General features: G+C 64.9%; 443 protein-coding genes, 11 tRNA genes, 2 other RNA genes, 5 pseudogenes and 3 riboswitches (1 of these 464 running past the window's edge). Of the genes and pseudogenes, 248 read left to right on the top strand and 213 right to left on the bottom strand.

Annotation, left to right across the window (positions count from 1 at the left end; translation table 11 throughout):
• Positions 1-547 carry the 5' portion of a TPM domain-containing protein gene (locus NG696_RS20195; RefSeq protein ID WP_252567322.1) on the bottom strand. It extends 1,484 nt beyond the left edge of the window, so the window shows 547 of its 2,031 coding nt (coding positions 1-547); the start codon lies at positions 545-547; its stop codon lies off the left edge, out of view.
• A 286-nt stretch (positions 548-833) separates the two neighbouring features.
• Here NG696_RS20195 and NG696_RS20190 point away from each other — a divergent pair, with 286 nt between their 5' ends.
• The 4 genes from NG696_RS20190 (at position 834) to NG696_RS20175 (ending at position 5,276) form a co-directional block, all read left to right on the top strand.
• Positions 834-2,432, top strand: a complete 1,599-nt coding sequence (locus NG696_RS20190; RefSeq protein ID WP_252567320.1) for a trypsin-like peptidase domain-containing protein — start codon at positions 834-836, stop codon at positions 2,430-2,432.
• A 292-nt stretch (positions 2,433-2,724) separates the two neighbouring features.
• Positions 2,725-3,525, top strand: a complete 801-nt coding sequence (locus tag NG696_RS20185; RefSeq protein ID WP_252567650.1) for an electron transfer flavoprotein subunit beta/FixA family protein — start codon at positions 2,725-2,727, stop codon at positions 3,523-3,525.
• Between the two features lie 14 nt (positions 3,526-3,539).
• Positions 3,540-4,493 (top strand): electron transfer flavoprotein subunit alpha/FixB family protein, encoded by a 954-nt coding sequence (locus NG696_RS20180; RefSeq protein WP_252567318.1) that lies wholly within the window; start codon positions 3,540-3,542, stop codon positions 4,491-4,493.
• Between the two features lie 3 nt (positions 4,494-4,496).
• Positions 4,497-5,276 carry a PIG-L deacetylase family protein gene (locus tag NG696_RS20175; RefSeq protein WP_252567316.1) on the top strand — a complete coding sequence of 260 codons (780 nt, stop codon included), beginning with the start codon at positions 4,497-4,499 and terminating at the stop codon, positions 5,274-5,276.
• Between the two features lie 115 nt (positions 5,277-5,391).
• On the opposite strand, the gene NG696_RS20170 is transcribed toward NG696_RS20175, so the two are convergent.
• The 4 genes from NG696_RS20170 to NG696_RS20155 form a co-directional block, all read right to left on the bottom strand.
• A complete protein-coding gene (locus NG696_RS20170) occupies positions 5,392-6,273 on the bottom strand; it encodes an anti-sigma factor (RefSeq protein ID WP_252567314.1) in 882 nt (293 codons plus the stop codon).
• Between the two features lies 1 nt (position 6,274).
• Positions 6,275-6,883 carry a sigma-70 family RNA polymerase sigma factor gene (locus NG696_RS20165; protein ID WP_252567312.1) on the bottom strand — a complete coding sequence of 203 codons (609 nt, stop codon included), beginning with the start codon at positions 6,881-6,883 and terminating at the stop codon, positions 6,275-6,277.
• A 189-nt stretch (positions 6,884-7,072) separates the two neighbouring features.
• Positions 7,073-7,540, bottom strand: coding sequence for a tRNA (cytidine(34)-2'-O)-methyltransferase (locus NG696_RS20160; RefSeq protein WP_252567310.1), 468 nt, complete (start codon positions 7,538-7,540; stop codon positions 7,073-7,075).
• Between the two features lie 35 nt (positions 7,541-7,575).
• Positions 7,576-8,538, bottom strand: a complete 963-nt coding sequence (locus tag NG696_RS20155; RefSeq protein WP_252567308.1) for a J domain-containing protein — start codon at positions 8,536-8,538, stop codon at positions 7,576-7,578.
• Between the two features lie 168 nt (positions 8,539-8,706).
• On the opposite strand from NG696_RS20155, the gene NG696_RS20150 reads away from it, so the two are divergent.
• On the top strand, positions 8,707-9,378 hold the full coding sequence (locus NG696_RS20150) for a hypothetical protein (RefSeq protein ID WP_252576550.1): 672 nt from the start codon (positions 8,707-8,709) through the stop codon (positions 9,376-9,378).
• A 9-nt stretch (positions 9,379-9,387) separates the two neighbouring features.
• Here the strand turns inward: NG696_RS20150 and NG696_RS20145 are convergent, their stop codons facing one another.
• On the bottom strand, positions 9,388-9,627 hold the full coding sequence (locus NG696_RS20145; protein WP_252576549.1) for a hypothetical protein: 240 nt from the start codon (positions 9,625-9,627) through the stop codon (positions 9,388-9,390).
• Positions 9,628-9,901: 274 nt separating this feature from the next.
• Here NG696_RS20145 and NG696_RS20140 point away from each other — a divergent pair, with 274 nt between their 5' ends.
• Positions 9,902-10,564, top strand: coding sequence for a helix-turn-helix transcriptional regulator (locus NG696_RS20140; protein WP_252576548.1), 663 nt, complete (start codon positions 9,902-9,904; stop codon positions 10,562-10,564).
• A gap of 56 nt (positions 10,565-10,620) precedes the next feature.
• The gene (locus NG696_RS20135) at positions 10,621-11,853 is read left to right on the top strand and encodes a cysteine desulfurase family protein (RefSeq protein WP_252567301.1); all 1,233 of its coding nucleotides are present in this window, start codon (positions 10,621-10,623) and stop codon (positions 11,851-11,853) included.
• Here NG696_RS20135 and NG696_RS20130 read toward each other — a convergent pair.
• Positions 11,829-13,100, bottom strand: a complete 1,272-nt coding sequence (locus tag NG696_RS20130) for an NAD(P)/FAD-dependent oxidoreductase (protein WP_252576547.1) — start codon at positions 13,098-13,100, stop codon at positions 11,829-11,831. The genes NG696_RS20135 and NG696_RS20130 overlap by 25 nt on opposite strands.
• A gap of 207 nt (positions 13,101-13,307) precedes the next feature.
• Between NG696_RS20130 and mnmA the strand changes: the two genes are divergently transcribed.
• The 7 genes from mnmA to NG696_RS20095 all read left to right on the top strand — a co-directional run bounded on the left by mnmA (position 13,308) and on the right by NG696_RS20095 (position 21,677).
• Positions 13,308-14,432 carry a tRNA 2-thiouridine(34) synthase MnmA gene (gene mnmA, locus NG696_RS20125; protein ID WP_374208679.1) on the top strand — a complete coding sequence of 375 codons (1,125 nt, stop codon included), beginning with the start codon at positions 13,308-13,310 and terminating at the stop codon, positions 14,430-14,432.
• Between the two features lie 174 nt (positions 14,433-14,606).
• The gene (locus NG696_RS20120; RefSeq protein WP_252567298.1) at positions 14,607-16,247 is read left to right on the top strand and encodes an ABC transporter substrate-binding protein; all 1,641 of its coding nucleotides are present in this window, start codon (positions 14,607-14,609) and stop codon (positions 16,245-16,247) included.
• 113 nt (positions 16,248-16,360) lie between these two features.
• Positions 16,361-17,443 (top strand): ABC transporter permease, encoded by a 1,083-nt coding sequence (locus NG696_RS20115; protein ID WP_252567296.1) that lies wholly within the window; start codon positions 16,361-16,363, stop codon positions 17,441-17,443.
• A complete protein-coding gene (locus tag NG696_RS20110; protein WP_252576546.1) occupies positions 17,443-18,456 on the top strand; it encodes an ABC transporter permease in 1,014 nt (337 codons plus the stop codon). The genes NG696_RS20115 and NG696_RS20110 overlap by 1 nt, the downstream gene beginning before the upstream one ends.
• Entirely contained in the window at positions 18,453-20,168 is a 1,716-nt protein-coding gene (locus NG696_RS20105; RefSeq protein WP_252567292.1) for an ABC transporter ATP-binding protein, read from the top strand. The genes NG696_RS20110 and NG696_RS20105 overlap by 4 nt, the downstream gene beginning before the upstream one ends.
• 121 nt (positions 20,169-20,289) lie before the next feature.
• On the top strand, positions 20,290-20,676 hold the full coding sequence (locus tag NG696_RS20100) for a chorismate mutase (RefSeq protein WP_058931921.1): 387 nt from the start codon (positions 20,290-20,292) through the stop codon (positions 20,674-20,676).
• Complete coding sequence (locus NG696_RS20095) at positions 20,667-21,677, top strand: uroporphyrinogen decarboxylase/cobalamine-independent methonine synthase family protein (protein ID WP_252567290.1); 1,011 nt, start codon at positions 20,667-20,669, stop codon at positions 21,675-21,677. The genes NG696_RS20100 and NG696_RS20095 overlap by 10 nt, the downstream gene beginning before the upstream one ends.
• Before the next feature lie 37 nt (positions 21,678-21,714).
• Here NG696_RS20095 and NG696_RS20090 read toward each other — a convergent pair whose 3' ends face one another.
• The 6 genes from NG696_RS20090 to NG696_RS20065 are packed head-to-tail and all read right to left on the bottom strand — an operon-like array spanning position 21,715 to position 27,888.
• Complete coding sequence (locus NG696_RS20090) at positions 21,715-22,428, bottom strand: DUF4166 domain-containing protein (RefSeq protein WP_252567288.1); 714 nt, start codon at positions 22,426-22,428, stop codon at positions 21,715-21,717.
• Positions 22,429-22,469: 41 nt separating this feature from the next.
• Complete coding sequence (locus NG696_RS20085; RefSeq protein WP_252567286.1) at positions 22,470-23,762, bottom strand: DUF58 domain-containing protein; 1,293 nt, start codon at positions 23,760-23,762, stop codon at positions 22,470-22,472.
• A gap of 11 nt (positions 23,763-23,773) precedes the next feature.
• Complete coding sequence (locus tag NG696_RS20080) at positions 23,774-24,775, bottom strand: AAA family ATPase (RefSeq protein WP_252567284.1); 1,002 nt, start codon at positions 24,773-24,775, stop codon at positions 23,774-23,776.
• Positions 24,772-26,037, bottom strand: coding sequence for a DUF4350 domain-containing protein (locus NG696_RS20075; protein ID WP_252567282.1), 1,266 nt, complete (start codon positions 26,035-26,037; stop codon positions 24,772-24,774). Before NG696_RS20075 ends, NG696_RS20080 begins: the two co-directional genes overlap by 4 nt.
• Before the next feature lie 14 nt (positions 26,038-26,051).
• Positions 26,052-26,708, bottom strand: a complete 657-nt coding sequence (locus NG696_RS20070; protein ID WP_252567280.1) for a DUF4129 domain-containing protein — start codon at positions 26,706-26,708, stop codon at positions 26,052-26,054.
• Positions 26,698-27,888, bottom strand: coding sequence for a DUF7847 domain-containing protein (locus NG696_RS20065; protein ID WP_252576545.1), 1,191 nt, complete (start codon positions 27,886-27,888; stop codon positions 26,698-26,700). The genes NG696_RS20070 and NG696_RS20065 overlap by 11 nt, the downstream gene beginning before the upstream one ends.
• Positions 27,889-28,042: 154 nt before the next feature.
• On the opposite strand from NG696_RS20065, the gene mtrA reads away from it, so the two are divergent.
• The 7 genes from mtrA to secA all read left to right on the top strand — a co-directional run bounded on the left by mtrA (position 28,043) and on the right by secA (position 38,357).
• Positions 28,043-28,717 (top strand): MtrAB system response regulator MtrA, encoded by a 675-nt coding sequence (gene mtrA / locus NG696_RS20060; RefSeq protein WP_056343773.1) that lies wholly within the window; start codon positions 28,043-28,045, stop codon positions 28,715-28,717.
• On the top strand, positions 28,689-30,614 hold the full coding sequence (gene mtrB, locus NG696_RS20055) for an MtrAB system histidine kinase MtrB (protein ID WP_374208678.1): 1,926 nt from the start codon (positions 28,689-28,691) through the stop codon (positions 30,612-30,614). The genes mtrA and mtrB overlap by 29 nt, the downstream gene beginning before the upstream one ends.
• Positions 30,611-32,329: an LpqB family beta-propeller domain-containing protein gene (locus NG696_RS20050; RefSeq protein WP_252567276.1), complete on the top strand. Its 1,719-nt coding sequence runs from the start codon at positions 30,611-30,613 to the stop codon at positions 32,327-32,329. The genes mtrB and NG696_RS20050 overlap by 4 nt, the downstream gene beginning before the upstream one ends.
• 59 nt (positions 32,330-32,388) lie before the next feature.
• Positions 32,389-33,336: a ComF family protein gene (locus NG696_RS20045; protein WP_252576544.1), complete on the top strand. Its 948-nt coding sequence runs from the start codon at positions 32,389-32,391 to the stop codon at positions 33,334-33,336.
• Between the two features lie 211 nt (positions 33,337-33,547).
• A complete protein-coding gene (gene hpf, locus NG696_RS20040) occupies positions 33,548-34,273 on the top strand; it encodes a ribosome hibernation-promoting factor, HPF/YfiA family (RefSeq protein ID WP_252567272.1) in 726 nt (241 codons plus the stop codon).
• Between the two features lie 32 nt (positions 34,274-34,305).
• Positions 34,306-35,571: a winged helix-turn-helix domain-containing protein gene (locus NG696_RS20035; RefSeq protein ID WP_252567271.1), complete on the top strand. Its 1,266-nt coding sequence runs from the start codon at positions 34,306-34,308 to the stop codon at positions 35,569-35,571.
• A gap of 47 nt (positions 35,572-35,618) precedes the next feature.
• On the top strand, positions 35,619-38,357 hold the full coding sequence (gene secA / locus NG696_RS20030) for a preprotein translocase subunit SecA (protein WP_252576543.1): 2,739 nt from the start codon (positions 35,619-35,621) through the stop codon (positions 38,355-38,357).
• Positions 38,358-38,480: 123 nt separating this feature from the next.
• Here secA and NG696_RS20025 read toward each other — a convergent pair whose 3' ends face one another.
• Both NG696_RS20025 and NG696_RS20020 read right to left on the bottom strand, forming a co-directional pair.
• A complete protein-coding gene (locus NG696_RS20025; protein ID WP_252576542.1) occupies positions 38,481-38,948 on the bottom strand; it encodes an Rv3235 family protein in 468 nt (155 codons plus the stop codon).
• A gap of 43 nt (positions 38,949-38,991) precedes the next feature.
• Complete coding sequence (locus tag NG696_RS20020) at positions 38,992-39,825, bottom strand: LysM peptidoglycan-binding domain-containing protein (protein WP_252567265.1); 834 nt, start codon at positions 39,823-39,825, stop codon at positions 38,992-38,994.
• A 157-nt stretch (positions 39,826-39,982) separates the two neighbouring features.
• Between NG696_RS20020 and NG696_RS20015 the strand changes: the two genes are divergently transcribed.
• Positions 39,983-40,555, top strand: coding sequence for a hypothetical protein (locus NG696_RS20015; RefSeq protein ID WP_252567263.1), 573 nt, complete (start codon positions 39,983-39,985; stop codon positions 40,553-40,555).
• 113 nt (positions 40,556-40,668) lie between these two features.
• Here NG696_RS20015 and NG696_RS20010 read toward each other — a convergent pair whose 3' ends face one another.
• Positions 40,669-40,884, bottom strand: a complete 216-nt coding sequence (locus tag NG696_RS20010; RefSeq protein ID WP_252567261.1) for a helix-turn-helix domain-containing protein — start codon at positions 40,882-40,884, stop codon at positions 40,669-40,671.
• Positions 40,885-41,036: 152 nt separating this feature from the next.
• Here NG696_RS20010 and NG696_RS20005 point away from each other — a divergent pair, with 152 nt between their 5' ends.
• From NG696_RS20005 to NG696_RS19990, 4 genes are read left to right on the top strand one after another with little or no spacing between them, the layout of a single operon-like run.
• On the top strand, positions 41,037-41,678 hold the full coding sequence (locus NG696_RS20005) for an SAF domain-containing protein (RefSeq protein WP_252567259.1): 642 nt from the start codon (positions 41,037-41,039) through the stop codon (positions 41,676-41,678).
• Positions 41,675-42,982 (top strand): CpaE/TadZ family protein, encoded by a 1,308-nt coding sequence (locus NG696_RS20000; RefSeq protein ID WP_252576541.1) that lies wholly within the window; start codon positions 41,675-41,677, stop codon positions 42,980-42,982. Before NG696_RS20005 ends, NG696_RS20000 begins: the two co-directional genes overlap by 4 nt.
• A gap of 57 nt (positions 42,983-43,039) precedes the next feature.
• A complete protein-coding gene (locus NG696_RS19995; protein WP_252576540.1) occupies positions 43,040-47,893 on the top strand; it encodes an NAD-glutamate dehydrogenase in 4,854 nt (1,617 codons plus the stop codon).
• 28 nt (positions 47,894-47,921) lie between these two features.
• Entirely contained in the window at positions 47,922-49,391 is a 1,470-nt protein-coding gene (locus NG696_RS19990; RefSeq protein ID WP_252576539.1) for a sensor histidine kinase, read from the top strand.
• A gap of 103 nt (positions 49,392-49,494) precedes the next feature.
• Here NG696_RS19990 and NG696_RS19985 read toward each other — a convergent pair whose 3' ends face one another.
• Positions 49,495-49,743, bottom strand: a complete 249-nt coding sequence (locus tag NG696_RS19985; RefSeq protein ID WP_003804966.1) for a WhiB family transcriptional regulator — start codon at positions 49,741-49,743, stop codon at positions 49,495-49,497.
• A 231-nt stretch (positions 49,744-49,974) separates the two neighbouring features.
• Between NG696_RS19985 and NG696_RS19980 the strand changes: the two genes are divergently transcribed.
• Positions 49,975-50,412, top strand: coding sequence for a hypothetical protein (locus NG696_RS19980; protein WP_374211266.1), 438 nt, complete (start codon positions 49,975-49,977; stop codon positions 50,410-50,412).
• A gap of 16 nt (positions 50,413-50,428) precedes the next feature.
• Here the strand turns inward: NG696_RS19980 and NG696_RS19975 are convergent, their stop codons facing one another.
• Complete coding sequence (locus NG696_RS19975; protein ID WP_252576538.1) at positions 50,429-54,358, bottom strand: FtsK/SpoIIIE domain-containing protein; 3,930 nt, start codon at positions 54,356-54,358, stop codon at positions 50,429-50,431.
• Positions 54,359-54,745: 387 nt separating this feature from the next.
• Here NG696_RS19975 and glf point away from each other — a divergent pair, with 387 nt between their 5' ends.
• From glf to NG696_RS19955, 4 genes are read left to right on the top strand one after another with little or no spacing between them, the layout of a single operon-like run.
• Positions 54,746-55,933: a UDP-galactopyranose mutase gene (gene glf, locus NG696_RS19970; RefSeq protein WP_252567251.1), complete on the top strand. Its 1,188-nt coding sequence runs from the start codon at positions 54,746-54,748 to the stop codon at positions 55,931-55,933.
• The gene (locus NG696_RS19965; RefSeq protein ID WP_252576537.1) at positions 55,930-57,921 is read left to right on the top strand and encodes a glycosyltransferase; all 1,992 of its coding nucleotides are present in this window, start codon (positions 55,930-55,932) and stop codon (positions 57,919-57,921) included. Before glf ends, NG696_RS19965 begins: the two co-directional genes overlap by 4 nt.
• The gene (locus tag NG696_RS19960) at positions 57,922-58,791 is read left to right on the top strand and encodes an ABC transporter permease (RefSeq protein ID WP_252567247.1); all 870 of its coding nucleotides are present in this window, start codon (positions 57,922-57,924) and stop codon (positions 58,789-58,791) included.
• A gap of 1 nt (position 58,792) precedes the next feature.
• A complete protein-coding gene (locus NG696_RS19955) occupies positions 58,793-59,542 on the top strand; it encodes an ABC transporter ATP-binding protein (protein ID WP_252567245.1) in 750 nt (249 codons plus the stop codon).
• 18 nt (positions 59,543-59,560) lie between these two features.
• Here NG696_RS19955 and NG696_RS19950 read toward each other — a convergent pair whose 3' ends face one another.
• Both NG696_RS19950 and rfbA read right to left on the bottom strand, forming a co-directional pair.
• Entirely contained in the window at positions 59,561-61,543 is a 1,983-nt protein-coding gene (locus NG696_RS19950) for a DUF6541 family protein (RefSeq protein ID WP_308291989.1), read from the bottom strand.
• Positions 61,544-61,551: 8 nt separating this feature from the next.
• Positions 61,552-62,415, bottom strand: coding sequence for a glucose-1-phosphate thymidylyltransferase RfbA (gene rfbA / locus NG696_RS19945; RefSeq protein WP_252567241.1), 864 nt, complete (start codon positions 62,413-62,415; stop codon positions 61,552-61,554).
• 137 nt (positions 62,416-62,552) lie between these two features.
• Between rfbA and NG696_RS19940 the strand changes: the two genes are divergently transcribed.
• Positions 62,553-63,635, top strand: coding sequence for an acyltransferase family protein (locus NG696_RS19940; RefSeq protein WP_252567239.1), 1,083 nt, complete (start codon positions 62,553-62,555; stop codon positions 63,633-63,635).
• A gap of 63 nt (positions 63,636-63,698) precedes the next feature.
• Here the strand turns inward: NG696_RS19940 and NG696_RS19935 are convergent, their stop codons facing one another.
• From NG696_RS19935 to NG696_RS19900, 8 genes are all read right to left on the bottom strand, one after another.
• Positions 63,699-65,630 carry a hypothetical protein gene (locus NG696_RS19935; protein WP_252576535.1) on the bottom strand — a complete coding sequence of 644 codons (1,932 nt, stop codon included), beginning with the start codon at positions 65,628-65,630 and terminating at the stop codon, positions 63,699-63,701.
• A gap of 206 nt (positions 65,631-65,836) precedes the next feature.
• Positions 65,837-66,727, bottom strand: a complete 891-nt coding sequence (locus NG696_RS19930) for a glycosyltransferase (RefSeq protein ID WP_252567235.1) — start codon at positions 66,725-66,727, stop codon at positions 65,837-65,839.
• Between the two features lie 16 nt (positions 66,728-66,743).
• A complete protein-coding gene (locus NG696_RS19925) occupies positions 66,744-67,838 on the bottom strand; it encodes an NAD-dependent epimerase/dehydratase family protein (protein ID WP_252567233.1) in 1,095 nt (364 codons plus the stop codon).
• Between the two features lie 24 nt (positions 67,839-67,862).
• Positions 67,863-68,750 carry a glycosyltransferase family 2 protein gene (locus tag NG696_RS19920; protein ID WP_252576534.1) on the bottom strand — a complete coding sequence of 296 codons (888 nt, stop codon included), beginning with the start codon at positions 68,748-68,750 and terminating at the stop codon, positions 67,863-67,865.
• Positions 68,751-69,185 carry a DUF2304 domain-containing protein gene (locus NG696_RS19915; RefSeq protein WP_252567229.1) on the bottom strand — a complete coding sequence of 145 codons (435 nt, stop codon included), beginning with the start codon at positions 69,183-69,185 and terminating at the stop codon, positions 68,751-68,753.
• A 2-nt stretch (positions 69,186-69,187) separates the two neighbouring features.
• Entirely contained in the window at positions 69,188-69,937 is a 750-nt protein-coding gene (locus NG696_RS19910) for a glycosyltransferase family 2 protein (protein WP_252567227.1), read from the bottom strand.
• Between the two features lie 70 nt (positions 69,938-70,007).
• Entirely contained in the window at positions 70,008-70,937 is a 930-nt protein-coding gene (locus tag NG696_RS19905; protein WP_252576533.1) for a glycosyltransferase, read from the bottom strand.
• Complete coding sequence (locus tag NG696_RS19900; protein ID WP_252567223.1) at positions 70,924-72,162, bottom strand: polysaccharide biosynthesis protein; 1,239 nt, start codon at positions 72,160-72,162, stop codon at positions 70,924-70,926. Before NG696_RS19900 ends, NG696_RS19905 begins: the two co-directional genes overlap by 14 nt.
• Positions 72,163-72,362: 200 nt before the next feature.
• Here NG696_RS19900 and NG696_RS19895 point away from each other — a divergent pair, with 200 nt between their 5' ends.
• Positions 72,363-73,067 carry a glycosyltransferase gene (locus NG696_RS19895; RefSeq protein ID WP_252576532.1) on the top strand — a complete coding sequence of 235 codons (705 nt, stop codon included), beginning with the start codon at positions 72,363-72,365 and terminating at the stop codon, positions 73,065-73,067.
• Between the two features lie 33 nt (positions 73,068-73,100).
• Here the strand turns inward: NG696_RS19895 and NG696_RS19890 are convergent, their stop codons facing one another.
• Positions 73,101-74,849 carry a GH25 family lysozyme gene (locus NG696_RS19890; protein ID WP_252576531.1) on the bottom strand — a complete coding sequence of 583 codons (1,749 nt, stop codon included), beginning with the start codon at positions 74,847-74,849 and terminating at the stop codon, positions 73,101-73,103.
• Between the two features lie 154 nt (positions 74,850-75,003).
• On the opposite strand from NG696_RS19890, the gene rfbB reads away from it, so the two are divergent.
• Both rfbB and NG696_RS19880 read left to right on the top strand, forming a co-directional pair.
• A complete protein-coding gene (gene rfbB / locus NG696_RS19885; protein ID WP_252576607.1) occupies positions 75,004-76,002 on the top strand; it encodes a dTDP-glucose 4,6-dehydratase in 999 nt (332 codons plus the stop codon).
• Between the two features lie 3 nt (positions 76,003-76,005).
• Positions 76,006-77,415 carry a sugar nucleotide-binding protein gene (locus NG696_RS19880; RefSeq protein ID WP_252576530.1) on the top strand — a complete coding sequence of 470 codons (1,410 nt, stop codon included), beginning with the start codon at positions 76,006-76,008 and terminating at the stop codon, positions 77,413-77,415.
• An 87-nt stretch (positions 77,416-77,502) separates the two neighbouring features.
• Here the strand turns inward: NG696_RS19880 and NG696_RS19875 are convergent, their stop codons facing one another.
• The gene (locus tag NG696_RS19875; RefSeq protein WP_252576529.1) at positions 77,503-79,155 is read right to left on the bottom strand and encodes a DUF2142 domain-containing protein; all 1,653 of its coding nucleotides are present in this window, start codon (positions 79,153-79,155) and stop codon (positions 77,503-77,505) included.
• Positions 79,152-80,156: a substrate-binding domain-containing protein gene (locus NG696_RS19870; RefSeq protein ID WP_256472419.1), complete on the bottom strand. Its 1,005-nt coding sequence runs from the start codon at positions 80,154-80,156 to the stop codon at positions 79,152-79,154. Before NG696_RS19870 ends, NG696_RS19875 begins: the two co-directional genes overlap by 4 nt.
• A 331-nt stretch (positions 80,157-80,487) precedes the next feature.
• Between NG696_RS19870 and NG696_RS19865 the strand changes: the two genes are divergently transcribed.
• The 14 genes from NG696_RS19865 (at position 80,488) to NG696_RS19800 (ending at position 91,961) form a co-directional block, all read left to right on the top strand.
• Positions 80,488-81,711, top strand: coding sequence for a TadA family conjugal transfer-associated ATPase (locus NG696_RS19865; protein ID WP_252576528.1), 1,224 nt, complete (start codon positions 80,488-80,490; stop codon positions 81,709-81,711).
• Positions 81,711-82,565, top strand: a complete 855-nt coding sequence (locus NG696_RS19860; RefSeq protein ID WP_252576527.1) for a type II secretion system F family protein — start codon at positions 81,711-81,713, stop codon at positions 82,563-82,565. The genes NG696_RS19865 and NG696_RS19860 overlap by 1 nt, the downstream gene beginning before the upstream one ends.
• Complete coding sequence (locus NG696_RS19855; RefSeq protein ID WP_252576526.1) at positions 82,562-83,503, top strand: type II secretion system F family protein; 942 nt, start codon at positions 82,562-82,564, stop codon at positions 83,501-83,503. The genes NG696_RS19860 and NG696_RS19855 overlap by 4 nt, the downstream gene beginning before the upstream one ends.
• Positions 83,504-83,585: 82 nt before the next feature.
• A complete protein-coding gene (locus NG696_RS19850) occupies positions 83,586-83,852 on the top strand; it encodes a hypothetical protein (protein WP_252576525.1) in 267 nt (88 codons plus the stop codon).
• Positions 83,853-83,855: 3 nt separating this feature from the next.
• Positions 83,856-84,245: a TadE/TadG family type IV pilus assembly protein gene (locus NG696_RS19845; protein ID WP_252576524.1), complete on the top strand. Its 390-nt coding sequence runs from the start codon at positions 83,856-83,858 to the stop codon at positions 84,243-84,245.
• Positions 84,226-84,711 carry a hypothetical protein gene (locus tag NG696_RS19840; protein WP_252576523.1) on the top strand — a complete coding sequence of 162 codons (486 nt, stop codon included), beginning with the start codon at positions 84,226-84,228 and terminating at the stop codon, positions 84,709-84,711. Before NG696_RS19845 ends, NG696_RS19840 begins: the two co-directional genes overlap by 20 nt.
• Before the next feature lie 65 nt (positions 84,712-84,776).
• The gene (locus NG696_RS19835) at positions 84,777-85,190 is read left to right on the top strand and encodes a pilus assembly protein TadG-related protein (RefSeq protein ID WP_252576605.1); all 414 of its coding nucleotides are present in this window, start codon (positions 84,777-84,779) and stop codon (positions 85,188-85,190) included.
• A 53-nt stretch (positions 85,191-85,243) separates the two neighbouring features.
• Positions 85,244-86,359, top strand: coding sequence for a peptide chain release factor 2 (prfB, locus tag NG696_RS19830; RefSeq protein WP_252567204.1), 1,116 nt, complete (start codon positions 85,244-85,246; stop codon positions 86,357-86,359).
• Between the two features lie 179 nt (positions 86,360-86,538).
• Positions 86,539-87,333 (top strand): cell division ATP-binding protein FtsE, encoded by a 795-nt coding sequence (gene ftsE / locus NG696_RS19825; RefSeq protein ID WP_252567202.1) that lies wholly within the window; start codon positions 86,539-86,541, stop codon positions 87,331-87,333.
• A complete protein-coding gene (gene ftsX, locus NG696_RS19820) occupies positions 87,330-88,244 on the top strand; it encodes a permease-like cell division protein FtsX (RefSeq protein WP_252576522.1) in 915 nt (304 codons plus the stop codon). The genes ftsE and ftsX overlap by 4 nt, the downstream gene beginning before the upstream one ends.
• 27 nt (positions 88,245-88,271) lie before the next feature.
• Positions 88,272-89,678, top strand: coding sequence for a peptidoglycan DD-metalloendopeptidase family protein (locus NG696_RS19815; protein WP_252576521.1), 1,407 nt, complete (start codon positions 88,272-88,274; stop codon positions 89,676-89,678).
• Between the two features lie 87 nt (positions 89,679-89,765).
• Positions 89,766-90,236, top strand: a complete 471-nt coding sequence (gene smpB / locus NG696_RS19810; RefSeq protein ID WP_252576520.1) for an SsrA-binding protein SmpB — start codon at positions 89,766-89,768, stop codon at positions 90,234-90,236.
• Between the two features lie 87 nt (positions 90,237-90,323).
• Positions 90,324-90,692, top strand: a transfer-messenger RNA (tmRNA) gene (ssrA, locus tag NG696_RS19805).
• A 99-nt stretch (positions 90,693-90,791) separates the two neighbouring features.
• Positions 90,792-91,961: a tyrosine-type recombinase/integrase gene (locus tag NG696_RS19800; protein ID WP_252576519.1), complete on the top strand. Its 1,170-nt coding sequence runs from the start codon at positions 90,792-90,794 to the stop codon at positions 91,959-91,961.
• Between the two features lie 48 nt (positions 91,962-92,009).
• Here the strand turns inward: NG696_RS19800 and NG696_RS19795 are convergent, their stop codons facing one another.
• From NG696_RS19795 to NG696_RS19410, 80 genes are all read right to left on the bottom strand, one after another.
• Entirely contained in the window at positions 92,010-92,237 is a 228-nt protein-coding gene (locus tag NG696_RS19795; protein ID WP_252576518.1) for a holin, read from the bottom strand.
• On the bottom strand, positions 92,238-93,212 hold the full coding sequence (locus NG696_RS19790; protein WP_252576517.1) for a peptidoglycan recognition protein family protein: 975 nt from the start codon (positions 93,210-93,212) through the stop codon (positions 92,238-92,240).
• A gap of 8 nt (positions 93,213-93,220) precedes the next feature.
• Positions 93,221-93,574: a hypothetical protein gene (locus NG696_RS19785; RefSeq protein WP_252576516.1), complete on the bottom strand. Its 354-nt coding sequence runs from the start codon at positions 93,572-93,574 to the stop codon at positions 93,221-93,223.
• A gap of 2 nt (positions 93,575-93,576) precedes the next feature.
• Positions 93,577-94,512: a hypothetical protein gene (locus NG696_RS19780; RefSeq protein WP_252576515.1), complete on the bottom strand. Its 936-nt coding sequence runs from the start codon at positions 94,510-94,512 to the stop codon at positions 93,577-93,579.
• Positions 94,509-95,462, bottom strand: coding sequence for a tail fiber domain-containing protein (locus NG696_RS19775; protein ID WP_252576514.1), 954 nt, complete (start codon positions 95,460-95,462; stop codon positions 94,509-94,511). The genes NG696_RS19780 and NG696_RS19775 overlap by 4 nt, the downstream gene beginning before the upstream one ends.
• Before the next feature lie 9 nt (positions 95,463-95,471).
• Positions 95,472-96,584 (bottom strand): hypothetical protein, encoded by a 1,113-nt coding sequence (locus tag NG696_RS19770; RefSeq protein ID WP_252576513.1) that lies wholly within the window; start codon positions 96,582-96,584, stop codon positions 95,472-95,474.
• A 10-nt stretch (positions 96,585-96,594) separates the two neighbouring features.
• Positions 96,595-97,545, bottom strand: a complete 951-nt coding sequence (locus NG696_RS19765) for a phage distal tail protein (protein WP_252576512.1) — start codon at positions 97,543-97,545, stop codon at positions 96,595-96,597.
• Positions 97,546-97,607: 62 nt separating this feature from the next.
• Positions 97,608-98,528, bottom strand: a complete 921-nt coding sequence (locus tag NG696_RS19760) for a tyrosine-type recombinase/integrase (RefSeq protein ID WP_252576511.1) — start codon at positions 98,526-98,528, stop codon at positions 97,608-97,610.
• A 163-nt stretch (positions 98,529-98,691) separates the two neighbouring features.
• Positions 98,692-100,332 (bottom strand): polysaccharide deacetylase family protein, encoded by a 1,641-nt coding sequence (locus tag NG696_RS19755; protein ID WP_252576510.1) that lies wholly within the window; start codon positions 100,330-100,332, stop codon positions 98,692-98,694.
• Between the two features lie 16 nt (positions 100,333-100,348).
• On the bottom strand, positions 100,349-103,690 hold the full coding sequence (locus NG696_RS19750; RefSeq protein WP_252576509.1) for a phage tail tape measure protein: 3,342 nt from the start codon (positions 103,688-103,690) through the stop codon (positions 100,349-100,351).
• Between the two features lie 18 nt (positions 103,691-103,708).
• Positions 103,709-104,131 (bottom strand): hypothetical protein, encoded by a 423-nt coding sequence (locus NG696_RS19745; RefSeq protein WP_252576508.1) that lies wholly within the window; start codon positions 104,129-104,131, stop codon positions 103,709-103,711.
• Between the two features lie 177 nt (positions 104,132-104,308).
• Entirely contained in the window at positions 104,309-104,812 is a 504-nt protein-coding gene (locus NG696_RS19740; protein ID WP_252576507.1) for a hypothetical protein, read from the bottom strand.
• A gap of 66 nt (positions 104,813-104,878) precedes the next feature.
• Positions 104,879-106,180, bottom strand: a complete 1,302-nt coding sequence (locus tag NG696_RS19735; RefSeq protein WP_252576506.1) for a phage tail tube protein — start codon at positions 106,178-106,180, stop codon at positions 104,879-104,881.
• 11 nt (positions 106,181-106,191) lie between these two features.
• Positions 106,192-106,485, bottom strand: coding sequence for a hypothetical protein (locus tag NG696_RS19730; protein ID WP_252576505.1), 294 nt, complete (start codon positions 106,483-106,485; stop codon positions 106,192-106,194).
• 13 nt (positions 106,486-106,498) lie between these two features.
• Positions 106,499-106,744, bottom strand: coding sequence for a hypothetical protein (locus tag NG696_RS19725; protein WP_252576504.1), 246 nt, complete (start codon positions 106,742-106,744; stop codon positions 106,499-106,501).
• Between the two features lie 53 nt (positions 106,745-106,797).
• Positions 106,798-107,301: a hypothetical protein gene (locus tag NG696_RS19720; RefSeq protein ID WP_252576503.1), complete on the bottom strand. Its 504-nt coding sequence runs from the start codon at positions 107,299-107,301 to the stop codon at positions 106,798-106,800.
• A gap of 70 nt (positions 107,302-107,371) precedes the next feature.
• Positions 107,372-108,250, bottom strand: a complete 879-nt coding sequence (locus tag NG696_RS19715; RefSeq protein ID WP_252576502.1) for a hypothetical protein — start codon at positions 108,248-108,250, stop codon at positions 107,372-107,374.
• Positions 108,251-108,331: 81 nt separating this feature from the next.
• Positions 108,332-109,789, bottom strand: a complete 1,458-nt coding sequence (locus NG696_RS19710; protein ID WP_252576501.1) for a hypothetical protein — start codon at positions 109,787-109,789, stop codon at positions 108,332-108,334.
• Positions 109,790-109,823: 34 nt separating this feature from the next.
• The gene (locus NG696_RS19705; protein WP_252576500.1) at positions 109,824-110,945 is read right to left on the bottom strand and encodes a hypothetical protein; all 1,122 of its coding nucleotides are present in this window, start codon (positions 110,943-110,945) and stop codon (positions 109,824-109,826) included.
• A complete protein-coding gene (locus tag NG696_RS19700) occupies positions 110,942-111,337 on the bottom strand; it encodes an XkdF-like putative serine protease domain-containing protein (protein WP_252576499.1) in 396 nt (131 codons plus the stop codon). Before NG696_RS19700 ends, NG696_RS19705 begins: the two co-directional genes overlap by 4 nt.
• Positions 111,330-114,245 carry a phage portal protein gene (locus tag NG696_RS19695; RefSeq protein WP_252576604.1) on the bottom strand — a complete coding sequence of 972 codons (2,916 nt, stop codon included), beginning with the start codon at positions 114,243-114,245 and terminating at the stop codon, positions 111,330-111,332. Before NG696_RS19695 ends, NG696_RS19700 begins: the two co-directional genes overlap by 8 nt.
• A 13-nt stretch (positions 114,246-114,258) precedes the next feature.
• Positions 114,259-115,803 (bottom strand): phage terminase large subunit, encoded by a 1,545-nt coding sequence (gene terL, locus NG696_RS19690; protein WP_252576498.1) that lies wholly within the window; start codon positions 115,801-115,803, stop codon positions 114,259-114,261.
• 15 nt (positions 115,804-115,818) lie between these two features.
• Positions 115,819-116,322 (bottom strand): hypothetical protein, encoded by a 504-nt coding sequence (locus NG696_RS19685; protein WP_252576497.1) that lies wholly within the window; start codon positions 116,320-116,322, stop codon positions 115,819-115,821.
• A complete protein-coding gene (locus NG696_RS19680; protein WP_252576496.1) occupies positions 116,319-116,486 on the bottom strand; it encodes a hypothetical protein in 168 nt (55 codons plus the stop codon). Before NG696_RS19680 ends, NG696_RS19685 begins: the two co-directional genes overlap by 4 nt.
• A complete protein-coding gene (locus NG696_RS19675; RefSeq protein ID WP_252576495.1) occupies positions 116,479-116,664 on the bottom strand; it encodes a hypothetical protein in 186 nt (61 codons plus the stop codon). Before NG696_RS19675 ends, NG696_RS19680 begins: the two co-directional genes overlap by 8 nt.
• A 353-nt stretch (positions 116,665-117,017) precedes the next feature.
• A tRNA-Asn gene (locus NG696_RS19670) sits at positions 117,018-117,090 on the bottom strand.
• A 100-nt stretch (positions 117,091-117,190) separates the two neighbouring features.
• Positions 117,191-118,135, bottom strand: a complete 945-nt coding sequence (locus tag NG696_RS19665) for a dATP/dGTP diphosphohydrolase domain-containing protein (protein WP_252576494.1) — start codon at positions 118,133-118,135, stop codon at positions 117,191-117,193.
• Positions 118,132-118,314, bottom strand: coding sequence for a hypothetical protein (locus NG696_RS19660; RefSeq protein WP_252576493.1), 183 nt, complete (start codon positions 118,312-118,314; stop codon positions 118,132-118,134). The genes NG696_RS19665 and NG696_RS19660 overlap by 4 nt, the downstream gene beginning before the upstream one ends.
• Positions 118,315-118,341: 27 nt before the next feature.
• Entirely contained in the window at positions 118,342-119,658 is a 1,317-nt protein-coding gene (locus NG696_RS19655; RefSeq protein ID WP_252576492.1) for a hypothetical protein, read from the bottom strand.
• A gap of 166 nt (positions 119,659-119,824) precedes the next feature.
• A complete protein-coding gene (locus tag NG696_RS19650) occupies positions 119,825-120,418 on the bottom strand; it encodes a hypothetical protein (protein ID WP_252576491.1) in 594 nt (197 codons plus the stop codon).
• Positions 120,411-121,007 carry a hypothetical protein gene (locus NG696_RS19645; protein WP_252576490.1) on the bottom strand — a complete coding sequence of 199 codons (597 nt, stop codon included), beginning with the start codon at positions 121,005-121,007 and terminating at the stop codon, positions 120,411-120,413. The genes NG696_RS19650 and NG696_RS19645 overlap by 8 nt, the downstream gene beginning before the upstream one ends.
• Positions 121,004-121,219, bottom strand: coding sequence for a hypothetical protein (locus NG696_RS19640; RefSeq protein ID WP_252576489.1), 216 nt, complete (start codon positions 121,217-121,219; stop codon positions 121,004-121,006). The genes NG696_RS19645 and NG696_RS19640 overlap by 4 nt, the downstream gene beginning before the upstream one ends.
• Complete coding sequence (locus tag NG696_RS19635; RefSeq protein ID WP_252576488.1) at positions 121,216-121,545, bottom strand: hypothetical protein; 330 nt, start codon at positions 121,543-121,545, stop codon at positions 121,216-121,218. The genes NG696_RS19640 and NG696_RS19635 overlap by 4 nt, the downstream gene beginning before the upstream one ends.
• Complete coding sequence (locus NG696_RS19630) at positions 121,542-121,829, bottom strand: hypothetical protein (protein WP_252576487.1); 288 nt, start codon at positions 121,827-121,829, stop codon at positions 121,542-121,544. Before NG696_RS19630 ends, NG696_RS19635 begins: the two co-directional genes overlap by 4 nt.
• A complete protein-coding gene (locus NG696_RS19625; RefSeq protein WP_252576485.1) occupies positions 121,826-122,011 on the bottom strand; it encodes a hypothetical protein in 186 nt (61 codons plus the stop codon). Before NG696_RS19625 ends, NG696_RS19630 begins: the two co-directional genes overlap by 4 nt.
• Entirely contained in the window at positions 121,990-122,193 is a 204-nt protein-coding gene (locus NG696_RS19620) for a hypothetical protein (RefSeq protein ID WP_252576484.1), read from the bottom strand. Before NG696_RS19620 ends, NG696_RS19625 begins: the two co-directional genes overlap by 22 nt.
• Positions 122,190-122,579 carry a beta-sandwich lipoprotein gene (locus NG696_RS19615; RefSeq protein WP_252576483.1) on the bottom strand — a complete coding sequence of 130 codons (390 nt, stop codon included), beginning with the start codon at positions 122,577-122,579 and terminating at the stop codon, positions 122,190-122,192. The genes NG696_RS19620 and NG696_RS19615 overlap by 4 nt, the downstream gene beginning before the upstream one ends.
• Positions 122,576-123,394, bottom strand: coding sequence for a hypothetical protein (locus NG696_RS19610; protein WP_252576482.1), 819 nt, complete (start codon positions 123,392-123,394; stop codon positions 122,576-122,578). Before NG696_RS19610 ends, NG696_RS19615 begins: the two co-directional genes overlap by 4 nt.
• A gap of 8 nt (positions 123,395-123,402) precedes the next feature.
• Complete coding sequence (locus tag NG696_RS19605) at positions 123,403-123,708, bottom strand: hypothetical protein (protein WP_252576481.1); 306 nt, start codon at positions 123,706-123,708, stop codon at positions 123,403-123,405.
• A complete protein-coding gene (locus tag NG696_RS19600; RefSeq protein ID WP_252576479.1) occupies positions 123,705-123,956 on the bottom strand; it encodes a hypothetical protein in 252 nt (83 codons plus the stop codon). The genes NG696_RS19605 and NG696_RS19600 overlap by 4 nt, the downstream gene beginning before the upstream one ends.
• Positions 123,953-124,120: a hypothetical protein gene (locus NG696_RS19595; RefSeq protein ID WP_252576477.1), complete on the bottom strand. Its 168-nt coding sequence runs from the start codon at positions 124,118-124,120 to the stop codon at positions 123,953-123,955. The genes NG696_RS19600 and NG696_RS19595 overlap by 4 nt, the downstream gene beginning before the upstream one ends.
• A gap of 52 nt (positions 124,121-124,172) precedes the next feature.
• Positions 124,173-124,385 carry a hypothetical protein gene (locus NG696_RS19590; RefSeq protein WP_252576476.1) on the bottom strand — a complete coding sequence of 71 codons (213 nt, stop codon included), beginning with the start codon at positions 124,383-124,385 and terminating at the stop codon, positions 124,173-124,175.
• Positions 124,382-124,711, bottom strand: coding sequence for a hypothetical protein (locus NG696_RS19585; protein ID WP_252576475.1), 330 nt, complete (start codon positions 124,709-124,711; stop codon positions 124,382-124,384). The genes NG696_RS19590 and NG696_RS19585 overlap by 4 nt, the downstream gene beginning before the upstream one ends.
• The gene (locus NG696_RS19580; protein WP_252576474.1) at positions 124,708-124,881 is read right to left on the bottom strand and encodes a hypothetical protein; all 174 of its coding nucleotides are present in this window, start codon (positions 124,879-124,881) and stop codon (positions 124,708-124,710) included. Before NG696_RS19580 ends, NG696_RS19585 begins: the two co-directional genes overlap by 4 nt.
• Positions 124,878-125,237 (bottom strand): hypothetical protein, encoded by a 360-nt coding sequence (locus tag NG696_RS19575; RefSeq protein ID WP_252576472.1) that lies wholly within the window; start codon positions 125,235-125,237, stop codon positions 124,878-124,880. The genes NG696_RS19580 and NG696_RS19575 overlap by 4 nt, the downstream gene beginning before the upstream one ends.
• Complete coding sequence (locus NG696_RS19570) at positions 125,234-125,407, bottom strand: hypothetical protein (RefSeq protein WP_252576470.1); 174 nt, start codon at positions 125,405-125,407, stop codon at positions 125,234-125,236. Before NG696_RS19570 ends, NG696_RS19575 begins: the two co-directional genes overlap by 4 nt.
• Complete coding sequence (locus NG696_RS19565; RefSeq protein ID WP_252576468.1) at positions 125,404-126,618, bottom strand: hypothetical protein; 1,215 nt, start codon at positions 126,616-126,618, stop codon at positions 125,404-125,406. Before NG696_RS19565 ends, NG696_RS19570 begins: the two co-directional genes overlap by 4 nt.
• Positions 126,619-126,620: 2 nt before the next feature.
• Positions 126,621-126,845, bottom strand: coding sequence for a hypothetical protein (locus NG696_RS19560; RefSeq protein WP_252576467.1), 225 nt, complete (start codon positions 126,843-126,845; stop codon positions 126,621-126,623).
• Positions 126,846-126,970: 125 nt separating this feature from the next.
• Positions 126,971-127,393: a hypothetical protein gene (locus NG696_RS19555; RefSeq protein ID WP_252576465.1), complete on the bottom strand. Its 423-nt coding sequence runs from the start codon at positions 127,391-127,393 to the stop codon at positions 126,971-126,973.
• 135 nt (positions 127,394-127,528) lie between these two features.
• A complete protein-coding gene (locus NG696_RS19550; RefSeq protein WP_252576463.1) occupies positions 127,529-127,867 on the bottom strand; it encodes a hypothetical protein in 339 nt (112 codons plus the stop codon).
• 224 nt (positions 127,868-128,091) lie between these two features.
• Entirely contained in the window at positions 128,092-128,436 is a 345-nt protein-coding gene (locus NG696_RS19545) for a hypothetical protein (protein WP_252576462.1), read from the bottom strand.
• Between the two features lie 3 nt (positions 128,437-128,439).
• On the bottom strand, positions 128,440-130,953 hold the full coding sequence (locus NG696_RS19540) for a DNA methyltransferase (RefSeq protein ID WP_252576460.1): 2,514 nt from the start codon (positions 130,951-130,953) through the stop codon (positions 128,440-128,442).
• Positions 130,950-132,704: a DNA cytosine methyltransferase gene (locus NG696_RS19535; protein ID WP_252576459.1), complete on the bottom strand. Its 1,755-nt coding sequence runs from the start codon at positions 132,702-132,704 to the stop codon at positions 130,950-130,952. The genes NG696_RS19540 and NG696_RS19535 overlap by 4 nt, the downstream gene beginning before the upstream one ends.
• Positions 132,701-132,916: a hypothetical protein gene (locus tag NG696_RS19530; protein WP_252576457.1), complete on the bottom strand. Its 216-nt coding sequence runs from the start codon at positions 132,914-132,916 to the stop codon at positions 132,701-132,703. Before NG696_RS19530 ends, NG696_RS19535 begins: the two co-directional genes overlap by 4 nt.
• The gene (locus NG696_RS19525) at positions 132,913-133,152 is read right to left on the bottom strand and encodes a hypothetical protein (RefSeq protein ID WP_252576456.1); all 240 of its coding nucleotides are present in this window, start codon (positions 133,150-133,152) and stop codon (positions 132,913-132,915) included. Before NG696_RS19525 ends, NG696_RS19530 begins: the two co-directional genes overlap by 4 nt.
• Positions 133,149-133,370 (bottom strand): hypothetical protein, encoded by a 222-nt coding sequence (locus NG696_RS19520; protein ID WP_252576454.1) that lies wholly within the window; start codon positions 133,368-133,370, stop codon positions 133,149-133,151. Before NG696_RS19520 ends, NG696_RS19525 begins: the two co-directional genes overlap by 4 nt.
• Positions 133,367-133,648 carry a hypothetical protein gene (locus NG696_RS19515; RefSeq protein WP_252576452.1) on the bottom strand — a complete coding sequence of 94 codons (282 nt, stop codon included), beginning with the start codon at positions 133,646-133,648 and terminating at the stop codon, positions 133,367-133,369. Before NG696_RS19515 ends, NG696_RS19520 begins: the two co-directional genes overlap by 4 nt.
• On the bottom strand, positions 133,645-134,049 hold the full coding sequence (locus NG696_RS19510) for an ASCH domain-containing protein (RefSeq protein WP_252576451.1): 405 nt from the start codon (positions 134,047-134,049) through the stop codon (positions 133,645-133,647). Before NG696_RS19510 ends, NG696_RS19515 begins: the two co-directional genes overlap by 4 nt.
• On the bottom strand, positions 134,046-134,342 hold the full coding sequence (locus NG696_RS19505; protein ID WP_252576449.1) for a DUF4326 domain-containing protein: 297 nt from the start codon (positions 134,340-134,342) through the stop codon (positions 134,046-134,048). The genes NG696_RS19510 and NG696_RS19505 overlap by 4 nt, the downstream gene beginning before the upstream one ends.
• Positions 134,339-134,557, bottom strand: coding sequence for a hypothetical protein (locus NG696_RS19500; RefSeq protein ID WP_252576448.1), 219 nt, complete (start codon positions 134,555-134,557; stop codon positions 134,339-134,341). Before NG696_RS19500 ends, NG696_RS19505 begins: the two co-directional genes overlap by 4 nt.
• Positions 134,557-134,871 carry a hypothetical protein gene (locus NG696_RS19495; protein ID WP_252576446.1) on the bottom strand — a complete coding sequence of 105 codons (315 nt, stop codon included), beginning with the start codon at positions 134,869-134,871 and terminating at the stop codon, positions 134,557-134,559. The genes NG696_RS19500 and NG696_RS19495 overlap by 1 nt, the downstream gene beginning before the upstream one ends.
• A gap of 52 nt (positions 134,872-134,923) precedes the next feature.
• Positions 134,924-135,478, bottom strand: a complete 555-nt coding sequence (locus tag NG696_RS19490; RefSeq protein WP_252576444.1) for a single-stranded DNA-binding protein — start codon at positions 135,476-135,478, stop codon at positions 134,924-134,926.
• A 2-nt stretch (positions 135,479-135,480) separates the two neighbouring features.
• Positions 135,481-136,404: a hypothetical protein gene (locus tag NG696_RS19485; protein ID WP_252576443.1), complete on the bottom strand. Its 924-nt coding sequence runs from the start codon at positions 136,402-136,404 to the stop codon at positions 135,481-135,483.
• The gene (locus tag NG696_RS19480; RefSeq protein WP_252576441.1) at positions 136,401-137,222 is read right to left on the bottom strand and encodes a hypothetical protein; all 822 of its coding nucleotides are present in this window, start codon (positions 137,220-137,222) and stop codon (positions 136,401-136,403) included. Before NG696_RS19480 ends, NG696_RS19485 begins: the two co-directional genes overlap by 4 nt.
• Entirely contained in the window at positions 137,219-137,392 is a 174-nt protein-coding gene (locus NG696_RS19475) for a hypothetical protein (RefSeq protein ID WP_252576440.1), read from the bottom strand. Before NG696_RS19475 ends, NG696_RS19480 begins: the two co-directional genes overlap by 4 nt.
• Positions 137,389-137,574, bottom strand: coding sequence for a hypothetical protein (locus NG696_RS19470; protein WP_252576438.1), 186 nt, complete (start codon positions 137,572-137,574; stop codon positions 137,389-137,391). The genes NG696_RS19475 and NG696_RS19470 overlap by 4 nt, the downstream gene beginning before the upstream one ends.
• Positions 137,571-138,776, bottom strand: a complete 1,206-nt coding sequence (locus NG696_RS19465; protein WP_252576437.1) for a hypothetical protein — start codon at positions 138,774-138,776, stop codon at positions 137,571-137,573. The genes NG696_RS19470 and NG696_RS19465 overlap by 4 nt, the downstream gene beginning before the upstream one ends.
• Before the next feature lie 104 nt (positions 138,777-138,880).
• Positions 138,881-139,231, bottom strand: coding sequence for a hypothetical protein (locus NG696_RS19460; protein ID WP_252576436.1), 351 nt, complete (start codon positions 139,229-139,231; stop codon positions 138,881-138,883).
• Entirely contained in the window at positions 139,228-139,518 is a 291-nt protein-coding gene (locus NG696_RS19455; RefSeq protein WP_252576435.1) for a hypothetical protein, read from the bottom strand. Before NG696_RS19455 ends, NG696_RS19460 begins: the two co-directional genes overlap by 4 nt.
• Positions 139,515-139,637, bottom strand: a complete 123-nt coding sequence (locus NG696_RS20860) for a hypothetical protein (RefSeq protein ID WP_256472347.1) — start codon at positions 139,635-139,637, stop codon at positions 139,515-139,517. The genes NG696_RS19455 and NG696_RS20860 overlap by 4 nt, the downstream gene beginning before the upstream one ends.
• Entirely contained in the window at positions 139,634-139,831 is a 198-nt protein-coding gene (locus tag NG696_RS19450; RefSeq protein WP_252576434.1) for a hypothetical protein, read from the bottom strand. The genes NG696_RS20860 and NG696_RS19450 overlap by 4 nt, the downstream gene beginning before the upstream one ends.
• A complete protein-coding gene (locus NG696_RS19445; protein ID WP_252576433.1) occupies positions 139,828-140,022 on the bottom strand; it encodes a hypothetical protein in 195 nt (64 codons plus the stop codon). Before NG696_RS19445 ends, NG696_RS19450 begins: the two co-directional genes overlap by 4 nt.
• Positions 140,019-140,411 carry a hypothetical protein gene (locus NG696_RS19440; RefSeq protein WP_252576432.1) on the bottom strand — a complete coding sequence of 131 codons (393 nt, stop codon included), beginning with the start codon at positions 140,409-140,411 and terminating at the stop codon, positions 140,019-140,021. The genes NG696_RS19445 and NG696_RS19440 overlap by 4 nt, the downstream gene beginning before the upstream one ends.
• Positions 140,408-140,794, bottom strand: a complete 387-nt coding sequence (locus NG696_RS19435; protein WP_252576431.1) for a hypothetical protein — start codon at positions 140,792-140,794, stop codon at positions 140,408-140,410. Before NG696_RS19435 ends, NG696_RS19440 begins: the two co-directional genes overlap by 4 nt.
• Positions 140,794-140,973: a hypothetical protein gene (locus tag NG696_RS19430; protein WP_252576429.1), complete on the bottom strand. Its 180-nt coding sequence runs from the start codon at positions 140,971-140,973 to the stop codon at positions 140,794-140,796. The genes NG696_RS19435 and NG696_RS19430 overlap by 1 nt, the downstream gene beginning before the upstream one ends.
• A gap of 87 nt (positions 140,974-141,060) precedes the next feature.
• Positions 141,061-141,300, bottom strand: a complete 240-nt coding sequence (locus NG696_RS19425; protein WP_252576428.1) for a helix-turn-helix domain-containing protein — start codon at positions 141,298-141,300, stop codon at positions 141,061-141,063.
• Positions 141,297-141,515, bottom strand: a complete 219-nt coding sequence (locus NG696_RS19420; protein ID WP_252576426.1) for a hypothetical protein — start codon at positions 141,513-141,515, stop codon at positions 141,297-141,299. Before NG696_RS19420 ends, NG696_RS19425 begins: the two co-directional genes overlap by 4 nt.
• Positions 141,493-141,624 (bottom strand): hypothetical protein, encoded by a 132-nt coding sequence (locus NG696_RS20855; RefSeq protein ID WP_256472346.1) that lies wholly within the window; start codon positions 141,622-141,624, stop codon positions 141,493-141,495. Before NG696_RS20855 ends, NG696_RS19420 begins: the two co-directional genes overlap by 23 nt.
• Positions 141,621-141,860 (bottom strand): hypothetical protein, encoded by a 240-nt coding sequence (locus NG696_RS19415; protein ID WP_252576425.1) that lies wholly within the window; start codon positions 141,858-141,860, stop codon positions 141,621-141,623. The genes NG696_RS20855 and NG696_RS19415 overlap by 4 nt, the downstream gene beginning before the upstream one ends.
• Positions 141,857-142,168 carry a hypothetical protein gene (locus tag NG696_RS19410; RefSeq protein WP_252576424.1) on the bottom strand — a complete coding sequence of 104 codons (312 nt, stop codon included), beginning with the start codon at positions 142,166-142,168 and terminating at the stop codon, positions 141,857-141,859. Before NG696_RS19410 ends, NG696_RS19415 begins: the two co-directional genes overlap by 4 nt.
• Before the next feature lie 249 nt (positions 142,169-142,417).
• On the opposite strand from NG696_RS19410, the gene NG696_RS19405 reads away from it, so the two are divergent.
• From NG696_RS19405 to NG696_RS19390, 4 genes are all read left to right on the top strand, one after another.
• On the top strand, positions 142,418-142,912 hold the full coding sequence (locus NG696_RS19405; protein ID WP_252576422.1) for a hypothetical protein: 495 nt from the start codon (positions 142,418-142,420) through the stop codon (positions 142,910-142,912).
• 297 nt (positions 142,913-143,209) lie between these two features.
• Positions 143,210-143,461 carry a hypothetical protein gene (locus NG696_RS19400; RefSeq protein ID WP_252576421.1) on the top strand — a complete coding sequence of 84 codons (252 nt, stop codon included), beginning with the start codon at positions 143,210-143,212 and terminating at the stop codon, positions 143,459-143,461.
• 22 nt (positions 143,462-143,483) lie between these two features.
• Positions 143,484-143,876, top strand: coding sequence for a hypothetical protein (locus tag NG696_RS19395; RefSeq protein ID WP_252576419.1), 393 nt, complete (start codon positions 143,484-143,486; stop codon positions 143,874-143,876).
• Positions 143,873-144,244, top strand: a complete 372-nt coding sequence (locus NG696_RS19390; RefSeq protein WP_252576417.1) for a hypothetical protein — start codon at positions 143,873-143,875, stop codon at positions 144,242-144,244. Before NG696_RS19395 ends, NG696_RS19390 begins: the two co-directional genes overlap by 4 nt.
• Positions 144,245-144,299: 55 nt before the next feature.
• Here the strand turns inward: NG696_RS19390 and NG696_RS19385 are convergent, their stop codons facing one another.
• The 5 genes and pseudogenes from NG696_RS19385 to NG696_RS21210 all read right to left on the bottom strand — a co-directional run.
• Positions 144,300-144,662, bottom strand: coding sequence for a hypothetical protein (locus NG696_RS19385; protein WP_252576415.1), 363 nt, complete (start codon positions 144,660-144,662; stop codon positions 144,300-144,302).
• Positions 144,659-144,940: a hypothetical protein gene (locus NG696_RS19380; protein WP_252576413.1), complete on the bottom strand. Its 282-nt coding sequence runs from the start codon at positions 144,938-144,940 to the stop codon at positions 144,659-144,661. The genes NG696_RS19385 and NG696_RS19380 overlap by 4 nt, the downstream gene beginning before the upstream one ends.
• Complete coding sequence (locus NG696_RS19375; protein ID WP_252576412.1) at positions 144,937-145,086, bottom strand: hypothetical protein; 150 nt, start codon at positions 145,084-145,086, stop codon at positions 144,937-144,939. The genes NG696_RS19380 and NG696_RS19375 overlap by 4 nt, the downstream gene beginning before the upstream one ends.
• Positions 145,083-145,610: a hypothetical protein gene (locus NG696_RS19370; RefSeq protein WP_252576410.1), complete on the bottom strand. Its 528-nt coding sequence runs from the start codon at positions 145,608-145,610 to the stop codon at positions 145,083-145,085. Before NG696_RS19370 ends, NG696_RS19375 begins: the two co-directional genes overlap by 4 nt.
• Before the next feature lie 224 nt (positions 145,611-145,834).
• A pseudogene (locus NG696_RS21210) lies at positions 145,835-145,969 on the bottom strand (IS481 family transposase); the annotation flags it as partial.
• A 445-nt stretch (positions 145,970-146,414) separates the two neighbouring features.
• Here NG696_RS21210 and NG696_RS19365 point away from each other — a divergent pair.
• Both NG696_RS19365 and NG696_RS19360 read left to right on the top strand, forming a co-directional pair.
• Positions 146,415-147,671, top strand: a complete 1,257-nt coding sequence (locus tag NG696_RS19365) for an acyltransferase family protein (RefSeq protein ID WP_252576408.1) — start codon at positions 146,415-146,417, stop codon at positions 147,669-147,671.
• 382 nt (positions 147,672-148,053) lie between these two features.
• Positions 148,054-149,032: pseudogene (locus NG696_RS19360) on the top strand (S1C family serine protease).
• A gap of 5 nt (positions 149,033-149,037) precedes the next feature.
• Here the strand turns inward: NG696_RS19360 and NG696_RS19355 are convergent.
• On the bottom strand, positions 149,038-149,175 hold the full coding sequence (locus NG696_RS19355) for a hypothetical protein (protein ID WP_252576407.1): 138 nt from the start codon (positions 149,173-149,175) through the stop codon (positions 149,038-149,040).
• An 81-nt stretch (positions 149,176-149,256) separates the two neighbouring features.
• Positions 149,257-149,625, bottom strand: a complete 369-nt coding sequence (locus tag NG696_RS19350) for a hypothetical protein (RefSeq protein WP_252576405.1) — start codon at positions 149,623-149,625, stop codon at positions 149,257-149,259.
• A gap of 740 nt (positions 149,626-150,365) precedes the next feature.
• Here NG696_RS19350 and NG696_RS19345 point away from each other — a divergent pair.
• Positions 150,366-151,946: a hypothetical protein gene (locus NG696_RS19345; RefSeq protein ID WP_252576403.1), complete on the top strand. Its 1,581-nt coding sequence runs from the start codon at positions 150,366-150,368 to the stop codon at positions 151,944-151,946.
• 91 nt (positions 151,947-152,037) lie between these two features.
• On the opposite strand, the gene NG696_RS19340 is transcribed toward NG696_RS19345, so the two are convergent.
• The 9 genes from NG696_RS19340 to NG696_RS19300 all read right to left on the bottom strand — a co-directional run bounded on the left by NG696_RS19340 (position 152,038) and on the right by NG696_RS19300 (position 160,184).
• Complete coding sequence (locus NG696_RS19340; protein WP_252564983.1) at positions 152,038-152,436, bottom strand: fluoride efflux transporter FluC; 399 nt, start codon at positions 152,434-152,436, stop codon at positions 152,038-152,040.
• Positions 152,433-152,867, bottom strand: a complete 435-nt coding sequence (locus NG696_RS19335; protein WP_252564985.1) for a fluoride efflux transporter FluC — start codon at positions 152,865-152,867, stop codon at positions 152,433-152,435. The genes NG696_RS19340 and NG696_RS19335 overlap by 4 nt, the downstream gene beginning before the upstream one ends.
• Positions 152,868-153,581, bottom strand: coding sequence for a metal-dependent transcriptional regulator (locus NG696_RS19330; RefSeq protein ID WP_252564986.1), 714 nt, complete (start codon positions 153,579-153,581; stop codon positions 152,868-152,870). It lies immediately after the preceding gene.
• 31 nt (positions 153,582-153,612) lie between these two features.
• Positions 153,613-154,371 carry a class I SAM-dependent methyltransferase gene (locus NG696_RS19325; protein ID WP_252576401.1) on the bottom strand — a complete coding sequence of 253 codons (759 nt, stop codon included), beginning with the start codon at positions 154,369-154,371 and terminating at the stop codon, positions 153,613-153,615.
• Positions 154,372-154,516: 145 nt separating this feature from the next.
• Positions 154,517-155,887, bottom strand: a complete 1,371-nt coding sequence (locus tag NG696_RS19320) for an aminotransferase class V-fold PLP-dependent enzyme (RefSeq protein ID WP_252576603.1) — start codon at positions 155,885-155,887, stop codon at positions 154,517-154,519.
• Between the two features lie 119 nt (positions 155,888-156,006).
• A riboswitch (SAM riboswitch) is annotated at positions 156,007-156,120 on the bottom strand.
• A 156-nt stretch (positions 156,121-156,276) separates the two neighbouring features.
• The gene (gene hisN, locus NG696_RS19315; protein WP_104061136.1) at positions 156,277-157,089 is read right to left on the bottom strand and encodes a histidinol-phosphatase; all 813 of its coding nucleotides are present in this window, start codon (positions 157,087-157,089) and stop codon (positions 156,277-156,279) included.
• A 52-nt stretch (positions 157,090-157,141) separates the two neighbouring features.
• A complete protein-coding gene (rsgA, locus tag NG696_RS19310) occupies positions 157,142-158,257 on the bottom strand; it encodes a ribosome small subunit-dependent GTPase A (RefSeq protein WP_252576400.1) in 1,116 nt (371 codons plus the stop codon).
• The gene (aroA, locus tag NG696_RS19305; RefSeq protein WP_252564992.1) at positions 158,241-159,641 is read right to left on the bottom strand and encodes a 3-phosphoshikimate 1-carboxyvinyltransferase; all 1,401 of its coding nucleotides are present in this window, start codon (positions 159,639-159,641) and stop codon (positions 158,241-158,243) included. Before aroA ends, rsgA begins: the two co-directional genes overlap by 17 nt.
• 6 nt (positions 159,642-159,647) lie before the next feature.
• On the bottom strand, positions 159,648-160,184 hold the full coding sequence (locus tag NG696_RS19300; RefSeq protein WP_252564995.1) for a DoxX family protein: 537 nt from the start codon (positions 160,182-160,184) through the stop codon (positions 159,648-159,650).
• 316 nt (positions 160,185-160,500) lie between these two features.
• Between NG696_RS19300 and NG696_RS19295 the strand changes: the two genes are divergently transcribed.
• The gene (locus NG696_RS19295) at positions 160,501-161,313 is read left to right on the top strand and encodes a sigma-70 family RNA polymerase sigma factor (RefSeq protein WP_252576398.1); all 813 of its coding nucleotides are present in this window, start codon (positions 160,501-160,503) and stop codon (positions 161,311-161,313) included.
• Positions 161,310-161,570 carry a mycothiol system anti-sigma-R factor gene (gene rsrA / locus NG696_RS19290; protein WP_185260958.1) on the top strand — a complete coding sequence of 87 codons (261 nt, stop codon included), beginning with the start codon at positions 161,310-161,312 and terminating at the stop codon, positions 161,568-161,570. Before NG696_RS19295 ends, rsrA begins: the two co-directional genes overlap by 4 nt.
• Before the next feature lie 165 nt (positions 161,571-161,735).
• Here the strand turns inward: rsrA and NG696_RS21150 are convergent, their stop codons facing one another.
• The 5 genes from NG696_RS21150 to NG696_RS19270 all read right to left on the bottom strand — a co-directional run bounded on the left by NG696_RS21150 (position 161,736) and on the right by NG696_RS19270 (position 168,016).
• A complete protein-coding gene (locus tag NG696_RS21150; RefSeq protein WP_104061284.1) occupies positions 161,736-161,810 on the bottom strand; it encodes a 50S ribosomal protein bL37 in 75 nt (24 codons plus the stop codon).
• A gap of 130 nt (positions 161,811-161,940) precedes the next feature.
• Positions 161,941-162,552 carry a PadR family transcriptional regulator gene (locus NG696_RS19285; protein WP_252564998.1) on the bottom strand — a complete coding sequence of 204 codons (612 nt, stop codon included), beginning with the start codon at positions 162,550-162,552 and terminating at the stop codon, positions 161,941-161,943.
• Complete coding sequence (locus NG696_RS19280) at positions 162,552-163,394, bottom strand: DUF4097 family beta strand repeat-containing protein (protein WP_252565000.1); 843 nt, start codon at positions 163,392-163,394, stop codon at positions 162,552-162,554. Before NG696_RS19280 ends, NG696_RS19285 begins: the two co-directional genes overlap by 1 nt.
• 100 nt (positions 163,395-163,494) lie before the next feature.
• Complete coding sequence (locus NG696_RS19275; protein ID WP_099093407.1) at positions 163,495-164,094, bottom strand: GDSL-type esterase/lipase family protein; 600 nt, start codon at positions 164,092-164,094, stop codon at positions 163,495-163,497.
• Between the two features lie 121 nt (positions 164,095-164,215).
• Positions 164,216-168,016, bottom strand: coding sequence for a multifunctional oxoglutarate decarboxylase/oxoglutarate dehydrogenase thiamine pyrophosphate-binding subunit/dihydrolipoyllysine-residue succinyltransferase subunit (locus NG696_RS19270; protein WP_252576397.1), 3,801 nt, complete (start codon positions 168,014-168,016; stop codon positions 164,216-164,218).
• A gap of 500 nt (positions 168,017-168,516) precedes the next feature.
• On the opposite strand from NG696_RS19270, the gene NG696_RS19265 reads away from it, so the two are divergent.
• From NG696_RS19265 to NG696_RS19245, 5 genes are all read left to right on the top strand, one after another.
• A complete protein-coding gene (locus NG696_RS19265) occupies positions 168,517-169,851 on the top strand; it encodes a hemolysin family protein (RefSeq protein ID WP_252565002.1) in 1,335 nt (444 codons plus the stop codon).
• Complete coding sequence (locus tag NG696_RS19260) at positions 169,848-170,918, top strand: hemolysin family protein (protein WP_252576395.1); 1,071 nt, start codon at positions 169,848-169,850, stop codon at positions 170,916-170,918. The genes NG696_RS19265 and NG696_RS19260 overlap by 4 nt, the downstream gene beginning before the upstream one ends.
• A 115-nt stretch (positions 170,919-171,033) precedes the next feature.
• Entirely contained in the window at positions 171,034-172,032 is a 999-nt protein-coding gene (locus tag NG696_RS19255) for a metal ABC transporter solute-binding protein, Zn/Mn family (protein ID WP_252565004.1), read from the top strand.
• Positions 172,029-172,844 (top strand): metal ABC transporter ATP-binding protein, encoded by an 816-nt coding sequence (locus NG696_RS19250; RefSeq protein WP_252565005.1) that lies wholly within the window; start codon positions 172,029-172,031, stop codon positions 172,842-172,844. The genes NG696_RS19255 and NG696_RS19250 overlap by 4 nt, the downstream gene beginning before the upstream one ends.
• On the top strand, positions 172,844-173,719 hold the full coding sequence (locus NG696_RS19245; RefSeq protein ID WP_252565006.1) for a metal ABC transporter permease: 876 nt from the start codon (positions 172,844-172,846) through the stop codon (positions 173,717-173,719). The genes NG696_RS19250 and NG696_RS19245 overlap by 1 nt, the downstream gene beginning before the upstream one ends.
• Positions 173,720-173,763: 44 nt before the next feature.
• On the opposite strand, the gene NG696_RS19240 is transcribed toward NG696_RS19245, so the two are convergent.
• Positions 173,764-174,246 carry a Fur family transcriptional regulator gene (locus tag NG696_RS19240; protein WP_252565243.1) on the bottom strand — a complete coding sequence of 161 codons (483 nt, stop codon included), beginning with the start codon at positions 174,244-174,246 and terminating at the stop codon, positions 173,764-173,766.
• A 110-nt stretch (positions 174,247-174,356) separates the two neighbouring features.
• Here NG696_RS19240 and NG696_RS19235 point away from each other — a divergent pair, with 110 nt between their 5' ends.
• A complete protein-coding gene (locus tag NG696_RS19235) occupies positions 174,357-175,013 on the top strand; it encodes an MBL fold metallo-hydrolase (RefSeq protein WP_252565007.1) in 657 nt (218 codons plus the stop codon).
• A gap of 4 nt (positions 175,014-175,017) precedes the next feature.
• Here NG696_RS19235 and NG696_RS19230 read toward each other — a convergent pair whose 3' ends face one another.
• A complete protein-coding gene (locus tag NG696_RS19230; protein WP_252576393.1) occupies positions 175,018-176,097 on the bottom strand; it encodes a PLP-dependent cysteine synthase family protein in 1,080 nt (359 codons plus the stop codon).
• 99 nt (positions 176,098-176,196) lie between these two features.
• Here NG696_RS19230 and NG696_RS19225 point away from each other — a divergent pair, with 99 nt between their 5' ends.
• Genes NG696_RS19225 through NG696_RS19215 form a run of 3 tightly spaced genes read left to right on the top strand, consistent with a single transcriptional unit; the run spans position 176,197 to position 178,687 of the window.
• The gene (locus NG696_RS19225) at positions 176,197-177,084 is read left to right on the top strand and encodes a sulfurtransferase (protein WP_252565009.1); all 888 of its coding nucleotides are present in this window, start codon (positions 176,197-176,199) and stop codon (positions 177,082-177,084) included.
• Positions 177,081-178,262, top strand: a complete 1,182-nt coding sequence (locus NG696_RS19220) for an NAD(P)-dependent alcohol dehydrogenase (protein ID WP_305884624.1) — start codon at positions 177,081-177,083, stop codon at positions 178,260-178,262. The genes NG696_RS19225 and NG696_RS19220 overlap by 4 nt, the downstream gene beginning before the upstream one ends.
• A complete protein-coding gene (locus NG696_RS19215) occupies positions 178,259-178,687 on the top strand; it encodes an HIT family protein (protein WP_056343343.1) in 429 nt (142 codons plus the stop codon). Before NG696_RS19220 ends, NG696_RS19215 begins: the two co-directional genes overlap by 4 nt.
• A 49-nt stretch (positions 178,688-178,736) precedes the next feature.
• On the opposite strand, the gene hrpA is transcribed toward NG696_RS19215, so the two are convergent.
• Positions 178,737-182,678 (bottom strand): ATP-dependent RNA helicase HrpA, encoded by a 3,942-nt coding sequence (gene hrpA / locus NG696_RS19210; RefSeq protein ID WP_252565010.1) that lies wholly within the window; start codon positions 182,676-182,678, stop codon positions 178,737-178,739.
• A gap of 438 nt (positions 182,679-183,116) precedes the next feature.
• On the opposite strand from hrpA, the gene NG696_RS19205 reads away from it, so the two are divergent.
• The 6 genes from NG696_RS19205 (at position 183,117) to NG696_RS19180 (ending at position 191,898) form a co-directional block, all read left to right on the top strand.
• A complete protein-coding gene (locus tag NG696_RS19205) occupies positions 183,117-184,241 on the top strand; it encodes a mandelate racemase/muconate lactonizing enzyme family protein (protein ID WP_252565011.1) in 1,125 nt (374 codons plus the stop codon).
• A gap of 283 nt (positions 184,242-184,524) precedes the next feature.
• A complete protein-coding gene (benA, locus tag NG696_RS19200; RefSeq protein ID WP_252565012.1) occupies positions 184,525-185,907 on the top strand; it encodes a benzoate 1,2-dioxygenase large subunit in 1,383 nt (460 codons plus the stop codon).
• A 40-nt stretch (positions 185,908-185,947) separates the two neighbouring features.
• On the top strand, positions 185,948-186,484 hold the full coding sequence (gene benB / locus NG696_RS19195) for a benzoate 1,2-dioxygenase small subunit (RefSeq protein ID WP_252565013.1): 537 nt from the start codon (positions 185,948-185,950) through the stop codon (positions 186,482-186,484).
• 125 nt (positions 186,485-186,609) lie between these two features.
• Positions 186,610-188,184, top strand: coding sequence for a benzoate 1,2-dioxygenase electron transfer component BenC (gene benC, locus NG696_RS19190; protein WP_252565014.1), 1,575 nt, complete (start codon positions 186,610-186,612; stop codon positions 188,182-188,184).
• Positions 188,184-189,008: a 1,6-dihydroxycyclohexa-2,4-diene-1-carboxylate dehydrogenase gene (locus tag NG696_RS19185; RefSeq protein ID WP_252565015.1), complete on the top strand. Its 825-nt coding sequence runs from the start codon at positions 188,184-188,186 to the stop codon at positions 189,006-189,008. The genes benC and NG696_RS19185 overlap by 1 nt, the downstream gene beginning before the upstream one ends.
• A 61-nt stretch (positions 189,009-189,069) precedes the next feature.
• Positions 189,070-191,898, top strand: coding sequence for an AAA family ATPase (locus NG696_RS19180; RefSeq protein WP_252565016.1), 2,829 nt, complete (start codon positions 189,070-189,072; stop codon positions 191,896-191,898).
• A gap of 35 nt (positions 191,899-191,933) precedes the next feature.
• On the opposite strand, the gene NG696_RS19175 is transcribed toward NG696_RS19180, so the two are convergent.
• Both NG696_RS19175 and NG696_RS19170 read right to left on the bottom strand, forming a co-directional pair.
• Positions 191,934-192,824 (bottom strand): LysR family transcriptional regulator, encoded by an 891-nt coding sequence (locus NG696_RS19175; RefSeq protein WP_252565017.1) that lies wholly within the window; start codon positions 192,822-192,824, stop codon positions 191,934-191,936.
• 284 nt (positions 192,825-193,108) lie between these two features.
• On the bottom strand, positions 193,109-194,500 hold the full coding sequence (locus tag NG696_RS19170; protein WP_252565018.1) for an MFS transporter: 1,392 nt from the start codon (positions 194,498-194,500) through the stop codon (positions 193,109-193,111).
• Between the two features lie 291 nt (positions 194,501-194,791).
• Between NG696_RS19170 and NG696_RS19165 the strand changes: the two genes are divergently transcribed.
• The 4 genes from NG696_RS19165 (at position 194,792) to NG696_RS19150 (ending at position 198,376) form a co-directional block, all read left to right on the top strand.
• The gene (locus tag NG696_RS19165; RefSeq protein WP_252565019.1) at positions 194,792-195,490 is read left to right on the top strand and encodes a maleylpyruvate isomerase family mycothiol-dependent enzyme; all 699 of its coding nucleotides are present in this window, start codon (positions 194,792-194,794) and stop codon (positions 195,488-195,490) included.
• 252 nt (positions 195,491-195,742) lie between these two features.
• Positions 195,743-196,606 carry a catechol 1,2-dioxygenase gene (gene catA / locus NG696_RS19160; RefSeq protein WP_252565020.1) on the top strand — a complete coding sequence of 288 codons (864 nt, stop codon included), beginning with the start codon at positions 195,743-195,745 and terminating at the stop codon, positions 196,604-196,606.
• A 42-nt stretch (positions 196,607-196,648) separates the two neighbouring features.
• The gene (gene catC, locus NG696_RS19155) at positions 196,649-196,951 is read left to right on the top strand and encodes a muconolactone Delta-isomerase (protein WP_252565021.1); all 303 of its coding nucleotides are present in this window, start codon (positions 196,649-196,651) and stop codon (positions 196,949-196,951) included.
• A gap of 204 nt (positions 196,952-197,155) precedes the next feature.
• Complete coding sequence (locus tag NG696_RS19150; RefSeq protein WP_252565022.1) at positions 197,156-198,376, top strand: benzoate/H(+) symporter BenE family transporter; 1,221 nt, start codon at positions 197,156-197,158, stop codon at positions 198,374-198,376.
• A 50-nt stretch (positions 198,377-198,426) separates the two neighbouring features.
• Here NG696_RS19150 and NG696_RS19145 read toward each other — a convergent pair whose 3' ends face one another.
• The 6 genes from NG696_RS19145 to NG696_RS19120 form a co-directional block, all read right to left on the bottom strand.
• Positions 198,427-198,768: a protealysin inhibitor emfourin gene (locus NG696_RS19145; RefSeq protein WP_252576385.1), complete on the bottom strand. Its 342-nt coding sequence runs from the start codon at positions 198,766-198,768 to the stop codon at positions 198,427-198,429.
• 94 nt (positions 198,769-198,862) lie between these two features.
• On the bottom strand, positions 198,863-199,903 hold the full coding sequence (locus NG696_RS19140) for a M4 family metallopeptidase (RefSeq protein WP_252565024.1): 1,041 nt from the start codon (positions 199,901-199,903) through the stop codon (positions 198,863-198,865).
• A 221-nt stretch (positions 199,904-200,124) separates the two neighbouring features.
• Positions 200,125-200,197, bottom strand: a tRNA-Arg gene (locus NG696_RS19135).
• A gap of 78 nt (positions 200,198-200,275) precedes the next feature.
• Positions 200,276-201,838, bottom strand: coding sequence for a ferredoxin--NADP reductase (locus tag NG696_RS19130; RefSeq protein WP_252565112.1), 1,563 nt, complete (start codon positions 201,836-201,838; stop codon positions 200,276-200,278).
• The gene (locus NG696_RS19125; RefSeq protein ID WP_252565113.1) at positions 201,835-202,701 is read right to left on the bottom strand and encodes an FAD:protein FMN transferase; all 867 of its coding nucleotides are present in this window, start codon (positions 202,699-202,701) and stop codon (positions 201,835-201,837) included. The genes NG696_RS19130 and NG696_RS19125 overlap by 4 nt, the downstream gene beginning before the upstream one ends.
• Positions 202,702-202,704: 3 nt before the next feature.
• Positions 202,705-203,178 carry an FMN-binding protein gene (locus NG696_RS19120; protein ID WP_252565114.1) on the bottom strand — a complete coding sequence of 158 codons (474 nt, stop codon included), beginning with the start codon at positions 203,176-203,178 and terminating at the stop codon, positions 202,705-202,707.
• 170 nt (positions 203,179-203,348) lie between these two features.
• Between NG696_RS19120 and argS the strand changes: the two genes are divergently transcribed.
• The 10 genes from argS (at position 203,349) to NG696_RS19070 (ending at position 216,022) form a co-directional block, all read left to right on the top strand.
• The gene (gene argS, locus NG696_RS19115) at positions 203,349-204,998 is read left to right on the top strand and encodes an arginine--tRNA ligase (RefSeq protein WP_252565116.1); all 1,650 of its coding nucleotides are present in this window, start codon (positions 203,349-203,351) and stop codon (positions 204,996-204,998) included.
• A 5-nt stretch (positions 204,999-205,003) separates the two neighbouring features.
• Positions 205,004-206,509 carry a diaminopimelate decarboxylase gene (gene lysA, locus NG696_RS19110; protein ID WP_252565118.1) on the top strand — a complete coding sequence of 502 codons (1,506 nt, stop codon included), beginning with the start codon at positions 205,004-205,006 and terminating at the stop codon, positions 206,507-206,509.
• Positions 206,502-207,818, top strand: a complete 1,317-nt coding sequence (locus tag NG696_RS19105; protein WP_252565120.1) for a homoserine dehydrogenase — start codon at positions 206,502-206,504, stop codon at positions 207,816-207,818. The genes lysA and NG696_RS19105 overlap by 8 nt, the downstream gene beginning before the upstream one ends.
• Positions 207,819-208,925 carry a threonine synthase gene (thrC, locus tag NG696_RS19100; RefSeq protein ID WP_252565122.1) on the top strand — a complete coding sequence of 369 codons (1,107 nt, stop codon included), beginning with the start codon at positions 207,819-207,821 and terminating at the stop codon, positions 208,923-208,925.
• 2 nt (positions 208,926-208,927) lie between these two features.
• The gene (gene thrB / locus NG696_RS19095; RefSeq protein ID WP_252565124.1) at positions 208,928-209,902 is read left to right on the top strand and encodes a homoserine kinase; all 975 of its coding nucleotides are present in this window, start codon (positions 208,928-208,930) and stop codon (positions 209,900-209,902) included.
• 296 nt (positions 209,903-210,198) lie between these two features.
• Positions 210,199-212,400 carry a transcription termination factor Rho gene (gene rho, locus NG696_RS19090; protein WP_252565126.1) on the top strand — a complete coding sequence of 734 codons (2,202 nt, stop codon included), beginning with the start codon at positions 210,199-210,201 and terminating at the stop codon, positions 212,398-212,400.
• A gap of 107 nt (positions 212,401-212,507) precedes the next feature.
• Positions 212,508-213,581, top strand: a complete 1,074-nt coding sequence (prfA, locus tag NG696_RS19085) for a peptide chain release factor 1 (protein WP_252565128.1) — start codon at positions 212,508-212,510, stop codon at positions 213,579-213,581.
• A gap of 12 nt (positions 213,582-213,593) precedes the next feature.
• Entirely contained in the window at positions 213,594-214,463 is an 870-nt protein-coding gene (gene prmC / locus NG696_RS19080; RefSeq protein WP_252576384.1) for a peptide chain release factor N(5)-glutamine methyltransferase, read from the top strand.
• A gap of 15 nt (positions 214,464-214,478) precedes the next feature.
• On the top strand, positions 214,479-215,267 hold the full coding sequence (locus tag NG696_RS19075; RefSeq protein WP_252565132.1) for an L-threonylcarbamoyladenylate synthase: 789 nt from the start codon (positions 214,479-214,481) through the stop codon (positions 215,265-215,267).
• Complete coding sequence (locus NG696_RS19070) at positions 215,264-216,022, top strand: WecB/TagA/CpsF family glycosyltransferase (RefSeq protein ID WP_252576383.1); 759 nt, start codon at positions 215,264-215,266, stop codon at positions 216,020-216,022. Before NG696_RS19075 ends, NG696_RS19070 begins: the two co-directional genes overlap by 4 nt.
• Here the strand turns inward: NG696_RS19070 and NG696_RS19065 are convergent.
• Positions 216,019-216,915: a glycosyltransferase gene (locus tag NG696_RS19065; RefSeq protein ID WP_252565136.1), complete on the bottom strand. Its 897-nt coding sequence runs from the start codon at positions 216,913-216,915 to the stop codon at positions 216,019-216,021. The two genes, NG696_RS19070 and NG696_RS19065, sit on opposite strands and share 4 nt — an antisense overlap.
• Before the next feature lie 293 nt (positions 216,916-217,208).
• Between NG696_RS19065 and NG696_RS19060 the strand changes: the two genes are divergently transcribed.
• The 14 genes from NG696_RS19060 to NG696_RS18995 all read left to right on the top strand — a co-directional run bounded on the left by NG696_RS19060 (position 217,209) and on the right by NG696_RS18995 (position 230,656).
• Entirely contained in the window at positions 217,209-218,321 is a 1,113-nt protein-coding gene (locus NG696_RS19060) for an MraY family glycosyltransferase (protein ID WP_252565138.1), read from the top strand.
• A 93-nt stretch (positions 218,322-218,414) separates the two neighbouring features.
• A complete protein-coding gene (locus tag NG696_RS19055) occupies positions 218,415-218,897 on the top strand; it encodes a Cg1360 family ATP-synthase-associated protein (protein WP_252565141.1) in 483 nt (160 codons plus the stop codon).
• Positions 218,890-219,228: a hypothetical protein gene (locus NG696_RS19050; RefSeq protein WP_252565143.1), complete on the top strand. Its 339-nt coding sequence runs from the start codon at positions 218,890-218,892 to the stop codon at positions 219,226-219,228. The genes NG696_RS19055 and NG696_RS19050 overlap by 8 nt, the downstream gene beginning before the upstream one ends.
• Positions 219,229-219,309: 81 nt before the next feature.
• Positions 219,310-220,110 carry a F0F1 ATP synthase subunit A gene (atpB, locus tag NG696_RS19045; protein WP_056349417.1) on the top strand — a complete coding sequence of 267 codons (801 nt, stop codon included), beginning with the start codon at positions 219,310-219,312 and terminating at the stop codon, positions 220,108-220,110.
• Between the two features lie 79 nt (positions 220,111-220,189).
• Entirely contained in the window at positions 220,190-220,405 is a 216-nt protein-coding gene (gene atpE, locus NG696_RS19040; RefSeq protein WP_056349415.1) for an ATP synthase F0 subunit C, read from the top strand.
• A gap of 56 nt (positions 220,406-220,461) precedes the next feature.
• Complete coding sequence (locus NG696_RS19035; RefSeq protein WP_185260923.1) at positions 220,462-221,019, top strand: F0F1 ATP synthase subunit B; 558 nt, start codon at positions 220,462-220,464, stop codon at positions 221,017-221,019.
• Positions 221,019-221,846: a F0F1 ATP synthase subunit delta gene (locus NG696_RS19030; RefSeq protein WP_252565145.1), complete on the top strand. Its 828-nt coding sequence runs from the start codon at positions 221,019-221,021 to the stop codon at positions 221,844-221,846. Before NG696_RS19035 ends, NG696_RS19030 begins: the two co-directional genes overlap by 1 nt.
• Before the next feature lie 83 nt (positions 221,847-221,929).
• Entirely contained in the window at positions 221,930-223,567 is a 1,638-nt protein-coding gene (gene atpA, locus NG696_RS19025; RefSeq protein WP_252576601.1) for a F0F1 ATP synthase subunit alpha, read from the top strand.
• A 74-nt stretch (positions 223,568-223,641) separates the two neighbouring features.
• The gene (locus tag NG696_RS19020; RefSeq protein WP_248759992.1) at positions 223,642-224,535 is read left to right on the top strand and encodes a F0F1 ATP synthase subunit gamma; all 894 of its coding nucleotides are present in this window, start codon (positions 223,642-223,644) and stop codon (positions 224,533-224,535) included.
• A gap of 80 nt (positions 224,536-224,615) precedes the next feature.
• On the top strand, positions 224,616-226,070 hold the full coding sequence (gene atpD, locus NG696_RS19015; protein ID WP_252565147.1) for a F0F1 ATP synthase subunit beta: 1,455 nt from the start codon (positions 224,616-224,618) through the stop codon (positions 226,068-226,070).
• A gap of 1 nt (position 226,071) precedes the next feature.
• The gene (locus NG696_RS19010) at positions 226,072-226,356 is read left to right on the top strand and encodes a F0F1 ATP synthase subunit epsilon (RefSeq protein WP_056349400.1); all 285 of its coding nucleotides are present in this window, start codon (positions 226,072-226,074) and stop codon (positions 226,354-226,356) included.
• Between the two features lie 10 nt (positions 226,357-226,366).
• Entirely contained in the window at positions 226,367-226,798 is a 432-nt protein-coding gene (locus tag NG696_RS19005; RefSeq protein ID WP_252565149.1) for a DUF2550 domain-containing protein, read from the top strand.
• Between the two features lie 4 nt (positions 226,799-226,802).
• Positions 226,803-228,110 (top strand): alpha/beta hydrolase, encoded by a 1,308-nt coding sequence (locus NG696_RS19000; RefSeq protein ID WP_252576382.1) that lies wholly within the window; start codon positions 226,803-226,805, stop codon positions 228,108-228,110.
• Positions 228,107-230,656, top strand: coding sequence for a bifunctional lysylphosphatidylglycerol flippase/synthetase MprF (locus tag NG696_RS18995; RefSeq protein ID WP_374211258.1), 2,550 nt, complete (start codon positions 228,107-228,109; stop codon positions 230,654-230,656). Before NG696_RS19000 ends, NG696_RS18995 begins: the two co-directional genes overlap by 4 nt.
• A 142-nt stretch (positions 230,657-230,798) precedes the next feature.
• Here NG696_RS18995 and NG696_RS18990 read toward each other — a convergent pair whose 3' ends face one another.
• Together NG696_RS18990 and nucS are read right to left on the bottom strand one after the other, a co-directional pair.
• Positions 230,799-231,002, bottom strand: coding sequence for a cold-shock protein (locus tag NG696_RS18990; RefSeq protein ID WP_011692441.1), 204 nt, complete (start codon positions 231,000-231,002; stop codon positions 230,799-230,801).
• A gap of 294 nt (positions 231,003-231,296) precedes the next feature.
• The gene (gene nucS / locus NG696_RS18985; RefSeq protein WP_058933052.1) at positions 231,297-231,992 is read right to left on the bottom strand and encodes an endonuclease NucS; all 696 of its coding nucleotides are present in this window, start codon (positions 231,990-231,992) and stop codon (positions 231,297-231,299) included.
• Between the two features lie 37 nt (positions 231,993-232,029).
• Between nucS and NG696_RS18980 the strand changes: the two genes are divergently transcribed.
• Together NG696_RS18980 and NG696_RS18975 are read left to right on the top strand one after the other, a co-directional pair.
• Positions 232,030-232,386, top strand: a complete 357-nt coding sequence (locus tag NG696_RS18980; protein ID WP_058932022.1) for an Rv1322 family protein — start codon at positions 232,030-232,032, stop codon at positions 232,384-232,386.
• A 79-nt stretch (positions 232,387-232,465) separates the two neighbouring features.
• Positions 232,466-233,266, top strand: coding sequence for an alpha/beta hydrolase (locus tag NG696_RS18975; protein ID WP_252576381.1), 801 nt, complete (start codon positions 232,466-232,468; stop codon positions 233,264-233,266).
• A 26-nt stretch (positions 233,267-233,292) separates the two neighbouring features.
• Here NG696_RS18975 and NG696_RS18970 read toward each other — a convergent pair whose 3' ends face one another.
• Complete coding sequence (locus NG696_RS18970; RefSeq protein ID WP_252576599.1) at positions 233,293-234,534, bottom strand: AI-2E family transporter; 1,242 nt, start codon at positions 234,532-234,534, stop codon at positions 233,293-233,295.
• 294 nt (positions 234,535-234,828) lie between these two features.
• Here NG696_RS18970 and NG696_RS18965 point away from each other — a divergent pair, with 294 nt between their 5' ends.
• The 8 genes from NG696_RS18965 to NG696_RS18930 all read left to right on the top strand — a co-directional run bounded on the left by NG696_RS18965 (position 234,829) and on the right by NG696_RS18930 (position 244,188).
• Entirely contained in the window at positions 234,829-236,526 is a 1,698-nt protein-coding gene (locus tag NG696_RS18965; RefSeq protein ID WP_252565155.1) for a DUF8094 domain-containing protein, read from the top strand.
• A 65-nt stretch (positions 236,527-236,591) separates the two neighbouring features.
• The gene (locus NG696_RS18960; protein WP_252576379.1) at positions 236,592-237,599 is read left to right on the top strand and encodes a tetratricopeptide repeat protein; all 1,008 of its coding nucleotides are present in this window, start codon (positions 236,592-236,594) and stop codon (positions 237,597-237,599) included.
• Positions 237,599-238,696: an NADH:flavin oxidoreductase/NADH oxidase gene (locus NG696_RS18955; RefSeq protein WP_252565159.1), complete on the top strand. Its 1,098-nt coding sequence runs from the start codon at positions 237,599-237,601 to the stop codon at positions 238,694-238,696. Before NG696_RS18960 ends, NG696_RS18955 begins: the two co-directional genes overlap by 1 nt.
• Positions 238,697-238,767: 71 nt before the next feature.
• Positions 238,768-239,574 (top strand): ABC transporter ATP-binding protein, encoded by an 807-nt coding sequence (locus NG696_RS18950; RefSeq protein WP_252565161.1) that lies wholly within the window; start codon positions 238,768-238,770, stop codon positions 239,572-239,574.
• Positions 239,556-241,127: a transporter gene (locus NG696_RS18945; RefSeq protein WP_252565163.1), complete on the top strand. Its 1,572-nt coding sequence runs from the start codon at positions 239,556-239,558 to the stop codon at positions 241,125-241,127. Before NG696_RS18950 ends, NG696_RS18945 begins: the two co-directional genes overlap by 19 nt.
• Positions 241,128-241,157: 30 nt before the next feature.
• Positions 241,158-241,940 (top strand): glucosamine-6-phosphate deaminase, encoded by a 783-nt coding sequence (gene nagB / locus NG696_RS18940; protein WP_252576377.1) that lies wholly within the window; start codon positions 241,158-241,160, stop codon positions 241,938-241,940.
• 122 nt (positions 241,941-242,062) lie between these two features.
• The gene (locus NG696_RS18935; RefSeq protein WP_056349372.1) at positions 242,063-242,404 is read left to right on the top strand and encodes a DUF3039 domain-containing protein; all 342 of its coding nucleotides are present in this window, start codon (positions 242,063-242,065) and stop codon (positions 242,402-242,404) included.
• Positions 242,404-244,188: a DEAD/DEAH box helicase gene (locus NG696_RS18930; protein WP_252565167.1), complete on the top strand. Its 1,785-nt coding sequence runs from the start codon at positions 242,404-242,406 to the stop codon at positions 244,186-244,188. Before NG696_RS18935 ends, NG696_RS18930 begins: the two co-directional genes overlap by 1 nt.
• 3 nt (positions 244,189-244,191) lie before the next feature.
• On the opposite strand, the gene NG696_RS18925 is transcribed toward NG696_RS18930, so the two are convergent.
• The gene (locus tag NG696_RS18925) at positions 244,192-244,824 is read right to left on the bottom strand and encodes an isochorismatase family protein (protein WP_252576376.1); all 633 of its coding nucleotides are present in this window, start codon (positions 244,822-244,824) and stop codon (positions 244,192-244,194) included.
• Entirely contained in the window at positions 244,824-246,152 is a 1,329-nt protein-coding gene (locus NG696_RS18920) for a nicotinate phosphoribosyltransferase (protein ID WP_252576374.1), read from the bottom strand. Before NG696_RS18920 ends, NG696_RS18925 begins: the two co-directional genes overlap by 1 nt.
• A 96-nt stretch (positions 246,153-246,248) precedes the next feature.
• Here NG696_RS18920 and clpS point away from each other — a divergent pair, with 96 nt between their 5' ends.
• From clpS to NG696_RS18880, 8 genes are all read left to right on the top strand, one after another.
• A complete protein-coding gene (gene clpS / locus NG696_RS18915; RefSeq protein WP_252565173.1) occupies positions 246,249-246,641 on the top strand; it encodes an ATP-dependent Clp protease adapter ClpS in 393 nt (130 codons plus the stop codon).
• On the top strand, positions 246,634-247,200 hold the full coding sequence (locus tag NG696_RS18910; protein WP_252576373.1) for a DUF2017 domain-containing protein: 567 nt from the start codon (positions 246,634-246,636) through the stop codon (positions 247,198-247,200). Before clpS ends, NG696_RS18910 begins: the two co-directional genes overlap by 8 nt.
• A gap of 69 nt (positions 247,201-247,269) precedes the next feature.
• Complete coding sequence (gene murI, locus NG696_RS18905) at positions 247,270-248,337, top strand: glutamate racemase (protein ID WP_252565176.1); 1,068 nt, start codon at positions 247,270-247,272, stop codon at positions 248,335-248,337.
• Positions 248,334-249,131, top strand: coding sequence for an MBL fold metallo-hydrolase (locus NG696_RS18900; protein WP_252565177.1), 798 nt, complete (start codon positions 248,334-248,336; stop codon positions 249,129-249,131). The genes murI and NG696_RS18900 overlap by 4 nt, the downstream gene beginning before the upstream one ends.
• Positions 249,132-249,218: 87 nt before the next feature.
• The gene (rph, locus tag NG696_RS18895) at positions 249,219-249,977 is read left to right on the top strand and encodes a ribonuclease PH (protein WP_058932038.1); all 759 of its coding nucleotides are present in this window, start codon (positions 249,219-249,221) and stop codon (positions 249,975-249,977) included.
• Between the two features lie 26 nt (positions 249,978-250,003).
• A complete protein-coding gene (gene rdgB, locus NG696_RS18890; RefSeq protein ID WP_252576598.1) occupies positions 250,004-250,660 on the top strand; it encodes an RdgB/HAM1 family non-canonical purine NTP pyrophosphatase in 657 nt (218 codons plus the stop codon).
• 154 nt (positions 250,661-250,814) lie between these two features.
• A complete protein-coding gene (locus NG696_RS18885; protein WP_252576372.1) occupies positions 250,815-251,216 on the top strand; it encodes a VOC family protein in 402 nt (133 codons plus the stop codon).
• The gene (locus NG696_RS18880; RefSeq protein WP_252576611.1) at positions 251,132-251,500 is read left to right on the top strand and encodes a VOC family protein; all 369 of its coding nucleotides are present in this window, start codon (positions 251,132-251,134) and stop codon (positions 251,498-251,500) included. Before NG696_RS18885 ends, NG696_RS18880 begins: the two co-directional genes overlap by 85 nt.
• A 120-nt stretch (positions 251,501-251,620) precedes the next feature.
• Here NG696_RS18880 and NG696_RS18875 read toward each other — a convergent pair whose 3' ends face one another.
• Positions 251,621-252,397 carry a VTT domain-containing protein gene (locus NG696_RS18875; protein WP_252565258.1) on the bottom strand — a complete coding sequence of 259 codons (777 nt, stop codon included), beginning with the start codon at positions 252,395-252,397 and terminating at the stop codon, positions 251,621-251,623.
• A 127-nt stretch (positions 252,398-252,524) separates the two neighbouring features.
• On the opposite strand from NG696_RS18875, the gene NG696_RS18870 reads away from it, so the two are divergent.
• Both NG696_RS18870 and NG696_RS18865 read left to right on the top strand, forming a co-directional pair.
• Positions 252,525-253,517 (top strand): 3'-5' exonuclease, encoded by a 993-nt coding sequence (locus NG696_RS18870; RefSeq protein WP_252576371.1) that lies wholly within the window; start codon positions 252,525-252,527, stop codon positions 253,515-253,517.
• Between the two features lie 109 nt (positions 253,518-253,626).
• Positions 253,627-254,145 carry a DUF4395 domain-containing protein gene (locus NG696_RS18865; RefSeq protein WP_252576369.1) on the top strand — a complete coding sequence of 173 codons (519 nt, stop codon included), beginning with the start codon at positions 253,627-253,629 and terminating at the stop codon, positions 254,143-254,145.
• Here NG696_RS18865 and NG696_RS18860 read toward each other — a convergent pair.
• Positions 254,132-255,214 carry an ADP-ribosylglycohydrolase family protein gene (locus tag NG696_RS18860; protein ID WP_252576368.1) on the bottom strand — a complete coding sequence of 361 codons (1,083 nt, stop codon included), beginning with the start codon at positions 255,212-255,214 and terminating at the stop codon, positions 254,132-254,134. The two genes, NG696_RS18865 and NG696_RS18860, sit on opposite strands and share 14 nt — an antisense overlap.
• 142 nt (positions 255,215-255,356) lie before the next feature.
• On the opposite strand from NG696_RS18860, the gene NG696_RS18855 reads away from it, so the two are divergent.
• From NG696_RS18855 to NG696_RS18840, 4 genes are all read left to right on the top strand, one after another.
• Positions 255,357-256,322, top strand: coding sequence for an aquaporin (locus tag NG696_RS18855; protein WP_252565186.1), 966 nt, complete (start codon positions 255,357-255,359; stop codon positions 256,320-256,322).
• 71 nt (positions 256,323-256,393) lie between these two features.
• The gene (locus NG696_RS18850) at positions 256,394-257,575 is read left to right on the top strand and encodes an exonuclease SbcCD subunit D (RefSeq protein ID WP_252565188.1); all 1,182 of its coding nucleotides are present in this window, start codon (positions 256,394-256,396) and stop codon (positions 257,573-257,575) included.
• A complete protein-coding gene (locus NG696_RS18845; RefSeq protein ID WP_252576366.1) occupies positions 257,572-260,649 on the top strand; it encodes an AAA family ATPase in 3,078 nt (1,025 codons plus the stop codon). Before NG696_RS18850 ends, NG696_RS18845 begins: the two co-directional genes overlap by 4 nt.
• A 127-nt stretch (positions 260,650-260,776) precedes the next feature.
• Entirely contained in the window at positions 260,777-262,066 is a 1,290-nt protein-coding gene (locus NG696_RS18840; protein ID WP_252576364.1) for an MFS transporter, read from the top strand.
• Positions 262,067-262,109: 43 nt separating this feature from the next.
• Here the strand turns inward: NG696_RS18840 and NG696_RS18835 are convergent, their stop codons facing one another.
• Positions 262,110-262,835: an IclR family transcriptional regulator gene (locus tag NG696_RS18835; protein WP_252576362.1), complete on the bottom strand. Its 726-nt coding sequence runs from the start codon at positions 262,833-262,835 to the stop codon at positions 262,110-262,112.
• Between the two features lie 257 nt (positions 262,836-263,092).
• On the opposite strand from NG696_RS18835, the gene NG696_RS18830 reads away from it, so the two are divergent.
• A complete protein-coding gene (locus tag NG696_RS18830) occupies positions 263,093-264,427 on the top strand; it encodes an MFS transporter (protein WP_252576361.1) in 1,335 nt (444 codons plus the stop codon).
• 103 nt (positions 264,428-264,530) lie between these two features.
• Here the strand turns inward: NG696_RS18830 and NG696_RS18825 are convergent, their stop codons facing one another.
• From NG696_RS18825 to NG696_RS18790, 8 genes and pseudogenes are all read right to left on the bottom strand, one after another.
• Entirely contained in the window at positions 264,531-265,178 is a 648-nt protein-coding gene (locus NG696_RS18825) for a phosphoribosyltransferase (protein ID WP_252576359.1), read from the bottom strand.
• 91 nt (positions 265,179-265,269) lie between these two features.
• Positions 265,270-266,085, bottom strand: a complete 816-nt coding sequence (locus tag NG696_RS18820) for a serine hydrolase (RefSeq protein ID WP_252576358.1) — start codon at positions 266,083-266,085, stop codon at positions 265,270-265,272.
• 139 nt (positions 266,086-266,224) lie between these two features.
• Positions 266,225-267,052, bottom strand: coding sequence for an alpha/beta fold hydrolase (locus NG696_RS18815; RefSeq protein WP_252576357.1), 828 nt, complete (start codon positions 267,050-267,052; stop codon positions 266,225-266,227).
• 4 nt (positions 267,053-267,056) lie between these two features.
• Positions 267,057-267,386: a biotin/lipoyl-containing protein gene (locus NG696_RS18810; RefSeq protein WP_252576356.1), complete on the bottom strand. Its 330-nt coding sequence runs from the start codon at positions 267,384-267,386 to the stop codon at positions 267,057-267,059.
• Positions 267,379-267,726, bottom strand: coding sequence for a transketolase C-terminal domain-containing protein (locus tag NG696_RS18805; RefSeq protein ID WP_252576597.1), 348 nt, complete (start codon positions 267,724-267,726; stop codon positions 267,379-267,381). Before NG696_RS18805 ends, NG696_RS18810 begins: the two co-directional genes overlap by 8 nt.
• Entirely contained in the window at positions 267,608-268,357 is a 750-nt protein-coding gene (locus NG696_RS21030) for an alpha-ketoacid dehydrogenase subunit beta (RefSeq protein ID WP_252576596.1), read from the bottom strand. The genes NG696_RS18805 and NG696_RS21030 overlap by 119 nt, the downstream gene beginning before the upstream one ends.
• A gap of 66 nt (positions 268,358-268,423) precedes the next feature.
• Positions 268,424-269,475: pseudogene (locus tag NG696_RS18795) on the bottom strand (thiamine pyrophosphate-dependent enzyme).
• Between the two features lie 198 nt (positions 269,476-269,673).
• Positions 269,674-271,053, bottom strand: coding sequence for an amino acid permease (locus tag NG696_RS18790; protein ID WP_252576354.1), 1,380 nt, complete (start codon positions 271,051-271,053; stop codon positions 269,674-269,676).
• 175 nt (positions 271,054-271,228) lie between these two features.
• On the opposite strand from NG696_RS18790, the gene NG696_RS18785 reads away from it, so the two are divergent.
• From NG696_RS18785 to NG696_RS18760, 6 genes are all read left to right on the top strand, one after another.
• Positions 271,229-271,708 (top strand): Lrp/AsnC family transcriptional regulator, encoded by a 480-nt coding sequence (locus NG696_RS18785; RefSeq protein ID WP_252576352.1) that lies wholly within the window; start codon positions 271,229-271,231, stop codon positions 271,706-271,708.
• A gap of 155 nt (positions 271,709-271,863) precedes the next feature.
• Positions 271,864-272,574: an NUDIX hydrolase gene (locus NG696_RS18780; RefSeq protein ID WP_252565260.1), complete on the top strand. Its 711-nt coding sequence runs from the start codon at positions 271,864-271,866 to the stop codon at positions 272,572-272,574.
• Positions 272,571-273,893 carry a quinolinate synthase NadA gene (gene nadA / locus NG696_RS18775; protein ID WP_252565211.1) on the top strand — a complete coding sequence of 441 codons (1,323 nt, stop codon included), beginning with the start codon at positions 272,571-272,573 and terminating at the stop codon, positions 273,891-273,893. Before NG696_RS18780 ends, nadA begins: the two co-directional genes overlap by 4 nt.
• 69 nt (positions 273,894-273,962) lie before the next feature.
• Positions 273,963-275,771 (top strand): L-aspartate oxidase, encoded by a 1,809-nt coding sequence (locus NG696_RS18770; RefSeq protein ID WP_252576351.1) that lies wholly within the window; start codon positions 273,963-273,965, stop codon positions 275,769-275,771.
• Positions 275,764-276,636, top strand: a complete 873-nt coding sequence (gene nadC / locus NG696_RS18765) for a carboxylating nicotinate-nucleotide diphosphorylase (protein WP_252576350.1) — start codon at positions 275,764-275,766, stop codon at positions 276,634-276,636. The genes NG696_RS18770 and nadC overlap by 8 nt, the downstream gene beginning before the upstream one ends.
• A 7-nt stretch (positions 276,637-276,643) precedes the next feature.
• Positions 276,644-277,798, top strand: a complete 1,155-nt coding sequence (locus NG696_RS18760) for a cysteine desulfurase family protein (protein ID WP_252576348.1) — start codon at positions 276,644-276,646, stop codon at positions 277,796-277,798.
• Here NG696_RS18760 and NG696_RS18755 read toward each other — a convergent pair.
• From NG696_RS18755 to NG696_RS18745, 3 genes are read right to left on the bottom strand one after another with little or no spacing between them, the layout of a single operon-like run.
• Positions 277,795-278,286 carry a GtrA family protein gene (locus NG696_RS18755; RefSeq protein WP_252576347.1) on the bottom strand — a complete coding sequence of 164 codons (492 nt, stop codon included), beginning with the start codon at positions 278,284-278,286 and terminating at the stop codon, positions 277,795-277,797. The genes NG696_RS18760 and NG696_RS18755 overlap by 4 nt on opposite strands.
• A gap of 17 nt (positions 278,287-278,303) precedes the next feature.
• On the bottom strand, positions 278,304-279,152 hold the full coding sequence (locus tag NG696_RS18750; protein WP_252565221.1) for a fumarylacetoacetate hydrolase family protein: 849 nt from the start codon (positions 279,150-279,152) through the stop codon (positions 278,304-278,306).
• A 56-nt stretch (positions 279,153-279,208) separates the two neighbouring features.
• Positions 279,209-279,871: a DUF1684 domain-containing protein gene (locus tag NG696_RS18745; protein ID WP_252565223.1), complete on the bottom strand. Its 663-nt coding sequence runs from the start codon at positions 279,869-279,871 to the stop codon at positions 279,209-279,211.
• Positions 279,872-279,965: 94 nt separating this feature from the next.
• On the opposite strand from NG696_RS18745, the gene NG696_RS18740 reads away from it, so the two are divergent.
• Complete coding sequence (locus NG696_RS18740) at positions 279,966-280,781, top strand: hypothetical protein (protein WP_252576345.1); 816 nt, start codon at positions 279,966-279,968, stop codon at positions 280,779-280,781.
• A 72-nt stretch (positions 280,782-280,853) separates the two neighbouring features.
• The gene (locus NG696_RS18735; protein ID WP_252565227.1) at positions 280,854-281,660 is read left to right on the top strand and encodes a transglutaminase-like domain-containing protein; all 807 of its coding nucleotides are present in this window, start codon (positions 280,854-280,856) and stop codon (positions 281,658-281,660) included.
• Between the two features lie 76 nt (positions 281,661-281,736).
• Here NG696_RS18735 and NG696_RS18730 read toward each other — a convergent pair whose 3' ends face one another.
• The 8 genes from NG696_RS18730 to bcp all read right to left on the bottom strand — a co-directional run bounded on the left by NG696_RS18730 (position 281,737) and on the right by bcp (position 291,827).
• Entirely contained in the window at positions 281,737-282,207 is a 471-nt protein-coding gene (locus NG696_RS18730) for a MarR family winged helix-turn-helix transcriptional regulator (protein WP_160671885.1), read from the bottom strand.
• On the bottom strand, positions 282,207-283,316 hold the full coding sequence (locus tag NG696_RS18725; protein WP_193342372.1) for an LLM class flavin-dependent oxidoreductase: 1,110 nt from the start codon (positions 283,314-283,316) through the stop codon (positions 282,207-282,209). Before NG696_RS18725 ends, NG696_RS18730 begins: the two co-directional genes overlap by 1 nt.
• A gap of 112 nt (positions 283,317-283,428) precedes the next feature.
• Positions 283,429-286,680: an efflux RND transporter permease subunit gene (locus NG696_RS18720; RefSeq protein WP_252576344.1), complete on the bottom strand. Its 3,252-nt coding sequence runs from the start codon at positions 286,678-286,680 to the stop codon at positions 283,429-283,431.
• A gap of 79 nt (positions 286,681-286,759) precedes the next feature.
• Positions 286,760-288,262 (bottom strand): malate:quinone oxidoreductase, encoded by a 1,503-nt coding sequence (locus NG696_RS18715; RefSeq protein WP_252576343.1) that lies wholly within the window; start codon positions 288,260-288,262, stop codon positions 286,760-286,762.
• A gap of 79 nt (positions 288,263-288,341) precedes the next feature.
• Positions 288,342-290,015: an ABC transporter substrate-binding protein gene (locus NG696_RS18710; protein ID WP_252565233.1), complete on the bottom strand. Its 1,674-nt coding sequence runs from the start codon at positions 290,013-290,015 to the stop codon at positions 288,342-288,344.
• 144 nt (positions 290,016-290,159) lie between these two features.
• On the bottom strand, positions 290,160-290,831 hold the full coding sequence (locus NG696_RS18705) for a fasciclin domain-containing protein (protein WP_141140923.1): 672 nt from the start codon (positions 290,829-290,831) through the stop codon (positions 290,160-290,162).
• Positions 290,832-291,088: 257 nt separating this feature from the next.
• Positions 291,089-291,170, bottom strand: a tRNA-Leu gene (locus NG696_RS18700).
• Between the two features lie 183 nt (positions 291,171-291,353).
• Entirely contained in the window at positions 291,354-291,827 is a 474-nt protein-coding gene (bcp, locus tag NG696_RS18695; protein ID WP_252576340.1) for a thioredoxin-dependent thiol peroxidase, read from the bottom strand.
• 95 nt (positions 291,828-291,922) lie between these two features.
• Here bcp and NG696_RS18690 point away from each other — a divergent pair, with 95 nt between their 5' ends.
• A complete protein-coding gene (locus NG696_RS18690) occupies positions 291,923-292,378 on the top strand; it encodes a MarR family winged helix-turn-helix transcriptional regulator (RefSeq protein WP_252565262.1) in 456 nt (151 codons plus the stop codon).
• Between the two features lie 140 nt (positions 292,379-292,518).
• On the opposite strand, the gene NG696_RS18685 is transcribed toward NG696_RS18690, so the two are convergent.
• The 3 genes from NG696_RS18685 to NG696_RS18675 form a co-directional block, all read right to left on the bottom strand.
• A tRNA-Lys gene (locus NG696_RS18685) sits at positions 292,519-292,594 on the bottom strand.
• A gap of 116 nt (positions 292,595-292,710) precedes the next feature.
• Entirely contained in the window at positions 292,711-293,898 is a 1,188-nt protein-coding gene (locus NG696_RS18680; RefSeq protein WP_252576339.1) for a PQQ-dependent sugar dehydrogenase, read from the bottom strand.
• Entirely contained in the window at positions 293,852-295,105 is a 1,254-nt protein-coding gene (locus NG696_RS18675) for a sunset domain-containing protein (RefSeq protein ID WP_252576337.1), read from the bottom strand. Before NG696_RS18675 ends, NG696_RS18680 begins: the two co-directional genes overlap by 47 nt.
• Positions 295,106-295,286: 181 nt before the next feature.
• Between NG696_RS18675 and ilvD the strand changes: the two genes are divergently transcribed.
• The 12 genes from ilvD (at position 295,287) to NG696_RS18615 (ending at position 312,228) form a co-directional block, all read left to right on the top strand.
• Positions 295,287-297,008: a dihydroxy-acid dehydratase gene (ilvD, locus tag NG696_RS18670; RefSeq protein ID WP_252576336.1), complete on the top strand. Its 1,722-nt coding sequence runs from the start codon at positions 295,287-295,289 to the stop codon at positions 297,006-297,008.
• Positions 297,009-297,387: 379 nt separating this feature from the next.
• Entirely contained in the window at positions 297,388-299,295 is a 1,908-nt protein-coding gene (locus NG696_RS18665) for an acetolactate synthase large subunit (RefSeq protein ID WP_252566122.1), read from the top strand.
• Between the two features lie 2 nt (positions 299,296-299,297).
• On the top strand, positions 299,298-299,810 hold the full coding sequence (gene ilvN / locus NG696_RS18660) for an acetolactate synthase small subunit (RefSeq protein ID WP_028271611.1): 513 nt from the start codon (positions 299,298-299,300) through the stop codon (positions 299,808-299,810).
• Between the two features lie 99 nt (positions 299,811-299,909).
• Positions 299,910-300,935 (top strand): ketol-acid reductoisomerase, encoded by a 1,026-nt coding sequence (gene ilvC / locus NG696_RS18655; protein WP_252566118.1) that lies wholly within the window; start codon positions 299,910-299,912, stop codon positions 300,933-300,935.
• Positions 300,936-301,059: 124 nt separating this feature from the next.
• Positions 301,060-302,649: a phosphoglycerate dehydrogenase gene (gene serA, locus NG696_RS18650; protein ID WP_252566116.1), complete on the top strand. Its 1,590-nt coding sequence runs from the start codon at positions 301,060-301,062 to the stop codon at positions 302,647-302,649.
• A 204-nt stretch (positions 302,650-302,853) separates the two neighbouring features.
• Positions 302,854-305,649, top strand: coding sequence for an ABC transporter permease (locus NG696_RS18645; RefSeq protein WP_252576333.1), 2,796 nt, complete (start codon positions 302,854-302,856; stop codon positions 305,647-305,649).
• Entirely contained in the window at positions 305,646-306,401 is a 756-nt protein-coding gene (locus NG696_RS18640) for an ABC transporter ATP-binding protein (protein ID WP_160671852.1), read from the top strand. Before NG696_RS18645 ends, NG696_RS18640 begins: the two co-directional genes overlap by 4 nt.
• A gap of 34 nt (positions 306,402-306,435) precedes the next feature.
• Positions 306,436-307,995 (top strand): methionine--tRNA ligase, encoded by a 1,560-nt coding sequence (gene metG, locus NG696_RS18635; RefSeq protein WP_252566109.1) that lies wholly within the window; start codon positions 306,436-306,438, stop codon positions 307,993-307,995.
• A gap of 269 nt (positions 307,996-308,264) precedes the next feature.
• Positions 308,265-309,113 carry a hypothetical protein gene (locus NG696_RS18630; protein WP_252566107.1) on the top strand — a complete coding sequence of 283 codons (849 nt, stop codon included), beginning with the start codon at positions 308,265-308,267 and terminating at the stop codon, positions 309,111-309,113.
• Between the two features lie 114 nt (positions 309,114-309,227).
• Entirely contained in the window at positions 309,228-309,908 is a 681-nt protein-coding gene (locus NG696_RS18625; protein ID WP_252576332.1) for a class F sortase, read from the top strand.
• A gap of 43 nt (positions 309,909-309,951) precedes the next feature.
• Positions 309,952-311,004: a 3-isopropylmalate dehydrogenase gene (locus tag NG696_RS18620; RefSeq protein ID WP_252566101.1), complete on the top strand. Its 1,053-nt coding sequence runs from the start codon at positions 309,952-309,954 to the stop codon at positions 311,002-311,004.
• A gap of 111 nt (positions 311,005-311,115) precedes the next feature.
• Positions 311,116-312,228, top strand: coding sequence for a branched-chain amino acid aminotransferase (locus NG696_RS18615; RefSeq protein WP_252566098.1), 1,113 nt, complete (start codon positions 311,116-311,118; stop codon positions 312,226-312,228).
• 120 nt (positions 312,229-312,348) lie between these two features.
• Here NG696_RS18615 and NG696_RS18610 read toward each other — a convergent pair whose 3' ends face one another.
• Entirely contained in the window at positions 312,349-312,951 is a 603-nt protein-coding gene (locus NG696_RS18610; RefSeq protein WP_252576331.1) for a hypothetical protein, read from the bottom strand.
• 99 nt (positions 312,952-313,050) lie between these two features.
• On the opposite strand from NG696_RS18610, the gene NG696_RS18605 reads away from it, so the two are divergent.
• Genes NG696_RS18605 through NG696_RS18590 form a run of 4 tightly spaced genes read left to right on the top strand, consistent with a single transcriptional unit; the run spans position 313,051 to position 316,949 of the window.
• On the top strand, positions 313,051-313,845 hold the full coding sequence (locus NG696_RS18605; RefSeq protein ID WP_252566093.1) for an MBL fold metallo-hydrolase: 795 nt from the start codon (positions 313,051-313,053) through the stop codon (positions 313,843-313,845).
• A 55-nt stretch (positions 313,846-313,900) separates the two neighbouring features.
• On the top strand, positions 313,901-314,677 hold the full coding sequence (locus NG696_RS18600) for a fumarylacetoacetate hydrolase family protein (protein ID WP_058932084.1): 777 nt from the start codon (positions 313,901-313,903) through the stop codon (positions 314,675-314,677).
• 20 nt (positions 314,678-314,697) lie between these two features.
• Entirely contained in the window at positions 314,698-316,212 is a 1,515-nt protein-coding gene (gene gltX / locus NG696_RS18595) for a glutamate--tRNA ligase (protein ID WP_252566090.1), read from the top strand.
• A complete protein-coding gene (locus NG696_RS18590; protein WP_252566087.1) occupies positions 316,212-316,949 on the top strand; it encodes an HAD family hydrolase in 738 nt (245 codons plus the stop codon). The genes gltX and NG696_RS18590 overlap by 1 nt, the downstream gene beginning before the upstream one ends.
• An 8-nt stretch (positions 316,950-316,957) precedes the next feature.
• On the opposite strand, the gene NG696_RS18585 is transcribed toward NG696_RS18590, so the two are convergent.
• Positions 316,958-318,352 (bottom strand): hypothetical protein, encoded by a 1,395-nt coding sequence (locus NG696_RS18585; RefSeq protein WP_252576323.1) that lies wholly within the window; start codon positions 318,350-318,352, stop codon positions 316,958-316,960.
• Between the two features lie 298 nt (positions 318,353-318,650).
• Here NG696_RS18585 and NG696_RS18580 point away from each other — a divergent pair.
• The 4 genes from NG696_RS18580 to NG696_RS18565 all read left to right on the top strand — a co-directional run bounded on the left by NG696_RS18580 (position 318,651) and on the right by NG696_RS18565 (position 322,486).
• Positions 318,651-318,722, top strand: a tRNA-Gln gene (locus NG696_RS18580).
• Positions 318,723-318,865: 143 nt separating this feature from the next.
• Positions 318,866-318,941, top strand: a tRNA-Glu gene (locus tag NG696_RS18575).
• A 216-nt stretch (positions 318,942-319,157) separates the two neighbouring features.
• Positions 319,158-320,873, top strand: a complete 1,716-nt coding sequence (locus NG696_RS18570; protein WP_252576321.1) for a dynamin family protein — start codon at positions 319,158-319,160, stop codon at positions 320,871-320,873.
• The gene (locus NG696_RS18565) at positions 320,870-322,486 is read left to right on the top strand and encodes a GTPase (protein WP_252576319.1); all 1,617 of its coding nucleotides are present in this window, start codon (positions 320,870-320,872) and stop codon (positions 322,484-322,486) included. The genes NG696_RS18570 and NG696_RS18565 overlap by 4 nt, the downstream gene beginning before the upstream one ends.
• A 5-nt stretch (positions 322,487-322,491) precedes the next feature.
• On the opposite strand, the gene NG696_RS18560 is transcribed toward NG696_RS18565, so the two are convergent.
• Both NG696_RS18560 and NG696_RS18555 read right to left on the bottom strand, forming a co-directional pair.
• The gene (locus NG696_RS18560) at positions 322,492-323,031 is read right to left on the bottom strand and encodes a DUF1697 domain-containing protein (protein WP_252576315.1); all 540 of its coding nucleotides are present in this window, start codon (positions 323,029-323,031) and stop codon (positions 322,492-322,494) included.
• 48 nt (positions 323,032-323,079) lie between these two features.
• Positions 323,080-323,799 (bottom strand): IclR family transcriptional regulator, encoded by a 720-nt coding sequence (locus tag NG696_RS18555; protein ID WP_056349182.1) that lies wholly within the window; start codon positions 323,797-323,799, stop codon positions 323,080-323,082.
• Positions 323,800-323,912: 113 nt separating this feature from the next.
• On the opposite strand from NG696_RS18555, the gene leuC reads away from it, so the two are divergent.
• From leuC to NG696_RS18525, 6 genes are all read left to right on the top strand, one after another.
• Positions 323,913-325,367, top strand: a complete 1,455-nt coding sequence (leuC, locus tag NG696_RS18550) for a 3-isopropylmalate dehydratase large subunit (protein WP_252566071.1) — start codon at positions 323,913-323,915, stop codon at positions 325,365-325,367.
• Between the two features lie 9 nt (positions 325,368-325,376).
• Positions 325,377-325,979: a 3-isopropylmalate dehydratase small subunit gene (gene leuD, locus NG696_RS18545; RefSeq protein ID WP_252576314.1), complete on the top strand. Its 603-nt coding sequence runs from the start codon at positions 325,377-325,379 to the stop codon at positions 325,977-325,979.
• A 158-nt stretch (positions 325,980-326,137) separates the two neighbouring features.
• Positions 326,138-327,463 (top strand): UDP-N-acetylglucosamine 1-carboxyvinyltransferase, encoded by a 1,326-nt coding sequence (gene murA, locus NG696_RS18540; protein WP_252566067.1) that lies wholly within the window; start codon positions 326,138-326,140, stop codon positions 327,461-327,463.
• A 10-nt stretch (positions 327,464-327,473) separates the two neighbouring features.
• Positions 327,474-328,241 carry a lysophospholipid acyltransferase family protein gene (locus tag NG696_RS18535; protein ID WP_252566064.1) on the top strand — a complete coding sequence of 256 codons (768 nt, stop codon included), beginning with the start codon at positions 327,474-327,476 and terminating at the stop codon, positions 328,239-328,241.
• Positions 328,241-329,290 carry an NAD(P)H-dependent glycerol-3-phosphate dehydrogenase gene (locus tag NG696_RS18530; RefSeq protein ID WP_252566061.1) on the top strand — a complete coding sequence of 350 codons (1,050 nt, stop codon included), beginning with the start codon at positions 328,241-328,243 and terminating at the stop codon, positions 329,288-329,290. Before NG696_RS18535 ends, NG696_RS18530 begins: the two co-directional genes overlap by 1 nt.
• 2 nt (positions 329,291-329,292) lie before the next feature.
• Positions 329,293-330,441: a D-alanine--D-alanine ligase family protein gene (locus NG696_RS18525; protein ID WP_252566059.1), complete on the top strand. Its 1,149-nt coding sequence runs from the start codon at positions 329,293-329,295 to the stop codon at positions 330,439-330,441.
• A gap of 46 nt (positions 330,442-330,487) precedes the next feature.
• Here the strand turns inward: NG696_RS18525 and NG696_RS18520 are convergent, their stop codons facing one another.
• Complete coding sequence (locus NG696_RS18520; RefSeq protein WP_252576595.1) at positions 330,488-330,988, bottom strand: DUF3515 family protein; 501 nt, start codon at positions 330,986-330,988, stop codon at positions 330,488-330,490.
• A 161-nt stretch (positions 330,989-331,149) separates the two neighbouring features.
• Between NG696_RS18520 and NG696_RS18515 the strand changes: the two genes are divergently transcribed.
• The 5 genes from NG696_RS18515 (at position 331,150) to rsmD (ending at position 338,743) form a co-directional block, all read left to right on the top strand.
• Positions 331,150-333,729: a zinc metalloprotease gene (locus NG696_RS18515; RefSeq protein ID WP_252576313.1), complete on the top strand. Its 2,580-nt coding sequence runs from the start codon at positions 331,150-331,152 to the stop codon at positions 333,727-333,729.
• A 125-nt stretch (positions 333,730-333,854) separates the two neighbouring features.
• Complete coding sequence (thiL, locus tag NG696_RS18510; protein WP_252576594.1) at positions 333,855-334,805, top strand: thiamine-phosphate kinase; 951 nt, start codon at positions 333,855-333,857, stop codon at positions 334,803-334,805.
• 22 nt (positions 334,806-334,827) lie between these two features.
• A complete protein-coding gene (locus NG696_RS18505; protein WP_252576312.1) occupies positions 334,828-335,838 on the top strand; it encodes a DAK2 domain-containing protein in 1,011 nt (336 codons plus the stop codon).
• Entirely contained in the window at positions 335,828-338,110 is a 2,283-nt protein-coding gene (locus NG696_RS18500) for an ATP-dependent DNA helicase RecG (RefSeq protein WP_252576311.1), read from the top strand. Before NG696_RS18505 ends, NG696_RS18500 begins: the two co-directional genes overlap by 11 nt.
• Positions 338,111-338,119: 9 nt before the next feature.
• A complete protein-coding gene (gene rsmD / locus NG696_RS18495; RefSeq protein ID WP_252566046.1) occupies positions 338,120-338,743 on the top strand; it encodes a 16S rRNA (guanine(966)-N(2))-methyltransferase RsmD in 624 nt (207 codons plus the stop codon).
• A 45-nt stretch (positions 338,744-338,788) separates the two neighbouring features.
• Here the strand turns inward: rsmD and NG696_RS18490 are convergent, their stop codons facing one another.
• A complete protein-coding gene (locus NG696_RS18490) occupies positions 338,789-339,577 on the bottom strand; it encodes a spermidine synthase (RefSeq protein WP_252566042.1) in 789 nt (262 codons plus the stop codon).
• Positions 339,577-340,806: an aminotransferase class I/II-fold pyridoxal phosphate-dependent enzyme gene (locus tag NG696_RS18485; RefSeq protein WP_252566039.1), complete on the bottom strand. Its 1,230-nt coding sequence runs from the start codon at positions 340,804-340,806 to the stop codon at positions 339,577-339,579. The genes NG696_RS18490 and NG696_RS18485 overlap by 1 nt, the downstream gene beginning before the upstream one ends.
• A 43-nt stretch (positions 340,807-340,849) precedes the next feature.
• Between NG696_RS18485 and coaD the strand changes: the two genes are divergently transcribed.
• The 7 genes from coaD (at position 340,850) to ftsY (ending at position 348,954) form a co-directional block, all read left to right on the top strand.
• Positions 340,850-341,350, top strand: coding sequence for a pantetheine-phosphate adenylyltransferase (coaD, locus tag NG696_RS18480; RefSeq protein WP_252566035.1), 501 nt, complete (start codon positions 340,850-340,852; stop codon positions 341,348-341,350).
• Between the two features lie 124 nt (positions 341,351-341,474).
• Positions 341,475-341,999 carry a YceD family protein gene (locus NG696_RS18475; RefSeq protein WP_252566033.1) on the top strand — a complete coding sequence of 175 codons (525 nt, stop codon included), beginning with the start codon at positions 341,475-341,477 and terminating at the stop codon, positions 341,997-341,999.
• A gap of 36 nt (positions 342,000-342,035) precedes the next feature.
• Complete coding sequence (gene rpmF / locus NG696_RS18470; RefSeq protein WP_104061248.1) at positions 342,036-342,239, top strand: 50S ribosomal protein L32; 204 nt, start codon at positions 342,036-342,038, stop codon at positions 342,237-342,239.
• A gap of 21 nt (positions 342,240-342,260) precedes the next feature.
• Positions 342,261-343,001, top strand: a complete 741-nt coding sequence (gene rnc / locus NG696_RS18465) for a ribonuclease III (RefSeq protein WP_252566031.1) — start codon at positions 342,261-342,263, stop codon at positions 342,999-343,001.
• Between the two features lie 8 nt (positions 343,002-343,009).
• The gene (gene mutM, locus NG696_RS18460; protein ID WP_252566029.1) at positions 343,010-343,957 is read left to right on the top strand and encodes a bifunctional DNA-formamidopyrimidine glycosylase/DNA-(apurinic or apyrimidinic site) lyase; all 948 of its coding nucleotides are present in this window, start codon (positions 343,010-343,012) and stop codon (positions 343,955-343,957) included.
• A gap of 141 nt (positions 343,958-344,098) precedes the next feature.
• Complete coding sequence (gene smc, locus NG696_RS18455; RefSeq protein ID WP_252566027.1) at positions 344,099-347,689, top strand: chromosome segregation protein SMC; 3,591 nt, start codon at positions 344,099-344,101, stop codon at positions 347,687-347,689.
• Between the two features lie 56 nt (positions 347,690-347,745).
• Positions 347,746-348,954, top strand: coding sequence for a signal recognition particle-docking protein FtsY (ftsY, locus tag NG696_RS18450; RefSeq protein WP_252566025.1), 1,209 nt, complete (start codon positions 347,746-347,748; stop codon positions 348,952-348,954).
• Positions 348,955-349,019: 65 nt separating this feature from the next.
• On the opposite strand, the gene NG696_RS18445 is transcribed toward ftsY, so the two are convergent.
• Positions 349,020-350,261 carry an MFS transporter gene (locus NG696_RS18445; protein ID WP_252576310.1) on the bottom strand — a complete coding sequence of 414 codons (1,242 nt, stop codon included), beginning with the start codon at positions 350,259-350,261 and terminating at the stop codon, positions 349,020-349,022.
• Positions 350,262-350,488: 227 nt separating this feature from the next.
• Here NG696_RS18445 and NG696_RS18440 point away from each other — a divergent pair, with 227 nt between their 5' ends.
• Positions 350,489-351,838 (top strand): ammonium transporter, encoded by a 1,350-nt coding sequence (locus NG696_RS18440; RefSeq protein ID WP_252566019.1) that lies wholly within the window; start codon positions 350,489-350,491, stop codon positions 351,836-351,838.
• Positions 351,835-352,173 carry a P-II family nitrogen regulator gene (locus NG696_RS18435; protein ID WP_056349123.1) on the top strand — a complete coding sequence of 113 codons (339 nt, stop codon included), beginning with the start codon at positions 351,835-351,837 and terminating at the stop codon, positions 352,171-352,173. The genes NG696_RS18440 and NG696_RS18435 overlap by 4 nt, the downstream gene beginning before the upstream one ends.
• Positions 352,174-352,255: 82 nt before the next feature.
• Here NG696_RS18435 and NG696_RS18430 read toward each other — a convergent pair whose 3' ends face one another.
• The gene (locus NG696_RS18430) at positions 352,256-353,659 is read right to left on the bottom strand and encodes a glucose-6-phosphate dehydrogenase (RefSeq protein ID WP_252566016.1); all 1,404 of its coding nucleotides are present in this window, start codon (positions 353,657-353,659) and stop codon (positions 352,256-352,258) included.
• A gap of 88 nt (positions 353,660-353,747) precedes the next feature.
• On the opposite strand from NG696_RS18430, the gene ffh reads away from it, so the two are divergent.
• Together ffh and NG696_RS18420 are read left to right on the top strand one after the other, a co-directional pair.
• Positions 353,748-355,328 carry a signal recognition particle protein gene (ffh, locus tag NG696_RS18425; protein ID WP_252566013.1) on the top strand — a complete coding sequence of 527 codons (1,581 nt, stop codon included), beginning with the start codon at positions 353,748-353,750 and terminating at the stop codon, positions 355,326-355,328.
• Positions 355,329-355,431: 103 nt separating this feature from the next.
• The gene (locus NG696_RS18420) at positions 355,432-356,166 is read left to right on the top strand and encodes an alpha/beta hydrolase (RefSeq protein ID WP_252566010.1); all 735 of its coding nucleotides are present in this window, start codon (positions 355,432-355,434) and stop codon (positions 356,164-356,166) included.
• Positions 356,167-356,170: 4 nt separating this feature from the next.
• Here the strand turns inward: NG696_RS18420 and thiC are convergent, their stop codons facing one another.
• A complete protein-coding gene (gene thiC / locus NG696_RS18415; RefSeq protein ID WP_305884623.1) occupies positions 356,171-357,988 on the bottom strand; it encodes a phosphomethylpyrimidine synthase ThiC in 1,818 nt (605 codons plus the stop codon).
• Positions 357,983-358,090, bottom strand: a riboswitch (TPP riboswitch). Its footprint overlaps the gene before it by 6 nt.
• 155 nt (positions 358,091-358,245) lie before the next feature.
• Here thiC and NG696_RS18410 point away from each other — a divergent pair.
• The 16 genes from NG696_RS18410 (at position 358,246) to NG696_RS18335 (ending at position 370,461) form a co-directional block, all read left to right on the top strand.
• Positions 358,246-359,121, top strand: a complete 876-nt coding sequence (locus tag NG696_RS18410; RefSeq protein WP_252566007.1) for a VOC family protein — start codon at positions 358,246-358,248, stop codon at positions 359,119-359,121.
• A gap of 113 nt (positions 359,122-359,234) precedes the next feature.
• Positions 359,235-359,672 (top strand): hypothetical protein, encoded by a 438-nt coding sequence (locus NG696_RS18405; RefSeq protein WP_252566004.1) that lies wholly within the window; start codon positions 359,235-359,237, stop codon positions 359,670-359,672.
• 212 nt (positions 359,673-359,884) lie between these two features.
• A complete protein-coding gene (gene rpsP / locus NG696_RS18400; RefSeq protein ID WP_056349101.1) occupies positions 359,885-360,301 on the top strand; it encodes a 30S ribosomal protein S16 in 417 nt (138 codons plus the stop codon).
• 1 nt (position 360,302) lies between these two features.
• A complete protein-coding gene (locus NG696_RS18395; protein WP_160671756.1) occupies positions 360,303-360,545 on the top strand; it encodes an RNA-binding protein in 243 nt (80 codons plus the stop codon).
• 112 nt (positions 360,546-360,657) lie between these two features.
• On the top strand, positions 360,658-361,203 hold the full coding sequence (rimM, locus tag NG696_RS18390; RefSeq protein WP_252566001.1) for a ribosome maturation factor RimM: 546 nt from the start codon (positions 360,658-360,660) through the stop codon (positions 361,201-361,203).
• Positions 361,204-362,076 (top strand): tRNA (guanosine(37)-N1)-methyltransferase TrmD, encoded by an 873-nt coding sequence (gene trmD, locus NG696_RS18385; RefSeq protein ID WP_252565999.1) that lies wholly within the window; start codon positions 361,204-361,206, stop codon positions 362,074-362,076.
• A gap of 243 nt (positions 362,077-362,319) precedes the next feature.
• Positions 362,320-362,679, top strand: a complete 360-nt coding sequence (gene rplS / locus NG696_RS18380; RefSeq protein WP_056349088.1) for a 50S ribosomal protein L19 — start codon at positions 362,320-362,322, stop codon at positions 362,677-362,679.
• 84 nt (positions 362,680-362,763) lie between these two features.
• Complete coding sequence (gene lepB, locus NG696_RS18375; protein ID WP_252565997.1) at positions 362,764-363,441, top strand: signal peptidase I; 678 nt, start codon at positions 362,764-362,766, stop codon at positions 363,439-363,441.
• A complete protein-coding gene (gene lepB, locus NG696_RS18370; RefSeq protein ID WP_252565994.1) occupies positions 363,442-364,323 on the top strand; it encodes a signal peptidase I in 882 nt (293 codons plus the stop codon).
• Between the two features lie 11 nt (positions 364,324-364,334).
• A complete protein-coding gene (gene rnhB / locus NG696_RS18365; RefSeq protein WP_374208666.1) occupies positions 364,335-365,063 on the top strand; it encodes a ribonuclease HII in 729 nt (242 codons plus the stop codon).
• Between the two features lie 93 nt (positions 365,064-365,156).
• Entirely contained in the window at positions 365,157-365,483 is a 327-nt protein-coding gene (locus NG696_RS18360; protein ID WP_056349080.1) for a DUF2469 domain-containing protein, read from the top strand.
• A 123-nt stretch (positions 365,484-365,606) separates the two neighbouring features.
• Complete coding sequence (locus NG696_RS18355) at positions 365,607-365,963, top strand: YraN family protein (protein ID WP_252565991.1); 357 nt, start codon at positions 365,607-365,609, stop codon at positions 365,961-365,963.
• Positions 365,964-367,508 carry a YifB family Mg chelatase-like AAA ATPase gene (locus NG696_RS18350; protein ID WP_252576309.1) on the top strand — a complete coding sequence of 515 codons (1,545 nt, stop codon included), beginning with the start codon at positions 365,964-365,966 and terminating at the stop codon, positions 367,506-367,508. It abuts the gene before it with no gap.
• Between the two features lie 13 nt (positions 367,509-367,521).
• A complete protein-coding gene (gene dprA, locus NG696_RS18345) occupies positions 367,522-368,706 on the top strand; it encodes a DNA-processing protein DprA (protein ID WP_252576308.1) in 1,185 nt (394 codons plus the stop codon).
• A 50-nt stretch (positions 368,707-368,756) separates the two neighbouring features.
• Positions 368,757-369,683: a tyrosine recombinase XerC gene (locus tag NG696_RS18340; RefSeq protein ID WP_252565836.1), complete on the top strand. Its 927-nt coding sequence runs from the start codon at positions 368,757-368,759 to the stop codon at positions 369,681-369,683.
• A gap of 274 nt (positions 369,684-369,957) precedes the next feature.
• On the top strand, positions 369,958-370,461 hold the full coding sequence (locus tag NG696_RS18335) for a DUF3145 domain-containing protein (RefSeq protein ID WP_056349065.1): 504 nt from the start codon (positions 369,958-369,960) through the stop codon (positions 370,459-370,461).
• A 154-nt stretch (positions 370,462-370,615) separates the two neighbouring features.
• Here the strand turns inward: NG696_RS18335 and NG696_RS18330 are convergent, their stop codons facing one another.
• The 6 genes from NG696_RS18330 to aceE form a co-directional block, all read right to left on the bottom strand.
• Entirely contained in the window at positions 370,616-371,851 is a 1,236-nt protein-coding gene (locus NG696_RS18330) for a beta-ketoacyl-[acyl-carrier-protein] synthase family protein (protein WP_056349063.1), read from the bottom strand.
• Positions 371,852-372,003: 152 nt separating this feature from the next.
• Entirely contained in the window at positions 372,004-372,249 is a 246-nt protein-coding gene (locus NG696_RS18325) for an acyl carrier protein (RefSeq protein WP_009359314.1), read from the bottom strand.
• 81 nt (positions 372,250-372,330) lie between these two features.
• Positions 372,331-373,392 (bottom strand): beta-ketoacyl-ACP synthase III, encoded by a 1,062-nt coding sequence (locus NG696_RS18320; RefSeq protein ID WP_252565833.1) that lies wholly within the window; start codon positions 373,390-373,392, stop codon positions 372,331-372,333.
• Positions 373,389-374,318, bottom strand: a complete 930-nt coding sequence (locus NG696_RS18315; protein WP_252565830.1) for an ACP S-malonyltransferase — start codon at positions 374,316-374,318, stop codon at positions 373,389-373,391. Before NG696_RS18315 ends, NG696_RS18320 begins: the two co-directional genes overlap by 4 nt.
• A gap of 88 nt (positions 374,319-374,406) precedes the next feature.
• Positions 374,407-375,651 carry a PucR family transcriptional regulator gene (locus tag NG696_RS18310; RefSeq protein WP_252576307.1) on the bottom strand — a complete coding sequence of 415 codons (1,245 nt, stop codon included), beginning with the start codon at positions 375,649-375,651 and terminating at the stop codon, positions 374,407-374,409.
• 184 nt (positions 375,652-375,835) lie between these two features.
• Positions 375,836-378,604, bottom strand: coding sequence for a pyruvate dehydrogenase (acetyl-transferring), homodimeric type (gene aceE / locus NG696_RS18305; protein WP_252576306.1), 2,769 nt, complete (start codon positions 378,602-378,604; stop codon positions 375,836-375,838).
• A gap of 398 nt (positions 378,605-379,002) precedes the next feature.
• Here aceE and NG696_RS18300 point away from each other — a divergent pair, with 398 nt between their 5' ends.
• The 8 genes and pseudogenes from NG696_RS18300 to NG696_RS18265 all read left to right on the top strand — a co-directional run bounded on the left by NG696_RS18300 (position 379,003) and on the right by NG696_RS18265 (position 384,393).
• Entirely contained in the window at positions 379,003-379,422 is a 420-nt protein-coding gene (locus NG696_RS18300) for a DUF3052 domain-containing protein (protein WP_248760175.1), read from the top strand.
• Positions 379,419-379,913, top strand: a complete 495-nt coding sequence (locus NG696_RS18295; RefSeq protein WP_252565822.1) for a peroxiredoxin — start codon at positions 379,419-379,421, stop codon at positions 379,911-379,913. The genes NG696_RS18300 and NG696_RS18295 overlap by 4 nt, the downstream gene beginning before the upstream one ends.
• A 6-nt stretch (positions 379,914-379,919) precedes the next feature.
• Positions 379,920-380,843, top strand: a complete 924-nt coding sequence (locus tag NG696_RS18290) for an NAD-dependent protein deacetylase (protein ID WP_252576305.1) — start codon at positions 379,920-379,922, stop codon at positions 380,841-380,843.
• Positions 380,844-380,943: 100 nt separating this feature from the next.
• Positions 380,944-381,019 (top strand) — tRNA-Val (locus tag NG696_RS18285).
• A pseudogene (locus NG696_RS18280) lies at positions 380,983-381,468 on the top strand (GrpB family protein). Before NG696_RS18285 ends, NG696_RS18280 begins: the two are co-directional and overlap by 37 nt.
• A gap of 39 nt (positions 381,469-381,507) precedes the next feature.
• Positions 381,508-381,798 (top strand): hypothetical protein, encoded by a 291-nt coding sequence (locus tag NG696_RS18275; RefSeq protein WP_252565815.1) that lies wholly within the window; start codon positions 381,508-381,510, stop codon positions 381,796-381,798.
• A 265-nt stretch (positions 381,799-382,063) separates the two neighbouring features.
• Positions 382,064-382,861: an IclR family transcriptional regulator gene (locus NG696_RS18270; RefSeq protein ID WP_252576304.1), complete on the top strand. Its 798-nt coding sequence runs from the start codon at positions 382,064-382,066 to the stop codon at positions 382,859-382,861.
• A gap of 215 nt (positions 382,862-383,076) precedes the next feature.
• On the top strand, positions 383,077-384,393 hold the full coding sequence (locus tag NG696_RS18265) for an MFS transporter (RefSeq protein WP_252566153.1): 1,317 nt from the start codon (positions 383,077-383,079) through the stop codon (positions 384,391-384,393).
• A gap of 165 nt (positions 384,394-384,558) precedes the next feature.
• On the opposite strand, the gene NG696_RS18260 is transcribed toward NG696_RS18265, so the two are convergent.
• Together NG696_RS18260 and NG696_RS18255 are read right to left on the bottom strand one after the other, a co-directional pair.
• Entirely contained in the window at positions 384,559-385,641 is a 1,083-nt protein-coding gene (locus NG696_RS18260; protein ID WP_252576303.1) for an IS630 family transposase, read from the bottom strand.
• A 98-nt stretch (positions 385,642-385,739) separates the two neighbouring features.
• A complete protein-coding gene (locus NG696_RS18255; protein ID WP_308291988.1) occupies positions 385,740-386,804 on the bottom strand; it encodes a D-2-hydroxyacid dehydrogenase in 1,065 nt (354 codons plus the stop codon).
• A 73-nt stretch (positions 386,805-386,877) separates the two neighbouring features.
• On the opposite strand from NG696_RS18255, the gene NG696_RS18250 reads away from it, so the two are divergent.
• Genes NG696_RS18250 through NG696_RS18240 form a run of 3 tightly spaced genes read left to right on the top strand, consistent with a single transcriptional unit; the run spans position 386,878 to position 389,713 of the window.
• Entirely contained in the window at positions 386,878-387,822 is a 945-nt protein-coding gene (locus NG696_RS18250) for an NAD(P)-dependent oxidoreductase (RefSeq protein ID WP_252565805.1), read from the top strand.
• Positions 387,819-388,589 carry an SDR family oxidoreductase gene (locus NG696_RS18245; RefSeq protein WP_252565802.1) on the top strand — a complete coding sequence of 257 codons (771 nt, stop codon included), beginning with the start codon at positions 387,819-387,821 and terminating at the stop codon, positions 388,587-388,589. Before NG696_RS18250 ends, NG696_RS18245 begins: the two co-directional genes overlap by 4 nt.
• Positions 388,589-389,713 carry an L-idonate 5-dehydrogenase gene (locus NG696_RS18240; RefSeq protein ID WP_256472334.1) on the top strand — a complete coding sequence of 375 codons (1,125 nt, stop codon included), beginning with the start codon at positions 388,589-388,591 and terminating at the stop codon, positions 389,711-389,713. Before NG696_RS18245 ends, NG696_RS18240 begins: the two co-directional genes overlap by 1 nt.
• A 42-nt stretch (positions 389,714-389,755) precedes the next feature.
• Here NG696_RS18240 and NG696_RS18235 read toward each other — a convergent pair whose 3' ends face one another.
• Positions 389,756-390,484 (bottom strand): FadR/GntR family transcriptional regulator, encoded by a 729-nt coding sequence (locus NG696_RS18235; RefSeq protein ID WP_252576302.1) that lies wholly within the window; start codon positions 390,482-390,484, stop codon positions 389,756-389,758.
• Positions 390,485-390,656: 172 nt separating this feature from the next.
• Between NG696_RS18235 and gnd the strand changes: the two genes are divergently transcribed.
• Positions 390,657-392,093: an NADP-dependent phosphogluconate dehydrogenase gene (gnd, locus tag NG696_RS18230; protein WP_252565796.1), complete on the top strand. Its 1,437-nt coding sequence runs from the start codon at positions 390,657-390,659 to the stop codon at positions 392,091-392,093.
• A gap of 124 nt (positions 392,094-392,217) precedes the next feature.
• Positions 392,218-393,051 carry an oxidoreductase gene (locus NG696_RS18225; RefSeq protein ID WP_252565793.1) on the top strand — a complete coding sequence of 278 codons (834 nt, stop codon included), beginning with the start codon at positions 392,218-392,220 and terminating at the stop codon, positions 393,049-393,051.
• Positions 393,052-393,067: 16 nt separating this feature from the next.
• Here the strand turns inward: NG696_RS18225 and epsC are convergent, their stop codons facing one another.
• The 3 genes from epsC to msrA form a co-directional block, all read right to left on the bottom strand.
• Positions 393,068-393,652: a serine O-acetyltransferase EpsC gene (gene epsC / locus NG696_RS18220; protein WP_058932136.1), complete on the bottom strand. Its 585-nt coding sequence runs from the start codon at positions 393,650-393,652 to the stop codon at positions 393,068-393,070.
• A 39-nt stretch (positions 393,653-393,691) separates the two neighbouring features.
• The gene (cysK, locus tag NG696_RS18215; RefSeq protein ID WP_185263766.1) at positions 393,692-394,627 is read right to left on the bottom strand and encodes a cysteine synthase A; all 936 of its coding nucleotides are present in this window, start codon (positions 394,625-394,627) and stop codon (positions 393,692-393,694) included.
• Between the two features lie 65 nt (positions 394,628-394,692).
• Positions 394,693-395,217, bottom strand: a complete 525-nt coding sequence (gene msrA / locus NG696_RS18210; protein WP_252565790.1) for a peptide-methionine (S)-S-oxide reductase MsrA — start codon at positions 395,215-395,217, stop codon at positions 394,693-394,695.
• Between the two features lie 99 nt (positions 395,218-395,316).
• Between msrA and NG696_RS18205 the strand changes: the two genes are divergently transcribed.
• On the top strand, positions 395,317-396,240 hold the full coding sequence (locus tag NG696_RS18205; RefSeq protein WP_252565787.1) for a Nif3-like dinuclear metal center hexameric protein: 924 nt from the start codon (positions 395,317-395,319) through the stop codon (positions 396,238-396,240).
• 178 nt (positions 396,241-396,418) lie between these two features.
• On the top strand, positions 396,419-397,174 hold the full coding sequence (locus tag NG696_RS18200) for a zinc ribbon domain-containing protein (RefSeq protein ID WP_252565784.1): 756 nt from the start codon (positions 396,419-396,421) through the stop codon (positions 397,172-397,174).
• Here NG696_RS18200 and NG696_RS18195 read toward each other — a convergent pair.
• Positions 397,171-397,935, bottom strand: coding sequence for a YaaA family protein (locus NG696_RS18195; RefSeq protein ID WP_252565781.1), 765 nt, complete (start codon positions 397,933-397,935; stop codon positions 397,171-397,173). The two genes, NG696_RS18200 and NG696_RS18195, sit on opposite strands and share 4 nt — an antisense overlap.
• Positions 397,936-397,992: 57 nt before the next feature.
• Here NG696_RS18195 and rnpB point away from each other — a divergent pair.
• The 4 genes from rnpB to NG696_RS18175 all read left to right on the top strand — a co-directional run bounded on the left by rnpB (position 397,993) and on the right by NG696_RS18175 (position 401,330).
• Positions 397,993-398,378: RNase P RNA component class A (gene rnpB, locus NG696_RS18190), an RNA gene on the top strand.
• A 267-nt stretch (positions 398,379-398,645) separates the two neighbouring features.
• Entirely contained in the window at positions 398,646-400,124 is a 1,479-nt protein-coding gene (locus NG696_RS18185; RefSeq protein WP_308291987.1) for a glyceraldehyde-3-phosphate dehydrogenase, read from the top strand.
• 79 nt (positions 400,125-400,203) lie between these two features.
• The gene (locus NG696_RS18180; protein ID WP_252576301.1) at positions 400,204-400,407 is read left to right on the top strand and encodes a hypothetical protein; all 204 of its coding nucleotides are present in this window, start codon (positions 400,204-400,206) and stop codon (positions 400,405-400,407) included.
• 125 nt (positions 400,408-400,532) lie between these two features.
• Positions 400,533-401,330: an HNH endonuclease family protein gene (locus tag NG696_RS18175; RefSeq protein ID WP_252565777.1), complete on the top strand. Its 798-nt coding sequence runs from the start codon at positions 400,533-400,535 to the stop codon at positions 401,328-401,330.
• Positions 401,331-401,339: 9 nt separating this feature from the next.
• Here the strand turns inward: NG696_RS18175 and def are convergent, their stop codons facing one another.
• The 3 genes from def to orn all read right to left on the bottom strand — a co-directional run bounded on the left by def (position 401,340) and on the right by orn (position 402,864).
• Positions 401,340-401,912 (bottom strand): peptide deformylase, encoded by a 573-nt coding sequence (gene def / locus NG696_RS18170; protein WP_252565774.1) that lies wholly within the window; start codon positions 401,910-401,912, stop codon positions 401,340-401,342.
• A 117-nt stretch (positions 401,913-402,029) separates the two neighbouring features.
• A tRNA-His gene (locus tag NG696_RS18165) sits at positions 402,030-402,102 on the bottom strand.
• Positions 402,103-402,231: 129 nt separating this feature from the next.
• Positions 402,232-402,864: an oligoribonuclease gene (gene orn / locus NG696_RS18160; protein ID WP_308291986.1), complete on the bottom strand. Its 633-nt coding sequence runs from the start codon at positions 402,862-402,864 to the stop codon at positions 402,232-402,234.
• 162 nt (positions 402,865-403,026) lie between these two features.
• Between orn and mptB the strand changes: the two genes are divergently transcribed.
• A complete protein-coding gene (gene mptB, locus NG696_RS18155; protein WP_252565771.1) occupies positions 403,027-404,583 on the top strand; it encodes a polyprenol phosphomannose-dependent alpha 1,6 mannosyltransferase MptB in 1,557 nt (518 codons plus the stop codon).
• Positions 404,584-404,598: 15 nt separating this feature from the next.
• Here the strand turns inward: mptB and NG696_RS18150 are convergent, their stop codons facing one another.
• Positions 404,599-405,375, bottom strand: a complete 777-nt coding sequence (locus NG696_RS18150) for a DNA alkylation repair protein (RefSeq protein ID WP_252566142.1) — start codon at positions 405,373-405,375, stop codon at positions 404,599-404,601.
• A 140-nt stretch (positions 405,376-405,515) separates the two neighbouring features.
• On the opposite strand from NG696_RS18150, the gene map reads away from it, so the two are divergent.
• Positions 405,516-406,283, top strand: a complete 768-nt coding sequence (map, locus tag NG696_RS18145) for a type I methionyl aminopeptidase (protein WP_252565768.1) — start codon at positions 405,516-405,518, stop codon at positions 406,281-406,283.
• Here map and NG696_RS18140 read toward each other — a convergent pair.
• On the bottom strand, positions 406,270-406,905 hold the full coding sequence (locus tag NG696_RS18140) for a GNAT family N-acetyltransferase (protein WP_252565765.1): 636 nt from the start codon (positions 406,903-406,905) through the stop codon (positions 406,270-406,272). The genes map and NG696_RS18140 overlap by 14 nt on opposite strands.
• Before the next feature lie 5 nt (positions 406,906-406,910).
• Complete coding sequence (locus NG696_RS18135; RefSeq protein ID WP_252565763.1) at positions 406,911-407,999, bottom strand: LacI family DNA-binding transcriptional regulator; 1,089 nt, start codon at positions 407,997-407,999, stop codon at positions 406,911-406,913.
• Between the two features lie 178 nt (positions 408,000-408,177).
• Here NG696_RS18135 and NG696_RS18130 point away from each other — a divergent pair, with 178 nt between their 5' ends.
• Genes NG696_RS18130 through NG696_RS18120 form a run of 3 tightly spaced genes read left to right on the top strand, consistent with a single transcriptional unit; the run spans position 408,178 to position 411,415 of the window.
• Complete coding sequence (locus NG696_RS18130) at positions 408,178-409,347, top strand: Gfo/Idh/MocA family protein (protein WP_252565760.1); 1,170 nt, start codon at positions 408,178-408,180, stop codon at positions 409,345-409,347.
• A complete protein-coding gene (locus NG696_RS18125; protein ID WP_252565757.1) occupies positions 409,347-410,561 on the top strand; it encodes a dihydrodipicolinate synthase family protein in 1,215 nt (404 codons plus the stop codon). The genes NG696_RS18130 and NG696_RS18125 overlap by 1 nt, the downstream gene beginning before the upstream one ends.
• On the top strand, positions 410,558-411,415 hold the full coding sequence (locus NG696_RS18120) for a sugar phosphate isomerase/epimerase family protein (RefSeq protein WP_252565756.1): 858 nt from the start codon (positions 410,558-410,560) through the stop codon (positions 411,413-411,415). Before NG696_RS18125 ends, NG696_RS18120 begins: the two co-directional genes overlap by 4 nt.
• Before the next feature lie 110 nt (positions 411,416-411,525).
• Here the strand turns inward: NG696_RS18120 and NG696_RS18115 are convergent.
• A tRNA-Arg gene (locus tag NG696_RS18115) sits at positions 411,526-411,601 on the bottom strand.
• 214 nt (positions 411,602-411,815) lie between these two features.
• Between NG696_RS18115 and NG696_RS18110 the strand changes: the two genes are divergently transcribed.
• From NG696_RS18110 to ettA, 3 genes are all read left to right on the top strand, one after another.
• Positions 411,816-412,397, top strand: a complete 582-nt coding sequence (locus tag NG696_RS18110) for a single-stranded DNA-binding protein (RefSeq protein ID WP_252565754.1) — start codon at positions 411,816-411,818, stop codon at positions 412,395-412,397.
• Positions 412,398-412,505: 108 nt separating this feature from the next.
• A complete protein-coding gene (locus tag NG696_RS18105; protein ID WP_252565751.1) occupies positions 412,506-413,063 on the top strand; it encodes a DUF6993 domain-containing protein in 558 nt (185 codons plus the stop codon).
• A 46-nt stretch (positions 413,064-413,109) separates the two neighbouring features.
• On the top strand, positions 413,110-414,792 hold the full coding sequence (gene ettA / locus NG696_RS18100) for an energy-dependent translational throttle protein EttA (RefSeq protein WP_058932192.1): 1,683 nt from the start codon (positions 413,110-413,112) through the stop codon (positions 414,790-414,792).
• 92 nt (positions 414,793-414,884) lie between these two features.
• On the opposite strand, the gene NG696_RS18095 is transcribed toward ettA, so the two are convergent.
• Positions 414,885-415,865 carry an acyl-CoA thioesterase gene (locus NG696_RS18095; protein WP_252565749.1) on the bottom strand — a complete coding sequence of 327 codons (981 nt, stop codon included), beginning with the start codon at positions 415,863-415,865 and terminating at the stop codon, positions 414,885-414,887.
• Positions 415,866-415,928: 63 nt separating this feature from the next.
• On the opposite strand from NG696_RS18095, the gene NG696_RS18090 reads away from it, so the two are divergent.
• Positions 415,929-416,585: a DUF8185 domain-containing protein gene (locus NG696_RS18090; RefSeq protein WP_252565746.1), complete on the top strand. Its 657-nt coding sequence runs from the start codon at positions 415,929-415,931 to the stop codon at positions 416,583-416,585.
• Positions 416,586-416,637: 52 nt separating this feature from the next.
• On the opposite strand, the gene NG696_RS18085 is transcribed toward NG696_RS18090, so the two are convergent.
• Complete coding sequence (locus NG696_RS18085; RefSeq protein WP_305884622.1) at positions 416,638-417,090, bottom strand: globin; 453 nt, start codon at positions 417,088-417,090, stop codon at positions 416,638-416,640.
• Positions 417,091-417,094: 4 nt separating this feature from the next.
• Positions 417,095-417,775: a mechanosensitive ion channel family protein gene (locus NG696_RS18080; RefSeq protein WP_252576300.1), complete on the bottom strand. Its 681-nt coding sequence runs from the start codon at positions 417,773-417,775 to the stop codon at positions 417,095-417,097.
• A 134-nt stretch (positions 417,776-417,909) separates the two neighbouring features.
• Here NG696_RS18080 and NG696_RS18075 point away from each other — a divergent pair.
• Positions 417,910-418,906, top strand: a pseudogene (locus tag NG696_RS18075) (NAD-dependent epimerase/dehydratase family protein).
• Positions 418,907-419,006: 100 nt separating this feature from the next.
• Here NG696_RS18075 and NG696_RS18070 read toward each other — a convergent pair.
• Both NG696_RS18070 and pepN read right to left on the bottom strand, forming a co-directional pair.
• Positions 419,007-419,480 (bottom strand): OsmC family protein, encoded by a 474-nt coding sequence (locus NG696_RS18070; RefSeq protein ID WP_252576299.1) that lies wholly within the window; start codon positions 419,478-419,480, stop codon positions 419,007-419,009.
• A gap of 9 nt (positions 419,481-419,489) precedes the next feature.
• Positions 419,490-422,057: an aminopeptidase N gene (gene pepN / locus NG696_RS18065; protein WP_252576298.1), complete on the bottom strand. Its 2,568-nt coding sequence runs from the start codon at positions 422,055-422,057 to the stop codon at positions 419,490-419,492.
• A 110-nt stretch (positions 422,058-422,167) separates the two neighbouring features.
• On the opposite strand from pepN, the gene NG696_RS18060 reads away from it, so the two are divergent.
• The 3 genes from NG696_RS18060 (at position 422,168) to NG696_RS18050 (ending at position 424,679) form a co-directional block, all read left to right on the top strand.
• Positions 422,168-423,184, top strand: coding sequence for a hypothetical protein (locus tag NG696_RS18060; protein WP_252565735.1), 1,017 nt, complete (start codon positions 422,168-422,170; stop codon positions 423,182-423,184).
• 77 nt (positions 423,185-423,261) lie between these two features.
• Positions 423,262-423,756 (top strand): ribose-5-phosphate isomerase, encoded by a 495-nt coding sequence (locus NG696_RS18055; RefSeq protein WP_252565732.1) that lies wholly within the window; start codon positions 423,262-423,264, stop codon positions 423,754-423,756.
• The gene (locus tag NG696_RS18050) at positions 423,756-424,679 is read left to right on the top strand and encodes an Fpg/Nei family DNA glycosylase (protein ID WP_252565729.1); all 924 of its coding nucleotides are present in this window, start codon (positions 423,756-423,758) and stop codon (positions 424,677-424,679) included. The genes NG696_RS18055 and NG696_RS18050 overlap by 1 nt, the downstream gene beginning before the upstream one ends.
• Positions 424,680-424,753: 74 nt before the next feature.
• Here the strand turns inward: NG696_RS18050 and NG696_RS18045 are convergent.
• Positions 424,754-424,827, bottom strand: a tRNA-Gly gene (locus NG696_RS18045).
• Positions 424,828-424,975: 148 nt separating this feature from the next.
• Between NG696_RS18045 and NG696_RS18040 the strand changes: the two genes are divergently transcribed.
• The 6 genes from NG696_RS18040 to NG696_RS18015 all read left to right on the top strand — a co-directional run bounded on the left by NG696_RS18040 (position 424,976) and on the right by NG696_RS18015 (position 430,216).
• A tRNA-Pro gene (locus tag NG696_RS18040) sits at positions 424,976-425,050 on the top strand.
• Positions 425,051-425,135: 85 nt separating this feature from the next.
• Entirely contained in the window at positions 425,136-426,527 is a 1,392-nt protein-coding gene (tig, locus tag NG696_RS18035) for a trigger factor (protein ID WP_252565726.1), read from the top strand.
• A 224-nt stretch (positions 426,528-426,751) separates the two neighbouring features.
• Positions 426,752-427,375 carry an ATP-dependent Clp protease proteolytic subunit gene (locus tag NG696_RS18030; protein ID WP_252566136.1) on the top strand — a complete coding sequence of 208 codons (624 nt, stop codon included), beginning with the start codon at positions 426,752-426,754 and terminating at the stop codon, positions 427,373-427,375.
• 36 nt (positions 427,376-427,411) lie between these two features.
• Positions 427,412-428,071 (top strand): ATP-dependent Clp protease proteolytic subunit, encoded by a 660-nt coding sequence (locus NG696_RS18025; RefSeq protein WP_141140836.1) that lies wholly within the window; start codon positions 427,412-427,414, stop codon positions 428,069-428,071.
• A gap of 180 nt (positions 428,072-428,251) precedes the next feature.
• The gene (gene clpX / locus NG696_RS18020; protein ID WP_252565723.1) at positions 428,252-429,532 is read left to right on the top strand and encodes an ATP-dependent Clp protease ATP-binding subunit ClpX; all 1,281 of its coding nucleotides are present in this window, start codon (positions 428,252-428,254) and stop codon (positions 429,530-429,532) included.
• A 69-nt stretch (positions 429,533-429,601) separates the two neighbouring features.
• The gene (locus tag NG696_RS18015; RefSeq protein ID WP_252565720.1) at positions 429,602-430,216 is read left to right on the top strand and encodes a mycothiol-dependent nitroreductase Rv2466c family protein; all 615 of its coding nucleotides are present in this window, start codon (positions 429,602-429,604) and stop codon (positions 430,214-430,216) included.
• Positions 430,217-430,528: 312 nt separating this feature from the next.
• Here NG696_RS18015 and valS read toward each other — a convergent pair whose 3' ends face one another.
• A complete protein-coding gene (gene valS, locus NG696_RS18010; RefSeq protein ID WP_252576297.1) occupies positions 430,529-433,204 on the bottom strand; it encodes a valine--tRNA ligase in 2,676 nt (891 codons plus the stop codon).
• A gap of 116 nt (positions 433,205-433,320) precedes the next feature.
• On the opposite strand from valS, the gene NG696_RS18005 reads away from it, so the two are divergent.
• A complete protein-coding gene (locus NG696_RS18005) occupies positions 433,321-434,124 on the top strand; it encodes an SDR family oxidoreductase (protein ID WP_252565715.1) in 804 nt (267 codons plus the stop codon).
• Here the strand turns inward: NG696_RS18005 and NG696_RS18000 are convergent.
• Positions 434,121-435,011: an endonuclease/exonuclease/phosphatase family protein gene (locus NG696_RS18000; protein WP_252576296.1), complete on the bottom strand. Its 891-nt coding sequence runs from the start codon at positions 435,009-435,011 to the stop codon at positions 434,121-434,123. The genes NG696_RS18005 and NG696_RS18000 overlap by 4 nt on opposite strands.
• Before the next feature lie 426 nt (positions 435,012-435,437).
• On the opposite strand from NG696_RS18000, the gene NG696_RS17995 reads away from it, so the two are divergent.
• From NG696_RS17995 to ndk, 5 genes are all read left to right on the top strand, one after another.
• Positions 435,438-436,295: a glycerophosphodiester phosphodiesterase family protein gene (locus NG696_RS17995; RefSeq protein WP_374208661.1), complete on the top strand. Its 858-nt coding sequence runs from the start codon at positions 435,438-435,440 to the stop codon at positions 436,293-436,295.
• A gap of 384 nt (positions 436,296-436,679) precedes the next feature.
• The gene (ileS, locus tag NG696_RS17990) at positions 436,680-440,006 is read left to right on the top strand and encodes an isoleucine--tRNA ligase (RefSeq protein WP_252565709.1); all 3,327 of its coding nucleotides are present in this window, start codon (positions 436,680-436,682) and stop codon (positions 440,004-440,006) included.
• Between the two features lie 3 nt (positions 440,007-440,009).
• A complete protein-coding gene (locus NG696_RS17985; protein WP_252565706.1) occupies positions 440,010-441,368 on the top strand; it encodes a bifunctional folylpolyglutamate synthase/dihydrofolate synthase in 1,359 nt (452 codons plus the stop codon).
• A gap of 2 nt (positions 441,369-441,370) precedes the next feature.
• Positions 441,371-441,817 carry a DUF4233 domain-containing protein gene (locus tag NG696_RS17980; RefSeq protein WP_252565703.1) on the top strand — a complete coding sequence of 149 codons (447 nt, stop codon included), beginning with the start codon at positions 441,371-441,373 and terminating at the stop codon, positions 441,815-441,817.
• Positions 441,818-441,856: 39 nt separating this feature from the next.
• Entirely contained in the window at positions 441,857-442,276 is a 420-nt protein-coding gene (gene ndk / locus NG696_RS17975) for a nucleoside-diphosphate kinase (protein WP_252565700.1), read from the top strand.
• Between the two features lie 140 nt (positions 442,277-442,416).
• On the opposite strand, the gene NG696_RS17970 is transcribed toward ndk, so the two are convergent.
• Complete coding sequence (locus tag NG696_RS17970; RefSeq protein WP_252565697.1) at positions 442,417-443,091, bottom strand: vitamin K epoxide reductase family protein; 675 nt, start codon at positions 443,089-443,091, stop codon at positions 442,417-442,419.
• Between the two features lie 453 nt (positions 443,092-443,544).
• Between NG696_RS17970 and NG696_RS17965 the strand changes: the two genes are divergently transcribed.
• From NG696_RS17965 to rsfS, 11 genes are all read left to right on the top strand, one after another.
• Positions 443,545-446,838: an Rne/Rng family ribonuclease gene (locus tag NG696_RS17965; protein ID WP_252576295.1), complete on the top strand. Its 3,294-nt coding sequence runs from the start codon at positions 443,545-443,547 to the stop codon at positions 446,836-446,838.
• 101 nt (positions 446,839-446,939) lie between these two features.
• Positions 446,940-447,037: riboswitch (TPP riboswitch) on the top strand.
• Positions 447,020-448,618 (top strand): bifunctional hydroxymethylpyrimidine kinase/phosphomethylpyrimidine kinase, encoded by a 1,599-nt coding sequence (gene thiD / locus NG696_RS17960; RefSeq protein ID WP_252576294.1) that lies wholly within the window; start codon positions 447,020-447,022, stop codon positions 448,616-448,618. It overlaps the preceding riboswitch by 18 nt.
• Before the next feature lie 272 nt (positions 448,619-448,890).
• Complete coding sequence (rplU, locus tag NG696_RS17955; RefSeq protein ID WP_018773353.1) at positions 448,891-449,199, top strand: 50S ribosomal protein L21; 309 nt, start codon at positions 448,891-448,893, stop codon at positions 449,197-449,199.
• A gap of 61 nt (positions 449,200-449,260) precedes the next feature.
• The gene (gene rpmA, locus NG696_RS17950; protein ID WP_056340543.1) at positions 449,261-449,524 is read left to right on the top strand and encodes a 50S ribosomal protein L27; all 264 of its coding nucleotides are present in this window, start codon (positions 449,261-449,263) and stop codon (positions 449,522-449,524) included.
• Between the two features lie 117 nt (positions 449,525-449,641).
• Positions 449,642-451,231 carry a GTPase ObgE gene (gene obgE / locus NG696_RS17945; RefSeq protein ID WP_058932215.1) on the top strand — a complete coding sequence of 530 codons (1,590 nt, stop codon included), beginning with the start codon at positions 449,642-449,644 and terminating at the stop codon, positions 451,229-451,231.
• Positions 451,221-452,372, top strand: coding sequence for a glutamate 5-kinase (proB, locus tag NG696_RS17940; RefSeq protein ID WP_252565688.1), 1,152 nt, complete (start codon positions 451,221-451,223; stop codon positions 452,370-452,372). The genes obgE and proB overlap by 11 nt, the downstream gene beginning before the upstream one ends.
• 26 nt (positions 452,373-452,398) lie before the next feature.
• On the top strand, positions 452,399-453,763 hold the full coding sequence (locus NG696_RS17935) for a glutamate-5-semialdehyde dehydrogenase (protein ID WP_252565685.1): 1,365 nt from the start codon (positions 452,399-452,401) through the stop codon (positions 453,761-453,763).
• A 75-nt stretch (positions 453,764-453,838) separates the two neighbouring features.
• Entirely contained in the window at positions 453,839-454,069 is a 231-nt protein-coding gene (locus NG696_RS17930) for a hypothetical protein (RefSeq protein ID WP_056340536.1), read from the top strand.
• The gene (gene nadD, locus NG696_RS17925) at positions 454,008-454,739 is read left to right on the top strand and encodes a nicotinate-nucleotide adenylyltransferase (RefSeq protein ID WP_256468649.1); all 732 of its coding nucleotides are present in this window, start codon (positions 454,008-454,010) and stop codon (positions 454,737-454,739) included. Before NG696_RS17930 ends, nadD begins: the two co-directional genes overlap by 62 nt.
• A gap of 7 nt (positions 454,740-454,746) precedes the next feature.
• Entirely contained in the window at positions 454,747-456,075 is a 1,329-nt protein-coding gene (locus NG696_RS17920; RefSeq protein WP_252565682.1) for a hypothetical protein, read from the top strand.
• A 47-nt stretch (positions 456,076-456,122) separates the two neighbouring features.
• A complete protein-coding gene (rsfS, locus tag NG696_RS17915) occupies positions 456,123-456,524 on the top strand; it encodes a ribosome silencing factor (RefSeq protein ID WP_058932218.1) in 402 nt (133 codons plus the stop codon).
• Positions 456,525-456,607 lie beyond the last annotated feature (83 nt).

The raw sequence follows: 456,607 nt of genomic DNA, 5'->3' as shown, positions 1-456,607 counted from the left end.
CGGCTACTCCCGTGCCAACGAGCACAGCTGCGCCGGCGCCGTCTCCCGAGGGGACGTTGCCGCTGCCGCCGCCCGCGGCGTCGCCAATGGCTGCTGCTGTGTCAATAGCTGCTTGGGCGTAGTCCTTCTTGCCGCCCGCAAGATTGGCTGTGACGGCGTTCTGGCTGATGGTGGACTGCTTGGACCTGATGGTGCTCGCAGCGTCCGTCGCAAAGTAGAACTGTCCTGCAGTCGAGATGGCCAGCAGGACATCGGCCTTGCCCATGGACTTTTGTGTCGCAACCGCCTTGCCCCAGTCCTCCGGCTTCGTGGGGTTCTCGAAGGAGTCCACTGTGACCACATAAAGGTTGTACTTGTGGTCCTTCAGGAGCTTCTGGATGGCTTCCTGGACCTCGCCACTGCGTCCGCCGAGAACCTTGGCGTTATCCACAATGTTCGTTCCGGATGGAATGGTCACTGGCGGTTCAGCCCAGGCCGCGCCGGCAGGAACCGCGAGCAGCCCGGTCAGGCCGATCACGGCGAGGATACGTTTGAACTTTGACCGCATGTGCAACCCTTCAGCACGACTGACACCGATTCGGGACGAATAAGCGTCTCAGAATGCAGCAGCGCCCCCACGCGTGGTGTAAAGCCGCAGGTCGCTGTGGCATTTCCTTTTGATTCTATGGTGCACCTCTTGGTGCGTCCACAGCGGCGAATATGCCACCAGCGAAACCCCCGGAAGAGCCTGTTGGCAGCGGAATTCGGTCTCCCAGCAACCTCCCAGCCAACGTTCGCCCCAGTTCCAGCCAGACGGTACATAGTTAATGCAGACGAGGATGAAAGGAAGTCCAATGACTGAGAACCCAACCCAGGGTGCAGCGCCGGAGAACCGCAATCCGGATGAGAACCGGAATGCGGACGAGAACCCTTCGGAGGTCCGCAGTGACGCTGCCGGTCAGGCTAATCCGACCGAGCAGCTGGACCGATCCGGGGCACCCGAGAACCCCACTCAGCCGCTGCCGGGTGCGCCCCGTCCGGGTTATCCTCCCCGCGAGCCCTTCTATGGCCAGCAGGCTCCGGGCCAGCAGGCTCCCAGCCCCCAGTACGCCCAGCACGGAGCGCATTCGGCAGCGCCCGTCGCCGCTGCAGGTCAGCACAACCCGGGTCAGCACAACCCGGGTCAGTACGGTGCAGGTCAGTACGCTCCGGGCCAGTACAGCGCTGCCCCGAATCCTGCCGACGCACCGCGCCGCAAAGCCACGTTCGGCGTAGGCACCCTGGTGGCCAGCATCCTGGCCGCCGGCCTCGTGGGTGGCGGCGTAGCCACAGTCGGTTCGGGCAACCTCTTCAACAACGGCTCTCCGTCGGCCGCCAGCAGCAGCCAGCCTGAGACCGTGATTGTAAACAACAAGGACGATGTCAACGCCATCACGGCGGCCGCACTGAAGGCTTCCCCCAGCGTCGTGACTATCAGCGCTTCCAGCGGCAGCTCCGGCGGGACCGGCTCGGGCATCGTCCTGGACGACCAGGGCCACATCCTGACCAACACCCACGTGGTGACCCTGGATGGCCAGAGCGCCGACGCAGCTCTGGAGGTCCGCACCAGTGCGGGCAAGGTCCTCAAGGCCACACTGGTGGGCACTGACCCCCTTTCTGACCTTGCGGTGATCAAGGTGGACGAGGCTTCCGGGCTCACCCCTGGCACCCTCGGAGACTCCGGCAAGCTCAACGTCGGCGACACGGCCATCGCCATCGGCTCCCCGTTGGGCCTCACGGGCACAGTCACTGACGGCATCGTCTCAACGCTGAACAGGACCATCAGCGTGGCGTCATCGGCAGCACCCAAGGAAGGCGACACTTCCCAAGGCGGCGATCAGGGCTTCCAGTTCGCACCGCCAAACGGTGGCCAGGGCCAAAGCACCGCGAACCAGGGGTCCATCTCCATCAACGTGATCCAGACGGATGCCGCCATCAACCCCGGCAACTCCGGTGGTGCCCTGGTCAACAGCAAGGGCGAGATCATCGGCGTCAACGTGGCCATCGCGTCCGCCGGCTCCGATTCCTCGTCCACGGCCGGCAACATCGGCGTGGGCTTCAGCATCCCCATCAACCACGCCAAGCGGGTGGCGCAGGAGATCATCCAGACCGGCAAGGCATCCCACGGCCAGCTGGGTGTCAGCGTCCGGGACAAGTCATCCAGCGGGACGACGTCAGGGTTCTCCGTCGGCGCTGACGTGGCCACGGTGGAGGCAAACTCACCGGCAGCCAAGGCCGGCATCAAGGTGGGCGATGTGGTGACCAAGTTCAACGACCTAGTCATCAGCGAGCCCAACCAGCTGACCGCGGCCGTCCGCGAGCAGGCCGGCGGCTCCAAGGTCAAGCTCACGGTCCTGCGCAACGGCCAGGAACAGACGTTCGACGTCACGCTTGGCACCGCAGCGGATCAGTAGGGACTGATCGGCAGAACGCACGGCAACCCATAAACGCGGACGACGGCGGGGCTCACCAAAAGTGATCGCCGCCGTCGTCCGCTGTTCCCGCCGTCCTGTGCGGCCGCCGTCGTACGGTGATCCCCGGCGCGCCTGGGCAGGGCCGTGACACAGGCGTTAACGGGACGGCAACGGGGGCCGGCTATATGGTTAGCTAGGATCTACCCGTACCCCGGGCGTTCCGAGGCCATGACCCCATCCGGCTGGCTGTCCACAAGCATGGAAGGCTGCTGTAAATACAGTGGAAGAGACATTGAAGATCATCGTCCTGGTCAAGCATGTACCGGACGCACAGTTCGACCGACACCTCACCGGCGAGGGCTACACCACGGACCGTGACGAAAGCATCCTTTCCGAGCTGGACGAATACGCGCTGGAGGCCGCTTTGCAGCTGGCTGAGGCCCGCGGTGGCGCCAAGGCCGGCAACCAGGTCATTGCGCTGAGCATGGGCGCATCCGGTGCCGTGAACGCGGTGAAGAAGTCACTCCAGATGGGCGCCACCGAAGGTGTCCACCTCACGGACAGTGCACTGGCCGGCTCAGACGCCGCCGCCACTTCGCTCGCGCTCGCGGCCGCCATCCGCCATATTGGTACCGGCGCCCCGGTGGACCTTGTCCTCACCGGCATGGCGTCCACCGACGGCGAGACGTCCTTGGTCCCGGCCCAGCTCGCCGAGCGCCTGGGTCTGCCGCAGGTCACCTTCGCGTCCTCGCTGACGGTCGACGGCGGCCGGCTCACCGCGCGCCGCGACGCCGACACCTACTCGGAGACCGTCGAAGCTGCGCTGCCCGCAGTGGTCTCCGTGACGGACCAGATCAACGAGCCGCGCTACCCCAACTTCAAGGGCATCATCGCGGCCAAGCGCAAGAGCATCACCACTCTGTCGCTGGCCGACATCGGAGTCGATCCCGCGCACGTGGGCCACGCCGGATCGTGGACCACGGTGACCGCTGCCGAGGAACGCCCGCCGCGCACGGCCGGAACCATCATCACCGACGAAGGCGACGCCGGCATCAAGCTCGTCGACTTCCTGGCCGCCCAGAAGCTGCTCTAAGAGGGATCACAGACATGGCAAACGTACTCGTATTCATTGACAACCCCGGCGATGCCCTGAAGAAGAGCACCCTCGAACTGCTCACCCTGGGACGTTCCCTGGGAGAGACCGCTGTTGCCCTGAACGGCGATCTGCATCAGGATGTTTCGGCCACGCTCGCCGAATACGGCGTCACCGCCGTTTTCCGGCCCTCCGCCCAGGACCTGGATGACTACCTTGTCTCGGCGAAGGCAGCCTATCTCGCGGCGGCCGCCGGTGCCGCCAGTGCCGGCACGGTCCTCCTGGACAACTCGCCCGAAGGCAAAGAGATCGCGGCGCGGCTCGGCATCCGGCTCAACGCCGGCGTCATCACCGACGTTGTGGCGGTCGACGCCGACGGTACAGCCCACAAGTCGGTCCTCGCCGGATCCTACACCACCTCTGCCAGGGCCACCACGGCGGTTTCCGTGCTGACGGTGAAGGCCAACAATGTCACGCCCGAGCCGGCATCCGTGGCTTCCGCCCCGGAGACGTCCGTAGTCGACGTGCCGGCGGACGGCACGGCCACGGCAGCCCGCATCACCGCGCGCGAGCAGAAGGCGGCCAGTGGACGCCCGGATCTGTCGGACGCCCGCATCGTGGTGGCCGGCGGACGCGGAGTGGACGGCGACTTCGGCCCGGTGGAGCAGCTTGCCGACGCCCTCGGAGCTGCCGTCGGCGCCTCCCGTGCGGCCACGGACGCCGGCTGGATCAGCCACGACGCCCAGGTAGGCCAGACCGGCAAAACCGTGTCGCCCCAGCTCTACATCTCCGCGGGCATTTCCGGTGCCATCCAGCAGAAAGCCGGGATGCAGACCGCCAAGGTCATCGTGGCCATCAACAAGGACGCCGAGTCACCGATCTTCGAAATCGCCGACTTTGGCATCATCGGGGACCTCTTTGACGTCCTTCCGCAGGCCACCGAAGAAATCAAGAAGCGAAAAGGCTGACCCTTGGCCCACTCCGCTGCCTCAGCACAGAGCCCGTTCAACCCGGATATCCACCGGGTTGGGCGGGTGCTCTGTTTCGCCGCCCACCCGGACGACATCGACTTCGGTGCGGCCGGCACCATCGCCGCCTGGACAGCCGCCGGTACCCAGGTCAGCTACTGCATCATGACCGACGGCGACGCGGGCGGCTTCGACCCGGCGCACCGGGCGGAGATCATCTCCCTCCGGGCGGCCGAGCAGCGCCGGGCTGCCGAACTCGTGGGTGTGACCGACATCCGCTACCTCCATGAGCGCGACGGCTACCTGGAGCCGACGCACGAGGTGATGAAAGGTGTGGTGAAGCTGATCCGGGAGATCCGTCCCGACGTCGTGCTTGCCATGCATCCGGAACGGAACTGGAGCCGCCTGCAGAAGAGCCACCCGGACCACCTTGCCGTGGGGGAGGCGGTGACCCGGGCCGTCTATCCTGCTGTGGAAAACCCGTTCGCCTATCCGGAGCTGGCTGAGGCAGGCCTGGAGGCGTACAAGCTGCCGTGGCTGTGGCTCTACGCCGGGCCCGAAGAGCGGGAGAACCACTTTGTGGATGTCACCGACCATGTGGACGCCAAGCTCGACGCGATCCACGTGCACGTGAGCCAGCATCCCGACGTAGCGGCCATGGAATCAGCGGTGCGGAACGGCATGCACATGAACGCACGGCGTGGGGGCTTTGCCGAGGGCCGCAGCGCCGAAACGTTCCACGTGGTCGCCGTCAACGGCCCGGGGACGATCGCCGGCTTCTAGAGCTGCCGCCGCGGACTTCCCCCGTGAGTTTTTGTCCAGATAACGCGCCCTAAACGGCGGTTGGGCCACATTATCTGGACAAAAACTCGGCGGTGCGGGACAGGAACTAGGGAGCTTAGGCGCCCAGAGGTGCGGCAGCCACGGTGGGGAACGTCGGGGTGGCCGAACCGCCCACCGGCTCCACGGTGATGCCGAGCGCTGCAGCGGACGCAATGCCCTTCACCACGGCAGGCTTCGACAGGGCAGCTTCATCCATCAGGCCCTGGGAAACCGGTGCCGAGCCGTCCTTCGGGATCAGCCACATCTGGTAGACCTTGCCGGCGGGCGGCGCGGGTACACCGTTCATCTTGACCACCACGGCATCCTTGGATGACGAAATCAGCACGGTGGCGGTGCCGCCGGCGGAGACGGGTACGGATGCTTCGCGGACGTCGCCGGCCCGGACCACCTGGTTCAGGGGGTCGTTCTGGTCTGTGATGTACGCACCCACGCCCACGCCACCAAGGGCGATCACGGCGGCGGCTGCCACTGCGGTGAGCCAGCGGCGGGCGCCGGCAGGTCGGCGTCGTTCTTCCCTGCGGACCCTGGCGGCGGCGAGCTCATCCAGTGCTTCCGCAGGCGGCTGTGCGGCCGGCGTGGCAGCGGTGACGGCCGGGGCAGCAGTGACTTCGGCGGGCCCATCGGCAGGCAGCTGCGCGAGGGACGGCAACTGGGACACGATGCGTGCGAAAAGATCCGCGGGAGGTTCCGCCTCAGCCGTAAAGGACGCCGCGAGGGTCTCCCTGGCCTGGCGGACACGCTCTAAGAAGGCGGTGCGTTCGGCGTCGGGCGCGGCGGAGACATAGCGGTCAATGGCGGCGCGTTCGGAATCGCTGATCGCGTCCAGGGCATACAGCTCCGCGAGGTCCACGGCCCGCCCGGAATCCAGGTCGGCGGCGATCTCAGTTCCGAACGAGCCGGGACGGCGGGTGCCTCCCTGACTATTCATTTCTGTCATCTCAACTCACCCCCAGACAGGTCTTCAAGCGGATCAGTCCGTCGCGGATGCGGGACTTGATGGTAGGTACTGCTGCGTTTAGCTTTTCCGCGACTTCGCGGTAAGTGAGGCCGCCGTAGTAGGCCAGCCGTACCGATTCCTGTTGCGTTTCGGTCAGCGTTTCCAGGCACCGGACCACCGCCTCGGCCTCGAGCCTGCTGTCCACCTCGGCGGAGACGGAGTCGTGGTCCACGTCCTGGCTGCTGGCGCCGTACTTGGCCTCACGGTCGGTGGCCGACTGCGAGGAACGGACCTTGTCCACGGCCCGACGGTGCGAAATGGTCATCAGCCACGAGAGCGGACTGCCTGCTTCCGGGTTGAACTTCGCCGCGTTCTGCCATACCTGGAGGAAAACCTCCTGCGTGGTGTCTTCGCTGAGTTCGGGATCGATCAGCACGCGCCGCGCCATGCCGAACACCCTGCGCGATGTCAATTTGTAGAACTCGGCAAACGCGGCCTGGTCGCCGCCGGCTACGCGGGCGAGCAGCCCGGCCAAGCGCTTGCTGAGATCCGCCGGTAAGTCTGTGACTGCGGCCGGGGCCTCGGAGTTTGGCGCGTTGGGAGTTTCCATCACTACCCAGCATAAGTCGCCCGGCGGTGAAACCTGAGCATCGCGGCCGGTGCTGCCCCTGGGAAAGGGGAAAACCGGCGGCGCCGACCGCCTCGTCTCAAGCAGTGTCACCTGCCGCTCCTTCCTCGCCCCGGAATTGCTGTCAGGAGTGATTCGGTGCGGGCAGCCCTGCGGATGGGCCGCGGGCCCTCAAATCTGGGCGCCGGAAAATCCCTGCTGGCGCCAGGCCTCGTAGACAGCAATCGACGCCGCGTTGGCCAGGTTCAGCGAACGCAGGGACGGCAGCATGGGAAGCCGCACGGTGGCCGTGACATGCGGATCGCGCTTGAGGTGTTCAGGAAGGCCTACTGATTCCTGGCCGAACATCAGCACATCGCCGGGGCGGTAGGCGATGTCCGTGTAGCTGGCGGTGCCGTCGGAGGTGAAGGCGTACACACGCTCCGGCTGCAGTTCGCGCCAGGCATCCTCGATGCTTTTGTGGACGGTGACGACGGCGAGGTCGTGGTAGTCCAGGCCAGCGCGCCGGAGCTTGGCGTCGGAGAAATCAAAGCCGAGGGGCTCCACCAGGTGCAGTTGGGCGCCGGTTATGGCTGCCAGCCTGATCGCATTGCCGGTGTTGCCGGGGATTTCGGGGGCGTGGAAGAGGATTCGGAACACCGTCCAATCCTAGTCAACCAATCCGGGTCAACAGTTCAGTGCATGCCGCGAAGCAGCCTGGCCAGCACGGACACATTGACGGTGTTGGGCGTGGGGCCGGAGGAGAGGAAGTTCTTGAGGCCGCGGACCAGGCCTGCCGCGTTCACCACCTGGATGGTTTCGGACGTGCCGGCTGTTCGCCGGTGGCGGTCTATGACGGGTTCGTGGAGGTTGCCGTCGGCGCTGTGGATGACTGTCCAGCCGGTGACGTTCAGTTCCGGGAAGATGTCCTGCATGGCGCGGACAACGTGGGCCAGTTGCGGTGGCGCGATGGAACGTCCGCCGTGCCTCAGGGTTTGCCCGTCCCAGGCATAGGCGCCCTTTGGCAGCAGCATGGACCCGATCAGCGCCAGCCGGTAGCCGGACAGGAGTGCGTGGTCGATGTGGCTGTTATCGGCGGGGGACTGCAGGCCGTTAACCAGCCGGGCCGCAGGAATCGCGGGCAGAACCTGGCGGGTGATGAGCTGCACGGTGCGGAGTTCGCGCTGGATCCGGGCCTCGGCGCCAAAAATACCCCGTTTGCGCGGCATCCCGTGGACCTGCTGGCTGGCCTGGGCGAACGGGATGAGCGGCACCGTGCCGGACGCCTCGAAGGCCGCAGCATCGTAGGGCGGGACGTACAGGGGCGGGTCGCCCGCGGTGTTCCGGGGCGTGGTGGTCCTGTGCACGGTGGCCGAGGCATGGCTGCCCGCCGCCGGCGCATCAAAGTGCGGCCCTGCGGCGGAATCGTCGGTGTTGCGCGACGTTCCTGCGGCATACGAGCGGTCGTAGGCCTTCCGGCGCGTCGGGTCTATCAGGGTTTCGTATGCTGCCGTCACCTGCCGGAAGGCAGCGGCGTCCCCGCCATGGTCAGGATGGGCCTTTCGCGCGGCCCGGCGGTAGGCCACCTTGATCTCCTTTTCGGTGGCTGTCACGGCGACACGGAGCACCTCGTAGTAGGAGCTGCTGCTCTCGGTCAAGCACTCATCCTTTTTCTTCGTCTGGCCAGTCCACGGCAGGCAGCCCGGTGGGCCCCAGTTTACGGCCTGCCCACACAACGTCTGCGCAGGCCTCAGTGGTTCCCGCGGCCCGGCGTCTAGACTCTTTGAGGATGACGGCAGGCGGGCCGTCCGGGCGAACATATTGGGGTGGACGTGAAGGCGCAGGCGGCTGTACTCGTGGCGGGGGCGCTGCTTGGCGTGACAGCACTGGGAGGCTGCAGTGTTGACGTTCCCGATCCGGCCGCCCCGAAAGTGGAGCCAACAGTCACGGCCCTGGCCACCCCTACCATCACCCCTGGCCATGACGCAGGAGCGGTGGCCGCAAAGGACATGCCGTTCTCCGCTGGCGGTTCCCTGGCCGCCGGGGTCCCCGTGGGGATCTCGGACGGACTCAAGGATGCACCCGGCTGGCAGCAGGTCAGGCAGAACGTGGCCGGCGAGAGCCAGTACCTGAAGGCCGATGGCTGCCTGGTGGCGGCCAAGGTCCGCACCAACCAGGCCCCGCTGGCGCTTCAGGACGACAAGGAGTCGACTGTTGGCCTCTTCACGTACCTGGACCCGACCATCCTGCCCGGCTATCTGAAGACAGCGACGCTGCGGTGGGGCGGTGAGGTTGGCAAGCCGGGGCCATCGGCTGAGGTGCTGGCGCTGGAGAAGCCCGGACAGTCGGGCTTCAGGTCCACGGTGGTTATGGCGCGGGTGTTCGGCACCGCCGCATCGTCGGTCTACATTTCCGTGGCCTGCCCGGACGACGCCACACTGCCAGCCGCCCAGGCCGACGTCGCAGAACGCCTCCTGGTGGTTCCGCCGTCGAACTAGCCGCGCCGGTTACTTACCATGCCTGCGCCAGGACCCGCCGGGGGAAAGGCGGTTCAGGGCCAGCGCGCCCACGAGCAGGCCGAAGTCCCGTAAGGCAACGTCGTAGAAGCTGCCCAGGACCAGCAGGTTGATGATGCCCAGCAGCCAGACGGCGACCAGCAGGGAACCGAACCGGGGACGGACGGCCACCGCAATGCCGGCGACGATCTCCACGACGCCGACGATGTACATAAAGGTCTGCGCCGACACCGGCACCACGGAGGTGGCAACCGTGCGAGGTAGATGGTCCAGTCCGTCAGGATGTTGGTGAACTTGTCCAACCCTAAGAGAATCGGTGCGACGGTGAACACGGTGCGCAGCAGGAAGAAGGCCTGCCTGTCCGGTGCCATAGCCTGAAGCCGACCGCCTGCGTTGATTTTCGCGTTCGTTGTCATGGTGGACTCCTACTAAAAGTAGGTATTGTTATTTTAGAAAGATCGGCACCATTAAGCAATGTATGTTGTTTTTAGAGAGAGGGCACAGGGTGCGCAGACTCCCGTGGGGCCGCCGCATGGCGGCCGTCGCGTCATTGGGCGACGAGAAGCGACGGCAGCTCTTTGAGCTGATCGCCGCCTCGGACGCCCCGGTCGGGCGCGATGACGCCGCGTTGGCCCTCGGGCTGCCAAGGAGCACGGCATCCTTCCACCTCGACAGGCTGGTCCAGGACGGACTCCTGGCGGTGGAATTCCACAAGGCTGCCGGGAAGTCGGGTCCCGGCTCCGGGCGGCCGGCGAAAATGTACCGACAGGCAACGAGCGAGGTCGGCGCATCCGTGCCTGACCGCAACTATGATCTTGCTGCTGAGCTGCTGGTCGCAGCGATCGAGCATTCCACAGCGACCGGCGGCGCGGTGGGCGATTCCCTGCTGGCCACGTCGTACGGTAAGGGCCAGGCGCTGGCCTCCGGCGCCGCAAGCCTTGCGGACTTCCTTGAGGGAGAAGGGTACGAGCCCCGGCCCGACGGCGCGGGGGGCTTCGCGCTGGCTAACTGTCCGTTCCATCGGCTCTCGGTCGGGCACCCGGACGTGGTCTGCGCCATGAACGGATCATTTCTGCAGGGCGTGGCAGCGGCGTGCGGGGAGCCGGAGGAGCGCGTGGCGCCGAACACTGAGCCGGGCCAGTGCTGTGCCAGGATCACGCCGCCCTGACGCCTGATGTGCCGGGGTCGCGGGTGTGACGCCCTGGACGCCGCTAGAATTGAGGCGTGCCCGTCTACCTCGATCATGCAGCCACCACGCCACTTTCTGTCGAGGCGCTGGCAGCCCTGACGCGGGAACTTGCCCGCACCGGCAATCCTTCGTCCCTGCACGGCTCGGGCCGGCGTGCCCGCCGCTCCGTGGAGGACGCCAGGGAAGCCATAGCGACGGCGGCCGGCGCCCATCCCTCCGAGGTCATCTTTACGTCCGGGGGCACTGAGTCGGACAACCTTGCTGTGAAGGGCCTGTACTGGGCCCGTTCCGGCGAAGACCCGGGACGGCGGCGCATCCTCTGCTCCGCCGTCGAGCATCATGCCGTGCTGGACACCGTGGAATGGCTGGAGCGGCACGAGGGTGCCATTGTCACGTGGCTTCCCGTGGACAGCGAGGGCGTGGTGGACCTGGACGTCCTCGCCGCCGAGTTGGCCCGGGACCCTGGGACCATTGCGCTTGTGACGGTCATGTGGGCCAACAATGAAGTGGGCACCATCCAGCCGGTGTACAGGATTGTGCAGCTGGCGCACGCCGCCGGCGTGCCGGTCCATTCGGATGCCGTGCAGGCCTTCGGCTCGCTTCCGGTTGATTTCAAGGCCTCCGGGCTGGACGCGATGTCCGTTTCCGGGCACAAGATCGGCGGACCGGTTGGAGTCGGCGCCCTCCTGCTGGGGCGGGCCGTCAAGCTGACCCCGGTGCAACACGGTGGCGGCCAGGAACGCGACGTGCGCTCCGGGACGCTGGACACGGCGTCCATCGCCGCCTTCGCTGCTGCCGCCGAGGCCGCCACCGCACAGCTTGCCGCCGAGTCCGCGAGGATCGCGGCCCTGCGGGACAGGCTCATCGACGGCGTCCTTCAGCGGGTGCCCGAAGCTGCACTCCGCGGCGCCCCGGGGGAGGGGAGGCTGCCCGGCAATGCGCATTTCACGTTCCCTGGCTGCGAAGGTGATTCGCTGCTGTTCCTGCTGGACCTGGTAGGGGTGGAATCCTCCACGGGATCCGCCTGTACGGCCGGTGTCCCGCGCCCGTCCCACGTACTGCTGGCCATGGGGCTGGACGAGGAGACAGCCCGCGGCGCCCAGCGCTTCACGCTGGGACATGCCTCAACCGACGCGGACGTGGATGCCTTGCTGGCAGCCCTTCCCGGCGCGTACCAACGCGCCCGCCAGGCAGGGATGGCCGGGCATGAGTCCTCGATCCAGACTGCGGGAACGGTGGCGCGTCAGGCGTCCTCCGACAGGAGCTGATCGAGCCCAACGGCGTTGTCGGCCAGGCGCTCCGCCGAGACGGGCGTTCTGGCAGAGATGAGGGCCTTGACGGTCTTCTGCGCGCCGGGCTGTGGCTTTCGCGGCCAGTTGACGCTCATCCCGGCCACCACCCTGGAATCCTGCTGCCAGAACGCGATGAACTCCTTGCCCTCCAGTGACCCCCGGATCACGGGCTCAGCGCCCGCCGCCAGTGAAGGAAAGCCGGAGTACTCCATGCTGACGTCGTACTGATCGGTGTAGAAGTACGGGATGGTGCTCAGGACGGCGTCCTGGCCGAGCATGGCCCTGGCGGCCACCTTTCCGCCGTTCAGGGCGTTGGACCAGTGCTCGCTGCGGTGGTGCTGGCCGGTGAAGGGGTGCAGCGAGTTGGCGATGTCGCCGGCTGCAAAAATGCCGGGCGTGCTGGTCCGCAGGGAGGCGTCCGTGAGGATCCCGTTGTCCAGGGCGAGGCCGGCCGCCTGTGCGAGTCCCGTCTCGGGGACCACGCCGACGGCGATGACCACGATGTCGGCTGGGATCACTTCCCCGGAATCGGTGACCACCCCCGTGACAGCCCCAGCGGCCCCGGTGAGTTCCCGCGCTGAGGCGGGAAGCCGGAAGCTCACGCCGTTGGCTTCGTGGAGTCTGCGGAAGAACCGTCCGAGGTCAGGACCGATAGCCCCGGCCAGGGGGATCCCTTCCAGTCCGAGGAGCGTGACGTTGTTGCCGTACGTGGCGGCAGCGGCAGCCAGTTCCATGCCGATCCAGCCGGAGCCGATCATCACCAACTTCATGCCGCCCGCCGCCAAGCTGCTGCGCAGCCGCCGGCTGTCATCCAGGGTGCGGAAGGTGGATACGCCAGACAGGTCGCTTCCGGGCAGGCGCAGGGTGCGAGGCGCCGCCCCGGTGGCGAGCAGCAGGGAACCGTACGCCAGCGTGCTTCCGTCGTCCAGCTCCACCCTCCTGGCGTCCGGCCGGACGCCCATAACGCGGGCACCCAAGCGGAGGCCGACGTCGTTCTCCGCGTACCAGCCCGGCGGCACCACCGGGACAGCGTCCTCGGTGGCCTTGCCCAGCAGATACTCCTTGGACAGCGGCGGGCGCAGGTAGGGATGATGCCGCTCTGCGCCGATGATTGTCACCGGGCCGGCGAACCCTTCCGCCCGCAGGGTCTTGGCAGCGGTGGCCCCGGCCAGTCCGCCGCCGGCAATCACGATGTCCCCCGCGGTAGCAATGTCCTCAGCCATGTCCGCCCAATTCCCGCCGGTGCGTGCTCGAAGTCTAAAACCGTTAAGCCTGACTTTAGAAGGGAATGCGGGTGCGGTCAAGGGTCTTTTTGGGCAGGATTCGGCGTGGCGATAGAATGGTGCGGCAGGCATTGTGCTATTCCTGCGGCCGCCGGTTGAACGGCAGCCGCCCTCTGCCACATCCCCCGAACCCTAAAGAAAGCCAGCATGCGAGTTCTAGCAGCCATGAGCGGTGGAGTCGACTCCGCCGTTGCCGCAGCACGTGCCGTCGAAGCCGGGCACGACGTCGTCGGCGTTCACCTTGCGCTGTCCAGGATGCCCGGCACCCTGCGGACGGGCAGCCGCGGCTGCTGCACCATCGAGGACTCGCGCGATGCGTGGCGGGCCTGCGACGTGCTGGGCATTCCGTACTACGTCTGGGATTTCTCGGAGCGCTTCAAGGAAGACGTGGTCCAGGACTTCATCGATGAGTATGCTGCCGGGCGGACCCCCAACCCCTGCATGCGCTGCAACGAGCGGATCAAATTTGCCGCCCTGCTGGAGAAGGCCATCGCCCTGGGCTTTGACGCCGTCTGCACCGGGCATTACGCCAAGGTCATCAAGGACGCCGACGGCAACCCCGAACTTCACCGGGCCGCGGACTGGGCCAAGGACCAGAGCTACGTCCTCGGTGTCCTGACCCACGAGCAGCTCAAGCATTCCATGTTCCCGCTGGCGGACACGCCTTCCAAAGCTGAAGTGCGGGCGGAAGCCGAGCGCCGGGGACTGTCGGTGGCCAACAAGCCCGACAGCCACGACATCTGCTTCATTCCCGACGGCGATACCGCGGGCTGGCTCGCCGAAAAGATCGACATGACCACCGGCGATATCGTGGACGAGACCGGCTCGAAGGTAGGGGAGCACCCGGGAGCCAACGCGTTCACCGTGGGCCAGCGCCGTGGCCTGAAGCTCGGAACACCCGCAGCGGACGGCAAGCCCAGGTTCGTCCTGGAGATCCGGCCCAAGGAAAACAAGGTAGTGGTGGGGCCCCAGGCGCTGCTGGCCATTGACGAGATCCGCGGCATCAAGGTCTCGTGGGCTGGCCTGCCGATCGCGGAAATCGAAACGGGCGCCGAGTTTGACTGCTATGCCCAGGTCCGCGCCCACGGGGACCCCGTGCCGGCCACCGCGCGAATGCTGCCCGGCGAGGGTGCACCCCAGCTCCTGGTCACCTTGACCGATCCGCTGCGCGGCGTGGCACCCGGCCAGACGGTGGTCCTCTACCAGGGCAGCCGCGTCCTGGGCCAGGCCACCATCGACGCTGCCCGGTCGTTGCAGCGCGCGGAGCTCTGAGCCGGAGCAAATTTACCCTGGTCAGGTAAATTTTGTGTCTCAACTCACAAAAAAGCCGGTTGATGAGTCCGGCGTCTGGTTGAATCTAGGCATCAGGACAGCGCGCTGCCCGCTCAAGCCAAGACACCCATTTGCGGGCGGCGAGCGCGTACTCATCGAACAGAAAGTTCACAGATGACCAAGAGCACTAAAGCCTTGCGCAGCGCAATCGCGCTCGCAGGCGTTTCCGCCTTCGCATTGACGGCCTGCACGGGCCCCTCGGGTGGCGGCGGGGGTGGCAGCACAGCATCGGAGAATGCAAGCAGCGTCATTGCGTACGGAACCACAGACAAAGTCACCGCACTGGACCCGGCGGGCTCGTACGACAACGGTTCGTTTATGGTGATGAACCAGATTTACTCGTTCTTGTTGAACTCCAAACCTGGTGGCGCCGACCCCGTGCCGGACCTGGCCGAATCGTCCTCGTTCACCAAGCCTACCGAATTCACGGTCAAGCTTAAGAGCGACCTCAAATGGGCCAACGGACATGTGCTTGATTCCAAAGACGTCAAGTTCTCCTTTGACCGCCAGACTGCCATCAAGGATCCCAACGGACCGGCATCGTTGTTGTCCAACATTGATTCCATTGCCACGCCTGATGCCAGCACCGTGGTTTTCACGCTGAAGAATGCCAACGACCAAACGTTCCCGCAGATTCTGACCAGCCCGGCCGCCCCGATCGTTGACGACGAAGTCTTCCCGGCAGACAAGCTCCTCAGCGACGAGGACATCGTCAAGGCCAACGCCTTCCACGGCCAGTACATCATTGACTCCTTCAACAAGAACACGCTGGTCAGCCTGAAGGCATGGCCCGACTACAAGGGCGTACTCGGCAAGCCGGCCAACGCAGGGGCCACCATCAAGTACTACACCGACCAGACCAACATGAAGCTGGAGGTCAAGGGCGGCCAGATCGATGTTGCCAACCGCAGCCTGAGCGCCACGGACATCGATGACCTTAAGAAGGACTCCAACGTCAAGGTCCATGTTGGTCCCGGCGGCGAGATGCGGTACATCGTCTTCAACTTCGACACCATGCCGTATGGCGCCAAGGCTCCGGAAGCTGACCCGAAGAAGGCGCTTGCCGTCCGGCAGGCCGCTGCCAACCTCATCGACCGCCAGGCCATCTCGGACCAGGTCTACAAGGGCACGTACTTGCCGATGTGGTCCAACGTCCCGTCCGGTTTCGTAGGGGCCAACGAATCCTTCAAGCAGGCGTATGGGGATGGCTCCGGCAAACCCAGCCTGGACAAGGCCAAGAAGGTCATGGCCGACGCCGGCATCACCGGCCCCGTGACCATCAAGCTGCAGTACAACCCCGACCACTATGGCAAGTCGTCCGGTGACGAATACGCCATGGTCAAGGACCAGTTGGAGAAGAGCGGACTGTTCACGGTGGATCTGCAGTCCACTGAGTGGGTCACGTATAACTCGGCATCGAAGAAGGACAGCTACCCCGTCTTCCAGCTGGGCTGGTTCCCGGACTTCAGCGACGCGGACAACTACCTGACACCCTTCTTTGTAGGCGGTGGCTTCATGAACAACCACTACTCAAATGCTGAGGTCGAAACGCTGGTCGCCAAGCAGTTGGTCACCGCCGACAAGGCTGAGCGTGAGAAGACAATCCAGGAGGTCCAGAACCTGCTGGCCAAGGACATCTCCACCCTGCCGTTGCTGCAGGGCGCCCAGGTGGCCGTTTCAGGGACCGACGTGAAGGGTGTCGATTCCACCCTGGATGCGTCGTTCAAGTTCCGGCTCGGCACCGTTTCCAAGTAGCGACCTGGATTCCAAGTATCACCGAACAAACCCGCGTGAGGAGGTAGGGCCGGACGGCCCTGCCTCCTACGTGTTGGCTCCACAATTTCTTGATCAAACCAAGCAGGGACAGCATGGCCACATTGATTGATGCGCCGCCGCCTACGGTTGCGGCCCCCGTATCCAAATCCGCGGGAGGTGGCCTCGGGAGGTATATCCTGATCCGCTTCCTGCTGATCTTCCCGACGATCTTCATCCTCGTCACCCTCGTTTTCTTTCTCATGCGGATCACCGGCGATCCCATTACGGCAGCCCAGGGCGGACGCCTCCCGCAAGAACAAATTGACGCCCTGGTACACCAGGCAGGCTACGACCGGAACCTCTTCATTCAGTACATCGAGTACCTTGGCAACATTGCCACCGGCAACTTCGGCCGGACCATTTCAGATGGCCGGCCCGTCGTGGAGATGCTCGCCAAGTTTGGTGCCGCCACCCTGGAATTGAGCATCAACGCCCTCGTAGTGGCGCTGCTGGTAGGCATTCCACTGGGAATGTTTGCAGCCCACAAACGCGATATGCTTCCGGACGCTTTCCTGCGTATGTTCGCCATTCTTTGCTATGCCACCCCTGTCTTCTTTGCGGGCCTGCTCCTGAAGCTGACATTTTCCGTAGGCCTGGGCTGGTTCCCAGTGGCCGGCCGTGCTTCCACCACAACGGAATTGGCGATGGGCCGGCTGGCAGCACCCACTGGCATCTACTGGCTGGATGCCCTTCGCAGCGGCAATCTGGCAGCCTTTGGCGACATCGTCCAGCATGCAGTCCTTCCAGCTGTCGCGCTGGGCCTTCTGACGGCCGGCGTCTTCCTCCGCCTGGTCCGCACCAACGTGATCGGCACACTGGGAAAGGACTATGTTGAGGCAGGCCGGTCGCGCGGAGTCAGTGAATACCGCCTGGTGACAAAGCATGCCTACAAGCCGGCGCTGATCCCTATCATCACGGTGATGGGTCTGCAGATTGCGCTGCTGCTCGGCGGTGCGGTGCTGACCGAAACCACGTTCGAGTGGAAGGGCCTGGGCTATCAGTTGGCCCAGTACCTGACTGCACGTGACTTTGTAGCCGTCCAAGGCATCGTGATGTTGCTGGCCGTCATTGTGGCGGTCACCAATTTCGCAGTGGATATTGCCGCTGCCCTGATTGATCCGCGAGTGAGGTACTGATGGGCGCCACAGCATTGGAACCGAGAAAGAAATCCTTGCTGGACCGGCTTCCGGTCTCGTCCCACATCCGCCAAAGCGTTGGCCTGCAGCGGACCATGCTGCTCATCGGCGTGGTGCTTTGCGCTGCTTTTCTGGTGGCCGCGATATTTGCGCCGTTCCTAGCGCCCTACGGGTATTCCCAGATTTCCGACGACGCCGGTTCGTTCCCGGCGCAGGCCAAACCGGGCGCCAAGCATCTGTTGGGAACGACAGTGGGTGGCTACGATGTCCTGTCCCGGGTGATCTGGGGATCGCAGACAGCCTTGGCGGTGATAGTTGCTGCCGTGCTGATGTCTATCTTCCTGGGGGTATTCCTCGGACTGGTGAGCGGCTACTTCGGCGGCTGGCTGGACCGCGTACTCGTGGTCATTGCCGACGCAATTTACGCCTTCCCGACACTCCTTGTGGCTATCGTGATGTCGATTGCCATCAACAAGGGACAGTCCGGATTCTGGGGCGGAATCCTCGCCTGCGGGTTCGCCATCACTGCAGTGTTTGTGCCGCAGTACTTCCGCGTTATCCGTGCTGAAACCATCCGGCTCAAGGCTGAACCGTTTGTGGAATCAGCGCAGGTTGTTGGCGCCTCCAGCGCCAGGATTATCAGCAGGCACATCTTCTCCAACGCGACCCGGACCCTGCCGCTGATCTTCACGCTGAACGCCTCCGAAGCCATCCTCACCCTGGCAGGCTTGGGATTCCTCGGTTTCGGTATCGAGCCGAGCTCCGCCGCTGAATGGGGCTTTGACCTGAACAAGGCGATGTCCGATGCCTCCTCCGGCATTTGGTGGACCGGCGTGTTCCCCGGCATCGCCATCGTATTGACGGTGGTCGGCCTCACCCTCGTTGGTGAAAGCATCAATGACCTGAACGATCCGCGCCTGCGCGGACGCAAGGCAGCCGGCGGCAAGGGCGGTCCGGGATCACCAACCACCGCCGCGAACGCCGCCATCTCAGCGGATGTGAGAGGATTTTGACCATCAATATTGATTCGGTATCTGACCAGTCCAGGCAGGCGGACCAGCCGGTCCTTGCCATCGACCACCTCAAAGTCACCTTCGCCACCGATGGCGGAGACGTCTACGCCGTGAAGGATGTGAGCCTGGACGTCCGCTCCGGCGAAGTCCTGGCCATCGTAGGCGAATCCGGCTCGGGCAAGACCGTGACCGCGAAAACCATCCTCGGGCTGCTGCCGGAGACAGCCACCAGCGGCGGGGCTGTCCTGATCAACGGGAACAACGTGATCAGCGTCAGCGCCGCGAAGCTGAGGCAGATCCGTGGCCGCGATGTGGCCATGGTGTTCCAGGAGCCCTCCACGGCCTTGAACCCCGTGTTCACCGTGGGCTGGCAGATTGCCGAGGGCATCCGTGCCCACGCCGGCGGTGCCGGCGGGAAGCGTGTCTCGGCCAAGGATGCCAAGGCCCGTGCCATTGAGGCGCTGCGCAAGGTGGGGATCCCGGATCCGGAACACCGGGTCAACCACTATCCGCACCAGTTCTCCGGCGGCCAGAAGCAGCGCGTGGTGATCGCCGCCGCGCTTGCCCTGAACCCGGGACTGATTGTGGCCGATGAACCCACCACGGCCCTGGATGTCACCGTCCAGGCCGAAATCCTGGAGCTGCTCCGGGACCTTCGGGACAAGTACGGCACCTCGATCGTGCTGATCACCCACAATATGGGCGTGGTGGCCGACCTCGCGGACCGCGTGGTGGTGATGTACCAGGGTGATGTAGTGGAGGAAGCGCCGGTGCGGGTGCTGTTCGCCGAACCCAAGCAGGACTACACCAAGAAGCTGCTGGCCGCCGTGCCCCACCTGGGCCGGAACTCGGCGTCGGAGGGCCTGTTGGAACGCGCACACCAGGGCTCATCGGTCCTGGTAGAGGCAACCAACCTGACCATCGAGTATCCCGGCAGGCTGGGAACACCGGCCTTCAAAGCCGTGGACGGGGTCAGCTTCACCGTGTCCCCGGGCGAAGTCTTTGGACTGGTGGGCGAATCCGGCTCCGGGAAAACCACCATCGGCCGGGCCATCGCAGGCCTAAACCGGAGCACCGGCGGCAGCCTGCAGGTGCTCGGCTACGAGATGCTGAACTTCAAGGAGCGGACCTTCAAACCCCTCCGGAAGGACATTGGCTTTGTGTTCCAGGATCCGGCCGCGTCCTTCAACCCCCAGCTGACCATCGGCGACTGCGTAGCGGAACCCATGATCATCCACACCAACCCGAGCCCGGCGCAGGCGCGCAAACGCGTTGCCGAGCTGCTCGAATCAGTGCAGCTGCCGGCGTCGTACGCCCAGCGGTACCCGCACGAGCTGTCCGGTGGGCAGCGTCAGCGGGCGTCGCTGGCGCGGGCACTGATCCTGAACCCGCGGCTGCTCATTGCTGACGAGCCGACGTCGGCCCTGGACGTTTCCGTGCAGGCAAAGGTCCTGGAACTCTTCAAGGAAATCCAGGCCGAGTTCGGGTTTGCGGCGCTGTTCATCAGCCACGACCTCGCGGTGGTGGACATCCTGTCGCAGTGGGTGGGCGTCCTGTACAAGGGCAAGCTGGTGGAGCAGGGCATCGGCAGCCAGGTGATGGGCGCGCCGCAGCACGACTACACCAAACGGCTGATTGCCTCGCTGCCGGTCCCTGATCCGGACGAACAGGCACGACGCCGGGAAGCGCACCGGGCGCTGCTGGCCCAGTAGGCACCACCAGCGACCCCACAGTCGCGGCACCATCAGACGGACATCCCGCCCCACCAGGCGGGGTGTCCGTCCGCCGCTTAACACCGGAAGGATTTCCGCGGCTGCCCCATAGACTTGGACCATGACGCAGCAAAACCACGATGTTCCCGACACCGACACCTACGATGCCGCCGCGAGTTCGCTGGCGGGCCACGTGGACAACTCGGTGATGGCGGAACTGCTGTCCATCCGCTCCAGCATCGACAACATCGATGCGACCTTGGTGTACCTCCTGGCCGAACGGTTCAAGGCCACCCAGAAAGTGGGCTTCCTCAAGGCCGCGCACCGGCTCCCGGCCGGGGATCCCGGCCGGGAATCGGCCCAGATCGCCCGTCTCCGGCGGCTGGCGGAGGATGCACACCTCGATCCCGCTTTTGCGGAGAAGTTCCTGAATTTCATCATCGGCGAGGTCATCCGCCATCATGAAGCCATCGCCGAGGACCACCAGGCCGCTGCAGAGTGGAAGTAACCGCCACCGGGCTTGGGCCCTGGCCGGGGGAGGACCCCGTGGAGGCTGCCCGCATTATCCGCGGCGAGCTCGGCAGCCCGCACCTGCCGTTCCTGGCAGAACTTCCGGACCGCGGAGTCGGCTCCGACGCCCTGGGGCGGACGGCCGCACTCCTGGTTGAATTGGCCGTGGATGTCCAGCCGTACGGCTGGCGGCTGGTGGACCGACCCGGCAAGGATTTCCGCAGGGCCGCGTCGGCCCTGTCCACAGACATCAACGTCCTGGCAGACGTTGCCGGCGCCGAGGACACCCCCGCCCCCGAGATCAAGCTCCAGCTGGTTGGTCCGCTGAGCATTGCCGCGGGGCTGCACCTGCACAACGGAGAACGGGCACTTATCGATTACGGCGCACGCCGGGACATTGCCGACTCGCTGGCCGCAGGGGTTGGCGGCTACCTGTCCCGGATTTCCAGCGCGGTTCCGGGCGCGCGGCTGGTGGTCCAGGTCGACGAGCCTGATATCGCCGCCGTCCTCGCCGGCACTATTCCGACGTCGAGCGGTTACCGCACGCTGCGGGCGGTGGGCGGCCAGGAGGTCACCGAGTCCTGGCAGGTGGTGATCGAAGCGCTCCGTGAGGCGGGTGCCGCCGAAATCGTTGTCTCTGTCCCCGAGATCGAGGCTCCGATCGACCGGATCATTGCCGCCGGCGCCGACGGCGTGGCCGTGCCGCTGAGGGCCTTGACCACACGGCAGTGGGAGCAGTTGGCCACGGCAGTGGAGGCAGGCAAGCGGATCTGGGCTGGCGCCCTGGACATCAGCCGCGGCACGCTGCCCAGGGTGGCCGACGTCGTGGAGTCCGTGTGGCGGCCATGGCACGAGCTGGGGCTGCCGGCGTCGTCCCTGGGCAGTATCCGGGTCACCCCCTCGGCGGGACTTGCCGGCCACACGCCGGCCACCGCCACAGCGGTGCTGGGCCGGCTCACCCAGGTGGCCGACGGCCTGAACCAGCGGGCGCACGGCTGAGCGGGCCCACCGCTGAGCGGACCTGCGTGTACGTCTTCTACGTCCGGTTTTCCCAACGGTCCGGCTGGGCGTAGCGGGGCAGGAAACTCTGCGCCGAACTGCCGCCGATGTAGGGACGCAGGCGGTAGTCGAAACCGCCCGCATAGACCAGGACCAACCCGATCTGCGGCTGGATGACCTTGACTTGGATCCGGTGCTGTCCATGCTCGCCGGCGGCGCCATCCCACCACTGCTCGGCGTAGGCCTTGGCATCCACAGTGGCCGGCAGAGGCAGGCGGAGGGGGCCCAGGAACAGCCGCGACGCTTCGGAAACTCCGCGCAGCCTGCCCTCGTCCGTCACGCTGAGCTTGAGGTCGGTCACCATGCGCCTGAAACGGCCCAGATAGTCCACCAGCCGCGGGCCGCCGTCGGCATCCACGAGGCTGGTGGTGTCCTGGAAAATCCGCACGTGCCCTGGGAAGCGGATTTCCCGCCGGGCAGTCAGGCTGGAGCGGCCGAAGGGATCCTGGTGCGCATGGTTTTCAATCCGGAAGGGGATGCCTTCCCCGTACTCCGGGAAGAACGCGTCCTCCCCGGAGGTGAGCTTCAGCAGGGGCCGCAGCCACGCCTGCCGGCAGCCCACAACGTCGAACACGCCCTCGCCCACGCCGTAGTGCCCCGAGCCGGGCGCCAGGGAAAAGTACTCCTGCAGCTCAGGCTGCAGCCGGTGGAAGTCCTCGCCCAGGGCCTGCCGGTAGATAGGGACGCTCATGGTGACCTCCTGGACGGTACCGTCAGCGGCGCTGCGGTGACTCACAATCTACCGGCCGCCTTCAGCCGGATATACATGTCGGCAAGCTGCGGCGGCAGCTGGTGTGGCTCCGCATCCACCACTTCCACCCCGTGGTGCCGGAGCTCGGCGCTGACCGCCGCCCGTTCCAGCAGTACGCGTTCAGCCGCTGCCGCCCGGAACACGCCGGCGGCGTTCTCACGCTCCCGCAGCATCTGCCCCAGCATGGGATCACGGACGGCGGCCACCACCACAACATGCTGCTGCGCGAGCTGCGCGGCCACGGGAATGAGTCCTTCCTCCGGCGCTCCGCCGTCCAACGCCGTTAGCAGCACCACCAGGGACCGGTGCGCGGAGACCGCCCGGATCTGGCCGGGGAGGCTGGACCAGTCAAGCTCGATCAGTTCCGCCTCGAGGGGCGCCATCGCTTGCACCAGCTGTCCCAGGAGGTTGCCGGTGGTGGCGGAACCGGCCCTGGCCCGCGGACGGCGGTCGTAGGCCAGGAAATCCACCCGGTCACCGCCACGCTCTGCCAGGACCGCCAGCAGGAGCGCCGCTTCGATGCCGGTATCCAGCCTTGGTTCGTCCTCGATCCTCGCCGCTGACGTGCGGGACGTATCCAGCATGATCACCACGCGCCGGTCGCGTTCCGGGCGCCAGGTGCGGACGACGACGGCGGACCGGCGGGCGGTTGCGCGCCAGTCGATGGACCGGACGTCGTCCCCGCGGACGTAGTCACGCAGCGAGTCGAATTCGGTGCCGGCACCCCGGATCTGCACGGCGGCTTTGCCGTCGAGCTCGCGGAGTTTCCTGAGCTTCGAGGGGAGGTGCCTGCGGGAATGGAACGGCGGCAGGACCCGCAGGAAGCCGGCGCAGTCAAACGTGCGCTGGCGTGCCGCTAGCCGAAGGGGTCCATGGGAGCGCACCGTGACGTGCCGGGCGCCCACGTCGCCACGGCGGACCGGCTGTAACCGGACGGTCATCCGGCGGCTTTCCAGGGCGGGGACGTCCAGGTCCTGGACCGGATTCACAGCCCCGGCAGACGGCTGCCACGCGTCCCGAACAGTGGCGCGCAGGCGTCGCCGGCCACTGTTGCGCAGCGTGAGGACCGAAGCGGCCGTGCCGTGCAGCGTCACGTTGCCGGGCTCGGCACGCGTGACGATGATGGCCCGCGGGGAAGCGGCCAGGCCAAGGTCCAGGCCCAGGAGCGCGGCGAGTGCCACGACCACGCCGAGGACCGTTCCCCAGCCAGGAAACAGCAGCACCGGTACCAGGCCCAACAGTGCCAGCAAGACAAACCGTCCGGAGAGTGCCATGTGCAAGCGGATCAGCGGGGGACGGGGACGGAGGCCAGGATGCTGCCCAGGACGTCGTCCACCCGGACCCCGTCCATCTGGGCATCAGGCTGCAGGGCCACCCGGTGGCGCAGGCACGGCAGCGCCAGTGCCTTGACGTCGTCGGGGGTGACGAAGCTGCGGCCGGACAGCCAGGCCCAGGCGCGGGACGTGTTAAGCAGTGCAGTCGCGCCGCGGGGTGAGACGCCCAGCTGGAACGACGGCGCCTGCCGGGTGGCGCGCACCAGGTCCACGATGTAGCCGATGATTTCCGGTTCGACGGCGACGGTGGCCACAGCCTCCCGCGCCCGTTCGAGGTCCTCGGCGCCGGCCACCGCCCGGACACCGGCGGCGGCAAGATCGCGGGGATTGAAGCCGGACGCGTGCCGCCGGATCACTTCCACCTCGTCAGTCCGGCTGGGCAGCGGCATGGTGAGCTTGAGCAGGAACCGGTCCAGCTGGGCTTCGGGCAGGGGATAGGTTCCCTCGTACTCCACGGGGTTCTGGGTTGCCGCCACCAGGAAGTTCGCCGGCAGCGGCCTGGACACTCCGTCCACCGAGACCTGCCGCTCTTCCATGGCCTCCAACAGGGAGGCCTGCGTCTTCGGCGGCGTCCGGTTGATTTCGTCGGCCAGCAGGATGTTGGTGAAGACCGGCCCCTCGCGGAAACTGAATTCCGACGTGTGCGAGTCATAGACCAGGGAACCGGTGATGTCGCCGGGCATCAGGTCAGGGGTGAACTGTACGCGTTTGGTGTCCAGGCTCAGCGCGGCGGACAGGGCACGGACCAGGAGTGTTTTGGCCACACCGGGCACGCCTTCGAGGAGGACATGCCCCTGGGAGAGTAGCGCGATCAGGAGTCCGGTGACGGTGGCATCCTGGCCCACCACCGCCTTGGCAACCTCATGGCGGACGTCCAGGAGTGCCTGCCGGGCGGGATCCAGCGTCCGCCGGGAGGAATCCATGATCTGCGGGGCGCCGTACGGTTCGTTCATCGGGTCCTGACCTCGTTCTCTAGTTTGTCCAGTTCCTGTGACCATTGCACCAGTCTGGTTGCGGTACCGGGGCGTTCCTGGATCAGGCCGCTGATATCTCTGACCGGCCGGCCCAGGTTCCGGGCCACTGCCTGCACCACGTCGTCGGCAGTGGCCTGGGATCCGACTCGAAGGGCTTGCGCCAGACGAACCAGGGTGCCGGCCCGAAGGTTGTCCCGTGCCCGGTTCAGTGCGTGGGAATCCTGATAAAGGCGCGCGCGGCCTTCGGCGGTCTCCACGGCCTTGACCACCACGGGGAGTGGTTCAAACACGAGCGGGCCGAGGCGGCGCCCGCGCCACACAATGGCCAGCACGGTCACAAAGACCAGCCAGGGCCCCAGGAATGCCACCCAGTCAGGGGCGAGGTCATCAAGTGTCTGCGTTGACTCCGCAGCGGCCGCGTCGCCCAGGCCGGGCAGGTACCAGACAAGGTCCTCTGAGCTGCCCAGCGTCCGCAGGGCCAGTGCGGCATGGCCGTGGCCGGCAAGCCCGCCGTTGTTGAGGAGGGCGGTGCTGCCCAGGACGGTCAGGCCGCCGTCATCCGTGCGGGCAAGGAGCCCGGCGGTGCTTCCCGGCGGGCTGAAGCACACCGTGCCGCCGTCGTACAGGAATCCGCCGGTTCCGGAGACAGCACCTGCCGCCGCGGGAGCGGTGAGATCGCAGCCCGGTTCCAGGAGCGCCGTCGACTCAGGCACCACACCGGCCTGGCTGATGCCGGTATCGAGGGCCTTCAGCGTGCCGAGCCGAGGCGTCACCAGCACTACGCGTCCCGCACTTGCGGTCAGCTCGTCCAGCCGGGATTGGTCCAGGAATCCGCTCCGGTCGTACAGGAGGAGGGTGGCACCCGGCCGGTCCGCGAGTGCTGCAGTGGCGGAGTCAAAGGATTCAACATCCTGGACCTCGACACCGTGGCGGCCCAGTATCTCGCTGACCGCCCTGGCGCCGCCCGGCCCGGCGTTATGCACGGATAAGGGCAGGGAATCGCCCTTTGGCGCGAGCTGGGTGGAAATAACCACCGCCAGTCCGACGGCGGCCACCGCTCCGATCGCTGCCCTGCCGCGGTGCCGTCGGAGCCAGGAACCGGCCCCGGCACCGACACCAGAACCGGTACTGGTACCGGACCCGGAATCCGATCGGAGTGCAGGGGCGGAGCCCGGCTGTGCCTCCGGTGCACCCGGCGGCAGAAGATTGGGCGTCAGGCGATCCGGTGAAGGGTTCTGCATCGTGGGACCCTGCGTCATCGCGTAACCGCCGGTTCGTCACGTTCAGCGGGCAGGGCAGCGCTCGCCGGCGTGAGGGACTGCAGGGCAATGTCCAGCTCGCGCACCGCGGCATAGTCGGGCTGGCCGGCGGACTCCTTGCCGTAACGGATCCCGTCGAAAGTCCGCGCAGCTTCTGTCAGGCGGCCGGCCTCTGACGGAAACGGTGTGGCCAGTTCGTGCGCCACCTCGTCCGCGGTCCGGCCCAGCCGCGCGTCGAAAAGCGTTCTGTCCTCGGCCGTGCGCACCAGCGCACGGAAGCAGTCCACGACGGCGGCACTCCAGTTGCCGGCTGCGGCTGCGGCCGCCGCGCGCCCGCGGTAGGCCTCGGCACTGACTGTTGTGCCGGCGTCGAACACCTCTCCGGCACGCTTGGTTTTTGCATTGAGGCGCGGGCGGGCCAGGATGACCGCGGCGCCGATCAGCACGGCGATGGCCAGACCGATCCACGGCGCCGCGACGGTGCTGTCCGGGCCGGAGCCGCCGTCCAGGGACCGCAGCCAGTCCAGGATGTCCGCCCATATGCTGTCCAGCCAGCCGGGGGACGCGTCACGGTATTCCGGCTTGGCAAGTTCTTCTTCGGCCCAGCGGCGGGCCTCGTCGCGGCCAGGCAGGACCGGTGGTTCAGCGGCCATCCGGCCATGTCCCGCCGGGCGGTGCCCCGTAGGGCGGCCGCGGATTCTGGCCGGGTCCTGCCCGGTAGACCGGGACGCCTCGGCCCGGGACGCCGTCCGGATCCGCGCCCGATTCCAGCAGCCGGAGCAGGGCGATATCCAGTCCGTCCCGGCGCATCCTGAGGTCGAGGTAGAGCAGCGCCATCACGGAGGTCTGGAAGGCGAATCCCACCGCGCCGACCACCGCACCGACGATGGCGGTGGCAACGCCCGCCACCACGGCCGCCGTCATGGCCTGCTCGGCACCGCCGTGTGGCGAGACCACTCCGGTGTAAAAACCGGAGAGCAGCGAGACCGGAATGGTGACGATCTGGGCGATGATCCCCACCATGATGCCCACCACCAGCGTGATGCCCAGGAGCCGCCACCAGCTGTTACGAGTGAGTTCCCAGGAGCGGCGTATGCCGGCCACCGCCCCGAGCTCCTCCACCACAACGGCGGCCGGCGCCACCATGAGCTTGATGTAGATCCACATATACAGGACGAAGCACACCAGCCCCAGCGGGATCAGGATCAGGGCGCCCACTCCACCCACAGTGCTGACCAGCAGCACCGCCAGCGCCACAAACAGCAGCGCTATGAGGAGCCCGCCGCCCACCAGCAGGGCCGCGAGGCGGATCAGGGCCCCCGCACGGGACCGTGCCAGCGTCCACATCTGCCTGAAGCCGGTAGGGCGGTTGAGAACGGACCTGGCCACCGGAACCACCATGGCGCCCTGAAGCACCGCCGAGAGGAATACGGTCAGCACCGAGACGAGCAGGACCCCGGACGCGAAGGTGAGCACCAGCGGGACCAGGTCCTGCTCCGTCAGGCCTTCAGCCCAGGTCTCCAGGGACGCCGCGGACGTGGCGGAAAATGCCGTGAGGACTGCCGTCAGCACTGCGGCGAACGTCTGCGCCAGCAGCGCGGCGCCCAGCATGGCCTTGGCATTACGCCGGATCGTCTGGAAGGAGCCGTCCAGGATCTCGCCGAACATCAGTGGTCGCAGCGGAATGATGCCGGGTTTGGGCGGGGCAACATAACGCGGCTGCTGGTAGGGCTGCGGAGCGCCGTAGGGGTTGTGCGGGGAAGTGCCCCAGGCCGGCGGGCCACCCGGGGGTGGGCCCCACACCGGATGGCCGCCCCAAGGCGGCTGCTGCATGTTCGGATCCTGGTGTGGCACCCTGTTCCTTCCCCCGTGCGGGACTGTCCGCGTGTTGCCAGCCTATAGTTCCGGCGTCGGGCGTCATAGCGTGGCGCCATGCCGTAAGGCCGTTCAACAGGACAAACCCTGTTCAATAAGGGAATATATAACTATGAAGGCACGCATTCTGGTAGTTGACGATGACGAAGCGCTGGCCGAAATGATTGGGATTGTTCTGCGCAATGACGGCTTTGAGCCGGTTTTTTGCGCCGATGGCAGCCAGGCGCTGGATATTTTCCGTTCATCGAAGCCTGACCTCGTGCTGCTTGACCTGATGCTGCCCGGCGTGGACGGCATCGAGGTCTGCCGGCAGATCCGCTCCGAATCGGACGTGCCCATCGTCATGCTCACGGCCAAGTCGGATACGTCCGACGTCGTCCGCGGCCTTGAGTCCGGCGCAGACGACTACGTGCCCAAGCCGTTCAAACCCGCCGAACTCGTGGCACGCGTGCGTGCCCGCCTGCGGCCCGGCGACCAGAAGGCGCCTGAAACGCTGCGGATCGCTGACATCACCATCGACGTGGCCGGCCACACCGTGAAGCGTGCCGATGAGCGGATTTCCCTCACGCCCCTGGAGTTTGACCTCCTCGTAGCCCTGGCGCGGAAGCCCTGGCAGGTGTTCACCCGTGAGCTGCTGCTGGAGCAGGTCTGGGGCTACCGCCACGCGGCGGACACCCGGCTGGTCAACGTCCACGTCCAGCGCCTCCGGTCAAAAATTGAACGGGATCCGGAAGCTCCCGAAGTTGTATTGACGGTTCGTGGTGTCGGCTACAAAGCAGGTTCCTGAGCCCTCAGGACCAGAAGCGCACCGCGCCCCGGACCTTCCCGCAGCCAAGGGCCCGGAGCACACGGATGCTCTGCCGTCGGAGCTGGCAACGCTGCCATTCCGGGCACGGATCTGGCGGCGCCGTGGAGTAATCGTGGGGCTACGGGTGGGCCGCCTTGTCCGTCTCGGCGTGACCCGTTTCTTCCCTGCGGTCCGTTTTGCCGGGCGGGCCATGCGTCGGCGCTGGCGCCGGTCCCTGCAGTTCCGGACAGTCCTCACCACGCTGCTGTTGGCCGTGACATCCTTTGGCGCCGTGGGCGCCTACCTGTCCAACCAGATCGCCAACAACCTGTTCCAGGAGCGCCTCACCCAGGCCGAATCCGAGACCCGTTACTACGTCAAGCAGGTCCAGGAGACGTTCGACGGCGCCCAGGTCACCGACCAGTCCAGCGTCATCACCCTGGTCTACGACACTTTGAATGCCGTGGAGGGCCGCGGCTCCGTCATCCAGCGCCGCTACGTTTTCGAAGCCAAGCCCGAACAGACCAAGCCCCGGAACCGCTGGGTGGAGTCGCGGGCCTCGGACCAGCTGACCGTCAGCGTCATCCCGCCTGAACTCCGTACGGCGGTACAGGATTCAGGCAAGGACCAGTACTGGACCTCCACCGTGATTCCGGTAGGTACCGAGGACAGGCCGGGCATCGCCGTGGGCAACCTGGTGACCTTCAACGGGACCGTGTACGAGCTCTACCTGATCTATGACGTCAACACCGCCCAGCAGACGCTCGACGAAATCCAGGGCGTCCTCCTGGCCGGCGGCGCGGTGCTGGTGCTGATGATCGGGGCCATCGCCTGGTACGTCACCCGCAATGTTGTCAGCCCGGTCAGCCACGCTGCCCTGGTGTCGGAGAAGCTCGCTGCCGGCCAATTGCAGGAGCGGATGGTGGTCAAAGGCGAAGACGAGGTTGCCCGCCTCGGGGCATCGTTCAACCATATGGCCGCCAGCCTCCAGGAACAGATCACCCAGCTGGCCATGCTGTCCCAGATGCAGCAGCGTTTTGTCTCCGACGTCTCCCACGAGCTTCGCACGCCCCTGACCACCGTCCGGATGGCCGCGGAAGTGCTGTACGACGCCCGCCACGACTTCGACCCCATCAACAAGCGCTCCGCCGAACTCCTGTACAACCAGGTGGAGAGGTTCCAGTCCCTGCTGGCCGACCTGCTCGAGATCTCCCGCTTCGACGCCGGCGTGGCCATGCTCGACGCCGAGCCCGAGGACATCCTGCAGGTGATCGCCCACGTCATTGACGGGGCGGCGCCCGTCGCGGCCGAATACGGCTCGGAGATCATCCTCCGGGCGCCCGCGGAGGGAATTGTCGCGGAGATGGACGCCAGAAGGATCGACAGGATCCTGCGGAACCTCATCCTGAACGCAGTGGAGCATGGCGAAGGCAGGCCGGTCACCGTAACTGTCTCAGCCAACCAGTCAGCGGTGGGAGTTGCAGTCCGGGATCAGGGGATCGGCATGACCCCGGCCGAAGCCGCCCGTGTCTTTGACCGGTTCTGGCGTGCGGATCCGGCGCGGGCCCGCACCACCGGAGGCAGCGGACTGGGCCTGTCCATCGCAATGGAAGACACCAAACTCCATAACGGCTGGCTGCAGGCATGGGGAAACAAGGGTAGAGGGGCCAACTTCCGGCTGACCATTCCGTTGCGCCAGGGCGAGGAGATCGACCGCTCACCCGTGCAGCTTGAGCCGGAGGACATCATCCTCCCCGACGTCCCACATTCGAAAAACGTGCTGGTCCTGGGGCCCGGCCCCACTGGGGCGCCTGACGTCCCCGCTGGCGGCGGGCGTGGCCAGGGCACCGGGCGTACCCCCGCCGGGACAGGCGCAACACCGAAGGAGTCTTCATGACGGGACGAAAAGTGCGGGCAATGCTGAAGAGGAGCGTTGTGCTGTTCGTCGTTGTCCTGCTTCTGGCCTCCTGCGCGCGCATTCCCACGGCCGGGCCGGTGGGGAAGAGCGCGGAAGGCAGCGCCGGCAACGTCAACGCTCCGGTGTTCCTCCCGGCCGCCCCCCAGCCCGGCGCTACTCCGGAAAACATCATTGATTACTTCTACCGTGCCGGTACCGGATACGAGGGGGACTACGCGGTGGCCCGCGAATACCTGACGCAGGCAGCGTCAGTGTCCTGGAAACCCGACCAGCGCGCGCTGGTGTACCGCGAGGCGAAAGTGGTGGGCACCGGCGTCGACAACGTCTACAACTACCAGCTGGACGTTGCCTATAGCGTGGATGTTGACGGCATCGCCACCCAGATGCCCGAAGGCACCATCGAGAACATTCCGGCCACTCTCACGCAGGTGGACGGCGAATGGCGGATCTCAGCCATCCCGGACGGAACAGCGATCCCGGAGGAAACCTTCAAGGTCATCTACGGCGCCTACCCCATCTACTTCTACGATCCCAGCTTCACCTATGCCGTGCCTGACGTCCGCTGGTTCATCAAGAACAAGACCGTCAAAGCCATGACCAGTGCCCTGCTTGCCGGCCCCGCGCCGTACCTTCGCGGCGCGGTGGTCAGCGCCTTCCCGTCCGGCATCAAACTCGCCCGCGAATCGGTTCCGGTGGTGTCCGGCGCCGCGCAGGTGGACCTCACCGCCAAGGAACTCACCGAGGCGTCCACGGAGGACAGGCTCCGGATGCAAACGCAGCTTTCGCTCACGTTCCGAAGCCAGCCCGACGTCGTTAATGTGGAGTTGCATGCCAACCAGGACCTGGTCCGCGTCGAAGACAACGGTTCGGTGTTGCCCCCGGTGCGGGACAAAAACGTGCCGGTCCGCGAGATCGCCGTCAGCGGCAATGAGCTGGTTCGCTACGAAAACAACAGGGTGTCCCCGCTGCCGGATATGCAGCCAGTTTCATCGCTCGGGCCCCGCTACCCGGCGGAATCTCCGGTGTCCCAGACCGTTGCCTTCCTCAACGAAAGCCGGACGACGCTCTACAGCATGGTGCCGGGACAGCCGGCCCGTGCGCTGACAACGCGCAGCACCATTACGCACCCGTCCTTCAGTATTCATGACTGGGTGTGGGCCGCAGGGCCGGGAGCTACCGGCGGTACGGAGGTGGTGGCCTACCGGCCCATCGGAGTTGCCGAAGGTGCCGCTGTTCCCACCGTTACGCTCACGCCGTCGTGGCTGGCCGCAAGAACCGTCAAGGAGTTGAGGATCTCCCGCGAGGGCGTCCGGGCGCTGGTCATTTCGGAACAGAACGGCAAGACGAAGGTGCAGATTGCCGGGATCATCCGGAACGCCGACGGGACACCACGGGAACTGACTGCCCCGATCACGCTGGTGGCTTCGGGTGATCCGGACCGGGGCGTCTGGGTGAACGACACAACGGTAGCCGTGATGAAAGCCTCGGCAGGCTCGACCGTCACGCCGGAGCTGCTGTCCCTCACCTCCGGACAACCCCAGCAGTTGGCGCCGTGGCCCGGCCTCGTGTGGCTCAGCGCCGGCAACGGGCTGGAGGAAATCTACGGCCAGTCGGCCGAGGGCATCTTCCAGCGGCTGGGCAACGGCTGGTCGCCCCAGCTGAAGGGCCCCATCGACCCCTCATTCCCTGGGTAGCTTTCCACATAGCGCGGTCCCGAGGTTCCGGGGCTGCGATACGCAGGCCACCATGGGGTGTGACCGAAGTTCAGCCCGGACGTCCTCCTGCCCGCCACTCGCCTGCTCCCCACGCGCCTGTGCGCCGGTCCGGGGGCCGCGTTGGGGGCCGTTGCTGGGGCAGTCCCGGCGGAAGTGCCGCAAGCCTGGATCCGGACCTCCTGCCGTCTCCGCTGCAGTCCGCCAAGCATCGCGGCGGCCACCGCCGCCTGTGGCTGCGGGCCGCCGACCAGATGGGCGCGGCCGCCGCGGAGCTGCTGGCACTTGCCGTCCCTGTGGACTGCGTCTGCTGCGGCGCGGAGGACCTGGCCCTGTGCGTCATGTGCGAACGCCACGTCCGCCTGCTGACCAGGCACCCGTTCCGGGCAGAGGAGCAGGCGCCGGCCCTGATGAACGTCGACGGCGGCCTGATCCTTCCCGTAGTGGCGGCCGGGGTGTACCGCGAGGAGCTGGCGCAGGCCGTGCTTTCGTTCAAGAGCCATGGCCAGCACCAGCTCACGTCAGTCCTGGCGCGCGGACTGGGGCAGGGCATTGCCGCGTCCGTGGCCGGCGTCGACGGCGTCTGCCTGGTTCCGGTGCCCAGCAGTACGGCTGGCTACATCAAAAGGGGATTCAGCCCGGTCCACCTCCTGCTCGCAGAGCTGCGTCGGGGGACCACCATCCGCGGAACGCCGGTGGTGGACGTGATCCGGAAAGCCCGGCGCCGCGCCGCGCCGGAGCGGCTGCCTGGAGGCCAAAAGGGACTCGGCCGCGGTGCCAGGGCGAGCCGGGTCAAGGGGTCCATGAAGGTCCCGAAACGCCAGTGCTCGCGGGTGGCCGGACGCCGCTGCATCATTGTCGACGACGTCCTCACCACGGGGGCCACACTCGCGGAAGCAGCCCGCGCGCTGCACGTCAGCGGCGCCGTGGTGGTGGGGGCGGTGGTCCTTGCCGCGACACGCCCGCCGGATTCAGCTGGCGGCGAATAGCCCGCCCCGGGAGCTGGCGGAACGCTGCCCGTCTAAGAAAAAAATAAACGAAGAAAGGATGAATAACAGGTGGCTATGAACTAACGTCGGTTGTGGGTACCAAGAACAAGTTGTACCTTTCGATGGCGGCTCGGAAAGGGGCTCGACTGTCAAGCAGATCGGCCCGTGGGATGTGCCGCCGTCGTGTCACCGAAGTCATTTGGAGGGCACCATGGAGTTTATGATTAGCGGACGAAATCTGACGGTCTCAGACCGCTTCCGCGAATACGCCGGTGAGAAGATCTCGAAGATCGAGTCACTTGGCGACAAGGTCCAGCGGGTTGACGCGAAGGTTTCCAAGGAAACGAATGCGCGCCAGACCGGCGACCAGCTCACCGTTGAAGTTACGGTTCTGGGCCGGGGACCCGTAATCCGTGCCGAAGCCAGCGCCGCAGACAAATTCGCTGCGTTCGATCTCGCCTACACCAAGCTGCTGGAACGTCTCCGCCGCGCCAAGGACCGCAAGAAGGTCCACCACGGGCGCCACACCCCCAAGGCAGTGCGTGAGGCCACCGCGACACTGGAACCCGCAAGTACCAGTGAGCCCCTTTACGTCGAGGCGAGCCATCGCAGCGAACCCCAGGCTGCACCTGTTGAACGATCGCCCTACGAGGTCGAGAACGACATTCCGGCTGGGGACTCCCCGGTGCTGATCCGGCGCAAAGTTTTCCCTGCGGCCTCCCTCACCCTTGACGATGCTGTGGACAACATGGAGCTCGTGGGCCACGATTTCTACCTGTTTGTGGACAAGGCCACCAACACGCCCTCGGTGGTCTACCGGCGCCGTGGCTGGACGTACGGGGTGATCACCCTGGACCACGAATGCGAACCGGGGGAGACGGCCGTCGAAGAAAAAATCCTCGCCTACCGTTCCGATGACGAGGCTGCAAAAGTCTAGGGCGGTTCGCACCCCTCAATGAAAGGACGGATGTGCCAGCGACGCTGAGCCTTATCCAGGCCCGGCGGATCGCCTTGGCAGCTCAGGGACTCGACAAAGGACGGCCCGCCGGCCCCGTGACCTCACGGACGGTGGGCCGTACCATTGCCCGGATCCAGCTTGTCCAGATCGATTCCGTCAACGTGTTGTCCCGCAGTCACTTTCTGCCCTTCTTTTCAAGGCTCGGCAACTATGACCGCACCATTCTTCAGCGGATGGCCAGTTCGCCTCCCCGACGCATGATGGAGTACTGGGCGCACGAGGCCAGCTTCATCCGGCCCGAGCACTTCCAGGACCTCCGGTTGTGGCAGAAACGCACGTGGGTGGGTGCGTCCGCCCTCGACCCGGACCTGCGCGACGCGGTGGCTGGAAAGATTCTCGACGCCCTCGCCGCAGGGCGGCCCATGACGGCGGCGGAACTGACGGTGAACATCGGGCACGTGGAGGACCGGCGGGACGACAACTGGGGATGGAACTGGAACGCCGTCAAACGCGTGCTTGAAGACCTGTTCGAGGCGGGCACCATTTCCGCGGCGTCCAGAACCGAACAGTTCGAGCGAAAGTACACGCTGACGGCTAAGGTGCTGCCGCGTCGGCTGGCCCTCGAAGCCACGCCGGACCCTGTTGAGGCCTTGCATCGGCTCATCGACGCGGCGGCGCAAGCCCATGGCATCGGAACCGTGAAGTGCTTCGCGGACTACTTCCGTACACCGGTCAAGGCAGCCGCCGCCTCGGTGGACCATCTCGTCAGCATAGGGAGGCTCGAACCGGTGGCTGTCGTAGGCTGGGACCGGAAGGTATTCCTCCATGCCGACGCCACAATGCCGCGGCGGGCAGCGGGGCGGGCCTTGCTCAGTCCCTTTGACTCCCTGGTCTTCGAGCGGCGCCGGCTTGAGGAGCTCTTCGGGTTCCACTTCCGGATCGAGATTTACACGCCCGCGCACCTCCGACGCTTCGGGTACTACGTCCTGCCCTTTCTCCTGGGTGACACCATCGTGGCGCGGGTGGACCTTAAAGCGGACCGTGCGGCAGGAAATCTGCTGGTCAGGTCCGCCTACGGTGAGCCGGACGCACCGCCAGGGACCGCCGTCGAACTCGCCGCCGAGCTGGAACTGATGGCCGAATGGCTGGAGCTGGACGACATTGTGGTCAGCCCGGTCGGGGACCTGGCAGAGTCCCTCGCGGGCGCCCTGCACCACCGCGCCGGTGCGCTCCGCTCTCAGGGAACACCGGCCGCGTGGCCTGTGTCTCTCCCGTAGACTAAAAACGCCAGAATTCGGCAGCATAAGACTGGGAGTATCTTCACGTGGCATCACTTATCGAAAAACTTCTCCGCACGGGTGACAAAAAAACCCTGCGGCAACTGCGGAACTATGCCGACTCCATCAATGCGCTCGAAGACTCGTTCAAAACCTTCACGGATGCTGAGCTCCGCGAGGAAACAGACCACCTCCGCGCCCGCCACCAGGACGGCGAGCAACTGGACGATCTCCTCCCGGAGGCTTTCGCCGCCGTGCGCGAGGCCTCAACCCGCACCCTGGGCATGCGTCACTTTGACGTCCAGCTAATGGGTGGCGCCGCCCTCCACCTGGGCAATATCGCCGAAATGAAGACCGGCGAAGGCAAGACGCTCGTGGCCACCGCGCCGGCCTACCTTAATGCCCTCGCCGGCAATGGCGTCCACGTCATCACGGTGAACGACTACCTTGCCGAATACCAGTCAGACCTTATGGGCCGGGTCTACCGTTTCCTTGGCCTGACCAGCGGTTGCATCCTGTCCAACCAGGATCCCGCGGTGCGCCGGCAGCAGTACGCCGCGGACATCACCTACGGCACCAACAACGAATTCGGCTTTGACTACCTGCGCGACAACATGGCGTGGGACCAATCAGAGCTGGTCCAGCGTGGCCACAACTTCGCCATTGTTGATGAGGTCGACTCCATCCTCATCGACGAAGCCCGCACGCCGCTCATCATTTCCGGCCCTGCCCAGGGCGACACCAACCGGTGGTACAGCGAATTTGCCAAGGTGGTGCAGCGCCTGAAGGCCGGCGAGGACTACGAGGCGGACGAGAAGAAGCGCACCGTCGGTGTCCTGGAGAGCGGCATCGAAAAGGTGGAGGACTACCTGGGCATCCAGAACCTCTACGAATCCGCGAACACTCCGCTCATCGGGTTCCTGAACAACGCCATCAAGGCCAAGGAACTGTTCAAGCGGGACAAGGACTACGTCATCCTCGACGGCGAAGTGCTCATCGTTGACGAACACACTGGCCGCATCCTGGCCGGCCGCCGCTACAACGAGGGCATGCACCAGGCCATCGAGGCCAAGGAAGCCGTGGAGATCAAGGCCGAAAACCAGACCCTGGCCACGGTGACGCTCCAGAACTACTTCCGGATGTACTCCAAGCTGGCAGGCATGACCGGCACGGCCGAGACTGAGGCCGCCGAGTTCATGGGCACGTACAAGCTCGGCGTGGTGGCCATCCCCACCAACCGGGACATGCAGCGGATCGACCAGTCGGACCTCGTGTTCAAGAATGAAAAGGTGAAGTTCGACGCCGTCGTGAAGGACATTGCCGAGCGTCACGAACAGGGCCAGCCGATCCTTGTGGGCACAACGAGTGTCGAAAAAAGCGAATACCTCTCCGGGCTGCTCGCCAAGGAGGGCATCAGGCACGAAGTCCTGAACGCCAAGAACCACGCCCGTGAAGCGGCCATCGTGGCGCAGGCCGGACGCAAGGGTGCTGTCACGGTGGCCACCAACATGGCAGGCCGAGGCACTGACATCATGCTGGGCGGCAACGCCGAATTCACTGCGGTGGCCGATCTGGCCAAGCGAGGGCTGGACCCGGAAGAGAATTCCGAAGAGTACGAGGCCGCGTGGCCGGCTGCCCTGGAGACGGCCAAGCAGTCCGTAAAGGACGAACACGAGGAAGTACTGAACCTCGGCGGGCTGTATGTCCTGGGAACTGAGCGGCACGAGTCCCGCCGCATCGACAACCAGCTCCGTGGCCGCTCCGGCCGCCAGGGCGACCCCGGCGAATCACGCTTCTACCTCTCCCTGACCGATGACCTGATGCGGCTCTTCAACTCCGGCGCGGCCGAACGGTTGATGAACAGTTCCGTCCCGGATGATGTGGCGTTGGAATCCAAACTGGTTTCCCGGGCCATCGCGTCTGCCCAGGGCCAGGTGGAAGGCCGCAACGCCGAGCAGCGCAAGAACGTACTCAAGTACGACGACGTCCTGAACCGCCAGCGCGAAGCCATCTACGGTGACCGCCGCCGGATCCTCGAAGGTGACGACCTGCACGAGAAGGTCCAGTTCTTCGTGGAGGACACCATCACCGCCCTGATCGACTCCGCCACGGCCGAAGGCAATGGCGATGACTGGGACTATACCCAGCTGTGGACCAACCTCAAGACGCTCTACCCCGTCAGCGTCACAGCGGATGAGATCATCGAGGAAGCCGGCGGCAAGTCCAAGCTCACTGTTGAATTCCTCAAGGAGGAGCTGCTCTCCGACGCCCGCGTGGTCTACCAGACACGGGAAGAGACCATCGGCGCCGAGAGCATGCGCGAGCTGGAACGCCGCGTGGTGCTGTCGGTCATCGGGCGCAAGTGGCAGGAACACCTCTATGAGATGGACTACCTCAAGGAAGGCATCGGACTGCGCGCAATGGCACAGCGTGACCCGCTGGTGGAATACCAGCGCGAGGGCTTTGTTATGTTCCAGAGCATGATGGAGGCCATCCGCGAGGAAAGCGTCGGGTTCCTGTTCAACCTTGAAGTTGAGGTGACTCCAGCCCAGGATGTGGTGGTGCCGGACGCAGCAGGTGGCCACACCGAGCGTGTTGAGCCGCAGATCCACGCTGCCGGCCTGGAGGCGCCCGAGAAGCCTGCCCAGCTGCAGTACACCGCTCCGGGCGAAGACGGCGCATCCCAGACCCGGGTGGAGGGTCGTGTCTCTTCACGGTCCGGAAATCCCGCCAAGGCTGCAGCGCAGGACGCCACCAAGCGTCCGGCCAAGAAAAAGCGCCGCTGACGGCAGGGATCGTGGCTGATCAGCCACAGGTCGACACTGCAATAGATCGTCACTGAAATAGTTCGACATTGGAAGTGCCCGGAGCCTCAGCTCCGGGCACTTCTGCATTCGTGGGCAAGCGGTTCAGCCGACCATAAACTCGGTCACGCGCCAGACCTGCTTGCTGCGTTCAAGCCGGACCGCAACTGCCCGTGCCCGGATGTCATCAACCACCACGGCGCTTGCCTCATAGATGCCCGGGGCGACCTCGCAGGCCCGGACGGAACGCACGATGGAGTTCTTGTGCAGCCGGGCCAGGGACGGCGAGGCAGAGCGCGACTGTTCGCGGCGGATCAGGACCGCACGGTGCTGCAGCACGGCGAGGCAGCGCGGATCCAGGCGGCGGGCGAGCTGGTGGATCGGCCGGATGCCGGCGAGGACTTCCATGGCCGCCTGCACTGTGCTGCGGGTGATCGCCAGGATTTCGGAGGCTTCGTCTGCGGCACGCAGCGGCGCGACCGCCGCGGTAGTGGTACGCAGAGGAACCTGTCGGACTGCTGCCGCGCGGCCCGGGTTGACCGTGGCGGAGCGGATTGGCGTAACTGCGTACATGTGATTCCCCTTAATCGTGAGCTGATGAATATCGGAACGTCGGTTAGGCCGTGGAAGGTGCTTTCAAAATCTGCCCGGGCAGCAGGACATGCGGGCTTTCGCCGATCCGGGATTTGTTGGCCTCGTACCAGCGGGGCCAGTGCAAGGCGACATCCACATCCGAAGCCGCCGGGCCCAAGTGGCGGGAAGCGATGTCCCAGAGTGTGTCGCCCGCCAGTACCGTGACCTCACTCAATGGCGACGGTGGGACCTGTTCCGCCCGGACGGGCTGGGCCGCCAGCAGGCCGGGGTCCGGGACCGGCGGGCTGGGACGCCAGTCTGGCCGGACCGCCGCCGCAGGAGTTTCGGTGGTCTGTCCTCCCGTGTCTGCAGGGTGTTTGCCCTCCGGTTCCGGGAGCTGCCGGTGGCCGCTTGTGGGAGACCACTGGGCCTGGATGGCTGCGCCGTGGACCGGTACGTCCTGGACCGCCACTTCCTGCGTGGGTACCCAGGCGGGTCCGGCCGGTGGGACGGCTGCGTGAGCCAGCGGTGCCGACAGTAGTTGCACCGACAGTGCGGCCACAGCGAGCCGGCGCATAAATGCCGGGCAGCACTTGCCGGCCCTGTCGGCGGCCCGCCGCCTGCCGCACCTGTCCAGGACGGCAGCCGCTGACGCCAAAACCATCGAGAAGATCCACCACGCCACGATGGCCAGCCCTGCGGCGACAGCCACGGCACCGAGTAGGTCATCGAGGTCCGGGCCTTGCCGGCGTGCTGTGGACAGTTGCCATCGGCCCACCATGCCCCCGCCGGCAACGCAGAGGAAGAATCCCAACAGGAGGATGGACGCCGCCATGACGGCGTCTGCGCGGAGCCCACGTGCTGTAGCTGCCGTCATGATGTTCCTATCTCATGTTGATGCTGTTTGATACTGCTTGATGCCATTTGATGTATCTAGGTTCAGTTTGACGCACTTATGCTGGATTTGTCCAGAGACTGGAGTGAAGTCGTTGGTGAATTGACCGCGAACAAACCCGCACCCTACGCTTGGCCCCATGCGTTGGGATGCTCTGTTCAGTGATATGGAGGCACAGTTCGCCGAGGGCGAGCGGCTGGCCGTCGATGCCGAGATCTCTGAGCGGGCAAGAGCGGAAACGGCCTCCGTCGTTCTGGCCGACCGCTTGCGGGGTTCCTTGAACAGCCACGTGGCCGTGTACCTGGCGTGTGGGCGCGCCTTCGAAGGAACCCTGAGCCATGCCGGCGCCGATGCGCTGGTCCTGAACGAGTTGCGTCGCCAGGTCCTGGTCCCGTACGGCGCGGTGGCACGCTATGCGGGCCTTGGCCGCGGCTCCGTGGCCGAGACTTCGCAGGTGCGGCGCCGGATCGGATTGGCGCATGCGCTGCGGGGCCTGGCGCGGGACCGGGCCGAACTTGCAGTCACTCTGCGCCACGCGCCGGAAAGGGATACCGGGCTGGCCGGAGTCATCGACCGGGTGGGCAGTGACTTTTTGGACCTGGCGCTGGTCAGCCCCGGGGAGTTCCGGCGTGCATCACAGGTTCGGCAGGTAGCCACGATTCCGTTTGCGGCGCTGGGTGCCCTGCGGTCACGGAGTGCAGGGGAACTGTAGCCGCGAGCCGGAGTCTTTGTTCACCTAATGGGACTTTGCCGCCCGTTGAGGCGATTACCTGGACAAAAACTCAGCGGACAAGCGGTTGCGAGGGCTGACTCGCAAAGCCAAAATCAGCCTTGCTTGGCTTTGGCTTCCAGGATCATGCGGCTGGCCTCGGCGTAACGCTCTTCGATGTATTGCTCCAACATCTTTTCCTCGACGCGCCACTGCCCGCGGCCACCCACCTGGATGGCCTTCAGTTCTCCGCTGCGGACCAAGGCATAGGCCGCCGGCGAGTTGATTTGCAGCTGTTCAGCAACATCGGCGAGAGTCAGGAATCTGGGCATAGCTCCATTTTGCCATTGAAGGCGTCATCTGGTGCGGTTATCCACAGTTTGATGTTGTTTGGTCTTTTGACTTTTGTTCCGGGGCCCATGCCGTAACAATGAGGTGTCCGGACGCAGCCAGCCGCCTGGACCGGAGCTAGGGGGAGAAGAGCATGAGCCACGATGCTGTTACTACAGGTGCCAGGCTGAAACCGCCGTCGTGGAAGGATCCCCGGCTGCTGGTTGGCGTGCTGCTGGTCCTGGCATCGGTGGTGGGAGTGATCTCGCTGGTTGGCAGCGCTGATCAGACCACCGAGGTTTACGCCGCCCGGGACTCCATTGCGGTGGGTGAGAAGCTGACCGCGGACAATGTGGTCCGGGCCAAGGTCCGCCTGGGTGAGACCGAACAGCATTACGTCACCGTTGAAGCAGGGCTCCCCGACGGGTTGGTCGCAGTCCAAAGAATCGGCAAGAACCAATTGGTGCCCAAGGAAAGTCTGGCCACCGTGGATTCGTTGGACCGCAAGCCCGTGGCCGTGACCATTGAGGAAGCACTGCCGCCGCAGGCGGTTGCCGGGACCCGGGTGGACGTCTGGGTTGCCTTGCCGGATGCCCGCAACGGCTTCAGTGAGCCGAAGCTCCTGCTGCCCGGCGCGGAAATTGCACAGGTGACCGCCGGCACCACGGCCTTGGGGTCCTCCCGCAATACAGTGCTGATGGTGCTGGTTGCCGACGGCCAGATGCCGGCCATCCTCGGCGCGCAGGCGAACCAGGCCAAGATTTCAGTGGTGTGGAACCCGGGCGGGGCCTCATGAGTATCCCCGTGGTCACTGTGGGCCAGGCCCGCGAGGACGTGGTGGGCGGGTTGGAGCGGCTCCACGGTCCGGTCACGGTGGTCCGTCGCTGTACTGAACTGACGGAACTGCTGGCGGCCTGCCAGAGCGGCCTGGCACGGGCCGCGGTTGTGGCTGACGGCTGCGAGGGCCTGACTGCTTCGCTCGTTGATCGGCTCGGTGCCGTGGGCGTGGCGATCATCGCCCTCACGGATGACGCCGACGAGGCTGCCAGGCTGCGCGGGATCGGTGTGGCCTCCGCACTGACCGGCGTAGAGTCCGCCGCCCTGGCCGGCAGGATTGCCGAGGCCGTTGACCAGCTGACAGGCACCGCCAGGGATGCAACGTTCGGGAGCGGGCTGGGGGACACCAGCGCTGCGTTGCGTCAGCGTCCCGCAGCCCAGGCGGACGTGCCGCCGGCCTCCGGGGCGGGAAAGATCATTGCCGTGTGGGGTCCCGCCGGTTCACCCGGCCGGACCTTCGTCGCGGCCAACATCGCGGGGGAACTGGCTGCGGATGGGAAATCCGTGCTCCTCGTCGACGCCGACAGTTACGGGGCCAGCATCGCCGCAGTCCTGGGCCTGCTGGATGAATCTGCGGGGATCGCGCAGGCCTGCCGGCTTGCGGACCAGGGACTGCTCGACGCCGATGCGCTGCTGAAGGTGGCCACACCTGTCACCACCAAACTTGGAACTTTCCGGGTCCTGACCGGGATCACCCGGGCGGACAGGTGGACCGAACTACGGGCAGCAGCACTGTCGCTGGTGCTGGAACGCGCCAAGGAGGTTGCCGACGTCGTGGTTGTGGACACCGGCTTCTGCCTGGAGGCGGACGAGGAACTCAGCTTCGACACGATGGCTCCGCGCCGGAATGCCGCGACCCTGCGGACCCTGGAACTGGCGGACACCGTCTATGCCGTGGGGGCCGCCGATCCGGTGGGGGTTCCCCGGCTGGTCCGCGGACTCGCGGAGCTCGAGCTGGCAGTGCCGCACGTGTCGCCTGTTGTGGTGATGAACAAGGTCCGGGCGGCGGCGGTGGGGAGATCCCCGGAGCGACAGCTGAAGGATGCGTGGGGGCGGTATGGCCCGTCGGCGGAGATCGCAGCCTTCCTGCCGGCGGACAGCCCCGCAGCTGACGCCGCGCTGCTCGGCGGCTCTTTGCTGCTCGAAACAGCGCCGGATTCCAAGCTCAGGCGGGCGATCGCCGATTTGGTTTGTGCAGCTGTCCAGCGATCTTCCCGATCCTCTGTATTTTCTTCCACACCAAGGCTTCGGCGAAAGGGCTAGGCTCACCGTAGGAGCTGCAACGGTGCAGCATCAAACTTGTGATGGAGGCGTTTGTTGATGTCGTCTGGATCCAGCGTGGAGGATCAAGCCTTGGCTATTGGTGACCGGGAGGGGTTCCTGGCGGATTATTACCAGCACCTTGCCGAAGAAGATGCCCGGACTTATTCCCCGGAGGTGCTGGCCAGCCGGGCGGAAACCCACCGCGGTGTCGCCGCGAACCGGCAGCCGGGCCAGGCGAAGGTTTCCATCGTCAACGAGGCGGACAGCAGCGTCGTCTACGTCGTCACGGACGATATGCCTTTCCTTGTTGACTCGGTCAACGCCGAGCTTGTTCGCCAGAACGCCGCCATCGGACTTGTGCTTCATCCACTGTTCGTGGTGACCCGGAACCGGGAAACGGGACAGCTGGTCAAAGTTGACCGCGTCCCCTCCCATATCGGTCTCTCCAGCGGTGATACGGCGGCGATGCCCATGCTGTCGCACCTCATCGCGCAGGGCGAAAACGCCTCCCACATGGAGTCGTGGATCGCCGTGGAAATCAACCGCGTCTCCGACGAGGCAAAGGCGTCGTTGCTGGACGGGCTGGACCGCATCCTGGGCGACGTGCGCGCCGCCGTCGAAGACTGGCCCAAGATGCGCAACAAAGCCCAACAGATTGCCGCGAGCCTCGACCAGGTGTCCCACCCGGCCCAGATTGCCGAACTGCGGCAGGCGCAGGACCTTTTGCGCTGGCTCGACGACGGCAACTTCACTTTCCTTGGATACCGTGAGTACGACCTCGTCACCGTCGACGGTGAAGATGTACTGGAACTGCGTGAAGACAGCGGTCTCGGACTGCTCCGGGCGAAGCCGGGCGCGCCGCATATGCAGCACCTCACCGACGCCGGCCGAAAAAAGGCCCGCGAAAAGCGGGCGCTCGTGATCACCAAGGCAAACTCACGGTCCACCGTCCACCGCCCCGCGTACCTTGACTACATCGGTGTGAAGAGTTTCGACGCGGCAGGCAACGTCAACGGCGAGCGCCGCTTTATCGGCCTGTTCGCAACCAGTGCCTACGCCGGATCCGTCCGGAACATCCCCGTCGTGCGTGAAAAAGTGGACGCCGTGCTGGGCAATGCCGGCTTCCCGCCGGACTCACACTCCGGCAAGGACCTTTTGGGGATCCTGGAGACGTACCCCCGCGACGAGCTGTTCCAGATCGAGACCGAGGACCTGGCGGCCACGGCAACCGGCATCCAGAGATTGCAGGAGCGGCGGCGGACCCGGCTGTTCCTCCGGCCGGACATCTACGGCCGTTTTATGTCCGCGGTGGTCTACCTTCCGCGTGACCGGTACACCACCAATGTCCGGCTCCGCATCGAGGAAGAACTGCGGACCACGTTCAAGGCTGAGTCCATCGACTACGAAGCGCGGATGACCGAATCGGCCCTCGCCCGCCTGTTCTTCCGGATCCGCCTGCCCAAGGGCAGCGAGGTCAGCCACTTCAACGCCGATGAGCTTGAAGCGCGGCTGGTCCGGGCAGCCCGTTCGTGGAGTGAGGGCATCGCTGAAGTCCTGCGGGAACGCGGCGCCGATGAACAGGCGAAGGAGCTCGCCGCGATCTGGTCGGAGGCTTTTCCGGCTGGCTACCGGGTGGATTACGAGGTTGAAGACGCGCTGGAGGACATCGCCCGGTTCGAGAAGTACGGGGCTGAGGCGGAGCGCACGGCCGGTGCCAGGCAGGAGCGGCCGGGCGTCCATGTGTACTTGCCCAAGGGTGCCGGTGAAGTCCTGGAGGAGGATGCCCGCGTCAAGCTGTACATGCTGGAGCCCAAGAGCCTGAGCCAGATCCTGCCGTTCTTCCATAACTTGGGACTCGAGGTGCTCGATGAGCGGCCCTTTGAGATCGAGACGGCTGACCAGCGGGATTTCTTCCTGTATGATCTCGGGCTGAAATACCCTGCCGGCATTGATCCGCTGGCTACGGGACAGCTGCTGGCTGACTCGTTCGGTGCCGCCGTATCCGGTGCCGTTGAGTCGGACAGTTTTGACCGGCTGGTGCTGCGTGAGGGGATGCAGTGGCGTCAGATCACTGTCCTGCGGGCCTATGCCCGGTACATGCGGCAGATGGGAAATACCAACTCGGTGGGCTTCATGGCGGACACGCTGCTCGCCAATCCCGATGTAACCAAGGCCCTGACGGCTCTTTTCGCGGCCCGGTTCGATCCCGCCCTGAGCGGGACTGAGCGCCTTGCGGCGCAGGAGAAAGCCCGCGGCGAGCTGTCAGCTGCCATCGACGAGGTGGCAACGCTCGACGCCGACCGTGTGCTGCGGACCCTGGCGAACCTGATCGAGGCGACCCTCCGCACCAACTACTTCCAGTACAAGACGCACCTGAGCTTCAAGCTCGATCCTGCCCGGATTGAGGGGCTGCCGTTCCCGCGGCCGATGTTCGAAATCTGGGTCTATTCCCCGCGGGTTGAGGGCGTCCACCTCCGCTTCGGCAAGGTGGCCCGCGGCGGCCTGCGCTGGTCTGACCGGCGCGAGGATTTCCGGACGGAGATCCTTGGCCTGGTCAAGGCGCAGACCGTCAAGAACGCGGTCATCGTCCCCACCGGCGCCAAAGGCGGCTTCTTCGCCAAGCAGCTGCCGGACCCCGCCGCGGACCGCGCGGCCTGGATGGCTGAGGGTGTTGAAAGCTACAAGACGTTCATCCGGGGCCTGCTGGACCTCACTGACAACCTCGTCACCGGAGCTGAGGGCGAAACTGTAGTGCCGCCGTCGGACGTTGTCAGGCACGACGACGACGATTCCTACCTTGTGGTGGCGGCGGACAAGGGGACGGCCACGTTCTCGGACATCGCCAACGGGCTGGCCGCAGAATACGGGTTCTGGCTCGGTGACGCGTTCGCCTCCGGAGGTTCGGTGGGTTACGACCACAAGGCCATGGGCATCACGGCCCGTGGCGCCTGGGAGTCGGTCAAACGTCACTTTAGCGAGCTCGACGTCGATACCCAGACCCAGCCGTTCAGCGTGGTGGGCGTGGGCGACATGTCAGGCGATGTGTTTGGCAACGGCATGCTCCTGTCTCGGCATATCCGGCTGCTGGCAGCGTTCGACCACCGGCACATCTTCCTTGACCCCGCACCGGAAACGGAATCGTCGTTCGTGGAACGCCGGAGGCTGTTCGAACTGCCGCGGTCCTCGTGGGACGACTACGACAAATCCCTCATTAGCGAAGGCGGCGGCGTGTACGCCCGCCAGGCCAAGTCCATTCCGGTCTCGCCGCAGGTCCGGGCCGCGCTGGGGCTGCCCGAGGCGACCACGGAGCTGAGCCCGCCGGAACTCCTCCGCGCCATCCTGCTGGCCCCCGCCGATCTGCTGTACAACGGCGGGATCGGGACGTATGTCAAGGCCAGCACGGAGACCAATGCCTCCGTGGGTGACAAGGCCAACGACGCGATCCGCGTGGATGGCAAGGACCTGCGGGTCAAGGTGGTGGGCGAAGGCGGAAACCTGGGCATGACCCAGCGCGGCCGCATTGAAGCAGCCCTGCAGGGGGTCATCCTGAACACTGACGCGATCGATAACTCGGCCGGCGTCGACTGCTCCGACCATGAAGTGAACATCAAGATCTTTGTGGACCGGATGGTGGCTGCGGGCAAGCTGACCCCGGAGGAACGGGCAGGCTTCCTCGCCTCCATGACGGACGAGGTGGGTCGGCTGGTCCTCGAGGACAACGTGGACCAGAACATCCTGCTCCTGAATGACCGGATGCGGGTGGCCGAGTGGAGCCCCAGCTATGAGCGGCTCATGGACTGGCTGGAGAAATCGGCTGACCTGAAGCGTGACCTTGAAGCGCTGCCCAGCACCGAATCCCTGCGGGAGCGCCTGAGCCAGGGCCAGGGGCTGACGTCACCGGAGCTTTCGGTGCTGGCGGCCTACGCGAAGATCGAGCTGGCCTCGGCGCTGCGTGACAGCGACCTCGCCGACGATCCGTGGTTCCGCGGGACGCTGCGCGCGTACTTCCCGCAGCAGCTGCGCGAACGGTTCGACGCCGAACTGGACACCCATCCGCTGCGGCGCGAGATTATTGCCACGGTGGTGGCCAACGACATGATCAACATGGGCGGCATCACGTTCGCCTTCCGCACCATGGAGGAAACCTCGGCCACGGAGGTGGCTGTGGCCAAGTCCTTCGTGGCGCTCCGCGAGATCTTCGACCTGAACACCATGGTGGGGGAGTTGAACAGCCTGCCGGCGTCGTTCCCCACCGAACACTGGAGCACCGTCCACCTGGACATCCGCCGCCTGCTGGACCGTGCTGTCCGGTGGCTGCTGGCCCAGGGCGGCACGTCCCGGCCCATCGCGGAAACCGTGGCCGAATTCAAGCCGCTCCTGGACCCGATGCGCGCGCGGCTGCTGGATTATCTCCGTGGCGATGACCGTGACCGCGTTGTCAGCTGGCTGGAGACCGCGCACGGGTGGGACCTTCCGGACGGGCTTGCCTTCCGTTGGGCGGAGCTCTTCGAGAGCTTTGCCCTGCTGGACATCGCCAAGATCGTGCACGCCCGTAAGGAGCCGGTGGAGGAGATTGCGGCGGTTTACTACACAGTGTTCAATCGCTTCCACGCTGACTCGCTGCTGGAACGGATCAGCAGCCTGCCGCGCCAGGACAGGTGGCAGGCACTGGCCAGGGCCGCACTCCGGGATGACCTCTATTCCACCGTCTCGGACATGACGACGGCGGTACTCGAGTCGACGGCGTCCGGGGACTCCGCGGAGGACAGGCTGAAGGACTGGGAACGCCAGAATGCCGAGCAGCTGGGCAGGGCAAAGAGCATGTTTGACGAGGTCAACTCGCTCGAGGCCGACGACATGGCCTCACTGTCGGTAGCATTGAGGCTCTTGAGGTCAATCGTCCGACGCTAGGAATCCCGGCGTCGTAACTGGAGGTGCAGTGGCAATCTTTACGGACCCCATCAGGGAACACGCTGATTTCGGGCCGGGCGATGCCGAATGGCTGCACCTCCTGGTGGGCGACTGGCAGATGGTCGCTGACCTGGCTTTCGCTGACCTGGCGTTGTGGTTCCCGCACCCGGATCACGGCTATGTGGCGCTGGCGCACGTCAGGCCGTCCACCACGCACACCGTGTTCCACGGTGACTTTGTGGGCGAGCCCATCCGGCAGGACCTGCAGCCGCTGGTGGACAAGGCCTGGAGCAGCCGCGCCATCGAGCGGTCCAGTGAGACCAACTGGAGCGCGGACATGGCGTTGCGGGTGGAGGCTGTGCCGATGGTGCGCAACGGCCGGACCCTAGCTGTGGTGACCACCCACATGGACCTGTCCAGTTCCCGGATGCCGTCCCGCCTGGAGTTGACGTACCGGCAGTGCGCCTACGATCTCCTCCGGATGGGAACGCTGGGTCTGTGGCCTGACTTTGCCTCGCCCACCGGTTCGCGCCGCGGCGCGCCTCGTGTGGGGGACGGCCTGATCAGGCTCGATGCCGAAGGAATTGTGCAGTACGCAAGCCCCAACGGGGTGTCGGCTTTCCGGCGGCTGGGCGACGGCGAGTCGCTGGAAGGCCGTTCCCTGGCGGAGGTGACCGCCGGCCTGCTGAAGGACCGGCGGCTGGTTGACGAGACGCTGCCGCTGGTGGTGACGGGGCGGATGCCGTGGCGTAGTGAGATTGAATCCCGTGGTGTGAGCCTGTCGCTGCGGGCCATCCCGCTGCGGGATGAGCAGCAGCGCTTTGGTGCGCTGGTGCTGTGCCGGGACGTGTCCGAACTGCGGCGCCGGGAGATGGAACTCGTTACCAAGGATGCGACCATCCGCGAGATCCATCACAGGGTGAAAAACAACCTGCAGACCGTTGCCGCCCTGCTGCGTATGCAGTCCCGCCGGATGGTCAGCGACGAGGCCAAGCAGGGCCTGGAGCAGGCGATGCGGCGCGTGGCCACCATCGCGCTGGTCCACGAGACTCTTTCGCAGGGATTGGCGCAGAGCGTTGACTTCGACGAGCTGATCGGCCGCCAGTTTAGGCTTTCCGCAGAGGTCGCCTCGCCATCGCAGCAGGTCAAGACCGAGCGGTCCGGACTGTTTGGGGAACTGCCCAGCGACTTCGCCACCCCGCTGGCACTGGTCATCAATGAACTGGTGACGAACGCCGTCGAGCACGGGCTCGAAGGACGTACGGGCACAGTGTGGCTCCTCGCGGACCGTTCCGAAGAGGAAGACGGCGAGGAACTGCTGACCGTCACGATTGCCGACGACGGTGTGGGACTGCCGGACACTCCGCACGTCGAGGGGCTGGGGCTGCAGATTGTCCGCACGCTGGTCACCAGTGAGCTGGGCGGCACCATCGCGTGGCACCCGCGCGACGGCGGCGGAACGGCTGTCCAGATCCGCCTGAGCCTGGCGGCCAGGTAGCCCGGGGACCTTGCCCATGACTTAACTGCCGACGGCCGCAACCCGGAAGGGTTGCGGCCGTCGTTGTGTGAGGCTGTTGGTGCTAGGGCCTTAAGGACCGAGCCTAGGAGGCGCGGCGGGCGCGTGCGGCGCGGCGCTTAAGGGCGCGGCGCTCGTCTTCGCTCATGCCGCCCCAGACGCCGGCGTCCTGGCCGGACTCGAGAGCCCACTGGAGGCACGTGTCAACGACGGGGCAGCGGCGGCAAACGCTTTTGGCTTCCTCAATCTGGAGGAGGGCAGGCCCTGTGTTTCCTACGGGGAAAAACAGTTCCGGGTCCTTGTCGAGGCACGCCGCGCGGTTACGCCAATCCATGCTGATCAGTTGCTCCAATTCTGGGATAAGCCGTTTGTGAAATAATTCACTAGTAGCTACAAAGGAAAAGGGCCCTGAGGGGCCCCCTTGGTCATCTCAGTCAAGCCTGTCATGTTAACGCTGTGTAAACAAGGGGTAATACAGCTTGAAATCCCCGGATAGCTGAGCGATACATCACACGGGCATTGCCGACCCCCGCCACTGTCCGACTATCTCCGGTAGGGTGCCAGTGTGTCAAGACCCCCCACGAACCCTGCAGATCCGTCGCCATCCACGCGCCCGCACGGCATTGTGGCGATAGCCCTTGTTGTTGCCGCCGAGGCCACCGCGCTATTGGTTGCCGCCGCCTGGTACGGCTACGAACTCCTGACCGGTGCACCGGTCCTGTCTTTTTGGGGAGCCGTATTTACTCTGGTCCTCTTGCTCGCTTTCTCGGCCTGGCTCTATTCGGTGGGGCACTTCCTCTTCCGTGGGCGGCGGTGGACGAGGGCAGCGGCGCTGGTGGCCCAGCTGTTTGTCCTGACTATCGGCGTCCCGACCCTTACCGGCGGCGTTATCTGGGCGGGGATCGCCATGGTGGCGCCGGCACTTGCGGCCATAGTGCTCCTGTTCGACAAACGCGTCATCAGCTACGCATCCCGGACAGGCGATTCGCCTCCGGCGTTCTAGGCGTGTTGCCGGCCATCTAGGCGGCCAATCCGTCCAGCGACTGATCCGGCGGTACCCAGCCCATCTGGACGGCCGTCGCGCGGCCGTTCTGGATGAGAACGCTCCGTCCCGGTGGCGGGTTGGGATCCGCCTCGAAGCGGACCCCAAAGAGGTCGCCGTCCATAAAGGTCCGGGGCGCGATCAGGATGCCGCAGCCCAGGTTTCGCGCCTGGAGCGCCAGTGGAACCCGCTGGGCGAGTATCGGACTGTACCCCGCGGTCATCACCACCGTGATTCCGAGCGTGTTGAGGTCGGCAAGGTCGCGGGTGATGTCCTGCGGCAACAGGTCCGCATCGTCAACCAAAGCCACCGAGTTTCGTTCCAGACCGCCCGTGGTGGCTTGGCGCAGGATCCCGGACCAATAGGCACCCGGTTCGGTGTCCTGCTCCGGCATAAGCCACGGTCCTGCTTCAGGGTTGATCTTTGGCAGGAGCCGGAGAAAAGACGACTTGCCCGACGCCGGGCCGCCCAGCACGGCCAGTACTCCACCCGCAGGCGCCCGGACGGATATCGGTTCAAGTTCGTCGCCGCCCACGCCGATGCGGAGGACGCGCTGCCCCAGTGGGATCCTGCCTTTCAGTCCAGCCGGGATCTGAGGGGCCGCCCGGTTCAGGATCCGGGCCGCAGGAACCACGGCCGGCAGGGGCTCCACGCGGAATGGTCGACGCCGCAGGGAAGGCTCCGGCGCTTGGGCTACCCCCGGATCCGCGGCCTCAGCGCCGGCAGCCGTGTAGAACTGGCAGACTGCAGTTCTTCCACCCGACAGCGCGCCCACAGCGACGCCCCTTCCCACCGCGGGCGCTGTCGGAGGCAGTTTCGGCCAGGCAATCCGGCTGTCGTCGCTGGATCCGGTCGGGAAGTACACGCGGTTGGGAACGGCTGCGAAGAACCTGGAAGTGACCAGTTCCCGCTGTCCTGAGATGATCACCGTGATACCGGCCCGGCTTCCATCACGGACAAGGTCATGGAGAACGTCCTCGGCCCACGCCAACGGCCCGGCACGGAAGGCCGAGAGCCAGGATCCCCAGCCAGCGATCACGAGCACGAGCGGTATGTCGTCGTCAGCGGCGGGACGTCCCAGCCGGAGTGACTGCTCCCGTGCCAGACGCTCCAGGATGCGTACGGCACGGCGAAGCTCGTGCAGTCCTGCCGTGGCGCCCACCCGGCAGTGGGAAGCCAACCCCACGAACGAACTGTCCGGGTCCAACACATACAAGTGGGATTCGCGGGCGTGGGATGCCAAGCCGAGGACTGCCAGCCGGATGGCCTCGGGCACTCCTGATTCCGGTCCGCCAACAAGGGCCAGGTGTCCGTGGCCGGCAGGTTCCCAGATCAAGGGTGCGGTTCGCTGTTCGGCGGGCAGGTCCATCAGGCCGAGCGTTACGGACCAGCTGGTGGCGCCGGCGTCGGCCTTGGTCCTGTCACTGGCGCCATCGTCGTCGTCAGCGTCGCCTTCTACGGTCCCGGGGGTAGACGAGGCTGCAGGTTCGGGGAGGAGACGGGGGAGCGGTGCAGCAATCGGCTTCCGGATGGCCGGACGGTTCATGGTCTCCCACAACGCGGACATGGAAGCTGTCAACGGGGCGGTTGCCTCGGCAGGCGTCGGTTCATGGCCGGCGGATCCGGAATGCCCCAGCACTGCAGGGGCATCGATGTACTCGGAGGCCAACCATACCGAGATTCCGGCGGGTTCGGATCGGATGGCTCCGGCTGTCAGGGATCCGGCCTGGAACTCCAGCGGAGCCTCCGTTCCGCGGGCCAGGTAAGCCCGGCCCGGAGTATCGACGCTGATCCCGGCCGCGGCTTTCGAATTGATGATGTCCACGGATTCCATCTCCGACTGGACGCGCAACGCGATGCTGGTGGTGACGTTGGCGCGGATGTCGGCCGTCAGCGCGCCCTGGGGCCGTTGCGTGGCCATGATCAGGTGGATGCCCAAGGAACGGCCGATGGCGGCGATCCTCATCAATTCCCGGAGCGATTCGGGAGCATCCTCCACCAGCATCCGGAATTCATCTATGACAATTACAAGATGGGGGAGCGGCGACGCGCGGCCCGCCGACGTTGCCCGGAATGACGTCAGGTCCGGTGCCTGAACTGCCGCAAGGCTCTGTTCCCGGAATTTGATCTCGGCGCGGAGGGACTGCAGGGCGCGTTCGAGCTCATGGCTGCTCAGGTCGGTGAGCATACCCACACAGTGCGGGAGCCCGGTCAGGGGTCCGAGTCCGGAGCCGCCCTTGAAATCCACAAAGAGGAAGTTGATGCGGTCCGGCGCGTAGCTGAGGGCGAGAGCAACCGTGATGCTGCGCAGGAGTTCGGATTTTCCTGAGCCAGTGGTCCCGGCGACCATCAGGTGGGGTCCGTCGTTTTGGAGATCGAGTGTCCGGACACCCTCAAGGCCACGCCCGATGGGAAAGGCTAGCCCGGGTCGGCTGCTGTTTGCTAACCATCTTCGGGATGTGTCGGAAGTGGAGTAGGGCAGCAGTTCTTCGAGCCGGCAGGACGTGGGGATGGTCCCTACCGCACCGCCGGTCTGGTTTGCCTCCCCCGCCAGCCGACGGCAAAAGCTGTTAAAGACGTTAATGGGGGCCAGATCGGGAGCGAATTGGATGCTGTCATCACCGTCATAGAACACAGACGAGCGTTCACCGAGTTCCACGTGAGCTGTCGTCAGTATGGACCCGCCTTCGGGGGCATGGATGACCTGCCACCCGTGTTCCAAGGCCGTTGCTGTGATTCGGGCCGAGGACTCCGTGCCGTCCCTGAGAAGGAGCAGGCCGTGTGCTGGAGCAGGTCCGAAGCCTTGTTCGAGCAAGGTTCCGATGGTCCTGGCGTTACTGGAAAGCGTGACGCGGTCCAGATATCGTGCGGTGAAGGGGAGCAGCTCCGCATTGCCATGCACAACCACCCGGGTATTCCGGCCCAGGGGATATGCCGCGAGCTGCATCAGGAGTGAGCGAACCAGCCCGTCAACGGAGGCACGTGGCCCGAGGATGCTGGTGACGGGCTTGGCCGGACTCAGCGCAAGTGGCAGCATACCGGCCGAAGGAATTGCACGGCCCGGATCCGTGGGCTCGAACCGGAGGTTGGCCGGCTGGATTGCCTGGCCCAGCCGCAGCCAGATGCCCTCGTTGGTGGCCGGCCCGGCCCGATCCCTTCCTGTTGTATCCCCGATGGTCAGGTCCGAGAGCGGCGGCGCGGCCCGCCGTCGTCGTTCCTGGTCTTGGGTGACGGCAGCCCTGACCGCGGCAGCCAGTTCGCGGCGTTGCCTGCGCCCAGCGATCACGGGCACGAGGATGGAGATCGCGGAGACGGCCGTGAAGGCCAGGAACATCCACATTCCGGTCACGACGGCAAGCCCTACGCCGATGACCACTGGCAGCACGGCCGTCAGGAGCAGCGCCGCGCGGTTCGTGGGATCGTCTCGGCGGCTGACAACCAACGTCTCATGGACATCCGTCCCCGCGTCGGCCAAGCCGTCACGCGAACGCTCAAGGAACACCAACGACATGGTGGAGTTGCCGCAACGAATGGTGGAGCCCGTCGAAATCACGGCATTCCGCACGCGCTCGCCGTCCACATCGGTGCCGTTGGCGCTGTCCAGATCAACAATCGTGATGGCTGTCTCGGTGACCACCAGGTGTGCATGGGCCCGCGAAACGTCGGCGTCTGGGATGAGAATGTCGGCATTGCTGCGGCCGATTGTGTACGTGCCGCGCCGCAGCGGCACAACTGTCCCCGCGCCGGAACCGCTGTGGACGGCCAATGCCAGTGACGCCGGAGTTTCGGAGCCGCGTGGCCGGGACCTGCGCGCCGTCAGGCCCGCTCCATCAACGAGCGTGGCTCCGTTGACCAGCGGAGGCTGTCCGAGCGTGAGCGAACTGACATCCCGGTCGTTGACGCTCACTGTGCCCGTCCCAAACCTGCAGGCCAGCGCTGCCTGCAGTTCCGCGCCGGCCGCCCCGCAAGGACCCTCAACGGTCAGTTCCACGGGCGATTCCTGCAGAGCTGCGCCCGGGCTCCGAACGAGCGTGCAGTGCAGCGGCATGATGCGAAGGTCCTAACGGTCAGCTTGTCTTTAAGCTAGCCATCATGCAGGCGGGTGTCGCGGGGGTGAAGGCCGTATGTGGATAAGGGCGGGAGCGCCTCCGCGCGCCGATCGGCGACCGCCACGGGGTACAGCAGCTGCGGTAGGCGAGCCTCCGGATTGGACGGTCACGACAGTGTCTCGGGTAGGCTGGAACCGCAGACAATGCACTGCGTTGTGCTGCCCTCACTCGAAACTGGAGATTTTGTGACCGCTGACCTCGTCATCGTAGGGTCGGGCTTTTTCGGCCTGACAATCGCAGAACAGGCCGCCACTGAGCTCGGCTTGAAGGTGGTTGTCCTCGACCGCCGCCACCACATTGGTGGGAACGCGTACAGCGAAAAGGAAGAACAGACCGGGATCGAAGTGCACCGCTACGGCGCGCACCTGTTCCACACGTCGAACGAGCGCGTGTGGGAGTACGTGAACCGGTTCACCACCTTCACGAACTATGTCCACAAGGTCTATGGCGTGCACAAGGGCGAGGTCTACTCCCTGCCCATCAACCTGGCCACCATCAACCAGTTCTTCCGCGCCAACCTGACACCAGGTCAGGCGCAGGCTCTGATCCAGGAACAGGCTGGCGAACTCGCCGGGACGGATCCGCAGAACCTGAACGACAAGGGCATCCAGCTCATCGGACGGCCGCTCTACGAGGCGTTCATCAAGCACTACACCGGCAAGCAGTGGCAGACCGATCCCAAGGACCTGCCCGCCGGCATCATCTCCAGGCTGCCTGTGCGCTACAACTACGACAACCGGTACTTCAACGACAAGTACGAGGGCCTGCCGACCAACGGCTACACGGCCTGGATCGAAAAGATGGCGGAACACCCGAACATCGAAGTCCGGCTCAACACCGACTTCTTCGACGAGTCGCACGAGTACAGCAAGAACAAGGTCGTCGGGAACATCCCCGTGATCTATACGGGTCCGGTTGACCTCTACTTCGATTTCGCCGAAGGCGACCTCTCGTGGCGAACCATCGACTTCGAAAAGGAAGTGCTCGACGTCGGCGACTTCCAGGGAACGTCGGTGGTCAACTACAACGACGCCGATGTGGCCTACACGCGTATCATCGAGCCCCGCCACTTCCACCCCGAGCGTGAGTACCAGACGGAGAAGACCGTCATCATGCGGGAGTTCTCCCGTGCCGCAGAAAAGGGCGACGAGCCCTATTACCCGATCAACACGCCCACGGACCGGGAACGCCTTCTCAAGTACCGCGATCTTGCTGCAGCAGAGAAGGACGTTCTCTTTGGCGGACGTTTGGGCACCTACAAATACCTCGATATGCACATGGCCATCGGCTCGGCCCTGACCATGTTCGACAACCAGATCCGGCCGCATTTTGAAGGCGGCGCCAAGCTTGAAAGTGGAGGAGTGGACGCATGAGCGAGACTGCATCGGCGAACACATGGTCAACTTTGCAGCGCGTGATCCTACCGTCCGGCGACCAGATGGACACTGTTTCGCTGTACGTTGATGCCGGAACGGCCAGCGGGATCAGGCTTCGGGAGAATGACGAACTGGCCCGCACACCCAAGCTCCCGGAACAGAAGCTGCAGATGTTCAGCTCCGGCAGCCGTGAGGCGCACTTCGAGGACCTGCTGACGAGGCAGTCGATGCGTGTCCGTTCGGGTGAGCAGATGTCGTTTGGCACCTACTTCAACGCGTTTCCTGCCAGCTACTGGAAGCGCTGGACCTCGGTCCGGGACGTACGCCTTGTCGTCCGCACCAGCGGCACGGGAACTGTCACTGTGTACAAATCCAATGCGCGCGGGTCGGTTCAGCGCGTTGACGGCAAACATGTCGACGGAGACGCAACGTCTGTCTTTGACCTCACGTTGAAGCCGTTCGGCGACGGCGGCTGGTACTGGTTTGATCTGGCCGCAAGTTCCGGAGAGCTCCTGTTGGAGAACGGTGAGTGGCAGGCCGAGTCCAGCCGCGAATCCAAAGGCCAGGTCACTCTCCAGATCACCACGATGAACAAGCCTGATTTCTGCCTGAACAACGCCCGCATCCTCGCAGAGAATCCTGATGTCCTTGAGAACGTCAAGGAGATCCTGATCGTGGACCAGGGGACACAAAAGGTCGAGGCACAGGATGGCTTCACCGCCGTCAAGGAATCGTTGGGCGGAAAGCTGAGGATCATCAACCAAGCGAACCTTGGTGGATCCGGTGGCTTCGCGCGCGGGATGTACGAGTCCGTTGAGAACGGCAGCGACTACGTACTGCTCCTTGACGACGACATTGTCGTGGAGCCGGAAAGCATCGTGCGGCTGCTGACCTTCGCCGACCACTGCAAGAAGCCGACCATTGTCGGCGGGCATATGTTCGACCTCTACAACCGAAGTGTGCTCCACACATTCGGCGAGGTTGTTGATCCGTTCCGGATCGTCCCGGCCCTGCCCCACGCGGACATGGAAGTACGCCACGACTTCAGCATCGCAAACCTCCGCCAGACGGCTTGGCTGCACCGGCGAGTGGATGTGGACTACAACGGCTGGTGGATGTGCCTGATTCCCACCGAGGTCATCCGGGAGATCGGTCTTTCACTGCCGCTCTTCATTAAGTGGGACGACGCCGAATATGGGCTTCGCGCGCGGGAGGCCGGATTCGCCACGGTGTCTCTTCCCGGCGCTGCTGTGTGGCATGTTTCATGGATCGACAAGGACGACCTAGTGGGATGGCAGGCGTACTTCCACGAGCGCAACCGCCTGATCACCACGCTGATCCACAGCCCCTATCCCAAGGGTGGGCGCGTACTGCGGGAATCGGTCCAGTCAGATGTCAAGCACCTGGTCTCGATGCAGTACTTCACCGAACACGGCCGCATCGAGGCCTTGAAAGACCTCTTCAAGGGGCCCGAGGACCTCCACCGGGTACTCGGCACTAAGCTGCCGGAAATCAACGCGCTGAAGGCTTCCTATCCCGACGCCCAACTGAAGGACGACGTTGATGACTTCCCCGCTCCGAAACTGGGGCGCGGACCGATGGGAGGCACCGTCGTCGGGATGCCAAGCAAGAAGGACCTGATCCCGTGGGGCATCAAGACTGTTGCGCGGCAGCTGATCAAGGCGCCGGGTCCGGAAAGTGCCGAGCGGCCCCAGGGATATCTCGCCCACCGGGATAACCGTTGGTTCAGGGTTGCCCACTACGACAGCGTGGTGGTCTCCAACGCCGAAGGAACTGGCGCTTCGTGGTATCAGCGCGACCCGAAAAAGCTGAAATCGATGCTGACAGAAGCCACCCGCCTGCATGTAAGGCTTTTCCGCGAGTGGGATCGGCTGGCCGAGCAGTACCGCAACGCCGTTGCCGAGGTCAGCTCGATGGAGTCGTGGAAGAAGACCTTCGATGCTGCGTCGGAGGATTCAAAGTAGATGTCCGGCACCACTGACGAAATGATCCGCCCCGGCCAGGGGCGCGGCCTGCTTGACGTCTATGACCACCGGTTCCTGCTCAAGCTCCTGGTGCGGAAGGAGATCAAAGTCCGCTACCGCGGATCGGTCTTGGGATTGTTGTGGTCTTACGTTAAACCACTGATGCAGTTCCTCATCTACTTCGTGGCTCTTGGGATCTTCCTGAATCTGCAGCGCGGAACGCCCAACTACGCGATTTATCTGTTTGCCGGCATCGTGCTGGTGAACTTCTTTACCGAGTCCCTGGGCAACGCCACCAGATCCATCGTGGACAACCGGGATCTCATCAGAAAGATTTACCTTCCTCGCGAGCTGTTTCCGGTGGCCACGGTCTGGGTGTCGGCAGCGCACTTCCTGCCACAAATCGTTGTACTCATCGGGGCATGTTTGATCGCAGGGTGGACCCCCAGCGTCCTTCAGCTGGCCGCAGCCGTGTTGGCCTTTGTCTTGGTTTCAATTCTTGCAACAGGACTGGGCCTCCTGTTCAGCGCCGCCAATGTTTACTTCCGTGACTCGGAGAACATCGTCGACATGATCCTGATGGTGGTCACTTGGGCTTCACCGGTACTCTACGTGTGGACGATGGTTCAGAACGTCATGGGCTCCTGGTATTGGGTGTACCAGCTCAACCCCATGACCGTTGCCGTGGAAATCTTCCACTGGGCATTCTGGTTCCCCACCTTGAAGGAGGACCAGTTGGGGCTCGCCTCGATGCCGCCGGATCTCATGACGGTCTGGCTTCCCGTCGCCTTCCTTATTTCTTTGGCCGTGTTGTTCGTAGGGCAACTGACCTTCCGCCGCGCGGCCGTCCATTTCGCTCAGGAGCTGTGACGTGAGTGCACTCGGCAATATAGCCATCAGTTGTAGTGGGCTGCGCAAGCAGTTCGTACTCCGCCACACGCGCTCCATGAAGGAAGCTGTCGTCTGGCTGGTCAAGGGGCGCAAGGGTGACCTTTCCAAGAAGTTCATGGCACTGACGGATGTCTCTCTGGAAGTGAAGCAGGGGGAGACCGTGGCTCTGTTGGGGCTGAACGGCTCCGGGAAGTCCACTCTCCTGAAACTCATCTCGGGAGTCCTTCAGCCCGACGGCGGCACCGTCTACACCCGAGGGCGGGTTGCCGGCCTCATTGAGGTCGGCGCGGGTTTCCACCACGACCTCAGCGGACGCGACAACGTTTACCTCAACGGTGCGATTCTGGGCATGACCGAGAAGCAGATTGACGAGATGTTCGATTCCATCGTTGAATTCTCGGAGATCGGCGAGTTCATCGATACCGAGGTCAAGTTTTACTCCTCCGGCATGTACCTTCGGCTGGCATTCTCCATCGCTGTACATACGGACCCCGAGGTTTTCCTCATTGACGAGATCCTAGCGGTGGGAGATGAGCCCTTCCAGCGGAAGTGCATCGCCAAAATCAAGGAGCTGTCGGACAAGGGCAAAACCCTCTTTGTGGTCAGTCACGATCTGGACTTGGTCTCAACTGTTTGCGAGCGGGGCATTCTCCTCGAACACGGCCAAGTCATCATGGATGGCGAAGTACACGAGGTTGTGGCCGAGCTTCGGAGCCGCACGGCCGCCTAAAGTCTCGCGAAAACCTCGTTAGGAGCCGTCGCAGGCCGTGATCCTATAGAGCTTGGCTTCGCCTTGGCTGTCGATCAGTTCAACCCCCGGATTACTCTCAAGGTGTTTGAGTCCGGGCGGGGTGTGGTCCCCGCCATGAACTTCCTTGGATCCAAAGTCAAGGGCATAGTAGGCGTTTTCGTCCTTAACTGCGGCGCACACCTCAGGGTCTGAAGCCACCATTCCGAGCTCGTCGTAGATTTCCTGAAGCTCTGGAGAGACGTAGCTGAGGATGTGCAGCTGGGCGGCCTTCCGGTCACCAAGGGCGTAGGAGAGCGCTGCCCCCGTGTACGGATTTCCAAGCAGAGTGGAACCGGCAGGCACTGTCCGCTCCAGCCGCTGGATGACTGCCAACTCATCCGCGGAGACCAGCGGTGAGTCGTCACTGATTGAGTATTGCCTGGACGCCTGGGCCACTTCCTGCTGTAGCCCGCCCTGCTGTCCGAGGGCGATTGCAGCTGCCGACAGGACTGCCACTCCGGCGTAGGCCAGCAGCCGCCGGCTCCGCGAGGGCGTAACCAGGGTGGCGGTTCCAAAAAGCTTATCCACCGGCTCGCGCCAACTCCCGGCACCTATCTGGGCGACCGCCCAGGCCACTCCGACAGCCACCAGCAGCACCGCCCCAACAGGCAGGAGGGCCGCGAGGCGGTAGCTGTCGTTGTACCAGACCCCGGCCAGGAAGTTCCGGAGCGGAGAAATAGGAAATCCGGAAACTATGACAAACAATCCCGCGAAAATAATGGAACCAGCAATAACCCATGCATGTCGCTCAAGGGTACGGAAGCACGCCCACACGCCGAGGAGGACCAGCGGTGCCACCAACCAGGCCGGTGCGAGACCCATCGGTGACACCAGCAACGCTTCACCGACAGCCTGCGGGACCGTATGGTATGGACCCCAGAACGAAGCTTCTTCAGGCGGTCGAAGGTAGATCCACAGGATGAGGAAGACGATGGCGTAACCTGCCAGGGCTGTCGCAGCGGCATAGTAGCGGCGACTGTCGGTGGCGCGGGCAGCCCAGATGGCAGGGCCTGATGTGAAAACCAGGAATCCCACCATCGGGGCGGTCCAAACGAGCCACGCCATGAATGTGGTCGGATGCGATACTGCAAGGCCACAGAGGCACAGCATAAGCGCCAACGCTGTCGGCAGAACAGGCGACCGCCCAGGATCTGCCATGCCAAGGAACTTGGCTGCCAGCGCAATACTTGCGGGCAGGACGCTGATGGCGAGCAGGTTGGGGTACAAGACTCCGAAATCCATCATCAGCAGGGGGAATGCCCCAAGCGAGGCGGACGCGATTCCGGCCGCGAGAGTGGCAGTTGGACTCGGCCCCGCGATCCAACGGGCCATCAGGAGGCAACTGAGGGGCCAGAAGACCGCTGACAGGACGATACTGGTGATATTCACAGCCGCTGGGACGTCTGCCCCCGTGACTGAAGCCACGAACATTGCTGCCGCGTTCCACCCTGCCGGGTAGAAGCCGCCTCCGGTCATGGCTCCGATGGTTAGGGAGGAAGCCTGGCCGGTATCTAGAGCGAATCGGACGGAGTTGAGATGGAAAACTGCGTCATATGTCTGGGAAATAGATCCGGGGGATCCAATGACCTGCAACGCCCTCCATGCAAGCAGCAACGCGGCAACAGTGAAGGCCGCGAATGGTGCCGACCGTACCAACATCGAGGATCCTCGGGCCGTGTGCTGCTGCTCGGGCCTGAGACGACTCACGAAAAATCCTACCGTTGCCAGCAAGGCGGTGGCGACGCCGACAGCGACGACCCCAAAAGGGGCACCAAGGAACGGCGTACCCGTTGAAGTCACAACGAGGACGCCCACGGACAGGGCAGGTGCAAGCGCTAAGGCGTCAAAAGACCTGAAGCGCAGCGACAGGGCAACGGCCAGACCCGGTGTCAGCAGGAGTAGAGAGGAGAGAAAAATCTGCGGAAGGACCGGCAACCACATCTGGCTTGCTACGGCTCGAGCAGGCCGAGGAGATATTGGCCGTACCCGCTCTTGACCAAAGGCTCGGCCCGTTGCCTAAGTTCGTCGTCGGTGAGGAATCCGTTCCGCCAGGCGATCTCCTCGGGCGCGCCGATCTTGAGTCCCTGACGGTTCTCAATGGTGCGCACGAAATTCGATGCGTCGCTGAGGTCGTTGAAGGTTCCGGTGTCCAGCCAGGCCGTTCCCCGGGGGAGGATCTCCACCTGGAGCTTCCCTTTTTCCAGGTAGGCGCGGTTGACGTCCGTTATTTCGAGTTCACCCCGCGGGGAGGGCTTGAGGTTACGGGCGATATCGATGACATCGTTGTCGTAGAAGTAGAGACCAGGCACAGCGTAGTGGCTGCGGGGCTTCTCCGGCTTTTCCTCCAGGGAGAGGGCTTTGCCGTCGCCGTCGAATTCAACGACGCCGTAAGCCTTGGGGTCCTTGACCCAGTAGCCGAACACCGCACCGCCGTTGATATCCGCGTGCTTCCGCAGTTGGGTGCCCATGCCTTGGCCGTAAAAGATGTTGTCACCCAGGACGAGCGCCACCGTCTCGTTGCCGATGTGCTCAGCACCCAGGATGAACGCCTGTGCAAGGCCGTCGGGCGACGGTTGCTGAACGTACGTCAGGTTAACGCCAAATTGGCTGCCGTCGCCGAGGAGCCTTTGGAACTGCTCGGCGTCGTGCGGGGTGGTGATGATGAGGATGTCCCGAATGCCCGCAAGAATTAGGGTGGACAACGGGTAATAGATCATCGGCTTGTCATAGACGGGAACCAGCTGCTTGCTGATGCCGAGGGTGATCGGGTGTAGCCGGGATCCGGTCCCGCCGGCCAAGATAATTCCACGCATGGTCCCAATCCTCTACCAACGGAGCGTTCACAGCAAACCAGAGCCTTCCTGCGACGCTCCGGCCCGCCCCTCGCCGGCGGCAACGGGGCAGCAAGGTAGAATTGTCAGTCTGGACAACACCACGAAGGAAGCCGGGCTTGAGCACTGCTGTACTGAAACCAAACGCAATTCCAGCCCCGACTCTCGGGAGCCGGCTGGATCCACGGGCGAACAGCCTCAATCTCATCCGGCTCTTCCTTGCTTTTTTGGTGCTCCTCGCCCACAGCTGGCACGTAGTCGGGGAGGGCAATGGCTGGGGTTTCCGAGGCGAAAACCTGGGCGGCTGGGCGGTGGCTGGCTTCTTTGGTATCAGTGGCTATCTGATCACGGCGAGCAGGTTCAGCAATAGGATCGGAACTTATCTGGTCCACCGCGTGGCCAGGATTTTTCCCGCTTTCATCGTCTGCCTCGTCGTCATGGCCTTCGTCTTCGCCCCGATTGCCTACCTGGTCCAGCATGGCTCTCTGTCGGGTTTCTGGCAGACACCCACCACGCCCCTGAACTCAGTTTTTGCGAATATGGCCCTGCACATCGTCAGTTATGACATAGCAGGAACTCCTGCGAACGTGCCCTACCCGGGGGCCTGGAACGGCTCGTTGTGGACTTTGTACTTTGAATTCCTGTGCTACCTGCTTGTGGCCTTCATAGGCTTTGTCCCGCTGTTCAAGAGGACACCGTGGCCGATGATCGTTGCCTTCCTGGCCAGCGTCGCCATTTGGGCTAACATCGCCGCCCTCAAGCCTTACCTGCAGTCGAATCTGGACTTTGAGCTCGCGGCACGCCTGGTTCCGTATTTCCTGGGCGGTGCCGTGATTCAGGTCCTCAGCTCCCGGATCGGCATTCATAAGGTCGCAGGGCCCGTTTCTGTTGTTTTGGCCGCCGCCTCGATTTTCTTTGTGGACGGCTTTGGTGGCCAGCTCGCTGCCCCCTTCATCACCTATGCGCTGCTTTGGATCTCCACGTGGCTGCCGCAGCCTTCCTTCGTGGCCAAGAACGACCTTTCCTACGGCGGTTACATCTATGCGTTCCCCGTCCAGCAGTTGCTGGCAGTCTTCGGCGCCTATCACTGGGGGGTGTGGTGGTTCACGCTTGCTGCAACTGTCTGCACGGTTCCCCTCGCCGCAGCCAGTTGGTTCTTTGTCGAACGGCCAGTAATGCGCCGGGCCAAGAAGACTGTGTAGGTCCACTGCGAGGTCCAAATGAGGCCGGACCTGTAGGTCCGGCCTCAGTGCTTTCTGTCCGCGTTACGGCACCGGCACCAGCCTGGATGCATCACCGTGTGCCAGGAGATACCCATGCACCTGGGGGAAAAGTTCCGGGTCGACGATGGCCGTCATCGACGGATGCTCCGCCAGAATGCGCGCGATCACCTGAGGAGCCTGTGAGTAGTCCTTGGCGATGTCAACCACCTGGAAGCTGAGATCGGTCGTGGTAGAGGACGCCATGGCGCGCATACCCCAGTGCCAGCGTGCAGCCAACACCGGGTCCACGGTGCTTGCCGCCGGAATATAGATCGTCGACGCGGCCTGGGGATCGCGGGCGCTCTCGATCAGCCGATGCACGTATGCCGGAGTCGACTTTATGTGTGAGGCCTGGCTGGCAAGCTCGACGAGCGGCTTAGCTGTTGGCGGAAGGCCAACAGTCTCAAGACCCGGGACCGTGAAACCAAAGACTTGGGTAGCGGTCACGCCAAGGAGACCGAGGGCCGCCGTACGGGCGGGCTGGCGACGTGCCGGTTCGTGCCTCGGCGCCACAGGGATCAGGGTCGCCGCAGCTGCCACAGTCAATGGCCAGGCAAGGAGCAGTACCGCAATAAGGTACTTATGGAAATAGTAGGAGATCTCGCCGTTCTGCAGGCTCTGAGTGACGGCGAGCCAGATGCACAGAGCGATAGGCACGAGCAGCCCCGCAGCAGCCATGGAGACGTCGATCCTTTGCTGCTTCAATCGCAGCCAGTCCGTACGTGCCACGGCGCTCCGGTTACAGATGCCCAAAACTAGCGCCATCGCCAAAGTCACCAATGCCAGGCCGAAGTCCGGGAAGGCAATGCCGCCGGTGGCCTCCAGGATGGCCTGGCTGGAACGGATCAGCGGCGCAATCTGGAGGACGGGCAGGGCTACGCCGAGAAGGGTGATACCCGTCGCTGCCGCCGTGAGGATCCACCACCGCCGGTTGTAGCTCTTTGGGCTGCGGCCGATCACCCAAAGTTTTGCCAGGAGGACAACAGCCACCAGCGAGAGAAGCAGGAGCCAGTTGTTCGCGATACCCACTAGGCCGGCGCCCACGGCTGCCACCCCGATCACGGGGATTCGGCGCTGGAAGGTCAAGAGCGCCAGCACTGTGGCCACCGCCATTCCGCATGCCAGATAGAAGTTTGCGAAGCCTTCATAGACAGGTATGGATCCCGGGCCGTAGATCCAGGCTGCCGAGGCGACGGCAACGCCGGTGGCCATGATCGCCTGCCTCCGGCGAACCGCAGGAAGGGAACACATGCCTGCAACAACGATTAGCACGGTAAACACGCTGCAGGCGGCCTGCAGGTTGATGTAAGAAACAAGTTCGCTGTCGAGGCTAACTATTTTGGGTCGCAGGATCTGCGACACCGTCGCCAATAACGTATGGAATCCTTGCGGATACTCCCCAAAACCCCAAGCGGCGCCATCGGATGCCGTAGGAATGGTCGGAATCACTCCACCGCCACTGCGGATCATGTAGTAGATGCTGAAGTGTGAGTTGTAGTCCCACCGGCTCATCATGATGGACAAGGCGTCGGAGGCGATCCGGATCGTCAGCATCGTGTAAAGCGACAGCGCCGACATGACGGCAGCAAGGAACGGCAGGGCGTCTACCCCGCGCACATGGGGAAGCAAACGGTGGAGCCGTGGCGGGATTGAGCGTGCTGAGAGAATCCATCCGGAGAGCAGCCCGGCCAGGGTTGCTAGCAGGATGGTTCCGTGATCGATGCCGACGAACCGCTCCGGTATCCACCAAGACAACGGAATCAGGCCGGTAACGATTAACCCGTTGAAGAGGATGCGTTGTGAGAGCACTTTTGTTGTGGGGACAAGCAGAAAGAGGACTCCCGCCAGGATCAGCCCTGGTACGCCTTGGAGCAGGCCCGCTGACCGCAGGGCGATCACAACCCCACCCACGGCCATGAAGCCAGCAGCACCCATGAGATAGCGGATTGCCAGCGCTCCGGGACGGGGCCAACGGGAGGATTCCCTGGAAGCCCTGGGACGAAGCGCCTGCTGGTCTGTAACGGCTGGATTCACTGGTTGTTCCCCAATTTGTTGCGTCCCTGGCTGCCCTGGGTGCGTTGCTTTAAGTACGGCGGCGGGCGGGTCTGTTCGCGATCCTGCCCGGTGGAAAGTCTTGGTGGCTAACGGCTGCGAGGACCGGAGACGCCGCGCACGCCGTCGACAATACCACTGAGTACATTGGCAAGCCTTGCGCGGCGGCCGGGGGCGAGCAGTGTGACGATGGCAAGGTGCCGGTAGTCCGCAAGGAACCCCTTCAGCGTCCAGAGCGGGAATTTCACGCCGTACTGCCTCGCCAGGAGGATGCGGTTCCTGAAAAGGTAGTAGTACCGCCAGACGGCAGCCGTCCGGACTTTGAGAGGTTGGCCGCCAATGGAAACCTCTTTCCCCAGCACGATCGCCGCTGAAGTACTGCCCAACGAGTGTTGGAGTGCCGCCTCCGGGGCAATGATGGTCCGGAGTCCGACGGCGGTGCAGCGGAGATAGAACTCACTGTCCACGCCGTCGATAAAGAGGCTGTCCTGGAACAGCCCGAGCCGTTCAAGGACGGACGCCGGAATGAGAAGTCCCGACTGGATCGGCTCGCCGCCGAGTTCGATGCCGTTCAACTTCCCGGCGCGCCGCACGGGCAGTCCAAGGACGGCTCCTGGCCCCACCATGCCAACCGGGACATTGGCGGCCCTTGCAGCGGTCGCAGCAGCGACAAGGGAGCCAACGTACCCGGCGTCGAGTAGGGAGTCCTGATCCATGGTGAGGATGTAGTCGGGGTTCCCGGAACCCCGGAATGCAACGGCTATGCCGGCATTGAGTGCGGCGGCGATGCCGGAGTTTCTGCCCAGGCGTTCAACCGTGCATCCCAGAGTGGCCAGTTGCTCCAGGACCGGGGCTGGATCCTGTGGACTGCCGTCGTCGACAACAATGACCGTGTCCACCTGGCCGAGCAGCGCCCGGGCATTGGCCAGGACGCCGTCGTCGGGATTGAACAAGGAGACGACGGCGGCAACAGAAGGCATGTCTGGTCCGCTCGGGTCAGGCGGGCTGAACGTCGGGCTGGACGTCAATCCAATTGGCGAGACGGTCGATTCCCTGGGCGAGGTTGTACTGCGGGGTCCAGCCCAGGACCTTTTCGGCGGCCGTGATATCGGCCCAGGCATGACGGACATCGCCCTGGCGATACTGTCCCGTGACGTGCGGCTCGGGCGCGTCATAGTGTGCGGCTATGAGCTTGGCAGCAGTCCCGATGGTCTGGAATTCACCTGATCCGATGTCCATTGGTTCGGCTTGGACGGTGGGTGAGACCGCCCCGGCGACGATCGCGGAGGCTACATCATCAATCAGAATGAAGTCGCGCCGGACTTCGCCGTCTTCGTACAGGGGGATGGACTTGCCGCCCATGGCCATCCTGCAGAACAGGCTCATGATGCCCGTGTAAGGGTTGATCAGCGACTGGCCTGGACCGTAGACGTTCTGCAGGCGCAGAATAACCGTTTCCACGGCATAGGCCTTTGCCCACGCCTGGAGAACATGTTCCTGGGCAAGCTTCGTGGCCCCATAAACGCTCACCGGTGCCGGGAAGGTCTCCGACGCCTTCATGGCTACGGGAACAGCGCCGGGGAAGTCCCACTGCGACTGGTCGAGGGTTTCGCTGGTCCGCTGCCCCGGGTAGAAGAGTTTGCCATCGGCGTCGGCCCAGGCGCCTTCACCGTAGACAGCCCGGCTGGAGGACAGCACGATCCGGCGAGGCAGCTTCCGGTGACGGTTCAGGCCATCGAGCAGCTGTGATGTTCCGACGACATTGACGTGCGTGTGGCGCGTAGCCTCTTCCAGCGACTGGCTGGTGCCGGTTTCAGCGGCCAAGTGGATGACAACGTCGGGTGAATGCTGCGCCAGGACGGTGTCCCAGGTGCTGGCCACGGCGACGTCGGCGACGAGGAGTTCCGCGCGCGGGTCGAGTTCCGCCGGCCGTTTTCCGGAAGCGTGGATCTGCGGATGCAGGCTGTCGACGACCACTACCTGGTCGAAGGCGTCCGCCAACGAGGCGGAGATGGCGCAGCCGATGAAGCCGGCGCCGCCCGTGATGAGGACGGTGCCGCCCGGACGGGACGTCGTTTCAGGAGAAGTCACAGGGGACCTTTCGTTGCAGGCTGGTTACTTGCCGAATGAATGGCGGACGAGGGCCTTAACAGCTGTTGAATTGCGGTTGATGACTGCCTTGGGCAGCAGTGAAATCGAATGGGCCCGTGACATGAGCCTGAGCCGGGCGGAGCGGGCGGCCCGGTGCCAGCCCAGCGCTTCTGCCTGGGCGGCCGAAACGGCAAAATACTCCCTTTCGCCGGCGAACCGTGACCCATCGATCAGTTTGGTGGAGGACGCGCTGTTCGAGTGCCTTCGATACTGAAAGCACACATCTGGATCGATCAGTAGCTGGTCGCCCTTGTAGATCATGTCCATGATGAGGGCCAAGTCCTGGATGATGGGGAAGCCGTCACGGAAGTCGACCTCACGGATCTTGTCCGTCCGGAACGTCAACGAGGGCCAGTAGAGCCAGTCGCCGTGCATCAGGTTAGAAGCGATGGCCTCGCCGGATATGACCTGCTTGCCCCGGCCCCGCGGCCGGACGATCGTCTGCTTGACTGAATCAACCAGGGTGCTGACTACCTGGCTGTTTTCATCAATTACCTCAACGCCCGGCTGGATGATGGCTGCATCGGGGAAGAGCTTATGCGCGTCGAGGATCACGTCCACATAATTTGGCAACAGAACATCATCGCAGCCAAGGATCACCATGATTTCCTGCGTAGCCATCGCTACGCACGTCCGGTAGTTCTCAGTGATGCCTGCGTTCACGTCCTTGCGGACGTACTTCACTCGGGCGTCATCTATTCCGGCCATGTAGTCGGCAATCTCAGTGCTCGGGTAGGCGTCGTCCACGACGGTCAGAAGCCAGTCGCCGTTTTCCTGGGCGAGGACGCTGCGGACCGTTTCTTTCATGTAACCGGAGTCGCCCCAGTAGGGGACGAAAATATCTAGGGGCATTTAGGAATCCGAGCTTTCAGTGGGTAGGTCCAGGTGGGTCGTCGACGTGTCCGCCGAACGTGGGCTGGCTGCCCGCGGGGAAGCGCCGACGCTGGCGTGCTGCTCCAGGGCCTCCACTTGCGTCCGCAAGATGGCGACTTCCTCTGCGAGCGTTCTTGTTTCGTCCTCTACCACTGAGATCTCCCAGGAAAGGTGAAGGCAAACGCCCAGCAACATCAGGATGCTCATCGCAAACAAAAGGTTGGAAGGCACTTGCACGCCGACGTATTCGGCCACAATGTTAAGCAGTCGGGGGAAGGCTGCCAATACCAAGGTGGCTACACCGACGATCAGCCACAGTGCGGCGTATTTTTCCCGGAGCTTCTTGCGCCGGAGCATTTCGATCACGAGGGCGACGATAGCGAGAGCCAGCAGGAATGCTGCGATATTGCCCAAGGCTAGGCTCCTATGGTATCGGCGGCAATTACAGCCGGGGCGGTCGGTTTTCTTGTCAGGGCGAACAGCAGCGCGAACACCGATCTTCCGAGGTAAATGGCGGCCTTGGCAGGGTTATGACTGGGTTTCCCGCCTTGACGCGCCCGCATTTCGACGGGCACTTGCGTTACAGTGCACCCGGATCGGATGGCGACAACAAGCGAGTCGATGGTGTCGCCAAGGTACTCGGCGGGGTAGTGGTCCAAGTACTGGGTGATGGCCCGATGGTTGGCGGCCCGGAATCCGCTGGTCACGTCGGTCAGCTTGGTTTTTGCAAGTGATGAGATGACCTTGGCAAGGAGCTGCATTGCCCACTTTCGCGGTCCATTCACCTTGTACTCGCCACGGTCAGCGAAACGGGCGCCGATGGAAATATCCGCGTGGGCAAGGCCGGCAAGGACTTCATCGATGCTGCGGGGGTCGTGCTGGCCGTCAGAATCCACCTGGATGACCTGGGCGTAGCCCAAGCGACGGGCGTACTTGAACCCTGCCCGCATTGCTCCACCGACACCGAGGTTAAAAGGGAGGTTAAGGACCGTAGCACCAGCGGCCACGGCCTCCTCGGCCGTGTTGTCCGTGGATCCGTCATTGACCACCAGGACGTCGTAGCGAGCGTTGGTATGCAGGACTTCCCGAACAGTGTTGCCGACTGCTTCGGCTTCATTCCAGGCAGGCATAATCACCAGGATGCGCGGGGAGGGATTCGGTTCCATGTTGTCCAAACTATATCAATTCCAGAAAGGCTCATCGGAGATACTACGGGGGAGTCACCGCCGCGGCAGGTCAGCGGAGCAGCCGTTGTTCCAGCTCGTCCGGGATTCGGCCCGTGGTGCCGCGAAGGGCGTCCCGGAATCCGGTGACGGCAGCGTTGGCGAGCTTGAGGCGGCCTGGGCTGAACGCAAACCTCAAAAGGTGCGCTTTAAATTCCTCAACCAAGCGACGGGCCACCCATCCTGGATCCTTTAGGAGGTACCTGCGCGTCAGGAGAGTTCCGTTGCGGCAGATGTAATAGACCCGGCTGGGTGAGTGGTAGTTGTAGGAGATTTCACGTCCCAGAATCCGTACGGGCCTGCCGAACAGGGTGGAGGGTTCCCGTTCGCCCAGGTCATGTTCTATTTCACAGCCCTCACCCACCAACACAGCCAGGCCTGCTGCCCGCGTGCGCATCGTGTATTCGGAGTCAACGCCATCGATGAACAGCCCTTCCTCGAAGGGGCCAACATAATCCAGTGTCGAACGGGGGATGAGGAAGCCGGACTGCATCGGATCAAAAGGTTGAGTGAATGGTCCCTTGCCGTGAAGGACCGGAACCGGATGCCCGCTGTACTCGGAAGCTGTAATGAAGCCCACTCGATGGCCCGCCGTCAGCGCCCGGCGATAGGTGTCCAGGGCAAGCCGGACGTACTGCTCCGTCGGGGACGAGTCCTGGTCCAGCGTCAGGAAGAAGTCAGGATCCCACTGCGCACGTGCCTCGTCAATGCCGGCGTTCAGTGCGGCGGCGATGCCCGAGTTCCGCGGCTGGCGCACTACGGTGGCACCGGCATCGATCAACTCTTTCAGGACAGGGCCGGCAGTGATCGGCGAACCGTCGTCAACGACAACCACGTGAGTGACCTGATTCAGGAGATCACGGACAGTGCCCACAAGTGATACTGAGGGCCCGAATGCGGCCACCACGGCAACGACCGACGGTTCGGTATCATGCTGCGTCAAGGATTGGGTCCAATCTTTCGTGGCTGAGTAGCTTCCAGCCCGGAATGAGCAGGGTGACGAATAGCACGGCTTCACTCAGCGCCATGCCCAGTGCGATCCCGGGTGCATTGCCGGCCGCGCCGGCCCAGATCATGGCCGCCACGCCGAACGCAGCGGAAACCAAAGTCCAGGTCAGGACCAGGTTTTGCCGCCCCGCGGGAATCAGCAGGTTTCGAATGAATGGCGTGCTGGCACTAAGGAAGAGGAAGGCCAAACCGAAGTAGAGGCAAAGTTCCGTGGTGGCTTGGGCCTTGCCCACAAAAAGGAGACTGCTGACGAACGGCCCGGCCAGCGTCAGGATAACCGCTCCGATCAGGCCAAGCCCGGCATGGGCGACGATGGCAGCCAGGTGGCGTTTGCGGCGGTTGGTTGCTCCGTGTTCGATCGTCCAGCCCTGGAACGCGTTCCCCAGGGCGATGACGGTGAAGAGGCCGAAGCGGTACAGCGTGTCAGCTGTGGCGAGACTTCCCGATGCCGCTGGCGATGTGCTCGCTGTCGCGATCGGGGTCGGCGTCGAAGCGTAGGCGTTGCCCGCAAGGCTGATTCCTGCGGTCCGGCCTTGGGCAGCCAGTTCACCCAACGAGGCGCGGGCGTCGGTGGGAAGCCAGCGTTGGCCCGGCGAGAATTTCCGGTGAAAGGCGACCAGTGCGATGATCGAGGCGATAGCCACTAGGGCCGTGTAGATCCAGAGCTGGCCCGTCAGCAGTAGGATCGGGGCAGCGGCGGCCGAAGCCAGGAATCGCGGAACGGTGTCGTACAGGGCCAGCAGCCGAGGCTGCCCCAACCCGATGCAGAACCACGACGGCGACATCCCCGCGAAAGCTACCGCCCAAGCCATGGCCACGGCTTCCCACCGATACGCCGGAACTGCCACGAGCGCCGTAACGACGGCCGATGCAGGCAGTACAAGGCCCAGCAGGAGAAGGCGCGTGCGGATGCTCCCCGCATAAACACGGGCACGCTCGTCCTCGCGGGTCGCGCGTGCCACCGCAACGGGGCCGTCGACATTCCAGCCCCACATCAGCACGGTAGCGGCAAACGTGCCAATTGCCTGGCCGGAGAGAACACTGGAAATGCCCTCTCCTCCGACCACGCTGGAGATCACTGGAAGCAACAAGAGCGGGGTGATCAAGGACAGCAGCGGCAAAACCGTGAACCCGGAAAGGCGCAGCAGTACGGTCTTCATTCGTTGGGGTGTCCTTGGTTTTCTGTATGGGGCTTTGTCGATCTTACGGGATGGGCGTGCCCCGCCAGCCGTCACCTACTATGGTGCAGACGACGGATCCCGCCCTGCATCGCGGCGGCGACCACTTGCCGCGATTGAAATGTGAGGCCATGACAGCCGCCGACCAGCCTGACCACCAGCCGATCCGAGCCAGCATTTGCATGGCGACCTACAATGGATCCCGCTACATCGATGAACAACTCGAATCCATCCTTCGCGAACTTGGTCCTGACGACGAAATCGTGATTGTCGACGATGCGTCATCGGACGGGACCGTGGACCGCATCCGTTCCTTTACGGATGCAAGAATCAGGCTCATTGAGGCAGCAGCCAACCAAGGCTATGTGCAGTCCTTCGAACAGGCCGCACTGGCAAGCCGCGGCAACGCCATCTTCCTCTCCGACCAAGACGACGTCTGGGTTGAAGGACGGCTGGACGCCATGCTCGAAGCACTCGAGTCAGCGGCCGTCGTCGCGTCAAATTTTGACGTCCTGGGCGGCGGTGACCGTCCCGGGATCCCCCTGCTGCAGGAATCGGACAGCGCCAGGCACCGGGCCAACCTTTTCGGAATCCTGGTCGGATATAGGGCCTACTACGGCTGTGGCATGGCGTTCCGCCGTGAAGTCCTGTCCAGTTTCGCGCCCATTCCGCCGTACTTGCGGGAGTCCCATGATCTCTGGCTGGCCATTCTGGGAAACAGCGCCGGCTCCATCAGGCACCTGGGCGAGGCAACGCTGCTGCGCAGGATCCACGACGACAACGCGACCCCCCGTGGCTGGCGTTCGTTAAGCGTGATGATGGCCGCCCGGGTGGTCCTCATAAGGCTCATGGTGGAAGCTCGGCGGAGGCTCCGCGCGTCTGCGTGACCGGCTGCGCGGAGCCTCCAGGTTCGGGCAGAGCTAGAAGTACGAGACGTCTACGCCCCGCTGAGCCAGGCTGTTGGTGAGCTGCCAGCTGTTTCCGCGCACGATGCCCACGGTGGTGGACCTGTTGCCATCCCAGTCGCCGGTGACCGGCCGGTCGGTGGACACCCCGAACGGGAGGACTTCCGACACGAGCGGCCACTGAACGCGGTTGCTCAGCCACCACACACCGTCCCGCCAAACGCCGATGCTCGTTTTTCCATTGCCGTCCCAGTCGCCGACGATCGGAGTGTCAGAGGGGACGCCGAACGCCGAGTACTCGTTGACCACCGGATAGTCGATGTTGTAATTGACCTGGAAGTTCGAATTGCGCCAGATGCCGATGCTGTCCCTGCCTGCACCGTTCCAGTCACCGACGATCGGAGTGTCAGAGCCGACGCCGAAGCCGACCACCTTGGTAATGGCCATCGTATTGATGTCATCGACCAGCCACCACACACCGTTCCTGAATATGCCGATGCCGGCCGTTCCGTCGCCGTTCCAGTCGCCAACCACTGGCTTGTCACCCGGATTCCCGTAAGGGAAGCAGCGCCGAGGCGAGAATGCCATCTGCAGGCACCAGAAGCCGTCCTTGAACCAGCCGACGTGGGCCTTGCCATCTCCGGCCCACTTTCCTGTCAGAAGTGTCGCGCCGGGAATCAGCCCGACGGGATAACTGTCAGGGGTAGCGGCGAGCTTCCGCAGTTGGTCGATGTTTCCGTTGAAAACGTTCTGGTCTCCGGGAAATGTTGCCTTGACGGTCTGCGCGGCGTTGGCGTAGTCATTCGCGTACTGCCAGATCGTGTAAGTCGACCAGCCACCCGGGACCGCAGGGCTGCTGGTGTAGTAAGAAGCCAGCCAGAGCGGGTTGGTGCTGCTGAACTCAGAGGTGTTTCCCAGGCAGTCGCGCCAGAAGTAGTAGCCCGTGTAGATCATGGCTTGCTTGCTGGTCAGGCGATAGAGCGTAGACGTAAAGTCACGCACCCAGGTGGTCAGCTGCGATGGGGTCATTCCATAGCACTTGTCTGAGCCGCCGTAGGGGTTGTCCTCGATGTCCAAGGTTGGCGGCATGGTGACGCCGTCGGCTGACCAGCCGCCACCGTTGTTCACGAAGAACTGCGCCTGGGTCGCGCCGTCGGACACGCTGGGTGCGGCGAAGTGGTACGCCCCCCGGAACAGCCCGGCGGAGGTGGCGCCGCCGTACTGGGCGCCGAAATACGGGTTCCTATAGGTAGTGCCTTCAGTCGCCTTCACATACGCGAACCGGGCACCTTTGTTCTTTACTTCGGTCCAATTTACCGACCCTTGCCAGGAACTAACGTCCAGGCCCAGTGGCTGACCGACTGTGCTGGCGGGCTGTTCCGGGACCGACGGCTGGGCTGATTCCGAACTCAGGGCCTTGGCCTGAGGAGCCTGGCCTTCCGCCGACGGAGCGTTCATTCCGGCGCGCCCCATTGCGGCCTGGCCGGCCTCGGGTGATGGGGCCTGGGCCTTGGCCGCCGCTGCGGTCGGTGCTGGCGACGCTTCCGCACTCGCCGAGGGGGCCGCCGTCGTCTGCCCGGCAGGCGTGGGCTGCATGGTGGGACCGGGTGACTCAGCCACGGACGGTTCAGGGGAGGGGGCCGTCGTCGTGGGCGGCGGAGTGGGCGCCGGGGTGACGGCCACAGCGCTGGTTCCGCTTAACAACAGAGGAACAGCAAGCGCTGCAGCCAGCAGTGCTGCGCGGCGGGATTTGAGTATGGTCACGGTTGCCCCCGAGAAATCTGTTGCGCGGGGAGAACTTCCACCGTCGTCCTACTGAGAGTACCCAACCGTTACTAGTGTGACCAGTGTTATCGGAGTGAAGAATGCCACGGTCTCCAAATCGGTCGGCAAAGCGGTTGCCGGTAAGCTGTGCACCATGCAGAAACTCCTCGTTACCGGCGGCGCCGGCTTCATCGGCTCCAATTTTGTCCACTATGTCATTGCCACTACCGACAGTCATGTCACCGTTTTGGACAAGCTCACGTACGCGGGCAACCTGGAATCGCTCCGGAACCTCCCGGCGGACCGGTTGTCCTTCGTGGAAGGCGATATCGCTGATTCTTCGGTGGTGGACGGGCTCGTGGCCGATGCAGACGTGGTGGTCCACTACGCGGCGGAGTCGCACAACGACAACTCCCTGCATGACCCGCGCCCGTTCCTGGACACGAACATCATCGGAACGTACACGCTGATCGAAGCCGCCCGGAAGCACAACAAGCGTTTCCACCACATCTCCACCGACGAGGTCTACGGGGACCTGGAGCTCGATGACCCGGAGCGGTTCACGGAGCAGACCCCGTACAACCCGTCCAGCCCGTACTCGTCCACGAAGGCCGGTTCGGACCTGCTGGTGCGTGCCTGGGTGCGTTCCTTCGGGCTGCAGGCGACCATCAGCAACTGTTCGAACAACTATGGCCCGTACCAGCACGTGGAGAAGTTCATCCCGCGCCAGATCACCAACGTGATCGACGGGATCCGTCCCAAGCTGTACGGCAAGGGCGAGAACGTCCGTGACTGGATCCACGCGAACGACCACTCATCCGCCGTGCTCGCTATCATTGCCAAGGGCCGGATCGGCGAGACCTACCTGATCGGCGCCGATGGGGAGAAGAACAACAAGGACGTCGTCGAGCTGATACTGAAGCACATGGGCCAGTCCCCGGACGCCTACGACCACGTGGTGGACCGTCCCGGCCATGATCTGCGGTACGCGATCGACTCCACGAAGCTCCGCGACGAGCTCGGCTGGGAGCCGCAGTTCTCCAACTTCGACGCCGGTATCGAGGACACCATCGCGTGGTACCGCGACAACGAGGACTGGTGGCGGCCGCAGAAGGCCCAGACCGAAGCCAAGTACAAGGAACAGGGCCAGTAAACGATGACCATCGAGTTCTCGAAGAAGCTCACCGCGCACGAAACCCCGATCCCCGGCGTCGTGCTGTACGACCTCCCGGTCCACGGCGACAACCGTGGCTGGTTCAAGGAAAACTGGCAGCGGGAGAAAATGGTGGCCCTGGGGCTGCCCGACTTCCGTCCCGTGCAGAACAATATCTCGTTCAACGAAAAGGCCGGCACCACCCGCGGTATCCACGCTGAACCGTGGGACAAATTCATTTCCGTTGCCACCGGCAAGATCTTTGGCGCCTGGGTGGACCTGCGGGAGGGTCCTTCGTTCGGAGCGGTATTCACCGCCGTCATGGATCCCAGCCAGGCCATTTTCATTCCCAGGGGAGTGGGTAACGCCTTCCAGACCCTGGAGGACAATACAGCCTATACCTACCTCGTCAACGACCACTGGTCAGCTGACGCGCAGGACCAATACACCTTCCTGAACCTGGCCGACGAGGCGGCTGCCATCCAATGGCCCGTACCGCTTGATCAGGCGGAGCTTTCGGACAAGGACAAGGCCCACCCGCGATTGGGCGACGTTGTGCCCATGCCGGCGAAGAAAGTACTCGTCCTGGGCGCAGATGGCCAGCTGGGCAAAGCCCTGCGTGAACTGTACGACGGCGACACTTCAGTTGAGTTCGCCGCGCGCGGCGACTTCGACATCACCAGTGCCGATTCCTACGCCGGGAAAAACTGGAAGAACTACTCAGCCATCATCAACGCCGCGGCATATACCGCCGTGGACCAGGCCGAGACCGAAGAAGGGCGGGCAGCTGCCTGGCGGATCAACGTCACCGCCGTCGCCCACCTGGCCCGCACCGCCGTCGAACAGGATTTGACGCTGGTCCACGTTTCCTCTGATTACGTCTTTGACGGAACGGAAGCGGACCACCACGAGGACGAGCCGTTCTCGCCCCTGGGGGTATATGGACAGTCCAAGGCGGCCGGTGATGCCGTGGTAGGCGTGGTACCGCGCCATTACATCGTCCGCACGAGTTGGGTTATCGGCGAGGGCAACAACTTCGTCAGGACCATGTCCTCCCTTGCCAGCCGTGGGATTGCACCTTCAGTGGTCAACGACCAGATTGGGCGGCTCAGCTTTACCCAGGATATTGCTGCCGGTATCCGGCACCTGCTTGAATCCGGAGCCGGGTATGGGGTCTATAACCTCAGTAATGATGGGGAGCCACAGTCCTGGGCGGACATCGCAGCGGATGTCTACAAGCTCAGCGGGGCTTCCGTCGACGACGTGACCGGCGTTAGCACCGAGGAGTACTTCAGGGGCAAAACTGTTGCGCCCCGTCCGCTGAACAGTGTTCTCGATCTCAGCAGGATTAAGGCGACGGGCTTCGCTCCGGCCTCAGCTGCCGAAAGGCTGAAGGACTACCTCAAGTCCTGATCTGCCCCTCATGAAAAACGCCGTTGGCCGCCCGTATTTACGGGAGGCCAACGGCGTTGTATTGTCTGTGTTTGCAGGGCTAAAGGGCTACCGGGTTGGCCCTGCCATCCGTGCCGCGGGGCCACGCCGAGGAAAGAACGTGCGACCCGGAAAAAGGTAGCCGAACAGCATATGCGCGGCGACGAGAAGAGCCCCAGTGTAAATGATAGTGAGGCCCTCCCACGTCAGTGGCGGCTGCCAGCCGGGCACAGTGATCATGGTCTGCCAATTACCATAATCCGGTATGCCGACGACGTAGCGGCGTAGGACATACAGGAAACCGTAGACGTGTGCCACGACAGCTGCCCCCAAGAACAGCCGGGTCATCGATTCAGCCGGGCGACCCCTCGGGAAATGCCTGAACCGGAATGACATTCCGGCCGCAATGACAGCGATCAGGAAAAGTGGCAAGCTGTACCGCCCCTGCCAGATGAAGCCCACACTGGAGACCAGCACTGCCTGCATCGCCGACGGAACAATAACCAGCATGCCTAGGGCGATGAGGAAACTGATCTGCAGTCGCCATCGGCGTACGAGGAACACAAAAAGCAGGACAAGCATCAGCAGCATGTTCCAGAACATAAAGACGCCTTGCGGGAGGGAGGACTCCAACCATCCCATGACCCCGATGTACTGGGTCACGAAGTCAAAGGACCGGTCCAGCATGGTCAAGAACGCGCGGTACGGCTGGATGTCGCCCGTTGCGTTGGAGATCCCGAGCGGCGCCGCGCCCGCTGAGGGCGGGGCGTTAAGCATCCACACATTCCAGAGCAACCCCAGGATCACGCCAATGGACGTGATGCCGACCGTGAGCAGGACCAGCTTGTTGCGGAATATGGCCAAAACATCCGTCCACCGGTAGCAGAGGCAGGCCACCACAACGGCGCACAAAAGCCAGACCAACGACACGGAGCGTGTGTTGGCGAGGGCAATGCTGGAAAGCCCGACAGTAATGACGGCAGGTCTGACCACCGCGAGATGGTTTGCATTTTCCAGTACCACCAGAAGACCGCAGAAAGCGGCCATGGTGGCGGCAATCTCTAGAGAGTTCGGATTGATCCCGCTGGCCAGGAAAAAGACCATCGGCGTCATGGCGACAGCGGCAGCGACGATCGGCCACTTCGGGTGACGAAGCCGGGCCAGCGCAGTGAACCCGGCCGCATAAAAGAGGGCTGAGAGCAGGGCGCTAACGATTCTCATGGCAAAGATGGCTGGTGCACCTGACATCAACAGGCTCGGAAAGCCGACAATCCAGTAGTAGAGGGGGTTGTAAAGCCCGGCCGATGTAACACCTATGGAAAGGTAATTGTCGTCAGTGGGGATACCGGGAGCGCAGCCGGCGGGCTTGTCCCGCTGGAACGTGAAACACGTCTGGGACTGGAGGTTGGCGATGTAGGAGGGCACCTGCACATGTACACCGTGGCCGAATGACTTACCCGCCTCAGCGAAGATCTGTCCTCGGGCCACGGCGGCTGCTTTGATGGTATGCACAGGCTCGTCGGGATAGGCCATGAGGGGAGTCGCAAGCGACCAGAGGATCATCAGACCGGCCAACAGGCCCGCGATACGGAGAAACGTCCCAGGTGCTGCGCTTGTGCGCTGTGTTCGGTCCGCCGGAGTTCCCGGGATGATGCTCCTCATTTTCGCCCTTTCCTGCATAAGGTCCCCGTTCTTGCGGCCCAGCAGCGGTAGGAGGCTCATGCGGCCGCGTCGATTTCTTCAATGCGGTCCTTGGCCAGTTCCCGGGCGTCCTCGCCGGGCGAGGCGACGCCGGCGAAATAGGTTGAGTTACCCTGACCTCCGTCACCCACCACAAACGTTCCCCAAGATTTGACGAGCCTGCTCAGCGCTTCGTTCGCATAGCGGCTACAGAAGGCCTGGTATGTAACTAGAGACAGCCCGTAGCCCTCCCCGCCCATACCGGCTGTTTCGAAGGTCACGCTGCCTCCTGGCCCCGATCCTACCGTCCCGAATCCGATCGACAGGTTCAAGGTATCGTCGCTCATCCTGACGAACCCCTTACCAAAATCCAGGAGTGCGGTGTCAAAGCGGGACCCAATGGCCGATTTTTCAAGGAAGGCGATTGAGCCGGCGGTGTTGTCCAGCTTGTCTGCGATGGCGGCGTAGTCGCGGACGGGTTGCCCTGTGGTGTCGGACGCCCACTCCATCCCGGGTTCCCCGTCCCATGAGCCTGCGGCCAGGTATTCGGTAGCCGTCTGGGTAAGCACGGAGCTTTCCGTGGCGCGGACTGGAATGATCTCCTGGTCGGGGAACTTAGTCCCCTGGTTGATGTCGGATATCGCGGGATCGTCCCACGATGTGATGTCTCCGGAGTAAATTGAGCCGAGGACACCTGGCGTCAGCTTGAGGTTTTTGACGCTTGGCAAGTTGAATGCCACACCCAGCGCAACTACGGAAACCGGCACGGAAAACGCGCCGTCGGGTCCACAAGCCTGCCGTGACCTCTCGATATCCCCGGCCGTAAGCGGGGCATCTACGGGAGCAAAGTGCCCCTGTCCGCTGAAGAGCGCGTCGAGTCCCACACCGCTGCCGTCAGGCGAGAAGTTGAGAGAAGACCCGGGGTAGTCCTTAACCCAGCCGCTCCGCCATGCAGAGACGGAGTTACTTTGGATGCCGGTCCCCACCGCCGTCAGCGAACCCCGTACCGTGGGTCCGCTGGAGGGGCCAGCGCACGCGGTCAACGCGGCGCACAAGGCCGTGAGCGCCGCTGTGCACCACTTTCCCTTAGATTTCAATGAAAGACCTCTCAAGTCATAATTGCGCGTCGTCTGCTATCAATGCCGTCGCCCACTTCCACGGACTAGCCTACGTTGCAATCTTTCCCAGCGTGTTGCGACAAACCGGCCCCAGGAATTGAAATATCGATTGGTTCAGCCGCGCGGACCAGCCTGTTCCGAAGCTGTTAGTTATCCACAGCCGCTCCATATGACTTGGCGGCGTGCTGTACGCTCCCTAGGCTGTATCCCAGTTGAACTGCCTCCGCCGGGGGCGGCAGTTGTATTGGGGAACTACATGGACGCTGTGCGCATCGTGGAAGACGAAGTCCGCGAGCTGATCCGCCGTCGGGGTCTTGACCCGTTGCGGCAGGCGGGCGAGGTCCGCCGCCTGGTGGAGGCGGCTGTCAGCGATTACGACGAACGAGCCCTGATGGGGCCGCTCCCCCCGATTGGTCCGCTGGAGGCTGCGCGCAGGTTTGTCTTTGACGCGGTTGCCGGCTTCGGTGTCCTGCAGCCGCTCCTGGATGATCCGACCATCGAGGAAGTCTGGATCAACGCGCCCAACGAAATCTATGTCGCCAGGAACGGCGAGTCGGAACTGACCTCCCTCAGCCTCACTGACCAGCAGGTTCGCGATCTCGTGGAACGCATGCTCAAGAGTTCCGGCCGCCGCCTCGACATGTCATCACCCTTTGTGGACGCGGCGTTAGCGGACGGCTCCAGGCTCCACGTGGTCATTCCGGATGTGACCCGCAGGCACTGGGCTGTGAATATCCGAAAGTTCGTGGTGAAAGCCAGCCGGCTTGAGCATCTGGTCGAGCTGGGCACCCTGACGCCCCAGTCCGCCCGGTTCCTCGGCGCTGCGGTATCCAGCGGACTGAACATCCTGGTATCGGGCTCAACCCAGGCAGGCAAGACCACCATGCTCAACTGCCTCGCCGCCAGCATCGGCAGCCGTGAGCGTGTCATTACGGTCGAGGAAATCTTCGAACTCCAGTTCCCGCTCCGGGACGTCGTTGGACTCCAGTGCAGGCAGCCCAACCTCGAAGGCGAAGGCGAGATCCCACTGCGCAGGCTTGTTAAGGAAGCGCTCCGGATGCGTCCGGACCGCCTGGTGGTCGGTGAAGTCCGGGAAGCGGAAAGCCTCGACATGCTGATCGCCTTGAATAGTGGCTTACCGGGGATGTGCACCGTCCACGCAAACTCAGCCCACGACGCCGTGACAAAGATCTGCACGCTGCCGTTACTCGCCGGCGAAAACATCTCGTCTGCCTTTGTCGTTCCCACCGTCGCGTCCTGCATCGACCTCGTGGTCCACTGCAGCCGGCACGCCAACGGCCGCCGCCAGGTAACCGAGATCCTCTCCCTCGGCAGGCGCGTCGAGAACGGCATCATCGAGTCCTCCATGGTTTTCGCCATGGCGGATGGCCAGCTGCAGCCACGGGCCAACTCCATGCCTGCGGCGGAGAAGTTTTCCCGTGCAGGGTACGACGTCGCGGCGCTGCTGGAGCCGCGCTGATGGCGCCTCTGTTTGGGGTACTTGCCGGGACCGGGCTCTTCCTCATCTGGTGGTCGATCTGGGAAAAGCCCCCAACGCTGAAGCGCCGCCCGCGAGTCAGCCGCCTCGAGGACCTGCTGGCGTCCGCCGGAATTGAGAAGGTCACGGGGACCGGCCTGGTTGCCTCGTGCCTGGGACTGGGAATTTTCGTGTCGCTCGTCTTTTTTGTGATCAGCCGGTCATGGCCGATTTCCGTATGCTTCGGACTGTTCGGCGCCTGGCTTCCTGTCAGCGTTGTCCGGTGGCGGGCGAACAGGAGGACGGCCCTGCTGCGCCAGCTCTGGCCGGACGTGGTGGACCATCTCCGGTCCGCCATCCGCGCCGGCCTGTCGTTGCCAGAGGCGCTGATACAGCTGGGGGAGAAGGGTCCGGAGGAGCTCCGGCATGTCTTCCGGGACTTCGGGGCCGATTACCGTGCCGGCGGCCAGTTCGATGCGTCCCTTAATAGGCTTAAGGACCGGCTGGCGGATCCGGTAGCTGACCGGATCGTCGAGGCACTCAGGCTGACCCGTGAAGTGGGCGGTTCGGACCTGGGGAAACTGCTCGGAACCTTGGCGGAGTTTCTCCGGGAAAATGCGCGGACCCGCAGCGAACTCGAGGCCAGGCAGTCCTGGACGGTCAACGCCGCCAGGCTCGCAGTGGCCGCTCCCTGGATCGTTATGCTCCTCCTGGCCACCAGACCTGAGGCCGTCAACGCCTACAACACACCCATGGGAGCCGGTGTCCTCCTGGGTGGCCTCGTTGTGTCGCTCATCTGCTACTCCATCATGCTGCGCATCGGCGCGCTCCCGCAGGACGAAAGGGTGCTGCGATGAACGGCATCTCGGCGGCCGCCATCATCTGCGGGATCGTCCTCGGAACGGGCCTCTGGCTGCTTTTCGTCCGTTTGCCCTTCATGCGACCACTCACCTTCGTCGAGCGCATTGATCCGCAGCTGAAGTCCCAGAATCTTGAATCTCGGCTGCTGCGGGCCAGTGGGCAGAACGCGACGCCATTCGGACCGTTGGAACGTATTGTTCGTCCCCTGCTTCACGACGGACTCGCCGCCCTGGGGAAGTTGAATCTCGGGTCAAAGGCGCTGACCCGCAGGCTGGCTCAAGCAGGCATCAACAAATCATCCGTTGACTTCCGGGCCGAGCAGCTCCTCTGGGCCTCCGCGGGATTCGCCGCCGCCCTGGCGGCGGTGGTGCTGGGCGCGGTAGCCGGCCGGTTCAGTCCCTTCCTGGCGGTTGTGGCTGTCCTCGGAAGCGCGCTCGGCGGCTTTCTTTTCCGTGACTTCTGGTTGGGCGTCCAGATCAGCAGGCGGGAATCCCGGATGATGGCGGAGTTCCCCAGTCTCGCCGAGCTCATGGCGCTGGCTGTTGGTGCCGGTGAAAGTGCCACGGGTGCACTGGACCGCGTCTGTCGCAGTGCGAGTGGAGAACTGGCCAAGGAGTTTTCCAAGATCCTTGCTGAGACCAGGGCGGGGAAACCGCTGGTGGAAGCGCTCCAGGAGTTTTCCGCCCGGACGGATCTTGGGCCGCTCGTCAGATTTGTTGATGGCATCATCGTCGCGGTCGAGCGGGGCACACCCTTGGCAGATGTGCTGAGGGCTCAGGCCCAGGATGTCCGCGACACCGCAAAGCGGGACCTCATGGAATCGGCGGGCAAAAAGGAAATTGCCATGATGGTTCCTTTGGTCTTTGGTGTCCTTCCCTTAACTGTGGTGTTCGCGGTGTTCCCTGGCATCGCGGCTATCAGTCTTGGACTGTAGCCATGACCATCACCCCAGCCCACATATCCCTTAACCACCACATCACTTACACAGCGTCATATAGACAACGAATGGGACCGAAATGAAAAACATGGGAATCTCGAGCGGCGTGCTGCTCCTTGCTTTGCTTGCGGGCCTGTGGGCATGGACCAGTGAGGCTGCATCAGGCCGGAGATACGCCCGGAATGGCTCCGGCGCACCGGCCCAGGACCACCCGGAGCGTGGCGACGTCCCAGGTTGGGTGATGATCACGCTGATGTCCGCGGTACTCGTGGCGGCGTTGCTGGCGCTCGCCGGACCGGCCCTCGAAACCATGTTCAACCAGGCCATGGACAAGGTCGGAAAGTAGGATATGCCGGGGCCGGGCTGGCGCAGGGACGAACGCGGTTCCGCTGTGGTGGACTTCGTTATGGTGGGCGGCCTGCTCACCATGTTTTTCCTGGCGATCATCCAGCTGACCCTGGTCCTGCACGTCCGCAACACGCTGATCGACGCGGCCGCCTCCGGGGCACGCTATGGAACGCTCGCAGACCGGGGAGCGTCAGATGCCGAGGAACGGGCGGCGACCCTGATCGGTACCGCTCTGAACGCAGAGTTCGCGCAGGACATCAGTACCGCCGAAGTGAAGTTCCAGGGCCTGCGGACCCTGGAAGTGACCATCAAGGCTCCCATGCCGGTTATCGGGCTGATCGGCCCCCGGGACCTGCTGGAGGTGAAAGGCCATGCGGCGATCCAGCCCTGACAACCTGCGTGCCCGGCTCCACCAGAGATTCCGGCAGGCGCTTTGCGAGGGATCGAGGGAAGAGGGGAGCGCGGTAGTCGAATTCACTTTCCTTGCACTGCTCCTGATGGTCCCGTTGGTGTACTTGATCATCACCGTGGGCCAGATCCAGGGCGGGTCCTTTGCCGTGGTCGGCGCCGCTGACCAGGCCGCGAAGGTGTTCGTGGCCCAGCCGGATGCAGAGTCTGCCCAGGCCGCCGCCGAACAGGCGGCCCTCGTCGCCCTGGCTGACTTTGGCCACGATGCCGGGCAGGCACGCGTAACCACCCGCTGCGACCCCGCCGACTGTCAGGCGGCGGGCGCGGCCATCACCGTCACCGTAAACCTCACAGTGCCACTGCCCTTCGTTCCGTTCAACGACGACTTCAGGCTCAAGGCCAGCGAAGTCGAGGCATCGTCCACTCAACTGGTGGGCAGGTTCCGGTGACACCAAAGGCCACGCACAAAGCGATCCCCAAAGCCAGGCCCAACGGTTCCGAGGAGGACGGCCAGATGATCGTTATGATCATCGGCTACGCCCTGCTGGCCCTGCTGGTGGTCACCGTGGTCATCGGTATCTCCAGCGTCTACCTCGAACACAAGCGGCTGCTGTCCCTAGCCGACGGCGCCTCGCTCGCCGCCGCCGACAGCTACACATTGGGCGAGGTCGGGGGAGAGGGCGGTAGCCCCTCAGCCGTGCTGGGGTCCGGGCGCGTCCGCAGCGTTGCGGCCGACTTTATCGCCAGAAGTCCGTCGTCGGCCCGGTTCGACGAGCTAGCCGTTTCAGCGGCGACCGGCAGCCCTGACGGGTCCACCGCCGTCGTGGTTCTCTCAGCGGAAGTCCACCCGCCGGTGGTGAACTTTCTGGTGCCGGATGGCATCAGGATTGAAGCTGTCTCCACGGCCCGTTCCCGGCTCACGCGATGACCGGAACTGGAGAAGTCCGGCACTCCGGCCGGATAGCGTAGGCTTAAACAACCATGGCCAATATTGATTTTTCCGCAGAAATCCGCGCTCTTCGCGCCACCTACACCTCCATCGAGCAAGTCAGCGATGTTGAGGCTCTGAAGGAGGACATCGCCGAACTGAGCGAACGAGCCGGCGAGCCGGACCTGTGGGATGACCCCGCCGCAGCCCAGAAGATCACCTCACGCCTGTCGCACCGCCAGTCCGAGCTGGAGCGGCTCAACAAGCTGGTGTCGCGGATCGATGACCTCGAAGTGCTCGTGGAACTTGGCCAGGACGAGGACGACGCCGACTCCATGGGCGAAGCCGCCGCCGAACTGGAATCCATCCGGAAGTCCTTGAAGGATCTGGAAGTGGTGACCCTGCTGTCCGGCGAATACGACGAACGTGAAGCCGTGGTGTCCATCAGGGCAGGGGCAGGAGGTGTTGACGCCGCAGACTTCGCCGAAATGCTGATGCGCATGTACCTCCGCTGGGCTGAACGCCACGGGTACCCCACCACCGTGATGGACACGTCCTACGCCGAAGAGGCCGGCCTGAAATCTGCAACGTTTGAAGTCAAGGCCCCCTACGCGTTCGGCACGCTGAGCGTCGAAGCCGGAACCCACCGTCTGGTGCGGATCAGCCCTTTCGACAACCAGGGCCGCCGCCAGACGTCCTTCGCCGCCGTCGAGGTCATTCCGCTCATCGAATCCACGGACTCCATCGACATCCCGGACAACGAGATCCGCGTGGACGTCTTCAGGTCCTCAGGCCCCGGCGGGCAGTCCGTTAACACCACAGACTCCGCCGTCCGCCTCACCCACATCCCCACCGGCACCGTTGTGTCCATGCAGAACGAAAAGTCGCAGCTCCAGAACCGGGCAGCAGCCCTGCGGGTCCTGCAGTCCCGCCTCCTTCTCCTGAAGAAGGAGCAGGAGGACGCCGAGAAGAAAGCGTTTGCCGGCGATGTTAAGGCATCCTGGGGCGATCAGATGCGCTCCTATGTCCTGAACCCCTACCAGATGGTCAAGGACCTCCGGACCGAACACGAGGTGGGCAACACCTCCGCGGTATTCGACGGCGAAATTGACGACTTCATCGACGCCGGGATCCGCTGGCGGACCGACAACCGCAACGCCGCAAAGTAAACACCTGCCGTGCCTGCCCGGTAGGCCTGATCCTGCGACACACCCCCGAAGCCCCCAAAAACCGGCCAAAAGACTGTGTATGGTCGAGGAGCCGGAGCTCAACTTCCCCCAAACGAATGCCCGTGCGCCGGCTGCAGATCTGGGCTGTATCAGCCGCGCCCTGCAGGGTAATTAGGGCCATGATCCGATTCGAAAATGTCACCAAGGTCTACGACCAGACGGCCAGGCCTGCCCTGGACGATGTCAGCCTTGAGATTGACCGTGGTGAATTTGCCTTCCTCGTCGGCGCTTCCGGATCTGGAAAGTCCACGTTCCTGCGGCTGGTGCTGAAGGAAGACCGGGCCTCTTCGGGCGCCGTGTACGTCGCCGGGCAGAACGTCGCCAAGATCTCCAGCTGGCGTGTGCCCAGGCTCCGCCGCGGCATCGGCGTGGTCTTCCAGGACTTCCGGCTCCTTCCGCAGAAGAGCGTGTTCGCCAACGTTGCCTTCGCGATGCAGGTCATCGGCAAGAGCCGCAGCGTCATCCGCGACACCGTCCCCGAAGTCCTCAAGACCGTGGGCCTGGAAGGCAAGGAAAACCGTCTTCCCCACGAGCTTTCCGGCGGCGAGCAGCAGCGTGTGGCCATTGCCCGCGCGGTAGTCAACCGCCCCGGCATCCTCCTTGCCGACGAACCCACCGGCAACCTGGACCCCACCACCTCCATGGGCATCATGGGCGTGCTGGACAAGATCAACCAGAACGGCACCACGGTGGTCATGGCCACGCATGACGACGACATCGTCAACGAGATGCGCAAACGCGTTGTCGAGCTCAGGAACGGTATCGTGATCCGCGACGAGGCCCAGGCTTTGTATACGTCCATGATCCCCGTAGTGGGCCAGTCCCGCCGGCTCAGGGACGCCAGCGGCCGGGATGAATCCCGGCCGCCCGCATCAGGGGAACGCAATCCCGGCGCAGGGGAGGAGCAGCGATGAGGCTCGCTTTTGTCCTCGGTGAAATCGGCAGCGGACTGCGCCGCAACGTTTCCATGGTGGTCTCGGTCATCCTTGTCACGTTTGTCTCACTGACATTCGTGGGTGCCGCAGGCATGCTGCAGCTCCAGATCAACCAGATGAAGGGCTACTGGTACGACAAAGTCCAGGTTGCCATCTTCCTCTGCAGCGACGGTTCGACGGCGGCCGGTTGTGCCACAGGTCCGGTCACCCCGGAGCAGCAGGACAACCTGCAGACCCTGCTCGAATCACCTGCCGTGGCCCAGTACGTCAACGATTTCCAGTACGAGTCCAAGGAAGAGGCTTACAAGCACTTCAAGGACCAGTTCTCCAATTCTCCGATCGTGGATTCCGTCACGCCGGACCAGCTGCCTTCGTCCTTCCGGATCAACATGAAGGATCCGGAAAAGTACCAGATCATCAGCGAGACGTTCTCCTCGCAGCCGGGCGTGGAAACTGTCATTGACCAGCGCCAGCTGCTTGAACGGCTGTTCTCGGCCATGAACGCCGCATCCCTCGTGGCCGTCAGCATCGCCGGCGTGATGATTGTCTGCGCGATCCTCCTGATCGCCACCACCATCCGGCTCTCGGCCTTCAGCCGCCGCCGCGAGACCGGGATCATGCGTCTGGTGGGCGCTTCCAAGATCGTTATCCAGCTCCCGTTCATCCTGGAGGGCGTGATTGCGGCGGTGATCGGCGCCGCCCTGGCATCGGGCACATTGTGGGCAGTGGCGCACTTCTTTCTGGGCGAATACCTGTCCAAGCAGTATCCGGACACGGCGTTTATCTCGCCGGGCCAGACGCTCATTCTTGCGCCGGCCTTGCTGATCCTTGGCGGATCTTTGGCAGGAATTTCGTCTCTCTTGACCTTACGCAGATATTTGAAGGTTTAGGCTGTGCAAACCGAACAAGGAATCCTGATGAACGAATTGCACCGAACTGCGCCTCGGCACCGGGCGGAACGCCGTCGACCTGCGGGCCGACGCGCCGGCCTGATCAGCGGCGTCCTGGCACTGCTCCTCGCCGCCAGCATGGGTGCGTCAGCCCCGGCGGCGCACGCCGATGAGCTCGATGACAAGCGTGCCGCCCTCGAAGCGGAGGCCGCCCGGGTACAGCAGTCCCTGGAGTTCGTGGATTCCCGCATCGCGAAGGCGGCCGGCGACCTGGTGATCTACCAGGGCCAGTTGCCCGGTGCCCAGCAGGCGCTCCTGGAGGCCCAGGGACGCGTCGCCAGTGCGGTCAGGGAAGTCGAAGCGCTAACCGCGCGGGTGGACCTTGCGCAGCAGAACAAAGCCAAAATCACCCAGCAGCTTGAGGCTGACAAGCAGAAGATCGCGGACACCAAGAAGCTGATCGGCCAGATCGCCACCCAGGCCTACAAATCCGGTGGCGTCCCGTCGAACCTGACCCTGTTCTTCGGGGCAAACAACGGCGGCAGCCTGACCGAAACCATGGACCTCGCGGATCAGGCCATGCGCAGCCAGAACGCAGCCATGGACAAACTGTCCCAGCAGAGCGCCACCAACGTGAACTCCCAGGCCCGGCTCGAAGCCGTTGAGGCAGAGATCAAGGACCTCAAAGCCAAGGCAGATGCCGCGTTGGAGCGGGAAAAGGCTGCCCGGGACGAGGCCGCTGCCAAGAAGGCCCAGGTTGACCAACTGATCGCTGACACCACAAGACTTGACGCGGAACTCCAGGCGGCCAGGCCGGGCATCCAGAGCCAGATGGCGGCGGTTGCAGCAAGCCAGAACTCCGTTGCCAACGAAATCGCCGAACGTGACCGCAGGCTCCGCGAAGCCTGGGAAGCTGAGCAGCGCCGCCTCGCCGAGGCTGCCGCTGCCGCCGCCCGGGCGCAAGGCCAAGCCGTGCAGCCGTATGCTCCGGTGACCGGATCGCCGTCGGCCTTTGGCCTGCGGCACCCCTTCTCCGGTGACGTCACCATCACCTCCGGCTTCGGCTGGCGCTCAACTCCGCCGGGAAGCATCGATTTCTACGGCACCGGCGGTTACGTCCACACCGGCATCGACTTCGGCGCAGCCTGTGGCACCCCCGTCTACGCTGCGGCAGCCGGTGAGGTCTTCTCCTCAGGCTGGAGTTCTGCCGACGGCGGCGGCTGGCGGGTGAAGTTGTCCCACGGTGTGGTGCAGGGCAACTCCCTGACCACGATTGTCTATCACAACGCCAGCGTGGTGGTCTCCAACGGCCAGCAGGTTTCCCAGGGGCAGCTCATCGCCTACTCGGGTAACACCGGCAACTCAACGGGTTGCCACGCACACTTTGAAACGTGGCTCAACGGCGTTGCGGTTGACCCGATGCGGCTGCTGTAACGCCTGTCCGCGCCTGCCGTACACTGGTATGACTCCGCGCCGGAACGGCCGGAGCCAACCAGGATCCAAGAACTGAGGAGTTCCACCGTGCCCAAAGAAAGTGGCCGTAAAGTGGTGGCCACCAACCGCAAGGCCCGGCATGACTATCTCGTGCTGGACACCTATGAGGCCGGCATCGCCCTGATGGGGACTGAGGTCAAGTCCCTGCGCGAAGGCCACGCCTCCATGGTGGACGGCTTCTGCACGTTCTACAACGACGAGCTGTGGATGGAGGGCATCCATATCCCCGAGTACAACCAGGGGAGCTGGACCAACCACGCCGCCCGCCGCCGTCGTAAGCTTTTGTTGCACCGTGAGGAGCTTAACAAGATCTCCGTGAAGATCCGCGAGTCCGGCTTCACGGTGGTTCCGCTGCAGCTGTACTTCGTGGACGGCAGGGCAAAGGTGGAAATCGCGATCGCCCGCGGCAAGCGGGAGTACGATAAACGACAGACCCTGCGTGAGCAGCAGGACAACCGCGAAGCACTGCGCGAGGTCCGGGAACGCAACCGCCGGTAGGAATGATTTCCGCCGGGCATGCGTTATGATAGGTAGTCCGGCAGGGATTTGTGCCTGCACAGCCCGGCCGGTTTGATAACAAAATATGGGGATGATCGGTTTCGACGATGTTAGTCGCGACAGGTGAAGCGGGCCGAGGATGCAGAATTATCTCGTAAACGCTGTCTGCAAACCAATAAGTGCCAAATCAAACCGCACTGACTTCGCTCTCGCTGCCTAAGCAGTAAGACAGTCCGTCAGCCCGAGGTTGCTATTGCCCCGGATACTGGCGTCATTTAGATAGCCACTGCTGTTTGCCTCCGTCATCGGGGCAAACGGGACTCTTAGATGACTGGGCCCGGATCAGCCAGCTGTTTGCAGCATGGCCGGGGCCGAGAAAATCCGACGCAAACTGCGCCCGGAGAAGACCTGTTAACACGACATCGGACGGGGGTTCAATTCCCCCCATCTCCACCCATTTGAGACCTAGATCTAGGCACGTTACACGGGTGTTGTCATCACAGACAGCCAAAGTGTCATCACAGAATCAGTGATGAGCGTCTAGACTTAGGGCTCATGGCATCCATACAGAAGCGCGGCCCACGCAAGGACGGCACGTACAGCTACCAGGTTCAGTGGCGCGACAAAGACACGCGCCAGCCTGAGCGCTGGACGTTCGACCAAGAGGCTGACGCCGAAGCATGGAAGCGACTCCTGAATGCTAACAGCCAGTCCCTGCGCGTCGCCCAGCGCGTCCACGACGACGGCAAGCTGTCAGGGCCGAGCGTGTCCGAACTGATGGCAACGCATATTTCGGAGCTCACCGACGTCGGCCCGTACCAGATGATGCGCTACACGCGCGACATCAAGAATCACTTCACCGAGCACCTCGGCCCGCGCAAGGTCGCCGCCCTCGAATATGAGGACATCGTCGCGTGGATCAAATACATGCAGGGGAAGGGCCTGGGCGCCAAGACCATAGCGAACCAGCACGGCTTCCTGTCCGCCACGATGACGACAGCCGTCCGCAAACGGTTGCGGCCGGACAATCCCTGCAAGGGCGTCAAGCTGCCCAAGTCAAGCGCGACCGAAGAGGTCATGCGGTTCATCACCCAAGACGAATGGCGGAGCATCATCCGCAACATGGACGCGCACTTCGTGCCGTTCTTCCAGCTGCTCATCGGGACGGGCCTGCGCTTCGGTGAGGCCACGGCTCTGAAAGCGTCAGACTTTGACCTGAACGGCGCGACGCCCACCGTGCAGGTCATCAGGGCGTGGAAGTCTGACGAGCAAGGCGGCTACTATATCGGCCCCCCGAAGACCAAAAAGAGCAAGCGCACGGTCTCCCTTGCCCCGTCCACAGTGGAAGCCATTAGGGCGAAGGTAGAGGCCGCGGGCAAGGGCTACGTCTTCACCCTGAAGCGCGGCGGCGTGATGCGGTCGGGGTCAACGTTCAACCGGGCGTGGCGGCCGGCACTCATCGCGGCAGGGTACGAGCCGTGGGAGTCCAAGAAAAAGCCGGGCAACATGCCGCGCATTCACGACACCCGACATTCGCACGCGTCGTGGATGCTGCAGGCGGGCATGGAAATCTTCGCACTCTCGAGACGCCTGGGGCATGAGAGTATTACCACCACTTCCGACCGGTATTCACATTTGATGCCACTGGCGCACTTCACCGGTGCCGCCGTGGCGGCACGCGCATTGGAAATGATGGACCTGCCGACAGTAGAGATCGCCAGTTAAACGCAAAGAATGCCCCACCCGGCGAGGGGTGGGGCATTCGTTTGGGGCCTAGTGCGTGACTTCGGCGTTCGTCAGAGACGGGTTGCCGTCACGAGATCCAGCCGCGAGAGCTTTCAGGAGCGAGACGACGCCGGCGCCGAGCGCGACGGAGGCGATGCCCTGCCAGTCGGCTTCGATCACGCCGAAAGCGTCGGCGTTGATGGCGGCCAGTGCGCCGCCGGCGATTGAGGCTACGATCCGCTCGAGGGCGGCTTTCCAGAATGTGAGGGTGAACATTTACTTCCCCGCTTCTGCGCCGTCGATGGCCGCCAGTTTGACGGCGAGATCCTTTTCAATCTCCGCCAGCTTCTCGTCCAGAGTTGCGCGGGTCGCGACGTGCCGGTTCTCGTTGTCTGTCTGGAAGAACACCTTGAGGTCGTAGACTGCCGCGGCGAGGTGCTTTTCAGTCTCGGCCATGGAGGCTACCCGGCGGCGCTCCAGCTCGTTTTGCAGGAACAGTTTGTCTTCAAAGGACCATGCCATGTCGTCATCCTCCTGGGATGTGGTGGGGGTGATTGCTCCGGCTGCGGCGAGGTTGCCGGAGCCCATGTAGCTGCGGATCTTCTGCATGAGAAGGTCGTAGGGGTAGCCGTCGCCGGGGTCGGTGCGGCTTTCGGGGTCGATCTGCCGGTGGCAGCAGAATCCCTTGGTGGTGCGGTCGCCGTAGGTGGTGATGGCCGTGACCTGTTCGGTGGTGAGCCAGACGGGTGGGATGCCGTCGCGGAGTGCGACCATGGCCATGTCGTAGGCGAGGGACTCCATCTGGAGCCTCCCGTCGGGGGTGGTCCATTCGGCGCGGGAGTACCGGGCGTACCCGGCCTGTTCCCAGCCGATCGAGAGCGGGTTCGCTTCGGATGCGTGCCATGCCGCGTACTGGTCATCGATCATGTACACGCGGGCGATGGGGTCAACGAAGCGCTGCCAGCTCGCGACGACGGCGGAGGTGATGGCCCATTCCGTGAGGGACTGGGCGTAGCCGCCGCGCAGCGGGCACTCGGCGGAGTGGAGTACGAGCAGCTGCGTGGGCAGACCGGACACGCCCGAGTGCTTGTTGGATCGGCCGCGCATGTCGATGACGGGCCCTGCCGGTGACGCCGCCCCGCCGGTCTTGTTCGCCAGCGCCGTCTCGTGGATTTCCTGCGCCCGGCGGACCACCTCCGCCCATTCGGCGTCGGGGACCCTGTGCGCCGGGTCAACATAGGGGGTGCTCATGTGGGCTCCTAGCCGTTGATGGTTGAGTAGAGGTAGATGGCCAGCGAGACGGCGCCGACGATGCTCGCGAGGATCGCCATGAACCTTTGGATGGGGGTCCACGACTGTTCGCTCTGGTTGCGGCGCGTCTCGTCCGCTTCCTTGAGGGCGAGGGCGAGGGCAATCTTCTTGGCCTCCTCCGCTTCGGCGTCCTTGGAGAGGCCGAGCGTCAGGATTTCTTGAGCCGTCAGCCTGTCCTCGATCCGGGTGACGCGGGGAATCAGTTCGTCCACGCGGTATTTGACGCCGTCGAGCTTGCCTTCCATGCGGGCCAGTACGACTGGGACGGATTCGGCCATCCGTGGGGTGAGATCTTCGGGCATCGCTACTGCTCCTTGGTGATTTTGATGCGGGAGCCGAGCGTGACGGCGTTGGACGTCGCGAGGTTGAATTCGATGACCGTGTTGGCGGGCAGGTAGACGCCGGGAGCGCCGACGGACTGCTCCTTGTCGCCGTACCCAACGCCGCCGATGCTTGCAATCCGGGCGGGGCTGGTGATGTTGGCAATGTTCAGCGAGAAGGACGCCGGAACGGTGGTGGGGAGGATGATCGCTGCGAAGGAATACACGCCGGCCAAGAGGATCTTGACGCGCCCTGCAGAGTCCGGCTGGACGAAGGTGTTGTTGAAGGTAGTGCCGCTGTCAACAGTGAATAGGCCGGCGCCGGGGCCGCCGAAGTTCACGCCTACACCGGCGCTGGTGGTGAACGCCGGGCCGGTGTATTCGGCGTGACGGTAGCTGAACGGCACGCCCAGGTTGGTGATGTTCGCGTTGACGATGGAGGACGCGTTAGCTGGCACGGTGACCCAGGCGACAGCTTTGGCGTTGGATGGGATCGCGGGCGCGGTGGCCGGGTAGGTTGCGCCGGAAGTCGGGACGCCTGCGACGACGGCCAGCTTGCCCGTGTTGGTAATCCCGGCGTACTGGGAGTCCTCAATCGATGCGTAGACGACGTCGATGCGGGGGTTGATCGGGTCGGACGTCGTCACCGATGCGGTGAACGCGGAGTCGTTCTGGCCGTAGTACATGGCCTGGGATGAGAAGTTGCCGCCGGAGACGTTACCGACATTGGTTCCCGGAATCCAGATCCGGCCGACGCCGATACTGACGTTCATCGACGGTGTGCCGGTTTGGGTGACTGCGAGGTCGCCAGCTGTCACGAGGCCGCCTCCGGGCGGCACGAGGGAAGATACTGCCTGCCGGAACACGTCGGCGCTGTGCGACGCGTTCTGCAGGGCGAAGGGTACGACGCTGAACGTCACGGGGCGGCTCCTGGTTGGGGCTGAATGGTGTAGGGCAGCGGCGCGGGCTGGACCGGGGGCGCCATGGAGGATGGGACGTTGGCCGCTACCGGCGATGGTGCCGGGAGGGTGAATCCTGGGATGAGGGTTTGGAGCGCGGCGGCCAGTGCTTTGATCTGCGCGTCCTGATGCTTCACCACGGGCAACAGGGCGACGCCGAGCAGGTCGTAGCGGACGGAGTCAATCTCGCCGTTGAACCACGTGACGAGCTCGGGGCAGTGTTGGGCGACCTGCTCGGCGATGAGGCCGTACTCGTCGGTTGTGGCGGCGAGCGGCGGGATGGGGATGCGGTCGTAGAGGACCGGTGTGAGGTTCAGGACCTTGGCCGGGTCCGTGTGGTGGGCGCGGATGTTCATCTTGTACCGGACGGAGGAGACGTTGCGGCCGAACTTGTACCCTGCGTTATTGCCCACCCAGAGGGCGTAGAACTCGGTCCCGGCGACGTTGTTGGTCCACCCGTACTGGGAGCCTTCAGCTTCCGGGACGGCGCCGCTCGTCACGTCCGCGCCAACGTGCGTATGTGCCGATGGTGGGAACGTCGCAGGCTTGCTGCCGACGTTCGCCCACGTGATCGCCTGATCACCGAGCTTGACCCATGACGCGCCTACCAGCACTTCAGCGCCGTACGCTCCGGGGGTGGTGTGGGTGAGTAGACCAAATCGGGCTATTTCGGCGCCGGCGTCATTGAACATGACGAGCGCGCCGTCCACGGTCTGGAGGCGGGCAGCCTCTTTACCGGCGGGGTTGAAGACGTGGAGGCCGTCTTTGTCGGTCGTGAGGCCCTTGCCGCCGTCCTGCCCGGTGGAGGCGTTCAGCAGGATCGGCTGGGTGGCCAGTGCGGTGAGTTGCCGCTGGATGTTGGCGATGGTCTGGGTGAGTTCGTAGGACAGGCCTAGCTGGGCGTTGACCAAGGGGGCCTCCTAGAAGACGGGCGGGCGGTTGAGAGTGAGCTGGTACGTCGGCACGCCTTCGTCCGGGTAGGTGACGGTGTAGGCGACGATCCGCCACCACTCGGAGAGCCCTTGCGGGAACCATGGGCTGATGGGGGAGTAGACCCGGACGTCGTCGCCGATCTGGAAAGACCCCAGCGGAAGGGGCGCATAGTCCAGCGGCATGGTGATGACGGGGACGGCGACGGGGCGGCCGAAGGTCTGAATGAGGCCGTTGGCGAGGGAGTCCAGCTGCGTCTGGGAACTGACTTGGTTGTACTGGTAGACCATTTGCAGGAGCGGGGGCTGGCCGAGCCCGCCGCGGGGCATGGCCGAGTCCTTGACCGACTTGGGCTGCACACCGCCGGAACCGGCGCCCACCACGATGGCCTGATTGCCGGACTGCTGCGCGTTCGTGGGCCACTGCCAGTCGATCGCGTGGGAAATGTCGAGGGTCGCGCCGGAGGAGTTCCTGTCGCGGCCGCAGCGGGGGGCGGTGATGTTGAACGTGTGCGCCGGGGCGCCGTTTACGAAGGCGTCCGTGACGTAGTAGTCCACGCCGCCGGATCCGGGCGTGATGGCCGCCGTGCAGTCCGCGATGACTTGGGCCGCGGTGACGTGCTGGTTGACCGTGTAGGACGGGGTGATGTCCGGGGGCGGTGAGTTCAGTGAGAGGCGAGGCGTCAGCCGGATGTTCGCGCCGGGCTGGTTCTGGGTATCTGTCACGACGTCGGCGAGCAGCTTTGCGGGGCTGATGGTCTGGTCGTAGGACTTGACGGCCGTGACTTGCGTGAAGTAGCTAGTGAGCGCCTTCCCTGCGATGTCCAGCATGGGTTCCCTGCTGGACATCATCGTGTTCCATGCGATGCCGGAATACTGGATTGATTCGGCCCGGTTGGAGAACGTGACCTTGAACGGGGTGCCGTCAAGGGACAGGATGATGCGCGCCTGTTCGCGGGCCAGCGCGTCGGTGAGGTTGAGCTTGAGGGAGAACTCACCGGCGTCGTTCATGCGGACGGAGTAACTGGGCCCGGCCGCCTGCATGTGGGTGATGAGGGTGTTGGTGTTCAGGTCCCAGGCGGTGATGGTGGGGAAGGTGGCCATGGGAGCCCTCCTAGGCGACTGAGTAGGCAGGTAGCGCGTAACCGGTGAGCTGCGATGTCACGGCGGCGGAGTCGGAAGACGCGAAGCCGATAGTGTTCACGCCGGGGAGCAGGCCGAAGAACGTGGTGGTGATGTCCACGGTGGTGTTGCGGTTCGCGCCATTGAGGGTCACGGTCCCGGACTGGCAGTCGACGGTGAGTTTGTCGCCCGCGCCTATGGCGATGTTGAGTTTGATCTGTTCGCCGGTGGCCTGGTTGGTGATGATCGGGTAGGAGACTGGCCCGGTGATGGTGAAGAACGGGGCGGTGGTGTATGCGCCGGTGTTGTCCATCTGGAAGGATCCGCCGGAGGATGAGCCGAAGGTCACGTCGAAGGTCAGCGGGAACGTCGCGCCGGATGTGGGGTTGGGGAGTCCGCACTGGCCGGAGATGATGGCGTTGTCGTAAAGCAGGCCGTCAGGGCAGGACCACTCGGTGCTGATGTCAACGCGGCCGTACTGGAAGTCGTTGTCGATGGGGGCGCCGAAGCGGACGGGGCGGCCGAAGAAGATCAGCGGGTTGGCCCTGTTGGGGAGCTGGACCATGCCGGAGTAGATAGGCTTGACCGCGCCGGTGCCGGATTTCTGCCGGAGGTAGTCGCCCGCGGTCATGCAGATGGTGGCCGGGTCGATGACGTTCTGATGCGCGGCCGTTACGGTGCGCAGGGTTGTCTCGGTGGCTTCGGAGGTCTTGGTGATCTGGTAATTGATGCGGACTGTGCGTTCACCGACGAAGTTCAGGCCGGGCCACATGCTGTCGCGCTGGCCCCGGTTCACGTTCCCTTGCCGGATGGCGGGCAGGTCGCGGAGGCCGCTGATGTTGATCAGTCCGACGTCGGTTCCGGCGCCGAGGATGGTGGAGGTCGATGAGAAGTAGACCTGGTACTGGCTGAGGGTGACGGCTGCGAATACGACGGCGGACAAGGCAGCCTCCTGTTGAGTTTTGGGCAAAGAAAAAGCCCCAACGCGTGGGGCTTTTTCTTGGGTTACGCGGCGCCTGCGAGGAACGCGGCGACGGTGTGGTTTGCGTGTCTATCGTGGTTGTGTCTTGCCCGGTCATACCGGGCGGTGATGCGGGGGTCGCTGTGGCGGGCCGCGATCTGCACGTCACGGAGCGGCACGCCGGCATCCAGGGCGGCCGTCACAAAGCTGTGCCTGAGCCCGTGGGGAGTCACTCGCTTGTTGATCCCGGCTTTCTTGCACAGCCGCTCCACGGTCAGCGCGGCCGACTTGCGGTTCACTGGCCCGCCGCCCTTGTTGCGCAGGAGCAGCGGTCCCGACGTGCGGTCACCAGCTGCGGCGTCCAGTGCGCGGAGCACTGGCACCGGGAGCGGGATGGTTGCCGGCTTCCCGCCCTTGCCCACGAGGCGGAGCACGCGGTGGCCGCGCTCGATGTCCTGATAGTGCTCGATCTTCACATTGCACGCCTCGGAGACGCGCAGGCCGAGCATGCCCATCAGGGTGATCAGGGCGGAGTCGGACGGCGAGGACGCGCGGGCGGTCTGGATCAGACTGCCGAGCTCCATCCGGTCCAGTCCCAGCGTCCGCGATTCGTCAATGAAGACGCGCGGCATCCGCAGGTGGGCCGCGGGGGAGCGGTCGATGTACTGGTCAATCTCCGCGAAGGAGTAGTAGCCGCGGATGATGGACAGATGGTGAGCGACGGTGGCGGGGGAGTTGTGCCGTTCGTCCTCGAGGTAGCGGGCGAAGAGTTCCAGCACCGGGCGGCGCATGCCCTCCAGCGGGTCCACGCCGAGTCCGGCGCACCAGTCCCAAAGGATCTTCAGCGAGACGCGGTACGTCTCGCGCGTGCTGCCCCTATAGCGGGCGAGGTAGCCGGCGGCCGCGAGTTCAGCCGGTGTCGTAATGCGTGTTCTTGGAATGCCGATCAGCGTAGTGTTGTCCACGTCGTCTCCGTGTGCTCTTTGCCGGGAAATGGGGCGGCATTGGCCCTGCTGGAGCTCGAATTCCGGCAGGGCCGCCGTCGTCATTTAGGAAAGAACAAAGTAGCACGTTGTGATACAACACACAACGGTTTCAGTTGGTGAACTTAACCGGTCTTATTGGCCGCTAGTTCACGTCTTTCAGGACACGGTTCACGGTGCGGATGGGCACACCGATGGTGTTGGCGTAAGCAATGATTTCGTCCAGATCAGCAACGCTGATCTGCTGGCCTGTTGAAGGGCCGGTGATGACCTGGTGGAACGTCAGGGAACCCCAGGACTTGTTCGCCTTGATGGCGTCCAGTGTCGCCAGCATGTCGGCCTTGGTTGTGGTGGTGGTGCTGAAGTTGGGCGACATGATGTTGGCGGGGTACATGGGCCGGGGCGAGGTCCAGCGCGCCCCAAACCTGGCACTGTTGGCACCGCCCGCGGACACGCTGCGGTGGATGCTGAAATACTTCCGGCACGCCTCCCAGATCGTGGTGTTACTGGTACCGCCGGGCGAGATCCACACATCCGTTTTGAAACCCCGGGACACGAGCCACGCTTTGAGGTTGCGGAACTCCGTTTCGAGTTGCGCGGGCGTGAGGACATGGTACCGGTTGCCGTGGGAGGTCAGGGTGTAGGCGTGCGCGGCGATTTCCCAGCCGCAACGGTCTTGCAGTTCCCGGAGCTGCGCGGTAGTGACCCATGTTGGCTGGTCCACCGCGTCGCAGATGGTGGCAAGGACCGCCGACACCCCATGCTTAGCCAGAATAGGCATTCCCAGGTTGTAGATGCTGTCGTAACCATCATCGAAGTAGACGGTGCAGACACCGTTGGGGTACAGGGCGGGGTTTGTTCGCTGGACGATCCCGCCTACCCAGACGGTGGTGTTATCTACCGTGGCTCGTACCCGGATGGTGGTGATGTTGCCCGGTGTGGGGATGCCGACGACTGCGGCATCCGAGACGTACAGCTCGAAAGCGGTCCACCCGTCAACGTGCGGGCTGTCCGAACCAAGCCCGTCATTGCCGTAGCGGTCCCACTGGTAGAAGTTCGCGCCGCCGTCACCAGCTTGGATGGCCACGCCCTTTGGGTTGGGGTCAGGCAGGTACACCCAAACGGTTAGCGGGCCGTTGTTCAGGTTTACGGCAAGGCCCGTTGATTTGACCAGTTCGGTGTTTTCTGTGGTGCGGCTGATCTTGATGGACCGGTCACTGAAGGGCCCGCGCCGGGTGGTGTCTTCGGTGGTCGTCCCGGTCGTTGCCCCGTTCATCAGCGTCCACCCGTGCCCTGCGGAAGGGTTAAGGAGAACGGTCACATCTTCCAAAGGTGGCTTGGTGTAGCGGGTCGGGACCAGAGGGGTTACGGCTGCGGCATAAGTGGCAGAAAGTTTAGTTGCAATCGGGCTCGCAGGGTTGTCAAGTTCGCTGCTGACTGCCGATTTGGCGGCCGCCTTGACGGCCACTTCACTGGCGGATCCGGACTTGCCAACGAATGCCGCCACGGACGTGTCCTGCATGATCGCGGTGATCGTCCACACGTAGGCATGGGAGGGATCGGTGATGACGACCGTGGACTCTGCCACCTGCTCGAATTCGGGGAACACGCCCTGCGAGCCGGAGTTCAGGATGTTCCCCGGCAGTGACGCGCCGAACGTGTCAGTGATAGCCAGCGGCGTCACGAAGCCGGTGTCCGCCGTTGCGTAAACCTGGAAGGAAGTGTTCTTGACTGCTTGCTTCCCGATGGGGTCCCAAGCGACCGCCGCAGCGAATGTGAAGGTCACGAGGGACCCCTTTCGGTTATTTGGTGCGCAGTTCCCAACCGATTTCGCCAGCGATGTGCTGGGCGGAAGCGTTGGTTTGCACGCTGATGTGGTTGTTGATGACGCTGCTGGTCATGGACGGGCCGGACGGGCCTGCCATGCCAGGGGTTGGGGCGCCGGCCATGGGGGAGTTGATGACGTCGTTCATGTTCATGCCCGCGTTTATCGCTTTGAGCCACGGGAGGTTCTTCTTGGTCTGCGGTTCGTTGGTGAGGAACTCCCCGGAGCGGACCTTCAGCGGCTTCCCGTTGACCATGGCAAGGATGTTGTCCACGTTCGGCCGTGACGGCGGGCGGCCCGGGATGACACCGCCGCCAACCATGCCCATGATCGAAGCGACCGCGCCGCCGGTGTACCCGCCGCGGTCTGAGCCGTAAAGCCCTCCACCGTCGGGTTCGTTGCCGCCCGACTGGATGACGCGCTGCTCGTAGGCGACCCGGTGAGTTTCCTCCCGGATCTGAATCAGCACTTCCTTTTTGGAAGGGATCGCTTCGATGGCGCCCTTGAGCTTTTCCGCTTCGGACTTGGCGTAGTTGTCGATCCACGTCTTGATGTCCACGCCCGGCGGGACCTTCAGGACTTCGCGGGTCAGGTCGATTGCCTTCTGCCCCGTGATGCCCATCCCGTCGGCGGCCTTGATCATCCCGTCGTAGGTCTTCTGCATTTCGCCTTGGACCTTCGCCTGGGCGTCCGCGCCGGGCCCCGCCACTGACTTGGCGAGGTCAAGGCCGGAACGCATGACGTCCTGAAACTTCGCGTTCAGTTGCTGGCCGGAGTCGGTTGCGAGATCGAAGTCCGTGCCCGTCGCGTTCAGGGCGTTCGAGACGTCAACGTTGCCCTTCGCGAGGTCCGCCAGCGCCGTCCGCGCCTCTTCCGTTGACTGGTTGAACTTCGTTGTCGCGTCACGGGTGTTCAGCGTTGCGAGGCCGCTGGCGAGCATCCCGTCAAGGACCTTCTCAAGGTCCGTTGCGAGGCCCTCAGCAGACACGCCCGCTTCCTCGAGTGACTCTTGCAGTGCGGGGCTGATCGGCTGCACACGCCCGACAGCGTCGGTGTACTTCTCAGTCGCCGCCTTCGCGTCCATCATCGGCTTGGGGATCTTGCCCATCGCCAGCTCTAGGAGCTCGTGCGGCTCCAGGGAGACGCCAGCGGTCCTAGCGAGGCCCTCAAGTGCATCCTTGTAGCCGGGGAGCGTGTCTAGGGCATCCTGTGCGCCCTTGCCGTTCTTCTCAAATTCCAACGTCAGTGCCTGGAAGGACTTAGCCGCAACCTCCGGCGCGCCGTTCTTGGCCAGCTCGCCCATCTGATCACCAAGGCCCTTGAGCCTGTCTTCAAGCTGACCGATTTCACCCTTCGGCAGGCCAAGGAAGTTCGTGAAACCTTCGAAGAACCTGTTCCCGGAGTCGTTGAAGGTCTGGTTCGCGAGGCGCTTCACAGCGTCCGCGGTGCCGTTTATATTGGTGACCGTCTCAGCGCCGGCGAACTTGTCAAAGCCCTGAAAGATGCTGTCGAGTTTGGACGCGTCAATTTCCTTCGTGCTCTTCGCCAGCCCGAGGATCGCCTGCCCGTACTCTTCGGCGGTCTTGACATGCTTCTCGCTGAGAAGGGCGGCGGCGACCTGCATTACGCCAAGGGCGGCACCTGCAATGCCAGCGACCTTGCCGATTGTGCCGATCGCATCCGCTGCCCCCTCATTTGACTCCTTGAGTTCAGCAAAAGCATCCTTGAACTCCATAATCTTGGGGAACAGATTGAGGAATGTTCCACCAAGTAGGGCAGCTGCCCCCGCCACGGTAGCGATGCCGAGGCCCGCCTGCAGGACGGGGCCTGGGATCTCACCTACGGAGTCAACGAGGCCTTCGAAGTTCTTGACGAGCCCGCGGAGGACATCATTTACGCCGGACCCTGATTTGAGGAACACGGAGTCCATGGACCCGCCGAGCTTCTCGATGTCGCCGGAGAGGTTGTTCTGCTTCATGGAAGCGGTCTGGGCGGCGTAGCCGTTTTCATTTACGGCGTCGGTCATTTCGCGGACACCATCCGCGCCCGCGTTGTACAGCGAGACTGCGGCGCCGAGCGCTTCGTTGCCGAAGATCTGGGCGAGGTGGGCGTTGCGGGTCATTTCGTCCAGGCCGCCGAGACGTTCCTGCAAGACCTCTCCAGCACCGTCGAGGCCGATGAACCGGCCTTCCGTGTCCTTGAAGCTGATCCCCAGCTCGTCCATGAGGTTCTTGGTCTTCTCGGCAGGGTTGGCCATGTTGACGAACATGGCCCGCAGTGCCGTACCGGCTTTCTCACCGATGATGCCGGACTTCGCGAAGAGTGCGATCGTGCCGGTGGTCTGTTCGATGGAGACGCCCATGGCCGCGGCTGGCACGCCCGCGTAGGAGAGCGCGAGGCCCATGTCACGCACGGAGCCCTGAGCCTTACCAGCACCGGCTGCGAGGAGGTCCGCGATGTGCGGGATGTCCTTGCCCTCCAGTTTGAACTGCGTCATCGCGGACGCCGCATACTCTGCGGAATCGGCGACGCTCAGCCCGCCAGCCGCGGCCAGCGAGAGCGCGCCGGCGAGGCCACCGCCCATGATGTCAGCGTTCTCAACACCAGCCTTGGACAGCTCTTCGATGCCCTGAGCAGCTTCCTTCGCGGAGAATGACGTGTCGGCGCCCAGCTTCACGGCGAGGCCGCGGAGGTCGGTCATCTCGGCGCCCGTGGCGTGGGTTGCTGCCTGCACGGAGGACATCTGCTTGTCGAAGTCGGCGTAGGACTTGACCGCGACGCCGACACCCACGAGGGCGGCCGTGCCGAAGCCGAGCAGGGTAGCCCCGGCCGTGGACCATGCCTTGCTGTGGTCCTGCGCGGACTGTGCGAGCTTCCCGAACGTGGAGTTCGCCCGCTTGGCGGCCTCTTCAGCCTTCTCCTGAGCCTTTGCGTAGGCTTCGGCGGCGGCGGACGCCTTGGCCTTCGCGGTGACTTCCTTGGACGCGGCGAGTTCAGCGGCGTTCGCGGCCGTCTTGGCGGCGGCGGCCTGCTTGTCGTAGGCGGCCTGCTGCTTCTGCGTCATGACGCCCATGGAGCTGGCCTGAAGCTCGTTGGCTTTGCGGCTGGCTTCGGTGGCGCGGGCCTCAGCGGCGATGCGCTTGTCTGCGGCGACCGCTGCGGCAGCACTCGCCGCGCGCGATGCTGCCGAAGCCTTCTCCGCGGCGGCGACAGTCGCGGCGGCCGTGGTCTTCGCGGACGCTGCGACCTTCTCCTGAGTGGAGAGGAACTGTGCCGCGTTCGCCCGGATCTCCATGACAACAGGGGGCAAGAATGACATGGAGGCCTCCAGGGCTATTTAGTATTTGATGTGCTTGGCCCAGTTCGCGGCGGAGATGCCCGCCATTTCGTCGCGGAGCTTCGCGGTCGCGGGTCCGAAGTAGGGGTAGGCGCCGGTGGGTGCGAGACCGAGTTCGACGCGGCGGCCGTACTTGGCGGTCGGCGCTACCTTCGTGGCGTAGGAGCCCATGGCAAGGTGTGAGAGGCCGTCGCCCATGATGGAGCGGCGCAGGTTGCCGGTGACGACGTTGGGTTTGTTCCCGCCGACGTGCGGTTGGCCCTTTTTGTGGGAGCCTTCGAAGTTGCCGCGGGCGTCCTTGATGAGGCGGAGCGAAGCTTCTGCGACGTTCGCTTTCGCGGCCGCGTCAACCTGCGCCCCTGCCCGAACGAACGCCCGCTGCAGCTCTTCCATGCCCACCCATGACGCCTCAATCTCGGTCATTGGCGGGGGCCTAACTGATGGTGGGCGTGAAGTCCTTGCCGAGGGGCTGCGGGGCGGCCGGCGCCCGGTACATGTCCTCGATCTTCAGGAGCATCTCAATGACATATTCGGGGGTGTCCATGAAGTCGGCGTAAGTGCCGCCGAACGTTTTGATCCAGAGCCGTGCCTTGAGAAGGTTCAGTGATTCCGGCGAGAGTTCCGACGCTTGCCGCTCGCCCCGGATCGCGTCTTGGATCCTCCGGGACGCCCAGTAAAAGAATCCGGATCTTCGAGCGTCTCTTTGCTGATCTCGAAGTCAGCGGCGACGTCGGGGCTCTTGAGCTTGTCGACGGCGTCGTTGAGGGCGTCCGTGATGTCGCCGGGAATGTCTAGGAGGTCTTCCCATGTGGCCGGGAGCGGAATGTCGAGAGTCCACGACTTCAGCCATCCCCATGTGGTGGCGTACTGCAGGTGCTGGAGGGTTTCCGCTTCGTGCTGGGTGAGGCGGAGCGCCGGGCCGGTCAGGCTGGGGTTCTCTTCAATCTCACCGGTCGGCGATTCGACGGTGCGGGCGACGGAGAGCTTCGCGAGCAGGTCGTCAGCGCGGTAGAGCAGGGCCTTCGCGGGGATCCGCCGCCGCGGGGTGAGCTCGGTGCGGTCGTACAGTTCAGCGGTGCCGCCGGGGATGGTAACGGTAGTCATGGGGATACTCCTGGGGATATGGGGTGCGGCGGGCACCCGGTGAGGGGCGCCCGCCGCGGCGGGGGGTTAGAACGGTGTGACGGTGGTGTTCACGAGGCTGGCCCGCACCGGGGAGAGCTTGCCGTCGAGTGCGTCCGTGGCGTTCGCGATGGACTTGAAGCCAGACGAGATGGTCGCGTAGGACGTGTTCGACCCGGACGGGGACGCGGTGTCGTAGGCGATCTTGGAGCACTGCAGCGTCAGCGGGTGCGATGCGTCGCCCTGCTGGTAGATCGACACGGCCAGTGTCGGCTGTGTATTCGTGAGCAGGTTCGTGAGGTCCTGATCTGCGCTGCCGTCGTAGATGGCCAGCAGTGAGCCGGACACGGTCAGAGGGCCGGCGAAGATCGCCAGTGGCGACTGGGTGCCATTGAGTACCGGGATCGCTTCCGCGGTGCGCTTGATGTCGAGGCTGCAGTCGCTGTACTGAGTCGCCTTCACTCCGCCGACAGTGATGGTCGCGGTGAACGGCGGCATGGGCGGCACTGTGGACGGGGTGTTCGTCGGTGCGTTGATGAACACGCCCGGCAGGCCCATCCATGTTGCGTCGACGGTCGGGAGGGTGTTGGCCTTGATGCTGATCTTCAGGTCGGAGATGACCATGCCGGGGATCTGGACAACCTTGCCGTCGAGCTGGTACAGGAATCCGGTGTAGCTGGGCGGCTGGCCGTTGAGGGTGGCGCTGGCGGTGTTGTTCAGGGACGTGGCGTGGACGTGACCCGCGGTGGTGGGTGGGGCGCCCGTGCCCGTGTTGGCGCCGATGTCAGTGTAGGACGTGACGGTGCCGAGGGTGGCGACGAGGACGTTCTCCGCGCCGGGGGCCGTGCCCCGGTAGACCTTGTAGCCGGTCGCGCCGGTGATCGCAACCCAGCTGAGCGGCTGCGAGGACGTTGCGCCTGTGAGGGTGGCGGTGACTTCGTTGGAGCCGAGGCCTTCACCGTTCGCGGCGGTCGCCGTGATCTTCCAGTAGGTCGCCCCGGCCGGGAGGGTGCCGCCCGTGGTTGAGGTCGCGCCGAGGGTGAGGACCGGGGCGGTGAGGGATGTGACGGTGTCCGCGCCGCCGAGGATGGCGAGCAGGTGCGGCATGATCGTGTCCGCGTAGAGCATCGTCTTGTAGGACAGGGTGTCGTGGCGCATGCCCTGCGTCTGGCCGTAGTCGGTGGCCATCATGCCGCGGAGGGCGTTGTCAGTCAGGGGCGTGACGTTGGGGTCCCACTTGGGGGAGTCAACGGGAATCCACATGGTGGGTGTTGCGACGGCGGTGCCGTAGGTGATTTCCTTGGCGAGTCCGAGCCACTGCTGGCTCCCTGGACGGGGTGTAGGAGGCATGTCAGGGGTCCTTAGTTGTCAGTGGGGTCGGCGGGCGCCGGGTTGGATGTGCGGGAGGGTTTGGGCGGCTTTGGTGTGGGGATCGGTGAGCCGTCGTCGTGAGTGGGCTGCGGCTCGGGGATGACCTCGCTGAGCTCGGGGTGCTCGTACGGCTCGTCGGTCTGGAGTGAGTCGCCGGGGTGAGCCTCGATGGTGGAGCCGTAGGGTGGCGTGTCGCGGTCGGCGGGGAGGATGAGCGCGTTGACTCCCTGCGAGAGCCCGGTCAGGATCCGCGGGTAAGCGCCGGTGAAGCGGTATGTGGTCATGACGGGGGTTCTCCTAGAACATGGACAAGTAGGACGCGGCACTGATCGGCGGCGCCTTGGGGGCTGGCTTGGTGATGCGGCGGCGGTACGTGCGGGGCTTAGTGGTCACGGCCGGCCTGCGCTGCGCCTTCTGCCGGGAAGCGACGGAGGGTCTGGCACTCTTGCGCGTCAGCCGTGGCTTGGCGCCGGAGACTCCCGCGTAGCGCCGGTGGTGACGGCGCTCCACCTTGACCTTGCGGCGTGCTGCCCGGCTCTTCACGGCCCGCTTCCCCGTGTGGCCCCTGACGGCTTGGCGGGACCGGACGCGGGTCATCAGGCGTTCACGATCTCCGTGACCTTGAACTCGACCCGGACCCACGCCCGGACCTTGCCGCCGCCGTGGTCCCAGTGGGGCAGGTCGCGGCTGATCGCAATGCCCTGATCCTGGTTGCCAGCCTCAAAGATCGGGCCGGCCGCTGCGCAACCGAACGAACGGTCTGAGCGCATCCGGGTCACAACGTTATCCAGCAGGGTGTTCAGGCCATTCACCCAGACGTCCTTGTCGGCGCCGGCGAGATCGGAAGGAATCAGGTACTGGTACAGCAGCACGAGCGAGACGGTGTAATCGACCTGTTTCTTGCCGCCGAACTCGCCGCCGAGCGCGATGCGCGACTCGCTGGAGTTGTCCAGGTGGATGAAACCGGGCGTGCCGGGGATCTCGGCGGACTGCCAGTTGTCGCCGGACATCTCCCACGGGGCGTCCTTGTACAGCTTCGTCAGGCCCGCCGTGGGAGCGAGGAAGGACTGGATGGCGGCGGTGATGGTCGTTGCGCTCAAGGCGGTCCTTCAGGTTGGGTGGGGAGCCCCGCCACGTATCCCCACATGAGGGGGCTCCCGGAATGTGGGGTCAGGCGCTGCGCCGGTAGGGCGCGAGCAGGTCAAGGGCCATGTCCATGTCGGAGGTGACGCCGCGTTCGAGCCGTTCGACACTGTCCGGCTGCGAGGTCGTGGACGCGATGACGATGGACTCTGAACCGCGGGTCTTGATCAGCGATTTGGTGATCAGGATGACGGCCTGCTTGATGTCCTGCGGGAACGCCGTGACGGTGTCGCCGATGCCGTACGTGCCCACGATGGGGGTGGTGACGGGCACGGGCGTGTTGATGGCGACGTTCGACGGGATGTAGGCCGTCGAAACGGTCAGTGTTTCGGCGTTGTTCGGCGACTGGATGTTCAGCTGCTGGCCGGGCATGATGCCGAGCGAGGACGCGACAGTGATGCTGAGGGCGCCGGGCGCGGCCGCGGCGGTGAGCGCCGTGTTCGCCCAACCGTTCACGTAGCTGATCTGCGCGAAAACGTGGTCACCGTGGGCGGCGGCCGTCGGGATGGTCACGACTTTGCGGCCAATCCACAGGTTCGCCGGGGTGGGCTGCAGGGTGATGCTGCCGGGCGTCCGGCCGATACGGATGTCGGAGATGGCGATGACCGGGGTGTTGTCCAGCGGGACCTTGATCACGGCGCCGAGGGCCTTGTCACGCTGCACACGGTACTGGCCCGCCTGCACATCGACGGTCGCGGCGATAACCTTCTGGCAGTAGTTGTCGGCGTAGGCACTGGCCCGCTGCAGCTGCATCACGAGGGCGGCCGCATTTGCTGCAGGGGTCCCGCCGGGCACGAGCTGGGAGACGTCAACGCCGGTAGGTGCCGCCTTGAACTCGGCGGACGTGACATAGGTTTTGCGGGTGGAGTAGGTGGCCGCGTTGGGTGCGGGGGTGACCGTTGACAACTTGGCTCCTGAAGTGTTGGGGGTGTTGAGCGGTGCTGGCAGTGCCCGAAATGGACACTGCCAGCACCAACTCAGGACATGCTAGGACGCGGCGACATTGGAGATCACGCCGAACGCCACAGGCGCACGGTTCACGAGGGCGGAGGTCGAGTAGACCTCGCCGTCGTTACGCGGGCCACCACCGGCGCCAGCAGCGCGGTTCGTGGCGTACTGGTAGTCCTGCGTGGTTCGCAGGTCGCGGAGCTCCAGGGTGTTGGAGATGTTCGCCCCGGCGAAAGCAGCGCCGGAATCGGACGCTGCGACCAGAGTGCCCGGTGCCATGTTCGGCTGGACGAACAGCGGGACGGGAACGCCTCCGGCTGCCTTGTTGATGTAGGAGCCGATGTAGCCGCCGGCCGTGATGTTGTTGCGGCCGTTGTCGTTCGGGGTCAGGAACGTCGTTCCACCACCAGCGGAGGAGAGCAGCAGCTTGGAGATGCTGTTCGCTTCCTGCGAAGCGAGAAGCAGGCGGGATGGGGATGCCTGGATCTTGTTGAACATGGCACTGAACAGCGCGTCCAGTTCGTTGATGGACTGGCCCGAGCTGGTGAACGCGGCCCCGTCGAGGGACTGGAACGTCGCGCCGGAGCTCACGCCGGAGCCGCGGGTCACGAGGCCCGTTGCGCCGCCGGTAGCGTAGTCACCTGCGAGGGTGGCGAGCAGGCCGTTGAAGTCCGTGGCCTTGGCCGAGGAGTCGGCCACGGGAACGGCAGACGGCGCGGTGCTGAACAGGCCCGGAATGTTCGGGACGGTCGTAGCGTGTGCCGTTGGGATCGTAGTGATGGTCACCTTGTTCACTGTGGTCGTGGTGACGTAGAAATTGGCCACGTACCAGTCGTAGGCGACGGCGCCGGGGATCGAGGTCACGGTTGCGACGGCGGAGTTGGTCGTGCCAGCGCCGGTGGTGACGGTGCCCTGCGCGGACGCGATGGTGGAGCCGCCGTAGTTGAAGTTCGAGCCGGTGCGTGCCGCTACCTTCACGTTGACGGCCGTGGTTGCGGCGATGGAGCCGCCCGTGGTCGACGTGGTGACCGTCGGGGTCGCCGGGGTCGGCAGTGCGAAGACCTGGCCGCCGAGGAGCTTGCGGTCGGCGCCGATCTTGTACTGGTTCATGGCGTTCATGACCGCGATGGCGTGCGCGTTGGCGTAGCCCTTGGCGAGGTCGATGGCGTCTTCGGTGACCGTGTAGCCGTAACCGATCTTGCCGTACGGGGCGGAGACGTCGAGCTCGTTGAGCAGGGCCAGTGGTGCGGCGAAGTCGAACGCGGTGCCGGGGTCAGCCTGCAGGTTGTTGATGTCCGTCAGGACACGCCACTGGCAGAACTTGGCGCCGTCCGTGGTGGCCTTGCGGGGGATGGAGTCAAGGAACGGGGTGTTGACCGGGATGAGCGACACGAGTTCGGTCAGGTCAACACCGACGAGGCCGGTGCCGGAGGTGACGCCGGCGGTCTGCGCCTTGATCAGGTTGAGGGTTTCGAGGGTGGTTTCGTCGTGGTTCACGGCGGGAGCCTTTCGGGGCGGTGGGGGCGTGGGGTTAGTGCTGGAAACGGTCAAGGATCGACGCGAACGCGAGGGCCTGCTGGGCATTCGCGAGCTTCGTCGGGTCGCCCGATTCCTTGGCGAGTTCGACGGACTTGGCCAGGGTGGTCAGTTCGTCGTTGTCGGCGCTGCGCTTGGCAATGCCGGCTTCTCCGGTGGCCCCGTTCAGGAGGGGGCTTTTCCGGTCGTCAGGTTCACGCCCGTATGCTTCGACGCGCTCCTTCAGGACCTTCACTTCGTCGGCAAGATCGGCGGCGTGCGCGATCTTCTCCACCAGCGGGGCGAGGGCCTCTTTGAGCAGTGCGGCAACATCAGGTGCCTGTGTGACGGTTGTTTCAGTCGCGGCCGATTTTCCGATCGGGGACTTGACAGTTTCGGTGCCGGGGATGAGCTCTTCGTCGTCGCCGAGGGCTTCGGCGGGGGCGCCATCTTCGGGCTGGATCTCGTCGGCGGGTTCGGTGACGGATTCGGCGGCGGCCTCTTCGAACGGCTCTTCCGCAGCTGGCTCTTCGGCCTTCTCTGCGGGGGCTTCGGCGGGCTTGTCGGTGGGGGCTGCGTCGCCGGAGTCAACGATGGTGAGGGCGTTGGGCTTGATGACGCCGATGAGCTTGCCCTTGGCGTCGTAGACGGCCAGGAGGGAGTCCGCCTTTTCGACCTCTTCGACAGCGCCGGGCTCTTCGCCCTTCGCGACTTCGAGGACCGGCACGTCAGCGATGATCGCTGCGGCTGCGTCCTTTTCGACGGTGGTTTCTGCTGTGGTTTCTTCGGCCACGGGGGTTTCCTTTTCTACGGGGGCCTCTTCCGGGGCCGGGAGAGATGCGAGTACTTTTTGAATGGCTTCAGCTGCGTTACGGAGCGCGGATTCGTTGGCGCTGGACAGTGCACGCCCGGCCTTCAGGATCGACGCGAGGTCTTCGAACACGGCCAGCTCGGCCGGCGCAGGATCCGCGTCAGCTTCCTTGATCAGGTCGCGGACGGTTTCCGGGCTGATCAGGTTCGGCGTGCCGGCGGTGGACTTCGCGATCAGCATCCGGTGGCCGTTGGCGGCCTTGCCGACTAGGTCGACCCGGTCAATGCTCACGTCCACCAGTTCGGACATATCTTCGGGGATGGTCATGGTTGGTCAGCTTTCACTGGGTCGGTTGGTCGGCGGCGCTTGGCTGTGCCTTGGGGGGAGAACCCGGTAATGTCGCCGGACTTGTACATGTCCCACGCGCGCTCATCAAGGACTGCGCCGATGAGCCAGTCGCCAGCCTTGACGATGACGCCGTCGCCGAGGTCCCAATCAGGGCCCCTGAAGATATAGCTCTCGACGACGTCCGCGTGCCCTTCGGATCCGTTCTCATGGAACAGGCCGATGGAGCGGGAGGACTTGGCGAACTCCCACGCGGCTTTCTCCAGCTCTGCGGGGCTGAAGAAGTCGCGGGAGCCGTCGGCGCCGGTGGCGATGCGCGGGTCGGGCCCGGCCTGGTAGGCGATGCCGAGGAGGTATCGCTGTTCGTCAGCCATTGGCGGGTTTCCCTTCAAAGTGCGGTGAGGCGGCGCAGCGGCAGCGTGGGTGTATCGGTGGTTGCCGGGAGTCGGTGACGTCGTGCGGGTTCGCCGCTGCGATGGCGCTGCAGGTGGGGCAGGCGCCGGCGGAGATGACGAGGTCCCATTGGGTGACGCCGGCTGCCTTGTACTGGTACATGGCGGACTGGTTGAGCATCCGGGCGGACTCGGTGTGGGCGATGAGTTCGGCGCGTTTGGGATCGCCAATGATCTTGGTGAGTGCCCGGCCGATGTCATCCACCGACTCGCCTGCGTTCACGCCGTCAGCGATCGCGTAGGCGACCTTGTTCACGGTCGTGTCCTTGAGGCCGCCGAGGGTGATGTCCGCGTCGGCCAGGGTTTCTTTCCAGCCGAGCGCGGTGACCTTGTTGGAGTCGGCCATGCCCGGTTTCCAGTCGTCCCAGCCGGTGGGGATCTTGCCCATCTGCACGTCGGCGGCCATGGTCCCGACGTTGTACGCGTCGGCCCAGGCGGCGTACATGACCTGATTCAGGGTGGAGGGCTGGACCGTTCCGGCGAGAGCCCGGCGGGCCACCTGCCGGAACACGTCCATGCCCTTGTCCCCGATGCCGTTCACGGCCGTGACGGCGTTGGTGAGGTCCTGCGCCTTCCACATGTTCAGCAGCGACTCTTGGACCTTCGGGGACCAGTAGTCGGTGAGGGCGAGGTCTACGGCGTGCTGGGGTGCCAGGACTGGGGGTTCATCCCGCCAGCTAGGCGTACCAGCTTTTGGGCCAGCATCAGTCCCATCGAACGGCGGCCCGTCTTTAGCGAACTCTGCCCGCGCCTGATCGTTCAGGTGCTTCGCGACCGGCTCCGGGATGGACTCGAACTCGAAGTCCCGCCACTTGCCGGTCTTGGCCCGCGCCTTGGTGAAGGCGCGGAACTTGGCCAGCTCACGGGCGGCAGCCTTCGCGAGTTCGTCGCTGGGCAGGTCCGCCGCGAGTTCCTGACGGAGCGCGGCGAAGCCTTCGAGGTGTGCCGGGTCGAACCATGCGAGGGTTTCGCCGTCTTCACCGTCGCCGGTGTTGATGGGGATAGCCGATTCGGTGGGGACCTTGAAGACGTGGCCGGAGTAGTTCCCGTCCGGGGTGGTCCAGGTGGCGGACAGTTTGGCGTCTGCCGGGAAGTCGAGCCCGGTTTCTTCCTCCCATTCGCGGATGGCCGCCGCCTCCGGGGTTTCGTCCCCGTCGAGGTGGCCGCCGGGGAACTCCCACCGGCCCGCGGCAGGGTCCTCCGGGTCGAGGTATCGCTGGATCATGAGGACGCGGCCGGTATCGGACGCCTTGATGGCGGCACCGGCGACGGTCACGCCCGCCTTGTTCAGCGCCTGGGTGCGGTCGAACTCGGCCATGACCTTCGATCCGAAGTCTTCAATCGTCCAGTCGCTGACCTGATCAATGCCCGTGATGCCGGTCGCCGAGGTTACGCCTGCGGTGAGTGACTTACCCACCGGAAGCGGCGCCGGCGCTGCGGGCAGTTCCGCGCCCTCTGCCGGGGCTTTCGTCTCAGCGTCAACCTGCCCGGCCGCCGCGATCAGCGAACCGAGCGGAACGAAGCCCTGACGGGGCAGGACCATGCCACGGGGCATCGGGCGCTTCGCGTCCACGGGCAGGCCGAGGATCTGCTCGCGGCCCTCATCAGCGGACGCCATGCCCGTCTCGATGTACACCTTCCACGCCTGCGCCTCAGTGAGGCGGTCCTCTTCATCGCGTCCCGTTTTGAGCTTCAGCTGTACGGGCAGGCCGAGGTCATGCTGAAGGTAGCGGGTCACAATCGACTGGACGAAGTTCACCCACGGGAGGGTGTTGACGCGGAACTGGGTGTCGGTCTGCGTTTCGCCGGTCGCCCGGTTCACGTCGTCGGTCAGGCCCAGGTCCTGCGGGATCACACCGAACGCGGCTGCGACCTTGATGGCAAGGTACTTGGGGAACTCCGGGTCGAAGCTGGCCGGGGTCGTGGCCGTGAACTTCGCACCGTTCGGAACGGCGACGAGCTTGTGCGCGATCGCCTGGTCCCCCATGAACGTCGCGTCCCAGTAGTCCTGCCACTCGGCGACCTGATCCGGGTTCGAAATGTCCGGGGGGACTTCCATGAAGCCGCCGGGGATCGAGCCTTCGGTGAACATCTGGAGCAGGTGCCACTGGAAGCGCATGTCCGTGTTGACGGTCATCATGATCGACTCGAGCGGCGCCATGCCGAACGGCGAGTCGGTCTGCGGCCGGAACCGGGCGTACGTCATGTCTTCCGCGGTGAAGTCCACGGACGACTGGCCCTTGATGACCTGCTGGTAGGCGGGGGCGGGTGCCATGGGGCGGCGGCCGAACTCATCCACCAGCGGGTAGATCGTGGAGCCGTCCACCACTTCGAGGGCGATGATCTGCCCGTCACGGTTACGGCGCCGGTACAGGGGCCCGGAGTCGAACGTTAGGAGGTTGTCCAGCCACAGCGACAGCCACTCATCCCAGGAGTGTTCCCGGTCAGGGAACGACAGGGCGGCGCGGGCAGCAGCGACAGCGGCTTCCCCGTCGCCCTTGAATCCGTCCATCGGGGTGAACATGGGCTCCATGGAGCGGAGCTCATCGATCTTGTGGTTCTTGCACATCTGGGCGATGTCGTAGGAGCGCATGAGTTCGCGCAGTACGTCGTAGCCGGTGCGTCCCCACGCGTGCCGGGACTGGGAGGATATGTTGACGCCGATGGGGTAGTCGGTCGCACGGGGCCGGATGCTGTAGCCGCGGCCCGGTGTGAGTGGCGTGCCGGGGCCCATGTCGGCGCTGCCCGTCATGCCCTGCAGGGCCATGGCGTCACCGATGACTTGGGGTGTTGCGGCCCTTTTGATCAGCCCGTCGCGGAAGAGATCCATAATTCCCAAGGGGTCACCTTCCGGTTTGTGGGTTGTTTTTGAGGTCGGCAGCCGCTTGGCGCCAGTTGCGTGAGTTGGTCGGGATGATCGTGCCGTTCGCTTCGGCGCGCGCTTTCATGGCGTTCAGGAACGCTGAGCCTTGGCCGCCGCGGAGGAACAGCCGGTTCAGGGCTTGGGTCATGGCGTCCACGCGGTCATCGTGTGCGCCGTTCGGGAATGCGGCGGCTTCCTCAATGAGTCCGTCCACCCATGGGGCGAGCGAGACGTGAGGAAGGTGGACGTTGCCGGCCTCAATGAACGGGGTGACGGCGGAGGCGCGTGCCTCTTTCGACTCCCGAGCTTTGACGGGGATAAGTCCGGGGACCTTGCCCTTGAGCGAGTCCATGATGGCCGCGCCGTTGGCTGCCTCTTCCACGAGCTTCGCGGAGGCCTGCGGCCACTTGGCGACCATGGCTTCGAATGCGGACAGCGTCTCCGTGAAGGTCAGCCGTGCGTGCTTCTGGTCCAGTAGGTACGCGTCAGCGCCGCGCTTGAGCCACACCTGCCCGGCGACGTAGTCACTGTTTTGGGTGGCTTTGAACGCCATGTCCCACGAGAGGATCAGTTCATCGGCGCCACCGGTTGTACGGCACACGCCGCCCTCTTCGATCCATAGGGGCCGGTCGTAGTACTTCCAGTCCTTGCGGGGGAACAGTCCACCTTCAGACGGTGCGGGCCGCCCTTGGTACATGGCGTTCCACTCGCGTGCCGGGGTGCCCTTACGGCGGGCTTCCCACTGCTTGACCGTGCGGCCGCGTGTGGATTCAAGCCATTCGCCGGGGGCGCGGCCGAGGATGTCCGATTCGCCCTTGTCCGGGTTGTGGTCGGCTTGGGCGGGGATGTTCACGACGTTCCACAGGTGCCCGTCCTCAGCGGCGAGGAGACGGCCGGCGAGGTCCAGCTGATGCCAGCGGGTCATGATGAGGATGACGGGGGCGCCGGGGGCGAGTCGGGTCTGTGCCGTGCCCGTCCACCAGTCCCACGCGAGTTTCTGGTACGTCTCAGATGACGCCGTTGTCATGCCGGAGTGCGGGTCATCAATGATCATCAGGTCAGCGGCGCGTCCGGTTAGGCCGCCGCCAATGCCCACGGCGAACAGTCCGCCCGCGTGGCCGTCGATCTGCCATTCGTTCTGCGCGGACACGTCGCGGCGGATGCTGACGCCAAGGTCTCTGCCATGCGTCTCGATGTGGCTGCGGATGAACCTGCCGTTACGCCGGGCCAGTCCCATGGCGTAGGAGGCCATGACAATGCGGGTATCGGGCGACTGGGAGAGTGCCCATACGGGGAAGACTTCAGCGACGCGGGTAGATTTGCCTTCTTGAGGTGCCAGGAAGATCATCGTGCGCGAATCCGGCTTGGAGTACGCGTCAATCAGTACCTGGTCAATGAGGTCCAGCGCAGGCGTCTGGACGCTCTTGGGGGTGAGGAAGTGAGCGAGGTCGCCAGGGGTAGAAAATCGGGGCCCGGCACTTGGCTCGAAGGCTTTGGCGGCGAGTGTTGCCCATGCGGGATTCACTGCGCCGCCTTTCTGCTACGGGGTTCGACTCATGGAGTCGAGGAATCCCAAGCGGACATAGAGCCTTTCAAAGTCTCCCGGGGTGATCAGTTGGGAGATGTCGGGGAAGAGGTGGATGCCCGCGGCGTTGTAGATGTCATCTGCAGACTGCGAGCAATTCTGGTGGGGGCGCCGCGCCAGCCAGTCGGATACCGGCCCGGCGACACGGTGCCCGGTGAGGCGCTGCCAGAGCAGCGGCGGGTAGATGGCGTAGTTGTACGGGATTTGTCCGGCTACGGCGTCCAGGCCCAGTGCGACGATAGCTTCCCGCTGGGCGTCCGTCAGGTCGAAACCGGACCAATCCAGCGACGGGTAGTCGCTGATGAGTCTCAGCCTGGTCCCGCCCGGCTCGGCACTCACGCAATGGGTTTCACTGATCGCCACCACGACATGGTGAGTGCTGGAGTCGGTCGCCCACTCGATGCACCAGCCGACGAAACCGGTCGAGTGCCGGCGCAAACCGATCTGGCCGGTGATCACGGCGCTTCCCTGCGGATCTCCACCTTGGCGAGATGACGGGCCTTGCGGCGTGCCGGGCGCTTGGCGTCACCGGTGCCGCAGTAGCTGCAGCCGCCGCCTTGCGAGTCCGGGCACCGCTTCGTTGACGCGAGACGCCCGCGATGGTCACGGTCACCCTTAGCCATTGCGGCCCTGGCGGTCCTTGGCGTACTCGGTCGTGACCCGCTTGTTCAGTGCCACCGTGAACGTGCCGCAGAGGATGCAGCCGCCACGGTCAGGGCACACGTCGTCGCAGTGGCAGCAGACGCTGATGCCGTGGACGACGTCCTTTTCGGTGCCGCATGTGCAGATCGGGTTACCCATGGTGGCTCCTGATGTGGTGGGGGAAAGGGTGCCCGCTCTTTGGGGTTCCGGTGAGCTTGGGCGATGAGTTCCGGTTTTGGTCACTCTCCGCTTCGGACCTGTGCTCACGGGAAGGTCACTGTGGGGAGGACAATTTGGCCTTTTGTATCGCGAGGTTTGCCGACTCCGCCCGGATCTGTGCGTGCACCGGGAATATGCGGCGCTGTAACGGGCGCCTCCCGCCCCGGCATCTTAGGCTGGGGAATACTGTGAACGGTGCTCCGTAGCCTTTGCGACGGCGATGTCACCCTGCAGGGAGCCTATGGGTGAGACTGTGGCGTGCGGAGCCTGACCGGCCCTTTGACCGTTCCATGCTGATGAGGCAGGACTCGAACCTGCGGCCGATGGATTAACAATCCATTGCTCTGCCAACTGAGCTACACATCATTGACCACCTAACCCCTTCTCGGATAGGGCACCCGTTCCGGCCCAAGTGTTTACCGGCATCACAAGTTCGGTGGCTTTTCCCTGAGTTCCTACTTATCGGTCACTCAGGTACAGCTGTTCCCGGCGTGTACCGGTCATCAAAGCCGCGTTGCTCTTCCATGAAGGTCAGGAGCGCGAGGGCGTGGAACGCGACGGACGCCATGTGGGGCAGGTCCATCTCGGCGTCATTGTCTTCGCCGTTCCAGAACTGTGTGGCGTGACGCTGGAGGGCGGCGTAGGACTTGGACCACTCATACCCGCGGCGCCAGTTGTGGGCGGCGTACTTCGCTGCCCCGCGGCCGTAGAGCGCGGCTACCTGGGCGAGGGCGCCCACGGGGATGAGGTCGTACCGTTCCGGCTTGGTGCCCTTCTCCCCGCCCGTGGCGGACGTGGTGCGGACTTCGCTAGTCGAGAGCGTGACGGTGGGTGAGTCGCTGGTGAACGCGGGAGTGAATCCGTTCTTGGCGAGGTTCTCTCGTGCCGCCGATTCAGTGATCAGCCCATCGCTGAGTAGCGACTTGGCGAACGCGACACGGCCCTCAGCGAGGATCTCCCCGTCAGCGTAGACGCCGGTAGCGTGGACGGTCCCGGAGGGGTCCCGGTCGGACTTGATCAGCATCTCCGGGCGGATGTCGCGCGCGGTCCCGCTGCCGGCGGAGACTATGATGTCATCCCACTTCGCTACCGGGAGCCCCAGCGCGTGCGCCAGGGCAATCTCTGCTGCGACACCAGCGGACTTCTCCCAGCGCGGCAGGAGCGCCACAGCATCGGCGTGCTTGGCGATGTACTCCGTGTCAGCGGCCAGCGCGTCGCGGAGACTAAAGCCCTCCAGCGCCAGGTCCTCATTCCCGGTCCTGTCAGTGGCGTCGAAGCCAACCGAGCGGTCCCGCTCCGCCGGGTTGAAGACCTCATGGCCGTACTCACGGAGCGCAGCAGCTGCCCGGTCAAACGCGGGGAAGTTGAAGTCCCTGATCCCCCTCATCGGGCCGGCGAGGTAGACCCTCACTTGGCCGCCTCCGGGGCGCGCTCGACCGTGGCCCATGCGGTGGGATGGAAGGTGGCGATATTGCCGCCGCCGGACTTGGTGACGTGCAGTCGGCCGTCATCGTCCACGTGCCAGCCGGTAGCTTCTGTGAAGGATCGTACCGGGATGCTCGCGTTCGTGGGTGAGACGTGGATTGTCATGGTGGTGCTCCTGGTTGGTGGTGGTGTTTAGGTGGTGATGTCGTTGCCGTCGATCAGTGCGCGCCCGTTGCGGATGCGGTACACGAACGGCCATGATTCGGTGTCGTTGTAGTAGGCGAGGCCGAAGCCCTGCTGCCAGTTCTCGATGACGTGCGCGGCGTGCCCGTCAGCACCGATAGCGCCGTTCACACTGGGCACGGCGCCGTCTACGCGGCAGAGGCAGCCGGGGTTCGCTGAGTATGATTCGACGGCTTGCCCGCGGGGCCCGGTACTGGACCTGTAGGTCACTTCGACGCGGTGCGTGTGTCCGGCCCACGTGTTCAGGTGGGGGAGTTCGGTGACGTACTGCGCTGTCGTTGACCCGCGGGAGTTGGCTTTGGTGCCGTGGATGTTGCGGGTGTTGTCGTTGTCCCAGTCGGTCGCGGCGGGGTAGGCGTCCACATATTGGATGCTGAGCTCGTCCAGGCGGAGGAGATACGGCAACGACATGACAGGCCACGACTCAGGCAGGCCGGCACGCTTCAGACCGAACGCGGCAACCGCGTTCGTTTCGATGAAGTTTTGCATCCGCTTGTCATGGTTGCCTTCGATGACAACAATCTCAGCGTTCGGGCATGCGGCGCGGAGTGTGGCGAGGAACGCGTGCCCGGCGTTGAGGGCGAGCTGGGTGGTCTGGGCGAAGGATGCTTCCTGCGCGAACCGGCCCTGGCTGGCGAGGTCGAGGAAGTCGCCGAGGATCTGGATCTTGTCCGGCTGGTACCGTCTGCACACTTCGATGAAGACGTTCATGGCGGCGTCGTCGTGGAACGGGTCGAGGCTGCCGTCCGGCAGGGCCCGGTAGCCTATCTGGGTGTCGGCGCCCTTGATGGCGAGCCGCATGTCCCTGACCGGGCGTGTGGGCACGTCGGTGACGGTGACGTGGACGGGCGCCGCGGGCTGGATGACAGGCCATGCGGGTCCGCCGTCAGTACCGGGGCCGATGGGGCGGACGTTGTTGAGTTTGTTCCAGAAGCCGCCCGAAGGGTTGGACGTCCATCCCCATGTGAAGGTGACCATGGAGGGGTCTTGGCCGACGGAGCGGATGAACTGGCAGTAGTCGTCAAAGCCCCACGGTTTTTGACTGAACCTGGTGTAGGAGGCTGAGCCGTCGGGGTGGTGAGTTTCGGATTCGCCGGACGCCGCGTCTTTGCGGGCGGTCGTGTCGTTGCAGGCGCACGTGCTGGTGCGGTGGTTGTTGACGGTGGATTTTCCTACGCCGGCGAGGATCGCGGCTTCGCGGGAGGGGTGGTCTTCCCATTTCGCGAGTGATGCTCCGGCGGCGGCCGCGTATTTACAGACGCTCAAAGGGCACCTTTCGCGGCATGGGGTCTGGCATGAAAGAAGCCGCCCACCTGAGGGGGGTGGCGGGCGGCTTCTAGGGCGATCGGTAATCTTCGCCACTTCTACATACTGGGAACTTTAGTGGGACAGGCTGGAATTGTCAACACTTCCAGCATTCTTTATGCCCATTTCAAGCATCGAGCGCCCGGAGCTCTTCAGGAATGACGGTTCCCACCAGCAGCGTCTGCTCGGGGGTGAGTTCCAGCCGGGCGAGTACGCGTTGCATGGCGGTGACGAACATGGACGCGGTCTGTTCGTCGAGTTTGATGCGGCGTTCTTCGAATCCGGATTTGATGAGCATGTCCAGGAACTTGCCTGCTTGCGCTTGGGCGGCCATGTAGAGCTTGAGTTCGGCGCGGATCTGCTCCCCGCCGTTGTCGTTCTCGTACCGGATTTCTTCGAGGGAGTTCACGCGCTGGCCGAGGGCGTCCATGGTGTGCAGGACGCCGGCCGTCACGCGGGAGAGCATGTCCAGCGGGTCCTGAATCCCTTCAGCCCCGTACGCGGCAATGGCGGCTTGCGGGTCGGCTTCGTAGAGTTCGGTGACGATCCGGCGGGACTCACGATCCCGCGCGGCTTTTATAGCCTGTGGGCTATGGCCGCCGTGGGCTCTGCAGACTGTCCCGCCCGGCAGGACTTCGCCGGACTGGCACGGCCCGCCGGACTGCTTACTGTGGGCAGCGCACGCGCCGTGCACCTGCCCGCACTTCGCACACTCAGCCACTGGCAGGCCACCACTTCAGGCTGATGGCACGGCCGTAGGGTCCGGGCCGGTACTGCTGGTTCAGCTCGTCGGGTTCAAGGAAGTTGGACCGGCGTTCGGTGGAGCTGAAGTTATTGCCCTGGGGCAGGTGCTCGGGGCGGTCAGGCTCGCTCGCGGCAGCTGACTTCACGGGCTCTGGGTGGCGGTGACCTGTCCGCCATGCGGCGACCGATTCCCGCGCCTGGCGGCCGTGGGCGTCAAGGTCGGCTGTCGGGTCGCCCCATGGCCCTACAGAGTCCCATGTGAGCAGCGGGATTTCGTAGGTGTACAGGCCGCCGCGTTCGGAGGTCTGCCAGTAGGCGAAGTGGAACAGGGTCTTGTGAAGGACGCCGATGACCGACTCGCACCCTGACCAACCCATGGTGATCAGGGTTAGCCGCTTGCGTGGCCTTCCCCAGTCGTCGGTGGAGTCTTCGATCTTGGCGCCGCCCATCTTCATGAGGGACTTGACGTACTCAGCCATCTCGGCCGGGGTGCCTTCGAAGTGCTCCAGACGCTCCAGGGCTTCGTCCGTCGGGTAGCCGTCGCCGTCGTACAGGTCGGCGCTCATTTGCCCACTGCTTCCTTGTATTCTGCCCGGCGGTATAGCCAGTGCTCATTGTGCTCGTGGGCATCCTCGAGGCGTCTGCGTTGGGCGGCGAGCCTGCGCTGAGCTTCCTCCAATGCCTTGACGGCGTGGTGGTAGGCCGCAAGCTCGTTGATGTAGGCCTGCCCCGATTCCTTGACGTTGCGATTCAGCTCGCGCTCATCCTCCCGGCTCACACCGTCACGCTCGCTTTCTTGTGCAGGTGGGCCAGTGGGTTGTCGCCGTTGAATCCGTGTTCCATGACGTGTTGCCACCAGAACGCGAACCGGAGCCGTTCGGTGGAGTCGAAGTGTCGGGCGTAGTCGTAGAGCAGGTGGAGGCCTAGTTCGGTGGCTGCGTCGGTGAGTTTCCCGGCTTTGGCGTCAAGGGCCCACTGCGCCTCCATAACCCGCCCAACCGTCCGGGCAACAATCCACGCCCGGTACTCCGGCGGGATCGGGTCCCGGTGCCGGGCCTCACGCCAGAGGATCCACACGTGACGGCGGAACTCCTGATACCTCACGGCTTGCCTCCGCGGTGAATCAGTGCGGGCTTACGGTATGCGCGGGCCATATCGCGGCGGATCCGGCGGCGCTCACGCTCGGTGTCGGCGAATATGATTTGCAGATTCCACGCTATGCGCCGGCTCTGCTCCGCCAAGCGCTCGCTTGACTCCCTTACAGCGGCCGCCACCTTGGCAACGGCGGCCGCGAGAGCGGCACAGTCAACCGTTGCTGGCTGCGTCGTCATGCCCTGCTGTGGCGGGATGTTGATGACCTGCCGTGCGGCGTTCGCGTCCTGGATCACGCCTTCCTCCCGTGCGGGTTGTCTTTCGCCATCGTCTCGCTGAACTGCCGGAGCGCGAGCCAGGACAGGACGTGGTTCATGCCCTCCAGCCACGCGGCGTGCTGCGCTTCGGTGATGGCGTCCTTGAACTGGTCGAGGCCTTCCACCTTGACGACTACTTCTAGCGGCGTCGTTTTTGCCATGACGCCTCCTCAATCCACATAGCCACCAGCATCACGGCGAGTATGAGCAGTCCAATGCAGGCGGGAATCCAGAACGGGGCGAGCACCCACCACCATGACCATGTGATGACGTTGGAGAGTTTGAGCACGATGAAGACGATGCCCAGCACGGATGCGAAGGATATTCCTGAGGTCTGGTTCACTGTTTGCCCGCGTCGATCTGGAGGTCGGGCACGATGTTCTCTGGCTTGAAGATGACCCGGTAGTGGTACACGCTCACGTCCGCCGATTTGGTCTGTTCCACAAAGTAGGACACGTTGTCACTCAGCCCGAGGAAGTGTTTCTTGTACTGGTCGGGGCCGATCTTGCACGTGACATCCAGCTTGCCCCCGTCAGGCTTGATGGAGCATCGGCCTTCGACGGTCAGCAGGTATTTGTCGGTGATGCCGTTGAAGAACACGATGCGGCGTTCTATCTCGAAGTTGTCGGCCGCCGTGGACAGGTTGTCCGAGGCGGTCTGGGCGGCGGGCGTGCATGCGGTCAGCAGCAGCGCCGCGGCGCACGCGAAGATGGCGATTAGTTTTTTCATGCGGGGACTTCCGTTTCTGTGGGCCATGGGGTGAGTTTGGTGCCGGCTTCGTAGAGGGTTACGAGTCTGGCGACGTGGGCGACGATGTAGGTGGGGTAGCCGCGGTGGGATGTCCCGTGGCGGTGGAGGTGCCCTCTCTGGCCCCATTTTTTGATCCGGTCGGTGTCGAGGGCGATGCCTTTGAGGGCGAAGGATCTGGAGAGGGTGGTGGCGTCTTGGGCTACTTTTTCGGCGTGGGCGAGCGCTTCGAGGGTCCGGGCCCGTGCGTCCCAGACGGTCCCGCAGGTCCGGCACTTGACGTCATCCTGGCCTTCGATGCCGTACAGGGTTTCGGGGCATTCGACGTTGTTAATCACGGAGTAGCAGGGGCCGATGTAGCGGACGTCGGGGGCGATGTCGATGGTCCGGCGGATGTTGTTCACGGCGCCGACGATCTCGGAGTACGCGTCCGGGGCGGCCGCGTGGCGGCTGAGCCAGGTCACGTGGTGCATCAGCCAGGATGAGAGGGTCTTCGCCGTCGCCGGGGTGGGCAGGGCAACGAACTTCCCCTCAGCCGCGAGGCCCTCGGCCACGAGTGACACCCAGTCCTTGAGCAGGATACGGAGGTCCCGTGCCGTGTCGGACGCCCTCACGTTGTACGGCATGGGCGGCCCGTCGCTGGCATGGTTCCCGCGTGCTGGCCGGGTCTTCGTTTGCCGGGTCATGGTCGTGTCGAGCTCGTCGAGGAGCCAGTCAAGGTCACCGAGCGCCCGGTCAATAGCGTTGGTGCAGTCCGAACAGATGACGGCGTTGTTGATGAGTGGCTTACCGTCCACAGGGCAGGTCATTTTCGCCCGCCCTGCAGGTAGGTGCCTGCGATGTGGATGCACATGAGGTTGTATGCCTGGTCGTCATCGAAGCCGTGGCGGCGGTACGCGGTGTAGATCCCGGTGTTGTTGCGGGTCATGACGTTCATCCAGTGCGCGGGCTCAACGGGCGCGGGTGTGGTGTGGATGTTCGCGGCGTCATGCTCCGTGTACGTGGTGATGGAGCGGGTCACGGGCTTGGGCGTGGGCTTGGGGTGGAGGCGGGCGAGAACAGCACCGGCAGCGGCGCCGGCGGCAATGACAAGGGCGGCGCGGGTGATCACACTTCCTCCCAAGGTGTAGCGGTGACCTCACGAGAGACGACGCGGGCCCAGTTTACGAATGACAGGGTGTTCCGGTAGGCGGCGTCGTTCTCAGCTTCGGCCCGGTCACGCCATTGGAAGACCTTGGTAATGGGCTTGCCGAGCATGGTGGCATTCATCTCGACGCCCCATTCGATGGTCGTCTCCACCGTGTTGGATTCAAGGCCGAAGCTGGCCAGGTAGTCCTTGACGCGTTGCTCTTCGCTCATTCGTCGTCCCCCAAGCTGTCAAGGAAGTCCTCAAGCCTGATCCGGGCGGAGAGGTTGCCGATGGGTTCGGCGTGGCAGCGGCAGCCGTATTGGCGTGCGCACGCGTAGGGCGTCCAGCAGCACGCGCGTTTGCAGCGCCGCGCCTCCGGCAACGTTTTGGTCATGGGGACCATTCTACCAGTGCCAGCATGCAACTTGCGTGTTTCCGGCACTAAATCAGTGCCCGCCCGTATCGTCCAAGCCCAGCAGGTCCGACGCCTGGGACACCGGCCGCCGCACGAGCCGCTCCGGTTCGTGGTGCATACCCTGCTCGAGGATGCGTCTCAGTACCGGGATGTTGAACACACCGTTCCCGCGCTGCACGTCGAGCTCATGCAACGCTTGCCGGATCGCCATCTCAGCTTCGGTCTCCGTCATGGTCATGGTCATGATGCCTCCGTGGTCGTTAGTCGAGCCTCAATTTCGTCTGCCTTTTGCCGCAACTTCGCGGCACGCTCCTTGCACCAATCCGCGAACTCCCGGCGCTCATCCGTGGACAGGATGATTTCCCGTTTCCCGTCGTCGTCCGGGTTGTGGCTCTTGAAGATCCCGCCAAGGGTTCGGCGGAACCACCGCCCGCCCTTCACGGATACCTCGCTCACGGTTCCGGGCGTTTCGCACTCGAGGAGCATCCCAAGCCCGTCCAGTGCACCGGCACGGTTTCGGTAGCTGTCCGCATACCTGAGGTCGGAACGCATACGCTCAACCGCGGTCATGCGGCCGCCTCCCACTTGCCGTGCGTGTCGCCCACCCATTGTCGGGTGACGAGTTGGAGCGGGGCCGCCGTGCCGTATTCGGTCATGAAGTCGCGGACCTTGGAGGCCAGGAAGTCGTGCATGTAGATGACACGGTTCGGGAGTTGCGCGGCGTACTCCGTGCGGGTCATGGCTTGAACTCCCAGCCGACGTATTCGTACTCCCATGTTGCGGTGATCCAGCCCGCCCGGTTCATACCGTTCGGGAGGTGGCTGTCGTTCATGTCGTCGGCGTCGTCGCCTTCGTAGCTGGCGCCGCACTCGCTATCGAACCATCCCTGCATCCAACACTCCTCGTGCCAGACGCGTTCGTGGCCGACGCCCGCTCTCCTTAGGTGGTCTGCGTCCCACGATTCGCAGTGGCAGTCGGGGTAGAAGTGGCATTCGCCGTACTTCCATGGGCATTCGAACTTGACCGTCGGCTCGAAGTCGGTGTCCCCGCTGTAGGGGAACGTCTCGACGGTGGCGTAGTGCGGGAGGTTGCTCATGCCCCCACCATCTTCCATGCCACGTGCTCCCGTGCGTCCTTGCGGGCCAGTTCGGGCAGGGCCTCCCACTCTTCAGGCGTGAACCCGTTCAGGGCGGCGATGTAACGCTCCGAGAAGTCGGGCCGGGCTGGGACCTGCGCCGGGCGCCGGCGTCTGAACCAGCCGATCATGACACTGGCCGGATCATCTGTTCGAGGAGCTCGAGTGCCATCGGGCGCTGTTCGGCGGCGAGTTCGTTGATGCGGGCGAAGAGTTCGGGGTGCTCGGCGTAGTAGGTGCGGGCTGCTTTGTATGCGGCGTTGTAGCTAGTACCCCAGGTGTCGTACGGGGCGTCAGCGTCAGCGACAGCGGCAGCGGCAGCGTCAGCGACAGCGGCAGCGGCAGCGGCAGCGTCAGCGGCAGCGGCAGCGGCAGCGTCAGCGGCAGCGGCAGCGTCAGCGTCAGCGGCAGCGTCAGCGGCAGCGTCAGCGTCAGCGGCAGCGTCAGCGGCAGCGACAGCGACAGCGACAGCGGCAGCGTCAGCGTCAGCGTCAGCGACAGCGGCAGCGGCAGCGTCAGCGACAGCGGCAGCGACAGCGACAGCGGCAGCGTCAGCGTCAGCGTCAGCGACAGCGGCAGCGGCAGCGTCAGCGACAGCGGCAGCGGCAGCGGCAGCGTCAGCGGCAGCGGCAGCGGCAGCGTCAGCGGCAGCGGCAGCGTCAGCGTCAGCGGCAGCGTCAGCGGCAGCGGCAGCGTCAGCGGCAGCGTCAGCGGCAGCGACAGCGACAGCGGCAGCGTCAGCGACAGCGTCAGCGACAGCGGCAGCGTCAGCGACAGCGTCAGCGACAGCGGCAGCGACAGCGACAGCGGCAGCGACAGGCTTCCCCTGCTCCGCGTATCGTTCGCGTACCTTCGCCTCAACCTTGCGCCGCAGCTCGGCCCGGCTCTCGTCGCGCTTCTTCCACGCCCGGTTACGGATCTCCCGGAGCTTCAACACCAACTCGGCCACCGGGAGTGCGACGAACGACGCGAGCATATCGGCATCGTCATGCATGCCGGCGAGCCGCAACCACGGACCCAACAGGTTGGTCACGAGATAGCGGGTGGCGATCCTCTGGCGTTCCTCGTCTAGCCCGTCGCCGGCGGTGCCCACCATGCGCGGCAGGAACGGGGCGAGGGACTGGCGGCGTTCGTCATCCCACCGGTCATTCAACGTGATTGTGTAGCGGCGCAAGACAGGGGACGCACACACCGGGGCGTCAGTGTGCCCCTCACCGGCCAGCCAGGCAACGACCTCCATAGCGCAGTGGCCCTCTTCGAAGTCCATGTGCGAGCTGGAGTCCAGGACGATGGCGCCGTCGTTCAGCTGTGCGAGGCGTTCCGGGATGATGGTGGTGTTCATGGTCAGAGTCCTTCTGTTTCGGATTTTGCGGCGTAGTAGGCGTCGTTTGCGGCGGCGAGGTTCTTACGGGCCGCGTCTTTGCGGATGACGGCGGACTCGAAGACCCGGAGTGCTTCGTCGTAGGCCCGGTCAGCGTCAGCGAACGCGGCGGATGCCAGGCGCTTTTGACGGTGCAGCTTTGCAACGTCAGCGCCACTGGCCGGCTTCGGTACTCTCTTCGGATCCATGATGTTCCCCTCAACTTTGATGCTGGAAGTGTTGTGTTGCGTGTTTCAAGTATCGCACTACACGCGCGACTTTGGAAGACCCATCGTCGGCGTGTCCACGGCGTGTCGCGTAGCAGCCCATGAGGTTAGGCCACACCTTGCTTGTCAGTCGCGGCGTCAAGAATAAGGTTTACGACATGCTCAGATCGATCGCCGGTGAGCAGTGAAATAAGATCCGCGCCCGTCATCAGCACCCATTGGTCTTCAAACTTCCGCGTCCCGCGTCTCTTAGCGACGACGATCCCGCACAGCGCCCGGTAGTTCACAGCTTCGACAGAGGCTTCACGCGTCCAGGTGGTGGGCTCCAGCTTCCCTCCGTAGTCCTTCGTTTCCACCGCGATGCGCTCCCCGTTCAGGTGCCGTACGTTGGCCACATCCCCGATGTCCTTGGAGCCTTTACGCGGCGCCCGGTCGATGTCCGGATTCCCCAGCGCGTTGGCGAGCCCATCAGCGACGAGCTGCTCAAAAGCTGACCCGGCCTGCTTGGCGGTTGAACGTGATCTTGTCATGCGGTGCTCCTTGGTGTTTGGTGTCGATGCCGGTAGCATCTTCTGTTTCGGTGCTGGCGACCGTCCAGAATCGTTTACGGGGTTTTGGCGGGGTGGTTGGACGTTCGGGAGGATTTGCGGGGCCTACAGAGGCGCCTAGCGCTCGTGGCATGTTTGGCAGATGAACGGCGGCTGAGTCGATGCCATGTGCCCCATCGGCTTCCGGGTCAGGCACTCGCTGCACAGCCTGGTCCCGTCATCCGCTTTGCCATTCCCGGCCTTCGCCCAGAACTGCTCCCAGCTGATCGCCGTCGGTGCCTGCGCTTTCGGATCCTGCGCGGCCCTGAAGCAAGCCGTGACGACGAGGTCAACCGGCCGGCCCTCATTCGCGAAGCCTTCGAGGATGCGCATCAGTGCCCCGTAGTTCCATCCCGGCCGGAGCGTGCGGATCGTGTAGCTAATCGCTGATGCCTGTTCTTGGTTGAAGCTGGCCATCTGCTGCTCCTTTCAGATTCTCGCGTTCAGGTAGGTGAGATAGAAGAAAATGTCTTGGAAGTTGAAGAGCAAAAACAAAAGGCGACATGCCTTTGGAAGGTGACCACTTCTTTAACTTGGTCTTGGTCTTGGTCTTGGTCTTGGACACTTGAACGAACGGCGTACGTTATTCGTACGTTCTAAATTCGTTCGCTGTAACACGCTGGGCATGCGTCGGCCAAAGGTCAGGCCTTCGGTTTCTTTTTGGGGTTGTTCGCCCGCCATTCAGCCATGCGGATCCGCGCAGCTTCCCGGTCTTCAAGGACCTTTTCCTTGGTGCGCTGGTACTCCGCCCACGACAGAAACTGCCAGTCCTCCCCGGCCCTCGCCCAGAATCCGCACGCTACAAGTTCCCGCGCAAGCTCCGGGCCACGAGGCCACGAGTTGACGTACCATGCGGGCACGAGCCCGTCCGTCAGGTAGTCGGTGCAGAGGGTGCCGGCCAGGACCCAAAGCCCCATGGCTTCGAGTCCTGCCCGTCTACATTTCGGGTGCGAATGCATCTTGTCATCCGCGTTGAACCAAGCCACTGATCAGGCCCCGATGGCGTCGAACAAGGTGGGCATGGCCTGCTTGTTTTCCTCCGCCTCGAGGTACTTGACGGAGTCGAGGAAGTACCCGGAGTTGAGTTCGGAGGAGCGGCCTTTCCTGCCCAGCTTGAGCGCCCGCAGTGGCACCGTTCCGAGGCCTCCGAAGGGGTCGAATACGAGGTCGCCGGGGTTGGTGTACCGCTCGATGAGCCGGTCCACGATGTCGAACTGGAGCGGGCAAACATGCATCTGGACGTTGCGGCGCTTCTGCTCCCCGTTGAGGGTGAGCATCCGGTTGATGTCGTGCCAGACATCCGGCGCCCAGGATCCGGGCATGAGGGACATGAAGGTGGCGGGGAGTGCGCCCTTGCCCTGCAGCGCTTCGCCGACTTTGATGTGGGATTCGTAGTCGTAGACCTCGCGGAGGGTCTGTTCGGTGAAGAGCCTGGAGCGCTGCTCTACGGGGAGTGCGGCGAGTTCGTCGGTGGTGAGGTGTCGGTCGCCGCTGGAGCGCCAGTTGGCATGTGCGTCGACCTGCCATCGGGCGAGTGAGTAGTCGTCCTTTTCCTTGGTGACCCGGTCGTCCGCGTAGCCTTTGGAGCGGTCGGTCTGGGGCTTGTGGAAGAGCAGGATGTACTCGGGGGAGCCGACGCCCATCTTCGTCCCGTCCTTCCGCATTTCGGTGTAGCCGAGGCGGTAGGTCTGGTTGTTCTCGCGGACGACGTCGGTGACGACGGTGACCATGCCCATGTAGTCGAAGCCATGCTTCACTCCATGGAAGAGTGCCTCAGCATGGAATGGGCTCACTGTGGGGATACCGGCGCCGGTGACGTTGCCGAAGTTGATGCGGTCCTTGACGTGGCAGGCGTAGATCCGGCCGGGCCTGAGCACTTTGAGCAGCTGCGGGGTGAGGAAGTCCATCTGGGCCCAGAAGTGGTCGTTGTCGTCGGTGTGCCCGAAGTCGTTGTAGGAGGGTGTGTATTCGTAGTGGTTGCTGAAGGGGATGGAAGTGACGATCATGTCGACACTGTTCTCGTCCATGTGGTTGGTGGCTTCGTCAACGCAGTCGTTGTTGGCGAGGGTCCAGCCGGCGCCGGATGCTTCGATGCGTTCGACGCCCATTGATCTGGTGAGCGCTTCGGTGATGGAGTTTCTTGATAGCCCGTAGGTTTTGATGATGTCGGTCATGGTGGAGGTGAGCTCCTTGTCTCGCGCCAGCTTGTCCTTGAAGGATGCGAGCACTTCGGTTTCGGATTCGGCGTAGATCATGTGGATGGTGCAGGGGTGGGTTTGGCCGAAGCGTTGGATGCGGTGCCAGGCTTGGTAGATGTCGTTGAACTTGTAGGTGATGCCCGCGAAGATCGCGGTGTGGGCTTGCTGGAAGTTCATGCCTTGGCCGAGCTGCACGGGTTTGCCGATGAGTGCCCACGTCTTTTTGTCCCGCCATGCGTCGATGCGGTCTTCTGCTTCGTCGGGGTCGAGTGAGCCGTGGACGCTGGAGTATGTGAGGCCGGCGGCTTTGAGGGCTTGTTCGATGGCGGTTTGTTCGTCGTTGAGGTCACACCACAGGATGATCTGAGATCCGTCCGTTTCGTGGTGTTCCTTGACGAGCTCGGTGAGCTTGGCGATGCGGGCCGGGAGGCTGTCCCGCTTCTCTTTTGCTGTGGCTTGGAGGTCTTTGGCTCCGCCCCGGAAGAGTCGGGCCTGCCCATCTCGGTCTACTCCGGCGGTGCTGTGGTCCACAAGCACTTCCACCCAGTTGACCGTGAGTGGCGGCAGGTCATAGCCCTCATCTGAGTAGCCGAGGTCGGAAGGCTTTTGGAGGAAGATCGACCACGAGTTCAGCCACATGAAGAACTCGTCCCGCTTGTGCGGGTAGAGGGTGAGGTTGTTCGCCTGGGTGGAGTCGCGCTGGAACCAGCGGGTGAGTGCCTGGCCGGTGTCCATGACGCCCAAGAATCCGGCGTAGTGGATGAGTTCCTTGTATCGGTTCGGGGACGGGGTTGCCGTGGCAACGAACCGGTACTTGACCTTGTCGAACAAGGTGAGGAACGTCTGGTAGGTCTTGGAACCGAAGCTCCGGAGCACGCCAGCCTCATCGAGCGAGACGGCCGTGAACACGTTCGGGTCGAGCTTGCCGTCGCGGACAGTCTCATAGTTGGTGACGTACAGGCCGCCGCCGTGGAAGGTCATGTCCTTGACGCTGCGGATGAACTTGATTTCCACGTCGAGCTTGATCCCGTCGCGGATGAACTCGCCGCGGACGCCGAGTGGCGCGATAATCAACCCGGATCCGCCGCTGTCGCGGAGGGTGAGGCGCAGCGTCTCAATCTGCATCATGGACTTGCCCATGCCGAATGCGGCGAAGATCGCCCGGCGGCCGCCTTCGACTGCCCACTGGACAATGTCCCGCTGGTGCTCCATGAGGATGGGGTTAACGGCCGTCGCCGGGATTGGCACACCGTAGTTGCGTTCGAAGTCGGCCTTGTCCTTGAGGAAGTCGACGTACTCGCTCACGCGGACACCAGCGTTTCGGCGCCGGAGAGTGAGAGTGCCGCCACGATGAATAGGTCCCGTGCGGCTGGCGGGGTAACAGCGTTGCCAGCTTGTTTTACCTGTTCGCGCTTGTTGCCGGTCATGATGTAGGACTTGGGGAATGCCATGCCTGCGCTGATTTCGTAGGGTTCGAGCATCCGGAATTCGCAGTCCTCAATTTCGAGGACGGTCCATTCGGTGATGCCGTGGTGCTGGCCGCCGGCACTGAAGGTTCCGAACGGGTCGGTGGTGGGTGCGTTGGATGCGGCCAGGTGTTCGGGTGAGGTGCCGCGCATGGTGGTGACCATGGCGAACCGGTCGGTGGTGCTGATCGTCGGTATGGCCTTCGACACGGGATGCATCTGGCCGTTGCCGTAGTACTCCATCAGCAGGTGCGCGCCAGGCGCGGCCACAAGGGACTGGTGCCCAGCCGTCGTGATCGTGCCCAGTGGGCGGGTTGCGGGAGTGGACATGCATGATTCTTGTCCCGCGGGAGCAGAGTTGTTGCGCATGATCAGTGGCGGTATTACGACGGCGTTCGCGTCCCGGGTTGTCAGCGCGCGCATGGGGTCCGACAGCGGCCGGGCGTCATCGTTCCACGTCCCGCCAGCAGGAACCAACAGGCCCGTTTCGTTGCGCGTGGTCTGCGTCCGCATCGGGTCGGCTGCCAGCTGCGCCTGCTTCCCTTCCCGGCCTTCCACCGGCACGAGCAGTGACCGGGTGTAGCTGGTCGTCTGCGTCTGGAACGGCTCGGCATGAACCGGGCTGATGATCTCGGCGCCACGGACGGCATCAATGCTGACGGCCTTCCCGTGGTAGCGCTTGAGCCCTGCAGCGATCCGGGCCATGGTCTTGGGCACGAGCGGCTTGGTGCGGTCGCCGATGCGCTGGCCGCGGAGCTTCCAGTCGATCGCGGATGCGGCGGGCAGCCAGCCGGGTTCGATGACCGAGTTGCGGCACTTCGTGTTCGGGCAGCGGTAGACGTACTGGGCTTTGTAGCGGCCCCACCGGTAGTTCGGGTTCTTCCACGACTGGACGCAGCGCACCGTCTCGTCGCACGCGCCGCAGTGGGCGAGAGGCATGAGTAGGTCGAAGTTCGGCCGGCGGTTGCCCTTGAGCCAGAACATCACGTACATGCGGTCGCGGGACTGCGGCGCGGGCAGTCCGCCGAGCTGGGCGTGCATGGAGTTCATGTAGACGATGTGGTGTTCGTAGCCGAGTGCATCCATGGCCATCAGCCAGGCGTCGAACATGACCCACTTGGCGGCGTCTACGACGTTCTCGGTGATGATGAGCTTGTACTTGTGCCATTCGGCGAATCGGGGCACGTCCCACATGGTGGCGCGGGATCTGTCGGCGGCTTCGTCGGCGATGCTTTCCCCGAATAGGTCGTGCTGGTTGGTGACGCGCTTCTTGCCCTTGGCTACCGAGTGGTTGGTGCACTCGGGGGAGGCCCAGAGGATGTCTGAGGTTGCGATGTAGCGGGGGTCGGTGATCTGGATGTCGGCGCAGACGTGCTCTGTCTCGGGGTGGTTGGCGTTGTGCGTCTCGATGGCACGGGACCAGTGGTTCATGGCCGTCTTGATGGTCACGCCGGGAACTTCGAGGGCGCCGGTTGAGGATCCGCCGGCGCCACAGAACATGTCCGTCGCGGTCAGCTCGTTGTTCTGGTTCTGCATGGACTGGATCAGGTCGTCCAGGGTGGACCGGCGCTCAAGCAATGCGGTACTCATGCTGCTCTCCTAGTTTTTTCGCGCCATTCGCGGTAGTTGTTGTCTCTGGCTTTACGGCAGGCGTCGCAGAGTGGTTCGCCGGTGCGGACGTGGCGGCTGTATCCGGTGAGGGTGCCGCAGCGGTCGGGGTTGAAGGGTTGGGGCTTGCGTCCGGGCTTAGCCCAGTGGGCGGGCCGGATTTCGGGGCTGCCGCCGTGCGCGTAGGTGGTCATGCGGCAACTGCTTGCATGACTTTGGTGAACGTGGCGTCGTGCTGGTTGACGGCGCAGGCGCTCTGTTGGTAGGTGCCCGCCTCTTGGGTGTGCCAGGCAACCCGGATGTCGTCGTCGCCGCGCCTCGCTTCGAGCTCGATGTAGGGGCGGCCGTAGTCCTCACTGTGGTTGAGCGCGTAGGACCAGCCGTTGATGGTGAGTGATTCGGTGAGGACTCTGACTCCGGGCGGGATCATGCGGACACTCTCCTGATCTGCTCTTCCGCTGTCTTGGTGAGTGCGCGGAAGTCGCCGCCTTCCTTGTACGTCCAGCCGCGGCCGGGGAAGTGTTTGGCGAGGGTTTCGCGGGCGAGGCCGGTAGTCCGTTGCACTTCCCGCTGGGATGCGCCGTCGGCGAAGAGGTCGGCGGCTTGTTGGAGGCGTTCGGGTGCGGGTGGTGGCGGAGTGTAACTCACGCGGTCTTCCTTTCGTGGGTGAGGGTGGCTTGCATCCATGCGTTGAGGGCGACGCGGAGTTCCCCGGCGGCGTCGGCTACTTGGATTTCGACGGCGGCCGCGTTCCTTGCGGCCGCGTGGCGGTCACCGGTGCCGTTGACTGTGGCGTCGCGGAGCTCGTGCTGCGCTCTCCTCAGTCGCCAGTCCCAGGCGTCTTTGATCTGCCGGGCTTCGTCGTAGCGGTTCTTGAGGATCTGCGCTTCGGTGATGACCGGGGGCCGGAGGCGGGTGGCGCTCATGATGGCGCCTCAAGGTTCCAGATGCCGAGCTTGCCCTTGGCGGCGAACGGTTCCACGGGTTGCGGGTTCGCAAGTTCCCAGTGGTAGTGCCCTTCCATGCCCCAGGATGAGCAGTGTTCCTCGTGGACGTTGTCGGATTTGTCGATCGACCCGGTCCAGCAATCGTCGGCGTGGTGGCAGCCGACGACGTCCACAGTGCCGATGACGGAGCCGTGCAAGGTAGCCATGTAGGCCCTGCCGGTGATCCTGGCGATGAACGCCACGGCCGCCTTGTCCCATGCCAGCCCGGCGTGGATGTGCAGCTGGCCGCGGTACTTGGTCGGCTTGCTGCGGTTCTCCACGTCCTTGCCATCGAAGATGATGGCCCGCGCCCACGGCTGCTTGACGGTCAGGGCCTTCATGATGCGGCCCCGTTCGCAATGTCAAGCAAGACGTCGGCGTGGCAGGGCTTGTCCAGTGGGCACCAGCATGCGAGGTCTTTGCCGCCGAGTTCGAGGAATGTGTGTGATGCGTTAATGAGCCGGAGGGGATCGTTCAGCCAGTCGTTGACGTAGGCGGCGACTGCGGCCGCTTGACTGCCCGTTTCGACAACGGCGTGAGGGTTGCCCCACTTGGAGCCGCGCCCGACGTAGACGGCACCTTCCGGCATCCGCCAGCCTTTGGTGCGCTTCCGCTGGATCCGCTGCGGCCTCATGCCCTGACCTTGATTCCGTGCTTCTCAATGACGGCGTCGGAGATGACGCGGGACTTGACTTTGCCCGTGCTATGCCGCCATTCGTCCATGGATTTGGCGAGGGCGTTCTTGCAGGGTCGGCAGGGCTGCGTGCCGTTGCGGAGGTGCCTGTAGTAGGCGGCCCTGTCACCACAGTTGGGGTAGATCGATGGGCCGTCGGGGGTGAGGCGCGGCATCAGGCGACTTCCGTTTCGATGGTGACGGCCCCGGCCTTGGCGTGGGCTTCGTCGCGGGTTTTTTCCCAACCCGATGCGCCGTCGGGGTGGAGCCAGAACCATTCGCCGACGTGGGTCTTGGATTCGAAGACGATGGGCCGTCGTTCCTTGGAGGTGTGGACGTGGGCGAGTGCCTGGTCGTAGGTGTCGTGGGAGCGTTTGCCTTCGGCGCGGGGCCCGTAGACGAAGCGTGGCGGGGTTGTTTTCCAGTTGGGTTTTCCGGTGATGAAGTCGGTGCCGGATTCGATCTTCCAGCGGTCAGCGGGGTGTCTCATGGTGTCTCCTGTTGGTGGTCAACGCGCAACACGGTGGGTAAAAAAGGGGGGCCTAAAAAGGCGGCTCGACGTCGGGGCCGTTACCCCAACCGCCCGCGTTGGATGTGGGAGTCGTAGCCCACGGATCTTCCTGTGATGCTTGCGCACTAGAACCGCCGAAGCCTCCATTCGAGCCATTCGAGGTTTGACTAGAACCGCCGCCGAATCCGCCGCCTGCAGCCTGGCCGCCGCCGTTGCCACTCCGCTGGGCGCGGTTGACCTTTGCGTTGGCGAACCGGAGAGACGGCCCGATTTCGTCAATCTCGAATTCAATGACGGTGCGCTTCTCGCCTTCTTTTGTGTCGTAGCTGCGGGACTTGAGGCGGCCCTGGGCCACGACGCGCATGCCCTTGGTCAGTGACTCGGCCACGTTCTCGGCCATCTCGCGCCACACGGCGGAGCGGAGGAACAGAGTCTCCCCGTCAACGAATTCATTCTTCTGCCGGTCGAAGGTCTTCGGCGTGGAAGCGATGGTGAAGTTGGCGACGGCGGATCCGGACGGCGTGAACCTCAGCTCCGGGTCATTCGTGAGGTTGCCTACTACGGTGATGATGGTTTCGTTTGCCATGGTTACGCTGCGTCCGTTTCGTGTTCGTCGATGAGTCGGTGGGCTTCGGATTTGGTCAGGTCCCTGGATGACTCGATGGAGCGGCCCAGGTAGGTGGAGAGGTAGTTGAGCTTGTCCTCCCGGTCACTGAGGCCTTGCTCTTGGAGGATGATGTTGAGCTTGGTGAGCTGCGCGGTGGTGATCCCCGGCTCAGCAGTGTCGGGCTCATCTTCCGGCGCGGGTTCTGCATCGTCGGCCGGCGCGTCGTGCACGGCGGCGGGGAGCTCCGGTGCGGGCTGCTGCTTGCGGGTGACGGTCCGCTTAGCCTTCGGCGCTTCGGTGGCCGTGCTGGTGCCCGTCTCGCCGAGGTCGTCCAGTTCCACCTCTTCCACCGAGGTAGCGGCGATGCCCGTCAGGACGTCGGGGGCGATGACCCGGCAGATTTCCGCCTGGCACTTTGCCGTGAGCATGGCGATGGGGTCGGACTGGTATTTCTTGTTCGACGTGTAGCCGGCCTTCTGGGCGCGAGCGATGGTCCACTCAACGCGGGTGTATGTGGTGTCGCCCTTGCGCTTGCCTTCGTAGATGACGCTCTGTTCCGTGGCTTGGATGCGGCGGATGGTGTGGCCTGCCTGCATGACCAGCGCGGCCATCGTGCGGGCGTACATGGAGGGTCGGCCGGAGACGACAAAGATGTTCGCCAGCGCGTTCATCGGGTCCAGCCCGAGGGACTTCCCGGCGAGGATCGCGGCGGCCGCGGCTTCCGGCTTCCCACGGAATGATGCCGGAACGAACTCGGTGCTGCAGAGGGCGGTGCCGAGCTGGTGCGCGGCGGAGAGTTCCTGCGCCCACTCCATGAGTGAGATGGTCGTGGCCGTTGGGGCGACGGTGGGTGTCCCGAACTGGGCAACTTGTCCGGGCTGCTGGGTGATGGCTACTTCGCTCATGCTGCTTCGCTTCCTTCGATGGCTGGGATGGTGAGGGGTTCGGTGATGATCGCGTCGCGGAGCTTCGCGGTCTTGTGGGTGTAGGCGGCAGCAAGAAACATCTGGTAATGCTGGTCGATTTCTTCCGGGTTGCGCGCCAGCTCGTAGAGTGCCGTGCCGTCCGGGGTCACGTGCGCCACGTACGTGGCAACGATTTCCGGGAGTGGGTGCTCGTTGCCTTCCTCATCGATGTAGAACTCGGCCTTGGAGTATGCGGCGGTCTGCAGTGCAGTCTCGCCGTATACACCCTTGGAGGTTTTGAGGTCGATCTGGATTGGCTTGCCATCGGCCAGGAAGGGTGAGGTGCAGAACAGGTCGAACTTGCCCGCGTACCAGTCCTTGCGGCTGGCGACCGGCCGCTCGGTCAGGAGTGTGGTGATCTGCCATTTGTCGAGGAAGTCGGCGTAGCCCTCCACGTAGGGGATGAGTTCTTCCGGGACGTCGACCGCTTCGCCGGTGTTGTGGAGGACTTCGGCGTGGTCGTGGACGGCGGTGCCGCGCACTCCGGCTTCGTCGCGGACCTTCGTGGGCAGTTCCTTGAGCTCGCGGATTGCGGATTCGGGATCACCGGCCAGGAGCTCGTCGAGGCGTGCGCGGTTGTCCGGGTCGGTGACCCACTCGGCAACAACGCGGGGGGCCCAGCGCACGAGTGCCGGCTTGGGGATTCCGCCGCCGATGATGGTGGTCACGCCGGTGACGGGTAGGCCGTCGAGCTTGTAGCGGTGTCCGTTGTGCGTGAACGTCAGGCCCTTGGCGGGCGTGGCCGTCTTGACGCTCATCCTCCCACCTCCACGTATTGGGCTTCGATGCCGAGGTCGCGGCCGCCGCAGGCTCGGGCGGCTTCTTTGGCGCGGTGTTCGTCTTGGCCGTAGGTGCCGATGACTTCGCCGGTTTCGCCGTAGACGATCCATTCGGCGTATGGTGCGTCGTCTTGTGGTTCCCAGCTCATCGGGTGGCCTCCAATTTCTCTTGCCACGCGTCGAGGCGGGCACTGGATGGGTTGACGTGGCCGGATGTGACTTCGGCTTGGGTATGCGGTGCGCCGTCGTGCTCGCAGGTGCAGGCCTCGCAGATGTGGTGGTTGTTGTCGCAGATGCCGGCGCCGCGGCAGTAGCACTGGTCGGGGCTCATGCCGCTACTTCGCCGTCTTCGATAGTGATGCCGAAGTCGCCGGTTTCGTTGACGATTTCGATGAACACCTGGAAGTCTGCGTCGGCGGCCATTGTCTCCAGTGCGGTGAGGCTGTCGGAGTCGAGGTCGTTGCCGTTGCGGACGATGAGGACCCGGAGTTCCGGGTTGAGTGCGATCATCATGGCCGCGGAGACGAGGACCTTCTCAGCGGATGACGCGCGGTTGAAGGGGCGGCCCTTGTAGAGCACGCCTTCTTCGTCGAAGCTGAGGTCATCGACGGGGAAGATTGCGGCGGCGAGGCCGTCAGCTTTGCGCTTGTCGATGGCGGCGAGCTTGGCGGTCAGGTCGTCGGAGGCTGCGTCGGCATCCTTCAGCGAGGCTTCGAGTCGAGCCTTTTCCTGCGCGGCCCGGACTTGTGCGTTGGTGACTTCGGCGCCGTCGATCTTGTGCTGAATGGTGTCGACGTCGACGGGGGCGGGAGCCTTGGCGGAGTAGTCGGATGCGTTGTCCAGCTGCTCCTGCGCGGTCGCAAGCTCTGCTGTCAGCTGTTCGACTCTTCTGGTCCAGGTGCTTACGGCGGCGTCCGCTTCGATGATCTTGGCGTTGAGCGCCTGACCTTCGCGGTAGGCCGTGACGAGCGCGGAGACGCTGACCTCTTCGGCGGGCAGGTCGGCGGGAAGGGCGAGGAACCTTGCGACCTGCGCGGTGAGTTCCTTCTCGCGCCGGTTGGCTTCGGTGCGCTGATCGAAGATCGCCTTGCGTTCGTCCTCCAGAGTGGCCGGGTCGAAGGGTAGCTCCACGAGGCCGAGAAGTGTCTTGAGCTGGTCCTTGTCGTTGAGGCTGGCGAACTGTGAGGCGTCGAGTCCAAGGGAGCCGATGAGGGAGTCCAGCTTGGCCTGCCCGTACTTGGCGCCGTCGGCTGCCTTGATGACGAGCTTGGAGCCGGCCGGGGTGTAGGTGCGGGTGACCTGCAGGCCGTCGTCAGTTTCGACGGTGATGGCTGCCTTGTCGGCGCCGTCGTTGATGGGGCGGGTGATGACTCTGCCGTTGTGCCCGCAGATGGCGGCTTCGAGTCCGTCAAGGATGCTCGACTTTCCCTGCTTGTTCTTGCCAGCGAGGGCGACGAGCGAGCCGGAGGGTGCGATCTGGACGTAGTTGAGTCGCTGGAACTTGCTGAACTCTGCGAACGTGAGCTTGCTCATTTGGTTTACCTCTCAAGGGGGATCTTGCGGGAAGGTGATAAGTAGACTCTACATGCTTGTAATGACAATTTGTAGTGTTTCCAGCACTAAACATCCACCAATTTTCAGGCTTCAAGCAATGTCAGTCCGGGCCGGTGGAGCGTGGCGGGGTCCAGGCCTTCGGGGTGGACGCCTCTCCGGCGTCTCGCGGCCCACAATCTCTGGAGCTCTTGCCGGGCCTGCTCGATTTCGGCGTCGCTCATGGTGTGCCGGTAGACGCGCTCTTCCTTGCTCGTGGTGCCTTTGGTGATGAGCCGGGTCTTGCCCTTGAGGAACCGGTAGCAAGTCGTGCACGTCCCATCCAACGTGATAGCGGCGATGACCCCGGCCGGGAGGTTCGTGGGCCGGACCCGGAAGTTACCGACACGGGCAGGAACGAACGTGCGGCGGTTGCATCGGGGGCATTTCAAGCTCATTTGGAACCTCCTACGGGTCCGAGGATGGTGACTGCTTCGCTGGCGGGGGTGGTGGTGTCGCATCCGAAGCATCTTCCCGTCATGTTGGCGAGGACGGCGGCGATGAATCCTTGGCAGGCGGCGAACACGCCGGAGTCGTACGGGCATGATGGGCAGTGCACGCGGACGTAGTGGCTTGCGGGGCTGTCGGTGTGGAGCGGGTGGAGCCCGTGCTGGGTATGTTCGCAGGGCACGGCGTCCATCTCGCCGACGAGTGCTGAGATGTCCAGGTCGAGTGAGGTGCTCATCGTGCCACCACCAGGAACACGGTCCATGCGGCCGGGGTGATGACGAGCGCGAGGATGGCGCCGAGTGCACCGAATACGAGTTCCCCGCGGCGGGTCAGGCGGATCGGCTGGCGGCTCACTTCTCCACCTCGATCACGAACATGTGTGCGGGCAGATTGCCTTCGGCTTCGTTGGCGGCGGTTAGGATCCGGCCGGCGAACTTCTTTGCGACGTCGGCCGACATGCTCAGGTAGTTGTCCTGGCCGAGGTCGATGAGGATGGTCTTACTGTTCGGCAGTGCGTGAATCTTGGGGTTGAACGTTCTCTCGGTCATATCGTCGCGGCCTCTGCTTTGAGTCGGGTGAGGCCTGCTTCGAGTTCGGCGGAGGCTTCCCGGTTGGCGGGGGTGGGGTTGGTGGATGCCCGTTTTTGGGCGATCGTGACGCGGCGTTCGGCGGCGCGGATCCGGCGCGCGTACCCAGCAGGGGAGATGACCATGCTGGCCGAGTACATGGCGGCGGTCATGGCTGCACCCGCAGGAGGGCGCGTGCCTGCTTGGTCGCCGTGCGCATCCGCTTAGGCTTGGCCTGCCACCATTCCATCCCGTCGCCCTTGAGGATCTCGTTGCGCAGCTTGCAGACCTTCTCCTCGAAGGGCAGGTTCTCCTCGTACCACTTGGCCATTGCAAGGTGAGCCACGGCGCGGCGGTACTCGTTGCTGACGGAGTGGTTGGCGCCGAGGTTTGATGTGGACGGGAGTGGGACGCTCCGCTTGATCAAGGATCCGTAGAGGGCCATCTTGTCTATGCCGTCGCAGTAGGCGAGTAGTTCGTCCTCGTTGGTCTTTATCTCGGGAAGGTCGGTGGGTGGGATCACGATGTAACCCTGCGCTTCGAGTTCTTCGATGGTGCTCACGCCGCCACCTGCCGATCGTCTGTTGCGCGGAACGCGGCGACCTGGAGCAGCTCGGCGATGTTGTCGCGGAGGGTTTGGTTGAGTTCGTCGCGGAGGTCGGGGCGGTTGTCGATCGTCAGTGCGGTGTTCATGACGATGCGGTGGTGGGTGCCGGCGTCGACGGACTGGATCTCTTCGAGGGTGGTGACGAGTTCGCGGAGGTCGGCGATGGCTTTCTGGGAGATGTCGGCCCCCGTCTCGGCGTCGAGCATCTTGGCGAGGTTTTCGACGCGGCGGTCCCATACGGTGCCGGGTTCGTCCCAGGTGGTGTCTTCGATGAACTGGCGGCACTGGGAGAGGATGACGGCGCGGGCGTGGCGTTCGGTGGTTTTGCGGATGGACATTATGCGGCCTCGACTACTCGGTAGCTGATGTGTTCGTAGAGGTTGCGGCGGTGCTTGCCCCAGCCAGTGTGGATGGTGCCGCCGTTTGCTGCGAGGGTGAGGCCCTGTTCGCGGATTTCTTCGCGGGTGAGTTTGGCGGCGTGCTTGCCGAAGACGGGTTCAACGTAGGGGAGTTGCATGGCGGTTCTCCTATCTGGTGGGGCGGTGGGTGCATGGGCGGTGGACGCGGATGTTGCCGGTGGTTTCCCACGTTCCGGCGCATCTGTTCATGACGGTCTCCTTGTTCTGCGGCGTGTGGTCCGCTCTGGTGGTGGGGTTGCTTCTGATGTGGTGAGGATGGTGTCGAGGTGGGTTTCGGTGAAGCGGATGGTGCGGGGGCCGAAGTCGAGTGATGGCCAGGTTCCGGTGCGGGCTTTGGTGCGGACGGTGCGGGGGTCGATCTGGAGGATGTCCGCGAGCTGGGCGACCGTGTAGGTGCGGGGCGCCTCCGTCGGCGCTGCGGTCACGGTCTGGTTTCCCGGAGGCTCATGAGGCCGCGGGCGATTCGGACACGCCGTTCGAGGAGTTTGAACGCTTCCTCAGCGGTGAGGTTCCGATGGCGTCCCCACGCCGTGGGCGGTTCCACGAGGTTCTTGCCGCCGCGGTCGGTGACGAGTCGCATGACCCGCCAGCCGGTGGAGTGTTGCGGGAGGGTGGTCTTAGCGCTGGTGGTGAGCAACATGATGTTCCTTCGGGATGAGGTTCATGACGGCGGTGCGGGTGTCGGCCAGCGGGAGGTCGGCGTTGATGACGGCGTGGACTGCGTGGCGGAGGGCTTCGGCGTAGGTCATGCGGATGCCAGCCATGATCTGCGCGGGCCGGTGACTTTGCGGATGATCCGCGCCTTGGATGCTTCGGCGAACAATGCTCCCCACATGCAGGCGACGGGCGGTTTCGGGAGGCCGTGCGCGATGAGGGACCGGGCGTCGCAGGGGTGGCCGGCGAGTGCTGCGGCCTCGAGCGCGGCGAACGCCTGGCTGGTCCAATCGGGGGCGGTCGGGGATTCGAGGACTGCGGGGCGGGTCATGGCTTGCTCCTGGTGGATGGGACGTCGCGGGTGACGGTGACGACTTTGGGTGTGAAGAGTGCGTTTGCGGGGAGTTTGAATAGTTCGGCGATGGCGAGGGCGACGTCGTGGTTGACGGTGTTGCGGGCGCCGGATCGGAGGTGGCCGATGGTGGATTTGCTGATGCGGGCTTTGGAGCGTTTGCGAATGAGGACGTGCTGCACGGATTCGGTGAGGGTCCTCACGGTGTAGCCGTTCGCCTTCATGATCTGGGCGAACAGGTCGGCGTTGCTGAGTTTGATGTCGAGCCTTTCGGTGGTGGTGCGCATGGTGTCTCCTTGGTGGGGTGTGTTCTTCCTATACACGTAACACTCGACCGTTGAGACCTGCTGAGTCGTGGTGTGTTGATACGAAACACATTACACGTTTGTGATCGGCTCTGTCTACAACTTATTTAATCCAATCGTTGGATTTGCCTACGGGGTTATGGAAACACCGGAATTACAACGCTGGTATTTGTGGACGGGTCCGTAAAATGTTCCATTGACACACGTAACAGCAACAGGAAGATTGAAGCCATGACAGCAATACCGGGGCCCTGGATGGACCTCATGCAGAAGGTGGGCATCACCTCAATCCGGCAGCTCGCAAAAGTCGCCGGACTGCCGGACCATACGCGGGCCAATGCGGTCATCATGACGGGCGCTACAACCTCCGTGGAGAACATGGAGAAGCTGGCCTCCGCGCTCCGGGTCCCTGTTGAACAGCTGTACCGGATTACCTCCGGTGTGGCTGCCAGGCCGCTCACAATGCCGGCCGGTACGGAGAAGCTGTCAGAACGTCAGAAGAACGCAGTAGCGGAAATGGTCCGCACTATGGTCGAGGAGAAGGAATATGTCGAAAAGCTGGAAAAACTTGTGGACAAGAAGAGTCCCGCCACGGCCGAACATGTTCAGGAGAAGAGTGAAGGCCGGCTGATGTCGGCGACGGAACAGTACGAATTGGCGGCGCGTCGGGAGCTCTTTCCGCGCCAGCCCAGGGGCCGCGCAAAACCTGCGGAAAAACACGACTGAACCTGCGGAAATCCAGTGTCCACAAATGTATATTCTGCGTGTTGCGAACACTGAAATTTAATCCAATACTTGGGCTACTGGATTCCATGGGGGGATCCTCGGGGGCCTGGGAGTAACTCGGTGGACGGTGTGGTTTTGGGTGTTATGCCCAGTCGGGTTTTAGGCTATTACGATCACGCTACGGGCCTGATTCATGCGGATGAGCGGCTCGATCGACATCAGAGACGCTTGACTGTTACGCATGAAAGATTCCATAAGTTCCTGAAGCATGAGCCGTGCGGCGCTCCGGGTGTCAGGATGGCACGGGAGATCAGGGTCGAGAAGATGACGGCTGAGTATTTCATCCCATTTCGGGCACTATTGGATGCTTATATTGCGTGCAGTGATGTCAGCGCGTTGGCGGTGATGTTGAATGTGGATTGCGAGCTGGTTTATGCGCGGCTCATGGGCCTCTCGAAGCTTGAGCGGCTGATGCTGGATGTGTGCGCGGTTCGGTGTATCGGTGTGGAGTTGTCGGCGGAGCATCCGGAAGGTGTTCTCGTTGCGTAGGAACTGAACCAGGTCGGCCCGGATGGGCTGGCCCCTTATTGAAGGCGGAACGTTGAAGAGGTTTCTTTGGGCACCTGTGTTGGTATTGGCCCTGGCTGGTTGTGGCGGCCCGGCGAAGGATGCGACGTATGAGAGTGCGTCGAAGCTGCGGGAGGCTGTTGTGGCGTCCGGTGTGGAGTGTCCCGGCGACGCGTCGGATAAGTCGGACAGCGGCGATGAGGACTTCCTGAAGTGCTCCAGCGATCTCGGGTTGCATGTCTTCAAGACGGATGACGCGATGATTACTGGGAAGGTCATGACGGGGTTTACCAAGACGCCGTCACTCCAAGGTCCCCGCTGGTTGATCCAGTCGGAGGACGAAAGCATGTTGGCGAAGATCAAGGACAAGCTGGGCGGTTCGGTGGTGGTGCCGTGACCGGCCCGACGCTCGCGGCCCTGATTGCGGAGTTGAAGGGGGATCGTTCGTTCCGGGAGTTGAAGGACCGGGCGGCATCGTTGGGCGCACTTTCGACTCTGTCGTCGTGGCAGCAGTGGGGGTCCCCGGACTTTGAGCGGAAGCTGTTGCCGGATCCGGTGACGGTGCGCGCGTTCGCCCGCGGCCTTGGCGTGTCGGAGACTGACGTGTTGTTGGCTGCGGCGCGTCAGGTCGGCTTGGATGTGGGGGAGGGGAACCGGACAGACCTGGTACTCCCCGGCGCCGGCCAACTCCCACCGGAGGACCGCAACGTTCTAGCCTCACTCGCGGCCGTGCTCGTTGCGAAGGGTGGAGCTTCAGGCGGCTGAGGTTTGATAATCAACCGATGCTGGATATGCAGAATTGTTCCGGCCGCGGAACCATTCAGGCGAGCGGAAGTGCCATCTGCCCAGCCAGCGCTACGGCGGCAGCCTTCGTGGCGGCCCGCGTCTCGGAGTGGTGGCCTTTGTCGTAGTGGAGGTGGCAGCCCTGGCACATCGCCTTCAGGTTGTCGTCCTCGCAGTTCTCCGGGGTGTGGTCAAGGTGCGCCGTGGTGAGCACGACGTTGGAGCCGGTGCCGTAAGCGGGCATCCCGTGACGGTTCGGGCAACGGTCGCCGTGAGTGCCCCGCCCGCACTCGCCTAAGCATTCGCACTGGCCGTTGGCCCGCTCGAACCGGATGCGTGCGCTGATCTCTCGCCAGTCCTCCGGGTAGCGCAGTTTCTCGCTGGCGCGGATCGGGCTCACTCGGCGGGCCTGTAGGTGGCGGCCCGGTCGCGGAGCCAGCGCGCGACGTCGCCCCGTGTCGCGCCATGCGCCAATCCGATCCCACTGAATGGCTCAATCAGGTCGGCGACTTCCTCCAGCGCGGCCGACTGTGCCGCTGCCAGCATGTGCGGGGCTGCGGCTGTGAGGATGTAGCCCGCCAGCGCCTCAGCCTCTTTGCCCCTGAGTGACAGGCCGCGGCGCTCAAGGAAGTTCGTGATCCACGGGACCGCCGCCTCGACAGCCTCTGCCGGGATCACTTGGCGGACCTTTCTGCACAGGCGTACCAGATCGCGGCCGCGAAGCCATGGAAGATCATGTCGTGCGTATCGCGCTCAAGGAAGTTCGCCAGAAAGAGGACCGCATTGATGACGAATGCGCTGAGGTAGAACCACTTTGCGATCACTTGGCGGCCTCATGCAGGACGGTAGCGGGGAGGATAGAGCTGCCGTCCTTGGTTGAGCGGACAAATCCGCCGTCGCCGCACTTCCATTGCTGGTACTCGTCGAACGGCGCCGGGTATGCCGGGTAGTGCTGGAACGCTCGCCCGTTGTGAAGCACGACGGACCCTACCGGCAGCGCGTCCAGTTCCTCCGCCTTCGTGATGGTGCGGGGCTTGCTGGCTTCAAGCGCTTCCTCGGCATTGACGCGCGCCTGGTGAGGGGTGAGCTTTCCCGCGCGCTGCAAGTTCATGATGTAGCGCTTGCCGTCCGACGCCTTCACTTCCATCTCCAGATAGTTCGGGGCGTTGTGCCCGTCCAGTGCATCGCGCATGGCATCCGCAATGAACAGCAGCGTGTCGGCCGTCTCCGGGCCTCCGGCGTGAGTCCTGATTTCAAAACCGTTCGGCGTAGCGCCCATGCTGTCGAGCATCAGTTCGTCGGTCGAGCGCGCGGGGGAGTTTTCGACTGCTTCGGGGGTTGTGGTCATGGTCCAATTCTATCGCGGATGGTGTTCGGAGTGGTCGGTTTTGGTGGTGGAAACGTGTGAAAATCGTGTCATCACGGATGACATCGGCGTGTTTTGTGTGTTCATAGAAACGCGCTAATGTCCCTAAATGCAACAACTCTGATGACGCGGTTTCAGTGTCTATATGGGATTTTGGGGGGTTCAATTCCCCCCATCTCCACATTTGTGATGAGTCGACACATCCTTCACGGATGAGTCGGGTCATCGGTTACACCCCGGTCTTCGGACCGGGGTGTTTTTCTTTGTCTGGGCTGGTAGTTCCGGGTGGGGTCGATTCTGTGTTCCCGGATGCTCTATCCAGTGGCTGCGTCGTTGATGGTGCCGCCCGGGAGGGAACAGCGAATAAATTGCAGGAAGTAGCAGGCCGAGTGGCCCCAAGACGTTGGCTTCGAGCGCGGCATCAGCGGTGATCAGGGTTAGCACAAGGGCCATGCGGCCAGACGCGACTCCGCTGCGCTGTCGCCTTCGGAGGTTTTCGGACCAAGACGAAAGCCAACGAGGCACTGCTGCACGCGGAGGTCGGCGCGTGGGCCGCGGGCACGTACTGGTGCAGGCGACTGGGCATGTCGACTAACTCAGGGCCGCTCCCCGGCGCGGATCCCGCAATGCCGCGTGCCCCATCCTGGTGGCAACGTGCCTGCCTTACATCGAGCGACATGTCCGTCGGCCCTCGATGTATGCTTGAACCGCGTTCGGAAAGCTTTGGGGGCCGCCGAGTCCGACGTCTAACTCCCTCTGGTTGGCCGAAACAACAATAGGCAGCTGATGACTTACCCCACCTCGACGCCGCGGCCGCCTCGGCTTCGATCCCTCGATGGTTGTCGCGGGCTGGCCGCACTGATCGTCGTGATCCACCATTCCGCGCTGACCGTTCCGGATTTCGCGAATCTGTACTTTACGCGGGAAACACCTGCGGAAGGGACGCTGCTCTGGTGGTTGAACGCTACCCCGTTGAAGATCTTCACTGCCGGCGGCGAGGCGGTCCTGCTGTTCTTCGTCCTGAGCGGGCTTGTTGTGTCACTGCCTGTTCTTCGGGCCAAGTCCTTCGACTGGATCGCCTACTACGTCGCAAGGACGCTTCGTCTATGGGTGCCGGTGGCAGCTTCCCTACTTCTTGCCAGCCTCTGGGTAACACTTGTCACAATTGACCCTGCGACGACTGTCAGCAAATGGGTCAGCTCATCTGACGTTCCGCTGCTTGAGTGGCAAGAAGTTGTTCGTGGTTTTGATGCCGTTCGTGGACCAACGCGGATCAACAACCCACTTTGGTCGCTGCAATGGGAGTTCCTGTTCTCATTGCTGCTGCCGGTCTTCGTTGGAATCGCCGTAGTACTGAGACGGTGGACTGTCGCGACGACGATTGCCTGCACAGCCCTCTCTGTTGTCGGTGCGATGAACGAAATCGGCTTCATGACCTTCCTCTCGGCTTTCCTTGCGGGGGCGGTAATGGCCTTTCCCGTGATGGCCAGGACCCGACGTTACCGTCCACGGCGCACATCGCTCTTGACCCGAGCAGGCTGGTTTGGATGCTTCTCTGTGGGAGTCCTGCTGATGTGCGCTTATTGGCCGATGCATATTGGTGGCGTCACTGATCCGCTCACGCTGGCGATTGGCAAGGCATTGAGTATTCCGGGTGCTGTGCTCATCGTCCTCTGCGCCGTATTCTCAAGGACTGCCACTCGTTTCCTTGAGTGGGGACTCATTCAGTGGCTGGGTAAGATATCTTTCAGCCTCTATTTGGTCCATGTCCCGATTATCCTTCTATTCAGCCGCCTGCTAGGTGCCGATCATTGGATGCGGGCGCTGCTGTTCGCTATTCCTATATCGGTTGTCGTCGCCTGGCTGTTCTCCAAGGTTGTCGAACTTCCTGCGCACCGCCTGAGTAAGCGTGCAGGACGGTTCGCAAGTGCGAAATTCAGAGAATACGTGTCTTCCAGTCACGCCGCCGGCGAGGCGCCCTCTGACGCTGCGGGCGTCCTCCAGCTCGGAACGAATGGAAGCCCCGCACCGCCAGGGCGTTGACGCAGGGCCTTAGAATACGTTGGACACTATGCCGTCGGCGGGCAGGCGCCCACTTACGAGGCTGCAGCGCGATGGTGGTGGCGCGGGCGCCGTTGAGTAGCGGGAATAGGGCGATGACCGGGAACACGGACAGGTGGGCTAGGGCCAAACGGGGGTTCAATTCCCCCATCACCACATTTTGAATGTCGCAAGACATTGCCAGAAGACCCGGACCCCGCGTCCGGGTCTTTTGGCATCTAAACGCCCTGTTGAGCATCCTGTTCACCGACGGCGTAGCCGTTCCGGGACTACGCGGGGCCACGCCATGGTTGTCGCCAATAAGCTCCGGCGCAGCACCAAGGTCTGGAATCCGGAGGCAGTAACGCCAGCCAGGAGGTGCTCCATGGACGCCGCGCAGGAACCCAATTCAGCAGCGGCCGACGACGGTCCCCTGGACTCGTATTCGGAGACCGTCATGCGCGTGGCTGAGACGGTCACCCCGCATGTTGCGGCCATTGAAATGACCGGCAACCGCCGCAATGGCCGGTTCCGCCTGGGTGCCGGCTCGGCGGTGCTCTTCACGGAAGACGGCTACCTGCTGACCAATTCGCACGTCGTAGCCGGCACAAACCAAGGCCACGCCGCCTTTGCGGACGGCAGCCGGACCGATCTTGAACTGGTGGGCATGGATCCGTTGTCCGACCTCGCGGTGGTCCATGGCCGGCCGCCAAAAGTAGCCCCGGCGCAGTTCGGGGACGCCGAGACGCTGCGGGTGGGCCAGCTGGTCATTGCGGTGGGCAATCCCCTTGGACTGGCAGGATCGGTCACCGCAGGAGTGGTCAGCGGTCTGGGGCGGGCCATCCCAGTGTGGTCCGGCGGCAACCGGCGCGTGATCGAGGACGTCATCCAGACCGACGCCGCACTCAACGCAGGCAGTTCCGGCGGCGCCCTGGCCGATACGCACGGCCACATCGTGGGAATCAATACCGCGGTGGCCGGCGCCGGGCTGGGCCTGGCCGTGCCTATCAACGCCACCACACGGCGCATCATCGCAGCGCCTGAAGGACGGCCGCGTAAGGCGTGCCTATCTCGGCGTTGTCAGCACACCGTTCCGGCTCAATGCCAGCGCGGTGATCAGGACGGGACAACGGGACGGGCTGCGCGTGGCGGAGGTCCTGGCAGGTTCGCCTGCAGATCGCGGGGGCCTGCGGGCGGGTGACGTCATCCTGACAGCCGGAAGCCGCCCCGTCAGCAACGCCGAAAGCCTCCAGAAGCTGCTGTTCGCCGATGCGATCGGCCAGCCGCTGGCGATTCGAGTGCTGAGGGACGGCCAGGAAGTGGACATTGTGGCAGTGCCCGAAGAGATGGCCGGGAACGGGTAATACCGCTACCGGCGCTTCTTCAGGTGCGCTACCGGGTCCTGCGGGCCTTCAATCGGGCTCTTGGCCTTCTTGTCGGCGCGTTTTTCCTTGATGGTTTTGACCGGCTTCTTGTGCAGCTGCTGGTGTGGTGACTTGTCCGGCATGGCGTGCTCCTTACAACGGGGGACAGGCTGCGTCCCACTTCGTAAAATACGCCTGTTCAGCCCCGAATGTAATGCCCCGAATCAGTCCGGAACTGCAACGTCCGCGATGCCCACAAAACGGGTCCCGACGCCGTCGAACTCGCTCCTGATGAGGCCCGGCCGCAGCGGCGGCACCTCATCCAGGGCATGGTGCTCGCACACCACATACGTGAATTCCGGCCACCATTTTTTGGGCCGGGCAGCTTCCTCGTAGCCGCAGACGGCGCATTCCAGGTGCACCCAGACCGGACGCTTGCCGGTCCGGTTGGCCCGCGACTGGATCAGCCATGCCGGCGGGTTGTCCAGGATTTCGCCCAGCTCCGCCTCGGTCAGTCGTTTCGGGATGCCATGGCGCTGGGCCATTTCCATCGGTACATCAAGGGCAATTGCCGCGTCGCGTCTGCTAATCATCAGAGTCAACGATACGGGACCGGGACAAACATGGGCCGATAGGGGAAATGGACAAAAACGAGTACCCACTACTCGGGACAGCCTTAGGTGCCAATCAATAGACTCTACGGACCGGCCGGGATCAATGCCGACGGCAGTTGGGGCAGAGACCAAGTCCTAACCGGGAACAGGTACTGCCGCGCCCTCCATAGACGTTGAGCGAGGGATTGCTTTGGTGTCCGATCCTACCCAGGAGAGCTGCAATGAAAGTGAAGCGTTCTATCAGTTGGCTGATTACTCTCATGGTTTTGGCGACATGCGTTGCTGGAACTGGTTTCGCTGCTTCCAGCAGAGCCGAGGCCGCCACCACGTACGGGCATCCGAGTATCAGCTATGCAGGAGTCGGCAAGCCTCCCACATCGGACAAGCCGCAAAGCAAGCTCTGGTGGAATGATGGCTCCTGGTGGGCCGACATGTGGACGACAGACAGCGGGTGGCACATCTATCGGCTGGACCGTAGCTCCCAGACATGGGTGGATACGGGGCTGCTTAATGACAGGCGGGCAAACACTCTGGCGGACACGCTATGGGACGGCAGTCACCTGTACATCGCCTCCCATTTGGTCACTCTGACCAATGAAACAACACCACTGCCTTCAGTATCAGGACCTGCCTACCTCTATAGGTACAGCTATTCCGGCGGAAAATACACGCTGGACAGTGGTTTTCCGACTGTCATCACCAACAACAGCAGCGAGTCAATGACTATAGCCCAGGACACCACCGGTGCTGTCTGGGCCACGTGGACGCAGGTTGCCGGCGACCCAGTCGCCGGGTTCACCAACACGGTTTACGTCAACAACTCCGCTCCTGGCGGCACAAGCTGGGCAACTCCGTTTATTATTCCGGTTTCCAACCCGAATCCAGCACCCGATGACATCTCAGCCATCGTCGCATACGGCGAGAAGAAAATCGGGGTGATGTGGACCGACCAGCGAACAGGGTCCGTGTGGTGGGCCACGCGCACCGATGGTACTGCAGCGACCTCAACGTCGTCATGGAAAGTCCAGTCCGCGACCAAGGGCACAGGACTGGCCGATGACCATCTTAACCTCAAATCACTGCAGGCCGACTCCGCTGGCAGGGTCTTCGCCGCGGTGAAGACCAATCTCGACGTTACCTCTACAGATCCGACGCTGGCCCAGTTGGTGCTACTGGTTTTCAAACCAGGCACCGGCTCCTTCTCGACGTCGACGATTTCACTCACCGGCGATTGCACGACTCGGCCGCAAATTGTGCTTGACCCCGAAAACAACCTCGTCCACGCGTTCCAAACAGGACCCTCATCGACGGTCAACGGTTGCGCTTTTGACGGCGTGGAGGGCAGCATTTATGAGAAGACTGCGTCCATGGACAACCCCGTATTTGCAGCGGGCCGGGGCACACCCATCATGGAGGATCCCGCTTCTCCCAACATTAACAATGTGACCACCAGCAAGCAGTCGGTGAACAGCAAGACGGGCCTCGTGGTGATGGCCAGCGACGACGTGGCCAAGCGCTACTGGTTCGCTGACAGGCCCATCGGTGTGGCGCCGGTTCCAACGGCTCCCGGGACGTTCGTGCCGATCGCCCCGACACGGTTCCTGGACACCCGTGACGCGGTCCCTGTCGGTGCCGATTCGGCAGTGTCCTTCAAAGTCGGCGGGGTTGCCGGGATACCGGCGAAGGTCTCGGCGGTGGTCTTCAACATGACGGTGACACAGCCCCAAGACTTCGGGTTTATCGCTGCCTACCCCTCCGGAACAGCTCGGCCCAACGCCTCGAACGAAAACTTCTACCCGGGTCAGACCGTACCAAATTCGGTCACCGTCCCAGTCGGCGCTGACGGGAAAGTCACGCTCTTCAACCGGTCCAACGGCACCACTCACCTCATCGCTGACGTCGCCGGGTATTACATAGCTGGAACCCCGGCCGTCCCCGGAGCGTTCGCACCTGTGGTCCCCTCACGGTTCCTGGACACCCGTGACACGGTCCCTGTCGGTGCCGATTCGGCAGTGTCCTTCAAAGTCGGCGGGGTTGCCGGGATACCGGCGAAGGTCTCGGCGGTGGTCTTCAACATGACGGTGACACAGCCCCAAGACTTCGGGTTTATCGCTGCCTACCCCTCCGGAACAACCCGGCCCAACGCCTCGAACGAAAACTTCTACCCGGGTCAGACCGTGCCAAACTCGGTCACCGTCCGTGTCGGGGGCGATGGAAAAGTCGCCCTGTTCAACCGTTCCAACGGCACGACCCACCTCATCGCCGACGTCGCAGGCTACTTCCTCTCCGGCACGCCGTAACGGTAGGAACCCGGGGTGGATCCAGCTCTCGCGGATCCAATCCGGGTAGTCAGTTCATCGCCCTCGCCTCGTAGGTTCGGAACACAACCACCTACGAGGCGAGGGCTATGCCCAAGGCCGCCGCGGCGAATCCCGCGGCCAGGTTGGCGCCGATATTCAGGACGGCGGCACCGAACCGCGACTCGCTCAGCAGCCGCACCGTGGCGGTCGTCCAGGAACTGAACGTGGTGAGCCCGCCCGCAAGGCCGGTGGCGACGGCGGCCTGCCACTCGGGTGCCAGGCCGAGCCGTCCGGTGATGCCGATGGAGAGCCCGATAATCAGGCACCCGGTCACGTTGACGGTGAGCGTGGCCCACGGCCAGTGCCGCGGCGTACCGCTGGCGGTGACAGCTTCACGCTGCGCCCCGCGGTGAGCGAACCAGCTGTCGACGGCGAAGCGCAGCAGGGCGCCCGCCATGCCGAACACTCCCACCAGGACCGCGCCCATCATGATGCTGCCCCCAGCCGGTCGGCCTGCAGCCGGTCAGCGAAAAGCCGCCCGGTCCGCCAGCCGCCGGCCGCAGCGCCCAGGCCAAGCAGTAGGGACAGCCCCAGGTAGGCAATCCACACGGGGTGCTCGCCGGCCCGGGCCAGCTGGTCCACCGAGAAAACCACAGCTGAGAACGTTGTGAACGAGCCCAGAAGGCCGGGCCCCAGGCCGGCGCGGAGCCAGAATGCCGTCAGCGGCCTGGCCATCCAGACCGTCGTCAGGGCAGCCAGCACAAAGCTGCCAGCTACGTTGATACCCAGGGTGGCCCAGGGCATTGCCCCCGCGGATTCCGGAAACGCGAGTCCCAGGCCGTACCGCAGTTCCGTTCCGGCCAGGCCGCCCACCGCCACGGCCAGCCAGGCCCGCGAGTGCGGGACGCGGGCGTTTGGCATTCAGCTGCCGCTGAGGGTGCAGCCGGCATGGGGGTGGTCGCTGTGGACCCAGAGCGCCGCGGTGACTTCATCCGCGAGGTCGTAGTCCCGCTTCCTGCCGGCGTTGCTGATCCGCACCACGAGGGCGCCGCCGAACGGCTTGCGGCCCACTACCTCCACCTCGGCGTCGAGGTCAATTTCCTCGGCGGAAAGATACCGCAGCAGATCCGGGTTCTCGTCGCTGATGCGGGTGATCCGGCCGGTGTGCCCGGGATCGAGTTCGCCGAGCAGATGGGCTTCGGGCAGCAGCACCGTGCCGTCCGCGGCGGGGATCGGGTCACCGTGCGGGTCACGTTGCGGGTTGCCCAGTTTGGCCGCCATGCGTTCAATAAATGTGTCCGACACCGCATGCTCCAGCAGTTCGGCTTCGTCATGGACTTCGTCCCAGCTGTAGCCGAGCTCCTGCACGAGGTAGGTCTCAATGAGGCGGTGCCGGCGCACCATGGACAGCGCCAGCCGTACTCCGGATTCCGTGAGGGTGATGGCGCTGTACGGTTTGTGGTCCACCAGGCCCTGGTCCTTGAGCTTTCGGACCATCTCCGAGACCGAGGAATTGGCCACACCCAGCCGCTGTGCGAGCTGCGAGGACGTGATGGGTTTGTCCTGCCACTCCGTGAAGCCGTAGATAACCTTGACGTAGTCCTCGATCGAGGAGGAGGGCGCACTGGTCTTCACGTCTCCAAGCCTACCCGGTGGTCGGTGGCCGTCACGCCTTTCCGGCCCGCCACGTCAGCGTCAGGTACGGCAGACTGATCTCCTCTTCGGCGGCGTGCCCCAGGTGTTCGTGCAGGTACCAGTCAAGATTGGCGAGGACCCTGCCGCGCGTGGCTTTGCCGGCGCGCAGATAATAGCTGCGGGACTTCGTCAGTTCCATGATGTCCGCCGTGCTGAGGCTGTCCTCCCAGCGGGTCACATGGCTTTCGAGGCCTTGGAACTCCGGCCCCACCACCGGGCGGAAGCCGGGCTTGTAGACATCGCCGGCGTGCATGATGCGGGACAGCCGGTGGACCCATGGAATCGAGGTGTCCAGCTGGTTCCAGATCAGCCCCAGCGTGCCGCCGGGCCGCAGGATCCGCGCCAGCTCGGTGCTCGCCGGCAGCGGATCGCACCAGTGCCACGCCTGCGCAACGCTGACGACGTCGAACGTGGAGTCAGCGAGGCCGGTTGCCTCGGCGGTCCCCTGGGTCGCGGCCACCGCCGGGTAGTGGGCCCGCAGCTGTTCAAGCATGTCCGGCGATGGGTCCACGGCCGAAACCGCCAGGCCGCGTTTCAGCAGCAGGGCGGTGAACTTGCCGGTCCCGGCGCCCACGTCCACGGCGTCCCTGGCCCCGGCCGGGATCAGCCAGTCCGCTGATTCGGCAGGGTAGCCAGGGCGTACGCGCTGGTAATGTTCGCCGCCGTCCTGGAAGCTCTGTCCGAGTTCCAGACGGCGTCCGTGCTCAAGTCTGGGGCCACCCCGTGCCACGTGCGGCCTCCTTCAGCTGATGCCCATGCGCATCCTTCGAATTTACCGCATGGGCCGCAGCCGTCTGATCAGCCGCCCGGTCAGCCGGCCGCCTGGTCAGCCGGCCGCCTGGTCAGGTAAGCGTCAGTCAGACGTAAAAGCCCAGTCAGTCGTCAAGGCACGGCGCCGCGCCGGCCGTGCCGGGCGTGTTGGGCGCCCAGTGCGGGTAAGTGCGGGTGTCGTTGGCCGGAACCCAGCGGCCCGCGTCCACCACGTAGTCCCAGCCCAGGCCGGTCCGGCGGAGCTGTTCCAGGCCTGCAAGGAGCCGCTGGGCATCCTCCAACCGTGAGCCCACCCCGAGGCTGGCCCGCAGCGAACCTGACGGAAGGCCCAGGCGCTTGAGCAGCGGGTGCGCGCAGAAGCGGCCGTCGCGGAGGCCAACGCCATGCTCGGCCGACAGGTAGGCCGCCACAAGTCCGGCGTCGTACCCCGCCACGGAGAAGTTCACCACACCGATGGTCCCGGTTTCAGCGTCCGTGTCCGAGAAGATCTGGTGCACCGTGACGCCGTCGACCTTCCCGAGCCCGTCCACCAGGAATGACCTGATGGCCGCCTCATGGGCGTGCCAGCGGTCCTGGTCCAGGGACGCGATGACCTGGGTGGCACGGGCCAGGGTGGCCGCGCCCAGGACGTTGGGGGAGCCGCCCTCGTGCCGGGCCGGACCTGTGGCCCAGCTGACGCCGTCGAGCTTTGCCTCGCGGACGGCACCGCCGCCGGCGAGGTGGGGAGTACCGGCGTCGAGCCAGTCGGTGCGGCCCACCAGAACCCCGGAACCGAACGGCGCATAGAGCTTGTGGCCGGAGAAGGCGAGGTAGTCGACGTCGTCGGCACTGATATTGATGCGCCGGTGCGGCGCGAGCTGCGCGGCGTCCACCACGATGCGCGCGCCGTACTCGTGGGCCAGGGCGGCCAGGGCCCTGATCGGAAGGATCTCGCCGGTCACGTTGGACGCACCCGTGACCGCGAGCAGGCTGACGTTGCCCTGCTCAAGTTCGGCGCGGAGGACCTCGATGGTCCCCGCGATGGTGTCCGCGGCGACGACGCTGCGGTGTGGGACGCCCTGCCACGGCAGCAGGTTGGCGTGGTGCTCGATGTCCAGGTAGAGGACGTCACCATTCGGCCGCCCGTCCGTCGCCGGCAGGCAACCCGCCAGCAGGTTCAGCGAGTCGGTGGTGTTCCGGGTGAAGATGACGGAGTCGTCCGGGCGCCCGCCCACAAAGTCGCGCACGATGTTCCGGGCGTTCTCGTAGACGGAGGTGCTGATCTGCGACGCAAAGCCGGCGCCGCGGTGGACGCTGGCGTAGAACGGCAGGATTTCGTTGAGGTAGGCGGACACCACGGAGAGGGCGGGCGCGGATGCGCCGTAGTCCAGGTTTGCGTAGCGAACATGGCCGCCCTGGATCAGCGGCGCCTGGATCTCCGCGCCGGTGACAGCGGAGAGGGGCTGCCCGGCGATGGCGGCGGCCTCGTTGAACAGCGCAGCGGCGTTGACGGGGGCAGCGTTGTTGGGCGAGACAGGGTTGGGAGAAACAGTGTTGGGGGAGACGGTGGCAGCTGTCACGGAGACCTCACTCTAAAAGGACTCCCGGTACCGGGAATCCGCGCTTGCCGTGTCCATTCCGGACCGGCCTGGTCGTCACCCGGGGCACCCCACCGCGAATGGAGGGTTGCCGGCCAGCAAACCGGGGTTTAGCGCTGGCACTCGTGACCTGTTAAGAGCGTAGAACATCTGCCGCTGCAGAAAGGAAGCCGGCCCAATGTTAAGGACTTTGTTACGCGCGTTTGAGGAACCGCACATTTGTCGAAGATACGACGGCGGACGCCCCCTTGAGGAGGCGTCCGCCGTCGATAATTCGAAAAAAGTGCCTAGAGAAGATCGTCCAGGTCCGGGTTCAGCCGCTTGAGCACCTCTGAGTGCAGGATGGAGTTCGTGGCCAGAGCGTTTCCGCCGAACGGCCCGTCCTGTCCCTCCAGGGAGGTGAAGCGGCCGCCGGCTTCCACCACGATGGGCACGAGGGCAGCCATGTCGTAGAGGTTCAGTTCGGGCTCGCAGGCGATGTCCACGGAACCTTCGGCCACCATGCAGTAGGACCAGAAATCGCCGTAGGCGCGTGTGCGCCACACGTCCTCGGTCAGGCCCAGGAACTCATCCAGGTTGCCGCGCTCCTTCCAGCCGCCCAGGCTGGAGTAGGACAGGGAGGCATCCGAAAGCTTGGAGACGTCCGAGACCCGGAGCCGCGTTGCGGCGGCGAGGGACTTGCCCATGTACGCGCCGGAACCCTTGGCGGCCCACCAGCGCTTGCCCAGCGCGGGCGCGCTGACCACTCCCACCACGGGTTCACCTTCGTCCACGAGGGCGATCAGGGTGGCCCAAACCGGGACGCCGCGGACAAAGTTCTTGGTGCCGTCGATGGGATCAATGATCCAGCGGCGGGAGCCATGGCCCGAACTGCCGAATTCCTCGCCCAGCACGGCGTCGCGGGGACGCGAGCGGGACAGCTGGCCGCGGATGGCTTCCTCCGCGGACTTGTCCGCGTCCGTAACCGGCGTCAGGTCCGGCTTGGTCTCGATGCGGAGGTCCAGTGCCTTGAAGCGGCTCATGGTCTGGTCATCCACGGAATCTGCCAGCACATGGGCAAGGCGCAAGTCATCGTTGTAGCTCGAAGCGGGTTGGATCATGGTTCCAAACTACCGTCTCCGGACCGCAGGGTTGGGGACATCGGCGTTCCGTCTAGCCGATGCTGCCCAGTTCCTTGGTTTCCTGGCCCACCAGGCGGGGATCAGTGCCCAGCAGCCGCCGCAGTGACGCGAGCCTGGCCGGGCCTGTGGGGCCCGCCTGGCCGGCGGACACCCAGGCATCCACCCCGCAGTTGACGGCCGCGGTGTTGTGCTTGCAGCCACGCTCGCAGGCATCCGTACCCGGCTCCAGGTCCGGGAAGGACCGCAGGATCCGGTCCGGGTCCACATGGGCAAGGCCGAACGAACGGATGCCAGGGGTGTCGATGATCCAGCTTCCGGCCGGAGCTCCGGTCAACTTCAGGGCAAGGGCCGACGACGACGTGTGGCGGCCACGGCCGGTCACCGCGTTCACACCACCGGTGGCCCGTTCGGCCCCGGTGAGCGCATTGACCATGGTGGACTTGCCCACGCCGGAATGACCCAGCATCACCGAGACCTTGCCCTCGAGGTACGCGCGGAGCTGCGAAACTGCATCACTGTCCAGGCGGGCAGAGAGGCCGTCGTCGGAGCGGGCATCAATACCTGAGGCCTCGGAGTCCGACGTGCGGCTGATGATCACAGGGAAGTCCAGGTGCTCATAGTTGGACAACAGTTCCGCGGGATCCTTGACATCCGCCTTAGTGACGAGCAGCAGCGGCTCGATGCCGGCGTCGTAAGCGGCCACCAGGGCGCGGTCAATGAAGCCGGTGCGCGGCTCCGGGTTTGCGGCGGCCACCACCACCACGAGCTGATCGGCGTTGGCCACCACCGCACGCTCGATCGGATCAGTGTCATCGGCGCTGCGGCGCAGCAGGGTCCTGCGGTCCTGGATCCGGACCAGGCGGGCAAGCGTGTCGGGTTCCCCGGAGACATCTCCAACGAGGGAGACGAAGTCGCCGGCAACCACGGGGGAGCGGCGGAGTTCGCGGGCCCTGGCTGCGATGATGATCCGCTCGTCGCCCGAGTCCTCGCCGACGACGGCGGTGTAGCGGCCGCGGTCCACGGTGATGATGCGGCCCGTGACGGCGTCGTCGTGGCTGGGGCGGTCCTTCGTGCGCGGCCGGGAGCCCTTTTTGCTGGGCCGGATCCGGACGTCGGACTCGTCCCAGGAATCAGTGCTGCGTGCCACCAGTGGGACCTTCCGAGGTGTCGTCGGCAGCCGCGCCCTGGGCCAGCATGTCCGCCCACATCTGCGGGAATTCCGGCATGGTCTTAGCAGTGGTGGCGATGTCCTGGACCTCGATGCCCGGCACTGCGAGGCCCAGGATGGCGCCGGCGGTGGCCATCCGGTGGTCCGCGTAGCTGTGGACGACGCCGGCGTGCAGCTTCGCCGGGCGGATCACCAGGCCGTCGCTGGTTTCCTCCGCATCGCCGCCGAGGCGGTTGATTTCGGTGACCAGCGCGGCCAGCCGGTCCGTCTCGTGGCCGCGCAGGTGCGCGATGCCGGTCAGCCGTGAAGGTCCGCTGGCCAGGGCGCAGAGGGCCGCCACGGTAGGGGCGAGTTCGCTGGTTTCGTCAAAATCCGCACCCTTGATCTCTGGCCCGCCCGTGACGGTCAGGACGCCGTCAGCCAGGCTGACGTCCGCGCCCATGTCCGCCAGGATGCTGCGCCAGAGGTCTCCCACCTGGGTGGTGCCGGCGGGCCAGTCCGGGATCCGGACGGTGCCGCCGGAGGCCAGCGCGGCGGCCAGGAACGGGCCGGCGTTGGAGAGGTCCTGCTCGATGCGCTGGTCAAAGGCGCGGATGGGGCCCGGTGCCACTACCCAGTGGTTCGGCACCGAATCGTCCACTGAGACACCCACGCCGCGGAGCACGGCAACGGTCATGTTGATATGGTCCAGGCTCGGCACGGGCTTGCCCACGTGCTCCAGATGGAGTCCGTCGGTAAACCTGGCGCCGACCAGCAGAAGGGCGGAGACGAACTGGGATGACGCACTGGCATCGATCACCAGGTGGCCGCCCCGGACTTCCCCGGTGCCTGCAACGGTGAAGGGCAGCGACGAGGGGGTCCCGCCGTCGTCCGCCGTGAGGGCCACCCCGAGGGCTTTCAGGGCCTCGATGATGGTGCCCATGGGGCGCTTCCGGGCGTGGGGGTCGCCGTCGAACACGCTCACGCCGTTGCGCAGCGCCGCAAGCGGCGGAACAAAACGCATCACTGTTCCGGCGAGGCCGCAATCAATGTGCGTCCGTGGCGACGGCGCCTCCTGGCTCAGGGGCGTGACCTCAAGGTCCGGCCCGTAGGCGCCGTCGCCGGGCACCTCCGTGATGGTGGCTCCCAGCTGGCGGAGGGCATCGATCATCAATGCAGAGTCCCGGGAATGCAGGGGAGCACGGAGCCGGGACGGCCCGTCAGCCAGCGCGGCAAGGACCAGGAACCTGTTGGTCAGGGATTTTGAGCCAGGCACCGTGACAGTGGCGTTGATGGGCCTGCTGGCGAAGGGGGCCGGCCAGTGCGGAACGGTGTCGGTGGAGTTGTGTGCGTCGGTGGCTGCGGGCGGGGTGGAACCGGTCATCCGTCCTTACGCCCCCGTTGCGTGTTCCACGGCGCGGCGCACGGCCTTGTCCGCCTTGTGTAGCTTCTGGCCGGTGGTCTTGCGGGCGCCGGCGGCAGTCTTCCGGGCATCCGCGGCGAGGTGCTCGGCACGCCAGGCCAGGCCAGGCTTGCCGGCGGTGTCCACCGAGGCCAGCAGGGCGCCACCGCTGAGGGAAATGTTCTTGAGCAGCTGGTTCCGGCGGGCCTCGCGGCCTTCCTTGGTGCTGATGTCCGCGCTGCGCCATTCCACAAAGGTGTTCAGTAGCGAGATGACGGTCAGCAGTGTTGCCGAGAGGCGGCTGAACTTGCCCAGGCCGAACAGCACGCCGGCACCCACCTGCGTTCCGCCGATCACGCGTGCCAGCATCTTTTCGTCGGCCTGGAACGGAAGCGACGCGGCTGCCTTCTGCAGGAGCGGCGAGAGCTGGGTGGCGGTGTCATCCGCGTTCTTCAGCTTGTCCAGTCCGGCGACTACGAAACTGGAAGCCAGCATGGGGCGGGCGAGAGTACGGACAAAGGACATGGGTTTCCTCCTGGCTGGACGAACCGCACCGGATGCGGCGGAGTCCGTTCTAGTCTTGCACTTTTGGGGAATATTTGCCTGCCGCCAGCGGTTATGGTTTGCGGGTCCGCCGAACACCGGACGAATTGACTCATCATGGATTGCCCGGCAGGTATTTGCCTGGAACACCATGGCCTGACACAGAGTGGAGTTGCCCTTGAGGTTACTGAAGGACGGGACGGAGCCCGCCGGACCCTTAGCACTGCAGACTCTGGAATCCGATCTTCCGGAGTACGGATCGCGGCGCGCCAAGGCCGTCACAGTAGACTTGAACGCAATGAGCACCCTGGATCCGGCCCTCGAGGCCATGTATGAGGCCTCCGAACGCGAAGCCAAAACAAGCAGCGAAGCCAATGCCAGCAGCGACGCCAATGCCAGCAGCGACGCACCGGCAGGGAGTGACGCGCAGCCTGCAGCGGATGTCCCTGTGCCCGCTGGGCCTGCGCCCGCCGAGCAACCCGTGGATGTGGCCACCGAATCAGCGGAAGAACGCCGGGTCCGTTTTGAGCGTGATGCCATGCAGTACGTGGATCAGCTCTACTCGGCCGCCATGCGGATGGCCAGGAACCCCGCCGATGCGGAAGACCTGGTCCAGGAGGCCTACACCAAGGCGTTCTCAGCGTTCCACCAATACAAGCCCGGCACCAACCTCAAGGCCTGGCTGTACCGGATCCTGACGAACACGTACATCAATCTCTACCGCAAGCGGCAGCGCGAACCGCTGCAGTCGAACTCGGACACCATCGAGGACTGGCAGCTGGCCAGGGCGGAGTCGCACACGTCCCGCGGCCTGCGCTCGGCCGAGGCTGAGGCGCTGGACCACCTGCCGGACTCGGACGTCAAGCGGGCGCTCCAGGCCATTCCCGAGGAGTTCCGGCTGGCAGTGTACTTCGCCGATGTCGAAGGCTTCGCGTACAAGGAAATCTCGGACATCATGAACACGCCGATCGGGACAGTGATGTCCCGGTTGCACCGCGGCCGGAAAATGTTGCGGGACATGCTGGCGGACTATGCCGCCGAACGAGGATTCAAAGGCGCCGTCGAATCACAGGACACGGCCGCGACCACAAAACAGGAGAACAGGAAATGAGCGACTGCCAGGGATTGGGCGACTGCGATGACGCCCGGATGCAACGCATCTACGAATACCTCGACGGGGCGTTGACCCGCGAGGACATCACGGAAATCAAGACCCATCTTGATGAGTGCCCTGAATGCACCGAGCAGTACGACCTCGAGTGCGTGATCCGCACCATGGTGAAGCGCTCGTGCACCGAGGCCGCTCCGGAAAACCTGAAGAACGCCATTTTGGACCGGATCCACTCCATCCGCCCGGTAGACGCCTAACCCAAGCGGTAGCCGTCTGAAGGGACACCTGACTGCGTGGACGCCTGGCTGCGTCGATGCCCGTCAGTAGTACCGCAGGCGCCAAAAAGCAGCTCAAAGACGAAGGACCCCGGAAGCCGTGTGGCTTCCGGGGTCCTTCGCTTAAACCGATTTCCAAGCTTTAGCTTAGGCGTTGGGGCGCTTCCCGTGGTTCGCGCCGCCACGCTTACGGTCACGACGTTTACGTGCACGCTTGCTCATAGCTGGCCTCCTTAAATGTTGGTACTCAAAAGAGCTGCCCTCAAGTCTCCCACACCATGGGACACGCCGCGAAACCGAAACGGGCTGTGACCGGGGGGGCAACACCGACCCGGGGGCGCAGTCCGGCGGCTCAGCCGGGCAGTGAGTTGCGGATGGAGATGCGCGCCTGGTCCAGCACGGTCCTGACAGTTTCCAGCGTGACGGCGCCGAGCGGTTGCCGGGTGGCCTGAAGCCGCAGTTCCACGCGCAGGTCGTCTCGGAACGCCTGCAGCAGCATCTCCGCTTCCTTCAGCTCCCGGAACCCTTCCGAAGACTGGCGGCCGGCTTTCCTGAAATCGGCGGCCCGCGCCGTGGAACGGGCCGCCTCTGCCGTGGCCGCCAGGTCTGCCCGCAACCCGCGCATGTTGACGCGGATATCCGCCCGCAGGTTGTCCGCCAGGCGGCGGACGGAAGCGGAAATGTCGTTCTCGACTCCGGCGAGTTCCTCCCGGCGCTTGTTGAGTTCTGCAAGCCCCGCCGCGGTGATGCGGTAGTTGGTGCGGCGGCCTTCTGATTCAGTGGCGACGAGCCCTTCTTCCTCCAGCTTCCCAAGCCGGGGATAGATGGTTCCCGCGCTGGGGGAGTAGGTGCCGCCGAACCGTTCGCTGAGGGCTTTGATCAGTTCATAGCCGTGTTTGGGCCCTGACTCCAGCAGGGCGAGCAGGTACAGCCGGAGCGCACCATGGGCGAACACCGGAGGCATCAGTGCCCCGCTTCCGGGCTTCTTGCGTCGTCGTTGCGGGCCGGCTGGCCATGGAAGATGGACGTTTTGCCGGACACCGAGTTGGTCCGGACCAGCATCAGCTTCCCGTCCGGTCCGGCAATGGTTTCCACCTTGCCGCCGGGCTGCGAGTACTGCTGGTCATCAATCACCACAACGCCGCTGGCAGACTTCGCCACGATGTCCACCCCGACGTCATGGGGCAGCCTGATGGTGAGGTCGCCGGAGACTGAATTGGCGCCGAAGTCGTGGGTAAAGCCGAGTAGGTCAAAACTCATGTCGCCGCTGACCGTGTGAGCCCGGATGTTGCTGAACCGGCCGGATGCGGTGACCTCGCCGGAGACACTCTTGGCGGTCAGGACGCCGTCGTGGTTTCGCGCGATGACCTCGCCGCTGACGGTGTTGACGTGAAGTTCCCCGGACGTGCCGTCTGCCATCACAGAACCTGAGACGGTATTGAGCCGGGTGTGCCCGCTGATTCCGGACACAAGGCCATCGCCGCTGACCGTACCGGCCTCCACCTCGACGCCGGCCGGCAGGGCAATACTGATAACCGCTGAGTTGTTGCTGTTGTGGTTGACCGTGCCCATCAGGTTTTTGAACCAGCCCTGCGGGCCGTGCAGCTGATGGCGGACCTCGAGCCTGCCGTCCGTCAGTGTCACCGACACGGGATCGCCCTGGACGTCGTTGATCTCCACGCGGGCAACGGCGTCGGCATGGGTGACGACGTCGAACCTGCCGCGGACCATGCCCAGCTTCAGCGACCTGACGTTGTCAACATCGATGGTTTGCGGACCTGTGACGGTCCAGCTGTCCTCTGTCATGAATCCTCCAAAATCGCGATATATCGTGACTGATACTTCAAGATACAACGGACCGCTGGAGCCGTCAAGATATATCGCGACTGGAAGGGTTGGGGATGTTTTACTCGGGGGCGTCCATGCCCAGCCATTGGAACCAGCCACGGTGGAGGACCAGCCAGGCCATCAGGCCATAGCCTGCTTGCCCGGGAGTGCCGGTGTTGGCCGCAAGGTCCTGGCGCCACTGTTCGTGGTTCAGCAGCGGAGAGAACGTGTCCACGTAGAGGTGCTTGCGCCTGGTGGTGACGTCAGCGAAGGCCGTGTTCAGATCGGCGAGCCGGCGGTTCTGGACCGGGTCCAGCGTGGGCGGCGGGCCCACCACAAACACCTCGATCCGGTTCTGCGTGGCGGTATCCAGGATGTTGGCCAGGTTCAGGCGGCTCCGGGCGGTGGAAAGGCCGAACTCGATGTCCCGGCCCGAGAGGCCGATCACCAGGCGGTTCTCGTGCTGGTCGCCGAACCGCCGCCCGGCCTCCTCCTGCCAGCGGGCAGCCAGCCCTTCCGTTCCTTCCTGGGGACAGGGGAGGGCATACGCTTCCATGACCATGCCGTCCTGCGGAGTGCGGGCCAACACGCGGCCCAGCCAGCCGAGGGCCCTGGGATCGCCCAGCCCGGCTAGCAGTTCATCTCCAACAGCTGCGATCCGCAGCTTCCTGTCTTCCACAAGTCCCTCTTTACGTCCGTGCCGATTGAGGCCAATCGGCGTGGCTATGATCCATCTTCATTAAACAGAACTGCCCGGCCGGAGTCTGGTATTTCGACGTCCGGCCGGGCAGCCACTGGTTCTACTTCCGTGCAAATGCCTGCTTCAGGAGTGAATCCTGCTCAGCTGCGTGCCGTTTCATGGAGCCGGCCGCCGTGGAGGCAGATGCGGGACGCGACACCAGACGGACGCGCCGATCCAGCGCATCCGGGAGGTTCAGGCCCATAAACGGCCACGGTCCCTGGTTGGCGGGCTCGTCCTGTGCCCAGACAACCTCGGCGTTCGGGTACTTGGCCAGCTCCGCTGCGATTTCTTCGTGCGGCAGCGGGTAGAGCTGCTCCACGCGGACAATCGCGGTGGTCTTGTCGTCGGTCTTCTGCCGGGTGGACAGGAGATCGTAGTACAGGCGGCCCGAGACCAGCAGCACGCGCTCGACGGCGTCTGCCGCCAGCTGCTCGTGGTCGCCGATGACGGGGCGGAAGGCGCCGGTGGTGAAGTCCTCGACGGACGACGCGGCTGCCTTGAGGCGCAGGAGCTGCTTCGGCGTGAAGATGATCAGCGGCTTGCGCGGCCTGCTGTAGGCCTGGCGGCGCAGCAGGTGGAAGTGTGATGCCGCCGTGGTGGGGTTGGCCACGATCATGTTCTCTTCGGCGCACATCAGCAGGAAGCGTTCGATGCGTGCCGAGGAGTGGTCCGGACCCTGGCCCTCGTAGCCGTGCGGCAGCATCAGGACCAGGGAGGAGCGCTGGCCCCACTTCTGTTCGGCCGAGGAGATGAACTCATCGATGATGGTCTGCGCGCCGTTGACGAAGTCGCCGAACTGCGCTTCCCACAGCACCAGGGCATCCGGGCGTTCCACCGAGTAGCCGTATTCGAAGCCCATGGCCGCGTATTCGGACAGCAGGGAGTCGTAGATCCACAGCTTGGCCTGGTCATCCGAGAGGTGGCCCAGGGGCAGCCACTCGTTGCCGTTGGCGCGGTCGTGGAACACTGCGTGGCGCTGCACAAACGTGCCGCGGCGCGAGTCCTGGCCGGCAAGCCGGACGGGAACGCCTTCCATGATCAGCGAGCCGAAGGCCGCGATCTCGCCAAAGCCCCAGTCGATGCCGCCTTCGCGGGACATCTGTTCGCGCTTTTCGAGGAGCTGCTTGAGCTTGGCGTGGACGGTGAAGCCCTCGGGGATCTGGACGTGGGCCTTGCCGATGTGCGCCAGGGTTTCCGGCGAAATTGCAGTGGAGGCCGGGGCGTTGGTGCCGGAGTCAGCCTGCTGGGCGATGGGACGCTCAATGTCGGCGACGGCGGCGGAGTCCGCGGTGATGATCGGAATGGGCGAGGTCTGGGCCGCGTGCGTTTCGGCGAAGACCCGTTCCAGCCGTTCCTGGTAGTCGCGGAGCAGCTGCTCGGCTTCTTCCTCGGTGATGTCGCCACGGCCGATGAGCGCCTCGGTGTACAGCTTGCGGACGGAGCGCTTGGCTTCGATCAGGTTGTACATCATGGGCTGGGTCATCGAGGGGTCGTCACCCTCGTTGTGGCCACGGCGGCGGTAGCACACCATGTCGATCACAACGTCCTTGTGGAACCGCTGGCGGAACTTGTAGGCGAGCTGGGCGATGCGCACCACTGCCTCGGGATCGTCACCGTTCACGTGGAACACCGGCGCCTGGATCATCTTGGCGACGTCCGTGGAGTAGGTGGACGAGCGCGACGACGACGGTGCTGTGGTGAAGCCGACCTGGTTGTTGACCACCACGTGGATGGTGCCGCCGGTCCGGTATCCGCGGAGCTGGGACAGGTTCAGCGTCTCAGCAACCACGCCCTGGCCTGCGAACGCAGCATCTCCGTGGACCATGAGGGGCAGGACCGGGAAGGCCTCGCCCTGGTCCAGGCGGTCCTGCTTGGCGCGGACGATGCCTTCGAGCACCGAGTCGACAGCCTCGAGGTGGGACGGGTTGGCAGCGAGGTAGACCTTGGTCTCGTTGCCGTTTTCCGAGGTGAACGTGCCTTCGGTACCGAGGTGGTACTTCACGTCGCCGGAGCCCTGCACGGAGCGGGGATCCTGGGTGCCTTCGAATTCGCGGAACACTTGGGCGTAGGTCTTGCCGGCGATGTTGGTGAGGACGTTCAGGCGGCCGCGGTGGGCCATGCCGATTGCAACTTCGTCCAGACCGTCGTCAGCGGCATCGGAAATGATGGCGTCCAGCAGCGGAATCAGGGATTCGCCGCCTTCCAGGGAGAAGCGCTTCTGGCCGACGAACTTGGTCTGCAGGAAGGTTTCAAACGCTTCGGCCGCGTTGAGCCGGGACACGATGCGCAGCTGCTCTTCGCGGCTCGGCTTCGAGTATGCGTGCTCCAGCTGGTCCTGGAACCACTTGCGTTCTTCCGGCTCCTGGATGTGCATGTACTCGATGCCCGTGGTGCGGCAGTAGGCGTCGCGGAGTACGCCGAGGATGTCGCGGAACTTGAGCATGGGTGCGCCGCCGAAACCGCCGGTGGGCCACTGACGGTCCAGGTCCCACAGCGTCAGCCCGTAGGTGAGGACGTCAAGGTCCGGGTGCTTGCGCTGGACATACTCCAGGGGATCGGTGTCCGCCATCAGGTGGCCGCGCACACGGTAGGAGTGGATCAGTTGCTGGATCCGGGCAACCTTGTTGATCTCGTCAGCGGGGTCCACCTGCAGGTCGGGGCTCCAGCGGATGGGCTCGTACGGGATGCGCAGTGACTCGAAGATGTCGTCGTAGAAGTTCTGGGCACCGAGCAGCAGCTGGTGCACAAGCTTCAGGAACTCGCCGCTGCCGGCTCCCTGGATGACGCGGTGGTCATAGGTGGACGTCAGCGTAAGGACCTTGCTGATGGCATTCTGCGCGATGATCTTTTCGCTGGCGCCCTGGAACTCGGCCGGGTAGTCCAGCGCGCCGACGCCGATGATGGCGGCCTGTCCCTTGGACAGACGCGGCACGGAGTGAACGGTGCCGATGCCGCCGGGGTTGGTCAGGGACACCGTGGTGCCGGAGTGGTCATCAGCGGTCAGCTTGCCGCTGCGGGCACGCTTGATCAGGTCTTCATAGGTGTGCCAGAACTCGGAGAAGTTGAGGGTCTCCGCTTTCTTGATGTTGGGCACTATGAGCAGGCGGGTGCCGTCCGGCTTGGGCATGTCAATGGCGATGCCGAAGTTGACGTGGGCCGGCTGGACAGCACTGGGCTTGCCGTCGATTTCGTCGTAGTAGACGTTCATCGACGGGAACTGGGCGAGTGCGCGGATCACGGCGTAGCCGATGAGGTGTGTGAAGGAAACCTTGCCGCCGCGTGCTCTGGCCAGGTTGGAGTTGATGACCACGCGGTTGTCGATCAGCAGCTTTGCCGGAATAGCCCGGACGCTGGTGGCCGTGGGGACCTCAAGGCTGGTGACCATGTTGGTGGCGATGGCCTTGGCCGGGCCGCGAAGAACGGAGACCACGTCCTCTTCCGGAGCCGTGGGTGCCTTGACGTTTTTGGGAAGCTGGGCGGGGATCGGCTGGGCCGTACTTCCGGGCTCGGTCTTCTTCGCGCCATCGCGGGCGACCGTAGCGGGAGCTTTCTTTGCCGCCGCGGGCTGTGCGGCCGGCGCTGCGGGCTGTGCGGCCGGCGACGTTGCCGGTGCAGCAGTTGCAGAAGCCGGAGGCGCCGGTGGTACAGCCGGCATTTCGCGGGTTGCTGGGTGGGCCACGGCTACTGCCGTGCTTCCGTTGGAAGAAGAACCGCTGCCTGAATCGAAGGACTCGAACAGGGGCCACCATTTGGTATCCACCGTGTTCTTGTCTTTCTGATACTGCTCGTACAGTTCGTCAACGAGCCACTCGTTTCCGCCAAATTCCTCTGGTAGACGGTGGCTAGGCTGCTCTGGCACTTGAAATACGCCTCTTCCATGAGTTTGATTTCTCTCTGGCCGCCACGGTGCCGCAGCACAACATTCGAACCAGTCTCTGCGTCCTGAACCCGGACCGTTGCCAGTCTAATGAGCATTCTGCGTTAACTGCCAATAACGGTGACCCAAATCATGGCAATGACGCGGAGATCACGGATTGTGGCGTCCGGAAGCTGTCCCTGCGCGGGTGTGCCAGGACCTCCGGGCAGCCATCCGGAAGGCGCAATCTGCTCCTGTAGACTGAAATTCTTATGGACAGTAAATCTAGGTGCCGGCCTGGGGGCTGTCAGCGGAGCATGAAGTACAGCACCGCGCAGTCCACCCGCAGAGCCGGCAAACCCCGAACACGTGCCCATCACTCTCCGTCAGTGCACCCCGGCGGAGCCCCTATGGAAACAGCATCGGCTTCCGCCGATCATCCTCCGCCGGGCAGTTTCCCCCGGATCCACATCGCTTCCCCCGATTTTCGGGCGGGATGCTGAATGGAGTGGTTGCTCCTCGCGGCAGGCCTCCTGCTGATCGCCGGCACCGGCTTTTTCGTCGCCGTCGAATTTTCCCTTATTGCCCTTGATCAGGCCACGGTCCAACGTGCCATCGATAACGGTGACACCGGTGCCGTCCCGCTGCTCAAGTGCCTGAAATCCCTCTCAACCCAGCTTTCCAGCTGTCAGCTCGGCATCACCCTCACCACCCTTCTGACCGGTTACGTGATGGAACCGTCGGTAGGGCGCCTCCTTGAGGGCCCGTTGGCCGCCGTCGGAATTCCCGAAGTGGCGGCGGCATCCGTTTCCCTGGTCATCGCCATGGTGCTGGCCACGCTGTTGTCCATGCTGCTTGGCGAACTCGTGCCCAAGAACATGGCAATTGCGCTGTCCTTCCAGGTGGGCAAGGCGCTGGCGCGGCCGCAGCTGGTCTTTACGGCCATCTTCAAGCCCGCCATCGTGGTGCTCAACGGCTTTTCCAACAAGGTACTGAATGTCTTTGGCCTGGAGGCCAAGGAAGAGATTTCCGGTGCCCGGACGCCGGCCGAGCTCGCCTCCCTGGTGCGGCGCTCCGCCGCCATGGGAACCCTCGACGCCGGGACGGCCAACTTTGTGGCCCGCACCCTGAACTTCTCGGCCCGGACGGCCGCCGATGTTATGACGCCCCGGATCCGGATGGAAACCATCGACGCCGACCAGCCTGTCTCGGACATCCTGGACGCCGCCCGGCGCACCGGGTACTCCCGCTTCCCCGTCATCGGGGAGTCCTCGGACGACATCAAGGGCCTGGTCCACGTCAAGAAGGCCGTTGCCGTGCCGTGGGACCGGCGGGCCAACCTGGAGGCCGGAGCCATCATGACCGATGTCCTCCGCGTGCCGGAGACCATCCACCTCGATGCCCTCCTGGCCGAGCTGCGCGAGGGAAACCTCCAGCTCGCGATTGTCCTGGATGAATACGGCGGAACCGCAGGCATCGCCACCCTTGAGGACCTGGTGGAGGAAATCGTCGGTGAAGTGTCCGACGAGCACGACAAGGTACGCCCGGGACTGCTCCAGAGCGCCTCCGGGGATTGGTACTTCCCCGGGCTGCTGCGCCCCGACGAGCTTTCCGAACAGATCCCGGGGCTGACCGTTCCGGACGAAGCCGCCTACGAAACCGTGGGCGGGTACGTTATGAGTGAACTGGGCCGGATCGCCGCAGTGGGGGACACCGTCGACGTAGGCGGAGGCACGCTGAGCGTGACAAGGATGGACGGCCGAAGGATCGAGCGGATCTCCTTCCATCCGGCGGCGCCTGAAGCGGAGCCTGTTCCGGAAGACGGGAGTGAACGATGAGTGACTGGGCCGGAATTGCCTGGCTGGTTGTCCTCCTGCTGGGTAACGCGTTTTTTGTCGGCGCCGAGTTCGCCGTGATGTCGGCCAGGCGCAGCCAGATTGAACCCCTTGCCGAGGCCGGTTCCAAGCGGGCACAGACCACGTTGCGCGCCATGGAAAACGTCTCATTGATGCTGGCCTGTGCGCAGTTGGGCATCACCGTGTGCTCGCTGCTGATCCTGCAGGTGGCCGAACCGGCCATCCACCACCTGATGGCGGCTCCCCTGGAAGCTGTCGGGCTGCCGGTGGAAGTTGCCGACGTCGCAGCGTTCGCCATTGCCCTGATGGTGGTGACCTTCCTCCACGTGACGTTCGGCGAGATGGTGCCGAAGAACATCTCGGTATCGGTGGCGGACAAGGCTGCCTTGCTGCTGGCGCCGCCGCTGATGTTTGTTGCAAAGCTGGTCAACCCGGCCATCGTCGCGCTGAACTGGTCCGCCAACCACATCCTCAAGCTCCTGCGGATTGAGCCCAAGGATGAGGTGAATTCGTCCTTCACGCTCGAAGAAGTCCAGTCGATCGTGCAGGAATCCACCCGTCACGGGCTGGTGGATGATGACGCGGGCCTGATCACCGGCGCCCTGGAATTCTCCGAATACACGGCTTCGAACATCATGGTTCCACTGGACGATCTGGTCATGCTGAAGGCGGCCACCACGCCGGTGGAGTTTGAAAAAGCCGTCAGCAGGACCGGGTTCTCACGGTTCCCCATGCTGGACGATGACGGCATGCTGTCCGGCTACCTCCACGTGAAGGATGTGCTGTCCATTCCCGAGTCGGACTACCAGCACCCCATCGCCGAGAGCAGGATCCGCTCGCTGGCCAACCTCGCGCTGGACGACGAAGTTGAAACGGCCATGTCCGTCATGCAGCGCACGGGCTCACACCTGGCCCGCGTGATCGGCGCGGACGGGCAGACCCGCGGCGTCCTCTTCCTGGAAGACGTGATCGAGCAGCTGGTGGGAGAGATCCGGGACGCCACACAGGCCACCGGCATCAGGAGGCTGGGCGAACCGAACGGTGACTGAGCGCGCCCGGGTACGGAAGGGACCGGCCCGGCTATCCTAAATAGGAATCATTCACATTTGGATGTAAGCTTTTTGGAGACGCAAAAGTCCATCCCTGTACTGAACTGAGGTTTCCGTGCGCCACCCCGCCGCCATCCGAACGTCCCTCGCAGCCCTCGCCGGGGTGAGCCTGCTGCTCACCGCCTGCGGCTCCGGAGGCGGCGCACCGTCGGCGACGTCCGGCGCCGACTCATCCGTCGGCGTCGTCGACGTTGTGGCCTCCACCAACGTGTACGGGGACATCGCCGCGATCATCGGCGGGGACAAGGTCAACGTCACCTCCATCATCACCAAGACCAGCCAGGACCCGCATTCGTACGAGGCCACCGCGCAGGACCGGCTGCTGGTGTCCAAAGCGGAACTGGTGATCGAGAACGGCGGCGGCTACGACGCCTTCCTCCACAAGATGGCCGACGACAGCAACATCGCGCACAGCAATATCGTCACGGCCGTGGAGGTAGGCGGCCTGGCGCCGGAGGAAGCGCACGCCGAAACGTCGCCGTCGGTTAGCGAATCAGCCGACGAACACGCGCACGAGCCCGGTGCATTCAACGAACACGCCTGGTACAGCCTGGATGCCATGGGCAAGCTCGCTGATTTACTTGCGGCCAAGCTGGGTGAACTGGAACCGGGCTCAGCCGCCCTGTTCACTTCCAATGCCGCAACCTTCAAAGCCGGGGTGGACGGCCTGGCCGGCAAACTCGCCGCACTGAAGGCCAACGGAACAGGCGCAGCCGTGGCCGTGACCGAACCCGTCCCACTGTACCTGCTCGAGGCAGCAGGGCTGGAGAACAGGACTCCGGCCGACTACACAGCCGCGATCGAGGAAGGCTCGGACGTTCCGCCAGCCGTGCTGAAGGCCGCCGCGGAGCTGGCAGGATCCAAGGACATCAGATTCCTCGCCTACAACGCGCAGACAGAGGGACCACAGACGCAGGCGCTGAAAAAGGCAGCCGAATCAGCCGGCGTTCCCGTCATTGACTTCAGCGAAACCCTGCCCGAAGGCAAGACGTACCTGCAGTGGATGACGGACAATGTTGACAACGTCAGCAAAGTTTTGGAGAAAAATAGTTGAAACCGGTGGTCAGCCTCCGCGGGGCGTCCCTGCAGTTCGGCAAACGCTTGCTGTGGGAGGATCTCGACCTGGATATCAGGCCCGGTGAGTTCTTCGCTGTTCTGGGTCCGAATGGCAGCGGAAAGACCAGTTTCCTCAAGGTTCTCCTGGGCCTTCAGGAACTGCAGTCCGGCCGGGCCACTTTGGGCGACCGTCCCGTGGAGCGGGGCAGCAAGCTGATCGGCTACATTCCGCAGCAGAAATCCTTTGCTCCGGACACCCCCATGCGTGCCCGGGACCTGGTGGGGCTCGGTGTGGATGGCCACCGCTGGGGGCTGCGGCTGGGCAGGTCCGGGGCAAACCGCAGGATCGATGAGCTTCTGGAACTGGTGGGCGCCAGTGAGTACGCCAAAGTCCCGGTGGGCCAGCTCTCCGGCGGCGAGCAGCAGCGCCTCCGGGTGGCCCAGGCGCTGGCCACGGACCCCAAGGTCCTCCTCTGCGACGAACCGTTGCTGTCCCTGGACCTGCACCACCAGCAGGCCGTCAGCGCGCTGATCAACAAGCAGTGCCACGCCCAGAACAGCGCGGTGGTTTTTGTCACCCACGAAATCAACCCCATCATCGATTACGTTGACCGGGTGCTGTATCTGGCCGGCGGGCGGTTCCGCGTGGGGACCCCGGAAGAGGTCATGACCACTGAGGTCCTGTCTGAGCTCTATGGCAGCCATGTGGAGGTCATCCACGCGAACGGGCGCATCGTCGTCGTCGGCCTGCCCGACGCGACCACGCACCACCATGCCGATGTCCACGCAACGGCGGGGGAGGTGGCCTGATGGATGCGGACAGCATCATCGGAGCGATCTTCAGCTTCGAGAACTACGGTGAGCTGCTGCTGCTGGTCCAGAACTCGATCTGGGCCGGGGCCGTGTTGGGCCTGCTCGGCGGGCTGGTGGGCACTTTCGTGATGAAACGGGACCTGGCCTTCGCCGTCCACGGCATCTCCGAACTCTCTTTCGCCGGGGCAGCGTTTGCGCTCCTTATCGGCTCGGACATCGTGTTTGGCTCGCTGATCGGCTCGGTGGCGGCGGCGCTGCTCCTGGGCCTGATGGGGGTCCGGGCACGGGACAAAAACTCCATCATCGGGGTGATCATGCCGTTCGGCCTGGGGCTCGGCATCCTGTTCCTCTCGCTCTACGAAGGCCGTGCCGCCAACAAATTCGGCCTGCTCACGGGGCAGATCGTCTCCGTGGACACCGTCCAGCTCCAGGTCCTCGCCGGCGCCGCCGTGCTGGTCATTGCGGCCCTGGCAGCCATTTGGCGCCCGCTGAACTTTGCCAGCGTTGATCCCGAACTGGCAGAGGCCCGCGGGGTGCCCGTGCGGACGCTCGCGCTGATCTTTATGGTGCTGCTGGGAGTCAGCGTAGCGCTGTCCATCCAAGTGGTGGGTGCACTCCTGGTGCTCGCATTGCTGATCACCCCGGCAGCGGCGGCGCTCCGCGTGACGTCCGCTCCCGTGGCCGTGGTGGCGCTCAGCGTTGTTTTCGCCGTCACGGCCACGGTGGGCGGAATCCTGCTTGCCCTGGGCGGGCGGATCCCCATCAGCCCCTACGTCACCACGCTGTCATTCCTGATATACGTGGTGTGCCGCGTCGTCGGCAGTGTCCGGGCCAAGAAGGGCATCAACGGCCGGCTGGTCCACGCCCGCTGACACGGGCACACGCCGGATGCTTCAGGTTGCGGCGGCGCAGGCCGTCAGAGCTTGCCGGCGGCCCTGAGGGCTGTGCACTCCGGGCACAGGCCGAAGATCTCCACGGTGTGCGCCACCTCGGTGTAGCCATGTTCGGTGGCGATCCGGGAGGCCCAGGTTTCCACCGCCGGGGCCTCGACTTCCACGGCCTTCCCGCAGTTGCGGCACAGCAGATGGTGATGGTGCCCGGTCACGGCACAGCGCCGGTAAACGGCTTCGCCCTCGCCGTTGCGCAGCACGTCCACGAGACCGTCGTCGGCGAGGGACTGCAGGATCCGGTACGCCGTTGCCAGGGAAACTGAGACGCCCTTGTTCTGCAGGATGCGGTATAGCTCCTGCGTGCTGACGAAGTCATCCAGCTCGTCCAGGGCAGCGCTGACGGCCACACGCTGCTTGGTGACGCGCTGCTCCTTGCCGGGCACACTGACGGTGCCTGCGCCGGATGCAGCGTTCGACGGCGTGGCGTCAGCTTTGGTGCCGAACGGCATGAAGGTACTCGCTTCCCTGAGGGACGGTGGCAATCATCAAGATTACCAGCCGGGGCTGAACAGCCGGACGCCCCTTGGACAGGCTTGGGGCCGGACCCTACGCTGGCGCTATGAAGCTGACAAAATACACCCACGCGTGCGTCCGGCTTGAGAAGGACGGCGGGGTGCTGGTGCTTGATCCGGGAACGTTCTCCGAGACGGCCGAAGCCCTGGCCGGGGCGCAGGCCGTGCTCATCACGCACGAGCACGCCGACCATGTGGATGTGCCGGCCATGGTCAACGCACTGAGCCGCTCTGACGTCCTGGCGGTCTTCGCGCCGGCCGGAGTGGCCGCCCATCTGCGGGAGGAAGCGCCGCAGGCTGCAGTGCGGATCCACACGGTTGAACCCGGCTCCAGTTTTGACGCGGCCGGCTTCAACGTGCGCAGCTTCGGCGGACAGCACGCACTGATCCACCCGCAGGTTCCCATAGTGGCCAACATCGGCTACCTGGTGGACGGCAACGTGTATCACCCGGGGGACTCTTTCATCATCCCCGACGGCCTCAGCGTGCAGACGCTGCTGGTTCCGCTCCACGCACCGTGGAGCAAGGTCAGCGAGGTGGTGGACTTCGTTATCGCCGTCCGGGCCCCGCGTGCGTTCCAGATCCACGATGGGCTGCTCAACGAAACGGGCCTGAAGGTCGCAGAATCCCATGTTGCCCGGTTGGGCCGGAAATACGGCACCGAGTACACCCGCCTTGCCCCGCGGGAATCGGTGGAGGTCTGATCAGCTACGCGTTCCAGACGCCGGTCTCGAAAAACCGGCGGATGACATCCTCATGCGGCTCGGGGTCCAGGCCTTGGCCGGACAGCCACGCCGGATTGTAGTAGTTGCCCGCATAGCGGTCGCCGCCGTCGCACATCAACGACACAATGCTGCCGCGCTGTCCCTGTGCCACCATTTCCGCCACGAGTTGCCAGACACCCCACAGGTTGGTGCCGGTGGACGGTCCGGCGTGCAGGTCGGCGACGGTGCGCAGGTGCCGCATGGCTGCGATGGAGGCGGCATCGGGAACCTGGATCATGTGGTCGATGATGGCGGGCACAAAGCTCGGTTCCATCCGCGGGCGGCCGATGCCTTCGATCCGGGACGGCAGGCCGGTGCTGGCTCCACCAGTCCCGTTCACCCAGCCGGGGTAAAACGCTGAATTCTCCGGGTCTACCACCGCAAGGCGCGTGTCGTGGCCGCGGTAGCGCAGGTAGCGGCCGATGGTCGCGCTGGTGCCGCCGGTCCCCGCACCCACCACGATCCAGCGGGGGACCGGGTGTTCCTCCAGCGCCAGCTGACCGAAGATGGACTCCGCGATGTTGTTGTTGCCGCGCCAGTCCGTGGCCCGCTCCGCGTAGGTGAACTGGTCCATGTAGTGGCCGTTGGACGTGGCAGCGACGTCCGCCGCCGCGGCATAAACCTCTGAGGCATGGTCAACCAACAGGCACGAGCCGCCGAACTGTTCGATCAGCGCGATCTTCTCCGGGCTCGTCGTGGGGGTCATGACCGCTACGAACGGCAACCCCAGGAGCTGCGCGAAATATGCCTCCGAGACCGCGGTGCTTCCGCTGGAAGCCTCCACGATGGTGGTACCTTCGCGGATCCAGCCGTTGACCAGGCCAAAGAGGAACAGAGAGCGGGCCAGCCGGTGCTTGAGGCTCCCCGAACGGTGCGTGGACTCGTCCTTGAGGTACAGCTGGACGCCCCAGTGCTGCGGGAGCGGTACCGAGTAGAGATGGGTATCCGCGGACCGGTTGTTTTCTGCATTGATTTTTCTGATGGCCTCGTCAGCCCAGGCCCGGTCCGCGCTCGCGTTCTTCACCGGACCAGCCTACCGGCGGCGCTCCCTGCCAGCCGTTCTGCCGGAGCTAGAGTTGGATCAGCGACTGCACACCACACAAGCACAATTGCAAGGAGAACGATGGGTCCACTGATGGCTGTCCCGGCTTTGGCGGCGCGTTTCGCCGCCGGCCAGCGAACCGTGGTGCTGGACGTCCGCTGGGCGCTGGGGGACCCGCACGGCCGGGAACACTACCTTGGGGGCCACCTCCCGGGGGCAGTTTTTGTGGACCTCGCCACCGAGTTGGCCACGCCGGCCACCCCGGCCCGCGGCAGGCACCCGCTGCCCACAGACGCGGAATTCCAGGAAACTGCCAGGCGCTGGGGGATCAACAACGGCGACGTTGTGGTGGCCTATGACAACAGCGGCAACATGGCTGCCGCCCGGCTCTGGTGGATGCTCCGCAACGCCGGGTTCCAGGACGTGTACCTGCTCGACGGCGGTCTGGCCGCCTGGCAGGACGCCGGACTGCCGCTGGACACCGGACCCGTGGACGCCGCCGTCGGGCATGTTTCCTTTGACGTTTCCCCTGACGGAGGCAAGATGCCCAGCATCGACGCGGCCGGAGCCGCGGACTGGCCGGCAACCGGCGTCCTCCTGGATGCCAGGGCCGGCGAAAGATACCGGGGCGAATTTGAACCCGTTGATCCGCGCGCGGGCCACATTCCGGGCGCCCGGAGCGCGCCAACAACGGAGAACGTGGACGGGGCCGGGCATTTCCTGCCGGCGGACCTGCTGCGGCATCGGTTCGAGGACCTCGGCGTCCGCGACGACGTCGCGGTGGCCGTGTACTGCGGCTCGGGCGTGACCGCCGCCCATGAGGTGGCCGCCCTCGAAATCGCAGGATTCCGGGCCGCACTCTATCCGGGTTCCTTCTCGGAATGGTCCAACAATCCGGCGCTGCCGGTGGCGACGGGCAGCCGGCCGAATGGCCATGCGGCGGCCCGCGGGGGTAGCGTCGAAGGATGACCCCAGGACGCCCCGTACCGCCGCCCCTTGCCCGCCCCGTATTGCCGAACGATGATGCTGTTGCCGATCCTGCTACGGACCTGGGCGCCGGTCCGGGCACCGGCCTGCTGGCCGCCGCCTATGGCGCGGTTTCCCCTGAAAGCGGCCTGGCGCCCCTGACGCTTGCCCGGCGTGCCCCCAAAGCGGACGACGTCGAGATTGCCATCGAATTCTGCGGCCTGTGCCACTCGGACGTGCACTCCACGCGTGGTGAATGGGGCGGCCAGAAATATCCGCTGGTCCCCGGCCATGAGATTGTCGGAACCGTCAGTCGCGTCGGCTCGGCCGTGACTGACTTCACCCCGGGGGACCGCGTGGGCGTCGGGTGCATGGTTGATTCCTGCCGCGAATGCGAGAGCTGCCTGGTCGGCCTGGAACAGTACTGTGAAAGCGGGCTGATCGGGACCTACGGCGCCAAGGATCCACGTAACGAGGATGCCATCACGCAGGGCGGCTACTCGTCCGTCGTGGTGGTGGACCGGCGCTACGTGGTCCGAGTGCCCGGCAACCTGGACCCGGCCGCCGTCGCCCCCTTGCTCTGCGCAGGTGTCACCACGTTCTCTCCCTTGCGGCACTTCGACGTGGAGGAAGGCGACGCGGTGGGCGTGGTGGGGCTCGGCGGGCTCGGACATATGGCCGTGAAGCTGGCCAAGGCCATGGGGGCGCGGGTGGTGGTCTTCACCACCTCCGAAGGCAAGGTGCCGGCCGCGCTGGAACTCGGGGCCGACGAAGTGATTCTGTCCCGGGACAAGGACGCCATGGCCGCCGCGGACCGGACCATCGACCTCATCATCGACACGGTGGCCGCTCCGCATGACCTGAATCCGTTCTTCCGCACCCTGCGCGTGGACGGTGCGCTGTTCCAGCTGGGCCTGCCCTCCGACGCCATGCCGCCGGTCAGCCCCGGAGCCCTAATCAGGCGGCGGATCGCGTACGCAGGCTCGCTGATCGGTGGGATCGCCGAAACGCAGGAGATGCTCGACTTCTGCGCCGAGCACAACGTGGTGGCGGATATCGAACTGGTGCGCGCAGACCAGCTGAATGAGGCCTACGACCGTATGGTGGCAGGAGACGTCAAATACCGGTTTGTGCTGGATGCCAGCACCTTGCAGGCTCCGGCCGAGAAGGCAGACGCATGAGCACCCTGTTCACGAAAATCATCAATGGCGAGATTCCCGGACGATTCGTCTGGCGGGAGGCTGACGTTGCGGCCTTCCTGACCACGGGTCCCCTTGCAGACGGGCACACCCTGGTGGTCCCCACCGAGGAGGTGGACCGCTGGACCGATGCCTCCCCGGAAACCCTCGCGAAGGTGATGGAAGTGGCCCGGCGGATCGGTGCCGTGCAGCTGGACGTCTTCCCCGCCGAGCGGGCGGGGCTGATTGTGGCCGGGTACGAGATCAACCACCTGCACGTCCACGTGTGGCCGTCCAGGACCATGGCTGATTTCGATTTCGCCTCGGCCGACCAGAACCCGGATCCCGCGGTGCTGGACGCGAACGCCGAAAAGCTGCGCGCCGGGCTCCGGGCCGCGGGCTATGCGGAGTTCGTTCCCGCAAGCTGAGCCTGACGCTCGCGCCGGTTTGGCCCTTCCAGGTCTTGGCCTGGCAGGCCTAGGCCGGCGCGAGCGCCTTGTTAAGGACAGCCCTGATCCGCTTTTCGGAGACGGAATAGGCCGTTCCGAGTTCGACGGCGAAGAGGCTCACCCGCAGCTCTTCGATCATCCAGCGGACCTGGGTCAGCTCGGCACCCACCCGACGCCCGGGCAGCAGGGCCGACACGGCGTCGTCGTAATCGTCTTCCAGCCGCTGGACCGCGGCCATGCTCAGGCCATCCCGCTGGACGTTGCCGGGGAGCTTTTCGAGGCGTTTCTCGATGGCGGCAAGGTAGCGGGGGAGCTGGCTCAGCTGCTTGTAGCCCGTGCGGGCCACAAATCCCAGGAACACGAGCTGCTCAAGCTGGCTCCTGACATCGTTCAGGGCGCTGATGAGCGCCAGGCTGGTGGTGCCCGTCAGCTGTTTCTCAATCCGCCGGGTGCTGGCCAGGACGCGCTCCACCACCGCCGTCACACTGAAGACGGTATCGATCAGTTCCGCCCGGACCTGTTCGTAAAGGGCATCGAAGGACCCCCGGTCCCACGGGAGTTCCGCCGGGGTCAGTTTGTCCACGGCAGCCAGGGCACAATCGGCAATAAGGGCTGACACCGAACCGTGCGGATTCTGGCTGAACGTCAGCTTTTCGGTGTTGTTGAGATGCTCCAGGACGTAACGGTCAGGCGCCGGTACCCTGAGGGCCAGGAGCCGGATCACGCCGCCGCGCATGGCCTCGAGCTGCTCCGACGAGGTCTGGAAGACGCGCAGCGCCACAGATGTTCCTTCATCCACCAAGGCGGGATAGCCGGTGACTGTGTGGCCCTTGACGGTGTTGCTGACCTGACGCTGCATGGTGCCGAAGGACCACTCGGTCAGGCCCGTCTGTTCCTGGAAGCCTGTGCCGCTGCCGGCTGAATTTCCGCCTGCCGATGACGCGGGTACAGTCCCGCCGGTCTTTCCGGGTAACTTCGAATTTCCCCGAGACGGCGGAGCCGTGGTTACCGGCGTCGCCCCCAGGGATTCCGCGATGGCGCGGCGTGTTGCCGGGGCCAGCCGCTCCTGCAGGGCCGCGAGGTCCTTCCCCTCATCCAGCACCTTGCCCTGGGTATCGACAACCTTGAAGCTCACCCGCAGGTGGGATGGCACAGCATCCCAGTTCCAGGAACCGGGCGGGATGACGTGGCCGCGGATCCGGCGCAGGGCCAGTTCCAGTGAAGCTTCCAGCTCATCGTGCGCCGGATCAAAGTCCGATTCCAGGGCAATAACGGCCTGCCGGGCCACATCCGGGGCGGGGACGAAGTTCTTGCGGACCTGCTTGGGCAGGGACTTGATCAGCGCGGCCACGAGCTCGGCACGCTGGCCGGGGATCAGCCAGCGGAAGGCGGCATCATCGAGCTGGTTCAGGAAGAGCACCGGGACTTCGGCCGTGACGCCGTCGGACGGGTTGGGCGGTGACCCGGGCGCCACCGGGTGGAACTCGTAGCTGAGTGGCAGCTCGAAGCCCTTGTGCAACAGGGTCTTCGGATAAGCGGCCTCGTCCAGGTCATCGGCGTCGTTGTTGAGCAGCAATGACTTGTCGTAGTCGAGGAGGTCCGGATTCTGCTGCCGGGCCTCCTTCCACCATTTGTCGAAGTGCCGTTCGGATACAACGTCGGGGCCGATCCTGGCGTCGTAGAACTCAAACAGCGTTTCGTCGTCCACCAGCAGGTCGCGGCGGCGCATCCTGGCCTCGAGCTCCTCGACTTCCAGAAGCAGGGCGCGGTTGCGGTGGAAGAACTTGTGATGCGTTTTCCAATCGCCTTCCACCAGGGCGTGCCGGATGAACAGCTCGCGGGCCAGCACAGGATCCACTCGGCTGTAGTTGACCCGGCGCTGCGGGATGATGGGCACGCCGTACAGGGTGACCTTCTCGTACGCCATGACCGCGCCCATTTTGGTGGACCAGTGCGGCTCGCTGTAGCTGCGCTTAACGAGGTCCGGCGCCACCTGTTCTGCCCAGACGGGATCGAACTTGGCTGCGACCCTGGCCCAGAGGCGGCTCGTCTCCACGAGTTCGGCAGCCATCACAAACGTGGGGGACTTCTTGAAGAGCGACGAACCGGGGAAGATTGCGAACCGGCTGCCGCGGGCACCGGCGTATTCGCGCTTGCGCTCGTCCAGGATGCCGATGTGGCTGAGGAGGCCCGACAGCAGGCTCATGTGGATGCCCTCGTGGTTGCCCACAGGATCGGCAAGGCGCTTGTTGTCCAGGCTGATCCCGAGCGGGCGGGCCATCTGGCGGAGCTGGGCGAAGAGATCCTGCCATTCCCTGACCCGAAGGTAGTTGATGAACTCGGTCCGGCACAGGCGGCGGAACTGGGTGGACGAGAGTTCCTGCTGTTTCTCCTGCAGGTAGTTCCACAGGTTCAGGAAGCCGGTGAAGTCCGAGTTTTCATCGCGGAAGCGGGCATGCTTCTCGGCGGCGAGCTGCTGCTTGTCCGTGGGACGCTCACGCGGGTCCTGGATGGTCAGCGCCGCGGCCAGGATCATTACCTCGCGGACGCAGCCGCGCTTGCCGGCCTCCACAATCATCCTGCCGAGGCGGGGATCCACCGGCAGCTGGGCAAGCTGCTGTCCGACGGCGGTCAGTCCGCCGCTCTTGGCGTCACCTGGCCGTACGGCATTCAAGGCGCCGAGCTCGCGCAGGAGCGTAACGCCGTCGTTGATTGCCCGCGAGTCTGGCGGCTCGACGAACGGGAAGTTCTCCACGTCCTTGGGCCCACGGGCAACGCCCATGGCGGTCATCTGCAGGATGACTGCCGCCAGGTTGGTACGCAGGATTTCCGGATCCGTGAACAGCGGCCGGGACTCGAAGTCCTCTTCCGAATAGAGCCGGATGGCGATACCGTCCGACACGCGGCCGCACCGGCCCGAGCGCTGGTTCGCCGAAGCCTGCGACACACGCTCGATGGGCAGCCGCTGGACCTTGGTACGGTGCGAGTAGCGGGAGATGCGGGCCGTGCCGGTGTCGATGACGTACTTGATGCCCGGGACAGTCAGGGACGTCTCGGCCACGTTGGTGGCCAGCACAATCCGGCGGTTTTTGCCGGGGTGGAACACCTTGTGCTGTTCCTGCAGGCTCAGACGGGCGAACAGCGGGAGCACCTCGGTGCCGGCCAGGCGCCGGTTGGACTGGATCCTGGCGTTGAGTGCCTCTGCCGCATCGCGGATTTCGCGCTCACCGGAGAAGAAGATGAGGATGTCGCCGGAGGCCTCGGTGGCGAGTTCGTCAACGGCGTCGCAGACGGCGTCGAGCGGATCGCGGTCCTCTTCGAGTTCGTCATCGGAGGCGTCCTCGTCGGCCCCGCCGGCTGGCTGGGACAGCGGCCGGTACCGGATCTCCACCGGGAACGTGCGCCCGGACACCTCGATGATGGGGGAGGGCTCGTCGTCGGACCCGAAGTGCTTGGCGAATCGCTCCGGATCGATCGTGGCCGAGGTGATGATGATTTTCAGGTCCGGCCGCTGCGGCAGGATGCGCTTGAGGTAGCCCAGGATGAAGTCGATGTTGAGGCTGCGCTCGTGTGCTTCGTCAATAATGATGGCGTTGTATTTGCGCAGCAGCTTGTCGCGTTGGATCTCTGCGAGCAGGATGCCGTCGGTCATGAGCTTGACCTTGGTGGCGCGGCTGACTTCGCCGGTAAACCGCACCTGGAAGCCGACTTCCTGGCCGATTTCCACACCGAGTTCCTCAGCGATGCGCTCAGCGACCGTGCGGGCTGCGAGCCGCCGCGGCTGGGTGTGGCCGATCAGGCCGTTGTCGCCCAGGCCCAGCTCGAGGCACATTTTGGGGATCTGGGTGGTCTTGCCGGAGCCGGTCTCGCCGGCGATGATGGTCACCTGGTTCGCTGCAATGGCAGCCTTCAGGTCCTCGCGGCGCTCGGAAACGGGCAGCTCAGCAGGGTAGGAGATATGAAATGTCATGGCTGCAGCCAGTCTACTGGGGCCCGGATACCTGTGGGGTCCGGCGGGATGCCCGGCCTTGGCAACGGGCGGTCCGGTTCCGCGCCAATGGCGGCCCGGAATCCCCGTATACACGCCGCGGGAACGCCTGCCTACGCCCGTGGTGGCGCCCACATTTTCCCGCCGGGAGGCGTATGGGGCCTGCTGACCACGATTGTTATTCCATGCGTATCAATCAGGGCAATCTAGGTCTTTGTGTCTTCATAAAATCGCGCCTACGCTGTGAACTGACCGAAGAGTGCGGCCGTCGGGGACCGCGGAGAACCAGCAGCGTCAGGTGCGGAAGTAGCCGGCCTCTGTCCGGGCGGTCTCGACCCCTAGATCCCGCTCGGGGAAGCATTCCCCGCCGCCACTGAATTAGACCGCGCTTATGGCGATAAGCCAGTTTGGAGAACGTCCGTGAAGATCACTTCCATCGAAGCTATACCCTTCGCTATCCCATACCTCAAACCCCTTCGCTTTGCCAGCGGCGAGGTGCACACGGCATGCCATGTGCTGGTCCGGGTGTGCAGTGACGACGGGGTTGTGGGGTATGCCGAGGCGCCGGCGAGGCCCTTCACCTACGGCGAAACCCAGGAATCCATCGTCGCGGTGATCGAGACCCTGTTTGCGCCCCAGATCTTGGGGATGTCCGTTCTAGACCGTGAGCAGGTGCATGCGGTCATGGACAGGACCGTTGGCAATCCAACCGCCAAGTCCGCGGTGGACATGGCCATCTGGGACGTCATCGGCAAGACACTCGGTCAGCCCGTGACGGCGCTGCTCGGCGGCTACTCCGATGGCATGCGCGTCAGCCACATGCTCGGGTTCGACGAACCTGCCAAAATGGTGGCCGAGGCCGAGCGCATGCGTGATACCTACGGAATCACCACCTTTAAGGTAAAGGTGGGCCGCATGCCTCTCAGCCTGGACGTGGACGTATGCCGTGCCCTGCGGGAAGAGCTCGGCCCGGACGTCGAACTCTACATCGACGGCAACCGCGGGTGGACGCCGTCCGAGTCCCTGCGCGCCCTCAATGCGATGGCTGATCTGGACCTTACGCTCGCTGAAGAGCTTTGCCCGGCCGACGACGTCCTCGGACGCAAGTGGCTCGTGGAGCGCTGCCCCGTCCCGTTCGTCGCAGATGAAAGTGCCACGAACCCCGGCCAGGTCACCCGCGAACTTCTCAACGGAGCCGCGAACGCGGTCAGCATCAAGACGGCGCGAACCGGGTTCTCCCACTCCCAGCGCGTTCTGTTCGAATGCGACGGCCTTGGCGCTGAAGTGGTGATGGGCAATCAGATCGACGGCCAGATCGGCACCCTCTGCACAGTCACCTTCGGTGCCGCATACAAGTCCACTACGCGCCGGGCAGGCGAGTTGTCCAACTTCCTGGACATGACCGATGACCTCCTGGCCGAACCACTTGTGATCGTGGGCGGCAGGCTGCTGGCGCGGCAGGTCCCGGGAATCGGTATCGACATCGACCCTGAAAAACTTGCCAGGTACCGGCTCGACACCCCTCCGCTGAGCTCCACGGTTTAAGTCCTTCCCGCGACGCGGTGAGGGCGGGCCAGCCGTTGCCGGTGCCGCGGGTCTATGCGCTCTGCCCGGCCGGCGCTGGATTAGGACCCGCAGGCTATTGATCAGCCCTCATAGGGGTCCCACGATGAAATTAGCACGACCCTTGGTCCTGACTAGGGGTTTGCCTGATGTGAGCGCGGCCACCGGCGTGAAGAATGGCTATATACCCTTTGCCGCCTGGGTTGGAGCCTGGTCTCCGGACCGCCCACCCCGGCCCCCGCACACTCCAAAGAAGGAGCACATCATGACCGAGAACCTGTCACATGTCCGTGAAGTCCTTGCTGACGCCGTGATCGATGACCGAGAGAACGGCGTCATCCGAGCCAAGCGCGAGATTTTCACCGACAAGGAAATCTTCGAGCTGGAGATGAAGCACCTCTTCGAAGGCAACTGGGTTTACCTCGCCCACGAGTCCCAGGTCCCCAACGTCGGCGACTACTTCACCACCTACATCGGGCGCACTCCCGTCGTTATCACGCGGGACAAGGATGAAAAGCTCAACTGCATCGTCAACGCCTGCTCGCACCGTGGCGCGATGCTGTGTCGCCGCAAGACCGACAACCGAACCACCTTCACCTGCCCGTTTCACGGCTGGACCTTCAAGAACTCCGGCGAGCTTTTGAAGGTCAAGGACTCCCGCAATGCCGGATACCCGGAGACCTTCAACAAGGAGGGCTCCCACGACCTCACGAAGGTTGCCCGTTTCGATTCCTACCGGGGCTTCCTGTTCGGCTCCCTGAACGCGGACGTCCTCCCGCTGGAGGAGCATCTGGGCGACGCTACCAAGGTGATCGATTCCATCGTGGACCAGTCACCCGAAGGGCTTGAGGTCCTGCGGGGCGCTTCGACCTACACCTATGACGGCAACTGGAAAGTCCAGGCGGAGAACGGCGCTGACGGCTACCACGTCACTGCCGTGCACTGGAACTACGCAGCAACCACCGCCCGACGCAACTCCGGCGACTCCGCCAACACGACCAAGGCCATGGACGCCAGCAAGTGGGGCAAAGTCAAGGGCGGCTTCTATTCTTACGACCACGGGCACCTTTTGCTGTGGCAGGAGTGGACTAACCCGCAGGACCGTCCGCTATGGGACCGCCGCGACGAGCTCGTGGAGAAGTACGGCGAGGAGATGGCCAACTTCATGATCAACATCTCGCGCAACCTCTGCCTGTACCCCAACGTCTACATCATGGACCAGTTCTCCTCGCAGATCCGCCACTTTCGTCCCATCTCCGCGGACCAGACGGAGGTCACCATCTACTGCATCGCCCCAAAGGGCGAGTCGCAGGAGAACCGTTCGAAGCGTATCCGCCAGTACGAGGACTTCTTCAACGCGACCGGTATGGCCACCCCCGATGACCTGGAGGAGTTCCGCTCCTGCAACAAGACGTACTGGGCCACCGCCGCTCCCTGGAACGACATGACCCGTGGTTCCACCCACGAGATCGCCGGCCCGGACGAGCAGGCCACAGCGCTCGGCATGACCCGGGTCATCGCGTCCGGTGTGCGCACCGAGGATGAGGGGCTGTACCCCATCCAGCACGGGTACTGGAAGGAAGTAATGGACAAGGCTCTCACGGAAGAGGAACGCTCCGCCCAGGAAACCGTTCCCGTCACTGCCTGACCAAGACAACTTCCAAATTACAGAAAGAGTGCTGAACACCATGGCCAACCTGCTCAACCCCGTGACGGCGTTCAAGACCGCTGAGGAGATCGCCACCCTTGAGAGCGTGCGCGCGTTCCTGTACAAGGAAGCCCGCTTGCTGGACGACCGCCAGTTCGACGAGTGGCTCGAGTGCTACCACCCGGACTCGGAATTCTGGATGCCGGCGTGGGACGTTGATGACCGCCTCACCACGGATCCCCAGAACGAAATCTCTCTGATCTACTATGACAACCGCGGCGGCATCGAGGACCGCGTATTCCGCATCAAGACCGACCGGTCCTCGGCCACCTCCCTGCCCGAGCCCCGCACCGGGCACAACATCACGGACATTGAAGTGATGGAGCACGACGGCGACCAGGTCAAGGTCCGCTTCAACTGGTTCACGCTGTACTTCCGCTACAACACGACTGACACCTACTTCGGGACCAGTTTCTACACGATTGATCTCTCAGGCGAAAAGCCGGTGATCCTAAAAAAGAAAGTCGTTCTCAAGAACGACTACATCCACCACGTGGTGGACGTCTACATGGTCTGACGGCCCACGGACTGTGCCTGCTCCGGCGGGCACAGTCCGGGATCCTGCCTACCGCACCGCTCGATCGAGCACACCGCAAAAACTTTTCCGGGTCGCAGGGACGCGACCCCAGCCAGGAGGAAATTATGGGCCACCAGGTAGCCCTCAGCTTCGAGGATGGCGTCACCAAGGTCATCAAGGTCGGCGACTACGAGACCGTCATGGACGCCGCCTACAAGGCGCGAATCAACATCCCGTCGGACTGCCGGGACGGTGCCTGCGGCACCTGCAAGGCCTTCTGCGACTCCGGCTCCTTCGATCCGGGAGACTTTATCGACGACGCCATGACCGAGGAGGAGCTGGAGAAGGGTTACATGCTGACCTGCCAGGCCGTCCCGGAATCCGACTTGTCCATCCAGATCCCGGCAACTTCGGAATCCGCGAAGACCTCGGCCGCCACGTTCACGTCAACCGTCAAAGAGCTCAACAAGCACTCGGAATCCACGATCTCCTTCACGCTGGACGTGCAGGACCGGGAGGCCCTGGCGTTTCTGCCCGGCCAGTACGTCAATATCAAGGTCCCCGGAACGGACGCAGAGCGCTCGTACTCCTTCAGCAACGGCCCCGGCGTGGACGATGCATCCTTCATGGTGCGTATCACCCCCCAGGGCGCGATGTCCGAGTACCTGCGCGACCGGGCGGCGGTGGGTGACACCATCGAATTCACGGGACCCTACGGATCGTTCTTCCTGCGCGAGCCGAAGCGACCCTTGCTCCTGCTGGCAGGGGGCACCGGCCTGGCCCCCCTCCTGTCAATCCTGGCGAAACTTTCCGACAACCCGCCTGCCACGCCGGTGCACCTGATCTACGGTGTCACCCGTGAAGCGGACATCGTCGGGCTCGACTGGCTGTGGGCCTTCGAAGCGAAACTGCCAAACTTCACTTGGGACTACATCGCCTCCGATCCGGGCACCTCGGCCCCGCACACCGGCTACGTGACCCAGATTATCGAGCCCGCCCACCTCAACGACGGCGACGTCGATGTCTACCTGTGCGGCCCGCCCCCCATGGTCAATGCAGTCTCAAAGTGGTTGGACGTCGAGAATGTCCAGCCGGCCAACTTCTACTTTGAGCGGTTCGCCCCGAAGGAAACCACCGGCGGTGACGCCGAGACGGGTGCCCCGGCCCCCGTACAGCAGATCGAGGCTGAGGGCGACAAGATCAGCCGCGCCCAGGCCATCTCCTCCCTGGAGACCGGCCGGCTGGAGTTTCGCAAGGAAGACAGCTACGCCCACCTTGAAGCGCGCATGGGCCTTGAGCTCGCAGTTACCGAGCTGATGCTTGGTCGCCTCAGCGAGGAACAACTTCAACAGTTCCGCCGGCGTGCCGAGGCCACCACCCGCTCCGTGGGCGCCGGCACGGTTCAAGACCCTGAAGAATACGTGCAGACCAACGAGGCCTTACACGAGTACCTTTTCCTGATCTGCGACAACCCCATGCTCCTGGAGTCCTACCGCCGGCTCGATGTCCATGCCCAGATGGCGGCGACTTTCGAGAAGGGGACCGAGATCTTTGAGCGCGTCACACAGGACCACCTGGACCTCGTGGAAGCGTTCGAGCGCCGTGATAAAGAACGCGCACGCCAGGTCATCATGGCCCACACCCGTGAAGCCAAGGAAACCATGTCCGGGGCGATCGACGCCAAGATGGCTGATTCCTGATGCCGGCGCCGCACGGGCAGTTCCTCTCTCCTGGCCGTTTCGCCGGCAAAGTGGCGATCGTGACGGGCTCGGCCCAGGGCATCGGGCAGAAGGTGGCAGAAAGGATCGGGGCTGAAGGGGGCTCTGTCTTTCTCGTGGACCGGGCCGAACTGGTGCACGAGGTTGCCCTCGGAATTAAGGACGGAGCGCAGTTGTCCGGCTCGGGGGGAAACGCCACGTCGTTGACCGCTGACTTGGAGACCTTTACCGGAGCGCAACAGGCGGTGGACGGAGCACTTGCCGCCTACGGGCGGGTGGATGTTCTCGTCAACAATGTGGGCGGCACCATCTGGGCCCGCCCCTACGAAGAGTACGACGAGGAGAAAATCGAGAAGGAGATCCGCCGCTCGCTGTTCCCTACACTCTGGTCCTGCCGGGCCGTGCTTCCAATCATGCTTGGGCAAGGCTCCGGCACCATTGTCAACGTCTCCTCGGTGGCTACCCGGGGCATGAACCGGGTCCCGTATGCCGCAGCGAAGGGCGGTGTCAACGCCCTGACGCAGTCTTTGGCCATGGAGGTTGCCGGGCGCGGGATCCGCGTCGTCGCAACAGCCCCGGGCGGCACTGAGGCTCCGCCAAGAAAGGTCCAACGCGGGCCTGGTGCGGAGTCTTCCGCGGAAAAGGCGTGGTACCAGGGCATCGTGGACCAGACCGTGCAGTCCTCCTTCATGAAGCGCTACGGCACCCTCGATGAGCAGGCCGCGCCGATCGTGTTCCTGGCCTCCGACGAGGCGTCCTACATCACCGGTAGCATCCTTCCGGTAGCGGGTGGGGACCTCGGCTGATGCTGGTTTGACGGGAACCCGCCGGAATGGCAACAGGGCCCGCGGGAGTAAGCTTGCGACCATGACGGCGGGCCCCCACGATAGCGGCACAGGAGCGGAGCTGCCACTCCTGGGCCGGGCCGTGGTTTTCGAGAAACTACAGGAGACCCTCCGCGCGGTGCGAAAGGGCCATGTGCGCACTGTCGTGCTCACAGGCCCGCCCGGGTCGGGAAAGACCGCGCTTCTCGATTTGTTCCTGGACCGCTGCTCTTCGGTGGCCCGGGGAGTGCGGCTGCTCTCCGCCACGGGGGACGAGTGGGAAGCCCAGTTCGCCCTTGCCGGCTATTCCCAGCTCATGCTCACCGCACCGTTGCGCTCGGCCAAGGGGGATAACCGTGAGGCAGGGTTCCCCGTCCCTGGCGCCGCCCTCGACCCTGGGCAGGTCCTCAAATATGCCTCCACCCTCAGCACGCACCTTGAGGGGCTGCAGTCGCACGGCTCCGTGGTCGTTGCCGTCGACGACATCCAGCATTTCGACGCCGAGAGCCTTCACATCCTGGTGTTTGCCATGCGACGCCTGCGGGGCAAGCGGATCCTGTTCGTGGTCACTCTGGACCCCAGTCAGGCCGCGCATGTCCCGGCGGGGGTGCTTGGTTTCCTCTCCGGCCACCAAGTTGCCCGTATCCCGCTGGAGCCCCTGTCGCCTCAACACGTCCAGGACCTCGCCCGGCGCTCATTCGGCATTGAGCTGAGTGCCACCGCCGCCCACGGGCTCGTGCGGCACACAGGGGGAACGCCTCAGCCGATTGTCGAGCTGCTGGGTGAGCTGCCCGCGGAAACCTGGCATACGTGGTTCCCCTCCCTGCCACCGAGCTCGCGGGTGCGGGCCAGGGTGCATAGCCTTCTCAGTGCCGCGTCGCCGCACCTGGTCGCCGTAGCCGAAGCCGTGTCCGTTCTTGGACGCTCCGCCGGATTGACGGAGGTCTCCGCTGTCAGTGGCATGGCCTCCGTGATGCAGGCGCTCGACGAGGGGCACAGCGCCGGACTGCTGGGCCTGTCAGTGGAACAGGCGCGGTCCGTGGTGGCGTTCTTCGAGCCCGGCACTGCTGAAGCGGTCTATGAACAGATTTTACCCAGCCGGCGGATTGCTCTGCACCGCCGTGCCGCAGAGGTGGTCCAGGCCGAAGGCGAACGGCTGGGACACCGGGTGTCGGCGACCCCGGGCGCCGACGAGGCGCTGGCCGCTGAACTGGAGGAGTTCGCCCGCCGCCAGGCCCTCCTAGGGGCTTGGCAGGATGTCTCGACCGCGTTGTTTTCCGCTTCCCGGCTCTCCTCGGACGTCCGCTCGCACAACGACCGGCTGCTGAGGGGCGTTGATGCGCTGGTAGGCTCCGGCAACATCGCGCAGGCGCAGATGTGGGCTGCCGCCGTTGACGCCATGCCGTCTTCCCCGCTGCGTTCGTCTGTGCTGGGCTATCTCTCCACCGCGTCGGGGCAAAACCTTAGCGCCCAGTCCCTGCTGGAGATGGCCTGGCGGACCAGCAATCCGGAACGGGATCCGGCTGCCGCCGCCCAGGTGGCCCAGCGCCTGGTGCTGCACGGACTGGCCTCCTGGGACGGTCCGCTCATCACCGGCTGGGCCGAGCGGGCGATGTCCCTGGCGGAACCCGGCACGCCCGCGCACATCGAATCGGAGGCCATTTACGGGCTGGGCCTGTACGCGCAGGGCCGCTTGGCGGAGGCCGAGGCCTCGTACCAACGGGCCTTCGACCATGCCGCGGAGAACGCACAGAAACAGCGCGTGCAGATGGGTGCCGGCTGGTTGGCCTTGCGCCTCGACGACGCCGAGACAGCACTTGTGAATCTCGAAGCGGCGGCTCCCACGGAGTACCGCGGCGGCTCGATGCGGATTTCCCTGTGGGCTGAGGCCTGGTTGGCCCGCACCCATCTTGTGCTTGGTAACTGGGATGCAGCCGCTGCTACCGTGGCCCGCGCATCTGTGCGCCTCGAGAGTTCACAGATGCCGCTGATCCGGCCCTTGCTGTACTGGACCGCCGCTGAACTGTGGTCCATGCGCGGCGACTGGGACAGGGCAAGGTACTACGTCTCCCAGGCTGCCGTGCAGCCGGGAACTTATGGGGCCATGCAGGTGCCGGCCAGTTTGGCCCGAGCCCGTTTCCATGAGGCCCGAGCGGACTACGAGGGCGTTTTGGAAGCGCTACAGCCGTTGACGGAGCTGGACCGATGGACCGGGGAGCGGGTGTCCTTCTGGCCCTGGCAGGACACCTACGTCAACGCCCTCGTGATGACCGATCAGCTTGACACAGCGGATGCTTTCCTTACTGCCTTCGAAGGGGTGCGGCGGGAACGGAACATACCCTCAGACCTTGCGCGGATGGCATGGGCCAGGGGCCGCCTGGTGGCCGCCCAAGGTGATCCCGACACGGCCCGGGAGCACTTCGAAGCAGCCCTAAGGCATCTGGGCGGGCTGAACCGGCCCTATCTGCGGGCTCGGGTGAGCTTCGCCTTCGGACAGAGCATGCGGCGCGCCGGCAAGAAGCGCCTGGCGTCCTCAGTGCTGCGGGTCGCCCGGGATCTTTACGAATCCCTGGGCGCGACCACCTACGTAGACCGGTGCGACCGGGAACTCAAAGCGACGGGGGTTGACGTCGGCAGCCTGCCCGACCCCGCTGACCCCGTGCTTTCCGCAACTGCCCGCTCGCAGGCCCAGCTCACCCCCCAAGAGCAGGCAGTAAGCGAACTGGTGGCCGACGGGGCCACCAACAAGGAGGCCGCCCGTGCGCTGTTCCTGGCCGAGAAGACCGTCCAATACCACCTGACACGGGTCTACGGGAAATTGGGGATCCGCTCCCGCAGCGAACTTGCCGCCCGGTTCCGGGATTCGGACTGAAGAATTGCTTCCACGCGGCCGGGAGCACCTTGTCGTCAGCGCGGGCGGGTCGCCTCCTCTGCGGGGCCTACCACGTCGAGGAAATTGCGCAGCAACGCCGAGCGGTCGTCACGCCGCCATGCGACTGCCAATTCCACCTGGGGTGCGTCCTCGATGGAACAGTAGACCACGCCTTCAAGCTGCAGAGCGCGGACACTTTCCGGAACGACGGCAATTCCGCTGCCGGCGGCCACAAAGGAGAGCATGGTGGAGGTTTCGCCGATCACCTGAGTGACGCGCGGCCGGAACCCCTCACTGCGGCACATATCTGCAGTGGTGCGGTACAGCACCGACTCCGGCGGATAGGCGATAAAGTCCTGGTCTTGGAGTTCGTGTACGGCCACAGGCCGGCCCGCTGCCAGCGGGCTGAAGGAGGGCAGCGCCACGACCAGCTGTTCACGACCCACGATGCGGTATTCGATCTCCGGGGCTGAGACCGGCGGCCGCAGCAGCGCTGCATCCAGCGTTCCGTCCCGCAGGCCGGCTTCCATGGCCGGCGTAAGCATCTCCCCGCGGAGGGCCAGGGTCAAGCCGGGAAGTACCTGCTTGACGCGGCGGACGATGGGGGGCATGACCCCGTAGGTCGAGGAACCGGAGAACCCGACGCGGAGCACGCCGGCCGCCCCTTGGCCGACCTGGTACACGTCGGCCTGGAGCGTCTCCATGGCGTTGACGATGTGCCTTCCACGGCTTAGCAGTTCCTCACCGGCGGCCGTGAGGTCTACCCGGCGGGTGGTGCGGTTAAGCAATTGCACGCCCAGCTGCTCCTCCAGCTGCCGGATCTGCTGCGATAGGGGTGGCTGTGCCATGTGCAGGCGTTTAGCGGCTCGACCGAAGTGGCGCTCCTCGGCGACGGCGATGAAATAGCTAAGCTGGCGGATGTCCATTGTCGATACTGTCTTTCCGCTCGGACCTGGCTGTCTGCCTTCGGGTTATTTATATGCAGAATAGCCTGAATATCCTTCAGTAGTGCATGCAACGCATATAGTCCGGGGTTTGCGGAACAGCCCGGAGCCAGCGGGGACCCAACTGACGAACCGCAGGTCCTCGGATGACCGGGGTGCCCGGTCCGAGACGGCCGGGGGGCCGCTTAAACAGGTCTCCCCGGCAGAGCGACCTGATCAGGAAGCTCTGCCGGGGAGACTACCGGGAATCCGGTGGCCCCTCTGCCCTAGGGGCGGGGTGTACGGGCAGCAGGCACACCGTCGTCGGCACGGTGCTCGGCGATCTCCTCCACCTTGTGCTCAGCCTCCTCCAGCTTGCGCTGGTGAGGAACCAGGACGGTCACGACTGCCCCGACGAGGGCGACGGCGCCATAAATATAAAACGCCGTGGCCCCTCCGATGCCTGCGGCGGCCAACCAGCCGCCGATGATCGGTCCCAGGATCCCGCCGAAGCGTCCTACGCTGGCGCACCAGGCCACGCCAGCGGCCCGGGCGTTCGTGGTGTAGTAGTTCGACTGGAACCCGTAAATTAGGACCTGGGTGCCCAGGGTGCCTACGCCGGCGATGGCGATGAAGGTGAAGAGTAGGGGTAGCGGGAAGCTGAAGGTCATGAGCATCAGGCTCATGGTCGCCAGGACGAAGGTGGAGGCGATGACCCGCTGGGGGCCGCTCTTGTCAGCGACGCGCGAGAGGAGCAGGCCGCCTGCGACGGCACCCAGGTTCAGTGCCAGCGGGAAGAACAGGGAGTATGTACGCCCGTAGCCGTACCCTTCCATGATCTTGGGCAGCCATGTGTTCAAGCCGTAGGTCAGCAGCAGGCCACAGAACGACATCAGCCCGAGCAAAATGGATGCCACAGCGAACTGCCGGGAGAACACCGCGGCGAAACCTGCTTTTTGCGGTGCGGCGCCCACCTCTTGAATGATCCGTTCCTCGACAAGCGGAACGCCGGTGCGCTGGGAAGCGGCCTGGGCCTCCTGCTCGCGGCCGCGGGACAGCAGCCAGCGTGGAGACTCAGGGAGCTTGAACCACGCTATGGGCACCAGCAGGACGAGGGGCAGCGCGCCGATCATGAACAGCCCGCGCCAGCCGATGTTATTGAGGAGCAGGATGCCAATGACAGAGGCAAACACGCCGCCGGCGGGAACGCCGGAGTAAACAATTGCATTGTAGAACTGACGCCGTCCGTGCGGCGCAAACTCAGCCATGGTGGCACCGGCGGTGGCTATTACCACGCCAAGGCCCAGGCCGGTGATGAAGCGCATCGTGCCGAAAGCCATGACAGTAGTGGTCAGTGCCGTGACGAACATACCGACCGAGAACCAGGCAATACCCAGCAGCATCAGCCGGCGACGGCCGAAGAAGTCCCCAACCGCGCCGCAGAACAGGGAGCCGACCAGCACCCCAATGAGTGCCCAGGAACCAAGGATGCCGGCGGTGGCCAGGTCGAAGGCGCCGATCTGGCTCGGGTCGGCCAGCAGGCCGGGCAGGACTGTGCCGTACACGACGAGGTCATAGCCGTCGAACAACAGGGCCAGGCAGATGACGAAGGCCACCCAATTGGCGGTGCGCGCCTCTTTGCGCGGGTCTTCGGCGATGACGATATTCGGTTTGATCATGTCCGGGTCCTCTCTGAGCGGAGCATGTGGCATTACCAAAGCGGGGAAACCGCAGGGGTGTCTGATTACATTTCAGTCTGGCAAAGCCGTGATCTGGATCATATGAGGCAAATGCCCTGACTTTGTCAGGGGTGTAATTCATAGGCCTGAGGTATCAATCCAGTAAAATGGCTCGGTTATGGCCTAAAGTGACAGTGCAGCGCGATGAAGCAGGTGGGGGCGCTCGGGAATTGGACCCGGTCCTGGCCGGCACTGGTAGCCTGCACCGGGGCGCCTGGCTAGAGTGACCCCATGATCAATGCCACGCGCTTGCACTCAGACCTGTCCAGGCTCAATCGGGAGACGGAGATGTTCCTGGCCACCGTCGCGTCCTTGTCCGACGACGAGCTGGCCGCCCCTTCCTTGTGTGCGGGGTGGACCCGGGCTGACGTGGTTGCCCACCTCACGTCCAACGGGCCTGCCCTGGTCAAGCTCATTGATTGGGCTGCCACGGGTGAGGAGCAGCAACTCTATGCGTCTCCGGATGCCCGCGCCCGGGAGATCTCTTCGCTGGCGGCCCTGCCCCGCGAAGGACTCATGATCAAACTGCGGGAGTCCGCCCAGTTCTTTGCCGAACAGGCCCAGCGGCTGGGTGGGGATCTTGCGCTGGGCGAGGTGCATTTGCACGGTAAAAAAATCCCTGCCACGGCTATTGTGGCGCTGAGGATCAGCGAGATTGTCGTCCACCATCACGACCTCGATACGGCCTGGACCATTGAGGAGGCCGACCCGGATTCGCTGCTGGACGCTCTGGAAGCCGCAGTGCGCACCATGCGTGCCAAGAATGCCCCTGGCATGACCCTTGTGACCGAGGAACGGGATGAATGGATCATCGGCGACGGTGCCTTGCGCGTCGCGTCCGACCGTGAGGGCATGCTGGAGTGGCTCGCCCGCGGCCACGCCGAGAACGTTGAGTCCGATGGGCCGCTGCCGGAGCTGCCGTCCTGGTGAGAAAAGCGGCCTGAGGGCCCTTCCGGCACCAAGGGTTTTACCGAGGTTGAGGCTGGGGGAGATTCTTATCGCATGGATATGAATAGGAGGCATTTAAGTCTTTGTTTATCACTAAAATCACGCGTACGCTTTTGAGCCAACAGTGGCGTAAGTATGAACCCACGAAGGAGCGGAGCCTCCAAAGCTTCCTCTTGGCCGTAACTTCCGGGCGCCCGCGCTGCGGTGTACGCCCCTTATGAAAGTGAGTCAACGATGACAACCCAACAGAGTGAATTTGAAGCGAAAGCCGCTGAGTCCGGCAATGCCGCCACGGAGCGCTTCCGTGAGAGCGGCAAGACGGCAGCGCTGGCTGTTCCGAAAGAGCGCGTGTCGCTGTTGGTCAACGAGGTGCTTAGCGCGGTGCATGAGACGATCCGCAAGCACAAGGTGACCTATGACGAGTTCAACGCCCTCAAAGCCTGGCTTATCAACGTCGGTGAAGACGGCGAATGGCCTTTGTTCATGGACGTGTGGGTAGAGCACGTCGTGGAGGAAGTTTCCACCGAGGACCGGGAAGGGAACAAGGGCACCATTGAGGGCCCGTACTACATCCCGGGCGCTCCTGAATTTGAGACCCCGGCGACCCTGCCGATGCGCGAGGATGAGGGCGGTACGCCGCTGCTGTTCCAGGGCCAGGTGCGCGCTGTCGATGGCACCCCGCTCCCGGGCGCACGGGTGGAGATCTGGCACGCCGATGACAACGGCTTCTACTCCCAGTTCGCCCCCGGCCTGCCGGAGTGGAACCTGCGCGGCACCGTTGTGGCCGACGCCGAGGGCAACTTCGCGCTGAACACCGTGCAGCCGGCCCCGTACCAGATTCCCATGGACGGTGCTTGCGGTAAGCTCATCGCCGCGGCCGGCTGGCACGCCTGGCGCCCGGCGCACCTGCACCTGAAGGTGTCAGCTCCCGGGCACCAGCTGCTGACCGCGCAGCTCTACTTCGAAGGGGATCAGCACCTCTCCGATGACATAGCCTCTGCCGTCAAGCCCGAACTTGTCCTGAGCCCCACTGCGCGCACTGACGCTGCAGGCAGCGAGGTCACGTACGACTTCGTGCTCGACGCCGCCCGTTCCTGAAGCACGACCAACGCGCCGAACGACACACGAAGGAGCAAACACGTGCTATTCGCAGTCCGCATGGACGTCACCATTCCGCAGGACATGGATGCACACACCAAGGCAGAATTGCTCGTCCGGGAAAAGGCGTACTCGCAGGACCTGCAGCGCACGGGGGAGTGGCAGAACATCTGGCGCTGCGTCGGTGAATATGCGAATATCAGCATCTTTGATGTCACTGGCAATGAACGCTTGCACGAGATTCTCTGGGGCCTGCCGCTCTTCCCCTTCATGAAAATGGACATCACGCCCTTGGCAGCGCATCCTTCAGACATATCTCTCGAATTGGCTGTAACAACGAACTAGGGATCAGCCAGCCGTCGCTGGTGCGGCACTTTGAAGGGCAAGGCCCCGGCGAGTGCCCGCACCGGCGCCGGCCTGCTGGACTGCAGTCTGTCCGGCAGGCAATGTGTCGGCCGCCAATGTGCAGTCCCGTCATGCCGACCCTGTACTTCATTTCAACGGCATCCACGGATCAGACAAAATTCAAGGACGAACGTGAGGAGTCCGATGGCCCGCGCCCTGACAGAACGCCAGCCCGCGCGCTTGCCGCTCCGGAAGTCCTTCTCGCTGTCCGCCATGACGGCGGGTTTCGTGGCCGTGGCCGTTTCCTATGCAGGCCCCATGCTTGTGGTCATGCAGGCCGCCCAAAGCGCCGGGCTCAGTGAGGGTCATACGACTTCCTGGGTCTGGTCCCTAGCTGTAGCCAGCGGCGTGACGTGCGTGGTGCTCAGTTTCCTGACACGCCAGCCGATAGTGGTGGCCTGGTCCGTACCGGGGGCAGCGCTCCTGTTGACGGCCCTGGGAAATTACGACTACAGCGACGCTCTCGGGGCCTACGTGGCGGCGGCCTTGCTCGCCCTGGTCCTGGGTGTTACCGGGTGGTTCGGACGCCTGCTGGCCATCGTTCCCAAGCCTGTCATGGCCGCCGTGCTGGCGGGCGTACTCTTCCCCTTTGTGCTGAATGCCGTCGAGGCAGTAACCACATCCCCCATCGTTGCCGGCGGACTGGTGGTGGCGTTCCTCATCGGCCGCCGGGTTGTGCCGCGCTACGCGGTATTGCTGGCCATGGCCGCAGGCGCGGTCTTGAGCGTCCTCACTGCGCAGGCCCACGTGCCGGCGTTAACGCTGGACCTGTCCGGACCGGTGTGGACCACCCCGACCTTCAATCCCCAGGCCATCATGGGCATCGCCGTGCCGCTGCTGATCGTGACCATGGCCGGGCAGAACGGGCCAGGGCTGGCGATGATGGGCGCGCTGGGTTATCGGGTCAACGACAAGCTGGTCCTGGGGGCTGCCTCCTTCGCGTGGCTGGTATCGGCCCCGCTGGGCGCACACGGCATTAACCTAGCTGCCATCACCGCCGGCATCTGTGCCGGTCCGGAAGCCCACCCGGATAAGGACCGCCGCTACATGGCAGGTATTTTCTGCGGTTTCTTCTACATCATCTTTGGCCTCTTCAGCAGCGCTGCCGTAGTACTCTTCTCCGCTGTGCCGGCAGCCATGATGGCCGCCCTCGCCGGCGTCGCCCTCCTCGGGGCATTGCAGGCCTCACTCGTCGACACCATCTCGGACTTCAAGGCCAATCCGATCGCAGCGGAGGCAGCGGTCATCACCCTGGTGGTCACCGCTTCGGGGGTGGCTCCGGCCGGCATCGTCTCGCCCTTCTGGGGACTTCTGGCGGGGAGCACGGCCTACCTCGCCCTTCGCCGCTACGGCCGGCAGGCATAGACACGACGGCGGCGCCTTCCGCCGCCGAGCGCTCCGCGGCCCGGCTACTGTCAAGGCCCCGCCGGTGCACCCTCCGGCGGTGGACTGCCCGGCCCTCCGGCCGGGGACTGGGCGGACTCGGCGGCCGCCTTGGCGTGCTCGACCAAATCCAGCCACGGCCCCGTCAAGGCCTGCTCGGGCAGAACGGCCCGGTGCACGCCGGCGCGGATGCTGTAGGTGAAGCGGTCCGGCTGGCCGGAAGGCGCGGTCCGCCCGGAGGCCGGCACAGTGTCCCAAGGGCATGCCTCGATCAGCGGCTGCCAACGGTCCATGTCGTCCGGAGGTGCCGGCAGGACCGTCCAGGTCCGCGTCATTCCGGCGAAGCCGCCGCTGCGTTCGACAGTAATTTTCATGGCAGGAATCTTCATCAGGCCTGGTTCTTCATGGAATGGTTCCCGTGTCCGGCCGCCGCCGGGCCACGAGTGCGGCGGTCCGGGGGAAACCGGATCAGAGCCTTACCTTCACAGTTTCCCACGCAGACCGCACGGCGTCATGCTCGCCGGACCCGGACCCGAAAAAATCCCTGGCCGAGGCTGCCGTGGCGCGGGCAAAGACCCGGAAGGTGGCGTCAGGCCCCAGCGATCCGTTCGTCAGGGTTGCGTACCAGATCCGGGCGGGGGCTTCCCAGGCATTGCCGGCCAGCGCCAGGGCGACGAGGCAGAAGGCACGGTTCGGGATGCCTGAGTTGATGTGGACGCCGCCGTTGTCGGCTGTGGTGTGCACGAAGGAGTCCATCGACTCCGGCTGCGGATCCTTGCCCAGGACGTCGTCGTCGTAAGCGGTCCCCGGGGCCTTCATGGACCGCAGGGCGGAGCCCTGTACCTGGTCGGTGAACAGCCCTTCGCCGATGAGCCAGCTTGCCTCTGTAGCGGACTGGCGCTTCGCGAACTGCTCCACGAGGGCGCCGAAGACATCGGACATCGATTCATTCAGGGCGCCGGCCTGGTTCCGGTAAGCCAGCCCGGCCGAATACTGGGTGACGCCATGGGCCAGCTCATGGCCGATCACGCTCAGGGACTTGGTGAACCGGTCAAAAACCTCCCCGTCACCGTCGCCGAAGACCATCTGGTGCCCGTCCCAGAAGGCGTTGTCGTAGTGGTCGCCAAAGTGGACTGAGGCCTCCAACGGCAGGCCATTGCCGTCGATGGAGTCACGGCCGAAGGCTTCCGCATAGAGCCGGAAGGTATGTCCCAGCCCGTCGTAAGCCTCATCCGCGGCCACATCGCCGGTAGGCGGGTACCCTTCCTTGCGGACCACGACGCCGGGCAGGTCCTCCAGGAACCTCGCGTCGTAGATGGTCCGGCGCGGGCCCGGGATGGGCTGCCGGATGCCGGGGCGGGCAGCCGGTGCGGCTAGGGCCCGGGCGGCGTGGAAGCCCTGGACATGTTGCAGGGCCCTGCGGGCAGCCGCGGCGGCAGCGCCCAGTCGCGGTTCCTCCAGCGCTGCCAGCCGGCGCAGAAGATACGGAGGGACGATTGAACAGTACATGCCAGACCCCTTCTGTGCTTCGGCGGGGCGCACCACGGTGCGGCGGCTGGCTTCAATCCTGCCGGCCGCCGGGAACCCCGCTGCCGATGGGGACAGCCTACGGGGAACGGCCGACGGTTTGCCGGAACCGGGCCTGGCAGCGCCCGCTTATCTGCCGGCGCTCCGGCATTCTGGAATGCGAAAAGCCCCGCCGTTTCAACGAAACGGCGGGGCTTTCAATGTGCCCTCGATTGGAATCGAACCAACGACCTTCTGCTCCGGAGGCAGACGCTCTATCCCCTGAGCTACGAGGGCAATCCAGGGATCCTGCCGTTGCCAGCGGGACGTCCTAGAGCTTAGCAGGAAGGTGCCTGCAAGGAAAAACGGCTCCCGTCAGTAGCCCGAAAAAGAGTCCACGTGCACGCGCCGTGCGCCCGCGTTCCTGGCCGCACGGCGCAGCGAGGAGACGCTGGCGGGGGACCCGGAGATGTAGACAGCGCGGCCGGCAATGTCGGGGACGAGGGCCTTCAAGGAGACTCCGTCCAGCCGTGCGCCGGGGGCGGCGCCCCCGGACAGCAGTGTCCCGGCATCGGTGATGAACGGCGGCGGGACCGAACCGTCAGCGAGGCGTGCCAGGATGCGCGCCCCGGACGCCTGCAGCTCGGCCGCGTAGGCAATTTCGGCAGGATTGCGCGCCAGCAGCAGGAGAACCACGTCCCGGTCCTGCGCGGCGCTGGAAGCCAGATGGGCAAGATAGGGCGTGATGCCGATGCCCGCGGCGATCAGGAGGACGGGGGCCTGGGGGTCGCGGGGCAGGACAAAATCTCCGCCCACGGAGGTGGCGGCCACCTCATCACCAGGCTTCAGATCCAGCAGGACTTTCTTCGCCGCGGACAGGGGCTCCGCCGTCCGGACGCCAAACTTCACCGTCTCCGAACCGGGGGCACTCGTCAAACTGAACACCCGGCGTCGGCCTTTACCGTCGGACTTGGCGTGCGGCAGATCCAGTTCCATGTATTGTCCCGGCACAAACCGGACGGGCCGGGACGGTTCAAAGGCGAACTCTGTGGTGCTGGGCGTCAGAGGACGGGAGCCAGCGAACCGGAGCCTGAGCCCGCCGCGCTGGCCCACAAGGAACGCCAGCAGGTTGCCGACCAGCAGGGCCAGCTCCGGCGAGTTGGCGATGAAACCGAAGTTGTACGGCACTGCGAACACCACACCAACCAGTGCGGCGAGCGCGAGCTGCTGCCAGCGGCGCGGAGCGAGGGTGAGCGGCTCCGTCAGCATAAAGCCGACGAAGAACAGCAGCGGCCGTTGCGCCAGGGCCTGCCAGAGTGCGCTGCCCAGGGTAAGCCCTGCCTGCAGCAGCTCAGCGCTCACAATTGATGTGGCAACCACAAGGAACACGGCCGCCATGAGCAACTTACGCGTCCGGTAGAGCACCAGGAGGACGCCCGGGACCAGCAGCCACAGCATGGCGGGGGTCGCCGCCCACCACGTCGCGATGTTCAGCCCCGTCAGCCCAGTGACAAACGCCCCGGCGGCGGCGGGGTTGAAGATGTGCCGGCCACGCCAGGCCAGCGCGTATTTCGAGGCGGAGGCCAGCACACAGGCCAGGGCCACTCCCGCCACATCCAGGGGCATAAAGGAGGGCCAGAACAGGAAATACAGCAGCAGGCCGGTGATCAGCGACGATTCGGAATGGGGGCGGACGTGGAAAAGGGCAGCCAGCGCGCGGTTGGACACGTAGGTCAGGCCAAGGCACAGCACCAAGTGGACGAGCATCTGCGGGATGCCGAACGTGAGCCAGCCAAGGGCATTGAGCAGGAGGCTGTATGCGGCAAGGGCTGCCAGCACCAGCAGGATCAGCCGGTACATCGTGTACTTGCCCAACAGGGTGCCCAGCCGGCCGGCAGTGAAAACGGCAGTTGCCTTGGGGGCGTCAACGGGGCTCATGAGAACAGTGTCCCTTCAAATCCGGCCGAGTAGGCAGCACTTCCATCAGAAAAAACCGTCAGCCAGGAAAAATCGAAACTCTGTTCCAGCTCGCTGCCCGGAACAAAGAACAGGGCGGTGGCCAGAGCATCAGCAACCATGGTGCTTTCCGCCATGGTCCACGTGGCTACCGCCGTGCTGACGGGCAGCCCGGTGGTGCCATCAAGCACATGGTGCAGGCCGTCGCCCCATGCCCGTCGGTTGGAAGCTGATGCGCACAAGGCGCCGCCTGCCAGCGGCACGGTCCCGATGGCCCTCGCAGGATCGTACGGGTGCTCCAACGCCACGGACACCGGATCAGGACCGCGGTGCAGCAGGTCGCCGCTGGCATCAATCACGAAGGAGTCCACGCCGCAGGACCGCAGCTCAATGGCGAGAAGGTCCACCAGCTGCCCCTTACCGGCGGCACCGATGTCCAGGACCAGGGGAGCGGAGGTGGTCAGCACACTCCCGTCCCACGCCAGGACGTCCTCCCAGCGGGGTGCCGGAAGCGCGGACCCCGCAGGCCGCAGGGAATAGTCGGCGTCGTACCCGAGGCGCTCCAGGCTGCCGCCGATCAGCGGCGTCATTGCACCGCCGGTGATGTCATACAGCGAGCGGTACAGCCGGCCAAGGTCCGCCGCTTCCGGCGGCAGCTCATACCGCCCGGGCTGGCGGGCCATGGCACCGACGGTCGAATCGGACCTAAACCGGGACCAGTCGCCGTCGTACCGCTCCACCAAGGCGAGCAGCCGGGCACGGACGCTGGCATCAAGCGGACGGGGGGTGGAGATTTCCCAACGGGTTCCGATCCCGTCGAAGCGGAAGCCCTCCGGGTTCGGCACGGCCTACTGGGCCTCGGCCTTGATCTTGTCCAGGGCCTGGTTGAAGCCGCCGCTGGTGAGCGAGGATCCTGCCACCTTGGAGACGTTGAGTTCGTCGATGCTCTTGCCCACAACCTGCGCTGCGATCCCGCCGGCGAACTCTCCCTGGAATTTCCGCGTGTTCGGGTTCGAGGGGTGCTGGGTGATGTTCACGGCCGTGACCGTGCCTGCGGCGAGCGTCAGCTCAACCCCCACGGTTTCGGTGCCGTTGGGGGAAACATAGGTGCCGTCAGCGCTGTACGTGCCGTCCTGGTAGAGGGAGGCGCTGCTGGCCAGCGATGATGCCGTGCCGGAAGGGGCCGTGGTGGCGCCGGACATACTGTCGGAAGTCGCAGCGGGCGCCGCGGGCGTGGCCGACGGCGCGCAGCCGGCCACCGTTCCAGCGAGGGACAGGCCGGCGATGCCGACGAAAACACTTTCGCGGACTGACGGTCTCATGATGGGGCTCGTTTCGTGGGCTGGGTGCTTACGTGTACTCAACGTCGGATTCAGCGTAATGGTTCACCCTGTGAATCAGCAGTGCGTCCGCTGTGAGGAAAAGTTGTGCGGAAACAGTCACGCATCACCCCCAAATTCGTCCCAGTGGCGGCCCCCGGTAGGCTAGAGGGGTGACTCCCGAAGAACTCTCCCTCGCCATATCCGCCTGCCTGAAAGACGCCGTCGCCGCTGGCGAAATCGCGCTTTCCGCATCAGCTGTCCCTGATGAGGTGCGCGTGGAGCGACCGAAGAACCGGGAGCACGGCGACTGGGCCACCAGCATCGCCCTCCAGCTGTCCAAGCAGGCCGGCACCAACCCGCGCGAATTCGCCACCGTCCTGAGCGCCCGGCTGAAGTCCATCAACGGCGTCGCTGCCGTGGATATTGCTGGCCCCGGCTTCCTGAACATCACCGTGGACGCCGCCGCGGCGGGTGCCCTGGCGAAGGCCATCGTGGAAGCCGGACGGGACTACGGCACCACCACCACGCTCGCCGGTCACGTGGTGAACATGGAATTTGTGTCGGCGAACCCCACTGGTCCGCTGCACATCGGCCACACCCGCTGGGCCGCCTTGGGCGACGCCATCGCCCGCGTGCTGCGTGCTTCGGGCGCGGAGGTCACCGCCGAGTACTACATCAACGACGCCGGTTCGCAGATGAACGTGTTCGCGAACTCTGTTTACTCGCGGCTGCACGGACTTCCGGTGCCGGACGGCGGCTACCCGGGCCAGTACATCGCAGACCTCGGCCACGACGTCCTCACCCAGCACCCCGACATCCGCGAACTCACCGAGGTCGCCGCCCTTCCCGTCATCCGCGCCGCTGCCTACAAGGCACAGATGAAGGACATTAAGGACACGCTCGCCGACTTCGGCGTTGCGTTTGACGTTTACTTCTCGGAGCAGGAACTGCACGACGCCGGCCACATCGAAAGTGCTGTGGCCCGCCTTCGCGAGCAGGGCCACGTGTTCGACGACGGCGGTGCGGTCTGGTTGCGCACCACCGACTTCGGGGACGACAAGGACCGCGTGATGATCCGCGCGAACGGCGAACCCACGTACTTTGCCGCGGACGCCGCCTACTACTTGTCCAAGAAGGACCGCGGCTTTACCGAAAAGATCTACCTCCTGGGGGCCGACCACCACGGTTACATCAACCGCCTCAAGGCCATTGCGGCCTGCGCGGGCGATGATCCCGATGTGAACATCGAGGTGCTGATCGGCCAGCTGGTGTCCGTTAATGGCGCCAAGCTGTCCAAGCGGGCTGGCAACATCATCGAGCTCAAGGACCTCATCGACTGGCTGGGCAAGGACGCTGTTCGTTATTCTCTGGCCCGCTTCCCGGCAGATTCCCCGCTCACCCTGGATCCCGATCTCCTGAAGAAGCACAGCAACGAAAACCCGGTGTTCTACGTCCAGTACGCCCACGCCCGGTCCCGTGGCACCGCCCGCAACGCCGTGGCTGCCGGCGTGGACCGGAGCGCGTTCGATGCTTCACTTCTGGATCACGCCACGGAAAACGAACTGCTCTCCTACCTGGGCAGCTACCCCTCGATCGTGGCCAAAGCCGCCGAACTGCGTGAACCCCACCGCGTGGCCCGCCACCTCGAGGTAATTGCCGGCGCCTACCACCGCTGGTACGACGCCTGCCGTGTTGCCCCACAGGGCGACGAAGCCGTCACCGATGTCAACCGCACCCGCCTGTGGCTGAACGACGCCACCAGCCAGGTGCTGGCCAACGGACTGGACCTGCTGGGCGTGTCCGCACCGGAACGGATGTGAAACTGATGTCGGCACAGGAAACTTCGACGCAGAAGGTGTCAGCACAGGACACCAACAGCGGATCCCCGCTGGCTCCCGAGTGGCTCGCCGTTCCCGCGGACCTGAATGCGCTCCACGAGCTCATGTGGGCGCAGGATGTGCGGAAGAACGACGCCGGTGAGCTCGCCATCGATGGCATCGCCGTCAGCGAGCTCAAGGCGCAGTTCGGCACGCCGCTCTTTGTGATGAGCGAGACAGACTTCCGGGCCCGCGCACGTTCCTTCAAGGACGCCTTTGATGCCGCGTTTGCCGACATCTGCGGGGGAGTGGACGTCTACTACGCGGGCAAGTCCTTCCTGTGCACCGCCGTAGCCGCCTGGGTGGCAGACGAAGGACTCCGGCTGGACACCTGTTCCGGCGGCGAGCTCGCGGTGGCGGCCCGGGCCGGCATCAAGGGCGAAAACCTGGGCCTGCACGGCAACAACAAATCCGACGCCGAGATCAACCGCGCGCTGGATATGAAGCTGGGACGCATCGTGGTGGACAGCCTCGACGAACTGGACCGCGTTGCCAAAATCGCCTCGGACCGCGGCGAAATTGCCAACGTTATGCTGCGCCTGACTCCCGGCGTCCACGCGCACACCCACGAGTTCATCGCCACCGCCCACGAGGACCAGAAGTTCGGCCTCTCCATGGCCGGGGATTCCACCGAGCAGGCCGGACTGTCAGCAGCGGAGGAAGCTGTGGCTGCGGCCACGGGCTACGCCGGCATCGACCTGCTGGGCCTGCACTGCCACATCGGCTCGCAGATCTTCGAGCCGGACGGCTTTGAACTCGCCGCGCAGAAGCTCCTGCGCTTCCACGCTGCCATGCAGGAAAAGTACTCCATCGTGATGCCCGAGCTGGACCTCGGCGGCGGCTACGGCATTGCCTATACCCCGGTGGACACCCCGCGCCCCGCAGCTGACGTCGCGCAGGCGATGGCCGCCGTCGTGCGTTCCACGTGTGCTGAGCTGGGCATCACCGCTCCCCGGATTTCGATCGAACCCGGACGCGCGATCGTGGGCAGCACCACGTTCACGCTGTACGAGGTGGGCACCCTGAAAACCGTGCGGGTGGACGCTCCGGCCGGCGAAGCGGGCCAGGAGAACGTTACGCATCCGCGCCGCTATGTGTCAGTGGACGGCGGCATGAGCGATAACGCCCGCCCGGTGCTCTACGACGCGGATTATTCGGCGATTCTGGCCTCCCGCACGTCCGCCGCGTCCCCGCAGCTGTCCCGCGTGGTGGGCAAACATTGCGAGAGCGGCGACATAGTTGTTAGAGATGTATATCTGCCCGAGGACGTGGCAGCCGGTGATCTGCTTGCTGTACCGGGGACCGGCGCCTACTGCTGGGCCCTGTCAAGCAACTACAACTATCTGGCCCGGCCGGGCGTTGTCGCGGTGCGCGGCGGATCTGCCCGGCTGATTGTCCGCGGGGAAACCGAAGAAGATCTGCTTAACCGCGACATGGGAGTGCCGAATGACTGAATTGCGAACCCTGAAAGTAGCCCTGCTGGGCTGTGGCAACGTTGGGGCCCAGGTTGCGCGGATTCTCATTGAGGACGCCGACGCCCTTGCCGCCCGTACCGGGGCCCGCCTGCAGCTCAGCGGCATCGCGGTGCGCAACGTCAATGCCAAGCGGGATGTGGACCTGCCGCAGGACCTCTTCACCACCGACGCCGACACCCTGGTCAAGGACGCCGACCTGGTGATCGAGCTCATGGGCGGGATCGAGCCTGCCCGCACGCTGATCCTCTCCGCGCTCCGCAACGGCGCCTGTGTTGTCACCGGCAACAAGGCCCTGCTCGCCCAGGACGGCCCCACCCTCTACGAAGAGGCCGACAAGGCCGGCGTGCAGCTGTCCTACGAAGCCGCCGTAGCCGGTGCCATCCCCATCCTGCGCCCCATCCGGGACAGCCTGGCCGGAGACCGCATCACCCGCGTGCTGGGTATCGTCAACGGCACCACCAACTTCATCCTGGACCAGATGGACTCCACCGGCGCCCAGTTTGCGGACGCCCTCGCAGAGGCCCAGCGGCTCGGTTACGCGGAAGCGGACCCCACCGCCGACGTCGAAGGCCACGACGCCGCCTCCAAGGCCGCCATTCTCGCGTCGCTGTCGTTCCACACCCGCTTCGCCCTGGAGAACGTCCACTGTGAAGGCATCACGTCCGTCAGCGCGGCGGACATCGCCGCAGCCAAGGACGCCGGATTTGTCATCAAACTGCTGGCCATCGCTGAAAAGCTCACGGATGCCGACGGCGGCGAAGGCGTTTCCGTGCGCGTGCACCCCACGCTGCTGCCGCGCGAGCACCCGCTGGCCGCCGTTCGTGGCGCGTTCAACGCGGTTTTCATTGAGGCGGAAAACGCCGGCGAGCTGATGTTCTATGGCCAGGGTGCCGGCGGAACTCCGACGGCGTCCGCCGTGCTGGGTGACCTCGTTTCGGCCGCCCGCCGCATTGTGCTGGGTGGCCCCGGACGCACGGAGACCACCACGGGCCACGTCCCGGCGCTGCCCATCGACGCGGTCATGACCAGCTACTACATCGGCCTGGATGTGGCTGACCAGCCCGGCGTGCTGGCCCGGATCGCCCAGCTTTTTGCGGAGCATGGCGTCTCCATCGAAATCATGCGGCAGACCATCCACCGGGACGCAGAGTCCAACGTGGAGTCGGCCGAACTGCGGATCGTTACCCACCGCGCATCAGAGGCTGCCCTCGCAGCCACCGTCGAGGCCGTCAAGGGCCTGGACGTCATCAATTCAGTAACATCCGTTCTGCGGGTAGAAGGAGTCTAAGTGGCTCACCAATGGCGCGGCGTTATCCGCGAATACGCTGACCGTCTGCCCGTAACGGAATCCACAAGGGTCATCACGCTGGGAGAAGGCGGCACCCCGCTGGTCCACGCGCAGAAACTCTCCGAGCTCACCGGCTCCACGGTGTACCTGAAGGTCGAGGGGATGAACCCCACCGGTTCGTTCAAGGACCGCGGCATGACCATGGCCATGACGGCCGCCGTTGCATCCGGCGCCAAGGCTGTGGTGTGCGCGTCCACTGGCAACACTTCAGCTTCCGCCGCGGCCTACGCCACGGCAGCGGGACTGAAATGCGCCGTGCTGGTCCCCGAAGGCAAGATCTCCATGGGCAAGCTGAGCCAGGCCATCGCGCACGGCGCCACGCTGCTCCAGGTGGACGGCAACTTCGATAACTGCCTGGACATTGCACGGAAGCTGGGGGAGTCCTATCCGGTGTTCCTGGTCAACTCCGTGAACCCGGCCCGCATCCAGGGCCAGAAGACGGGCGCGTTTGAGATTGTTGATTCGCTCGGCGATGCTCCGGACATCCACGTCCTGCCCGTAGGCAACGCCGGCAACATCACGGCGTACTGGAAGGGCTACAAGGAGTACTCGGCGCCGTTCGAATCCGACACGGCCGGAACCTTGCCCGCCGTGTCCACCAAGACCCCGCAGATGTGGGGCTTCCAGGCCGCAGGCGCGGCACCGTTCGTGGCGGGGCACCCCATCACGGAGCCGGACACCATCGCCACTGCCATCCGGATCGGCAACCCGGCGTCCTGGGACGGTGCCATCGCGGCACGTGACGAGTCCGGCGGATTCATCGACTCCGTGACTGACGAACAGATCCTGGATGCTCACCGCTGGCTGTCCGCCCGCGAAGGCGTTTTTGTGGAGCCCGGCTCCGCCGCCGGTGTGGCCGGCCTGCTCAAGAAGCACGCCGCCGGTGAAGTTCCGACCGGCAAGACCATCGTCATCACCGTGACCGGCCACGGTCTCAAGGACCCCCAGTGGGCCCTCCGGACCGAGGACGGCAGTGAAGTGCAGCCGGTCAAGGTCTCGAACGACGTCGTGACAGTCGCTGCTGAACTGGGACTGGAAGAAAAGTAGCCTTGGAAACCACCTCGCCCACCGCCGTTGACCTGCCCGTCATCGAGGCAGGTCAGCGCGTCACCGTCAGGGTACCGGCCACCAGTGCCAACCTTGGACCGGGTTACGACAGCCTGGGCCTCGCCCTTGCACTGCACGACACCCTGACGGTGGAAAGCCTCGAATCCGCTGAGCTCGTCTTCGAGCTCAGCGGCGAGGGGGCGGACACGCTGCCGCAGGACGCCAGTCACCTGGTGGTCAGGGCGATGGAGGCTGCCTTTTCCCGGCTCGGATACCGGCACGGCGGCCTCAGGATCACGGCGACGAACGTCAACCCCCATGGCCGGGGCCTGGGATCATCGGCGTCGGCAGTGGTGGCGGCCGTCTCGGCCGCCAATGCGATGGTGCCCGAAGCGGCGCGTCGCGGGCGGGATTGGATCCTGCAGTTGACCAGCGAGATGGAAGGCCATCCGGACAACGTCGCGCCCGCGATTTTCGGCGGACTGGCGCTGTCATGGCAGGACAGTGACCAGTACAGCAGCACGTGCGCTACCGTGGCCGGTTCCGTGATTCCCATCGTGGCCGTCCCCGATTTCGAATTGTCCACCGAGGCAGCGCGAGCTCTGCTGCCGGCGTCTGTGGGCCATCATGCGGCGGCCATGAACTCCGGCCGGGCGGCGCTGCTGATCCATGCGCTGACGCAGAAGCCCGAGTTCCTGCACGCAGGCACGGAGGATTACCTGCACCAGAGCTACCGGGCCGAGGCGATGCGGCCCAGCGCGTCCCTCATCACGGCACTGCGCAACGCGGGCCACGCGGCCGTGGTTTCGGGTGCCGGACCTACGGTCCTGGTTCTCGCCGACGGCGAAGCCGAAGCCGCCGAGGTCCTTGGGTTTATTGCGTCCTTTACAGAGTCGAACACGCCGGGCATCGGCTGGCGCGTGCTGAAGCTGGCAGTGGACGTCGAAGGTGCTAAGGTGGACTTGCACCGGCGGTAATTCCGCCTATCTGATCGGCAGCTGCATTCAGTTGTCAGTGATCTCCTACTGCGCAATATTTTCCGGTGCCACCTGCTTGGTCTGTCGCAGGAATCTGCAGCTAAATTGTCTGCCCCTGAACCGTCAGCCCAGCGCCCCGCCATTAATCGGTGCGTGAGGTGAATCAGTATCCGGCCCTGCTGGCCGAAATCCAACCGGCAAGACCGAAAATGCGGCTGCAGATCTGAACTGCAGCCCAGATCAAATCATCGCGTCCAGCTCCCAGTCTGGACGCCGTCGAGGGGGAAGGATCCTTCGTGACCGAAACCACTGAGCTGTCTTCAGCTGTGGAACCATCAACTTCTGCTGCCGGATCGTCAACGGCCGCACCCGCCAAGAGCAGTGGCCTCGCCGGCCTCAAGCTCGCCCAGCTGCAGGCACTTGCCAGCCAGCTGGGGATTTCCGGTGGATCGCGCATGCGTAAGGGGGATCTGGTGACCGCCATTTCCGCCCATCGCGCTGGCACGTCAGCCAGCAAGGCCCCGGCCAAGGCTGCCGAGAAGGCGACCGAAAACCACGTAGCCCCTGCAGCTGCCGCACCGGTGGCCGCCGCAAGCGAAACCTCGGAGGCCCCGGCCGCTGAGGGGACCCGTGCCCGTGGCCGTGGACGCAGCCGCCGCGCTGTCAGCGACGGAGTAGTTGCGGCACCTGCCGCGGCAGCAGCCGCCGAAGCTCCGGCCGCCGCACCCGTTGAGGCTCCGGCGACGGCGCCTGTTGAGGCCGCCGTTGAAGGCGAACGCCGCCAGCCGCGTACCCGCAACCGCCGCCGCGGCGATGCGGCCGCCACGTCAACGCAGGCAGAAGCCGCTGAGGCTCCGGCCGAGCAGCCCGCGGCTGAACAGCGCCAGGCTGACCGCACCGAAACCCAGCGTGCTGATTCCCAGGGCGCAGAATCCGGCGACGGCCAGCGTGCTGACCGCCGTGAGAGTGGCCGCAGCCGTGGCGCCCGTGACACCGCAGCCCGTGAAACCACGGCTCGTGAAACCACGGCTCGTGACACCACTGCCCGGGAGACCACCGAAGGTGGCCGCGACAACGCGGGCAGCCGTGACGCCGGCCAGCGTGACGGTGCCCGTCGCGATGACAGCCGCGACAACGACGATTCCGACGGCGGCAGCCGCCGGAACCGCCGCAACCGCCGCGACCGGAACGACCGCAATGACCGGAGCGACCGCTCCGGTGGCGGCCAGGACAGCCGGGACAACTCGCGTAACGACCGTTTCCGCGACCGCAATGACCGCCGTCGGGGACGCACCCAGGGACCGGACGTCGACGACGTCGAGGTCACCGAGGATGACGTCCTGCTGCCCGTCGCCGGCATCCTGGACGTGCTGGAGAACTACGCGTTCATCCGCACCTCCGGTTACCTGCCGGGCCCGAACGACGTTTACGTCTCCCTGGCCCAGGTCAAGAAGTACAACCTGCGCAAGGGCGACGCCTGCGTCGGTGCCATCCGTGCACCGCGTGAAGGCGAAGACCGCAGCCAGCAGACTGCCCGCCAGAAGTTCAACGCCCTGGTCCGCGTCACCTCCGTCAACGGAAAGACGCCGGAAGAGCTCAAGGACCGCGTCGAATTCGCCAAGCTGGTTCCGCTGTACCCGTCCGAGCGCCTGCGCCTTGAGACGGATCCCAAGAAGATCGGCCCCCGCGTCATCGACCTGGTTGCCCCGATCGGCAAGGGCCAGCGCGGCCTGATCGTCTCCCCGCCGAAGGCCGGCAAGACGCTCATCCTGCAGTCCATCGCCAACGCCATCACCACCAACAATCCTGAGGTCCACCTCATGATGGTGCTTGTTGACGAACGCCCCGAAGAAGTGACGGACATGCAGCGCACGGTCAAGGGTGAGGTCATTGCCTCCACCTTCGACCGTCCCGCGGATGACCACACCACCGTGGCCGAGCTCTCCATCGAACGCGCCAAGCGCCTCGTGGAAATGGGCATGGACGTGGTGGTCCTCCTGGACTCCATGACCCGCCTGGGCCGCGCCTACAACCTGGCAGCACCGGCCTCCGGCCGTATCCTGTCCGGTGGTGTCGACTCTGCCGCGCTGTACCCGCCGAAGCGCTTCTTCGGTGCAGCCCGCAACATCGAAAACGGTGGCTCGCTGACCATCCTGGCAACCGCGCTCGTGGAGACCGGTTCCAAGATGGACGAGGTCATCTTCGAAGAGTTCAAGGGCACCGGCAACATGGAGCTCCGCCTGTCCCGCCAGCTGGCGGACAAGCGCATCTTCCCGGCCGTGGACGTCAACGCGTCCGGTACCCGCCGCGAAGAGAACCTGCTTTCCCCCGAGGAAGTCAAGATCATGTGGAAGCTGCGCCGCGTCCTTTCCGGACTCGAAACGCAGCAGAGCCTTGAGCTGCTGACCAACAAGATCCGGGAGACCCAGAGCAACGTCGAGTTCCTCATGCAGGTCCAGAAGACAACGCTTGGCGCGAAGTCGGATAACGACAAGTAGCTGCGCTCACCGCTCAAAACATGCCGGCCTGATGGCCGGCATGTTTTGGGCGGTTCGTCGTTAAGTCCCGTGAAACTAGACTTGTAAGAGTCGAAAGAGGTTTTGAAATGTTTGAGTCCGTACAGGGCCTGCTTGACGAGCATGATGCTATCCAGGCGCAGCTTGGCGATCCTGCTGTTTATGCTGACCAGCGGCTGGCCCGGAAGCTGGGGCGGCGTTCTGCGCAGCTCAATGGCATCGTGGAGGCATACAACAAGTGGCATGCCCTGGAGGACGACCTCGCCGCTGCGAAGGAAATGGCCTCGGAGGACCCTGAGTTTGCTGCCGAGGTTCCCGTGCTGGAGGCCGCGCTGGAGCAGGCTTCTGCGAAGCTGCGCAGGCTCCTCATTCCGCGGGATCCCGACGACGCCCGCAACGTGATCCTCGAGGTCAAGGGCGGTGAAGGCGGCGACGAAGCCGCACTCTTCGCCGGTGACCTCCTGCGGATGTACACCCGGTACGCGGAATCCCGCGGCTGGAAGACCGAACTAATCTCGGCCAACGAATCCGATCTCGGTGGCTACAAGGACGTCCAGATGGCCGTCAAGGGCAACTCGAACGATCCTGCCGAAGGTGTCTACGCGCGGCTCAAGTTCGAAGGCGGCGTCCACCGCGTGCAGCGTGTGCCCGTCACCGAATCCCAGGGCCGCATCCACACCTCTGCCGCCGGTGTCCTGGTCCTCCCCGAAGTTGACGAGCCCGAAGAGCTGGACATCAACCAGAACGACCTCAAGATCGACGTCTACCGCTCCTCGGGTCCCGGTGGCCAGTCTGTGAACACCACGGACTCCGCTGTCCGTATCACGCACCTTCCCACCGGCATCGTGGTGGCCATGCAGAACGAGAAATCCCAGCTGCAGAACCGCGAAGCAGGCATGCGTGTGCTCCGCGCCCGCATCCTGGCGCACCAGCAGGAAATCATCGACGCGGAGAACTCGGCCCAGCGTAAATCCCAGATCCGCACCATGGACCGTTCGGAGCGCATCCGCACGTACAACTACCCGGAAAACCGGATCGCGGACCACCGCACCGGCTACAAGGCGTACAACCTGGACCAGGTCATGAACGGTGACCTGGAACCGGTCATCCAGTCCGCCATCGAGATGGACGAACAGGCACGCCTGGACGCCATCGGCGACTAGCCGCCGGCCTCCATGACACTCGGGTCGGAGCAGTCCCTCGCGGCTGCCGTCAGCGAGGCCACGGTGATCCTCCGGGACGCTGGGGTCCCCAGCCCCCGCGTCGACGCGGAACTCCTGGCGGACCACCTGCTCGGTGTGGGGCTCGGCAGGCTCCGGGCGATGATGCTGGGGGACACTCCAGCACCTGTTGGCTATGCCGAACTTGTCGCTGAACGGGCCCAACGGATCCCGCTGCAGCACATCACCGGTGTGGCGCATTTCAGGTACCTGGAGCTTGCGGTTGGGCCTGGGGTCTTTATCCCCCGGCCGGAAACAGAGTCCGTTGTGCAGCTGGTCATCGACCACGTCAAGGGGATGGCGCACCCGCGGATTGTGGACCTGGGAACGGGGTCCGGCGCGATCGCCGGCTCCATCGCCCATGAGGTGCCCGGCGCCGAAGTCCACGCCGTGGAATACAGTCCGTTCGCGCACGCGTGGGCGGCCAGAAACCTGGCGCCCCTGGGCGTTAATCTGGTGCTGGGGGACCTCCGCGACGCGCTGCCGGAACTTAACGAAACCTTCGACGTCGTAATCTCCAACCCGCCATACATTCCCGCCGAAGCCGTCCCGAATGAACCCGAAGTTGCCCTGCACGACCCTCCCGAAGCCCTGTACGGCGGGGGAGCGGACGGCATGGAACTTCCGACGGCGGCGGCCGCCTCGGCTGCCCGGCTGCTGGTTCCCGGCGGCTACTTCGTGATGGAACACGCGGAGGTCCAGGCCGGCTGGATCGCCGGCATGATGCAGCGGACGGGTGCCTGGCGGGAGATCACCACGCATCTGGACCTCAACGGCAAGGAACGCGCCACGAGCGCCGTCCTTGCCGGTCCGCACCACGAGTGATGAAAGAATAGGCCAGTGACCACAACCTACAACTGCACGTCCGAGGATCAGCGCGCCCTTGGCCTGGAGCATGCCCAGCGTGCCATCAGCGAAAAGAAGTGCGTGGTGTTCCCCACGGACACGGTCTACGGAATTGCCGCCGACGCATTTTCGCCGCAGGCCGTCACCATGCTGTTGGCCTCCAAAGGGCGCAGCCGCAGCATGCCGCCGCCGGTACTGATTCCCCGGATCAACGCGCTGGACGGCCTGGCCACAGATGTTTCCGCTGATGCCCGCAAGCTCGCCGAGGCGTTCTGGCCGGGGGGACTGACCCTGATCCTGCACGCCCAGCCGTCACTGGACTGGGACCTGGGCGAGACCCAGGGAACGGTGGCCCTGCGTATGCCCGCCGACGAGGTGGCCCAGGAACTCCTGACGCTGACCGGTCCGCTGGCCGTGTCCTCCGCCAACCGGACCGGCCAGCCGCCGGCACAGACCGCCGCTGAGGCTCGTGCCCAGCTCGCGGAGTCCGTGGAGGTCTACCTCGAAGGCGGTTTCCGGCCGGTGGAAGGAACCGACGCCGTGCCCTCCACGATCGTGGATGCCACCGGGACGCTCCTGCGCGTCGTGCGCACCGGTGCCGTGTCCCTGGAGCAGCTCCGGGAACACGTTCCGGGCGTCTTGGGCCTGGGCGAGATCCCGATGGCTGAGCCCGAGGAAGAATCTGAACCAGTCGCTATGCCGGCTGAATCAGCCGCTGAAGAGCCGGCCGGTGAAAAAGCTGCCGACGAGCCGGCGGCGCCGGTTCGGGAGACTGACGGGTGAGCCTGGCACGCCAGCACATCCCCGTCCTGGGCGTGGACGCCACGCCGCTCAAGGTGGACGACCTGCTTGAGGTGCTGGCGGGGTTCGTCGCCGACGGGACCAAGCGGACCGTCGTCGGACATAACCTGCACAGTGTCACGCTGACACATTCCGACGCCAACTTTCGTTCCGTCTATGAGGAGAGCGACGTGGTGCTCCTCGATGGGGCGCCGGTGCTCTGGCTGTGGAGCCGGACGGGGAATGCCGTGGGGCCGGTCATGGAGTACCGGCTGGGTTCCACGGACTGGTTGCCGTCCCTCGGCAGGGTTGCCGGCCTGAAGCGGATGGCGGTGGTTGGCGCCGGCGCTGAGGCGAACGCCTTGGCTGTCGAAAAGCTCCGGAGCCTTGTTCCCGGTGCCACGGTAGCGGGCCTGCCCGGCGAAGGCTGGAACGACGACGTCGAAATGGCCGCTGTGCGCTGGCTCGGGGAGCAGCAACCCCAGCTCGTCCTGCTCGGGTTGGGCATGCCGCTGCAAGAATCAGTGCTGCAGCGCCGGCTCGGCACGCTCCCGCCGGCCATCTACTGCACTGTGGGCGGCGCGATCGACCAGCTGGCCGGAATCCAGAAACTTGCACCTCGATGGCTCGGGAGGCTCGGGCTGGAATGGGCATGGCGCCTGCTGCTGCATCCCCGCCGCGTGGCGTACCGTGTGTTTGGCGAGCCGTGGGTGCTGCTGTGGCTGCTGGCCCGCCGCCGGCTGCGGCGCGTGTCCTAGAACTTCTGGTCCTCCAGCGGCGCGAAGCCCTTGCCCCGCAGTCCCTTCGAGAAGGAACTTGCCCAGGCGAGCAGTCCCTTCAGGTCACGGCGCTGCGCAAAATACCCAAGGTAGCCGCCGACGTCGGCCACCAGCGACTTAACCCGGAAATAGCGCCGGATCAGGTACCCGCGGTTGCGGTAGTAGTAGTAACGTTTGAACGCCGAATCCGGCACGATCACATGCCAGCGTGCGCCAAAGACGTGCTGCGTCTCGGAAAACGCATGCGGGTGGGTGATGGCGGTGGTGGTCACCGTGCCGAACCGGATGCCCGCCTTGCGGAGGCGGATGGTGAAGTCCACCTCGTCGCCGCGGATAAAGAGGCGCATGTCCGGCAGGCCCACCTTGAAAAACACGTCGGACCTGATCAGGGCACCGTTAAAGAAGTGTCCGTCGTTGGGTAGGAAACCTACTTTTTCCAGTTCGGCCCGGTCGTGGGTGACTTTCCCGTCCAGCCGGAAGAAGAAGGACAGCCGGTCGGGATGGCCCGGGGCAACCACCAGCGGGACCACGGCTTCAAGGTCGCGGGCCTCAGCCTCACGCAGCAGCGTGGCGAGGCATTCGGGATCTGTCGGCTCGGCGTCGTCGTCCATCATCCAGACCCATTTGGCACCGCTGGCCACCGCCTTCAGCGCGGCGAGGGCAAAGCCGCCTGCCCCGCCGAGGTTCGCTTCGGAACGGACGTAATCAACATTTGTGTGCCGCGCGGCAACATCGCGTGCGGGGTCCGTGCCGCTGTCCACAAGGCAGATGGTGTCCACTGCCGCGGACTGCGTATTAATGGCGTCCAGCAGGACGGACAGCTCTTTATGACGGTTAAATGTCACGGCGGCAACTGCAACCCGGACGGTCATGGGGATTCCTTTCAGCATGGCCTTCAGGGGATTCCCCGCTCGCAATGCGCCAGTGTGGCGCGAAGCCATGGAGCCGTTGGCGCTAGTATCTTGACTAGAGTCCACTGTAATACAGCCCTGTAAGGCACCAAGCACTGCCTGCTGCGCGCCCGGCGACGGAGAAGTTTCATTTATCGAAAGTCAGATTCCCCGCCAGTGAGCCCGTCGATCGAGGACCACCTGTTCGGGCCGCTGTCCATGCCTGTGCGCACCCGCAGGGTTGCGCCGCACACCGACGAAACGGCCGCTATCGCATGATTATGTACCTGCTTATGGGGCTGACGGCTGCCGTCGTGTCCTACGGAGCCACCTGGGGTGCCCGCGTCATCGGGCACCGGCTTGAACTCCACGCCCCCATCCGCAGCCGTGACATGCATACGACGCCGGTGTCCCGGCTGGGCGGGGTGGCCATCTTCCTCGGCGTGCTGGTGGCCCTCCTCGTGGCCAGCCAGTCCTTCTTCGTCAAGGACATCTACCGGAACAACTTCTCGCCATGGGGCGTCCTGGCGGGCGCGGCACTGATCGTGCTCGTGGGGATCGCGGATGACCTCCTGGACATCCGTTGGTGGGTGAAGCTCATCGGCCAGAGCGCCGCAGCCCTGGTGGTGGCCATCTGGGGCGTCCGGATGACCATTGTCCCGTGGGTTCCGGAGCCGATCTACCTGGAGAACGAACTGCTCCGCGTCGTGCTGACGGCCGGGCTCATCGTCACCACCATGAACGCCTTCAACTTCATTGACGGCCTCGACGGACTGGCCGCCGGCGTGGCCATCATCGGCGGAACTGCCTTCTTCTTCACGGCGTATTGGGTGCACCGGAACGCCGTCCTGTTGGACTACTCGGACCTGGCCACCCTCCTCACCGCCGTCGTCGTTGGCAGTTGCATCGGTTTCCTGCCGCACAACTGGTTCCCGTCCAAGATCTTTATGGGCGATTCCGGTGCCATGCTGATCGGCCTGCTGATGGCGGCCGCTGGCATCGTCTCCACGGGCCAGATCACGTCAGGGCTGTACGACCGCGCCAACGGTATCTCCACAGTCATACCGATTCTGCTGCCCTTCGCCGTGCTGTTCCTGCCACTGCTTGACCTGGGCCTCGCCGTCGTCCGCCGGACAGCGCGGGGACGTTCGCCATGGTCCGCAGACCGCGGCCACCTCCACCACAAGCTGCTGGATATCGGTTACTCGCACCGGACGGCCGTCATCCTGATGTACCTCTGGACCGCCGTCCTGTCCTTCGGGGGATTGGCCTTTGCAGTCTTCCCTTGGCAAGTTGTATTGGCCGCCGACATCTTCGCCACGCTGGTCATGGGCCTGATTACGGCCTGGCCATACCTGCGCCGCCACAGTGACCAGTCGCCGGCGTAACGGCGTTCGGATTTATTTCTATCTCGTGTAGAATTTAGGGGCAGCCCAAGCTGCCCCTCCACCCAGCCCCAGGGCGCCGACGATTGGGATCTTATGACCTCCAACGCCGAACCCGGACGTTCGTCCGGCAGCGGACCCGTTGGTGTTTCCGGTCCCACGCGCTCGCTGTGGCTTCGCCTCCTCGCACTCAGTTCAGCTGCCGGTGCAGGCGCACTGATTCTGGCGGGCATCCCGGCTGTGATCCTGAACGGCCCCACCGGCGTTCTATCCAGTACTTTGGGCGGCCTCCTGGTGATGCTCTTCTTCGCCATCAGTCTTCTCGTGGGCCATTTCGTGGGGCGCAACAACCCCTCCGGTGCCATCGGAATGTTCGCGGCCACCTACTTTGTCAAGGTCGTGGGTTTCGCGGTTGTCCTGTTTGTGATCGGAGCACCTGCCTGGCTTCACGACCGATGGTTCCTGATTGGTGCCGTTGCCACTGTTGTCTTCTGGCAGGCTGCCGAAATCTATGGCTTCAGCAAGGCGCGCCTGCAGATTTACAACGACCCCGAGACCAAGGAGCCGAACGATGCCTGATCGGAAACGAACAGCGAAAAACGGTTCCTCCGTGCCCAGGTACGCTGCGCCCACGCCGGGGGTGTCGGCCGAAAACAACGACGGCGGATACAACGCCGGAATGGCCGTCTTTAGCTACATTATTGGCGGAATCATCGTCTGGAGTTTGATAGGGTGGGGTCTGGATTATCTGTGGGGAACCCGCTGGATCGTGCTCGCAGGCGCTCTGCTTGGAGCTCTCGGAGGTTTCTATCTTTCCCACATGCATGGCCTTACCAGTTCCAGAACCACGGCAGGTAAGAGCGGCGCAGACAGCGGCCCGTCCGCGGACGGAAACACAAATGCCAAATAATTTCACAGGGGGAGCTGCGGAGCACAATTCCGCGGGTCCTCGACCAACGCCCAATGATGGACACTGCAGAGAGGAAACGCGTTGATCGCGCTTGCGCTCCCGGCCCAAGATTCAGGAGAGTTCAATCCTCCTGGAATTGAAGAAATGCACCTGCCGGCAATCCTGCCGTGGGGGGTGGCTGACGGATTCTCCAAGCAGATGCTGCTGGTAATCCTGTCGGTCGTCATTATCGCCACATTCTTTCTGCTAGCTGCACGGAAGCAGCAGCTTGTTCCCGGCAAGCTCCAGTTCGCTGGTGAAATGGCTTATGGCTTTGTCCGAAACGGCATTGCAAAAGACATTATCGGCGGCAAAGATTTCATGAAGTATGTCCCGCTGTTGTTCAGCCTTTTCTTCTTCATTCTGGTGAACAACATCTACGGCGCCATTCCCGTGATCCAGCTCCCAAGCTTCTCGCACGTTGGCGGCGCCTATGTCCTCGCGGGCATTGTGTACGTCACCTGGATTGCCATCGGCATCAAGAAGAACGGCCTGAAGTATTTCAAGCTGGCCACCGTGCCGTCCGGCGTCCCGGTCTACATTCTCCCGATTGTGATCCCGATCGAGATCATCTCGAACTTCCTGGTCCGGCCGGTCACACACAGCCTCCGTCTCTTTGCCACCATGCTGGCAGGACACTTGATCGTCATGATCGCCGGTTCCGGCATTGAGTTCCTGGTGATGCAGGAGAACATCCTGCTCAAGGGAACCTCCCTTCTGGTCATCGCCGGCGCAGTTGCCATGTACATGCTGGAAGCACTGATCATGGCCCTGCAGGCCTACGTCTTCACGCTGCTGACCGCCATTTACATCGAAGGCGCCCTGCACGCGGACAGCCACTAGGCACCCACAAACTTCCCCTCACGGGGATGAAGCAACCCAAACAACCTGCCACATAGATGGCATCTTGAAAGGAAGAAAAATGGAAGGCACCATCAACGGCTCCCTCAACCTCATCGGCTACGGACTGTCCGCAATCGGCGGTGGTATCGGTGTTGGCCTCGTGTTCGCTGCTTACATCAACGGCGTAGCACGTCAGCCGGAAGCCCAGCGCGTCCTGCAGCCGATCGCATTCCTCGGCCTCGCGCTGACTGAAGCCCTCGCCATCCTCGGCCTGGTCTTCGCTTTCGTTCTCTAGTCTGACTTCAGAACCAAGCGAACATCCAGAACCGAGTAGATAAGGACGGGTGAATTATGTATCAAACGATCATCTCAGCCGCCGTGGAAGGCGCCGAGGCGACCAACCCGCTCGTTCCCAACGTCTGGGAAATGGGCGTCGTTCTCGCCGGCTTTGCTGTCCTCATGTACATCGTGGTCAAGTTCGTTGTCCCGATGTTCGAGAAGACGTTTGCAGAGCGTGCCGAGGCCATTGAAGGTGGCATTGCCAAGGCAGAAAAGGCGCAGGCAGAGGCTTCTGCAGCACTCGAAGAGTACAAGCAGCAGCTGACCGATGCCCGTGCCGAGGCCAACCGCATCCGCGAGGAAGCCCGTGCTGAAGGCGCCCAGATCCTTGCAGATCTGAAGGAAAAGGCTGCCGCTGAGTCTGCCCGCATCACGGCACAGGCACACGTGCAGATCGAATCGGAGCGCCAGGCCGCAGTTGTGTCCCTGCGCTCCGAGGTAGGCACGCTGGCCACCACGCTGGCAGGCCGCATCGTTGGCGAAGCACTCAACGATGACGAGCGTTCAGCCCGTGTGGTTGACCGCTTTCTGGCAGATCTGGAGAACCAGAACGCAGGTGCAGCTAAGTAATGTCAGGTGTATCGAGCGAATCGCTGACCACGGCGCTGACCCAACTGGAAGCAAAGCTTCCGTTGGCCTCGCTGCAGTTGGCTAAGGAACTCTTCGGAATCCTGGGAACGGTGGACAGCTCGGCTGGCTTGCGCCGCGCCCTGACTGACCCGTCCCGCACCGGTGACGAAAAGTCGGCGCTTGTCAGGCAGCTTGTTGGCGGAAAAGTCTCCGCTGAGGCTGCGGACATCGCGGGCGGACTGGCCAGTTCACGCTGGGCATCGGCCCGAGACATCGGCGATGCACTCGAGACGCTTGCCGCAACGGTGGTTATCGCCGTTGCTGAAAACAAGTCGGCCGTTTCTGCCTCCGGAATCTCTGGGCTGGAAGAGCTGGAGAACGATCTGTTCTCCTTCAACCAGGCCGTTGCCTCCAACCACGAGGTACAACGTGCTCTGTCGGAGCCGCAGGCCAGTGCTGCAGCGAAGACCGCGTTGGCGCAGAAGCTGCATCCCGGCGCAGGCGAGGAAGCAAAAGTCCTCATCGCGCAGGCAGTTTCCCAGCCCCGCGGCATCAAGGCGACGCGGCTCGTAGCCCGGTTCGCCGAGCTGGCAGCCAAACGGCAGCAGCGCTGGATTGCAACGGTCAGCGTCACCCGTCCCTTGACGGAGATGCAGTTCGCCCGCCTCCAGGCAGGGCTTAATTCCCTGTACGGTCGCGAGCTCAAGATCAACCTCACCGTTGATCCTGAACTGATCGGCGGAATCCGTGTCCAGGTGGGTGACGAAGTGCTCGACGCTTCGGTTATCACCCGGCTGGGACAGCTTCACCGCCAACTGGCCGGATAGCCGGACAAGCACAACTTAACGAAACGAAACCCCGGTCATCGTGAGCAACGATGATCACGAAAACAGGAGAGCAGGGACTGCAGATGGCCGAATTGACCATCAACGCCGACGACGTCCGTATTGCGTTGAACGAGTTCGCGGCGTCCTACGAACCCGGAAACGCTGAGCGCGTAGAGGTTGGCCGTGTAACAACCGCAGGTGACGGCATCGCCCGTGTTGAGGGCCTTCCCTCGGTCATGGCGAACGAGCTGCTTCGCTTCGAGGACGGCACCCTGGGCCTGGCCCAGAACCTTGACGTCCGCGAGATCGGTGTCATCGTACTCGGTGACTTCACCGGAATCGAAGAGGGCCAGGAAGTCCACCGCACGGGTCAGGTTCTGTCCGTACCGGTAGGCGACGCCTTCCTCGGCCGCGTGGTTGACCCTTTGGGCCAGCCCATCGACGACCTCGGCGAGATCAAGGCCGAAACCACCCGTGCCCTGGAACTCCAGGCGCCCGGCGTGACCCAGCGTAAGTCGGTCCACGAGCCGATGCAGACCGGTCTGAAGGCTATCGACGCCATGATCCCGATCGGCCGCGGCCAGCGCCAGCTGATCATCGGTGACCGCCAGACCGGCAAGTCGGCTATCGCGATCGACACCATCATCAACCAGAAGGCCAACTGGGCTTCCGGCGATGTGACCAAGCAGGTGCGTTGCATCTACGTGGCAATCGGTCAGAAGGCGTCCACCATTGCGGCTGTCCGTCAGACCCTTGAGGACAACGGCGCACTGGAATACACCACCATTGTGGCTTCCCCCGCGTCTGACCCCGCAGGCTTCAAATACCTGGCACCGTACGCCGGTTCGGCCATCGGACAGCACTGGATGTACGGCGGCAAGCACGTCCTCATCGTGTTCGATGACCTCTCCAAGCAGGCCGAGGCCTACCGTGCAGTTTCACTGCTGCTGCGCCGCCCGCCGGGACGCGAAGCCTACCCGGGCGACGTCTTCTACTTGCACTCCCGCCTGCTGGAGCGTTGTGCCAAGCTCTCCGACGAGCTCGGTGCCGGCTCGATGACCGGCCTGCCGCTCATCGAAACCAAGGCAAACGATGTCTCTGCCTACATCCCGACCAACGTGATCTCCATTACCGATGGCCAGATCTTCCTGCAGTCGGACCTCTTCAACGCCAACCAGCGTCCGGCCGTCGACGTGGGTGTCTCTGTGTCCCGCGTGGGTGGTGCTGCTCAGGTCAAGTCCATGAAGAAGGTCTCCGGTACTTTGAAGCTGGAATTGGCCCAGTACCGCGACATGCAGGCTTTCGCCATGTTCGCATCTGACCTCGATGCCGCATCGCGCCAGCAGCTGACCCGTGGCGCCCGCCTGATGGAACTGCTGAAGCAGGGCCAGTACTCACCGTTCCCGATTGAGAACCAGGTTGTGTCCATCTGGGCCGGTACCAACGGCCACCTCGACGAGGTTCCGGTTGAGGACATCAACCGCTTCGAGACCGAATTCCTGGAGCACCTCAAGCACAAGTCTTCCATCCTGACCACGCTGGCGCAGACCAACGTTATGGACGATGACACCGCTGCTGCACTGAAGACCGCAATCGTGGCCTTCAAAAAGGGCTTCTTCGGTGAGGGTGACAACCGCCTGGTAGGCGCTGGCCACGAGGAGCACGAAGCTATCTCGGAAGCCGATGTAGACCAGGAAAAGATCGTCAAGCAGAAGCGCTAGTTTCGCTGGCAGGGACTGTCGGAACCCCGAGGTTCCGGCAGTCCCGGCCACCGGGATCTTAGGAAAGGAAAAGTATGGGAGCCCAGATTCGGGTCTACCGCCAGAAGATCAGCTCGACCACGTCGATGCGCAAGATCTTCAAGGCGATGGAACTGATCGCTACCTCGCGCATTGGCAAGGCCCGCGCACGCGTAGCGGCTTCACTGCCTTACGCAAACGCGATTACGCGTGCCGTTTCTGCTGTCGCAAGCCAGAGCGAAATCGACCACCCGCTGGTCACCGAGCCGACGCAAATCCGCCGGGCAGCTGTCCTGGTTATCAGTGCAGACCGCGGCCTTGCAGGATCCTACTCGGCGACCGTGCTTAAGCAGGCGGTCGGTCTCACCGAGCTGCTCCACGAGGAGGGCAAAGAAGTCAAGACGTACGTGATGGGCCGAAAGGCTCAGGCGTACTTCGACTTCCGCAACCTTTCTTACGAGCGCGTGTGGACCGGCAACACTGACGCGCCGGAGTTTGGAACTGCACGTGAGGTCGGCGCGGCATTGCTCGAAGCCTTCGCTGCAGACTACGAAGAGGGCGGCGTGGACGAGATCCATGTCGTTTACACCCGCTTCAAGTCCATGGTGACGCAGGAGCCGACGGTTATCCGTCTTCTTCCGCTTGAGGTTGTCGAAGAGCAGGCGGCGTCCGAGTCGGACCTCCTGCCGCTCTACGAATTCGAGCCGGAAGCGGAGCAGGTTCTTGATGCCCTGCTCCCGCGCTACATCGAGTCACGCATTTTCGCCGCCATGTTGCAGGCAGCAGCTTCCGAGCTCGCAGCCCGCCAGCGGGCGATGAAGTCCGCCGGTGACAATGCCACGGACCTCATCAAGAAGTACACGCGTCTGCGCAACACTGCCCGTCAGGCTGAAATTACGCAGGAGCTTTCCGAAATTGTTGCCGGTGCTGACGCCTTGAACGCGTCCTAGCCTGCACGGTCCGGTCCAGCTGTACCTGCACTAAAGAACAAACTTAAACCCCACGCCATCTACTGAGTGAAGTGAGAGAGATGACTGCCACTGCTACCGAACACGTAGCCGCAACGTCCGGTGCGACCGGCCGTATTGCACGTGTTATTGGCCCGGTTGTCGACGTCGAATTCCCGGCTGACGCAATCCCCTCGATTTACAACGCCCTCACCACGGAGATTACCCTCAACGGTGAGACCAAGACCATCACGTTCGAGGTTGCCCTGCACTTGGGCGACAACCTCATCCGCGCCATTGCCCTGCAGGCTACCGACGGACTCGTCCGCGGCACCAACGTAGTGGACACCGGTTCTCCGATCACCGTGCCCGTCGGCGACGGCGTCAAGGGCCACATCTTCAACGTCCTCGGCAAGCCGCTGGATGTTGACGAGTCCGAGATCCAGGCTGCGGACTACTGGCCGATCCACCGCAAGGCCCCGGCCTTCGCAACGCTCGAAGGCTCCACCGAGATGCTGGAAACCGGCATCAAGGTCATTGACCTTCTCACCCCGTACATCAAGGGTGGAAAGATCGGCCTCTTCGGCGGCGCCGGCGTGGGCAAGACGGTTCTGATCCAGGAAATGATCACCCGTGTGGCCCGTAACTTCGGTGGTACCTCGGTATTCGCCGGTGTTGGCGAGCGTACCCGTGAAGGTAACGACCTCTGGGTTGAAATGGAAGAGGCAGGCGTCCTCAAGGACACCGCCCTAGTATTCGGCCAGATGGATGAGCCGCCGGGAACGCGCCTGCGTGTTGCACTGTCCGCCCTGACCATGGCGGAGTACTTCCGCGATGTGCAGAACCAGGACGTGCTGCTCTTCATCGACAACATCTTCCGCTTCACCCAGGCAGGCTCCGAGGTTTCCACCCTCCTCGGCCGCATGCCGTCGGCCGTGGGCTACCAGCCCAACCTGGCTGACGAGATGGGTCTCCTCCAGGAGCGCATCACGTCCACCAAGGGCCACTCGATCACCTCGATGCAGGCCATCTACGTTCCCGCAGATGACTACACCGACCCGGCCCCGGCCACGACCTTCGCGCACCTCGACGCAACCACGGAACTGTCCCGTGAAATTGCTTCCCGTGGTCTGTACCCGGCCGTTGACCCGCTGACGTCGACGTCCCGCATCCTGGACCCGCAGTACATCGGTCAGGACCACTACAACACGGCTGTCCGTGTAAAGCAGATCCTGCAGAAGAACAAGGAACTCCAGGACATCATCGCCATCCTTGGTGTTGACGAACTGTCGGAAGAGGACAAGATCGTCGTGTCGCGTGCACGCCGTATCCAGCAGTTCCTCTCCCAGAACACCTACACCGCCAAGCAGTTCACCGGCGTCGAGGGCTCCACTGTGACCATCAAGGACACGGTTGAAGGCTTCACCGCTATCTGCGACGGCGACCTTGACCACGTTGCAGAGCAGGCGTTCTTCAACGTCGGCGGCCTGGACGATGTTGAGCGCCAGTGGGCCAAGATCCAGGAACAGACCAAGTAATATGGCTGAGCTTGAGGTTGAGATTGTCGCAGCGGATCACTTCGTGTGGTCCGGAGCGGCCAAGATGGTCAAGGCCCGCACCAGCGATGGTGAGATCGGAATCCTGCCCGGCCACTCGCCCCTGCTGGCGATCCTGGCCGAAGGTGAACTGGCGATCGAGCCGGTTTCCGGGAACCGCATTGCCGTGGCTGTTGACGGCGGATTCTTCTCCGTCGACAACAACCGCGTGGTGATTGTTGCTGACAACGCCCAACTGGGTGACGCGGCTACTGCTGGGATCCGCTAGCACGACCTTGATGGACGCTCCGACTTTTACGTTCATCGCCTTGGCAATCGTTTTCGGATTGCTGATTTTCGCACTGTGCCTTTCGGGGGTGCGCCGCTTCAATCTGCGGCGCGCCCTTGGCACAGTGGACGCCTCCATTTGCGTTGCTGGAAACAGCTGGCAGATGGGGGTTTGTCGTTATCAGGACAACGACCTTGAATGGTTCCGCCTGCTGTCCCTGAATGTGCGTCCCAAACATAAGTTCAAGCGCAGCTCCCTGGAGCTGCTGGGCCGCCGCAAGCCCACCGAGGCCGAGGCCGTGAAGGTCCAGCCCGACGTCGTGATTGTTGAACTGCGGTACGAAGGCCAGGATTTGCGGCTGGCCATGAAATTCGATGCGTACACGGGGCTGTCCTCCTGGCTGGAAGCCGGGCCGGTCATCGGCGTGGGTACCTGGCGCTAGCCACGTGGACTGGATTGCTGACATCCGGTTGACCGACGGACCGGTGTACTGGGCCGCTTGGGTCCTTGGTGCCGCCGCGGCTCTGTCCCTGATCTGGCCTCCGCGCGCCCTTGGCCCCCGCCGCTGGTTCCTCAGTGTTGCCGCGGCTGTTGCCGCAGCCGCCGCCGTGGTGCTCCTGGTCCATTGGATCCTTATCTATTGGGCCTCTGCCTTCCCCGAAGAACTGCCGTTCGACGTCCTGGCCTGGGTGCTCCCGGCCGTGGCCGCCCTCCTGCTGGTATTGCTCCGGCTCCCCACGGCGTCGTGGCGCCGCCGTGCGCTGGATGTGCTCGCCCTCCTGGCCGTGGTGTTGCTGGCTGCGGTTCAGATCAACGCGTATTTCGGCCTCAACCGGACAGTTGCGGACCTGACAGGAACGGCGCTGAGCCGCATCCCGGCCCTGGAACAGGAGCTGATGCGCCAGCCGGACAGCCCTGCCACGCCCCTGGACGGATGGAAACCCTCCAATGAGATCCCTGCCGACGGCGTTGTTCGCACCGCATCCATTCCAGGAACGTCCTCGGGCCTCCAGGCACGCGACTCGTACATCTACCTGCCACCGGCCTACTTTGCTTCGAACCGTCCCAGCCTTCCGGTCCTGGTTCTGGTGCCCGGCCAGCCCGGCGGCCCTGCCGACTGGTTGACCGGCGGGTCGCTCCCGGCACGCATGGACAGTTTCGCCGCCCGGCATGGGGGAGTGGCGCCTGTTGTTGTGGTGGTTGATCCCAACGGCAACCAGTCAGCGAACAATCTCTGCATGGACAGCGCCATCGCCCAGGCAGACACTTACCTCGCAGTGGACGTACCGGCATGGATCTCCGGAACGTTGGACGTGGACTCCGACCACCGGCAATGGGCCATCGGCGGTTTCAGTTTTGGTGGCACCTGCGCAGTTCAGATGGCCACCCGCCACCCGGAGCTGTACACGGGTGTTCTCGCCTTTTCCAGCGAGAGCGAGCCTGCGCTGGCCAAGGAACGCCAGAAAACGGTTGATGCGGCCTTCCACGGCGACACTGCTGCCTTTGATGCCCAGATACCGCTGACGCTGTTGAAGGAGCGCAAATATCCTGGCAGCGTGGCGTATTTCGCGGCCGGGGCCACAGATGCGGAGTTCGTCGCAAATCTGCGGACCCTTGAGGCGGCGGCCCGCGGGGCAGGTCTCACCGTGGGCTCGGACGTGGTGGCTCACACCGGCCATTCGTGGGATGTGCTGACTCCCGGCATGGACAACGGGCTTGAGCTGCTGGCTGCTCACTGGGGGTGGGCGAAATGAGGGAAGCTGGCGAATCCCGTGCGCCGGCCCTGCTCTGGTCAGCCGTCCTGTTTCCGGTTGGCCGAAGAATGCGGGGCTACCTGCGGTCGGTGCCACTGACCCTCAGCATCCTCGGCATTTTCCTGTTGGTCGGGGCGGCAACCGGCAGCTTCCTCAGCGGACCGCCGGAAGAGCTTCTATCCCTCGCAGGCGTCAGCGCCCCTGGTCTGAAGGCCGGCAACTGGTGGGCACTGGTGACGTCACTGTTCTTTGCCACGAACCCGCTGGCCTACCTGGTGGCGTCCCTGATGATCCTGCTGCTGCTGGGCCTGGCCGAGAGGAACCTTGGGCCCCTTCAGACTGCGGCGTTTTTCGTCGGTGGCCAGTTTGTTGCTGTCACAGTCTTCCTGCTCCTGACCCAGTTGGCGAGGTATGCGGGAGACGGCTGGCTGGGGCTGATGGCCGACAACAGCCTGATCGGTCCCTACGCCGCTATCCTTGCGGCGTCGCTGGCCGCGAGCGGCAGGATCCCTGTTCTGTGGCGGCGCCGGTTGCGGACGGCGCTGCTCTCGGTGTCGCTCCTGCTGGTCCTGTATGTGGGGCATGCCGAGACCGTCATCGGCCTGGTAGGTGCAGCGGTGGGTCTCGCAGCCAGCTGGTGGAACCAGGGCGACCACGGCCAGCTTCATCCGGCCCGCTCAAGCGGCAGGGAAACCAGGAACCTGCTCGCCCTCACGGTGGCCGTGTTTGCGGTGGGACCCATTCTTACCGCTGTTGCCCGGACGCCCACCGGCCCGCTTGCGCTGCTCCGGGACGTGGTGTTGAACCCCATGCCCACATTGGGTCAGCTCGAAGCAAACTGTGGAGCAACAGTGGAGGCATCCTGCCTGGAGGTGGGGCGGACGGGCTTCGCCGGACCCTTTGGCCTCGCCCTGGCAGTAGTGCCGGTGGTTCTGCTCCTCATCTGTGCTGACGGAATGCGCCGCGGCCGCCGCATGGCACTGCGCATCACATTGGCCCTTCAGCTGGCCGTCACGGCGATGGCCGCCGTCTACCTGGCCCTGTTCGCGCTGATCCCGCACTATCCCGCGCGGCCGCACACAGCCGCCATGGGTTCAGGTTTTGCCCACATCCTGCCTTTGGTGATCGTCCCACTGCTGCTGGCGGTCCTGCTCTGGGCTAACCGCCGCCAGTTCCGCGTCGAGACGATCCCTGCCGCCCGCCGTCGGCTCTTGGCGGTGGTCGTTGGCGTCTGGCTCCTCCTGGCCGGGAGCTACGCCCTGGCCTGGTTTGCCGCTGGGGGAATGACGCGCGACGGCGGCCTGCTGGGCTTGCTGGCCGAACTGTCCAGGCAGTATCTGCCGGTTCCACTGCCGAATCTCTACCACCGGGTTTTTGCTGAACGGGACGGCATCGAGTCCCTGATCTTTGGCTATTCCGGACCGGTCTTCTGGCTTGTTGCGTTGGCGGGCGTCTGGTCCGTGCTCCTGGGCCGGCACCATGGCAGCGATTCGGGCCACGACGACAGGGCCGCGGCCCGGAAGCTGTTGCATGAGGGCGGCGATTCACTGTCGTGGATGGCCCTCTGGGAGCCCAACCGGTACTGGTTCAGCCCGGATGGACGCGGCGCCATCGCCTACCAGCTGCATGGCAGTGTCGCCCTGACGTTGGCCGGCCCCTTCGGTGCGGCCGACTCCCGTCAGCGGACCGCCGAAGGGTTTCTTTCCTACTGCGGCAACCGCGCGCTCATCCCGGCCTTCTACTCGTGCGATGACACGCTGTGGCCCCTCCTGCAGGACCGGGGCTTCCAGCGCGTGTCAGTGGCGCAGGAGACCAGGCTGTCCGTCCGGCAACTTGAATTCACGGGCAAGGAATGGCAGAACGTCAGGACTGCGCGGAACCGCGCCGCCAAGATGGGCGTCAAGGCCGTCTGGGGTACGTACCACGGGCTTCCGTCCGCCCTGCGTGCCCGGCTCAGCGAAGTGTCGGAGGAATGGGCGGCAGGAAAATCAGTTCCGGAAATGGGATTCACGCTCGGCGGCATGGATGAGCTGATGGACGACGAAGTGCTGTGCTGCCTGGCCGTGGATGGCGACGGCCACGTGCACGGGGTGACCAGTTGGTTGCCCGTTTACGACGGCGGGACGCTGGTCAGCCGCACACTGGACGTTATGCGCCGGGGTGCTGACGGATTTCCCGGGGTGATGGAGTTCCTCATTGCTTCGGCGGTCCTGGAGTTGCGCGAATCCGTGGAGGTGATCTCGCTCTCCGGGTCCCCGCTCGCCAGCCGGCCCGGCGACGAAACGCCGGGGGAGCCGGTGCCCGCAGAGAACCTTGTCCGCATCCTCGATGTGGTGGGCCACGCCCTCGAACCGGTCTACGGATTCCGGTCCCTGGCGGCTTTCAAATCACGCTTCAAACCCGAGTACCGGGCACTTTACCTGTATTACCAGGATCCTCTGCAGCTGCCGGCGATCGGACGGGCGCTCACGCGGGCCTATTTGCCCGGCCTTTCGCTGCGGCAGGGGGCCCGGCTGGTCCGGGACCTGGTTGGCCAGGGAAGCTGATCCTCACAGCGGCACGAACGATTTGCGACTGGAAAGTCACGGTGGACAAAGACATTGCGGACAAAGAAAAGACCCCCGGCACGGATGCCGGGGATCTTTTCTTCGCTGGAGGCCACGCAGATGGCGGCCGCCGGGCGGGGGACTAGACCAGCGTTACGCCGGTAGCCTGGGGGCCCTTGGCACCCTGACCGATTTCGAACTGAACGCGCTGGTTCTCGTCGAGGGTCTTGAAGCCACCGGTCTGGATTTCCGAGTAGTGAACGAAGACATCGCCATCGGAGTCATCCGGGGTGATGAAGCCGAAGCCCTTTTCAGCGTTGAACCACTTGACGGTTCCCTGTGCCATTTATTTCTCCTCATTATGGAACTTGTCTAAGTCCGGCACACCTCGTGCCGGACTCGGTCACTCCGCGAGAAGAATCCTTCAATGCCGTTCCTGGGAACCTGCGCTGCAGGAGCTTCGCGCTCGCAACATGTCTTGCGAGCATGAAAAAACACCTACACAAAGACTGGTCTAAGAATTTCATGCCGATTCCGTCAGGTCAACGCCTCTGAACGGCCAATACGGCAAATTTCGCCGAAAAACCGGATGAATCCCCTTGTCAGGGGGCCGCAGGCGTCACCGGAGCGGATACCAGCGTTAGAAAAGCCGGGAGTCGCTGTCGTCCACGCCGCGCATGGCGTCGTAGTCCAGCGTGATGCAGTCGATGCCGCGGTCGTTGGCCAGCACCTTGGCCTGGGGCTTGATCTGCTGGGCAGCGAAGATGCCACGGACCGGGGCCAGCAGCGGATCGCGGTTCAGGAGTTCAAGGTAGCGCGTGAGCTGCTCCACGCCGTCAATGTCGCCCCGCCGCTTCAGCTCGATGGCCACGGTGGCTCCGCTGGCGTCACGAGCCAGGATGTCCACCGGGCCGATGGCGGTGAAGTACTCGCGGCGAATGAGCGAAAAGCCTGAACCCAGGGTCTCGATCTGATCGGCAAGCAGGCGCTGGAGGTCGGCTTCGACGCCGTCCTTGATGAGACCGGGGTCCACCCCAAGGTCGTGGGAGGACTCGTGCAGCTGCTCGTGGATGTTGATGATCAGGCGGTCATCGGTCTTGGCGGACTGGACCGTCCACTGTTCCGTGACGCCAAGCTCCAGGTCAATGTCCTCCGGCGAGGACACCCGCAGGGTGGCAGGCGGGCTCATCCAGTTCAGCGGCTTATAGGAGCCGCCGTCGGAATGAACCAGCACCGAGCCGTCGGCCTTGACCAGCAGGAGCCTGGTGGCAAGGGGGAGATGGGCTTTGAGCCGGCCAACATAATCAACTGAACATCGGGCTATGACAAGTCGCACGCCGTACACACTACCGGGGCTGGGGCAGAATGGAGGCATGCCGCGTTCCAACCGTCCCCGCCGCCCTGCCTCCGGAAAGCCGGGCATAGCTGGCGGAAAGCCAGTAGGCAAGAAGGGCAACGGCGACGTTCCGGAGTTGGATTTGGAGCGGGCGCGGGCTGGAATCGCCCGCCGGGAAAGCGCGCCCGACGGCGAGTGGACGGTCAGGACGATGACCGCCAGGAACGCGGAAAAGACCTACATTTGCCCCGGCTGTTCCACCGCTGTGGTCCCCGGCATCGCCCACCTGGTGGTCTGGAAGGACGATCACATATTCGGTGCGGCCGCAGGCCTGGCTGAGCGCCGCCACTGGCACACCAACTGCTGGCTGTCCCGGACGTACCGTTACCGCTGACAGCCGACGCCCCGGAGAAGCCGCGTTAAGAGCCAGCGCGCTGCGCCTGCGGACGCCGGGAGTCGCTAAGCTGGCAGGCATGACTTTTGATCCCGCGTCGTACGAATTCAGCCGGCCAACAGGGCCCGCACCCATCCGCGCGTCAACGGTGCTGCCGGCCCGGCGCGAGAACATCGAGCTCCGCACCGAAGATGGCCACACGCTGGTGGGGGAGCTGGCGCTGCCCGAGTCCGGCCAGATCACGGCGACGTTGATCACCCTGCATCCGCTTCCGACGCACGGCGGTTTTATGGACTCGCACGTGTACCGCAAGGCGTCCTACCGGCTTCCGGCCCTGGCCGGCGTGGCTGTGCTTCGTTTCAACACGCGCGGGACGGAGTCGCCGCGGGGAACCAGCGCAGGTTCCTTCGAAGAGGGGATCGGCGAGCGGCAGGACGTTGAGGCGGCGGTACGTTTCGCCGTCGAACGCCAACTGCCCAACCGCTGGCTTGTGGGCTGGTCCTTCGGCACCGAACTGGCGCTGATGTACGGTGCCGTTGAGCCGGTGGCGAGCCAGATTGAAGGTGCCGTCCTGCTGTCGCCTCCGCTGCACCGCGCCACCGACGCCCACCTGCGCCTCTGGGCGGACTCCGCCAAGCCGCTCACCGTCCTCGTGCCAGAGCATGACGACTACCTGCAGCCCGCCGCCGCCGCTGAACGTTTCAGCTTGGTGCCGCAGGCCCGGGTGGTGGGTGTCGACGGCGCCAAACACCTTTGGGTGGGGGAGAAATACGCTTCGCGCGTGCTCAAAGAAATCGTCGATGAGGTGACGGAGGCAGGCTCCGGTCCCGAAGGCCTGCCGCAGGTGTGGAACGGCCCGGTGGCCACTGCGGCCGCCTAGCGGCTGCCGCTACTAGTGCCTGTCCGCTAGTGCTTGTCCTGGCGGACGATGTAGATCTCCTTGACCAGCAGCAGGATGGCCGCCGCCGTCGGGATAGCGATCAGCGCGCCCAGGACTCCGAGCAGGCTGCCGCCGGCAATGACCGAGATCACGGCCACGGCGCCCGGCACGGCCACGGCTTTCTGCATGATGCGCGGCGAGATGAAGTAGGCCTCGAACTGGAGGTAGGCGAAGTAGCAGATGCCGTAGACGGCGGCGGTCTGCCAGCCCTCCGTCAGCGATACCAGCAGGACCACGATGCCGGCGATCATGCCGCCCACCAAGGGGATGAATGCCAGCAGTGCCACAACGAAGGCCAGCAAGAGGGCGTACGGGACACCCACAATGGACATCACGATGAACGCGAACGTGGCATTGAGCAATGCCACGCAGGCCTGCCCGATCACGTAGTTGCCGACGGATCGGGTGATCTCCTCGGAGAGGGCTTCAACCCGGGCCCGGCGAGACCGCGGCGCCAGCCGGTAGCCCCACTTCTTCATGGCCGGGAGGGCTGCGAGGAAGTAGAGGCTCAGGACCAGGACGATCAACGTGCCGAAGAGACCGTTGGCCAGGGTGGAACCGAAGCCAACCACGCCACCGAAGATCCCGCCCATCGCCTCGGGGTTGTTGACGAACTTGTCGAGTTCTTCGTTGATGCGGTCGCGCACACCAAACTGGTCATCCACGTTGCGGAAGAACTCAGAGTCGATGAAGTCCCGTACCCAGGTGGGTGCCTGCACCACAATTTGGGTGACCTGTTCCACGATGGTGGGGATGAGGGTAGCGAAGAACCCTCCCACAGCCACCACCAGGACCAGGACGGCCAGAAGAATGCCGACCGGGCGGGGAATCCGGCGGTTCTCCAGCCAGCCGACCACGGGTTCCAGGCCAAGGGCAATGAACAGGGCAGCCACAATCCACAGCAGCAGCTGCGTGGTGTTGGAGCCGATCCAGTAGACCAGCAGGGCAAGGCCCACTCCTACGGTGCCCATGAAGCCCATGTAAAGGGGATGTTGCATCGACATCCGGGGACCCGGACGGCCAAACTGCGCGGCTGTCCCGCCAGTCCCGCCGTCTTCGGTGGCGGCAGGTTCTTCCGTGTGGTTGTAATCCGGCGGGATCTCAAACCGGAGCCTGGGCTGGGCGCCCGGCAGCGGCTGGCGCAGGCGACGCACAAGCTGGCCCAGGGCCGCAGCTGCGGAGCCCCGTCGTTTCGCCGTCCCAGGCATGTCCGGCGAGGATTCCAAAGCGCCAGCGGCCGGTTGATTTTCGTGTCCCGTGGAGGACTCTTCCGTCTTGTCAGTCACTGGATTCTGGGGCCTGTTCCGTGCGTGGCGCCGCATTTGCGGGCCGGTGTGATGATCATCGCAAACACTATCAGCAGCCTTGCCAACAGGAGCGAGGGCGCCCGCCGGGCCGCCCGGGCGCCGCCGATTCCGGACTCCGCTGGCGCCCAATCGGGGGTTCTGGTAACAAAACGGTTACTATTGAAAGTAAACCCCCGCGAATGATAGGTGTTTCCTTTGCGCTTCAAGACTGCAGTTGCACTCGTGCTGCTCGGCCTCCTGACACTTCTGGCCGGTATTGGCCAGAAGACAATCTGGGCTCCCTCCGAGACCTTTACGGCTTCCGCCCCGGCAAATGCCGCGGAGGCGCCGCTGACCGTCATCGACCAGAACCTGCGCACCGCGCAGGGCGGAACGGTGAAGATCAAGATCGAAGGCGACGGCAACTTCCTGCTCGCGGCCGGCCGGCCTGACGACGTGGACGCCTGGGTAGGCCCGACGGCCCACAACACCATCACTGGGGTTTCCGAGGACAACAAATCCCTGCAGGTTGAGCACGCCGACGGCGACGCCACGGCGCCGAATCCGTCCGGATCCGATCTCTGGGTTTCCACTGAGAACGCGAGCGGTGAGCTGGAGTACTCGTGGACGCCCCCCGCTGACGGCGAATGGTCGCTGCTGCTGGCGTCCGATGGCACCAAGCCCGCACCGTCGTCGATCTCCATGACGTTCCCGAATGACACCTCCACCCCGTGGGCCATCCCGCTCATGGTGATTGGTGGCCTGCTGATCCTCGCCGGCATTGCCCTGGTGGTCCTGTCCGCACGCAAGCGGGACGGCGAAGGCAACGGCACGGGTAGCCTGTTCGCCCGGCGCGCCCGGGCCAAGGCCGAGGCAAGGTCCGCCTCACGGCTCGGCATGGTGTCCGGCGGCATTGTCACCGCCGCTGTGACCGCCCTCGTGGTAGCTGGCACGGGTGCCGTCGCCAACGCGGCCACCACGCCCGCGCCTGCTCCCACGGAATCCACGTCGTCCGAGGCCGCCCAGGGCGCCGCGCCGGTCCTCTTGGACGCCCAGTTCCGCAGGATCCTGGAGCAGGTCTCCAGCACCGCCGACGCCGGTGACGCCGCAAAGGACGCAGCCAAGCTCGCAGAGCGCGTAGCCGGGACGGAGCTTGAGGTCCGTACGCAGAACTACAAGATCCGTTCCCAGGTGGGCACTTATGAAGCCCGGATGCCCGTCCGTTCCACCAAGCTCCTCACCACGGTGGTCACCAGCGACCGCAGCTGGCCGCGTTCAGTCCTCGCCGTTACGCAGGGTGACGGCAACGTCGTCCCGCAGCTGCTCACCCTGGTCCAGCCCTCCCCGCGGGAGAACTACAAGCTGACCGAGACCACCCCGCTGCAGCCGGGAACTACGTTCCCCGCCATCGGCCGGAACGGCACCGACACGCTGGCTGCCAACGACAAATCCGGCCTGCTGTACAGCGGCGATGAAGCCCTGGCCGGGCTGGCCGACCGCCTGACGAATTCAGAGTCGAGCTTCAAGGACAAGCTGGTGGAGGGCGCATCCTCGCCGTACATCGCCGACACGCTCTCCTACCAGGCCGAGGTAGTCAAGTCCGGCGAAAACGGCAACTTCTCCTTCACCCACAAGGTAGTACCGGAAAGCACTGTGGTGTTCCGGACGGCCGACGGCGGGGCGCTGGTGCTGGGCCGGATCAACTTCGGCTTTGATGGCACGCCCAAAGCCTCCGGTGACAAGCTCACCATCGGCGACGACGCCGCGGCGCTCGCCGGCGGCAAGGAAACCACCACCGGCATGGTCCTGAACTTTGCTGAATCAATGGCGGTCTACGTTCCGCCGGCAGGATCTACTGATCCCATCAAGCTGGTGGCCGCAACGCGCGGGCTGGTAGGCGCAAGCTTCAAATAGGTCCGCAGGGTCCAGTCCCTGATGCAGTACCCCCGGCAGCGGCCGGAGTGGCTAGAGTGGAAAGCATGAGTTCGCCAGCTTCCCGCCCAGTCCCTCCAGCCGCTGCCAGCCTGCTTAACCTGCGTGGCGCCGTCGACCTTTCATCCCTGAAACAGCGCCAGGCGCCGCCTGCGGCTCCCGGCAATCCGCCGGTTCCCGGGGATGCGGGTGCCAGCGCAGAAGCAGGTGCGGTATCGCCCGACGACGGCGCGGCACCGCTGCGGGTCACTGTCACCGAAGGCAATTTCCAGGAACTCGTGGAGCTCTCCGCCCAGGTTCCGGTGGTCTTCGCGCTATGGGCCGCGTACTCGCCGGAATCCGCCGCGATGCTCGACTCGCTGGAGCGGGTCATCAACAGCTACGGCGGCCGCCTGGTCTTGGGTGCGGCGGACATCGAAGCGTTCCCGCAGCTGGCACAGGCCTTCCAGGTCCAGGCCGTCCCCACAGCCGTCGCCGTCCTCAAGGGCCAGCCCGTACCGCTCTTCCAGGGCGGCGCCGAGGAAGCCCAGATCCGGCCCCTCCTGGATGAACTGCTGAAGGTCGCGGCCGCCAACGGCGTTACGGGCAGCCTCGGCGGGGGCAGTGCGCCCATAGAGACTGAACCAGCACCTCTTCCGCCGCTGCACCAGGCCGCGTTCGACGCCATTGAGGCGGGCGACTATGAGGCAGCCGCCGTGGCCTACCGCCAGCTCCTGCTGGAAATGCCCGCCGACGCCGAGGCCAAGGCCGGCCTGGCCCAGGTGGAGCTGATGGCCCGGCTCCAGCCGCTCTCCGCCGAGGACTCGGAAGCCTTGCGTACCCTCGCCGCTAACGAACCTGACAATCTGGCCGCCCAGCTGGGCGTGGCGGACCTGGACGTGTCCGGCGGCCACGTGGAGGACGCGCTGAACCGCGTGGTCAGCTTCATCGGCCGGAACTTCGGCCCGGAACGGGAGACCGCCCGCGTACGGCTCCTGGAACTCTTCGACGTGGTGGGCACGTCCGACCCCCGTGTTGCCAAGGCACGCCAAGGTCTCGCCCGGGTCCTGTTCTAGTGCCGGCCCTGTTCCAGCCGCTCAAGCTCCGCTCCCTGGAGCTCACGCACCGCGGCTGGGTATCACCCATGTGCCAGTACAGCTGCGGTCCCGACGGCGCCCCGGGGGTTCCGAACGACTGGCATCTGATGCATCTGGGCTCCTTCGCCGCGGGCGGCGCGGCGTTGATCCTCACCGAGGCGGCCGCCGTGAATGCGGCCGGCAGGATCAGCCCCCGCGACGCCGGGCTGTACAACGACGAACAGGCCGAGGCCTGGCAGCGGATCACGTCCTTTGTGCACCGGCACGGTGCCGCGGAAGCCAAGATCGGCGCCCAGCTGGCCCACGCCGGCCGGAAAGCGTCCGCCTACTGGCCGTTCGCCGGGCAGCGGGGCAGCGTCCCGGAGTCCGACGGCGGCTGGCCCACGGTGGGTCCGTCAGGGCTGGCCTTCGACGGCTTTGCCGAACCCGCCGCGATGACCGAGGCGCAGATCCAGGACGTCATTGCCGATTTCGCAGCGGCCGCCGCGCGTGCCGTGGACGCCGGCTTCGACACCGTGGAGATCCATGGCGCGCACGGCTACCTCCTGCACCAGTTCCAAAGCCCGCTGATCAATACCCGGACCGATTCCTGGGGAGGGGACGAGGCCGGCCGGAACCGGCTGATGCTCGCCGTGGTTGATGCCGTCCGCAACGTCATCCCCGAATCCATGCCCCTGCTGCTGCGGATTTCAGCCACCGACTGGGCGCCGGGCGGCGTCGATGTCCAGGCTTCGGTCCGGCTGGCCGCCCAGGCGGCGGAGCACGGGGTGGACCTTATCGACGTCTCCAGCGGAGGAGCCGTGGCCCATCAGGACATCAGGCCGGGTCCGGGCTACCAGACGGAGTTCTCCGCACGCATCCGCCGGGAAGCCGGGGTCCTCACGGGCACCGTGGGCCTGCTGACTTCCGCAGGCCAGGCCGAGCATGCCGTGGCCACCGGACAGGCCGACGGCGTGTTTATTGCCCGGGCCGCGCTCCGGGATCCGCACTGGTGGCTCCGGGCGGCGTATGAACTGGGGCACAACCTCCCCTGGGCGCCGCAGTACGAACGGGCCATTCCGCGGCATTCGTTCTAGGCTTCCCTACGCCTTTGGCCTACTCCTGCGGGAGGACCCCTTAGGCAGGGCCCTGGGTCTAGGCTGGCATCATGACTGCTGCCCATCCTGATCCCCGCTCTGATCCGGTGGTGCACGCCGGGCCCGTTCCTGCCTTGTCCATCCGCGGCCTCGCCAAGCGTTTCGGCGGAAAAATCGCCGTGGACGGCATCAGCCTCGACGTCCCGGCAGGCTCATTCTTTGGCATCGTGGGGCCCAACGGCGCCGGCAAGACCACCACGTTGTCCATGGCCACCGGCCTGCTGCGGCCCGACTTCGGGACAGCCGTTGTCCACGGGGTGGACGTCTGGGCCCGGCCGCTGGAGGCCAAGAAGCTGATGGGCATCCTCCCTGACGGTGTCCGCCTCTTTGACCGGCTCACCGGCGAACAGCTGGTCACCTACGCCGGGCTGCTGCGTGGCATGGACAAAGACGTGGTGGCCTCCCGCGTGGGGGAGCTGTTGTCCGCCCTGGACCTGAACGAGGACGCCGGGACCCTCGTGGTGGACTATTCGGCCGGCATGACAAAAAAGATCGCCCTCGCCTCGGCCCTGATCCACGCCCCGCGGCTGCTGGTGCTCGATGAACCCTTCGAGTCCGTGGATCCCGTCTCGGCGGCCAACATCCGGTCCATCCTGGACAGTTATGTAGCCTCCGGCGGGACGGTGATGGTCTCGAGCCACGTCATGGACCTGGTCCAGCGCATGTGCGACCACGTCGCCGTGGTGGCGGCCGGAAGGCTCCTCGCTGCCGGGACCGTGGACGAAGTCCGCGCCGGGGCAACGCTGGAAGAAAGGTTTGTCCAGCTGGTCGGCGGACGAAACCACACGGAAGGCCTGGAATGGTTGCGCACCTCCTAAGGCTCAAACTGACCTTGCTGCGGAACGGCCTTCGCCGCAGCCCCTGGCAGCTCGTCGGCCTGGCGTTCGGCGGTCTCTATGCCCTGGGGCTGGTGGGCCTAGTGGTCGTGGCACTGATCCTGCTGCGCACTGTAGACCCCGAACTGGCCCGGACGGTTGTGGTGCTTGGTGGTTCAGCGGCCCTCCTGGGCTGGGGCCTCATTCCGGTGGTCGCGTCCGCCGCGGACTTGACCCTGGACCCTGCCCGCTTCACCACCTCCGCCATCCCCATGCGCCAACTGCTCACGGGGCTGGCCCTCGGCGGGCTGATCGGCATCCCCGGCCTGGCCACCGCGCTCGCAGCGCTCGCCACCGTGTGGACCTGGGCCCGTGGCCCCCTTCCCGCGGTTGCCGCACTGGTGGGCGCCGCCGTCGGCGTTCTGACATGTATTGTCCTGTCCAAAGTGGTCACCACCGCCACCGCCAGCCTGGCGTCGTCGCGCCGGTTCAAGGATGTCAGCGCCATCGCATTTATGGTCCCGCTGGTCCTGATGGGCCCGATCGTCGCTGGCGTGGGCAGGGGCATCACCGCCTCGACGGGTTTCCTGCCGGAGCTGGCTGCCACCTTGTCCTGGACGCCACTTGGTGCCGCGTGGTCCCTCGGTGGTGATGTTGCGGTTGGCCGCCCGGGAGCGGCCGCACTGAAACTCGTGATCGCCGCTGCAACCCTCGCAGTCCTGTCCTGGTGCTGGAAACTGCTCCTTGAACGGGCCCTGGTCAACCCGCCCTACGCCGGCAGCGGGAGCCGCAAGGGTGGCAAACTGGGGCTGTTCGACCTGCTGCCGGCCACACCGGCCGGTGCAGTAACAGCGCGGGCGCTGACCTACTGGCTGCGCGATCCCCGCTATTCCGGTTCCCTGGTGGTGGTCCCGCTGCTCCCCATCCTGCTGGTGTTCCAGGGCAGCCAGTCCGGTGACTACGGAGTACTGGCGGTGGCTGCACCGCTGGCTGCCTTCCTGCTGGCCTGGTCCATCTCAGCGGACGTCTCCTACGACAGCACGGCATTCGCGCTGCATGTGGCCACGGGCGTCCGCGGTGTGGACGACCGGCTGGGCAGGGCGTTGGCCTGCCTGGCTTTTGCCCTGCCCGTGGTGCTGATCTTTGCAGTGGGCCAGTACTTCTTTACCGGCAGCTGGTCGGAACTGCCCGGCCAGTTGGGCTTGAGCCTGGGCATCCTGTTCACCGGGCTTGGCTTGTCGTCCGTGGTGTCGGCACGCTACACGGTGGCCGTCCCGTTGCCCGGGGACAGCCCGTTCAAGAAGCCCCCGGGCAATGTAGGGCAGACCCTGGTGGTGCAGTTTGCCGGTATGGGCGTCCTGAGCCTGCTGGTCCTGCCCGAGGTGGGCCTGCTCATCGCGCAGCTGGTCACGGGGAATGCCATGTTCGGGTGGGCCAACCTGGCCGTCGGCCTGATGCTGGGACTGGCGCTGTTTGGGGCGGGCATTCGGCTGGGTGGAAAGTGGCTTGATGCCCGCGGACCCGAACTGCTGGCCCAACTGACCGTCAACCGCTGATTCGGTAAAGCACAAGAAAGGCGGCCGGACATGGAAGTTGTCATCCTCCAGGGCAGCAAACAGATCGGACAGCTCGTCGCCGATGCCATCGAGGCCCTTCTCCGGCGAAAGCCCACCGCCGTACTGGGCCTCGCCACCGGGTCATCGCCGCTGCCGGTCTACGACGAGCTGGCGGCGCGGCACCAGCGTGATGGGCTGGACTTCAGCAATGCCCATGCCTTTGCCCTGGACGAATACGTTGGGCTGGACCACGGGCATCCGGAGTCCTACCGGGAAGTCATCCGGCGGGAATTCACCAGTCGGGTCAACATCGCCGAAGGCAACGTCCATACGCCTGACGGTGCGGCCGCGGACCTGCCCGCGGCCTGTTCCGCCTACGAGGAGGCCATGCGGGCAGCGGGCGGCGTGGACCTGCAGCTCCTGGGCGTGGGTACGGATGGCCACATCGGCTTCAACGAGCCCGGTTCCTCGCTCGCATCCCGGACCCGCATCAAAACGCTGATCGAGCAGACCCGCCGGGACAACGCCAGGTTCTTTGGCAGCCTGGCAGAGGTGCCGCACCATGTGGTGACCCAGGGGCTGGGCACCATTCTCGAGGCCCGGCACGTTGTCCTCATCGCTACCGGGGCACAGAAGGCACCGGCCGTCCGCGACTTCGTGGAAGGACCCGTCGCCGCCATCTGCCCGGCCTCGGTCCTCCAGTTCCACCCGCACGCCACCGTCCTGGTGGATCAGGCCGCGGCATCGTCGCTGAAGCTCGCCGACTTCTACCGGCACACGTACGATCACAAACCTGACTGGCAGGAGCTGTAATTCCGGCCACACACCACGGGCGGGTGCGTAGCGGCGTTGCGCGGAACAGCCGACGGCGGCGGGTGCAGTGAGCGCAAAACGGTCCTCCCGCCGTGGAACGTCCTCCGTCCCGGGACGCTAAGATGGATGCCATGACTAGCATGACGGACCCTCTCGAAAACGACCCGATGCGCGAGCTTTCCGGGGCTGGAACGTCCACGGCAACCATCGAGCGCGAAGAGCTGCGCCAGGAAGTGGAGCCCGGTGACCGGGAACGCTTCTCGCACTACGTGCGCAAGGAAAAAATCATGGAATCCGCGCTGACGGGTGATCCTGTCATTGCCCTGTGCGGCAAAGTGTGGACGCCGGGCCGGGATCCGCAGAAGTTCCCGGTGTGCCCCATGTGCAAAGAGGTTTATGACGGCCTCCGCCCGGGGAACGACGGCGGCAAGGGTCCCGGAGGGGACTCGGGCAACAACAAGTAGTGACGGAGACGCTCTTTGGCGGCCCCACCCTGCCACCGGCTTATCCGGAACGCGCAGCATGGGGAACCGCCCAAAAACTCCGTGCCTGGCAGCAGCAAGCCCTTGACCTCTACTTCAGGACCGATCCCCGCGACTTCCTGGCCGTAGCAACTCCCGGCGCCGGCAAGACCACCTTCGCGCTGCGCGTGGCCTCCATGCTCATCGAATCGGGGGCGGTCAACCGCGTCACCATCGTGGCGCCCACGGACCACCTGAAACGGCAGTGGGCCGACGCCGCTGCCAAGGTGGGCATCGCCATCGACCCCAACTTCAAGAACTCCGATGGCCAGCACGGCCGCGGTTTTGTTGGCGTTGCTGTCACATACGCGCAGGTGGCCAGCAAACCCATGCTGCACCGCGCCAAGACCGAGGCCGCCCGCACGCTGGTGATCCTTGACGAGATCCACCACGGCGGCGAAGCCCTGTCCTGGGGCGACGGCCTCCGCGAAGCGTTTGACCCTGCGGCACGGCGCCTCTCCCTGACCGGTACGCCGTTTCGCTCCGATACCTCGCCCATCCCGTTCGTTGAATACGCACAGGACAAGGACGGCATCCGGCGCTCGAAAGCGGACTACACCTACGGCTACGGCAATGCCCTGCGTGACCACGTGGTGCGCCCGGTCATGTTCATGGCCTACTCGGGCCAGATGCGGTGGCGCACCAGCGCCGGCGAGGAAATGGCGGCCTCACTGGGCGAGTCCGCGGTCACCAAGGACATCACATCGCAGGCGTGGCGGACGGCGCTGAACCCGGCCGGGGAATGGATTCCCGCTGTCCTGGCGGGGGCGGACAAACGCCTCAGCGAAGTGCGCCGCACCGTTCCGGACGCCGGCGGGCTGGTCATCGCCACGGACCACGAGGATGCCAGGGCCTATGCCGGACAGCTTAAAAGGATCACCGGCGAATCGCCCACCGTGATCCTTTCCGACGACGCCAAGGCCTCCAGCAAGATCGAGGAATTCACCGTGAGCGAGAAACGGTGGATGGTGGCCGTCCGCATGGTGTCAGAAGGCGTGGACGTGCCCCGGCTCTCCGTCGGCGTCTACGCGACGTCCACCTCCACACCGCTGTTCTTCGCCCAGGCCGTGGGCCGCTTTGTGCGCGCCCGGAAACGCGGCGAAACGGCCTCGGTCTTCCTGCCGTCCGTGCCGCAGCTGATGGCCCTGGCCAACTCGATGGAGGCCGAACGCGACCACGCGCTGGACCGCCCCGAGAAAGAGGACAGCGACGGCCTGTTCAATCCCGAGGACTCGCTGATGGAAGAGGCCAACCGGGAGGACAAGGCGTCCGACAGCCTCACCAAGGGCAAGTTCGAGGCCCTCGACTCACAGGCGTCCTTCGACCGGGTATTGTTCGACGGCGGCGAGTTCGGCACCGGGGGAGAAGTGGGCTCGGAGGACGAACTGGACTTCCTGGGCATCCCCGGGCTGCTGGATGCCGAGCAGGTGGGGACGCTGCTGCGGCAGCGCCAGCACGAACAGCTCAACCGCAAGAACCGGCGCGCACCGGCAGCCGAGCCGGCCGCCGCGGCGCCGGCCATACCGGACCACCGGATGCTGATGGACCTGCGCAACGAACTGGCCAAGAATGTGGCGGCCTGGTCGGCGCGGACCGGAACCCCGCACGGTGTGGTGCACACGAAGCTGCGGACCGTCTGCGGCGGCCCTCCAGTGGCCCAGGCGAACGAGGAACAGCTTCAGTCCAGGCTGCGGAAGCTCCAGGACTGGTTCATCGGCCGGAAGTAGTACTTACGCGACTTCGACGCCGCCCAGCTCCATTTCGGCGACGGCATCCTCCAGGTCCTCGGCAATGCCGGCGGTGAGTGAGCGGATGACCGTGACGGAGTAGCCGGCCTGGACCGCGTCCAGCGAGGTGGCCATCACGCAGAAGTCGGTGGCGATCCCCACCACTACAACGTCCTCCACATCGTGGCTTTGCAGCCAGTCGTCCAGTCCGATGGCGTTGTCCGCCGGTGCGTAGGCTTCTGCGTCAGCGGGCATGGCGCCCGGCTGGCGTTCCCCGGTGGGGACGGCATCCTCAGGTGCCAGCAGGCCCTCAAAGCCGGAGTACGCCGCGGCGAACTGGCCCTTCTGGAAGTAGGCCTGGATGTATTCGCTGTCCAGGTCCGGATGGAGTTCTGCGCCGCGCGTGCCGGCCACGCAGTGCCGCGGCCAGCTGTCCTTGAGATCGGGCGTGTCGGAAAAATGCGCGCCGGGATCGATGTGCCAGTCCTGGGTGGCAACAATGTGGTCGAACTCGTTGTGATGGGCGTCCACGTACTCGCTGATGGCGCCGGCAACATCGGCACCGCCGGCCACGGCCAGGGAGCCGCCCTCGCAGAAGTCGTTCTGGACGTCAATGATGATCAGGGCGCGGGACATCAGTTCTCCTCGTAGATGGTGGGGATGGCAGGCTCGCCGCGCTGCAGGCGGTTGACGACGCCGGGCAGTTCGGCCATGGTGTCCGCGTGCCGCTGGCGGGCGCGGACCACACCCTCGTGTCCGGTCCAGCCCGGCAGCAGCTCGCCGTTCTTCATAAACTGCTGAAGCAGCGGCCGGTCGTTGCCGTCGTCTTCGGGGCGGTGGCCGATGCCCACGATTTCGTGGGTGGCCACCCCCCGCTCGTTGAGCTTGCGCAGCGCGTACTTCCGGCCGCCCATGCTGGTTTTGTTCTTGGCGGCCTTCGCCACGGAGACGAAGTTGCCGGCGTCGTCGGTGCGGCTGACGAGTTTGTAGACCATGCTGGCGGTGGGCGCACCGGAGCCGGTGACCAGCGAGGTGCCCACACCGTAGGAATCCACGGGGGCGGACTGCAGCGCGGCAATGGCGTATTCGTCCAGGTCCGAGGTGACCACGATCTTGGTGTTAACGTTGCCGAGCTCGTCCAGGAGACGCCGGACCCACTGGGCCTGGGCCACGAGGTCCCCGGAGTCCAGCCGGACGCCTCCCAGCTTGGGCCCAGCCAACTCGACGGCGGCACGCACGGCTGCTTCGACGTCGTAAGTGTCCACCAGCAGCGAGGTGCCGGGTCCGAGGGAGGCGATCTGCGCCTCAAAGGCGTCCCGCTCGGTGTCATGCAGGAGCGTGAAGGAGTGCGCGGCGGTCCCGACGGTCTTGATGCCGTAGCGGATGCCGGCCTCGAGGTTGGAGGTGCTGTCGAATCCGGCGATGACGGCGGCGCGGGCGGCCGCTGCTGCCGATTCCTCGTGCGTGCGGCGGGATCCCATCTCGATGCAGGGCCGGTTGCCGGCCGCGGTGATCATGCGGGATGCGGCGGAGGCGATGGCACTGTCATGGTTCAGGACCGAGAGCAGGTAGGTCTCCAGCATGCATGCTTCGGCAAATGTTGATTCGACAATCAGGATGGGGGAGTTGGGGAAGTACGCCTCGCCCTCCGGGTAGCCCCAGATGTCACCGGAAAAACGGTAGTTCGCCAGGTATTCCAGGGTGTCCTGGTTGACCACGCCGGTCCGGCCCAGGAAGTCCAGCTCCGCTTCGCCGAACCGGAAGTCGGCGATGCCTTCCAGCAGGCGGCCCGTTCCCGCCACAATCCCGTACCGCCGGCCGTCCGGCAGGCGCCGGGCAAAGGCCTCGAAGACCGAACGGCGGTGCGCGGCGCCCGAGTGCAGCGACGCCTGCAGCATGGTCAGCTCGTAGTGGTCTGTGTAAAAGGACGTGCGGGGATGGTCCCAGCCGGCGGAGGTACTCACAAAATTCACTCTAGTCCCCACCGGCTCCCGCGTCTCGCTTCGCTTCGCCGCGGGGCCCTCGCCGGCGTGGGCCCAGCATCCCCATAGAATGGACAGATGACCTTAAGCGTTGCGCTCGGCCCTGATACACAGGAGGGCACCCGGACCGGGACAGAGGCGTCCACCGACTCCCTGACCGCCCCGGACATCCCTTGGAACCTGGTGATCTGGAACGATCCCGTCAACCTGATGAGCTACGTCAGCTATGTCTTCCAAAGCTACTTCGGCTACTCCGAGTCCAAAGCCAACAAGCTCATGATGGAAGTCCACAAGAAAGGCCGGTCCATTGTTGCCCACGGCAGCAAGGAACAGGTTGAGCGGCATGCCGTGGCCATGCACGGCTTCGGCCTCTGGGCCACCGTGGAAAAGGCCTCCGGCGGGAATGGTGGAAACTCCAAAAACTCAGGAAAAACCGGCGGGTCCGGGCAGGGCAAGGGGAAACGTGGCTAAGGCATTCAAATCCGGGCTCAAGGGCATCACCGGGTTCCTGGAACCTGCCGAACGGGAACTGCTCCGCAGCCTGATCGACGACGTCATCTCCATGCTCCAGCCGGACGAACACGCCAGCCAGGATCCGCTGGCTGCCCTGATCGGACTGGATATGGACGTCCAGGAACCGACGGACCGTGCCGTTAAGCGGTTGCTGCCCAACGTGATGAAGAACGACGACGGCGCGTCCCTGGAGTTCCGCCAGCTCACCGAGCGCTCGCTGCGGGAAACCAAGATCGGCGCGCTGCGCGCCGCCGCGCTGGACCTGGACAGGGACGAAGTGGTCCTCACCGCCGAAGGGGCAAGGTTCTGGTCCATGGCCCTGAACGATGTGCGCCTGGTGCTGGCGGAACGCCTGGATATCCGGGATGAAGAGGACGCCGAACACGTGCACCTGATGCAGGACTGGTCCCAGGCCGAGGACGTGGAAAGTTACCTCGCCCTGGTGTACAACTTCACCACGTGGCTTCAGGAATCACTGGTCCAAGCGATGCTTCAGTCCCTGGACTCACGGGCCTGAACAGCTGTCCTGTTCCGGGATTCGATCGCCAATGTGACAAATTTGACATGAGTCGGGCGCCACAATGTGATGGCTGCGGCCCCGGGGAAGACCTATCCTCGAATAATCATGACTACAGCCTCGAGCATGGATCCGTCAGCCGCAGCCACATCGGACTCCGCAGCCAGTAGCACCACCGGCCAGATGGGGTCCCGACCCATCGGCGTCTTTGATTCCGGTGTCGGAGGACTGACCGTGGCGCGGTCCATCATCGACCAGCTCCCCAACGAGTCCATCCTCTATGTGGGGGATACCGCCAACGGGCCCTACGGGCCCTTGCCCATTGCCGAAGTCCGCGCCAACGCCCTGGGCGTGATGGACGAACTGGTGGACTCCGGCGTCAAGCTGCTGACCATTGCCTGCAACTCGGCGTCGGCCGCTGTCCTGAGGGACGCCCGCGAGCGGTACACGGCGAAATACGGCATCCCCGTCATCGAGGTGATCCAGCCGGCCGTCCGGCGGGCTGTCGCTGCCACCCGCAGCGGGCGAATCGGCGTCATCGGAACCTCCGCCACCGTTGGTTCACGGGCTTACGAAGACACGTTCGCCGCCGCGCCGGACCTGGCGATCACGTCCGTGGCCTGCCCTGAGTTCGTGAGCTACGTGGAGGCCGGGATCACCACCGGACCCGCCTTGCTGGCTATTGCCGAAGAGTACCTGGCACCGCTGAAGGCGGCAGGCGTGGACACCGTGGTGCTGGGCTGCACGCACTATCCGCTGCTGACCGGCGTCATTTCGTTCGTGATGGGCGACGCCGTGACGCTCGTGTCCAGCGCGGAGGAAACGGCGAAGGACGTGTACCGGGCCCTAGCCACCCACGACCTTCAGCGCACTGCTCTAACACCGCCGGAACACCACTTCATCGCCACCGGTGACGCCGGCCAGTTCGAAACGCTGGCCCGCCGTTTCCTGGGGCCAGAGGTCCTGTCCGTCCGGCACGTGGACCATGTGGCGGCCCAGTACCCCACCGGCAGCCTGGCGCGGATCACCCCCGAGATGATCGCGGCCGCGCAGACCGCCAGCGCCCGGCAGTCGTCGTCGGGACCGCGGATTTCGAACTTTGTGGGCGCCCACCGGGCCGGAGGACCTGCCCTGTGAAGCTCACCATCGTCGGCTGCACCGGCTCGTTTCCCGGCCCGGGCTCCCCGGCGTCCTGCTACCTCCTGACCGCCAACGACGGCGAGCGGACGTGGAAGATCGTGATGGACCTTGGCAGCGGAGCCTTGGGTGCCATCCAGCGCTACACGGACCTTGAGGACATCGACGCGATCTTCCTGACCCACCTGCACCCGGACCACTGCATGGACCTGTGCGGCCTGCACGTGGCGGTCCGCTGGAAGCCCGGCGGCTGGGGACGAGGCAGGATTCCTGTGTGGGGCCCCGCCGCGACGGCGGACCGGATGGCCACCGCCTACGGCCTGGAGCTGGATCCGGGGATGCACGAGGAATTCGACTTCACCAACTGGACCGAACGGGAATCCGTCACGGTGGGGCCGTTCACGGTGACGCCGTTCGCGGTGAACCACCCCGTGGAGGAGGCCTACGCCCTGCGGGTGGAAGTGACCGAACCGGACAAGCAGGGCAACCCGGTCAGCCGGGTCCTGACCTATTCAGGGGACACCGATTCCTGTGCCGGGCTGGAGGAAGCGGCAAAGGACGCTGACCTGTTCCTGTGCGAGGCCGCCTTTGAGGAAGGCCGCGACGACGACATCAAGGATGTCCACCTGACCGGAAAACGCGCTGGCGAGGCGGCAGAGAGCGCGGGCGCACGCCGGCTGCTGCTCACGCACATCCCCGTCTGGACATCGCCCACCACTGTTATGGCCGAAGCGCGCCCCGTGTTCGGCGGCGACGTGGCCGTTGCCGTGGCCGGTGTGCACTACACCGTCTGACCCGCTGCCCCTCTGGCACACGGCGCTGGCTGGTCCGCTGCACGCTCTGCGGCGGGACGGCTCGCCGTGAGTCGATAAGCTAAAGGCATGACTTCTGAAGCAACCGCAGTGCCCGTAGTGCGCGCCGATGGCCGCGCCCCCGACCAGCTCCGCCCCATCAGCATCACCCGCGGATGGTCCAAGCAGGCCGAGGGATCGGCCCTCATCGAGTTCGGCAACACCAGGGTCCTGTGCACGGCGTCCCTGACGGCAGGCGTGCCGCGCTGGCTCAAGGGCGAAGGCCGCGGCTGGGTCACGGCGGAGTACGCCATGCTTCCCCGGGCCACCAATACCCGTTCCGACCGCGAATCGGTCAAGGGGAAAATCGGCGGGCGGACCCACGAGATTTCCCGGCTGATCGGACGCTCGCTGCGTTCCATCATTGACACCAAGGCCCTGGGCGAAAACACGATCGTCCTGGACTGCGACGTCCTCCAGGCCGACGGCGGAACGCGCACCGCGGCCATCACCGGCGCCTACGTGGCACTGGCGGACGCCATCCGCTTCGCCCGCGACAACAAGCTGATCGCCAAGAACGCCCAGCCCCTCATCGACACGATCGCAGCGGTTTCGGTGGGCATCATCGACGGCGTGCCCATGCTGGACCTGCCCTACGTTGAGGACGTCCGCGCCGAAACCGACATGAACGTGGTGGTCACCGGATCCGGGAAGTTCGTGGAAGTCCAGGGCACCGCAGAGGGTGCTCCCTTCGACCGGGACGAGCTGAACCAGCTGCTGGACCTGGCCCTCCTGGGCACCACCGCCCTGGCGGCGATCCAGCGCGAAACCCTCGCCGACGCACTGTGAACCTGAACACCGTGAACAGCAACGCCATGAACGCGGAACATGGCGGCGCGCCTGTAGCGCGCCTCGTCCTGGCCACGCACAACAAGGGCAAGCTCAAGGAGCTCCGCGAGCTGCTGCGCGGACAGGTCCCCGGGCTCGACGTCGACACCCAGGTAGTGGACGCCGCGGCGGCAGGTGCGCCTGACGTCGTCGAAACCGGTGTCACGTTCGCCGAGAATGCGCTGTTGAAGGCGCGGGCCGTGGCCGAAGCCACAGGCCTGGTGGCCATTGCCGACGATTCGGGGCTCGCCGTGGACGTGCTCGGCGGGGCGCCGGGAATCTTTTCCGCGCGCTGGTCCGGCCGGCACGGTGACGACGCCGCCAACCTGAGGCTCCTGCTTGACCAGCTCGCCGATGTCCCGGACGGGCACCGGGGGGCCGCATTTGTCTGCGCTGCGGCCTTGGCGGTCCCGGGGCCGGGTGCCGGGAGCCGCGAAGTGGTGGAGTACGGCCAGCTTGAGGGGACCCTCCTGCGCGAACCCCGCGGTGAGGGTGGCTTCGGCTACGATCCCGTGCTGCAGCCCGCCGGCGAGGACCGCAGCTGCGCTGAATTGTCAGCGGCGGAAAAGAACGCCATCAGCCACCGCGGGCAGGCCTTCCGTGCGCTCGTGCCGGCCATTGTCGGCGCGCTCGCCCGCCAGTGACCTTACGGGAGTTGTTGTCCAGATATCGCGACTAAGTGAGGCTCGAACGGGCGATATCTGGACAAAAACGCCTGGGGAGACATTCGTCATTCCGACGGCATCCTTCGGCAGGGCCGCGGAGGCAGCATTTGGGGCGGGCCGACATAATGTCGCTGTGAACGCGCGCATCGATCACCTGGTCATCGCCGCAGATCCGCTCGAACAGGGCGTCGCCTGGTGCGGGGCCACATTCGGCGTTCAGCCCTCCGGTGGAGGCAAACACGCCTTGATGGGCACGCACAATCGAGTGTTGGACATCAGCACGGTGCGCTACCCGCAGTGCTATCTGGAGATCATCGCGATTGACCCTGAATCGCCGGCCCCGGGTCGGCCGCGTTGGTTCGGGCTGGACCAGCCAACGTTGCGCGAGGCGGTGCGCCAATGTCCTCTATTGGTGCACGCAGTCGCGCAGACGGGCATGATGGAAATGCTGTGCAGCGCCTGGCCAACGTCGACCTCGACCTCGACCCCGGCGTGCCACTGGCAGCGCAGCGCGATACGCCGCAAGGCCTGTTGAAGTGGCGCATTACAGTACGCGACGATGGCCGCACCGAATGCGCTGGCGCGTTGCCGACTTTGATCGAATGGACGGGAGCACATCCCTGTGATCACCTCCCGCCGAAGCTCTTGGCGTTGCAGGAGTTGGTATTGCTGGGGTGCCGCAGCAGGCGCTTTGACGTGTTGAAGCTGCCAGAAGTGGGAGCGACCCCCGTGGGGCTTGCCCACGCCGCGCCGCTCAGCGCCACACTGAACTCGCCGCGCGGCACCGTGATGATCGATGCCTGGCACGCCGAGGACTGAACCGTCGGAGTGCCACGGAGTTTTATCCAGATATCGCGCGAAAAAGCCGTTCAAAATGCCGATATCTTGACAACACCGGGGGAGTGGCCGGGGAGTAGTGACAGGCTGCGTGGTGAGGGCTCAGTGGTCCCGGTGGGTTTTCCGCTCGGCTTCGGGTTCGTGTTCCTCGATGAATTCCTCGACGGCGTCCGTGCCGAACTTGGCGGCCTGGCGCTTGGCGGAAATTCCGCGGAGTACTTCGATGCCGATCGGAATCACGGAGACCAGCACGATGACGATGAAGATGATGTCCAGGTTCTCCCGGACCCACGGGACCCTGTCACCGAGCAGGTAGCCCAACAGCGTGACGCCGCTGCCCCACAGGACCGCGCCGATCACGTTGAAGAGGAAGAACTTCCTTTTGTCCATCTGGGCCACGCCAACGATCACGGGCACGAAGGTCCGGATGATCGGCACGAAGCGGGCGAGGATCAGTGCCTTGCCGCCGTGCTTTTCGAAGAAGGCGTGTGCGTTCTCCACGTTTTCGCGCTTGAAGAGGCGGGAGTTCGGCTTGTTGAAGATGGCGGGGCCGGCCTTGGAACCGATCAGGTAGCCGGTCTGGTTGCCGATGATGGCGGATATGGTGATCAGTAGCGCCAGGAGCCAGACATTGAACTGGATGGTGTCCGTTGCCACCAGCAGCCCCGCCGTGAACAGCATCGAATCGCCGGGAAGGAAGAATCCCACCAGCAGGCCCGTTTCGGCGAAGACAATTCCGCAGACCAGCAGCACCACCCAGGGTGCAAGTGCTGGATCGGCCAAGAAAATCTGGGGGTTCAGCCAGTCGGGCAGGAAGGATGCCAGCTGCGGCTGGACCGGTCCTGCACCACCCAGCATGGGCACGGCAAGGTCGCTGATCGCAAGAAAGTTCACCTACTCAGGGTACTTGACGCACCCTCGCTACCCGGCGTCGTCCGCGTGATATGCGCGACAGGGCCGCCCTGGTGACGCGGGAACGGCCCTGTCCGGCGGTAAAGTATGGGCCGTGGGTTTGGACTTTACGGCGATCGACTTCGAGACGGCCAATGGCTTCCGGGGTTCACCGTGCGCGGTTGGCCTGACGAAGGTGCGGGGCGGGCGCGTGGTGGATGAGGCGTCGTGGCTGATGCGGCCGCCGGTCAACCACGACCACTTCGAGTACCACAACGTCAGGGTCCACGGCATCAAGGCCACGGACGTGGCCGGCCGTCCCCGCTTCGGTGAGCTGTTCCCGGAGATTGGTGCCTTTATCGGGGACGACATCCTGGCGGCGCATAACGCGGCCTTTGACCTTGGAGTGATCCGGTCAGGGCTTGAGGTCTCCGGCCTGCCCGGCCCTGCCTACGACTACGTCTGCACGGTGATACTGGCCCGGCGGTGCTACTCCCTCGTCTCCAATTCCTTGCCGTTCGCCGCAGAGGAAGCCGGCGTGCCGCTGGTCAACCACCACGACGCCGCAGAAGACGCCCGCGCCTGCGCCGGCATCCTGATCGACATCGCTGCGCGGAACAACGCCAACAGCATTGCCGAGCTCTACCTGTCGCTGGGCCTGGTCCTGCCGCATCAGGAGGCGTTTGACCCTGCGCACGATGTCCTGTCCAAAGCCAGCCTTACCGCCCTTGCCGGTGCTGCTGGCGGAGGCAGCGCCGCGCTGGTGCGCCCGTTCCTGTCCGGGTGGCCGGAGGAGGGCGACAACCCCGTACCCAATGCCGACGCCGAACCCTCCCACCCGCTGTACGGCCAGACCGTTGTCTTCACCGGCGAGCTCTCCATGGCCCGGCCGGAAGCGAAGGTGCGTTCGGCCGAGCTGGGTGCCCGGCCGGAAAGCCGGGTAACCGCCCGCACCACGGTGCTGGTAGTGGGTGACGGCTTTGTGGCCGCGGACCTGCGGTCCGGCAGGCTGACCGGCAAGGCCCGGCGCGTCCTGGAGCTCCACGACCGCGGCCAGCCCATCGAAGTACTCTCCGAAGGCGAGTTCCTGCAGATGGTGGGCGGCTGAGCCGCACGCTTTGTCCGCATGCGGTGATTCCGGCTGCACGGATCCGGCCCGGTGTTCATCCGGCGCAACAAATCTTCCCTGCGGCGTGCCCGGCTCCTAGCCTTGCAGGATGAGCAAACTAACGGACGGCCAAACAACCGGAATCAACTGGTCCGCCGTGTTCGCCTTCCCCAACCCCGTCAACGAGTACGCGGCCCGGATCACCGCCGGCCTCGTGGTGCTCCTCGCGGGCGCCACACTGCTGAGCGGGTCCGTTTGGGGACTGGTGCTGATCGCCGCGGGCTTCTGGCTACGGGTGCTCTTCGGCCCGCGGATTTCGCCGCTGGCCCTTCTCTCCGTCAAGGTCCTGGCACCCCGCCTGGGCCGTGTTCGCCTGGTTCCCGGACCGCCCAAGCGTTTTGCCCAGGGCATGGGAACGGCGGTGTCCACGACGGCGCTCATCCTGTTCCTTGCCGGTGCCGCCCCTGCAGCCTGGATTGTGCTCGCGGTACTCATCGCGGCTGCCTCGCTGGAGGCCTTCGCCGGATTCTGCCTGGGCTGCGTTATCTTCGGAGTGCTGCAGCGCCGGGGCCTGATCCCGGAGGACATCTGCGAGGCCTGCAACAACGTGGCGCTCAAGCGGTTGTAACGCCCACCAGCAGATCGGCCATGCCGCGGATGACGTCCGGCCCTTCGAGGGCGTCGAGCCATTCCGGGGGCAGGCACTCTGCGCCGTAGTAGGCGCCCAGGATGTTTCCGGCGATGGATCCCGTGGTATCGCTGGCTCCGCTGTGGTTGACGGCCAGCGCCACGGCTGCCCGGAAATGGTCTTGGGGCGACAGGGTGGAGTCCGCATCCGGCGCTGTGGCCAGGACAGCGTAAAGCCCGACGGCGAACGCCTCCTCCGCGACCCAGCCCTCGCCGAGCTGCCGAACCAGTTCCTCCGGCGACAGGATGCCTGTTCCCGCACAGCGGATGGCCGCTTCAAGCCGCTCGGGAAGTTCCGCTGCCACATCCTTCAGGCCACGGACTTCGGCCAGGACCGCCGCCGCCGCGTCCGCCAGGGTGTCACCGGCCACCAGGCGGTGGATCAGCAGGCTGAAGCTGCCGGCACTTTGCCGTGCGGACGGATGGCCGTGCGTCAGGGAGGCGGCGTCGGCACTCAACTTATAGACGGCGTCGGACGCTATGAGGGGAATCAGGCCGAACGGTGCCGACCTCATCACCGTTCCGCGGCCCTTCGAGTCCGGGTTCACCGGCCGGTAAACCGTTCCCATTTCGCCGGTGGCCAGCCCGCTGATGCAGGCATTACCCGGGGCACGGCGGTGCCTTAGGACCTCGTTGCCGTCGATCCACCGCGGCGGCTGTGTAGGGGCCTGCGGCGGTACGGACTCGCCCTGGGTGGCCAGCCAGCGGAGGTAGGCCAGCCACAGGCAGGCGTTCGCATCGGCACCCACGCCGTCATTGGCCCATTCGAGCACCTCCACCAGCCCGTCCACGGTGTACAGCGTCAGCTGCGTATCGTCCGAAAAGTGACTGCCGCCGTCAAGCGCTGCGAAGTCCGTCAGGCCCTCGGGCCCGAAGCGCCGGCGGATGGCCTCGATCGGGTCGAACTCCACCGCGTAGCCCAGCGAGTCCCCCAGCGCGCCGCCCAGGAGGCAGCCGTGGATGCGGGACTTCAGCGGGGGCGCGGCAACGGCGCCCGGTTCAATGCTCATGACAGTAAATTTACCGTGGGGCGGAGGTGGAACGCGCCGGGGCGCCACGCCGTCCGTCCACTAAGCTCGGACTCAGCCAACGCCCAGAATCCCTTGGCAGAATGCAAAGGCACCACACCCCAACGAAAAGGATTGCCCCACCATGACCACGCCTGTGCCCGTCCACCGTGATCCCGCCCCCGGGCTGACTGCCGGCAGCGGTGCCGAAATCCGGCACGGGCTGGTGTCCAGGCTGTCTGCCGAAGCCTTTGGCAGCCTTTTCATCGTGGTGGCAGGCCTGGGCGTGCCGCTGTTCTCCATCCCGCAGTCCAGCCCGTTGCCCGCCGCGCTCGCAGCAGGCCTGGCAGTGACCGCGGCGATGCTGGCCTTCGGCTACGTTTCCGGCGGACACTTCAACCCGGCGGTGACCGTTGGCCACGCCGTTGCCGGCAGGATCCGGCTCGGTGACGCCGCTGCTTACATCGGCGCGCAGTTGGTGGGCGGGCTCCTGGGCGCCCTCGCACTCTTCGGCATCCTGCGCACACTGCCGGGCATCCAGGACAGCCGCACGGCGTTCGACACCGTGACCGCCGGATTCGGCGAGCATTCCATCATCCAGGCGCCCCTCGCCGGCGTGCTCCTTCTGGAAGTACTTGGGGCCGCCATCCTGGTTGCCGTCTTCCTGGGCACCACTGCGCGCAACAACGTCAACAAGACGGCAGCCGCCGTAGCCGTGGGCCTCGCATTCGCCGTCCTGCTGCAGCTGGGCCTGTCCGTGGGCAATGCGCCGTTCAACCCCGCCCGCGCTACGGCCTCGGCCGTCTTCAGCTCCAGCTGGTCCCTTGAGCAGCTGTGGCTCTTCTGGGTTGCTCCCTTGGCGGGCGCAGCCATCGCCGGGATGGTCTTCCGTGGGTTCGCCGAGCCGGTTGTTTCCGTAACTGCTTCAGGCGCTGGATCAGCCGCTGACGGATCAGTATTTGACGACAGTGCTGTCGACGACATTGAGGATTTCGACGACGAGGATGCCGACGTCGCTGCCCCGGCCAAGCCCGCGCCGGTTCATGCCGCCGCGGACGAGCCGGACAGCAGCGACGAGGCCCAGGAATTCTTCAACGGAAAGCGCGGCTAGGCTGCCTGACTGGGCAACGGCCTGTTGCGGCGGTTTCCTAAACTGTCGGTGGCAGCCGCTAGCGTAAGAAGATGCGGTTATTGCACACTTCGGACTGGCACTTGGGCAGGTCCTTCCATGGCGTCGGGATGCTGGACGCCCAGCGGTCATTTGTTGATCAGCTCGTCAGCGCCGTCACCGGAAACGCCGTTGACGTTGTCCTGATCGCCGGCGATGTCTACGACCGCGCCCTGCCCGGCGTCGACGTCGTGGGGCTGTTGGACGATGCCCTGGTGCGGCTCACGGCGGCCGGCGCCACTGTGGTGCTGACATCCGGCAACCACGACTCCGCCATCCGGCTGGGCTTCGCCTCCCGGCTGCTGGAACGTGGCGGCGTCCACTTGCGGACCCGGCTGTCGGACCTGGACCAGCCAGTCGTCCTGCCCCTGGAGACGGGTGACGGCGGGACGCCGGGCGCCGTCCTGGCCATCTATGGAATCCCCTGGCTGGAACCGCGCCTCGTCGCCGAACAGCTCGGTGTAGAAACCGCCAGCCACTTCGAAGTCACCCGCGCCGCCACTGACCGCATCCGGGCAGACCTCGCGGAGCGCAGCGCAGCGGGAACCGTCCATTCGGTGGTCCTCGCCCACACGTTCGCCAGCGGAGGGATCAGCTCAGACAGCGAACGGGACCTCAGCATCGGGGGAGTCGGAGCCGTGCCCCTGGACCTCTTCGACGGATTCAGCTACACCGCGCTGGGGCACCTGCACGGCCGCCAGACCCTGTCGCCGCAGGTCAGGTACTCGGGTTCGCCCCTGGCCTACTCGTTCTCCGAAGCCAAGCACACCAAGGGAAGCTGGCTGATCGACGTCGGCCCGGACGGTGTGACCGGCGTATCGGAACTGTCGTGGGAAGCCCCGCGGAAGCTGGCCGTGCTCCGCGGCGATATCTTGGAGCTCCTGGAGTCCGCAGAACATTCCTGGGCCGAAGGGGCGTACTGCCAGATCACCCTGACGGATGAGCAGCGGCCCGCGCAGGCCATGGAGCGGCTGCGGGCCCGGTTTCCGGACACGCTGGTACTCGGGTTTGATCCGCAGGGCGGCGCCGTCAAGGCGTCCAAGAGCTACAGCAGCCGGCTCGCCGAAGCCCAGGATGATCTCTCGCTCTGCTGCGGATTCCTCGATCATGTGCGGGGGCGGGACGCGGACGACGCCGAGCGGTCGGCTATCGCTGCGGCGCTGGATAACGTACGCCTGACGGAGGCATCGCTATGAGGATCCACCGCCTTGCCATCTCAGCCTTCGGACCCTTTGCGGGCACCGAGGAAATCGACTTCGACAGGTTGAGCGCCCACGGGCTCTTCCTCCTCAACGGCCCTACCGGAGCAGGCAAGACCAGCGTGCTGGACGCTGTCTGCTTTGCGCTGTACGGATCCGTGCCCGGGGCGCGCCAGGAGGGTAAGCGCCTGCGCAGCGATCATGCCGAGCCGTCGCTCGAACCGGCGGTAACCTGCGAGTTTTCCGCTCAGGGCCGCCACTTCGAAGTCACCAGGTCGCCGGCCTGGGATAAACCCAGTGCCCGGGGGAAGAACGGCTTCACCACACAGCAGGCCAAAACGCTCCTCCGGGAACGCATCAGCGGGATGTGGACGGAGAGATCCGGACGCAATGACGAAGCCGGCGCTGAAATCACCGCCCTGCTGGGAATGGACCGGGAACAGTTCACCCGCGTGGTGATGCTGCCGCAGGGCGATTTTGCGGCCTTCCTGCGGTCCAAGGCAGCCGACCGCCTGGAACTGCTGCAGAAGCTCTTCGGCACCCAGCGGTTCGAGGCCCTGGAACAGGAATTGGCGGCGCAGGCGCAGGCCGCGCGGAACGATGTTGCCCGGCTGAACAGCGAGCTTGAGTTGCTGGCGGCGCGGGCCGAAGCCGAGGCCACCGCGCTGGCCGTTGATGATTCCGCAGCTCCTGCCCAGGAGGAATCCGCTGCCCGGATCGAATGGCTGCAGGAAACAGTGGCCCACCGCGCAGGGGAACTGGCTGCCGCGGCCGAGGCCGCTGCGGCCTTCAGCAGGCACACCTCAAGCCGGCTGGAGAGCGAGTCCGAGCGGCGGGAACGTCACCGCAAACTGGCAGCCGCCGAGGCCCGGAAGGCAGCCGCCGAGGCAACCCTGCCGTCCCTGGAGGTCCATGCGGCCCGGCTCGAACAGCACCGCCGCGCCGAGGTGCTCACGGGCCAGCTCCAGGCTGCCCAGTCCAGCCAGACCCAGGTCAGGCACGCGGCGGGAGCCATGGAATCCGCCATCACACTGCTGCGCATGGCGGCGGATGAAGACCCCGAACTGGACCAGCTGGACCTTGGCGCCCTGGATGCGGACCACTCCGATGCCGGGCTGTCCGCCGCAGGGGCCCTTGATATCGCCGGTGAGCTCAGCCGCCTCCGGTCCCTGCTGGCCGTGGTGGAAGCCAGGTTGCCGGACGAAGAACGCCTCCATTCGCTGGCTGCCAGGCGCGCCGCGCTCAGCACGAAGCAGCACGAACTCACACAAACGGATATTGACCTGGGCGTTTCGCTGCAGGCCCTCCGCACGGAGCAGGAAACCCTGACGGCGGGCCTCGAGCCCTTGGTGGACCTGGCCTCAGCCGCCATCCTGCACGCCAAGGAAGCCGCGGCGGCTGAGGAACTTCTTGACGTCGTCCGGCGCTACACGGCTGCACGCGCGGCGCAGGGGCTCGCCACCGAGCGCCACTCGGCGTCCCGGGAGATCCAGCTCGAGAAGAAACTCCGCTGGCTGGACCTGCGCGAGGAAAGACTCGCCAACGCCGCCGCCGAACTCGCGGCCCAGCTGGCCGAGGGAGAGGCCTGCCCCGTTTGCGGCAGTGCGGACCACCCGGCTCCCGCGGAGGCTGCGGCGTCAGCACTGGGCCTCAGCCAGGCCGAGGAAGCCGCCCAGCACGACCATGAGGCTGCAGAGAAAATCCTGGCAGTGCGGGCCCGTGAGTTGGGCGATGCGAACCAGTTGGTGGCTGTCCTTGCAAGCCAGGGCGGGGACACCCCCGAAGAGCATGCGCTTGCGGCCTTCGAATCTGCGGGCACCGCCGCCAGCGAGTCGCAGCTGGCGGTAAAAAACCTCGCCGGCCTCCGGCAGCAGCTCGAGGCGGCCGAAGCCAGAATTGCCGCAGCGGATTCCGCCAGGCACAGTGCAGCATCCGAACTCGCGCAGGTCACCGTTGAATTGTCGGGACTGGTGGACCAGCTGGCGTCGCTTGACGAGGCACTCTCCGCCCTGCGTGGCGGCCACCGCAGCCTCACACACCGGCTGCGGTCGCTGCAGGACGCCGCCGCCACACTGGAGAAGGCCGTGGAGGCCCAGGCCTTGCTCAGCAGGGCCAGGGCCAGGGCCGAGGAAACGCGGATCCAGCTTGACCTGGCGTTGCCGGATGCCGGCTTCAGCTCGGCGGAGGTGGCTCGCGCACAGCTGCTTTCGACTGCTGATGCTGCTGCCCTGCAGGCCGAGGTCCGAGCCAGCCAGGACGAACAGGCGCGGATTGCCGAGCTGTTCGCATCCGAGGATCTGCTGCTGGCACTGACTGAAGAGGCAGCCCATCCCCTGGTGGACGAAGCCCTTCTCGCGGAACTGCAAGCCGCCGCGGAGCAGGCCGGGCAGGAAGCACGGGCCGCCGATCTCGCCGCCGGCATGGCCGTGCGCTGTGTGGAGGCGCTAGCCGCTGTCCGCAACGACTACCAACAGCTGGCCGGTTCTGGGCGCGTTCCCAGGGAACGCGCCCAGCTGCTGACAGCGCTGGCCGATACCGCCGCCGGCCGTGGCGACAACACGTACCGCATGAGCCTGAACAGCTACGTCCTCGCAGCACGGCTTGAACAGGTGGCATCGGCTGCTTCCGAACGCCTGGTGGCCATGAGCGAAGGCCGCTACCTGCTCCAGCATTCAGACGCCAAGGCCGCGCGCGGCGCGAAGTCCGGATTGGGCCTGGAAGTGGTGGACCAGTGGACCGGACACCGCCGGGATACCTCCACACTTTCCGGCGGCGAATCCTTTATGGCGTCCCTGTCTCTGGCACTGGGGCTGGCGGACGTGGTGCAGCAGGAATCCGGCGGCATCCAGATCGAGACGCTTTTTGTGGACGAGGGTTTCGGCAGCCTGGACGAACAGTCCCTGGAACAGGTGATGGATGCTCTCGAAGGCCTACGCGACGGCGGGCGCGTTGTGGGTCTCGTCAGTCATGTGGGGGAGATGAAACAGCGCATCGGAACCCAACTCCAGGTCCTCAAGGGCCGGAACGGTTCCACCCTCCGCATTTCCGACGCCGCCGAAGCGCTGGTGTGACGGCGGCCATGGTGGGCTGGACTGGCCCCAGCCAGCCTCTATAATTGGATAGTTACCGGGTCGCGCGCATCGGGAGGAGGGACGATGCGCATTACTGAACGAGCCCGGAACCTTGAACTCTTCAACGATGTCCTCCCTGCCCGCTTCCCTGGAAGCCCCTCCCTCTCCTGACGCTACGCCAGCCTCCGCTGTGCTGGCTCCGCCCACCGGGCGGTTCGCCAGGCTCCCACACCTCGCAGGCCGCAGCTTTATCCCCCTGGGCCTGTTCGCCCGGCTGCCCTTGGCCATGCTTACCGTCGGCGCCCTGACCCTTGTTACGTCCGTGACGGGCTCCTACGCGCTGGGTGGCACTGCGGCCGGTGCTGTGGGAATCGGCTCGGCCCTCGGCGCCCCGGCTTTTGGGGCCCTCGCAGACCGCAGGGGGCAGCGGCCCGTACTTCTGGTGGCGGCGGTGCTCAACACTTTGGCTGTCCTGGCCCTGATCGGGACGGCTTGGGCTGCGCCCGAAGCCGGGTCTTTTCCGGTGGCCGTGATCGCCGCCGCATTCCTTGCTGGGGCCAGCTGCCCGCAGGTAGGGCCGCTGGCCAGGGTGCGCTGGATGGCGCTCACCTCGCGGGGCAAGGGAGCGAAGGCCGGCAGGGATCTGGACACGGCCCTGTCTTACGAAGGCACGGCTGATGAGCTGACGTTCGTCCTGGGACCGGCTCTGGTGGGAATGCTGGCCAGCCTGGTGGCCCCTTGGCTGCCGTTGGCCTTGGCCGCAGCCATGACCATCACGCTGGTGCCCGCCTTTGCCGTGCACTCCACCCACAAGGCGGTTCCCCTGAACCGGGGCTCCGCAGCTTCGCGCAAGGCAGCGAGGATTCCCGCCGTCGTCGCACTGCCCGTCCTGGCGATGGTAGCCATGGGCACTTTCTTCGGGTCCGCCCAGACGGCTTTGAGCTCCTTCTCCGCCAGTTTCGCCACCTCGGAAATCGCCGGACTGCTGTATGCGGTCATGGGATTGAGTTCGGCCGCCGCAGCCCTGTCCGTGGCGTACTGGCCCCAGCGCTTCACCCCGGCCGCCCGGTGGCTGTTCAGCGCGGCACTGATGACGGTGCTTGCGCTGCTGCTTCTGGTGCCCGGATCGTTGGGCGGCATGATTGCGGTGCTTCTGGTCCTGGGATTGCCCGTGGGCCCTGTGATGGTCACAGTCTTCGCGATCGGAGGCCTGGTGGCGCCGGTGGAAAGGCTGGGGACTGTGATGACAGCTCTGGCAAGCGGGATCGTGGCGGGCACCGCACTGGGGGCCGCCGTTGGTGGCCAGCTGGCGCAGGCCCACGGCTACCACACCGCGTTCGTTGTGCCTGTGATTGCCGCCGGCGGCCTGCTGGTGTTTGGTGCCGCGGCCGCAGTCATTCTCCGCAAACGCCACTGATCGTCGCCGGGCGCTGGTCACGGCCAGGCGGCGTGTGTAATGGTCAGCCCAGCTGGGCCTCAATGCGCGCGGCACCCGCCATCAGCGCAGCGGCGATTTCGTCCGGATTCTGGGCTGCCCGGATATAGACGACGGCCAGCGCGGCCGGCCGGCCGGCCGGGACCCTGACCGGGACAGCCACCGAGGAGACTCCGGGTATGACTTCATCGTGGCTGGCGGCATAGCCCAGCTGCCGCGCGGTTCCGGCCTCGGGCCGGTAGGGGATTCCCGGGGCAGCCGCATGCCAATCAGCTTCTGAATAGACTGACTGGATCGCAATTCCGGGGGCACCGGCGCTGATGGGATGCCGGGAGCCGGGGTGCTGGACGATGGCGGCCCCAGTATGCCGCGGGTCCACGGTGACCAGCGTGACACAGTCATCGCGGTCCCAGACGGCCACAAAGGCACTCATGGTCAGCGCATTCGCGAGTTGCGTCAGTTCCGGCAGCGCCGCCGTCTGCAGGTTGCGGGCAACCCCCCGCGCCAGGACAGCCAGCCCGGGCCCCGGCTGGACTCTGCCCGCGTCGTCGCGCACCAGCAAGGAGTGGTCCTCCAGGGTCCGCAGGATCCGGTAGGCCACGGAACGGTGAACCCCCATGGCGTCGGCAAGTTCCGCAATGGTTAGGGGAGCCTCCGCCGCCGCCAGGATTTCCAGCGCACGGATTCCGCGCGACAGGGTCTGGGACGGCGAAGCCTGTGCTGCTCCGACGGGGACTACGGTGGGCGTCATGGATCCCATCCTAGGCGGCTGCACGAGCGCTGCCCGGTGTCGTGACGGTGCTTCCCTCACTCGGACTGTGTGCGGATTTCGAAAAGGCAGTTCAACTATGGAACTGATCCGGGCGAAGAATCAGAAAAGTAGTGCGTTTCATCACTTCTTCGCGTAACGTCATACTAACTGACCGTTCGATCAGTAAATCGGACGGTCTGAATCCACCGTCGGCAGCCGTTATCCCCAACCAGGCTGCCCCAAGCCACGGAGTTCCAATGACCGAAACTTCACGCGTCGATTCCGAGGCGGGCCCGAGCAGCAAGCACGAGGAACGCAAGGTCCTCGCAGCAACGCTGGTCGGCACCACCATCGAGTGGTACGACTTCTTCATCTTCGCCCAACTGACGGGCACCCTGCTGTCCCCGCTGTTCCTGGCCCCGCTGAACGACTCCAACCCGGGCCTGGCCCAGATCCTGTCCTTCGCACTCATCGGCATCAGCTTCCTGTTCCGCCCGCTGGGTGCAGTGGTTGCCGGCCACCTTGGTGACCGGCTCGGACGCAAAGCCATGCTGGTCTTCACCCTCCTGATGATGGGCGCAGCCACCTCGCTGATCGGCATGCTGCCGACCTACGCGCAGATCGGCGTCTGGGCCCCCATCCTGCTGATCATCCTCCGCATTGCCCAGGGCTTCTCCGCCGGCGGCGAATGGGGCGGCGCTGCCCTGATGGCGGTGGAGCACGCCCCCAAGAGCCGGCGCGGCGTGTTCGGCGCGTACCCGCAGATCGGCGTCCCGGTCGGCATGATCCTGGCCACCGGCCTGCTCTTCATACTCAACTCGAACATGTCCAAGGAGGACTTCGCGTCGTGGGGCTGGCGGGTTCCGTTCCTGCTGTCCATCGTGCTGATTGTGGTGGGATACCTGATCCGGCGGGCCGTGGCCGAGAGCCCCGTCTTCCAGGAGATGGCGGCCCGCAAGGCCGAAAGCAGGGCGCCCCTCAGCGAACTCATTCGTAGCCACAAGAGGCCAGTCCTCTACTCGACCATGATCTTCATCGCCAACAATGCCGCTGGCTACTTGTTGATCGCCTTCTTCATCTCCTACGCCACCAGGACGCTGAAGATGCCGGTCCCGGAAATCCTGCTCGCCACCACCCTCGCCTCCTTCGGCTGGCTGATCTTCACGCTCGCCGGCGGCTGGCTCTCAGACCGGATCGGCCGGGTCAAGACGTTCCTGATCGGGTATGCGATCATCTTCGTCTGGATGATCCCGATGTTTGCCCTGATCGACACCAGGAACATCTGGCTTTACGGCGTGGCGCTCTTCGTCCTGACCATCGGCCTCGGTCTCTCCTACGGCCCCATGTCGGCGATGTACGCCGAGATGTTCCCGGCCAACGTCCGCTACTCGGGCATCTCCATCGGGTACGCCTTCGGTGCGATCCTGGGTGGTGCTTTCGCTGCAACCATTGCCGAGGCCCTGCTGCAGAGCACCAAATGGACCGGATCCATCGGCATCTACATCATGATCCTGTGCGTGATATCGGCTGTCGGGGTCCTGCTTGCCAAGGAAACGAAGGGCAACCCGCTCGGCGTCAGCAGCCACCACTAAGTTGTACGCATCGCAGAACGGCGGGCTCGGGCCATCTGGCCTGGGTCCGCCGTTCTGCCGTGAGGCCAGGTTGCGCCGTTAGGGCCCGGTGTTGCCGTCGGGCCTACTGGTTCAGCAGGCTGATGGCGTCCTCATCGGCCAATTGTTCGAAGTGCCGGTAGAAGCTGCCCACGGCGCGGAACTTGCCCGGCAGATGCAGGCACAGCACGGCGTCGCACACCCGCGACACGGCCGTGTAGGCTTCCACCGAACCCACCGGCGCTGCGGCGACGACGCGTGCCGCGCCACCGGAACGGGCTGCCTCGGCGGCAGCGCGCATGGTGGCTCCGGTGGCCAGTCCGTCGTCGAGCAGGAGGACTGTCTTGCCCGTGAGGTCGTTGCTGATCCCCGGGTAAGTCGCGGCCCGGCGGAGCAGCTCGGCCCTCTCGCGTTTCTCCACTTCGTCCAGCCACTCCTGGCGGACGCCGTGGTCCAGAATGCGGGTGATCAAGGGACGGTTGAGCAGGCGCACTATCCGGCCTCCCGACCAGGCCAGCGCACCGAACGCTGTTTCGTCGTGGCCGGGGATGCCGAGTTTCCGGACCAGAACGGCGCCGAGTGGCAGGTACAGGGCCTTGGCAGCCGCGGCGGCCACGGGGATTCCGCCGCGGGCCAGCCCCAGGACGATGGTGTCGGGGCGTTCCCGGAACTGCGTGAGCACCGCCGCCAGCCGTTCACCGGCATCGGTGCGGTCTTCAAAACGCGTGCTCATTGTTCCCTCTCCGGCTGTCTCCGCCCCGCTTCCAGCCTACCTTCTGCTGCCGCGCCGGGAACCGGGGATACTTCCTCCCACAGCTGCTGAGTTACGAGAGGGCGGCGGTAACAGCCTTGGTGATTTCCTGGATCACCACCGTCCGTTCAGGGATGTCGCTCAGGTCGGCACCCTTCGTGAAAACCACCAGCACATAGCTGCCGGAGGACATCGAGAGGATGGCGGCGTCGTGGAGTTCGTCATCGAGCAGCCCATATTTGTGGAAGACGGTTACACCGTCCGGAACTGCGGCCGGAAGGAGGTTTTCGTAGTTGGTGTCCTGCATGTAGGACAGGAGCTGCTCCGTATGCTCCTGGTCCGGGAGCATACCCTCGAACAGTTCCGCCAGGATATGGGCCATGTCGGCGGTCGAAAGCGTATTCACCTCGGGGTCATACGTGACGTCGATGGAGGCGGCATACTCCGAAAGTTCGGAAAGGCCCACGGCGTCCATCAGCAGGCTCCACGATTCGTTGTTCCTGTCCTGGACCATCGCCTGGATCTGGAAGTCCGAGGTGAAGGCGCCCAGCGGATCATCGAGGGACGCGGAACCCTCCTCCACGAGGTGGTAACAGGCCGCAGCGGTCAGGATCTTGGCCGTGCTCGCTGCCTCGAACGGTTCCTCCACGCCGTACTGGTGCACGTCCCCGCAGCCGGTAGCCATCAGCGCAACACCCACCTGGTACTGGCTGTTGGCGCCGATGATGGCATCGATGGCTGCGTCCAGGCCCGAGTTAATCGCGGCGGAGTTTGCAAAGGTGTCGATGCCTCTTGATGTGCGCAATGCCGCTCCCTGCCCGGGCCGGGCAGGCGCCAGCATGTAGGCGGCAGCGATCAGGACCACAGCGAGGAAACCGGCGGCAGCCACGAGGACGGAACGGCGGCGTAGTGCGGCGGGCGCGTGGCTGGGAAGGATCGTGCATCCGACGATCCAACCAGCGGAACCTATGCGGGAGCTATGAAACCCCTGTCAGGAATCAGGCGGTCAGGGATCAGCCGCGCAGGGATCAGACTCCCAGGAAAGCGATGGCGCCTTGTTTGAAAGCCCGGCTGGTGATGGCGTTGGTGTGGTTGCGGCCAGGCAGCGTCAGCTGTTCAGCCATGGACCCTGCCCGGATTCCGAGTGCGGCAAGCTGCGGCATGGTGGCCGCACGTTCATCCTGGTCGCCGGCCACAAGGAGCATCGGCATGTGGGGTACGGCCTCGGCAGGATCGAAGGGCTCGGCCTTGATGGCATCCACCAGGGACAGCAGCGCGAAGATGTTGTTGCTCGGCAGGAGCATGGCCATCTTGAGCAGGCCGGCCGTGGACTCATCCGTAATGGGGGTTCCGTCGGCGAGGTAGTTCTGCGCTGCGATGAGGTCAAAGGCTGCCAGCGGATCGGCGATGTTCGGTCCGCCCAGGACCAGGCGGTGGACGATCTCGGGCTGGGTGGCGCCGAATTCCCAGGCGAGCCGGGCGCCCAAGGAATAGCCCACAACGTCGACCCCGCTGGTGGGGTCACCGTCGTGCAATGGCCGCACGCCGGCGTCGAACGCTATCTGCAGCAGATCCGCGCGGATCCGGCTGGGGGAGTAGGAGTCCATGTCCTCGGGGGCGCCGCTGCGGCCGTGTCCTGGCAGGTCCACGGTGATGACGCGGCGGCCGGCCTCCAGCAGGGCCGCAACCCACCCGGTGTCATGCCAGTTGAGTTTGCTGGACGAGGAGAAGCCGTGCAGCAGCAGCACAGGGCGCAGTCCGGCGTCGTCATGGGGATCGTGCACCTCGACAAAAAGTTGGGGGTCCGTGCCCTCCACGGTGTGGGAATGCATCTCGCCGGTGTGCCTGCCGCTCATGGTGTCAGTCCTCATCAAGTACGGCGCTCAGGCGGACCCGGCGCGTCGGTGCCTCATTCTTCGGGACCGTACCCACGATTCCGGCAGTGTTGTCCGGCACCTCGAACACGATCAGGGGTTCGCCGACATTGATCCTGTCGCCTGCCCCACCGAAGATACGCACCACTTTACCTGCCTGCGGACTGGGCAGTTCAACAGCGGATTTGCTGGTTTCCACCTCCACCAGCGGCTGGTTCCGTTCCACCTGATCGCCGGGCGAAACCAGCCATTCAAGCACGGTCGCCTCGATCAGGCCCTCGCCGAGGTCCGGGAGCGGGAAGGAAATTTCAGCCACGGCGGTACTCCAATACTCGCTGGATCCCGCTAAGGATCCGGTCAACGTTGGGGATGTATTCGTCCTCGAGGTCACCGGAGGGGTACGGGACATCGAAGCCTGTCACGCGTTCCACCGGCGCCTTGAGGGTGTTGAAGCACCCCTGGGTTATGAGCTGTGCGACTTCCGCGCCGAGGCCGGAGGTCAGTGGGGCTTCATGGACGACGACGGCGCGCCGCGTCTTAGCCACGGATGCCACCAATGCGTGGGTATCGATGAGCTTGAGCCAGCGCAGGTCCAGGACCTCGATGTCCACGCCGTCCTCGGCGGCCAGGTCGGCCACCTGCAGGCAGCGCGCCACCATGGCACCCCAAGCCACGAGAGTGAGGTGGCGGCCTTCGCGCATGACCTTGGCGCCGGTGGGGGGAGCCGCCGCCGGCATCGGCGTTGGCGACGTCAACCTCACCCTTCTGCCAGTAGCGGGACTTCGGCTCCATAAAGATCACCGGATCCGGACGTGAGGCCGCGTACTTGAGGAGGTGGTAGGCCTCGTGGGGGTTCACCGGCGACACCACCTTCAGGCCCGGCACGTGGGCGAAGAGCGCCTCGAGTGATTCGCCGTGGTGTTCGGGGGCACGGATGCCACCGAAGCTGGGAACGCGCAGGGTGATGGGCATCGGCAGGGTCCCGCGGCTGCGGTAGTTCATCCTGGCGATCTGGCAGACGATCTGGTTGATGGCCGGATAGGCGAAGCCGTCGAACTGCACCTCGGGGATCGGGTGGAAACCGGCCATGGCCAGGCCCACGGACATGCCCAGGATGCCGGACTCCGCCAGCGGGGTATCGAAGACCCGGGCTTCGCCGTACTTTGCCTGCAGGCCGTCCGTGATTCTGAAGACTCCGCCGAGCCGGCCGCAGTCCTCGCCGAAGATGACGGCTTTTGCGTTGTCCGCCAGGACCTCATCGAGGGCCCGGTTCAGGGCCTGCTGCATGGACACTGTTCGACTCCGCTGCGGCCCGTTCCATCGTCCATGGAGGCCTCGCTTTCAAGGATGGCGTTAGACATGCTCGGACTCCTTCCGCCAGTTGGCAGCCTGGGCCTGTAGGGCGGGCGTGGTTTCCTGGAACACCACGCTGAACATTTCGCTGCCGGGGCGCGGCGCCAGGGCATGGAGGCCCTCCCGGATCTGTTCCTCCTCCGCCTTGGCTGAAGCGAGGGCGGCGGCAAAGAACTCCTCGTCGGCGACGCCGTCGGCGAGCAGGACCTGACGGAAGCGTTCCAGCGGATCCTGGCCGCCGTCGTCGTGCTCTTCCTGAAGCGTGCGGTAGCGGCCGGGGTCATCGGAGGTGGAGTGCGGGCCGCGGCGGTAGGTCATGGCTTCGATGAGGACGGGACCGTTTCCGGCCCGGCAGTGTGCCAGCGCTCGCCGCGTTGCCTCCACGACGGCCACCACATCGTTGCCGTCAACCTTGACGGCGGGGATGTCATAGCCCGCGGCGCGGGCAGCCACGGAGCCGCTGGCCACCTGGTGCTCGGTGGGCACTGAGATGGCCCAGCCGTTGTTCTGGACGAAAAAACACCACCGGCGCCTTCAGGGCAGCCGCGAAGTTCAGGGCCTCGTGGACGTCGCCCTGGGATGAGGCACCGTCACCGAAGTAGCTCAGGGCCGCGCCGGTTTCGTCGCCGGGGGGCGGCGGCCAGCGTTTGGCCGTGTGCCCAGCCGACGGCGTGCAGCACGGAGCCGGCCACCACCGCCTGGATCGGGGCGAGCCGCGATTCCAGGGGATCGTAGAGGCCACCGTGCCACGTGGCTTTGTGGGTTGCCATGTAGGCAACCATGTCCACGCCCATGGCGCGGGCCACGCCCATTTCCCGGTAGGTGGGGAACACGAAGTCACGGGACAGGTCCACGGCGTAGCCGCTGCCCACCTGGGCTGCTTCCTGGCCCAGTTCGGGGGCATAGCCGGGGATGATGCCCTGCCTCTGCCAGGCGACGGCGGACGTGTCCAGGTCCCGGACGGCCACCATGAGCGAATAAAGATCGCGGAGCTGGCCGGGGTTCAGCGGCGACGTTTTGTTGCCGGACGCCGGCGGCGGAAGTGTGTCCATGCCTGTGACCCTAGTCACCGGCGGATATGTGGGCAATCAGCACAGTACGGCCTGGCCAGACTGTATAAGACTGTCCCGTGTTCCGGCCGGCAGCTTCGCAATTTGTACAGCGCGAGCCGCCGGCGGTCTTTCTGCCCCCTCCCCAACTGGGTAGCGCTATCTGTCGTTTTGACCGCCGAAAACGACAGATAGCGCTACTTACTTGGGCTGGCGATCGCGGGTGGTGAGCCGGGCGCCGATCCAGCAGGCTGCCGCGAGGCAGGCAACCAGAAGGAACGTGCTCAGCAGCTGTCCGCGGCTGCTTTCCGCGCTGAAGCCGACGGCGAAGATCAGGCCCAGGAGGACCAGTCCGAAGAAAGTCAGGCCCGGGAATCCCTTCATCCGCAGGGGAAGTTGAGCACCGTCCCGGTCCGCGCGGCGCCGGAGGATCAGCTGTGAAGCAAGGGCCGTGCCCCAGACCACCAGGCACGTGGATCCGACCAGCTGGAACAGGGCCGGCAGGATCCGGTCCGGGAACAGCAGCTCCAGAACCGTGGCGAAGAAGCCGAACGCCACGGACACGCCCACCGCCACCATGGGCACGCTGGCGCCGCTGAGCCTGGCCAGGAACCGGGGAGCCTCGCCGCGTTCGGCCAGCGAATACGCCATGCGGGACGCGCCGTAGAGGTTGGCGTTCAGTGCGGAGAGGAGTGCGACGACGGCAACCAGGGTGATCGCCGTGCCGGCGCCCGGGATCCGGGCCGCGTCGAGCACACCGGCAAAGGGTGAGGCGAGTCCATCGGAGGTGACCGGCAGAACGGCCGCGATGACAAAGACCGACCCGATGTAGAAGACCAGGATGCGCCACAATACCGTGCGGATCGCCTTGCCCACACTGTGCTCCGGATCCTCCGTTTCCGCGGCGGCCACGGCCACGATCTCGGTTCCGCCAAAGGCAAAGATCACCACGAACAACGCCGTGGCGATTCCGCCCAGCCCGGCGGGAGCAAAATCAGTGGTGATGTTAGCAAATCCGGGCGAAGCTACCTCGGGCAGGAGGCCCAGCAGCAGCGCGGCCCCCACGGCCAGGAACGCCACAATGGCGGCAACCTTCAGGATGGCAAACCAGAATTCGAACTCGCCGAAGTTCTTGACGCCCGTCAGGTTGATGGCCGTAAACACAACCATAAAGATCAGGGCCAGGGTCCAGACGGGGACAACCGGCCACACAGAAAACAGTAGGCCCGCTGCGCCCAGGGCTTCCGCGGCGATGACCACCACCAACTGGAGCCACCACAGCCAGCCCACCGTGGCGCCAGCGGTTTTTCCCAGCGCTCGTTCGGCGTACACGGAGAACGCGCCGCTGGTCGGATTCGCAGCGGCCATCTCGCCCAGCGCCCACATCACCAGGATGATGAGCGTCCCGGCCACGAGGTACGAGATCAGCACGGCGGGCCCGGCAGCCTGGATGCCGGCCCCTGAACCCAGGAACAGGCCGGCGCCGATGGCGCTGCCCAATCCCATCATGGTGAGCTGCCGGGGTTTCATGGTGTGGCCGAGGAGGGATTTCGGCCGCACTGCCGTGGACTTCGATGTCATGCCTGTGAACCTTCTTGGGGTTGGGGGTGGTGTCCCCGCAGGGACCACTTGAATTTACCGCCTAAGTCGCTGGTCCGCGGGCAACGGTTATGCAACGATGGTGGCACTTTGAATCACTCGGATGACTATTGGCTAGCAATCTGCCTACTGCATGGCAGCGTGTGAAGGAGATTGTATGAACGTTGATGCACTGGATGCCAAAATTGTCAGATTCTTCACCGACACTCCGCGGGGCTCGGTGCTGGAGGCCTCGAGGGTCCTGGGCGTCGCCCGCGCCACGGTCCAATCGCGGCTGGACAGGATGACGGAGGCCGGCGTGATCAGCTCGTGGGTGCCCCGGCCTGACCCGGCAAAGTTCGGCTTCCCGGTGGTTGCCTTCTGCTCGCTGACCATCAACCAGGACCTGAGCCACGATGCGGTGGCCGAGGCGCTGGCCGCGATCCCGGAACTGATCGAGGTCCACACCGTTTCCGGCAGCTCGGACCTCATGGCGAGGATCGCCGCGCGGTCGAATCCGGACCTGCAGCGTGTTTTGGATGCGATGATCGCCACCAGGACCGTGCTCCGTGCGTCGTCCGTGATTGTCCTCAACACCCACTTCCAGGGCAGGACACTGAACCTGCTCGAAGCCGCAGCCGCCAGGCAGCCGGAGTAAGGTCTACGGGGACCAGCCCAAGGAGCTCGTCCAGTCGCGCGGGGCGGCGAAACATTTTGAATCAGGGGAATGTGGACGTAGAATCAGTTCTAGTCAAAATGACCATAACTAAGTGATGGCAATGAAGCCCAGAAGCAGAGAGCGGGTGAGTGACCGTGTACAGCAGCTCAGCGAACGTCTCCGAACGGGCCACCGCTGCACCCTCGCTCGCTATCTCCACCGTCATCTTCGCCCTGCGGCCCAGCGAATCCTCGGGCCGGCCTACCCTCTGGCTTCCCCTGGTCCGCAGGATTCGTGAGCCGTATAAGGATCTTTGGGCCCTGCCCGGCGGACCGCTGACGCATGTTGAATCCCTGCAGGATGCTGCGTCCCGGAACCTCCGCGAAACCACCGGACTCACACCGAGCTACCTGGAGCAGCTCTACGCGTTCGGCGGGCTGCACCGCTCACCCACCCAGCGCGTGGTGTCGATCGTCTACTGGGCGCTGGTCCAGCCCACGGAGGCCGCCCTGGCCGACGAATCGGAGAATGTGAAGTGGTTCCGGGCAGACAAGGTGGGGGACCTGGCCTTCGACCACAACGCCATTGTTGAGTACGCGCTCCGACGCCTGCGGAACAAGCTGGCCTACGGCTCGGTGGCCTACCACTTTTTGGGGGAGTACTTCACGCTCGCCCAGGTCCGGGAAGTCTATGAAGCTGTCCTGGACACCCGGCTGGACCCGGCCAACTTCGGCCGCCAGCTCAAATCCACGCCGGAGATCGAAGAAACCGGCGAATACCTCCAGGGCGGTAAACACCGTCCGCCTCGTCTTTACCGCTTCACCGGCCGCCCCGGCCTTGACCCCGATAACAGGAGCACACCATGAGCAGCGTCAACACAGCCATCCAGCTGATCACGCGCGAACAAGCCGAAAGCGCGTCCCGGAGCGCGGCTGCAGGCAAAACAGCAGCCACCTGCAGCCCGGCGCTCGCCAAGGGCCCGTGGGAGTACGACCTTGCCGAGGCGCTCGCTGGGAGCCCGGCTTACGGACCCGGAGCCTCAAGTGCGGACGTCGCCCCGGCCGCCACGCCGCGCCAGGGCCAGTTGCCGGAAGAATACAAGCTCGCCAGCGATGCCGAGCTCGATGTTCGCATCCGTGCGGCCAAGGCTAAGCTCGGCGACCGGGCAGTGGTCCTGGGCCACTTTTACCAGCGCGACGAAGTCATCCAGTACGCCGACTTTGTGGGCGACTCCTTCCAGCTGGCCAACGCCGCCCTCACGCGGCCGGACGCCGAAGCCATCGTCTTCTGCGGCGTGCACTTCATGGCCGAGACCGCGGACATCCTCTCCACCCCGGAACAGGCCGTCATCCTGCCCAACCTCGCTGCCGGCTGCTCCATGGCGGACATGGCGGACACCGACTCCGTGGAGGAGTGCTGGGAACAGCTCGAAGAGATTTTCGGTACCGAGGCCGACGCCGAGGGGCGGGTTCCGGTCATTCCGGTCACCTACATGAATTCCTCCGCCGCCCTGAAGGCTTTCTGCGGCCGCAACGGTGGCATCGTCTGCACTTCATCCAACGCCAAGGTGGTCCTGGAATGGGCGTTCGAACGGGGCCAGCGGGTCCTGTTCTTCCCTGACCAGCACCTGGGCCGCAACACCGCCAAAGCCATGGGTGTGCCGCTGGAACAGATGCCCATGTGGAACCCGCGCAAGGAACTGGGCGGCAACGATGAGCAAGCCCTGCTCGATTCCCGCGTGATCCTCTGGCACGGCTTCTGCTCGGTCCACAAGCGTTTCAACGTCGGCCAGATCGAAAAGGCCCGGGCCGAGTTCCCCGGCGTCAACGTGATTGTGCACCCCGAGTGCCCCATGGAGGTGGTGGACGCCGCCGATTCAGCCGGCTCCACCGACTTCATCAAGAAGGCCATCGCAGCCGCCACCGAACCGACCACCTTTGCGATCGGCACGGAAGTGAACATGGTGAACCGGCTCGCCGCCGAGTACCCGCAGCACACCATCTTCTGCCTGGACCCGGTGATCTGCCCCTGCTCCACGATGTACCGCATCCACCCTGGCTACCTCGCCTGGGTCCTGGAGGAACTCGTTGAAGGCCGCATCGTCAACCGCATCAGCGTGGACGATTCCGTTCAGGACAACGCCAAAACCGCGCTCGAGCGTATGCTCGCCGCGCGTCCGCTTTAGCCCGTCCGCTGTAGTCCCGCCCGCTGTAGTCCCGCCCGCTGTAACCCTGGAAACCGAAACGAGCCCCACATGAGCGCAGAGAGCCCAGCCGGTGGTCCGGCACCCCGGCGGCTGATCGTCGTCGGGAGCGGCATTGCGGGACTGTACTCGGCGTTGCTTGCCGCCGACGCCGGCGCTGAAGTGGTGCTGCTGACCAAGGGCGCGCTCGCGGACAGCAACACGTACTACGCCCAAGGTGGCATCTCCGCCGTCCTCGACGTGCCAGCGCCCGGGGACACCGTGGCCGCGCACATCACAGACACGCTGAAGGCCGGGGCCGGCCACTGCGACGAGGACGCCGTCCGCGTCCTCTGCACGGAGGCCCGGCTGGATATCGCCGGATTGGAACGCTTCGGCGTGCGTTTCGACATGGACGACGACGGCGACCCCTCGCTGGGTCTCGAAGCCGCCCATTCCGCGCCGCGGATCCTGCACGCCGGCGGCGACGCAACCGGTGCCGGCGTAGCCAGGGCACTCATCAAGACGGTCCTGGATGCGCAGGCCGCTGGACGGATGCAGGTGATCGGGCACGCCCAGGTCACGTCCCTGTCGCAGAGCGATGGACGCGTGGCCGGCGTGAATTTCCTCCACGCCGGGCGGGAACTCGCCATCCGCGGCGATGCCGTGCTCCTGGCCACCGGGGGAGCGGGCCAACTGTTCGCCCGGACCACCAACCCTGCCGTGGCAACTGCCGACGGGCTGGCGCTCGCCTGGCGGGCCGGAGCCGCAGTTGCGGACCTGGAGTTCTTCCAGTTCCACCCCACCTGCATGGTGCTCCCGGCCGATGCCCTCGAGGCAGCCGGCAACGGAGCTGAACCGCTCCTGATTTCCGAAGCCGTGCGCGGTGAAGGCGCCATCCTGCTGGATGCCCGCGGCGAACGCTTTATGCCTGCCTATCACGCCGACGCAGAACTTGCCCCGCGCGACGTCGTCTCCCGCAGCATCGCCCTGCACCTCGCCACCCTGGGGGATCCCAACGGGCACGTGTTCCTCGACGCCATGGTGGTCGAGGCCAGGCACGGCAAGGGCTACCTGGCCAAGCGGTTCCCCACCATTACCCAACGCACCCGCGAGGCCGGCGTCGACTGGACCCGCGAACTGGTCCCCGTGGCACCGGCGGCGCACTACTGGATGGGCGGGGTCCTTACCGACCTCTACGGGCGGACCTCGGTGCCTGGGTTGCTGGCCGCCGGCGAGGTTGCCTGCACCGGCGTCCAAGGGGCTAACCGGCTTGCCAGTAACTCCCTTCTTGAGGGACTTGTCTTTGGGCGGCGGGCTGTTGCTGCGTTTCTGGCCAGCAGTTCCGCAAGTCCCTCGGCGCCTGCGCTCTCGCCTCGCACCGGCGATCGCCTCGCAAGCTCGGCGGCCGGTCCGGCCGCTCACGCAACAACGGCGCTATCGGGACCTCCGGAACTGCCGGTGATGTTCAACGACGCGTCAGCGTCCATTTCCTGGCAGTTTGAGACTGTTCCGGCACCTGGGCCTATTGAAGTGTCGTTTGGTGAGGCGGGGCCGTTTTCCCGGGTGGCGCTTCGGCGGTTGATGACTGCCAACGCTGGGGTGCTTCGTGATGGCGGGTTGCTTAGGGAAGCGGGGGCTGTGCTTGGGGCGTGGGCCTCTGCTGACGACCCGTTTACTGTTCCTGATTCCTTCGATCCGCGGGAGCATGAGGATGCCAATCTTTTGTTGGCTGCGCAGCTGCTGGTGCATGCCGCGCGGGAGCGGCGGGAATCCTTGGGGGCGCATTACCGCAGCGACAGCGTGCCCGCGGATGCCGCCGTCGGAGATTTCGATAAGCGTTACACCATGAGCAGGAAAGCGAGCCTCGTTAATGACTAGCCTGACCCTCCCCGCAGCATCCGTCCGGGACATCCTGGAGCGGGCTTTTGCCGAGGACGCGCCCAACGGTGACATCACCTCGCAGCTGCTGATCCCGGCCGAGGCCCGGGCCACCGCGGTGTTGAACGCCCGGATGCCCGGCGTGTTCAGCGGTGGAACGGTGTTCCGCGACGCCATGAAGCTCATTGATCCGGAAACGGACGTGAAGCTGTTGCTGGCAGACGGTGAAGCGTTCGACGCCGGAACGCACCTCGCGCGCGTCACCGGCAACGCGCGCTCGGTGCTGCTGGCCGAACGGGTTGGGCTGAACCTGGTGCAGCGGATGAGTGCCATCGCCACCAAGACCGCGGAATTCGTCCGGCTCGTCGAAGGCACCAAGGCGCGCATCACGGACACCCGCAAGACCACGCCGGGCCTACGCGTGCTGGAACGCTACGCAGTGCGTTGCGGCGGAGGCGCCAACCACCGCTACAGCCTCTCCGACGCCGTGCTGGCCAAGGACAACCACCTGGCCGTCATGACCGGGGGAGACCCCGCAAAGCTCACTGCCCTGCTCGCCGCGGCCAAGGCCCAGCTGGGGCACACGACGCACTTCGAAGTGGAGGTGGACAGCGCCGAGCAGATCGAACCCGTCCTTGCCGCCGGTGTGGACACCATCATGCTGGACAACTTCACCCTCGACGGGCTCCGTGCCGGTGTCAAGCAGGTGGACGGACGCGCCGTGGTGGAAGCCAGCGGCAACGTCAACCTCGGCACCGTAGCGGACATCGCCGCGGCGGGCGTGGACGTCATCTCCATCGGTGGTCTCACCCACAGCGTGACTGCCCTGGACCTCGGCCTGGACGTCGAACTGAGCGTCGGCTGAAGCAGCCATGATCTTCCTTGACGCCGCCGCCACCACGCCCGTCCGCCGCGAAGTCCTCGAGGCCATGTGGCCCTACCTGAGCGGCGAGTTCGGCAACCCCTCCAGCCACCACACGCTTGGCGAGGCCGCGGCGTCCGCGCTCGCAGGCGCCCGTGCGGCCGTGGCCAAGGTGCTCGGCTGCCGCCCGGGCGAGGTCACCTTCACCTCGGGAGGCACTGAGGCGGACAACCTCGCGGTCAAGGGCATTGCCCTCGCCCGGCAGGCTGCCGACCCGGTCCTCAACCGCGTGGTGATCAGCGCCGTCGAACATCCCGCCGTGGAAGAGTCCGCGCGCTACCTGGAACGGTTCCACGGGTTCAGCGTGGACGTGGTTCCGGTGGACGGGACCGGCCGGGTGACGCCGGAGGCGCTCGCCGCCGTGCTCCGGCCGGAAACTGCCCTGGTCAGCGTCATGTACGCGAACAATGAGGTGGGCACCATCCAGCCGGTCGCCGAACTGGCCGCCATCGCCGCTGGGCGGGGCATCCCGTTCCACACCGACGCCGTCCAGGCCGCGGGCTGGCTGCCCCTGGACGTCAAGTCGCTGGGCGTGGATGCCCTGAGCATTTCCGGCCACAAACTCGGTGCGCCCAAGGGTTGCGGCATGCTGTATGTCCGCGGCCGGACCCGTGTGGAGCCCCTGGTGCATGGCGGCGGCCAGGAACGCGGCCGCCGGTCCGGGACCGAAAACGTTGCCGGTGCCGTGGCGCTGGCCACGGCCCTGACGCTCGCCCACGCTGAACGGCCGGAGCTTGCCGCCCGCGTGGCCCTTCTCCGCGAACACTTCATCGCCGCCATCCTGGAGACGGTGTCCGGAGCCCTGCTCACCGGGCACCGGACAGAACGGTTGCCGTCAGTGGCGTCGTTTTGTTTCCCCGGCACCAGCGGCGAATCAGTGCTGTTGGAGCTGGAGCGGCAGGGTGTGGTGTGCTCGAGCGGTTCGGCGTGTGCCGCGGGTTCCGATGCGCCGTCGCCGGTGCTGACCGCGCTGGGCTATGGCGCCGAAGTGGCGCAGACAGCTGTGCGGTTCAGCTTCACCTCGGCCGTGACCGCGGACGAACTGGAGCAGGCGGCGGCAGCCGTGGGCATTGCCGTCGGGAGCGTCAGGACCCTCGGCCGCTAGATATGGCGGGCGCGGCGGAAAATCCAATGCCGCAGCATCGTGAACCGCACGGCGGTGGCCACGAAGCCTGACAGTGTGGTGGTCCACAGCTCATCGGACACGGTGGCGTCCGGGTGCAGCCAGTGCAGCACGCCCAGGCTGCCGCCGGTAATGACCAGCGCCACGGCGACGACGATCATGCCGTGGAGGTGGTCGCGGGCCATCCGGCGCTGCCCGGAGATCCTAAACGTCAGCCTGCGGTTCAGCGCCGTGTTCATCAAGGACGTCAGCACCAGGGCGGCCGCGTTGGCCAGCTGCGGTCCCAGCCAGGGGCGCAGCAACGCATACAGCGCCAGGGACGTTGCGGTGCAGATGATGCCGACGCCGGTGAAGCGGAGGAGCTGCCGCACCAGCGGAAACCTGAAGATTCCGCGGTAGTGCTTGGTGGCCGGCGCGCCGCGCGTGGGCTGCTGCGTCAGCTGGGCGGCGGGCGCAGCAGGGGTCTCCATGGGTCAAGCCTGACATATCAGGCCGGTGTTTCCTCCCAGGACGCAGCCTTCACCGGGCTGCTGAGCTCGCCAATTCCCTCCACCCGGCACACAACTGTGTCTCCGGGCTGGATGCGGGCACATTCCGCCGGGAAGCCGGTGAGGACCAGATCGCCGGCGTGCAGGGTCATGAAGGAACTGAGGTACACGAGGATTTCGTCCACCTTCCAGCCGAGTTCGGTGCTGCTGGCGGCCTTCAGTTCGGTGCCGTTGTGGACGATGCTGATGGACAGGTCCGAGTCGTCGAGGTCCGTCACAATCCATGGGCCCACGGGAGTGAAGGTGTCCTGGCTCTTGGCGCTGATCCACAGCTCGTCAGACTTCTGCAGATCGCGGGCCGAGACATCGTTGCCGATGGTGAATCCAAGGATGGCGCTCCGGGCAGTTTCCAGCGTCAGGCCACGGACGGTGCGCCCGACGACGACGGTCAGTTCCGCTTCCGGGTCCACGTAGCCCACTGTTGTGCTCAGTTCAATGGCGTCGCCCGGCCCGATCACGCTCGATGCCGCCTTGTGGAAGGCCTGCGGCGGGAGGTCCCGGCCGGCCTGGCCGGTGTTGTGCGCCATGCCAAAGACGTTGAGGGGGACGGAAGGCGCCAGGTACGTGAACGACTCCTGGTCTACAACGGCGCCGGTCTCCCACCCCGGCCGGGCCGGGTGGTTGGCGTTTGCGCGGGACGCACCGAAGGGGGAATCAACCACTGTCCAGGACCGGCCGGCGGCGGAGCCGAAGTCCGGGGCGTCATTGGCCACGAAGAAATGCTCGTCGGCAACAGCGGGGGACAGGGGGCGGACACGGGCAAGGCGGCGGGGAGCGCTGGCAGTCATGATGACATCCTACGTCCTCCGGTAGGCTCCCGGCAGCGGCGACCGCCGGTGGCGGCTCAGTACAGCTCGCCCACCGGGATCTCCACGGCCAGGCGGTTGGAAGGTCCGGGCAGCGGGCAGGCCCAGGCCTCGTTGTATGCGCAGGACGGGTTATAGGCAAAATTGAAATCAAGGACAAACTCGGCGCCCGCCCCGGAACCATGGACCCCGTGGAATGCGCCCTTGATGGTGTCCAGGAGGTACCGGCCGGCGCCGTACGTTCCGCCGGGCTGGCCGGCCGTGGCGTCCCGGAACGGCACGAAAATCCCGCCGCCGTAACCGCGCAGCTTCCACACGCCCAGCTGGCCCAGCTCGGGTAGATCGAACGTGCCCAGCCGGACAAACCGGACCACACCGTCAGTGGCGGTTTCCACGGTCATTTCCCGGCCGGCGCCCTCAAGGGTCAGCGGCACGTAGAACCGGTAGATGGGATCGTAGTCGGCCGTCTTCAGGCCGGAGAACTGCGACTTGTCTTTCGCGCTGAGGGCTGAGGCCGGATGCGTTGCGAACATACGGTCGCGCTCATGCCGCCAGAGGGAATGGGCCTCCGCCGGATCTTCAGCGGCAACTTTCCGCACCGTGTCGTACAGGGCAAAAGTCCGCAGCCGCCAGTCCGCAATGTCGATGGCAGAGATGTCCGCCAGGCTGTCAAGGTCCGCGCCATGCTGCTCATCCGCCATAGGCACCAGCCTAGTCCCTTGTGTACGGGGAATCTCCGACGGCGACACGAGGCTCCGGCTCTTGGCCGCCGGCGTCCGCCGCTAGGCTGGCTGCATGACACACAAGTCGGCAATGTGGGGAGTGCGGACGGCCGCGCTGCTGATGGCAGGGACGCTGGCATCCGGCTGCAGCGCGCCTGGTAACAGCGATTCAGCGTGGACCGCGCAGCCGGACACATCGGCCAGCCCTGGCGCCAGCACGAGCTCAGCCTCCGGCGCTACAGGGTCCCCGTCGTCGGATCCTTCTGCCACAGCGGGCGTCCCGACGTCCGCAGCACCCGGCCCGGCCGCAACAGCGGCTGCGTGGAAGACCTATACCGATCCGGCGAAGACCGTCAGCTTCGACCTGCCGGAGGAATGGATCGCCCAGTCCGTCACTCCCGAGGAGGGGACGTTGCCGGGTGCGCTGAAGATTGAGGTGAAAAAGCAGGACGGCGCGGTTGTGGCCACGCTGCGGACAGGACAGCCGCCGTCGTCGTCTGAATGCCCCGAGGCTGCCCGCAAACCGTACATCGTGATCAGCAGCGTGCCGCTGGATCTTCCCGGCATGACCGGGGAAGGGACCATAGCGCCGCACGTAGTGTTCCGCGTCATCCAGGGCTACCGCTACTTCGGCTCCTACGGCATCACCAACATTGTGGGCGGGGCAGACGGCCAAGCTTGCGAACTGCGGAATGTGGTCCGTGGCCCGGCGGGGAAAGGGGACTACTCGTTCGGTGACCTCGGCGTCCTGAAGGCCTTCGCCCCGGATGAGAAGGTGACCCCGGCCAAGGCGTTCGACACCCTGGGCCAGGCCGCCAAGTACGTGGATGAGAGCTCGGAATTCGCGAACGTCCAGCGGATGCTAATGTCTCTGGAGATCAAAAACTAGTCCCGCCCCCCGGCCCCCTCATCCCCGGGTCAGAGCGGGAAGTTCTGCCACTACCTCACACCCCGGAGATACATGGAACGCACCGTTTCAGCACGTATGGTTTTCAGGACCATCGCCGACACGAAGGCAGCCCTGGCCATCGCTGTAGCCAGGAATCCCGGCTACACCTCGTTTGATGAATCCCTGACTGTCACGGCCGACGGGCAGCCGGTTCCGCTGCAGGAACTCGCGGACCATCATGGCGGCCGCCTGCACTATATGGAGTTCACTGATCCCGCCGAAGTCACCGTTGACTACTCGGCGACGGTGGCAGGGCAGGCCGTCCCGGAAGAAGCCACCCTGGCTGAGCTCATCCGCTACGTGCGGCCAAGCCGTTACGCGGAGTCGGACCGGCTCCTGCCCACGGCCTATGCCGAATTCGGTGGCCTGCACGGTGCGGAACTGCTCCAGGCCGTGCGGAGCTGGGTCTTTGGGGAATTGCGGTACATCAGCGGTTCCTCCAGGGGAACTGACGGCGCCGTGGAAACCCTCCTGCACCGCAGGGGAGTGTGCCGGGATTTCGCGCACCTGGCCATCGCCCTGCTGCGTTCCAAGGACATCCCGGCCCGGCTCGCGGCCGTGTACGCACCGGGGCTGAGCCCCATGGATTTCCACGCGGTAGCCGAGGCGCATGTCAATGGCGCCTGGCACGTCATCGACCCCACGGGGCTGGCCCCGCGGGAGTCGATGCTGCGGATCACCGCTGGCCGCGACTCGTCCGACACCGCGTTCCTGTCAACGGTGGGCGGGCGCCTGACGCTGACCGAGCTGCGGGTCAGCGCCGTGGTCAACGGCCAGCTGCCGTCGGAAGATCCTGCCAAGCTGGTCATGCTCGTCTAGTTTCCCGGCACCGCCCGCCATTGCCGGGCGGTGAGTTCACGGCCAGATACTTCCCGGCCGGTTATTTCCCAGGCAGTTACTTTGCCGGCCGCGCCCCCACGGAATGCCGGAGTTTCTCGGTCAGCCGCTGGAGTTCCTTCTGCTCGGCAGCCGTCAGGGCTGGCCCCACCAGGCTGGAGATGTCCCGCACATGCTCCCGGCCGATCTCCTTCTGGAGGGCAGACCCCTCCTCGGTGAGCTTCAGCAGCACGCCGCGGCCGTCGTCGGGGGCAGCCATCCGGACCACGAGCCCGCGCTTTTCCAGCCTCTCAACCAGCCTGCTGAGGCTCGACTGGCTCAGCAGGACATGGTCATTGAGTTCATTGAGCCGGAGCCAGCCGGACGGACACCGGGAGAGCGTAAACAGCACGTCGTATTCGTTCAGTGCCACTTTCCGGAAGGCGGGACCGGCCTGCAGCCTGCGCATCACGGCGACCTGCGCCCGGAACAGGGATTCCCAGGTTTCCGCTGCCAAGCGGATGGGTGATTCGTTGCCGCCGGCAGCCATCACGCCTCCGAAGGGGCAGTGTCAGACGCCTGTGCAGCCATCAGCGCGGCCACGCGGCCGGCGTGGGTGGGCGGGTCCGGGACGTGCGCGGGCTTGAGTGCCGCGTATTCCTTGCGGAGGACCGGGAGGACTTCCTCGCCGAACAGGTCAAGCTGCTCCAGCACGGTCTTCAAGGGCAGGCCCGCGTGGTCGATCAGGAACAGCTGGCGCTGGTAGTCGCCGAAGTACTCGCGGAAGGTGAGGGTCTTTTCGATGACTTCCTGCGGGCTTCCCACGGTGAGTGGCGTCTGGGAGGTGAAGTCCTCCAGCGACGGGCCGTGGCCGTAGACGGGCGCGTTATCGAAGTAAGGCCGGAATTCCTTCACGGCGTCCTGGGAGTTCTTCCGCATAAAGAACTGGCCGCCGAGGCCAACGATGGCCTGGTCCGCCTTGCCGTGGCCGTAGTGCTCGTAGCGCTCACGGTAGAGGCTGATCAGCTGCTGGTAGTGCTCCTTGGGCCAGAAGATGTTGTTCGCGAAGAACCCGTCGCCGTAGTAGGCCGCCACTTCGGCGATCTGCGGCGTGCGGATGGACCCGTGCCACACAAAGGGGGCCACGCCGTCGAGCGGGCGAGGGGTGGACGTGAAGTTCTGCAGTGGCGTACGGAACTTGCCGGACCAGTTCACCGTGTCCTCGTCCCACAGCCGGCGCAGCAGGCTGTAGTTCTCGATGGCCAGTTCCACGCCGTCCTGGATGTTCTTGCCGAACCACGGGTATACCGGAGCCGTGTTGCCGCGGCCCAGGACCAGATCCACGCGGCCGTCGGCGAGGTGCTGGAGCATGGCGAAGTCTTCGGCGATCTTGACCGGATCGTTGGTGGTGATCAGCGTGGTGGCGGTGGAGAGGGTGATCCGCTCGGTCTGCGCGGCGATGTACGCAAGCGTGGTGGTGGGCGAGGACGAGAAGAACGGGCGGTTGTGGTGCTCGCCGAGGGCGAAGACATCCATGCCGATTTCCTCGACTTTTTTGGCGATCGCCACGGCCGCCTTAATGCGTTCGTTCTCCGTGGGCGTCCGGCCGGTGGTGGGGTCAGTGGTGATGTCACTGACGCTGAATACGCCGATCTGCATGGTGTGCCTTCCGTTTCCTGGACTCTCCGGGCTTGATTCCACTATACCCGATTTTCATGCGTTTGCATGTATCGACGGATATAACGCCTCCCCGACGAGAATATTCCAGGTGTTACAGGGGGTCGCCCGGAGCGGCACGGCGGCCACTGACGCGGGGCACCATGCCGGTGGTCCAGTCGCGGAACTCGGCATCGACGTTGTCCGCTGCCGCAAACTCCGGGCGCTGCTGCATGGCACGGAGCAGCGCTTTTGTTTCCCGCCGTCCCTCCACGAGCCGGTACAGCACGGGAACCAGCACCAGGGTCAGCGCTGTGGACGAGACCAGGCCGCCGATCACCACCACGGCCAGCGGCTGGGAAATGAAGCCGCCGCCCCCGGTCAGGCCGAGCGCCATGGGCGTCAGGGCGAAAACGGTGGCCAGCGCGGTCATCAGGATGGGCCGGAGGCGTTGCCGCGCGCCGTGGGTGATTGCATCCGCCACGCTCATGCCGCCGCGGCCGTCCCGTGGCTGCCGGTACTGGTTGATGAGGTCGATGAGCACAATGGCGTTGGTGACCACAATGCCCACCAGCATCAGCATGCCGATCAGCGACGGCAGGCCGAGGGGAACAGCCGTGGCCAGCAGCAGGGCCACGGCGCCTGTGGCGGCAAAGGGTACGGACACCAGCAGGATCAGGGGCTGGATCAGCGACTTGAACGTGGCCACCATGATGACGTAGACAATCGCGATCGCCGCGAGGAGCGCCAGGCCCAGTTGCTGGAAGGACTCGGCCTGCTGGGTGGTGGCGCCGCCGAGTTCCGCGGTGACCCCCGCTGGGAGACTGACCTCCGTGAGGCGCTTTTGCACCTCCGCGTTCACCGCACCAAGGTTGGAGCCCGACGGCGTGACTGACACTTTGGCGGTCCGCTGGCCGTTGCTGGCGGTAATGGAGACCGGCACGTCCACCTGTTCCACGGACGCGATGCTGCCAAGGGTCACCGGCGCGCCCGCGGCGGGCAGGGCGATGTTGCGCACCGCATCGATGCTGGTGAACCGGGTGCCCTTGCCGATCTGGACGGGAAAATCGTTCGTGTCGATCCGGACCGTGCCTGCGGGGATGGGGCTGATGGTGGCCGCCAGGACGCCGGCCACCTGTTCCTCGTTCAGTCCGGCCGCCGCGGTTTTGGCCCGGTCAACCTTGACCTGGACTACCGGCTGGCTGGCAGCGAGGTTGGTTGTCACCTCGCTGGTTTCCGGCACACCGGCCATTGCTTCCACCATGGCCTCGCTGGCTGTGCGGAGGTCCTCGGACGTTGCCGCCTTGATGGTGATGTCCACCGTGGAGGATGTCCCGAAGCCTCCCTGCTGGGTGCCCACGGTGATCTTCCCGGAACCGGCCACCTTGCCTACTTCGGTCCGGACGGTTTCCTGGAGCGTTGCCTGGTTGGCCTTTTCATCCGTCACCACCGTGAACGTGGAGTTGGCGGCGCCGGAGGACGTCAGGGCGGCAAAGCCCGCCTGCGCGTTTCCGGAGGTGAGCTGGACATTCTTGACACCCTCGATGCCGCGGAGGACGTCCTCGACCTTGACGGCGGCTGCGCTGGTGTCGGCCAGGCTTGTGCCCGCCGGCACCAGCTGGCGGACAGTCATGCTGTTCTGGCCGGAATCGCCGAGGAGGTTGGTGGACAGCAGCGGCGTCATGGCGGCCGTGGCGCCGAGCACCAGAACGGCGGCGACCAGGGTCAGCACCGGGTGCTTCTGGGTCTTGCTGAGGACGGGCAGGTAGGCACGCTGCAGCCGGCTCTTCTGTTCGGCTTCCTGAGCCTGGGCACGGGCGGCGGCGGCAACACGGGCGGCAGCTTCGCGGGCGGCGGGCGAACTTGCAGCTGGCGAACCGGCGGCGGGCGAACCGGCGGGGCTCTTGAGGAACCAGTAGGCCAGGACCGGAACGATGGTCAGCGATACCAGCAGGGATGCCAGCAGCGCCATGGTGACTGTCAGGGCGAAGGGTCGGAAGAGTTCGCCGGCGAGCTCACCCACGAAGGCAATGGGCAGGAAGACCGCCACGGTGGTCAAGGTGGAGGCGGTGATGGCGCCGGCCACCTCCCGGATTGCGGTGAGGATCGCGGGGACTTTCTCCTCCCCGTAGCTGAGGTGGCGTTTGATGTTTTCGATCACCACAATCGAGTCGTCCACCACCCGGCCGATCGCAATGGTCAGCGCGCCCAAGGTCAGGATGTTCAGTGAATAGCCGGTCGCGGACAGGCCAATGAACGTGATCAGCAGCGAGAGCGGAATGGAGACCGCGGTAACAAGGGTGGATCGGGCTGACATCAGGAAAACAAGGATGACGGCGACGGCGAAGCCCAGCCCGAGCAGGCCCTCGGTGGTGAGGTCCTTGATGGACTTCTCGATGAACGGGGCCTGGTCGAACACCGCCGTGAATTTTGCGTTGGACCCCAGCTCGGCCTCAAGGGCCGCCAACGAGTCGTTCACGGCGTGGGAGATTCCCACGGTGTCGCCCTCGGGCTTCTTGGTCACGGACACCGCCAGCGTTTCCTGGCCGTTGGTCCGGGTGATGGAGGTCCGTTCGTTGTCCTGCAGGCTGACGTCGGCCACCGTGCCGATTGTCGCGGCATCCTTCGCTCCGCCCAAGGGGAGTGCCTTGATGGCGTCCAGGGAATCCACCGGGCTGCCGATCTGGAGGGAGAGCGTCTTGCCCTGCTCCTGGATGGTCCCGGCAGGGATCAGTGCGCCGTTGTTGCCGAGGGCGTTCCGGATGGACTCGATCGTGGCGCCCTTGGCAGCCATCGCCTCGGGGCGGGGGAGGATCTCGATGTGCTGGGTGGCGCCGCCGGTCACGTCGGCTCCCCGGACGCCGTCGATCTTCTGGAGCCGGGGAACGGAGAGGCGCGCCAGGTCCGCGTTCAGTTCGCTCAGCGGCTTGTCCGAGGACACGGCCAGGAACACGATCGGGAAGTCGCTGATGCTGCCCGCGATGGCCTGCGGCTGCACGTCCTCCGGCAGGGAGCGCTTGGCGTTGGAGATGGCCCGGTCGATCTGGTTCCGGGCGCGGTCAAGGTTTGTCCCGTAGGTGAACACCATGGAGATCTGTGAGACGCCGTTGCGCGACGTCGAGGACGTGGACTCCAGGCCTTCGACGCCGTTCAGGGCAGTTTCGAGCGGTGCGCTGACCTGCTTGTCCACCACCTCGGGCGACGCGCCGGGCATGGCGGAGAGGACGGTGATCTGCGGGAACTCAATGGAGGGGATGAGTTCCTGTTTCAGCGATGACATGGTGATCACGCCGAACACCGTCGCGAAGACGGTGATCAGCGCGATCAGCGCCCGGTTTGCCAATGAAAGTTGTGCCAGCCGGAACATCGCGGGTCTCTCCTGTGGGGTTGACGGACTCCTGCGGACCGGACCGTCCAGCCAGGCCTGCCGGCCGGAATGCCGGGCGTCAGTGGTTGGCGGAAATGCTCTCCAGCTGCAGTGCCTTGGCCGTTGCCGTCTCGAGTTCTGCGGCCAGATCCGGATTCTCATCCAGCTTCACGCCGTAGCCCGGCATCATGGCCTTGAGCTTGCCCTGCCAGCCCTTGAAGTTTTTGGGGAAGGACTTCTGCAGCAGCTCAATCATGATGGGCACCGCTGTGGATGCGCCGGGCGACGCACCCAAAAGCGCCCCGATGGTGCCGTCGCGGCCGGCGATGACTTCCGTGCCGAACTGCAGCACGCCGCCGCGCTTCGGGTCTTTTTTGATGATCTGCACACGCTGGCCGGCGGTGATCAGCTCCCAGTCGCCGTCCTTGGCTTCGGGGTAGTACTCGCGCAGCGCTTCCACCTTGTCGCCGTGGCGCTTGGCCACCTCTTTAACGAGGTATGCCGTGAGGTCCATGTTGTCCTTGGCCACGGCAAGCATCGGGATGATGTTGCTGGGCCGGATGGACAACGGCAGGTCAAGGTACGAGCCGTTCTTCAGGAAGTTGGTGGAGAAGCCGGCGTAGGGGCCGAACAGGAGCGAACGCTTCCCGTCGACGTAGCGGGTGTCCAGGTGCGGGACCGACATGGGCGGCGCGCCCACCGAAGCCTGGCCATAGACCTTGGCGCTGTGTTGGGCGGAGAGCTTTTCGTCGGTGCAGCGGAAGAACTGGCCGGACACGGGGAACCCGCCGTAGCCCTTGCTTTCGGGAATACCGGAGGCCTGGAGGAGGTGAAGCGCGCCGCCGCCGGCACCCACAAAAACAAACTTGGCGTGGATCTTGCCGTGTTCCCCGGAAGCCGGGTGCTTGATCGAAAGGTCCCAGCCGCCGTCGGCGGCCTTCGAGATGCCGCTGACGTCATGGCCGTAATTGATTTCAACGCCGTTGTTCCCGAGGTAGGTGGTCAGCTCACGGGTGAGTGCCCCGAAATCGACGTCGGTCCCCTCCGTTGCCCGGGTGGCGGCGATGCGCTGTTTGGGGTCGCGGCCCTTGACGATCAGCGGTGCCCACTTGGCGATCTTTGCGTGGTCCTCGGAGTACTCCATGCTGCGGAACAGCGTGTGGGACTTGAGCGCTTCGTAGCGGGTCTTGAGGAACTGGGTGTTGTCCTCGCCGATGACAAAGCTCATGTGCGGGACGGTGTTGATGAAGCCCTTCGGCGAGCCGATCAGGGATTCTTCCACAAGGTGGGACCAGAACTGGCGGGACAGCTGGAACTGTTCGTTGATGAGCAGGGCCTTGGCCGGGTTCACCGAGCCGTCTTTGGCTGCGGGGGAGTAGTTGAGTTCGCACAGGGCAGCATGGCCCGTTCCGGCGTTGTTCCAGGGGTCGGAGCTTTCCAGCCCGGGCTGATCCAGGCGTTCGAACAGGGAGATGGTCCAGTTCGGTTCAAGCTGCTTGATGAATGCCCCGAGCGTGGCGCTCATGATGCCGCCGCCAATCAGTACGACGTCGGCATGTTGGGTCTTGGATATGAAGGTCACAATCAGTCTCCGATAGCAGCGGCTCTGGCTGTCAAAGAATATCCCCGGGCGGCCCGCTTACTGAAATTGGGCCGGGCCGTCAAGGCTTTAGCTGTACCTTTGTGAAAACTTCACTCAGTACCGGGGACGCCGGGTAGCTGCTGACGCGGTCCGAGAGTGCGAGGGCCGAGATGGGGAAGGCGATGGGAACCGCCGGCACAGTGGCCGCGATCTGGGCGTTGATGGTGTGGTACTGCTCGTCGCGTTCCTTGCCGGCGGGGAGGCCACGGGCGCGGTTGATCTTGGAAAAGACCTGCGGGTCCTGGTAGCCGAATTCGCCGTTCTTTTCGCCGAACAGCGGGCCCACAAAGTTATCGGCATCGGCATACGCGCCGTTCCAGCCGAGCAGGTGGAGCCCATGGTCTCCGGGTGACTGCACTTTCTGGAGATAGCCCTCAGACCAGTCCACCGGGACAGGTTTGATGTTAAAGCCGACGGCGGTCAGTTGCCTGCTGATTTCGGCGTAGATTTTCTCCGGCGTGGGCAGATAGGGTCGGGTGGCGTTGAGTGGATAGTAGAACCTGAGCTCTTCCCCGGTGTAGCCAGCCTCGGTCAGGTAGGCCTTGGCTTTGACAGGGTCGTGGCCCAGTGCGGGAGCGTCATTATTGAAACCGCTGATCTTGGGCGGGACGAACTGTGAGGCTTTGGCGGTGTTGTCGATGAAGAACTTGCGGATCAGGGTTTCCTTATCGATGGCCAGCTCAATGGCCTGCCTGACCTTTTGGTTCTGCAACACCGGAATTTCCTGGTTGATGCCCAGGTACATCACCGAGAAGGGATCACGCTGGACGATCTGCATGCCCCGCTTGACCAGTTGATCGAAGTTGCCCACCGTGACGGCGTCGTAGCCGTCGATCTTGCCGTCCAGGAGGGCCTGAAGCCGCGTCTGGGGGTGGTCGTACGTGACGAAATTAATGGTGGAGATCTGCCCGCGGTCACCCCAGTAGTCTTTGTGGCTGACGAGCCGGACGCTGGCTTCGTCCCAGGCGGCCAGGCTGAACGGTCCGGTGCCGACGGGGTTGGTGGCGAACCGCGAGACCGGGTTTCCGCCACGGGTCTGATCCAGGACATCCGCTGTGCCCGTGGTGAGGGCTGCCGGGGACGCGATGGCGAATGCCGGCAGGGTGAGCGCCTGAAGGAACGCGGTGAAGCGCTGGGTCAGGTCGATCCGGACAGTGTCGGCGGAAAGGGCCGTGCAGCTCTTGAAAATGGAGAGCGCAGCGTCGTCGGAATGTGCCTTGAACACGCTCTTGAAGGAGCTTCCCGGCGCTTGGCGCCGCAGTTCCGCCGAGAAGGCGAACCAGCGGTTGAAGTTGGCACACACGGCGTCGGCGTTGAAGGGCGTGCCGTCCTGGAACGAGACGCCGCTGCGGAGTTTGAACGTGTACGAGCGGCCTTCGTTTTCTTCGGACCATTCCGTGGCCAGCAGCGGCGTGGGTTTTCCGGTGGTCTGGTCCACACCCACGAGGCCTTCGAGGATCTGCCGGGTGATCCGGTAGCTTTCCACGTCGCTCGAGAGCGCAGGGTCCAGGCCCAAGGGCTGGGACGCCGTGCCGAAAGTGAACGTTTCGGTGGGCTGAGCGCCGGCGGGCGCCGTTGAGGGTGACGTTGGTGAAGGCGACGGCGAAGGGATGCCGGTACAGGATGTCAGGCCTAACGCCATAAAAACGGCGCCGGTCTTGATGACCGTTCGCCGCGAAGTACTGCTGGGCACTCGTCGATCACCTCTGGCTGCTTCTGGCCGGCGCCGCCGACTGCGGGCCAAGGACACAGTCTAGTTGACACACCCCGGTGCTCCCTGGACACACGCCAGAGGCCTGTTCCGGTTGCGGAACAGGCCTCTGGCTTGAAAGCGGGACTACTTGGGCATCAGCACCGAGTCGATCAGGTAAACGGTGGCGTTCTTGGTCTGGACGCCGCCGCAGATCACGCTGGCGCCATCAACCATGAGGGCATCCTTGCTGCCGGTCACAGTGACTGATCCGCCCTGGACCGTGGCGTGTGTGCCGGCGATCTTGTCCGGGGTGATCTGGCCGGGGACCACGTGGTAGGTCAGGATCTTGCTGAGCAGGGCATCGTCAGTCTTGAGCGTTTCAATGGTGGCGGCATCGATCTTGGCGAAGGCGTCATCCACCGGAGCGAAGACCGTGAACTCGCCGCCGTTCAGGGTGTCAACCAAGTCAACCTTCGGGTTCAGCTTGCCGGAGACAGCTGCCGTGAGGGTGGTCAGGATGGGGTTGTTGGATGCCGCGACCGCTACCGGGTCAAGGGCCATCCCGGCAACCGAGCCTGCCCCGGTGGGGACCTTCTCGGCGTAGCCGGCGCAGCCTGCGCCAACGAGGTTTGCGGCCGGATCCATGGCAGCAGCACTGGCGGACGGTGACGGAGCCATCTTGGTCGCCGACGGTGCGGCGGCCGGAGCGGAGGAGCTCGGGGTTGTGGTTGCGGTTCCACCGCAGGCGGTGAGGCTCAGCAGGGCTGCAGCTGCAACGCCTGCGACGGTGAAGGATGTGCGCTTGAATGACTGCATTTCGGTTCTCCTTGTTTTTTGGTTTCTGCCGATTTCTTGCCTGCTGCAGACGTTGTGCCTGCCGCGTGGGCCTTTTCCGACTGTTGGGCACCAGCCCTTGGCTGGTGTCTCAATGGGTATTCGGCCGGAGCATGGAAGCGGATGGGTGGATCGCCAAAAGTTTTTAATTTCGCGCCAAACCGGGGGAGAATGCCGTGGCTGGGACACTTAAATGACAGAGATCCCGGGCCTTTGGGCCCGGGATCTCTGTGTAAGTGTGCGCAAGGGGGGACTTGAACCCCCACGCCCGAAGGCACAGGAACCTAAATCCTGCGTGTCTGCCAATTTCACCACTCGCGCTTGGCAGTTGCCGCCGTTGTCTCAACCTTGGCCAGATGGCCTACGGATAAAAACGTACGACGGCGGATGCCAGTTTCCATTGTAGCCTCGGGCCGGCGGGGTTCCGGTCAGCCGGTTCCTGCCGTGCGTTCCGGTCAGCCGGTTCCTGCCGTGCGTTCCGGCCGCCTATTCACGCGTAATGCGTTACGCGTCCAGTTTGAGGTCGCGCCGGAGTTTTGCCACGTGGCCGGTGGCCCGGACGTTGTATTGAGCCAATGCCACTTTTCCGTCGGGATCGATCACCACGGTGCTGCGGATCAGTCCCTCATAGGTCCGTCCGTAGTTCTTCTTTTCGCCCCAGGCACCATAGGCTTCGGCCACGGCATGGTCCTCGTCCGAAAGCAACGGAAAGCTAAGGTCCTCGTTGGCGGCAAAGGCAGCCAGTTTGTCCACAGAATCGGGGGAGACGCCCAGGACCCGATAGCCGGCCGACGTGAAGGACGCCAGGCTGTCACGGAAATCGCACGCCTGTTTGGTGCAGCCGGGGGTGGCGGCGGCCGGGTAGAAGTAGACGATGGTGCTGCCGCCGTGACGGGAAGCAAGGCTGACGTCCTTACCCGACGAGTCCTTCAGGATGAAGCCGGGCGCTACGTCACCGGTCAAGAGTCTGTCAGCCACTGTTAATCTCCTCGTTGCAGGCGGAACACACCATTTTAGTAAGCATCCAGGACCGGTGCTAACCAGCCTTAGCTATACTTGCTGGTATGCCTGACATGGATCGCTGGCCCACTGGGCGCCTATTGTCCACTGCGGCACGCCTCGTAGAACACTCCTGGAACGAAAAGCTAAGCGCCATCGGACTGACGCACGCCGGCGTGATCGCTATCGAAGTCCTCTCAGCGCAAGGGCCTATGACACAAGCCCAACTCGCCCAATATGTGCGCGTTCAGGCCCAGACCATGGGTAAGACCCTGAGCCGGTTGGAGTCCCACGGCCACATTGCCCGCGTCCGCAGCACCTCGGACCGCCGCAGCCAGGTGGTGTCCCTCACCGACAGCGGCCGGGAAGCCGCAGCCGCAGCCGTTGAGATGGAACGCTCGGTGCTCGCCGCGGCAACCATTGACCCTGACGCCCTGCGGCAGGAGCTCCAGGCCGTGGTCCGGGAGCTGGCAAGCCAGTTCGCCTCGCCGTCAACCCGCGCCCTGGTGGACGGTGCCCCGCTCGGCTAGCAATCCCGTAATCCGGGAAAACCCCTTCGGCATCCCCGCTGCGAAGTTCCGCAGTGGTGGTGCCGGATTTTTTATCTTCTACGGCCACAAACAAAAAAGCCCCTGGCCGCGTTTCCGCGTGCCAGGGGCTGTTTTTCCCTTGGTGCACCCCCCGGGACTTGAACCCGGAACCCATTGATTAAGAGTCAATTGCTCTGCCAATTGAGCTAGAGGTGCATCTTTTATGTGGTGACCTTCCGGGCTTTTTCTTTCCCGGTTGATCTCCGCAACGACATGAAACTCTACACGAACTTCCGACCCATGTGAAATCGGAGCCGCTGGGGCCTGCAGGTTCAGCCGGGCGGGGCCAGAACCAGCACGAAATCAGGGTTTTTGTTGTTAGTAAGCAGCCAGAAGCCGCCGTCGGGAGTCCGGATGACGTCCCGGATCCTGCCGTATTCCCGTGTGAAATAGGCCACAGGAGCGCTTGCCTCCTCACCGGACAGGGACACCGTCCAGAGGCGTTGGCCGCGCAGGGCGCCGAGGTAGGCGGTCGACCCGACAATTTCCAGGCCGCTGGGTGAGGAGTCCGCCGTCGAAGGCCACACCACCTTCGCGTCCCGGAAGCCCTCCCGGTGCGGTGCCCCGGTTACTGCGGGCCAACCGTAGTTGCCTCCCGGCTCGATGAGGTTGAGCTCGTCGTTGACGTCGGGGCCGAATTCGCTGGCCCAGAGCCGGCCGGCACTGTCCCAGGCCAGTCCCTGGACGTTTCGGTGCCCCAGGCTGTACACGGCATTGCCGAACGGGTTGCCAGGTGCGGGGTCACCCTCCGGAGTCAGCCGCAGGATCTTTCCGCCCAGCGCATTCGGGTCCTGCGGCTGATCCCGGCGCTGGGAGTCTCCCGTGCCCACGTACAGGAACCCGTCCGGGCCGAACCGCATCCGGCCGCCGTTGTGTGTGGGCGCCTTCGGGATTCCGGAAAAGAGCACCTCGGGGTCGCCAAGGTTCAGGGATCCGTCAGGCTGTTCCGTCAGCTTCAGCCGGGCGATGCGGTTGTCCTGTGCAGAGGTGAAGTACAGGTAAAGGTAGTTGTCGGACGGAAAGCCGGGGGAGAGGGCGAGACCCAGCAAGCCTCCCTCACCGCCAGGAGCAACGCCGGGGACCTGGCCGATGGTGGTCGCCCTGCCATCACGGACAGCCTTCAGCTGAGCTGAGTCACGCTCGGAGATGATGGCGGTCCCGTTCGGCAGGAATACCGCGGCCCAGGGAATGTCGAGCTGGAGATCGAGCCGCGCCACTACCTTCGGCGGCGTGGCGTTTCCTGTGCCCGTCGCGATTTCCGTGCCGGTACCGGTTCCGGCCCCTGTGATGCTGCCGGTGGGAGCGTCGTTGGCGTCCCCCGTGCAGCCCGAGAGCAGCAGGGCCAAGCCCACTGCGAAGGCGCCTGCGGTGGGCTTGGCCGCCGCAAAGGCCCGAAAGGGCGCCTGCGTCCAGTCAGCTGCGGGTGCGCCGGGGAGCCCGGAAACCGGCAGCTTCCGCATGGGCCGCCGACTCAAACCAGACGTCGGCTGTCGTCTGCTCATAGTCAGGATGCCCCGCCTCGTAATAGACCATCGTTCCGGCGTCGGCCTTGACGTCGAAATCCGCCGGGCCGCTGCCGTCCGGGCCGGGCGACGCGGAACCGGCGCCGTAGGGCTGGTCCGCGGCCAGATGCCCCGTCGGTTCCGGTGGTGCAGCTTCGTAGTCCGCCACGGCTGCAGGCTCCGTGGTCCGGGCTTCCGCAGCCTCTCTGGATACTGCAGCCTCCGTGGATCCTGCAGCTTGCACGGGAGCCGTGCTTGCCGCGTGCGGGGCTGAATCGGCTGCGGCCACTTCGGGTTGCGTTTCAGCGGCTTCGGCTTCGGCTTCCGCAGCGGCCGTTTCGGCGCCGGGCAGCGTGGGCGCATGGGGCTCCGTATATTCCGGGTGATGCACAAATCCGCTGCCCTGGGCCGGTGGCGCCTCGGGCGTTGGGGTGTCGGCAAACACGGTGGACGCTTCGCCTGCCGGCCGGTGGCTGGCGGCGGGTGGTGTTGGCGCGGTTGCCTCGGACCACTGGGTTTCCCACTCAGCTTCGTCTGCCTGCCGGCTCACACTCTCCTGGCTGCCAGGTTCCTGGGCTGCTAGCGACTCCGGGCGAGCCGGCTCCTCTTGCCCAGCCGGCCGCTCCGGTCGGCCGGGTTCCCCAGAGCCAGCCGACTCTGGGGTTGACAGTTCTTCGGCGACCGGGCGTTTCGGTGCATCAGCTGCAGCGGTAACTGCGGGACCAGTAGTGTCTGTGACACCAGCGGTATATGCGGCACCAGCAGTAACAGTGGAACCGGCAACGTTGGGCTCAACGCCGGCGTCGTGCCCGACGATGGTGTCCTTTTCCACGCTAGGTTCTCCAAGGCCGGCCTTGTGCTCACCGCCGGCTTCCCGGGGTTCTGCCGTGCTGGACCGCACGGGCGCCTCGTCCGCCGTCGTCGGTGGCGCCGGCTCAGCAGCGCCGAAGCCCGCAGCACTGGGGATGCCCGCCGTGCCGGCGGCTTCCGCCGAGGCGGCTGCGCTTCCTCCGGCGAGCCCGCCGTCCGTCCGGATCGGCGTGGAGTCGCTGGTGCTCGAGGAGCTGCTGCGGTTTAGCAGCCACCACACGACGCCTACGATCAGCACGATGAGGATAATCCAGAAGACAAAATCCATAGCAGGGCCCTTCAGTCCGGATGGCATGGTTGCCGTTCCCTGACGGTACGTCGGCGCGAACGGGGCTGTCTAGGTTCCGGCAGGCCGGTAAGGGTCCGTCTCAGGATTTGAGACGAGCGTCCACTCTTTGATCGAAATATTCCTGAAAATGAGCCAAACGGGCTGTTCGAGTCGTTGGCGTCCCGATCGGAGTCATAGACTTTGACCCATGAGTGAGGACACCCAAACAGCAACCGAGAACAAGATTGACATCAAGCCCCGCAGCCGGGTCGTCACCGACGGGATCCATGCCGCCCCCGCGCGCGGCATGTTCCGCGCCGTCGGCATGGGCGATGACGACTTCGCGAAGCCCCAGATCGGCGTTGCGAGTTCTTGGAATGAAATCACTCCATGCAACCTCTCCCTGAACCGGCTTGCCCAGGGCGCCAAGGAAGGCGTCCACGCAGGCGGCGGTTTCCCCATGCAGTTCGGCACCATCTCGGTCTCCGATGGCATCTCTATGGGCCACGAAGGCATGCACTTCTCCCTCGTTTCCCGTGAGGTCATCGCCGACTCCGTCGAGACCGTGATGCAGGCTGAGCGCATCGACGGCTCCGTATTGCTGGCCGGTTGCGACAAGTCCCTGCCCGGCATGCTCATGGCTGCCGCGCGCCTGGACCTCGCCAGCGTGTTCCTCTATGCCGGCTCCATCATGCCTGGCTGGGTCAAGCTTGAGGACGGCTCCGAAAAGGAAGTCACCCTCATTGATGCCTTCGAAGCCGTCGGTGCATGCGCCGCGGGCAAGATGAGCCTCGAAGACCTGACCCGCATCGAAAAGGCCATCTGCCCCGGCGAAGGCGCCTGCGGTGGTATGTACACCGCTAACACCATGGCCTGCATCGGCGAAGCCCTGGGCATGTCCCTCCCCGGCTCCGCCGCCCCGCCCTCGGCCGACCGCCGTCGTGATGAATTTGCCCGCAAGTCCGGCGAGGCAGTGGTCAACCTGCTCCGCCTTGGCATCACCGCCCGGGACATCATGACCAAGAAGGCGTTCGAAAACGCCATCGCCGTCACCATGGCATTCGGTGGCTCCACCAACGCCGTCCTGCACCTGCTCGCCATCGCCCGCGAAGCTGAAGTCGAGCTGAACCTGGAGGACTTCAACCGCATCGGCGACAAGATCCCGCACCTGGGTGACCTGAAGCCCTTCGGCCGCTACGTCATGACGGACGTTGACAAGATCGGCGGCGTGCCGGTGATCATGCGCGCACTGCTCGACGCCGGTCTGCTGCACGGCGACTGCCTCACCGTCACGGGCAAGACCGTGGCCGAGAACCTCGCTGCGATCAACCCGCCGGACCTGGACGGCAAGATCCTCCGTGCCATGGACAACCCGATCCACAAGACCGGCGGCATCACTATCCTGCACGGCACGATGGCTCCCGAGGGTGCTGTGGTGAAGAGTGCCGGCTTCGACGCCGACGTCTTCGAGGGCACCGCCCGCGTCTTCGAGCGTGAGCAGGGTGCCCTGGCCGCCCTGGATGATGGCCTGATCAAGGCCGGCGACGTTGTGGTCATCCGCTACGAAGGCCCCAAGGGCGGCCCCGGCATGCGCGAGATGCTCGCCATCACGGGCGCCATCAAGGGCGCTGGGCTGGGCAAGGACGTCCTGCTCCTCACAGACGGCCGCTTCTCCGGCGGAACCACCGGCCTCTGCATCGGCCACGTGGCACCGGAAGCTGTCGACGGCGGCCCCATCGCCTTCGTCAAGGACGGGGACCGGATCCGCGTGGACATCGCCGCCCGCAGCTTCGACCTGCTGGTTGATGAGGCCGAACTCGAATCCCGCAAGATCGGCTGGGAGCCCCTCCCGGCCAAGTTCACCAAGGGTGTGCTGGCCAAGTACGCCAAGTTGGTCCACAGCGCCTCCACGGGCGCATACTGCGGGTAGCACGGTTTCGTTCCTCAACCTCCGGCCGCTGGTTGAGCCCAACTAGGTAGCAGTAACTGTCGTTATGAGCGCTCATAACGACAGTTACTGCGACCCAGTTGGGGAACGTGGCCAACCAGTGGACAATGGAGTCCACACTGTGAGATGCGCACAGTCCTCGTTGACATGTATCTCACACAGAGGGAAAACTGAACGCATGATCGCATTCGTTACCAGCTGCGCCGCTGCAGATGCAGCCGTCGTCCTTACCAAGCGCGTGGCTAACTAGCCCGACTGGTAACGAACCGTCACGCGCAACCCCTCGAAAAGCCGCCAGGCTGAGGGGTTTTTTTATTTCCCGCATTTCCAAGTACACAGATGATCCACAAGGAAGAGTCCGATGAGCAAAGGATCGCCGATCAGCCCCTCGCTGATGGCTACTAAGTCCGCTGGAGCCCCCAAGGCTCCGGAACGCGCCGACCGTACGGCTGACCAGCCCGCCGTCGTCGCTGATCTTGCCGCTGTCTCTCCTGTCCTTGGGCCGAACAACGTTGTACCCCCAACGGTGATGACCGGCTCGCAAGCTATTGTCCGCTCGCTCGAAGAACTCGGCGTCGACGATATTTTTGGTTTGCCTGGTGGCGCGATCCTGCCTACCTATGACCCCTTGATGGCCTCCAGCATGAATCACGTACTGGTCCGTCACGAACAGGGAGCCGGCCACGCCGCGCAAGGCTATGCCATGGTTACCGGTCGGGTGGGCGTCTGTATCGCCACCTCGGGCCCCGGTGCCACCAACCTCGTTACCCCCATCATGGATGCCCACATGGACTCCGTGCCGCTGGTGGCCATCACCGGCCAGGTCTCCAGCGGCGTGATTGGCACCGATGCCTTCCAGGAAGCCGACATTGTTGGCATCACCATGCCGATCACCAAGCATTCGTTCCTGGTGACCGACCCCAACGACATCCCGCACGTTATGGCAGAGGCGTTCCACCTGGCCTCCTCTGGACGTCCCGGCCCGGTGCTCGTAGACATTGCAAAGGACGCCCAGCAGGGTCAGATGACCTTCTCCTGGCCGCCGAAGATCGACCTCCCCGGCTACCGCCCGGTGACGCGCGGCCACAACAAGCAGGTCCGCGAAGCAGCCAAGCTGATCGCCGCGGCCACCAAGCCGGTGCTGTACGTGGGCGGCGGCGTGGTCAAGGCACACGCCTCCAAGGAACTCCGCGAACTGGCTGAACTGACCGGCGCCCCCGTTGTCACTACCCTGATGGCGCGCGGCGTGTTCCCCGATTCCCACCCGCAGCACGTGGGCATGCCGGGTATGCACGGCACCGTTTCCGCGGTCACGGCGCTGCAGCAGTCCGATCTGCTCATCACCCTCGGAGCCCGCTTCGATGACCGGGTGACCGGCATCCTGAAGTCCTTCGCGCCGAACGCCAAGGTGATCCACGCGGATATTGACCCCGCCGAAATCTCCAAGAACCGCACCGCCGACGTGCCGATCGTGGGATCCGTCAAGGAAATCATCCCCGAGCTCACCGAGGCTGTCCGCTCACAGTTCGAATCCGCCGGCACGCCGGACCTCACCACCTGGTGGGCGTTCCTTAACAACCTTAAGGAAACCTACCCACTGGGCTGGACCGAGCCGGAGGACGGGCTCAGCGCCCCGCAGCGCGTCATCGAACGCATCGGCGCGCTGACCGGCCCTGAAGGCATCTACGTTGCCGGCGTTGGCCAGCACCAAATGTGGGCCGCGCAGTTCATCAAGTACGAGCGCCCGCACGCCTGGCTGAACTCAGGCGGCGCCGGCACAATGGGCTATGCCGTACCGGCTGCCATGGGCGCCAAGGTGGGGGAGCCGGACCGTGTGGTCTGGGCCATCGACGGCGACGGCTGCTTCCAGATGACCAACCAGGAACTGGCCACCTGCGCCATCAACAAGATCCCCATCAAGGTTGCCATCATCAACAACTCCTCGCTGGGCATGGTCCGCCAGTGGCAGACCCTGTTCTACGAGGGCCGCTACTCCAACACGGACCTCAACACCGGCCACGAAACCGTGCGGATCCCGGACTTCGTCAAGCTGGGGGAGGCCTACGGCTGCGCTTCCTTCCGCTGCGAGCGGGACGAGGATATTGATGCCACCATCCAGAAGGCCCTCGAAATCAATGACCGCCCCGTGGTCATCGACTTCGTGGTGAGCCCCGACTCCATGGTGTGGCCAATGGTGCCCGCCGGCGTGAGCAACGACCAGATCCAGGTTGCCCGCAACATGACCCCGGAATGGGAAGAGGAGGACTGAACATGACCCGCCACACACTGTCCGTTCTGGTTGAAGACAAGCCCGGTGTACTGACCCGCGTCGCGAGCCTCTTTGCCCGACGCGCCTTTAACATCAACTCCCTGGCCGTCGGCCCGACGGAAGTTCCGGGCATGTCCCGGATGACCGTCGTCGTCGACGCCGACGGTGACCTGATTGAACAGGTCACCAAACAGCTCAATAAGCTGGTCAACGTGATCAAGATTGTTGAGCTCACCTCCGAATCTTCCGTGCAGCGAGACCACATCCTGGTCAAGGTACGTGCGGATGCCGCGACTCGTCTGCAGGTGACCCAGGCTGCAGACCTGTTCCGTGCTTCAGTGGTTGACGTCTCCACAGACTCCGTCGTCATTGAAGCAACAGGCCACCCCGAAAAGCTCACGGCGCTGCTCTCAGTGCTTGAGCCCTTCGGCATCCGCGAAATTGTGCAGTCCGGCACCCTGGCCGTTGGACGGGGATCCCGCTCCATGAGTGACAGGGCTTTGCGCAGCGCTTAGTTAAGGCGGGGCACGGCCCCACCTGCGGCGCAATGCCCGTGCAGTACCGCAACACCCCAGACTAATTACCCAGTGAATCACTCAAGAGGAGTTACCCAAGTGACTGAAATGTTCTACGACGACGACGCCGACCTGTCGATCATCCAGGGTCGTAAGGTCGCCATTGTTGGCTATGGCTCCCAGGGCCACGCCCACGCGCTGAACCTGCGCGACTCCGGCGTCGAGGTTGTCATCGCCCTCAAGGAAGGCTCGAAGTCGATCGCCAAGGCCGAAGAAGCCGGCTTCAAGGCCCTGACCGTTTCCGACGCCGCCGAATGGGCCGACGTCATCATGATCCTGGCACCGGACCAGCACCAGCGCTCGATCTACAACGACTCCATCAAGGACAAGCTGACCCCAGGCAAGGCACTCGCCTTCGCCCACGGCTTCAACATCCGCTTCGGCTACATCGAGGCACCTGAGGGCGTTGACGTCATCCTGATCGCTCCGAAGGCTCCCGGCCACACCGTGCGCCGCGAATTCGAAGCAGGCCGTGGCATCCCGGACATCATCGCCGTGGAGCAGGACGCCTCCGGCGCAGCCTGGGACCTGGCCAAGTCCTACGCCAAAGCCATCGGCGGCACCCGCGCCGGCGTCATCAAGACCACCTTCACCGAAGAGACCGAAACCGACCTCTTCGGCGAGCAGGCTGTCCTGTGCGGCGGCGTGTCCCAGCTGGTCCAGTACGGCTTCGAGACACTGACCGAGGCCGGCTACCAGCCGGAGATCGCCTACTTCGAGGTGCTTCACGAGCTCAAGCTCATCGTTGACCTCATGTGGGAAGGCGGCATCGCCAAGCAGCGCTGGAGCGTTTCCGACACCGCAGAGTACGGCGACTACGTCTCCGGCCCGCGCGTCATCACCCCCGACGTGAAGGAAAACATGCAGGCTGTCCTCGCCGACATCCAGAGCGGCGCGTTCGCCAAGCGCTTCATCGACGACCAGGACAACGGCGGCGAAGAGTTCAAGGCCCTGCGTGCCAAGGCTGAGCAGCACCCGATCGAGGCCGTTGGCCGCGAATTGCGCTCCCTGTTCGCCTGGCAGCAGACGGACGAGGACTACGTAGAGGGCTCCGCAGCCCGCTAAGTCTGCTGTGCGGGTGCTCCTCGGGGTGCCATCATGAGGCCGGGTTCACTTAACAATGTGAGCCCGGCCTTTCCGTCCGCCTAGACTTGTTCCATCCCAAGGACTGCAACGCAGAGGATCACTCGTGTCAAAACCCGTAGTACTGCTCGCCGAAGAACTTTCGCCCGCCACCATCGAGGCCCTCGGCCCGGACTTCGAGATCCGCCAGACTGACGGCTCCGACCGGTCCCAGCTGCTCGCCGCCATCGCGGACGTGGACGCCATCCTGGTCCGCTCCGCCACCCACCTGGACGCCGAAGCCATTGCCGCCGCGAAGAACCTCAAGGTCATCGCCCGCGCCGGCGTTGGCCTGGACAACGTTGACATTAAAGCCGCCACACAGGCCGGCGTGATGGTGGTCAACGCCCCGACTTCGAACATCATTTCGGCAGCGGAACTGACGGTGGGCCACATCCTGAGCCTCGCACGCCACATCCCGCAGGCCAGCTCCGCGCTGAAAAACGGTGAATGGAAGCGCTCCAAGTACACCGGCATCGAACTATTCGAGAAGAAGATCGGCATCATCGGCCTGGGCCGCATCGGCGCCCTCGTTGCTGCCCGCCTCCAGGGCTTCGACACCGAAATCCTCGCCTACGATCCGTACATCACCTCGGCCCGCGCCGCGCAGCTCGGAGTCAAGCTCGTCACCCTCGATGAACTGCTGAGCCAGTCGGACTTCGTTACCATCCACATGCCCAAGACGCCGGAAACCGTCGGCATGCTCGGCGCTGACGCGTTCACCAAGATGAAGTCCACCGCCTACGTGGTCAACGTGGCACGTGGTGGCCTCGTGGACGAAGAGGCTCTCTACGCAGCCCTGCAGGACCGCCAGATCGCCGGCGCAGCCGTGGACGTCTTCGTCAAGGAACCCAGCACGGACCTGCCGTTCTTCGCCCTGGACAACGTGGTGGTCACCCCGCACTTGGGTGCATCCACCGATGAAGCCCAGGAGAAGGCAGGCGTCTCGGTTGCCAAGTCCGTTCGATTGGCGCTGGCCGGCGAACTCGTACCGGATGCCGTGAACGTGGCCGGCGGCGTGATTGCCCCCGACGTCCGTCCGGGCATCCCGCTGATCGAAAAGCTGGGCCGGATCTTCACCGCGCTGACCCATGCCTCCCTGACCCAGATCGACGTCGAGGTGGCCGGCGAGATCGCGGCGCTGGACGTCAAGGTCCTGGAACTGGCCGCGCTCAAGGGCATCTTCGCCGATGTGGTGACCGAACAGGTCTCCTACGTCAACGCCCCGGTTATCGCCGAACAGCGCGGCATCAACGTCCGCCTCATCACGACGGCGGAAGCGGAGGACTACCGCAACGTCCTCACCATCCGGGGTGCTTTGAGCGACGGCAGCCAGATCTCCGTGGCAGGTACGCTCACGGGCCCGAAGCAGGTGGAGAAGCTCGTCGGAGTCAACGGCTACGACGTTGAGATCCCCATCAGCGAGCACCTTGTGGTGGTGGCCTACGCTGACCGGCCGGGTGTGATCGGAACCATCGGACACATCCTGGGTATGAACAACATCAACATTGCCGGCATGCAGGTGGCACGGCAGACGGAAGGCGGCCAGGTTCTGGCACTGCTGACCATCGACAGTTCCGTTCCGCAGCAGGTGCTTGACGCCATCAAGGCAGGCATCGGCGCCGAAATGGTCCGCGAAGTGGACCTCGAGGACTAAGAACCGCACCGCCATCAACTACGCGTGACCGAACCTTAACGTCGGCAACGTATGATTGGCCGGTCTGCTTACAATGGCTAGGTCCTGTTTCAGGACCAGGCCGGCAGACCGGCCAATACTTTTTGCACACCAGGCAGGAAATCCTATATATCCGCCGCCTGCGGATCCCGGTGTGCGCACGCAATCCAGGTTTCAGGGAGCCCAATGAACGCCGTCCAGAGGTTCATCAGAAGCAAAGTGCTGCTGCTGACCGCGGCCATCTTGATCGCAGCCATGTGCTTGTCGGTCCTCGTCCAAGGCCAGTCGCAGGCCGCACTCAACCGAACGGTGGATGAAAACTCGCGGGGTCTCTACGACGTCCTGGTCCAGGCCAAGGCAGGCTCCGGGGCGCTGATGCAGCCGGAGATCGCCAACGGTGGCGGCGGCATCGGCTTCGACCAGCTCGAGAGCATCCGGAAGCTTTCCGGAACGTCCGTGGCGGCCCCCATCAGCCTGGTGTCCCGCGTGACGCAGAACCTGGAAGCGCCACGGCTCGACGCCATGGACTACCTTGGCTACAACTCCGGGCTGGCAGGCACAGCGACCACGGACCAGGCCGCCGGCGCCACAGATCCCAGCAAATGGCCCGCTGCTGAGTCCGTGCTCGGCGATACCCCCAAGAGCTACCGCCTGACCGCCAGTGCCGTCAGCTCCGACGGTGTCTCCGAGCAGACCCTATTCAAGTCCACGGCCGAGGGCAGCCTGGGCAAGGCCAAACTCGTCGAGGAGAAGGCTGCCGGGGGCACCAGCATCCGGATCGCACCACCCGCAGGCGAGACGGGCATCAAATTCCCCGCTCCAGCCGGCGGCTCCGAACATAACCTGTTCAACCTTTCGGTGTCACTGCCCCTGTCTCCCGAAGTGACCGAGTCCGTGGTCGCCGTCGACCCCGTCTCCGAGCGCGCACTGCTCGGCTCGGCGGGCGACTTCCTCGCCCCGCTGGAGAAGGCCCCGCCCGCTGACGCGCGGAACGCCGGAGCCATCGGCCGGCACTTCGAAAGCCTCTTCACCAACGGCATCAGCCTGGAAGAGCTCAACGAGGGCCCTGACTTCCTCGGTGTCAAGCTCAAGTACTGGGCACCGCTGATGACGCAGTACCAGCAGGCGAAGCGCAGCGGACAGCTGACCGCGGACTCGCAGGCCATTCCCCTGGTTGTCCGTTCCGGCACATCCCTGGACCTTAAGTACAACGTGAAGATCGAGGAGATCGACGCCGCGGGCAAGGTTGTCAAGGAAGTCGGCACCGCCACGCGTTCCCTCGGTAAGGACTACCTGCCGTTTGTGTCCAAGGACCCGTTCGCGCTGTCCTGGCCCGGCTCCACCGACCACTCCGGTCTCCTCGGCAGCGCCGGCAACTTCAACCAGGGCCTCTACACCCCGGCTACGTGGAGCACCGACTTCGCTGCCGCGCCGAAGTACACGGACGGCGACGCCGCGGCCAATGGGGCGGTCCAGAAGACCGCCGTTCCCGGCGACTGGGTCACCGTAAACCGCCTGCCGGAGAAGGGTGCCAACGGCGCCCCGGTGGACCAGACCCAGCGTGAGCCTGTGGATGAACGTTCCTACCGGGAAGACCTGGCAACAGGGGAAAAGCTCGCGGCTCCGCTGGCCATGGTCTATGGGACCTTCGACCCCGCGGCTGTCGAGAAGGCCGCCGGCGACGTCAACCGCCTTCCGCTGGGTGGCTACGACCCCACTCCGTTTACCCTCACCAAGGATGCCGAAGGCAAGACAGTCACCGGTACCGAACTCAAGCCTTCACTCAGTGCCACCGGACTGGCGAGCCAGTCGGCCGGTGCCATCACCGACTTCTACGGCCTGGCCGCAGCACGCGGCTACAAGGACAACGCCGCCGTGATCGACGCCGTACGTGTCCGGGCCAAGGCCCCCGGAAGCTGGAAGGAAGCTCAGCCCGACGTCGAAAAGCTCGCCAGCGAGATCCGCGAAATGGGTCTTGAGGCTACTGTTGTGGCCGGTTCCGCCCGTGAGGACGCCAGCATTTTTGTCCCCGGATACTCCAAGGACGACGCCGGCAAGGAGTCAGCGCTGGGCACTGTCCAGCAGTCCTGGGTCCGGCAGAATGCAGCGGACGCAGTCTCCGGCTCCCTCACCGGGACCAACGTGACACTGCTCTTCCTGACGCTGTGCGGAGCCGCGCTGTTGACCGGCGCCTCCACCGTCAGCTACATCCGGAAACGCAAACGCGAAGCCGGAACCCTCCGCGCCATGGGTTGGACCCAGCTGCGCATCAGGAACTGGGTGCTCGAGGAATTCGGTGTCGGCGCTGCGCTGCTCGCGGTAGCCGGGATCATCCTGAGCCTGGCGAGCTGGAGCGTGACCACAGCCATCGTCTCAGCCTCCGTCCTGGTCCTGTATGCGGCAGCGGCCTTCTTCGCCGCCCAACAGCTGCGCCACCGTGATGTGGTGGACCAGGAACCGCAGCACGACGAGCGGCTGATCCCGGTGGACTCCCCGCTGACCTTTGCCAACCGGCAGCTCAGCACGAACAAGTTCAACACTCTGTCCCTGGCCGTCGCAGTCGGCGTGTTCGGCGCCGCGGTGGGCGGGCTGGTGGCCTTGCTCATCGACATTCCCCGTGCCGCCGGAGCGAGCGCCCTCAGCGGACTGGCCGCAGCAAGCGTGGCGCTGCCCAGCATGCTCCTGGCACTTGCCGGCGTCGCAGTGGGGCTGGTCCTGACCTTGGTTACCGGCCGGTTTGAGCTCAACGCCAAACGCCAGTACCTGGGCATCCTTGAGGCCATGGGCTGGAACCCGGACATGCTCCGCCAGGTCCGGCTCTTCGAAAACGCGCTGGTGGGCACGGTGGCCCTGCCGCTGGGCGTCCTGGGCGCGCTGGGCATCGGGCTCCTACTTGCCCCGTATGCCGCGCTATGGGCCGGCGTCGCCGGCCTGGTGGCTGTACTTTGCTGGATACCGATTGCAACGAAAGTGGTCCAATGACAAACGAGACGAATGTTCACCGGAGCCGGAGGTCCGGCTTGGCTGAGGCCCCCCTGCAGACCCGGGCCAACACCATCGTCAAGGCCGCGGACCACGGGACCCCGCTGGAACTGAGCGACATTACCATCCGCTACGGAGGCGGCAAGGGCGGTGCCGAAGCAGTCAGTGTTGTGGAGGGCTTCGACCTCACGCTGCACGCCGGCGAGATGCACTGTGTTGCCGGCCGAAGCGGATCCGGCAAGACCAGCATCCTGACAGTGGGCGCGGGACTGACCCTGCCGACGTCGGGCCGTGTCTTCTGGGAAGGGGATTCCCTCGAAAGCATGGGCGACGACGAAATCGCCGACCGCCGTCGGGCCCTGATCGGTTACGTTGACCAGGGCGGCGCCCTGATCGACGGCATGAGCGCCCTCGAAAACGTGCTCCTGCCGGCCGTGCCCGACGGCGAGGTGGACCAGCGCCGCGACATGGCCAAGGACCTCCTGGACCTGGTGGGCCTGGGCCGCCGGATGCGGCACCGTCCGGCCCAGCTGTCCGGTGGTGAACGCCAGCGTGTGGCGATCGCCCGAGCCCTGATCCTGGGCACGCGCGTCCTGGTGGTTGATGAGCCCACGGCCAGCCTGGACCGGGCCTCCGCCAACCGCATCATCAGCATCCTCAAGGACACCACCTCGGACGGCATCGCAGTACTGGTCGCTTCACACGACCACGAACTGGTCCGCCTGAGCGATACGCTGACTGAACTGATCTAGCCCTACCCCTTCGCACCAAAGGTAACGTCCGCACGTGAGCGCAACAGCCAAAACCCCGTTCTACATCACCACGGCCATCACCTACCCGAACGGTGTTCCGCACATCGGACATGCCTACGAGTACATCGCCACCGACGCCATGGCGCGCTTCAAGCGGCTTGACGGCTTTGACGTGATGTTCCTGACGGGCACGGATGAGCACGGCATGAAGATTGCGCAGGCGGCCGAGAAGGAAGGCGTCACGCCCAAGGAGCTGGTGGACCGCAACGCGGAAGTCTACAAGTCTGCCCACGCCGCGCTGGGGATCACGTACGACCGCTTCATCCGGACCACGGACGCTGACCACTACGCAGCGTCGCAGGCCATCTGGAAGAAGATGGAAGCCAACGGCGATATCTACCTGTCCAAGTACGAGGGCTGGTACTCCGTCCGGGACGAGGCCTTCTATGTGGAGGACGACACCCTGGTCAAGGACGACGGCGTGCGGTACTCCAAGGAGACAGACACCGAGGTGACGTGGACGGCTGAGGAGAGCTACTTCTTCCGGCTGTCCTCCTACCAGGACCGCCTGCTGGCGCTGTACGAGGCCCAGCCGGAGTTCGGGGCACCGCAGTCCCGCTTCAACGAGGTCATCAGCTTCGTCAAGCGCGGCCTCGAAGACCTGTCGATCAGCCGCACCACGTTCGACTGGGGTGTCCCCGTCCCCGGCAACGACAAGCACGTCATGTACGTCTGGGTGGACGCGCTCACCAACTACCTGACCGGCGTCGGCTACCCGGACGTCGAGTCGGAATCCTTCAAGAAGTTCTGGCCCGCCGATGTGCATGTGATCGGCAAGGACATCTCACGGTTCCACGCCATCTACTGGCCGGCGTTCCTGATGAGTGCCGGCATTGAGCTGCCCAAGCGCGTAATGATCCACGGCTTCCTGCACAACAACGGTGTGAAGATGTCCAAGTCGCTCGGCAACGTGGTGGCACCGGCAGACTTCGTGGCGCAGTACGGGCTGGACCAGGTACGGTTCTTCTTCCTCCGAGAGGTCCCGTTCGGCGCCGACGGCAGCTACAACCATGAGGCCATCGTGGGCCGCATGAACTCGGACCTGGCCAACAACTTCGGCAACCTGGCGCAGCGTTCGCTGTCCATGGTGGCCAAGAACTGCGAGGCCCGGGTCCCGGTTCCGGGTGCCTTCACGGCTGAAGACACCGCGATCCTGGCGCAGGCCAACGGGCTCCTGGAGACTGCTCGGGCCGCCTTCGAAAAGCAGGAATTCAGCCGCGCACTCGAGGCCATCTGGGGCGTCCTGGGGGACACCAACGCCTACTTTGCCGAGCAGGCTCCCTGGGTACTGCGGAAGACCGACGTCGAACGCATGAACACCGTGCTGTACGTGACGCTGGAAGTGCTGCGCATCGTGGCCATCCTGGCCCAGCCCGTGATGCCCACCGCCACGGCCGCGCTGTTGGACACGTTGGGACAGCCCGACGGCGGATCGCGCCAGTTCTCCGCGCTCACCACACCTATTGTCGCCGGAACTCCGCTGCCGGCTCCGGCGCCCGTCTTCCCCAAGTATGAGGAACCAGCCGAAGCCTAGGTATGTCCCTGCTGGCTACTTGCTGGTACGCGGACTGAGTATTGTTCCGGGTCCGGTCAGTAGGGCCCGCCTTGTAAGGCGGGTACTGAGTACTGGAGACATCCTGGTGTCCGTCTGTCTAGCCTTATCTGGTTAGCAAACTGATGATTCGCATCTGGGAGAACCGTCGCCCCGATGCTGTCCGTTTGCCTTTAGCCCTCCGTGTCGGGGATGGCGCCGTTCTTCCACCTGTCTGATCAGTTTGGACCAGACAATGGATGGAGACGGAAATGAAACGGATCCTTGCCGCTTTTGGTGTCGCGGGTCTTGCGCTATTGGGTGCCACTGCGCCGGCCACCGCGTCGCCTTCTGAGGACGAGAAAAAGATCACCATTTGCCACGCCACCGGCTCGGAAAGCAATCCCTACGTGCCGGTGACCATCAGCCTCAACGCGCTCAACGCCCACGTGGGCCACCAGCACGATGAGGACATCATTCCGGCCAACGACGGGAAAGTTCTTCCCGGCGGCCAGAACCTTGACAAGGCCGGCATCTGGAATGCAGGCTGCGCCGCACCAGGCGAGCCGAACGGCAACGGCCACGGCGATCACAAGATCACCATCTGCCACGCCACCGGCTCGGACAAGAACCCGTACGTGCCGATTACGATCGCTCTGCAGGGACTCAACGGCCACGCCAATGCCAACCACCAGCACACTGAAGACATCATCCCGCCGAACACCGGCAAGGTGCTGCCTGCAGGCCAGAACTGGACGGCTAAGGGGCAGGCAACCTACAACAACGGCTGCGTTCCCACATCGGTGCCGACAGTAGTGCCGCCGGGAGAGACTCCCAGGGGGGCGGTTGTGGGTACGCCGGGCGAGACTCCCAGGGGGGCGGTTGTGGGTACGCCGGGCGAAACTCCCAGAGGTGCTGTTGTGGGTGCGCCAGCGGGTCAAGGTGCCGTAGCCGCCAACAACCCTGGCTTCAATGTCCAGACTGCAGTGGCAGGTTCGACTGACGTTTCCATCGCCCCCTGGGCCGCTGGCATCGTCGTGATGTTGCTCGCTGCAGCGGGAGTGGCTGCCCGCAGGACCCTGGCAGCCAGCGGTACCGTATCCCGGCCCCGGAAGGAATGACGCCGGCTACTGCCGCCCGCAGGGGCGCTGTTTGAATCACCGGCAGGCGCCGTGGCCGCAAAGGGCGCGGCGTCTGCCGGCAAACCGGGCAAATCCGACTGACAGCGGGTAACGATGGACAGCGATGGAAGGCTCTTCACCGCCAAGAGCATTGTCTTTGTGGCGCTGTGTGGCGTGCTGGCCTACCTGGCGTTCGCATTTCTGCCATTCCTGGCCGGGCCGGGAGCGTCGCCGGCAGTGACCGGGGTTGCTGTGCAGCCGACCACCCAGGCCCCAGCGCCGTCCACCCCCACGCCCTCCACGGACACCGGCGCTCCGGTCCCGGCGGGTCCGGCAGCGTCCCCGCCGCAGCGGCTGGTGTATCAGGCCGCAGACATCGATGTAGTGGTCCACCCGCTCGAACCCACCGGCGAGGACCAGGCCACCCAGACCATCGTGCCGCCGCCCACCATGGACGGCTACTGGCTGTCGCCCTACGGTGTGCCCGGAGTGGGCTCGGTCAATACCACCTACATTGCCGGCCATAGCTGGGTGGACAGGGACGCGCCGTTCAACCGGCTGAGTACACACGCGGCAGCAGGTGACAGGCTGACCGTGGCCACAGCCAAGGGCGAAGTGGCCTACTTGGTGGATTCAGTGACTACCTACGAAAAATCCGGGCTCAAAGACAGCCACATCTGGCAAGTGGCACCCAACAGGCTGGTCCTCATTTCCTGTTACACGGATGATTTCTGGGGCACCAACGTGGTGGTGGTGGCCTCACCGGAGGACCCAGTCCTCCGTCTCAGCAAATGAGACCGATTGTCCGGCATGCGGATCATCTTAATATTCTTGGAGCATGAGCGCATCCACGATCAATCTCGCTGTCATTCCCGGTGACGGCATTGGCCCAGAGGTCATTGCCGAGGCACTGAAAGTCCTCGAAAAGGCTGTCGCCGCTGAAGGCGTTGTCCTCGAGCAGACTCACTACCAGCTCGGTGCCGAGCACTGGCTGGCCACCGGCGAGACCCTTCCGGATGAGGTCCTCGCCGACCTGCGCACGCGGGACGCGATCCTCTTCGGTGCGGTCGGCGCCGCCCCCGGCGACACCCGGATTCCGTCCGGTATCATCGAGCGGGAGATGCTGCTCAAGCTCCGCTTCAGCCTGGACCACTACGTCAACCTGCGGCCGTCGCGGCTGTACGGAACAGTCGGCAGCCCGCTGGCCAATCCCGGCATCATCGATTTTATCGTCGTCCGCGAGGGAACCGAGGGTCCATATGTGGGCAACGGCGGCTCGCTTCGCACCGGCACACCCCACGAGGTGGCCACCGAGGTCTCACTCAACACGGCATATGGCGTGGAGCGCGTTGTCCGCGATGCCTTCCGCCGCGCCAGCGCCCGGGAACGCAAGCATGTGACCCTGGTGCACAAGCACAACGTCCTGGTCTACGCCGGCCACCTGTGGAAGCGCACCGTCGAGTCGGTGGCCCAGGAATTCCCCGAGGTCACCCACGATTACCTGCACGTTGATGCGGCCACCATCTTTATGGTCACCGACCCCTCACGCTTCGATGTCATTGTCACCGACAACCTCTTCGGCGACATCCTCACTGACCTCGCTGCAGCCATCACCGGCGGCATCGGGCTGGCGGCGTCCGGCAACATCAACATGGACCGCACCGCCCCGTCCATGTTTGAACCGGTCCACGGCTCGGCCCCGGACATCGCCGGACAGCAGAAGGCAGATCCCACCGCGGCCATCCTGTCGGCGGTGCTCCTGCTGGACCACCTCGGCTACACCGCCGCGGCCCGCAGGATCGAAGCTGCGGTGATCGCCGACGTCGAAACCCGCGACGGCGGCGCCCGCAGCACCAGCGCCGTCGGGGACGCCATCGCCGCAGCGCTCTAGGCCCGGCCGGGAGGTCCTGCCAACGGGCGTAAGCTTGTTTCGAATCACCAAATGCTGCCCTGCGGTTCAGTGTTGAACCACATTCAGAAGGCAGCCGATCGTGGAGGAACCATGACTCAGACCGCCCATGGCGTCGAATTTAACCAGCAGCTCTCGGCAACCCCGAAGTCAGCTGAAGAGCGTGCAGCCATCCTGGCCAACCCGGGATTTGGCAATTACTTCACCGACCACACCGCCGTCGTCGACTACAGCGTGGACGAGCAAGGCGAGGGTGGCTGGCACAACGCCCGCGTTGAGGCCTACGGACCCATCTCCCTGGACCCGTCTGCCGCGGTGCTGCACTACGGCCAGGAGATCTTCGAAGGCCTCAAGGCATACCGCCACGCTGACGGCTCAATCTGGACCTTCCGTCCGGAGGCCAACGCGGCCCGCCTGAACAAGTCGGCCCGACGCCTGGCACTTCCGGAACTGCCCGAGGAATACTTCCTCGGCGCCATCCGGGAACTGGTGCAGGCGGACAAGGAATGGGTTCCCGCCGGTGACGGCGAGGCCCTTTACCTGCGCCCGTTCATGATCGCCACCGAGGCGTTCCTGGGTGTCCGGGCAGCGCGGGAGGTGTCCTTCCGGGTGATCGCATCGCCCGCTGGCAACTACTTCGGCGGCGAACTCAAGCCCGTGTCCATCTGGATCTCACGCGAGTACGCCCGCGCAGGCCGCGGCGGCACCGGTGCCGCCAAGTGCGGCGGCAACTACGCAGCCTCCCTGATCGCCCAGCAGGAAGCCGAAGCCAACGGCTGCAAGCAGGTGCTGTTCCTGGACCAGTTCAACGACAACGCCGTCGAAGAGCTCGGCGGCATGAACGTGTTCTTTGTGATGAAGGACGGATCCCTCGTGACTCCTGCACTCACCGGAACCATCCTGGAGGGAATCACCAGGATGTCCGTTATCCAGGTGGCCAACGACATGGGCCGGCAGGTCACCGAGCGCAAGATCACCCTTGATGAATGGCGCGACGGCGTGGCCTCCGGCGGGATCACCGAGGTTTTTGCCTGCGGCACCGCAGCGGTGATCACCCCGATCGGTGTCCTGAAGGACACCACCGAATTCATCGGTTCCGAGGACGCGAAGGCGGGGGAGACCACCATGGCCATCCGCGAACAGCTCCTCGGCATCCAGACCGGAACCGTGCCGGATACTCACGGCTGGCTGACCCGCCTGGCCTAGGCACGCCACGCACTTAGGAATAACGACGGCGGTTGGCCGGCGCTGTGGGAAGTTCAACACAGTGCCGGGCAACTGCCGTCGTCCGTTAACGGGGTCTTCCATTAATAGTGAGTCGCGGCCTCAGCGGCGGGCGGCCTTCCGGGCCGCGTTCTTGAGGGCCTTGCGGGAGACCGGCTTCAGGGCTTTGCGCGCCGCTTCGTCGTCCAGGGCACGGTTGCGGCGGGCATCGATGACGTCGTTCCAGAGTGCGGTGGCGAAGGCACCGCCGTCCTGGGCGTAAACGTCGTAGGGATAGTCGGCAAAGATGGACTGTTTGCTGCCGCCGGTGGGCAGATCCGTCCCTGTTGCCTCCGCAACGGCGTCGGCCACAGCCCAGGTCCGGGTGAGGTGCTTCGTGAGGTTCGCCTGGACAAAAATGTTTGCGTCGCTGGAGGCAGCGGCGCGCGTCAGGAGCGCGTCGAGGTCACGGGCCAGGAACCTGGACGCCCCGGCTTCCACGGGTAGTGAACCTGATCTGAAGTCCTCAGCGAAAGCGTCGACTTCCTCGCGCCAGTCGGTGGTTTCGCGGAACTTCTGCCACGTGGGAAACCAGACAATGGAGCCCGTCGCGTGGTTGTGGATGTGCAGCAGACCGCTGTTTTTCTCTGCCAGTGCGTGGTCGTGTCCCGCGGCGTCGGCGCCGGACAATAGTTCGGACAGCGAGGTGGTGGGTGAAGTGCTCATGGGTATGCCTGGCTGCTCTCTCTGGGCGGTGGGTTCACCAGCCATAACCCGCCCCGGGGGTGCGGTTATTCCGTGCCGTCCTGATGCGAAGATGGTGCAGTGAACTCCACCTCGAGCGGCGCTCCAGTCGCTGCCAGCCCACTGACGGCTTTCTTCCTGGCACCCAACCCCGGGCCCATGAGCCTGGACGGCACCAATTCGTACGCCATCTCCGCCCCCGGCGCCAGTACATCCGTGGTGGTGGATCCGGGCCCGGCGGACGAGGGCCACCTTCGCCGCCTCGCAGACGTGGGCCCCGTGGAACTCATTCTCGTGACGCACCGCCACTCCGACCACACGGCAGGCTCCCAGCGGCTCCATGAGCTCACCGGCGCCCCGGTCCGCGCGGCCGATCCCCGGCACTGCCACGGCGGCGAGCCCCTGCAGGACGGTGAAACCATCCACGCGGCGGGTGTTTCCATCCGGGTCCTGGCAACGCCGGGCCATACGTCCGACTCCGTCTGCTTCCACCTTCCCGGCGACGGCCCGCACGGCTCTGTGCTGACCGGCGACACCATCCTGGGCCGCGGCACCACCATGCTGGACTACCCTGACGGCAGGCTGGGGGATTACCTTGAGTCCCTGGACCGGCTCGAAGCCCTTGGCCAGGCCACCGTCCTGCCGGCCCACGGCCCGGTGCTTCCCTCCCTTGCGGCCGTTACCCGCTCCTACCGCGAGCACCGGCAGGAGCGTCTGGCGCAGATCCGCGCAGCGCTGGCCCGCTTTGGCGGGGACGCCACTGTCGCGGACGTGGCGGACGACGTGTACGCCGACGTCGAACCCTCCGTCCGGCGGGCGGCCGAAATGTCGGTGGCCGCGCAGCTGGACTACCTCCGTGGGCTGCCCGGGGCCTGACCGGCGGACGTGACGCAGGGCAAGTGCCGCCGCTCAAGACGGTAGGCTAGCCACCATGCGTATTGCCAGGTTTGTAGTCGATTCTGATCCCCTCTACGGCGTTGTTGAAGGAGAGCCCGGCAGTGAGGAAATCACTGTCATCAACGGCGACCCCTTCTTCAACGGGGTGGAGCGCACGCACGTCAAGCACAAGCTCGAAGACGTCCGGCTCCTGGCCCCGATCATTCCCCGCAGCAAGGTGATCGGCGTGGGACGCAACTTCGCCGAGCACGCCGCCGAGCTGGGCAACGAAGTCCCGCAGCAGCCGCTGCTGTTCCTGAAGCCGAACACCTCCGTCATCGGCCCCGGCGACCCCATTGTGCTGCCGGAATTCTCAGACGAAGTTTCGTTCGAGGCCGAGCTGTGTGTGGTCATCGGCCGGATCTGCAAGGACGTCCCGGAAGACCGCGTCGACGACGTCATCTTCGGCTACACCTGCGGCAACGATCTCACCGCCCGCGACGTCCAGAAAACGGACCTGCAGTGGGCCCGGGCCAAGGGCTTCGACACCTCGGCACCCCTCGGACCCTGGATCGAGACCGAGCTGGACACCGAAGACCTGGCCATCAAGGGCTGGCTCAACGGTGAACTGCGCCAGGACGGCAGCACCAGCCAGATGATCCGCGGCGTCCGGGAAATCGTCTCCATCGTGTCCCAGGCCTTCACCCTGCTCCCGGGCGACGTCATCATGACCGGCACCCCGGCCGGCGTCGACCTCGTCACCGCGGGGGACCGCTACGACGTGGAGATCGAGGGCATCGGCCGCCTGTCCAACCCGGTGGTCCGCCGCTGACGGGTAAAGTTGGAACCACTATGACTACTGCCTCCGCGCTGAACCCTGCCGCCATCCCGTCCGTCACTGCCGAAACCCCGGTCCGGGTGCGGTTCTGCCCGTCACCCACGGGCACCCCGCACGTGGGCCTGATCCGGACGGCGCTGTTCAACTGGGCCTATGCCCGGCACACGAAGGGGACCCTGGTTTTCCGCATCGAGGACACGGACTCGGCGCGGGACAGCGAGGAAAGCTACCACCAGCTGCTGGACGCGCTGAAGTGGTTGGGCATCACCTGGGACGAAGGTGTCGAGGTGGGAGGCCCGCACGAGCCGTACCGCCAGTCCCAGCGCAGCGACATCTACCAGGATGTCATCGCTCGGCTGAAGGCCGGCGGCCACATTTACGAGTCCTACTCCACGCCCGCTGAAATCGAAGCCCGCCACCGTGCGGCGTCCCGCGACCCCAAGCTGGGTTATGACGGGTTTGACCGTCACATCACCGAGGAACAGCTGGCCCAGTACAAGGCAGAAGGCCGCCAGGCCGTGCTGCGCCTGCGGATGCCGGACGAGGACCTCACGTTCAAGGACCTCGTCCGCGGCGAGATCACGTTCAAGGCCGGCTCCGTGCCGGACTTCGCGGTGGTCCGTGCCAACGGCGCGCCGTTGTACACGCTGGTGAACCCGGTGGACGATGCCCTGATGGGCATCACGCACGTGCTGCGCGGCGAAGACCTGCTCAGCTCCACGCCGCGCCAGATCGCCCTGTACCGTGCCCTCTACGCCATTGGCGTTGCGGAGTACATGCCGGAGTTCGGGCACCTGCCGTACGTCATGGGCCAGGGCAACAAGAAGCTCTCCAAGCGCGACCCCGAATCCAGCCTGTTCCTGCACCGCGAACGCGGCTTCATTCCCGAGGGCCTGCTGAACTACCTGTCCCTCCTGGGCTGGTCCCTGAGCGCCGACGAGGACATCTTCACCGTCAAGCAGCTCGTGGAGCACTTCGACATCCACGATGTGCTGGCCAACCCGGCACGTTTTGATCTGAAGAAGGCAGAAGCCATCAACGGCACGCACGTCCGGCTGCTTGAGGCCGCCGATTTCCGTGCGCGCCTGGTGCCGTACCTCCGGGCCGCGGACCTGGTAGGGGAGATCCTCACGGACCGGGAGGAAGAGATCCTCACCGAGGCTGCACCCCTCGTCCAGGAGCGGATCACCCTGCTGGGGGAGGCCCCGGAAATGCTCGCCTTCCTGTTCAAGGCCGACGACGCGATCGACGTCGCGGACGACGCCCGCAAGGGCCTGCCCGCCAACCTGACCGAAGTACTTGATGCCGCCCTTGCGGCCCTTGAGCCTGTTCAGGACTGGAACCCGGAGGAGATCCAGACGGCCCTGAAGCAGGCACTCGTGGAGGACCTCGGGCTGAAGCCGCGGCTGGCCTTCGGTCCTGTCCGCACCGCCATCTCCGGGCGCCGGATCTCGCCGCCACTCTTCGAATCCATGGTGATCCTGGGCAAGGACTCGTCCCTGAGCCGGCTCCGCACCTTCCGCGGCTGATGTCCGCCACCGGCACCACCGCTGACGGAGTCCTGAAGACGCGCTTCGGGACCATCCGGGGCGTCCTGTTCGACATCGACGACACCCTGGTGGACCTCGAATACGCCATGACCACAGCCCTTCGCGAGGTCAGCGAGCACCTCCTGCCCGGTCTGGACCAGACCGGGTGGGAGCGTTTCGGCAGGATCTTCACGCACGAGACCACGCACTACTACGACCGGTACCTGGCCGGGGAGTTGACCTTCAACGACCAGCGCCTTCTGCGGGGACGCGCCGCCCTGGGGCACTTCGGGGTGGATCTTGCCGACGGCGAAGAAGCGCACGGGTGGCTCTCGGCCTACAGCCGGCTGCAGCCCACGTATGTGCGTGCCTTTGAGGACGTGCTGCCGCTCCTGGACCTGCTGGACGCTGCCGGCATCCCCTACGGTGCCGTCAGTAACAACGTGCACGACTACCAGCGGGCCAAGCTCGACGGCGCCGGCCTGGAACGCGTCCGCCGCCTGGTTGGCACGGACACCGTAGGCGTTGCCAAGCCTGAGCCGGCCATCTACCTCGAAGGAGTCCGCCTGCTGGGGACTGTCCCGGAGGAGACCCTGTATGTGGGGGACAACAGGATGCTGGACGCAGACGGTTCGACGGCGGCGGGCCTGATAGGCGTCTGGCTCAACAGGGTGGGGGAGCCAGCGCCGGATTTCGCCGGTCACAAGATCACCTCGCTGTCACAGCTGCTGGGCTGACCAGCCGTCTACCCGGCAGACTGAAGCCTTTGCCTGTTCCGCAGCACCATGTAGATGCCCACGGATCCGAGTACCAGCACAGCAACCAGGCCGAGGGCAACGGCGGTATCCGACTTCCCCACCATGCTGGTGGGCGAGATGGCCGCTGCGCTGGAGTACAGAGTGTCCGTGCCATCCGCAATCCGGGCGTTGCCATCAGCAAGTTTCCCGGCACCGGTCGCCAACTCTGTCGATCCCGAGGCCAGCTTGGTGTTGCCTGTGGCCAGTTTCGAGGCGCCTGCCGCCAGTGCCTGGGAGCCCTGGAGCAGGCCAGGGGTTGAGGGATCGGCGGGATCGCCCTTGATCCCGGCATTCAGTGCCAACGTGCCGTCCGCCAGCCGTGAGCTGCCCTCCGTGATCTTGGCGACGGCATTGATCAGGCCCGGGCGGTCGGCATTGCCAGGCACGCCGTCCATGCCGGTGCGGATCTGGGACGTTCCGGCGGTCAGCAGTTCGGTGCCGAGCACAACGCCCGGGTTGTTGGGATCGCGGCTGTTGAGCTTTTCACCCAGGGTGGCGAAGCCGGCGGTGAGGCGCCCCGTTCCCGTATGCAACTGCGCCGCTCCGTCATTGAGCTTCCCGGCGCCAGCCTGCAGTTGCTGCGCCCCGGCGTCGAGCTTGTGGGCTCCAGCGGTGATCTTGGCGATCTTGTCCTTGATTACGGCCAGCGGCACCAGACCCTGAAGCGGGTCCGAGGCCGCCGCCTCCAGCAGCTCAAGGGCCTGCGCCAATGCTGCCGTACCGGTGCCGGCCTCGGGGGAATTGTTCGCTCCTCGATAGCCCTTCAGCTGGGCCGTTCCGGCGGCCAGCTCTCCCGTCCCGGAGGCCAGGCGGGCCGCACCCGCATCCAGCGCAGTCGCGCCGTCCGCCAGGTTGTTCTCGGCATTTCCGGCGGCCGTAGGCGTCAGTGCCGCGGCGAGCTGGGTTGCTCCGGCGGCGAGCTTTCGGGCGCCATCGTCCACTTTGTACACGCCGGGCGCGAGCTTGTTGTTGACGTCAGTTTCGATCTTGACAGCGCCAGCGGCGAGCTGGTCTGCACCGGACTGCAGTTTTTCAGCGCCCGGGGCCAGCTTCTCGCTGACACCCAGGAAGACTTTGTCGGCGCCGGAGGAGAGCTTGCCGGCACCGGTGTCTGCCATGCCCGCGCCGGCCGCCAGCTGACCGGCGCCGTCCTTGAGCTGCTCGGCGCCGGCCGAGGCCTGGCCCGCACCGTCCATCAGCTTGGCCGATCCGTCGGTGATCCTGGCGGTGACCAGTGTGTAAAACCCAAGCAAAGCAATCAGCATCAGGGCCAGGACGGCGATGGCAAGCTGCTGTGCCCGGGTTCGGGTCTTGATGGGCGCGGCGGCACGACTTTGTGTCACGGTGGGTCCTCTCGATGGTTTGCCGGCAGTGTGAAATCTGCCGGCCACCCACCTGGACCAGGGGCGGCAAGTCCGGACGCAAAACTAAATTCCGAAGTGCCTGCAGCAAAGGCAGAGGGTGGTTACTCTCGGGTAACTTACCGAGAGTAAACTTATTCCGGGTGATCTGGCAAGGGGTCCGGACCCTGGGTCTTCGGTGCCGATTTGTGCCAGCCCAAAGTCTCGGGTAAAGTAATTTCTCGTGCTGAGGCGCACGGAGCGCGGCTTGAAGCCCGAAACTCCGGCCCGAAAGTATCATTGGGATATGGTGTAATTGGCAACACTACGGTTTCTGGTACCGTCATTCTAGGTTCGAGTCCTGGTATCCCAGCTCTGTTTGGTCGCAGGCTAACCGCGGCAAATCAGTGGTTTCAGATCGGTTCGCCGATTTGAAACGCGCGCTGAGTGTATGAAATACTCACTTAGCAAACCGGCCTGGCGCCGGTTGGAAGTGAAAGCTTCCTGGAAGTACGCGGCCCCATCGTATAGCGGCCTAGTACGCTGCCCTCTCACGGCGGTAACGCGGGTTCGAATCCCGCTGGGGTCACCAACGAACGGTCCCGGGCATCAGCCCGGGGCCGTTTTTTCGTTGTGGAGTCCACCCTGCCGGTCACAGGACACAACCGGGGCCCGGTGGGAAAGCTGCCGCAACTGGCATGATGATGCTGTGACCTCCTCAGACGGGCTTCGTCCCACGCAGCCTCCGCCGCCTCTGCGCGCACCGAAAACGCAGCCGGGCCGGCCCGACGCGGCGTCGGAGCCGGCCGTGGCCTTGCTCGAGGCCGTGCGTGGGGATCTGTCTGCGGTGTCGTTGCCGCTCGCCCTTGCGGACGTCGAACAGGCGCGCCAGGACACGCGGAACGCCGTCGCCCAGCTGGACGACTACATCCTCCCGCGGTACCGGAGCCTGGACGCACCGTTGCTGGCCGTCGTCGGGGGTTCCACGGGCGCCGGCAAGTCAACGCTGGTGAACGCCTTAGTGGGGCACCCGGTCACACGCTCCGGCGCCATCAGGCCCACCACCCGGCAGCCGATTCTGCTGCACCACCCGGCCGATGCCGGCTGGTTCGAAGGCCACCGTGTGCTGCCCACCCTCAACCGGATCCGGGGCACTGTCTCTACGGAACCCGTCCCGGCCAGCCGGGCCGGCGCAACACCCGGTGCGGAGGCCATTTCCTCCCTGGTGCTGGTGGCGGACCAGGCTGTTCCGCAGGGGATCGCGCTGCTTGACGCTCCCGACGTCGACTCAATTTCCGACGACAACCGCAGGCTGGCCGGTCAGTTGCTGGCCGCCGCGGACCTCTGGGTTTTTGTGACCACTGCCAACCGCTACGCAGACGCGGTCCCGTGGAAACTGCTCCTGGACGCGTCCTCGCGGGACATCATGGTGGCCGTGGTCCTGGATCGTGTGCCGGCGGAGGCGGAAGCCGAAGTCAGCGCCGATCTCCGGGCGTTGCTGCAACAGGAAGGCCTCGGCGACGCCGGACTGTTCATTGTGCCGGAGACGGACCTGGACCATCTTGGCATGCTGCCAACGAGCGCCGTGGAGCCGCTGCGGCGCTGGCTGCAGGAACTTGCAGCCGACGCCGCTGGGCGGTCCGAAATTGCCCGCCGTACCCTCAACGGGACGGTGAAGGCGCTGGCCGGGCGGGTCGGTGCCGTGGCGCACGCGGTCCAGGGGCAGGAGCGGGCCGCGGCCTCGCTCCGTGCAGGCGCTGAGGCCGCCTATCGCGATGCCGGGGCCCGGATCCTGGACGCAACAAAGGACGGCGCCCTCCTCCGTGGCGAAGTATTGGCGCGCTGGCAGGACTTCGTCGGAACAGGGGAGTTCTTCCGGGCGTTGGAGCAGAACATCGGACGGCTGCGGGATCGCGTGGGAGCGTTTTTCCGGGGCGAGCCGACGCCGGCCGTCCGGGTTGAGGCCGCCATCGAAACGGGGTTGCAGGCCGTCATCCTGGACGAGGCCGCCAACGCCGGCGAGGAAACTGACCAGCGGTGGCGCTCGGACCCGGCCGGCCGCGAGCTCCTGGGGACGGAGGATCTGTCCGGCACCGGCCCCGGCTTTGCCGATGTGGCCGCAGCGGAGATCAGGGCCTGGCAGGCCGGCCTGATGGAACTGATCCGCACGGAGGGGCAGGGCAAGCGCACGCAGGCCAGATGGCTTTCCTTCGGGATTAACGGGCTGGGTGCCGCACTGATGATCGTGGTGTTTTCCATGACCGCCGGCCTCACCGGGCTGGAGATCGGCGTGGCGGGCGGTACCGCCGTCGTCGGCCAGAAACTGCTCGAGGCAGTGTTCGGCGAAGACGCGGTCCGCCGGCTGGCGCAGACTGCGCGGGATGACCTCCATGCCCGTTGCCAGCGGCTGCTGCAGGCAGAGCAGCAGAAATTCCTCCAACGCCTGCCGGAGGGCGGCGCGGACACTGGCCGGATCCTGACCGACCACGCCGCTGCCCTGGCCCGGCTGGCGGACAAGGCATGAGCCGCCACAGCGTAGCCCGCGAAGCGTCGCAGCTGAACCGCAGGCTCGAAGCCCTCAATGATGCCCGCGAACTCGCCGAAGGTGTCTTGCCGGATGCTGCACTCGAGGAGGTATACCAGCTCCTCGAACGCGCGAGCTCCCGGCGGTCACTGTCGGCTGATCACACCGTTGTTGGGTTTTTCGGTGCCACCGGCAGCGGAAAATCGTCACTCTTCAACGCGGTCAGCGGCGCTGAAATCGCGACGGCGGCCGCCCGCCGGCCCACAACGTCGGAACCTTTGGCTGGTGTCTGGGGAGCGGACGGCAGCGAGCCGTTGCTGGACTGGCTTGCGGTGGGCAACCGCCACCATGCGGAGTCCGTGGCAGGCTTCGCGGACGAGGGCACCGGGCTGATCCTGCTGGACCTGCCGGACTTCGATTCCACCAGGGCCGCGAACCGGGAGATCGTGGAGCGCATGGTTGGCCTGGTGGATGTCCTGGTCTGGGTCCTGGATCCGCAAAAGTACGCCGATGCGGCGGTCCACAACGATTTCCTGGCGCCCCTGTCCGCGCATGGCGCCGTGACCCTGGTGGTCCTCAACCAGGTGGACCGCTTGCCCGAACGGGACGTGCAGCCTGTGCTGGAGTCCTTGAAAGGGATCCTTGCCCGCGACGGGCTGGGCAAGGTTCAGGTCCTGGGCGCATCCGCCCTGAAGGGCACCGGCGTGGACAAGGTCCGGAGCGCCATCCGCGGTGTGGTGGTGCAGCGCCAGGCAATCTCGCAGCGGCTGGCCGCGGACGTTTCGCGGGCCTCGGGGCAACTCCGGGACGCCGCCGGCGCTGGGGAAGCCGCCGGTGTCAGGCCGGCGTCGAGATCCCGGCTCACCGATGAGCTGGCAACGGCCGCCAACGTGCCCGTGGTGGTGGACGCAGTTGCGCGGTCCTACCGCATCGAGTCGACGCGCCGCACGGGGTGGCCGGTGACGCGGTGGCTGGTGCGGTTCCGGCCTGATCCGCTCCGCCGGCTCAATCTGAGAAGTTCTTCTCCGTCCCAACTTAACCGGACCTCGCTCCCGGCCGCGGGCGCCCCGGAACGCGCCCGGACGGATGCTGCTGTCCGTGAGTTTGCGGACGCGGCGAGTGCGGGCGCACCCGGACCGTGGCGTGCCGCGATCAGGGGTGCTGCCCGGGAAGGGCGGGAGGCGTTGCCGGATGCCTTGGACCAGGCCATCGCAGGCACGGACCTGATGGCGTCCCGGAAGTCCTGGTGGTGGGGCATGTTCAACGTGGTCCAGTGGCTCGCGCTGCTGACAGTCCTGGGCGGCCTGGGCTGGCTGGGTGTGCTGGCAGGGCTCGGCTATCTCCAGCTGCCCGTGCCCCAGGTTCCGAAGGTGGAGGGCTGGCCGGTGCCGACGTTGATGATTGCCGGCGGCGTGGCGCTGGGAATCTTCCTGGCGCTGACCGGAAAGTTCATTGGGTCGGGAGCCGCGAGTGCGCGTGCGGCCAGGGCCAGGAAACGGCTGAGGGCAGCGGTGGGCGAGGTTGCCCGGGACTTCGTGGTGGAGCCGGTGGAAGTTGAGGTCAGCAGGCTCGCGTCCTTCAACGCGGCGCTGAAGGCTGCGGCCGGAAACTAAGGCCGCTACGCCAAGGCGGTTGCGGCGTCACTGACCTTGATCAGCGTCCGCAGGTTCCGAGTGGTAGTGGTTGCCTTGAATTTTGCCTTGGACGAGATCTTGCTGAACGGGCTGTCCAGTGTCCCGCCAGCCGGGGCCAGCCAGGCCAGTGCCTCCGGGCCGAGGCGTTTCTGTTCAGTCCCGTCAAGGGCTGCGCCGGCCGCGTCCAGCTCATCGAGCATGGCGGTGTCTGAGGCCAGCGTGATGTAGGTGTGCGTTGCCTTGTCGTCCGCCGGGTACGGGCAGGCCGCCACGAGTTCGGAGACCCGCTGGGCCGTCAAAACCACCACCCAGGCGTCATAGCCGAACGCGTCACGCAGGCACTTCTCAAATGTCCGTTTGACGGCGGCAGGATCCTCGTCGCTGGCAAGCACCACGTTGCCGCTGGCCAGCAGTGTCTTGACTTCCGCGAACCCCTGCGATGCGAGGGCATTCTTGAGGTCAGCCATCTTGATGTTGATCCCGCCGACATTTATCCCGCGGAGGAAGACTGCGTAGCTGTTCATGGCGACAGCCTAGCCGGGGGGCAGCCAGGCCTGGACGGAGGCGAGGCCTCAGTCGTTGCCCTTGCGCAGGGCCTCGGTGAGGAGCCGTGCGGCATTGCAGACCACCTCGGCGTGGAGGCGGCCCGGCTGGCGGGTGAGCCGCTCGATGGGGCCGGAGATCGACACGGCGGCGATCACGCGTCCGGACGGTCCCCGGACCGGGGCCGAGACTGAGGCGACCCCGGGCTCGCGTTCGCCGAGGCTCTGGCCCCAGCCCCGCCGTCGTACGCCTGCCAGCACGGTAGGCGTGAAGCGGGCGGCCTGCAGGCCCTCAAGGAGCCGGTCGTGGTCTTCCCAGGCAAGAAGTACCTGCGCGGCGGAGCCGGCCTTCATGGAGAGTTTCGTGCCCACGGGGATGGTGTCGCGCAGGCCGATGGGACGTTCTGCGGAGGCGACGCAAATACGCCATTCGCCCTGGCGGCGGAAGATCTGGGAGCTTTCGCCGGTGGCGTCCCGCAGCTGCATCAGGACCGGGCCGGCGGAAGCGATGAGACGGTCCTCGCCGGCGGCGGAGGCGAGCTCCACCAGACGGCTGCCGAGGACAAACCGGCCCTGGATGTCGCGGCTCACCAACCGGTGATGGATCAGGGCCAGGGCAAGCCTGTGCACGGTAGGCCGGGCCAGACCTGTGGCGGCCACCAGCTGTGCCAGCGTGGTGGGTCCGGCCTCCAATGCATCAAGCACATGGGCCGCTTTATCAATGACGCCGACTCCACTAGAATTGTCCATGTAATGATATTGCCGTCTCATTATCTGAGATGCAAATCTTCGGGCTGGCACATAATGCAGCCCTGCTGGTTCAGTGGAACCAAACAGCCAAACAGCAGTGAAGGGAGATGGCCGTGGCAAAGACACTGGCCGAGAAAGTCTGGGACGCGCACGTGGTGCGTAAAGGCGACGGCGAAGGAGCCAATGCTCAGCCCGACCTCCTCTTCATTGACCTTCACCTTGTCCATGAGGTGACGTCTCCGCAGGCATTTGAAGGTCTGCGCCTGGCGGGCCGCAAGCTGCGCCGCCCGGACCTCACCATCGCCACGGAGGACCACAACACGCCCACGCTGGACATCGACAAGCCCATTGCCGATCTCACCAGCCGTACGCAGATCCAGACGCTGCGCAACAACTGCGCGGAGTTCGGCGTCCGCCTGCACTCGCTCGGCGACGCGGAGCAGGGAATCGTGCATGTTGTTGGCCCGCAGCTTGGCCTTACCCAGCCCGGGATGACCGTTGTCTGCGGTGACTCCCACACGTCCACCCACGGCGCGTTCGGTGCCCTGGCCATGGGCATCGGCACGTCCGAGGTGGAACACGTCATGGCCACGCAGACGCTGTCCTTGAAGCCGTTCAAAACCATGGCCATCAATGTCGAAGGCACCCTGCGCCCGGGCGTCACCGCCAAGGACATCATCCTGGCCGTGATTGCCAAGATCGGCACCGGCGGCGGCCAGGGCTACGTCCTGGAATACCGCGGTTCCGCCATCCGTGCGCTGTCCATGGAAGCCCGCATGACCATCTGCAACATGTCCATCGAAGCCGGTGCCCGCGCCGGCCTGGTGGCCCCCGACCAGATCACCTACGACTACATGGACGGCCGCCCGCACGCGCCGCAGGGCGCGGACTGGGATGCCGCCGTCGAGTACTGGAACACGCTGAGGACCGACGACGATGCGACGTTCGACGTCGAGGTGGACCTTGACGCCGACACGCTGGAGCCGTTTGTCACCTGGGGCACGAACCCGGGCCAGGGCGTTTCGCTCTCAGCCAGAGTTCCGTTCCCTGAGGACTTCGGCGACGAAAACGCCAAGGCGGCCGCCGAACGCGCCCTGCAGTACATGGGGCTTGAAGCCGGGACGCCGATGAAGGATATCCGGGTGGACACGGTCTTCCTGGGCTCCTGCACCAACTCACGCATGGAGGACCTCCGGGCCGCTGCGGACATCATCCGCGGGCGCCAGAAGGACCCCAACATCCGGATGCTGGTAGTCCCCGGCTCGGCACGCGTGCGGCTGGAAGCAGAGGCCGAAGGGCTGGACAAGGTCTTTAAGGAATTCGGCGCCGAATGGCGGTTTGCCGGCTGCTCGATGTGCCTGGGCATGAACCCGGACCAGCTGGAGGTGGGGGAGCGTTGCGCCTCGACCTCCAACCGCAACTTCGAAGGCCGTCAGGGCAAGGGCGGCCGCACGCACCTGGTGTCGCCGGTGGTGGCGGCGGCCACGGCTATCCGTGGCACCCTGAGTTCGCCGTCGGACCTCGATCCGGTTCCCGAATCCGCCGCCATCCGCACCGACGCAGCCTAGGAGGCCGCCATGGAAAAGTTCACCACCCACACCGGCGTCGGCGTACCGCTGCGCCAGAGCAACGTTGACACGGACCAGATCATCCCGGCGGTCTACCTCAAGCGGATCACCCGCACCGGCTTCGAAGACGCACTGTTCTCCGCCTGGCGCAAGGACCCGGCCTTCATCCTGAACCAGGCGCCGTTCAACGCCGGCTCCGTCCTCGTGGCAGGCCCGGATTTCGGCACCGGTTCGTCCCGTGAACACGCCGTCTGGGCCCTGAAGGACTACGGCTTCAAGACGGTCCTCTCGTCCCGCTTTGCCGATATTTTCCGCGGCAACTCCGGCAAGCAGGGGCTGCTGGCCGCTGAGCTCGCCCAGGAGGACATCGAGCTGATCTGGAAAGAACTCGAGAATGCTCCCGGCACCGAAGTCACCGTTGATCTCGTCTCCAAGACTGTCATCTGCGGCACCATCGTGGCACCCTTTGAAATCGACGATTACACGCGCTGGCGCCTCCTGGAGGGCCTGGACGATATTGGCCTGACCCTCCAGCACGAAGAGGACATCACCGCCTTCGAGGCCACGCGTCCGGCCTTCATGCCCACAACGCTTCCGGCCCGCCTCTCCTGAGCCGGAGGCCGGAATTTCCCGCCCCGGACGGAGCCGCCTGTGCGGCGCCGCGCCGGAGGCTTTCGGCGCCCGTATTTCGGTTCGGTAACGCAACCTCCTATGCTTAGCTGGAGCCTTTGCAAGGATTTTGGGGCGAGTAATCGTAAGGAAACCGGTATATGAGTAGTGTTCTGACAATCCGCGGCGGAGTCCCGCTTACAGGCCGCGTCAGCGTCCGGGGGGCCAAAAACCTTGTTCCGAAGGCAATGGTGGCAGCATTGCTGGGCAACGAGCCGTCGGTGTTGCGGAACGTTCCGGAGATCAAGGACGTGGAGGTTGTCACCTCGCTCCTGCAGCTGCACGGGGTGACGGTGGTCAAGGATCCCGTCAGTGGCGACCTCACCCTGGATCCGAAGGCGGCAAAAACCGCCCCGAGTACTGCGATCGATGCCCACGCCGGTGATTCACGGATCCCCATCCTGCTCTGCGGACCCCTGATCCATGCGATCGGTGAGGCCTTCATTCCGGACCTTGGCGGCTGCAAGATCGGGGACCGGCCCATCGACTACCACCTCAACGTGCTCCGCCAGTTCGGCGCCGTGGTGGAAAAGCGCCCGGGCGGCATCCATATATCCGCACCCAAGGGCCTGCATGGCGCCAAGATCAATCTGCCCTACCCCTCGGTGGGTGCCACGGAACAGGTGCTGCTCAGCGCCACCCGCGCCGAAGGGATCACCGAGCTTTCCGGCGCCGCCACCGAGCCTGAGATCATTGACCTCATTGCCGTGCTGCAGAAGATGGGCGCCATCATCAGCGTCCAGACCGACCGGACCATCCGTATTGAAGGTGTCCGGGACCTGGGGGGCTATAACCACCGCGCCCTTTCGGACCGCAACGAATCGGCGTCGTGGGCTTCGGCAGCACTGGTGACCCGCGGTGACATCTTCGTCGAAGGCGCCTCGCAGCGGGACATGATGACGTTCCTGAACACCTACCGGAAGGTAGGCGGCGGCATGGACATCGGCGAAGACGGCATCCGCTTCTACCACCGGGGCGGCAAGCTCAACCCGCTGGTCCTGGAAACGGATGTGCACCCCGGCTTCATGACCGACTGGCAGCAGCCCCTCGTGGTGGCCCTGACCCAGGCCGAAGGCGTCTCGATCGTTCACGAGACCGTCTATGAAAACAGGTTCGGCTTCACCGATGCGCTCATCCGGATGGGAGCGAGCATCCAAGTGCACCGCGAGTGCCTGGGCAGTGTGCCGTGCCGCTTCGGCCAGCGCAACTTCCTCCACTCCGCCGTCATCTCCGGCCCCACCCAGCTCAAGGGCGCCGACATCGACGTACCGGACCTGCGTGGCGGCTTCAGCCACCTGATCGCGGCGCTGGCCGCTTCCGGCACGTCCCGCGTGACCGGGATTGACATCATCAACCGCGGCTACGAACGCTTCAGCGAAAAGCTGTCCGGCCTCGGCGCCGATTTCGACATCACCTCGACAAAGTAGCGGTGGGTACGTGAAGGAAACGGCCAAGAGCCAGGCCACATTCGTTGTGGTCGCAGCCATAGTGCGCACGGTGCTGAACGCAATGATGAACAAGAAGTGGGAAGGCCTCGAGAACCTCCCCGCCGGCGGATTTATTGCCGTGCCCAACCATTGCACGGAAATCGATCCGCTGATTGTGGGGCACATTCTCTACAACCAGAAGCGCGCCCCGCACTTCCTGGCCAAGGCCGGGCTGTTCAAGGTTCCGGTCCTGGGTGCGGTCCTGCGGGCCACCCGGCAGATCCCGGTGGAACGCTCGACGGCGGGGGCGAACCGCTCGCTGCAGCTCGCCCAGGAGATTGTGGCGGACGGCGGGGCCATCATCATCTACCCCGAAGGTACACTCACGCGCGATCCCGCGTTGTGGCCGATGAAGGGCCACACCGGCGCTGCCCGCCTTGCCTTGGAAGGCGGCATTCCCGTGGTACCGATCGCGCACTGGGGCGCCCATGAAGTGTTCCCGCGTTATGCGAAGCGGTTCCACCTTTTCCCGCGCAAGACGTCCAGGGTGATGGTGGGCAAGCCCGTGGACCTCAGCCAGTACGCGGACCGGCCACTGGATAAGGCAACGCTGACCGCGGCTACCGCGACGATCATGGACGCCGTGACCGGTTTGCTGGCCGGCATCCGCGGGGAGGAGCCTCCCGCAGAACGCTGGGACCCGTCCAAGCACAATCAAGCCACGCACGGTCGCTTCGTTGAGCGGGAAAATCCTGACGATGCTGCGGATGCCACCTGATGGCTGACGAAAGCCGTCAGGGTTCCGCCCGGTCTGTCGCCGTCCTGGGCGCCGGATCCTGGGGAACCACGTTCGCCAAGATCCTCGCCGATGCGGCTGGAGCAGCGGGGGAACAACGGAGCATCCGGATCTGGGGCCGCCGCAGCGAAGTGGTGGAGCAGATCAACAGCTCCCACCGCAACGTCCAGTACCTGAAGGACACCGAGCTGCCGCCCAGCATCACGGCCTCCACGGACGTCAGCGAGGTGCTGGTGGGCGCGGACCTGGTGGTCCTGGCCGTTCCTGCACAGTCACTGCGCCTCCAGCTCCGTGAATGGAAGCCGCTGATCGCCGCTGACGCCATGGTGGTGTCCCTGATGAAGGGCCTTGAGCTCGGCACGGACTCCCGGATGAGTGAGGTTATCAGCGACGAACTGGGGATTCCCAAGGACCGCATTGCCGTGGTTTCCGGTCCCAACCTGGCCATGGAGATCGCCCGGGAGGAACCGACTGCTTCTGTGGTGGCCTGTTCCGATGCGGCGGCCGCGGGCTGGATCGCGAGGAGCTGCACCGCACCGTACTTCCGTCCGTACACCACGGCGGATGTCGTCGGCGTGGAAATTGGCGGCATCGTCAAGAACGTCATAGCGCTGGCCGTGGGCATCTGTGAAGGTAAACAGATGGGGGACAACACCAAGGCCTCCGTGATCACCCGGGGCCTGGCCGAAACATCCAGGCTCGCCCTTGCCCTTGGTGGCGAGGCACGGACCATGGCCGGGCTGGCGGGCCTGGGGGACCTGGTGGCAACGTGTTCCTCGCCGCTGTCGCGAAACCATACTGCCGGCCGTATGCTCGGCCAGGGACTTACCCTCGAGCAGTTGGCCCAGCAGATGACCCAAACAGCCGAAGGCATCAAATCCGGCCAGGCTGTGCATGAACTTGCGGGGAAACTGGGCGTCGAAATGCCCATCACTGCCGCTGTCGTAGCCGTCCTGGCCGGCAAACTGTCCGTTGACCAACTGGGGCCGCTGCTGCTGGCCCGGGACCTGAAACCCGAAGGCGATTACTGACGATGTCCGACGATAACCTGACCGCAGCGGACTCCGCCCCCCGGGCCAAACCCCGCGTCGCGGTCCTCTTTGGTGGCCGGTCCAGTGAACATGCCGTGAGCTGCGTGACCGCCGCCGGCGTCCTGGGCGCCATCAACAAAGACAAGTACGATGTCATCCCCATCGGCATCGCCAAGTCGGGGCAGTGGGTGCTGGCTGCGGGGGATACCGCCCAGTGGTCCCTGTCCGCGTCGTCGCTGCCGGAGGTCCCGCCGTCGTCGGAAACGGTGACACTGGCCGAGATCGGCGGCGAGCACCAGCTGATCGTCGCCTCACCCAACCAGGTACCGCAGGAACTCGGGACGGTGGACGTCGTGTTTCCCCTTCTCCATGGTCCCTTTGGCGAGGACGGCACCATCCAGGGACTCCTGGAACTGTCCGACACGCGCTACGTCGGCGCCGGCGTGCTCGCGTCGGCTGTGGGCATGGACAAGCACTACATGAAAGTCGTGTTCGAGGCCGCCGGGCTGCACGTGGGGCCCTACATCGCCGTCACGGACCGTCAGTGGGTCAAGGACGCGGAGGCCGTTCGCAAGCAGGTGGACCAGCTCGGCTTTCCCGTGTTCGTCAAGCCGGCGCGGGCGGGTTCGTCCATGGGGATCTCCAAAGTGGACTCGCTCGAGGGACTCGACGCCGCCGTCGAGGAAGCCCGGCGCCACGACCTCAAACTGGTCATCGAGGCTGGCATCGTAGGGCGTGAGATTGAGTGTGCGGTGTTGGAAGGACGCGGGACTGATTCCCCCCGGACGTCCATGCCGGGCGAAATTTCCGTCGCCGCCGGAACGCACGAATTCTACGATTTCAACGCGAAGTATGTTGAGGACGACGCCGCCGCGCTGAGCTGCCCCGCAGACATTCCCGAGGAAGCCATCGTGCGGGTCCGGGAGCTCGCGGCGGCTGCCTTTGACGCTGTAGGCGCCGAAGGCCTGAGCCGCGTGGACTTCTTCTACACGCCCGACGGTGAACTGATCATCAATGAGATCAACACCATGCCCGGGTTTACGCCCAAGAGCATGTACCCGCAGATGTGGGCAGCCTCGGGCCTGGACTATGCGGACCTGATCGATGAGCTGATCTACCTGGCCCTTAACCGGAAAACCGGCCTGCGGTAGCGCTGTTCCCAGGCGGTAGGGCTTGTCGAAACCCCGGTGGTCGAGCCTACTGGCTGGACGGCAGGTTCTGCAGGTCTTCCTGACCCACGCAGTTCCGGCTGGCCGGGATCTTTCCGGCTGAGGCGGAAAGATCAGCCAGGACAGTTGCGGAGCTGATCTTCTCCGGATCCATCAGGATTTCCGTGGCGGGTTCGCGGCCGAATGTAGTCAGCGTCCACACCGGATCGCCCTCCTTGATAACCCAGTCGATGCCGTTGACACTCACGCACCGGTCCGTCGTCGGGCCTGGAACATTGACGCCGCAGCGCAGGATCACCTGAGACGGGTCCCCCCAGGCCGCGGTGGCCTGGCTGTTGGTTTTCCGCAGGGCAGCATCGCCGATGGCGTCCGGAAGGGCCACCATCATCGGAGCGCAGGCCGGGTTCGCCGCGTCGCCTGCAGCAGTGACATCCACTTCGGGGGAGCACGCCGCCAAGGAGAGCGCGGCGGCCAGGGCCGCCGCTGCGCCGGAGACCCTGGCAAACGCCAGTGGCGGGGGCACGATCATGGTATGCAAGGAGGGGCGCATGCTTCCCATCATCTCCATTTAGCGGCGCCTGCGCGAATCTCCGAAGGTTAGCGCAGTTTTTGCGAAAGAACACCCGGCAACGCCTGTGGTTCGCCTAGGATGACTGAATCACTTCTGGTCTCACCCCTAAGCGAGCACTCTTGAATATTCTGCGTCGGACGGCCCTGGCCGTATCCGTTATCGTGCTGTCCTCCGCCTTCCCCCAAATCGCCGTTGCGTATCCGTCGCCGGTTGCGGTGCCCGCGGTGACCGTACCGGGGCCCCTGCCGGTGGATGATTTTGTGATCCTCGAGAAACCGCGAAGGGATGTCCAGTCGGAATACACGTACGTTGACCAGCCCTTGGCAGGGTCCATCAAGACAACCTTGGTCACCGTGAAGCTGGCCGACAAATCCGTGGATCAGACAAATGCTGCGGTGCCGATGGGAGCAGCGCAGGCTTCCCTGAACGCCGCCAGCACTTATTGGGCGGCGCAGACTTCGGGCCGAGTCAGCATGCCCCTGATAAATGCCGCCACGGCTGTCTCCTCGGCTGCCAGGTCTACCCAGACACCAAACGAGATCGTAGACATCGTTTCGCGTGAACTGGGGTGGACGCAGACTCCCTACACGGCTCTTGTCATGTACATTCCGGGAGCCTACCTGACCAACGGGGCCGCTGGCATGGTGTTCAGCAACGGATCCGTGGGTGGCCGGATCATCATGCCCGAGAACGGAAGGCTGAGCACTCCGGTCCTCACACATGAATTCGGACACACCCTCGGGCTGGATCATGCCAACAGCCTGCAGTGCGGCAGCGGGATCTCAGACGTAGGTCCTGGCCAGTATTCAGGATTCGCTGACCCCACCTGCGGCATCAAAATCTACGGGGACAACTTGGACGTGATGGGCATCTCCCATTACGACTACATGCCGGTCATTGGCGCTCCGCTATGGGAGATGGGCCGCTTCGGAAACGGAAATGAGATTGCTGATGCCGGCACAGTCACCACAACCAAGTCCCTGACACTTAAGCCGTGGGCAGGGACAGGGGCTGACCGCGCCGCCAAATTCACCGATCCGAAATCCGGGGAGGTCTACTACCTTGAGCTACGGGCTCCCGTCGGGTATGACGCAGGCAAAGCAACTGGCGGCAACCGTGGGGTGAAGATCTCGCAGCAGGGCTCGGGCAATTCTTCCATCCTGCTGCCTCCCTCCACGCTGCCCATCAGCGGAAACTACAGCTCAACCCAGGCGTGGCAGGCAGGGACCACATTCAAGACGCACACGGGAACGCGGGTCACCATCGATTCGGTCAGTGACTCGGCTGCTGTCGTCACACTTCGTCCGCCCGGAGCACCTGCCGTGGGATACGCCGAATCAGTGGCAATCAACCGTTCAGGTGACAAGGCATCCCTGGACGTCCGCGGATGGGCCTACGACGGAGCCAAACCCGCAGAATCGTCTCAGGTCCATATCTACGTAACAACTCCCGGAGGCATCCGCACGGGCTACCCCGTGACTGCCAACCAACCCCGGTCCGACGTAAACGCCATTATGCAAGTGGCAGGAGATCACGGGTTCGCGAAGTCGTTCGACCTGACGACAGCCGGTACTTACGATGTTTGCGTTTACGCGCTGGGATCAGTCGAAACCGCGGATCTTGGCTGCCGGACGCTCTATCTGGAGGGTTCGGCGCCGCCCATTGGTTACCTTGATTCTGTTGCCGTGGCCCTTAGTAACGGCAGCCCCGTCCTGAGGGCCGAGGGTTGGACCTTCGACCCGGGATCACCGGCGGCTTCCATTCCCGTACATCTCTACGTCACAGATCCGGCCGGAAAGACCACTTCCCAGCCTTTCACGGCAGACAGGCCAAAAGCCGATGTGAACGCCATCATGGGCGTTCCGGGTAACCACGGCTACCGCGCTGACGTCCCCATCACGCTTAGCGGGCAGTACACCGCTTGCGCGTATGGCCTCGCAGTCAGCCAGTTCAATCTCGGAAACAGCCTCCTGGGCTGCAAATCAATTTCTGCCCAGCCGACGGCTGCACCCGTCGGATACGTGGACACCACGTCAGTGAACAGCGCAAGCACGGCGGCCTCCATCACCGTCAAGGGCTGGTCATTGGATCCGGGGACGCCCTCGGCATCCATACCGGTCCATGTCTACGTCACAGCCCCTGACGGGACGACAACCAGCACGGCACACATGGCCGACCAAGTCCGTGCCGATGTCAATAGTGTCATGGGCACGAAAGGTAACCACGGTTATCAGGCCACCATTCCTATCAGCCGGGCCGGATCGTACAGGGTGTGCGTTTACGGCCTCGCGGTCAGCGCCTTGCCGTTGGGCAACACCCTCCTGGGCTGCCAGGTCACGACTGCGAAAGCCACTGCAGCCCCGGCAGGCTACCTCGACTCCGTGAAGATTCTGGCAGGTGCCCAGGGAGCCAACCTCACGGCCAAGGGGTGGACACTCGATCCTGCGCTGCCTTCTGCCAGCATCCCGGTCCATCTTTACGTCACCTACCCGGATGGCACCACCAAGGCGACTGCATACCTGGCTGACAACAGTCGCCCGGACATGAACACGATTATTCAGGTCGTTGGTGACCACGGCTACGAGGAGGCCATACCGGTGACGCAGCGGGGAACTTACACCGTCTGTGCGTGGGGCCTGGGAGTTGCTGGTCTCTCTGAGGGCAACACCCACCTCGGCTGCCGACAGGCAACATACTGACAAAAATTGTCGGTGCAGCGCTGTAGCGTAGGGGCGTGCCTGAAATTCCGTTGACCGAAGAAACGCTGACCGTCGCCGCGCTGTCCGAAGCCGAACTGCTGGCCCGGATCTTTCCACGGCTGGAAATGGGCGGAACTCACGGTTCGGCAACCCTGCTTGGCCCGGGAGACGATGCCGCCATTGTCGCCGCTCCGGATGGCAGGACAGTAATCAGCATCGATACCCAGGTGCAGGACCAGGACTTCCGGCTGCAGTGGCCCAACGGGTACCGCACCACGGGCTTCGACGTCGGCTGGAAGGCGGCGGCCCAGAACCTGAGCGACATCAACGCCATGGGCGGCGTTGCGACGTCGCTGGTGGTGAGCCTGACCCTCCCGCCCGACACTCCTGTCAGCTGGGTGGCGGATCTGGCCGACGGCCTGACTGCGGCAATCCGGGATCTTGGGGCCACACACTGTTCGGTGGCGGGGGGCGATTTGGGCCGCGGCAGGGAAATCTCCGTGACGGTCGCCGTGCTGGGCTCACTGGCTGGCGGCAAAGCGGTCCTGCGGTCGGGGGCCCGTGCCGGCGACGTCGTGGCCCTGGCCGGGTCGGTGGGCAGGGCAGCAGCCGGGCTTGCGCTCCTGGAATCGGAGGCCACTGTGCAGTCCCTGGCACCCGCACAGCGGGTGCTCGTGGAACTTCAGTGCAGGCCACGGCCACCCCTGTCCGCCGGGCCGCTGGCCAGGTCAGCCGGTGCCACGGCCATGCTGGATATTTCGGACGGCCTGGTACGCGACGGCGGCCGCCTCGCCGCCGCCAGCGGCGTCGTCCTTGACCTTGACCCCGCGGCACTGAAGCCTCTCGCGGAAGCGCTGCGTCCGGCGTCAGACCTTCTCAGAGCTGACCCCATGGCCTGGGTGCTGGGCGGGGGCGAGGACCATGGGCTGCTGGCCACATTCCCGGCCGGCGTTCAGCTGCCTGCCGGATTCACTGCGATAGGCTCAGTACAAGCCCCGGAAAGCTCCTCGCATCCGGGCGTCACAATTGCGGGCCACGCCGTTGGCACCGGGGGATGGGATCACTTTGCAGACTAAGGTTGCCGCCAACGCGCAAGCGATGAAGCGGTGGTTGGACAAGGCTGAAACCGCCATTGCCAACCACAGCGACCGCCTCAATGCCATCAACATTTTCCCCGTGGCGGACGGTGACACCGGCACTAACCTTTACCTCACGGTTCGGGCGGCCACCCGTGCCCTGCACAGCAACGCGGCGGGCCAAGGTGCGGCAGTCCCCGCTGACGCCGGCCAGGCGGATGTCGGAGCAGTGTTGGCGCGTGCCGGCAGGGCCGCGATGGAGCAGGCCCGCGGTAACTCCGGAACCCTCTTCTCAGTCTTCCTCTGCGCCGCAGCTGAACCCCTGGCCGGTCACACCCGCCTGACATCAACCCTCTTGGCCGCCGCGCTGAACCGCGCCCAGATCCGGGCCTGGTCCGCGTTGAGCGACCCCGTACCGGGCACCATGCTTTCGGTTATGGAAGCCGCGGCCCGGGCCGCCGCGGCAGTGGACGCTGGCCACAATGGCGACGACAGCAACCAAGCCCTGGGCAAAGCCCTCGATGCTGCCGTCAACGGCGCGCTGAAGGCAGTAGTCAGCACCGAGAGCCAGTTGGCCGCCCTTGAAGCCGCGCATGTGGTCGACGCCGGGGGCGTTGGTATGCTGCTCATCCTCGACTGCCTCCGCTCCGCCGTTCTTGGCGAGGAGCTGCAGGGCCAACTCCTCGACGGGCTGCACGGCTATGACGTCCAGGACCCCCACATCCACACTGATATGCCGGTTGACGACGGCGTTGAGGTCATGTGCACCATCAGCCTTTCGCCGCTCAGCGCGGCCACGTTGCGCCAGCGGCTCGACGAGATTGGCGAGTCCGTCATCATGAGCCAGGTGGACAGCCTGGCCGATGCTGAGGGCAGCTACCGGTGGCGGGTCCACGTCCACGTCCCCGACGCATCACCAGCGGTCGCCCTGATCCGTTCCCTCGGCGAACCCAGCGACATCTCGGTCAGCGAACTCGCCATGGCCCGCGAACCCGAACCAGCTCCGGTGAACTCCAGTGGGCATGAGCGCTGAACTGGACCTGGGCCTGGAACGCCTGATCGGAAAGCGGTCAGCGTCGGCCATTGAGAAGCACCTGGGCATCGCCACAGTCGGCGGCCTGCTGAACTACTTTCCCCGCCGCTACCTGAACCGCGGCGAACTGACCCCCATCGGCGAGCTCCCTGTGGACGAGGAGGTCACCCTCATTGCCCGGGTACTCTCCAACAGCACCCGCAAGATGCATACGCGGCGTGGTTCCATCACCGACGTCGTGATCACTGACGACGCCGCCTCCCACGGCCGTCCACGCCTTTCGGCGGTAGCCCCCGGCAGCGGGCACGGCACGCTCAAGATCACCTTTTTTAGCGGACACCGGGCACAGGCCCAGCTCCTGCCGGGCAGGCGGGTGATGTTTTCCGGAAAAGTTACGCGCTACGGAGCGTCCCTGGGCCTGACCAACCCGGATTTCCACCTCCTCGACGAGGACCCGGACATGCCGGCCATGGACCCCGAAAAGCTTGCCGCCATGCCCATCCCGGTGTACCCGGCCACGAACAAACTGAGCAGCTGGTCGATTCAGAAAGTCATCTCCACGCTCCTGGAAACCGTGGATCTGGACGCGCTGCCGGATCCGCTGCCGGAGTCCGTCTCCGCGCGGGAGGATTTCCTGCCGGTGGCCGAGGCCTACCGGCTCATCCACAAGCCGGAATCGCAGGCTGACTGGAAGAAGGCCCAGGAGCGGTTGCGCTACCAGGAGGCCCTGGTCCTGCAGGCGGCATTGGCACGGCGCCGTGCCCAGCTTGCGGCCGAGGAAGCCACGGCGCGGCGCCCGGCCACCAACGGGCTGCTGGCGGCGTTCGACAGGCAGCTTCCCTTCACGCTCACCGGCGGCCAGGCCGCCGTCGGAAAAACGCTGGCCACGGAGCTGGCGCAGGACAGCCCCATGAACCGGCTGCTGCAGGGCGAGGTCGGCTCGGGCAAGACCATCGTCGCGCTGCGGGCCATGCTGCAGGTGGTGGATGCCGGCGGGCAGGCCGCGCTCCTGGCGCCGACGGAGGTCCTCGCCGCCCAGCACTTCGAATCCATCCGGCGGACCCTGGGATCCCTGTCCCGCGACCCGATGCTGTCCGCGGACGGGCTGCTGGGCGGCCTGGCCGAAGGGGCGGTCCAGGTCGCTCTCCTCACCGGCTCCATGCCCACTGGTGCCCGGAAACGGGCCATGCTGGACGCCGCATCCGGCGCCGCCGGAATCGTGATCGGCACGCACGCGCTGCTCAGCGATAACGTCGCGTTCTACGACCTTGGCCTGATTGTGGTGGACGAACAGCACCGGTTCGGTGTGGAGCAGCGGGACGTTCTCAGGTCAAAGGCCAACAAGCCGCCGCACCTGCTGGTCATGACGGCTACGCCCATTCCACGTACGGTGGCCATGACGGTCTTCGGTGACCTCGAAACCTCCATCCTGGACGAACTGCCCGCCGGCCGGGCGCCGATTTCCACGCATGTGGTGGGCCTCGCCGAGAACCCCGGCTGGGCAGACCGCATCTGGTCCCGTTCCCGTGAGGAAATCGACGCCGGGCACCAGGTGTATGTGGTGTGCCCCAGGATCGGAACGGACGACGACGGCGACTTCAGTCCGGGGGAAGCGGAACCTTCCGCGGCTGACCTGGCCGGTGACGGCGGTGCGCGGGAGCTCGCGTCGGTGACCGCCGTCGTCGAACATCTCCAGCAGGAGCCAGCCCTGGCCGGTGTGCCCCTTGGGCCAATGCACGGCCGTTTGGACACTACAGTGAAGTCCGCGGCGATGGCCGACTTCACCGCCAACCGGACCAAGCTCCTGGTATCCACCACCGTCATCGAGGTCGGCGTCGACGTCCATAACGCTACGTTGATGGTGATCCTCGACGCCGACCGCTTCGGCATTTCCCAGCTGCACCAGCTGCGCGGCCGGGTGGGTCGCGGCGGGCTTCCCGGGACGTGCCTGCTGGTCACCACCCTGGAACGCGGGCACCCGAGCCGGCGCCGGCTGGATGCCGTGGCGGCAACCACCGACGGCTTCGAACTGTCGCAGGAAGACTTGAAGCTGCGCCGCGAGGGCGACATCCTGGGCGCGTCGCAGTCCGGCGGCCGCTCCACCCTGAAACTGCTGCGCGTGCTGGAACACGAGGACATCATTGCGCAGGCGCGCCAGGACGCCCAGGAAATTGTGGGCTCGGATCCGGCCCTGGCGCGGCATCCGCGGTTGGCGGAGGCCATTGACGAGTACTTGAACCCCGAGAAGGAGGCGTTCCTTGAGCGCGGATAGGAGGCGGACTTGAGCCGCATCATCGCGGGCGCCGCAGGCGGGACCCCCCTGGTCAGCGTCCCCGGCTCCCTGACCAGGCCCACTACCGACCGCGTGAAGGAAGCATTGTTCTCCCGGCTCGACGCCTTCGGGATCATTGCCGGTGCCCGGGTCCTGGACCTCTACGCAGGGTCCGGATCGTTGGGCGTGGAGAGCGGCAGCAGGGGTGCTGAGGCCGTTGACCTCGTGGAATTCGATGCCAAGGCCAGTTCCGTGTGCCAACGCAACGCGGACCTGATCAACGGCGTGCTGGGCCGCAAGGCGGTGACTGTCCACCGGTCCAAGGTGGAGTCCTTCCTGGAGCGCGCGGCGGAGACGGCCAGCTGGGACCTGGTGTTCCTGGACCCGCCCTATCCGCTGGATGACCCGGCCCTGTCGGCGGTGCTGGGCAAACTCGCCGAGCATCTGGCTCCGGCGGCCGTGGTGGTGGTGGAGCGGTCCTCGCGTTCACCGGAGCCGTTCTGGCCGGCCGGTCTGGAACGGTTTGCCGAGAAGAAGTACGGCGAAACCCGGCTCTGGTTCGCGGAGCCTTTTGTGCCTGACGCCATCGCGCCGGACCTTGTTATTGGGGAGCAGGAGCAGAGCCAGGCTTAGGGCCGGGCCTGGCCTGGGACGCCTGGGACCCTGGGCGTCTGCGGCTCAGCCGGCGAGGCCATCCAGGGCCACGCCGGCCAGAACCTTCGCGGGGTGGGGGCCTCGTGCCGTCAGTTCGGCTGTCCAGGCTTCGGGCCAGGGCGCCTGAGTTCCGGCGAGGATGATGTTGCCGGGGTAGCGGCCCGCGAACATCCCGGTTTCGGCGAAGGCGGCAACGTCGGTCATGGCGCGGCGCATGGCGGCGGCCTGGCTTCGCACCAGGGTCAGGCCTGGTTCGTCGCCCACGTTGACGATCAGCAAGCCTTCCGGTGCAAGGCGTGCACGGGCCTCCTGGTAGAACTCCTGGCAGGCGATGTGGGCCGGGGCTTCCGGACCAGAGAAGATGTCCAGGATCACGACGTCGAACTGAAGTGCCTGGTCCAGGTCCGCCAGGGCGTCGCGGGCATCGCCGATGACGGTGTGCAGGTCGGTTCCGCCGGGTAGCGGTAGCTGCTGCAGGACAAAGTCGAGGAGCTCGCGTTCCAGCTCCACCGCATACTGGACGGATCCGGGCCTCGTCGCCTGCACATAGCGGGCAAGAGTCAGAGCCCCGGCCCCAAGATGGAGCGCGGTGATTGGCTGGCCTTCGGTGGCGGCGAGATCCACCAGATGGCCGATCCGTCGCAGGTACTCGTAGAAGATCTCCTCAGGATGCGCCAAGTTAACGTGGGACTGCTCGGCCCCGCCGATGCTCAGGACGTAGCCGCCATCGGTGAAAGCATCGGGCTCGATGGAGGCGTGCTGACCCGTGGTCCGCAAGAACCGCGTGGAACGTGTGCCGCCGGGCTCCGCCATCAGAGCTTTCCGCTGAGGGTCGCCAGCCTGGCGGCGGCCTCCTCGAGGAGCTCCACTTTCTTGCAAAACGCGAACCTGAGCAGGCTCCGCGTCCGTTCCGCGCCCTCCGGGTGGCAGAAGACGGGGACGGGGATCGCGGCCACTCCCACCAGTCCGGGCAGCCTGCGGGCCAGGTCCACGGAGTCGCTGATGCCAAGGGGTGCGGTGTCCACGTTGACGAAATACGTCCCCTGCGGCGTGTAAACGTCGAATCCTGCGGCGCGGAGGCCTTCGCTGAGGATGTCCCGCTTCTTCTGGAGAGTGGCCGAAACGCCCTGGTAGAACTCATCCGGCAGTGCGAGGCCGGTCGCAATGGCCGTCTGGAACGGTGTCCCGGAGCTGTAGGTCAGGAACTGCTTGACCGTGCGGACAGCCGCCACCAAGTGCTCCGGGCCGGTCAGCCAACCGATCTTCCAGCCAGTGAAGGAGAAGGTCTTTCCGGCAGACGAGATGGTGATGGTCCGCTCCGCTGCACCCGGCAGGGTGGCGACAGGAATGTGCCTGGCGCCGAAGGTGAGGTGCTCGTACACTTCGTCGGTGATGATGAGGCAGTCATGCTTTGCGGCAAGCTCGACGACGCGCTGCAGAACATGGCGGGGGAAGACGGCACCGGTGGGATTGTGCGGATTGTTCAACAGCACCACCCTGGTGCGGTCGGTGAAGGCCGCTTCCAGGGCCGCCATGTCCGGGTAAAAGTCGGGAGCCAGCAGCGGGGCCGTGACGTGGGTGGCGCCGGACAGGCCGATGACGGCGCCGTACGAGTCATAAAACGGTTCGAACGTCAGCACCTCATCACCGGGGCCGACGAACGCCAGCAACGTTGCGGCGATCCCTTCGGTGGCGCCGGTGCTGATGATGATCTCGGTCTGCGGGTCCGGGGTCAGCCCGTAGAAACGGTCCTGGTGGGCAGCCACGGCCTCACGCAGTTCCAGGATGCCCTTGCCGGGCGCGTACTGGTTGGCCCCGGCTTCGATGGCGGCCACTGCGGCCGCCTTGATTTCCAGAGGTCCGTCCTCGTCGGGAAAGCCCTGCCCGAGGTTAATGGCGCCGGTCTGTGCCGCCAGGGTGGTCATCTCCTCGAAGATGGTGACGCCCAGCTGGCCGGCAGGTCCCAGCAGGTTGGCGCCTGAGGCAGTGCGCTGCCACGGGGCAGGCACGGTGGGCATGGAAAGGTCCCGCGGTGGATGCATCCAGTCATGGTATCCCGGCCGTCCCATGCGGTAGGTTCGGTGCATGAGACGCGCTGTCTGCCCCGGATCCTTTGACCCCATTCACAACGGCCATCTCGAGGTCATCGCCCGTGCCGCCGGCCTCTTCGATGAGGTGATCGTGGCGGTTTCGACCAACTATGCGAAGAAGTACATGTTCAGCCTGGGGGACCGCCTGGATATGGCGCGCGAAACCCTGGCATCCCTCAAAGGCATTGTGGTGGAACCGGTGGGCGACGGTCTCCTGGCCGAGTATTGCCGCCAGCGCGGTGTCTCCGCGATCGTCAAAGGTCTCCGCTCATCCTCAGACTTCGACTACGAACTTCCGATGGCCACGATGAACCGCCAGCTCAGCGGCGTGGAAACAGTGTTCCTGCCGGCGGAGGCGCACTACCTGCATTTGTCATCCACCCTGATCAAAGAGGTGGCCGGTCTGGGTGGCAGCGTGTCCGACTATGTGCCCCGGTCCGTACATAAAAGGTTGCTCGCGGGCGGGTCTGCGCCCGATCAGTCGCCGAGAGGGTAGGCTAGTCCGGTACTTCGACGGCCGTCCGTCGCCTGGTTTGAGTCCCTGCGGTTCTTCAGGCTAAGATGGTACGTCGGTCATATGTTCAACAGGAGTTCTCATTAAACGAGATGCTAGTTCGCCCTTGGCGTTCGACGTCAAGGATCTCGGGCGCAGCCCGGGCAGCATGCGGACACTGAAGGAACATGTACCCGCACCAAGTGATCTTGGTGTGGCACTCATTGGCGTTCAGGAAGGCTCGGACATCGAGCTGGATCTGAGGCTTGAGGCCGTACACGAAGGAATTCTGGTATCAGGAACCGCCGTCGCCGAAGTCAAAGGCGAATGCGGCAGATGCCTGGATCCCCTTGCGTATGACCTTGAGGTAAATGTGCAAGAACTTTTCTTCTACGACGGCGTTGTGCTTTCGGACGAAGAAGACGAAGAAGAGCAATATCGAGTCGAGCGCGATCTGATCGATCTTGAACCGGTGTTGCGGGACGCAGTTGTAACCATGCTGCCGTTCCAGCCGGTGTGCCGGGAAGACTGCCAGGGCCTTTGTTCCGAATGCGGAATTCGCCTGGAAGACGAGCCGGGGCACCACCACGAGGTCTTGGATCCTCGCTGGGCTGCCCTAGCTGATATGGCTAAGCCTGACCGGCAAAATTGATTTGTACGTGTTTGTCTAGAGAGAAATGAGTTAGCCGTGGCTGTCCCGAAGCGGAAAATGTCTCGCTCGAATACCCGCGCCCGCCGCTCCCAGTGGAAGGCAACTGCCCCCCACTTGGTGAAGACCGTAGAGAACGGCCAGGTTTCTTATAGCCTGCCGCACCAGGCGAAGGTCGTCACCGACTCGGCTGGCACTGCGTTGTTCCTTGAGTACAAGGGCCGCAAGGTCGCAGACGTCTAATCGGCCGCTTGGGCTGACATGATGTCTTCAACTGAAGAGCTTCTGAAGCGTCTCGGTGTCTCCATTGACGCCGGGACGCTTCGTCTTGCTCTCACGCACCGTTCCTACGCCTACGAAAACGGCGGCATCCCCACCAACGAGCGGCTCGAATTCCTGGGCGACTCCATCCTGGGTTTCTCCGTGACCGATGCCCTGTACCGGGACAACCCCACACTGCCCGAAGGTGACCTGGCCAAACGCCGCTCTGCGGTGGTCAGCACGCGCGCCCTCGCCGGCATCGGACGAAGCCTCGGCATCGGGGATTACATCTACCTGGGGCAGGGCGAAAAGCTCACCGAGGGCAAGAATAAGGCTTCCATCCTGGCGGACACCATGGAAGCCCTCATTGGGGCCACCTACGTGTCCAACGACATCGAGACCGCCCGCCAGTTGGTCATGCGCCTGATAGGTCCCCTCCTCAAGGATGCGGGCGCCCTCGGCGCAGGTACGGACTGGAAGACCAGCATCCAGGAACTGGCAGCCAGCAGGCAGATGGGCACCATCTACTATGCCGTTGAGGGCGCCGGGCCGGACCACGCCCGAACCTTCACCGCTGTCCTAAATATCGGTGGCAAGCCATATGGCAATGGGTCGGGCCATTCGAAGAAGGAAGCGGAGCAGGAAGCTGCCGCGGACGCCTGGCGTCAGCTCTCCGGAACCGCGGGAGCCGCCGTGGCCTCAGCGGCGGAGGGCGCATCACCAGAGTCCTCCCGCAGCGTCTAGGCTGAGCCGTGCCCGAACTGCCTGAAGTTGAAGTGGTCCGCCGCGGACTGGTGAGTTGGGTCCGCGGCCGGACCATCACATCGGTGGACGTGCTGGATCCGCGTTCGCTCCGCCGGCATGCCATGGGCGCCGAGGATTTCAGAGGCAACCTCCAGGGTGCCACGGTTGTGGACGTGGTGCGCCGCGGTAAATTCCTTTGGATGCCGCTGTGTGAGACACCCGGCGCCACCGACACGCCCACCGTTGCACTGATGGCGCACCTCGGGATGAGCGGCCAGCTCGTGATGCAGGACGCGGAAGTGCCGGACGAAAAACACCTCAAGGTCAGGCTGCGCCTGAGTCCCGTGGCCGGTATGCCTGAACAGCTCCGGTTTGTTGACCAGCGGATTTTCGGCGGGCTGTTCGTCACCGGCATGGTTCCCACGGACGACGGCGGCCCGGGCGGCCAGGCGGAATCTCCCGTTGCGTTCATCGCCGAGGAAGCGTCCCACATCGCCAGGGACCCGCTGGACCCGGCATTTTCCTTTGACCTGTTTTACAGCCGGCTGCGGAAGCGGAAGACGGGCGTCAAACGCGCACTGTTGGACCAGGGACTGGTTTCCGGAATCGGCAACATCTACGCCGACGAGTCCCTGTGGCGGGCAAAGCTGCACTACGCCAGGCCCACCGATACGCTGCGACGCGGCGACGCGGAACGGCTCATCACCAGCGCGCGCGAGGTCATGCTGGACGCACTTGCGGCCGGCGGTACCAGCTTTGATTCGTTGTACGTCAACGTCAACGGGGCCTCTGGCTACTTCGACCGGTCCTTGAATGCCTACGGGCGGGAGGGCAAGCCCTGCAGCCGTTGTGCCGCCGTCGGAATTAACTCCATACTTCGCCGCGAGCAATTCATGAACCGCTCCTCCTACACTTGTCCGGTCTGTCAGCCGCGCCCCCGCAACGGCCGCTGGTAGGCCGCGTCGCCCTGCCGGGCATGATCGGGCGCTGCTCCGGTGCAGGGACAGACACCCGCAAATCCGCGGATTTCCGCCCTAACGCAGTAGATTTGGGGCAGCAAAGCAGCCGCTTCAGCCACTCAGGAGACCAGAAATACCTTGCACCTCAAAAGCCTTACCGTCCGTGGGTTCAAGTCGTTTGCGTCGGCCACGACCTTCGATTTTGAGCCTGGCGTCACGGCAGTGGTGGGGCCGAACGGTTCCGGGAAGTCCAACGTGGTGGACGCCCTCTCCTGGGTGATGGGGGAGCAGGGAGCCAAAACGCTCCGCGGCGGCAAAATGGAGGACGTTATTTTTGCCGGCACCTCAGGGCGGCCGCCGCTGGGCCGGGCCCATGTGTCCCTGACCATCGACAACGCTGACGGGGCGCTGCCCATCGAATACAGCGAGGTCACCATCTCGCGGACCCTCTTCCGCACCGGCGGCTCTGAATACGCTATTAACGGTGCCAGCTGCCGCCTGCTCGACATCCAGGAACTGCTCTCGGATTCCGGTATGGGCCGGGAAATGCATGTCATCGTGGGCCAGGGGCAGCTGGACAAGGTCCTGCACGCCACTCCGGAGGACCGCCGCGGCTTCATCGAGGAAGCCGCCGGGATCCTTAAGCACCGCCGCCGCAAGGAAAAAACGCTCCGCAAGCTGGAGGCCATGCAGGCGAACCTGCAACGGCTGAGCGACCTGACGGGGGAGATCAGGCGCCAGCTCACGCCCCTCGGCAAGCAGGCTGATGTGGCGCGCCGCGCCCAGCGGGTCCAGTTCGATGTCCGGGACGCACGCGCACGGCTGTTGGCCGACGACCTCGTCCAGCAGCAGAGTTCACTCGATCAGGACGTGGCGGACGAAACGGCGCTGAAGGCCCGCCGTGCCGTAGTGGAGCAGCAGCTGGAGGAGGGGCGCCGCCAGCAGGCAGCTGTGGAACAGCTCGCCGCCGAGGCCACGCCAAAGCTGAACGCCGCGCGGGATACCTGGTACCGGCTCTCCGCTTCCAGGGAACGGCTCCGTTCGCTGGGCTCACTGGCCCAGGAGCGCGGCCGGCTGCTGGGTGCCGTTGATGCTGAACCGTACTCGGGCAGGGATCCTGAGCAGCTGGAACGGCAGGCCGTCCGGGTCAGGGATGAGCTGACGGAGCTGGAGCGCCACATCCTGGACCGGCGCAGCGCGCTGGACTCAGCGACGGCTGCGAAGACCGGGGCCGAACTCGAGGCGTCTGCCGAGGAAAAAAGGCTCACTGCCGTCCTGCGGGCCGCAGCGGACCGGCGCGAGGGCTTGGCGAAACTTGCCGGACAAGTTGGTGCGGCAAGATCGCGGGTTGAATCAGCGCAGGCCGAGCTGGGCAGGCTGCGGGAATCACTCGCCGCCGGACAGGAACGCCGCCGCCGGGCCCAGTCGGAGTTCACCGCCCTGGAAACCCAGGTGGCGGGGGTCGAAGAGGGGGAGGAAAGCCTCGACGCCGACTACGAGGACGCCAGCGCAGAGCTCGACGCCGTCGTCCAGGACATTGCCGATCTGACCTCCGCAGGGGGAGAAGCTGTGCGCCAACGTGACGCCCTCGTGGCCCGACGGGACGCACTGCAGCTCGGCCTGAACCGAAAAGACGGCGCGGCGCACGCCCTCAACTCCGGGCTGGATGGCGTTGTGGGCACGCTTGCCTCGGGCCTCACCATTCAGCCGGGCTATGAGACGGCGATTGCCGCGGCGCTCGGCGACACCTCCGAAGCGATAGTGGTCCGGGATCCAGCCGTGGCCGCCGTCATGGTGCAACTTCTGAAGGACGACGATGCGGGGCGTGCCTCCCTGCTGCTGGCGTCTGCTGTGCCCCTGCGGGACGCAAACTCCGGCACGGGCGGACCCCTGCCGGCAGGCGCACGCTGGGCTGTGGACGTGGCATCCGGCGGGGGCGGGCCCGCACCCGTTGTGGCCGCGCTCCTGACCGGGGTGGCAGTTGTTGAAGATCTGAATGGTGCCGGGCTGCTGGTTGCCGAACGCCCGGACCTGACAGCCGTGACCCGGGCCGGGGACGTGTTTACCGCCCTCACGGTGACTGGAGGCTCGGCAAAGGCGCCGTCCCTGCTTGAGGTGCAGGCCGCCGTGGACGACGCCGAGGCCCGACTGGCCGTTGTCACTGCGGATCTGGAACGGAACAGGTTCGCCCTGGCCAGCGCCGAGGTCCGGCGCGCCGAAGCCCGGACGAGGGCAGAATCTGCCCTGGACCGCCTGCACGATTCCGACGCCCGGCTCGCGGCCGTGGCCGAAAAGCTCGGCCAGCTGAACTCCATCCTGCGCAGCGCCGTCGGCGAAAGCGACAGGCTGGCCACCTCGCTGGCAAGGGCCGAGGCCAATGTTGTTACCGAGGAACAGGCGCTCGCCGCCGTTGCGGCGCGGCTGGCTGCGGCGCAGGAGGCGCCAGCCGAAGAGGAACCCTCCACCGAACAGCGCGATGCGCTCGCATTGGCTGCATCCCTGGCCAGGTCTGCGGAAATGGACGCAAGGCTCTCGCTGCGCAGCACGGAGGAGCAGCTGACCGCCACCCGCAACCGGGCTCTCTCGCTGGAGCGGGCAGCGGCGACCGAACGACGGGCGCGTGAAGAGGCTGCAGAACGGGCGCGCCGCCGTCGGATCCAGGCCAGACGGGCGGCCGCCGTCTCCGCTGCGGTGGAGCTGGCAATCCGGTTCATCGACGTGTCTGTTGAGCTGGCCCGGCATGAACGCGACCGCGCCGAAGAGAACCGGGAAGAGCGGGACCGTGCACTGCTGGCGACCCGGACAGCCAATGACGCCCTGGCCCGCGAGCTGGCTGAACTGACGGACTCGGTTCACCGGGACGAACTGGCCCGCGCCCAGCAGCGGGCACGGATTGAAGCCCTGGAAACACGTTCCATCGAGGAACTAGGGATTACCCCCGACGTGCTGGTGGCGGACTTCGGCCCGGACGTTCCCGTGCCCGTCCCCGCGGAGGAAAGCGGGGACAAATGGGCGGCACTGCGGACACCCGTGGACGACGACGGCACACCGGTTCCCGAAGGCATGCCCTTTGTCCGCGAGGAGCAGGAGAAGCGCCTCCGGAAAGCCGAAAGGGACCTGTCAGCCCTGGGCAAGGTCAACCCGCTGGCGCTGGAGGAGTTCGCGGCCCTGGAGGAGCGGCATCAGTTCCTCAGCACCCAGCTGGAGGACCTGAAATCCAGCCGCAAGGACCTGCTGGACATCATCAAGGAAGTGGATGACCGGGTCCAGCGGGTCTTCACCGAGGCCTTTGAGGACACCCGGGACCAGTTCGTCCACGTCTTTGAACGCCTCTTTCCCGGCGGCGAAGGCCGGCTGGTCCTCACGGACCCTTCGGACATGCTCACCACCGGAATCGAAGTCGAAGCGCGTCCGGCCGGCAAGAAAATCAAGCGCCTCTCACTCTTGTCAGGAGGCGAACGGTCCCTCACCGCCGTCGCCCTCCTGGTGGCCATCTTCAAGGCCCGCCCCTCGCCGTTCTATGTTATGGACGAGGTCGAAGCGGCACTTGATGACACCAATCTCGGCCGGCTCATTACCATCTTCGAAGAGCTGCGGGAGTCCAGCCAGCTGATCGTGATCACCCACCAGAAACGGACCATGGAAGTGGCTGATGCGCTGTACGGCGTCACCATGCGCGGGGACGGCGTGTCCACCGTCATCAGCCAGCGGCTGGGCGCCGACGTCTAGCATCCGCGGCAGGTGGCCGCCCCGAACGCCTGCCGCGTTTGTGAGAAGCTAGGGGAGTGAATGACATCCTCCCCATTATTCTGTCCATTGTTGCTGCCCTGGCGGTTATTGGCGGGCTGATCCCGGTCCTGTTGAAGACGCGGAAGAACATCACCCAGTACCCCGGGACGCGCGACGCCAATGATCCTGCCACCCCGCAAGGCGGGGGAACACTGCTCGAGGACGCGCCCGTGGTTCCGGCCGAGCCCAACGCCCCCGCCGGCGTCGACCTCGAAGACCTCGAAGTCACCGATGTACCTGATGACGTGGCGGGCCTGGAAACCATCCAGGTTGAGACGCCCCTTCCCGTCGCCGGCCGCCTGACCCGCCTCCGGGAGCGACTGGTCCGGTCGAACAACATCCTCGGCAAGAGCCTGCTCGCGTTGCTGTCCAGTGACAAGATCGACGAACACGTCTGGGACGAAGTGGAGGAGACCCTCCTGCTGGCCGACCTCGGCACTGAACCCACCATGCAGCTGGTCGACGCCCTGCGGGAGCGCGTGAAAGTGCTCGGCACCAGGACCCCGGAGCAGGTCAAGGCACTGCTCCGCGAGGAACTGATCAAGCTCGTGGATCCCACCATGGACCGCGCCCTGCGCACCGACCGGCACGCGGACAAGCCGGCCGTCGTGCTGGTGGTAGGCGTCAATGGCGTGGGCAAGACCACCACCGTGGGCAAGCTCGCCCGCGTGCTCGTTGCCGAGGACAAGGACGTCCTGCTGGGCGCGGCGGACACGTTCCGCGCGGCAGCCGCGGAGCAGTTGGCCACGTGGGGCCAGCGTGTGGGTGTTCCCACGGTGAAGTCCGACGTCGACGGTGCGGACCCGGCGTCCGTCGCCTATGAGGCGGTCAAGGCGGGCATTGAGCAGGAAGTCGACGTTGTCATGATTGACACAGCGGGCCGCCTGCAGAACAAGACCGGCCTCATGGACGAACTCGGCAAGGTCAAGCGCGTCATCGAGAAGCTGGCTGAGGTGGATGAGGTTCTGCTGGTGCTGGACGCCACCACCGGCCAGAACGGCCTGAACCAGGCCCGCGTTTTCTCCGAGGTAGTGAACATCACCGGCATTGTCCTGACCAAGCTGGACGGGACCGCCAAGGGTGGCATCGTGGTGGCCATCCAGAAATCACTCGGCGTGCCGGTCAAGCTGATCGGTCTTGGCGAAGGCGCCGACGACCTGGCTCCGTTCGAAGTTGAGAGCTTTGTCGACGCCCTGCTGAACTAGGGACCGGGTCTACACCAACGAGGGGTGAGTTCCCGCCGCTAAGCACAGGCTTTAGCCGCGGGAACTCACCCCTCGATGCGTTTCATCGGCTCGCGCGTCACGGACCAGCAGGCCGCCGCGAGCACCAGCACACCGCCGGTGACGCCGAATGCCCAGCCGTAGCCCAGCCGGTCCGCCAGGACGCCCACCAGCACCGGTCCGGCAATGGCCCCGACGTCCGAGGTCATCTGGTAGGCCGCCAGGACCCGCCCGCCGGACCGCTCATTGCCAATGACATCCGCGACGGCGGCCTGCTGGGCAGGTCCCAGCAGGCCGGACCCCACCCCGGCCACAACCGATGCGGCGAGGAACCAGCCCAGGTGGGACGTGAAGCCGATGGCGGCAGTGGCGAGCCCGGCGACCAGGAGCCCCACGACCATCAACGGCCGCCTGCCCAGGCTGTCCGCCAGCCGGCCGGAGAACGTCAGTGCGGCGGCATTGCCCGCGGCGAAAACGGCCAGCGCAAGGCCGGCGGCCTCGGGACCGGCACCCAGTGCAGCAACGGCAAACAGCGGGACGGTGGCCATCCGCACACCGAATGTGGCCCAGCCGTTGGCGAAGCTGGACAGCAACGCCGAGCGGTACACACCAATTCCCCAGGCTTCGGCGAAGCGCATGTCCGGGGCACGGCCCACTGTGGACCGGTCCGCGGACGGCGCGTGGCTGAGTTGGGTCTGCACCACCGCGGCAGCAAGGATCAGCGCGGCGGCGTAGCAAAGGAACGGCACCCGCAAGCCGAATCCGGCGAGCAGCCCGCCCACCACTGGGCCCAGGACGCTGCCGATCAGGAACGCGGACGCGTAAGCGCCGGATACCCTGCCCCGGCTTTCCGGCGGCGCCAGCCGCACCACAAGGGCCATGGAGGCCACCGTGAACATCACCGAGCCCACGCCGCCGAGCCCCCGGAAGACCAGCAGCTGCCAATAGTCCTGGGCAAAAGCGCACGCTGCGGTTGATACCGCCACAATCAGCAGCCCCGCCACATAGACCGGCCGCTCACCCCATCGGCCGATCAAGGCCCCGCCGGCCGGCGCGAACACCAGCCGCATAAAGGCGAAGATGCTCACGATCACGGCGGCGGCTGTTGCCCCGACGTCGAAAGTGGTGGCGAACTGGGGCAAGACGGGCGCCACCAGCCCAAAACCGAGGGCAATCAGGAACGCCGCAGCGAGCATCACCTTGATGTCGCGCGGAAGCGTGGGCCTCTGCGGACGGATAACGGACAAGATCCGCGTTGTGGCGCGGCTCACGCGCGATGGTGCCGTCATGGGGCGGGTTCCTTGCAAGGTAGGCAGCCGAGTGGCCGGCGGCAATGGTGAAACATAACCGTAACAAGCCAGATATGCACCATTTACTTCCGGGAGGTTGTTGTAACAAGCCAGCAATGTAAATCCTCTGCGGGCGAAACACGGCAGCGACAGACTCGATGGAGGACGCAAAAGGCGTTAGTAAGGCGGAGCATTCCGCAGCATCGAACATAGGGAGGACGTGCACCATGGAACTTACCGCAGGTCACGTATGGCTCATGGTGGCAGCAGCACTCGTGCTGTTCATGACACCAGGTCTGGCATTTTTCTACGGCGGCATGACGCGCGCCAAAGCTGCACTGAACATGATGATGATGAGCTTCATCTCCATCGGCATGGTCGGCGTGGTCTGGGTCCTCTGGGGCGCTTCGATGAGCTCCGGCGAGGGCTTCCTGCAAATCGTCGGGAACCCGTTCGCCACCTTTGGCCTTGAAGGCATCACCACCCCGGACGGGCTCATCAAGGTCGGCTACGCCGCCACCTTCGCCATCATCACCGTCGCCCTCATCAGTGGCGCGATCGCTGACCGCGCCAAGTTCGGCGCCTGGGCCCTCTTCGTCCCTGTCTGGGTCACCGTTGTCTACTGCCCGCTTGCCTACATGGTCTGGGGCGGCGGCCTCTTCGGCCCTGAAGGCGCAGTTGGCCAGGCGCTCGGCCCGGCCATCGACTTCGCCGGCGGCACCGTGGTCCACATCAACGCCGGTGTGGCAGCCCTCGTCCTGGTCCTGATCATCGGCAACCGCCGCGGCTTCGGCAAGGACCCGAACCACCGCCCGCACAACATCCCGTTCGTGATGCTCGGTGCAGCCATCCTGTGGTTCGGGTGGTTCGGCTTCAACGGCGGCGCGGCCACGACTGCTGAGCAGGGCGGCCTGATCTGGGTCAACACCCTCGCAGCCCCGGCCGCGGCAATGCTCGGCTGGCTCGTCACCGAACGTATCCGCGACGGCCACCCCACTTCCCTTGGTGCTGCCTCCGGTGTGGTTGCCGGTCTGGTTGCCATCACCCCGGCCTGTGCCAACGTCAGCCCGGTGGGCGCACTCGGTCTCGGTGTCATCGCCGGTGTCGCCTCGGCCCTGGCCGTCGGCCTCAAGTTCCGCTGGGGCTTCGATGACTCCCTGGATGTTGTGGGCGTTCACTTGGTCTCCGGCATCATCGGAACGGTTGCCCTGGGCTTCATCGCCCTCCCCACCGACGGTGTGGGCGGCGGCCTCTTCTACGGCGGCGGCGCGACCCAGCTTTGGGCCCAGCTCGCAGCAGCAGGCATCGCCATCGCCTACTCGGCAATCCTCACCGCAATCATCGCCTTCGCCATCCACAAGACCATGGGCTTCCGCGTCTCGCAGGAGCAGGAAGTCGTTGGTGTTGACCTCAGCCTGCACGCCGAGACGGCGTACGAGTTCGGAGTGGGCGGCCACGGCGGGAGCTTCCAGCCGCTCCACGAACTGATCAAGGGCAAGGGCTCGGCCACAGACGGCGAAGCAGCCGGCGCAAAGAAGACCGAACCGGCAGCGGGCAAGGAAAGCGTGGAAGCATGAAACTGATCACAGCCATCGTCCGCCCGGAGAAGCTCGAAGCCATCCGGGAAGGCCTGGAGTCCTACGGTGTCCAGGGGCTGACGGTCAGCGCCGCCAGCGGCTACGGCCGCCAGCGCGGCTACACAGAGGTCTACCGCGGAGCTGAATACAACGTGGACCTCCTGCCCAAGATCCGGGTTGAAGTCCTAGCCACGGACGAACAGGCCGATGACATCCTGGACGTCATCATCGCCAGCTCCAACACCGGCCGCGCCGGCGATGGCAAGGTCTGGACCGTGGACGTCTTCGAAGCGGTCAGGGTCCGGACCGGCGAACGCGGCGTCGCCGCCATCTAGCTGTTCCAGAAGTTTATTGATCCACACGAAAGAGCGGGCAGGGAACCTCAAAAGGTTCCCTGCCCGCTCTGTTCGTTCTGGCCTACTCAGCCGGCGCGGAACTTGGCCATCCGGCGGGACCGGCCGAACCGGCGTCGTACTTTTCCAGCGGCACGGTGCCCTGCTGCCAGGCCTTCAGGACGGGCTCGAGAATCCGCCAGCAGTCCTCCGCTGTGTCGCCGCGCACCGAGAGCAGCGGGTCGCCGCTCAGGACGCCTTCCAGCACTTCGCCATAGGGCAGCAGCTCAGAAGCGCTCAGCTCCGCATTCAGCGTTGTGCGGCTCAGGCTGAAGATGCTGCCGGGACCGTTGACGTCGACGTCGAACGCCAGGGTATCCGGCCCGAACCCGATCCGCAGCTGGTTGGGGGAGTCCACGCCCGTGAATCCTGCCGGAAGATGCGGGACGGGGCGGAAGGTGACCACGGCTTCCTTGCGCTTCAGCCCGAGGGCCTTGCCCGATCGCAGGATGAACGGGACCCCCTTCCATCGCCAGTTGTCGATGTTCACCCGGACTTCCGCCAAGGTCTCTGTCCCGCGGGCTGCGTCTACCCCTTCTTCCTGCGCATAGTCCGGGACGTTCCTGCCGGCAATTGAACCCGCCGTATACGTGGCCCGGCGGGTGGATTTCGCGTACGGCGCGCTGATGCTGCTGGCGCGGAGCACGGCTGCGATGGCGTCCCGTAGGTCCCGTTCTCCGATGGTGGCCGGCGGCTCAATGGCCATCAGGGCCATGATCTGCAGCAGGTGGCTCTGGATCATGTCGCGCAGGGCGCCGGCGTTGTCGTAATACCTCGCCCTTCCCTCCAGTGCCAGGTCCTCATCGAAGATGATCTCGACCTTCTCCACATGCTCGCGGTTCCAGACGGGTTCCAGGAAATTGTTCGCAAAGCGCAGGCCCAGGATGTTCAGCACCGTCGCCTTGCCCAGGAAATGGTCCACCCGATGGATGTGGTCCTCCGGCACCAGGGCGGCGAGCGTGTGGTTAAGGGAACGGGCCGATGCAACACTTGCGCCGAACGGCTTCTCCATCACCAGCCGTGTTCCGGCCGGAACCTGGTCACGGTGCAGGGACTCGCAGGCCAACTGGCTGACATGGGGAGGCAGTGCAAAATAGATCGCGGTGGGGCCTTCCAGGCCTGCCAACAATGCCGCCAGGGCTCCGTCCGCCGTAACATCCAGCTGGTGGTAGGGGGTAGCTTCCGCCAAGGCGGTGAGTGCCTTTTTTCCAGCCGCGTCGGCGGCCTCCGCGGCGGGGGCGAAGGCTTCGTGGACCCGGGTCCGCCATTGTTCCGGCGTCCAGGCATCGGAGCCGGCGCCCACCAGGGTCAGGCCATCGCCGCGGCCGCTCGCCACCAGCCGGGCTAGTCCCGGGAGCAGGAGGCGTCCCGTCAAATCGCCTGAGGCACCCAGAATGAGCAGGGTTTTTACACTTGTTTGGCTCGTCACCCTGCCAGCATGCCATCCGGCAAGCCCGACTTGGTACCCTAGATAGTCGAGTCCACCCTGTAAATCCACTGAAAGAAGTGCGCGGCGCGTGTTCAATTCACTCTCTGACCGGTTGACAGCAACCTTCAAGAATCTCCGTGGCAAGGGCCGCCTCACTGAGGCCGACGTCGATGCCACAGTCCGGGAGATCCGCCGCGCCCTCCTGGATGCCGATGTCGCCGTTCCCGTGGTGCGTGAGTTTACGGCCCGCGTCCGCGAGCGTGCCCTCGGGGCAGAGGTATCGGGGGCGCTGAACCCCAGCCAGCAGATCGTCAAGATCGTCAATGAGGAACTCGTTGAGATCCTCGGTGGCGAGACCCGCCGGATCCGCCTTGCCAAGACCGGTCCCACCATTATCATGCTGGCCGGCCTCCAGGGTGCCGGTAAGACCACCCTGGCGGGCAAGCTCGCCAAATGGCTCAAGGCCCAAGGCCACAGCCCCCTGCTGGTGGCATGTGATCTCCAGCGACCCAATGCCGTCACCCAGCTCCAGGTTGTCGGCAACCGCGCAGGCGTGCCCGTTTTCGCGCCGCACCCCGGAGCCACCTCGGAACTGGAGCACCCCGCCGGTGACCCGGTCGCCGTCGCCCGCGCCGGCGTCGAGGAAGCGCGCCAGAAGCTGCACGACGTCGTGATTGTTGACACCGCCGGGCGCCTCGGTGTTGACGCCGAGATGATGGAGCAGGCGAGCGAGATCCGTCGCGCCATCGTCCCCAATGAAGTGCTGTTCGTGATCGACGCCATGATCGGACAGGACGCCGTGAACACGGCAGTCGCGTTTGACGAGGGTGTGAACTTCACCGGAATCGTGCTGTCCAAGCTCGACGGCGACGCCCGCGGCGGTGCCGCGCTCTCGGTTGCGTCGGTCACCGGTAAGCCGGTTATGTTCGCCTCCACCGGCGAAGGCGTGGATGACTTTGAGCTGTTCCACCCGGACCGCATGGCCTCACGCATCCTGGACATGGGTGACGTCCTCACCCTGATTGAGCAGGCCGAAAAGAACTGGGACAAGGACGAAGCCGCCCGGATGGCGAAGAAATTCGCCGACCAGGAAGACTTCACCCTGGACGACTTCCTCTCCCAAATGCAGCAGATCCGCAACATGGGCTCCATGAAGAAGATGCTCATGATGATGCCCGGTGCGCAGAACATCCGCGAGCAGCTGGAGAACTTTGACGAGCGCGAGATCGACCGTGTCGAAGCGATCGTGCGTTCCATGACGCCGCACGAACGCGTCGCCCCGAAGATCATCAACGGCTCCCGCCGGGCACGCATTGCCCGGGGTTCCGGCGTGCATGTCTCCGAGGTCAACGGCCTGCTGGAGCGCTTCGGCCAGGCCCAGAAGATGATGAAGAAGATGGCCCAGGGCGGCGGCATGCCCGGAATGCCCGGGATGCCTGGCATGGGCGGCCCCGGCGGTGCGCGGAAGGGCGGCAAGAACGCCCCGAAGAAGAAGGCCCGCTCAGGCAACCCTGCCAAGGCTGCCCAGGAGCTCAAGGACGCCGAGGCCCGTCGGGTCGGCGCTGCGAAGGCTCTGCCCACGGGGGCAGCGTTCGGCCAGCAGGGCGGCGACTTTGATCCTTCGCAGTTGAACCTGCCCAAGGGATTCGACAAGTTCCTCGGCAAGTAACCACGCCTCCCGGCTGGGTAACAGCAGGTGTTGCGTTGAGCACTCACAACGACACTTACTGCTGCCCAATCGGGATGTCGGCGCCGTGGAATAGGGTTGGGTCATGTTCAAACAGCGGGTAGCGTTCGTGCACGGCGCCGGACCTTTCGGTGCGGCGGCGTGGCCGCGCCAGCACGGAATGGCCCTGACGTACGACGCCCTGTTCCTGCGGCGGCACGGTTTTGACCCCGTCGCTGAACCCGTGGAGTCCTCGTTCTCGGAAGATACCGCCATCATCCTGCGCTCACTTGCCGATGACGGCCGCGGGGCCGCTGGGGGCCATATTGTTGCCCACGCCGAGGGCGCGATTGCGGCCATGATGGCTGCCGTCGAACACCCCGAGCTGGTGTATTCCCTCACGCTGGTAGAACCGGCGTGCCTGTCCTTGACCGCCGAACTGCCGGCCACGGCCGCACACCGCGCCCTGATGCAACCGCTGTTCGACGTCCGGCACCAGCTCTGCGATGAAGACTTCCAGCGTGAGTTCGTGCGGCGAATGTTCGCGGCGGACCTGCAGGAGCCCGCCACGCCGGAGGAAAAACGGTCGGCGCGCCGGCTCCGGTTGCAGGCGCCGTCCTGGGAGGCCCCGCTGCACATTGTTCCGGGCGTCCCCACCCTGGTCCTGACGGGTGGGTGGGAACCGCTCTACGAGGAGATCGCCGGATATCTGCAGGAAACCGGTGCCCTGCACCGCATCGCTGCGGGAGGACACCGGCCCCAGGACTCTGCCGAAGGTGACCGTGCCATCCGGTCCTTCATCGCCGACGTCGGCAGGTCACGCTCGGTTCAGGCTTCCTGAGCCGTCAGCTCCCGGCCGGGATCCGAAGCTCGGGGAGGTAGACCTTCCCGCCGGCGGCCAGGAACTCCGCACTCTTTTCGCGCATCCCGCTGTAGGCCTCGGCGATGGCCGCCTGCGAATCTGCCGAACCGTATTCGTCCCTGATGTCCTGGCTGATCTTCATGGAGCAGAACTTCGGGCCGCACATGGAGCAGAAGTGGGCGGTTTTGGCCGGTTCGGCGGGCAGCGTCTCGTCATGGAAGGCCTCCGCCGTGACCGGATCCAGGGACAGCGCGAACTGGTCGCGCCAGCGGAACTCGAACCGGGCCTTGGACAGGGCATCATCCCGCTCATGGGCGCCGGGGTGGCCCTTGGCAAGGTCTGCTGCGTGGGCGGCGATCTTGTAGGTGATCACCCCGGTCTTCACGTCGTCCTTGTTCGGCAGGCCAAGGTGTTCCTTGGGCGTGACGTAACAAAGCATCGCCGTGCCGTACCGGGCGATTTCCGTGGCGCCGATGGCGGACGTGATGTGGTCGTAGCCGGGGGCAATATCCGTAACCAGCGGCCCCAGGGTGTAGAACGGGGCGCCCTTGCAGAGTTCCTGCTGGCGTTCCACGTTCTCCCGCACCAGGTGGAACGGGACGTGCCCGGGACCTTCCACCATGACCTGCACGTCGAATTCCCACGCCCGCTGGGTCAGTTCAGCCAGGGTGTCGAGCTCGGCGAACTGGGCGGCGTCGTTGGCGTCCGCCGTCGCTCCCGGGCGCAGTCCGTCGCCCAGGGAGAACGCGACGTCGTACTTGGCGAAGATCTCGCACAGGTCGTCGAAGTGCGTGTACAGGAAGTTCTCCTGGTGGTGGGCCAGGCACCAGCCTGCCATGATGGCACCGCCCCGGGAGACGATGCCGGTGACGCGGTTGGCCGTCAGCGGCACGTAACGCAGCAGCACACCGGCGTGGATGGTCATGTAGTCCACGCCTTGCTCGCACTGCTCAATGACCGTGTCCCGGAAGATTTCCCACGTCAGAGCGTTGGCTTCGCCATTGACCTTCTCCAGCGCCTGGTATATCGGTACCGTACCGATGGGCACGGGGGCGTTGCGGATGAGCCATTCCCGGGTGGTGTGGATGTCATCGCCGGTGGACAGATCCATCACCGTGTCGGCGCCCCACTGGGTGGCCCACTGGAGTTTGTCCACTTCCTCGGCGATGGAGCTGGTCACGGCGGAGTTGCCGATGTTCGCGTTGATCTTGACCAGGAAGGCCTTGCCGATGATCATCGGTTCGGATTCCGGGTGGTTGATGTTGTTGGGGATGATGGCGCGGCCAGCAGCGACTTCGCTGCGGACCAGTTCCACGTCACAGTTCTCGCGGAGGGCAACGAACTGCATCTCGGGGGTGATGACACCCTGCCGCGCGTAGTGCATCTGCGTGACCGTCCGGCCGTCGACGGCGCGGCGGGGCACCGGCTGTGCGCCCTTCCACTCCGCAGAGGCTGCGCCGCGGCGCACGGCCGACCTGCCGTCGTCGAGCAGGTTCCGTTCCCGTCCGCTGTAGGGCTCGGTGTCGCCGCGGGCGGCGATCCACTCTGAGCGGAACGGGTTGAGGCCCACCACCGGATCGCTGCCCGGTCCCGCCGTGCGGTAGGTCCGGAAAGGCCCGTTCGCTTGGCCGTTCGGCGACGGTTCCAGCGCGATTTCGGTCACGGGAACCCGGATCCCCGTGGCCTCATCGTTGATAAACGCCAGCGAGTGGGACTTCAGTGACTGGGTTTCAGGCTGGAGCGTTTGATCCACGTCGGCTTCATTTTTGGCAAGGATCAGCTGTGTTTCTTGTGTATTCAATGAATACTCACTTCCTTCGCCGGCATTACCCGGACAGGTTCAACGGTCGCAGGCTGCGTCAGCCCGATCTCAGCCCCTGCAAGGGCTCCCGTGTGGTCAAGTCGAAGCTACCACAGGCGGAGGGTGGCCTGGTGACAGCAATCACGGGAAAGCGGTCGCAATTTGGCTGCGCCGCCACTTGAATTAAATTGAAGCTTCAAGTAAATTGGAACCATAGCCGCCTTCCATCCGAAGGCCAACGGACCGGGAGTTTTCAAATGACTGCAGAAGCCACCAGCCGGGATCTCCTTCCCGCCGACCTCTCCATGGGCGCCGTGATGCTCAAGGTGGGCGACATGAAGCTGATGACCGACTACTACCAGCGTGCGCTCGGCCTGGAGGTCGTCGCGGAACAGGACGGCGGCGTCTATCTTGGCCGCCTTCAACGCCCGCTGGTCCACCTCGCGGCCGCTCCGTCGTTGAATCTGCCTGGCAGGGGAGAGGCAGGGCTGTTCCACACCGCACTGCTGTTTGACGACCAGGCTTCGCTTGCCGCAACGGTAGCCACCGCTGCCCAGTACGAACCCCGGTCCTTCACCGGCAGCGCCGACCACCTCGTCAGCGAGGCCTTCTACTTCAATGACCCCGAAGGCAACGGCATCGAACTGTACTGGGACAGGCCGCGCGAAAACTGGTCCTGGAACGGGAAGGATGTAGTGATGGACAGCCTGGCACTGCCGCCGCAGCGCTACCTCGAGCAGCACCTGACCCAGGATTCCGTGGCCGGCCAGCGGGCCAGCGAAGCCGGCGTGGGCCACGTCCACCTCCAGGTGGGCGACGTCCAGTCAGCGCACGATTTCTACGTGGGCACGCTGGGCTTCGAAAAGACCGCCGGCTGGCACGGGCAGGCACTGTTTGTCTCCGCGGGCCGGTATCACCACCACATGGCCATGAATGTGTGGAACAGCCGCGGAGCCGGTCCCCGCAAGGACACCCTGGGCCTCGGCGAAGTGCTCATCGAGGTCCCTTCCGGGGATGACGTCGGAGCGCTCGCCGACCGCCTGAAGGTCGCCGGTGTGGCCTCGCACCACACGGGCGCCGAGCTTCGCTTCGAGGACCCGTGGCGCAACAATATCCGTGTCGCCGTCCGCTGAGTGCGGATGCCAAATGTGCGGCCTGCCTTGTACTAGGCTGATTCTGAACGGCCGGGGCGGCGCTTGCTGCTGCCCTTTCAGGCCGCACCGTCGACGGAATGAGGGCTGTTCCCATGGGCTTCACTGAAATTTTTGTTTCCACTCACGATGCCGCTCTGAAGCGGGCGGACGTCCTGGATGCAGGCGGCTCCCCGGCGGGCCAGGCCCTGCGGATTCCCGGAATCAGCGATTTCGAAATCGAGCAGCTTGGCGATCTTGCCGGCGTTGCGGTGCACGCCGGTGGCGCGGACTACGAACTGGCCATGGTTGACGTGGCCAGTGATTCCCTCCTCGGGGTCCCGCCGGCCATGGTGCGTGCGCTCGCGGACCTGCTCAGCTACGAGACTGAAGGCGAAGGCAATGTCCTGGACGACGTCGCTGAAAAGTGGGCCGCCCAGGATGACATGCCGTTCGGCGCAGCCGAGGCCCGGACGTATGTCCAGCAGTTCGCTGAGCTTGCCAACTCCGTCGATGACGCCGCACGCACCGGCGTGTATGTCTGGTCGTCGTAGACCGGCCGTGGCCCGCCGGGTCCGCCCGGCTGCCCCATCCCGACGTGTCAAGTCGAAATCCGGACGCTGATCTGGCACAATAAACAGGTACTCGATCTGCGTGGCCCCTCTCTCCGCGTCCGGATCCTGTCCTTCGAACCCTCAAGTATGGCCCGCCCCACGGGTGCAGAACGTCGGTTCACCCCTTTTCTGAAACAGGAGTGACCACAAAAGTGGCCGTAAAGATTCGCCTTAAGCGCTTTGGCAAGATGCGCGCACCGTATTACCGCATCGTCGTCATGGACGCACGCTCCAAGCGTGACGGCCGTGCCATCGAAGAGATCGGCAAGTACCACCCCACCGAAGAGCCCTCATACATCGAGGTGGACACGGACCGTGCCCAGTACTGGCTCGGCGTCGGCGCACAGCCGTCCGAGCAGGTTGCCGCGATCCTGAAGATCACCGGTGACTGGCAGAAGTTCAAGGGCCTGCCGGGCCAGGAAGGCACCCTGAAGACCAAAGCTCCGAAGGCTGCCTTTGTTGCCCCGGAAAAGGGTTCCGTGATCATCCCGGAAGCCATCACCAAGAAGTCGAAGCAGTCTGACGCAGCCGAGGCCCCGGCCGAGGCAGAGACCACCGAGGCTGAGTAGATTGCTGGCAGAAGCGCTCGAACACCTCGTCCGGGGAATCGTTGATTCGCCGGACGATGTCAAGGTCAGCTCGAAGAACAACCGCCGCGGGGACACCCTCGAGGTTCGTGTTCATCAGGATGACCTGGGACGGGTGATCGGCCGCCAGGGCCGCACCGCACGGGCATTGCGCACCGTTGTGGCGGCACTGGCAGACGGCGAGCCGGTCAGGGTCGACGTCGTCGACACCGACCGCCGCCGCTAAGCGCTCGGCAACATCAGTTTTTTGCTCCGGCCCTTCCACCAGAAACGGTGGAGGGGCCGGAGTGCTTTCACCACACAACCGTGGAGAATCCACAACCGAAACAGAGGAACAGATGCAGCTTCAGGTGGCACGAATCGGCAAACCGCATGGAATCCGCGGCGAAGTGACGGTCCAGGTGCTGACCGACGCTCCCGGGGACCGGTTTGTTCCCGGTACCGAGTTTGTGGTGGAGCCTGCATCGGCCGGCCCGCTCATTGTTGAGGGTGCGCGCTGGAACAAGGACATCCTGCTGCTCGCATTCGAAGGAATCGAGACCCGAAACCAGGCAGAGACCCTGCGCGGCGCCAAGCTTTTCATCGAAACCGAAGAGCTGGACGAGGACGACGACGAAGGCTGGTACGAGCACGAACTGGTAGGGCTCGAGGCGCGCGTCGGGTCGAAGGTGGTCGGCAAGATCGCCGCCCTGCACACCTTGCCCGTCCAGGACCTGCTCGTGGTTGAAATGCCGGACGGCAAGGAAATCCTTGTCCCGTTTGTGGAGCAGATCGTTCCGGAGGTCAATGTGGCCGGTGGCTTCGTCCTGCTGACGCCGCCGGACGGTCTCTTTGAGGTCAACGACGGCGAAGCCGGCCCCGGTGAAGCGGAGGAAAACGCGTAGATGAGAATCGACGTCGTCAGTATCTTCCCGGAGTACCTGGCGCCCCTGGAGCTCTCGCTCATTGGCAAGGCCCGCCAGGACGGCCTGTTGGACCTGCGCGTCCATGACCTGCGTGATTTCACCACCGACAAGCACCGCTCAGTGGATGACACCCCGTACGGCGGCGGCGCCGGCATGGTGATGAAGCCTGAGCCTTGGGCGCAGGCATTGGCTGCTGTTGCCGCAGCTGCTGTCGCCGGATCCGGTGAAGCCGCAGGGGGCGCCGAGGCCACGGCCGCCGAGCCCGCCAAACCGGTTTTGATTGTCCCGTCGCCGGCAGGGGAGCGCTTCAGCCAGGCCCTGGCCCATGAGCTCGCAGAAGAGGACCAGCTGGTTTTTGCCTGCGGCCGCTATGAGGGCATCGACGAGCGTGTCATCGAGTGGGCGGAAGAGCACTTCACGGTGCGCCCCATGAGCCTTGGTGACTATGTGCTGAACGGCGGCGAAGTGGCCGTTTTGGCCATGGTCGAAGCCATCGGCAGGCTGCTGCCAGGCGTTGTGGGCAACCCTGATTCCCTGGTGGAGGAGTCGCATTCGGACGGGCTGCTGGAATACCCCGTGTATACCAAGCCCGCCAGCTGGCGGGACCGGGATGTCCCGGCAGTGCTGCTGAGCGGCAACCACGGGAAGATCGCGCAGTGGCGCCGCCACGAGCAGTACCGGCGGACGGCGGAACGCCGTCCGGACCTCCTGGAAACGTTCGACGCCGGGAAGCTGCCACGTGCCGACCGTACGGCTTTCGCCGACCTCGGGTACGACGTCGTCGACGGTCACCTCCTGGCGCGGCGGCAGGCCGATACCAGCACGGACACCGGAACCGACGCCTCAACCTGAACCGGCGCGTCTGTGGTCCGAGGCGATTGGCTGTAGGCCCGCGAGTGTGGCAAAATTAGTCTTTGTGTCTGCTGGGTCCGCACCTGCCACAGGGGGAGCGCAACCAACAGCTGGACACCCCGGGACCTTCAATCAGTGAAGGAACCGGCCCCACTTAATTTTCGGCGGTAATTTCCGGTACTCCCGGGCTTGCCCGCCGTGACCCAAAGTGAATGACCTGTGGCGTTCACCAGGAGTGCAATTATGCATATTCTCGATTCCGTAGATGCAGCCTCGCTGCGCACCGATGTTCCTGTCTTCCGCGCGGGTGACACCCTCAAGGTTCACGTGAACATCATCGAAGGCAAGAACTCCCGTGTCCAGGTATTCCAGGGCTTCGTCCTGGGCCGCCACGGCGACGGTCTTCGCGAAACCTTCACCATCCGCAAGGTCTCCTTCGGCGTCGGTGTGGAGCGTACCTTCCCGGTGCACTCCCCGATCATCGACAAGATCGAGGTTGTCTCCAAGGGTGACGTGCGCCGCGCGAAGCTGTACTACATGCGCGACCTGCGCGGCAAGGCTGCGAAGATCAAGGAAAAGCGCGACTTCCAGCCCAAGAAGTAAGTCCCCAGGGACCTACAAAGCAGGCCCCAGCCGTACCAGGCCAGCGCCGGAGCCCTTCGCATCAGCGCCCCAGGAATACGGATCATGGACCAGACAAAACGCCAGCCCAGACGAATGGGCTGGCGTTTTGCGTTCGTGGCAGTTCTCCTGGCCGTGGTCATCAGCGGGCTGGTCCGTTCCCTCTTGCTGGATGTCTATTACATACCATCCGAATCCATGGAGCCGGTCCTTGCGAAAGGGGACCGCATCCTGGTCTCCAGGACAGACTTCCATGCCGAACCCATCCGTCGGGGCGACATTGTGGTCTTCGATGGCAGGGGTTCGTTTGCTCCCCTGAACAGTGGGAAGGGCCCCCTTCTGGATTCCCTTGCAGCGGCCGGGCAGTGGCTTGGCCTGGCCGGCAGTGACACCACATACGTCAAACGTGTCATCGGCCTGCCTGGGGACACCGTGGTCTGCTGCGATGCAGACGGAAAGATCACCGTGAACGGCGGGGCACTCGACGAGCCGTACTTGTTCGACGGAGACAGCCCAAGCACGCAGGTCTTCAGCGCCGTGGTGCCCGACGGAAGGCTTTGGCTGCTCGGTGACCACCGCTCGGCGTCCGCTGATTCGCGCAGCCTGCTCGGGGCGCCCGGCGGTGGCATGGTGCCAATGGACCGTATCATCGGCAGGCCGGTCCAGATCGTCTGGCCACTTGATAGATTTGCTGCAGTACCACGGCCGCCAGCGGCAGGATCAACAACAGAGGACGGACAGTAAATGCCCGAGAACAATGCCCGGACACCCGAGCCGCCTCGCGAAGGCGCCCCCGGTGCCGGCGCCGACGGTATGTCCGCCAACACGATTTCCGGCGGCGGGACCTCCGACGGCGTGATTGCCGACGACGGCGCGTCGGACGGCGTGGCGGATGGCAGCCCGTCGGCGCCACGGTCCGGCAGACGATCCGCGGCACCGACTACCGAGCCCGCCGAGCCCAGCCAGCTCTTTGTCTGGCTGAAGGAGGTTGCCACGGTGGTGGTGATCGCCGTGGTGCTGTCCTTCCTGATCAAGACCTTCCTGTTCCGCGCGTTCTATATTCCGTCCGAGTCCATGGTCAGCACCCTGGACGTCAACGACCGCATCTTCGTGAACCTGCTGGTTCCGGAGCCGTTTTCCCTCTCACGCGGCGACGTTGTGGTCTTCCGTGACACCAAGGGCTGGCTGAGCACCGCACCGGAGGAACCGAATGGACCCTTCACCTGGGTCCAGGACGGCCTGACATTTGTGGGACTTTTGCCGGACAACTCGGAACAGCACCTCGTCAAACGGGTCGTCGGGCTACCCGGTGACCACGTGATCTGCTGCGACGCCGGCGGTAAACTGACCATCAACGGATCTCCCATTGATGAAACCTATGTCAACAGGGCTGAGGAACCGCAGATCCGTGCTTTCGACGTCGTTGTTCCGGAAGGGAAGGTCTGGGTCATGGGCGATAACCGGAACCACTCCGCGGATTCCCGCTCGCACCTGGAATCCAATGGCGGATTCGTCGACCTCGTGGACGTGGAGGGCAAAGCCGCCGTCATCGCATGGCCGTTGAACCGGATCACTGTCCTTGACAATTATCCGGCCGTCTTCCGGAACGTGCCTGCGGGAGGCTAGGAGTGTCCGCAGTGATACCGGCCACCGGGTCCAAGGTTCCAGCCCGCAAGACGGACGGGGTCCGCTCCAAAGCACCGACGCTCCGGCATGAGCGGACGTTCAAAGCGCAGGGCGCCCGTTACCTGGCCGGCGTGGACGAAGTGGGACGGGGGGCGCTGGCAGGACCGGTGAGCGTCGGAATCGCCGTCGTGGACCTCCACACCCAGAAGCCCCTGGCCGGTGTGCGGGACAGCAAGCTCCTCAGCCCCGCCGAACGGGAACGGCTGGAACCGCTGGTCAGACGCTGGAGTGTTGCGTCCGCCGTCGGGCACGCTTCCGCACGGGAGATCGACGCATTGGGCATTATTGCTGCGCTGCGGCTGGCCGGTACGCGCGCCTGGCAGGACATCCTTGCAGCCGGCATCAGCCCAGATGTGGTGCTGCTCGATGGTAGCCACAACTGGCTCTCGCCCGCCGGGCAGCCTTCCCTGTTTGACGAGCCACCCATGGATTTCGCGTGCCTTGCCCCGGTCCACACCAGGATCAAGGCGGACATGCAGTGCCTGAGCGTGGCCGCAGCCAGCGTGATTGCGAAGGTGGAACGCGACGAGCAGATGCGCGGCCTCCACGGTGAATACCCCGAGTTTGGCTGGGACGTCAACAAGGGCTACGCCACGGCAATTCACCGGGACGCGCTCCGCGCCGCCGGAGCCACACCGTACCACCGGGTGAGTTGGAACCTCTTGGGCGGCGAACTCTGATTCCGTGCCGCTCGAGTGCCTGCCGCACTGGTGTGGGGCTCATGCGGCGGGGACGCTGCGACTGCGGCGCCCTGGATGGTGCAAGATGGAAGCATGAGTGCAGAGGATCTTGAAAACTATGAAACCGACATGGAGCTGCAGCTCTACCGTGAATACCGCGATGTTGTCGGGCTCTTCAGTTACGTTGTCGAGACCGAACGCCGCTTTTACCTCGCAAACCACGTTGACCTGCAGGCCCGAAGCGCCGACGGCGAGGTCTACTTCGATCTGACGCTCCAGGATGCCTGGGTGTGGGATGTGTACCGTTCGGCACGGTTCGTGAAGACAGTCCGTGTCCTGACGTTCAAGGATGTCAACGTCGAAGAACTGCCCCGCAACGAGGAACTCGCCCTGCCGAAGGACGCTGACCTCGGCAACTGACGCCGGCCCACTGCTCCTCCACAGCCCCGCTGTATTGGGGCGGTTTTCCCGGGTTGCCCACATACGCGAATAGCCTGCTGTCCTCCGCTGTCCTGCCACTGCAGGCTGGTTGCGGAGGTAGAAATGAAATCCAAAGACCTGTTGGGCCGGCACGGCGAGGAACTCGCGGCCGGCTATCTTGAATCGCTCGGCATGCTGGTGGTGGAACGCAACTGGCGCTGCGCCGAGGGTGAAATAGACATTGTGGCCCTGGACGGCGACGCCTTGGTCATCGCAGAGGTGAAAACCCGCCGTTCCCTGGACTACGGGCACCCGTTCGAAGCTGTAGGGCCAGACAAACTTGCCCGGCTGCATCGGCTTGGTTCGGCATGGTGCCGGGACCGGGAGCTGCGGATGCCGCTACGGCGCGTGGACGTCATTGCCGTGGTGGACGACGGCGGCGGCGAACCCCTGGTGGAACACCTCAAGGGGGTGGGGTAGATGGCGCTGGGCCGGGCCTACTCCGTGGCGCTGGTGGGATTGAACGGGTACATCGTCGAGGTAGAAGCCGATATTGGCCAGACCCTGCCGGCATTCGTGATCCTGGGCCTCCCGGACGCCGCCCTCAACGAGGCCAAGGAACGCATACGTTCCGCGGCCAAAAATTCCGGAATTCCGCTGAGCCGGCGGAAGATCACGGCCAACCTCATCCCTGCGTCGCTGCCCAAACGCGGTTCCGGCTTCGACCTTGCCGTGACCATGGCAGTCCTGAGGGCCGCAAATGACATCAAGCCCACCGGCCGGACCGTCTTCATCGCCGAACTCGGGTTGGATGGCCGGTTACGGCCGGTGCGTGGCATCCTGCCGGCAGTGATGGCGTCGGTGCAGGCCGGCTATCCGGACGTGGTGGTCGCGCACGCCAACCTCGGCGAAGCATCGCTGGTCCCCGGAGCCAACGTCAAGGGGTACCGCACGCTGGCGCGGCTGGCGCTCGATTTCGGTGCAGATCCGCAAGAGCTCGCACTGGACTTCGAGCCGGAGGACGAGGCCGGTCACGGGGACTCCGAACCGGGGGCCCAGGCTGTTCCTGACATGGCCGACGTCTCCGGCCAGGGCGAAGCCAGACGTGCACTCGAGGTGGCCGCTGCCGGGGCCCACCACCTGCTCCTGACCGGACCTCCGGGTGCGGGCAAGACCATGCTGGCCGAAAGACTTCCCGGTCTCCTGCCGGACCTTGCCGACAATGAGGCAATGGAAGTCACTGCCATCCACTCCCTCTGCGGCCTTCCCTCATCCGCCGTTCAGCTTGTGCGGCGGCCGCCGTTCGAAAACCCGCATCATTCGGCCACAGCCGCCGCCATTATCGGCGGGGGATCGGGGTTGCCGCGCCCGGGTGCGGCGTCGCGGGCACACCGCGGTGTCCTGTTCCTGGACGAGGCCCCGGAATACGAACGGCGCGTCCTGGACGCCCTTCGCCAGCCCCTGGAGAGCGGGGAGCTGGTCATTCACCGCTCGGCAGGAACGGCGGCCTACCCTGCCCGGTTCCAGCTGGTCCTTGCCGCCAATCCCTGTCCGTGCGGCAAGGCTTCGGGAAAGGGCCTGGACTGCACGTGTACGCCTATGATGCGGCGCCGCTACGTGGCCAGGATGTCCGGTCCGCTGCTGGACCGGGTGGATATCCAGCTTCAGGTGGAGCGCGTGTCACTGGCCGACTTCGGCCAGGCGGGCGCCGAAGAAGACACAGCGGCCGTGGCACGGAGGGTCGGCGACGCACGCCGGCGGCAGGCCGAACGGCTGCAGCCGCTGGGAATGGAAACGAACTCGCAGGTGCCCGGCCGGATTCTGCGCGGCGCCCTGCGGTTGCCGGCCGGCGCCACGCGGATCCTGGACCACTCACTGGAACGGGGCGTGCTGACCGCCAGGGGTTATGACAGGGTTCTCCGGCTGGCCTGGACCCTGGCGGACCTGTCGCACCGCGACGTGCCCGACACCAACGACATCGGCCAGGCCCTTGGCCTCCGGCAGGCTGCCTCGGCAGCTGCGTGAAGGAAGAAACCACATGGACAACGAACGGATCGTCCGGGCCGCCCTGTCGCGGCTCATGGAACCGCAGGACGCGGCCGGGCTGGCCCTCGTACAGGCCACCGGCGCACCCGACGCCTTGAAAATCGCCACGGGCCAGGCGGCCGCCGGCCCGGCACTGGAGCGGGAGATCAGCGGACTGCTGGCGGACAACGGCGCCGGAACCAGCTGGGCGGGGATGGCTGCCTCCCTCAAACGCTGGGCTCCCCGCATTCCGGATCTGGCGCCCGAGCGTGACCTGGCCACCATGGCACGCCTTGGCGGCCGGCTGATTATCCCGTCGGATGATCTCTGGCCTGCCCAGCTCGGGGACCTTGGGATGCAGGAGCCCATCTGTCTGTGGTGGCGGGGCCTGGAACAGGAGCTTCCCGGTCCGGCCCGGAGCGTGGCGCTGGTGGGGTCCCGCGACAGCAGCAGCTACGGCGCCTCGGTGACCGGGGACCTCGCCTACTCCCTGGCTCAGCGGGGCTTCACCGTGGTTTCCGGGGGCGCGTACGGCATCGACGCCCACGCGCACCGGGCAGCACTGGCCGGGGGATCAGCGGCGGTGCCTACCATCGCGGTGATGGCTGGTGGTGTGGACCGGTTCTACCCGTCCGGCAACGAGGATCTCCTGCGGGCGGTCTGCAACCAGGGAGCGGTGCTCGCAGAGGTGCCGCCGGGGTCGGCGCCCACCCGCTACCGCTTTCTCCAGCGGAACAGGCTGATCGCGGCCTTGGCCGCTGTGACGGTGGTGGTGGAAGCGCGCTGGCGGTCCGGTGCGCTGAACACGGCCCACCACGCGGAGACGCTTGGCCGGGCGGTGGGAGCTGTGCCGGGGTCCGTGAACAGCGCCAACTCCGCCGGCTGCCACCGGCTGCTCCGGGATGGCGGGGCTGTCTGCGTGACTGACGCGGCGGAGATCGCCGAACTGGCCTCCCCAAGCGGCGTGGGGCTTGCGGCGCCCGGGACAGCGCATGCGGCCGACCATGACGGACTGACCTTGGAGGATCTGATCCTTCTTGACGCCCTGCCGCTGCGGTCCACCACGTCCGTGGACAAGCTCTGCGCAGTTGCCGGCCTCAGTGCGGACTCCGTGCGGGCCGGGTTGGGCAGGCTAGGCCTGCTGGGGCTCGCAGCTTCAGAAAGGGGAGGCTGGAAACGGGCCAAGGAATTAGCGTAGTTGCCTGTGTCCGGGACGGGATTCCCGCGGAGTTCTGGGACAGTTGAAAAGTGCAGAATCAGGAACTGTCCCGGGCGTTTGAGCAGGCACTTGCAGACTTCGGTAGATACCTGACCGCCGAGCGGGCCCGGTCCGGGCATACGCTTCGGGCATACCTGTCCGATCTTCGAAGCCTCCTGGAATACGCCGCCTCCGAGGGCGTTACGGATCTGCCGGGCCTGGAGCTGGGCACTCTCCGACGCTGGCTCGGGGCGCAGAGCCAGGCCGGGATATCCCGGGCCACCCTTGCGCGGAGATCGGCCACAGCGCGTTCCTTCACCACGTGGGCCATGCGGGAAGAACTCATCGAGACCGACCCTGCCCTCCGTCTCAGGGCTCCCAAAGCGGACAAGTCACTGCCCGGGGTGCTGCAGTCCCAACAACTCCTCAGGCTGCTGAACAGTCTGGAAGAAGCCGCGGCTGACGGGTCACCGGTTCCGGTGCGCAACCGGGCCATGGTGGAGCTCCTATACGCCACGGGGCTACGGGTGGGGGAGCTGGCCGCCTTGGATGTGGACGATCTCAACCCGGACCGCCGGACCCTGCGGGTGGTCGGCAAGGGCAACAAGGAACGGACGGTTCCCTACGGCGTCCCGGCAGCTGTAGCGGTCGACGACTGGCTCCGCAGGGCCAGGCCGCTCCTGGCGACGGGCCACAGCGGACCGGCGCTTTTCCTGGGCGCCAGAGGAAACCGAGTTGACCAGCGTCAGGTCAGGACCGTGGTGAATGCTCTCTTCGAAGCTTTGGGCGACACCTCAGCAACCGGTCCGCACGCGCTAAGGCATACTGCGGCAACGCACCTGCTCGATGGCGGCGCGGATCTTCGTGCGGTCCAGGAAATCCTGGGCCACAGCAGCCTCGCCACCACGCAGATCTACACCCATGTGTCCGTTGAGCGGCTCCGGAGCAGCTACCAGCAGGCCCATCCCCGGGCCTGAGAGCCGGGGATTCCCGCCAACGCGGGGTAATTCCAGGACCGTGCCACCCGTGGCGAATCGCACTGGCGTAATTACGCGGCGTACGGCACAATAAGAGTCACGTCCGGCAACTTTCAAGTTTCGCGTGAAGCTCTTTCGCTTCGTGCGTTACCGCAAGTCCGGACACAGCTTAATAATCAGGCAGGGAACACCGCCGCTGGAACATACAGCACCGGGCAGTTTCATCCAGGCAGAGGTCGTTGGGGAAGACGTACCTACAGCTATGGAGGATGGAATGTCTGTTGCAATGACCCGCGGTGTGCTGTTTGTTCACTCAGCCCCTACAGCACTGTGTCCGCACGTTGAGTGGGCCATTGGATCCGTCGTGGACAAGCGGACGGATCTAGAGTGGACCCCTCAGCCTGCCGCGCCCGGAATGTTCCGCGCCGAGCTCTCCTGGACAGGAACCCCGGGTACCGGATCGCTGCTGGCTTCCTCCCTTCGCGGCTGGGCCCATCTGCGCTACGAGGTCACTGAAGAGCCGAGCCAGGGCGTTGACGGCGGCCGCTGGTCGCATACCCCCGAATTGGGGATCTTCCATGCCACCACGGACGTCCACGGCAACATCATGGTCTCAGAGGACCGCATCCGTTACGCCTACGAATCGGGCGCCGGCGATCCTTCGGCCGTGTATCATGAGCTCTCCCTGGCCTTGGGTGAGGCGTGGGACGAGGAACTTGAACCGTTCCGCCACGCAGCCGAGGGCGCACCGGTCCGCTGGCTGCACCAGGTGGGCTGACCGCCGTCGGACATCACTCTGTCGTACTTCCTCTCCGCTGTCCCGGCATAAGCCGTGCCGGATCGGAATGCGGGGCTCCATAGCAAAAGCAGAGGCCCCGCCACATGGCGGGGCCTCTGCTTCGTCTGCGGTACATGCTGTTCCCGCGCTGCCGTTAGATGCTGCGGACAGCGATCACGGCGTTGTGGCCGCCGAAGCCGAACGAGTTGCTCAGCGCCACGATGTCGCCTGCCGGCAGATCCCTCGCCGACGTGACGACGTCGAGCGGGATCTCCGGGTCCTGGTTCTCCAGGTTGATAGTGACCGGGGCCTTGCGGTGGTAGACGGCCAGCACGGTGAGTACTGCCTCCACGGCACCGGACGCGCCCAGGAGGTGGCCCATCTGTGACTTGGTGGCGGACACTGCGACGTTGTCGAGGTGGTTCCCCAGCGATGCGCGGAGGGCCGTGTACTCGGGCTTGTCACCTACGGGAGTGGAGGTGGCGTGCGCGTTGACATGGACAACGTCCTCGGCCTGGATCCGGCCGTCGAACATCGCTGCCTTCAGCGCGCGGGTGGCGCCCAGGCCCTGCGGGTCCGGGGCGGTGATGTGGTAGGCGTCGGCCGTCACGGAGGTGCCGGCCAGTTCGGCGTAGATGCGGGCGCCGCGGGCAATGGCATGCTCCTCAGCCTCAAGCACCAGCGCACCGGCGCCTTCGCCCATCACAAAGCCGTCGCGGCCCAGATCGTACGGGCGTGAGGCGCCCTGGGGGTCATCGTTGCGGCGGGAAAGCGCCTGCATGGACGAGAACGCGGCCAGGGGCATGGGGTGAATGGCCGCCTCGGCGCCGCCGCACATCACGACGTCGGCCTTGCCGGAGCGGATCAGCTCCAGGCCCAGGTGAAGGGCCTCGGTGCCCGACGCGCAGGCCGAAACAGGCGTGTGGGCGCCGGCGCGGGCGCCAAGGTCAAGGCTGACGGCTGCTGCGACGCCGTTGGGCATCAGCATGGGCACCGTCATGGGCAGGACGCGGCGCGGGCCCTTTTCCTTCAGCGTGTCCCACGCGTCCAGCAGCGTCCAGACGCCGCCGATGCCGGTGGCGAAGGCGACGGCAAGGCGGTCGGGGTCAATCTCGGTGATGCCGGAATCGGCCCAGGCTTCACGGGAGGCGATGACGCCGAACTGGGTGGACGGGTCCATCCGCTTGGCCTCAACGCGGCTCAGGACCGACAGTGCCGGAGTGGAGCAGCGGGCGGCGAAGTGGACCGGCAGTTCGTACTTGGCGACCCATTCGTCTTCCAGCGTGCGGGCACCGGAGACCCCCTTCAGCGCGTTGTTCCACATGGTGGGTACGTCGCCGCCGATGGGCGTGGTAGCACCCAGACCGGTAATGACTACTTTGCGTGTCATTGGATCACTCTCTGTCGGTGGGCAGGCCGTATCCGGTTGTCCGGCGGGGTCCCGCGTGTGGGGCAGCTGGCTGCCGAAAAATGTGGTGGACTGCCGGTCCGGCCTGAGCACGGACCGGCAGTCCAGTCAGCCATAAGGGGCTGAAGCCTTGGCTAGGCCTGAGCGCCGGCGATGAAGCTGACGGCGTCGCCCACGGTCTTGAGGTTCTTGACCTCTTCGTCCGGGATACGCACGCCGAACTTCTCTTCGGCGTTGACCACGATGGTCATCATGGAGATGGAGTCGATGTCCAGGTCCTCGGTGAAGGACTTGTCCAGTTCCACAGCCTCGGGGGCAAGGCCGGTTTCTTCGTTGACGATTTCAGCCAAGCCGGCCAGGATCTCTTCGTTGCTAGCCATTGATGGCTCCTTTTCTTGTTATTGCCGGCAGGGGATGCCGGAAACGGTGCAGTCCGCGGATGCGGCCTGTATGGGGCGTTCCTAAGGAAGGACGATTACCTGGGCACCGAAGACCAACCCGGCGCCGAAGCCGATCTGGAGTGCGAGGCCGCCGCTGAGCTCAGGGTTTTCCTTGAGCAGGCGGTGGGTGGCCAGGGGGATGGAGGCCGCCGAGGTGTTTCCGGCATCGGCGATGTCCCGGGCCACGGTGACGGATTCGGGAAGTTTCAGTTTTTTGACCATCTCGTCGATGATCCGCATGTTGGCCTGGTGCGGGATGAACGCAACAAGGTCTTCAGCCTGGACACCAGCGGCCTCCAAAGCCTGCTGTGCCATCTTGGCCATTTCCCAGACCGCCCAGCGGAAGACGGTCTGCCCGTCCTGGCGGAGTGTGGGGTAGAGCTCCTGCGCTTCTTCGAGCAGGGCAAAGTCGCCGGGCTCGTCGGACTGGCGGGCCGCCATGCTGAGGTCGCGAACATCCAGCATGGAACGCGTCATGCCGATGGCGTCCCACTTGCTTCCGTCCGAACCCCACACCGAGGGTCCGATTCCGGGGGTGTCCGAGGGGCCGATCACAACAGCGCCCGCGCCGTCGCCCAGCAGGAAGGAGATGGTGCGTTCCCGGTTGTCGATGACGTCGGAAAGCTTCTCCGCGCCAACCACCAACACGTACGTGGCCGTGCCGGCGCGGACTAAGGCATCAGCCTGGGCGATGCCGTAGCAGTACCCGGCGCAGGCGGCCGAGATATCGAAGGCCGGAGCCGGCGTCGCACCGATGCGGTCAGCCAGGGCGGCGGCAGCCGACGGCGTGGCGTACGGGTGGGTGACGGTGGAAACGATGACGGCACCCAGCTGGGAGGCTTCGATGCCTGCCTGCTGCAGGGCCTCCCGGGCAGCGCCCTCTGCCATGTCGATGACGCTGACGTCGGCGGCGGCCCGGTGACGGGTCACGATGCCGGTCCGCTGGCGGATCCATTCGTCCGAGGAATCAATCCACTGGCAGACGTCGTCGTTGGTGACGATGACGTCAGGCCGGAATGCGCCGAGGCCGATGATGCGGCTGTATTCGTTGACGGGAACCTGTTTCAGCGTGGGAACGCTCATGCATTTCCCTCCAGTTCTGCGAAGAGTGCCAGTGCGGCCGTGAGGTCGTCCGGGGTTTTGACTGCAACGGTCTTGACGCCGGGCATGCCGCGCTTGGCGAGCCCGGCCAGGGTGCCGGCCGGGGCCAGCTCAATGACACCGGTGACGCCGCGCTGCACAAGGGTTTCCATGCAGAGGTCCCAGCGGACCGGCCGCGAGACCTGCGCGATGAGGCTCTCGACGGCGGCGCCGCCGTCGGTGACTTCCCGGCCGTCAAAGTTGGACAGCAGGGGCACCTGCGGCTTCTGCGGCTTGAGGCTGGGCTTGAGCGACTCGAGGGCGCTCACGGCGGGTGACATGTGGGAGGTGTGGAACGCCCCGGCCACCTTCAGCGGGATGACGCGCGCCTTGGCCGGAGGGTTGTCCGCCAGGGCCTTGAGCTGTTCGAAGGTTCCGGCTGCCACGGTCTGGCCCGCGCCGTTGACATTGGCCGGTGTCGCGCCGGTAGCCTCGATGGCGGCCAGGACCTCTGCAGGGTCCCCGCCCACCACGGCACTCATGCCGGTGGGGGTTACGGCAGCTGCGGCAGCCATGCTGTTGGCGCGTTCCCGGACGAACGTCATGGCTTCCTGCTCGGTGAGCACGCCGGCGAGGGCCGAGGCGGTGATTTCACCGACGGAGTGGCCGGCAAGGATCACGGGAAGCGTGCCGAGTTCGACGTCGAACAGCGACTTTGCGGCCACCAGCCCGGCGGCAACAATCAGGGGCTGCGCAACGGCGGTGTCCTTGATAGTTTCCTCGTCAGAGGTGGTCCCGTGGGCTGTCAGGTCGATGCCTGCGATCTCACTGAGGGAGGCCAGATGGCCTGCTACCGAAGGCAGTTCCAGCCAAGGGGCCAGAAAACCCGGGGTCTGTGAGCCCTGTCCAGGGCAGACTATTGCAAGCACGTATCCAGCTTTCCAAATTTCGGGGTCATCCAGCGGTGTTTGTCTGCACCAAGCTCAAGGGGTCAGATTGTAGGAAGTCTACAACGACTCACGGCTGGTTCCGCGCCGGATGACGCTCCGCCGGGGCTTTTGGCGGGGCTGAAAGCCGCCCGACTACCAGCGCCGCTTGCAGCACAAACGCCTCCCGGGGGAGGAGCGGATCCCAGCCCGTAACGTCACAGACGCGCTTGAGCCGGTACCTGACGGTGTTGGCGTGGACAAACAATTCGCGGGCAGTAGCCTCAAGGGAATGGCCCAACTCCAGGTAGGTACCCAAGGTCTCGACCAGCCCGTTGGAGGCGGCGACAAGCGGACGGTAGATGTTCTTCACCAGGGAACGGCGCGCCGCTTCGTCACCGGAGATGACGCGTTCCGGCAACAGGTCATCGGCGGCCACGGGCCGGGGAGCGGCGGGCCACGCCCTTGCCGCGGTCAGGCCGGCAAAGGCAGACTGCGCTGATCCGCTGGCCTCCAGCAGGGAGCCGGCTTCCGGGCCGTAGACCACCGGGCCGGGGGCGAACATTTCGCTGAGTTTCAGGTATGCGGTCTCGCGGTCCTGGACGCCGCCAAGGATCAGGATCAGCCGGTCGCCCTGGATGCCCACCAACGCATCCTCGGCGTAGCGGCCTGCCAGGCGGCGCAGTTCGCTGACGTAGCTGGCACTGGGTTCCGACGGCGAATTGCCCACCATCACGGTGAACCTCTCCTGTGCCTTCCAACCCAGCGCGGCGATCCGGGACCGCAGGGCGTCCGTGTTTTCGCCACGGAGGATGGCGTCCACGATCAGCGCTTCCAGCCGCGTATCCCAGGAACCGCGGGACTCGGCCGCCCGCGCGTACACGTCTGCCGCCGCGAAGGCCACTTCCCGTGAGTACCGCAGCACCGCTTCGCGGAGGGAGGGCTGGTCAGCTTCGGGGGCAATGACCGGCACCTGGTCTTCCACCACTTCCACCACGATGCGGATGAGCTGGAGCGCCTTCTGGAGGCTGATGGAGCGCGTCAGCTCGGTGGGGGCCGTCCCAAAAACGTCGGAGAGGATCCACGACGGTGAGCTGGGCCGCTCATACCAGGTGACAAACGCTGCGATGCCGTTTTGCGCCACCATGCCCAGGGCCGAGCGCTCGTCGGAGCTGAGCCGCGAATACCACGGCAGCGACTTCTCCAGCTGGCGAAGGGTGGTGGTGGAGAGCTGGCCCACGCTTGCCCGGAGCTTTTTCAGGGTTTCGGATTTCTCCGGTGTCATGCTGCGCGAGGACGGCTTGCGCTTCACGGGCGGGGTGGTTGGCTCTGGCATCCTACGAGCATACGGTGCCTGCCCGGCAAGCTCCATTTGTGCAAAGGCTACAACGTTGTTGGACCTGCATCACAGGCGGCCTCCTGTCCGGAAAGGCAGGGGGACGACGACGGCGACCCTCGCCTTTTCGGTGAGGGTCGCCGTCGTCGTTCATTTCCGCTGACAGCAGGTCAGCGGGAGTTGATCAGGACTCGCCGCCCGCATTGCCGGTGGAACCGGCGTTGACGTTGTGCAGCTTGTACTTCTCGATTGCCTGGGCCGGGGCCTGGGCATCAACTTCGCCGCGGCGTGCCAGCAGTTCCAGGGAACGGACCACGATGGAGTGGATGTCGTTCTTGAAGAAGCGGCGGGCAGCTGCACGGGTGTCGGAGAAGCCGAAGCCATCCGCACCCAGCGTGGCGAACTCGTTCGGCACAAACTGGCGGATCTGGTCCGGGACGGCCTTCATGTAGTCCGAGACCGCAACCACGGGTCCTGTGGCGCCGGCAAGCTGCTGGGTCACAAACGGAACACGGGCGGGCTGGCCCGGGTTCAGGAAGGCCTCCTCCTCGGCGGCCATGCCATCGCGGCGCAGTTCGTTCCAGGACGTGACGGACCAGACGTCGGCGGAGACGCCCCAGTCCTCGGCGAGCAGCCGCTGGGCTTCGATGGCCCAGGGAACCGAGACACCGGAGGCCAGGATCTGGGTCCGGGGACCGTCGATCTTCGCCGGAGCCAGGAGGTAGATGCCCTTGAGGACACCTTCCACGTCGAGCTCTTCGGGCTCTGCGGGCTGCGTGATGGGCTCGTTGTAGACCGTGATGTAGTACATCAGGTTCCGGTCAGCCGAATCGGGCCCGTACATGCGCTCGATGCCGTCCCGGATGATGTGGCCCATCTCGTACCCGTAGGCGGGGTCGTAGGTGACCACTGCCGGGTTCGTGGAGGCCAGCAGCGGGGAGTGGCCGTCGGCGTGCTGGAGGCCTTCGCCGGTCAGTGTGGTCCGCCCGGCGGTGGCGCCGATGATGAACCCGCGGGCCATCTGGTCCCCGGCGGCCCAGAAGGCGTCGCCGGTGCGCTGGAAGCCGAACATGGAGTAGAACACGTACACCGGGATCAGCGGTACGCCGTGGGTGGCGTAGGCGGTGCCGGCGGCGGTGAACGCTGCGACCGCGCCGGCTTCATTGATGCCGGGGTGGATCAGCTGGCCCTGGGCCGATTCCTTGTACGCGAGGACGAGGTCCCGGTCCACCGACAGGTAGTTCTGGCCCTTGGGGTTGTAGATCTTGGCCGTGGGGAAGAATGCGTCCATGCCGAACGTGCGGGCCTCATCGGGGATGATCGGCGCGATGTGCTTGCCGAAGTTCTTGTCCCGCATAAGGTCCTTGAGGAGCCGGACAAACGCCATGGTGGTGGCCGCCTGCTGCTTCCCGGAACCGCGCTTGGCAACCTCGTACGTTTTTGCCTCCGGGAGGGCGATCTCCTGGTGCTTGGAGCGGCGCTCAGGAACAGAACCGCCCAGCTGGGCGCGGCGTTCCATCATGTACTGGATCTCCGGCGCATCGGTGCCCGGGTGGAAGTACGGGGGCTGGTACGGGTCCTTCTCCAGCTGCTCGTCGGTGACCGGAATCCGCAGGTGGTCGCGGAACTTCTTCAGGTCATCGAGGGTGAGCTTTTTCATCTGGTGGGTCGCGTTGCGGCCCTCGAAGTGCGGTCCGAGTCCGTAGCCCTTGACCGTTTTGGCCAGGATCACGGTGGGCTTGCCCTTGAATTCGGTGGCAGCCTTATACGCGGCGTAGACCTTGCGGTAGTCGTGGCCGCCGCGCTTGAGGTTCCAGATCTCGTCATCGGAGAGGTCCGCGACCATGTCCTTGGTCTGCGGGGTCTTACCGAAGAAGTGCTCGCGGACAAACCCGCCGGACTCTGCCTTGTAGGTCTGGTAGTCACCGTCCGGGGTCTCGTTCATGATCTTCACGAGCGAGCCGTCGGCGTCCTTGGTGAGCAGGTCATCCCACTCCCGGCCCCAGACGACCTTGATGACGTTCCAGCCCGCGCCGCGGAAGAACGCTTCGAGTTCCTGCATGATCTTGCCGTTGCCGCGGACGGGACCGTCCAGGCGCTGGAGGTTGCAGTTGATCACGAAGTTGAGGTTGTCGAGGTTCTCGTTGGCGGCGAGCTGGAGCAGGCCGCGGGACTCGGGCTCGTCCATTTCGCCGTCGCCCAGGAACGCCCAGACCTGCTGGTCGCTGGTGTCTTTCAGACCGCGGTTGTGCAGGTACCGGTTGGACTGGGCCTGGTAGATCGCGTTCATCGGGCCGATGCCCATGGAGACCGTGGGGAATTCCCAGAAGTCTGGCATGAGGCGCGGGTGCGGGTAGGAGGAGAGCGCGTGGCCTTCCTTGGACTTTTCCTGCCGGAATCCGTCCAGGTCCTCCTCGGCGAGCCGGCCTTCCATGAACGCGCGGGCGTACATGCCGGGGGAGGCATGGCCCTGGAAGAAGACCTGGTCACCGCCGCCGGGGTGGTCCTTGCCGCGGAAGAAGTGGTTGAAGCCCACCTCGTACAGGGTGGCGGCCCCGGCGTAGGTGGAGATGTGCCCGCCCACGCCGATGTTTGGCCGCTGGGACCGGTGCACCATGATGGCGGCGTTCCAGCGCATGTACGCCCGGTACCGGCGCTCGAACTCCTCGTTGCCGGGGAAAGGAGCTTCCTGATCCACCGGGATGGTGTTCACGTAGTCCGTGGTGGTCACCATCGGCACGCCGACGCTCTGCGCGCCGGCGCGCTGGAGCAGGCTCCGCATGATGTATTGGGCACGCTCGGTGCCCTGTTCCTGAATCAGGGCATCCAGGGACTCCAGCCATTCGGCGGTCTCTTCCGGATCACGATCAGGCAGCTGGTTTGTCAACCCGCTGAGGATATGGGAGGTCTCTTCTCCTGCAGCCACGTCCAACCTCTCTTTGCGCGCATGCATCGGCGCCCACATGCCGGGCAGGGTGACTGTCCGGCATGAATGCGACGTGTGCGACGTATCGGTTACAACAGCCCGGTCATGTGCGCCGGGCAGGGTCCTATCACGCCTATGTCTGCCATTGAGTTCCAGGCGGTCGCCCCGCAGGCATAGTTGTCACCAGTCACTCTAGCTGTGACTCCAGCGCGATGCGTAGCCGCGTCCATGGCGTCCCTGTTGTATTTCGCCGTCATACTGGTTGTGTGACGAAAGCCGCTGCAACGCAGGCTGACGGCGCCGGATGTGACGCAGAATATGGCGGATCGCGGTGGTGGCAGCTTGAAGCGCAGGCACAAAGGGTGTTGGCTGGGAGTAATGGAAATCACTATGCGAATTGCATGTATTAGGCATTGGAGGAACACGTGAGCGAGGCCGACGCCGCCACTTCGGTAAATGTGGCGGAAAAATTGGGTTTCAAAAACGGGGATCTGATTCAGGAGTTCGGTTACGACGACGACGTCGATTTCGACTTACGTGACGATATTGAGGACCTGACAGGGTCCGAGCTCCTGGACGAGGACGATCACGACGTTGTTGACGCCGTCATTTTTTGGTGGCGGGAGGGCGACGGGGATCTGGTCGATAGCCTCATGGATTCCCTGACCACCCTGAGTGAAACCGGGGTTGTTTGGGTGTTGACGCCAAAGTCCGGGCGCACCGGGTACGTGTCGCCGGCGGAAATCCAGGAAGCGGCGCCCACTGCGGGCCTGCACCTCACCACCTCGGCAGGTGTGTCAAAGGACTGGAGTGCCACCCGCCTGGTCAGCAGGAAGAACAAGTGACGGCAGCTCTTGCCGTAGCCGGGCAGACTGTTCCGGCGGTGGGGGAGCTTGCCCCGGACTTTGAGCTGGTAAACCAGTTCGGAGAACCTGTCCGGTTATCGACTTTCCGCGGGCAGAACGTTGTGCTGGTGTTTTATCCGTTTGCATTTTCGGGTGTCTGCACCGGCGAGCTCTGCGAAATCCGGGACAACCTGGCCGCGTTCGAGGATGCCAGGGCCACTGTCCTGGCCGTGTCTGTGGACAGCAAGTTCAGCCTGCGGGCCTATGCCGAGAAGGAAAGCTACGGCTTTGACCTTCTGGCCGACTTCTGGCCGCACGGCGCTGTCGCCACCGCGTACGGTGTCTTCGACCCGGAGAGCGGTATGGCTGGGCGCGGGACGTTCATCATCGATGCAACCGGAACAATCCGCTACGTCGTGGTGAATCCGCGTGGGCAGGCCCGCGAGCTCGCCGAATACCAGGATGCTCTGGCAGGTCTGGAACAGGCCTGAAGCCGCATGGACCAGCAGCGGCACGGCATCGGCCTGACGGGCTTCGCCAGCCTGCCGGCAGCCGCTGACCCTGCTGCGCTGTCCAGTACGGACCTTCAAGGACTGGAACGCGTCAAGGAGTTGTTGTCCGGCAACCGACTGGTGCTGCTGACCGGCGCCGGGCTGAGCACCGATTCGGGCATACCGGATTACCGCGGGCCGGACGCCGTGCCACGGTCGCCCATGACGTACCAGGAGTTTGTGCGTGACGCCGCCAACCGCCAGCGCTATTGGGCGCGGAACCATATCGGCTGGTCCCACTTGCGGCACGCAGATCCAAACCCTGGGCACAGTGCGGCCGCAGAACTTGAGCGGCGGGGCCTGCTCGCCGGGTTAATCACGCAGAACGTGGATCGGCTGCATGAAGACGCCGGCAGCCGGAATGTCATTGACCTCCACGGCCGTTTTGACCGGGTGGTCTGCCTTGATTGCAAACGCACCTATACCCGCCGCATGCTGGCGGGGGTGCTCGACGAACTCAATCCCGGCTTCCTGGCGCGCGCCACAACGTCCGGCCTGGTGGAAATGGCGCCCGACGCCGACGCCACTGTTGAGGACATGGCTCTGGTCAGCAGTTTTGTGGTCGCCGCCTGCCCCGCCTGCGGCGGAATGCTCAAGCCCGACTTTGTCTACTTCGGCGAGAACGTGCCCAAGGAACGCGCGGAAGCCGCCTACGCGATGGTGGACAGTGCAGAGGCATTGCTTGTTGCCGGATCATCGCTGACCGTGATGAGCGGACTGCGGTTCGTCCGTCACGCGGCGAAGGACGGCAAGCCTGTGGTGATCATCAACAGGGGCGATACCCGGGGCGACCAGTACGCCACCATCAAGCTCGACGCAGGCGTCAGCGAGGCACTGACCTGGCTCGCCGCCGAACTCCCCGATCTTTGACCGTTCGGGGCCGATCGTGTCGATTGGCTTTTCGTCCCGCCCGTCAGGTACAGTTTATGTTCGTTGGTTGACGCGCTGAGGTGCGAAAAACTGGCAGTTTGGGTCTTTAGCTCAGCTGGTAGAGCGCCACGTTTACACCGTGGATGTCATCGGTTCGATCCCGGTAGGACCCACCACCAACCCCGTTGTTCCTGGCCCGAGTGGCCGGGAACGGCGGGGTTTTTGTTGCACAGTGGAGCACGTCGGCTCGACATCGGTTCCCGGGCTTGCTTCGAAGCCGGTCATCGACATTGTCCTGCTCGTCAAAGACTCCGCCGCTGAGGAAACGTACATCCCCCAGCTTGAGACCGTCGGGTTCCTTCACCACCTCCGCGAGCCGGGGTGGTTCGAACACCGCCTGTTGAATCACAAGGTTCACTAGGTGAATTTGCACGTGTTCACCGCTGGATGCGAGGAAGCAACGCGCATGATCCGGTTTCGGGACTACCTCCGAAGTGACCAGGACGCCCGGATCGAATACGAACAGCTCAAACGTAGGCTGGCGGATCAGGAATGGACTTTCATGCAGGACTACGCAGACGCCAAGGGTTCAACAATCCGTGCCATCCTGGCTCAATTCCGCTAGGGCGCCATATTGTCGGTGGCTGTCCCTAGTGTTCCCGCTATGGAATATGTGGTGATGAAGACGGCCAAGGACGGCAGCCCGACGGCGGTGGTCAGCAACGGCAGGGAGTGGGCCGTCGGTGCCGAGGCAGTGAGATGGTTTGAGCGTGTGAGCTGGTGGGAGGCGCAGCGGCGTATGCCCAAAGGGTTGGGCCGCGTGGACGTTGAGGTCTTGCAGGTCCAGGTGCGGCTGGGCCGCAATCCGCAGTCCGCGCTGACCACCATGGTGCTGGAGCGCGACGGCCTTGGTGGCGGCTGGAGGCTGAGGGAATCCGTGGTGGACGTCGCCTGAACCCGGCGGCCAAGCCCGCGAAAACATTCAGGCATTGGAAAACCCTCCACCGCGACTATTGGGGGATGCCGCGGTGGAGGGTCTGAAATGAATATACCGTGAACTTCCCGAAACAAACAAATGCCACGCGGACCGGGGTGCGTGGCGCGGTGGACGGCGCCTTGGCCCGGGCCCTGAATCGCCGCTAAGCCATTATGATGGTTTCTGTTCAGCAGATTGAACGCATCTACGCGAAGCGCCCCGGCGTGCCGATCGAAGGAGAATCATGGCCGATTCCCGCACCTCCCGCTCCTCTGAGGGTTTGGGGAGCACATCGCCGGCGCCGGCGGTCACGCGTGCCGCCGCCGTCATGGACGCCTTGGCAGCCTCTGCGACGGGGCGGCTGACGCTGAGCGACCTGGCCCGCGAGCTGGGTATCCCCAAGTCGTCCACCTCCAACCTGTTGCTGGCGTTGGAAGAAGCCCGGCTGATCAGCCGCCAGGGCGCCGAATTCACGCTGGGCCGCAAGCTCGTGGAACTCGGCGCCGCCTATCTCAGCCGGCTCGACGAAGTACAGGAGTTCTACCGGTTCTGCGAGCAGGCGCCGACCCTTTCCGGGGAGACAGTACGCATAGCCATGCTGGACGGAACCAACGTGATCTATTTGGCCCGCTACGAGGGCCATCCGGCGGTCCGGCTGACGTCCAACATCGGTGACAAGATGCCGGTGTCCCTGTGTGCCGTGGGCAAGGCCCTGATTGCCCGCCTTCACGACCACGACGTCGACGCAATGTTTTCCGATGACGCCCAGCTTCCGGTGCTGACCCCGAAGTCCCTCCGCACCGGGGCCGAATTGAAGGCGCAGCTCACAACCATCCGTGAACAGGGCTATGCGTTCGAAGATGAGGAATCCACTACTGGAGTGGTCTGCCTGGCTGTGGCCGTGCCTACGCGCGGTGCCCACGGCCCGAGCCTTGGTTTGTCAGTCACGGCCCTTAAGGCCACATACTCCGCGGAGCAGGGTTCCCGGATGGTCAAGGAACTGAACGAGCTGGCGCGGTCCCTGGGCAACCCAATGGGCTGAGTGTCCGCGCTCTGGCGGCCCTATTTAACGTTCATCACCCCGGTTGTGAACAAAATATCCGTCAACCACTTGCTACGTGTTCAACTTGCTGTACTCTGTTCAGTATAGTGATCGACGCCACGGCGTGTCCTCGCTATCCCACCAGGCCAACGGGGGCCTGGAGTGTTTTTGAGGGAGTTCTTGTGACAACTCGTACTAAATCACCGCAGACTGACATGGACGGCGCCGCCGTCGATCCGGAGCAGCTGCGAAGGGCAACTCTTGCCAGCTCAGTAGGCTCCGCACTGGAGTACTACGACTTCTACATCTACGGCCTCGCCTCGGCCTTGATCTTTGGACCGCTCTTCTTCTCACCGCTGGGGGAAAGCGGCGCCGTGATCGCGTCGTTCGCCACCTATGGTGTGGGCTTCGCAGCCCGGCCGTTCGGCGGCATCGTCTTCGGCTACATCGGTGACCGGTTCGGCCGGAAGATGGTCCTGATCCTGACCATCGGCCTGATGGGCATGGCCAGCTTCGCCATCGGGCTCCTGCCCACCTTTGAACAGGCGGGAATGGTCGGCGCGGTGCTCCTGGTTGCCCTTCGAATCCTTCAGGGCCTGGGCGCCGGCGCCGAGCAGGCAGGCGCCACCACCCTGATTTCAGAAGTGGCCCCGCGCCGCCGTCGTGGATTCTTCGCCGCACTGCCGTTCGTCGGCATCCAGCTGGGCACCCTGCTCGGCGCAGGCACCTTCGCCCTGATGGCACTGGCCGACAAGGAAGTGCTGCAGGGCTGGCTGTGGCGCGTTCCGTTCCTGGCGAGCGTCATTCTGATTGTCATCGCGGTCTTCATCCGGCTCCGACTCAAGGAAACGCCGGTGTTCCAGGAACTGGAAAAGCACAAAGCCGTGGCCAAGAACCCCGTCGTGGAGATCTGGAAGCACTCGAAGAAGAACGTGCTCATCGGCATCGGCCTGCGGATGGGTGAAAACGGAAACTCCTCCATTTACTCCGCCCTCCTGGTGTCCTTCATCAGCATGCCCGCCGGAATCTTCGCCGGCGACAAGTTCATCGGCCCCACCGGCCTCCTCATTGCCGCTGGATTCGCAGCGGTCATGGTGGTCACCTTCGGCGCCCTTTCCGACCGCTTCGGACGCGTTCCTGTATACCGCTACGGCGCCCTCTTTCAGGCCGTCATCGCCCTGCCGGCCTTCTACCTGGTCACGCTCGGCAACGTCACCCTCGTCTGGGTGGTCATGGTGGTGGGCATTTCACTCGGCGTGCAGTCCATGCTCGGTCCGCAGTGCGCCATGCTGCCGGAACTCTTCGGCTCCCAGCACCGCTTCACCGGCGTGGCGCTGAGCCGTGAACTCTCAGCCGTCCTGGCCGGCGGATTCGCACCCATGATCGGTGTGGCCCTCCTGGCTGCGACCGGCCATTCCTGGCTGGTTCCCGCCATCTACTCCCTGGTCCTGGCGCTGATCTCCTTCGGCACCACCTTCTTCACCCCGGAAACCAACGGCCGGGACCTGCTCCTGGTGGAGGACGCACGCTAGGCACTCCACCCACGCAATAGGCGGCCTCCACTTGATGGGGAGGCCGCCTATTTCCGTGCCGCTCGTTAATTGGGCGCCGCCCAGCATGAATGCGTAACTTTTGGCCGCCGACGCGACGCCGACGCAGCCGCCGACACAAAGAGCCCCTGCTGCGGATTCCTGGTTCTAGTGTTCCGTGTTAATGGTTTGTTTGCGTTTCATCTTGCCCAGGAGATAGTCCGCTGATTTGGTCCAGGTGAATGGTTTGGCGTCCTGGTTGTAGTTCTCGATGTAGCGTTCCAGGGTTTCTTCCAGCTCTTTCACCGAGCTGAATGCCCCGCGTTTGAGGCACTGGCGTGTGATGATCCCGAAGAAGATCTCCACCATGTTCAGCCAGGAACAGCTGGTCGGAGTGAAATGCAGGGCCACCCGGGGATTTTCAGCCAGCCAGTCCTTCACGTTCTGGTGCTTATGGGTCGCATAGTTGTCGCAGATGACATGCAGCTCAACCCCGGGGTGGGCGTCCGCGACCCGGCCCAGGAAATCGACGAACTCGATGTTGGTGTGCTTTGGGTAGAAGGCGTTCGCGCTGAGTTTGCCGGTGAGGACCTCCAATGCGGCGAACAAGGTGGTGGTGCCGTTGCGCTTGTAGTCGTGGGTCTGCTGCAGCGGGTGCGTCGGGGACAACGGCTGGTCCGGGCCGGTGCGGGACAGGGCCTGGATCTGGGTCTTCTCATCAATGCTCACCACCACCGCGTTTTCCGGCGGGGACATGTACAGGCCCACCACATCCCGGAGCTTGAACTCCAGGGCAGGGTCGGTGGAGAACTTGAACGTCTCGATCCGGTGCGGCTGGATTTTCCAACGGCGCCAGATCCGGGCCACGGAGGAAAAGGAGACTCCGTGACGTTCGGCCATGATGCGGGCGGACCAGTGCGAGATCCCCAGCTCGGCCGGCGGGTTCCCGTCGTTGGTCAAGGTGTCGGCGATCAGGGCGAGCTCGTCGATCTCCCGCTCCCGGCCCGGGCGCTGGACATCGGACAGGGCCTCGATCCCGCCCTCGGCATAGCGGTTGCGCCACTTCAAAACCGTGGGTGCCGAAAACCCGGTGATCTTCTCGATCTGGATATTCGGCATCCCGTCGGCAGCCAACAAGACCGTCCGCGCCCGCAAGGCCACCGTCGCGGTGGATGCCTTCCCACGAGTCAGCGCCTCCAGGGCGCCTCTGTCCCCGTCACGCAATTCCAATGCCCGTGCCAGGTAAACCATGGATCAAGTCTGACAAACAATCAGACCCAAAGGAATCAACGACACGCTACACTAGGATCCACGGCAGGGGCTCTGTGGTGCCGGCCGGGGCCTGCGCCTTAGTAGAAGTGGACCGGGTCCACCAGGTGGGGGAGGTCGCCGCCGTTGAGGAACGTGCGCAGGTTGCTGCAGAAGCGCTCCGCGATCAGGCGGTTCTCCGCAGCACTGAGCGCCGAGGTATGCGGCGACACCATAACCTTGGGGTGGTTCCACAGCGGGCTGTCCTGGGGCAGCGGCTCCACGGCGAAGACATCAAGGCAGGCGTAGGAAACCTGGCCGTTGTCCAGGGCCTCCAGCAGGGCGTCCTCGTCCACCACGGTGCCGCGGCCGACGTTCACAAACACCGTTCCCGGCTTCATCGCTGCAAATACGTCACGGTTGAAGAGCTTCTCCGTGTACGGCGTGCCGGGCAGCGTATTGACGACGGCGTCCGCCAAGGCGAGCAGCCCGGCCAGTCCGTCGTTGCCGGCAACCTGTTCGATTCCTTCGAGCGGCTCAACATTCCGCTTGGTGCCGCTGACCGTCATGCCCAGGGCGCGGGCGATCCGGGCGGTCTCCAGGCCGATTTCGCCCAGGCCGGTCACTACCAGCGTGGAACCGCTGACCAAACGGGTGGGGGTCCGAAGCTCGGGCCACACCTTGGCCGCCTGGTCCTGGGCCAGCTCAGCGCTGCGCTTGAAGCCGTTAAGGATTCCCAGGGCAGCGAATTCTGCCAGCGGCAGGGCGTGGACTCCGGCGGAGGTGGTCACCTTGAATTTGAGGAGGGTTTCCTGGTCCAGCCCGGATGCCTTGACAGCGCCGCCGGCGCCGGCGGCCATGGCGTGGACCCACTGGAGCCGTGGATTCTCGCGCGCGATGCGGGCCAGGCCCGCGGGGCTCTCATTGGGCAGGCCGTACAGCACCTGCGCCTTGTTGAGCATGGCCCAGTACTGCTCCTCCTGCGCGGGAGTGCGTTTGAAGTCCGGATCCCCGGAGTGGTCGGCCGGAAAACGCTCGGGCGGAAGCAGGTCCGGCTCATAGAGGACAGTTACGGAGGGGTGTACGGCGCGGATGCGGTCCACCAGCTCTGCTTCGAGCGGGACGGCGATCGCGACGGTGGTTAGAGTCGTCATAGTGTTCATCATACTGAATAGCGGCTAGGATATTGGACAGATTTCCCTTCATTAACCACACAACGATGTGAGTCGAGGCCTAGATATGGAAGACAGAACAGCGGGCTTTGTAGGCCTGGGGCTGATGGGGTTGCCCATGGCAGCGAATCTGGTCCGTGCCGGCTGGGCGGTCACCGCCTGGAACAGATCCGATGGTCCCCTCCAGGAGTTGGTGGCGCAGGGTGGCCACTCCGCGCCCGACGTTGCATCCCTGCGGGACCTGCCAATCATCGCCTTTATGCTTCCGGACCTGTCCTTCATCGAGGAGGCCTCGGCGGGGTTGCTGGCGAGCTGGGATGAGAATCCGCCGCAGGCCGGCACTGCCGTGGTGGTCGCAAGCTCAGTCTCACCGGCGAAGGTCCAGGACTTCGGGCGACGGGTTCACGCGGCAAGCCGCGGCCGCGCCACAGTAGTGGACGCCCCGGTCAGCGGCGGGACCAAGGGCGCCACCGACGGCACCCTGGCCATCATGGCCGGCGGTACCGCGGACGACTTCCGGCGGCTCGAGCCCTTCTTCAACGCGATGGGGACAACCGTCAGGCACATGGGCCCACTGGGCGCGGGGTCGCTCGCCAAGGCCTGCAACCAGCTCATTGTTGGAACCACGACGGCGGCGCTCGCCGAAGCGGCCGAGCTCGCCGAGCGCTCCGGGATGGATCCAGCGGCGCTTTTCGGCGTCCTGGCCGGCGGCCTTGCGGGCAGCCGTGTGCTGGAGAACGTGGGACCGCGTCTGGCCCGGAAGGACTACACACCAACAGGCCCGGCGAAATTCATGCATAAGGACCTGTCCTTTGTGCTCGAATCAGCCCGGGCGGCCGGCGCTGCCGTGCCGATGGCGGCTGCCGCCGTGGAGCTTTACGCCGACCTCAAGCGGCAGGGCCTTGGCCATCAGGACCTTGCCGTGGTCCGCCAGGCCATTTCGAATCTGAGCGACAACACCGATATCGCGGAACCTGTGGGTGCCGCAACGAAAGGGACGGCTGCACCATGAGTGGACTTTTTGATTTGACGGGGCGGGTTGCCCTGGTGACGGGTTCGAGCCGGGGGATTGGCAACGCGTTGGCGCGGGCGTTGGCTGATGCCGGGGCGACGGTGGTGTTGAACGGGATTAATGCGGAGCGGTTGAAGGCTGCCGAGGTGGCGATGGCCGCGGACTTCGCGCCGGGGCGGGTCCATAGTGTCTCGTTTGATGTCACGAGTGATGCCGAGGCGGCCCGGGGTATTTCGTGGGTGGAGGAGCAGGTGGGTCCGTTGCAGATCCTGGTGAACAATGCCGGGATCCAGCACCGGGTGCCGATGCTGGAGCTGGATGTGGCGGATTGGGAGCGGGTGATCAGGACGGATCTGACGAGCGCGTTCCTGGTGGGGCGTGAGGCCGCCCGGCACATGATCCCGCGCGGCAGGGGCAAGATCATCAATATCTGTTCGGTGCAGACGGACCTGGCCCGGCCCACGATCGCCCCGTACGTGGCGGCGAAGGGCGGGTTGCGGAACCTGACCCGGGCCATGACGGCGGAGTGGGCGGGGTCCGGGCTGCAGATCAACGGGATCGCCCCGGGCTACATCCACACCGAGATGACGCAGCACCTGGTGGACGATGAGCAGTTCAACACCTGGATCCTGGGCCGGACCCCGGCGCACCGGTGGGGCACGGTCCAGGACCTGGCCGGCCCGGCGGTATGGCTGGCCTCGGACGGGTCGGACTTTGTGAACGGGCAGACCATCTTTATCGACGGCGGAATGACGGTGGTGGTCTGATGCGCGCGAACACAACACCGCCCGACGCAGCCGTCACCGGGTCTGTCCTGCCTGTTTCCGCGGTGCCCGTTTCAGCCCTGCCGGTGTCGGGTGCGGCGGTGGTGGCGTATGCGGCGGGGGATCTGCGGATCGAGGAGGTCCCGTTGGCGGCACCGACCGCGGACGAGGCGGTGGTCGAGGTTGCGTATGGCGGGATCTGCGGGTCGGACCTGCATTACTGGCTGCACGGCGCGGCGGGGGAATCCATCCTGAAGGCGCCGCTGGTGCTGGGGCATGAGATTTCCGGGACCGTGGTCCGGGCCGCGGCGGACGGGAGCGGACCGGCCGCGGGCGCCGCGGTTGCGGTCCACCCGGCCACCCCCGGCCCCGGTGCGGGGGATGTGCGGTGGCCGACGGACCGGCCCAACCTCTCCCCGGGCTGTACGTACCTGGGCAGTGCGGCGCGGTTCCCGCACACCGAGGGCGCATTCGCCCGGTACGTGAACCTGCCCGCGAGGATGCTGCGGGCGCTCCCGGCCGGCCTGGATCTGCGGACCGCGGCGCTGATCGAGCCGGCCTCCGTTGCCTGGCACGCCGTCGGACGGGCCGGGGATGTGGCCGGCAAGAGCGTGCTGGTGATCGGCTGCGGCCCGATCGGTGCGCTGGCGGTCGCGGTCCTCAAGCGTGCCGGCGCGGCACGGATCACCGCCGTTGACGTCCATGCCAAACCGTTGGAGATCGCCTCCGCCGTCGGAGCGGATCACACCCTGCAGGCCGGGGACACGGACGCGATCGCGGCCGTGCAGGCCGATGTGGTCATCGAGTCCTCGGGCAGCCACCGAGGCCTGGCCTCAGCCATTCAGGGTGCGGGGCGGGGCGGGACCGTGGTCATGGTCGGGCTACTGCCCACCGGACCCCAGCCTGTCCTGGTTTCCCTGGCAATCACCCGGGAACTGGACCTGCGCGGGTCCTTCCGCTTCAACGACGAGATCGACGACGTCATCACCGCACTCGCCGACAGCACCCTGAACATCGGCCCCGTCATCACCCACGAATACCCCCTCAGCCAAGGACTCAAGGCCTTCGAAACCGCCAAAAACTCCGCCGCATCAGGAAAAGTCCTCCTCAACTTCCAACCGGAATAGCACGATAAAGGACGCGCTGGTTCTCGCTGGTTCTGGGCGTTGTCAGGTCCGGCGGACCGGGGTAAACACCCGGGGCTGGTCCGTCCAGGTTCCGGACAGCCGGGAGGTGGTGCGGCGCATGATCTGTTCGGACGCGTCCCGGGCCGTGGCGGCGTCCCCGGCGGCGACCGCTTCGGCCAGATCGACGTGCCACTGGAGCGCCCCCTCGTGGGGGTGGTCCGGCATCAGTCCGTGGACAGTGCGCCCCGTCAGGGTCTCCGCCACCTGCCCCATCAGGTTGGCGAACATTTCGTTGCCAGACCCGGAGAGCAGGACCGAGTGAAAAGCGATGTCCAGCTCCAGGAACTTCTGTGCGTCCCCGGAGTGGCCGGCGTCGCGGAGTGCATGGGCAATGTCCACCAGTTCCCGCCGCAGCTGCGCCGGTGCATTGTTTGCTGCCAGTTCGGCAGCGGCGGGCTCGACGGCGGAACGCAGTTCGATCAGTGACCGCAGCTGGGCGCCGCGGGCGTCGCTGGACAGCCGCCAGCGGATGACCTGGGAATCGAAGGGGTTCCAGCGGCTCGGCGGCAGCACGCGGATGCCCACCCGCTTGGTGGTTTCCACGAGGCCCAGGGACTGAAGGACCCGCACAGCCTCGCGGACCACGGACCGCGAAACCTTCAGTTCTTCCTCAAGGTGCTCGGCCAGCATGATGTGTCCGGTGGGCAGCTCGCCCGTGATGATCCGGGTGCCAAGGTTCTCAATGGCACGGTGGTGCAGGCTGGTCGACATGGACTCAAGCCTAAACTGGGATTGACTGGCCCCGTTCCACAAAGTGGGCACCGCTTCCCTCAAGCCGATTGAATATATATGCTTTATTAGGATCCATCGGTTCGTGACAGCGTGCTTCGCAGCGAACGCGGAGCCATCTGCACATCCATTGCACAACGAAATTGGAGTTTTGATGTCTGCACACATCGGTGTCACCGGCCTCGCGGTGATGGGCGCCAACCTGGCCCGCAACCTGGCCCGCAACGGCTTCACCGTTGCCCTGCACAACAGGTCCGTCGAAAAGACCGACGCGCTGCTCGAAAAGCACGGCACGGACGGCGACTTCGTCCGCACCGAAACGCTGCAGGAACTTGTTGACTCGCTGGAGAAGCCCCGCCGCGTCCTGATTATGGTCAAGGCCGGCAAACCGGTTGACTCGGTCATCGAGCAGCTTGAACCCCTGCTGGAAGCCGGCGACATCATCATCGACGCCGGAAACTCCCACTACGAGGACACCCGCCGCCGCGAAGCCGCGCTGGCGAAGAAGGACCTGCACTTCGTCGGCATCGGCGTCTCCGGCGGTGAGGAAGGTGCCCTGAACGGCCCGTCCATCATGCCCGGTGGTTCCAAGGAGTCCTACGACGCCCTCGGCCCGCTGCTCGAAAAGATCTCCGCGCACGTCGACGGCAAGCCCTGCTGCGCCTGGATCGGCACCGACGGGGCCGGCCACTTCGTCAAGATGGTCCACAACGGCATCGAATACGCCGACATGCAGGTCATCGGCGAAGCCTTCGACCTCCTCCGCTCCGGCGCCGGCATCGAACCCGCTGACCAGGCCAAGATCTTCGAAGAGTGGAACAAGGGCGAGCTCGCCTCCTTCCTGATCGAAATCTCCGCCGAGGTCCTGGGCCACGTTGACACCCGCACCGGCAAACCGTTTGTCGATGTTGTGGTGGATGCCGCAGGCCAGAAGGGCACCGGACGCTGGACGGTCATCTCCGCCCTGGAGCTTGGTTCCCCGACGTCGGGCATCGCCGAGTCTGTCTTCGCCCGCGCCCTGTCATCGCAGTCCGAGCAGCGCAAGATCGCCCAGGAGCTCCTCGTCGGTGAGGAAATCGCCGTCGACGTTCCGGACACCTTTGTTGAGGACGTCCGCCAGGCGCTGTACGCGTCCAAGCTGGTTTCCTACGCCCAGGGCCTGGACATGCTGACCTCAGCAGCCAAGGAATACGGCTGGGACCTCAAGCTGGACGAGATCGCTTCGCTGTGGCGCGGCGGCTGCATCATCCGTGCAGAGCTGCTCAAAGAAATCACCAACGCCTACGCCGCCGAAGACAAGCCGGCCAACCTGCTATTCGCCCCGGCGTTCACGAAGGCCATCGCCGAGGTCCTGCCGGCATGGCGCCGCGTGGTCTCCACCGCCGTCCAGCTCGGCATCCCCGTGCCGGTCTTCTCCTCTTCACTGGCCTACTACGACGGCCTGCGCCGCAAGCGCCTGCCGGCCGCAGTGATCCAGGGCCAGCGTGACCTCTTCGGCGCGCACACCTACGGCCGCGTCGACGCCGAGGGCACGTTCCACACCCTGTGGGGCGAGGACAAGTCCGAAATCGAAGCAGTGGACACGCACTAATCCCCATGCTCTGATTGCATCAAGCTGCAAACCCTGCGGCCGGCACTTCCCGGATATTCTGGGAGCTGCCGGCCGTTGGCGTTTCCGGCAGCAGCCGCGGTGTCCGTCCATCCAAGGAGACAGAATGCCCAAGCCAGTCGCATTTGTTACGGGAGCCTCCACGGGTATCGGCTTCGAGGCGGCGAAGAAGCTCAGCAGCCATGGCTTCATCGTCTACGCCGGCGCCCGCCGCGTGGAAAGGATGGAGCCGCTGAAAGCGCTTGGCATCCAGGTCCTGGCACTGGACGTGACGGACGACGACTCGATGCGTGCCGCCGTCGGCCGTGTCCTGGAAGAGCGCGGGCGGATAGACGTTCTGGTCAACAACGCCGGCTACGGGTCCTACGGGGCGCTGGAACAGGTGGACCTGGCCGAAGGCCGCCGCCAATTTGAGGTGAACGTCTTTGGCCTTGCCAGGATGACCCAGCTGATCCTGCCGGCCATGCGGAGTGCGGGCCGGGGCAGGATCATCAACATCTCGTCCATCGGCGGAAAATTCTACGAACCCCTTGGTGCCTGGTACCACGCCACGAAGTTCGCCGTGGAGGGCATGAGCGACGCGCTGCGGCTGGAACTCAAGCCGCATGGCATCGAGGTAGCCATCATTGAACCGGCAAGTACGCTCAGCGAATGGGGCCGGATTTCCGCTGACGGGCTGTTGGCCAGCAGCGGCGAGGGGCCGTACGCTGCCCAGGCAAAGCACATGGCGGATGTCCTGGCGTCCACGGCCAGGCCGGAAACGTCAACGCAGCCAGCGGTGATCGCTGCGGCTGTACTGCACGCGGCCACGGCTGCGCGTCCCCGGACCCGGTATCCGGTGGGCAGGGGAGCGGCAGCCATTCTGGGCCTGCGGCGCGTCCTGCCGGACCGGATCTATGACGCGGTGGTCATGGCAGTCCTGAAGCGTGTTGCCGGGTAGAGGCTGCAGCGAAGGGTCAGATCCGGTATTCGATGTCGTACTCGGCCGGATCCACTGCGGGCTTGGTTTCTCGCTGGGCATCGCGATGGCGCCACTTGGCGGGCACACCGGTCACAATCGATTCCGGTGGCGCGTCCTTCACCACCACGGCGTTGGCGCCCACGGCGCTGTCCCGGCCGATGGTGATGGGTCCCAGGATCTTGGCTCCGGCACCGATGGTGACCCGGTCCTCAATGGTGGGGTGACGCTTGACCTTGGCCAGGGAGCGGCCGCCGAGTGTGACGCCGTGGTAGATCATCACGTCTTCGCCGATTTCGGCGGTCTCGCCGATGACCACACCCATACCGTGGTCGATAAAGAAGCGTCGGCCGATCGTGGCGCCGGGATGGATCTCGATTCCGGTCAGGAAGCGGCCCAGCTGCGACACCAGCCGCGCCGGGAACCGCAGCCCCGGGGTCTGCCACATCCGGTGCGTCAGCCGGTGGATCCAGATGGCGTGAAGCCCCGAATAGGCGAAAAAATTCTCAAAAGAACCTCGAGCCGCCGGGTCGTGTGACCGGGCGGCGTCGAGGTCTTCCTTCAGTCTTGCGAAAAAGCCCACAAAGTTCTTTCTACAGGAAACGGGGCGACAACGGACTGATCAGCCGCGGATGTCGTCATAGAGCACGGTGGAGATGTAACGCTCACCGAAGTCGCAGACAACCGCCACGATCAGCTTGCCGGCATTCTCCGGACGCTTGGCAAGTTCCAAGGCACCCCAGACGATGGCGCCGGAGGAGATGCCGCCGAGGATGCCTTCCTTGACGCCGAGTTCACGGGCGACGCGGACGGAATCCTCCAGGGTGGCGTCCAGGACTTCGTCGTAGACGTTGGTGTCCAGAATTTCCGGGATGAAGTTCGCACCGATGCCCTGGATCTTGTGCGGCCCGGGAGCGCCGCCGTTCAGGATGGCGGAGTCCTTCGGTTCGATGGCCACAATCTGGACCTCAGGATTGCGTTCCTTCAGGACCTGGCCGACGCCGGTGACGGTTCCGCCGGTGCCGATGCCGGCGACGAAGATGTCCACCTTGCCGTCGGTGTCGGACCAGATTTCCTCGGCGGTGGTGGTGCGGTGGATCTCAGGGTTGGCCTCGTTGGCGAACTGCTGGGCCCAGATGGAGTTCTCCGTGTTGGCCACGATCTCCTGGGCCTTTTCCACGGCGCCGCGCATGCCCTCGGAACCCGGGGTCAGCACAATTTCGGCACCGAACGCCCGCAGCATAACGCGGCGTTCGGTGGACATGGTCTCCGGCATGGTCAGAATAACTTTGTAACCGCGGGCAGCGCCCACCATGGCCAGGGCGATGCCGGTGTTGCCCGAGGTGCCTTCAACGATGGTGCCGCCGGGCTTGAGGGCGCCGGACTTCTCGGCGGCGTCAACGATGGCCACACCGATGCGGTCCTTGACGCTGTTGGCCGGGTTGTAGAACTCAAGCTTGACGGCCACAGTGGCGCCCAGACCCTCGGTGAGCCGGTTCAGGCGGACCAGCGGAGTGCCGCCGACCAACTGCGTTACATCGTCATAGATCCGTGCCATGTAGATATGCCTATCTCTCAAGAGTGAATGCTGAGGTCAGCCTAACGATGGCTGAGCGGCCGCTGCTAAGCATTAAGCCATGCAGAGTAATATTTCCTGGCCTTGGCGAGCTTCGGATTGATGATCACCTGGCAGTAACCCTGCTCGGGATACTTGGCGTAGTAGTCCTGATGGACGTCCTCCGCCACATGGAACCGTGGCAGCCGGCTGACCTCGGTCACAATCGGGTGCGGCCACAGGGCCTGGTTCCGTTCGATGGCTTCCTCGAAGAGAATCTTCTCCTCGGTGGTCTCATAGAACATGGACGAGCGGTACTGCGTGCCCACGTCGTAGCCCTGGCGGTTGAGCGTGGTGGGATCGTGCAGCGCGAAGAACATGTCCAGGATGACCTCGGCCGGGATGACGGACTCGTTGAAAGTGACCGCCACGACCTCAGCGTGGCCCGTGGTCCCGCCGCAGACGGAGTAGTAGTCCGGCTGGGGGTCATGGCCACCCGTGTACCCGGAAATCACTGATGTTACGCCCTTGGTTTTTTGGTACACAGCGTCAAGGCACCAGAAGCAGCCCCCGCCAAGAACAAAAGTTTTCATGATCTCTTCAATGGTTGAGCGCGCCGGATGATTCCCTGACCACCCTACGAGACTTTGAAAGATGCCGGGCAATCGGCCCGATGGGGTAAAACTGAGACTATGGAATCTGCAGACACCGGCGTTACAGATGCGGACAAGCATGACGGCGGCACCCTTACTGGGGAGGACGCTGCAGCGGATGGTCCGGCTGCTCCCACGCTGGGCCAGGTGCTGCTGGCGGTCGAGGAACTCTGGCCCGAATCGCTGGCCGAAAACTGGGACGAAGTTGGCCTCGTGGCCGGCCACCCGTCAGCGCCCGTTACCAGGGTGATGTTCGCCGTTGATCCCACGCTCACGGTGATCGAGGAAGCCGTGGAATGGGGTGCCGATCTCCTGATCACCCACCACCCCTTGCTCCTCAAAGGAGTCACGTCGGTGGCCGCCACCACTGCCAAAGGGCAGGCCATCCACCGTCTCATCGAGTCTGGCACCGCGCTCCTGACCGTCCACACCAACGGTGATTCCGCCGTCGGGGGCGTTTCCGACGTCCTGGCTGATGCGCTGGGACTGGAAGGCGTTGTCCCGCTGACGGTTGCCGCGAACGGCCTGCCCGAGGAAGGCATCGGACGCGTGGGTGATCTGGCTGACGTGATGAGCCTGGGCGATTTCGCGGCCAGGGTGTTCGGCATCCTGCCGTCGGTGGCCGGGGGAGTCCGCGTGTCCGGGGATAAGGATGGGCTGGTGCGGCGTATTGCGGTGTGCGGCGGCGCGGGGGATTCCCTGTTCAACGAGGTGCGGGCCAACAACGCCGACGTCTATGTCACCGCCGACCTCCGGCACCATCCGGCGTCCGAAGCCCGCGAAGCGGCAGTGAACGGCCGGCCGTACCTGATTGACGTTTCGCACTTCGCCAGCGAATGGCTGTGGCTGCCCGCCGCTGCGTCGGCACTGGGCAATGTGCTCGCCGATCAGGGCCACGACGTCGAGATCCAGGTAAGTACCACCAACAGCGATCCGTGGGACTTCATTCTGACTCCGGGCTAAGCCTGGCGTGCGAAGTCCGTCGCCGGGCCCACACCGGCGAGGGACCCACACCGAGCGCAGCGAGGTTTGGGAGCCGGTGGGGATGTAGCGAGGCAGGGGAGCAGGCCAGGCGCTAGAGTCTATACAGCGCCGATACGGTGCCCGGCTTCGGCCGGATTGGATTTAGCGGAGGTAAATAGTGGCCAAGGCAGCACCGGCGGAACAGTTGAAGTTGCTCGAACTGCAGGGGCTGGACGCAAAGCTCAAGTCCCTGTCCAACCGCCGCCGCGCCCTGGAAACCGATCCCCGGATCGAGGACCTGCAATCTGCCCTGTCCGTCGCCACCGGTGAACTCGGCTCCGCCAAGATGGCCGTCCATGACGCCGAAGCCGAGCTGAAGCGCGCAGAGGCCGACGTCGAACAGGTCGCCTCCCGCATCGAACGCGACGAAGCCCGGCTCAACAGCGGAACGGGGCTGTCGAAGGACCTCGTGGCCCTGCAGAAGGACATTGCCTCCCTCAACAAGCGTCGCTCCGACCTTGAAGACGTGGAGCTGGAAATCCTGGAACGCCTGGATTCGCTGCGCGAGCGTCAGGCTGCCCAGCAGCTCATCGTGGACAACGTCCAGGGCTCGTTCGGCGGCATCCGCGCCGAACTCGATGAAGCCCTGGCCGAAGTGGCCGCTGAAGCGACCGTTGTCCGCGGCAAGCGTGCCAAATTCGCTGAAAACCTCGACGCCGGGATGCTGGCTGTCTACGAAAAGACGCTCGCAAAGCGGGGAGTGGGCGCCGCCCGGTTGTTCCACGGGACTTCCGAAGCCTCCGGAATGAAGCTGAGCCCCGGAGACCTCGCCGAGATCAAGGCAGCCGCAGAGGACGACATTGTGTTCTGCCCGGATTCGGGTGCCATCCTGGTGCGCTCCGCCGAGTGGAACACGCCCGCCCCAACTGCCTAGTTGGGAAGGATGATGTTCAGCGCGTGCGGTTTCCGCGCTGAACCATCAACCAGCTCCGCGTCCCATTTTTCGAGCGCGGCTTTCAGCAGTTGCACCGGGGTCTGCGGGGCGTTGCCGCGGCGGGCCAGCAGGTGCCGGGCCAGCTGACCGCGGGTGTGCTTGGCGAAGTGGCTGACCACCTTGCGCACGCCGTTGACCTCCGTGAAAACGTTGACGGCCACCGTCTGAGCCGGCGGCGGGGCCCATGCCGCGGTATAGGTGCTGGAGCGGCAGTCCACGAGCAGATGTCCGGATGCCGACTCCGCGAGGGCCTCCGAAAGCTGCGGCTTCCAGAACGAGGCGAGGCGGCCGACGTCGGGCAGTGCCGTTCCCATCGACAGCCGGTAGGCAGGCACGCGGTCGGCGAAGCGGATGGCACCCCACAGTGCCGAGATCACCAACACCGAAACATCGGCCTTCCGGCGCTGCGCAGGCGTCAGGGTTTTGTAGCCTAGGGCGTCGTACAGAACGCCCGAATAGATCTGGTGCGCCGGGGCCGCCGGTTCGGCGTGGAGCCGGGTGTTACGTTCGACGTCGTCCTGCAGCGATGCGCCGACGCCCAGCAGCGCGAGGGCATCCTCATGTGCGCTCACCGTGCCCAGCGCCTCCAGGACCTTGGCCCGGTAGGTGTTGAGTTCGGGAAAGCTCAGTGACGGCCAGTCGACGGCGGACCCGCGGACTGCGGGGGTCTTGCCTTCGGAGGGGGGAAGCAGAATCAGCACCGTACGATCCTACCGGCGACGGCAGTGCCCCCTTCCGGCGGTAGACTGGGCTCCGGATGGGTTGACCAGGCGGCCGCGCGTCACGCAAGTGGCTCGAGGAACGTCCGGGCTCCGCAGGGCAGGGTGGTGGGTAACGCCCACTCGGGGTAACCCGCAGGCCAGTGCCACAGAGAACAGACCGCCTGCGTTTTCCGGTGACGGACGGCAGCAGGTAAGGGTGAAACGGTGGTGTAAGAGACCACCAGCTTCCCGGGTGACCGGGAAGGCTAGGTAAACCCCACCCGGAGCAAGGCCAGACAGGACACGTTTGAGGGCTGCCCGCCCGAGTGTCCGGGTAGGCCGCTGGAGGGCGTCGGCAACGGCGTCCGTAGATGGATGGCCGCTACTCCCGCGCTGGTAACGGCACGGGAGCACAGAACCCGGCGTATCGGTCAACCCATCCAACACCCCAGCCGGGCACGGAGCCGCCCCGTATGTGAGTGATTTCACGCTGGTGGCGGCTGTCCGCGGGTCTGCTCCAGCCTAGAATGGAGAGCGAACGTAGAAGTTCTGCCGCCGGGTCTGCGTTCGCAGCCGGTGGCTTTTCTTTGCGCTTCTCCACGGCACCCGGGATGGACCGCATCCTGCCGGTGCCAGAGCCCCTGGACAACATCAGGTGGCCGCCAACCGCGTACGACGACGTATGCGGCTGAACCGAGGAAGGTAGTTCTGTGAGCCAGACGTCAGATTCTTGTCTTGATACGTGGATGGGCCGGGAGGCTCTCGCTGAGGCCATGATTCCGGTGATTGGCCGGCTGTACCGCGAGAACAACGTGGTGACCAGCATTCACGGCCGTAGCCTGATCAACAAGTCCACCATGAACATCCTCAAGGCGCACCGTTTCGCCCGCCGCATGAGCAACACCGAGCTCCTGCTCGAAGAGACCGCACCGCTGCTGAACATCCTGGCTCAGCTGGAGCTTGGTGCGGCGGCCATCGACGTCGCCCGCCTGGCGGAGAAGTTCAAGGCAGAAGGCGACGGCGCCACCCTGGAAGAGTTCCTCCGTGCTGAGCTTGCCGAGGTAGTGGGAAAGCGCGGGGGCGATGACCGCACCAGCACCGACGTTGTGCTGTACGGCTTTGGCCGGATCGGCCGCCTGCTCGCGCGCCTCCTCATCGAAAAGGCAGGCGGCGGCCACGGCCTGCGCCTGCGTGCCATCGTGGTGCGCCGCGGCTCGGACAAGGACCTCACCAAGCGCGCCAGCCTGCTGCGCCGCGACTCGGTCCACGGCTCCTTCGAAGGAACCATCCGTGTGGACGAGGACGCCAACACCATCACCGCCAACGGTGTCCAGGTCCAGGTCATCTACTCGGATAACCCCGCCACGATCGACTACACCGCCTACGGCATCCACAACGCCCTGGTGGTGGACAACACGGGCCGCTGGCGCGACGCCGAGGGCCTGTCCCAGCACCTGCAGAGCAAGGGCGTTTCCCGCGTTCTCCTCACCGCACCGGGCAAGGGCGAACTCAAAAACATTGTGCACGGCATCAACCACGGCACCATCGAGGACACAGACCAGATCGTGTCTGCAGCTTCCTGCACCACCAACGCCATCACCCCGGTGCTGAAGGCCATCAACGACAAGTTCGGTGTGATCCACGGCCACGTGGAGACCGTCCACTCGTTCACCAACGACCAGAACCTGATCGATAACTTCCACAAGGGCGACCGCCGCGGCCGCTCCGCCGCACTGAACATGGTGATCACCGAAACCGGCGCCGCCAAGGCCGTGGCGAAGGCACTGCCCGAGCTGCTGGGCAAGCTGACCGGCAGCTCCATCCGTGTCCCCACCCCTGACGTCTCCCTGGCCATCCTGAACCTCAGCCTGGAGAACGGAACCACCAAGGACGAGGTCAACAACTACCTCCGCGAGATGTCGCTGCACTCGGACCTGCGCAAACAGATCGACTATATCGACTCACCTGACGTTGTTTCCATGGACTTCGTTGGCTCCCGCCGTGCCGGCATCGTTGATGGCCTGGCCACGATCTCCAACGACAAGAACCTGGTTCTCTACGTCTGGTACGACAACGAATTCGGCTACAGCTGCCAGGTGGTCCGGGTTATGGAAGAGATGGCCGGCGTCAACCCGCCGTCCTTCCCCGCCAAGGAACCCGCTGCTGCCTTGGCCGCAATCGCCGTCTAGGCTCGTCTGCCGGGCTGGCTGCCCGACATTCCCGGCTGATTCGCTGGAATCAGCCGGGAATCGGGACCACACTGGTGGCATGGATAACGAAACTCTCCACGAGACCACCCTTGAACACGCCCTCGACGTCGCCAAGGCCAACCATAAAGAAGCCATCAGGCTCCTGGAGCAGGCGCGAGCGTCCCGGGCTTCCGGCGACGTCGGCGCGGACCGGGTGCGCCAGCTCGAAGGGCTCCTCCAGGTTGCCGAAGAGGATCTGCGCCGCGTAGCCCGGGAGCAGTAGCCGGTCTTGCCAGTAGGCGGCGTACCCGCGCCACTCTTCCTCCCCATTGTGGATAACCGCCTGGGTGTCAGTGGGGTGGCCTAGGCTCTTCTGGTGCATCACATTTCCAGAAGGGCTGGTTGCCCGTGACCGTCAGCTGGCGTGCCTACCGCGGTGCCCGCCGCCGCTCGAGGCAGGCCTGGGCCCTCCTGGCCGTGCTGGCACTGTCTGCAGTGGGCGCCGCGGGGTGGTTTTTCACCGCGGGCCAGTTCGCAGCGGCAGAACCAGCAATCGCTGGGCCCAGCGAGGCGCCTGTTTTCGACGGGACCTGGATGAAACCCGTGGTCCCCGTGCACGCTGTACCGCAGGGGAGTGCCCTGGACGCCCTCGAGCGGCTTGCCGTCAAGGGACGGGCCCCCAAGGACAACTACCAGCGGGAGGCCTTCGGGCAGGCCTGGCTGGACGTCGACCGGAACGGCTGCGACACCCGCAACGACATCCTCCGCAGGGACCTCACGGCTGTGGGCTTCACAGAGGGGTCCAAATGCAAGGTAGTGTCAGGGTCCATCCATGAGCCGTACACGGGGAAAGCCGTGGAGTTCCGGCGTGGCCCTGAAAGCAGCAAGGAAATCCAGATCGACCACGTCGTGGCGCTCGGAGACGCGTGGCAGAAAGGCGCACAGGGGCTGACCCCGCAGCAGCGCCAGAGCCTGGCCAACGATCCCATAAACCTCATCGCCGCGGACGGTCCCGCCAACCAGCAGAAGAGCGCAAGCGACGCCGCCACCTGGCTGCCGAAGAACAAGAACATCCGCTGCCATTACGTGGCCCGCCAGATCTCGGTGAAGGCATCCTATGGACTGTGGGTCACGCAGCCGGAGAAGGATGCGATGAAGCGCGTCCTGGACTCCTGCCCGGACCAGCCAACCATTACCGCGAGGTAATGCGTTGGCTCAGTGGCCGAACGGGTCCGGATCCACGCCGGGCATCCAGGTCAGGCCGGGCACGCCCCAGCCGCTCCTCTTGGCCAGTTTCATGGCCTTCCGTGCATAGCGGTCAATCAGACGGTTGACGTAGAGCTTTCCGTCGAGGTGGTCGTATTCGTGCTGGATGACCCGTGCGAACCAGCCGGTCGCTTCGAACTCCACCGGCTGCCCATGGCCGTTAAATCCTTCCACCCGCGCCCACTCCGCACGCTTGAGCGGGTAAGCGCCGCCGGGGAAGGAGAGGCAGCCCTCTTCCTCTTCCTCGGGGTCCGGCAGCGCGCCAGAGATCTTGGACAGGGTCAGCTCCGGGTTTACCAGGACCCCGATGGGCGGAGCGCCGTCGTCATTGGCGTACTTGTACACAAAGATTCTTTTGCCCACACCAACCTGCGGCGCCGCCAGGCCCACGCCGTTGGCGGCCTCGTTGGTTTCAAACATATCCGCGATCAGGGTGCGCAGTTCGTCGTCGAAAACCTCCACCTCGGCGGCGCGGCGGTGCAGCACCGGTTCACCCCAGACGGTGATTGGCAGAACTGTCATGTCAGGCGGCCCTTCGTGCGTGCGGCGTGGCGCCGGCGGTTATGCAAAAAAAATGGAGGCCGTACCGGATATCCGGTACGGCCTCCAAGTGGACGGCTTTTACTGCCGCCCTATGAGGGTGAGCTACGGGGGTTGAACCCGCGACCTCCTGGACCACAACCAGGCGCTCTGCCAACTGAGCTAAGCCCACCATGTGCCCCACAGATTTCCCGGCGGTCCGGTGCTCTGGAAAGGCAACTCAAATAGCTTACCTGCTGTTTGAGGGTGCTTGCGCCACTTTTGGGGTTTTTGCGAAAATTTCCGCCAAACGTGGGGCAGATTACTCTTTCGGAATACCTGCTGTGCCCGGCGAGGCAGTGATGCGCTGGGCGACTTCGCGGGCCGTGACGCTGTCAGGCCCAGGAGCCGGAACGAAAACCGCCTCGCGGTAGTAACGGAGCTCGTCGATGGAATCCTGGATGTCACCCAGGGCGCGGTGGCCGCCCTTCTTGGCGGGGGACTGGAAGTAAGCCCGGGCGAACCAGCGTCGGGAGAGTTCCTTGATGGTGCTCACGTCGATCACGCGGTAATGCAAGTGCTCCACAACGGCCGGCATGTCACGGGATAGGAAGACGCGGTCGGTCCCCACGGAGTTGCCGCCCAGCGGTGCCTTGCGCGGGTCCGGCACCCACTTTTCGATGTATTCCATCACGGCGGCTTCGGCCTCGGCCATGGTCTTGCCGTGCGGCAGTTCCTTGAGCAGCCCGGACCGGGTGTGCATGTCCCTCACGAAGTCGTTCATCTGGGCGAGGGCAGTGTCCTCGGGCTTGATCACCACGTCCACACCGTCGCCGAGAATGTTGAGCTCTGAGTCCGTCACCAGCGCCGCCACCTCGATCAGGGCGTCGTTCTTGATGTCCAGGCCGGTCATTTCGCAGTCGATCCAGACGATGCGTTCGTTAGATATAGGCACCGGACCAGCCTACCGTTTAGCTCCGGCGTAACCGTCCGATGCTAGGATTTCGGGTACATGGGGGCGAGGATTTTGCCGCTGTGCTGTGCCTGCGCGGCCCGGGCGGCCACCGCCGCCCGCGGGACTGAAGCGCCGAGTGTAAAGAGATTGGACGATCCTGAGATGACGGCGCCTTTGCCTGCAACGGGGGATATGGCCGCCAGCGTGATCCCGGAGCCCGCTGCGGCACAAGTGGATAACGCCAGGTCCCCCATCCTTGCCGGTCTTGTCGGCTCGGTCCTTATGGTGTTCGGATCCCTCGGCGTCGGCTGGCTGGCCCCAGTTTCCGAACTCCGCCGCGTACCGATCTTTATCTGGATGCGGACGGAGGCCATCGGTGTTGCCCTGGCCATCGTGCTGGTTGCGGTAGGCGGCATGCTCCTGGTCCGCTCCTGGCTGAGGCTCGGCCAGCGGGTCCGCGTGTGGGGGCCGGCGGCGCGAAAGGCCACGCTGCAGGCCATCGCAGCATGGGGCCTGCCGTTGATGTTCACCGTCCCGCTGTTCAGCCGCGACGTGTATGCCTACATTGGCCAGGGCAGGCTGATGGTGGAGGGGTTCAACCCCTACGAGAACGGCATCTCGGCGCTGTCCAACTATTTCCAGCTTGGCGCTGACAAACAGTGGACTGAAGCTCCCGTGCCGTACGGCCAGCTGTTCCTATGGATTGAACAGTTTGTGGTGTGGTCCACCAACGTCCAGCCCGAGGCCAGCGTGATGCTTTTCAGGCTCGTTGCGCTGTTTGGTGTGGTCCTCTGCGTCATCTACGTGCCAAAGCTGGCAGAGCTTCACGGAGTCAATCCGCACCGCGCCTTGTGGCTCACCGCGGCCAACCCCCTGTTCCTCACCAACTTCATCGCCAGTGTCCACAACGATGCCCTCATGATCGGGTTAGCCCTTGCCGGACTGTACTACGCGGCCACCAGACGCGTGGTGCTGGGCATAGTCCTCGTCACCCTTTCCATCGCCGTCAAGCCCATCACCATCGTTTTCCTGCCGTTCATCGGCCTGATCTGGGCAGGCAAGAACGCAGGCTGGCCGCGGAAATTCCTGTTCTGGGGACTGACGGGAGGGCTGAGCCTGGCCATTCTGTATGGCCTGAGCCTAGTCAATGGTTTCGGTTTCGGCTGGATCAACGGGCTGTCAGCCCCTGGCAGCCTCTTCATCTGGTACGCGCCGGTGGGCCTGGTGGGGCTGGTGGTCGCTTCCGTTTCGAATGCCTTCGGCCTCGACGGGTGGACGCTCGCAGACTGGGTGTTCGACGCCGGCAAAATACTTGCGGTAGGCATCGTCGCCTTCCAGATCTTCAAGGGTGAGCATGAGCGGCTGATCCGCCGCCTCACCTTGGGCTTTGCGGCCATTGTGGTGCTGGCGCCGATGATCCAGGCCTGGTACGTGGTGTGGCTCATCCCGCTGTTCGCGGTGACAGGCATCCGCAATGACTGGCAGGTCAAGGCCCTGTATTTCATCGTGTCGTTCTTCATGATCTACGCCATTTCTGACCAGCTGGAGGTATTTCCCTACCTCCAGACCGAGGACCTGGGACTTGCCCTGGTGCTGGCCCGCTTCGCGGCGGCGATTACCGGCCTGCTTTTTGCCATGTACCTGATCTTCATGGATCCAGACACCAAAAGGCTTTTCCGGAAGTCGGCCGAACCGGTGACCGAACGCCCCGTTATCTAGTCTCCGCAGGCGCGGTTATCCGGCGCCGGTGATTCCCGCCGTCGTGCCCTGTTCCAGATGCCGCAAGGCTTCCTTCCGGGACAGCGGACTCAACCGCGTGCCCTTTTCCACTAGGAAATCGTGTACCCACTCCGGGTCCGTTTTGGCGTATTCACGAAGCGCCCAGCCAATGGCCTTCCGGATGAAAAACTCCGGGTCCGCCAGGTTCGGCTCAATGACAGCCCGTAGCAGGTCCTGATCCGTGCTGGCCTTGGCCTTCAACTGCGAGGTGATGGCCGATCGCCGGATCCAGAAGTCCTGGTCTATACTCCAGGCCAGCAGGAGTTCGGTCATCATGGGCCGGCGGGCCTGAAGAAGCCCGCCGATACGATACGACACCCCATCCACGAAATCCCACCATGCGCCGGTGCGGATGATCTCCTCATAGATCGGGAGCATCAGCTGGTCACGGGCCACCAACCGGAGGCTCGTCAGGTCAATGGCCGCATAGCGTTCCTCGCGGACTGTGGAGCCGCGCCAGAGTTCAAGCACCGTGGCCCGCAACTGGCCCGCCGACGTCAAGGGATGGGCGGCGGCAGCGGCCAGCGCCAGCCGCCTGACTTCCGGGACCCTGACGCCAAGTGACGGAAGGGCGGACTTCATGTACGCCTGCGCTCCGGCGGCCCGCACCGGGTCCGTCCGCTCCCGCAGCGCCGCGCGGACGGCATCCAGCAACTCGCGGTTCGGAGCCTCCGTGACCGCACCTTCCGTGACCGGTGCGTCCGTGTCCAGCGATTCGTCATTCGGCGACATTCGGTCCATGGTGCAACTTTAGCGAGGTGACGGCGGCGTGAAGGCCGGCCGGTCCGTCCTCAGCGGGACGGCTCTAGAGTGAGACCAGACAAACTGCACGTTCCCTTGGACCGTGCCACCCGACGTCGGAGGTTCCCTGCATGTCCATGATCAAGACTCCCGAGCAGATTGCGCTCATGGGCGAAGCCGGGCGGGTGGTGGCCAATACGCTGGCGGCGGTGCGTGAGGCGGCCGGAGTGGGTGTCACCCTGCGTGACCTCGATGCGCTGGCCGCCGAGACGATTGCCACAGCGGGAGCCACACCGGCCTTCCTGAACTACCACCCGCGCTGGGCCTCAGTTCCGTTTCCCGGCGTGATCTGCACCAGTGTGAACGACGCTGTGGTCCACGGAATCCCCGACGGATACGAGCTCCAGGACGGTGATCTGCTCAGCGTTGATTGCGGGGCATTCCTGGAGGGCTGGTGCGGCGATGCGGCCGTCAGTTTCATTGTGGGAACACCGGATCCTGTGGACCAGGCCCTCATTGATGCCACGGATGCCGCCCTGGCCCGTGGGATCGAGGCAGCCCGGATCGGCAACAAAATGGGCGATCTTGCCTACGCGATCGGCGGCGCCGCGCGCCGGGCGGGCTACGGTCTGCTGGCTGACCACGGCGGCCACGGGATCGGCCGCACCATGCACGCCGAACCGCCGGTGCCCAACGACGGCAGGCCGGGACGGGGGATCAAGCTCACCGAGGGGCTGGTCATCGCCATCGAGCCCATGCTGATCCTGGGCAGCAAGGACGACTACTACCAGGACGACGACGGATGGACGCTGCGTTCCGCCAACGGCCGCCGGGCTGCCCACAGCGAACACACAGTGGCCATCACTGCCGATGGCCCGCTGATCCTTACGCTCCCTTAGGTCCGGTGAGGCTCAGGCGCACCACGGCCCGCCCTGGGACGGCGCTGCTGACTACGGTGAACCCGGCGCGCAGGAAGAGGTTAAGCGTGCCGTGGTAAAGGTCTGCGGGTCCCGCTTTGGGCCGCTGCTCGCGGTCCACCGGGTAGCCTTCCACAACGTTGGCACCATTGAGCCGGGCATGCTCGACGGCGGCGCGCAGCAGCGCGGCTGCCACGCCGCTCCGGCGGTGGCCGGCGGCGACCACGAAGCAGGTCACTGACCACACCCAGCCGGACGCATCCGGTGATGCTGTTTCGGAATCGGGCGGCCCTGGTTCCTCAGCCAGCCGCAGCCTGCGGGAGCGAAGCACTCGGGGATAACAGGTCCGGGGCTCCACGGCACACCAGCCCACGGGCTGACCGTCGACGAAGGCGAGGACGCCGGGGGCTGGGGAGCCGCCGTCGAACTTTTCCTTCAACTGTGCCTTGCGGGCGGCCGGCTCCAGCGCGGAGTACTCCGGACCCGTGAGGGCAAAGAACCGGCACCAGCAGCGGGACGGCTCACCGGGCCGGCTGAACAAGCGCTCGACGCCGTTCCACTGCGCCGCGGCCGTCGTCAGGCCGGGGACGTGCCCGTCAGTCATTCTGGTCAGGCCACCGACTCGGCTCTGCTCGGGTGTGCCACTTCGGTGCTGCGCCGGAGTATGACCTGGCCGGTTATCCGGGGCGAACCGGCATCGTCGGCGGACGGTCCGGCTGCCCTGCTGGCGGCCTGCCGTCCGATCTCCTCCAAGGGAAGGTGCACCGTGGAGAGGGCCGGCCGGAAATCGCGCAGAGTCTCAATATCGTCGAAACCGGCAACGGCGGCGTCGCGCGGGATCCGCAGTCCCTGGGAGCGCAGCGCGGCGGCGGCCCCGATGGCCATAACATCGTTGACTGCAAAGATGCAGAGCCGTTTTGTCTCGGTCCCGGGTTGGGACGCTGTGATCCGTGCAGCCAGGGCGAGGCCGGCCTCGAAGCCGCCCGCACGGGTGAAGTCCGTGCGGATGACGTCCGCAGCAGGGAGGCCGGCGCCGGCAAGGCCGCGCTGGAACCCACGGATCCGGTCGTCGGAGGTGAACAGCCCTTCCGGGCCGCCGACGATGACGAAGTCTCCTTCCCGCGACGCGGCCAGCTCAGTTGCGAGCTGCGCGGCCAGCTCCTCATTGGGAACACTCACCACGTGGTAGCCGTCCGCTGCCGCGGCCCCCACAATCCCGTGGCCGATCACGCCCACGCGGCCGCCATTGCGGCAGTAGCGGTCCAGTTCCGCAGCGAGTTCGGTGTTGCCTTCCAGGTCCTCGGTGCGGGAGGTCCGTGATCCTGCGATCACGATGGAATCGGCGCGGCGTGCGGCGAAGGCAGCCACGGCCTCCTTCTCACTGTCCGGAGCGCCCTCGGTGGTGGCCAGCAGCACCATCTTGTGCTGTTCCCTCGCGGCATCCTGGACGCCGCGGGCAATGGCTGCGAAGTACGGATCGGCAATGTCATGCACGATCAGCCCGATCAGCCCGGAGCTGGACTTCGCCAGCCCCTGCGCCTGGGCGTTGGGAATGTAGCCGAGGGATTCGGCGGCCTGGCGCACCCGGTCCGCAATATCCTTGCCGGGTATCCGGGCGGAGCCGTTCAGCACGCGGGAGGCGGTGGCCGGCGACACGCCCGCCAGCCGGGCCACCTCGGTGAGGGTACTTGCAGCCACAACTTCTCCCGTTCGTACAGACTTTCAGCGCCGTTAGCGCCGCTTTCAGTATGGCAGTCTGAGGATACTTTGGGAAAGCGCTTGCCAACCCGAAGGGGAGAGGTGCATGATGAACGGAGTGGGAATGCGCTTTCCCAGTACCGTTTGAGTAACACTACTCACTCACCGTGGAGGACACATGGGCTTCGAAACAAAGACGATCCGTATCGCCATGAACGGCATTACCGGCCGGATGGGTTACCGCCAGCACCTGCTGCGTTCCATCCTTCCCATCCGCGACGCCGGGGGCTTCACGCTGGAGGACGGCACCAAGGTCCAGGTGGAGCCGATCCTGGTCGGCCGCAATGAAGCGAAGATCCGCGAGCTGGCAGAACTGCACAAGGTGGCCGAATGGACCACGGACCTTGATTCCGTGATCAACGACCCGTCAGTGGACATCATCTTTGATGCCTCCATGACCAGCCTCCGAGCCGCCACCCTGAAGAAGGCCATGCTCGCCGGCAAGCACATTTTCACCGAGAAGCCCACGGCAGAATCCCTCGAAGAGGCCATCGAGCTGGCCCGCATCGGCAAGGAGGCCGGCGTTACTGCCGGTGTTGTGCACGACAAGCTGTACCTGCCGGGCCTGGTCAAGCTGCGCCGCCTGGTGGACGAAGGCTTCTTCGGCCGCATCCTGTCAATCCGCGGCGAGTTTGGCTACTGGGTCTTCGAGGGCGACGTGCAGGCAGCGCAGCGCCCGTCATGGAACTACCGCAAGGAAGACGGCGGCGGCATGACCACGGACATGTTCTGCCACTGGAACTACGTCCTCGAAGGCATCATCGGCAAGGTCAAGAGCGTCAACGCAAAGACCGCCACCCACATCCCGGCCCGCTGGGACGAGGCAGGCAAGGAGTACAAGGCCACCGCCGACGACGCCTCCTACGGCATCTTCGAACTCGAAACGCCGGCGGGCGAGCCGGTCATCGGCCAGATCAACTCCTCCTGGGCTGTCCGCGTCTACCGCGACGAACTCGTGGAATTCCAGATCGACGGCACGCACGGTTCCGCCGTTGCGGGCCTGAACAAGTGCGTCGCCCAGCAGCGCGCCCACACCCCCAAGCCGGTCTGGAACCCTGACCTGCCCGTCACCGAATCCTTCCGTAGCCAGTGGCAGGAAGTCCCCGCCAGCGCCGAGCTGGACAACGGCTTCAAGCTGCAGTGGGAGGAATTCCTCCGCGATGTCGTGGCGGGCCGGGAGCACCGCTTCGGCCTGCTGTCCGCCGCCCGCGGTGTCCAGCTCGCCGAGCTGGGCCTGCAGTCCAACGACGAACGCCGCACCATCGACATCCCGGAGATCACGCTCTGATGACTTCCCTGATCCTTCCCACCCACGACGGCGGCACCCGCGAGTACCGCCTCCAGGGCGGCGTGTCGTGGGCCCGCCCCACCGCCCCGCTCACGTCTCGGCGTGCCTACGCCGCCGCACATGTCATTCCCGAGGTCCTGGCCGACAACACGCCAGGTGCCCCGGCCAGCCTCGACTGGGACGCCACCATGGCGTACCGGCACGAACTCTGGTCCTACGGCCTGGGTGTTGCGGACGCCATGGACACAGCCCAGCGCGGAATGGGCCTGGACTGGGCCGCAACCCAGCAGCTCATCAAGCGCACCGGTGTGGAGGCCGCATCGGTGGTGACCGCCGGTGGCCCCGCTAGCGTCGGGAAAACTGTGCGCGATCTCGTCTCGTGCGGCGCCGGCACCGACCAGCTGGACCTCGCCACACTGCCCACCGGCAACGCGGGACTCGCCGCTGTCCTGGACGCCTACCGCGAGCAGATCGCCGTCGTCAGTGAAGCCGGACCCAAGATCATCCTCATGGCTTCACGGGCGCTGGCCCGCGTGGCCAACGGTCCGGACGACTACCTGCACGTCTATTCGACGCTGCTGCAGGAAGTGGACCAGCCCGTCATTCTGCACTGGCTCGGAACCATGTTCGATCCCGCGCTGGCCGGATACTGGGGTTCGGACGACGTCGCTGCCGCGACCGAGACGTTCCTGTCCCTGGTCCGCCAGCATGCCGCCAAGGTGGACGGCGTGAAGGTGTCCCTGCTGGACGCTTCGCATGAGGTTGCCCTGCGCGCCGCCCTGCCGGAAGGCGTCCGCCTCTACACCGGCGACGACTTCAACTACCCGGAACTGATCGACGGCGACGGCAGCCACCACTCGGACGCGCTGCTGGGCATCTTCGCGGCGATCTACCCTGCCGCATCGGTTGCACTGCAAAACTACGACGCTGGCAAGGCTGAGGAAGCGCGCGCCATCCTGGACTCCACCCGCGAGCTCGGCAAGCACATCTTCAGCGCCCCCACGTTCTACTACAAGACCGGGATCGCCTTTATGTCCTGGCTCAACGGCAGGCAGCCCGGCTTCCAGATGGTGGGCGGCCTGCACTCCGGCCGCTCCGTCTGCCACCTGGCCAAGACCTTCGAACTGGCCGACCAGGCAGGGCTGCTGAAGGACCCGGCGCTCGCCGCATTCCGGATGTCATACTACCTGCGCATCAACGGAGTGGGAGTATGACATCTAATTCAGAACCGTCCCCGTTTCTACGGCTTTCCCTGAACAGCGCCACCACCAAGAAGCTGACGCTTGCCGAAGTGGTTGATGGCTGTGTCCGCGCCGGAATCCCCGCGATCGCCCCGTGGCGCGACCGGGTTAAAGAAGCGGGGCTGGACAAGGCCGCCAAGCTGATCAAGGACGCCGGCCTCCGGGTCTCCTCCCTGTGCCGCGGCGGCTTCCTGACAGCGCCCGACGCCGAAGGCCAGGCCGCCGCACTCGCGGACAACCGCGCGGCCGTCCTCGAAGCTGCGGCGCTGGACACCCGGGAACTCTTCCTGGTGGTCGGCGGGCTGGCGCCCGGGGAGAAGGACGTGCTGGCAGCCCGCCAGCGCGTCGCCGACCGCCTCGCCGATCTTGTCCCGTTCGCCTCGGAGAACGGCATCCGGTTGGTGCTCGAACCCCTGCACCCCATGTACGCAGCGGACCGCGCCGTCATTTCGACCCTGGGCCAGGCCCTGGATCTTGCGGCCCCGTTCGACACGAAGGATGTTGGCGTCGCCGTCGACACCTTCCACGTGTGGTGGGATCCGGAGCTGAAGGCGCAGATTGAACGCGCCGGCCGGGAAGACCGCATCGCCTCCTACCAGGTGTGCGACTTCAACATGCCCATAGCGGCCGATCCGCTGCTGTCGCGCGGATACATGGGCGACGGCGTCATTGACTTCGCCACCATCGGCACCTGGGTCAGGGATGCCGGGTACACCGGCGACATAGAAGTCGAAATCTTCAATCAGGAGATCTGGGACTTGGACGGCAACATCGTCCTTTCCAAGGTCAAGGAGCGCTACGCGGAGCTGGTGCTTCCGTACGCCTGAGAAACGGCAATTTCACACCAGTCACACAACGAGAAGCACCCCCGGTCCGAGGACCGGGGGTGTTTTCGCTGACCGGCGCATCCGTATAACGATGGCCCGATTCATCACGATGGTGCCCCAGGAGGGAATCGAACCCCCGACCGGCGGATTAGAAGGCCGCTGCTCTATCCCCTGAGCTACTGGGGCACGTGGCGCCACGACCGTAGATCCGGCGCATCAAAAGTCTACATTGCCCCGACGCGCAGCAGCGTCAGCGTCGCGCGCTGCCGGTACTTCTCCTCAACAAGGCAGTTTCGGGAAGGGTTGTGCACATACGCGAAGTTGTCCCTCGCGGCCCGGTCCTGTCCGCGCGAAGCTGGTTCTGCCGCTAAGGCGCTACCTTTCGAGACAGGACATGATGATGACTGACTACCAAACATTCCGGGGCTTCGTTGCCACGGATATCAAGACCTCCACGACTCCGGGCGGCGTTGGCACCGCCTCGTTCCGCCTCGGTTCAACGGCGCGGCGTTTTGACCGGGCTACCAGTACCTGGGTGGATAGCCACACCAATTGGTTCAACGTCCAGGGCTACCGTCAGCTGGCCGGGAACATGGCCTGCAGCATCAAAAAGGGCCAGTGCGTCATCGTCGTTGGCCGGCTCAAGCTGCGCAGCTGGGAGAAAGACGGCCGGGTCTACCATTCGGCCGAAATCGATGCGGATTCCGTGGGTCACGACCTCAAGCGTGGTTCGGCCAACTACATCCGTACCAGCGACACCGGACTGCACCTCGTCTCAGACAACGGCGCGGCAGGGCAGGAGGCGTCAGCGGACGGCAGCGGCGTCGGCCCCGCTGATCCTGACGAGGACGGCGGAGACCCGGAAGACGGGGAGCACACGGATGACGACGCTGCAGCGTTGGGAGTCTTCCACGAGGATGCAGACGGCAACCACATTCCGGTGGACGCTGAAACAGGCGAGCTCGCCGGAGCCACCGTCTGAAAGTGCTGGCGTTGGATACCGCACGGGACGCGGGCGGGCCCGGTGCCGGCAGCCCGGCCGCGCCGGGACCGTTCCGTCCCAGGCTTGGCCGCGTGGCAGAATGGCGGCATGAATCGCGCGACGGACAACCGGCAGGCAACCCCCATCACCAGCCGGACCACCCCATCCCGTCGGCTTGGGCCGTCTGCGGGACGGGCGCCCGCGGCGCTCGCCGGAAGCCTCCTGATGGTTCTTGCGCTTGCAGCCTGCGCCGGCGGATCCCCAACGGCGACCGGCACGGGCGCTGCCACGCCCGGCGAAGTGGCAACCCCCTCGGAGCTGGCAACCACGGGCTCCACCCAGCCGGCCGCCACGTCCCCGGCGGAGGATCCGGCCATCGTGGCGATGAAACAGACTGTGACGGATGCGCTGGGGAAGCTGGCGGCGGGGACACCAAAGCCAGCCACAGCCCAGGTGACAGATGCCCTGACCGGCGCAGGGATTTCCCCGCCGGCGCTCGAAGTGTCGGCGAGCCGGACGCCTACCGGGCTGGAAGCTGATGCCATTGAGGCCGCTGTGTTGCAGGGCACGGACTGCGTGGTGGGACAGGTCCGCGATGGTACGGTCACCGTTATCGTTCTGCCGGTCCTCGCCAGCGGCAAGTGCTTCGTGGGGGCGGCTGCCTGACGCCTCGAATGTGAGTTAAGCCCGCCAACCCACTAGATTTGGAACCATGGCGGAATTTATCTACACAATGACCAATGCCCGCAAGGCAGTTGGCGAAAAACTCATTCTTGACAACGTAAGCATGTCGTTCTTCCCGGGCGCCAAAATCGGTGTTGTTGGCCCGAACGGTGCCGGTAAGTCCACCATCCTGAAGATCATGGCCGGCCTGGACATCCCCTCCAACGGTGAGGCCCGGCTCAGCCCCGGCTACACCGTGGGGATCCTGTTGCAGGAACCGCCACTGAACGAGGAAAAGACTGTCCTGGGCAACGTCCAGGAAGGCGTTGGCGAGATCTACGGCAAGATCCAGCGCTTCAACGAGATCTCCGAGGAAATGGCCAGCCCCGACGCTGACTTCGACGTTCTGCTCGAAGAAATGGGTCAGCTGCAGGAGGCCATTGACGCCGCGGAGGCTTGGGATCTCGACTCCCAGCTTGAGCAGGCCATGGACGCCCTCCGCTGCCCGCCCGCGGACGCGGACGTGACACTGCTCTCCGGCGGTGAGCGCCGCCGCGTGGCCCTCTGCAAGCTCCTGCTGCAGAAGCCCGACCTCCTGCTCCTGGACGAGCCCACCAACCACCTGGACGCCGAGAGCGTGCTGTGGCTGGAACAGCACCTCTCCAGCTACGCCGGCGCAGTCCTAGCCGTCACCCACGACCGGTACTTCCTTGACCACGTCGCGGAATGGATCGCCGAGGTTGACCGCGGCCACCTGTACCCCTACGAAGGCAACTACTCCACGTACCTGGAGAAGAAGCGTGCCCGCCTGGAAGTCCAAGGCAAGAAGGACGCCAAGCAGGCCAAGCGCCTCACCGAGGAACTCGAGTGGGTGCGCTCCAACGCCAAGGGCCGCCAGACCAAGTCCAAGGCCCGTCTGGCCCGCTACGAGGAGATGGCAGCCGAGGCTGACCGCACCCGCAAGCTTGATTTCGAAGAGATCCAGATTCCGCCGGGCCCGCGCCTGGGCGGCCTGGTCCTGGAAGCCAGGAACCTGCAGAAGGGCTTCGACGACCGCACCCTGATCGACGGCCTGTCCTTCACGCTTCCCCGCAACGGCATCGTCGGCGTCATCGGCCCCAACGGCGTGGGCAAATCCACGCTGTTCAAAACCATCATTGGCCTGGAGCCGCTCGACGGCGGCGAGCTGAAGATCGGCGATTCGGTCAAGATCTCCTACGCTGACCAGAGCCGCGGCGGCATCGACCCGAACAAGACCCTGTGGGAAGTTGTTTCCGACGGCCTCGATTACATCCAGGTGGGCCAGGTCGAAATGCCGTCCCGCGCCTACGTTGCCGCTTTCGGCTTCAAGGGCCCGGACCAGCAGAAGAAGGCCGGTGTGCTCTCCGGTGGTGAGCGCAATCGCCTCAACCTTGCGCTGACCCTCAAACAGGGCGGTAACCTGCTGCTCCTTGACGAACCCACTAATGACCTCGACGTGGAGACCCTCAGCAGCCTTGAAAACGCGCTGCTGGAGTTCCCCGGCTGCGCCGTGGTGGTATCGCACGACCGCTGGTTCCTGGACCGGGTGGCCACGCACATCCTGGCCTACGAAGGCGACGAGGAAAACCCCGCCAAGTGGTACTGGTTCGAGGGCAACTTCGAATCCTACGAGGAGAACAAGGTAGAGCGGCTCGGACCCGATGCGGCCAAGCCGCACCGCGTTACGCACCGCCGCCTCACCCGCGACTGATCGCAAAGAAAGGCCGGCACCCCGTCAAGGGTGCCGGCCTTTCTGCTGCCTGCCGGAAGAATGCCAGCCGGCTCAGTCAGTCCCGCCCAGCGTCAGTTCCGGCCGGCCTTGCGGATCTGGTGCTCCAGGACTTTGGACTGGAACGCGCCAACTACTTTGTTTTTCAGGTCGGTGGGAACCCGGACCATGCCCTCCTGCGCCACCGAGGCAACGTGCTGCCCGGCCCGGTTGAAGATTTTGCCCGTGGCGAGTCCGCGGGCTCCCTGGGCGCTGGGGGATTCCTGGACGTAGAGCAGCCATTCGTCCACGCGGGCGGGACGGTGCCACCACATGGCGTGGTCGAGGCTGGCGACGCTCATGCCGGGCGTGATCCAGCTCAGCCCGTGGCGGCGCAGGATGGATTCCAGCAGCGTGTAGTCGCTAGCGTAGGCCAGGGCGGCCCGGTGCAGGTTTGAATCATTGGGCATGGGCCCGAACGTCTTCATCCAGACGGCGTTCCGGGCCTCCTTCTTGCCTTTGGCCGAAACGTAGAGCGGCGGGTCAACGTGCCGGATATCAAAGGGCCGCTCGTAAGCCCAGTGCTGGGCTATGGGGTGGTCGAACTTGCCCAGCAGGTCGGCCGTGCTGGGCAGCGACTCAGGATCGGGAATGCCGGCGGGCATCTTGGATTCGTGGTCGAGGCCTTCGTCCAGGTCCTGGAAGGACGCGATCATCGAAAGGATGGGCACCCCTTCCTGATAGGCATGGACACGCCTCGCCGAAAAGGACCGGCCGTCACGCAGGCGCTGGACACCGAACGTGATGGGCTTGTTGGCGTCGCCGGGCCGGAGGAAATAGCCATGCATGGAATGGACAAACCGTTCCGCGTCCACCGTCCTCATGGAAGCGACCAGCGACTGGGCCAGCACCTGGCCGCCGAACACACGCTGCCGGGGCTGCTGCTGCGACGGGCCAAGGAAGATATCCTCATCCGTCCGGGCTCCCTCAAGCTCACCAAGGTCAAGGAGCTGGATGAGCGTTTCGGTGGGGTCGCCGCTGGGTGGCGCCAGCAGTCCGGTTTCGGCTTCAGTCATGGATTGACTCTAGACGTCGCCCCGCCGCTGCTCAACCAAGCTTCAGCCGGTAGTGTTCTTAATGTGTCTGACCTACTTACGAAGTCCTTCCGGTTCGCCGATCCGCGTGATCTCGCCGATCTGCGAACATTCACCACCCGTGCCAAGACGGTCGACGACGGCGCCATCCGGCTTCAGGCCGCAGGGTCCGTTCTCGCGGCCTACGTGTGCATTCTGCGGCCCCGCCTGCTGGGCGAATCCACCCCCACCATCTTGGGCCTGCGCACCATGGCGCTGGCGGAACCTTCCGTGATTGACGTGACGGTACCGCTCTCAGCCGTCCTTGACCGGCTTGCCAGGGCAGGGGAGGACGACGTCGAGCTGCCGGTTCCGCCGTCCACCGTCACCGAATCGTGGACAGGCGTCGGCGCACCGCGCACCGGCTGGGAACTAGTGGGTGCGTTGTCGGATGCCGAACTCCGGCGCGCGGCCGAAGCCGGCATTACCGAAGTGGCGGGCATCATGCCCGCCCAGCCGGGGGCGCTGATCGTCAACAACGCACGCGCCGCTGTGTGGGGCAGGGCCCTTGATGACTCCGGCCTTCCGGCAGGAGCCGCCTTCGCGGCCCTCACCCTGGGATTCCTCGCAGACGCGGACCAGAAGCTGTACCGGGCGGGGCGTTGGTTCCGCCTCAGTGGTCCACGCGGCCACGTCCTGGCACGCACCGGCAGCGGCCTCTAAAACCCGGCCAGCCGCCGTCGTACGCGCCCATACGCTTAGCCCGAAGGCCCCGTCAGGCGTCCGAGGGGCTGTTCACCATGGACAGCGCGGCGCGTTCCATGTAGTCCCAGAGCGTTCCCTCGTACAAGGGTGGCAGTTCCAGGGCATCGACAGCGGTCCGCATGTGGAACAGCCAGCGGTCCTTTGCTTCCGGCGTGACCCGGAACGGTATGTGGCGCATCCGCAGGCGCGGGTGGCCGCGTTCCTCGCCGTACGTGGTGGGGCCGCCCCAGTACTGCTCCAGGAACATCAGGAACCGCCGTTTGGCCGGTTCGAGGTCCTCCTCCGGGTACATCGGGCGCAACAGCGGGTCCGTGGCTACGCCATCGTAAAAGACGTCGATCAGCTTGACGAACGTCTCGTGTCCGCCCACGGCATCGAAGAAGTTGTCCGTGTAGCCGGGCTGGCTGAAGGGATCGTTCTGCATAAGCTGACGTGGCTGCTGCGGCTCGGCGGGTGTGGTCATGTCTCTATTCTCCGGCCTTTTGCTCGGTCTTTTTCGCCTCGGTGGCGGGCGCACTCAGGGCAGTGTCCGGCCCGGCGACCGGCACGTCCGGCACCGGCACGTAGCTGCCCTGCGAACGGTTGCCGACGCGAAGGATCTCGCCATTGCGGAGGTACCAGATTGCGCCGTCCTCCGAACGGACCCGGGTGATGCGCAGCCCCATGGACTCCACCACACCCACTACTTCGCTGGTTTCGATGACGTCGCCGATCCCGTACTGGTCTTCGATGGTGATGAAGATCCCGGCGAGGAAGTCACGGATCAGCTGCTGCGCGCCAAAACCGATGGCGATACCCAGGATTCCCACGCTGGTCAGCAGCGGGGCGATGTTGATGTCCAGGTTCTGCAGCACGTACATGGTGGTGATCACGGCCACCAGAACTCCGACGATGCTGTTGAGCAGGGAACCGATGGTTTCCGCCCGCTGCACGCGGCGCTCGTGATCCAGGGCCCGCAGGGCGGGGGCAACCCACTTGAAGTGCGGTTTCTTGAAGAAATTGGTACCCGACGCCACTCGCTTGCTGATCCGGGAAATTACGAAGGTGGCCACCAGCCATATCGCGATTCCGACGCCAAGGCTGATCACAATGCCCGTAATGCTGACGCCGCTTGGCTGCGAGGTGAGGGGCGGGGGTGTAAGCGACATCGTGCTGAACATAGAGGTAAAACTCCTTGGGGGGTCACCGGCGGCGGCCGGGGGGATGACGTCGGCCCATGCACAGGTTCGCCCGCGGCATAAGGCTCTGTTCTCCTTCAACCCTAGCGCCGTAGCGTGGCCCCATGCGCATCCTCATTCTGGGCGGAACCGCCTTTCTCTCGTCTGAAATCGCCCGGCAGTCCGTTTCCGCAGGTCACACAGTCACGTGCCTGGCCCGCGGATCCGCGACGGAACCGCCAGCCGGCGTCCAGTGGGTAAGAGCGGACCGTTCACTCGGCGTGAACAGCTATGCACAGGTGGCAAGGGACTGGGACGCGGTGATTGACGTGGCTCGCGATCCTGTCCCTGCCAAGGAGGCGCTGACCGCACTGGCCCACCGGACCGCCCACTGGACGTTTGTGTCCAGCTGCTCCGTCTACGCAGACCATTCGACGCCGGGAGCGGCTGAGGACGCTGACCTGCTGGCACCGCTGCCAGCAGGCACGGAATCCACTCCGGATACATATGGTGAATCCAAGTCAGCGATTGAACAGGCCACCCTGGAGGCCGCGGGGGACAGGGCGCACCTACCTCTGCCGCGCCGGCCTGATTAGCGGCCCCGGTGACGGGACGGACCGGTACGGCTACTGGCCTGCGAGGTTCGCCAGGGACGACGGCCCGGCCGTGGTCCCGGATATCGACGCCCACGCCACGCAGGTCATTGATGTGCGGGACCTGGCGGCCTGGGTCCTCGATGCTGCCCGGCGTGGGGTGACGGGGCCGCTGAACGCCATGGGGGACCAGGTGCCCTTTGGTAACTACATCGAGGCGGCCAAAACAGTGGCCGAATACCGGGACGAAGTCCTCAAGGCCCCGGAGGATTGGCTGGTAGAGCACGGTATCGACTACTGGGCCGGACCGGATTCCCTCCCGCTGTGGCTGCCGCCCGGCCACGAGGGGTTCTGCAGCCGCGGCAACCACGCCGCCAGGGCCGCCGGGCTGGCCATAAGACCCTGGCAGGAAACACTGGCGGACACACTGGAGGACGAACGACGCCGCGGCCTGGACCGCCCCCGCCAGGCAGGGCTCACGCCCGCCACCGAAGCACGGCTGGCAGAGGAGCTTGTTCGAAGCCGCTGAGTCCGGCCGGACGCGAACTGGGTAGCACCCCACCCATGTAGGTCGCACTAACTGTCGTTATGACTTCCCATAACGACAGTTAGTGCGACCCAGTTGGGTCTCAGGCCACCAGGGTCACGGGCGAATGATCCACGGGGAAGTTGACGCTGCGGGCGATGAAACAGACCGCGTTGGCTTCGCGGTGAAGCTGTTCAGCCAGATCCACATGGGCCGCGTCCGCCACGGTCACCCTCGGGTTCAGCGTGACGGACTCGAACTGTCCGCTGCCGTCGCGGTTCAGCCGCATCACACCGGTGGCGTCGTCCTGATAGTCGGTCACCACCACCCCGTGCTTCACCGCCACATGCAGGAACGACAGCATGTGGCACTGCGCCAACGCCGCCAGGAGCAGCTGCTCCGGGTTGTAGCGGTCACGGTCCCCATGGAACGTCGGATCGGCGGAACCGGGCAGGACCGGCAGCCCGGGGACCCGGATGTCGTGGTCCCGTGAGTAGCCCCGGTACGACGACGTGCCGTTACCCAGGTTGCCGGTCCACTGCACCGTCAGGGAATAGTGGTGCTCGCCCAGGCCCACGGCGCCGGCCTAGGCTTCGCCCGGCAGCACGTCGGCCGCGCGTGCCCGCAACGCCCGGGCCACGCCGTCCCGGTTTTCCAGCATCATGCGGCGCAGGGCGCTGCTGTCGGCCGGAAGCCCGGCGAGGAAAGCATCCGTCCGGTCCACCGTTGCCTGCGTGGTCAGCAATGCCGGATAAAGCCCGACGACGATCTGCTGGGCGAGTGCGTGTGTGCGGTTTGCCACGATCCCGGGAACAGCCTCGAAGTACTTTTCCGCATACGGCTCGAGTAGCGAACGGTCCAGCACCCGCATGAAGCCTGTGACGGCTGAACCCTGGAGCGCATTGGAGAGTTCTCCCGTGACCACGATCGAGTCCCACGCTGCGGCCTTGGCTTCGGCGGTGGGGATGGCGGCCGTGGCCAGCGCCGCGGCGTTCTGTCCGCTGGCAGTGTTGTCGCGCTCCAGTTCGGCGTCGATCTGTGCCTGGCCCCGCCGGCCACCGGCCACCAGGGACGCCAGCAGCTCCCAGCGCAGGTCCTGGTCGACGGCCAGCCCCTCCAGGGTGGCGGTGCCGTCCAGGAGCCCGGCGACGGTGTCCTGCTGGCCTGAGCTGCCGGCCAGCAGGGCAAACGACTTCACAAACTGCAGCTGGGCGTCGGACCCGCCAAGCGCTGCGCTGGCAAGATCCCACAGTGTGTCCACGGCGGCGACCGTGGTGGCCTCGCGGTGCTCCTCGGCCACATAGAAGTTCAGCGTGGTGGCCAGCTGGCGCAGCTGGACCAGGATCACCGAAGAATCCGATTCCGCGGCCACGTTGGCCAGGATCAGCTCCACATACCGGCGCGCCGGGGACTCGCCGTCGCGGGCAGCGTCCCAGGCGGAGTTCCACACCAGGGTGCGCGGCAGGCTCTCGCTGAAGTCCTTCAGGTGCGCCGTTGCCGTGGCGAGGGACTTCTCGTCCAGCCGGACCTTGGCGTAGGCGAGGTCGTCGTCGTTGACCAGGATCAGGTCAGGCTGCGCCAGGCCCGCCAGTTCCGGGACCTCGGTGCGCTTGCCGTCGACGTCGAGCTCCTCGCGGTGCACGCGCTCCAGCTTGCCCGAGCTGTTCAGGTTGTAGAACCCGACGGCGAGCCGGTGCGGACGGATGGTGGGCCACTCCTCGACGGCTGACTGCACGATGGTGAAGGACGTCAGCGTCCCGGAGCCGTCCACGGAGAGCTCCGGCTTGAGCGTATTGACGCCGGCAGTCTCCAGCCAGAGGCGGCCCCACTGGTCCAGGTCGCGGCCGCTGGCCTTCTCCAGCTCCACCATGAGGTCGCTCAGCTCGGTGTTCTGCCAGGCGTGCTTCGCGAAATACTCCCGGACCCCGGCCATAAACTGCTCCGGCCCCACCCAGGCCACCAGCTGGCGGAGGACTGAGGCGCCCTTGGCGTAGGTGATGCCGTCGAAGTTGACCTCCACGTCCTGCAGGTCGTTAATGTCGGCGAAAATCGGGTGGGTCGTGGGCAGCTGGTCCTGGCGGTAGGCCCAGGACTTCTCCACCGAGGCGAAAGTTGTCCACGCGCTCGTGAAGGACGTGTTTTCCACAGCCGCGAGGTGGGACATGTATTCGGCGAAGGATTCGTTGAGCCAGAGGTCATTCCACCAGCGCATGGTCACCAGGTCACCGAACCACATGTGCGCGAGTTCGTGCAGGACGGTGATGGCCCGGCGCTCGATCTGAGCCCCGGTCACCTTGCTCCGGAAAACGTAGCCTTCGAGGATGGTCACCGCGCCGGCATTCTCCATGGCGCCCGCGTTGAACTCGGGCACAAACAGCTGGTCGTACTTCTCGAACGGGTACGGGAAGCCGAACTGCGCCTCGAAGAATTCGAAGCCCTGACGGGTCAGCTCGAAGATGTTGTCCGCGTCGAGGTACTGCATCAGGGACTTCCGGGCAAAAACTCCCAGCGGGATCACCCGGCCGTCGGAACTGGCCACTTCGCTGCGGAGTGACTGGTACGGGCCGGCGATCAGGGCGGTGACGTAGGAGGACAGCCGTGGTGTGGGGGCGAACGTCCAGACCGAGCGGGCGCCGCCGTCGTCCCCTGGTGTGGACTCCACCGGGGCGGGGGTGGGGGAGTTGGAGATGACATCCCAGTGCGACGGCGCGGTGACCGTGAACCTGAAGGTGCCCTTGAGGTCGGGCTGCTCAAACACCGCAAACATCCGGCGCGAATCGGGAACCTCGAACTGCGTGTACAGGTACACCTCGTGGTCCACCGGATCCACAAAGCGGTGCAGGCCTTCGCCGGTGTTCATGTACGGCGCGTCGGCCACCACGGTGAGCTCGTTGGAGCCGGCGAGGTCCGGCAACTGGATCCGGATACCGTCGGACACTGCCGCAGGGTCCAGGGCGTGCCCGTTGAGCGTGACGCTGTGCACGGCGTGCGTGACGGCATCGATGAAAGTGGTGGAACCCGGCACTGCCGTGAACTTCACCGTGGTGGTGGTTCCGAAGACCTTCCCGCCCCTGGTCAGGTCGAGGATGACATCGTAGGAGTCAACGTTGATGAGTGCGGCACGCTCGCGGGCTTCGGCGCGAGTCAGGTTCATACCTGGCAAGTGGGGCCTCCAGAAGGGGTTGCGGTTGCCGGCGGGCGGTGGCCTGCACCGGCACAGTGAAGTCATTCTGTCACGGCCTCCGGCGGGAGTAGCGTTAATGCATGGGAAAGTTCCGGGATTCGGTGGACACCAAGGCACTGCGCTTCGCCGTCGGCTTTCCCGTGGTCCTGGCGGCGGCTTTTGTGTTCTGCGCCTTCTTGCTGCGTCCCGATCTTCCGGACCCGGTAGCGATCAGCTGGACGGCCGACGGCGGCGCCTCCTTTGCCCCGTTCGGCGCCTATGCGGGCGGCGGCGCGCTGCTCATCATCGCCTCAGGCTGGCTGGTGCTGTTCCAGGCGGTACCGCTGTCCCGGCCCGCTGTTATGCGCCGGATCATGATGGGAACGGGATTGTTCCTGAGCCTGTTCATCACCAGCGTCCTTGCGGCCGGGCTGGTGGGCCAGGCCGGCCTCGCCGACGCCCGGGAGTCCCGGGTGGATCTCACGGTCCTCGCATTGGGCAGCGGGGCGGCGTTGTCGCTGGGTGTCATCATGGGCTTCGTGTTCAAGGCCGACCGGCAGTGGTCGCTTGACGATGACCGGGCCCTGGAGCAGGCCCTCGCCCGCGAGCTTGACCCGGAGCTTGCGGGGGACACGTTCCGGATGTGGGTGCACGCCCGCAGCTCGGTCTTTGTGATGATCGCGGTGGCAAGCCTGTTCCCGGCCGCGCTGATCGCTGTGGCGCTGCCTTGGCTCGGGGCCCTGGTGGCTGCCCTCGCTGTGGTGGCCGCTGCTTTCCTCTGCGCCCGCGTCAAGGCCGACCGCCGTGGCCTGCGTGTCCTGGTGGCCGGCGTGCTGCCGGTCATGGATGTGCCGGCGGCCGCGATCTCCACCGCAAGTGCCGCGGACGTCCGCGCCGCCGACTACGGCGGGTGGGGCTACCGCAACCACAGCGGCACCGCCGCGATGCTGGTCAGCAGCGGCCCCGCCGTCGTCGTTCATCAAACCGATGGGCGCAACCTTGCGGTCAGCGGCGGCAGCCCAGCATCCGCGGCCCGGCTGGCCGAGGTCTTGACCCGGGTGGCTGCCAGGGCGCACGGGGGCACTTCCGGCGAACGCGCGCCGGAGTCCGAGTCCTAGTAACCTTGTCCCTGATGATCTGACCCTGGCCTGAACCAGCACTGCTGGCCCCGGCGCCGAAACGAACGGATACTGCTGTGACTTCTTCCCCTGCCTTCCCGCGGGTACACATCGCCACCGACCACGCCGGCATGGAACTCAGCGCCCACCTGGTCAGCCACCTCACGGCCAAGGGCTACGACGTGGTGGACCACGGCCCCAAGGAATACGACGCCCTGGACGATTACCCGTCCTTTTGCATCAACGCAGCGCTCGCCGTCGTCGCTGACCAGCAGGCAGGAATCCACGCCCTGGGTATCGTCCTGGGCGGCTCGGGCAACGGTGAGCAGATCGCCGCCAACAAGGTCAAGGGGGTCCGCGCAGCCCTCGCCTGGAACCACTCCACCGCAACTTTGGCACGCGAACACAACGACGCCAACGTGGTGGCCGTTGGCGGCCGCCAGCACACTGTCGGGGAAGCAACCGAACTGATCGAGGCGTTCCTGGCTGAGCCCTTCAGCAACGACGAAAGGCACGTCCGCCGCATCGGCAAGATCGCGTCTTACGAAACCACCGGCGAGGTCATCGAATAGTGCCCGAAGGGCATTCAGTCCGCCGCCTGGCGCAACAGTTCGGGGACGTCTTTACCGGGGAATCGCTATCCGTGAGCAGCCCGCAGGGCCGGTTCGTTGCCGGCGCAGCCCTGCTGGACGGCCAGGTCCTGACGGATTCGCGCGCCCACGGCAAGCATCTCTTCCTGCATTTTGACCACGCCGTGGTGCTGCACGTCCACCTGGGGCTCTACGGGGCCTGGGACTTCGGCGGCGACGCGACCTTCAGCGGGGCCTCCAGCATCGGTGCCCCGCGGAAGATCGGGGAGCGCGAGGTTTTCGAGGACCCCGAAATTACCGACGACGCCGGGATGGTTGAGTACGAGGGCCCGCCCGAGCCCCGCGGCGCCGTGCGTGTCCGGCTGGTCAGCAAGCATGGCTGGGCGGACCTCCGCGGTGCCACCACTTGCGCGGCTATCACCGAGGCAGAAGCCCGGGCCGTCCTGGCCCGGCTGGGGCCGGATCCGCTGCACAACCATCCCGCGGACAGGACCCGCTTTGTGACGGGCCTTTTGTCCCGCAAGACGTCCATCGCAGCGCTGCTGATGGACCAGAAGGTGATTGCCGGCGTCGGGAATGTCTACCGGGCCGAAGTGCTGTTCCGGCAGCGGCTGGATCCGTGGCTGCCGGGTACTGGACTCTCCAGCAGCGCCGCCGGTCTGTTGTGGGATGACACAGCCGCAGTTATGGCCGACGGCGTCCGTGACGGGCGGATCATCACCACACCGCCGGTGTATTGGGAGCCGGATAACCGGGAACCGGGGGCGCTCCTGCCCACGGGCGGCGACGCCCACTTCGTGTACAAGCGGGAAGGGCAGCCCTGCCGAGTCTGTGCCGTGCCGGTGGCCATCACCGAAATTGTGGGCCGCAAGCTGTACTGGTGCCCCGGCTGCCAGCAGCAGTAGCCAACAAAGTCAGCTTGATCCCAAGTCAGCCAAACAAAAAGCAGGGCCCCTCACTGAGGGGCCCTGCTTTTATGTGGAGGGGACGACGGGAATCGAACCCGCATCATCAGTTTGGAAGACTGAGGCTTTACCACTAAGCTACGTCCCCGGAAAAATACAGCTCAGCTGTTGCATCAGGCTGCACTGCGTTTCTTCGGGCTGGCTGTTGAAGCCGGATACAACTAAACCTAATTCATGCCCCACGTGTCAAATGTGCAAAGAACGCCCGGATGACCGTAGACTTGCCTGTGCACTTACGGGGTGTAGCTCAGCTTGGCTAGAGCACCTGCTTTGGGAGCAGGAAGTCGCAGGTTCAAATCCTGTCACCCCGACTCTGCGGCTCGGGCCGTGCATACGGCCCGGGCAGAAAAATGCGTTTGCAGAAACCCATCCCACAAACCCAGGAGTACTTAGACCGTGAAGAGCGCTGTCGAGAACCTCACCCCCACGCGGGTCAAGCTCAATGTTGAGGTCCCTTTTGAGGAATTGAAGCCCAGCATCGACGAGGCATACAAGACTGTTGCTTCGCAGATCCAGGTCCCTGGCTTCCGTAAGGGCAAGGTCCCGTCCAAGCTGATTGACCAGCGCGTTGGCCGCGGCTACGTCCTGGAGACGGCCATCAACGAAGGCCTCAACGGCTGGTACCAGGCTGCAGTCCAGGAATCCGGCATCCGCCCCCTGAGCCGTCCTGAGGTTGAAATCACCGAAGTTCCGGACCCCAGCTCCACGGACGGGGAACTGAAGTTCCACGCCGAGGTTGATATCCGTCCGGAGATCGAACTTCCCGACTACGCCGGCATCAAGGTCGAGGTAGCCGCAGCGGAGTCCTCCGACGAAGACGTTGACAAGGCCCTGGATGAACTGCGCGGCCGCTTCGGCACGCTGAAGTCCGTGGACCGCCCGGCCGCCGATGGCGACTTCCTGACCATCGACATCACCGCCACCATTGACGGCGCCGACGTTGATTCCGCGTCCGGCCTGTCCTACCAGGTGGGCACCGAAACCATGCTCGAGGGCCTGGACGAGGCCGTGACCGGCCTCAGCGTTGACGAGGACGCCATCTTCGAAACCACCCTGGTGGGCGGTGACCACGCTGGCGAGTCCGCCCAGGTGAAGGTTGTTGTCAAGGCCGTCAAGGAGCGCGAGCTTCCCGAGGCCAACGACGACTTCGCCCAGCTGGCCTCCGAGTTCGACACACTCGCCGAACTCCGTGAGGACCTGGCCAAGCAGGCCGCCGACTCCAAGGTTATTGAGCAGGGCGTAGAGGCCCGCGACAAGGTCCTGGACAAGCTCGTTGAGCTCGTTGAGGTTCCGGTTCCCGACTCCGTGGTTGAAGAGCAGGTCGACGCCCACTTCAAGGAGGGCAACGGCCACGGTGAAGGCGAACACGACACCGAGGAGCACCGCGAAGAGGTCAAGGCCAACACCGCCCGCGCCTTCCAGAACGAAGTCATCCTTGACGCCATTGCCGAAAAGGAAGAAGTCAACGTCAGCCAGGCTGAGCTGATCGACTACATTGTCAGCGCCGCCAGCCAGTACGGCATGGACCCGAACCAGTTCGCCCAGATCATCGATCAGAGCGGCCAAGTTCCCATGATGGTTTCCGAGGTCCGCCGCCGGAAGGCCCTGGCCGTAGTCCTGGGACAGGCCACCGTGACCGACACCGACGGCAAGACCGTTGACCTCAGCGACTTTGTCCGCCCCGGCGGCGAAGATGAGGCTCCCGCCGTTGAGGCTGAGTCCGCTGAAGACACCAACGCCGAGACCGAGGCCACCCCGAGTGACGACCCGGCAGCCGTGAAGTTCTAGCACGCCCCTGGCAGTGCGACTGAAGGCAGCCCCCGGACCTACTGGTCCGGGGGCTGCCTTGGTTAACGGGCCGTCGCAGGGATCGTGCGCCGTCAGCGAACAGCGCGATTCCCGCGAACAAATCGGCCACCAAACCGGTTAGTGTCCAAGTAGTGAAGTTCAGTGATGTCACCGTCACCAGCGAGAGGTAAGTACATATGTCACAGCACGCAGAGGCCCCCCGGATGGCGACTGTAGATCCGGCCGGCCAGGACAACTACATCTACAACCGCCTCCTGAAAGAGCGCATCATCTGGCTGGGCTCCGAGGTGCGTGACGACAACGCCAACGCCATCTGCTCGCAGCTGCTGCTCCTGTCCGCCGAGAACCCGGAAAAGGACATCTACCTTTACATCAACTCTCCCGGCGGCTCCGTGACCGCGGGCATGGCCATCTATGACACCATGCAGTTCATCCCGAACGATGTCGTCACCGTCGCCACCGGCCTGGCAGCCTCCATGGGCCAGTTCCTGCTCTCCTCCGGCACCAAGGGCAAGCGCTACGCCACCCCCAACGCCCGCGTCCTGATGCACCAGCCCTCCGGCGGCATCGGCGGCACGGCCTCGGACATTAAGATCCAGGCCGAGCTGATCCTGCACATGAAGAAGGTCATGGCTGAACTGACCGCGGATCAGACCGGCCAGTCGGTGGAAACCATCCTCAAGGACAACGACCGCGACAAGTGGTTCACCGCGCCTGAAGCCCTCGAATACGGCTTCTTCGACAAGATCGCTGCCCACGCCAATTCCGTCTCCGGCGGCGGCGGAACCGCCAATGGTACCTCCGGCGAGTCAGCCTCCGAGAAGTAACCCGGCACTTAGAACACTTAGATCAGGAGCAACAAAATGACTTACAACTTCGGATCGACTGCCGGTAATCTTCCGACCAGCCGCTACGTCCTTCCCCAGTTCGAAGAGCGCACGCCTTATGGCTTCAAGCGCCAGGACCCCTACACCAAGCTGTTCGAGGACCGCATTATCTTCCTCGGCGTCCAGGTGGATGACGCCTCCGCCGATGACGTCATGGCCCAGCTGCTGGTCCTTGAGTCCACCGACCCGGACCGTGACATCACCCTGTACATCAACTCCCCGGGTGGCTCGTTCACCGCCATGACGGCGATCTACGACACCATGCAGTACATCCGGCCCGAGATCCAGACCGTCTGCCTGGGCCAGGCGGCAAGCGCCGCCGCGGTCCTGCTGGCTGCCGGTACGCCCGGGAAGCGGCTGGCACTGCCCAACGCCCGTGTCCTGATCCACCAGCCGGCACTGTCCGGCGGCCAGGGCGGCCAGGCTTCGGACCTTGAGATCCAGGCGGCCGAAGTCATGCGAATGCGCTCCTGGCTTGAGGACACGCTGGCGCACCACTCCGGCCGGACCTCAGAGCAGGTCAACAACGACATCGAGCGCGACAAGATCCTGACCGCGGCCGACGCCCTGGATTATGGCCTTATAGACCAGGTCCTTGATTCCCGCAAGATCAAGCCGCAGGCAATTACCAGGTAGTACGGCTCTTCGGCGGCCGGTGCGGTCCCAGTTATTTGGGCCGCACCGGCCTTCGCTTTCCACCCTTGGACGCAATTGTGACCTAGAGTGGAAGATGTCACGGCCGGTCCTCCCAGGCCCGCCACGATTCCAGCAACGGTGCACAGCTGCCTGGCAGCAAGATACTTAAGGGGTTCACATATGGCTCGGATTGGCGAGAGCACGGATCTGCTGAAGTGTTCTTTCTGCGGAAAGAGCCAGAAGCAGGTACGCAAGCTCATTGCCGGGCCCGGTGTCTACATCTGCGACGAATGCATTGAGCTCTGCAACGAGATCATTGAGGAAGAGCTCGCGGAAGTCGCCGATCTGGGAAGCTTCGAACTGCCCAAGCCCCGCGAGATCTTCGACTTCCTGCAGGAATACGTCATCGGCCAGGAACCGGCCAAGCGTTCCCTCGCCGTCGCCGTTTACAACCACTACAAGCGGATCCAGGCCGGCCACGCCCCGAAGAGCGGCAGCCTCGCCGACGGCGGCCACCACGACGACGTCGAAATCGCCAAGTCCAACATCCTCCTGATCGGCCCCACAGGTTGCGGCAAAACTTACCTTGCCCAGACACTGGCGCGGCGGCTGAATGTTCCGTTCGCGGTGGCCGACGCCACGGCGCTCACCGAAGCCGGCTATGTGGGTGAGGACGTGGAGAACATCCTCCTCAAGCTCATCCAGTCAGCGGATTACGACGTCAAAAAGGCCGAACAGGGCATCATCTACATTGACGAAATCGACAAGATTTCGCGCAAAAGCGAGAACCCCTCCATCACCCGGGACGTCTCAGGCGAGGGCGTGCAGCAGGCCCTCCTGAAGATCCTCGAAGGAACCGTAGCCTCCGTTCCGCCCCAGGGCGGACGCAAGCACCCCCACCAGGAATTCATCCAGATCGACACCACCAACGTGCTGTTTATTGTGGCGGGCGCCTTTGCCGGGCTGGAAGAGATCATCGGTTCGCGCTCGGGACGCAAGGGCATCGGCTTCGGCGCCCCACTCAACGATGCCAGCAACAAGGTGGACTCCTACGGCGAAGTGATGCCCGAGGACCTCCTGAAGTTCGGCCTCATCCCGGAATTCATCGGCCGCCTGCCCGTGATCACCACGGTCTCCAGCCTGGACCGCGACGCCCTCATCCAGATCCTCTCGACGCCGAAGAACGCGCTGGTCAAGCAGTACCAGAAGATGTTCCAGATCGACGGCGTGGAACTCGTCTTCGATGACGACGCCCTCAATGCCATCGCCGACCAGGCACTGGAGCGTGGCACCGGTGCCCGTGGCCTGCGCGCCATCATGGAGGAAGTGCTGCTCCCGGTCATGTTCGACCTCCCCAGCCGCGAAGACGTGGCCAGCGTGGTCATCACCGCCGACGTTGTCCTCAGCAAGGCCGAGCCAACCCTCATTCCGCACGTGACCAAGCGACGCAAGTCCGCCTGACACGTCCGCCACCCCGCCTGACACTTCCGCCTTCCACCCCCGCACGCCCAGGAACCAGGGGACTCACGCATGACTGAAACAACCATCAACCAGGCCGACTTCTGGTTCGATCCGCTGTGCCCGTTCGCCTGGATCACCTCACGCTGGATCGGCGAGGTTGAGGCCGTCCGCGATATCAAAACGGTGTGGCATGTGATGAGCCTGGCCGTCCTCAACGAAGGGCGCGAACTCGACGCCGGCTACCGGGAGCTCATGGACAAGGCGTGGGGCCCGGTCCGGGTCATCATCGCGGCCCAGGAGCAGCACGGCCACCACGTGGTGAAGCCGCTCTACGACGCCATGGGCACTCTGATCCACCTTGGCGGGGAGAAGGACTACGGCGTTGTCATCAGCAAGGCGCTGGCCGAGTGCGGACTCCCGGCCAGCCTGGCAGACGTAGCCACCACGGACGCCTTCGATACCCAGCTCAGGGCCAGCCACGAGGAGGGCATCTCGCTGGTGGGCCAGGACGTCGGCACGCCGGTTGTTGCCTTCAACGGAACGGCTTTCTTCGGGCCCGTGCTGACCCGCATCCCGTGCGGCGAACAGGCGGGCCGGCTGTGGGATGCCACCGTCACACTCGCCTCGTACCCGCACTTCTTCGAGATTAAGCGCAGCCGCAGCGAACGTCCCGAATTCAACTGACGCAGACAGCAAAGAGCCCCGGACGAACTACTCTGATGTAGTTCTTCCGGGGCTCTTGCGCATCCAAACCGTCGGGACAACAATGGTCTTACCCACTTCGAAAGAAGCGGGACGCAGGAACCAAAGATTCAGTGATATGTATCCGACGCAGCCATCGGCAAAGTCAGATACAAGCTACCAGTGACGAGGTAGGAAGACCTGAAGATCCAAGGATCCTGCCAGACCAGCAAAGACGTCACCAGGATGGCCGAAAAGTCGAAGCCCCACCAACGGCAAAACGCTGATGGGGCTTCCCCTTTGCCCAAAAACAGGTCAGGCCTTGGGCTGTTCCTCCGGGGCGGCCAGCACGACATCGCTGACGGTCAGTTCGCCGTCGCCTGCCACGAGGGTCAGTTCGCGGGCGTTCGAGGCTGCCTTCAGGTCGCCAAGTCCGGCCTTCAGCTGCGTGGTCAGGGATTCCGACGCCGTGATGGTGGCGGAGAGGACCTCGGTGCGCTGCTTGACCTTGGCCTCGGACTTTGCCTTACGGACACCGCTCAGGGCCGTGCCAACGGTGGCAAGCAGGGTGGTGTCGCCGTCAACGTCCACTGCGGTGGGCCACTGCGCACGGTGCACGGAGCCGTTGCGCCACCAGCCCCAGACCTCTTCGGTGGCGAAGGGCAGGAACGGGGCGAACAGGCGGAGCAGCGTGTCCAGGCTGGTGGCGAGAGCTGCCAGCACGGAGGCTTGCTCAGCGTCGCCGGCGGCACCGTAGGCGCGGTCCTTGATGAGCTCCACGTAATCGTCCGTGAACTGCCAGAAGAAGCTCTCGGTGATCTGCAGGGCCCGGGCGTAGTCGTAGTTCTCGAACGCCTTGGTGGACTGGCGCACCACCTCGGCCAGCTGGGCCAGCACCGCGCGGTCTAAGGGGTTGATCAAGGGCCCCGACGCGGGTGCTTTTTCCGCGTTGGGTCGATCAACACCGGGGTTGGTCAGCACCGAGAGATCGGTGGAGACCACGGAATTCTCCGTCGCGCCCAGGTTCAGGACGAACTTTGAGGCGTTCAGCAGCTTGATGGCAAGGCGGCGGCCGATCTTCATCTGCGCGATCTCGTATGCCGTATCCGCGCCGAGCTTGGCGGACGTGGCCCAGTAGCGGACGGCGTCGGAGCCGAATTCGTCCAGCACATCGGTGGGAACCACCACGTTGCCCTTGGACTTGGACATCTTCTTCCGGTCCGGGTCCAGGATCCAGCCGGAGATGGCGGCATGCTTCCACGGCGCGGCGTGCTGCAGCGCATCAGCCTGGACTACCGAGGAGAACAGCCAGGTGCGGATGATGTCGTGGCCCTGGGGGCGCAGGTCAAACGGGAAGACCTTGGCGAAGAGGTCCTCGTCCCGGCTCCAGCCGCCCACAATCTGCGGCGTTAGGGAAGACGTGGCCCACGTATCCAGGATGTCAGCGTCGCCAGCGAAGCCACCAGGAACGCCGCGCTGGGCTTCGTCGTAACCGGGTGCGGCATCGGCGGCGGGGTCAACCGGCAGCTGTTCGTCCAGGGGCACGATCGGGGCGTCGTACTGCGGGTTGCCCTCGGCGTCCAGCGGGTACCAGACGGGAATGGGCACACCGAAGAAGCGCTGGCGGGACACGAGCCAGTCGCCGTTCAGCCCGGAGATCCAGTTCTCGAAGCGGGACCGCATAAAGGCCGGGTGGAAGTCGATCTCGTGGCCGCGCGCGATCAGGCGGGCGCGGCGCTCTTCGTCGCGGCCGCCGTTGCGGTAGTACCACTGGCGTGAGGTGACAACCTCGAGGGGCTTGTCGCCCTTTTCGTAGAAGTTCACCGGGTGCATGATCTTCTTCGGTTCGCCGTCGATCAGATCTTCGGCGGCCAGGAGCTCCACCACTGTTTCCTTGGCGCTGAAGATGGTCTTGCCGGCGATGGCTTCGTAGGCGGTGCGCCCTGCATCGGTGGTGATCCAGTCCGGGGTTTCGCCGACGATCCGGCCGTCCCGGCCCACGATGGCTCGGGTGGGCAGCTGGAGTTCCCGCCACCAGGTGACGTCGGTGAGGTCACCGAACGTACACACCATGGCGATGCCGGAGCCCTTGTCCGCCTTGGCCAGCGGGTGGGCCTTGACCTCAACCTCAACACCGAAGACCGGGGACGTGACCATCTTGCCGAACAGCGGCTGGTACCGCTCGTCGTCGGGGTTTGCAACGAGGGCGGCGCAGGCTGCCAGCAGTTCGGGACGGGTGGTCTCGACATAGATCTTTTCGCCGTCTTCGGTGAAGAACGGGTAGCGGTAGTACGCGCCGGCAACTTCGCGGTCTTCGAGTTCCGCCTGGGCCACGGCCGTGCGGAAGGTGATGTCCCAGAGGGTTGGCGCTTCGGCCATGTACGCGTCGCCGGCTGCCAGGTTGGCCAGGAAGGCGCGCTGAGAGACTTCGCGGGAGGCGTCGTCGATGGTCCGGTACGTCAGTTGCCAGTCCACGGAAAGTCCGAGCTGCTGGAACAGGCTTTCGAAGACCTTCTCGTCCTCCACGGCAAGTTCTTCACACAGCTCGATGAAGTTCCGGCGCGAGACGACGTCGAAATCGCGCTGGTTCTTGGCGGGCTCGGCCGGGGCGCGGTAGCCGGCGTCGTACGGGATGGCCGGATCGCAGCGCACACCGTAGTAGTTCTGGACGCGGCGCTCGGTGGGCAGGCCGTTGTCATCCCAACCCATCGGGTAGAACACGTTCTTGCCGATCATGCGCTGGTAGCGGGCCAGCACGTCCGTCTGCGTGAAGGAGAACATGTGCCCCACGTGCAGGGAGCCCGACGCGGTGGGCGGGGGAGTGTCGATCGAGTAGACCTGCTCCCGGGTGGTGTCCGGGTTGAACTTGTAGGTCCCTTCGGCAAGCCAGCGCTGCGTGAGGGCAGCTTCGAGCCCCTCAAGGGCGGGCTTGTCCGGAACGTTGATAGGGGCGGTGGAGGGCGTGTCTGTACCCTGAGTGTCTTGAGCCATCTGGCAATTGTTTCATGTTCCGCTGCCGCGGCCTGCCGTTACATGCGGGAGATGGGCGCAACCGCGGAAAGTTCAAACTCAAGCACCGGTAGCTGCTCTGCCGTTAGGGTGGTGCCATGACTGAGGATTCACGGAACGCGACAGCACAGAACCAGGCATCACAAAGCGATTCACTCCAAAACAGGGCGGCGGTGGTTACCGGCGCCAGCACCGGCATCGGCGAGGCGACCGTGCGGGCATTGCGGGAGGAAGGCTGGACGGTATTCGCTGTGGCACGCCGCGCCGAACGGCTGGCCGCGCTGGAAGCTGAAACAGGCGCCGTCGGAATTCCCGCTGACATCACCGAGGACGACGACGTCGCCAGGCTCCTTGCCCGCGTCACCGAAGCCGGCGGCGTGGGGACGCTCATCAACATCGCCGGCGGGGCCCGGGGTGCTGACCTGGTGGGCGAGGCCAACACCGAGGACTGGGAATGGATGTTCCGGGTCAACGTCCTCGGCACCGTGAAGCTCACCCGGGCGTTCTTGCCGATGCTCCGCGCCAACGGCGAAGGAACCGTCCTGAACCTGACGTCGACCGCCGGACTCGTGGCCTACGAGGGCGGCGGCGGCTACAACGCCGCCAAGTTTGCCCAGCACGCACTGACTGGTGCCCTCCGGCTGGAAGAGGCGGAGCACAATATCCGCGTCATCGAGATAGCCCCGGGCCTTGTCCGCACCGAAGAGTTCGCGCTCAACCGCTTTGGTAACCAGGACGCCGCGGAGAAGGTTTACCAGGGCGTGGAGAAGCCCCTGACCGCAGCCGACGTCGCCGACGTGGTGCGCTACGCCGTCAGCGCGCCGCACCATGTCAACCTGGACCAGATCGTGATCCGGCCCGTTGCGCAGGCGGCCACCCACAAGCTGATCCGCAAGCGTTAGGGAAGCTGGATCTCCAGGGTGGCGATCACTGCAGCGTGGTCGGTGCCGCTGACAGGGTGGACCGAGTAACCCGAACTTGAAATGTCCGGGCTGGTCACCAAATGGTCCAGAGTCACGCCGGGAAGGCTGTAATCCCGCATCGGCCAGGTGGGGATGAGCCGGCTGCCCAACGCGGTTGCAACATCCACCAGTTTCCGGCCGCCGCCGGCCCCCTCCAGCATCGCGCGGAATTCCCAGTGGTCATATGTCGCGTTGAAATCGCCCGCCAGAAGCGTAGGACCGGCTCCGCTGCTTGCCCGGGCCACAGCTGTAAGGTCACTTCGCCATTGCTGAACGGCATTGTCCACGGGCGCGTGCGTGTGCACATTGATGACCGTCAGGCCGGCGCCGGAGCCCGGGTCACTGGTCTCAAGCCGGACAATCGGCATACTGAACGCTGTGTCAGGGACCAGTCCCACCTCCTTTAGCCGGAAAGACGAGTAGACGGCGCTGCCGGCCGCTCCATTCCGGGGATGGGACACGCGGTGGGGAAGCACGCTGCCCAGGTCCGCACGCGCCAGCCGATTCTCCAACTCCTGGCTGTGCTCCTGGACGGTCAGCAGATCAACATGGTGGTCCTGGACCAGCCGGACGATGGCGGCGCTATCAGCACCTCCGAGCCGGGCATTGAGGTTCATGACTGTCAGCTTCGCCGCGGCTGGAGCATCCGGCCCCCGGACCTGGGGGTACCCTCCCTGACGGGCCAGGAACACTTCCGGCGGGAACAGCCAGATGACCTGTGCGATCAGCAGGATCGCCGCCGGCAGGATAGCCCAGGCACGCCGGCTGGGCAGTGCCAGCAACACCGCGGCCGCGGCGAGGAATGCCAGCCACGGCGTAAAGGCCACTACCTATACCACAAGCGGCGGCCACGGCGCCGGGACGGCGCGGAACCAGGACAGTGCCACAACAGGTGCCGCAACCAGGCCAGCAGACCACAGCCAGCCGCGGTGTGCACGATGGCCCATCAGGGACCGGAACAAATCGCCCGGGAGACTGTCATGGCACGAGTCTAAACAGTCGCCGCCCTGGCGTCGCCCGTTGATTGGATCGGCTTTGCGATGAAGCCCAACGTTTGCTGTCCCGTCGCACTCCGGCCAGCCCGCTGTGGCCTGACGTTGGCCGCAGGACGGCACTGTAGCAGGCGCAAACTGCACGCCACGAGCGGAGATTCTTTCCAATGCGTACCCCGATGAAGCTTGGCGCTGCCGTACTCAGCGCAGCCCTGCTCCTCACCACTTCGGTCCAGGCTCAAGCCGCTGACACGAACTGGTGTGTCCACCCTGGAGCTTGACCTTCAGATCACCAGGGACGGCCGCGAAGTCATTACCCATGACCGCAAGATCAGCAACAAGAAGTGCCTCGACACAGCGCCGGTCACGCCGAGCGACCCCCAGTTCCCCTATGTGGGCAAGTACATCAAAGACCTGACGTTTGAGCAGGTCCGCAGCCTTGACTGCGGTTCGCTCACCCAGCCACAATGCCCCGGCCAGACGGCGTCCCCCGGTGCCAAGATGCCCACCCTGGCTGAGGTCTTTGCGCTCGTCGACGCCCACCTGGCCAGCCAGGTGAAGTTCAACATCGAAACGAAGGTCGAAGCCGGCGCCCCGGCACAAACTGCCCCGCGGGAGCAGTTTGTCGATGTCGCACTCCGGGAAATCAAGGCCGCCAGGATGCAGCACCGAGTCTCCATTCAGAGCTTCGATTGGGGCTCATTGCGCCTCGTCCAGGAGCGGGATCCGCAGATCCGTACGGTGGCCCTGACCAACAAGGACTTCTTGCAGGCCGGCCAGCCGGGCAGCTCGCCGTGGCTGGGCGGTATTGATGCGGACGACTTCGGCGGAGACCTCATCGCGGCGGCGTCCTCGCTGGGTTTCGACGCCGTCTCGCCTGTGCATGGTACGCCGCAAAACGGACAGGTCACCGACCCCGGCTACGTCCCCTACGTTGCCGCGGACATGGTGGAGCGTGCGCACGCCGCGGGGATGCAGGTCATCCCGTGGTCTGTGGATGACCAGCCCACCATGCGGGCTCTGATCGACGCCGGAGTTGACGGGATCATCACCGACTACCCGGACCGGCTCCGCGATGTCATGGCTGCTGCCGGAATAAAGCTGCCGCACCGCTTTTAGTCCCGTCCGGGCGATTCCGACCCGCCGTCACTGCGTTTCCCTGCTCAGCGGACCGGCTGTGCAGTGAAACGCAGTGACTTCTCCGGTAACATCGACTTAGCAGCTTTGACCCGGCCATCACCGGTGAGCTTCCGGAAGAACGCTCCGGCGCAAGGATCAGCACGCGCCAGGGCCGGTAGAACCGGACGGGTAAGCCCGTCACAGCAGTAATGAGCGGCCGGCGCACCAACAAGCTTCCCCCGGAGCACGGTGGAGTGCCGGTAAGTGAGGTGGTACCGCGGTAAGCGTGCAGTCCCAGGACAGCACACGAGCCGTCCTCGCATCCTGAACGGAACCATCCAGCAACGGCTGAGTGGTTCACCAGCTCAACCCAGGATGTCGAGAATGACGTATTACCCCAAAGCCTCAGCCTCCCCTTCGGCTGCAGTTTCGAGCGGCGCTGCCGCCGGTGTCTCCGCCTCCGTGAAGTTCCCGGAGATCGAAGAGCGCATCCTGAAGTACTGGGACCAGGACGGCACTTTCCAGGCCAGCATCGACCAGCGCAGCGCCGACGCCCCCGGCGGGCAGCCCGGCAGCAACGAATTCGTCTTCTACGACGGACCTCCCTTCGCCAACGGCCTGCCGCACTACGGCCACCTCCTGACCGGGTACGCCAAGGACCTCGTGGGCCGCTACCAGACACAGCGCGGCCGCCGCGTGGAACGCCGCTTCGGCTGGGACACCCACGGACTGCCGGCTGAACTGGAAGCCATGAAGCAGCTGGGCATGACGGACAAGACCCAGATCGAGGCCATGGGCATCGACAAGTTCAACGACGCCTGCCGTGCCTCCGTGATGAAGTACGCCGATGAGTGGAAGAGCTACGTCACCCGCCAGGCCCGCTGGGTGGACTTCGATAACGATTACAAGACGCTCAACGTCGAATACATGGAATCGGTCCTGTGGGCGTTCAAGCAGCTGCACGAAAAAGGCCTGACGTACAACGGCTACCGTGTGCTGCCGTACTGCTGGAAGGACGAGACGCCGCTGTCCAACCATGAGCTCCGCATGGACGACGACGTTTACAAGAACCGCCAGGACCAGACTGTCACGGTGACGTTCCCCATCACGGCAGGGGAGTCGGCGCTGTCGCAGCAGCTCGCCGGCGTCCAGGCGCTCGCATGGACCACCACGCCCTGGACGTTGCCCACCAACCTGGCGCTCGCCGTCGGGCCTTCCATCACCTACGCCGTTCTGCCCGCCGGACCCAACGGCGTCAAGGCTGCTTCGCCGGACGCGCCCGTCACCGGCAGTTTCCTCCTGGCCGCGGACCTGCTGGCCGCGTACGCCAAGGACCTGGGCTATGAGGATGTGGACTCCGCCGAGGCTGCAGTGACGTCAACCCACACCGGCGCCGACCTTGAGGGCCTGGCCTACCAGCCGCTCTGGTACGACTTCAGCGACGACGAAAAGTACGGCACCCAGAACGCCTGGCGCTTCCTCGTGGCCGACTACGTCACCACCACCGACGGCACCGGCATCGTCCACCAGGCTCCCGCCTACGGTGAAGACGACCAGAAGGTCTGTGAAGAGGCCGGCATCCCGGTGGTCCTGTCCGTGGACGAAGGCGCCAAGTTCCTGCCGCTGTTCAGCCACGGCGACCTGCACGACATCGCCGGGCTTCAGGTGTTCGAGGCCAACAAGCCCATCACCCAGGTGCTGCGCGCCCAGGGCCGCCTGGTCCGCCAGGCCAGCTACGAGCACAGCTACCCGCACTGCTGGCGCTGCCGCAACCCACTGATCTACCGCGCCGTGTCCTCCTGGTACGTCGAGGTCACCAAGTTCAAGGACCGCATGTCCGAGCTGAACCAGGACATCAACTGGATCCCGGGGAACGTCAAGGACGGCCAGTTCGGAAAGTGGCTCGCCAACGCCCGCGACTGGTCCATCAGCCGCAACCGCTACTGGGGCAGCCCCATCCCGGTGTGGCAGTCCAGCGACCCGGAATACCCGCGCACCGACGTCTACGGCTCCCTGGCCGAGATCGAGGCCGACTTCGGCCGCCTGCCGCTGAACAAGGCCGGTCAGGTTGACCTGCACCGGCCGTTCATCGACGAACTGACCCGCCCCAACCCCGACGACCCCCGGACCCCCGCAGAGGGCCAGTCCGTGATGCGCCGCGTCGAGGACGTCCTGGACGTCTGGTTCGACTCCGGCTCCATGCCCTACGGACAGGTGCATTACCCGTTCCAGAACGAAGCATGGTTCGACACGCACAACCCCGCGGACTTCATCGTGGAGTACATCGGCCAGACCCGTGGCTGGTTCTACATGCTGCACATCCTGTCGACGGCCCTGTTTGACCGACCGGCCTTCCGGAACGTCATCAGCCACGGCATCGTGCTGGGCTCGGACGGGCAGAAGATGTCCAAGAGCCTGCGCAACTACCCGGACGTCTCTGAGGTCCTGGACCGCGACGGCTCCGACGCCATGCGCTGGTTCCTGATGTCCAGCCCTATCCTGCGCGGCGGCAACCTGGTGGTCACCGAGCAGGGAATCCGCGACGGCGTCCGCCAGGTCATCCTGCCCCTGTGGAACGTTTACAGCTTCTTCACGCTGTACACGAACGCTGCTGACGGCGGTAAGGGTTACGACGCGAAGCTCCGCTACGACGGGTACGCCGACACCCTGGACCAGTACCTGCTGGCCAACACCGGCGACCTGGTCCGCAACATGACCGCACAGCTGGACAGCTACGACATCTCCGGCGCCTGCGACGAACTGCGCAGCTACCTGGACATGCTCACCAACTGGTACGTCCGCCGCAGCCGCCAGCGCTTCTTTGACGAGAGCGCTGACGCGTTCGACGCGCTGTACACCGCGCTGGAGACCGTGTCCCGCGTGGCCGCGTCGCTGCTGCCGCTGGTCTCCGAGGAGATCTGGCGCGGCCTCACCGGCGGACGCTCCGTGCACCTGGCCGACTGGCCGGACGCGGTCCTGTTCCCGGCCAACGCTTCGCTGGTGGAAGCGATGGACCGCGTGCAGCAGATCTGCTCCACCGGATCCTCGCTGCGCAAGGCCGCCAACCTGCGCGTCCGGCTGCCGCTGCAGGAACTGACCGTTGTGGCACCCGGCGCGGATGCGCTGGGAGGCTTCGCCGCCGTCGTCGCCGATGAACTGAACCTGCGCTCCGTGCGCCTGCTGGACGCGGAGAGCGCCTCCCCGCAGGAGTTCGGCATCGAGCAGAAGCTCGTGGTCAACGCCCGCGCCGCGGGTCCGCGCCTGGGCAAGAACGTCCAGCAGGCCATCAAGGGCGCCAAGTCCGGTGACTGGTCGGTTTCCGATGCTGGAGTGGTCATCGCCGGAGGCCTGGAGCTGGAACCCCAGGAGTACACGCTGGAGACAGTGGTGGCAGAGTCCGACGGCGGATCGGCCTCAGTAGCTGTCCTGCCGGGCGGCGGATTTGTGGTGCTCAATACCGAGGTCACGCCCGAACTTGAGGCCGAAGGGACTGCGCGTGACATGGTCCGCGCCATCCAGCAGGCACGCAAGGACGCCGCACTGAATGTGAGCGACCGGATCCACACCACCGTCACGGCGGTTCCCACCGTGCTCGACGCGCTGCTGGCCAACGCCGAGTTGGTCAAGACCGAAACCCTGACCCTGGAGCTGGCCACCGTTCCGGCTGAGTCAGGCGAACCACGCATCACCGTCGAAAAAGCAGAGGCCTGAGCTATGACTGACGAATTCTCCGTGGAAAGTGTCTACGCCGAGTTGCTGGGGCGTGCGCCGGAAAACAAGATGGAGCCGCGTCTGGCGCCGCTGTTCCGCGCCATGGACGTGCTGGGGGAGCCCAACAAGGCGTTCCCGATCATCCACGTGACCGGCACCAACGGCAAGACCTCCACGGCCCGGATGATTGAGGCCGGGCTGCGCGCGCACGGCCTGAGTACCGGCCGTTACACCAGCCCGCACCTGTCCAAGGTCACCGAGCGGATCAGCATCGACGGCCACCCCGTCTCTGACGAAACATTCGTCCGGATCTGGGACGAGATCCGCCCGTACCTTCAGATCGTCGACGACGAGCTGACCGCTGCGGGGGAGCCCCGGCTCACGTACTTCGAGTGCCTGACCATCCTGGGCTTCGCGATCTTCGCGGACCAGCCGGTCAACGTGGCCGTGATCGAGGTGGGTCTGGGCGGCATCACCGATGCCACCAACGTGGGCGACGGCCTGGTTTCCGTGGTCACCCCCATTTCCCTGGACCACACGGACCTGCTGGGCGATACGACCGAGGACATTGCCTACGAGAAGGCCGGCATCATCAAGCCCGGCGGTTACCTCATCAGTGCCTCGCAGCCCGTTGATGCTGCGCAGGTGCTGCTCGAGAAAGCCAAGGAGGTGGCAGTCCCGTTCCGGTTTGAAGGCGTGGAGTTCGGCGTCGAATCCCGGACGGTTGCCGTGGGCGGCCAGGTAGTGAGCATTCAGGGCATCGCCGGCCGGTACCCTGAACTGCTGCTGCCCCTGCACGGCGCGCACCAGGCCCAGAATGCAGCCGTGGCAGTGGCAGCCCTCGAGGCCTTCTTCGGCGGCGAGAAGGAACTTGACGCCGAGGTGCTCCAGGAAGCCTTCGCATCCGTCACGTCCCCGGGCCGCCTTGAGGTTGTCCGTACGGCGCCCACCATCATTGTTGACGCGGCCCACAACCCGGACGGCATCAGGGTCTCGGCCGAGGCCATCCAGGAGGCCTTCAGCTTCACCCGGCTGGTGCCGGTAGTGGGAGTCCTGAAGGAGAAGGACGCCGAAGAGATCCTGCGCCAGCTCAAGGAATCCCTGGGCGAGATCGCCCAGGAATACTGCTTTACCCAGTCCAACTCGCCACGGGCAGTACCCGCAGCCGAACTTGCCGAACTAGCCGTGGAAATGGGCTTCGGCGAAGACAACATCCACATTGCTGAGAAGCTCGACGACGCCCTGGAGTGGGCCGTGGAACGCGCCGAAGCCAACGACGACCTCTCCGGCGGCGTGCTGGTGACGGGGTCCATCACCCTGGTGGCGGAAGCCCGGATCCTGCTCGGAAAGACGGAGGCCTAGCCTTGGCCAAGCTGACCAAAGCCCAGCGCGAATGGCGCCCGGGAATGCCCAAGAAGCGCCGGTCCACCAAGGTGATGTTTGCCTCCACCGTCCTGCTGCTTGAAGCGTTTGTGGTCTTTTTCGCAACGCTGGCCGTCTTTGGACTCAGGCGCGGCGAGTTTCCGCCGGCGCTGATCCTGGGCATCGGCATCGCGCTGAGCGTAGTGATGATCCTGGCCTGCGCGGTGCTGTCCAAGCCCTGGGGCGTGGGTCTGGGCTGGATCCTGCAGATTGTGCTCATCCTGACGGGCATAGTTGAGCCCATGATGTTCCTGGTTGGCGCGCTGTTCGGCCTGGCCTGGTGGTACGGAATCCGCACCGGCATCAGGATCGATTCCGAAGCCGCAAAGCGCGAACGCGAACAGGCCGAGTGGAACGCGTCGCAGGGGGACGCCCCGGAAGCCTCGTAGAATTGTCCCGAAACCCACCCATTACGCATTGGAGCAGCTATGACCATTGAGCGCACCCTGGTACTGATCAAGCCCGACGGCGTTGCCCGCAACCTCAGCGGCGCCATCCTGGGCCGCATTGAGGCCAAGGGCTACACCCTCGCTGAACTGAAGAAGGTTGACGCCAGCCGGGAACTGCTGGAGCAGCACTACGAAGAGCACGCGGGCAAGCCGTTCTATGAGCCCCTTGTTGAATTTATGCTCAGCGGACCGGTTGTGGCCGCGATCTTCGAGGGCCACCGCGTCATTGAAGGCTTCCGGTCCCTGGCCGGCACCACCGACCCCACCACTGCGGCTCCCGGCACCATCCGTGGCGATTTCGGCCGCGACTGGGGCCTGAAGGTCCAGCAGAACCTGGTCCACGGCTCCGACTCCGTGGACTCGGCCGAGCGCGAAATTAAGATCTGGTTCCAGGACTAACGTCCACCCGCCAACTGTGCGAACGGACACTTGAGTCCACAGCGCGAACGGACACTTGAGGCCCCGGGAAACCGGGGCCTCAAGTGTCCGTTCGCGCTTGTTCGTTCGCGCTTTTTTGTGCGTCTGGTGCGGGGCTCGCGTTAGAAGCCCGAAGTTCCGGCAAACACCTGGATGAAGGCGAAGAAGATGGTGGCGATGACTGCCACGTAAAGCAGCGCCGTGATGATCCAGCCCGATTCGCCCAGCACCCGTGCAGTACCTGCCGGGACGGGGATGATGCCATGGACGACGTTGCGGATGGTTACCCAGACGAAGAGCGGGATCATCGCGGCCCAGACGATCATGCAGAACGGGCACAGAACATGGATGTCGTAAAGTGCCTGGGACCAGAGCCACACCACAAACGCGAAGCCGAGCGTCACGCCGGCCTGGAGTCCTGCCCAGTACCAGCGTGCGAACGTGGCGCCTGAGAGCAGGGCCATGCCCACGGTGATGATGACGGCGAACGCGACGATGCCAATAAACATGTTGGGGAACCCGAACGCCGAGCTCTGCCACGTCTGCATGACCTGGCCGCAGGAGATCCACGGATTAACGTCGCAGGCCGTTACGTGATTCGGATCCTCGAGGACAGCGAGCTTTTCCAGGACCAGCGCCCCCGAGGCCAGCCAGCCGATGGCGCCGGTGATGACCATCAGCCAGCCGAGGGGCCGGTTACGTGCCATCGGCGGCACGGTCCCGGGCGTGGCGGGCAACGGCTCCGCCGCAGGGGAGGCAGCCGGCGTGTCGGTGCCGTGGGAGGAAATGCTTGGCATGGTGTGTGGCGTCCTTTGCTTCGGGTGCTCCTTGCCCCGATTGTAACGCCGGTAACTGGAAGCAGGATTCAGTCAGCGCCCTTAGGTACCGATCTGTTGCCGGTGGTTCCGCCGTCTTTCAGCCCGGGTGTGAGAGAATGTACATGGCTGGAGGCCGACCCACATTCGGACTCCGGTCCGGTGGCTTGTTTCAAGACCGCCAATGATGAGCAGGGCAGGCTTCGGATTCTCTGATCCGGCTTCCCGCAATTCCATTGGTCGGCACCTGGTTGTGGCGTGTAGAACAACGGGTTTCAGGACACAGCCGACGGCTCCCACGGGCTGCCGCACCCCTCTGCCGGTGCGAACCTGGGAGTATCCACTTGACTTCTGTCAACGCCTGCGGGTTTGACAATATGTGCCCCAATGGGTGCCGGATGTGGGGGTACGTCAGGGGCAGGAGTGTTGCCACATATGGAAAACGAACAAGCACCAGCCGTTAATGATGAAGCCGTCGCCGAGGCTACGGAAGCGCCCAAGAAAGTCACCCGGACGCGTCGGAAGGCAGTGCCGAAGGCCGCAGAGCCCGCACCCGTGACTGACGCCGACGCCCAGACTGAGCCTGCGGCAGATGCCGCACTAGAGCCTGAGGCGCCGGTGCGCCGGACCCGTGCACGTAAGACGGTGGTCGCCGCCGAACCGTTGCCGGCCTTCGCCGTTGAGGTTCTGGAAGCACCAGCCGCCGTTGTTACCGAGACCGCCGTAGAGACTGCCGCGGTGGAGACTGCCGCCGTCGAATCCGCGACCCCTGAGGCTGCAGCGGAGACCAAGCCTGTCCGCCGCCGCCGCGTGGCCACCCGCAAAACCTCGGCCCCCGACGTCGCTCCTGCGGCCGTAGAACAGACAGCTCCGGAGCAGGCAGCCCCTGAAACTGCAGCAACGCAGGCCCCGGAAGCAGAGGAGGTCGCCGCTGCGGCGGCCGCCGCGCCCGCAGCAGCCGCCGTCGCCCCCGTCAACGCTGCCCCGGTCAACGCTGCCGCCGCGCCGGCTGAAGAGCCAGCTTCTGCTGAGACTGCCAGCCCGTTCAGTTCACTGTTCCTTGAGCCAGCGTCCACCACATCCGTACTTTTTCAGGCCCCTGACCTCAGCACCGTGGTCCGCCCCGCGCCGGTTGCTGCCGTGGTTGAAGAGCCGGAAGAGGACGACGTCGAAGAAGGCGAAGCGGACGACGCCAACGGCCGCCGCAGGCGCCGCAGCCGTGGACGCCGCGGGCGTAGCCGCACCGGCGAAAGCGATGCTGACGCCGATAACGAAGGCGACGACGGCGCAGCCGAAGAAACCGATGAGGACTCCGCCGGGCAGGCCGATGAGGGCGTGACGTCCCGTCGTCGCCGCCGCCGCCGCCGTGGCGACCAGGACCTGGAACTGACCGGAGGAGAAGGCGACGACCCGCCCAACACGGTGACCCGCGTCCGCGCGCCCCGCGCCGCCACCGAAGCGCCGGTCAACAACCGCGTCACGTCCGTCAAGGGCTCCACCCGCCTCGAAGCCAAGAAGCAGCGCCGCCGCGAATCCCGCGACACCGGCCGCCGCCGCACAGTCATCACCGAGGCCGAATTCCTGGCCCGCCGTGAATCCGTTGACCGGCAGATGATCGTCCGCCAGCGCGACGACAGAATCCAGATCGGCGTCCTTGAAGACGGCGTCCTGGCCGAACACTTTGTCTCCAAGACCCAGCAGGACTCCCTGATCGGCAACGTTTACCTCGGCAAGGTGCAGAACGTCCTGCCGTCCATGGAAGCGGCGTTTGTTGACATCGGACGCGGCCGCAACGCCGTCCTGTACGCCGGTGAAGTGAACTGGGAAGCCGTTAACCTCGAAGGCAAGCAGCGCCGGATCGAAAACGCGCTCAAGTCCGGCGACACCGTCCTGGTCCAGGTCACCAAGGATCCCGTGGGCCACAAGGGTGCACGCTTGACCAGCCAGATCTCGCTGCCCGGCCGCTACCTGGTCTATGTGCCCGGCGGCTCCATGACCGGCATCTCCCGCAAACTGCCCGACGTCGAGCGCAACCGCCTCAAGCGCATCCTCAAGGACCGCCTCCCGGAGCACGCCGGCGTCATCGTCCGCACCGCTGCCGAAGGCGCCTCGGAAGAGGAGCTCACGCACGACATCAACCGGCTGCGCGCGCAGTGGGAGGGCATCGAAAGCCAGTCCACGTCCACCAAGATCCTCGCGCCGGAGCTGCTCTACGGCGAACCTGACCTCACCATCAAGGTGGTCCGTGACGTCTTCAACGAGGACTTCTCCAAGCTGATCGTCTCCGGTGAAGAGGCCTGGGACACCATCGAGGCCTACGTCACCTACGTGGCCCCGGACCTCGTGGGCCGCCTGGAAAAGTGGACCAAGGACCAGGACATCTTCGCTGCGTGGCGGATCGATGAGCAGATCCACAAGGCCCTGGAACGCAAGGTCTTCCTGCCTTCGGGCGGCTCGCTGGTCATCGACCGCACCGAAGCCATGACCGTGGTGGACGTCAACACCGGCAAGTTCACCGGCAGCGGCGGCAACCTCGAGGAAACCGTCACCAAGAACAACCTCGAGGCAGCTGAAGAAGTGGTCCGGCAGCTCCGGCTCCGCGACATCGGCGGCATCATCGTCATCGACTTCATCGATATGGTCCTCGAATCCAACCGCGACCTGGTCCTCCGCCGCATGGTGGAATGCCTGGGCCGCGACCGGACCAAGCACCAGGTGGCCGAAGTGACCTCGCTGGGCCTCGTGCAGATGACGCGCAAGCGCATGGGCACCGGGCTCCTGGAAGTCTTCGGCGAGCAGTGCGAAACCTGTGCAGGCCGCGGGATCGTCACCCACGACGACCCCGTGGAACACCGCCGCGCCAATACGGTAGCCGCAGAGCACCACGTGCAGCGTGTGGACAGCCGCCCGGAAACCCAGCGCACCGATAACATACGCACCGACAGCCAGCGCCCGGACAGCCAGCCGGGTGGCCGCACTGACCGGAAGCGCCGCCGCGGACGCGGCGGACAGCCGCTGGAAACGGTACCGGCAGCTCCGGTGCAGATCCACACGGTCCACCCGGAAGCCAGCGATGCCGAGCGCCATGCGAAAGCGGAGGCCACGCGGGCAGCGCTTGCGAACATTGCGGCCGCAGCCCACGCTGCGCATCTGCATGACGACGAGGTGGCTCACGCATCCGCTGCCGCGGGCCGGCAGCCTGCGGCTCCGGTGCCGGCTCCGGTTGGGCAGTCCGAAACCGACTCCAACGGCCGCCCGGCCGCAGTGCTGACATTCGGCGGCGAACAGGTGGTGCTTCCGTTCGTGGCGCACCACGATGACCAGCCGCACGCACCTGCCCTGACACTTGACCGCCTCGCGGAGGCCTTCGCCCACCTTGGCGAGCCGGCACCTGTAGCGGAAAGCACGCCGTCGGCAGTCCAGGCAACTGAAACCCAGTCGGCCGAACCTGCCCGCCAGCGGCAGCCAGCCGTGGCGGAGAAGGATTACTCCGACCACACCGAGGAGCCCCGCGCCCGCCGTCCCCGGCGGAACCGGAGTGCCAGCCGTGCCCAGGGCGCAGCCAACGCCACGTCCGTAGAGCATCACGAAGCCGCTCCGGCGGCTCCCGCCGGACACACCCACGCCGCCAAGGCGCCGGAGCCCGTCAAGGCTCCTGTGGCCGACAAACCGGTTGCCGCCAACGCGCCCATCATCCTGGGCGTAGGAGTTCCGGCCTCGGAGCTCTGACCAAGCAGTAGGGCAAGCCAATACAACGGCGCCCGGACGTGCCTGTGAATCACAGGCTGCGTCCGGGCGTCCGGCGTTAAGTCCCGGGGAGCGCTAGGCTGGTGACTGACACGGGGTGCCGCGCAGAGAGCCGGCTGAGATCCACACCCGTTGAACCTGTCCGGTTAGCACCGGCGAAGGGATGTCTCCTTTGGCTTCAACTTCTGTCCTTCCCCCTGCAACACCCGCGGCGGCTCTGCTGGAAGCCCCAGCAACCCGGGCTGAGGTCCGGCCCGCACCAGGCCGCTCTTCTGCGGTCCGGGTGTTGCGTGACGTTCCGCGGGTGCTGTCCATTGCCGGATCGGACCCTTCAGGGGGCGCGGGCGTCCAGGCCGACCTCAAAAGCATTGCCGCCCTTGGCGGCTACGGCATGGCGGCCATCACCGCGCTGACGGTCCAAAACACCCAGGGGGTCCAGGCGGTTCACGTCCCGCCTGCGTCCTTCCTGGGCCAGCAGCTTGATGCCATCAGCGACGACATCACCATCGACGCGGTCAAGATCGGCATGCTGGGCGACGCTGCGGTGATAGGCGTGGTCCGCGACTGGCTGGAAAAGGTGCGTCCCGCCGTCGTCGTTCTTGATCCGGTGATGGTGGCCACGAGCGGCGACCGGCTGCTGCAGGAGTCTGCCGAGGCGGCCCTGCGGGAGCTGCTCCCGCTCGCGGACCTGATCACCCCCAACCTGGCCGAACTGGCCATCCTGGTGGGGGAGCCGCAGGCGAGGGAATGGCACGACGCGCTCGGGCAGGGGCAGCGGTTGTCCGCCGCGGCCGGTGCCACCGTACTGGTCAAGGGCGGCCATCTCGACGGCGGTGCGTGCCCGGATGCCCTGGTCAACGCTGCCGGGCTGCTCGCCCAGGAGGTGGTGGAGGTGAGCGGGGACAGGATCCCCACGCGCAACAGCCACGGCACCGGCTGCTCGCTGTCATCGGCCATTGCCACGGCTCAGGCCCGGCTGGGGGACTGGGAAGCCGCATTACGGCAAGTGAAGCCCTGGCTGGTGGGCGCGCTGCAGGCCTCTGACCAACTTGAGGTGGGCGCGGGCAACGGCCCCATCAACCACTTCCACCACATGCAACAGGTTCCGGCAGCCGGCGAGTTCGCAGAGACGCTGCGCCGGGCGTCGGAGCCGGATCTTGCAGCCATCTACGGGCTGGATTTCATCCGCGACCTGGAGGCCGGCACATTGGCTGAGGAACAGTTTGCCTATTACCTCGCCCAGGACGCCATCTACCTCAACGGCTATTCGCGGGTCCTCGCCCGGGCCAGCGCGCTGGCGCCCACGGAAGCCGCCCAGCTGTTCTGGGCAAAGTCGGCCCAGCAATGCCTTGAGGTCGAGTCCGAACTGCACCGCACGTGGCTAAGCACCAGGACAGTGGACTCCGTCCTGGGACCTGTCACCAAGTCCTACGTGGACCACCTGCTGGCGGCCTCTGCCTCCGGCAGCTACGCGGTCCTCGTGGCGGCGGTACTGCCGTGCTTCTGGCTGTATGCCGAAGTGGGACAGACTCTCCACGCGGAGTTCCTGGCTGCGGGTGCACCGGCAGCACATCCTTATGCCGACTGGCTCCGGGCCTATGCTGACGAGGATTTCGCCCAGGCCACGCGTGACGCCATCGCCTTGGCTGACGACGCCGGCCGGAGTGCTTCCGCGGATGAACGGGCGGCGATGCTGGTGGCTTTCAGGCAGTCGTGCCGGTTCGAGGTGGAATTCTTCGACGCGCCGCGAATTCATTCCTGACAGGCTGCGGCCCTTGCGGCCTGTACGATAGTCAGGCACGGTTTTGGATTGTCAGTGCAGTACCTGCTTGTGGGTCCTATCACAGACAACCTGCCGTAACCAGCCTCATTTGCGGCCGAAGGCAAAATTAGCGTATTCTAGATCTTCGGTGCTTACGCCAACACTTGGGTTACGACCCCACGGCGTTGAGGCACAGCGAGAACCCAGCCAACTATGGAACAGGGTTCAGCACGCAAATTTAGTAATAAACGTCGAGAGAAGTGAGTTCCCAAGTGGTGTACGCGATTGTCCGCGCAGGCGGCCGCCAAGAGAAGGTTTCCGTTGGAGACTTCGTTACCCTGAACCGCGTCCCCGGTGGAGCCGGCAGCACCTTTGAGTTGCCCGCACTGCTCCTGGTAGACGGTGACAAAGTCACCTCTGCCGCTGCGGACCTGGCCAAGGTAACGGTTACGGCTGAGATCCTCGAGGACCTCCGTGGTCCGAAGATCGTCATCCAGAAGTTCAAGAACAAGACCGGTTACAAGAAGCGCCAGGGTCACCGTCAGGAATTGACCAAGGTCAAGATCACGGGTATCAAGTAACTCTTCGTTACTGTTCAGGTTCTTCAGCAGATTCCCCAGAATTTAAAGGCAGGCATTTCAAATGGCACATAAAAAAGGCGCGAGTTCCACTCGCAACGGTCGTGACTCCAACGCCCAGTACCTCGGCGTCAAGCGCTTCGGCGGCCAGGTAGTTTCCGCAGGCGAGATCATCGTTCGCCAGCGTGGCACCCACTTCCACCCGGGCGCCGGCGTTGGGCGTGGCGGCGACGACACACTGTTCGCACTGGCCCCGGGAGCCGTCCAGTTCGGCACCCGCCGTGGTCGCCGCGTTGTTAACATCGTTGCTGCTGCAGCTGCAGAGTAACAAATAGTTCTGAAGCGGTGGAGCGGGCCATTTTGGTCCGCTCCACTGTTCTTTTAACCGCATTACAATCGTCTTGGCGCCTTTGGGCGTACAGGAAACAGCACTGAGGAGATCCACGTGGCGAGCTTTGTAGACCGGGTAGTACTGCACGTATCCGGCGGTACCGGCGGCCACGGATGTGTCTCCGTCCACCGGGAGAAGTTCAAGCCCCTCGGCGGTCCCGACGGCGGCAACGGCGGCGACGGCGGCGACGTCATCCTGCGCGTCGATCACCAGACCACCACGCTGCTTGACTACCACCACGCCCCGCACCGCCACGCCACCAACGGTGGCCCCGGCATGGGTGACTGGCGCGGTGGCAAGAGCGGCGAGACCCTCATCCTGCCCGTACCGGACGGCACCGTCGTCAAGTCCAAGGACGGCACCGTCCTGGCGGACCTGGTCGGCGAAGGCGCCGAATATGTGGCGGCCGCCGGCGGCCTGGGCGGCCTGGGCAATGCCTCGCTGTCCTCGCAGAAGCGCCGTGCCCCGGGCTTCGCCCTGCTGGGCATCGAGGGTGACGCCCGCGATATTGTGCTGGAACTGAAGTCCATCGCCGACATCGCGCTGGTGGGTTTCCCCTCTGCCGGCAAATCCAGCCTGATCGCGGCCATGTCCGCCGCGCGGCCCAAGATCGCCGACTACCCCTTTACCACGCTGATCCCGAACCTGGGCGTTGTCCAGTCCGGAGATGTCCGCTTCACCATTGCCGACGTCCCGGGCCTCATCGAGGGCGCCAGCGAAGGCAAGGGCCTTGGCCACCACTTCCTGCGCCACGTCGAGCGCTGCGCAGCCCTGGTGCACGTGCTGGACTGCGGCACGCTTGAATCGGACCGTGACCCGTTGGCAGACCTGGCCATCATCGAGGCCGAGCTGGAAAAATACTCCGTGGACATGAGCTACGCGGGTGCCGACGGCGAAGTGGTTCCGCTGAACCATCGTCCGCGTCTGGTGGCCCTGAACAAGGTGGACCTCCCGGACGGCAAGGACATGGCTGAATTTGTCCGCCCTGAACTCGAGTCACGCGGCTACCGGGTCTTCGAGATCTCGGCTACCAGCCACGAGGGTCTCCGCCAGTTGGGCTTCGCCATGGCGGAAATCGTCCAGGCTGCACGTGCCGCCCTCGCGGCCGCCCCGCCCAAGGTCCAGCCGCCCATTCTGCGGCCCCGCGCGGTCAATGAGTCCGGTTTCAAGATCCGCCGCGAGGAGAAGAACCTCGAGCCGCTCTTCCGCGTCCTGGGCGACAAGCCCGTCCGTTGGGTCAAGCAGACCGACTTCACCAACGAGGAAGCCATCGGCTACCTCGCCGACCGCCTGGCCAAGCTCGGCGTCGAAAACGAATTGTTCAAGCAGGGCGCCACTCCGGGCGACACCGTGGTGATCGGCGAGGACGACGGCGTCGTCTTCGACTGGGAACCCACCATGATGGCCGGCGCCGAACTGCTGGCGGCACCGCGTGGAACCGACGTCCGCTTCGCCGACATCGGCGACCGGCCCACCCGCGGGCAGAAGCGGGACGAGCAGGTGGAACGCCGCGAGGCCAAGGCCGCCGCCCGCGCCGAGCTCGAAGCCGAGCGCAAGGCCGGGATCTGGACCGAGTCGGTCAGCGGCCGCCGCGTTGCCAAGCCGGTCAAGGAGAGTGGACTGGGCGCAGAAGATGACCAGTAGCTCCGTCACCGCGGTCCCGCGCAAGCGGACCGCGGACCGTAGTGTGCTCTCGGATGCCCGCAGGATTGTTGTTAAGGTCGGCTCATCGTCGCTGACCAGCATCAAGGGCGGCATCTCGGAAGAATCGCTGACCGCCCTCGCCGATGCGCTGGCAGCCAAGCGGAACTCCGGGACCGAGATCATCTTGGTGTCTTCCGGTGCGATCGCAGCTGGCCTGGCACCGCTGGGTCTCGCCAAGCGGCCACGGGACCTGGCTACGCAGCAGGCCGCGGCCAGCGTGGGCCAGGGACTGCTCATGGCCCGTTACACCCAGGCGTTCGGTGCCCACGGCGTAACCGTCAGCCAGGTGCTGCTCACCGCCGATGACCTGATGCGCCGAAGCCAGCACACCAACGCCTTCCGTGCCCTGGACCGGCTCCTCAACCTTGGCGTGGTACCGGTGGTCAACGAAAACGACACCGTGGCCACGCACGAGATCCGCTTCGGTGACAACGACCGCCTTGCGGCCCTGGTGGCCCACCTGGTCCGCGCCGATGCGCTGGTGCTGCTCTCTGACGTCGACTCCCTGTATGACGGTCCGCCGTCGCACGGTGCCAAGCGGATTCCGCTCGTGGAAGGTCCGCACGACCTCGACGGCGTCACCATCGGCAAGGCAGGCAAAGCCGGCGTGGGAACCGGCGGCATGACCACCAAAGTGGAAGCCGCCACCATCGCGGCCGGTTCAGGGATCCATGCCCTGGTCACGTCCACCGCCAACGCCGCCGCCGCCCTGGCCGGCGAGGACGTTGGCACCTGGTTCAAGGTCAATGGCGCCCGCAAGCCGGTCCGGCTGCTGTGGCTTGAGCACCTTGCCTCCGTGCATGGCAGGCTGATTCTCGACGACGGCGCCGTCAAGGCAGTGCGCCACCGCCGCACTTCGCTGCTTCCGGCCGGCATCTCCGCGGTGGACGGCGATTTTGAGGCGGGCGACGCCGTTGAAATCGTCAGTGCCGACGGCACCGTCGTTGCCCGCGGCCTGGTCAACTATTCCGCCGCGGAACTGCCCCAGATGCTGGGACGGTCCACCAAGGAGCTGGGCAAGGCGCTGGGCCGCGGATATGACCGTGAAGTTGTTCACGTTGACGACCTGGTGCTGGTCTGAGCCTGCGGCTCGCCTAAACTTGGATCATGACTGAGGCACTGATTCACAACACTCCTGCGATTTCCGGGGATACCACTGCGGTTCCCGCTGCCCCGGAAGCGCCTGCATCAGCTGCCGTTCCGTTGTCTGCCGAGGACGTCGAAGCGGCGGTCCATGCCATCGCCGACCGTTCCAAGCACGCGGCCCGCCGGATGGCGAGTGCCAACAGGGCATGGAAGGACCGTGGCCTGCGCGCCATCGGAACGGCCCTGCTGGCGCGGAAGGACCAGATCCTGGCCGCCAACGCCAAGGATGTTGCCGCCGGCAAGGCCAACGGCACCTCGGCGGCCATGCTGGACCGGCTGACGCTTACTGACGCCCGCATTACCGGGCTCGTTGACGCCCTGGAAAACCTGGCCAACCTGCCCGACCCGGTAGGCAACGTGGTCCGCGGCCAGACGCTGCCCAACGGTCTCCGCCTGCGCCAAATCAACGTGCCCATGGGTGTTGTCGCAGCCATTTACGAGGCCCGGCCCAATGTCACCGTTGACATCGCCGGTCTCGCGCTTAAGAGCGGCAACGCCGTTATCCTCCGCGGCGGCACCGCCGCTGCAGCCACTAACGACGCCTTGGTCCACGTTCTCCGCGAAGCCCTGGACGGTGTGGGGCTTCCCGCCGATGCCGTGCAGACAGTGGACCAGTACGGGCGGGAAGGCGCGAATGCGCTGATGCGGGCCCGCGGCCGGGTTGATGTCCTGATTCCGCGCGGGGGCCGGGACCTGATCCAGTCCGTGGTGTTGAACGCCGCCGTGCCGGTCATCGAGACCGGCGAGGGCAACGTGCATATCTTCATCGACGAATCCGCCAGCGAGGACATGGCGGTGGAGATCCTGCTGAACGCCAAGACCCAGCGGCCCAGTGTCTGCAACACCGTGGAGACGCTGCTGGTCCATTCGCGGTCCACCGTGCTGCCCGCCGTCGCCGCCGCGTTGCGCGCCGCCGGGGTCACCCTCCACGCCGACGAGCGCATCCGTGCGGCACTGCCTTCATCCGTTGAGTCCGTGCCGGCAACGGATGAGGATTGGGGAACCGAGTACATGGACCTGGACCTCGCCGTCGCAATGGTGGACAGCCTGGATGACGCCGTCAAGCACATCCGGACCTGGTCCACAGGCCACACCGAAGCGATCCTCACCAACAACCTCGCCAACGCGGAGCGGTTCATCGCCGAGGTTGACTCTGCCGCGGTCATCGTCAACGCGTCCACGCGGTTTACCGACGGCGGCGAGCTGGGCCTCGGTGCCGAGGTTGGCATCTCCACGCAGAAGCTGCACGCCCGCGGCCCGATGGGACTGACGGAGCTCACCACCACTAAGTGGATCGTGCAGGGCGAGGGCCAGGTCCGCGGGTAGCAACGCGGTAATATAGACAGAAGTCCGGAACGGCGGGACAATCCGCTGCCACATCCTTGAACCCTAGGGGAGAAAATGCTGCTCCAGCAGATCGCCATGACCGTTGCCGAAGGCGGAGAACACGCACCCGCTCCGATCTGGGCTGAGCCGTGGGTGTTCGGCGTATCCATTTTCGCCATCCTGCTGGTGATGATGTTCGTTACGCTCTCCTACTCGAACCTAGGCAACCGGCACACCGTAACGGATGAGCACGCCGATCCGCACCGCCAGCACCCCAACAAGCACGACCACGGCCAAGGCCACTGAAATTTCCCGTGTTCTGCACCGTGACGGTGCGCAAAGGCGGCTGCGGCTGGGCGTGATGGGCGGGACGTTTGATCCCATCCACCACGGCCACCTTGTTGCAGCCAGCGAAGTGGCCGCCAAGTTCGGCCTGGATGAAGTGGTCTTTGTCCCCACCGGGCAGCCGTGGCAAAAGTCGCACAAGCAGGTCAGTGAGCCTGAGCACCGCTACCTCATGACGGTGATCGCCACGGCATCGAACCCCCGCTTCACCGTCAGCAGGGTGGATATTGACCGGCCCGGTCGCACGTATACCATTGATACCTTGCGGGATCTCCGGACCCAACGTCCAGATGCGGATCTGTTCTTCATTACCGGTGCGGATGCACTGGCGCAGATTCTGTCCTGGAAGGACATCGACGAGCTGTGGTCACTGGCCCATTTTGTCGGTGTGACACGGCCGGGACATGTGCTTGATGGCATGGGCCGCAAGGACGTCAGCCTCCTTGAGGTGCCTGCCATGGCCATCTCGTCCACGGACTGCCGTGTCCGTGTAGCCGGGAACAACCCCGTCTGGTACCTCGTGCCGGACGGAGTGGTCCAATACATCGCCAAATATGGTCTGTACGCCGAGGGATCAGATCCCGAGGACGTCCGAACTACCGAAACAGACGAGCCAGCCAGTACTGAATGAGTCCTCAATGAGTCAGGAAAAGCCCCCCGTCCGCAGCCGCCGCGAACTGCGGCAGGCCAGAGATGAGAACACGGCTCCCGGGTCCAACGGCCCGGGCCAGGTTTCGCCTGCCCCAAAACAACGGCGCGCGGCTGACGCCGCGGTGGATTCCGTCCCAGAGCAGTCCCAGGCGCAGCGGTCCTCGCAGATCCGGGCCCGCGACCGCGCGGCGCTGCGTGCCATCAAGGAACTCGAGGAGAAAGAGGGCCAGCTTTCCGCAGGCGGCCCTCCCACCCGCAGGCAGTTGCGGCTCCAGCAACTGAAGGAACAGGCCGTCACCTCGGCCAATCCCATCATTCCCGCTCCCATGGGGCAGCCTTTGCCAAGCCAACCTGCGCCGAGCCAATCTGGGCAGAGCCAACCCGCGCCGAGCCGGCCTAAGCCAGGCCAAGCCCAACCGGGTCAAGCGAAGCCAGCCCCATCGAAGCCAGGTCACGACACTGCTGTATCCGCCGATATGGCCGGGCCCGCCGCGCCGGCGAACGGTGCAGGTGTTCCGGCTGGCATGAGCGTGGAGCAGGCACTCGCAGCCCGCACGCTTATTGCCGAGCAGGCCAAGAACCAGCTGGCCAAGATGGAACACATCGCCTCGCTGGACCCCGAAGCAGTGGATCCGGACATCCTTGCGGAACAGATCGCCTTGGCCGAGCGCGCGGCGGTGCTTAACCGCCGGGCGATGGCCAAGCGGAAGCTGGCCGAGCAGGCCGCCCCTGCACAGCCAGTATCAGCACCCACGCAGGCTGCCAATCCGCAGGCCGCGGCCACCCAATCCGTTCCCCCGGCGGGCCCGGCCACCGCCGACAACCTGGCCATGGTGACGCCGCTGGAATTCGTGCAGGTGCCCGGCGTCGATCGTCCTGTGATGAAACCCCCGGCGACCTCCTACGTGCCGCTGGCGACCCAGGCCGGACCTAAGGTCCGGCCTGGCGGCAAGGGCCGCCGGCCGTCCAATACGTCCAAAGAGCCGGCCGCGGGTTCTGCGCAGGCGGTCGCTTCGGGCCGTTCTCGGGTGATCGCCCGTGCGGAAGCTGCTGCCAGGGCCGCCGCGGCACCGAAGCGCGTCGTCCCCGTCCAGCCCATCGTGGCCGATACACCAGTGGGGGAGCCGGACGATCTGTTCGATGAGCTGCCGCGCATCCCGGCACGGTCAGCACACGGGCTGGAGCCGCTGGATGCGGCAACGGCCGGCCTGGCCCGTGCGAAGCGGCTCAGGCTTATGCAGGTCCTCGTCCTGGCTTTTGGGATCGTGGCCCTTATTTCCGGCGTTATCCTCATCGTCAGCGGCATCTCCAGCTGACCAGGCAACGCCCTTTTACGAAGCTTTAGAAAACTACAAGGAGTCCCATGACTGCAACAGATTCATCCATCGCCATTGCCCGCCAAGCCGCCAAGGCAGCCGCGGACAAGATTGCCCACGACATTGTGGCCCTCGATGTCAGCGAACGGCTGGCACTGGCAGACGTCTTCCTCATCGCATCCGCGCCGAGCGAGCGCCAGGTCAACGCTATCGTTGACGGCATCGAAGAAGAACTATCCAAGCAGGACCTCCGTCCGGTACGCCGCGAAGGCCGCTCCGGCGGGCGCTGGGTACTGCTGGATTACTCGGACATCGTCATCCACGTCCAGCATGAAGAGGATCGCGTTTTCTACGCCCTGGAGCGCCTGTGGAAGGACTGCCCGGTAGTTGACCTGCAGCTGGGCGAAGACACTTCAGCCAAGGCGACGGCGGCCTCCGACTCCGAATAGCAGGCCTTGCCGGCCCGAATATGCCCGATTTGGAATTTTCGGAAAAGTTGGTCTAAGATATTTGAGTTGCTCCGGGGAGACCG

The sequence above is a fragment of the Pseudarthrobacter cellobiosi genome, assembly GCF_023913755.1.
Taxonomy (GTDB): Bacteria; Actinomycetota; Actinomycetes; order Actinomycetales; family Micrococcaceae; genus Arthrobacter; species Arthrobacter cellobiosi.
The sequence above is the reverse complement of the archived record's forward strand: the minus strand, read 5'-3'. Positions and strand labels throughout refer to the sequence as shown.

What these genes read in the sequence shown, in the direction of transcription:
- NG696_RS20190 (WP_252567320.1), top strand. Translation starts at nt 834, where the DNA reads ATGACTGAGAACCCAACCCAGGGTGCAGCGCCGGAGAACCGCAATCCG.
- NG696_RS20180 (WP_252567318.1), top strand. Translation starts at nt 3,540, where the DNA reads ATGGCAAACGTACTCGTATTCATTGACAACCCCGGCGATGCCCTGAAG.
- NG696_RS20170 (WP_252567314.1), bottom strand. Translation starts at nt 6,273, where the DNA reads ATGACAGAAATGAATAGTCAGGGAGGCACCCGCCGTCCCGGCTCGTTC.
- NG696_RS20165 (WP_252567312.1), bottom strand. Translation starts at nt 6,883, where the DNA reads ATGGAAACTCCCAACGCGCCAAACTCCGAGGCCCCGGCCGCAGTCACA.
- NG696_RS20130 (WP_252576547.1), bottom strand. Translation starts at nt 13,100, where the DNA reads ATGGCTGAGGACATTGCTACCGCGGGGGACATCGTGATTGCCGGCGGC.
- mnmA (WP_374208679.1), top strand. Translation starts at nt 13,308, where the DNA reads ATGCGAGTTCTAGCAGCCATGAGCGGTGGAGTCGACTCCGCCGTTGCC.
- NG696_RS20120 (WP_252567298.1), top strand. Translation starts at nt 14,607, where the DNA reads ATGACCAAGAGCACTAAAGCCTTGCGCAGCGCAATCGCGCTCGCAGGC.
- NG696_RS20115 (WP_252567296.1), top strand. Translation starts at nt 16,361, where the DNA reads ATGGCCACATTGATTGATGCGCCGCCGCCTACGGTTGCGGCCCCCGTA.
- NG696_RS20110 (WP_252576546.1), top strand. Translation starts at nt 17,443, where the DNA reads ATGGGCGCCACAGCATTGGAACCGAGAAAGAAATCCTTGCTGGACCGG.
- NG696_RS20100 (WP_058931921.1), top strand. Translation starts at nt 20,290, where the DNA reads ATGACGCAGCAAAACCACGATGTTCCCGACACCGACACCTACGATGCC.
- NG696_RS20090 (WP_252567288.1), bottom strand. Translation starts at nt 22,428, where the DNA reads ATGAGCGTCCCTATCTACCGGCAGGCCCTGGGCGAGGACTTCCACCGG.
- NG696_RS20085 (WP_252567286.1), bottom strand. Translation starts at nt 23,762, where the DNA reads ATGGCACTCTCCGGACGGTTTGTCTTGCTGGCACTGTTGGGCCTGGTA.
- NG696_RS20080 (WP_252567284.1), bottom strand. Translation starts at nt 24,775, where the DNA reads ATGAACGAACCGTACGGCGCCCCGCAGATCATGGATTCCTCCCGGCGG.
- NG696_RS20075 (WP_252567282.1), bottom strand. Translation starts at nt 26,037, where the DNA reads ATGCAGAACCCTTCACCGGATCGCCTGACGCCCAATCTTCTGCCGCCG.
- NG696_RS20070 (WP_252567280.1), bottom strand. Translation starts at nt 26,708, where the DNA reads ATGGCCGCTGAACCACCGGTCCTGCCTGGCCGCGACGAGGCCCGCCGC.
- NG696_RS20065 (WP_252576545.1), bottom strand. Translation starts at nt 27,888, where the DNA reads ATGCAGCAGCCGCCTTGGGGCGGCCATCCGGTGTGGGGCCCACCCCCG.
- mtrA (WP_056343773.1), top strand. Translation starts at nt 28,043, where the DNA reads ATGAAGGCACGCATTCTGGTAGTTGACGATGACGAAGCGCTGGCCGAA.
- NG696_RS20050 (WP_252567276.1), top strand. Translation starts at nt 30,611, where the DNA reads ATGACGGGACGAAAAGTGCGGGCAATGCTGAAGAGGAGCGTTGTGCTG.
- hpf (WP_252567272.1), top strand. Translation starts at nt 33,548, where the DNA reads ATGGAGTTTATGATTAGCGGACGAAATCTGACGGTCTCAGACCGCTTC.
- NG696_RS20025 (WP_252576542.1), bottom strand. Translation starts at nt 38,948, where the DNA reads ATGTACGCAGTTACGCCAATCCGCTCCGCCACGGTCAACCCGGGCCGC.
- NG696_RS20020 (WP_252567265.1), bottom strand. Translation starts at nt 39,825, where the DNA reads ATGACGGCAGCTACAGCACGTGGGCTCCGCGCAGACGCCGTCATGGCG.
- NG696_RS20015 (WP_252567263.1), top strand. Translation starts at nt 39,983, where the DNA reads ATGCGTTGGGATGCTCTGTTCAGTGATATGGAGGCACAGTTCGCCGAG.
- NG696_RS20010 (WP_252567261.1), bottom strand. Translation starts at nt 40,884, where the DNA reads ATGCCCAGATTCCTGACTCTCGCCGATGTTGCTGAACAGCTGCAAATC.
- NG696_RS20005 (WP_252567259.1), top strand. Translation starts at nt 41,037, where the DNA reads ATGAGCCACGATGCTGTTACTACAGGTGCCAGGCTGAAACCGCCGTCG.
- NG696_RS20000 (WP_252576541.1), top strand. Translation starts at nt 41,675, where the DNA reads ATGAGTATCCCCGTGGTCACTGTGGGCCAGGCCCGCGAGGACGTGGTG.
- NG696_RS19995 (WP_252576540.1), top strand. Translation starts at nt 43,040, where the DNA reads ATGTCGTCTGGATCCAGCGTGGAGGATCAAGCCTTGGCTATTGGTGAC.
- NG696_RS19985 (WP_003804966.1), bottom strand. Translation starts at nt 49,743, where the DNA reads ATGGATTGGCGTAACCGCGCGGCGTGCCTCGACAAGGACCCGGAACTG.
- NG696_RS19965 (WP_252576537.1), top strand. Translation starts at nt 55,930, where the DNA reads ATGAGCGAGACTGCATCGGCGAACACATGGTCAACTTTGCAGCGCGTG.
- NG696_RS19960 (WP_252567247.1), top strand. Translation starts at nt 57,922, where the DNA reads ATGTCCGGCACCACTGACGAAATGATCCGCCCCGGCCAGGGGCGCGGC.
- NG696_RS19950 (WP_308291989.1), bottom strand. Translation starts at nt 61,543, where the DNA reads ATGTGGTTGCCGGTCCTTCCGCAGATTTTTCTCTCCTCTCTACTCCTG.
- rfbA (WP_252567241.1), bottom strand. Translation starts at nt 62,415, where the DNA reads ATGCGTGGAATTATCTTGGCCGGCGGGACCGGATCCCGGCTACACCCG.
- NG696_RS19935 (WP_252576535.1), bottom strand. Translation starts at nt 65,630, where the DNA reads ATGGGTGCTGCTGGCTTCATGGCCGTGGGTGGGGTTGTGATCGCCCTG.
- NG696_RS19930 (WP_252567235.1), bottom strand. Translation starts at nt 66,727, where the DNA reads ATGCCTTCTGTTGCCGCCGTCGTCTCCTTGTTCAATCCCGACGACGGC.
- NG696_RS19920 (WP_252576534.1), bottom strand. Translation starts at nt 68,750, where the DNA reads ATGCCCCTAGATATTTTCGTCCCCTACTGGGGCGACTCCGGTTACATG.
- NG696_RS19910 (WP_252567227.1), bottom strand. Translation starts at nt 69,937, where the DNA reads ATGGAACCGAATCCCTCCCCGCGCATCCTGGTGATTATGCCTGCCTGG.
- NG696_RS19900 (WP_252567223.1), bottom strand. Translation starts at nt 72,162, where the DNA reads ATGAAGACCGTACTGCTGCGCCTTTCCGGGTTCACGGTTTTGCCGCTG.
- NG696_RS19895 (WP_252576532.1), top strand. Translation starts at nt 72,363, where the DNA reads ATGGCGACCTACAATGGATCCCGCTACATCGATGAACAACTCGAATCC.
- rfbB (WP_252576607.1), top strand. Translation starts at nt 75,004, where the DNA reads ATGCAGAAACTCCTCGTTACCGGCGGCGCCGGCTTCATCGGCTCCAAT.
- NG696_RS19880 (WP_252576530.1), top strand. Translation starts at nt 76,006, where the DNA reads ATGACCATCGAGTTCTCGAAGAAGCTCACCGCGCACGAAACCCCGATC.
- NG696_RS19875 (WP_252576529.1), bottom strand. Translation starts at nt 79,155, where the DNA reads ATGAGCCTCCTACCGCTGCTGGGCCGCAAGAACGGGGACCTTATGCAG.
- NG696_RS19865 (WP_252576528.1), top strand. Translation starts at nt 80,488, where the DNA reads ATGGACGCTGTGCGCATCGTGGAAGACGAAGTCCGCGAGCTGATCCGC.
- NG696_RS19860 (WP_252576527.1), top strand. Translation starts at nt 81,711, where the DNA reads ATGGCGCCTCTGTTTGGGGTACTTGCCGGGACCGGGCTCTTCCTCATC.
- NG696_RS19855 (WP_252576526.1), top strand. Translation starts at nt 82,562, where the DNA reads ATGAACGGCATCTCGGCGGCCGCCATCATCTGCGGGATCGTCCTCGGA.
- NG696_RS19850 (WP_252576525.1), top strand. Translation starts at nt 83,586, where the DNA reads ATGAAAAACATGGGAATCTCGAGCGGCGTGCTGCTCCTTGCTTTGCTT.
- NG696_RS19845 (WP_252576524.1), top strand. Translation starts at nt 83,856, where the DNA reads ATGCCGGGGCCGGGCTGGCGCAGGGACGAACGCGGTTCCGCTGTGGTG.
- NG696_RS19840 (WP_252576523.1), top strand. Translation starts at nt 84,226, where the DNA reads ATGCGGCGATCCAGCCCTGACAACCTGCGTGCCCGGCTCCACCAGAGA.
- NG696_RS19835 (WP_252576605.1), top strand. Translation starts at nt 84,777, where the DNA reads ATGATCGTTATGATCATCGGCTACGCCCTGCTGGCCCTGCTGGTGGTC.
- prfB (WP_252567204.1), top strand. Translation starts at nt 85,244, where the DNA reads ATGGCCAATATTGATTTTTCCGCAGAAATCCGCGCTCTTCGCGCCACC.
- ftsE (WP_252567202.1), top strand. Translation starts at nt 86,539, where the DNA reads ATGATCCGATTCGAAAATGTCACCAAGGTCTACGACCAGACGGCCAGG.
- ftsX (WP_252576522.1), top strand. Translation starts at nt 87,330, where the DNA reads ATGAGGCTCGCTTTTGTCCTCGGTGAAATCGGCAGCGGACTGCGCCGC.
- NG696_RS19815 (WP_252576521.1), top strand. Translation starts at nt 88,272, where the DNA reads ATGAACGAATTGCACCGAACTGCGCCTCGGCACCGGGCGGAACGCCGT.
- NG696_RS19800 (WP_252576519.1), top strand. Translation starts at nt 90,792, where the DNA reads ATGGCATCCATACAGAAGCGCGGCCCACGCAAGGACGGCACGTACAGC.
- NG696_RS19795 (WP_252576518.1), bottom strand. Translation starts at nt 92,237, where the DNA reads ATGTTCACCCTCACATTCTGGAAAGCCGCCCTCGAGCGGATCGTAGCC.
- NG696_RS19790 (WP_252576517.1), bottom strand. Translation starts at nt 93,212, where the DNA reads ATGAGCACCCCCTATGTTGACCCGGCGCACAGGGTCCCCGACGCCGAA.
- NG696_RS19785 (WP_252576516.1), bottom strand. Translation starts at nt 93,574, where the DNA reads ATGCCCGAAGATCTCACCCCACGGATGGCCGAATCCGTCCCAGTCGTA.
- NG696_RS19770 (WP_252576513.1), bottom strand. Translation starts at nt 96,584, where the DNA reads ATGGCCACCTTCCCCACCATCACCGCCTGGGACCTGAACACCAACACC.
- NG696_RS19750 (WP_252576509.1), bottom strand. Translation starts at nt 103,690, where the DNA reads ATGTCATTCTTGCCCCCTGTTGTCATGGAGATCCGGGCGAACGCGGCA.
- NG696_RS19745 (WP_252576508.1), bottom strand. Translation starts at nt 104,131, where the DNA reads ATGACCGAGATTGAGGCGTCATGGGTGGGCATGGAAGAGCTGCAGCGG.
- NG696_RS19740 (WP_252576507.1), bottom strand. Translation starts at nt 104,812, where the DNA reads ATGACTACCGTTACCATCCCCGGCGGCACCGCTGAACTGTACGACCGC.
- NG696_RS19735 (WP_252576506.1), bottom strand. Translation starts at nt 106,180, where the DNA reads ATGCCTCCTACACCCCGTCCAGGGAGCCAGCAGTGGCTCGGACTCGCC.
- NG696_RS19730 (WP_252576505.1), bottom strand. Translation starts at nt 106,485, where the DNA reads ATGACCACATACCGCTTCACCGGCGCTTACCCGCGGATCCTGACCGGG.
- NG696_RS19705 (WP_252576500.1), bottom strand. Translation starts at nt 110,945, where the DNA reads ATGACCATCCCCGAAGATATGTCCGAACTGGTGGACGTGAGCATTGAC.
- NG696_RS19700 (WP_252576499.1), bottom strand. Translation starts at nt 111,337, where the DNA reads ATGGCTGACGAACAGCGATACCTCCTCGGCATCGCCTACCAGGCCGGG.
- NG696_RS19695 (WP_252576604.1), bottom strand. Translation starts at nt 114,245, where the DNA reads ATGGATCTCTTCCGCGACGGGCTGATCAAAAGGGCCGCAACACCCCAA.
- NG696_RS19680 (WP_252576496.1), bottom strand. Translation starts at nt 116,486, where the DNA reads ATGGCTAAGGGTGACCGTGACCATCGCGGGCGTCTCGCGTCAACGAAG.
- NG696_RS19675 (WP_252576495.1), bottom strand. Translation starts at nt 116,664, where the DNA reads ATGGGTAACCCGATCTGCACATGCGGCACCGAAAAGGACGTCGTCCAC.
- NG696_RS19660 (WP_252576493.1), bottom strand. Translation starts at nt 118,314, where the DNA reads ATGACAATCCACGTCTCACCCACGAACGCGAGCATCCCGGTACGATCC.
- NG696_RS19645 (WP_252576490.1), bottom strand. Translation starts at nt 121,007, where the DNA reads ATGAGCGCCGACCTGTACGACGGCGACGGCTACCCGACGGACGAAGCC.
- NG696_RS19625 (WP_252576485.1), bottom strand. Translation starts at nt 122,011, where the DNA reads ATGGCAAAAACGACGCCGCTAGAAGTAGTCGTCAAGGTGGAAGGCCTC.
- NG696_RS19615 (WP_252576483.1), bottom strand. Translation starts at nt 122,579, where the DNA reads ATGAAAAAACTAATCGCCATCTTCGCGTGCGCCGCGGCGCTGCTGCTG.
- NG696_RS19600 (WP_252576479.1), bottom strand. Translation starts at nt 123,956, where the DNA reads ATGAGCGAAGAGCAACGCGTCAAGGACTACCTGGCCAGCTTCGGCCTT.
- NG696_RS19595 (WP_252576477.1), bottom strand. Translation starts at nt 124,120, where the DNA reads ATGACCAAAACGTTGCCGGAGGCGCGGCGCTGCAAACGCGCGTGCTGC.
- NG696_RS19590 (WP_252576476.1), bottom strand. Translation starts at nt 124,385, where the DNA reads ATGACCATGACCATGACGGAGACCGAAGCTGAGATGGCGATCCGGCAA.
- NG696_RS19585 (WP_252576475.1), bottom strand. Translation starts at nt 124,711, where the DNA reads ATGACCGCGGTTGAGCGTATGCGTTCCGACCTCAGGTATGCGGACAGC.
- NG696_RS19580 (WP_252576474.1), bottom strand. Translation starts at nt 124,881, where the DNA reads ATGACCCGCACGGAGTACGCCGCGCAACTCCCGAACCGTGTCATCTAC.
- NG696_RS19575 (WP_252576472.1), bottom strand. Translation starts at nt 125,237, where the DNA reads ATGAGCAACCTCCCGCACTACGCCACCGTCGAGACGTTCCCCTACAGC.
- NG696_RS19570 (WP_252576470.1), bottom strand. Translation starts at nt 125,407, where the DNA reads ATGATCGGCTGGTTCAGACGCCGGCGCCCGGCGCAGGTCCCAGCCCGG.
- NG696_RS19565 (WP_252576468.1), bottom strand. Translation starts at nt 126,618, where the DNA reads ATGAACACCACCATCATCCCGGAACGCCTCGCACAGCTGAACGACGGC.
- NG696_RS19560 (WP_252576467.1), bottom strand. Translation starts at nt 126,845, where the DNA reads ATGGATCCGAAGAGAGTACCGAAGCCGGCCAGTGGCGCTGACGTTGCA.
- NG696_RS19555 (WP_252576465.1), bottom strand. Translation starts at nt 127,393, where the DNA reads ATGACAAGATCACGTTCAACCGCCAAGCAGGCCGGGTCAGCTTTTGAG.
- NG696_RS19550 (WP_252576463.1), bottom strand. Translation starts at nt 127,867, where the DNA reads ATGGCCAGCTTCAACCAAGAACAGGCATCAGCGATTAGCTACACGATC.
- NG696_RS19535 (WP_252576459.1), bottom strand. Translation starts at nt 132,704, where the DNA reads ATGAGTACCGCATTGCTTGAGCGCCGGTCCACCCTGGACGACCTGATC.
- NG696_RS19530 (WP_252576457.1), bottom strand. Translation starts at nt 132,916, where the DNA reads ATGACCACCTACGCGCACGGCGGCAGCCCCGAAATCCGGCCCGCCCAC.
- NG696_RS19525 (WP_252576456.1), bottom strand. Translation starts at nt 133,152, where the DNA reads ATGATCCCGCCCGGAGTCAGAGTCCTCACCGAATCACTCACCATCAAC.
- NG696_RS19515 (WP_252576452.1), bottom strand. Translation starts at nt 133,648, where the DNA reads ATGAGCGCCACCCGCCTCCGGCCCCCGGTCATCACCGAAGCGCAGATC.
- NG696_RS19510 (WP_252576451.1), bottom strand. Translation starts at nt 134,049, where the DNA reads ATGAAGGCCCTGACCGTCAAGCAGCCGTGGGCGCGGGCCATCATCTTC.
- NG696_RS19505 (WP_252576449.1), bottom strand. Translation starts at nt 134,342, where the DNA reads ATGAGGCCGCAGCGGATCCAGCGGAAGCGCACCAAAGGCTGGCGGATG.
- NG696_RS19500 (WP_252576448.1), bottom strand. Translation starts at nt 134,557, where the DNA reads ATGCCGCGCCTCACCCCCGACGGCCCATCGATCTACCCCAACTGTGGT.
- NG696_RS19495 (WP_252576446.1), bottom strand. Translation starts at nt 134,871, where the DNA reads ATGAGACACCCCGCTGACCGCTGGAAGATCGAATCCGGCACCGACTTC.
- NG696_RS19490 (WP_252576444.1), bottom strand. Translation starts at nt 135,478, where the DNA reads ATGGCAAACGAAACCATCATCACCGTAGTAGGCAACCTCACGAATGAC.
- NG696_RS19485 (WP_252576443.1), bottom strand. Translation starts at nt 136,404, where the DNA reads ATGAGCGAAGTAGCCATCACCCAGCAGCCCGGACAAGTTGCCCAGTTC.
- NG696_RS19480 (WP_252576441.1), bottom strand. Translation starts at nt 137,222, where the DNA reads ATGAGCGTCAAGACGGCCACGCCCGCCAAGGGCCTGACGTTCACGCAC.
- NG696_RS19475 (WP_252576440.1), bottom strand. Translation starts at nt 137,392, where the DNA reads ATGAGCTGGGAACCACAAGACGACGCACCATACGCCGAATGGATCGTC.
- NG696_RS19470 (WP_252576438.1), bottom strand. Translation starts at nt 137,574, where the DNA reads ATGAGCCCCGACCAGTGCTACTGCCGCGGCGCCGGCATCTGCGACAAC.
- NG696_RS19465 (WP_252576437.1), bottom strand. Translation starts at nt 138,776, where the DNA reads ATGAGCAAGCTCACGTTCGCAGAGTTCAGCAAGTTCCAGCGACTCAAC.
- NG696_RS19460 (WP_252576436.1), bottom strand. Translation starts at nt 139,231, where the DNA reads ATGAGCTTGAAATGCCCCCGATGCAACCGCCGCACGTTCGTTCCTGCC.
- NG696_RS19455 (WP_252576435.1), bottom strand. Translation starts at nt 139,518, where the DNA reads ATGAGCACCTCACTCGACCTGGACATCTCAGCACTCGTCGGCGAGATG.
- NG696_RS19450 (WP_252576434.1), bottom strand. Translation starts at nt 139,831, where the DNA reads ATGACCGAGAGAACGTTCAACCCCAAGATTCACGCACTGCCGAACAGT.
- NG696_RS19445 (WP_252576433.1), bottom strand. Translation starts at nt 140,022, where the DNA reads ATGACCGCCGCCATGTACTCGGCCAGCATGGTCATCTCCCCTGCTGGG.
- NG696_RS19435 (WP_252576431.1), bottom strand. Translation starts at nt 140,794, where the DNA reads ATGTCCATCCGCAAAACCACCGAACGCCACGCCCGCGCCGTCATCCTC.
- NG696_RS19430 (WP_252576429.1), bottom strand. Translation starts at nt 140,973, where the DNA reads ATGCAACTCCCCTACGTTGAACCCGTCTTCGGCAAGCACGCCGCCAAA.
- NG696_RS19420 (WP_252576426.1), bottom strand. Translation starts at nt 141,515, where the DNA reads ATGTTGCTCACCACCAGCGCTAAGACCACCCTCCCGCAACACTCCACC.
- NG696_RS20855 (WP_256472346.1), bottom strand. Translation starts at nt 141,624, where the DNA reads ATGACCTACGCCGAAGCCCTCCGCCACGCAGTCCACGCCGTCATCAAC.
- NG696_RS19415 (WP_252576425.1), bottom strand. Translation starts at nt 141,860, where the DNA reads ATGACCCGCCCCGCAGTCCTCGAATCCCCGACCGCCCCCGATTGGACC.
- NG696_RS19410 (WP_252576424.1), bottom strand. Translation starts at nt 142,168, where the DNA reads ATGCGCACCACCACCGAAAGGCTCGACATCAAACTCAGCAACGCCGAC.
- NG696_RS19405 (WP_252576422.1), top strand. Translation starts at nt 142,418, where the DNA reads ATGACAGCAATACCGGGGCCCTGGATGGACCTCATGCAGAAGGTGGGC.
- NG696_RS19400 (WP_252576421.1), top strand. Translation starts at nt 143,210, where the DNA reads ATGGCACGGGAGATCAGGGTCGAGAAGATGACGGCTGAGTATTTCATC.
- NG696_RS19395 (WP_252576419.1), top strand. Translation starts at nt 143,484, where the DNA reads ATGGGCTGGCCCCTTATTGAAGGCGGAACGTTGAAGAGGTTTCTTTGG.
- NG696_RS19370 (WP_252576410.1), bottom strand. Translation starts at nt 145,610, where the DNA reads ATGACCACAACCCCCGAAGCAGTCGAAAACTCCCCCGCGCGCTCGACC.
- NG696_RS19365 (WP_252576408.1), top strand. Translation starts at nt 146,415, where the DNA reads ATGACTTACCCCACCTCGACGCCGCGGCCGCCTCGGCTTCGATCCCTC.
- NG696_RS19355 (WP_252576407.1), bottom strand. Translation starts at nt 149,175, where the DNA reads ATGCCGGACAAGTCACCACACCAGCAGCTGCACAAGAAGCCGGTCAAA.
- NG696_RS19350 (WP_252576405.1), bottom strand. Translation starts at nt 149,625, where the DNA reads ATGATTAGCAGACGCGACGCGGCAATTGCCCTTGATGTACCGATGGAA.
- NG696_RS19345 (WP_252576403.1), top strand. Translation starts at nt 150,366, where the DNA reads ATGACTATAGCCCAGGACACCACCGGTGCTGTCTGGGCCACGTGGACG.
- NG696_RS19340 (WP_252564983.1), bottom strand. Translation starts at nt 152,436, where the DNA reads ATGATGGGCGCGGTCCTGGTGGGAGTGTTCGGCATGGCGGGCGCCCTG.
- NG696_RS19335 (WP_252564985.1), bottom strand. Translation starts at nt 152,867, where the DNA reads ATGCCAAACGCCCGCGTCCCGCACTCGCGGGCCTGGCTGGCCGTGGCG.
- hisN (WP_104061136.1), bottom strand. Translation starts at nt 157,089, where the DNA reads ATGATCCAACCCGCTTCGAGCTACAACGATGACTTGCGCCTTGCCCAT.
- aroA (WP_252564992.1), bottom strand. Translation starts at nt 159,641, where the DNA reads ATGACCGGTTCCACCCCGCCCGCAGCCACCGACGCACACAACTCCACC.
- NG696_RS19300 (WP_252564995.1), bottom strand. Translation starts at nt 160,184, where the DNA reads ATGTCCTTTGTCCGTACTCTCGCCCGCCCCATGCTGGCTTCCAGTTTC.
- NG696_RS19295 (WP_252576398.1), top strand. Translation starts at nt 160,501, where the DNA reads ATGAGCACCCTGGATCCGGCCCTCGAGGCCATGTATGAGGCCTCCGAA.
- rsrA (WP_185260958.1), top strand. Translation starts at nt 161,310, where the DNA reads ATGAGCGACTGCCAGGGATTGGGCGACTGCGATGACGCCCGGATGCAA.
- NG696_RS19285 (WP_252564998.1), bottom strand. Translation starts at nt 162,552, where the DNA reads ATGCCTCCGGTGTTCGCCCATGGTGCGCTCCGGCTGTACCTGCTCGCC.
- NG696_RS19280 (WP_252565000.1), bottom strand. Translation starts at nt 163,394, where the DNA reads ATGACAGAGGACAGCTGGACCGTCACAGGTCCGCAAACCATCGATGTT.
- NG696_RS19265 (WP_252565002.1), top strand. Translation starts at nt 168,517, where the DNA reads ATGGAGTGGTTGCTCCTCGCGGCAGGCCTCCTGCTGATCGCCGGCACC.
- NG696_RS19260 (WP_252576395.1), top strand. Translation starts at nt 169,848, where the DNA reads ATGAGTGACTGGGCCGGAATTGCCTGGCTGGTTGTCCTCCTGCTGGGT.
- NG696_RS19245 (WP_252565006.1), top strand. Translation starts at nt 172,844, where the DNA reads ATGGATGCGGACAGCATCATCGGAGCGATCTTCAGCTTCGAGAACTAC.
- NG696_RS19240 (WP_252565243.1), bottom strand. Translation starts at nt 174,246, where the DNA reads ATGCCGTTCGGCACCAAAGCTGACGCCACGCCGTCGAACGCTGCATCC.
- NG696_RS19235 (WP_252565007.1), top strand. Translation starts at nt 174,357, where the DNA reads ATGAAGCTGACAAAATACACCCACGCGTGCGTCCGGCTTGAGAAGGAC.
- NG696_RS19225 (WP_252565009.1), top strand. Translation starts at nt 176,197, where the DNA reads ATGGGTCCACTGATGGCTGTCCCGGCTTTGGCGGCGCGTTTCGCCGCC.
- NG696_RS19220 (WP_305884624.1), top strand. Translation starts at nt 177,081, where the DNA reads ATGACCCCAGGACGCCCCGTACCGCCGCCCCTTGCCCGCCCCGTATTG.
- NG696_RS19215 (WP_056343343.1), top strand. Translation starts at nt 178,259, where the DNA reads ATGAGCACCCTGTTCACGAAAATCATCAATGGCGAGATTCCCGGACGA.
- hrpA (WP_252565010.1), bottom strand. Translation starts at nt 182,678, where the DNA reads ATGACATTTCATATCTCCTACCCTGCTGAGCTGCCCGTTTCCGAGCGC.
- benA (WP_252565012.1), top strand. Translation starts at nt 184,525, where the DNA reads ATGACCGAGAACCTGTCACATGTCCGTGAAGTCCTTGCTGACGCCGTG.
- benB (WP_252565013.1), top strand. Translation starts at nt 185,948, where the DNA reads ATGGCCAACCTGCTCAACCCCGTGACGGCGTTCAAGACCGCTGAGGAG.
- benC (WP_252565014.1), top strand. Translation starts at nt 186,610, where the DNA reads ATGGGCCACCAGGTAGCCCTCAGCTTCGAGGATGGCGTCACCAAGGTC.
- NG696_RS19185 (WP_252565015.1), top strand. Translation starts at nt 188,184, where the DNA reads ATGCCGGCGCCGCACGGGCAGTTCCTCTCTCCTGGCCGTTTCGCCGGC.
- NG696_RS19180 (WP_252565016.1), top strand. Translation starts at nt 189,070, where the DNA reads ATGACGGCGGGCCCCCACGATAGCGGCACAGGAGCGGAGCTGCCACTC.
- NG696_RS19175 (WP_252565017.1), bottom strand. Translation starts at nt 192,824, where the DNA reads ATGGACATCCGCCAGCTTAGCTATTTCATCGCCGTCGCCGAGGAGCGC.
- NG696_RS19170 (WP_252565018.1), bottom strand. Translation starts at nt 194,500, where the DNA reads ATGATCAAACCGAATATCGTCATCGCCGAAGACCCGCGCAAAGAGGCG.
- NG696_RS19165 (WP_252565019.1), top strand. Translation starts at nt 194,792, where the DNA reads ATGATCAATGCCACGCGCTTGCACTCAGACCTGTCCAGGCTCAATCGG.
- catA (WP_252565020.1), top strand. Translation starts at nt 195,743, where the DNA reads ATGACAACCCAACAGAGTGAATTTGAAGCGAAAGCCGCTGAGTCCGGC.
- NG696_RS19150 (WP_252565022.1), top strand. Translation starts at nt 197,156, where the DNA reads ATGGCCCGCGCCCTGACAGAACGCCAGCCCGCGCGCTTGCCGCTCCGG.
- NG696_RS19145 (WP_252576385.1), bottom strand. Translation starts at nt 198,768, where the DNA reads ATGAAAATTACTGTCGAACGCAGCGGCGGCTTCGCCGGAATGACGCGG.
- NG696_RS19140 (WP_252565024.1), bottom strand. Translation starts at nt 199,903, where the DNA reads ATGTACTGTTCAATCGTCCCTCCGTATCTTCTGCGCCGGCTGGCAGCG.
- NG696_RS19130 (WP_252565112.1), bottom strand. Translation starts at nt 201,838, where the DNA reads ATGAGCCCCGTTGACGCCCCCAAGGCAACTGCCGTTTTCACTGCCGGC.
- NG696_RS19120 (WP_252565114.1), bottom strand. Translation starts at nt 203,178, where the DNA reads ATGAGACCGTCAGTCCGCGAAAGTGTTTTCGTCGGCATCGCCGGCCTG.
- lysA (WP_252565118.1), top strand. Translation starts at nt 205,004, where the DNA reads ATGTCGGCACAGGAAACTTCGACGCAGAAGGTGTCAGCACAGGACACC.
- NG696_RS19105 (WP_252565120.1), top strand. Translation starts at nt 206,502, where the DNA reads ATGACTGAATTGCGAACCCTGAAAGTAGCCCTGCTGGGCTGTGGCAAC.
- prfA (WP_252565128.1), top strand. Translation starts at nt 212,508, where the DNA reads ATGTTTGAGTCCGTACAGGGCCTGCTTGACGAGCATGATGCTATCCAG.
- prmC (WP_252576384.1), top strand. Translation starts at nt 213,594, where the DNA reads ATGACACTCGGGTCGGAGCAGTCCCTCGCGGCTGCCGTCAGCGAGGCC.
- NG696_RS19065 (WP_252565136.1), bottom strand. Translation starts at nt 216,915, where the DNA reads ATGACCGTCCGGGTTGCAGTTGCCGCCGTGACATTTAACCGTCATAAA.
- NG696_RS19060 (WP_252565138.1), top strand. Translation starts at nt 217,209, where the DNA reads ATGATTATGTACCTGCTTATGGGGCTGACGGCTGCCGTCGTGTCCTAC.
- NG696_RS19055 (WP_252565141.1), top strand. Translation starts at nt 218,415, where the DNA reads ATGACCTCCAACGCCGAACCCGGACGTTCGTCCGGCAGCGGACCCGTT.
- NG696_RS19050 (WP_252565143.1), top strand. Translation starts at nt 218,890, where the DNA reads ATGCCTGATCGGAAACGAACAGCGAAAAACGGTTCCTCCGTGCCCAGG.
- atpE (WP_056349415.1), top strand. Translation starts at nt 220,190, where the DNA reads ATGGAAGGCACCATCAACGGCTCCCTCAACCTCATCGGCTACGGACTG.
- NG696_RS19035 (WP_185260923.1), top strand. Translation starts at nt 220,462, where the DNA reads ATGTATCAAACGATCATCTCAGCCGCCGTGGAAGGCGCCGAGGCGACC.
- NG696_RS19030 (WP_252565145.1), top strand. Translation starts at nt 221,019, where the DNA reads ATGTCAGGTGTATCGAGCGAATCGCTGACCACGGCGCTGACCCAACTG.
- atpA (WP_252576601.1), top strand. Translation starts at nt 221,930, where the DNA reads ATGGCCGAATTGACCATCAACGCCGACGACGTCCGTATTGCGTTGAAC.
- NG696_RS19020 (WP_248759992.1), top strand. Translation starts at nt 223,642, where the DNA reads ATGGGAGCCCAGATTCGGGTCTACCGCCAGAAGATCAGCTCGACCACG.
- atpD (WP_252565147.1), top strand. Translation starts at nt 224,616, where the DNA reads ATGACTGCCACTGCTACCGAACACGTAGCCGCAACGTCCGGTGCGACC.
- NG696_RS19010 (WP_056349400.1), top strand. Translation starts at nt 226,072, where the DNA reads ATGGCTGAGCTTGAGGTTGAGATTGTCGCAGCGGATCACTTCGTGTGG.
- NG696_RS19005 (WP_252565149.1), top strand. Translation starts at nt 226,367, where the DNA reads ATGGACGCTCCGACTTTTACGTTCATCGCCTTGGCAATCGTTTTCGGA.
- NG696_RS18995 (WP_374211258.1), top strand. Translation starts at nt 228,107, where the DNA reads ATGAGGGAAGCTGGCGAATCCCGTGCGCCGGCCCTGCTCTGGTCAGCC.
- NG696_RS18990 (WP_011692441.1), bottom strand. Translation starts at nt 231,002, where the DNA reads ATGGCACAGGGAACCGTCAAGTGGTTCAACGCTGAAAAGGGCTTCGGC.
- NG696_RS18980 (WP_058932022.1), top strand. Translation starts at nt 232,030, where the DNA reads ATGCCGCGTTCCAACCGTCCCCGCCGCCCTGCCTCCGGAAAGCCGGGC.
- NG696_RS18975 (WP_252576381.1), top strand. Translation starts at nt 232,466, where the DNA reads ATGACTTTTGATCCCGCGTCGTACGAATTCAGCCGGCCAACAGGGCCC.
- NG696_RS18970 (WP_252576599.1), bottom strand. Translation starts at nt 234,534, where the DNA reads ATGCCTGGGACGGCGAAACGACGGGGCTCCGCAGCTGCGGCCCTGGGC.
- NG696_RS18960 (WP_252576379.1), top strand. Translation starts at nt 236,592, where the DNA reads ATGAGTTCGCCAGCTTCCCGCCCAGTCCCTCCAGCCGCTGCCAGCCTG.
- NG696_RS18950 (WP_252565161.1), top strand. Translation starts at nt 238,768, where the DNA reads ATGACTGCTGCCCATCCTGATCCCCGCTCTGATCCGGTGGTGCACGCC.
- NG696_RS18945 (WP_252565163.1), top strand. Translation starts at nt 239,556, where the DNA reads ATGGTTGCGCACCTCCTAAGGCTCAAACTGACCTTGCTGCGGAACGGC.
- nagB (WP_252576377.1), top strand. Translation starts at nt 241,158, where the DNA reads ATGGAAGTTGTCATCCTCCAGGGCAGCAAACAGATCGGACAGCTCGTC.
- NG696_RS18935 (WP_056349372.1), top strand. Translation starts at nt 242,063, where the DNA reads ATGGATGCCATGACTAGCATGACGGACCCTCTCGAAAACGACCCGATG.
- NG696_RS18925 (WP_252576376.1), bottom strand. Translation starts at nt 244,824, where the DNA reads ATGTCCCGCGCCCTGATCATCATTGACGTCCAGAACGACTTCTGCGAG.
- clpS (WP_252565173.1), top strand. Translation starts at nt 246,249, where the DNA reads ATGACCTTAAGCGTTGCGCTCGGCCCTGATACACAGGAGGGCACCCGG.
- murI (WP_252565176.1), top strand. Translation starts at nt 247,270, where the DNA reads ATGGCTGCGGCCCCGGGGAAGACCTATCCTCGAATAATCATGACTACA.
- rph (WP_058932038.1), top strand. Translation starts at nt 249,219, where the DNA reads ATGACTTCTGAAGCAACCGCAGTGCCCGTAGTGCGCGCCGATGGCCGC.
- rdgB (WP_252576598.1), top strand. Translation starts at nt 250,004, where the DNA reads ATGAACGCGGAACATGGCGGCGCGCCTGTAGCGCGCCTCGTCCTGGCC.
- NG696_RS18865 (WP_252576369.1), top strand. Translation starts at nt 253,627, where the DNA reads ATGAGCAAACTAACGGACGGCCAAACAACCGGAATCAACTGGTCCGCC.
- NG696_RS18860 (WP_252576368.1), bottom strand. Translation starts at nt 255,214, where the DNA reads ATGAGCATTGAACCGGGCGCCGTTGCCGCGCCCCCGCTGAAGTCCCGC.
- NG696_RS18855 (WP_252565186.1), top strand. Translation starts at nt 255,357, where the DNA reads ATGACCACGCCTGTGCCCGTCCACCGTGATCCCGCCCCCGGGCTGACT.
- NG696_RS18850 (WP_252565188.1), top strand. Translation starts at nt 256,394, where the DNA reads ATGCGGTTATTGCACACTTCGGACTGGCACTTGGGCAGGTCCTTCCAT.
- NG696_RS18845 (WP_252576366.1), top strand. Translation starts at nt 257,572, where the DNA reads ATGAGGATCCACCGCCTTGCCATCTCAGCCTTCGGACCCTTTGCGGGC.
- NG696_RS18840 (WP_252576364.1), top strand. Translation starts at nt 260,777, where the DNA reads ATGTCCTCCCTGCCCGCTTCCCTGGAAGCCCCTCCCTCTCCTGACGCT.
- NG696_RS18835 (WP_252576362.1), bottom strand. Translation starts at nt 262,835, where the DNA reads ATGACGCCCACCGTAGTCCCCGTCGGAGCAGCACAGGCTTCGCCGTCC.
- NG696_RS18830 (WP_252576361.1), top strand. Translation starts at nt 263,093, where the DNA reads ATGACCGAAACTTCACGCGTCGATTCCGAGGCGGGCCCGAGCAGCAAG.
- NG696_RS18825 (WP_252576359.1), bottom strand. Translation starts at nt 265,178, where the DNA reads ATGAGCACGCGTTTTGAAGACCGCACCGATGCCGGTGAACGGCTGGCG.
- NG696_RS18815 (WP_252576357.1), bottom strand. Translation starts at nt 267,052, where the DNA reads ATGAGCGGCAGGCACACCGGCGAGATGCATTCCCACACCGTGGAGGGC.
- NG696_RS21030 (WP_252576596.1), bottom strand. Translation starts at nt 268,357, where the DNA reads ATGCAGCAGGCCCTGAACCGGGCCCTCGATGAGGTCCTGGCGGACAAC.
- NG696_RS18790 (WP_252576354.1), bottom strand. Translation starts at nt 271,053, where the DNA reads ATGACATCGAAGTCCACGGCAGTGCGGCCGAAATCCCTCCTCGGCCAC.
- NG696_RS18785 (WP_252576352.1), top strand. Translation starts at nt 271,229, where the DNA reads ATGAACGTTGATGCACTGGATGCCAAAATTGTCAGATTCTTCACCGAC.
- nadA (WP_252565211.1), top strand. Translation starts at nt 272,571, where the DNA reads ATGAGCAGCGTCAACACAGCCATCCAGCTGATCACGCGCGAACAAGCC.
- NG696_RS18770 (WP_252576351.1), top strand. Translation starts at nt 273,963, where the DNA reads ATGAGCGCAGAGAGCCCAGCCGGTGGTCCGGCACCCCGGCGGCTGATC.
- nadC (WP_252576350.1), top strand. Translation starts at nt 275,764, where the DNA reads ATGACTAGCCTGACCCTCCCCGCAGCATCCGTCCGGGACATCCTGGAG.
- NG696_RS18760 (WP_252576348.1), top strand. Translation starts at nt 276,644, where the DNA reads ATGATCTTCCTTGACGCCGCCGCCACCACGCCCGTCCGCCGCGAAGTC.
- NG696_RS18755 (WP_252576347.1), bottom strand. Translation starts at nt 278,286, where the DNA reads ATGGAGACCCCTGCTGCGCCCGCCGCCCAGCTGACGCAGCAGCCCACG.
- NG696_RS18750 (WP_252565221.1), bottom strand. Translation starts at nt 279,152, where the DNA reads ATGACTGCCAGCGCTCCCCGCCGCCTTGCCCGTGTCCGCCCCCTGTCC.
- NG696_RS18745 (WP_252565223.1), bottom strand. Translation starts at nt 279,871, where the DNA reads ATGGCGGATGAGCAGCATGGCGCGGACCTTGACAGCCTGGCGGACATC.
- NG696_RS18740 (WP_252576345.1), top strand. Translation starts at nt 279,966, where the DNA reads ATGACACACAAGTCGGCAATGTGGGGAGTGCGGACGGCCGCGCTGCTG.
- NG696_RS18735 (WP_252565227.1), top strand. Translation starts at nt 280,854, where the DNA reads ATGGAACGCACCGTTTCAGCACGTATGGTTTTCAGGACCATCGCCGAC.
- NG696_RS18730 (WP_160671885.1), bottom strand. Translation starts at nt 282,207, where the DNA reads ATGGCTGCCGGCGGCAACGAATCACCCATCCGCTTGGCAGCGGAAACC.
- NG696_RS18725 (WP_193342372.1), bottom strand. Translation starts at nt 283,316, where the DNA reads ATGCAGATCGGCGTATTCAGCGTCAGTGACATCACCACTGACCCCACC.
- NG696_RS18720 (WP_252576344.1), bottom strand. Translation starts at nt 286,680, where the DNA reads ATGTTCCGGCTGGCACAACTTTCATTGGCAAACCGGGCGCTGATCGCG.
- NG696_RS18705 (WP_141140923.1), bottom strand. Translation starts at nt 290,831, where the DNA reads ATGCAGTCATTCAAGCGCACATCCTTCACCGTCGCAGGCGTTGCAGCT.
- NG696_RS18690 (WP_252565262.1), top strand. Translation starts at nt 291,923, where the DNA reads ATGGATCGCTGGCCCACTGGGCGCCTATTGTCCACTGCGGCACGCCTC.
- NG696_RS18680 (WP_252576339.1), bottom strand. Translation starts at nt 293,898, where the DNA reads ATGCGGAAGCTGCCGGTTTCCGGGCTCCCCGGCGCACCCGCAGCTGAC.
- NG696_RS18675 (WP_252576337.1), bottom strand. Translation starts at nt 295,105, where the DNA reads ATGCCATCCGGACTGAAGGGCCCTGCTATGGATTTTGTCTTCTGGATT.
- ilvD (WP_252576336.1), top strand. Translation starts at nt 295,287, where the DNA reads ATGAGTGAGGACACCCAAACAGCAACCGAGAACAAGATTGACATCAAG.
- NG696_RS18665 (WP_252566122.1), top strand. Translation starts at nt 297,388, where the DNA reads ATGAGCAAAGGATCGCCGATCAGCCCCTCGCTGATGGCTACTAAGTCC.
- ilvN (WP_028271611.1), top strand. Translation starts at nt 299,298, where the DNA reads ATGACCCGCCACACACTGTCCGTTCTGGTTGAAGACAAGCCCGGTGTA.
- NG696_RS18645 (WP_252576333.1), top strand. Translation starts at nt 302,854, where the DNA reads ATGAACGCCGTCCAGAGGTTCATCAGAAGCAAAGTGCTGCTGCTGACC.
- NG696_RS18640 (WP_160671852.1), top strand. Translation starts at nt 305,646, where the DNA reads ATGACAAACGAGACGAATGTTCACCGGAGCCGGAGGTCCGGCTTGGCT.
- NG696_RS18630 (WP_252566107.1), top strand. Translation starts at nt 308,265, where the DNA reads ATGAAACGGATCCTTGCCGCTTTTGGTGTCGCGGGTCTTGCGCTATTG.
- NG696_RS18625 (WP_252576332.1), top strand. Translation starts at nt 309,228, where the DNA reads ATGGACAGCGATGGAAGGCTCTTCACCGCCAAGAGCATTGTCTTTGTG.
- NG696_RS18620 (WP_252566101.1), top strand. Translation starts at nt 309,952, where the DNA reads ATGAGCGCATCCACGATCAATCTCGCTGTCATTCCCGGTGACGGCATT.
- NG696_RS18615 (WP_252566098.1), top strand. Translation starts at nt 311,116, where the DNA reads ATGACTCAGACCGCCCATGGCGTCGAATTTAACCAGCAGCTCTCGGCA.
- NG696_RS18610 (WP_252576331.1), bottom strand. Translation starts at nt 312,951, where the DNA reads ATGAGCACTTCACCCACCACCTCGCTGTCCGAACTATTGTCCGGCGCC.
- NG696_RS18600 (WP_058932084.1), top strand. Translation starts at nt 313,901, where the DNA reads ATGCGTATTGCCAGGTTTGTAGTCGATTCTGATCCCCTCTACGGCGTT.
- gltX (WP_252566090.1), top strand. Translation starts at nt 314,698, where the DNA reads ATGACTACTGCCTCCGCGCTGAACCCTGCCGCCATCCCGTCCGTCACT.
- NG696_RS18590 (WP_252566087.1), top strand. Translation starts at nt 316,212, where the DNA reads ATGTCCGCCACCGGCACCACCGCTGACGGAGTCCTGAAGACGCGCTTC.
- NG696_RS18565 (WP_252576319.1), top strand. Translation starts at nt 320,870, where the DNA reads ATGAGCCGCCACAGCGTAGCCCGCGAAGCGTCGCAGCTGAACCGCAGG.
- NG696_RS18560 (WP_252576315.1), bottom strand. Translation starts at nt 323,031, where the DNA reads ATGAACAGCTACGCAGTCTTCCTCCGCGGGATAAATGTCGGCGGGATC.
- NG696_RS18555 (WP_056349182.1), bottom strand. Translation starts at nt 323,799, where the DNA reads ATGGACAATTCTAGTGGAGTCGGCGTCATTGATAAAGCGGCCCATGTG.
- leuD (WP_252576314.1), top strand. Translation starts at nt 325,377, where the DNA reads ATGGAAAAGTTCACCACCCACACCGGCGTCGGCGTACCGCTGCGCCAG.
- murA (WP_252566067.1), top strand. Translation starts at nt 326,138, where the DNA reads ATGAGTAGTGTTCTGACAATCCGCGGCGGAGTCCCGCTTACAGGCCGC.
- NG696_RS18530 (WP_252566061.1), top strand. Translation starts at nt 328,241, where the DNA reads ATGGCTGACGAAAGCCGTCAGGGTTCCGCCCGGTCTGTCGCCGTCCTG.
- NG696_RS18525 (WP_252566059.1), top strand. Translation starts at nt 329,293, where the DNA reads ATGTCCGACGATAACCTGACCGCAGCGGACTCCGCCCCCCGGGCCAAA.
- NG696_RS18520 (WP_252576595.1), bottom strand. Translation starts at nt 330,988, where the DNA reads ATGATCGTGCCCCCGCCACTGGCGTTTGCCAGGGTCTCCGGCGCAGCG.
- thiL (WP_252576594.1), top strand. Translation starts at nt 333,855, where the DNA reads ATGGGCGGAACTCACGGTTCGGCAACCCTGCTTGGCCCGGGAGACGAT.
- NG696_RS18505 (WP_252576312.1), top strand. Translation starts at nt 334,828, where the DNA reads ATGAAGCGGTGGTTGGACAAGGCTGAAACCGCCATTGCCAACCACAGC.
- NG696_RS18500 (WP_252576311.1), top strand. Translation starts at nt 335,828, where the DNA reads ATGAGCGCTGAACTGGACCTGGGCCTGGAACGCCTGATCGGAAAGCGG.
- NG696_RS18490 (WP_252566042.1), bottom strand. Translation starts at nt 339,577, where the DNA reads ATGGCGGAGCCCGGCGGCACACGTTCCACGCGGTTCTTGCGGACCACG.
- NG696_RS18485 (WP_252566039.1), bottom strand. Translation starts at nt 340,806, where the DNA reads ATGCATCCACCGCGGGACCTTTCCATGCCCACCGTGCCTGCCCCGTGG.
- coaD (WP_252566035.1), top strand. Translation starts at nt 340,850, where the DNA reads ATGAGACGCGCTGTCTGCCCCGGATCCTTTGACCCCATTCACAACGGC.
- rnc (WP_252566031.1), top strand. Translation starts at nt 342,261, where the DNA reads ATGTCTTCAACTGAAGAGCTTCTGAAGCGTCTCGGTGTCTCCATTGAC.
- NG696_RS18445 (WP_252576310.1), bottom strand. Translation starts at nt 350,261, where the DNA reads ATGACGGCACCATCGCGCGTGAGCCGCGCCACAACGCGGATCTTGTCC.
- NG696_RS18440 (WP_252566019.1), top strand. Translation starts at nt 350,489, where the DNA reads ATGGAACTTACCGCAGGTCACGTATGGCTCATGGTGGCAGCAGCACTC.
- NG696_RS18435 (WP_056349123.1), top strand. Translation starts at nt 351,835, where the DNA reads ATGAAACTGATCACAGCCATCGTCCGCCCGGAGAAGCTCGAAGCCATC.
- NG696_RS18420 (WP_252566010.1), top strand. Translation starts at nt 355,432, where the DNA reads ATGTTCAAACAGCGGGTAGCGTTCGTGCACGGCGCCGGACCTTTCGGT.
- NG696_RS18410 (WP_252566007.1), top strand. Translation starts at nt 358,246, where the DNA reads ATGACTGCAGAAGCCACCAGCCGGGATCTCCTTCCCGCCGACCTCTCC.
- NG696_RS18405 (WP_252566004.1), top strand. Translation starts at nt 359,235, where the DNA reads ATGGGCTTCACTGAAATTTTTGTTTCCACTCACGATGCCGCTCTGAAG.
- rimM (WP_252566001.1), top strand. Translation starts at nt 360,658, where the DNA reads ATGCAGCTTCAGGTGGCACGAATCGGCAAACCGCATGGAATCCGCGGC.
- trmD (WP_252565999.1), top strand. Translation starts at nt 361,204, where the DNA reads ATGAGAATCGACGTCGTCAGTATCTTCCCGGAGTACCTGGCGCCCCTG.
- rplS (WP_056349088.1), top strand. Translation starts at nt 362,320, where the DNA reads ATGCATATTCTCGATTCCGTAGATGCAGCCTCGCTGCGCACCGATGTT.
- lepB (WP_252565997.1), top strand. Translation starts at nt 362,764, where the DNA reads ATGGACCAGACAAAACGCCAGCCCAGACGAATGGGCTGGCGTTTTGCG.
- lepB (WP_252565994.1), top strand. Translation starts at nt 363,442, where the DNA reads ATGCCCGAGAACAATGCCCGGACACCCGAGCCGCCTCGCGAAGGCGCC.
- NG696_RS18360 (WP_056349080.1), top strand. Translation starts at nt 365,157, where the DNA reads ATGAGTGCAGAGGATCTTGAAAACTATGAAACCGACATGGAGCTGCAG.
- NG696_RS18355 (WP_252565991.1), top strand. Translation starts at nt 365,607, where the DNA reads ATGAAATCCAAAGACCTGTTGGGCCGGCACGGCGAGGAACTCGCGGCC.
- NG696_RS18350 (WP_252576309.1), top strand. Translation starts at nt 365,964, where the DNA reads ATGGCGCTGGGCCGGGCCTACTCCGTGGCGCTGGTGGGATTGAACGGG.
- dprA (WP_252576308.1), top strand. Translation starts at nt 367,522, where the DNA reads ATGGACAACGAACGGATCGTCCGGGCCGCCCTGTCGCGGCTCATGGAA.
- NG696_RS18335 (WP_056349065.1), top strand. Translation starts at nt 369,958, where the DNA reads ATGTCTGTTGCAATGACCCGCGGTGTGCTGTTTGTTCACTCAGCCCCT.
- NG696_RS18330 (WP_056349063.1), bottom strand. Translation starts at nt 371,851, where the DNA reads ATGACACGCAAAGTAGTCATTACCGGTCTGGGTGCTACCACGCCCATC.
- NG696_RS18325 (WP_009359314.1), bottom strand. Translation starts at nt 372,249, where the DNA reads ATGGCTAGCAACGAAGAGATCCTGGCCGGCTTGGCTGAAATCGTCAAC.
- NG696_RS18320 (WP_252565833.1), bottom strand. Translation starts at nt 373,392, where the DNA reads ATGAGCGTTCCCACGCTGAAACAGGTTCCCGTCAACGAATACAGCCGC.
- NG696_RS18310 (WP_252576307.1), bottom strand. Translation starts at nt 375,651, where the DNA reads ATGCCAGAGCCAACCACCCCGCCCGTGAAGCGCAAGCCGTCCTCGCGC.
- aceE (WP_252576306.1), bottom strand. Translation starts at nt 378,604, where the DNA reads ATGCATGCGCGCAAAGAGAGGTTGGACGTGGCTGCAGGAGAAGAGACC.
- NG696_RS18290 (WP_252576305.1), top strand. Translation starts at nt 379,920, where the DNA reads ATGGACCAGCAGCGGCACGGCATCGGCCTGACGGGCTTCGCCAGCCTG.
- NG696_RS18275 (WP_252565815.1), top strand. Translation starts at nt 381,508, where the DNA reads ATGGAATATGTGGTGATGAAGACGGCCAAGGACGGCAGCCCGACGGCG.
- NG696_RS18270 (WP_252576304.1), top strand. Translation starts at nt 382,064, where the DNA reads ATGGCCGATTCCCGCACCTCCCGCTCCTCTGAGGGTTTGGGGAGCACA.
- NG696_RS18265 (WP_252566153.1), top strand. Translation starts at nt 383,077, where the DNA reads ATGGACGGCGCCGCCGTCGATCCGGAGCAGCTGCGAAGGGCAACTCTT.
- NG696_RS18260 (WP_252576303.1), bottom strand. Translation starts at nt 385,641, where the DNA reads ATGGTTTACCTGGCACGGGCATTGGAATTGCGTGACGGGGACAGAGGC.
- NG696_RS18255 (WP_308291988.1), bottom strand. Translation starts at nt 386,804, where the DNA reads ATGATGAACACTATGACGACTCTAACCACCGTCGCGATCGCCGTCCCG.
- NG696_RS18250 (WP_252565805.1), top strand. Translation starts at nt 386,878, where the DNA reads ATGGAAGACAGAACAGCGGGCTTTGTAGGCCTGGGGCTGATGGGGTTG.
- NG696_RS18245 (WP_252565802.1), top strand. Translation starts at nt 387,819, where the DNA reads ATGAGTGGACTTTTTGATTTGACGGGGCGGGTTGCCCTGGTGACGGGT.
- NG696_RS18240 (WP_256472334.1), top strand. Translation starts at nt 388,589, where the DNA reads ATGCGCGCGAACACAACACCGCCCGACGCAGCCGTCACCGGGTCTGTC.
- NG696_RS18235 (WP_252576302.1), bottom strand. Translation starts at nt 390,484, where the DNA reads ATGTCGACCAGCCTGCACCACCGTGCCATTGAGAACCTTGGCACCCGG.
- gnd (WP_252565796.1), top strand. Translation starts at nt 390,657, where the DNA reads ATGTCTGCACACATCGGTGTCACCGGCCTCGCGGTGATGGGCGCCAAC.
- NG696_RS18225 (WP_252565793.1), top strand. Translation starts at nt 392,218, where the DNA reads ATGCCCAAGCCAGTCGCATTTGTTACGGGAGCCTCCACGGGTATCGGC.
- cysK (WP_185263766.1), bottom strand. Translation starts at nt 394,627, where the DNA reads ATGGCACGGATCTATGACGATGTAACGCAGTTGGTCGGCGGCACTCCG.
- msrA (WP_252565790.1), bottom strand. Translation starts at nt 395,217, where the DNA reads ATGAAAACTTTTGTTCTTGGCGGGGGCTGCTTCTGGTGCCTTGACGCT.
- NG696_RS18205 (WP_252565787.1), top strand. Translation starts at nt 395,317, where the DNA reads ATGGAATCTGCAGACACCGGCGTTACAGATGCGGACAAGCATGACGGC.
- NG696_RS18180 (WP_252576301.1), top strand. Translation starts at nt 400,204, where the DNA reads ATGGATAACGAAACTCTCCACGAGACCACCCTTGAACACGCCCTCGAC.
- def (WP_252565774.1), bottom strand. Translation starts at nt 401,912, where the DNA reads ATGACAGTTCTGCCAATCACCGTCTGGGGTGAACCGGTGCTGCACCGC.
- mptB (WP_252565771.1), top strand. Translation starts at nt 403,027, where the DNA reads ATGACGGCGCCTTTGCCTGCAACGGGGGATATGGCCGCCAGCGTGATC.
- NG696_RS18150 (WP_252566142.1), bottom strand. Translation starts at nt 405,375, where the DNA reads ATGTCGCCGAATGACGAATCGCTGGACACGGACGCACCGGTCACGGAA.
- map (WP_252565768.1), top strand. Translation starts at nt 405,516, where the DNA reads ATGTCCATGATCAAGACTCCCGAGCAGATTGCGCTCATGGGCGAAGCC.
- NG696_RS18140 (WP_252565765.1), bottom strand. Translation starts at nt 406,905, where the DNA reads ATGACTGACGGGCACGTCCCCGGCCTGACGACGGCCGCGGCGCAGTGG.
- NG696_RS18130 (WP_252565760.1), top strand. Translation starts at nt 408,178, where the DNA reads ATGGGCTTCGAAACAAAGACGATCCGTATCGCCATGAACGGCATTACC.
- NG696_RS18125 (WP_252565757.1), top strand. Translation starts at nt 409,347, where the DNA reads ATGACTTCCCTGATCCTTCCCACCCACGACGGCGGCACCCGCGAGTAC.
- NG696_RS18120 (WP_252565756.1), top strand. Translation starts at nt 410,558, where the DNA reads ATGACATCTAATTCAGAACCGTCCCCGTTTCTACGGCTTTCCCTGAAC.
- NG696_RS18110 (WP_252565754.1), top strand. Translation starts at nt 411,816, where the DNA reads ATGACTGACTACCAAACATTCCGGGGCTTCGTTGCCACGGATATCAAG.
- NG696_RS18105 (WP_252565751.1), top strand. Translation starts at nt 412,506, where the DNA reads ATGAATCGCGCGACGGACAACCGGCAGGCAACCCCCATCACCAGCCGG.
- ettA (WP_058932192.1), top strand. Translation starts at nt 413,110, where the DNA reads ATGGCGGAATTTATCTACACAATGACCAATGCCCGCAAGGCAGTTGGC.
- NG696_RS18095 (WP_252565749.1), bottom strand. Translation starts at nt 415,865, where the DNA reads ATGACTGAAGCCGAAACCGGACTGCTGGCGCCACCCAGCGGCGACCCC.
- NG696_RS18085 (WP_305884622.1), bottom strand. Translation starts at nt 417,090, where the DNA reads ATGACCACACCCGCCGAGCCGCAGCAGCCACGTCAGCTTATGCAGAAC.
- NG696_RS18080 (WP_252576300.1), bottom strand. Translation starts at nt 417,775, where the DNA reads ATGTCGCTTACACCCCCGCCCCTCACCTCGCAGCCAAGCGGCGTCAGC.
- pepN (WP_252576298.1), bottom strand. Translation starts at nt 422,057, where the DNA reads ATGAACCTGACTCGCGCCGAAGCCCGCGAGCGTGCCGCACTCATCAAC.
- NG696_RS18060 (WP_252565735.1), top strand. Translation starts at nt 422,168, where the DNA reads ATGGGAAAGTTCCGGGATTCGGTGGACACCAAGGCACTGCGCTTCGCC.
- NG696_RS18030 (WP_252566136.1), top strand. Translation starts at nt 426,752, where the DNA reads ATGGCGACTGTAGATCCGGCCGGCCAGGACAACTACATCTACAACCGC.
- NG696_RS18025 (WP_141140836.1), top strand. Translation starts at nt 427,412, where the DNA reads ATGACTTACAACTTCGGATCGACTGCCGGTAATCTTCCGACCAGCCGC.
- clpX (WP_252565723.1), top strand. Translation starts at nt 428,252, where the DNA reads ATGGCTCGGATTGGCGAGAGCACGGATCTGCTGAAGTGTTCTTTCTGC.
- NG696_RS18015 (WP_252565720.1), top strand. Translation starts at nt 429,602, where the DNA reads ATGACTGAAACAACCATCAACCAGGCCGACTTCTGGTTCGATCCGCTG.
- valS (WP_252576297.1), bottom strand. Translation starts at nt 433,204, where the DNA reads ATGGCTCAAGACACTCAGGGTACAGACACGCCCTCCACCGCCCCTATC.
- NG696_RS18005 (WP_252565715.1), top strand. Translation starts at nt 433,321, where the DNA reads ATGACTGAGGATTCACGGAACGCGACAGCACAGAACCAGGCATCACAA.
- ileS (WP_252565709.1), top strand. Translation starts at nt 436,680, where the DNA reads ATGACGTATTACCCCAAAGCCTCAGCCTCCCCTTCGGCTGCAGTTTCG.
- NG696_RS17985 (WP_252565706.1), top strand. Translation starts at nt 440,010, where the DNA reads ATGACTGACGAATTCTCCGTGGAAAGTGTCTACGCCGAGTTGCTGGGG.
- ndk (WP_252565700.1), top strand. Translation starts at nt 441,857, where the DNA reads ATGACCATTGAGCGCACCCTGGTACTGATCAAGCCCGACGGCGTTGCC.
- NG696_RS17970 (WP_252565697.1), bottom strand. Translation starts at nt 443,091, where the DNA reads ATGCCAAGCATTTCCTCCCACGGCACCGACACGCCGGCTGCCTCCCCT.
- NG696_RS17965 (WP_252576295.1), top strand. Translation starts at nt 443,545, where the DNA reads ATGGAAAACGAACAAGCACCAGCCGTTAATGATGAAGCCGTCGCCGAG.
- thiD (WP_252576294.1), top strand. Translation starts at nt 447,020, where the DNA reads ATGTCTCCTTTGGCTTCAACTTCTGTCCTTCCCCCTGCAACACCCGCG.
- rpmA (WP_056340543.1), top strand. Translation starts at nt 449,261, where the DNA reads ATGGCACATAAAAAAGGCGCGAGTTCCACTCGCAACGGTCGTGACTCC.
- proB (WP_252565688.1), top strand. Translation starts at nt 451,221, where the DNA reads ATGACCAGTAGCTCCGTCACCGCGGTCCCGCGCAAGCGGACCGCGGAC.
- NG696_RS17935 (WP_252565685.1), top strand. Translation starts at nt 452,399, where the DNA reads ATGACTGAGGCACTGATTCACAACACTCCTGCGATTTCCGGGGATACC.
- NG696_RS17930 (WP_056340536.1), top strand. Translation starts at nt 453,839, where the DNA reads ATGCTGCTCCAGCAGATCGCCATGACCGTTGCCGAAGGCGGAGAACAC.
- nadD (WP_256468649.1), top strand. Translation starts at nt 454,008, where the DNA reads ATGAGCACGCCGATCCGCACCGCCAGCACCCCAACAAGCACGACCACG.
- NG696_RS17920 (WP_252565682.1), top strand. Translation starts at nt 454,747, where the DNA reads ATGAGTCAGGAAAAGCCCCCCGTCCGCAGCCGCCGCGAACTGCGGCAG.
- rsfS (WP_058932218.1), top strand. Translation starts at nt 456,123, where the DNA reads ATGACTGCAACAGATTCATCCATCGCCATTGCCCGCCAAGCCGCCAAG.